This window comes from Citrobacter portucalensis (genome assembly GCF_023374935.1).
In the GTDB taxonomy this organism is placed as follows: Bacteria; Pseudomonadota; Gammaproteobacteria; order Enterobacterales; family Enterobacteriaceae; genus Citrobacter; species Citrobacter portucalensis.
This window is the reverse complement of the sequence record NZ_CP092466.1, coordinates 1727773-2189145: the sequence shown is the minus strand read 5'-3', so window position 1 is coordinate 2189145 and position 461373 is coordinate 1727773. Positions and strand designations below refer to the sequence as shown.

Genomic DNA, 461373 nt, shown 5'->3' with positions numbered 1-461373 from the left:
GTTGATTTTCAAGGTAATGGTCGCGGCTGGTCACCGGAGTTCTCTGCCTGGTACCACGAACGCCGAGAACAGTATCTTAAAGATGCGCGCGACTATCTAAACGAAGACGCCACCAATGACGAGATCGACGAGGAAATCCAGAACGAGCTGGAGGCCTGGAATGACTGAGCTAAATTATAACCCGGCAGACCCCGATAAAATGCAACTCCCGAAGGGTAAGACCTGCGGCGACTGCGCCCATATCCGTCGCTGTAAGGCAATTTTCGGGCATACCGAAACCGATGCATATTGCGATTGGTCGCCGTCCCGAGCGGTTTTCCGTCAACCATCCAATCCAGAAGGCGGTGACCATGCGATTAATTAACCGAGGCAACCAGCAATCCCCGTTAGCGCGTCAGGCATGCGACATAGCACTGGCCACTCATGCAGAACGTTACGGCGACTATGGCCGCAGCAAGATGAAGGAGACATACACAGTGAGAGTTGAAGGTGTGAAGGTCTGGGTGGAGGTAGTGAACCGTAAGGCTAGCTACGTGGCCACGGCAATGACAGGTATGCGCCGGTTGCGCGCGTTGCCGGGTCAGGTGGGTTGATAGCGATATTTCAATAACAGTTTTCCGGCAGCTCTATAATAAGTTGCCGGGAGCCGGAGGTAGTATGGCCAAGCTTCTTAATCTGCTGGAATGGGCGAATTCAACTTATTCAACCCCACCGTCTCTTTCAACACTTCGCCGCTGGGCGCGGGAGGGGCGTATTTACCCTGCTCCGGAACTTCACGGCAAAGAATATAAGGTTCAGCCTGACGCCATCTATGTGGATCCGAGCAAAAAGAACCTTCGTCCCAAAGCAAAACGCATATCGCTGCCAACTGGCGGCACTCTACTGGAGAGACTGACTCATGGCGAAAAGGCCAGTTCGTTACGACGCTAACCTGCCCCGTAACCTGACCTATCGTAAAAGAGACAGGCTTTATAGCTGGCGAAACCCGATTTCCGGTCAAGAGTTATCTCTTGGCCGTATCGACAGAAAGGACGCCATTTCTCAGGCCATCGAAGCCAATAACTACATCGAACAGAATTACCTTCCGTCAGCGCTGCTGGACCGCCTAAAGGAAACACCAACATTTACGGTGAAAGCGTGGCTTGAGCGCTACGAAGTAATTCTTGAGCGAAGAGAATTAAAGCCCAACACGATGAAGGTCAGACGCAACCAGATCGCCACTATCAGTGATGAATTCGGACGTATGCCGCTATCGGCGGTCAGCACAAAGGACATATCTACTTTCCTGGAGAGTTACATACTCTGCGATAAGAAGAGCATGGCCTCCGGCATGCGTTCGGTGTTGTTGGATATTTTCAGGGAGGCGATCGTCGAGGGACATATTGAAAGGAATCCAGCAGAGCCGACAAGAACCCCGACACCCAAAGTGAAGCGTGAGCGTCTTTTGCTTGAACAGTTTGAGATAATAAGGGATGCAGCAACCGCCCATTCCGAATGGGCTGCAAATGCATGTAACCTGGCACTAGTCACCGGGCAAAGAAGAGAGGACGTATCGTTGTTCAGATTCAGCGATATCAGGGATGGAAGGTTGTTTGTCACGCAGGAAAAGACAGGTCACAAATTGGCGTTGCCACTTGATTTGCGACTGGACTCTGCTGATTTGGTGCTGCAGGATGTTATCGATCGTTGCAGGAAAAACAACCCGTCAGACTTCATGCTGTATTCAGCGGTGAGGCGTGGAGGCAGGAAGCCTGGTCCGTTAACTCCGGACGGAATTACCCAGGCATTTTCTGACATCCGGGATTCTACAGAGTTAAAGTTTGGCCCCAACCCTCCTCCTTTCCATGAGATCAGGAGCTTGGCGAGCAGACTGTATGAAAGGGAGCGCGGAGAGGATTTCGCACAGAGACTGCTGGGGCATAAAAATTTAACAATGACCAAAAAATACCTGGACGCACGCGGTGCAGAATATGTTATGGTTTAGACAGGATATGGAAATTTCGAGTAATTTTCGTGGGATTTCGTGAAATAGCCGAAAAAACACAAAGAAAACAATTACATAAAAAGAGACCGAATACGATTCCTGTATTCGGTCCAGGGAAATGGCTCTTGGGAGAGAGCCGTGCGCTAAAAGTTGGCATTAATGCAGGCTAAGTTACCCTGCCATTTAAGAATAGATGACAGCGCCAGGTTTTCCAGTCCGCGACTAAAGTGGCCGGAAAAAAAGGACGTTTGTTACGCATCCAAACGCAAAAACCGCAAGTTCTCCTGCGAGATCCTTGCGGTTTTTTATTGGAAATCAGAGCGCTACATCTGACAATTAGCAGAGCTTTTCTGCACGCTCTACAAACGGTGCCAGGCTCATTTTCTCGCCCGGTTTCGCCGGATCATCAATCTGGATAATCTCGATCGGCTTTGCCGTGACTTTTCCGCTCTCCACCTGCTGTCTGGCGACATCATTCAACGGGTATTGCACCAGCGTACTGGGATTGATGACATACAGCGCGTTACCTGGACGGCAGGTCAGCATCACCTCTTCCCGATTAAACGCCCACTTATCTTTGCCAACCTCAAAACGGCTGACGGTAATTACTTGCGGCGCAGCCAGCGCGGCTCCGGAGCTTGCCAGGAGTAATAAAGAGATAATGATTTTTTTCATGCGTTTCGCCAGTCCATTAATCAGAAAGGTTCAAGGGTTGCAAACAAGCTGACAATCGCCAGCACAACGGCTCCTATACCCCATTCCAGCTTGGTCATCCAAATAAAATAGAGAGTCATGCCGCGGTTATCCTGCCGCATACGTGGTACCAGAACATACCGATTCACCAGCGCAATCGCCACCATTAACATGACCAGGGCACCTTTTAACAAAAGCAGTCGCCCGTAAGCCATGTGCCAGGGAACAGAAAAACCGACAATAAACAGCGCATTCATAATACCGGTTAGTAAAACACCGATAACGAAAAGATGCCCATAGCGTGAGAAGCGCATCATGGTACTGATGGCCTGTTCCCGCCAGCGACCTTGCGCCATTCGCATACAGTAAAGTACGGGCAGCAAACCGCCGAACCAGGCGGCAGCGCATACCAAATGTAAGGCGTGGTTAACCTGCTGGATTGCGCCAGGGATACCGCTGTGCAGCGTCGCATGTCCGACGCCAGCCAGCAAAATAAACTGCGCAATTGTCAGCATTAACAGCAGTCGCGGCATGCTACGCGGCACCATGATGGTCACCACCAGCGTGACCAACGCGAGGATAATCTGCCATAACCAGACGCCGCCAAATTGCGTTTGCAACACGGCGAGCCAAACATCAGTAGAGACAACATCCCGCCAGCCTGAGCCCATTAACCCACCCTGAATCGCCAGCATCAGCGTCGCGCTGATAAAGCTCCACGTTGCAGCATGCCGTTGCAGACGTAAAAAACGACGCATCATTAAACGACGAACCGAAACGGGGGCCAGCCATGCGCCGTAAAGCGCACAGCCAAACACCAGCATCAAAGCGGTAAAATGGATAAACCGTAGCGCAACCCAGGTAAATGCCAGCATTGGTTATTTCACGCTAAAGGTATATTGCCCCTTCGTCTTGTGACCATCCACGGAGACAACGTGCCAGTCGACCGTATATTTTCCTGCTTCAAGCGTTTGATCAAGCGGAACAATCAGCTGCGTTTTGTCCTGCTCACTGCGCGATGCCTTGCCCGTTTTGATCTGTTCTTTGTTAGGACCGGTCAGCGTTGCACCGCTGAATCCCGGCTCTACGCCTTCAGAAAAATTCAGCGTCAACGCCTGAGGAGATGCCGCAACTTCAGCGTTAGCCGCCGGACTTTGTTTTGTGAGGTGGGCATGCGCCAATGCCGCAGGTGTTGCCAGAACGCTGGCGAGTACGATGAGCGCGTTGCGAAGCATAGATGCAGATGAAGCCATTTCAACTATTCCTTTTTGTTATGTCTAACCTGTAGAGAATAACCTTCTACAATGGTCGAGTCGAGAATCATCATTTCTGTCTTGCCATTAACGCACACTCTTAGTAACTTTGCGCGCCGAAAGACAGAGAAAAGGAGAAGCCCATGAACATCAATCTGGCCAAACTTGAGCAAGCGGAAATGGATAAGGTCAATGTCGATCTGGCTGCGGCTGGAGTGGCATTTAAGGAGCGATACAATATGCCCGTTGTTGCAGAAGTTGTTGAACGCGAACAGCCAGAGCATTTACGCGACTGGTTCCGCGAAAGACTCATCGCGCACCGCCTGGCATCCGTTTCGCTTTCACGTTTACCTTACGAGCCTAAAGTTAAATAAAACTTATATTACGTTACGATTCCTTACATGACGCCTGCTACAGTATAAGCATATTCTTAATCCACACATTAAGGATGGTTGTAGACACTATGAAAAGGAAATCATTATGTCATACTGGAAAATCGCAGCAGCACAATACGAACCTCTTCACACCTCAGTTACCGAACATGTCGCGCATCACCTGCAATTCATTCATGCGGCAGCTCAATGCCAATGTGAATTGCTGGTCTTCCCTTCCCTCTCATTGCTGGGTTGTGTTGATGAGAATGACGCGCTTCCTGCCCCACCCGATGAAGCGCTGTTAGAACCTCTCGCACATGCCGCCGCGACTTATCGCATGACGATAATTGCGGGACTACCGGTAGAACATAACAACCGGTTCGTGAAAGGCATTGCACTTTTCTCTCCCTGGATGACTTCGCCACTAACCTTCCATCAGAGCCACGGGGCCTGTATTGCCAGACAGCGAAATGCCATCAGCGTTGTAGATAGCCAACCGGAAGGCATTGATATCGACCCGGCCTATTCGCTGTTCACCAGCTGCCAGTCAGTCAGTGAACCGGAACTGCTCTCCTCTACATCTCGCCTACAAAGTTTCTCACATAAATTCGCCATCGCGGTATTAATGGCCAATGCGCGGGGTAGCAGTGCGTTATGGGATGAACGAGGTCGATTGATTGTTCGCGCAGACAGCGGTTCGTTACTGTTAACCGGCCAACGCACGCCACGGGGTTGGCAAGGTGATATCATTCCATTACGCTAGTCGTTTTGGGTCAGGAGCATGGCATGTTGCGCATAATAGATACTGAAACCTGTGGTCTACAGGGAGGCATTGTTGAAATTGCTTCTGTCGACGTGGTTGATGGAAAAATAGTCAATCCCATGAGCCACCTGGTACGCCCCGACCGCCCCATCAGCCCACAGGCGATGGCTATCCATCGCATTACTGAAGCAATGGTGGCCGATAAGCCATGGATTGAAGACGTCATCCCGCAGTATTACGGCAGCGAATGGTACGTTGCGCACAATGCCAGCTTTGACCGCCGCGTATTGCCCGACATGCCCGGGGAATGGATTTGCACCATGAAGCTCTCCCGTCGGCTGTGGCCGGGGATCAAATACAGCAACATGGCGCTGTATAAATCGCGCAAGCTGAGCGTCCAGACGCCAGCGGGTCTCCACCATCACCGCGCCCTGTACGATTGCTACATCACTGCGGCACTGCTGATCGACATCATGCAGACGTCAGGCTGGACAGCCGATCAAATGGTCGATATTACCGGCCGTCCCGCGTTACTCACTACTTTCACTTTTGGTAAGTACCGCGGAAAACCGGTATCAGAAGTGGCTGAGCGCGATCCGGGCTATCTGCGCTGGTTATTTAATAACCTTGACAATATGAGCCCGGAACTGCGATTAACGCTAAAACACTATTTGGATCACGCCTGAGCAGGCAGTGTTCCCTGCGCCAGTCCAATCAAAAAAGCGTACTCAAGGGCCACGCCTTCGTAAGATTTAAAACGCCCGGATTTACCGCCGTGTCCGGAATCCATATCCGTGCAAAGTAGCAGCAAACGATCGTCCGTTTTCAGCTCACGCAGTTTTGCCACCCATTTTGCTGGCTCCCAGTATTGCACCTGGGAATCGTGTAATCCCGTAGTGACCAGCAGATGTGGGTATGCCTGCGCGGTTACATTGTCATACGGGCTGTAGCTTTTCATATAGGTGTAATACTCTTCGTCCTGCGGATTCCCCCACTCTTCAAACTCACCGGTCGTCAGGGGAATTGATTCATCGAGCATTGTGGTTACCACATCGACAAACGGCACCTGAGCAATAACACCATGGAAGCGTTCCGGGCGCTCATTAATGGCGACGCCCATTAACATGCCTCCGGCGCTTCCGCCCATGCCATAACATAACTCAGGCGCGCCATAGCCCATTTTTAGCAACGCATCACAGACGTCGAGGTAATCATTAAAAGTATTTTTCTTGTGCAGAAACTTACCGTCCTCGTACCACTGTTGTCCTAATTCACCACCACCACGCACATGCGCAATAGCATAAACAAAGCCGCGATCCAGTAAGCTCAAACGGCTGCTGCTAAAATCGGCGTCCATGCTGGCGCCATATGAGCCATAGCCATAAACCAGTAACGGATTTTTTCCTTTCAGGAAATACTTTTGATGATAAACCAGCGAAACCGGAATCTCGGTGCCATCACGCGCGGTTATCCATAGGTGTTCGCTACGGTAATTCGCCGCATCAAATCCGGGGACCTCCGTCTGCTTAAGCACACGACGTTCCCCGGTGTCCATATCCAGTTCAAACAACGTGTCCGGGGTGGTCATGGAGGAATAGCCATAGCGCAGGCGCGATGTCTCCGGCTCTGGATTATAGGCAAGCCAGGTCACATAAGCCGGATCGTCAAAGGCGATCCCGACCACTTCGCGCGTTTTACGATTAATCTGTCGTAGGCTGGTTAAGCCGCGCTGACGCTCTTCTACCACCAGCCAGTCAGTGAATAGCGTAAAGCCCTCGAGCATCACGTTGTCGCGCGGAGGGATCAGCGTCTCCCAGGCTTGCTCATCACGAACGCGGGTACGATACAGGCCGAAATTTTTCCCCTGACGGTTGGAGCGCAGATAAAAATTGTGTTGATAGTGATCGAGACTGTATTCATGGTCTTTGCGTCGCGCTAAAAAGACCAACGGTTCGGCATCCGCCAGTTCTGCGTCAAGCAGTAAAACCTCACTGGTGGTCGCGCTGGCGATATGAATAACCACATAGTGTAGCGAGGTGGTTTTATGCAGGCTGACATAAAACATATCATCGGCTTCTTCATACACCAGCTCATCCAGTGACGATGGCGAGCCGACCGTATGTCGCCACACCTGATACGGCAATAACGTTGTTTCGTGCTTGCGCACGTAATAGAAAGTCTGAGAATCATTCGACCAGACCAGATCCGCTTCGACGTTTTCCAGCACTTCCGGATACCAGTTGCCGCTTTGCAGGTTGCGAAAACGCACGCCATATTGCCGGCGAGAGAGATAATCTTCTGCCAGCGCCATGATGGTGTTATCCGGAGATATCGCCAGTCCTCCCAGCGTATAAAACTCGCTGTGTGCCGCGCGCTGGTTCCCATCCAACAGAGTATCCCAATCATCCCACTCTTCACTGAAAGCAGACTGACGCTGATAAATAGCATATTCGCACCCCGGTTCATAAATATGCCGGTAGCGATAACCATTCTTCACATAGGGGGCGGAAGCATCCTGAGGCGGGATACGGTCGATAATTTCTTTCAGGACGCGATCCTGCAAAGCCTGCTGCGAGGCCATAACCTGGCGGCCATACGCATTTTCTTGTTGCAGATAATCCAGCACTTCTGGCTGCGAGCGGGTGTCATCTCGCAGCCAGTAATAATTATCAACACGAGTATCGCCATGCTGCGTCATGGCGCGGGGAATACGAGAAGCTTTTGGTAGCATGTCATTGTTCTTTTGCTTAAACATCCTATAAGGGTGGCAAAAGACAGCAATGATGCAAGCGAAACATGCGCCTTAGCGGTTAGTAATTAACCCGGTAAAGCCTGTTTTTGTTCTTTGAGATCCTGTTCAATGCCTTCACGAACATCCTGCGGGATCTTCAACGCATCGCCCAGCGCATTGAGATAGCTACGCTCCATAAAGTGGTCGATATCAATCGCCGCACAGCTCAGGAAGTAAATTTCTAGCGCTTCTTCTTCGTTGCGGATCCCTTGCGCCAGGCGCTGGGGATCTAACGGTTGTTCAATGGCTCGTTCAATCAGAACGCGGCCCTGCTCTTCCACGCCCGCTTCACGAAGCTGCTGCTCAATGGCCGCTCGTTCTTTAGCATCAATATGACCGTCGCTTTTCGCCGCAAAAACCAGCGCCAGGATCAGACGCTCGGTTCGCTCAACCAGCGGTGAGCTTTGTACACCGAACTGCGGCTCATCCTGATGCGCAGCGCGAACTTTATCTTTGTATTTGTTCCATAACACGGTACCAGCAACCGCACCGCCGCCCACCAGAAGCGCGCTGGTGCCGTATTTACTCAGTAATTTACGTGAAGATTTGTTGGCAACCAGTAATCCTGCCAGACCGCCTAACGCGCCTGGAACCAGAAGTTTACTCAGCCCTTGCTCGCCAGAAGATGACGTGGAGGATCCTTTTTGCCCAAGAAGAGATTGTAGTTGATTCAGCCAATTAGCCATTTTGCCCCTCAAGTACAGACGAATAATCATCAAAGCGTACCCGAGGGGATGTCAGGAAGTGTTCAGGTCATCAAAAGATGTGCAAATACCTGCGTTACTGCGGCTGATACTCCGCCGTTCCGGCTTTGCAGTCGACTTTTACCTGATAGTGAATATCCGCGCTTTTACCGCGAACCGTCAGGGGAACTGACCATTTCCCGTCTTTGCCCGTAATATCGGGCGTGTTGACCCAGGCGACAGGGTCGGCTTGCCCGACAAGTTTTTGATCGTCAGCCCAGCGCGCGATGCGATTTTGCTGATAGTCACGTTTCACGCTTGCCGCAATACCGTCAGCATCCAGTCCTTCGCACTTGGGGAACTGAACATTCTTGCTTTCCATATTTGCCGCAAATACCGATACGCTGGCAGACAATAACAGCAGGCTCAATAACGCTCTTTTTTTATACATTCTTTTCTCCTTAATCTCCCCTTCGTCCTTCAGGTTGCCTGCGGCAACGTGAAATAACGTCAGAGATTGCACAATGATTCAGGGAAAAGCATGGTACAAAACGTCAGGAGCGCAAGTCGTTTCAGGCAGCCTGAGTATCATCCTCAGTGTGTGCATCGTTTTCGACAGCCTGTGGCGAAGGCAGCTTGCCGTTTTTCAGAATGGCGCTCAGCACATCTTTTTGCTCAGCCAGCCACAGGGAAAGAGCTTCACGCTGCTCGTCTTCGAGCGCTACCGGCGATTGCTCCAGCCATGTGTCGAGCAGATCTGCTGTATCCAGCATTTTGTCATACGCATCGGCTTCCTTTTTGCTGGTAAACGACATTTTTTCCTCACCTTCCCGAATGACTACGTATTGAACTTCAACCGCCATTTTTGCAGCCTCTTAAATTACCTGTATTTATGTACAGTATATTCTTTTTAAGCCCTGAAATCAACCTGGTAATAAAGACAGACGCAAACGTTTTCGTATATACTGCGCCCAGATAAAACAGGGGATTAATTTATGACGTTATTAGGCACAGCGCTGCGTCCCGCAGCAACGCGAGTGATGTTATTAGGTTCAGGTGAACTGGGTAAAGAAGTGGCGATTGAATGCCAACGCCTGGGTGTGGAAGTCATTGCCGTGGATCGTTACCCCGACGCGCCAGCCATGCACGTTGCCCATCGCTCCTACGTAATTAACATGCTGGATGGCGAGGCATTACGCCAGCTTGTCGAACGTGAAAAACCACATTACATCGTGCCGGAAATAGAGGCGATTGCCACGGATATGCTGATCAAACTGGAACAGGAAGGTCAACACGTTGTGCCTTGCGCACGAGCGACCCAACTGACCATGAACCGGGAAGGAATCCGTCGCCTCGCAGCCGAAGAATTGTCTTTACCTACATCATCTTTCCGTTTTGCAGACACCGAAACACGATTTCGTGAAGCCGTTGCCGAAATCGGCTATCCCTGCATTGTGAAGCCGGTAATGAGTTCTTCCGGCAAGGGGCAGAGCTTTATCCGTTCAGCCGATCAGCTCACCGAGGCGTGGAACTATGCTCAACAGGGAGGCCGGGCAGGCGCCGGACGCGTTATCGTCGAAGGCGTAGTGAATTTTGATTTTGAAATCACCCTGCTAACCGTCAGCGCCGTTGATGGTGTGCATTTCTGCGCGCCGGTAGGTCATCGCCAGGAAGATGGCGATTATCGCGAGTCCTGGCAGCCGCAGCAGATGAGTGACCTGGCGCTGGCGCGCGCGCAGGAGATTGCCCGCAAGGTGGTACTGGCGCTGGGCGGTCACGGACTGTTTGGCGTGGAGCTGTTTGTCTGCGGTGATGAGGTGATTTTCAGCGAAGTCTCCCCTCGCCCTCACGACACGGGTATGGTGACCTTAATTTCGCAGGATCTGTCTGAGTTTGCCCTGCACGTACGTGCATTTCTCGGTCTGCCCGTTGGCGAAATCCGCCAGTATGGACCTTCTGCTTCCGCCGTTATTTTGCCGCAACTTACCAGCAAGAATATCACATTTGATAACGTGCAAGCCGCTGTAGGTGTGGGTATGCAAGTGCGTTTCTTTGGCAAGCCGCAAATCGACGGAAGCCGTCGTCTGGGCGTTGTGCTGGCCACAGCACAGAACATTGAAGATGCGGTGATACGCGCGAAAGACGCAGCCGCACAGGTGAAAGTCGCAGGATAAAAACCAGACCCGTAGGCCGGATAAAGCATTGATGCCGTATCCGACCTACGGTTTACGCATTAACGGCTTACTGCTTCGCGCCTTCTACTGCTTCACGAGCCAGCTTGGTAATACGATCGTAATCACCCGCTTCCAGCGCATCCGCCGGAACCAGCCAGGAACCACCGATGCACAGCACGCTTTTCAGTGCCAGGTAGTCACGGTAGTTCGCCGGAGAGATACCGCCGGTTGGGCAGAAACGCACCTGAGAGAACGGACCCGCAATTGCCTGCAGCGCTTTGGTACCGCCATTTGCTTCAGCAGGGAAGAATTTGAACTCTTTCAAACCGTAGTCCATACCCAGCATCAGTTCAGACACGGTGCTGATACCAGGGATCAGCGGAATAGTGCCTTCCGTTGCGGCTTTCAGCAGCGGCTCGGTCAGGCCCGGGCTGATAGCAAACTGCGCACCGGCTTCGGTCACTTCAGCCAGCTGTTGCGGATTCAGTACAGTACCTGCACCAACGATAGCGTCCGGAACTTCTTTTGCGATCGCGCGAATGGCATCCATCGCACATGCGGTACGTAAGGTCACTTCCAGAACGCGCACGCCGCCTGCAACCAGCGCTTTTGCCATCGGCACTGCGTGTTCCAGTTTATTAACCACGATAACCGGTACAACCGGGCCAGTGGTCAGGATTGCTTCTGCACTTGTCTTCCAGTTTTTCATCAGAGTTTTCTCTCGCCTGATTACAAAATAAGTCTTAAAAAGTGATACAGGTTGCGCCCTGTTCCGCACCGGACAGCTTTTCACGCAACGCGCTGAACATTTCACGGCCTGTGCCCACGCGCGATGCGCTGAGGTCAGGAATGTGAGGCTGACGAGAAGCAAGTTCCTCTTCATCAACCAGCAGCGTCAATTCACCTGTCTGTCCATTCACACGAATGATGTCGCCATCGCGTACTTTTGCCAGTAGCCCGCCATCATAGGCTTCTGGGGTTACATGGATTGCTGAAGGCACTTTACCTGAAGCACCTGAAAGTCGTCCATCGGTAACTAACGCAATTTTGAAACAACGGTCCAATAATACACCAAGTGGCGGCATGAGTTTATGTAATTCTGGCATTCCGTTTGCTTTTGGTCCCTGATGGCGCACAACGACTACGCAATCACGGTCGAGCAGTCCCGCATCGAAGGCCGGCAATACATCATGCTGACTTTCAAAAACAACCGCGGGCGCTTCAATTACCTGATTTTCTACCGGAACCGCCGACGTTTTCATCACAGCACGTCCGAGGTTACCGCTCAGCACTTTGGTACCGCCGTGGTGGGAGAATGGCTTATCGATGGTAGCAATCACATTGCTGTCCAGCGACTTCGCTGCCCCTTCACGCCAGTCCAGCTCACCATCGTTGAGCCAGGGTTCCATGGTGTAACGCGATAAACCAAACCCGGCAACGGTGTTCACATCTTCATGCAGCAGACCCGCGTTCAGCAGTTCGCGCATTAACACCGGCACGCCACCCGCTGCCTGGAAGTGGTTAATATCTGCCGGACCATTCGGATACAGACGCGCCATCAACGGCACGATATCGGACAGATCGGAGAAGTCGTCCCAGTTAATCAGAATCCCGGCTGCACGCGCCATCGCAACCAGGTGCATTGTATGGTTGGTTGACCCCCCGGTCGCCAGCAGCGCGACAATACCGTTCACCACTACTTTTTCATCGATCATTTTACCGATCGGCATCCATTCATTGCCGTTGCCGGTCAGACGCGTTACCTGACGAGCAGCCGCGGCGGTCAACGCTTCGCGCAGCGGGGCATCCGGGTGTACGAATGAGGACCCTGGCAGTTGCATCCCCATAAACTCCACCACCATCTGGTTGGTGTTTGCCGTGCCATAGAACGTACAGGTCCCCGGTGCGTGATAAGACGCCGCTTCGGATTCAAGCAGCGCCATGCGATCGACTTTGCCTTCAGCATACAGCTGACGGATACGCACTTTTTCTTTGTTCGCCAGACCGCTCGCCATCGGGCCGGAGGGAATAAAGATCGAAGGCAGATGACCAAATGACAGTGCCGCCATCACCAGCCCCGGGACAATTTTGTCGCACACGCCAAGGAATAACGCGCCGTCGAACATATTGTGTGAGAGGCCGACAGCAGCCGACATCGCAATCACTTCGCGACTCAGCAACGAAAGCTCCATCCCATCCTGTCCCTGGGTCACACCGTCGCACATCGCAGGAACACCGCCAGCGACCTGGCCTACCGCATTGGCTTCATGCAGCGCTTTACGAATGATGTCCGGATAATGTTCGTACGGCTGATGCGCGGAAAGCATGTCGTTATAGGAGGTAATGATCGCGATATTGTTACGCAGCATGCTTTTCAGCGAGGCCTTGTCATCCGGCTGGCAGGCAGCAAAACCATGCGCCAGGTTACCGCACGCCAGCTGTGAACGATGAACGGTAGTCGATTTCGCTTGTTCAATACGGGCAAGGTAGGCGGAACGCGTGTCGCGAGAACGTTCGACAATACGTTTTGTTACGCGTAACAAATTCGGATTCATAGAGGCTCCTAAAATTTATCTGTCAGAGCGTTGGATCAACAATGTGTTTCAGTTGGGTTAAAAGCAGCTGAATCTCTTGTTAGCCGTAGCTCAGGGGCAAAATCGTTTCAGGCAGTGTAATAAAAAAAGCCCCGCGGGTGAATCCACGCGGAGCTTAAAAGTGCAAAAATTATTCTACAATCTGTGTTAGATCATGTTACCGGTAAAATAACACCTATGGGCTAGATGATATTTTACTCGAATTCGTTCCAGGAACGACCATCACGGGTAATCATGGCCACAGAGGCAACTGGTCCCCAGGTCCCGGCCTGATACGGCTTCGGTGCATCGTTGTCCATTGCCCAGGCTTCGGTAATGGAATCGACCCACTTCCATGCTTCTTCAACTTCATCTCGACGCACAAACAGCGCCTGAATGCCGCGCATCGTTTCAAGCAGCAGGCGCTCATAAGCGTCGGCCAGATGCGTTTGGTTGAAGGTTTCGGAGTAGCTCAGGTCAAGTTTGGTAATTTGCAGGTTATGCTTGTGATCCAGTCCCGGCACTTTGTTCAGTACCTGGATATCGACACCTTCATCAGGCTGCAAACGGATAGTCAGCTTGTTCTGCGGCAGGTCCTGCCAGGATTCTCTGAACAGGTTCAGCTCAGGCGTTTTGAAGTAAACCACCACTTCAGAGCACTTGGTCGGTAAACGCTTACCGGTACGCAGGTAGAACGGTACCCCCGCCCAGCGCCAGTTATCGATATCCACACGGATCGCCACAAACGTTTCCGTGTTGCTGCTCTTGTTCGCGCCTTCTTCTTCCAGGTATCCCGGAACTTTTTTGCCCTGGGCAAAACCGGCGGTGTACTGACCACGAACTGTCTTTTCACGTACGTTCGAACGATCGATACGACGCAGTGATTTCAGTACTTTCACTTTTTCATCACGGATGCTGTCTGCGCTCAGATCGGACGGCGGAGACATCGCGATCATGCACAGGATCTGCAGCAGGTGGTTCTGGATCATGTCGCGCATTTGACCGGCCTGGTCAAAGTAGCCCCAGCGCCCTTCAATGCCCACTTCTTCCGCCACGGTAATTTCTACGTGGTCGATAGTGCGATTATCCCAGTTATTCACAAACAGGGAGTTGGCAAAACGCAGTGCCAACAGGTTCAGTACCGTCTCTTTGCCGAGATAGTGGTCGATGCGGTAAACCTGGCACTCTTCGAAATACTCGCCAACCTGATCGTTGATTTCACGGGATGTTGCCAGTGACGTGCCCAGCGGTTTTTCCATCACCACGCGGGCAGGCTTAGCATTCAGCTTTGCTTCACCCAGACCTTTGCAGATCGCGCCAAAGGTGCTTGGCGGCATTGCGAAATAGTTGATGGTGGTACGCGATTTTTGATCCAGCATTTTGCCCAGACGCTTAAACGCGGCGGTGTCGTTGACGTCCAGGTTACAAAACTCAAGACGACCGCTGAGGGTTTCCCACAACCTTTCATCAATTTTTTCTTTCATGAAGGTTTCGAGCGCTTCGCGCACAACCTTGGTATAGGCTGCTTTGTCCCAGTCGGCACGCCCAACCCCAATGATGCGGGTATCCGGGTTAATCTGGCCGGCCTTTTCCAGTTGATACAGGGAAGGCAGCAATTTCCGTCGCGCCAGGTCGCCCTTCGCGCCGAAAATGACCAGATCACATGCCTGGGCTGTTTGCGTTACCGCCATGTCATTCTCCTCAATTAAGTGCCTGGTGCTTTTGCCAGACACTGGTTGTAATTTTATTACAGTGCACTGTACTGCTTTTACGTGAATCCGGAAACCGTAAACGCTTATCCAGCCGTGCTGTTACCGCGAACAGCCGCTTTATTGGCGTATAACCCATCAAAATGGATAAAAAAGTCGTCTTTTTCGTACCCATGAAGAAGTATGAAAATCCGACTCCGATCATGTAATGAAAAAAAACAACAACTATTTTGTCCATTTTGCCCCGTTGCTGCACTAGCAGGGGTACTATCTACCAGAGTTACCGCTCGATTTCTCCTTATCGTTGAAATCGTTTTTGCCCATGACCCATGAGTCTACCTACATCATGAATATGCTGGAAAAAATCCAGTTAAAACTGGAACATTTGAGCAAGTCAGAGCGTAAAGTCGCCGACATTATTCTTGCCTCTCCCGAGCGGGCAATTCACTCAAGCATCGCTGCGCTTGCTGTAGAAGCCAACGTCAGCGAACCGACGGTGAACCGTTTCTGTCGTAGCATGGATACGCGCGGCTTCCCTGATTTTAAACTGCATCTGGCACAAAGTCTGGCAAATGGTACCCCTTATGTTAATCGCAATGTGGATGAGGATGACAGCGTAGAATCTTATACGGGGAAAATCTTCGAATCGGCGATGGCAAGCCTTGACCACGTTCGTCAGTCGCTGGATAACGCGGCGGTAAACCGGGCGGTAGATTTGTTAACTCAGGCGAAGAAAATCGCCTTCTTTGGTTTAGGTTCTTCCGCCGCGGTCGCACACGACGCGATGAACAAATTTTTCCGCTTTAACGTACCGGTAATCTATTCCGACGACATTGTCCTGCAACGGATGAGTTGTATGAATTGTAGCGACGACGACGTCATTGTGCTTATTTCTCATACCGGAAGAACCAAAAGTCTGGTTGAACTGGCGCAGTTAGCAAGGGAAAACGACGCTATGGTTATCGCCCTCACCTCTCCCGGCACGCCACTGGCGCGTGAAGCCACGCTGGCTATTACCCTCGATGTGCCGGAAGATACTGACATTTATATGCCCATGGTCTCTCGACTTGCTCAACTGACCGTGATAGATGTGCTGGCTACAGGATTTACTTTGCGCCGAGGGGCAAAATTTAGAGATAACTTGAAGCGTGTCAAGGAAGCGCTCAAGGAATCGCGTTTTGATAAAGAATTACTCATCAAGAGTGATGACCGCTAAAAGCAATAACAATGTTCTACCCTTTTATCATCCGGGTCGTTCATTTTACCGTTAATGTTTGAGAACGGCCGGATTAATGTTCACGCAACACCTAGTTGTTTCAGTCAACGGAGTATTACATGTCCAGAAGGCTTCGCAGAACCAAAATCGTTACCACGTTAGGCCCGGCAACTGACCGCGATAACAACCTTGAGAAGATTATCGCCGCGGGTGCGAACGTCGTACGTATGAACTTTTCCCACGGCTCTCCAGAAGATCACAAACTGCGGGCGGATAAGGTCCGTGAAATTGCCGCAAAACTGGGACGTCATGTAGCTATTTTGGGTGACCTGCAGGGACCTAAAATCCGCGTATCTACCTTTAAAGAAGGTAAAGTTTTTCTTAATGTTGGCGACAAGTTCCTGTTAGACGCCAACCTCGGTAAAGGCGAAGGCGACAAAGAAAAAGTCGGCATTGATTATAAGGGACTGCCTGCAGACGTCGTGCCTGGCGACATCCTGCTGCTCGACGACGGTCGCGTACAGCTTAAAGTGCTGGAAGTTCAGGGCATGAAAGTCTTCACCGAAGTCACTGTCGGTGGCCCGCTGTCCAATAACAAGGGCATCAACAAACTGGGCGGCGGTCTCTCTGCTGAAGCCCTGACCGAAAAAGACAAAGCCGACATCATTACCGCTGCGCAAATCAGCGTTGACTATTTGGCTGTCTCCTTCCCGCGCTGCGGCGAAGATCTAAACTATGCCCGCCGTCTGGCGCGCGACGCCGGTTGCGATGCGAAAATTGTCGCCAAGGTAGAACGTGCAGAAGCCGTCTGCGACCAGAATGCGATGGATGACATCATCCTGGCTTCTGACGTAGTGATGGTAGCCCGTGGCGACCTGGGTGTTGAAATCGGTGACCCTGAGCTGGTAGGTATTCAGAAAGCGTTGATTCGCCGTGCGCGTCAGCTGAACCGTGCGGTCATCACCGCCACACAGATGATGGAGTCGATGATTACCAACCCAATGCCGACTCGTGCGGAAGTGATGGACGTGGCTAACGCCGTCCTCGACGGCACCGATGCCGTAATGCTCTCTGCCGAAACAGCAGCAGGTCAGTACCCGGCGGAAACCGTCGCGGCAATGGCGCGCGTGTGCCTGGGTGCAGAGAAGATCCCAAGCATCAACGTCTCTAAACACCGCCTTGACGTGCAGTTTGATAACGTTGAAGAAGCGATTGCGATGTCAGCGATGTACGCTGCTAACCACCTGAAAGGGGTCACCGCTATCATCGCTATGACGGAGTCTGGTCGTACTGCGCTGATGACTTCTCGTATCAGTTCCGGTCTGCCAATTTTCGCGATGTCTCGTCATGAACGTACGTTGAATCTGACCTCTCTGTATCGCGGTGTCACCCCGGTTCACTTTGACAGCGAAACAGATGGCGTCGTTGCCGCCAATGAAGCAGTGAACCTGCTGCGCGATAAAGGCTATCTGGTTTCCGGCGATCTGGTGATCGTGACACAGGGCGATGTGATGAGCACCATTGGCTCAACTAACACCACGCGTATCCTGACCGTCGAGTAACACCAGAGTTTGATGTAAAAAAGCCTCTCGTTTGAGAGGCTTTTTTTTATTTCTTCGGATAGAGATCTTTGCGCTTATAGGGCTCAATCTCGCCGGGTTTACGCGTCTTAAGCAGTTTCAGTATCCAAGTGTATTGTTCGACATGAGGCGTGACAAAAATCTCCACCTCTTCGTTCATTCGTCTGGCAATGGTGTGGTCATCCGCTGTCAGGATGTCATCCATCGGAGGACGGACCTTAATCGTCAGGCGGTGAGTTTTACCGTCATACACCGGAAACAGCGGCACTACACGCGCGTGGCAGACCTTCATCAAGCGACCAATTGCCGGTAACGTTGCTTTATAGGTAGCAAAAAAATCGACAAACTCGCTGTGCTCAGGCCCGTGGTCCTGATCCGGGAGGTAGTATCCCCAATATCCCTGACGTACAGACTGAATAAACGGTTTGATGCCATCATTACGCGCATGTAATCGACCTCCGAAACGACGGCGTACCGTGTTCCAGACGTAATCAAATACCGGGTTTCCCTGATTGTGGAACATTGCTGCCATTTTCTGTCCCTGGGAAGCCATCAGCATCGCCGGGATATCTACGCCCCAGCCATGAGGAACGAGAAAAATCACTTTTTCATCGTTGCGGCGCATCTCTTCGATGATTTCAAGGCCCTGCCAGTCAACCCGATTCTGAATTTTCTCCGGCCCGCGCAGGGCGAGTTCCGCCATCATGACCATCGCCTGAGGGGCGGTCGCGAACATCTCATCGACAATGGCTTCGCGCTCAGCTTCGCTGCGTTCAGGAAAACAAAGGGATAAATTGATCAGCGCTCTGCGACGTGAGCTTTTTCCCAAGCGTCCAACCATCCGTCCGAGCTTTGCCAGAATAGGATCGCGAAATGACGCTGGCGTTAACGCAATCCCAGCTATCGCCGCTACACCCAGCCAGGCGCCCCAGTAGCGCGGATGGCGAAATGATTTATGAAACTCAGGGATATACTCAATATTCTTTTTTTTCGTTTCCATGCTCTTCCAGTGTCTGGTGCCGCGAAAAGTAAATCTGCTGATAGTGTAGCGGCGCACCGTGCGCCGTACAAAATAAAAAAGCCGGCACGCATCGCGTACCGGCTTTATCAGTGTGCTAATTAATCAAAACGTAGCTGAGGCATAACTTCTTTCACCTGCGCCAGATAATCGGTGCGATCCGAGCCGGTCAGACCTTCTGTACGCGGCAGTTTAGCCGTCAGAGGGTTCACGGCCTGCTGGTTGATCCACACTTCGTAGTGCAGATGCGGACCAGTTGAACGCCCCGTGTTACCTGACAGCGCGATACGATCGCCACGTTTCACTTTTTGACCTGGTTTCACCAACAGCTTACGTAGGTGCATATAACGGGTGGTGTAAGTGCGACCATGACGTACTGCAACATAGTATCCGGCAGCGCCGCTACGCTTCGCTACAACCACTTCACCATCGCCTACCGACAGTACCGGCGTCCCCTGCGGCATCGCAAAGTCGACACCTTTGTGTGGCGCTACGCGTCCAGTCACCGGATTCAGGCGACGCGGGTTAAAGTTCGAGGAGATGCGGAACTGTTTCGCCGTCGGGAAACGCATGAAGCCTTTCGCCAGCCCGGTACCGTTACGGTCATAGAACTTACCGTCTTCAGCACGGATGGCGTAATAGTCTTTGCCTTCAGAACGTAAACGCACGCCCAGCAGCTGGCTTTGCTCGCGCTTACCGTCCAGCATTTCGCGAGACATCAGCACTGAGAACTCATCGCCTTTTTTCAGTTTGCGGAAATCCATCTGCCACTGCATGGCCTTAATCACCGCGCTGATTTCAGAGCTGGTCAGTCCGGCCTCTTTGGCGCTGGCGACGAAGCTTCCGCCCACCGTGCCTTTGATACGGCTGTTAACCCAATCGCCCTGCTGCATTTCGCTGCTCATTTTGAAACCTGTCGCAGTGCGATCGTAAGTGCGGGTTTCACGGCGGGACACTTCCCAGGTCAGACGCTGCAGGTCACCTTCCGCGCTTAAGGTCCAGGATAACTGCTGACCAATTTTCAGATTGCGCAGTTCTTTATCGGAAGCAGCGAGCTGACTGATGTCGCCCATATCGATGCCGTACTGATTCAGAATACTGCTCAGCGTATCGCCTGTGGAGACGACATACTCATGCACGCCGGCTTCACCAGACGTTTTGTCATCCAGTTCATCCTGCGGAATGGCTTCGTCTTCCTGAGCGGCCTGATCGATAGGTTCACTGGCCTCAGGCAACAGTGAACGAATTTCGCTTTTTTCCAGCTCGATAGTTTTAACGATGGGTGCTGAATCGGGATGGTAAACATAAGGCCGCCAGACGGCGACGGCCAATGTCAGTACGGTAAGCGACCCCAGCATAACGCGATGGGGTCGCGGCAGATTATTAAATGCCAGAGCGACAGAGCGGGCTATCTGTTGCACGTATTCACTTCCTCATTAATCTCCTTTCAGGCAGCTCGCATACTGGTTGGCTAATTGGTTCAAAAACGCTGAATAGCTTGTTTTACCCAGTTTGATATTCGTTCCGAGCGGATCCAACGTTCCCATTCGAACGGATGTCCCTCTCGCGACGGCTTCAACGACCGCTGGCCTGAACTGTGGCTCAGCAAAAACGCAGGTTGCTTTTTGCTCAACCAACTGTGTTCTTATTTCATGTAAACGCTGCGCACCAGGTTGAATCTCAGGGTTCACGGTAAAGTGACCAAGCGGTGTTAGTCCGTAGTGTTTTTCGTAGTAGCCATAGGCGTCATGAAAAACGAAATAACCTTTTCCCTTGAGCGGTGCGAGCTCGTTACCTACCTGCTTATCGGTTGCGGCTAATTGTGCCTCAAAATCCTTCAGGTTGGCGTCAAGTTTGGCTCGACTTTGCGGCATAAGTTCCACTAATTTTTCATGGATTGCAACCGCTGAGGCCCGCGCTATCTCTGGGGAAAGCCAAAGATGCATGTTGTAATCGCCATGATGGTGATGCTCGTCACTTTTTTCACCGCCAGCATCATTGTGTCCATGATCGTCATCGTCGTCATCGGCACCTTTCATGAGTAACGGTTTCACGTCATTGAGCTGCGCAATCGTTACCTGTTTCGCGTTAGGAATATTCTTGACTGACTTTTCCATAAACGCTTCCATCTCAGGTCCAATCCAAACAACTAAGTCCGCGCCCTGTAAGCGTTTTACGTCTGATGGACGCAGTGAATAGTCATGTTCGGAAGCCCCGTCAGGCAGGAGAACCTCAGTGTCTGTTACCCCGTCTGCAATGGCTGAAGCAATAAACCCCAGCGGCTTGAGTGAGGCCACCACAGCGGCATTTGCTGCCTGTGTTGCACTACCCCAAAGAGCAGCGGATAATGCTGCGAAAAGAAGCGTATTTTTATGTAACATAATGCGACCAATCATCGTAATGAATGTAAGAAATGTGATATTATAACATTCTATAACTTCTGCAAGACTAAAATTGATATGACGACTTTGGTTTCACTGGAAAATGTCTCGGTCTCTTATGGTCAACGCCGCGTCCTGTCTGACGTATCGCTTGAACTTCGACCCGGTAAAATTTTAACGCTTCTCGGCCCAAATGGCGCCGGGAAGTCTACGCTGGTGCGCGTTGTATTAGGGCTGGTAGCGGCTGATGAGGGAGTAATCAAGCGTAATGGTCAATTGCGGATTGGCTATGTACCGCAAAAACTGTACCTCGATACTACGCTGCCACTGACGGTAAGTCGGTTTATGCGCTTACGTCCCGGTACCAAAAAAGAGGATATCCTTCCGGCACTGAAGCGCGTTCAAGCCGGGCATCTGATGGATGCACCGATGCAAAAGCTCTCTGGCGGGGAAACGCAACGCGTCCTGTTGGCCCGTGCTTTATTGAATAAACCTCAGCTACTGGTGCTCGATGAACCAACTCAGGGCGTGGATGTCAATGGGCAGGTCGCACTGTACGACCTTATCGACCAGTTGCGACGTGAACTGGATTGCGCCGTACTGATGGTTTCCCATGACCTGCATCTGGTGATGGCCAAAACCGATGAGGTACTGTGCCTGAACCATCATATTTGCTGTTCCGGTGCGCCGGAAGTGGTTTCTATGCACCCGGAATTCATCTCAATGTTCGGGCAACGCGGCGCCGAACAACTCGGAATTTACCGTCATAATCACAATCACCGCCACGATTTACAGGGTCGTATCGTCTTACGCCGGGGAAATGGTCACTCATGATTGAATTGTTATTACCCGGCTGGTTAGCTGGGATCATGCTGGCCTGTGCCGCTGGCCCACTCGGCTCGTTCGTCGTCTGGCGTCGAATGTCTTATTTCGGTGATACGCTGGCCCACGCTTCGCTGCTGGGGGTCGCCTTTGGCCTGCTGCTGGATGTAAACCCTTTCTATGCGGTTATCGCCGTCACCCTGTTGCTGGCTGGCGGTCTGGTATGGCTGGAGAAGCGCCCTCACCTTGCGATCGATACCTTGCTGGGTATTATGGCGCACAGCGCGTTGTCATTGGGGCTGGTTGTTGTCAGCCTGATGTCCAACATCCGTGTGGATCTGATGGCTTACCTGTTTGGTGATTTGCTCGCCGTGACGCCAGAAGATCTTATCTCCATCGCCATCTGCGTGGTTATTGTTCTGGCGATTCTGTTCTGGCAGTGGCGTAACCTGCTGTCGATGACCATCAGTCCGGATCTGGCATTTGTCGATGGCGTGAAGCTGCAACGCGTGAAGCTGCTGCTGATGCTGGTTACGGCGTTAACGATTGGCGTGGCGATGAAGTTTGTCGGGGCGCTGATTATCACCTCACTGCTTATCATCCCTGCGGCGACCGCCCGTCGCTTTGCCCGTACGCCGGAGCAGATGGCAGGGGTTGCCGTTGGAGTGGGAATGATAGCGGTTACAGGCGGGCTGACCTTCTCGGCCTTCTATGACACCCCGGCAGGTCCTTCCGTGGTGCTGTGCGCCGCGCTGCTGTTTATTTTCAGCATGATGAAAAAGCAAGCGAGCTAAGCATGCGTTGCCCGGTGGCGCTGCGCTTACCGGGCCCACAAAATCGCCCAGGCCTGATGAGCGTCGCGACATCAGGCATTAAGGCATCTGTGGCGGTGTAATGCCAAAATGGTTCCAGGCGCGCACGGTTGCCATACGTCCACGCGGCGTACGTTGTAGAAAACCTTGCTGAATCAGATACGGCTCCAGCACGTCCTCAATGGTTTCACGCTCTTCCCCAATCGCCGCTGCCAGGTTATCCAGTCCTACCGGCCCGCCAAAGAATTTATCGATAACCGCCAGCAGCAGCTTACGGTCCATATAATCGAATCCTTCCGCATCCACATTGAGCATATCCAGCGCCTGGGCGGCAATATCAGCCGAAATCGTACCGTCATGCTTCACTTCAGCGAAATCGCGTACCCGGCGTAATAAACGGTTGGCGATACGCGGCGTACCGCGGGCGCGGCGTGCCACTTCCAGCGCGCCTTCATCGCTCATTTCCAGGCCCATAAAGCGTGCGCTACGCCCAACAATGTGCTGCAGGTCTGCCACCTGATAGAACTCCAGGCGCTGCACAATACCAAAACGGTCACGCAGCGGAGACGTTAACGACCCGGCGCGCGTCGTCGCCCCGATTAGCGTGAACGGCGGCAGATCGATCTTAATCGAACGGGCAGCCGGTCCTTCACCAATCATGATATCCAGCTGATAATCTTCCATCGCCGGATACAACACCTCCTCCACCACCGGTGACAGACGATGTATTTCATCGATAAACAGCACATCGTGGGGTTCAAGGTTGGTAAGCATTGCCGCCAGGTCACCCGCTTTTTCCAGAACCGGACCGGACGTGGTGCGCAGATTAACGCCCATTTCATTGGCGACAATATTGGCAAGCGTAGTTTTACCAAGACCAGGAGGACCGAAAATCAGCAGGTGATCGAGAGCGTCACCGCGCAGCTTCGCCGCCTGGATAAAAATCTCCATTTGCGAACGGACCTGAGGCTGGCCAATGTACTCTTCCAGCAATTTTGGGCGAATCGCACGATCCACCAGATCTTCAGGGGTAGTGCTGACAGCCGAAATCAGGCGATCTGCTTCAATCATCCGTTACCTCACAATGCCGCGCGAAGCGCTTCACGAATCAGGGTTTCACTGCTGGCATCAGGGCGGGCAATTTTGCTCACCATGCGGCTGGCTTCCTGTGGTTTATAGCCCAACGCCACCAGCGCAGCAACCGCTTCCTGCTCGGCGTCGTCCGTTGTCGGGCTAGCCGGAGAAGTCAGGACCAGATCCGCCGCTGGTGTAAAGAGATCACCATGCAAACCTTTAAAGCGGTCTTTCATTTCTACAATCAGGCGTTCTGCGGTTTTCTTACCAATACCCGGTAATTTCACCAGCGCGCCCAGCTCTTCGCGCTCCACGGCATTAACGAACTGCTGAGCAGACATACCGGAGAGGATCGCCAGCGCCAGCTTCGGCCCCACGCCATTGGTTTTGATTAACTCTTTAAACAGCGTGCGCTCTTGCTTGTTGTTAAAGCCATACAATAGCTGAGCATCTTCTCGCACCACAAAATGGGTGAAAATAATCGCTTCTTGCCCGGCTTCAGGCAACTCGTAGAAACAGGTCATCGGCATATGCACTTCATAGCCTACCCCGCCCGTTTCCAGAAGGACCAACGGGGGTTGTTTTTCAATAATGATGCCTCTGAGTCTGCCTATCACGTGACGCTCCTGCGTTAAGGGCTAAAAGGTAATGCGCTATCATAAAAAAAGGCTGGATAGATATCCAGCCTCATTTGTCACTAACGTAACCGACCTCGCGCCAAATTCAGCCTCGACTCGCTCATTTGCATGGCGTTCTGACTGACATGGCAGTGGGTAATGGCAATCGCCAGTGCATCCGCGGCATCTGCTTGCGGATTCGCCGGGAGTTTTAGCAGCGTGCGTACCATATGCTGGACCTGGCTTTTTTCCGCGCTACCGATCCCCACCACGGTCTGTTTTACCTGGCGGGCCGCGTATTCAAAGACCGGTAGATCCTGATTGGTCGCCGCAACGATTGCCACGCCGCGAGCCTGTCCCAGCTTTAGCGCCGAGTCGGCGTTCTTCGCCATAAAAACCTGCTCAATGGCAAAATAGTCCGGCTGGAACTGGGTGATTATTTCCGTCACGCCCGCGTAAATCAATTTCAGACGTGACGGGAGATCGTCGACTTTGGTGCGAATGCAGCCGCTGCCGAGATAGGTCAACTGCCTGCCGACCTGACGAATAACGCCATAACCGGTGATGCGAGACCCCGGGTCAATGCCGAGAATAATAGACATCACGCATCTCCTGTTATTTTATGGCTTAACCACATCATTCTAAGGTGGCAGCAACCTCATCGGAGATTTCACCGTTGTGGTAAACTTCCTGCACGTCGTCGCAGTCTTCCAGCATATCGATCAGACGCATCAGCTTCGGCGCTGTTTCTGCATCCATATCCGCTTTGGTGGATGGGATCATAGACACTTCAGCTGCGTCCGCTTTCAGACCAGCCGCTTCCAGCGCGTCACGCACTTTGCCCATCTCTTCCCACGCGGTGTAAACGTCAATTGCGCCGTCGTCGAAGGTCACAACGTCTTCAGCACCTGCTTCCAGCGCCGCTTCCATGATGGCGTCTTCGTCGCCCTGTTCAAAGGAGATCACGCCTTTTTTGCTGAACAGATAAGCCACGGAACCGTCGGTACCGAGGTTACCACCCGTTTTCGTGAACGCGTGACGCACTTCCGCAACGGTACGGTTACGGTTGTCAGACAGACATTCAATCATAACGGCTGTACCGCCAGGACCGTAACCTTCATAGATGATGGTTTCCATGTTGGAATCTTCATCACCACCCACACCGCGAGCGATTGCACGGTTCAGAGTGTCACGGGTCATGTTGTTAGCCAGCGCTTTATCAACCGCTGCACGCAGACGCGGGTTAGCATCCGGATCGCCGCCGCCCAGTTTAGCCGCCGTCACCAGCTCACGAATTATTTTGGTGAAAATTTTACCGCGTTTAGCATCCTGCGCTGCTTTACGGTGTCTGGTGTTGGCCCATTTACTATGACCTGCCATAAATAATATCTCCAAAAAGCGCGCCTTTTCAGGCGACGTTAATTACAAACTCTTCAATCGCCTGCCGGTTACTCCACGACTTGGTTAATTGGGCGGCTTCAACCGCATTAACCCAACGATAGGTCAGATGTTCGGTGAACACGATCTCTCGTTCTGAGGGAAGTGTCAGGCAAAACCAGGATTCAGTATTACGTTCAATTCCCGGTGCATAGCGATGACGTAAATGGCTAAAAATCTCAAACTCCACCGTGCGCTGACAGTCAATTAAGGTCAGTTGCTCAGATGCAACATCAATGGCGACCTCTTCCTTTACTTCGCGCATAGCGGCTTGCGACGCGGTTTCACCTTCTTCAAGGCTGCCGGTGACCGACTGCCAGAAATCAGGATCGTCGCGTCGCTGTAACATCAGCACTCTCCCGGTGTCCTTTGCATAAATCACGACTAACACCGAGACAGGCTGTTTATATGTCATATCAGTTATTCTCGGCCTTCTTAACAACCTGAATGCTCAGTTCCGCCAGCGCAGCTGCGTTGGCAAAGCTTGGCGCTTCAGTCATCAGACACGCTGCAGCCGTGGTTTTCGGGAAAGCAATAACGTCACGAATGTTGTCAGTACCGGTCAACAGCATAGTCAGACGGTCCAGACCAAACGCCAGGCCCGCATGCGGCGGTGTACCATATTTTAGCGCATCCAGCAGGAAGCCGAATTTCTCACGCTGTTCTTGCTCATTAATGCCCAGAATACCGAATACGGTTTGCTGCATGTCGCCGTTGTGAATACGCACGGAACCGCCGCCTACTTCGTAGCCGTTGATGACCATATCGTACGCGTTGGCAACCGCGTCTTCCGGCGCAGCTTTCAGCTCAGCAGCCGTCATATCTTTCGGCGCGGTGAACGGGTGGTGCATTGCGGTCAGCCCACCTTCACCATCATCTTCGAACATTGGGAAGTCGATAACCCACAGCGGAGCCCATTTGGCTTCGTCGGTAATGCTCAGATCTTTACCCAGTTTCAGACGCAGCGCGCCCATCGCGTCGGCAACTACTTTCTTGTTGTCGGCACCGAAGAAAATCATGTCGCCGTCTTGTGCACCGGTACGTGCCAGAATCGCTTCCACAATTTCTGCGTTCAGGAACTTAGCAACTGGGCTGGTAATACCTTCCAGACCTTTCGCACGTTCGGTGACTTTGATGTAAGCCAGGCCTTTCGCGCCGTAAATCTTGATAAAGTTACCGTAATCGTCGATCTGCTTACGGCTCAGTGCAGCACCGCCCGGTACACGCAGAGCAGCTACGCGGCCTTTCGCATCGTTTGCCGGGCCAGAGAACACTGCGAACTCAACGTCTTTCACCAGATCGGCGACGTCAACCAGCTCCATCGGGTTACGCAGGTCTGGTTTATCGGAACCGTAACGACGCTCAGCTTCGGCAAAGGTCATGATCGGGAAATCACCCAGATCCACACCTTTCACTTCCAGCCACAGGTTACGCACCAGCGCTTCCATCACTTCACGCACCTGCGGTGCGGTCATGAAGGAAGTCTCAACGTCGATCTGGGTAAATTCAGGCTGACGGTCAGCACGTAAGTCTTCATCACGGAAGCATTTTACGATCTGATAGTAGCGGTCAAAGCCAGACATCATCAGCAGCTGTTTAAACAACTGAGGTGATTGCGGCAGCGCGTAGAATTTCCCTTTATGTACGCGAGAAGGTACCAGGTAATCGCGCGCGCCTTCCGGCGTTGCTTTGGTCAGCATCGGTGTTTCGATGTCGAGGAAGCCGTGGTCGTCCATAAAACGACGCACCAGACTGGTGATTTTGGCACGCGTTTTCAGGCGCTGCGCCATTTCAGGGCGACGCAGATCTAAATAGCGATACTTCAGTCGCGCTTCTTCGGTGTTGACGTGGTTAGAGTCCAACGGCAGCGAGTCTGAACGGTTGATGATGGTCAGATCGGAGGCCAGCACTTCAATTTCGCCCGTCGCCATATCGGCGTTGACGTTTTTCGCGTCACGCGCACGCACGGTGCCCGTAACCTGGATACAGAACTCATTACGCAGTTCGGAGGCCAGCTTTAACGCGTCCGCACGGTCCGGATCGAAAAATACCTGCACGATACCTTCGCGGTCGCGCATATCGATAAAGATCAGGCTACCAAGATCACGACGACGGTTGACCCAACCACACAGAGTCACCTGCTGCCCCTCGTGGGACAGACGTAGCTGTCCGCAATATTCTGTACGCATGAGATATCCCTTAACTTTGCCGCAGGCGGATTGTCACCTGTCTCGCAGATGACGAAGTCGCAGCTTTAGCTGAATGTCACAACTGAATGAAAAAAGGCGGCTATTATACTGGAAATTCTGCCGCACGATAAGAGCCTACTGGGATAGACTCTCAGTCCGGTACTGACTGTACGCCTGTTTCCTGGACGGGCATTGCGTAATCTCACAAAAAATAACAAAAATTGTCGCCCCTTTCACACTGATTCGCGATTAAGGTGTAACGGAATTCTTTTATTACTGGAGTGACCATGCTGGAATTGAACGCTAAAACAACCGCCCTTGTCGTAATTGATTTACAGGAAGGGATCCTGCCTTTCGCTGGCGGCCCTCATACGGCACATGATGTGGTTACCCGCGCCGCGCAATTGGCGGAAAAATTCCGTGCCCACGGTTCCCCGGTGGTAATGGTGCGAGTCGGCTGGTCTGACGATTACGCCGAAGCGCTGAAACAACCCGTAGATGCTCAGACTCCGGCAAAAGCGTTACCTGAAAATTGGTGGCATTACCCGGCTGCTTTGGGGAAATGCGCCAGCGATATCGAAGTGACTAAACGCCAGTGGGGAGCCTTCTATGGTACCGATCTGGAATTGCAGCTGCGTCGCCGGGGTATTGATACCATCGTCCTGTGCGGGATCTCGACGAACATTGGTGTTGAGTCGACGGCGCGAAATGGGTGGGAGCTGGGTTTCAGTCTTATCATTGCAGAGGATGCCTGTAGCGCCGCCAGTGCTGAGCAACACCAGGGCAGCATGACCCACATTTTCCCGCGCATTGCGCGCGTTCGCAGCGTGGAGGAGATTCTGCAAGCGCTATGATTTATATCGGATTACCTCAGTGGTCGCATCCAAAATGGGTGCGTCTGGGGATCACCAGCCTTGAAGAGTATGCCCGCCATTTTAACTGCGTGGAGGGCAATACCACGCTGTATGCGCTGCCTAAAGCTGATATTGTTGCCCGCTGGCAGGCACAGACCACCGATGCGTTTCGATTTTGTTTTAAGTTTCCGGCGACCATTTCGCATCAGGCTGCGCTGCGTAATTGTGATGACCTCGTACAGGAATTTTTTACGCGCATGTCGCCGCTGGAATCGCGCATTGGACAATACTGGCTGCAATTACCTGCGACTTTTGGCCCACGCGATCTGCCTGCCCTGTGGCAGTTTCTCGATGTGCTCCCGAATTCCTTTACCTACGGTGTGGAAGTTCGCCATCCAGACTTCTTTGCCAAAGGCGAAGCCGAGCAGCTATTTAATCGCGGTTTACACGAGCGCGGAGTAAACCGGGTGATTCTGGACAGCCGCCCGGTGCATGCCGCAATCCCGCATACTGAAGCAATACGTGACGCCCAGCGCAAGAAACCGAAGGTTCCGGTGCATGCTGTGGTGACGGCAAACCATCCGATGGTACGCTTTATCGGTAGCGATAATATGGCACAAAACAGCGAGCTTTTTGCCGTCTGGCTGACCAAGCTATCGCTATGGCAACGCACCACGACTCCGTATCTGTTTTTGCATACGCCGGACATCGCGCAGGCCCCGGAGCTTGTTGATACGCTATGGGCAGATTTACGCAGCGCCCTGCCAGAGATCGGATCAGCACCCTCTATTCCACAGCAATCTTCTCTTTTCTGAAATTGCCACCTATCATAGTCAGTGCCAGCAGCCATTTTAAAAGGGAGTTTGTATGGTAAGCGCGCTTTATGCCGTATTGGGTGCGTTATTGTTAATAAAGTTCTCCTTTGACGTCGTTCGCCTGCGCATGCAATATCGCGTTGCCTATGGCGATGGAGGTTTTAGCGAACTGCAAAGCGCTATCCGCATTCACGGTAATGCGGTGGAATATATTCCCGTCGCGTTAGTGCTGCTGTTATTTATGGAAATGAACGGCGCAGAGACGTGGATGGTGCATATTTGCGGGCTGATGTTGATTGCCGGACGACTGATGCATTATTACGGATTCCACCACCGGCTCTTCCGCTGGCGCCGTTCAGGCATGAGCGCAACCTGGTGTTCGCTGTTGCTAATGGTGCTGGCGAATCTTTGGTATATGCCCTGGGAGTTGGTTTTCTCCCTGCATTAGCGCACAATACGCCACTTTATTTTTCCCGGATTTTTACGTTATGTCTCACCGCGACACGCTTTTTTCTGCGCCTATCGCCAGTCTGGGTGACTGGACCTTTGATGAACGGGTAGCTGAAGTCTTCCCGGATATGATCCAGCGTTCCGTTCCTGGCTATTCCAATATCATTTCTATGATTGGCATGCTGGCCGAACGTTTCGTACAACCCAACACGCAGGTCTACGATCTGGGCTGTTCTCTGGGCGCGGCGACGCTCTCGGTGCGTCGCAATATTCATCACGAGAATTGCAAAATTATTGCCGTCGATAACTCCCCGGCGATGGTTGAGCGCTGCCGTCGTCATATTGACGCCTATAAGGCACCGACCCCGGTTGAGGTAGTCGAAGGCGATATTCGCAACATTACTATCGAAAACGCCTCGATGGTGGTGCTGAATTTTACCCTGCAATTCCTTGAGCCACCTGAGCGCCAGGCATTGTTGGATAAGATTTATCAAGGGTTGAATCCCGGCGGCGCGCTGGTGCTGTCTGAAAAATTCAGTTTCGAAGACGCTAACGTTGGCGAGCTGCTGTTCAACATGCACCACGACTTCAAACGGGCCAATGGCTACAGCGAACTGGAAATTAGTCAGAAACGCAGCATGCTGGAAAACGTGATGCTGACCGACTCGGTAGAAACGCACAAAGCGCGACTGCATCAGGCCGGCTTTGAGCACAGCGAATTGTGGTTCCAGTGCTTCAACTTTGGCTCTCTGGTGGCGTTGAAAGCTGAGGTTAGCGCATGATCGATTTTGGTAACTTTTATCAGTTGATTGCCAAAAATCATCTGTCCCATTGGCTGGAAACGCTTCCGGCGCAAATCGCTGCCTGGCAGCGCGATCAGCACGGTCTTTTTAAGCAATGGTCAAACGCCGTCGAGTTTCTGCCCGAGCTGACGCCGCATCGTCTGGACTTACTACACAGCGTTACCGCAGAAAGTAAAGAACCGCTTAGCGAAGGCCAGCTTAAACGCATCGACACCCTGATGCGTAACCTGATGCCATGGCGTAAAGGACCGTACTCGCTGTACGGCGTCAACATCGATACCGAATGGCGTTCCGACTGGAAGTGGGATCGCGTTCTGCCGCACTTGTCTGATCTCACCGGCCGTACCATTCTTGATGTCGGCTGTGGCAGTGGCTATCACATGTGGCGCATGATTGGCGCTGGAGCGCATCTGGCGGTTGGGATCGATCCTACGCAACTGTTTCTGTGCCAGTTTGAGGCGGTACGTAAACTGCTGGGCAATGACCAGCGTGCTCACCTGCTGCCGCTGGGTATTGAGCAACTTCCAGCGCTAAACGCCTTTGACACTGTGTTCTCCATGGGCGTGCTTTATCACCGCCGATCGCCGCTGGAACATCTGTGGCAATTAAAGGATCAGTTGGTTAAAGATGGCGAACTGGTGCTGGAAACGCTGGTCGTCGAAGGTGATGAAAATACCGTACTGGTGCCGGGCGATCGTTACGCGCAGATGCGTAACGTCTACTTTATTCCATCTGCGTTGGCGCTAAAAAACTGGCTGGAAAAATGCGGTTTTGTTGATGTGCGCATCGCCGATGTCTGCGTCACCACCACCGAAGAGCAGCGCCGCACCGAGTGGATGGTAACCGAGTCGCTGGCCGACTTCCTCGACCCTAACGACAACAGCAAAACGGTGGAAGGCTACCCCGCCCCATTACGTGCGGTATTGATTGCGCGTAAGCCGTAATAGATTGCCGAATGACCGTTACGTATAGCGCCGTTTCTCCAAAATAGTTCAAGTTGCAGCAAGGCGGCAACGCAGCAAATCCCCGGGAGCGTAGATAACTACGTGACCGGGGTGCGTGAGGCGGCCAACGCTGCTGCGGCTTGAAATATGAAGGAGAAAAAAAGGCCCCTGTTGAAATTGCAGGGGCCTGGTACGAGCAAGCATCATATTGGGCGACATGATGCAACGGTAAAATCAGTTGGCCTGATGGTGTGCAATGATTGCTTTCATTTCAGCAACCGCCGTCCCGTCTACCGCATAGCGCGAATACTCATCCGCCTGCGCATCCGAAGACATCGACAACCCCGAATTGCGATAACGCATTGGTGAAGCCAGCCATACTCCGGCAGAACTGTGGACTTCCTGCACTCCAGCATCAAGGAACAGGGACAAATTCGAGGCGCGAACCCCCGCTCCGGCCATAATGATTGGAGCACCGGGCTGCGCAATAAGTTCCATTATTTTTGTTAAACCTTGCGCCGCATCTGATTTTTGCCCTGAAGTGAGTACTCTGGCAATGCCCAAATCAGCTAATTTTTTAAGCGCATTGAGTGGGTTAGCACACATATCAAAGGCCCGATGAAAAGTGACTTGCAGCGAACCGGCGGCAATCATTATTTTCTCCATGCGCGGCATATCGACATTGCCATCCACATCTAAAATGCCGGTCACCAGCCCTGAGAATCCCAGTTCCCTGACCATCGCAATATCATCCAGCATTGCAGAAAATTCACCTTCGGTGTAGCAAAAGTCGCCTCCACGTGGGCGAATAATGGGATTGACGGGAATCGAAATATGCTGGCGAACGGAACGCAAGACGCCCAGTGACGGCGTTAAGCCCCCTTCTTTGGGTGCCGAGCATAGTTCAATACGATCCGCGCCGTTTTGCTGCGCCGTGCGCGCGCACTCCATGCTGTAACAGCAGATTTCCAGTATAGCCATGCTCACTCCTGACGTTCGCTTGCCACAATGGTTTCAATCGACCACGGATGGAATTTTATCGTCACGCTACCATCGCTAACCGCCAGCGTCGGATTCGGTAAACGCTCACGCTCTCCTTTTGGCGAGCTGGTTTTCACAAAAATGCCCGGTTGACTCAGACCGTGATCGGAAAGCAGCGCCAGCGCTCGCGCATTCAGCGTTTCCGCCTCTCCCGGCAGAACAATTTCAATATGTTCCCAGCCTTCATGAGGGTAGCGTTTTTCGCCCGGCCACGGCAGTTCGACGATGGAAAATTGCCAATGTTGCACACAAACCGGCTCATGCAGTTTAAAAAGACAAATAGGTCTGCCGTTAATGATGTTTTCTGACAACAATTCACCGCACTGTTCAAACCCACGACGCCAGCGCTCTGCGGTGGTATTTTGATGGCAACGCAAGGAAATGTGATCGGCTTCCAGGCCTGTGATATCCAGCCCAAGACGGGTAGAAAGTTCCGTTAATGCCTGCGTGAAATGCGGTAAATCTGCAGAAATATCCTGTAGTTCTGCAACGGTTTGCCAGTTCGCCATATTAAAAGCTCATATCCATGTTCAAAGTCGCTAATTTACTCTGTTGCGCTGCGCCATCCAACCGCTGTTTTCTCCGAACACATCATGAATAAATTTACGCCATTGCATTGTTTATATTTCAGGCTACTGGTGGTACACACAATGCTGACGGCAACGGGCATTTGCAGTATACTCCCGCCCTTAATTCTTAAACTGGTGCGGTGAATTTTAGGCCGCTTCATAAATGTAAGGTATTCCGGTGAATATTCAGGCACTTCTCTCAGAAAAAGTCAGTCAGGCCATGATTGCTGCAGGCGCACCTGCAGATTGCGAACCGCAGGTTCGTCAGTCAGCAAAAGTACAGTTCGGCGACTATCAAGCTAACGGCATGATGGCTGTCGCTAAAAAACTGGGTATGGCGCCGCGACAACTGGCTGAGCAGGTGCTGACTCATCTGGATCTCAACGGGATTGCCAGCAAAGTTGAAATTGCAGGCCCGGGCTTTATCAATATTTTTCTCGATCCGGCATTTCTGGCGCAGCACGTTCAGCAGGCGCTGGCTTCTGATCGTCTGGGCGTAACTCAACCGGCCAAACAAACCGTCGTGGTTGACTACTCCGCGCCTAACGTAGCGAAAGAGATGCACGTTGGTCACCTGCGTTCCACCATCATCGGTGACGCGGCGGTGCGTACGCTGGAGTTCCTCGGTCACAACGTTATTCGCGCTAACCACGTCGGCGACTGGGGTACTCAGTTCGGTATGCTCATCGCATGGCTGGAAAAACAGCAGCAGGAAAATGCCGGAGAGATGGCGCTGGCTGACCTGGAAGGTTTCTACCGTGATGCGAAAAAACATTACGACGAAGATGAAGCCTTCGCGGAACGCGCCCGTAGTTATGTTGTGAAACTGCAAGGCGGTGACGAATACTTCCGTGAGATGTGGCGCAAACTGGTCGACATTACCATGTCGCAGAACCAGTTAACCTACGATCGCCTCAACGTTACCCTGACCCGTGACGACGTCATGGGCGAAAGCCTGTACAACCCGATGCTGCCTGGCATCGTCGCCGATCTGAAGGCGAAAGGGCTGGCTGTTGAAAGCGAAGGCGCTACCGTCGTATTCCTTGATGAGTATAAGAACAAGGAAGGCGAACCGATGGGCGTTATCATTCAGAAGAAAGATGGCGGCTATCTCTACACCACAACCGACATCGCCTGCGCCAAGTATCGTTACGAAACCCTGCATGCCGATCGCGTACTTTATTACATCGACTCCCGCCAGCATCAGCACTTAATGCAGGCCTGGACCATCGTACGTAAAGCCGGTTATGTGCCGGATTCAGTGCCGCTGGAACACCACATGTTCGGTATGATGCTGGGCAAAGACGGTAAACCGTTCAAAACCCGCGCGGGCGGCACGGTTAAACTGGCCGATCTGCTGGATGAAGCGCTGGAGCGCGCACGTCGTCTGGTCGCGGAGAAGAACCCGGACATGCCTGCCGACGAACTGGAAAAACTGGCAAATGCGGTCGGTATCGGCGCAGTGAAATACGCGGATCTGTCCAAAAACCGTACCACCGACTACATCTTCGACTGGGACAACATGCTGGCGTTCGAAGGTAACACCGCGCCATATATGCAGTACGCTTATACCCGCGTACTGTCCGTGTTCCGTAAAGCAGATATCGACGAAAGCGCGCTGGCAAATGCGCAGGTCGTTATCAGCGAAGATCGCGAGGCTCAACTGGCGGCGCGTCTGTTGCAGTTTGAAGAAACGTTGACCGTCGTTGCGCGTGAAGGTACGCCACACGTGATGTGTGCTTACTTGTACGACGTTGCTGGTCTGTTCTCCGGCTTCTACGAGCACTGCCCTATTCTCAGCGCTGAAAACGAAGAGATCCGTAACAGCCGACTGAAGCTGGCACAGCTGACGGCGAAAACCCTGAAGCTGGGTCTGGATACTCTGGGTATCGAAACCGTAGAACGTATGTAATCACCTCAAATAATGTGAAAGCCCGCACTATGTCGCGGGCTTTTTTATTTCCCCGAATGACCGCCCTCGTAGGCAGCACACTCAGGCCGACGAGAAACGGCTACGTTCACTGTAATTTGTAACAACCCACAAGGAATGACACATTTCCCTAGAGATATGGAACATCTTTTGCCTGTCATCCCGTCTAAGCCTCCGTATCATTAGGCGGCGAATTAATCGGGTACGGGTCAATGACATTCAGAGATTTTGAGGCGGAAGAAAAGCTCTTCCAGCGGCGTGTATTGGTGGCCTTTGGCCTGGTAGTCATCTGTTTTGGCATCCTGATTTACAATCTGTATAACTTACAAATCTGTCAGCACCAGTATTACACCACCCGGTCGAATGCAAACGACATCAAAATGCTGCCCGTCGCCCCAACGCGTGGCATGATTTACGATCGCAATGGCATCCCGCTGGTGCGCAACGTTACCTGGTACGATATTTCCGTTACGCCGTATAAAATCAGCGATATGAATGCGTTACTCCAGCAGCTCACGCCGATCGTTGACCTCACACCTGATGACATAGACCAGTTTCGCCATGAGCTGAAAGCCAGCAGCCGCTATCGTCCTGTGGTGCTAAAAAATGCGCTAACCGATGTCGAAATCGCCCGTTTTTCGGTAAACCAGTTTCATTTTAGCGGCGTCAACATCAATAGTTACGAAGACCGCCAGTATCCCTATGGCGCGGCGCTGGCGCATGTCCTGGGTTATGTTTCAAAAATCAATGACAACGACCTGAAAGCACTGGAACAAAAGGGTCTGGCGGAGAACTACGCCGCCGATCACAACATCGGTAAGCAAGGTATTGAGCGCTATTACGAAAACGAACTGCATGGAAAAACCGGTTATCAGGAGGTGGAAGTAGATAACCACGGACGCATCGTACGCCTGATCAAAGATGTGCCGCCCGTTGCCGGAAAAGATATCCATCTGACGCTGGATTTACATTTACAGCAATACATTGAGAGCCTATTGGCTGGCCAGCGGGCCGCCGTTTTGGTTGAAGATCCACACGACGGTTCCGTACTGGCGATGGTCTCAAACCCCAGCTATGACCCTAATCCGTTTGTCAAAGGCATCAGCTATCAGGACTATAACAAGCTACTCCAGGATAAAGACCTGCCATTAATCAACCGCGTCACGCAAGGATTGTACCCTCCCGCTTCAACGGTCAAACCGTATATGGCGATGTCGGCATTACTGAACGGTGTGATCACGCCGCAGACCAGTTTCTTCGGCGCCCCTACCTGGACGCTACCCGGCACCGAGCGACATTACCGTGACTGGAAAAAAACGGGCCACGGTATGCTGGATGTCACCAAAGCGATAGAAGAGTCTGCCGATACGTTCTTCTATCAGGTGGCGTATATGATGGGGATCGACCGGATTAACAGCATGCTCAGCCAGTTTGGTTATGGTAAACCGACCGGCATCGATCTTGATGAGGAGTATAACGGCCTGCTTCCGAGCCGCGAATGGAAGCAAAAAGTGCACAAAAAAGCCTGGTATCAGGGGGACACTATTTCAGTTGGCATCGGTCAGGGCTACTGGATTGCCACACCTATTCAGATGGTAAAAGCCATGGTCGCACTGATTAACAACGGCAAGGTTATCGTCCCTCACCTGCTGCTCGATGAAGAGAGCGGCAAAACCATCACGCCGTATCAGGCTCCAGAAGCACCATCACAAATCGCCTCGGCCTCATCGCCCTACTGGGGACTGGTGCGTCAGGCGATGTTCGGCATGGCGAATGAACCAAATGGTACAGGTTATAAGTTCTTTCACACCGCGCCATACGGCATTGCGGCAAAAAGCGGCACCTCGCAGGTCTTTAGCCTGAAAGAAAATCAGACCTATAATGCGAAGATGATCCCTGTCCGCTTGCGCGACCACGTGTTCTATACCGCATTTGCACCCTATAAGAACCCGAAGGTCGCGGTGGCGTTAATTCTGGAAAACGGCGGCAGCGATGGTGTCACCGCCGCGCCGGTTATGCGTCAGATCATGGATCATCTGTTTGCCCCGCAGGACAACACGGTACAAACAGTGACGACTGAACAATCAGGTCCGATAGCGGTATCGCCATCGAATACCGATATCAAAAATACTTTCGCAAGTATTCGGTAAGGCACAGCATCGCCATCGCCTGTCCGTAAGGCATGGAGGTCCGAGGGATGTTGCGGTAGAAATCGAGATTGTGTCCCATCCCGGTACCAAACGAGGTGTGCAGCAGTTCACCTTCCGGTGAAATATGCTGCACAATGCCGCGAATGGCTTTTTCGGCTACCGGCGCATACTCTTGCCCAACATAGCGTTTACGTACTGCTTTGAGGATCCCATAGGCAAATCCGGCAGTTGCCGATGCTTCCAGATACGACTGCGGGTCGTCCAGCAAGGTATGCCACAACCCACTTTCATCCTGGCATTTCGCCAGCGCCGCGATTTGCGCGTTCAGGACCTGTACCAGATAGCGGTGAACAGCATTGTTTTCCGGTAAATCAAGTAATTCGAGGAAGTCCGGGATCACGATAGTTAACCAACTGTTGCCGCGCGCCCAGCGGGCATTAGCAAAGTTATGATTTCCTTCATAGCTCCAGCCGTGGAACCACAGCCCCGTTTCTTTATCCATCAGGTTTTGCACGTGCAGCAGGAACTGATACGTTGCCTCTTCGATGTAGTCCGGGCGATTGAGTAGCTTGCCAATCTTCGCCAGCGGTAAAACCGTCATCATCAGCGTGTCATCCCACATCTGTTGATGGTTTTCTTCCGCCAGCGTGATGTGTTGCATACCACCAAATTCGGTACGCGGCATCTCATGCATTGCCCACTCAGCCCAGCTGTCGAGCCACGGCAGATACGCTGGATTACGCGTCTCTTCATAGCGATACGCCAACGTTAAAAATGGCGCCATGGTGTTCACGTTTTTAGTGGTTGCACCTTCAGCAAAGCGATCGGCAAACCAGCTATCGATGATATCGCGCATCGTTTCATCGCCGGTTTGCAGATAGTACTGATACATCCCGTACAGGCCGACGCCGTGTGTCCACTCCCATCCCGCCCAGCCTTTAGTATCAATTACGCGTCCATCGTCCAGACGCAGTAAGAACTCACCGGTTTCGTCATGAATATTGACCAGGTTATGCGTCACCTTTTTGATCAGCGTTTTTAATTCATCCCTGGCAATAAAATGTTCTGGCTGGCGCAATAACGGGCTATGTTTAACCGGGTAAACAATCATTTACTAAACCTCTGTCAATGTCGGATTCAATGCTGTGACCTGCCCCTGTTACGGCGCAGCAGCTTTATTTGGGAGGCCCCGCAATCCTCGCTTTGACAATGGGCATCCTTATAGGGTCACAGTAAAAGCTAACAGAAAGTGAAACCTTTCTATTTCTGCCAGAAGGATTCGTGAAATGGCAAGAATACAAAGAGTCCGGCAACGTACGTCACTTATTTTATAAAACGACGTTTCTATTTAATTGAATGAGAGGCTGTAATGTTGAAACAACCAGCAGTTTCAACTGCTGGTCTGAATGACGGAGGGGGTTAACGGTAGTTCACAATCACCTGATTGCTCTGAATGCGTAACGCGGGGATCAGGCGACCACCGCCGGGGACCTCCCAGACAAAATGCATCGGTTCAATGGCCGGAACGTTATTGAACCCGTTGGTGGTCCCACTTTGCCCGTCCAGCTCGACACAACGGGACTGAGAACATAAACGCACCCGCAAACCTGCGGGCGTGGGGCCATTCAGCTCATAGCGCCAGGCCACCAGCGTCATCAAGCCTGAGACCGGCTGGCTGGGAACCAAAGGATCAGACGAGGCTGACTGGCCACGGTGATTTAAGGTGATCCCCATGCCACTTGCCTGCCAGGCCCCTTCTCCGGCGGCCTGCGCCACCAGAGGAAAAAACAACAACCACAGTAAATTACGCATTATTTACCTCCAATGGTCGCCGTCATGCGGATATGGCGGTTATCGGAAAGCTCCATATTCGATAACACCACCAACTGCGGGATGCTGCGGCGTAAAAACCGCGCCAGTAACGGACGTAACGCGTGATTAACCAGCAAGACTGGCGGCGCGCCCAACATTTCCTGCCGGGACAGCGCTTCCTGAGTCTGGGCCAGCAGTCGGTCTGCAAGCCCAGGCTCCAGGCCGCCGCCCCCCTGCAGCGCTTGCAGCAGCAAACGCTCGAGCGGAGTATCAAGACCGATAACCTGAACCTCTTCATTACCCGGGAACCACTGCTGAGTGATGGCGCGTCCTAACGCAACACGGACAACCGCGGTAAGCTCATGCGGATCGTTTTGCAACGGCGCATGTTCCGCCAGCGTTTCAAGAATGGTGCGCATATCGCGAATCGGTACTTTCTCATCCAGCAAGTTCTGCAGCACTTTATGCAGCGTGGTGAGCGTCACAACGCCCGGCACCAGATCTTCCGTCAGCTTTGGCATCTCCTGCGACACTCGATCCAGTAGCTGTTGCGCCTCCTGACGGCCAAACAGCTCAGCGGCGAACTGCCCAATCAGGTGGTTTAGATGCGTAGCGACAACAGTACTGGCTTCAACCACCGTAAAGCCCTGAATCTGCGCCTGTTCCTTCAATGCGCTTTCAATCCAGATAGCGTCCAGTCCGAACGCCGGATCGACCGTTTTCTCACCCGGCAGCGACCCGGCGGCAGTACCCGGGTTAATGGCCAGCCAGCGTCCCGGATAGGCGTCACCGCTGCCAATTTCTACCCCTTTCATCAAAATTCGATAGCGGGCTGGCTGCAGATCCATATTGTCTCGAATGTGTACCACCGGCGGCAGGAAGCCCATATCCTGGGCAAATTTCTTACGAATACTGCGAATTCGCCCCAGTAACTCGCCATCCTGCTGAAAATCCACCATTGGGATCAGGCGGTAACCTACCTCCATGCCCAGCGAATCTTCCAACTGCACGTCGTTCCACGTGGCTTCCACCACGGAGTTGTTTTCCGGCATTTTCACCGGCTGCGGTTCATCTGGCGCTTTTCGCTCACGACCGCGCATCCACCATGCCAGAGCCAACAATGCGGCAGTAAACATCAGAAACACCAGGTTCGGCATGCCCGGAACCAGACCCAAAAGTCCAAGTACCGCCGCACTGAGCAACATGACGCTGGGGTTGCTGAACAGTTGGGTCACCATCTGTTCGCCTACGTCCTGGTCGGTACTCACGCGGGTCACGATAACACCCGCCGCGGTAGAGATAACCAGCGCAGGAATTTGTGCCACCAGCCCGTCACCGATGGTCAGCAGGGTATAACTTTCCGCAGCGCTGCCCATGCTCATACCATGCTGCAACACCCCAACTAACAGACCGCCGACCACGTTGATTACCATGATCAAAATACCAGCGATAGCATCTCCACGGACGAATTTACTCGCACCGTCCATTGAGCCGTAAAAATCCGCTTCCTGGGTCACTTCCGAGCGTCGTTTTTTAGCTTCATCTTCGCCAATCAGACCGGCATTTAAATCTGCATCAATCGCCATCTGCTTGCCGGGCATGCCATCCAGCACGAAGCGCGCGCCAACCTCAGCGATACGCCCTGCACCTTTGGTGATTACCATAAAGTTAATGATGACGAGAATCACGAAGACCACGATGCCGATCGCGAAGTTACCGCCCACCAGGAAGTGGCCGAAGGCTTCAACCACCTTCCCCGCCGCCGCCGCGCCAGTGTGTCCTTCCATCAAAATGATACGGGTAGACGCGACGTTCAGCGCCAGACGTAATAATGTGGTAAACAGCAAAATCGTCGGGAATGCGGCAAATTCCAGTGTACGCTGGGTGAACATCGCCACCAGCAGCACCATGATCGACAGCGCAATGTTAAATGTGAACAGCAAATCGAGGACGAAAGCCGGCAGCGGCAGCACCATCATCGACAAAATCAGCAGGATGAGGATCGGTCCGGCAAGGATTTGCCATTGCGTGGATTTCAGGTTGCTGGGCAGACGCAGCATCGCGACCAGATTAGCCATCAGTATTCTTCTCGTTCATGAAATCCAGTGCTTCTGGCACCGGAAGGTTTTCAGGTTGTGGTGGACGTTTGCCGCCAGCCAGACGCCAGCGTTTTAGCTGCCATACCCATGCCAGTACTTCGGCAACGGCGGCGTATAATTGCCCCGGTATTTGCTGACCAATTTCAGCATGGCGATAGAGCGCACGCGCCAGTGGCGGCGCTTCTAATGTCGGGACACGGTGCTCTGCGCCAATTTCACGAATGCGCAGCGCAACCAGCCCGGCCCCTTTCGCAACAACTTTCGGCGCACTCATTTTGTTCTCGTCATACTTCAACGCCACTGAGTAGTGCGTAGGGTTAGTGACAATAACGTCTGCTTTCGGCACATCCGCCATCATGCGACGCTGAGCGGCCGCGCGCTGCATTTGACGAATTTTGCCCTTAACGTGCGGGTCACCTTCGCTTTGCTTAAATTCATCGCGGATATCCTGACGCGACATACGCAACTTTTTCACATGGCTATAGATCTGGAAAAAGACGTCGAACCCCACCATCGGAATAACGCCAAGCACCACCAGTAGTGCACACATACCGACTAAATCCAGGGCATTGCCCATCGCCGTAATCGGTGACTCCGCCATCAGACGCATCATCGCCGGCCAGTTATGCCAGAGATAAAATCCGGCCACGCTTCCCACCAACGTGGACTTCAGTATTGCTTTGAGCAGTTCTGCGCCGGTTTGCGCGGAAAACATGCGCTTAATGCCCGGCAGCGGATTCAGCTTAGAGAATTTGGGTTGCAGGGATTTACCGCTGAAAATCAAGCCGCCAAGCATCACCGGGGAAATTAAAGCCACCAGAACGACGCCGGTAATCAACGGCAACAGCGCAATCATCGCGTCTTTAATCAGCAGGATGATTTGGCTGAGGATCAGATTCGGGTCGTTGACCATACTGTGGTCAAAACGTAATCCGGCCGACAGCATGCCAGCCAGCCTACGGGCAAGCGACTCCCCACCAATCCAGATAATGCACACACCCACCAGCAAAATAAGCAGTGAGGTTAGCTCTTTGGATCGGGGGATCTGCCCTTCTTCCCGCGCTTTTTCAAGTCGGTGGGGTGTGGGGGCTTCTGTTTTGTCGTCGTCGCTTTCTTCTGCCACGCATCAGACCCTGGATAGAGATATAGGCGAGAATGATGCCAGAACAGCTATCCAGCAATGGGAAGAGTAAGCGGTAAAAAAGACGGGATTTATGGCTTTAAGCAGAATTGCGCGTAAGCCGGATGAGAGGCCCACGCCTCACATCCGGCAAATACGCATCAGAACCCGAGGCTATCCAGCAGGTCGTCAACCTGATCCTGACTTGCCACTACACCGGCTTTTGAGGCGTCAACCTGCGGGCCGTTAAGCAAGCTTTCGTTTTCACGTTTTGGACGAGCGCCCTGTTCCGGAATGTTTTCCAACAGAACCATCAGCAGCTGACGTTCAATTTCCTGGATAACATCCATCATGCGCTTGATGACCTGTCCGGTGAGATCCTGGAAATCCTGCGCCATCATGATGTCCAGCAGCTGGGCATTGGTAAAGCTGGTATGTCCAGGTACATCACCAAGGAACTGACGGGTATCGGTGACCAGTTCACGGGCGTCGGAGAGTTCGATCGGATTTTCGAACCATTCATCCCAGCGTTTAGTCAGGTCTTTGGCCCCTTTTTCCATCGCGTCCTGATGCGGCTGCGAAGCTTCTACGCTGTTTAGCGCACGCTCCGCCGCCTGCGCGGTCATCTGTACAACATAATCGAGACGATCGCGGGCATCAGGAATCGCTTCTGCCGCTTCGGCAATGGCCTGATCCAGCCCCAGTTCACGCAGGCTGTCGCGCAGCATTCGGGTCAAACTGCCGATGCGCGCGATGATGTCCCCTGCAGAGTGTTCGTCAGCAGGTTTAATTTGTGGTTGCATCATCATCACACCCTCACATGCCCAGTTTCTCAAAGATTTTATTCAGTTTTTCTTCCAGCGTCGCCGCCGTGAACGGTTTCACGACATAGCCACTGGCACCTGCCTGTGCTGCCGCAATGATGTTCTCTTTTTTCGCTTCTGCCGTGACCATCAGCACCGGCAGAGAAGCCATCCCGCCATCGGCACGGATGGTTTTCAGCAGTTCCAGTCCATCCATGTTCGGCATGTTCCAGTCAGAAATAACAAAACCGAATCCCCCAGCCTGCAGCTTGTTCAGCGCATCCACGCCGTCTTCAGCCTCTTCAACATTGTTGAATCCCAGCTCTTTAAGCAGGTTACGCACGATGCGACGCATGGTGGAAAAGTCATCCACAACCAAAAACTTAAGCTCTTTATCCGCCATAAAAATAAACTCCTGATTCAAATACGTATTGCCTGTCCGGCACTAATTTTCACCAGCATTTGCTGGCTCACCTGGCTAAGATCGACCACTTCGCTTACGCCACCCATATTGATGGCCTCGCGCGGCATGCCGAACACCACACAACTTGCTTCGTTTTGCGCAATGGTCCAGGCTCCCGCCTGATTCATCGCTAACATTCCGGCTGCGCCATCGTTGCCCATACCGGTCAGGATCACCCCGACGGCATTGCGCCCCGCATGTTTCGCCACCGAATGGAACAGCACATCCACTGAGGGCCGATGCCGATTAACCGGCGGACCGTCATGAATTTTGATTTGATAGTTCGCGCCACTGCGCGCCAGTTCCATATGCTTGTCGCCCGGCGCGATATACGCATGCCCCGGGAGTACGCGCTCTCCGTCTTCTGCCTCTTTCACGGTTATCTGGCACAGTTTGTTCAGACGTTCGGCGAACGAACGGGTAAACCCTGGCGGCATATGCTGGGTAATAAGAATACCGGGACTTGAAAGCGGCAATGGCTGGAGTACATGGCGAATTGCCTCTGTTCCTCCGGTTGACGCCCCAATCACCAGCAGCTTTTCCGAACTGAGTAACGGCCCTGCTTTCAAGGTCGTCGGTGCCGCCATGGGCTTATGGGCCGCCAGTTTTGCGCGCGATGCGGTGCGGATCTTTTCAGCAATCATCTCGCTATACGCCAGCATCCCTTCGCGGATCCCCAGTTGCGGTTTGGTGACAAAATCAATCGCACCCAGCTCCAGCGCCCGCAGCGTGACCTCTGAACCTTTGCCGGTCAGTGAAGAAACCATCACCACAGGCATTGGACGCAGGCGCATCAACTTCTCCAGGAAGTCGAGGCCGTCCATGCGCGGCATTTCCACGTCCAGCGTCAGGACGTCGGGATTGTATTTTTTGATTAAATCCCGGGCGACCAACGGATCCGGCGCCGTCGCCACCATTTCCATATCACTGTGGCTGTTAATAATTTCGGTCATGATTTGACGCATCAATGCAGAATCATCTACCGACAACACCCTGATTTTACTCATACTTTATCCTTACCTGGCGCATGCACATACACGGTCTGTCCACGCAGGCTAAACTCGCGCACAAGGTTGCTAAAGTTTTCTGAATGACCTGCAAACAGCAGCCCGTCAGGTTTAAGAAGTGGAACAAAACGGTGCAAAATGTCCTGTTGTGTCGTTTTATCGAAATAGATCATCACGTTACGACAAAATATGGCATCAAAAGGGCCTGGCACGTTGTACTGCTTATCCAGTAAGTTCACGCTGGAAAATTCAACATGACCTGCCAGTTCCTGCCTAACGCGTACCAGTCCTTCATGCGGCCCGGTGCCGCGCATGAAATAACGCTGCAACTGCTGGGGTGACAGCGTCTTTAGCTCATCGAGGCGGTAAATGCCGTTTCTGGCCTTTTCCAGCACTTCGGTATCAATGTCGCTGGCAAAAACGCGCCAGCGGCCCGGTGCCATACCTAAGGTATCGGCAAGCGTAATCGCAATGCTGTAGGGTTCTTCTCCGGTTGACGCCGCCGCGCTCCAGACGCGGTATTCACCGCTGCGCCGACGAGCGTGATCTGACAGCACCGGAAAATGATGCCCTTCGCGAAAAAACGCGGTCAGGTTGGTAGTCAGGGAGTTAATAAAAGCCTGCCACTCAGCACTGTTCTGGTTAGCTTCCAGCATGCTGAGATAGCGACCAAAGTCATCCAGCCCCAGGGTACGCAGTCGACGAACCAGGCGGTTATAAACCATGTCCCGCTTATGGTCGGCCAGTACGATCCCCGCACGCTGGTAGATTAATTGACATATCCGACGAAAATGCGCGTCAGACAGCGCGAGGCGCTGTGTCATCTGTAACAATAATGACGTTTGCCCGGAGGGCAGAGATGATGTCATAGCGCCTTCTCAATCACATTCAGGATACAACGGGCGCAACCTGAGGCTGCGCCAACTCTTGTTTTGCTACGGTTTGCTCTTCAAGTTTAAAAAATGCGACACAAGCAGAAAGATGATCGGCCTGCGTCGCAAGTTGTCCGGCGGCGGATGCGGCTTCTTCTACCAGACCGGCGTTTTGCTGCGTCACGGAGTCCATCTGGCTGACGGCCTGCGCCACCTGCTCAATGCCTCTGCGCTGTTCATCGGATGCCGAGGCAATCTCGCCCATGATGTCGTTAACCCGGGTCACCGAACTGACAATTTCCGTCATAGTGCGCGACGCCATATCCACCAGCTGCGAGCCCTGATGCACCCGGGTGACAGATTCCTCAATCAGTCCCTTAATTTCTTTCGCCGCCTGTGCGCTACGGCTTGCCAGATTGCGCACCTCACCAGCGACGACGGCAAAACCACGCCCTTGCTCCCCCGCCCTGGCAGCTTCTACCGCGGCATTCAACGCCAGGATATTGGTCTGGAAGGCAATGCTGTCAATCACGCCGATGATGTCGCCGATTTTCTGCGAGCTGGCAGAAATCTCATGCATGGTGCTGGCGACCCGGGACGTCTGCTCGCCACCTTTATGCGCTGTGTCTGCCGCACTTTTGGCGATTCCTGACGCCTGGCGCGCATTATCAGCGTTCTGGCCGACGGTGGCGGTCAGTTGCTCCATGCTGGCCGCCGTTTGCGCCAACGCGGCCGCCTGCTGTTCGGTTCGCGAAGATAAATCGTTATTGCCCATCGCAATTTCTGAAATACCGCTATGCATGGCTGAGCTGCCCTGACGAACGTCACTTACCGTTTCGCGTAACGCCTTTTGCATCTTCTGCAGGCTGGCAAAAATGGCCGAGATCTCATTGCGCCCATAAACCGCTACCGGTCGTGCCAGGTTCCCCGCGGCAATACTGTCGAAATGGCTGCCAATAATCGCCAGCGGCTGAACGATCATCTTGCGCGACCAGAACAGCGCACCGCTGGTGAGCAGTGCCGCCAGTACCACCATGGTGGCGAAAATCACCCCCGACATATGGTAATTACGCTGACTCTGCTCCCCCGCCGTTTGTAACACGCTGTCGATGTTGCTCTGCCACGCATTCACATTCGCATCGAAAGCATCCTGAGCCGCCTGCACCGGCGCGGTCAGAAAATCTGACAACTGATTGTTTTCAAGCCAGGTGGCTTGATGCGCGAGAGCGCTGTGCCACTGGTTGAAATTTTTCTCAGTTGCGCCTAACAGCGCCTTGCCTTGTTCCGTCGAATCCGACGTCGCCATAAAGCGTTTAAACATCAATTCAGACTGCGCCAGGCTGTCGCGCGCGAGGGTCATCAACGTTTTGATGTCCTCTGGCGGATAGCTCAGGGCGGTCAGCGTCCCTGCCTTATTAAGGGCCGTACTGGCCTGTAATAACACAGCGCGGGTTTGGGCCAGCGCAGCGCGTTGCTGATTACTCCGTTCGACCTGATTCAGGTTCTGAAAACCGTCCCGAAATGCCCAGAAGGACAAGCCATTACTGCCAATCTGCAAAACACCGCAGAGGATTAAAATCAAAAACAGCGTGGTCGAAATTCGAATACGATTAAACATCAACGCTCCCATCGGGCGGCACTGGCCGCGGTTTAACTATCAGTCAAAATGTTTCCCAATTCGTATCTTGTTCAATGCTCTGGCGCGGATAGGATGCGCTCGGGGCTGCTGGTAATCGTGTATCGCGTGGTTTTGTCGAGGCCGGACGTGACGCAAGACGGAAAGTCGATACCGACTGCGTTAAGCGACTGGCCTGTTCTTCAAGAGCGGCCGCTGCGGCAGCTGACTCCTGTACCAAAGAGGCGTTCTGCTGCGTAACGCGATCCATTTCAGAGACCGCGAGCGCAACCTGATCAATCCCCCGGCTTTGCTCATCAGATGCCGAGGCAATCTCGCCCATAATGTCGGTCACCCGCGTCACGGCATTGACGATGTCGTTCATTGTTTCGCCGGCGCTTTCTACCAGTACGGAACCGGTATCAACCCGGGAAACGGAATCCTCAATTAATGCTTTGATCTCTTTCGCCGCCTGCGCACTGCGGCTTGCCAGATTACGCACTTCACCCGCCACCACGGCAAAGCCGCGACCTTGCTCACCGGCACGCGCAGCTTCAACCGCCGCGTTCAGTGCGAGAATGTTGGTCTGAAAGGCAATGCCATCGATGACGCTGATGATGTCGGCGATTTTCTTCGAGCTATCGGCGATTTCGTGCATGGTGTTCACCACGCTATCAACCACTTTGCCGCCATGCTGCGCGGTATCGGACGCGCTTTTCGCCAGTTGCGAGGCCTGACGCGCGTTGTCCGCGTTTTGCTTCACGGTTGCCGTCAGCTGTTCCATGCTGGCTGCGGTCTCTTCCAGTGCAGACGCCTGCTGTTCCGTACGAGATGAAAGGTCAGTGTTTCCGCTGGCAATTTCGCTGGTACCGGAATAAATCGCATCAGAGCCTTCACGCACCAGAGTGACGGTTTCCGTCAGCGAGCGCTGCATATGATCAACCGTACTGGCCAGCTCGCCGATTTCGTTACGGCCACTAACGGCGAGAGTTGCGGTCAGGTTACCGCTGGCGATTTCCCGGATATGGGCAATGACACGGGACAGAGGATTAAGCAGGGTATGACGGATGCCATACCAGACCACCACCAGAATCAGCACCAGCACCACGGCCAGCACGCCAAGCTGCCATTGGGCGAAATGGTAATCCCGCGCGCTTTGATCAAATGCCTGGACGTAAAGCTTTTCGCTAACGCTGGCGTACTTGCCCAGCGCCTCGCCGAGCGCGTTTTGCATTCCCTGCGTAGGCTGCGCGAAGTAGGCGTCCATATTGCCGCTTTCCAGAAACTGAACCAGTTCTGCCAGGGCCGCATGGTACTGCTGATATTTTTCCTCAACGTTGCCGCTGGCTTCTGCCATTTCCGGCAACGGTGTGATGTTTTTAAATTTTGCGTAATGCGTTTCAGCCTGCGCCAGCGATGCTTTCGCATTCTTCAGCAGATCGTTTTTGGCGCTGCTTTGCTGGTTAGACGCATCCATCATCATGCGCGCAGAAGAACGGCTTAAATTGATTCGTGTCTGCAGCATCAGATCCCATGTTGAGGTAAGTTCACTTTGCTGCTGTCGAAGATCGTTAGAAATAACAAAACTTTGCTGATTCTGCTGCAATGAAGAAAACAACAGACCACCGGAAACAAGCTGTAGCAGTGCGAAAACCCCCAGCACCATCATCAGCATTGTGACAACGCGGATACGGTTAAACATAAGGCACCTTCCTGAAAACGAGTTATCAACGTTATCGGCACTCGCTGAGATAACTTTACGTTTGCGAAAAGGAAATCCTGAAGGGATGTGAAGCCTGGCGAGGGGAAGATAAAACGGGTGCGCAGCAACCACAAATCATTCACATAAAAACACCATAATTATCATGTAAATAACATTTATTTTTATCGGTGAGCACGGTCAGAATGGCCGAAATACGCATTTTTATGTGATTGAGATCACACATACGCATCGCAAATACCACAACAAAATGGATAAAAAATTAAAAAAAGTTGTATCCGCTTACGCTTTAATCCAATTTATATGATGAATACCTCGTTACCACTTAATAAGTATAAAAAATGAGTAACCGATCAATAAATGTTAAATCCTTACTGAGGGCTTTTTAGTGGCAAATGCAAACAAACTCACGTTGTTTATCGTGATCTTCATGCTGGCGGGGATCCTGTCGGGTGCGGTGATCCACTCTTATGCCTCCCCCGGCGTCGTGACCGCCTGGGCCGATAACATTACGCTTCTTACCGACATCTTTTTACGCCTGATTAAAATGGTGATCGCGCCTTTAGTATTCAGCACCCTGACCGTTGGTATTATGCGCCTGGGAGAAACGTCCACCATCGGACGCGTGGGCGGCAAAGCGATGCTCTGGTTTATCAGCTCTTCTATATTGTCTATCCTGGTCGGTCTGTTTGTGGTTTCCCTTGAGCAACCCGGCAGCGGGCTGAACCTGGCGATCCCGCTGGAAGCCACCGACACCGGCCTGGCCGTGGGCGGCATGAGCCTGAAAGGTTTTCTGACACATACCATTCCAACCAGCATCGCCGAAGCGATGGCTAACAATGAGATCCTGCAAATTGTGGTGTTCTCAATGTTCTTCGGTATTGGCGGCGCATCCCTTGGTGAGAAATTCAACGCCCCGCTGGTTGCGGCGCTGGATGTGGTTTCCCATATTATGCTCAAAGTGACCGGCTACGTGATGTACGTTGCGCCGCTGGCAATTTTTGCCGCCATCTCCTCTGTTATCTCTACCCAGGGTTTGGGGATTCTGCTCAACTATGCCTCGTTCATCGGCGGCTACTATGTGGCTATTTTGCTGACCTGCCTGGTTCTGCTGGCTGTGGGTTATGTGATGCTGAAAAAAGAGGTATTTCGCCTGGTAAGCATGCTGAAAGACCCGGTTCTGGTCGCCTTCACCACCAGCAGTTCCGAAGCTGCTTATCCGAAAACGCTGGAGCAATTAACTAAATTTGGCTGCTCACCCAACATCGTGTCATTCGTGCTGCCTATCGGTTATTCGTTTAACCTGGTCGGTTCCATGGTCTATTGTTCATTTGCCTCCATGTTTATCGCGCAGGCCTATAATATTCACCTCTCCTTCGCAGAAATCACCGTCCTGATGCTGACGCTGATGCTGGCGTCCAAAGGGATTGCCGGTGTGCCGCGTTCAGCACTGGTAGTGCTGGCTGCAACCATCCCGAGCTTTAACATTCCGGTCGCCGGGATCCTGTTGCTGATGGGAATTGACCACTTCCTGGATATGGGACGTTCAGCAATCAACGTATTAGGTAACGGGATTGCAACGGCGATGCTGGCGCAGGATGAAGGTTTACTGGAAGAAGAACCGGAGCTGGTTGAGCGGGAAGCGTAAGAGGGAAATCTGCCGGATGCGCTACGCTAATCCGGCCTGCAACAGCAATCATTGTAGGCCGGATGAGTTATGGCGATTATGCGACGTGGGAAGCGGCAATATCCAGCAGCGCCATTTCTTCGCTGTTCAGCAGCTTCTCAATGTTGACCAGAATCAGCATCCGGTCACCCAGCGCACCCAATCCCGTCAAATATTCCGTCGACAGCGTGACCGCAAACTCCGGTGCCGGACGGATTTGATCCGTTGTCAGCGACAGCACATCCGAGACGCCATCTACCACAATTCCAACCACCCGCTGACCCAGATTCAGCACAATCACCACTGTGTTTTCGTTGTAATCCACATCGCTCTGGCTAAATTTCACGCGCAGGTCGACGATAGGCACAATCACACCACGCAGGTTTGTGACGCCTTTGATAAACGCAGGCGTGTTAGCGATGCGCGTCACCTGATCATAACCACGGATTTCCTGCACTTTCAGGATATCGATACCGTACTCTTCATCCCCCAGCGTAAACACGAGGAATTCCTGACCTGACGGTTCGCCGGCCAGTTTAGTTACATTACTCATACCGGTCATATAATTCCCTTCTCACTCAATCAGGCGGCTGTGATCGCCACACGTTGTTCGCGGTTTAACCCCTGCAATGCAGAGACATCGACAATCAGCGCGACGCTGCCGTCGCCGAGGATCGTTGCAGCAGAAATACCTGGCACTTTGCGGTAGTTGCTTTCCAGGTTTTTGACCACTACCTGGTGTTGGCCAATTAACTGATCGACCAGCAGCGCATAGCGACGCCCTGCACTTTGTAAAATGACCACTATGCCCTGAGTCGCTTCAGTTTTAGCGCCTTCAACCTCAAAGACTTTCCACAACTCAACCAGTGGTAAATATTCGCCACGCACTTCCAGAACGCGCTCTCCTCCGGCCAGCGGATGGAGATCTTCTTCGCGCGGTTGCAGCGATTCCATAACGGCATTCAGTGGCAGAATGAAGACCTCATCGGCCACACGCACGGACATCCCGTCGAGGATCGCCAGCGTCAGCGGCAGCAGAATGCGAATAGTGGTCCCCTGTCCCTGTTTAGACTGGATCTCGACATGGCCGCCCATCTCCTGGATATTTCGCTTCACCACATCCATACCCACGCCGCGTCCGGAAACATCCGTTACCTGTTCGGCGGTCGAAAAGCCTGGCGCGAAGATCAACATACCCACTTCGTCATCGCTCATGTTTTCGTGGATCGGCATGCCCTGAGAGACAGCTTTAGCCAGGATACGTTCGCGGTTCAGGCCAGCACCATCATCGGTCACTTCAATACAAATATTCCCGCCCTGATGCTCCGCGGAAAGCGTCAGATTGCCGATTGGGCTTTTGCCGGATTCAAGGCGTTTTTCCGGCAATTCGATACCATGGTCGAGGCTGTTACGCACCAGGTGCGTCAACGGATCGATGATGCGTTCAATCAGGCTCTTATCGAGTTCGGTTGAACTACCTACCTGCGTCAGCTCGACCTGTTTACCCAGCTTACCGGCCAGATCGCGCACCAGACGAGGGAAACGGCTGAACACGTACTCCATTGGCATCATACGAATCGACATCACCGACTCTTGCAAATCGCGGGCGTTACGTTGTAACTGACCCATACTGGTGATGAGATCGCCATGATTGACAGGATCCAGTTCGTTAGAGCGCTGGGCCAGCATCGACTGGGTGATCACCAACTCACCGACCAGGTTAATAAGCTGATCAACCTTTTCAACCGCTACGCGGATACTGGTCGACTCGCTGGCGCGGGCGGGTTTTTCACGTTCCGCGCGGCTATGTGGTGCTTCACTGGCGGTAGCTTTCACCGCAGGTGCCACAGCAACCGGCTGCGGCTCAGTGACAACTGCTACCTCTTCAGCTTCAGCTGCCACAGGCGCTGCGCTGACGGTTTCGAATTCAATTTGGTCAGCTTCAATGACAAAGCAAAGCACCGCGATGATGTCATCTTCTGCGAGGTTGCCATCAAGCGTTGCTGATAACGTGTCGCTTCCTTTTACCACGTCGGTTAAGGTCGCCAGATTCCCCAGTTCCTCTTCCAGTAAATCCACTTCGCTGGCTTTCAGGCGCGAGAGAGTAATGCGTTTTTTGCTCTCTTCACTGGCGGGTTCAGGCTTTGCAACCGCCTCTTCCTGCATCGCGGCGCTGTCAACAACGCTAAGTTTTGCTGAGTTGACAACTGCCGGTGCGGTTTCACCTTTCGCTTCGAGCGCTAACTGCCGTAACGCCTGGCAGATGTACTCAAAACTGTCGGCATCAGGCTCCACTGAGCTTTTATAGGCGTCGAGCTGTTCCTGCATAATATCTTTCGTTTCCAAAAACAGGTTGATAATGTCGGCATTGAGCTGCATCTCGCCACGCCGCGCTTCATCCAGCAGGTTTTCCATCAGATGGGTCGTTTCCTGCAAAATGGTAAAGCCGAAGGTGCCCGCCCCGCCTTTAATCGAGTGCGCTGCACGAAAAATGGCATTCAGCTGTTCGGAATCCGGGGCTTCAGGAACCAAATCAAGCAGGTGTTGCTCCATATCAGCCAACAGTTCGTCAGCTTCATCAAAAAATGTCTGATAAAAATCGCTAATATCCATGCTCACGCTATCACCTCGGATTGGCTGGTGGCGATGTGGGAACGCTTACCGGCGGGAGTTCCGCTGGCCGTTGTAAGACACTTACCGGCTCATTCTGGCTTTCAGCGTTTTCATGCAAAATGGCCTCTTCTGCCTGCTTATTGAGAACCAGCAGGCTAATACGGCGGTTGATAGCGTCTTCAGGACCGCGATCGCTCAGACGCATCGTGGCGGCCATACCTACCACACGTAATACTTTTCCATCATCCAGACCGCCGCTAACCAGCTCGCGACGCGATGCATTTGCGCGATCGGCAGACAATTCCCAGTTGCTGTACCCTTTCTCACCATTCGCGTAAGGGTAATCATCCGTGTGACCGGAAAGGCTGATCCGGTTAGGGATCCCGTTGAGCACTGGAGCAATCGCGCGCAGGATATCGCGCATGTAGGGCTCAACTTCAGCGCTACCGGTCTTAAACATCGGTCGATTCTGACTGTCGATAATCTGTATCCGCAGCCCTTCCTGAACTAAATCAATCTTTAAATGCGGACGCAGCGCTCGCAGTTTGGGATCGGATTCAATCAGTTGATCGAGATCGCCGCGAAGTTTGCTCAAGCGGCTCTGTTCCATACGTTTTCTCAGGTCATCAATATTCGGCTGCTTGTTCACCTCGCCCTGCTGCTGGGTGTAATCATCCCCGCCGCCTGGAATCGGGCTTTGGCTATTCGAAATACGATTTCCCCCGGTCACTGCGGTGGCCAACGGTGTACGGAAATATTCGGCAATCTGGATCAATTCTTTAGGGCTGGAAATAGAAATGAGCCACATCACCAGAAAGAAGGCCATCATTGCGGTCATAAAATCGGCGTAGGCGATTTTCCACGAGCCGTGCGCCCCACCACCGTGATTCTTATGTTTGCGTCGCTTTACAACGATAATGGGATGGGCCTGATTTTTCATGCGTCCTCGGTCGTCTGTTGCGCAGTTGGATTTCTCACCGCACGAACATGTTCTTCCAGTTCGATAAACGAAGGACGTTCGCTGGAGTACAGTGTCTTACGACCAAATTCAACGGCAATCGGCGGCGCGTAACCATTCAGATTGGAGAGCAGCGTTATCTTCACGCACTGCATCATTTTGGTTGTTTCAGCGCTTTTCTGTCGCAGAACGCTGGCAAGCGGAGAAATAAATCCATAGGCCAGCAAAATACCGAGGAATGTTCCCACCATCGCATGCGCAATCAACGCACCCAGCTCTGCTGCCGGGCGATCGGCAGAAGCCAGCGCATGCACAACACCCATAACGGCCGCGACGATCCCGAATGCCGGTAGCGAGTCGCCAACCATCGCCAGGCTATTCGCCGGAACTTCGGCTTCGCTCTCATGAGTCTCAATTTCTTCGTCCATCAGCGCTTCAATCTCAAACGTATTCATGTTGCCGCTGATGATCAGGCGCAGATAATCGACAATAAAATCAAGCATCACAGCATCCGCAAGAATGCGCGGATAGCTGGCGAAGATTTCACTTTCTTTTGGGTTTTCGATGTCGCGTTCAAGCGAGAACATGCCCTGTTGACGTGACTTGGCCATCAGGCGATACAAGAGCGCCAGCAGATCCATATACATCGCTTTGGTGTATTTCGAACGACGGAAAAGCAACGGGATCGCTTTCATCGTCCCTTTGATGGCTTTCCCGTTATTGCCGACGATGAATGCCCCAATACCCGCACCACCGATAATCACCAGCTCAGCCGGTTGATAGAGTGCCCCAAGGTGTCCGCCGGTCATCATGTAACCGCCGAAAACTGTACCAATAACAACCAGGTAACCTAATAAGATAAGCACGACATCATCCTTTCGCAATTGACTATGACAGGATGCGCAGTCGGGCAATTAACGTAAGGTCAGGACAAAAAAAAGCAGCGGTAATCGCTTACCGCTGCTGGAGTGTTCATCCACACCGTATCAGTTAAACAGCCTGTTCGATCTGTTCATCCAGCAGTTGTGGAATAATATCGGCAGCATTCTGGGAAAGTTTACGTCTTTTTACGGCCCGTGATGGCGGTTGGCATAAACTACAGGCAAAGCTGCCTGCGGGTTGGTGTGCGTGGGTGATAAAATTCCCACCGCAGCAATTGCATTGGGACAACTCCAGCAATCCGCTGTCGACAAATCGCACCAGCGTCCACGCGCGGGTTAACGCCAACAATGGCCCTTCTTCAGGCTGCGGACACTGCTCAAGATATAACCGATACGCCTTGATCACGGCATCCACGCCGCTACAGAGACCCGTTTTGAGCAGGAATTGCCATGCATTGCAAAACATCGACGCATGAATATTTTGTTCCCACGTCATAAACCAGTCGGTGGAAAACGGGAGCATCCCTTTTGGCGGAGGACTACCGCGTAATTCTTTGTACAGCTTGATTAATCGACCACGGCTTAATTGCGTTTCGCTTTCCAGCATTTGCAAACGGGCGCCCAATGTGATTAATTCCATTGCTAACTGGATATCACGCGCTTCCTGAACAATGCTTTTTTCGCTCATCATCAAGCCCTTTTCTTACGTGCTGCATCATCGATGTCGCTTAACAGGCGTGTTGAAAGCATGATACCAGTATGAATTTGCTGAAGATCGTCAACGCGGGAGTCTTGCGTCAGGCGAGTAACAGTCTGGTGATCGTCGAAACGGAAATGACATACCAGTTGGTTTGTTTCGGCCAGTTTGACCATTTGAGGAAGAGTTAATGTTGCCAACGTGTCCGCCATTTCCTCGCTGATACCAAGGCGAAACATCGCAGATGCTTTGTCCTGAACGATCAAACGCTGTGCAAGCAATAAATATGACAAATTGATGTCATAGATGTGTTTCAGCAACTCGGATGTATGCATTATTTGCATCCATAATAACCAACATTGTTTTCATGCGGTAAAACCGCACCCCGTGATGTCGCCGGGAAGGCCCGGTAAAAAAAAGCAAAAGGTCAAATACATAGCAGCGTGACGACACTTACGCGTTGTCTAAACATTCCCTTTTAAGAAGGCAGCGTCCCTTACAAGCTCACATCAATTCTTACAAATGTCTAAGATTTTTCCTAATTCGACGCAACTCTACCCGCCGTCAGTTACACATACAACGGAGGTATGCTGCGAATTTAAAGAATATGTGATCAAGATCACATAAACCAGCCAAACACTTAACATAAATCCATCAGCGCAGCTTTTACTTTGCTTATTTTTTAATCCGCAATCATCTATTTCAATTCCTGATGTACGAATATTCTTGCAATAAAACCGAATAGTATTTTGTTCACATCCGTTAATATCACGCCGTGAAATAGCGAGCTGGATCACATATTTAACTCAAAAAACTTTTTTAATTAAATTCTTTAGAAACAATAAGTTAAATATTTAGAGTGATTAATTAATACCGCGATGTGACGACCTTGCAAATGTTAATATATGTTTAATTTTTATTAACACATTGTTTTCATTAGCAGTGGGTTTCACTTAAGTAACCTGAACATATCTGCAACTAATATGAATCGATTATTCTATTTATAAGAATAATTAATGAATAATCATGATGACATTCACACTATCGAGGCGGGAAACGTTGCAGTATGGGGTAAGCTGAGTAAAGCTGAAAAGCCCTCTCATAATTCTTGAAAAAAAGGAGCGAGTTATGAGCTATTCGCACATTCTTGTTGCTGTTGCCGCCACCCCTGAAAGTCAGCAGTTGTTAGACAAGGCGGTTTCTATCGCTCGCCCTGTCAACGCCCGAATTAGCCTGATTACGCTGGTCTCAGACCCCGAACTGTATAACCAGTTTGCTGCCCCCATGCTGGAAGACCTGCGTGAAGTGATGCAGGAAGAGACTCAGGATTTTATCGACAAACTTAGCAAAGAAGCAGAATACCCCATTGAGCATACCTTTATTACCTATGGGGCTCTGAATGAACATATCCTGGATGTGTGCCGCAAACACGCCATTGATCTGGTCATTTACGGCAACCATAACCACAGTTTTTTTTCGCGCGCATCCTGTTCAGCGAAAAGCGTGATTCATACCAGCCAGGTGGACGTTCTTCTGGTTCCGCTAGCTGGAGATTAATCCACAGTGCCACGACTTCATGCGAGTTTAGAACAGGAAGAGATATTGTCTGGCAGTTGGCATTGACTCCGACGCGGCGTGACCGTTTTAAGATCGCAAATGAACGTCGCCTGCCAGTTGTCGATATCGTTTTTAACGATAGTCTCAAGCATTTCAGCGTGGCGCGAGATACGTTCGGTAAGTGGCATCGTCAGCGCCTGGTTTAATGCGCCTGCCACTTCATCCCGGTCATAAGGATTAACAATAAGCGCGGAGGTTAGCTCGTTCGCCGCCCCGGCAAATTGCGATAAAACCAGCACGCCAGGGTTAGCAGGATCCTGTGCGGCCACAAACTCTTTCGCCACCAGGTTCATACCATCGCGCAACGGGGTCACCAACCCTACATCAGAGTAGCGGAAGATCTTCATCAGCAATTTACGATCAAAATACTGGTTCAGATAGTAAAGCGGCGTCCAGCCCAGTTGCCCATATTTGCCGTTGATTCGCCCTGCCTCTGTTTCCAGTTGGTGGCGAATATCCTGATAGGCCTGCACCTCTTCACGCGAGGTCGGTGCTATCTGCGTATAGCGAATTTTACCGTGGTGCTGCGGATAATGTTCCAGTAAGGCCTCATAGGCCTGAAAGCGCTCCGGCAAGCCTTTGGAGTAATCCAGACGCTCCACGGAGAAAATATTCTGCACATTTTTAAGCTCCGCTTTTAGCTGTGCCAGTTTTGGCGGCAGCGGACCGGACGCCTGTCGAGCAATCTCATCCGGTTCAATACCGATGGGATAAACCTGAGTGCGAAACGCTTTTCCCCATGCCAGGTGCTGCTTATCTTTATGCGTGGACACCCGAGTCTGGGCTGCGAGACAGTCCAGAAAAGCCTGACGATCGTTTTCGGTCTGGAAACCAAGCAAATCAAAATCACACATTTGCTCAAGCAGCGCCAGATGTGGCGGGAGCGCATTAAAAATTTCCGGCGTCGGAAAAGGAATATGCAGGAAAAAACCGATGCGATTGCGCACGCCGCGCTTACGTAGCTCGCAGGCAAACGGCAACAGATGGTAATCATGAACCCAAATAATGTCGTCATCGCCGAGCAACGGCAGAAGTTTATCTACCAGTAAGGCATTAACCCGTTGGTAGCCTTCCCAGGCAGAGCGCTGAAACTGAACTAAATCCAATCGATAGTGAAACGCGGGCCATAAAACCGCATTTGAAAACTGGCAGTAATACTCTTCGTAATCTTGCTCACTCAAATTAAACGAGGCCCAGGTGATATTGCCACGGGTGACCTTTTTTAACGGTTTATCCTCATTACCTGTATCACCACTCCAGCCAAACCATAAACCACCAGCAGCTTTTAACGCGCCCAGTACACCGACCGCGAGCCCACCCGCGCTCCCTTTGTCATCTGGTGAGGCGATACGATTAGATACTACGACTAAACGACTCATAGCCACCTCTTCTGTTATTCGTTGCTTTCGGTTCTTGCTGCGAAGAGTTATTTTTCTCCAGCCAGTGCCAGACATCCCTGACACCATCCAGACGCCATGTTGCCTGCGTCGGCCCGCTCCCTACCTTTACAGAAATACCGCCAGCGCGGTTAACTACAGCAAACCCTGTTTCATCTGTCAGATCATCACCGAAAAACACAGGGATCCGGCCAGCAAAAGGCGCTTCCTGCATAAATGCAGCTATCGCGTCGCCTTTATTACTGCCCTTAGGCTTTATTTCCACGACACATTTTCCGTGCTGCAGAGCAAGCTGCGGCCATCTGCGCGTGATGCGTTCAGCCAGCGTAACCAGCGCCGCTTCGTGTTCGGGTGCCTGGCGATAATGCAACGCGAAGGCCATGCCTTTGGTTTCAAGTGTTGTCCCCGGTAACGTCACCAACGCTGCGTGTAATAACGCCCCGGCTTCACGTTCGATACCTTCAGGCAGGTTTACTATGTGCGTTTGACCATTGATGTCACGGCGTTCTGCCCCATGCACTCCGGCAAGCGGAAAACGAAACGGAGTAGTGAGTGCGTCAAGCTCAACCATTGAGCGCCCTGAAATCAATGCCAGCGCATCCGCATTCTGCGTCGCTAACCGATGTAGACATTGCAGGATTGTCTTCGGGACAACGACCTGGTCGGGAAAAGGTTTAATCTCAGCAAGTGTCCCATCGAGATCAAAAAAGTAAGCACAGTTTGCAGATTGTTCAGGGGGTAAAGTCAGTGATGCTGTCACCCGGTTATCCTCCTCATCATGGTCAGAACGCCACGCGGATCGCGGCATATAGATGATGTATGACGGATATAAGTATAGACAGTGTGACCATGCTCGCCATTTGAAAAAACAATCGCCAGCCGGGTAGCGGCTGGCGACGGGCAGAAGCTAGACTAAAAAGTTGGGGTTTAAATCATCAAACGGTGCGCTTCGCTTTTTGCTTGTAACGGTCGAAGATCACCGCCGCCAGCAGGATGAGGCCACGTACCACATACTGCGCGAACGGAGAGATATTCAGCAGGTTCATCGCATTCTCAACCGTCCCCAGGATCAACACCCCGGCCACCACATATGAGATTTTTCCGATGCCGCCTTTAAGCGAAACGCCCCCTAACACGCAGGCCGAAATAACGATCAACTCATAACCGATTGAGGTCATTGGCTGGCCGCTGGTCATACGCGATGCGAGGATAATCCCGGCAATGGCGGATACCAGACCGGAAAGAATAAAGATAATAATCTTGGTACGAACAACCGGAACCCCAGCCAGGCGCGCCGCCTCTTCATTGCCCCCAATGGCCAGTGTATTACGCCCAAACGTGGTTTTGTTCAGCAGTAAGCCAAAGACAATGAAACAAACGACCGTGATCCAGATAGGCGCCGGCAGACCAAACCAGTTAGCATAGCCGAGTGTGAAGAAACGCTCGTCTTCAATCCCGACTGCCTTACCGTCGGAGATAATATAGGCCAGACCACGTACAATCTGCATTGTCGCAAGAGTAGTGATCAGGGCGTTAATTTTTAACCGCGCAATCACGAACCCATTGACCAGGCCACACAGAATACCGAGTAGCAGCCCGGCAGCCACGCCAATCCACAGACTTTCGGTCATGTTAATGACTACGGCAGTGGTTACACCAGCACAGGCAATTACAGACGCGACAGACAGGTCGAAATCACCGGATGCCAGGCAAAACAGCATCCCGCAGGCAACCATACCCGACATCGATACCGCCAGCCCTAACCCCTTCATGTTGATGAAAGTCGCAAAGTTTGGCACAAAGAGGGAACAAACCAGGAACAGCACGGCGAACACCACCAGCATGCCGTATTGATCCCAAATGCGGCCCAGATTTAGCGCCGACTTCGCTGCGCCAGAACCCGATGTAGAAACGGAAGACATCATACTCTCCTTATTCAGGCTACAGCCTGGCTGACTTTAGGCATAGCAAGGCTCAACGCCTGGCGCTCATCCGCCTGTTCATGAAGTAACTCACCGGCAATTTCGCCTTCTCTCATCACCACAATACGGTCGGCAACACCGAGTACTTCTGGCAGGTCACTGGAAGCAAACAATACGGCCACACCGCGCGCTGCGAGGGCATAAATCACGTTGTAAATTTCATGCTTGGCGCCCACATCAATGCCGCGTGTAGGCTCATCCAACAAAATCACTTTCATCTCTTCCGATAACCAACGACCGAGAATAGCCTTCTGTTGATTACCCCCGGAGAGATTCATGATCAGTTGCTCTGCACCCGGCGTTTTGATGTTGAGTGAACGAATATGGTGATCGGCATTGGTCTCTTCCCAGCCGTTGTTGATCACGCATCCCCCCAAAACATGCTTACGCCGTGCACTAATGTTGATGTTGTTGCGCACTGAATGGACCGGAATAATCCCTTCGGCTTTACGATCCTCCGGGCACAGCATCATCCCCGCTTCAATGGCATGGCTTGGTTTACGGATATCGATAGGCTGTTCATCAATAAATACCTGGCCCGCCGTGATACGCGTACCGCCGAACAGCCCTTTCATTAATTCGCTACGTCCGGCCCCCACCAGGCCAAACAACCCGACAATTTCACCGCTTCGTACGGATAAGCTGATTGGCGTACGCACGCCTGGAGCTTTGACTTCATGCAGCCGCAGACGCTCTGTGCCATACGGTCTGGATTTCCAGCCATAGATATCCCCGAGGTCGCGCCCGACCATCGCCTGCACCAGCGCATCGTGATCGACCTGCTGCATGTCCGTGAAAGTTTTGACGTAATGACCATCTTTAAACACGGTGATGGCATCGCTGAGAGCAAAAATCTCCTCCATACGGTGCGAAACGTACAGAATGATGCGTCCTTCGTTGCGCAGCTCACGGATAACGCGAAACAGATTCTCAATCTCTCGAGCCGACAGGGAGCTGGTTGGTTCATCAAAGGCGATAATTTTGGCGTTTCGCGCCAGCGCTTTTGCAATCTCCACCATCTGCCACTGGCCAATGGAGAGGTATTTCAGTGGGGTATCGGGATCGATATCCATCCCCAGATGCTTCAGCTGGATTCCTGCTTCATAGTTCAGCAGCGAGCGGTTCACAATCCCGCCTTTGTGCGGTAACTGCCCTAAATAAATATTCTCGGCAACGGTCATTTCCGGGACGAGATGCAGTTCCTGATAAATAATGGCGACACCGGCGTTGAGTGCGGCAGTGGTATCCGCGAACGAAACTTCCTGTCCGCGGATCGTCAGAGATCCCGTTGTTGGCGCATAGTTACCGCTGAGAATTTTTAAGAGTGTTGATTTCCCGGCGCCATTTTCGCCCATCAGCGCATGCACCTGTCCGGCATAGCAGTCGAAACTGATATCCGTCAGCGCCTTAACGCCCGGGAACGTTTTGCCAATGCCGCGAAATGAGAGATACGGGGTAGACTGTTGCATAACGTCTCCGTGAGTCAGGATTTTACCGGCCTGGAAAACCGCCGGACGTAGGCCCGGTAAGCACAGCGCCACCGGGCATTGCGCCGGATGGCGGCTTCGCCTTATCCGGCCTACAACATCGCAGCATTTCTGTTACTTACCGCCTAAGCCTTTCTTCGCCAGCTCTTCTTTGAAGTTATCGCGGGTAATCAGCACCACATCTGTCACTTCAGTGAATGCCGGTGGCTCTGCTCCTTTCGTTACCCAGTTGTAGAGCATTTCACTGGATTTGTAGCCGTGCACGTCCGGGCTTGGCAGCAGTGAACCGTAGAACCCGGTCGCTTCGCCTTTTGACAGTTCGCTCACCGCGTCAACGCCGTTGATCCCGATACCAATCACGTTTGGTGCTTTGAAGCCCTGCCCCTCGGTCGCACGTACGCCACCCAGCACGGTGTTGTCGTTCATGCCGACAATCAGCCAGTTTTTGACTTCAGGATGCTGAACCAGCATGGAGTTGGCGGCGTCAAATGCGCCGGGGATGTCATTCGATTTTGTTGGGACCTGGTAAATCTGTTTTTCCGGGAAGCCTGCGGCTTTAAGCGCTTCCATTGAACCAGAAGTACGACGACGTGCGGTATCCAGTTCGTTGGCGGTAATGGCCATTACGGCGGTGGATTTCACATCCCAACCGCGTTTTTGCATCTCCTTGTACAGCTCCTGGCCCTGGCGCTCACCAATTTTGGTTGCCGCCATCATCACCAGTGGCACGGTATCCATTGGCTTACCTTTGGCGTTGGCAAACTGGTCGTCGACGGCAATGACTTTCATATCGTAGCCACGCGCCTTAGCCATAATGGCTGGCCCCAGTTTTGGGTCTGGCGTACAAATCACAAACCCTTTTGCTCCACTTGCAGCCAGGCTGTCGATGGCGTTAAGGGTTTTCTCACCATCCGGAACGGCAATTTTAATCACCTCAAAACCAAGGTCTTTACCGGCTTTATCGGCAAATTTCCATTCAGTCTGGAACCACGGTTCTTCCGGCTGTTTGACCAGGAAACCGAGCTTCATGGATTCAGCGATAGCGGATTGTGACATAATGGCAGCCAGACCGATGGCAGCCAGCGCTTTAGTGAATTTGTGCATGGTTAACTCCAGCTTTAACGTTCTTTTATGTAGGGTAAAATCAGACGATTTTTTGTAATTCGGACGTAAAACAAGGCATTACCTTTTATTGATAAGATCAATGCCAGTGCTGAGAGTATTTTTAGCGGGAAATTGATTCTCCATAAGAGAGCGGCATCACACCACAGAATTACAGTAATTGCGTACATAAATTCAGCGGGAAATGACATAAAAAAACGCGGTTTTGTCGACGGGAAAAAAGAGGGGTAGCAGATTAATCCATAACATCAGCCAACGAATCCTTGTTCCCGAATACCGAAGCATTCGGGAGCACAATGATTACCATCTGTAATAAATGTGGTCAGCGTGATCGCGAACCGGAATGTCATCTTCCAGCAGACGCGCTGAAAGCGTGAAAGCAAAATCGAAAATATGCCCTAACCCTTTGCCGCTAATAAGATTGCCATCTTCAACAACCGGCGCATCAATATATTCCCCATCCGCGACGTTTTGCCACAGATCTCCCGAACACACGTAGCGGCGCCCCTTCAGCAGGCCGTTGCCACCCAGCACGCGCGCCGCCGCAGAACACACCGGGCAAATGAGTTTTCCTGCCTCGTCATGGCGAGCGATAAACTGGATGACAGCCTCACTGGCGGCAAGGTTAACGCTGCCCTGCGGCCCGCCGGGTAACACAACGGCATCATAAAGATCCGTCTGACGCGCAGCCAGCGTGCTGTCCGTCACCATCGGCACGTCATGGTAGCTCACCACCGCACGGAACTCGGCGCAGGCCAGTGTTTCAACTTCGATCTGCAGGCGGCGCAGAATATCAATGGTAACAATGGCTTCCGCCTCTTCAAAACCAGGTGCCAGTAGCACGGCAACCTTTTTCATACACACTCCTCGATTTTTCCAAATACACCAAACAATAAATGTCGAATCATTCAGGCGCTTAACTTTATTAATTTCCACAAAACTGATCTGGCGCAAAAAAATTAGCCAGCAGATAGCGTTCACAGACGCGGGTCAATGGTGAAATTTCTTCATCCGAAGACCAGATAATCATCTGGCGACAGACAATACCTGATTGTGAAATTCCATTTTGTGATATGAAACATCATTTCATTATCAACATCTCACTTTAATGCTATAAATATCAATCTGTTATATTCACAGCATTTATATGCACAAGCGGAAAAATCACTAATATTGCTATGACAATATGTAAAAAATCATAAATACGCAGATTTAAGGATTTTCTTATGTCGGGACTGGAGTTATGCTGAATCTCGATCGGGAGCGAATATAATTCGTGATCACTAAAGGACCGGCGGAACGGATTTATTCTGCTAACAGTTTTAATTGTACGTAGTGGTGAGGTGTAGCGGCAGCCCGTTGCACTGACGTTAGTAACGTACATCCCCCTTTCTGGAAATAAGGATATTGATATGGCTGCAGTTGGAATTGTTCATAAACTTAACACGCAAATGAACCTCGAGTTCTACGCATCGAATCTTTACCTGCATCTCAGTGAATGGTGCTACGAACACAGCCTGACTGGCACCGCAACCTTTCTACGCACCCAGGCGCAAGGTAACGTGACTCAAATGATGCGTATGTTTAATTTTATGAAAAGTGCCGGGGCTAACCCTATCGTCAAGGCTATCGATGTTCCGGGTGATGAACTAACTTCCCTTGAAGAACTGTTTCAGAAAACGCTGGATGAATACCAACAGCGTTACAGCAAGCTATCACGCTTAACCAATGAAGCAGAAGCCTTGAATGATGCAACAACCATTGATTTTCTTCACGATCTGGAAAAAGAGCAGCAGCAGGATGGCGTGCTGTTACAGACGATTCTTGATGAAGTCCGCTGCGCTAAACGTGCGGGACTGTGCATGGCGCAAACCGATAAGCACCTGCTGAACGTCGTGAACTATCAACATCACTAATCTTCAATTTTCATCGTGTTAATGCCGGATAACGATGCGACGCACCTTATCCGGCTGGTGCTTAATTTTCTCTACGCTCACGCCTCTCATTCTGCGAGGCGCAAAAAAACCTTTCTAAAACCTGAAACAACGGTTTATTTTAGTGAGATTCATTCTGCGGCGTGAATTTCAACTCGATCAAGGCAACCGCTTTTTGTATTGCGCGCATAGTGACCGGATCGGCACCTGCAGGATGGCTGGAAAAGTCGATGCTTTTCAGCTGGCTGGACATTTTCTCCCGAACTTCTACTGGGGCAATAACATCAAGAACATCCAGAATCTGCTTGATAACCAGCTGACAGGCAACAACGTCCGAGAGCAGTTCCTGATCGGCATTCAGTGTTTGGGACATAGTGAGCTCCTTATAGAAAGGTCGTCATAGTACCCATTCAACGAACGAAACGATAGCCGCGCATGCCTTCCGAATGCGCTGAAAATAAAAATAGTTCCAGTCAGTTTCTTTTGAGATGGCAAGCACAACATGAGTGAACATTTAGCGGTTGAGAACAAACGCGGTCTATCCCCGGCTGCATTACTTGTTGCCGGGGCTTTCTTTATGGAGTTTATTGACGGCACGGTGATTGCCACCGCACTGCCCGACATGGCGAAAAGTTTTGGCGTGCACGCAGTTGACCTGAACATAGGTATCAGCGCCTATCTGATCACCCTCGCGGTACTGATCCCCGCCAGCGGCTGGATTGCGGATCGCTTCGGCGCCCGAAAGGTGTTTACCCTTGCACTGGCGATATTTACTTTCGCCTCGGTTTTATGCGGTTTGTCCGAAAGCCTTGAGAGCTTTGTCGCCATGCGAATCTTACAGGGTGTAGGTGGTGCGCTAATGGTTCCGGTTGGCCGACTCGCGGTATTGCGAACTACGCCTAAACATCAGTTGATCACCGCTATTGCGACCCTGACCTGGCCCGCGTTAGTCGCACCCATCATTGGCCCTCCCCTTGGCGGATTCATTACCAGCTATGCCAACTGGCGCTGGATCTTCTTCATTAATGTACCGCTCGGAATACTGGCGATTGCGCTGGCGCTACGTTTTATCCCGGATATTCATGACGACGAGCGCCGCCCATTTGATATAACGGGATTTATCGCAACCTCTGTTGCGATGGTGAGCCTGGTGTATGCCATGGAGTTACTGGGAACCCAACAGCCTCAGGGCTGGCTGACCGCCGGACTTTTGGCGCTAGGAACAGTGACCTTTCTGTTTGCCCTGCATCATTTTCATCGCACCGCCTGGCCAATGATTCGCCTTGATGCCATGAACGTGCCTACTTTTCGCGTCACCATGTATGGCGGATCGCTGTTTCGTGCCTCTATCAGCGCCGTGCCATTTCTGCTGCCGTTAATGTTTCAGGTAGGTTTTGGCATGAACGCTTTTCACGCGGGCTCGCTGGTACTGGCGGTATTTGTCGGCAATCTGACGATTAAACCTGCCACCACACCGTTGATACGCTGGCTGGGCTTTAAGAAACTGCTGTTGATTAACGGTGCACTTAACGTTTTGGCGTTGCTGGCCTGTGCATTAATTACGCCGCAGACCCCCGTGTGGGTTATTTTGCTGGTGTTGTATCTGGGCGGTGTGTTCCGCTCAATTCAGTTTACCGGCGTCAGCACGCTTGCCTTCGCGGACGTCCCCGCAGCACAAATGAGCTACGCTAATACGCTGTTCAGTACGGCGACACAATTAGCGGTGGGGTTGGGCATTTCTTTAGCCGCTATTGGCATCCGCATTGGCGATGTGGTCAGTGAAAAGCTGGCATTGGGCAATATTCCGGGGATCAGTTTCCGGCTGGCCTTTGTCGCTATTGCCATTATTTGTCTGGTAGGTATGGTGGATACGCTGCGGCTCACCCGTGATGCAGGAAGCGCAGTATCGAACAAGAACAGGTAGCCCGGAGGGTGAACGCCGCCGGGCTCACAGGATTTAGCCAATCACCTCGCGTACAAACGCTTCGATTGCTTTGTCCTGGCAGTTTTCAAAGAAGCACTGCTGGAAGCGCGGGCCTGATACAGCGGTTTTCACCAGTTCAGGATCGATCGCGCGCAGCGTGTCCAGATAATTTTCTTTTACCACAGCCGCTTTCACCTGATTCAGAATACCGGCGTTACGCACCTGCGGCTCTTTACGCTCCGGTGGGTAGCCTTCGCCGTTACGCCCGGTGAACGCTTTTTCAAACATATAGCGCACATTCAGCTCAGCACCCCAGCCAAAACCTTTGGCGAATGCCAGAGAAAGCGCGTTGCCGTTGTTGATCTGAGAGAACAAGAACGCATCTGCAGGATCAAGGCAATAGCCACACACCACACCCGGATGTATATTCAGTGACATCATTGCCCCCTGGCCCGTACCGCAACCTGTAACAACAAAGTCTACAGCTTTGGAATTAAGCAGGATGCTGGCCATAATGCCTAAATGGATGTAGGTCAGATGATGATCATTTTCGTCGCTCATCCCAACGTTATAGACCGGAAAACCTTTCTCATCCGCAACGGCCTTAAGCTCGTTATGGATGATGGCGTTTTTGCTTGCCTGGCTGTTTTCCATCATCAATGCAATTTTCATTCTATACTCTCCTGAATGCGCTGCGGTAGCCCGCTGAAAGTCATAACATTCAGCCACATTACTATTTTGCAATCACACTTTCAAATTTAATGAAATTTAGTTTTAAAAAATAAAATTGCGCTCACATTCCTGTCTGAACAGTTCAGAATTACCTCAAGCAAATGACCTCGTTGTGATTAATCGCAGGTGATCTTCGGGCTATTCAAGCCATTGATGAGGGTCTCTGTATGCCATGATAGTGTATCTTCGAACTTTCAGAGCGATCTCATGAAGACCTTTATCCTAGCGCTTTTGCCGCTCATGCTGACAGGATGCACAATTACAAAACAGGCACAGGTCAGCGAAGCCAGCACCATCACTGGTGTGGTTCGCCTGACTTATAATCAGGCCATGTTACAAACAGCACGTACCGATGACTACGTTACCCAAGGGACAGCCACTAAAGAGTGTCAGCGCCTGGGCTATGCCAGCGCAGAAGCGTTTGGTCAGCCGGTGTCAACCTGTAGCGTGTATGCAGGCTCTCTGTGCTTAAATACCAAAATTACACTCGCCTGGCAGTGTCATGGTGTCGCGGTGCCCCAATCACCTTCTTTCAATTATTAATATTTCCGACCAGCTCATTTTTGCTGGTCTTTTACCACTTTATTATTTATATCCTCCGTTTAATATCGTTAATGCGTTTTATTCCCATTCGCATTTTTAATAAATAAATTTATTATTTTACCTTTTGCAAATAATTAAATAACAAATTATAGTGGCGCCACGTCAATATATAATAACGTTTGTGGAGCAGAACCATGCTGAAAACAGAAATGATCGACCAACTGAATGAGCAAATGAATCTTGAATTATATTCATCTCTGCTCTACCAACAGATGAGCGCGTGGTGCAGCTATCACAGCTTCGAAGGTGCCGCCGCGTTTTTGCGCCGTCACGCCCAGGAAGAGATGACGCACATGCAGCGTCTGTTCGACTACCTGACCGATACCGGCAGCTTGCCGCGTATTAATACCGTTTCTTCACCCTTTGCTGAATATGCTTCTCTGGATGAACTGTTCCGTGTTACTTACGAACACGAGCAGCTAATCACCCAGAAAATTAATGAGCTGGCACACGCGGCAATGACCCACCAGGATTATCCAACCTTTAATTTCCTGCAATGGTATGTTGCCGAGCAGCATGAAGAAGAGAAATTATTTAAATCTGTTATTGATAAGCTGTCGCTGGCAGGAAAAAGCGGCGAAGGTCTTTATTTCATCGATAAAGAACTGGCTACGCTTGATACACAGAATTAATATTTTAGGGTAATGAAGGCAACACGCCATCATTACCCCTTGAAATCAGTGACGGCAGATCTTGCTTTCGTGCGTAGAGAAGCCGTCTTCTTTTGCAATAAACTTTCCCTTCGCCGCTAAAAACGCCACTAACTCGCCTGCCGTCATATCCGCCGCAGAACAAGTGTGAAAACGCGCCTGCTCGCCGAAACGTGTCGTAATCGCCGCTTCAAGGCTGGCATTTGAATACTGCTCACCAGATTCAATCATCATGTTAAGCACTTCGTGACCGTGAATAGATTCCATATTACCTCCTTAATAAAGTCCGTAGCCTAATGTGAACAGCACATCGTCGCTTTGCGCTAACGCAGGTTTATCAGCAGATAAATGTCATTTGTTATACATCTTAACGGTCAAAAAATCGTAAACATTAATGTACAGTCATTGTAACGGTGATTTGACGAAAATAGCGTTTTGCCTTAATCTGCGCCGCAGATATAACCATTGATTATCTCTGGGACAGAGGAAAGCGTGAAAAACAGAACCCTGGGTAGTATTTTTATCGTGGCGGGAACCACGATTGGTGCCGGTATGTTGGCAATGCCGCTGGCTGCGGCAGGCGTGGGGTTTAGCGTCACGCTGGTATTGTTAGTCAGTCTTTGGGCGTTGATGTGCTACACCGCGCTGTTGCTGCTTGAAGTGTATCAACATGTCCCGGCAGACACCGGGCTGGGTACGCTGGCAAAACGTTATCTTGGTCGTTACGGACAATGGGTAACGGGCTTTAGCATGATGTTTTTAATGTATGCCCTGACGGCGGCGTACATCAGTGGTGCAGGTGAACTGCTGGCCTCCAGCATCAGCGACTGGACCGGCACAAATATATCTCCGACGACAGGCGTACTGCTGTTCACCTTTGTTGCCGGTGGCGTGGTTTGCGTGGGGACCTCGCTGGTCGATCTGTTCAACCGTCTGCTATTCAGTGCCAAGATAATCTTCCTGGTGGCGATGCTGGCTCTGTTAATGCCGCATATTCATAAAGTGAACCTGCTAACGCTGCCGCTGCAACAGGGGCTGGCGCTCTCCGCAATCCCGGTCATCTTCACCTCGTTCGGTTTTCACGGCAGTGTTCCCAGTATCGTCAGCTATATGAACGGTAACATCCGTAAACTGCGTTGGGTGTTTATTACGGGTAGCGCTATTCCTCTGGTCGCCTATATCTTCTGGCAACTGGCGACGCTTGGTAGCATTAACTCGACAACGTTCATGGGGCTATTAGCCAACCACGCAGGCTTAAACGGCTTATTGCAGGCATTGCGTGAAGTCGTGGCTTCGCCGCACGTCGAACTGGCGGTGCATCTGTTCGCCGACCTCGCGCTGGCAACCTCTTTCCTCGGCGTTGCATTGGGATTATTTGACTACCTGGCCGACCTCTTCCAGCGCCGCAATACCGTAGCGGGAAGAATGCAAACCGGCGCGGTGACATTCCTGCCGCCGCTGGCATTCGCGCTGTTCTATCCGCGTGGTTTTGTCATGGCATTAGGGTATGCGGGCGTTGCCCTGGCGGTGCTGGCGCTGCTCATTCCCTCGATGCTGGCCTGGCAGAGCAGAAAACATAATCCGCAGGCCAACTACCGCGTAGCAGGCGGTGCTCCGGCGCTGGCGCTGGTATTTTTGTGCGGCATTGTGGTGATAGCAGTACAGTTTTCTATTGCAGCAGGATTACTACCAGAAGTGGGTTAAAACAAAGGGGCTTTCGCCCCTTTCTGTTAATGCAAACAGCACTGCTTATATTTCTTGCCGCTGCCACATGGGCAAGGGTCATTGCGCCCTACTTTGGCATCCACTTTCACCGGTACTTTGACCGGCGTTTCCTGAGGATGCGCCATCCAGTAAGCATGCAGGTCCAGCGCTGCCAGGCGGATGGCATCCACGCTCTCTTCAAACGCTTCCGGCGTTAGTTTCTCAACCACCGCAAAGTTCTCTTCCGTACCGTGCAGCGCAATAGCTTCAAGTGCTGGTTTTAACGTGTCCGGTAACGCGGACCAGTCTGACAGTGCGACGCCGCGCATATAACCAAAGCACCACTCTTCAACGATGGTCAGTTCATGCTCGTCAATTTCACGCAAACCAAACAGCGGCTCAAACTGCTCAGGATATTCATCCAGACGATCGGCCGTATCCGCCATATGTTGAAACGCCAGGTTCATGAAACGCGTCATTTCTTTTTCGGAGGACCAGCGAGGGACATACTGCGCGCCGCCCCAAATTGCGACCAGCCACTGCTCTGGTTCAATTTCATACGGTGAACTCAGCACCGCCGTCAGCAAACCATCCAGTTCTGACACATCCAGAATAGCCTTGTCTGTATTGTACTTAGTCAGTACATCATCCAGCCATTCCAGTTCGCTCTCGTTTAATGGTCCCGTTTTCATAACGCTTTTCCTTAGTCAAAAAATCTTGCCTGTGATCATCCTACATGGCTGGAGGGATAACAGATAAAAATGGGCATATGCGGCATATAGCTGCCGCCTGTTCAGGTTAACAGGAAACGAGGGGAATTCCGGAAGTTAACGCACAAAAGAGAACACTAAGCCGCCGGGCATCATACCGGGAAAACACAATAAAACCACCCGAAGGTGGTTTACTGTTGTTCAATACGGTTGAGCGTTGCGGTATAGCCCGTTTTCGCTACCGCGTTAAGTAAAGTATCGGTTAGGAAACCTTCTGGCACAATCGCTTCTGCTTGTCGGGTTTTTAGGGAGGATTTTGCTTTAATCACACCGTCGGTTTCACGTAGAGCCTGATTGACCGAAATAACGCACAGCGAGCAGGTCATATTTTGTATATCCAACACCACTTTTTGATTGGCCGCCTGAGCCCACAGCGGCAGCAACAAGCATGCAACTAATGTGAAGATTTTCATTCAAATACCTCATAAAACCAGGCAACGAGCGTTGGATAAAATAGCACCGGCAAAATAAACGCCAGCGCGCACCAGTAGAGAACGCGCGCTTGCTTCAACGTTAACCATCCGGAGCACCACAGCCGCCTGGAAAAATAGAGCCGCCAGAAGACGCGCAGTAATAAGCCCAATGACACCAGCATCAGGGGAATTCGCAAAAACTCAAACTGGGTGAAAACAGCAAAGCTCGCCGCCGAAATACCAAACAACAGATAGAGCAGCGGTCCAACGCAGCATAAGCCCGCGGTGACAGCAGCCGCAGCGGCCGTCAACAGGGTGAGCCCCGCCCCTTTAGCGTTGTTCTGTGGCGACATAGCTGTAGGAGAACGCTTTAGGATCATAGAAATTGATCGGGTCACCATCGACTTCAGCGTAAGGATAGCCAAAGTTGTTCATCGCGCCCTGTTCCGTTGCTGGATACAGCTCGAAATCACGCCCGTAGTTAAATCCAACCCAGTTCATTTCCCAGTTACCAAACAGGTAAGTGTTTACCGCCTGGACATCGGCGTCCTGATGCGACTTTTTCTCTGCCAGACGCATTTTGGTCACATCAGCAGGATCGCACGGTAACCAGCCGTAACCGGCCAGATAGAATTCGGCGCGGCAATGTTGTCCGCCGCTCACATCGGCGACGCCTGCACTGTCTGCTTTGCCAAAAGCGCTTTTCGAGTAACGTTCGAGCTTATTGGCTTTGCCCAGACGGATGCCAAACAGTTCGCGTGCCGGAATACCGCTGGCCCGCGCCAGAGCCACAAAAACGGAGCTCATGTCGGTGCATTTTCCTTTGAGCTTACCGCTTTTTAAGATCTCCGCCACATCCCCCGTGCCGCAGCCAATAACGTCATTATCGCGCTCCATATGGCTACTCACCCACTCGTAAATCAGGCGTGCTTTTTTCAGCGGATCCTGCTCATTACCGGTAATTTTACGCGCGGTTTCCAGAACCAGCCCATCAACTGGGGTATGTGTCGTCGGTAGCAGGTACGGTTTTACATCAAGCGGATAAATAATCTGCTCCGGCGCTTGCCAGGTTTTCAGCGCGTCCTGCTTCAGCGGCTCCCAGTCGGCGGTTTCAATGTCGATATCAACCTTAATCAACAATTCGCCCTGCGAGTCAGGCCAGGTGGCGAACAGCGTTTTCGCGCCATAAGTATTATTAGTGGTAACGTACGCATGCTTGTAGTTTCCGCTAAAGGTAAGCGCCGTCATTTGTTGAAACGCGGTATCTACCGGAAGCGGGATCCACAGTTTTACCACGCCGTTCGACCCCTTAGGAGGGTTAAGTTTATACGTCTGGGATAACACAAAGCGCCGACGCGCGACTGGTGCAACGGATGGCTCAGCGGCGTGAGCCGTCTGGCTAATAACCGCAGGACCGACTAAACCGGCGGCGGAAAGGAGAACGCTATTTTTGAGAAATTGTCGACGTTGCATTGCTGTCTGTCCATGTTGTAAGAGTTGAGCTACGGCTAAGAAGGTAAAAACCGTATGCGATCATCACAGCAGACAGACGCTGACATAAAAAGGTGAGCCGATGGAGGTTATTCATCAATAACAGACCTGTTAACTGTGAATGAAATAAGAAACTGCGCGACAGATAGTAAGCCATAGACAGGCAAAAAGTACAGCCGTGAGGGCGAGTTCAGAAAATATAGACATTCGTTGCCAGTTTGCGGGCTAACCCTCTTGCCCCTTCGCGCATAACCATATCGTGATTCCAGCGAAAAACGGGTGCCGCCAGCGGAGCCAGGTAATTCATCCAGCGGATCGTGGTACGCACATTCCAGTCATATCTGACGATAGTTTCTGCGCCACTGGCAGAAAAAGACCACACGCCTCGCCCTTCAACCGCCCCGCTGGCTTGCCCCTCAAGCAGCGAGCAGGGCAGAATATTCAACACGTTGATATCAAAGGTTAAGCGATAAGGAAGCGCTCCTTTCCAGGTATAACGATGCAGCGCCCCAATGCCCTGTATATCACCTTTTTTAATCTCAACGATGCGTTCCAGACTTTCCCACCATTCTGGCCACTGATCGGGATGAGAAAAAACATCCCATACCTCCTGAATTGAAGCTTCAACCCGCCAGACGGTGGAAAACCGATAGTTAGCCATAATACAGACTCCCTCAAGGCGAGAAGAAATTGGCGGGAAAACGGATGTTAATGACCATAGCATCCAGAAGCACGGTTTCTAATCGCTGCCCACCTGGCGCATAGCTGATCACTTTGGCAGGGAGTCCGTGATAATTATCCAGCCAGACGTCATAGCGGTGAACACCATCAACCGCCATTGTTCCAGGCCCAACCACAGATACGTGCGTCGTCGCCCGTCCTGCAAGGTTTTCATTACCAACTATGGTTGTTGTCCCTTCGCGTTGCAGATGACGAATATTGCCCAACAACACGCCGATATCAGAACGATTCACCCGATGACCGCGCTCATCCTGGATCAATGAATTAGTAGGCGACAGGTGCAAAATGGGCAACGAACCCACACCAAATGGCCATAACGTCACTTTACCGCTGACAGGATTAAAAATAAGCACCGCACCTGAATGCGGTTGGGTAAAATCCATCCGCACGTACCCAGACTTTTGAAAGCTATAGCGAATAATTTTGCTTTCATCGGATGGCGACGAGGAGCGCATCATGACCTGATAAGACGTCAGGTTATTAAATGACTGTTGAGAAAATGCGATGGGATCCGTAGCCCTGGCATTCTGCGAAAAGATATCCTTTTTTTCCACCGAATATGCTGCACTACTAAGGGTGAGCAATGCTGCGAACATAACTATCGGAAAAGATGAAATGCTCATAGCAGCCCCCTGAACCAGCACTGCCAGCAAAAAGAAGTAATCACCTGTTGGCTGTTTTTATTATAGTTCTTAACTGCGCGGCACTACTCTTCCGGACTTTTAAACACAGTATGGATAGCAGGTTTAAATTATTGGTTTTCTTTTCAGTTAAGATGACAACATAAAGCTATACTTTAATAGCCATGCTTTTTATAGGTATTAATCATGAAACTGCCATCGGTATTTTCATGCGCCGTTCTCATATTACTGCTGCTGGCGTCATCGTCTGCCACAGCCAGCGCGTTACAAAGCCAGGCCGTCAGAGAGCAAGAGTTAAGCGCAGCACTCCGAGCCGGTAATGGCGTGATCATCATTGGTGGGACGGAAGATTTTGTGTTCACGCTCAGGTCGCAAAACCGAATCCACAGACATTTGGTGATACAGGATGGCTTTGGCGATTCCATCCTGATGAATGGTTTCCAGGACCACAACTATAATCCCGCCCACGATGGGTTTATCAACAACCCTGCCCGAGGGGGCTTTATGTTGAACGCGCCGATTCGGCGTTAGATTGATTAGTAATAGTGAGTTCTATGACTTGTAAAAAACAGGCACAAAAAAACCACCCGGAGGTGGTTTCACGACACTGCTTATTGCTTTGATTATTCTTTTTTTTCCCATGGTACCCGGAGTGGGACTTGAACCCACACAGCGCGAACGCCGAGGGATTTTAAATCACGCGTGTTATCTATAATTATCAGATACATACGCTTATTTTTCGCCATTAATTCCTCAATTTTATATCAGGATAATCAACTGCTTATGATTATCAAAAAGCCACAATGGCGAAAGTTTTTTAGAAAAAATATGCACGTATAAATCTCTAAATTGCCAGGCAACCATCATCTTTCACTCGATTGATAAAGAATGTCACTCTTCCCAAAACTTCAATCTCTTCCAGTGCAGAACCTTCTATCGCTTAACCATCATCGGAGATAAGCGCCCTCCCCATAAGTTTTGCAAACTGTGTATGGCCATCACATAGGATCAGAAGCACGTCACCTTGTCTCTTTTTACTCACTGGTTCGATTACTGCAAAACCTATGTCCGTTTCAAGAATGTGGCTATCATCCCCCACCCGACAGATAACTGTCGGGCATAGACTTCTTTCAACCTAGTCTATCGCCGGTGAAGGAAATGCCATCAGTGAACAATCCCCATGTTTCGCAGTATCCAGTAGTGATTGTCGGTTCCGTCAGTTGTCTTGTCCATGAAATCTGGTTGATATCGCTCTATCCAGGAGTTGGCATCGGCCCGTGTAAAGTGCCAGTTGAACTCCTGCAACTTCTCAATGAAGCTATCTGTGCTCAGGTAACGATAACCCTTCGGATTAAGTTTTATTGCCTCAACAAATGCAGTATGTATATCTTTGTTACGTGGCATGATTAACCCCCTTTTGCTGTATATATATACAGTACAATAAAATGTTATGGTCGATCAAGCGTTCATCTGATGCTAAACTTCCGACCTCTAAGAATTCACTGATTTTTATAATGTTAAAGCTATTCGCCAGGTACACATCAATAGGTGTTATCAACACACTCATTCACTGGGTAGTGTTCGCCATTTGCATATACGCACTTCATACGGGGCAGGCTATCGGTAACTTTGCAGGATTCGTTGTAGCTGTGTCGTTCAGTTTCTTTGCTAATGCAAAATTCACCTTCAAGGCATCAACAACAACTATGCGCTACATGCTATATGTTGGCTTTATGGGAACACTGAGCGCAATTGTTGGCTGGGCTGCTGATAAATCAGGAATGGCACCCATCGTCACGCTAATCGTATTCTCTGCAATCAGTCTGATATGCGGTTTTATCTATTCAAAATTCATTGTCTTTAGGGATGCGAAATGAAAATTTCTTTAGTCGTTCCGGTCTTTAACGAAGAGGCCACGATACCTATTTTTTATAAAACGGTACGCGAGTTTGAAGGCCTAAAAGATCACGAAGTTGAAATAATCTTCATCAACGACGGAAGCAGCGATTCAACAGAAGCAATCATCAATGCACTCGCTGTATCTGATAAATTGGTAGTACCTCTGTCGTTCACCCGTAACTTTGGTAAAGAACCAGCCCTGTTTGCAGGGCTTGATAATGCAACCGGTGAAGCGGTCATTCCAATCGATGTTGATCTGCAAGACCCTATCGATGTCATCCCTCACCTCATTGAAAAGTGGCAGGATGGCGCTGATATGGTTCTGGCTAAGAGAATAGACCGATCTACCGATGGAAGGCTAAAGCGCAAATCGGCTGAGTGGTTCTATAAGCTACACAACAAGATTAGCAACCCAAAAATCGAAGAGAACGTGGGTGATTTTCGCCTGATGTCTCAAGAAGTTGTTGAAAACATTAAATTGCTTCCTGAGCGGAATCTCTTTATGAAGGGCGTTTTGTCATGGGTTGGCGGGAAAACTGATGTTGTTGAGTATGCAAGAGCTGAACGTGTTGCCGGTGACTCAAAATTTAATGGCTGGAAACTATGGAATCTGGCTTTAGAAGGTATCACCAGTTTTTCCACATTACCACTTCGCATTTGGACTTATATTGGATTAGTTGTTGCAGGGTTATCATTCATGTATGGAGCATGGATGATATTAGATACTCTCGCATTCGGTAACGCAGTTCGTGGATACCCGTCGTTACTTGTCTCAATACTATTTCTTGGAGGGGTGCAACTTATCGGAATTGGAGTTCTTGGTGAATATATTGGTAGGATTTACATTGAAACTAAAAAAAGGCCGAGATATTTATTAAAAGGAGGTAATAAAAAGTGAGAGTAAAAATAATAAATTTATTTACAATTATTTTTGTTATAGCTACATATTTAAGTGGTAAATTTTCTTATAATGTTATAACTAACGCTGATTCAATATATGCCTTCTCATTATTTAAATCTATATTAACTGGTAATTCTAATATTTTTGATTGGTACCCATCTCCATCACCTTATGTGTTTCCAGATCTTCTGTTATACTTTTTTTCTTTCATACTTGGTTTTGGTAATGTGTTCTATATACCACTTATATACATCATATTACAATTAGCTTTATTTTATATTTCAATAAAATACATGCTAAATAGACTATTCCCAAGTATAAATTCTTCTGAATTGGCTTCCTTGGCGGTATTATTGGCTACGTTGATGTCATACTATTATGGCACTTACTCTATAATTCTAACCCCACTGTTCCACTTCGGAGTATTAATGTCATGCTTGGTTTCAGTAGGGTTACTGTATGGAGCCAAGGGAAAGAAACCAAATAAATGCATTATATTATGTATCTTAGCTTTTATAAGCTCTTATTCTGATAATATGTATGTAATATGGTTTTCATTGCCAATAACTGGTATAGCAATAACTATATTAATATTTAAAAGAGATGACACATATTTACGATCTTCTATCTTTTGCTTTGTTGCATCGTTATTAGGGATGTATTCAACAAAGTATCTGTTTATTAATTCTAACATGTACGGCTATTCTTTTAACGCATCAGTTATTACAAAAAACTTAAATGATGCTGCAACCATATTTGCAGGGACATGGTATGGTCAATTATTGATAATATCATTGTGTGCATCTGTAATTTATTCAATTAACCGCATAATCAAAAAGAATTATGACAATACTTTAATAATTTCACTTTACTATATATATTCATTTTTATCTGCTTTGTTTATTTTGTCATCTCAGGATTCATTGCCTCAGGCTGATAGATATTACGCGATATCATTCTTTTTAATGATTATTATATCATCATGGGTTGCTCTGTTATTTGTGAAATTCAAATATATAACATGCATATCACCTTTAATTATGATTTCCATTTCTATGTCTCTTGGGTATGTTAGTTTTATAGGTGCAGATCAGCAATGTTTGATACAAAACATTAAGTCAACTAATGTTCGCAATGGGATTTCTGGTTACTGGGATTCGAAAAGACTAATGGCATACGATGATACATTATCAATATCACAAGTTGACCCAAATATGAATGCCTACAGATGGATAACATCTGAGATGCAATATCGCAATAACGCTTATTTTGCAATAATAAATGACACTGACAGTCAGTCTATTAGGTATGATGCATTAATAAATTTAAACGGCAATCCGTCACATGTTGGACAATGTGGTAATTATAAGGTTTTGTTTTATGATAAACCAATAATAATAAACTCTTTAAAAAATATAGGTGATACATCAATTTTTAGTGGTGCGCTCCTTAGCTACGCAAATTACAAAAAGGATGGTAATATAATTTATCCAGGGAATGGTTTTTCTGGCGGAAACTTTAGTTTTGGTCCATTTGCAAAAGCTTACGAAGGAGATTACGAATACGTAGTAACCATTAGAAATAATAAAATGGAAGATGTGAATGGTTATATTGATGTGGCAAATAAAAACGGCAAAAACATTCTTAATTTAAATAAATTCAGCTCAAAAAGTCCTATTATAAATATTAGAGGTAATTTTTCAATAAATGATACTGATGACAATACAAACTTTGAGGTGAGGACGTTTCTTAGTCAAAGGTACGATATTAGCATTGATAATATATATGTAAAAAAAACAAAATAGTAATATTTTTATTACCCCACCTCCATATAAATGTGGGTGGGGTATAGGCTATTATTTAACCTGTAAACGTGTTGACTAATGTTATTTTACCGCCAGGCCTTTTATGCATGTAACTGTAATTTGCATTTGCAGGACTGATTATATTGCTACTAGGGTAGTTGAGATTAAGAATAGAAATATCAACTGAAAATTCATCCCCTGCATACACAGCGTAAGCATCTGCTTGCGAAGCATTGAAAGCACATGAGCTACCAATGCAGCACCTTGTTCCAGTACCAGATGAACGTATAGCAGCTTTATTCTCTATACCTGAATCAGAGTTCGTACTCCACCCATCGAATTCAACGGCATCAATGGCTAACCTAGACCCGGAGGATAAAACTATTGGGTTATTATTAATTCCTCTTACGCTGCCAGCAGAAAAGGCCATGCTGGTAGAATCTGTCGCATTTAAGAAATTATATGTACGACTGCTTGCAGAGCTGTACTCGCCTCGCCCAAGAACATCAAAAGATGACATTACAAATCCATCCAATTTATCTGCTCGAATCATCACCACGTTTGTATTGAGAGTCAAGTCAGCATGCACAAAATGGGCATTTGAAACCTGAACACCAGATACTCGACGAATTGAATTACCACGTATGTCAAGAACTGGAATTGCAGTTGAAGATGTATTTGTGCTTTCTCCAATATAGATGTTGCTCATAGCGGTATTGATATGGTTAGTACTTTCGTTCTTTGGCATCAAACGTATTGCGCCAACATCATAACCACCATTTGCCCAGATATTAGTAATTCGGTTTCCTCCAGCAGCAAGCCATAGTGGAACACTTCCTCCATAACAGTTTACGGTATCCATTACAGAATCTGAGTATATACGGATACATCCACCTGTAGCTCTTTTCGTCAGATCTGAACTGGTTGCTTCGGTATAAACGTCACGCATTACAGTCAAACCCTGATCATCGTAGATAACCCATGTATTGAAATTTTTACCTGTCAGTTTTTCATAGTACCAACCAGCTCCAGACTCATGCAATATTGCATGATTGCAACGCCATTCTCCGTCAAATTGAATGTTTTTAAATTTTATAGAATCCTGTCCGTGCTTATTTACACCAGAATTAAATAAGCAGTTTTGATTATCACTTAACGGCTTGATTACTGTTGTTCCGGTGTACGCCTGATTAGCACCTTGCCCTTCAAAAGTGAGCCCTTGCGTATATTCAGGGATATCAAATTGCGACATCCGTAACTCACCTTTAGGAAATATTATTCGCCTAACTCCTGCTGAAATTGCCTTCAGAATTGCAGGGGTCTGATCCTCTGTGTGAACTCCACCACCATAATTTTCAATGTAATCTGAAACAGGTTCTTTTTTCCAGTTTGAATCTGAAGATGGGTTAGATGGTACTATCGCGCCTGGTGCAATTGGTCCTTTGTATGAGTAATATTCATCATTATATTTAAATACCTGAAGAGATGAATCAAGTGGTAAATTATCACCAAAGTTACCAGATGGAACAAATGGATTTGTATCAGCTTGCTGAGTAGAAATCATATTTAGCTGATAATCAACTGTTTTATCTCCAAATCCTACCAGAGTTGACTTCCCTCCACTTAATAAATCGTTTCTTAATGTCGCGTCTCCAACGCTTAACCATGCGCCAGGACCAGTACCACCAGTAGACGCAGGAGTTGAGCCAGCAGGAACAGCTTTAGGAAATTCTCCATCCCAACGGTAATATTCACCATTTCCTTCAGGAATATTCCAGCGAAGTGCTTCATCAGCCCTTGTTAAATTTGCTCCATCCTGAAATGAGTCAATCAATGTCCATCCCATTGACGACAGTTTTTCTTGATAACGTATCTCCATACCATGCCAAGTCAGGCGCGGATTACCAAAACGATCAGGCCATAACTCATTTGATTGATCATTAGACAAGTGATCTAAGTTCTGAGCATTATCGTACAAATCTTTTGCAGCAGCAGACCCCAGCGGATTGCCGGTGTTATAAGTCGTCATATGAGCCTCATAAAATTAAATTCAGACGAAGCGGGTAATGTTGATGTTTGATTAAGCTACATTGCCGGGGTAGGAAGCATTGTCGTATTGATAGAAGGAATCGCGATATTCTTTGGCTGTGACCTGACACGTTCCGTCAGATTGAGGTGCTATCTCTGAAATTAACGCACTATACCCAACTCGGGATGACTCACAGAATATCAGGCGTGGAGGTTCGATGGATGGATCATTTAGTATGATGTTATTGAAATCGTCCTGTTCAGACACCGATACTTCATACTCACTGACCGTAGTGACAGGCAACAAACCCGACGCGGAACCATCCTGGTAGCGAATCAATACTCGTGGGTTGTTGAATGTTAAGTCAAGAGGTTCTGATACGGTAATAGTCGTTACGCCACCACTTGTACTTATGTCCTCAATCAACGTGCTTATTGTTTTGCTACCAGGAATATCATCCGTTAATACTATCCTGTCTCCAACGTTGTAGCAGAGAGCATCCATTTCCGTTGTAGTGGTATGAGTCAGGCGCTGCTGCCTATACTTCATCAATCGACGCATTCCTATCTGGTAAGCACGGTCCTGATCAAGAACGCCATCCAGCGTATAGTCCTCAATTTTTACAGGAGTAGGATTGCCAGGGGTTCTGCACTGTACTGTTTCCTCAGCCCATGTAGTGCCGTTGATATATGTCACATCAACACCATCATAGTCATCTGCTGACGGAGCAACGAAAGCCGTCTGAAGCGGATCAGTCATCTCCTGTGGGCTGATTATTCCCGTCCATGTTTTCACACCTTCCCTTGCTACAGAAGCCAGACCATCGGTAAGAAGGAAGTAGCTTTTTCCTGCATTTGTCACCTTCTGAAGCATCTCCAGCGCAGAAACAGAATCCGTAGTGGCATAATCAAAGAATTCACTGCCAGGGGTCCAGTAAGTAGTTTCTAATGAGTCAATAGCCTCACGGTCCATCGCTAACCCCAACTCATTACCTATATGATACAGAGCCCCAGAAATGCTCCTTGACACACCAGAATCATAAACTCGTGTGGCCACAATGTTTACGCGGCGATCTGATTGCGCTGCCAGTTTACCGCCCGTTTCCACCGTAACCGCCATTGTGGTGACGCCAGAATACGATATCGGCCGAGACAACAAACGCCCTCGCAATGACTGCCAGTACATGTTATCTCGGCTGTTATCCTGCCCCTGCTCGTTCGTGCGGCGAGCTCTTACCTCTACCAGCGCAGGCGCATCCAGCGTAATTCGTTCGGTGAATCCCAGTCCGTTGATATTCTGGAGATTGTACGCCCCTGTTTTGCTTATCCACCCGGCCCCTGAACTATATGGCCGAAACTGAATCTCCCACTTCACCTCACGATTTTGCTTGTTCCCTTTTTTGTTATACCCACAGATACCGTTTGGGAAGAAGAAGTTTACTTCGAACATATCAACAACTTCATTTTCGGGGCATGCCAGAAAAGGTCCCATCCAATTATCGTTCTCATTTAAACCGTTGGCTTCAAAATCAAGAACTGTACGCGGTGAAAATCCAGGCCATGACGGATCCACGCTGCCATCAATAACCCGCTCTAGAGTTACAGAGCTACCATCTATATCAAAAATCTTATATTCGCTTCCGGAGTGGGAAACAGATAGCCTGACATAACCTTCAGGAATCCCGGTGAACGGAGTCCCGGTAGCGCTATCGTAAGAGAGTGTTATTGATGCGGTGATCACATCTTCGCCGACTGGCTCAGAGTGAGGTATAAAATCAGCAATAAATAGTTGGTAATCAATGCTGTTGTACCATAGCGTTACAGGCATCCCAACATAAGGAGCTATTTCCTCAAGCGTATCACTGGTAATCCTGCTATAAGCGCCATCATTGGTTACCACATAGGAATCAGGAACAATTAACTCAACAATAGCACCAACTGTCCATGTATCCGGAAGGTCATTTGTTGTTTCATCTCCATCATCCGTGCTCAGCCCATTAAATGTTATTGTTGGTCCGGAAACTGTTAGAGAATTGGCAACGACATCTTCCGTGTCTGGCGCGGTTTGCGCCATATCAAGACCAGAACCAGACGCAGTTCCCCCGACCTCTGTGGAATTGAACCAGTTTTCGGAACGTTGGTCTCCGCTAACGTTTTGCCCAGGTTGATACACTGTGTATTTAAACCCATCACCAAGAGAGGCAATTGGAGTTGACCCTACTCGAATATCACCATCCCCAAATGAAAAACGCCCTCTCCCCATAACAACGAACATTTCAACTGTCATTACAGTGGGATCATCAACTGAGAACCTTGTTACAGGCTGCACTGCATAGTCTGGATAAATACGGCTACGACCAAATAACTCGCGTATCGGATCGCCTAATTTTGCGTTGTTCGCTTTAGCAGGATTTACATCAAGAGGATTTCCTGTTCCTGATGAATAACCGCCAAGATCACCAACCCCAGGAGCAAAGAAAAGAGCATACGCGACGGATGCAACTGACACAGCAACGGCAATCCATGCAAGAGCTACAGCGCCATAAGGGACAGGATAAATTCTGACATCACTGTCTGATTTGATAGCAAACTCAAACCACGCCTGAGGTGGAATATTTTTTCCATCAACATCAATTGTGATCGGTTGCTTCATATCAGGCTTATAGCCTTCTACTTTTTTAATCAGCCATTGGTGAATTGTGATGGCACTGTGTTCATGCGTTTCAAGCGGTTTACCAGGCAAGCGAGAGGGATAAATTCTGATTGTCACTTCCAGAACTCCACTTTGACAAAGCGACGTTTAAAACGCACAACAGGGAGAAATGTCACATTAATCCCCGGATTGCATTCAGCTACATGAAGTTGACCATTTATATCAACCACGACACCAACGTGAGTGACGGTTGAACCGGAATAACATGCAACTCCGGCACCAACACAGGGCTCGCACTCCTCAAGTGATCGCATCAGTTTGACAGCCTCTCGGTCAAGACCACCGTCATCTTTAGTTACCCCTGAAAAATCTGGCCAGAGAGGTAATCCAAGGTCTTTCCGTACTTCATTGACGATGCCAAAACAGTCAAGATCAGGGTAAACGCGCCCCCCCTTCTGCCATACAACAGAAAGGTATTTGTCAGGATTGAACATAGTTTCTCCTTAACTCATGTAACGGAGGCCAGGGTAGTACGGAAGGGTGTAACGGTGGCGAGGCCATGCAGTATCGAGTACGTTCATATAGCCAGCCGTTATTTGCGCCTGTGTAGACGTCCATGAACCGCTCTTAATAGCCAGAGTGTATGGAACAGAAGCAGGTGCACTGAGGTCAGTAGAAACGTAGTTACGATAGGTTAAAGATGCCTCTGAGAGATTATCCAGCGCGTTACGAATCGCTGTTGAAGTAACTCCATCAATGTTATCGATAGCAAACTGTAAGTCCTGAGTTCCATCACTATTCCTGGCAGGAAGAGCAATATCAATAGCCGCAGCCTGGAATGTCAAAACATCACCATTTTCTGTGGTCGCGGTAATATCATCGAACCCCTTACATAAATAATAAACTTCACTACCGATGTTTATCTGGAGTGTTTCGATAATCACCTCTTCACCAGATGAGGCGTAAAGACGATTCAGAATTGTCACGGTCTGGGCCACTCCCTGTTGAGCGCAATATCAATAATGCTGCTGTTGATAATGTAATCCGGGAAATCAGCCCAACCAGGTGCAAGAACTGGTCGTTCCCATAATTCAAGGGTGGCTGTATATCGCCAGTAATTACCACCCTCAATGGTCGGCCCTTCATAAATATCGACGAACCGGCAAACGTACATGTCGATAATGCCAAGAGGTGAGCGAAGAGGCATGTTGAACCAGTTAGCCCCATCTTTGATGGTGTCCCTGAACCACGCCTCAAACAGTTGAGCCTCCGGATCTGTAAACAACCATGCCACTGAGGCCTGAGTTGGCGTTGAAGTGTACAGGCGGCGCTGCCTTGCCCTGCCAGATGTAAGTTCTGTTCTCAGTAATGGGCTAACAGGCTTTAACCCGAACCCTTCCTGTAACGGAATCGGCAGGTAATCATTCGGATAGTTAATGCTGGTAGTTTTAGCCATTAACCAGTTCTCCTGTTAGTGTTCCATCGCATCATCGCTTTTGAGATGCTTCCCTTTCCGCTTGCCAGGTCACTGGCTGCCTGTTGATAACCAAGCTTTGCCCCTTCTGTGGTTGCTTGTTTCATCATGGCAATCTGAGTGTCGGAAGGGTCACCGTTCACATTCATGTTTATAACAGGTGAGAAACTGGCCCCCTGAGTAGACTGCTGATTTACCCTGTCGAGTGTTTCATCAAGCTTGGCCGATGTCTGTGATGTAACGACTCGCTCACCTTTCTGCAGGAGCCACGTCCCGGTTTCAGGAACGCTGTCGATACCATCGTGCGCCATACCTGCAAGGGCAGAAGTACCAACTGCAGCGACAAGCGGAGCAGTCACTGCCGCCGCCGTTGCCATAGCAGCAGGGGCAAGAGCGGGACCAACGATAGGAATTGCAGCAGTAGATGCATAAGCGGCGATCTGAGCCTGCAAGGATGATGCCTGTGCGTTTGCCAGCATTGATGCCGCTGCGCTTGCCTGAGTGGATTTACCTACCAGCAATTGCACTGCCTGATATACCAGCCATTGTGCCGCCATATCAGAAAGGGTTTTAATTATTGTTTCACCAAGGCCAGAGAAAATATTACTGAAGAAATCACCTAAATCTTCTGCACCGTGCACAAGATCATTAAGGTTGTCAGAAATAACTGAGGTTGCCCCACCAAGAATAGAGGTCATCGCATCTGCAGCAGTCTGGTAATAATCAGCTGATTTATCAGCATAATCATTCAACGCGTCCATTATCCCGCTTTGCCAGTCGCCCATCTGAGCATCAGACTTTTTGTAGTAGTCCTCCTGAATATCAAGACGGTCATCAAGCGCCTGCTGTAACGCTGCCGTTTCCTGGTCATAAAGCGATTTGCTTATATCACCACTTTGGTACTGTTTCTGTAGATCTTGCTGCCTGTCGAGAAAACTACGCTGGATATCCAGCAATTCCTTCATGCGCTGGCGAGTCTTGTCTCCCATACCTGCGCCGATAAAATCAGAATCATTACTTGCCTGTTCATTCTGATTTTGTTTGCGTAAATTAGCTGTGAACTCAACAAGCTTAAGATTTTCTTCGTTGGCTTTTTTGAGTGAGTTGAGACGGTCTATCTCAGTAGCAAGTTGCTCAAGTCGTTCTTTCTGAGCTGCATTAATTCCTGTTAATTTCCCAGAAGTGAAATCAAAACGCAGCTTCTCAAGCTCGGTTACCTGCTGATTCTTTTTGCCAGTTGTGTCAATTAGCGCTATCTGGCGCTGATAGCTCATTTCCAGAGATTTAAACGCTGATTCCAGTTTCTTGGCCCCGGCATCTGGAGACGATTTACCGTTTGTTTCTCCAGTACCTAAGGAATAGTTATTTCTGGATGAAGATGGGGCAGCTATAGTGGCCTGGGCGAGAGGAAGATTATTACCGGCTTTCATGATGGAGAGTCGGCGTTCTAATTGCGCTATTTCAGCTTTTTTCCCGTCAACGTCCATACCGATTCGGTTAAAGCTGGCAAGGAATCCCTGATCTTCTACATCAGCTTTAAGATTGTTGAGGCGGCGCTCTATATCAGTTACAGATGCGTTGTCACCTACAGCCTTACCGCCTTTGTACAAGTCAATTAGCTTCCCTGCTTCAGCACCAACTTTAACAAGCCAGGTCGCGAGGTCAACAACACCACCAACCAGGTCTGTCAAACCCTGAATAACCTGAGGATCTTTGAATACATCCCCCATGTCAGTGATCGCGTTCTGTAATCCTGACAGGTCAACATTGGCAAGGCCGGTTGCAATCTCAATTTTTACGCCGTTTACCTGCGTCTCCATGTCCTCAAACAGGGAGTTTACTTTCACCAACTTTTCGATATCAGCATCGTCAGGGGCAACGCCAAACTGTTTTGCCGCATCCATATACTGGCGAAGTTTTTCTCCTCCCTGATCAAGTAATGGGAGAAGCTTTGAAAGGTCGTTGCCAAGACTTTCAAGGATTGTGGTCTTTTCAGCGTTTGTTTTAATCTTTCCGAGCGCATTGCTGATAGCCAGCAATTGCTTATCTGGCGATTCTCCGGCTAATTTTTTAGCCGATAATCCGAGTGCATTTAGAGCATCAACCGCTTCCCCAGATTTATTCAGTACAGCATCACCAATTTTATCGCCAATATCCTTGAAGATATCGGCCATCTGGTCACCGGATACGCCAGCTTTTTCAGCTGCATACTGCCAGGCAAGCAAAGACTGCGTAGACATATTGAGCGACTTAGCCCAACGGTCTGTTTCGGTAATCTGCTTTGACGTTGTTTTTAGCAGGTTGTAACCGGCGACGCCGACACCGATAGCTGCCGCACTTGCTGCGGTAGCAAAACCAGTAAATGCTACTGCAGCCGCTTTTGCATCAGCCTGAACCTGTTTTCGCCATTTTTGTGATGCTCGTTCAGCCTGGCTTAGACCAGATACAAATCCACCAACCTTAGCTACCAGGTCAATGGTCAGCGTTCCGAGGGATTTACCAGCCATGCTATGTCCACTCCTGCATAGCCTGCTCCAGTGAAATGGAAGGCTCGTTAATGTGTGGTGTGAAGTCTGTTACTTTGAAGGAGGGGGAATCTTTTCCACGGTTGACGTTAGCCAGCACAGAAGAAATAAGGCCAGCGGCCCACTCGGTACGCATCATTCCGTTAAGGCTTCCGTACTTTTGACGGTAAAGAACCCAGTCGCGATACTCTGTAACACTAACGCGTTCTTTTGCTTCAGCAATGGTGCGACCGCCTATCCCGTTGAGAACTAATTCACACCAGAATTCGTCTTCTGCGCTGAGTTCGCCTTTCCCAGGTCGTTAACCTGCTGAATAGCGACAAGCAGAGCAACGGTAAGAGCACCATCAAGTGCGCCGCGCTCAGGATCTGCTTCGCCAGTGATATCGGCGACAGTGAAAACAGGAGCGCCATTTTCATCACAGATTGATGCAGCGATACGCCCTGCAACACCATCAATCTTACCCACTGCTGAAAGAACATTTGATACCGCATCGTGATAGCCCATTGGCCTGATATAAACGGTAGCTGTGATCTCTTTATCTCCCTGCTTCCAGGTTATTTCCTTCTCAACAGGACGACCAGTGAACGCCCCTGCCTGTTTTAACGAATCCATATTCAGTTTCATTTATTACTCTCTCATTGCGGGGTTGCCCCCGCGAGTTGGCAGATTATGACGTTTAGCTGGTTGGCTGTGCTTTAGGAACCCATACGCCCTGGCCGGAACGCTGAATAGTCGCGGAAGTCTGAACTACCGTATTGGCCTGGAAGTCGAACGGGAAATCTGAAACATAGCCCTGGAATACATACCAGGTACGTGTATCCGGCAGAGACAGACCATCAACTGCATCTGGATCACCAGAAGTTGCTACCATTGGTTCATCCGTTCCATCAGCCCAGCCGATAGCAAAAGTCAGGTTTGTCTGGTCGCTTGATTCAGCAAGGTTGCTAAGCATTACATGGCTGGCGTTTGCGGGGTCCGCGTTAAGTGCAACTGTGGCCTGACCAGGAGTGCGTAACCCTTTTTTGTAGGAGCGTGTATTAGTTTCGCTCAGGCAGGTATCCTCAATCTGATCTGCCGGGCTACTACCTGGTGAGAATGAAGTAATACATTCAACTTCACTGACCACACCGTTATTCAGAACGTACATCTGAGTGCCTTGAGTCACTACTGACATAATTATCTCCGGGTATAAAAAAACCGGCTCAAGGCCGGTTGTGGAAGGTTTGTTATCGATTGACTATCCAGTCAACGTCGAATGAATATCGGTACTTAAGGGTGGACTCATCTCTATCCTGAGGTCCGTATCTGACAATATTTGCCTTCAACTCAATAGCATAAATAATTGCCTGAGCTGCAAGCATTGCCTCATCGGCGGTATCAGCATATACATCAACCTGCAATGAGAACTTGTCAGCATCTGGGCGCTGATTAAGATAGTTTTCCGGACCTCCTCCTGGGAGGTTTTGCCAGACGGCGTATGGATAAACAACGTTATCGTCCTGAATGCCGAAAGGGTAAATTCTTACCGGATTGCTTCCGAGTAAGGCTGTGACTTCAGGACTCGACGCGCAAACAGGAAAAATAGGAGCAATCATGCCGTTTCTCCTTTCTTCTGCGCTCGTTTGATAGCTCGGTCAATCCCCGCTTCGTAGTTAACAGAGAAGGTGTTGAAAACCTCTATCAGCCTGGAATTTGCAGCAGCACGAACGAGCGGTTTTGCTGCCATCTTTTCAGTGCCAAACTCAAGAAGACGCCAGTGAGGAGTGGGTGCATCTTTCGCAGTGCTTGGATGCTTTTTTAATACGGCTCCCTGAAGAATGCCTATCCTGAAGGCAAGATCACCGGTTTGTTTAAACATACGACCATTCCAGCGCAACGCAGCGTTATCAGCAATGCTACGTGCGGTGTGAGGATCGTCGAGCCGCTCTGCGTTTCTCTTTATCTGAGTTACGATAACGTTTCCCGCCTTCCTCAGTGCGGAGCGCCCTGTTTTGCGCTTGGTTTCCGTGGTAATGGCTTCTAACTTACCAAGCAGTGAATCTACACCTTCAAGCTTAAACTCAATGCTGTCAGCCATCCTTTACCCCCTCTGAGCACGGAAGCGTGAGATATTCAAGTCCACTATCAGGGTCAGGAAGAATCCCCTCAATGCTGTAGATTTTGCCACGGAAAAGAATACGGTCTTTCTCCTGGATATCTTCCCGGTATCGGATAGTGATTCTGGCCGTTACTTTTACGTTTGATGCCTGGGCTGTAATGAAATCCCTGACCGAAGAGGCAACCACGCTACCCCACACATCTGCAAGGTCATTCCAGGTGTATTCCATTGCACCAGTAGTAGGTGACTGGATAGCGGTTCTCCGCTGAATGGTGACGCGGTGGCGCAGTTTTGCAAATTCCACAATTACCTCGGCTTGCCATCAAGATAGGTTTGCGGTGGAAACTCATCGTCAATTTCATCAACGAGCGTTTTTGCAATCAGAGATATCAGTGTTTCATCAGCCTGAGCCAGACGGTTTATCGCTTCTGCCTGTTTCAGTTGAGACGTTGCCAGCGCTTTCAATGCCGCCGTTAGTTCGTTTACCTGCTGCTCGTTCATAGGCAATCCTCGTCCACTTTTTAATCCACTCGCGCCGTCTGGCGCATCCTGCGCATGCCATACCTGCCCCTTAAATAATTGTCGGCTTACGGAGGTCGTAAATCAGCATTGAAACAGAAAATGGAAGTTCCCCCTGTTTCAACTTTTCTTCTTCTTCGCCGCCGCGGTTACGGTCAAGATAGCCAAGAAGAACCAGCAGGGCCGTCTGAACGCGAGTAAGCGCCTCACCATCAATTAGTTTCCCTGAATCATCCACGACTAACGAGCGACTTCCCTGAATGTAGGAAAGTATTGCTGCGCTGCCGCCCTGAATTTTTAAGGTAAGGTCTGAATCTCCGTAATCGTCGTCAATACGGAGATGCAACTTAGCCTCTTCGAGCGTAACCAGTTCAATCATGGCTTATCCCTCAGATCTCGCCCTTTCTTAACAGCAAGCGTCCATCCTTTCGATCCTGTCTCACCAGGCTTGTCGCATGTTTTCTCGTTGCAATGCCACATACAACCACCCCATGTGACCGTATCGCCAGGTTGATATTCGGTACCAGATTTGAATACATCGCGATAGATAGTTACCGGGATGTCAAAGGACTTAACTTCAACAGTTCCGCTTGCTCTTTCGAGAGAAATTGAGAAGGTTCGCTGGTTATCTTGTTTGATATCAATGCCAGACACACCGTCAACAATACATTCCCAGCCCCGCATGCCGTGCGTCTTTTCATGGGAGCGCCAAAGTCCGCCTTTGTGAGTCGCATAGGTACCGCGTGGATAGTTTTTTTTCTCATCGATGAATGGTTCAAGCTCTATTGCAAGAGCGTCACGACCATTGGAACCCGGTTCAGGAACAGGAATCTTTGACAACAAATCCTGAGCGAGCTTTTCAACATCTACAGGCTCAGGAATTAACGCATTAACTACCTCTTCGACAAGGGGACGCAGATCATCAACCGTGACGCTTTTACCATCCTTAGGCTTGGGAAGTGATTCTAAAGACTGGTTCACCGCACTTTTAGCTGCTTCAGCGATGATCTGGCTAAAGTCGGGTAGTTCTGGTGCTTTCGGCAATTCAATAGCACTCACCGCGTCTGCAACCATTTTTGATACATCAGGAATTTCTACAGGTTGAACTTCAGGGATTGATCCCCTCAATTCTTCAAGTTGCTTTTCCAGATTACTGGCTGTTTTCTCCAGCGCTTGCTGAAAGTCATCTGCCATTTTTTGAATGGCTGTTCCAAACTCTTCACCAAGCGCCTTTATCAGGGATAATTCACGTTCATTCATTTTGTTAATAATCCTCTGAGCATTGTTTTCGCCGCGAAAAGTTCAGTTTCGCTTAGTGCCTTTCCACTTTCTTCTACTGGCTCTGGTGATGGTTGTGTCTGCTGCTGTCCTTTGCTGAACGGATCTTCAGATGCGTCTCGTCTTGCCAGAGCTGCCAAGCTGAAGTTTTGCTGCTGCAGGAAGAGTGAATCTCCGCCTTCAACTGGAGGGAGATTTTCACTTTTGCGAGCTTCGTTTGGAGTAAGGATGGTGTTTTTAACTCCATCACCCAGCGCTTTCATTCTGCGTTCGCTGTCCATTCGTAACAGCGCGCCGATATCAAGCTCAACACGCTTTTTGCCATCCAGTTCGAAAGTTTCTTTCAAGAGTGACTCGATAGACTCAATCAGTACCTGAAGGCACTGCGAGTAATATTGTTGTTCAAGTGCTTCAACGTTATCAGAACTTGGGATTTCGCCAACGCCAGCCTTATATGCCGGGACATGGAAGGCAGAACAAACTATTTCTGCAGAAAGTTTCTGCTGCTCAACAGTCTGCGCATCTACCGCAGACATGGTGATCGCTTTGTATTCTGCGCCACCTGATAACAGTCCAGTCTTTCCTGCATTTTCCCCTGTGTAACCAGCATCCCATGCTTTTTTTATTTCTGTGGCTTTGTCAGCATCAACAGAGCCAGGAATAGTAATAACGCCACTTGGTTTGCCGCCATTTTTAAAGAAGAACGCAGAGCTTTCCTGGATGTGCTTACCCTGCATTGCTGCGAGTCCACATGCATAGATAGGAGAAATACCGATCAAAGGATGAAATAGGCAGTTAAAGCGATCATGAATTATTTCTCGCGCCGGAACGGTTACTTGTGTCGGCAAACCGCTAATCTGGTCAGGGCTGATTTGGTAAAAAACAGAACCATCATCAGCAACTAAGGGTGTGACTTTATCCGGATCAAGAATACGAAGTTCTGTAATCTTCCCGGAATTGTTTTTAACCTTCATCACGTAGGTATTTCCGCGAGAAAGTTTTGAATTCATCCACGTTTCAAAAAACTGAATTGTGTTCTGAAACTGGTTAGGTTTACTGATTAGTGTGTCGAATTCAGTATCCGAAACTTCTTTCCAGATGCCGTTAGAATCTTTTGCCTGAATTGCTGCCGACATCTTTGAAATGTCACTGGCTATCAGCGTAATGCAAGAGAACACCGCATAATACGAAAGTACGGTCTCATTCCTGATTTCCATGTTTCTTTGCCATGCACCAGCGAAAGATTCTCTGACAAAGGAAAATATTGGAGTCCAGCCGCGAGATGATGGTTGCTGTAGTGCTTTCTCTTTACGCCTAAAAGGATTCCACATCAGCCATTCTCCGCGTTAACGTTTTTCTTTTTCGGTCCACCAGCTTTTTTGCCAGTTACATATTCAGCTTTATGCAGCAGAACCAGCACCTTTGCGCACTGGTCATTCACAATCTTCTCATCACCTGGCAATGAGTCATGTGTACGCTGTAGGTATCTGATCTTTGCCATATGAAATGGCGGGGTTTCCCCCGCCCTCCTTCTTAGCTGGTAGCGCCAGTGCTGTAATCAACGCTGGAGATAACAGCTACTGCTGCATCGCGACGACGTTTCCAGTTAATCCAGCGCTCTGCACGAATGGCCACGCTGTTGGTCTGGAACATGGATACCAGTTCCACTGCCGTTGGTGTGGTGCTGTCATGGGTCGGAGCACTCTGCATTTCCAGAGAAGCTTCGCGAGACATATCAACGGCTACACCGCCGTCATCAGCCAGGTACACATCCGGCGCGTTAACCAATACCAACTGATTGCCAACGTACTGGGAGACAATTACTGGCAGACCCTGGAATGTACCGCCCAGCATGGTCATGTCAGGATACTCTTTCTGGCCCAGGGCATTTTTACGCATTGAGAGAGTGAGAGCCGTAGTACTGGACATCAGCCATACCGCGCCATTCGGCTGCAGGTTATTGGTAATAAATTTACCAAATGCTGCTGCAGCATCGGTATCCGGATCGCCAGTAGACGTAATCGCAGTAATGCCGTTGGTAATAGATGCCGGGGAAACATCAGCTACTGCCGCTTTTGCCGGGTCGATGAAGTCGGTATCCAGCCGCGCGATCACCGCTTCAGCCAAGGCGTTACGCACCAGAGCATCAGCAGATGGATTTGAGAAACGGATCAACTCTTCGGTCAGTACTGCAATAGAAGCCACTTTGGAGAAACCGAAGGTGATAGTTGCGAAGTCAAACTTGGTCAGAGGCTTGGCTTTACCCTGACCAACCCAGTTAGCAGAACCACCGGAGGTCTGCGCCGGAATGCGAACATTGAACGGAACCTGACGCAGGGACGGGATGTTACCCTGGCCAAAACGTCCGATAATGGTCTGAGGACGCAGAAACTCAACGAAATCCTGCGCGTAATCCTGATATTCAACCAGTGCACCAGCCCAGGCAGGGTCTGTGGTAGTACCAGCACTTACCGCAGCTTTCAGAACGTGATGAAGTTTGGTGTCATCAGGATACTGGTTTTTCGCAATCTGCAGGGCTTCAGAACGGCTACCGTTACCAGCCGCCAGAGACTTGGCGAAACGGGCAAAGGCGATACCTTTTTCCAGTTTTGGCTCTACACGGATGATGGACGGCGCGTTATTCACCACTGTAACTTCACCAGATGCTGCTTTAGTAACTGGCTTGGCGGTTGATGCCATGCTGTTTTCCATATCACGCAGGCGTTTAAGGTGCTCGTCGACTGCTTTGATTTCAGTGGAAGTGTTATCGTAGCTTTCTGTTTCTTCCGCATCCAGCGTGCGGCCTTCATCGGCGGCTTTACTCATGATGTCGTTCAGTGAAGAGGCCAGCGCTGCACGCTTGTTTTCAAAACTTTTGATCTGTTCAGCGATATTCATCGTTGATTTTCCTTTTTGAGAAGATTTATTCGGTGCTGAAGCGCCAGCAGAATTTATGGTTTTCACTACCGGTTTCTCAGTGCCGAGCGCGGCGAGTAACTGGCGGTCAAACGATTTAACGGTTTGAATCGAACACTCGGCATTCGCCGGGATCGTTACTGCAGAGACTTCAAGAAGCTCCCATTCAAGAAAATGGATGCCACCAGAGTCGAGATATGCATATTTAATTGGCTTGAAGCCGATAGACAGGCCTTTCACAAGACCTGATTTGATTGATGCCCACGCTTCTTCAAGCCTGGCTACCAGCTGCGATGGCATGTCAGGTGTTGGCTTAACAAGTTGCGCCGTGATCTGAAGCCCTTCTTTCACTTTCTTTGCAGAACAGTTCCCAATAGGTTGGGTTCTGTCGTGCTGCCAAAGAAAAGGGTTTTCACTGCCGAACTTCGCACCGTCAGGGTCCATAATGTCGCCGTCACGGTCAGGTGATGGTGTGGAAGCAATTCCGGTGATTATCCGTTTGTCCTCATCCACCGCTTTCACCGTCATGATCGTACATGCGCGGTCAAGCTTCATTTACTGTCCTCCAGAAACGAAAAAACCCGCCGTGGCGGGTCATTAACTGACGTGTTATTTATATAAAAAATACCTGGTAATCTTTCTTCTTCGCTTCAGGATTAAGTGCCATTAGCGAAACGGCATTAAACAAGGCCATAAGGGGGTCAATTTTCCCCTTTCCACTAGCCTGTTTGGTGATAAGGATAGCGTTACCTTTAGGTTCTACCCTGGCATTGCCTACACACCAGGCCATTAATGGCTGTCCACCATGAATAAGCACACCCTCAGCAAGCTTGCGCTCTGTTGTCTTAATTGCACCACCAAGTCTCCAGCCTTGGCTGACACCGACAACTGAATCTTCAGGTATTTCAGCTTCTACAAGAGCATCAAGGATTTGACCGACACCAGAAGGGTCAATGCCAATTTTATCCAACAGTTCTGCGTCATTAATACGACTGACATATTCAGCAACTTCCTCAGTGTCCTGTCCTACCCGCTTAACGATAGTCAGGTCACCGGCCTTAACGAAATCGTTGAACCTGGATTCCTCGCTTTTTCTGCGGCGCACAGCTATTTCATGCGCCCAGGCATGGCCCCATCCAATCCACTCACGGGTTTCTTTGTCACGACCAATAATGTAAAGACCAAGAAGGTCATCAAGGCCACCACCATCTATCCCAACCGTAGCAACCTCAGCTCGCTGAAGGATATCGCTGAATGTTACCTGCCTGATTTGCGGCTCCCAGAAATCAACACCTGCCCATCGGTCACTGCGGAGGTTCAGACCAATTTCGATATTGAGGTGTTTCGCAAGGAACTGCTGTAATGTGCCGTCTGTTTTGTTCTGGTTCTTCAGAAGCTGATCGGCAATCCATTCTTCACTTACCGAACGTCCAATATTCGGATTGGTGATGTAGAAATTTTTTGGTTCAAGGTAAGCCTTGCTTTCCACCATAGAGTCAGGGAATTCATACAGGACGCCGAGTGTTTTAAGGTCATTAATCTTCCCATCTCGCACAGCTCGCCAGTAATCAAGGCGTTCTTTGAATACACCAGCAGGCGGTTCATCACTTTGCGTAGTCAGGAATATAACCCACCCTTCGTTGCGAGATACCTGCCCACCAAGTGCTTCCATAAACATGGCTTCGGCATTAGCTCGCTTGCCAAACAACCAAAGTTCATCGACCAGAATGCGCCCTGACTTTTTACCTGAAACAGTATCGGTGTCAGCTGCTACTACTTTGAGTGTATTTCGTGTTACTCGGTGTGTGATTGTGCGGATATGGTCCTGAATCTGGAACATATCAGATAGCTCTTCATCGGCGCGTATCATCCCGGCAGCAGGTTTAAAACTGTTATCAGCCACCTCTTTTGTCGGCGCGAGAATCAGGTGCTCTTCATCTTCACGCCAGCACAGGATTAGCGCGGTCAGCATAATTCCTGCAGCGATGGTCGATTTTGTGTTCTTTTTCGAGATAAGTAGTCCATATTCGCGGATTAACTGCTTACCAGTCTCTGCTTCATAGCCACCGAAAATGGCATTAACAAAGTCAAATACCCATTCCTCAGAACACTCACCAAATGTTGGCTTACCTGGTAAATCAGAGACGCGTAACTCTTTGAAGATGCCAAGTGCCTGTTCTGCCTGGTCTGGGAAAATTGGTGGTGGGATGATTGATTGCTTTGCAACCAGAAGAGATTCCCATTCAGGGCAAGCCGTGGTCCATTGAGTCATTGATTACCCCTTGTTATTAACAACAAGCTTCGGCGGTGCCATTGCTCCAAACTTGCTACCCGTTGCTGCGACCTTCGCGGCGGCATGTCTTGCATCCTTTTTACCGCCTTCTCCTTTTTTGGGGTGAAGGTATGGCAGCATCGCTTTTGCGGCGTCTTTTCTGACATCCGTCTCTTCTGATACGTCGTTCATCACTGCTTTCAGGAACTCAAGCGGATCATCAAATTCCTTCACCGTTCTGTTAACAACTTTTGGCAGATCATCTGGTTCAGAAACAGCCTGCTCGGCAATGACCTCGGCCCCACGTTTTTTACTGATAAACGCGATGATATCCGGGTCTTTTGCCAGCCGGGAACCCTGTGACCTCGCGGTTTTCTCGGAGTAACCGGCCTTTCGGGCTGCTTCAGCCTGGGATGAACCGGACATCAGCGCTTGTGCGAATTTGCGCTTTTGTCCTGTTAACACGTTAACACCCTCCAAAGGGGAAAATTTTCTGCGCGTGAGAGGGGGCGCGGTGTCCAGCGTGATCAGCGTTGACACCCGACCATACCCCCCCGGCATTGTTGATAATGGATATCATTTCCATTCAAAATGATTTCAAATGCAACTATCCTTCAATGTTGATGATACCCATTCTCGTTTGCGTCAGATCACAATGATTCCGGCCTGCCCCTCACCTGAAGGCACCGGGTGCTTGAGCGCCTCGGCATCTGGCTGACCTGCTGCTGCTTCACGAGACGACTTCCCAGAGTGACACTCAATGCAGAGAGTCCACAGGTTGCTCTCATAGTTGTCACCACCAAACTGTAGTGCTATGCGGTGATCAAGTTCACTGTCATGCAGGTCAACCACTCGCTGACACATGCAACAGTGGCCACCGTCGCGCACATATATACGACGCTTGAGGCTCACCCTTGCGCTTCCACTCACTCGACGATTCTCACCATAGACAGGCTTTATTCGTCGGGTGTCGATAGCTTTCAAGCGCGGCTGTAGTGTCTTTAGCTTAGACATTTAACCTCCATGCTTTGCGGCGTTCTGTTCTTGGCTGATTGTCTCTGGCTTGTTCTACTGGCTGTCCATCAGCGTGGTCAACGAGTGAGTAGCATGGATAGACAACAGGGCCACCGTAAGCATCACCGACTGCATAGTCAGCTGCTTTGCTGTGGTTCCATTTATCCAGCACTCTCTTGATATGTTGCTGAGGTACGCTGTAGCAGACGCCATGAATAAGACGCGGCAATGTAATGAAGTCAGCTCTGGCCTTATCAGCTGCTATTAACTTTGATGCTATCTCCAGTTGATACTGTGGTGGACGGCCAGTGCCGAGATAAAATGAACACAGTGCATCCGGATAACGTGCAAGCCATACAGCAATCTTTTCGCAGAAATCAGCAACTGGCATAGCATCATCTTCAAGCACTACCACACGGCATGATTGATTGGCTGCCCATTCCAGCGCGCGGCGATGATTCCAGTTAGCACCGTGATCATCAGTATCAATCATCAGGGTAGCACCGATAGATTCAGCCAAAATCAATGCCTGTTTACGGCGAACATGATGACCAATAACCACAAACATTACTTGTGGCGAAACCATGCGAACTCCTTACCGATACCATCAGTTTTAAAAATGGTATGAACCTTAGGGCCGGTAACGACTCTATTGCCAAAAGACTTCGCAGCCATACCGAAGGCACCCATATCGACCAGCGCGGGGCGAGCTGTCTCCATCCTCCAGAAATGATGGCTTTCAATCAGGTAATACTGTCTGATGATCCTGTGAGCAAACTCCATTACATCGTCACGACTACCACCAAGTAGTCCAGCGTTGAGCAGCGGTTCATCAATGTGCTTCTCGATGAACTCGCTATACACTTTGCCGTGGTGATTGGACTTCATCCATTCGTCGGCATACGTCTTATGCTCTGAGCCCACGTAAATTTTACCCGGCTGCATTTCTGTCCATGGCTCTCTAAGCATTTCGACATCGGTACCATCAGTACACCAGATAAGGCGATACTCTGGATGAGCGCGCAGATACTGATAAATATGCAGCCATCGTGCGAAATAGGGACTCATTGACAAAGGTGACACTTTGAAAAGGTTCGCACCTTTCGGTGCTGTATCCAATTCGTCAGCCAGTACCACTGCATCAGCGCCACGAATAGACGTTGCCCATCCCTGAACCAACTCAGGAGACGCTTTCATCCTTCGCTGACGTTGTGGATCATTCTGGCTGGTCAGCAATGCCGTAATCACCACGTTGCGCTGTTTCCTGAAAGGAACGTATGCGGTGTAACCGTTATCGCGTCGGGCGCTATAAATAACAGCATTAGCTTTTGCTAACGCTTCACGCTCAGGTCGGGGAATTGAACGCGCACCCTCTTCGTATTCATCCATCGAATGAATGAGCTTTTCAGAGCCCGCAACATCAGCAAACGCCCAGGTCGATAACCCCGCGTTGTGAATACGAAGAGCCAGATCAGGATGCTCGTACATTCCACGACCGTATACCGGATCGAAGCCGCCAACCTTATCAATGGCGCTGCGGTGGTAATAAAGCATAACGCCGCGCTGCCCGGTGTAAGCGATATGCTTATCATCCCGATACAAGACGGTCATATCGTTTATTTTTCGTGGGCCAGCCAGATCGAGAAATTGATAAGCCAGATGCGGCTCTGGAGATTCGATGTAAGGGAGATGCCAATTATCAGCGATTGGCCACGCGTCATCATCCCACAGGAAGAGATGCTCACACCCCGCGTCCACCAGCGCGGTCAGGCTGGCGTTCTTCGAAGCGACAATACCGCATGATTGATCATGTCGAAACAGCTTCACGTTAGCCGGTACAACAGCGGCAGGCTTTGAGCCATCATCTATCACGACCACCAGCGCACCAGATGGAAGATGTTTCATATGCTGCTCAATGGCACGCTTAAGAATTTCCGGCCTATTATGAGTAGTTATTGCGATGCCAATTGTGGAACGTGAAATGCTGACAGGCACATATTGAATACCGTCAATCGTTACTTGCATATGTACTCCGTTAGGATTCTAGGCGTTTGATTTCAACGGTGCCGCGAATTGCTATCCTTTTCACTTCTCCGTTATCTACAACCATAAATCCGTCAGGACCTAGTTCTGCTGCAATAACTTCGCCTTTTTCATCGTCAGCAGTGAAAACATGCTTTATCTCTTTACCATCAACTAAGACGAGGTACCGCTCTTTACGCAGGTTAATCTTTCTTCCTGGATCATCATCCAGAACTGTAAGCCTCATGTGCGTTTCCTTTTAGACGTGAGCCTGTCGCACGGCAATGCCGCCCGAGAGGTAAACGCAACCTAACGGCATCACCCAGGCTCACTACTGAAAGACTCTCTTTGATATGCGCGTGCGAAGCGCAATAAAAAACCGCCCGAAGGCGGTTATTCTTTGTTAATAAAATCTAATACATCCTTTCTGGGACGAATATAAAACACGTCTCCTGTTCCAAGAGTGACTTCAATTCTTAATTGTTTAGCTTTGCCACCAGTTTATTTATTCCATTTCTTTAAATCTGCCAACCACTCCCCTTCTTCATCGTCCAAGAAAAAGAAGGATGCGCTATCACCATGCTCAATTCTTTTTGGTAAAGTATCACCAGGTTGACTTGTGAGATACATGACCCTCGTATCTTTACTAAACTTCCATATTAATGAATTTATTTTAACCGGATTCGTACCGATATTATTTATTGACACCCCTACCCCATAAGTCGGGTTGTCGTATGGGGGGGGGCTGGCTATGATTATGGTTGCCTGACCTCTTATTCTTGGTACGGGTCTTCTGAGCGCGACAAGGACGGCCGCAAAAGTCGCAGCACCGGCAAACCAAGTTCCATACATAGACAGCTTTGCCCAATATGCAGAGTCTCGGGCTGCAATTAACGTTTCATAAGAAAAATAATCAGTATTCATAATCGCCCACTTGAGTTGAGGAGATTATATCTAAAAGCATTATCACAGGCACTCAATGAATGCCTGTTGTAATGCCATCCGGTCGAGCTTAAGTGTTTAGTTGATTCAGAGTATTCAAGCGGTCTAGTACACTAGACTGCTGCTTCTACATGCTGTGCAAGCTTTAGGCACTACACTAGGAGATGGCAACTAGTGACTATCTCCACATATAAAGCCTAGGAGATAAAATGAACCACCAAACCGCGCTCGAACTTGTACTTGCATACGCTCCACATATTGAGAAAATCATTGATGTAATATGTTTTTGGATAACCCTTGAACTTACTAAACGCTACAGCAACAAAACCTTTAAGTGAATGTCACCCCGAGTTTCGCTAGTGCTTCGATCTTTTGCTGAATGCGTCTATCCAGTTCGGTCACTGCATGCGGGCGTATGGCATCAAGAAAGGCGTTATCCTGATAGGTAGACTGGATTGTCACCCCAAGCCCGGCACCGCTTTCCAGTATGCCTTTCTGTCGCTGTAGCTCTTTCATCTCGTTATAGATGTAATGCGCGTTACTTAAGTTCTCTACGTTCACGACCTGGCTCCTTCATGCAGTTAGCCTGCACTGATTTGTTGTGCGCCAATATGTCCCGCTTCGTCTGTTTATCCAACACGGCAATATCGTGCTCAGTAAGGTAGATGATGCTTACCCAGTCACAGGCCGTGTCAGTTACTTCAGGTTTTGCGGGTAAATTTTTCGCGCAACTCACGGTCAACATCGTCATCAGGAAGATGATTAACAGTCTGCTGTACATCCCTGGCTCCTTTTGTTGTCTCTACCCGGCGTTCTGCAACGGCTTCAGTAGCTGATACGCGTTCTTCAGTGCGCTGCTGATCTGCTTTGGCTTCCGCTTTACTGGTGCCTCGCAAATGGCCAACACCAAAACCACTAGCAGCTGCAACCATAATTGCACCAATAACGCCGATAATGATTTCTACAATGCTCATGCGATCACCTTTGGTTCAAATGAGCGGACGTTGATAGGCTGACCGTATGGGAAAGACCAGTTAAGCCATGTGAAGGTTTTAAGTTCACACATCCCATCGAACACCTCGCCAGGTTTAATATCGCTATAACTGCAAACGATATGTAATTCGTCACCCTTCTCCTGCAAAACAACCGTGTCCGTTTCCCAATGTGGAATGAGAAGAACCAGCCACTTAATCATGAGAGCACCGATTTTGCTTTGGCGTAGCGTGCACGACGGTCGTTAATACCGTTCTGTCCACCATTGATGATCTGAGTGATGCGAACCAGATCGCCGGAATAACTCAGGCATCCGCTGGTGGCGTAGAACCATGCAGCTGATCGTGCAGCGTTCATATCCTTTTCCAGCAACTCAGGATTACTGACTAAATCCAGTTTTAATCCCGTTCCGCAGCGGCGGTAATTATCAAGACCGGTAATCTGAATCAGTCCACGTCCACGATATTTCCACCCATCAGCTGATGCTTTATTACCGAGGCGATTGCTGTACACAAGATTTGCAATGGCTGGCTGATTGGCTACCTGCCCTTTTTCTTTGTCACGCCCAAGCATATATGCCTGATAGTTCGTAATGCGGCGTCCAAAGGTGGTCAGCAGAGCGGCAGGGGTATAGTTGAAGCTCTCCACCAGCGCAGAGAATCCCGCTGATTCATGTCCTGACTGAGCAATAAACATTGCCTGATCTTCAGGCTTAACAATGCCGAACTCTTTCATTGCTGCGTCAATGTGCGGAAACCAGCGCGAAGCTAACCCGGCGCTTACACCAGCCGCCTGTTGAAATTGTGATTGGTTCATTAATGCCTCAGCGTATCAACGAGACGCGCCACGTTCCCACGAGCCCATAAGACGGCAGCGCAAATAAGAAGGTTTACGATGACCACCATCCAGTGTGACTCCTGGTAGAGGCCAAACAGATATCGGAATGGAACGCTGGCATAAACCAGCACAACGAAGTACGCCAGCAATGATATTGCGGGGCGATGTCTTGCCCCTTCACGCTGGTAGAACATCAGGACAAGGACGATGACTGCACAAATACCTGCATTCACCATCGCTGACGGATCACTTGTTACCATTGCTGGCCCCTCCTCCACGGAATCGCGAAAGAATACTGAACAGGCTTCCCAAATCCTGACTGTTGAAAAATGTGAGCACTTTGATTGTCATCGCCGCCACTACAACAGCACCAAGTGCGTCTAATGGCCTGTCACTATACCCGGTAGCCTGTGACAACTTTGAACCAACCAGGCCAGCAGCAAGGACGCCAACAATGAATGACGTCATGAAGTAAGCAATCAATCGTACTCGTGTGATATTTGCCGCTGTCGCTACATAAAATACTGCACCAGCGAATGCGCCAAATACCACGCCATAATCAATACCGGTTGCAAAACCAAACATGCTGGCTCCCAGTAGTCCACCAGCAGCGACCGTAGTGCCAGAAACAGGATCGGACATTCAGTCCCCCTCTTATTGCCGTGAGTCCTCTCAGAACGAGGGGAAAATTAAAAAACGCGCTTTTAGTTATGGATAAATCGGATTAACCTCATCATTTGCACTGAGAATAGTGAGGATAAACAGATGAGTAGATTTACCGTTAGGGTTGAGTTGCATAATAATCAGCCCGACGACTATGAAGAACTTCATGAGAAGATGATGTCTGCGGGATTTGTCAAAACGATAACGGCAGATGATTCAGGAAAGACTTATAAACTTCCAGATGCTGAGTACAACTACTCTTCGGATGAATCAAAAGAGGAAGTTGCTAAAAAAGCGCTTGAAATTGCCAAAACAGTGAGAAGATTTCCATCCATTCTGGTTACAAAGTCTGCCGGAAGGTATTGGTTTAATTTGAAAAATGAGGAATAGAAAAAACCCGCCAAGAGCGGGTTTCTTTTTGTTCTGTTGCTCAGTTCGCTTTAACGTCCCGAGCCTACCACAATTTAAGCACTTTATTGCTCACTCTGCAACTTAAATCTGTCGCTATTTGTGCCGAATGCGTCACAAACTGGAGCGTATAGGATCGATTCTGCCAGACTTAGCCAAGTATCAATGCGCCGACGACAGGTGATCAGCGGCCAGTCAGGATGTTTAGCCTGCAGTTCATTGGCCATCTGCAGCTTGCTCTTGCGTAGGCGATGGCGGTCGACAATCACGCTATAGAGCGATCGGTAGTCATCATTCATCAGTACAGAAGCAATGACACCGTCCACTAACAGCCCTTCTTCGTCTGAACAGAACGCCAGGCCGCTTTTATTATTACCTTCCTGAATCTCTTTGAAGAACGCTTCCAGTTCAGGTTTGCTGATACCTGCTTTCTTCATCCGGCGTAGCGCTTCGTTAATTGCCGTTTTGGTGATTTTCCCGGATGCCAGAAGCTGGTTAAACATATTTCCACCACTACCACCGCCGATATAAGACCAACGGCCCCACATGCGCAACTTACCCTGTATCCAGATGCTTTCCAGAGTACGAAGACGAACCATTTCACCAGATTTACCAACTTCAGAAGGATTAATCATTTAGCATTCTCCACTTACGCCAGTACGCCGATTGCAAGCGCACGATCTATAACCCGAAACACCAGGACCAGTTGGTCACCGTATTTCGCTTCAAATGCCACAGGATCAGCATGCAACTCGTCGTGATGCTCTCTGCACAGAGGAATCACAAACAGGTCGTGTGCCTTTGTACCCATTCCACCCTGCCCGTGGCCAATCAGGTGGTGGGGGTCGTCAGCTTGCTTATTACAGCAGACGCACGGCTGGGCCTTAACCCATCTCGTGTATTTCTCATTCACCCAGCGGCGACGCTTGGGTTTAAGCATGAAGGATTCCGGTGTCTCTGGGTCTACCTTCATCGCCACTATCTTTTTCGCTTTCTCCTGTACCAGTTGTTGAGCAGGTAATGTCGGAACAATATCGCTTTCACGTGTTACCGACTGGTGAGTATCTTCATTCAGACGAAGAGCTTTATGGGCTACGGCTTCAGGTATCTCTTCAGCCAGGTCATTCCTGACCATCCACCAGCAAAACTCCGGCAGCGTCAGAACGTGGTCCTCACTGAAACCTAATTGGCCGTTTACAACCTTCAGTAGCCAGGATACCAGGTTTTCACGGGCTATACCCGCCAGACCTTCAGTGAACTGATCACGAATTTTTAAGTCACAGCCCCAGCACGTGCGGATTGAGCCAGGCGCATGCCGGGTGATGGTGTAGTTGCGATCGTGCCACTCGCTGTGTGGGTACTGACATTCCAGTTTTCTTTCGAGCCAGGCATCCAGTGAATTCAGTCCACCAGCACGATGTATGACCTTCTGATTTTCGAAGACATCACGCATTAACGGATCGTTCTGAAGCTCCTGGGCAGTCTCTGGCAGCAGACCAGAGGGTAACTCAGCCATTGACTCTGCCTGTGGCTCGATAAGAACACGCCCACGTCTGAACAGATGCATCAGTTCACTGCCTGGGCGAAATATCACTACCCCGGTCATAGGTGCCACTTCAGGTGTCAGTAATGCCCTCACGCTACTTGCCCCTTAGCAATATGCTCTGCCCACAGGCCGCCAATCCAGCGAACACCCTTGGCGGTGAAGCGGGACTGATTGAACGCATAATTTGTCTGGTTTGTCGTGCCCGTCTTCACCTCAAAGCGCCCTGCTTCGATATGCTTGCTCTTTGGCGTGAGAACACGGTTAAGCCGGTACATGATGCCGTTCTCAATCAGGAACATCGCAAACTCTGGCTCTTTGGCATTAAGCAGCTTGGCAACCTGTCGGAATGTCATTGAACCAGTCGCCGTCACATAACGATCGACGAACTCAGCTTTCGGCGCGGCTACTGCCAGTTCTTCACTCAGGCGCTGTTTCTGTTCTGCAAGATCAGCAGCAAGGCGCAGGGCCTCGGGGAGTGACCGGGGGACAATCATTCCACCGTTGCTCTCCAGTTCCTGCCAGCGGTCAACAAGTCGGGCGGTAAACTCCGGCGATAATTGAGCAACGATTACATAGCTGTCTCGTTTGTTCACTTCGTAGTGATGGTATGTCTGCCCGTTCTGGGGATGGGTGTACTGCAATGCAGCATACCCACCAATCACACCGGAATTCATGAGACGCTCTATCGTTACGCAGACATTGCTGTGCCGGGAATCAACCAGTTTCGCAATCTCACGGCTGGACATGGTGATCTGCTGCCCTACCGTTGCTGCATGATGGGTCGGACACGTTACTGTTATGCTCATCTGTTGCATGCTCTGTCTCCACTTATCAGGCGGCTGCACCCGCCACGGTTTCAAATCGGCTGATCGTTATCTCTACCCTTCCAGGCTTTACTACAGGCCCCCATTCGATTGTCATCCGTTTAACCTGACTGTCGTCTTCCCAGACTCTGGCATTCGTCAGTGCGTCGAACAGCGCTTTGTTGTAGTTGTCCAAATCCCGCCGTCTGTTATCTGGCGGGAAAAGAACTATGTTTACCTCAACGTTGACGTTAACTGGTTTAGGTATACAGCCGTACTGCTCAACAACAGATGCGTAAACGTTCTTCTTGAACTTCCTACCCATCTCACTGATCAGATGCTTACCCTTTAACGCTCCACGGTCAGGTGACCGGTAATAGGTGTTAACTGTTGGCGGGAATGGCAGCGTTAATTTCATTGCTGAACACCCCTCGCTTCCAGCCATGACAAGGCGCGTTCTTTTGAATCACTTTCACCGTTAATGAGTGACTTGATGATCGATGTCGCGTCTGTTTCATCATTTCCTGAAATAACGGTGATCCCCCTAGAAACTCCAGGCGCTACTGAGATATATCCCTTCTTCGCTATGGCCTTAACATGCTCCGCTGCTGCGTTCGGTGATGAGCAACCAATCAGCCCTGCCAGTTCACATATCGTTGGAGGAAATCCAAACCGGCGCTGATAGTTCACGATCGAACCAAGTACTTCACTTTGTCTCACGGTAAGTTTGTTCACTTCAGCGCTCCTTAATCCGCTTGTTCAGAATCCCGACTTCGAGATACAAATGAGATGGCGTAAAGCCAAGTTGCTTAACCATCCCCATAGCACCGTTGAAAATTGGCCTGGCTATGTGTACCGGTGAACCACATGGCCAGAACGGAATCTTCCGCAGCAAGCTCCCAGACAGGCAGGCGTTTTATGTCGATGAGTTTCATCGTGCCGTAATGGTTTTCCGCTGCACCATTGCTGATGGTGTTTCCGTATTCCCACGGCGGATCAGCGTAAATCAGTGAATAGCCCATTAACGACCTCCCGAAAATCGACCAGCCAGATAGCATCCGTCTTCGGAAATAACCGCTGGTTTAGCCAGGCCAAGGCAGCGCTGACGTTCTGCCAGTATTGCTGCTCGCTCTGATTCAATGGCTGATGCGCTGAACGCCTCCATGTAAATCGTCGCGGCACGGTGAAAGAGACCTTTCGACTCCAGACCTTTCGCCGTTTCCATCAGGGCGCTGACTTCAGCTGTTGGTTCAAACACCTCGAAGTGGCAATCTGCTGGCGGTTCCGCGTAGTACCGAAACTGGCGACCGTCACGTTTACGAGTTGCCAGACCGAATCCATGCAGGCGGCAAACGGCGAGTTGAAGCCTGTCCTGGCTGAACTGGGTCAGACCTTCAATGATGTCCCTGGTCGTGGAGCCGGGATTCATGGCAATAAACATCTGGACCGTTTTCATAATGCTCATCGTTACCCCCTGAACCCTGGTGGAATAGCGCTGTAATCAGTGTTCTTGAAGCTGGGTTTGAAGATGCCATCTTCGCGGGCCCACTCGCCATTCACTCGTTCTGGTCGGCCAGCTTTGTCCCAGTTATTTGCAGACTTGAGGTATCCCGGGAATTTGGACGGCTGGAAAAGCGTCTGTGGTCGCAGGTAATCAGACATCTTCAGGTCATCACCCCACTTCGCGTTGCAGTAATCCACCACCAGCGACAACTCATCAACGGTGAAGCCTTCGCCGATTCGTGCTCGGATGTTTTGCAGTGACGTGGTTGAAACCTGGTAGCGTGAGTTCGTGACCTGGTTCAGGTGAACCAGAACCTGTTTAGCCTGATCAGTAATCAACACATCTCGGTCTGGTTGCGCCGCAACCGGACAAGAGTCTTTACCTGTAATCTCTGTAGTACTCTCTGTTGTATTCTCTGTAGGATCATCAGTGCATTTTGACCTGATGACATCGGTTCGTTTTGACCTGATGGAGCGTGTCACTTTGACTTTATCCATCGTGTCATTTTGACCTGATGGAGCGGCGCATTTTGACCTCTTCGATTCGGTCACTTTGACTTCATCTAAAAGCTCGCTTTCATAGTTGATCGTGTAGAAGTTGGTCATGTCGCGTTGAGACTTGTTCAGTTGCTCAATTTTGAGCACGCCGAGTGTCTTCAGGCGTGTGAAGGTACGCTTCAGGGTCGACTCAGACCAGAACGGGAACTGCTCCAGCCACTGTTCAGTCGTGTTGTAAATCCAGCGAACACCGTCACGTTCCATGCCAGACGCTGTTTCTTTCAGCCAGTAGTTAATCTGCTGCAGAGCAATCGCCTCATTCAGGCCAATACTGTATGCAAGGTCAGGATTTATCACTATTGGCCGGGATGTCATTAACAGGCTCATTCGGACCCTCTATTTCCCTGAATTTACGCTGAAACTGTTCGAGAGGACTGAAGCACTCATGCTCGTATCCGTCGCGCAGGTATATAACCCGTTGAGTTTCTGGCTCCCACCGGATAACCCTGACAGGGACGCCGTAGCTGTCTTTAAACCGTCTGTTGAGTGCTCGCATTCGACCTTCTCCGCCTGGCCGTTGAAATCACCTACAACCCAATCGGCAAACTGGTAGCAGACAGGCTCAAAGCATCCGGATACCATTACCCCATACACGAACTGAGCCGGACCTTTTCCACCCGGCATAGGTCGAGCAATAAGTTGCGACCTGCGGTACTGTGTTGTTACACTGTTCATGCGTTAGTTTCTCCACTGAATACGACACGCCACGACGCCAGGAGCTGCACACTCGCTGGCGTCACTTCTTTTGACGGCGGCTGAATAAGGCCACAATCGCGCGGATTTCTTCTTCACGCGCTGCCAGATGACGGCGGTGATGTTCCAGAATCTCTTCGGCTTCATGCTTTTCAATCACTCCATCCTCAAGCGCCTTCTGGATAATCTGATCAACCTGCCCTCTTGCAGCTGCTGTACGCATTGCACGGCTGAACAAGTCAACACGGTCCAGATCTTCCAGGTTTGGTACGTCCACCAGCAGTGCGCCGCGACGCTTGGCAAAGTAGTCAGCAACGAATGACGTGTTGGAAATGTCTTCCATCGCTTCCAACTCGGTGACTTCAAAGAAACGACAACCGTTTTTCTCGTAAAGGTTGTTGTTGAACTGGGTTTCTGACATGCCCAACGCACCAGCCATAGCCTGACGGCCTCCTGGGTACGCCTTACACATCGCTTTCACAACTTCTTTCAGGGTTTGCTCTACCATCTTGTTTTTCCTTTGGTAGTTACTAAGTGCGTGATCATCAGTTACGGTGTTACTGCAACGTCTGGATCAGCGGGTTTATATTTATTTGGAAAAGGTCGAACTTCTTCAGCCTCGATTTTCCCGTCTTCCTTAACCAGGATGTTCACTCTTCGGTTGCGCTTCAGAGCTTTACTGATGGCGCTTTGGTAAACCCCAAGAGCTTCAGCTGTTTTGGCCTGGCCGTTTTCCAAAACATATTCAGATAGCGGAATAATTTTCATTAGATTTCCTCGTGGATGCACACAAGGAGTATCACTGTTAGTGATAATATTGTCAACACTAGCGGTGATTGGTAAATATGCCGTGCGGTGATAAATTATGAGAATGAAAAAGAAACCTTTGACCGCCGAACAATTGGCTGACGCCAGTAGGCTTAAAGCCATTTTTGAGTCCAAGAAGAAATCTCTTGGGCTCTCTCAGGAGACGCTGGCTGAACAGATGGGTATGGGTCAGAGTGGCGTTGCACAACTGCTTAATGGGACCAACGCAATTAATGCAACTCATGCAGCTCAGTTCGCTAAAATTCTGGGTGTGAAAGTTGACGACTTCAGCCCATCGCTTGCAGCTGAAATATCAGCAATGTTTGAAGCTATCGCAAACGGAAAAAACCATTCTTCAGTTTATGAATACCCACTACTAACCGAAGTTCAGGCTGGTTCCTTCTGTCCTGTAAGCTCTTACACTGAGCGAGATGCAAAGGAATGGGTTTCCACTACAGTTAAAGCCAGTGATTCAGCTTTTTGGCTTGAAGTTTCTGGACACTCAATGACCGCACCACCTGGTGTAAAGCCAAGCTTTCCTGAGGGTATGCTAATCCTCATAGATCCAGAACAGGATGTTGAGGCTGGTGATTTTTGCGTTGCTGGTATTTTTAACGATTCAGAAGTGACATTTAAGAGATTTGTTCGTGAGGATGGAAAACCGTGGCTTGAACCACTCAATCCAAGCCCACGATACCAAGCAATTGAATGTAATGAACATTGCAGGATAATAGGTAAGGTTGTTAAGGCCCAATGGCCTGAAAATATCTTCGAATAAGGAGCCAATCGGCTCCTTTTTTTTGCACCTTTTTTCACCTTAATAATCATGAAGTTAACACTTTTAGTGATAATTTTATCACTAGAGGTGTTGACCAATTAATCACTATTGGTGATACTCATTATGCACCGCAGTGATAGATTCTTAATTACAAGGAGACAGCTGTTTCAGTCAGTCACGGTAAGCATCTCGCAGGGTTCTTACCGGGACTGGAAGAGTTACCACTTGGAGACGGTCCTTATAAATGTCCTGGACAGTGGCGGTGACCGCACCGATAACAGCGGCGGCAACTATGCAAACATGACAGGCCGTAAAAACTTGTTAGGCCGATGAGTTCAAATGGCAATAAAGAACTGACAGCCGGGAAAGACCGGCACACAACGATGAGAGCATTATCTGTGAATAAGCACATCGACCCGCAACGCGGACGTGATGCCCAACCGATAGCTGTTTAGAAGCATCATTTAGTGCTCTCTTCAATGTGTCTTAGCTGCTCGGCTGGCAACCTACTGCCATTAACACAGCTTTCCCTGCATGAGAGGCTAACTGCAGGGCGCGGACTCGACGCGTAGTACAGGTGTAACCCGCAACACGAAGTTCGAGTGACGTCCGTCTGGTAAGTGGCTACGGCCTGCAACTGGATGAAACGCCAAGGGTGACAGCCGGAGAGACGGAGGTATGTCCACTCCCTGAAGCTGGAACGGTGACTACTACTGATTATGTAGAGGCTTAGCCAATGAGCCATATCAAGCAAGCTGACAGTCGGAAATGATCGACGGACGCGGGGAAAGAACCGTGACAGGAGGGAAGTAGACCCCACGAACACAACATGAAAGCGCACTCCTTTACTTACCAGTTATGGGTGACAGGTGTGAAACAGGTGGAGTGCGCTTCCAGTTGTGGTGAATGACGGGGCTGACCGTCAAACGGTTGAGAAAAGATAAGCAGGCGAAACGTTCTAAGCGAGCATACGGACTGATCGAACGCGGATGGAACGGGCGGTTACGATATTGAAACACCGAGCCACTGAGCTGGAGATCAGCGCCAGCCACCACACACCAAATCACGTAGTCAGCGTGATACCAGGAAGTAAGAAAGCTGTGTGGAGTCTTGGCGGTACCAGTACCAACCTTTGAAGTCCCTGGTACCGCCCTTTTTACTCAACTGAAAGCGCGTTCTGTCCCTTGTCATTAAGTGCCAGTTCGTTAAATCCAAAACCAGCGGAACGCGCTTTCAGTTGAGTGGAGAAACTTACCGGCGATTGCAGTCGCCCGTTTCACTAAGTGCCTCTTCATGGGGCATTTACTGAAACGAAACCCAAACTTTATTCGCCTTTTGGCGAGGGATTCGTGCAACCAAAATTCAGCGCCGTGCAGGGCGCATATAACACGGAGAAACTAACCATGACGACCACACAGAACGTCACTGAGTTACAACCACGTATGACAAGAGAGCAACTGATCGATGCAGCACGTAAAGCCGCCCCTCTCCTGCCACCTGCTTCCCAGTGGCTGATGAATGAACTGGCGAACCGCTACGATGTTCAGGGTGTCGCACTGTGCGAGTCAATGGAACAGCGTAAAGCACTGGCCATAGAGAACACCGTTTTACGCGACGATGTTAATTGTTGGGCCAAAGAGTGCGACCGCATCGTTGAACGTCATACCAAATCGCCGACCAATATGCACATGCTGGAAGCGCAGAGAGAATTACGCGAGTTAACTCCAGTAACCGATCAGGTTATTCGTGATATCCAGGCCACTGGCGTGGAAAAGTACGCAAACGTCACTATTGCCATAGGGAAAGAAGAGCAAGAAGAAAGCATTGTTTACGCTGGTAATCAGGCTCTGTTATTCGCTAACCAACTTCGTGAAGGTACTGCGTAATGGCCGCCAACTCATTCAAACAAATGTCACGTGATGGGACCATCAAGCGCACCGATACAGGGATGTTTATCAGCCTTGAACATATCCACGTGCGTAAAGGTTTCAACAAGCGTGAGGACGACGAACGCACCCGCCAGGCAGATGACGACCTTTTTAACTATCTGATGAACGGCGGCACCGTTCCTCCTCTGGAGGTTATCGCACGTGATGAAGGTGGTGTGTGGGTTGTTGAAGGCCACCGCCGCCGTCGCTGCTACGCTCGTTGTGCTGAAGCTGGTAAGCCGGTAGACCGCATTCATATCATGCCGTTTAACGGTAACGATGTGCAGCGTCTGGCTCGCATCATGACCAGTAATAACCAACTTCCCCTTTCCGATATTGAACAGGCCGCCGTTATTCAGGAGCTTCATAACGCTTTCAACCAGACCACCAGCGAGATTGCAAAGCTGGTCAATAAGTCTGTAGCGACCGTTGAGAAATTGCTCACTCTGAGTACCGCTAATTATGACGTTCAGCAGGAAGTTAAATCTGGTGCCGTGTCTGTTGATGTTGCTGTTGACCGCGTTCGCGAGTTTGGCGAACAGGCTGGTGAAGTTCTTCAGCACGATAAAGCCGTAGCCGCCGCCCAGGGTAAGGCAAAGGTTACGCGCAGTTCTATCGCTCCGGAACTCAACATTAAAAGTGCTCGCCGTTTCGTGGAGTTAATGGCCATGGCGACGATCAGCGATGAAGGCGTATTCACTTTGCAAGGCACGGCACTGGCTGAAGCTCTGGCGATAATCGACGAACACAAAGCCATTGCTGAAGCTCGCGAAACCTATCGCCTATCACAGCCAATCCCTACGACAGAGATTATCGGGAAAGTGCTGTATGTGAAGCTGGACGGCAAGGAAATCGGCTCGGCAATAATTTATCGCGGTAAGAACGTCACCCTGGATTTAGGCGATAAAAAAATAATCGCCAGTCAGTCAAAGGCAGTAGCCCACTTCGTTAAACAACACAAACTTCAGCAGGTACATAACAATGCAAACGATCAATAACCGTATGACAGAAACTCAAATTGCTGATCTCTTCAGCCTGGCGGTTCAGTTGCAGGTTAAAGCTGAAGAATCAGATGATCGTGATACTGCAATCTTGGCCTACTCAATTCAGAACGCATGCTCAAATTTAACGGAATCCCAGCGCGAGTTCCGGGCAGCAGACGCGACTATTCACAATCTTGAACTGAAACTCACAGACCTTGCAGTACAGCTCGCTAACGCAGAGAGCAAGTGCAGGGAGCTGGTGGCGGAGAATGCATACATCCGGAACCGGTACAAAGAACTGGACCTGTTAATTGGGAAAAATATCCTGGTAATGCAGGCTGCGATTATCGAATGGCAGGCAACTGGCGACGCGAAGAATGGTTTGGCATGGATTTATAACACGCTGTTTGGCCCTGGCGAATTGCCGGACGAATCTGAGAAAGATGCTCAGGCCTACTTTGACCGCAAATATGCACCGATTGACGAAAAGCTTATGGCGCTTCACAAGTGGTTTTGGGAACAAAGTGAAGCCGAACGTGCCGCCGCTGGCATTGGCGTGAAGGGGGAGTGAGATGAAGATGGGTGAACATATGGAGCCGGTAATCGAGCTCCTGGAAGAACTGAACGGTAACGATACTGACGCAAAACTTAAACTTCTTGCTCTGGTTATCTCTGAGTACATGCTTAATGCGGATGTCACTGGTTTTGAAGTTTCTGCCGGGAAAATGAAAGTAGCCGTTGATATCAGCGTAGAGGACTAACCCATGACAAATAAACACCCCGCGCACGGTCCTGTATCACTCGATCGCCTGCACCAGATACGCGAAATACTCAGCAAAGCAGTAGCACAAAGCGACGGCGGTAATCTCGGCTACGCAATGGCTGATGCTGTGAAGGTGATTGATGGGATGATTTCTCGCGAACTGGTACGCCGTGAACATGCAGCATGGTCACTGGCTACTTTCGGCGATGTCGGTCCAGTTGGTCCGCTAAAGCACCTTTCCAAAGAAGCGCTCGAAGCTGCTGCTGAACCCGGCGACCTTAGCGAATGGGCTGACATGCAATTCCTGTTATGGGATGCGCAACGTCGTTCAGGTATCAGTGACGAGCAGATTACCCAGGCGATGGTGGGAAAGTTGGCGGTTAACAAACAGCGCGAATGGCCTGAGCCGAAAGACGGTGAGCCAAGGCTACATATCAAGGAATCCGACAACTCGTTTGTGGCTCCGGAGGGGACAGCCTGCAAATACTGCGGCGGTACAGGTTATTTCCGTTGGAAAAAATCCGCAAATACCTTCCCGTGTCCATGTATGGGATGCGATTTGCCAGCAGCACCTCTGCAGGAGGTGAAGTGATGCCGCCAGTTAAAGTGGTTGTTATTACCGTGGTGATGCTAGCGATCGGCCAGTTAGTTTCTATGACGGGATATGGCATATGGTGAGCAAGCTAAAACAGCGTCGCATACGCCGACTGAAAGCCGATGTAGCATGGTGGAAATCTGAAGCTGAGTACTGTAAGGCCCGAGTGTTCGAACAGGCAAACGAAATTGCTGAACTAAGAAGCATGGTGATTCGTGTACCAATGCCGGTAATGGTGCCAGTAGAGATACTTCATCAGCTAAATGGGAAGGGATCGAAAGAATATCCATTATGTCGCAATTGCAACGATGGAACCCGTCACGGGTGTTCATCGTGTGCTTACAGAATGAAGTAACCGGGTGCAGCCGGTTTAAGTGGAGAACTATCTATGAGCGGACAAATCCAACGTTTTCTTACTCCAGATGACCTCTATCAATTAACTGGTTATCGTCGCCCTTCCCTACAGTGTAAAGCTCTGAGGGATAGTGGGGTATTTTTTATCCCACGCAAGGACGGAAGGCCAGGAACAACATGGGATCATGTATCAAACCCTGTTGGACTTAAGTTAATAGTGAGCAATCCAGAGGAAGAAGAACCAAACTTTAAGGATATGTAATGTCTAGAGCTCGCAAAAACCCTGAGGATAACTGGATGCCTCCTCGCGTTCGACGGGGAAAATCTGCTTATGAGTTTCGTACAACAGATGGTCGTACCGTCAGGTTGTGCAATCCTGATCTAACAAAATCGCAGGTATGGGCAGCTTACGAAAACTTCATAAACGATTTAAAGGTTGGTACGAACTTCAACGCACTTTGTGAAGAATTCTTTAATTCCGGTGATTTCCACGAGTTAGCAACTGAAACACGTAAAGACTACAGAAAATACGGTTCAAAGGTAAATGTTGTCTTCGGGAAAATGAAGCCGGATAACATCAAGCCAGAGCACATCAGAAAATATATGGATAAACGAGGTGTTAAGAGCAGGGTTCAGGCAAACCGCGAGAAAGCATTTATGTCCAGGGTGTTTCGGTGGGCATACGAACGAGGAAAGGTGAAGATGAATCCTTGCCAGGGCGTAAAGCAATTTAAAGAGCAGGCTCGGACCCGTTATATTAACGATAGGGAATATGATGCACTTTATAGCGTTGCTTCTATTCCCGTAAAAGTTGCAATGGAGTTGGCATATCTATGTTGCGCCCGCCAGGGAGACATTCTTGACCTCAAAAAGAGTCAATTATTGAGCGAAGGAATTTTAATTCAGCAGAGTAAAACCGCAGTTAGCCAGATCAAGGCCTGGACAAAACGTCTGGAGGATGCCGTTAATCTTGCTGACAGCATTCCTCTTAACAGCGGGATGGTAAGTATTTTTGTCATCCACCAGCCATCAGGTCTGCGATACACACGCGATGCTTTTAATGCGCAATGGATGAAGACTAAAAAACTTGCTGCTGAAAAATATCCAGACCTTGATTTCCAGTTCACTTTCCATGATCTAAAAGCCAAAGGAATTTCTGATCTTGAAGGTACGTTAAGTGAGAAGCAGGAAATTTCAGGTCATAAAAACGCCTCGCAAACAGCGAGATATAATCGAAGAATTTCAGTTGTTCCGGTCGTCGGGGGGCAGTAATGCCCTCTTTTTTATGGCGAAGCTGAATGGCGAAACAATGGTGAATATAGAGCACAAAAACAAAAAAACCACCCGTAGGTGGTTTCACGACACTGCTTATTGCTTTGATTATTCTGTTCTTTCCCATGGTACCCGGAGTGGGACTTGAACCCACACAGCGCGAACGCCGAGGGATTTTAAATCCCTTGTGTCTACCGATTCCACCATCCGGGCTCGGGAAGAAATTGGAGGCGCGTTCCGGAGTCGAACCGGACTAGACGGATTTGCAATCCGCTACATAACCGCTTTGCTAACGCGCCGAAATCTTCTGGCTTTACAGCCGACATCCGCTATTGCCGATGTCTTAAATTTGGAGCGGGAAACGAGACTCGAACTCGCGACCCCGACCTTGGCAAGGTCGTGCTCTACCAACTGAGCTATTCCCGCATCACCAAGTAACTTTGTTAATCACTTGATTTTGTTATCGTCTGGCAATCAGTGCCGCCGTTCGATGCGTTGCATTCTACTTACCTGACGCAATGAGTCAACGATATTTTTCACCACTGACGATCGTTTGCTGAAATTTGCGTCGAAACGATCACTGATCAAGCAAATCTCCACGTGCAGCGCTCAAATACTGGAACATTGACCACAAAGTCAGTATCGCGGCGACGAAGAAAAGTGCGATCCCAGCATACTCTACCCAGATATTTGGACGCCACAGCAGCCAGGCCAGTGCAGCCATTTGCGAAGTGGTTTTCACTTTACCGATCCAGGATACGGCTACGCTGCTGCGTTTACCCAGTTCGGCCATCCATTCACGCAGTGCAGAGATGATGATTTCACGCGCAATCATTGTTGCGGCAGGAAGCGTCACCCACCAGCTATGGTAATGCTCTGTCACCAGGACCATCGCGATAGCCACCAGCACCTTATCAGCGACCGGATCAAGGAAGGCGCCAAAACGCGTGCTTTGGTTCCAGCGGCGTGCCAGAAAACCGTCAAACCAGTCAGTGACCGCTGCGATACAGAAGATCAGCGCACAAACAAAGGGAGCCCAGGTGAATGGCAGGTAAAAAGCCAATACAAAGAATGGGATCAGGATGACGCGAAACAGCGTGAGCAACGTAGGGATATTAAATTGCATATGACGGATAACTATCTGTTGTCAGTGAAATTACCCCTATGTTGCTACAGAGGGCCTAATGTTTCAACGAGTAGAAGATCTTTTCTGCCAGAGCTTGCGAAATACCCGGCACTTTTGCAATTTCCTCGATACTTGCGCTACGAAGGCCTTGCAAACCTCCCATATATTTCAACAACATCTGGCGACGCTTTGGCCCGACACCTTCGATGGTCTCAAGCGTGCTGGTGCTTTTCACCTTCGCCCGCTTTTTACGATGCCCGCTAATCGCATGATCGTGAGATTCATCGCGGATATGCTGGATAACGTGCAATGCAGGCGAATCCGGCGGCAGATTAAAGCCCTCACCTTCCGGCTCAAAGAACAGCGTTTCCAGGCCTGCTTTACGATCGGCCCCTTTTGCCACCCCCAGCAAAAGTGGGTGCTGTTTGTCCCAGGGAACGTCCAGCTCAGCAAAAACGGCTTTCGCCTGCCCTAACTGACCTTTACCGCCGTCGATCAATATGACGTCCGGAATCTTACTTTCTTCAATCGCCTTACCGTAACGCCGACGCAAGACCTGATTCATCGCCGCATAATCATCTCCCGGCGTAATGCCGGTAATGTTGTAGCGGCGATACTCTGCGCGCAGCGGGCCATTGGCATCAAAGACCACGCAGGAGGCTACCGTCTGTTCACCCATCGTATGGCTGATGTCGAAGCACTCCATACGCTTCACCGCGGGTAACTTCAATACGGAGGCCAGCGCCGTCAGACGTTGCGTAATCGTCGACTGCTGAGAAAGTTTCGTGGTGAGTGCCACTGCCGCGTTGGTCCGCGCCAGCTTCAGATAACGTGCGCGATCTCCTCGCGGTTTCGTCTGCACGTTAATCTTTCTGCCGGCCAGTTCAGACAAAGAGTCTGCCAGCAGGGTTTTATCGCTAAGATTAAAATCGAGCAGGATCTCCCCGGGTAAGGTACGCATCTGGCTCCCCTGCAGATAAAACTGCCCGACAAAGGTTTCGACGACCTCGCCGAGTTCCGTGCCACCGGGTACTTTCGGGAAATAGCTGCGGCTGCCCAGCACTTTACCCTGGCGAATAAACAGAACGTGCACACAGGCCATACCGGCGTCAAACGCCACGCCAATGACGTCCAGATCGTCTCCGGTATTAGAGACAAACTGTTTTTCTGTCACGCGGCGTACGGCCTGGATTTGGTCACGAATGCGCGCAGCCTCTTCAAATTCGAGATTTTGGCTGGCCTTTTCCATGCGGGCGATTAACTGCGTTAATACCTGATCGTCTTTTCCGGACAGGAACAGACGAACATACTCGACCTGCTGAGCATACTCTTCCTCACTCACCAAACCCGCGACACACGGACCAAGACAGCGGCCAATCTGATATTGCAGACAAGGTCGAGAACGGTTGCGATAAACGCTGTTTTCGCACTGACGGATAGGGAATATTTTCTGCAACAGCGCCAGCGTTTCACGCACCGCATAACCGTTGGGGAACGGTCCAAAGTACTCGCCTTTGGCATGCTTTGCCCCGCGATGCATCGCCAGGCGCGGGTGGGTATCGCCGCTAAGGAATATAAAAGGGTAGGATTTATCATCGCGCAGCAATACGTTATAGCGCGGCTGATACAGCTTGATGTAGTTGTGCTCAAGCAATAACGCTTCGGTTTCAGTGTGCGTTACCGTGACATCAATCTGCTGGATTTGCGCGACCAGCGCTTCGGTCTTGCGTGAAGCAAGATTACTACGGAAGTAGCTGGAAAGCCTTTTTTTCAGGTCTTTCGCTTTCCCGACATAGATAACCGTCCCGGCGGTATCATACATACGATAGACACCGGGCTGACTGGTCACGGTTTTCAGGAACGCTTTGGCATCAAACTGATCGGTCACTGGCTTGTTAATGTCTCCGCATTACACAGGCCATGGCGAATTGCCAGGTGAGTCAGCTCTACATCGCCATGAATGTTTAATTTACTGAACATTCGATAGCGATAGCTGTTCACCGTTTTAGGACTAAGATTCAGTTGCTCTGAGATCTCATTGACCTTCTGACCTTTGGTGATCATCAGCATAATCTGCAACTCGCGTTCAGACAAACTGGCAAACGGGGTTTCCGTTTTCTCAGGCTCAATCTGGCTGAGCGCCATTTGCTGAGCGATATCGGAGGCAATATAACGCTGCCCGGAATAAACCGAACGAATCGCACTCACTACTTCCTGGGGGGCGGCGCCTTTGCTGAGATACCCTGCCGCACCTGCCTGCATAACTTTTGCAGGTAATGGGTTTTCGGTGTGTACCGTCAGCATGATCACTTTAATGTCTGCCGTGGAACGCGCAATTTTGCGGGTTGCTTCCAGACCGCCAATACCGGGCATATTCATATCCATCAGCACAACGTCAACGGAATTTGAGCGGCACCATTTTACCGCATCTTCACCGCAGCACGCTTCGCCGACAACTTTTATGCCTTTTATATCTTCCAGAATGCGTCGTATCCCTGCGCGCACCAGTTCGTGGTCATCAACAAGAAAAACGTTGATCAAAGGAATATCTCCAGAATAGGGATAACGCTACCGATAGTTAATCGGCCCTATGTTAACGGGTTTTATCTCAACTTTGAAATGTAAAAAACGCCCGACTTTCGATTTTGCTCTCGTTTTTGGAAATTAGATTGTACGACGAGTGGAAACTTTCAGTCCTGACAGCCTTCTGCCACGGTTATATCTGCATAGCTGTTTCAGAATAGTGACAAAAAATTCATATTCCCCCGCTGAATGCAAAATAGGCAGTCAAAGTTGTAACAATAATTAACGAGGAAAATACTCGAAATAAACAACATGTGGAGAAAATATATGCACTGCAACATGTTGTTTATTTTAATGTCCACAACATTGGTCCGCGCAAAAAACAACCACAGATATTTTTAGCCTCGCTTATGGTATACTCCGCCGCCTTAAGATTTGACATCGCACTTTTTCATTGAAACATAACGAGGAAAATAAATGAGTACGCCTGACTTTTCCACTGCTGAGAATAACCAGGAACTGGCCAACGAAGTCACCTGCCTGAAAGCCATGTTAACGCTGATGCTGCAGGCAATGGGTCAAGCCGATGCAGGCCGCGTGATTCTTAAAATGGAAAAACAGCTCGCGCTGATTGAAGATCAATCACAGGCGGCGGTATTTTCCAACACGGTTAAGCAAATTAAACAAGCTTACCGCCAGTAAAAAGAAACCGGCTGATAGCAATGCTCTCAGCCGGTTTTGCGTCTGACACTCAGAACGATAATTTACTCAGATAAGCCCGGTTGCCGCGGCATAACAGGCTATCTGCGTTTTGTTTGGTGCATTGAATTTCTTTTGCATATTCTTCTGATGGAAGTTCACGGTATTTTCAGAAATCGACAGAATGATGGCTATCTCTGAAGAGGTCTTCCCCTCCGCCGTCCATTTCAATATTTCCTTTTCCCGCTTGCTAAAGCGCATTTCTGGCGCCATAACCATGTCATCTTCCAGCCGCGTCAGCACCGACAGGCTTTCCCGCACCAGAAGCTGCATCCTGAGCTCCACTTCATCATTCGCAAAACGACTATTACGGATACTTGCACGCGATACCGATAAAAAACCCAACGCCCGATTCGGCAACATTAAGCATTGCGTCATCCCTTTGCGTAAACCGTGATTTCGTGCGGCGTCCCACAAAGGTTGCGCATCGCGAAACAGAGTATCGTTCCAGGGTAAATGCCCCTGACTGAAGTTTTCAGGTTTCAGCACCGGATCAATGGCGAAATAATTTTCGGACTGATAATGCGCCACCCATGCTTTGGGATAGGTCGTATGAAGAGACGTTTTAGGTCGGGTAAAAGGTACCGGATGACGAACACAGAGTGCGTAGAAATCGAACTCTAAGTGCTGCGTCTGTTGTTGTAATTCCGTATAGACATCCTCTGCCGTCGCCATTTCCTGAAAGCGTAACAGCATGCTCCGTCGCCAGGTGAAGAAATCATGATCCTGCATACTAAGTGGTAATGCCCCTGAGATTGATAATCATCCAAACATATGAAACAAGCTAACACATAAATGTATTTTATATATGCAAATTATCGGACAAATGAAGAATTACTTGAGTATTACTCAACAGTGGAAGGAAGTAACAGATTCAAGCGTTAATAATAAAGCAATAATTATAAATAGTTATGCGAACAGCACTCGCCAGAAACAATTCCGACGAGTGCTATATGCACTATTTATTGCATCAAAAACTTCTCAAGAAACTGACGGGTACGCGGCTGCTGCGGATGCGTGAATAAGGATTTTGCTGGTCCCTGCTCCACTATCCGTCCTTGATCCATAAATATCGCTCTATCGGCAACATCGCGAGCGAAGCTCATTTCATGCGTCACAATTACCATGGTGCGTTTTTCCTGCGCCAGTTGGCGGATGGTATTAAGTACCTCGCCAACCAGCTCCGGATCGAGCGCAGAGGTCGGTTCATCAAAAAGAATAACCTCAGGTCGCATCGCCAGCGCTCGGGCAATCGCTACGCGCTGCTGCTGTCCGCCCGATAAACGCCGCGGATAGCTGGTTTCTTTACCTGCTAGTCCGACTTTCGCCAGCAGCTCACGCGCACGAGCAGTCGCTTCAGCTTTTGGTTCACCTTTGACTATCACCGGCCCTTCAATAATGTTTTCCAGCACCGTCCGATGCGGGAACAAATTAAAGTTCTGGAACACAAAACCGACGTGCTGACGTAACTGACGAATCAGCCCTTTCTGCTGGGTCAACGAACGCGCGGTATCAATGGTAATCTCACCCACTTTAATAGTGCCCGCCTCCGGTTGCTCCAGCAAATTAATGCTACGCAGCAGCGTGGTTTTGCCCGATCCGCTCGGCCCGATAATCGCTACTACTTCACCAGGTTTGACGTCAAGATCAATCCCATGCAGCACCGTTTGCCCATGAAATTTTTTGACCAGGTTTCTGACTTCGATAGCACTCATTTCGGCTCTCTCTCCTGGCGGTTCAGTTGTTCTTCAAAATAGTTTTGCAGCGCAGAAAGCACCGTCGCCATCACCCAGTAAATCAACGAGGCCGCCAGATACATCGTAAAGACTTCCAACGTACGCGAGGTAATCAGCTGCGCCTGACGGAACAGTTCCGGTACCTGAATAGTGGCGGCCAAAGAGGTATCTTTCACCAGACTGATAAAGCTGTTGCTCAGCGGCGGCAACGCAACGCGTGCAGCCTGCGGCAGGATTGCCCGGCGCATGGTCTGCCAGCGCGTCATACCAATACTGGCCCCCGCCTCCCACTGCCCTTTGTCGATGGAAGAGATTGCCGCACGCAGGGTTTCCGCAGCGTAGGCCGCCGTATTCAGCGACAAGCCAATCATCGCCGCCGGGATGGGATCAAGCTCAATACCAAACTGCGGCAGACCGTAATAGATCATAAACAGCTGGGCAATTAGCGGTGTTCCACGAAAAATAGAGATATAAAAACGCGCCAGCCAGCGCACAGGCAACAGCGGCGACAGACGCATCAACGCCAGGATAAACCCCAGCACGAGGCCAAAAAACATCCCGCCGATACTCAGTTGCAGCGTAAAAACCGCGCCTTTGAGCAGATACGGCAGAGAATCAATTACCAGTTGGATACTTTCATGCATTAGCGTTTTTCGACCTGGTTGTTACACGTGAGGATGGTAGGCAAACAGTGCAGGTGCCCCACCGGTATGAATAAAGAGGATTGGCCCTTCGTCTTTGAAGCGCTTCTGGCTGATGCCGTCAATCAGACCCGCCATCGCCTTACCGGTATACACCGGATCCAACAAAATGCCTTCCAGGCGCGCCAGCAGTTTTACCGCCTCCATGCCTTCTTCGTTTGGCGTACCGTAGCCCGGCGCAAAATAATCGTCCCATAACAGGATATCCGCCGAGGCCGTCAGTTCCAGTTCACGGGCAATATCCTGCTGCAACGTTACTACTTTGGGCTTTTGATCGGCGACGCTGCGCGAGACGGTCACGCCGATCAGCTCGACGTCTGGCATCAGTTGTTCCAGCCCCACGGCCAGCCCGGCGTGCGTTCCCGCGCTGCCCGATGCCACCACAACGGAAGAAAGCGCAACGGCCCCTTCACACTGCTGGGCAATTTCCAGCGCGCTTTCCACATAACCCAATGCGCCCAGGACGTTAGAACCGCCAACGGGGATCACATACGGGCGGAAGCCCTGTGCTTCAATGCGCGTCGCCAGTTCCTGAAGCTGCGCATTCGGGTCGGTCAGCGCATCGCACATTTCGATTTGCGTATTAAACAGGTCCAGCAGCAGACGGTTGCCATTGGTGAGATAGTTTTCCGCAGTAGTGCCAATCGGATTTTCCAACAGCGCCACGCAGTGCAGGCCAAGCTTAGCCGCTACCGCCGCCGTCTGGCGAACGTGGTTAGACTGAATCGCACCTGCGGTTATCAGCGTATCAGCGCCTTCACGCAGTGCGTCTGCGGCCAGGAATTCCAGCTTACGCAGCTTATTGCCACCCATGGCCATCGGCGTGACGTCATCGCGTTTGATGAAAATATCGCGCCCAAGGTGGTCGGAGAAGCGTGGAAGATATTCGAGCGGCGTTGGCGCGCCAATAAATTCCAGACGTGGAAAGCGCGTTAAGTTATGCAGCGGCATACAGCCTCCGGTATTCGTTGTTGTGATGTTCTTTTTATTATGCACGCTCAGGCGCAATGAAATAAAAAAAGGCGCTGTTAAAGGCGCCTTTTTTCATCGGATGCCGATTATTTCGTCACATCCGCTCCAAACCATTTTTCAGACAGCGCTTTCAGCGTACCGTCTTTCTGCATTTCAGCAATGGCCGCATCAACCGCTTTCAGCAGATCTTCATTGCCTTTGCGCAGCGCCACGCCGGACTCCTGACGGGAGAATGCTTCACCGGTCACAGCCAGCGTATCCTTGGTTTTCTTGACCAGATCCAGCGCCGCCAGACGGTCAACCAAAATGGCGTCGATACGGCCTACACGCAGATCCTGGTATTTGGTCGGGTCATCATCATAGGTACGAATATCCACGCCCTGCACGTTCTGGCGCAGCCACTCTTCATAGTTGGTGCCCAGGCCAACGCCGACTTTTTTACCTTTCAGATCGGCAGCAGTCTTAATAACGCCTTCATTACCTTTCTTCACCAGCGCCTGAATACCAGAAACCGTATACGGGGTAGAGAAATCGTATTTTTTCTTACGTTCGTCAGAGATGGTCACCTGGTTGATGACCACGTCAATGCGCTTGGAATCAAGAGAGGCCAACATACCGTCCCACTTGGTCGGCTTCAGATTAGCTTTCACCCCAAGGTGCTTGGCCAGTTCCTCAGCAAACTCCACTTCGAAACCGGTCAGCTTGCCGTCATCGCCCTGAAAACTAAACGGGGGATAGGTCCCTTCCAGGCCCACCAGCAGCGTGCCGCGCTCTTTAACTTTATTTAACAGACCTTCATCTGCATAAGTCTTTACGCTCATTCCGGCGACAAGTGCAACAGCCATTACACCCATCAGAGCCTGACGTCCCAGAAGTGCTAATTTCATAGTTACCCCGAATATTGTCATTAGTGACTGCTATTTATTCACAAAATCATTCGAGTTGTATCAAGGCGGCAAGCGAGTGAATCCCCAGGAGCTTACTAAAGTAAGTGACTGGGGTGAATGAACGCAGCCAACGCAGAGACAGCTTGAAGGATGACGTGTATATGACTGTAGTGTAGAGCGTTTGTCGTGATCCACAAACACGACTCTGTTACACCTTATTCGTTTTTAATATATATCAGAACTGGCTGTCCAGGAGGATTTCTGCATATGTCCCATATGGGTATGGGCTTTGAACTGCTCATACTTACGTAAGGCGATGCGGTAATTGTTGGTGCTGGTTTCCGGCAGCCACGGGGCAAGGTTTTCGTCGAGGAACCCTTCCTGCAGCAGGTCATGAGAGATATTTTTTTCGGTCAGGTGATTGCCAAGACGGCGTAGGCGGACAACGTATTCACGTACCGTGCCGTGACTCATTTCGGTCTGCTCAAATAAAAACTGTTTAAAACCAATGATGTCAAAAAAGTCGCTCTGCTCTTTGCAATGCAAATCACCGCAAAAACGACACAGTGCCACCCACTCTTTTTTCTCCTGCTCCCACTCGGCTTCATCCAACAAAGTGTCCAGTCGAGCGATGGCGATTTTATTCACAATTTGCCCGCGACGAACCAGCGTGATCCGGTCGAGCAACTTAAAGCAATGGGCGCAATGCGTCTGGCTGTGTTTGAAATCTTTGAGGTAGCGGCTTAGAGGCCGTCTTTTTGATTGCTGCACCGTCATGAGAACTCCTGGTAGTCAATTCGTAATGCGGCATTGTTCAGGGGTATGATGTACCCCTATAGCTTACCCAGCTTGGTGCGTAGACGTTTGATGGCCTGACTGTGCAACTGGCTGACCCGTGACTCCCCGACTTCCAGTACCGCGCCGATCTCTTTCAGATTCAGCTCTTCCTGGTAGTACAGCGTTAACACCAGCTTTTCGCGCTCCGGCAACGCCTCGATCGCGTCCATCACGCGCTGGCGGAGGTTACCCTCAAGTAGCTGTTGTAACGGGTTTTCCTGCTGATGTTCTTCCGTCACCAGCTCAATACTATCGCCATGCTCTTCCCGCCACTCGTCATAAGAGAAGAGCTGGCTATTATTGGTATCGAGCAACATCTGACGATATTCTTGCACAGGAATAGCCAGACGCGCCGCCACTTCGGTTTCCGTCGCGTTGCGCCCTAATTCCTGCTCCAGTTGTCCCATCGCCTGTGCCACTTCGCGAGCATTGCGCCGAACGCTACGCGGCACCCAATCCCGGCTACGTAGTTCGTCCAGCATTGCTCCACGAATACGCTGCACTGCGTAAGTGGTAAATGCCGTTCCTTGCAAAGCGTCATATCGGTCAACGGCATTCAATAACCCGATGCCGCCCGCTTGTAGCAGGTCATCCAGTTCTACGCTCGCCGGCAAACGCACCTGAAGGCGCAATGCTTCGTGACGCACCAACGGTACATAACGCTGCCACAGCGAGTGTTTATCCATTACACCTTCAGCGGTATACAGTGAATTCACGATAAACAGCCCTGCGTTAAATGAGTTATCGGCATGATTATCCGTTTCTGCAGGGGTTTTAATCGGGTGAATAGTGGGTGAAATGGGGGGTTATTTAGGGGTTACGGGTAAAGCTAAATATAAAAAACCCCGCCGGAGCGGGGTTTGCGCGATAAGCGTAAATTAACGCAGCAGAGACAGGACGTTCTGCGTGGTCTGGTTTGCCTGCGCCAGAACAGAAGTACCCGCCTGTTGCAGGATCTGAGCACGAGACATGTTAGACACTTCGGTCGCGTAATCAGCATCTTCGATACGGCTACGAGCAGAAGACAGGTTGTTTACGGTGTTACCCAGGTTGGTGATGGTAGAATCGAAACGGTTCTGCACCGCACCCAGGTCAGAACGCAGCGCATCAACCTGTGCCAGCGCTTTATCCAGGGCTTTCAGAGGGTCTTTGGTAGCTTCAGAAACTGTGTTTGCATCTGTGGTCAGTTTATCTTTTGCATCTTTGTATACTACTTGTCCGTTACCCGCGGTTACATTACCGTTGGTTTGCAGATAGTATTTAGTAGTGGTATCTGTAGCTGAGGTTAAAGCCCCTTTATCGTCCAGGAAAGTACCAGCTACTGTACCGTCTATTGCTGCAGTATAAGTTTGACCGCCAGTAGTGGCTTTGAAGGTTTGACCTTTAACCGCTCCGGCCATGTTCTCAGCACTAATGGAAGCACCCGTTACTGAGAATTTTGCGGCGGCGCCACCAGTGGTTGTTAGAGTACCTTTGTCAGTTTTAATGGTAGTCGCGATTGCATTAGGGGTACCTGCTGCATCGGCGTTCACCATCAAGCTATCGAGAGTCGCCGGGACCACGGCCGCGCCACCAGCATTGTTTTTAGTCAAGTTACCAGTAGTGTCACGGTATAAGACGGCACCATCATCCGCTGCTGTAATAGAACCATCTTTAGCAATCAGAACTTCCTGATCTTTAGTGCCGATAGTCACTGTTGCCTTGGTAACATCACCTGCATTAGGGTTTAAGTAGTTTAAGGCATCAGCGGATGCAACACCTGTTGCACCGAATTTATAGCTCTTGCTTGCTGCATCATACGTATAAGTACTAGTTGTGGCCGCAACGCCAAGACCCGTATTTGTCCCGGCGTATTGAATTGAGCCACCATTCTTACTGACAGCACCCAGAACATCCGTAGCGGTAGCCGCTGTGTTAGCGGCAGTTTTCGTGTAAGTTGTAATACCATTAGCATCTACTGCGCCTTTGGCGAAACCAGAAGCAGCCAAATCTTTCTCTGTTGCAGCTGTGTTTGCTACAGAGCCTTTACCATTTACGTTAAAACCTTGCAAACCTAAAGTATCAGAAGTAATTTCTTTCAGGTCGATGGTGATGGTTTCGCCGTCGTTCGCGCCAACCTGAATTTTCATGGAGCTGTCGGACGCCAGTACTTTCACGCCGTTAAACTGAGTCTGACCGGAAACACGGTCAATTTCGCTCAGACGCTGGGTGATTTCGTTCTGGATGGAGTCCAGGTCAGACTGGGAGTTGGTGCCGTTGGTTGCCTGAACGGACAGTTCACGCACACGCTGCAGGTTGTTGTTGATTTCGGACAGTGCACCTTCAGTGGTCTGCGCGATGGAGATACCGTCGTTGGCGTTACGGGAAGCCTGAGTCAGGCCTTTAACGTTGGCAGTGAAACGGTTAGCGATCGCCTGACCAGCAGCATCGTCTTTGGCGCTGTTGATACGCAGACCGGAAGACAGACGCTCGATAGCGGAGCTCAAGGAAGACTGAGATTTGTTCAGGTTGTTCTGGGTCAACAGCGACAGGCTGTTTGTATTGATGACTTGTGCCATGATCTTTTCCTTATCAATTACAACTTGATGTTATTGGGCTGTTGCCCACGGTTTCTCACCGTAACCCATGTATCGGCACCTTAAATTCGAACTTTAGAAAATTTTTACTTTCCGCCCTCTTTTTTCTTAGCCCCAGAAATACCCGCAATATGCCCCACTATTCTGCGCATTATTTTTACAAAACTATCATTAAACTTTGCGCGCAGATTGCCGATAACCCGCTTAACTACTGTTTGCAATCAAAAGGAATTAGGCATGGCTTCATTTACTTCTCTTGGCGTCGGTTCAAATCTGCCGCTGGATACGTTGCTGAACAACCTGACTATCGCGGAAAAAAAACGCTTAAACCCAATAACTCAACAACAAAGCGATAATACCGCGCGTCTGACCGCCTACGGCACATTAAAAAGTGCACTGGAAAAATTTCAGACTGCGAACACAGCTTTAAATAAAGCCGATCTATTCAAAAGCACAACCGTTACCAGCAGCAGTGAAGATCTGAAAGTGACCACCGAAGCGGGGGCGGCACCGGGTATCTATACCATTAGCGTCACCCAACTGGCACAAGCGCAATCTTTAAGAACCAATTCAGCGACTAAGATTGCGTCAACAAAAGACGCGCTGGGTGACAGTTCAGCAGAAACACGCACCATAAAAATTGCGCAGGAAGGCCGTAAAGAGCCACTGGAAATTAAGCTGAATAAAGACCAGACCTCACTGGATGAGATCAGCAAAGCGATAAACGATGCCGATAGCGGAATTTCGGCCAGCATCGTTAAGGTTAAAGATGGCGACTACCAATTGGTACTGACTGCCAGTGAAGGCGAAGCCAATAAAATGACTATCTCCGTTGAGGGAGACAGCAAGCTAAATGACCTGCTGGCGTATGACAGCAAAACCGGCACCGGGAATATGAAGGAACAGGTTAACGCTCAAAATGCGAAGTTAACCGTAAACGGTATCGATATTGAACGTTCCAGTAATAAAATTACCGATGCCCCTCAGGGCGTAGTGCTCGATCTGACCAAAAAAGTCACTGATGTCCGGGTCACGGTAACAAAGAATAACGACAAAGCAACCGAAGCCATTAAAGGCTGGGTCGATTCATATAATTCCCTTATCGACACCTTTAATACGCTGACTAAATATAAAGAAGTTGATCCGGGTGCTGAAGCGCAAGACAAAAATAACGGAGCGCTGCTTGGTGACAGTGTTGTTCGTACGATTCAAAGTGGAATTCGTGCACAGTTTGCCAACGGTGCCAGTGATGGCGCTTTTAAAACATTAAATGAAATTGGTATTAAGCAGGACGGCGCAACCGGCAAGCTGAAAATTGACGATGATAAGCTGAAAAAAGTCCTGAACGAAAATACAGCCTCCGTGCGTGAACTGCTGGTCGGCGACGGCAAAGAAACCGGTATTACCACCAAAATTGCCACTGAAGTAAAAAGCTATTTGGCTGATGACGGTATTATCGACAGCGCACAAGACAGTATTAACTCAACGCTGAAAAAACTGACTAAACAGTATCTGTCAGTTAGCGCCAGTATTGATGACACCGTGGCACGTTACACGGCACAGTTCACACAGTTGGACACCATGATGAGCAAGCTCAACAACACCAGCAACTATCTGAGCCAACAATTTACGGCGATGAATAAATCCTGATAACACGAGGTAAGCATGTATACCGCGAGCGGTACCAAAGCCTATGCACAGGTCAGCATAGAGAGTGGCGTAATGAGCGCCAATCCGCATCAGCTGATTGAAATGTTGTTTGATGGCGCGAACAGCGCCCTCGTGCGCGCTCGCCTGTTTATGCAACAGGGTGATATCGTCGCCAAAGGCGAGGCCTTAAGCAAAGCCATTAACATTATCGACAATGGTCTGAAAGCAGGCCTGGATCAGGAAACTGGCGGTGAAATCGCCACCAACCTGTCCTCGCTGTATGACTATATGATCCGCCGTTTACTGCAAGCTAACTTGCGTAATGATTGTCAGGCTATTGAAGAAGTCGAAGAGTTACTCGGCAACATTGCAGATGCCTGGAAACAGATCTCACCGAAAGCGTCGTCCCAGGAGTCTCGTTAATGACCTCAGCCGTGGAGTTTATCAACCGTTGGCAGCGCATCGCGCTACTCAGTCACTCGCTGCTGGAACTGGCGCAGCGCGGTGAATGGGACCTTTTACTGGAACAGGAAGTTACCTATCTGCAAAGTATTGAAGTGGTCATGGAAGAGCAAACTCCACCGGGCATTACGCGAAGTATTCAGGACTTAGTGGCCGGGTATATTAAGCAAACGCTGGATAACGAACAACTGCTCAAAACGTTGTTGCAGCAGCGCCTGGATGAGCTCAGTAACCTCATCGGCCAGTCGACGCGCCAGAAGACGCTAAATAACGCTTATGGTCGTCTTTCCGGCATGCTGCTGGTACCCGACGCCCCCACCTCGCCACAATAATTTCCCGTCTCGTCTGAATTATCTTCCATACTCCAGAGGTCGGCCAAACGACTTCTGGAGCACGGAAGATGAAAAATCCCACGTTATTGCAGTACTTCCACTGGTATTACCCTGATGGCGGTCAACTCTGGCCTGAGCTTGCCGAACGCGCAGGCGGACTCAATGATATCGGCATCAATATGGTATGGCTGCCCCCCGCCTATAAAGGCGCGTCAGGCGGCTATTCCGTTGGCTACGACTCCTACGATCTGTTTGATTTGGGCGAATTCGACCAAAAGGGAACCATCGCCACCAAATACGGCGATAAAAACCAGCTGCTGGCGGCGATTGACGCACTTAAGCACAATGATATTGCCGTACTGTTGGACGTAGTGGTTAACCACAAAATGGGCGCTGATGAGAAAGAAAAGATCCGCGTCCAGCGCGTTAACGCCGAGGATCGCACGCAAATAGATGATGAGATTGTCGAGTGCGAAGGCTGGACGCGCTATACCTTCCCTGCCCGCGCTGGCCAGTATTCGCAATTCATTTGGGACTATAAATGCTTCAGCGGCATTGACCATATCGAAAACCCCACCGAAGACGGCATTTTCAAAATCGTTAACGATTACACCGGTGAAGGCTGGAACGATCAGGTGGACGATGAGCTGGGTAATTTTGATTATCTGATGGGCGAGAACATCGATTTTCGTAATCACGCCGTGACCGAGGAGATCAAATACTGGGCGCGCTGGGTGATGGAGCAAACCCAGTGTGACGGCTTTCGTTTAGATGCGGTGAAACATATTCCGGCATGGTTTTATAAAGAGTGGATTGAACACGTACAGGAAGTCGCCCCCAAACCATTATTTATTGTCGCGGAATACTGGTCCCACGAAGTCGACAAGCTGCAAACCTACATTAACCAGGTGGAGGGGAAAACCATGCTGTTCGACGCCCCTTTGCAGATGAAATTCCACGAAGCCTCCCGTCAGGGCCGCGATTACGACATGAGCCAGATCTTCACCGGCACGTTAGTCGAGGCCGATCCGTTTCATGCCGTCACGCTGGTTGCCAATCATGACACCCAGCCATTGCAGGCGCTGGAAGCCCCCGTCGAGCCGTGGTTTAAGCCGCTGGCCTACGCGCTGATCCTGTTGCGCGAAAACGGCGTACCGTCGGTGTTTTACCCTGACCTCTACGGAGCGCATTACGAAGACACCGGCGGCGATGGCGAAACCTATCCTATCGACATGCCGATCATTGAACAACTTGATGAACTGATCCTCGCGCGCCAGCGCTTTGCGCACGGGGTACAGACGCTCTTTTTTGATCACCCCAACTGTATCGCTTTTAGCCGCAGCGGCACGGACGAAGATCCCGGCTGTGTGGTGGTACTGTCAAACGGCGATGACGGAGAAAAAACCATCAATCTCGGCACCAATTACGGCAATAAAACCTGGCGTGACTATCTGGGAAATCGTGAAGAAAGCGTGGTCACCGATGAAAACGGCGAAGCGACGTTTTTCTGTAACGGCGGGAGCGTCAGCCTGTGGGTGATTGAAGACGTGTTGTAAAGTTCAACCCCGGTGGCCGGTGGCTACCGGGGCGTACGGTTTATGGCAGCAGTGTCGCCAGCGGCGTTTTCTTTAACGCGTCAGCACATTCCTGCGTCGGGCGATCCACCCGTTGCAGCGTCATACCGTCATATTCCAGCGTATTGCCTTCGCGCTCGATCTCGTACAGCTCGCGTTTCACCGTCACGTTGGTGAGATCGCCGGAAATCATCGTCAATTTCCCCGGCAGCGCGATCACCCGCTGCCACTGGCGACAATCCAGCGTATCGCCCTCTTTCGTTATCACCAGGCTGGCAATGGCTTCCGGGCTGACCAGACTGCGTTGCGGACCTTTTGACTGCCAGTATCCTTCCAGACCGGCTGGCGCTGGCGTTTTCACCACGTCGTTATAATTTTCTACTTCGGCGCATCCGGTAAGCGCCAGAAATACACCAACGATTGCTAATTTTTTCATCATTCATCCTGCATGCGAAGAAAATGGGATTGTGGCATTAAAGGCCTGATGTCGCCAGCCTTTCGGCAGCGTTGAGAAAGATTGATCCAGACGGTGTTACCTCTTATTACTCATAGTCAAAAATTCTGAACGGTGTAGTATCCACACTTCTTGTTACATACCTTCTGAGTTCAGAGGCACAACGCATGTCATGGCAACACTTCAAACAGGCCTGGTTAATTAAATTTTGGGCCCCCGCCCCTGCGGTCATCGCAGCGGGTATTCTCTCTACTTACTATTTCGGCATTACGGGAACCTTCTGGGCCGTTACCGGTGAATTCACCCGCTGGGGTGGTCAAATCCTGCAACTGTTTGGCGTGCACGCCGAAGAGTGGGGATACTACAAGCTGATCCATCTCGAAGGCTCACCCCTGACCCGCATCGACGGCATGATGATCCTCGGTATGTTCGGCGGCTGTTTTGCTGCCGCACTGTGGGCCAACAACGTCAAGTTACGCATGCCGCGCAGTCGGGTGCGCATTATGCAGGCGATAGTCGGCGGGGCAATCGCCGGATTCGGCGCACGGCTGGCAATGGGCTGTAACCTGGCCGCATTCTTCACCGGCATTCCGCAGTTCTCGCTACACGCCTGGTTTTTTGCGCTGGCCACAGCTATTGGCTCATGGTTTGGTGCACGCTTTACCCTGCTGCCGATATTTCGTATTCCGGTCAAAATGCAGAAAGTCTCCGCCGCTTCGCCGTTAACGCAAAAGCCGGATCAGGCCCGTCGCCGTTTCCGCCTGGGCATGCTGGTGTTTATCGCCATGATCGGCTGGGCGCTACTCACGGCGATGGATAAACCCAAGCTCGGTCTGGCGATGCTGTTCGGCGTTGGGTTCGGACTGCTGATTGAACGGGCGCAAATCTGCTTCACCTCCGCCTTCCGCGACCTGTGGATTTCCGGTCGCACCCATATGGCAAAAGCGATTATCTTCGGGATGGCGGTCAGCGCCATCGGTATCTTTAGCTACGTGCAACTGGGCGTCGAGCCTAAAATCATGTGGGCGGGTCCAAATGCGGTGATCGGCGGCTTGCTGTTCGGCTTTGGCATCGTTTTAGCGGGCGGGTGTGAAACCGGCTGGATGTACCGCGCCGTTGAAGGCCAGGTGCATTACTGGTGGGTTGGTCTGGGCAACGTTATTGGCTCGACCATTCTGGCCTACTACTGGGATGATTTTGCTCCCGCGCTTGCCACAAACTGGGACAAAGTGAATCTGCTCAACACCTTCGGTCCGCTCGGCGGTCTGCTGGTGACCTATCTGCTGTTGTTTGCCGCGCTGATGCTGATAATCGGCTGGGAAAAACGTTTCTTCCGTCGCGCAGGGCTGACGCCTGCCAAGGAGTCTGTATGAAAAATATCGTGCCTGATTATCGCCTCGATATGGTCGGCGAACCGTGTCCATATCCGGCTGTAGCCACGCTGGAAGCGATGCCGCAATTGAAGAAAGGTGAAATTCTGGAAGTGGTGAGCGATTGCCCGCAGTCAATCAACAATATACCACTGGATGCGCGTAATCACGGCTATACGGTGCTGGATATTCAGCAGGATGGTCCAACGATCCGCTATTTGATTCAGAAGTAACTGGTTGCCGGATGGCACTGCGCTTATCCGGCAAACATTCTCTGCATATTTTCCCTACACCTGCATCGACATCATATGACCATGTATTTATCATAAACGACAAAGATCGTCCAAGAGCGCACCAAATAACAGAAGGTTAGAGTCGTCAAAAACACCAGTCGTCTAAGTTCACCTTAGGGCGAGTGATGTTTTATGTCCCAACCATGCCCCATCACACGTCCCATCTTCGAAAAACATGCAAATCCTTGCAAACCGATGCAAAGCTTTGTGTGTCCCGTTTTTGTCTCACTTTTATTACTAAATATTTTCATCATTTATACTAATATATAAATAAGTCTAAGATTTTATTTTTAAATAAAACAGCAATATTTTATTTATAAATATAACATGCACTACATATTATTAATATTTTATTTATAGAAGTGTGCATTAGATAATGGTATAATAATTTTTTTAATTATAACTACTTGTATTTAAAAATGATAAAATCAGATCAATTTAGGTATGATATAAATGGCCTGAGGGCTATAGCAGTTATACTTGTTGTTGTTTTCCATTATAATTCATCTTATGCTTCAGGTGGATTTATAGGTGTTGATGTTTTTTTTGTTATATCAGGTTACTTAATGACATCAATAATACTAAGGGGGGTGGAAAATGGTAATTTCAAGTACTTAAAATTCATAGCGTCAAGGGCAAAAAGAATAGTTCCAGCTCTAATGGTTACTGTTCTGTCTTCTATTATCGTTGGTTTTTTTATATTGTCACCCGCTAGCCTTAAGCTACTTGGAGAGCACTCATTATCAAGTTTGTTTTTCTTATCTAATATTCAATACTGGCTAGAGTCTGGATATTTTGATGTAAACTCAAGCAAAAAAATACTATTGCATACGTGGTCATTGTCTGTAGAATGGCAGTTCTACATGCTATACCCTTTATATATAATAATAACTCATAGGTATTTTAAATATAGTACATTTAAAATAATATTATTAGCATCTACGTTTTTGTTTTTTTTATTGTCATTGTACCTTTCATTCAATGATAAAACAATGTCATATTACTCACTTCCTTCCAGAGCATGGGAGTTAATGATTGGTGGAATTGCTTATATCTATCCATTAAGGATTGGTAAAAAAAGAAGAATATTCATTGAAGTAACTTGCATATCTATTATAATATTATCTGCTATATATATAACAAGTGTAAGTCCTTGGCCTGGTTATTTATCTCTTGCTCCAGTTATTGCCACTTCCATTATAATTTCATATGATTCTGATTTCTCATTATTTAATAACTCATTGATTCAAAAAATAGGGTTGTGGTCATACTCAATATACCTAACGCATTGGCCCATTCTTTCATTATCAAAATATATTAGATTTGATTTGGGGTTCTTAACTTTCATTGTTGTGACACTCTTTGCGTCAATAATACTGCACTATTCAGTTGAAAGGAAAAGGGATTTCAGCCCATTAAAACTAATGTCTTACATTATAATATGCCTTATATCTTATTTTATTTATTTAAATGGATTGTCATGGAGGGTTGATGAAAAATACAGGCTATCACTATCAGAATTCTCCAATAAATACTATGGAGGTAATTATTTTTATAATGAAACCCAAGGGAAAATGCACACATTCAATAATAAAAAAAATGTGACTGATGATTTTATTCTGGTTGGTGATAGTTATGCCATGATGTATATTAAGTACTTTAACGATTTGGGGCTTAAGTTCACATCTTTTACGAGAACTGGTTGCTTGGTATCTAAGGACTATGTAACAACGTATGATGGAATTGATGTCGATGATTGCGATAAAATAAGTTCATCTGCCATAAGTTACATGAAAGAAAATAAGTCATCTCCTGTTATAATATCTCAGAATTGGGTTTCTTACTATAGTTCAATGAAAGATAAAACAAATGGTAAAATACAACCTGCGGAAAAGTTTGAGTCAATATTAAAAGGAGATCTTGAAAATATAATTGCTATAGGTGGTGACAATAGAAATTATTACATTATAGGGACATATAATTACCCTGGTTATGATGCGTATGACTGTTTGGCAAGGCAGTCTATTAAAAATTTCATATCTCAGAAAATCAACAGATTAATAATGTGTCCGGTCGAAGTTGCTAAGTTTGTACCTAGCGTAGATAATGTGCTGCGTGATTTATCTAAAAATCACAGAAATGTAATATACATTGACCCAAAAGAATATCAGTGCACTAGCGCAAATAAGTGCAAGGTAATTATAGATAATAATCTTGTGTTTTTTGATGGGTATCACTTATCAACTTTTGGGGCTGAAAAAATAGGACGATACATACTAGATAACGTAAAATAGGGAATTAAATCGGCGCAATTATTAGCGCCGATTTAATATGGCTAGGGGGTTAGTGTATTTATTATGGTTATTTTGCCTCCGGGCCTTTTATACATATAACTAAATGGCAACCCTGTTGGAAGCATAATGTTAGAGTTTGCATATTCTGCATTAATTATTGATGCATCTACACAAAACTCATTCTGTGCATAAACTGCATAAGCAGCAGCCTGAGAGGCAATGAATGAGCAAGAATCACCAATCCTGCATCTTGTTCCAGATCCACCAATTCTAATTGCTGCTTTATTCTCTACTGATGAATCTGAGTTCGTGCTCCAGTCATTAAACTCAACGGCATCAATAACCATTTTTGATCCTGATGCTAAAACAATTGGATTTTTATTAATACCTAATATATTACCAGATGATAGTGCAATTCCTGTTACATCTGTTGCGTTTAAAAAATTATATGTTCTTCTTGTCGTTGAGCTATATTCACCCATACCAGATGCATAAAAAGATGATATAATTAATCCTTGTGCTTTGTCAGCGCGTATCATAGTCATGGATGCATCAATATTAGTTAATGCGTGTACAAAATAAGCATTTGAAATCTGAACACCATGCACACGTCTTGTTGAATTACCTTGTATAGAAAGGATCGGAACTGCCGTTCCTGATGTATTTGTGGTTTCCCCGATGTAAATATTTGCCATTGCTGTGTTTATGTGATTAGTGTTATCATCTTGAGGCTCCAAGATAATTGACCCTATATCATAACCACCATTTGCAAAAATATTAATTAGTCGACAACCTCCAGCTGATATTCTTATTGGTACGCTACCTCCATATACTTCTATAGTATCAAGAACAGAGTCTGAATAAGCCCTAACCCCTCCTCCAGATGATCTCTTTGTGATATCAGATGCATCAGTTGCCTCGCAGTAGATATCTCTAAACCTGGCTAGCCCCTGCCCATCATATATAAACCATGTATTAAATCTCTTGCCTGTTAATTTTTCATAATACCAACCAGCACCGGATTCATGCAAAATTCCATGGTTGCAACGCCATTCACCATCCATCTGTATATTTTTGAATTTAATTGAATCCTGTCCATTTTTGTTTGAGCCTGAGTTAAATAAACAGTTTTGATTGTCATTTAATGGTTTAATTAAAGTGGTTGCAGAGTAAGCTTGGTTGGCACCTTGACCTTCAAAGGAAAGCCCTTGGGTGTTATCTGGTATATCACATTGAGACATACGCAATTCACCCTTTGGAAGAATAATGTGCCTAACTCCTGCTGAAATCGCCTTCAGAATGGCAGGGGTCTGATCCTCTACGTGAACGCCGCCGCCATAATTTTCAATATAATCAGAAACAGGTTCTTTTTTCCAGTTTGAATCTGAAGATGGGTTAGATGGTACTATTGCGCCTGGTGCAATTGGTCCTTTGTATGAGTAATATTCATCATTATATTTAAATACCTGAAGAGATGAATCAAGCGGTAAATTATCACCAAAGTTACCAGATGGAACAAATGGATTTGTCTCAGTTTGCTGAGTAGAATTCATATTTAGCTGATAATCAACTGTTTTATCTCCAAATCCTACCAGAGTTGACTTCCCTCCACTTAATAAATCGTTTCTTAATGTCGCGTCTCCAACGCTTAACCATGCGCCAGGACCAACACCACCAGTAGACGCAGGAGTTGAGCCAGCAGGAACAGCTTTAGGAAATTCTCCATCCCAACGGTAATATTCACCTGTTGCCTCAAGGCGAAGAACCTGATTTGGCAATGTCAGTGTGTTTCCGTCTTCAAAACTGTCCAGCGTAATATAGCCAAATGCGGCGATGGCCTGCTGCGCTACCCAGCGAAGACCTTCGATAGTGTAGTGAGCCTGACCAAAACGGTCGATATATTGCTGAGCCATTGAGTTGACAAACTCGTCAATTTTCCCCGCGTTAAATTTAAGGTCGCGAGGCGATTCGCTTGGTACTGGCAGATTAGTAGGTTGCGTAGCCATATTATTTCCATAAAAAACCCGGCGCTATGGCCGGGTTGTGCTGTGAAAGTTGGTGGTCTATTCGTAGATCTTGTCGCTGTACTCAGCGAGGGTTAATGCGGTACTACCCTTTCCATCTGGTTGCTTGGCAGTGACAGTCCATCGCCCAGAGTCAAGCTCCTCCGAAGTAGCAATTGCGTATCGCGAAGGTGACTGAACGTCGAAGCCATCATAAAGGTTGAGAGTGACGGCTGGAATTGCAGCTGTAAATCCGAACGGTGTGTCTGTGCGCGGGGATGCTGGATAGCGCGCCGTAGTCGCCCCCATAGAGTCGGTTATCTGAACGAACATCGCTCCGGAGAAGGTGATGCTCTCACTGGTTTCAAAGTCGTTGTCGGTGCGCGACACAATATAGCCAGCCTGCTGGTTGGTATCGTAAGTATCCGGCACCTGGACCATATCCCCTATATTCACCCATTCGCCATCAGCGAGCGCTGTGACAGACATCGTCATGCGGGAATAGATAAGTCGGCGGCACTCACGCAATGCGCGCTCATTAGCCTGGAAACGATTCCTGATATACAACAGCTCGAACTTTTTCGCCTTTGTAGGCTGACCTTCAACAATGCTGTTCCCATCCACCCGGTACCGCACGTAGTCCTGTTTGTTGGTGTCAGGATTACGATACTGAACCTCCACGCCGTCAAAGCCTCCTGGAAGCGTCATGTCGTAAGACAGTGAATACCCGTCTGGCTTCGTATTTGACCGGTTGAAGATGGTGGACGGCGACGTTTTTTTACCGTCACGCGTAAATGACAGAACGCCATTATCATCGTAAACCGACACGCTGGCCGCATCGCAAATGGACTCCATGCGCGCGCCCAAAGATATATCCTCATCATCGAATGTGTAGTCGAAATAACCCAGACGCGGGTCGATAGCATCAAGTTCTGACTGGATCTGGTACAACCCATAAACGTCTATCGTGTCCTCTGGCTGCTTACCGACAACAAGCCAGTTGTGCAGCGCAATATCTGCAAACTTACGTGATGGCCTGATGTCGTAATCAACCTGCTGAGTTGCGATGTCGTAGCTGATAACATGCCTGGTTATGAGAGCGTTATATTTTCTCTCCCTTCCACTGGTCGCGTTCTCAGTAGCCCTGACTTTCACCATAACCAGCGTATCGTCTGGATAGACAACATTGCTGCGTATATTTACCGAATGAATTTCTTCCAGTTGCAGGGTGCTCTGGTCATTACTGTTATTCGTTCTGGTCAGAGAAATTGAATAACGTCCAAGTCCTGCTGCCGGAATTATTTTGTCCGTCTGGTAGAATGTGTCAGATAGCCCACCATTATTTTTTACGTGATAAGCAAACTCCTGCTGAGTGCCAGGGATCTGGTTGTTATCGTCATCAACCTTCCAAATCACCACTTTCCAGTCTGTCCAGTTGTTTTGACCAAGTCTTGACTGAGTATGAATCCACAACTGCTGGGAAGGTAATGGGGAAAAAAACGGACCTATCGTTATCCCCGAATTCTGCATCAGAATAAATTTGGTCGTATTTATAGTCGCCGTATCAATAGGGACGCCTGGTCCATTCAGTTGGTCAAATATGAACTCGTAATATTGAACCGGATTTATCACCGCACCGTCGTCACTTTCAATGCAGTTGATGAGGTTGGCGCTGATAGTCACATCTTGTGTAACCGTCCCCTCAGTCGTCGAATACGTGATGTTGATAATGAGTTTAACTGGTGACGGCCTAGGCAGGTCTTTGAAAAAATCAAACTCCGCCTGCTTGACGATCTTCATCGATATCTGACCACCAGCATAATTACCGCTGACTACTGTATTTGCGGTTGCAGTTTCAGCCGGGATCTCATCACTTTCGTTTGGCCCCGGCAGCTCCTGACCATCAACGTCATCAAACTGGTACCCTTCCTGTATCGTCGGGATGATTTCGCCAGGCTGATAAATCGTATAACTGGCTCCAGCCATGGAGCCTAGATTCGACTCTGAAAAGCGAACTGACGTGACGTCATACTTACCCTGGCCAAAGCACATCAACTCGGTAACGTATTTAAGGTTGCTCACGTACTCAAAAAGCGACTCCTGAATCAGGTCCGGGAATGCCCTTACCTGCCCGAAGTTATCCGGCTTCGCTTCGCCGTTACGCGCAATGTTCGTCTGCCCTTTCAGGCTGTTGTTTGGTGATGTTTTGCTGTTACCAGCGGAAGCAGACCCGACATTAGGCTTTGGCATCAGGCCGGACAGAACCTTCTGTGTGAACTTAATCGGGTTAAGGTGCTCCAGTGGGTTAAGGATAGTCCCTATCAGGCCGCCGCCTTTTGGCTGGTCAAAGATGATGACCCGGTCAGACTCCTGGAGGCTGAACGCCAGCTCATCATCCAACTGCAGCTCTCTGCCGTTCACGTTTATTCTGACGTCTTTATGCAGGCTTTCCTGCATCAGCCACTCAGAGAATACAGTACCGACCTTTACGACAGCCCGGTCCTTAGGCAGTCCTGGAACTCGCTGAATTTCGATTATCGGCATAAGAATAAAACTCAACTCTGGTGAATAGTTTTTGAATTGTTCTGATGGCGTCAGGCCTGACGTGACCGCTTTCACCGCGGCTGTGTAGCGCGCGGCCATCAACTATCAGCCCGACGTGAACCGGTTGACGCCCCACCCACGCCACGAAGACGCAGTCCTCCGCAAACACGTCGCAGCGCTTCCAGAAAACAACATCAGCGTCATAGCAGGTTAGGAAATCGTGGCCACACTCGTAGTCAGGAGACTGGTGTATTTCGATGCCAAGAACGTGACGGTAGTAAAGCACTACCAGCCCCCAGCAATCTGCCGCCTCGAAACTGCATGCCCGGTTTCGCCACGACATTCCCGTAACAAGGGACACAAACTCATCTTTAGATATTCTGCAGCCCCGGGAACTCTTCGACGGTATACAGGCGCCCAACGTTGCGGTTGCCGCATTAACAGCTGCGGTGATCACGTCAGAGTTAATTTGAGCCTGGCCCGGGTCGCCGCCGCCATCTTTCTTCTGCATCTGCTGGTTGTAGGCATCCCAGACCTGATCGTCGGTCAGCCCCTCGGTTTTAACGCCTGCAGCATTGAGCGCGGCGATCATCTTCTCTTTCATCGGGTTTGTTTCTCCGTTGGTTTTGACTTCGTACTCAGTTGGTTTGCGAACGACTTCTACTGGATCGCCGACAAGCGTTACGACCTTGTCAGAGATGAGGTACTTCTGGTCGAAGAGCTTCGGCTTGACGTTCTCGCCATCCTCTTCGTAAACAAAATGGTCAGGCCAGACACTGACGACGTAGCGCCACTTTTTGTCGTCCTGTTTGATGGACATGCGCAGCGCCTGGTAGATGTCGTCGAATGACATTTCTGAAGCGTTGCTGATGAAGAACTTCACTTTGTTCCACCCGCCGTCTTTCATGCTGTTGGCTGCATCGATGAGGCTCGTCGCTTCAACATCGGTCTCCTGCCCGTCAGCGTTGACGAACATGCCTACACCTTCTTCAGGCGTCCCGGCGCCGGGCTCGTCTAGCAGGATCGCAATGTGGTCGAACTGCATGTTGTGAGCGACCCAGGAGTATTTCTTCTGCTTCGACTCACCTGCCTTTTGCTCTTTGTTCAGTAGCAGACCGGTAGAAACATGAATCGGGTCGGCGTTATTGCCGGAAATCATGTCGTCCAGGCGCTGAATAAGGCGCTTACCGTCAGGTTTGGTGTCTGCCACAGCCTTATTGACGTAAACGTCCATCACGACTTTGTCGTTGGACTTGCTGACGTTCTGAGCCCATGCCCCGGCGTAGTAATCGTTGACAGCCTGCGGGTCGTTGGCACTGACGTATTTGCCGTTCACCATCGGGTGTGACCATCGCAGACAGTCAGCACTCCGACAACATCTCGGTAGGCCACATACTCACGACCTTCAAGCCCGTCCTTACCTGAAAGCATGACAGTTGCGATCGCAATCGCGCCGCCGCCGATGGAGGCAGCAATTTTATTTCGCAATGTGCTGTTCATCAGATTTCCTTCGGGGCTTTCTGTCCGAGATCAGCGAGGACTTTAGCTGTAGCCGATGGGTTGCTTGAGTCGGTCTTGTTCAGAATGTCCTGCAGTATCTTCGTGCGCTTCATTTGCTCACGTTTATTGAGCCTGTATGTCAGGACGCCGAGGATAATGCTGAACGCGACGCCAATGATGAAGCCCCAGTCCTGCAATGACAGGCTGGCAAAGAAAGCCGCAAGACCAGCGCTGCCGTATGTCGCGTTGCTGTATCTTTCGTCCATCTTCATAGTCTCTCTCCTCGCGGTAAATGCGGGAGCTGTGTGTTTGAAAGGGGTCAGGCCCTCGGGCTGGATTTAACAACGAGGCATATCGATGATGATTCCCGGGGCCTGAAATAAAAAACCCGCTCGCGGCGGGAATGTGATGGTGTGGCAATGTCAGCTCTGTGGCTGAAGATACCCTGGCTGGGTTTAGTGTGTGGCGATCGGACTCGAACCGATACTCAGGTTCAGCATTAGCATCATGCCTGCCCTGCTGGCTATGCCAGTTGATGCATTACTCTACCCGCGTACACACTGCCACTTCGCAACTGTTGAACGGGACGAATTAATGACTTTCGGAGCGAAACTTCTCGCTCGACGGGAGGCTGCATGAAGAAGATGACTATCGAACAGGAGAACGCATTGCGAGCTACTGCCAAGCGCTGAAACGACGAACTGAAAGCAGCGATGTCACAGAAGCCTAAGCCGAAGTTTGACTCTGTCAGCCGGCCACTTCTGGCGAAACATTACGAGAAGATAAAGGGACTTGGAGTCCCTTTTTTATTGTTCGTTTACACCATTGGGATGATCAACAAACAGTTTCGGGAGCACTGACCATGGCTGACATTATCGACAACGCATCAACGCTTGAAGATTTACAGCGTGACGCAGCACTGAGTATGCACAGACTCAACCGCTCAGCAGTATCAGCAACGCACTGTGAGGAATGCGGTGACAAGTTACTTGATGCGCGCCGGAAAGCGTATCCGGGATGCACGATGTGTGTGGAGTGCCAGGGCGAACAGGAGCTTCGGAATAAGCAGCGAGGCGGATAAGAACCAAGCTCTACACCTTTAACCCAATGTCCTCAGGTGGGTAATGCATTCTATCGATCAATCTATGGCATGTTGGGCAAAGAACCCAAACCATTTCGGGCCATTTCATATTCGCAGAAGACCTACGCTGGCCTAATCGCTCATGGCCTGGCTTGTGGGCTATCTCTGTGACTCGACTTTCTCCGCAAGCCTCACAAGCTCTTGGTGCATCGGGATTTAAGAGATAAAAGCGCCGATTTTGAGAGTCTGGAGGCAGTTTTTCTTTTGTTCTGGCTCTATAAATCGCCTCCATTTTTGGGCGCCTGTCGTGAAATGTTCTAACAGATAAAGCATTACTTGCCCTCCTGCACTCATCAGAACAAAGCCATTTATTATGCTGCCCTGGACCTATAGGAAAGATCTTTCCACAAATCCTGCAGGCATGGCCTGCGTCTCTAGCGGGTGAAGGGTTTTTCTTTCTCCATCTAGCCTTGCACTTACCTGAGCAGTATTTCCTGTGCGAATGAGAGCCTGGAAGAATAACGCCGCATTCAACGCAGTGCGGCTGCAATTCATCTGTCATGAATTTGAACACTCCAAGTATGAGAAAAGCATATGAAAAGATGGGCTTATTATAACGAAATAGATCCATTTGCAGCTCAATGGATCCGCAATTTAATTAAAAATGGGTTGGTAGCAGATGGAGAGGTTGATGAAAGAAGCATCGAAGATGTCAGTCCAGATGCGCGCCAATGAAGATCCGTTTATGCTTAGCGGGCTCTTGGACGTCAGGAGGGGAAAATGGCTAAGTCTGCATACCCAACAGGCGTGGAGAACCACGGCGGAACACTCCGCATATGGTTCATCTATAAAGGCGGCCGGGTGCGTGAAAGCCTCGGCGTGCCGGATACACCAAAAAACAGGAAGATCGCTGGCGAGCTGCGCGCGTCGGTGTGTTTTGCGATAAAGACTGGTAACTTCAATTATGCTGCTCAGTTCCCTGACTCGCCGAACCTGAAGAAATTCGGAGTCGAGAATAAGGAAATCACTGTGCTCGAGTTGGCGAACAAGTGGCTTGAGTTGAAGCGGATGGAGATCAGCACCAACGCGATGTCACGCTATTCATCTATAGCGCGCAACATGATACCGAGAATTGGTGGGGACAAACTGGTATCTGCGGTGACACAGGAAGACCTGCTTTTTATCAGGAAGGAGTTGCTAACCGGCTATCACGTATTGAAAACAGGACAGAAGACACCAGTAAAAGGAAGATCCGTCAGAACCGTCAACAACTACATGAGAACAATGTCAGGCATGTTTAACTTCGCTGCTGACAGCGGTTATGTCAAGGCGAATCCGTTTAACGGAATTTCCATGCTCAAGCGGTCTCGTACTGAACCTGATCCCCTTACGCGTGAAGAGTTCGTCAGAATGATTGATGCATGCACTTATCAGCAACTGAAAAACATGTGGTCTCTGGCCGTGTATAAAGGGGTGAGGCATGGGGAGTTGGTATCCCTTGCATGGGAAGATATCGACCTGAAGGCGGGAACTATGATTATCCGTCGCAACCACACTTTAACGAAGGAGTTCACCCTTCCTAAAACAGAGGCCGGAACGGATCGAATCATAAACCTTATTCAGCCAGCAATTGATGTGTTGAAGAACCAGGCTGAAATGACCAGGCTGGGCAAGCAGTATCAGGTTGAGGTTAAACTTCGTGAATATGGTCGTACCGATGTGCATCCATGCACATTCGTGTTCAACCCGCAAATCGTATCGCGTAATGGCCGTGCAGGACATCATTACGCTGTAGGGTCGATCAACCAATCGTGGGAGGCGGCAATGCGACGTGCAGGTATTCGCTATCGCAGAGCATACCAGTCAAGACACACGTATGCATGCTGGTCGTTAGCTGCCGGTGCCAACCCAAACTTCATCGCGAAGCAAATGGGCCACACCGACGCGCAAATGGTTTACCGGGTGTACGGATCCTGGATGGCAGAAAACAACCAGGACCAGGTACTCATACTCAACCAAAAATTGAGTGAGTTTGCCCCATCCATGCCCCACGCAGTAGGATCGGATGGATATTAACAATAAATATCATTAGGTTATGTAACCTAAACTTGCATGGACATCACTTCCTGATACGCCGACACCAGTTTGTTACGCACCTGAATACCCATCTGCATCGATACCGACGCCTTTTGCATATCGGTCATCACATCATTTAACGCAATACCCGGCTCACCCAGGGTAAATTTCTCAGCCTGCGTACGGGACGCGGTTTGCACATCGCTGATTCTGTCTAACGCCGCATGCAGTTGTCCGGCAAAACTCACGGTCGGTTGTGGCTGCATATCCTGCATTTTTGCTGACATCGCCGTGGCCTGTAACTGGCTGATGACCCCTTCAATCCCCTGTATTGCCGACATTCTGATCCCCTGGATGATTTTTTACGTAGCTGAGATTACCAGTTAGTCAATAAGATAAAGGCGTTAAATAACGATAAAAAACCACGGTTTTTAACGCATAGAAAAATTCGAAACCGCAAATAATGAGACCGTCAATTTTTCGAGTTTGCTGACCCGGGAGTGAGTCTTGTTCCACTTTGCAAAAAACGCCGTCCACGATAAGCCACGAGGTGCGAGATGAGTGCGACAGCATCGACTGCAACCCAGCTTAAACCTCTCGAGTGGTTAAACCGCCTGCGCGCGAATCCCAGAATTCCTTTGATTGTGGCGGGAGCCGCTGCCGTCGCTATCATCGTGGCGATGGTCCTGTGGGCCAAAGCGCCTGACTATCGCACGCTGTTCAGCAATCTTTCCGATCAGGATGGTGGCGCGATTGTCACCCAACTGACGCAGATGAACGTTCCCTATCGTTTTACAGAGGGAAGCGGTGCTATAGAAGTTCCTGCCGATAAAGTCCACGAACTACGTTTACGTCTGGCGCAGCAAGGCCTGCCGAAAGGCGGTGCCGTTGGTTTTGAACTGCTGGATCAGGAAAAGTTTGGTATTAGCCAGTTTAGCGAGCAGGTCAACTACCAGCGTGCGCTGGAAGGTGAATTAGCCCGTACCATTGAAACGCTGGGACCGGTAAAACGCGCCCGCGTGCACCTGGCAATGCCGAAACCGTCGCTGTTTGTGCGTGAGCAAAAAGCGCCTTCAGCCTCCGTGACCGTGAATCTTGAACCGGGTCGCGCACTGGATGAAGGTCAAATCAGTGCGGTCACGCATCTGGTTTCCAGCGCTGTCGCCGGGTTACCGCCGGGCAACGTTACGCTGGTCGACCAGGCGGGTCATCTGCTAACTCAGTCGAATACCAGCAGCCGCGATCTCAACGATGCGCAGTTGAAATACGCCAGCGATGTCGAAGGCCGCGTTCAACGTCGTATCGAATCGATCCTGTCGCCGATTGTCGGCAACGGTAACGTACATGCACAGGTCACCGCCCAGCTGGATTTTGCTAATAAAGAGCAAACCGAAGAACAGTACCGTCCAAACGGTGATGATTCCCAGGCCGTGCTGCGTTCACGCCAGTTAAACGTCAGCGAGCAGATCGGAAGCGGAGCGCCAGGCGGCGTACCGGGCGCATTGTCTAATCAGCCAGCACCGGCGAATACCGCGCCAATCGCCAACCCTCCGGCTAATCAGCAAAATGCGCAAACCACGCAGACGGCAAATAACAGCAATAATGCCGGACCACGCAGTACGCAGCGCAATGAAACCAGCAATTATGAAGTCGACCGTACCATTCGCCACACCAAAATGAACGTCGGGGATGTGCAGCGTCTCTCGGTTGCAGTGGTGGTCAACTATAAAACGTTGCCGGACGGAAAACCGCTGCCGCTAACCGCCGATCAGATGAAACAGATTGAGGATCTGACCCGCGAAGCGATGGGCTTCTCCGACAAACGTGGCGATACCCTGAACGTGGTGAACTATCCGTTCACGGCGACCGACGATTCCATGGGCGAGCTGCCGTTCTGGAAACAGCCGTTCTTTATTGATCAGTTGATGACCGCAGGCCGTTGGTTACTGGTTCTGCTTGTTGCCTGGATCCTGTGGCGTAAGGCTGTTCGTCCGCAGTTGGTTCGCCGCAGCGAAGAAGCAAAAGCGGTACAAGAACAAACGCGTATTCGTCAGGAAACCGAAGAAGCGGTAGAAGTTCGCCTCAGCAAAGACGAACAGACCCAGCAGCGTCGTACGAATCAGCGTCTGGGTGCAGAAGTGATGAGCCAGCGTATTCGTGAAATGTCAGATAACGATCCGCGCGTCGTGGCGCTGGTCATTCGCCAGTGGATGAGTAACGATCATGAGTAATGCCCTTACCGGTACCGATAAAAGCGTCATCCTGCTGATGACCATTGGCGAAGATCGCGCGGCAGAGGTGTTTAAACACCTTTCCACGCGCGAAGTTCAGGCGCTGAGTACAGCGATGGCGAACGTACGCCAGATCTCCAACAAACAGTTGACTGAAGTGCTGGCCGAATTTGAGCAAGAAGCAGAACAGTTTGCCGCGCTGAATATCAATGCCAACGAATATCTGCGCTCGGTGCTGGTGAAAGCGCTGGGCGAGGAACGCGCCTCCAGCCTGCTGGAAGATATTCTGGAAACCCGCGATACCACCAGCGGCATTGAAACGCTCAACTTTATGGAGCCGCAAAGCGCCGCCGACCTTATCCGCGACGAGCATCCGCAGATTATCGCCACCATTCTGGTGCACCTCAAACGGGGCCAGGCCGCCGATATTCTGGCGCTGTTCGACGAGCGTTTACGTCACGACGTGATGCTGCGTATCGCCACCTTCGGCGGCGTACAGCCTGCCGCGCTGGCAGAACTGACCGAGGTACTGAACGGTCTGCTCGATGGCCAGAACCTCAAGCGCAGCAAAATGGGCGGCGTGAGAACGGCGGCAGAAATTATCAACCTGATGAAAACCCAGCAGGAAGAAGCGGTTATCACCGCCGTACGCGAGTTCGACGGCGAACTGGCGCAGAAAATTATCGACGAGATGTTCCTGTTCGAAAACCTGGTGGACGTCGACGATCGCAGTATCCAGCGTCTGCTGCAGGAAGTGGATTCCGAATCGCTGCTGATTGCCCTGAAAGGTGCCGAACAGCCACTACGCGAGAAGTTCCTGCGCAACATGTCGCAACGTGCTGCCGATATTCTGCGCGACGACCTTGCCAACCGCGGTCCGGTGCGCTTGTCGCAGGTGGAAAACGAACAGAAAGCGATTCTGCTTATTGTGCGTCGTCTGGCGGAAACCGGCGAGATGGTGATCGGCAGCGGCGAGGATACCTATGTCTAACGAACTGCCGTGGAAAGTCTGGACTCCGGACGATCTCGCCCCACCGATGGCAGAGTTCGTGCTGGCCGACCACAGCGAAACGCCGCTGTCCGAAGAGACGGAAGAACCCGAGCTTTCGGCAGAGCAACAGCTTGAACAACAGCTCGCACAGCTGCAAATGCAGGCCCATGAGCAAGGGTATAACGCGGGGCTGGCGGAAGGTCGACAAAAGGGTCATGAACAAGGCTATCAGGAAGGTCTGAGCCAGGGGCTGGAGCAAGGCCAGAACCAGGCGCGTGCGCAGCATGCGCCGATTCATGCCCGTATGCAGCAACTGGTGAGCGAGTTTCAGAATACGCTGGACGCACTGGACAGCGTCATTGCCTCGCGCCTGATGCAAATGGCGCTGGAAGCTGCGCGTCAGGTGATTGGTCAGACGCCTATCGTGGATAACGCTGCGCTGATTAAGCAGATCCAACAGTTATTACAACAGGAACCGCTGTTTAGCGGTAAACCGCAGCTGCGCGTACATCCGGACGATCTCCAGCGTGTTGAGGAGATGCTCGGTGCCACTCTCAGCCTGCACGGCTGGCGGCTGCGCGGCGATCCCACGCTGCATCACGGCGGTTGTAAAGTCTCAGCCGACGAAGGCGATCTGGATGCCAGCGTCGCCACACGCTGGCAAGAACTCTGCCGTCTGGCAGCGCCGGGAGTCGTGTAATGACCACTCGCCTGACTCGCTGGCTCAATACGCTGGACAACTTCGAAGAGAAAATGTCGCTGCTGCCTGCGGTGCGTCGTTACGGTCGTCTGACCCGCGCAACCGGGCTGGTGCTGGAAGCTACGGGGTTACAGCTGCCGTTGGGTGCCACCTGCGTCATTGAACGCCAGGATGGCAACGAAACCCAGGAAGTTGAAAGCGAAGTCGTAGGCTTTAACGGTCAACGTCTGTTTCTGATGCCGCTCGAAGAGGTCGAAGGCGTTCTGCCCGGCGCACGCGTATACGCGAAGAACATTGCCGGAGAAGGTCTGCAAAGCGGGAAGCAATTACCGCTTGGCCCTGCTCTGCTGGGGCGTGTGCTGGACGGTAGCGGCAAACCGCTCGACGGACTGCCCGCCCCGGATACCACCGAAACCGGGGCGCTGATGACGCCGCCGTTTAACCCGCTGCAGCGCACACCTATTGAACATGTGCTGGATACTGGCGTACGCCCCATCAACGCGTTATTAACCGTTGGTCGCGGCCAGCGTATGGGGCTTTTCGCAGGTTCCGGCGTCGGTAAAAGCGTCCTGCTCGGCATGATGGCGCGCTATACCCAGGCCGACGTCATCGTCGTCGGCCTGATTGGCGAACGTGGCCGTGAAGTTAAAGATTTTATTGAAAATATTCTCGGCGCTGACGGTCGCGCACGCTCGGTGGTTATTGCCGCTCCGGCAGACGTTTCACCGCTGTTACGTATGCAAGGCGCGGCCTACGCCACGCGCATCGCCGAAGATTTCCGCGATCGCGGACAGCACGTATTGCTGATTATGGATTCCCTCACCCGCTATGCGATGGCGCAACGTGAGATAGCCCTGGCAATCGGCGAACCACCGGCAACCAAAGGTTATCCGCCGTCAGTATTCGCCAAATTACCGGCGCTGGTTGAACGGGCCGGAAACGGTATACACGGCGGCGGTTCAGTTACCGCGTTTTATACGGTACTGACCGAGGGTGATGACCAGCAGGACCCGATTGCCGATTCCGCGCGCGCGATTCTGGACGGCCACATTGTGCTGTCCCGCCATCTGGCCGAAGCAGGTCATTACCCGGCCATCGATATCGAAGCTTCGATCAGCCGCGCCATGACCGCGCTCATTAGTGAACAACACTATGCGCGGGTGCGTAACTTTAAACAGTTGCTATCCAGCTTCCAGCGTAACCGCGATCTGGTTAGCGTGGGGGCGTATGCCAAAGGCAGCGATCCGATGCTGGATAAAGCCATTGCCTTATGGCCACAGCTGGAAGCGTTTTTACAGCAAGGCATCTTTGAACGGGCTGACTGGGAAGATTCTCTACAAGCTTTAGAACTGATTTTCCCTGGTGTGTGATTAAGCAGGAGAGCATAGGTCATGGCACAACATGGTGCGTTAGCAACACTGAAAGACCTGGCTGAAAAAGAGGTAGATGACGCAGCTGTCTTATTAGGAGAGATGCGTCGTGGCTGTCAGCAGGCGGAAGAACAGTTAAAAATGCTGATCGATTATCAGCATGAGTATCGCAACAATCTGAATACCGATATGGGCCAGGGTATTACCAGCAATCGCTGGATTAACTACCAGCAATTTATTCAGACGCTGGAAAAAGCGATTGAGCAACACCGCCAACAGCTCAATCAGTGGACGCAAAAAGTGGACATGGCTTTGAACAGTTGGCGCGACAAAAAACAACGATTACAGGCGTGGCAGACGTTGCAGGACAGACAAACCTCGGCGGCGTTACTGGCCGAAAACCGTCTGGATCAGAAAAAAATGGATGAATTTGCTCAGCGCGCAGCTATGAGGAAACCCGAATGATTACTTTACCCCAACTGATTACCATCGACACCGACGTAGCCGCAGGTCTTCAGTCAGGCAAAGCGGTAGATTCACCCGAGGATTTTTTAGCGCTGCTGGCTGGCGCATTAGGTGCGGGCGACGCGCAGGGTAAAGACGCTCCGCTGTCGCTTGCCGACTTACAGGCGGCCAGCAGTAAGCTGCAGAAAGGATTACTGCAAAAAAATGGCGATGCCGCACAGTCGGTCAAATTAACCGATCTGTTGGCGCAACAGGAGCTACAAGCCGAGTCTTCTCTTGCCGACATGACAGACGCTCAGCAACTGTTGTCTGCTCTCACACCTTCACTGAAAGCTAATGCCCTGACGACGCTGGGCAAAGTTGCTCAGCAGGACGAAAAAAACACCACGCTGAGTGATGACGATCTCGCCAACCTGAGCGCATTGTTCGCCATGCTACCAGGACAACCGCTGGCTACGCCTGCCGTCGACAGCGCACCAGCCCCGGTTGATGCCACGCTTTCGGCGTTGTCACGTGGCGCTGCACTCGGCGCGACGACTGATAATGCAGACGAATTGCTGCCGGGTGATGCCAAAAAAGGCAAAGCGGATGTCACAATTGCTGGGGGTGGTGCTAATCAGGCAAACAATCCAGCACTAACCCCGCTGACGGCGGCGGCGAACGCCAGAGCTGAAATCGATAGCACCCCGTCACCGACCAGCATTGGCATGACTGCGGCCCCGCTAAGTGGTCCACAGACACATGCACAACCGTTACCGACGGCCGCGCCGGTGTTAAGCGCTCCGTTAGGTAGCCATGAATGGCAGCAATCGCTGAGCCAGCACGTCACATTGTTCACGCGCCAGGGCCAGCAAAGCGCAGAGCTGCGTCTGCATCCGCAGGACCTGGGTCAGGTACATATTTCCCTCAAGCTGGACGACAACCTCGCGCAGTTGCAAATGGTTTCACCGCACAGTCACGTGCGCGCCGCACTGGAAGCCGCATTACCGATGCTGCGTACGCAGTTGGCTGAAAGCGGCATTCAACTGGGGCAAAGCAACATCAGCAGTGAAAGCTTCGCTGGCCATCAGCAGTCTTCCGGGCAGCAACAGCAGGCTGGTCGCGCTCAAGGACAAGACATTTTTGCCGCTGAAGATGACGCAATACTGGCAACCCCAGCCTCGCTGCAAGCCGCTGCCCGCGGCGATGGCGCAGTAGACATCTTCGCCTAACGCCAGAGGTAGCATGATTATCCGCGTCTTTTCCACGCTTTGTCGTGGACAGGACACGGGATAATCAGCCCATAAGCTGTACCGAAACAGGAAGCCCGTATCTGATGACTGACTCCGCGATTAACAAAAAAAGTAAACGCGCTATTTGGATCCCTCTGCTGGTATTAATTACCCTCGCCGCCTGCGCAACTGCGGGTTATAGCTACTGGCGCATGCAGCAGCAGCCGTCCGCCAGCGTCAAAGCGGAACCGCCTCCACCGCCAGCCCCGGTGTTCTTTGCGCTGGATACCTTTACCGTCAATCTGGGTGATGCAGATCGTGTGCTGTATATCGGTATCACGCTGCGCATGAAAGATGAGGCGACACGTTCACGTCTTAACGAATATCTGCCGGAAGTGCGCAGCCGCCTGCTGCTGCTGTTCTCTCGTCAGAATGCAGCCACACTCGCCACCGAGGAAGGTAAGCAACAGCTGATTACCGCCATCAAAGAGACGCTGGCGACTCCGCTCGTTGTCGGGCAGCCGAAACAGGTTGTCACCGACGTTCTTTATACAGCTTTTATTCTGCGGTAAAGACATGGGCGACAGTATTCTTTCTCAGGCTGAAATCGACGCATTGCTCAACGGCGATAGCGAAACCAAAGACGAACCCATTTCAGGTATCGCAAAAGAAAGCGATATTCGTCCTTATGATCCCAACACTCAGCGTCGCGTGGTACGTGAGCGTTTACAGGCGTTGGAGATCATTAACGAACGCTTTGCGCGCCAGTTCCGAATGGGATTATTTAACCTGTTGCGCCGTAGCCCGGATATTACCGTGGGTGCGATCCGTATCCAGCCATACCATGAATTTGCGCGCAACTTACCGGTTCCGACCAACCTGAACTTAATCCACCTGAAGCCGCTGCGCGGTACGGGTCTGGTGGTGTTCTCACCGAGTCTGGTATTTATCGCCGTAGACAACCTGTTTGGCGGTGACGGTCGTTTCCCGACGAAAGTCGAAGGCCGCGAATTTACGCACACGGAACAGCGCGTTATCAACCGCATGCTGAAGTTGGCGCTGGAAAGCTACAGCGACGCGTGGAAGGCCATCAACCCGCTGGAAGTGGAATACGTCCGTTCTGAGATGCAGGTGAAATTTACCAATATCACTACTTCTCCGAACGACATTGTGGTGAACACCCCGTTCCACGTTGAAATTGGCAACCTGACCGGTGAATTTAACATCTGTCTGCCATTCAGCATGATTGAACCGTTGCGTGAGCTGCTGGTGAATCCGCCGCTGGAAAATTCACGTAATGAAGATCAGAACTGGCGCAATAATCTGGTGCGTCAGGTTCAGCATTCTGAGCTGGAGCTAGTGGCAAACTTTGCCGATATTCCGCTGCGGCTATCCCAGATTTTAAAACTGAAACCCGGCGATGTACTGCCGATTGAAAAACCCGACCGCATTATTGCTCATGTGGACGGCGTGCCTGTGCTGACCAGCCAGTATGGCACCGTAAACGGTCAGTATGCGTTACGCGTAGAACATCTGATAAACCCGATTTTGAATTCGCTGAATGAGGAACAGCCCAAATGAGTGATATGAATAATCCGTCCGATGAGAACACTGGCGCATTGGACGATCTGTGGGCTGACGCGTTAAACGAGCAAAAAACCACGCCCACCAAAAGTGCGGCCGATGCGGTATTCCAGCAGTTAGGTGGCGGCGACGTCAGCGGTGCTTTGCAGGACATCGACCTGATCATGGACATTCCGGTCAAGCTGACCGTCGAACTGGGCCGTACCCGCATGACCATCAAAGAGCTGCTGCGTCTGACGCAGGGATCGGTTGTCGCACTGGATGGTCTGGCAGGCGAACCGCTGGATATTCTGATCAACGGTTATCTGATTGCCCAAGGCGAAGTTGTCGTAGTTGCGGATAAATACGGTGTGCGTATCACTGACATTATCACCCCGTCTGAACGTATGCGCCGCCTGAGCCGTTAATCATGAATACCCAGGCTACCGTTTCTCAACCCGCCGCCGTTCCCGGCTCACCGCTGGTGCAGGTAAGCGGCGCGCTGCTCGGGATCATCGTCTTGATCCTGGCGGCGGCCTGGGTCATTAAACGTCTGGGGTTTGCCCCCAAAAGTGCCGGTACGCGCGGGCTGAAAGTCACGGCCAGTACCTCACTGGGTCCACGTGAGCGCGTGGTGATAGTCGAGGTCGAAGATGCCCGTTTGGTACTGGGCGTCACAGCCTCGCAGATTAACGTCCTGCACACCCTGCCCCCGGCACCTGCCGATGCAGAAGAAAAAACGGCCTCCCCAGCGGATTTCCAGGCCATGATGAAGAGTTTCCTGAAGCGTCCTGGGAGATCCTGATGCGCCGTTTGTTATCCCTTACGCTGGCAGGCTTGTGGCTTTTCAGCCCCGTTGCCCTCGCCCAACTCCCGGGTCTGGTCAGTCAGCCTTTGCCGGGCGGCGGACAAAACTGGACGTTACCCGTGCAGACGCTGGTGTTCATCACCTCGCTGACGTTCCTGCCTGCAATTTTGCTGATGATGACCAGCTTCACCCGCATCATCATCGTTTTCGGTCTACTGCGAAATGCGCTGGGTACCCCCTCAGCACCACCTAACCAGGTGCTCCTGGGCCTGGCGCTCTTTTTGACCTTTTTCATCATGTCGCCGGTGATCGATAAAATCTACGTTGACGCATACCAACCGTTCAGCGAAGAGAAGATCTCCATGCAGGAAGCCATGGAGAAAGGCGCCCAGCCGCTGCGTGAGTTTATGTTGCGCCAGACCCGTGAAGCCGATCTGGCACTCTTCGCGCGCTTAGCAAACAGCGGTCCGTTACAGGGACCAGAAGCCGTGCCGATGCGAATTTTGCTGCCCGCTTATGTCACCAGTGAGCTGAAAACTGCATTCCAGATAGGCTTTACCATTTTTATTCCGTTTCTGATTATCGACCTGGTGATCGCCAGCGTGTTGATGGCGCTCGGGATGATGATGGTACCGCCCGCCACAATCGCGTTGCCGTTCAAGCTGATGCTGTTTGTGTTGGTAGACGGTTGGCAGCTACTTGTCGGCTCGCTGGCACAAAGCTTTTACAGTTAGAGGCGCGAAATGACTCCTGAATCGGTCATGATGATGGGCACAGAGGCGATGAAAGTCGCCCTGGCCCTTGCCGCGCCTTTGCTGTTGGTCGCTCTCGTCACAGGTCTTATCATCAGTATTCTGCAGGCGGCGACCCAGATTAACGAAATGACGCTGTCCTTCATCCCCAAAATTGTCGCGGTGTTTATTGCCATCATTGTTGCTGGCCCGTGGATGCTTAACCTGCTGCTCGACTACGTGCGTACGCTGTTCAGCAATATCCCCTATATCATCGGGTAGACAACGTTATGTTGCAGGTGTCCAGCGTTGAGTGGCTTCACTGGCTGAATTTATACTTCTGGCCTTTGCTGCGCATACTGGCGCTCATCTCAACGGCCCCCATCCTCAGTGAACGAGCCATCCCCAAACGGGTAAAGCTGGGGCTGGGGTTGATGATTACCGTCGTTATCGCCCCATCGATCCCCGCCGTTGACGTCCCCATCTTTTCTGTTGGCGCGCTTTGGCAGGCAATGCAACAAATCCTGATCGGTATCGCATTAGGCTTCACCATGCAGTTTGCGTTTGCCGCAGTACGTACCGCCGGGGAATTAATTGGCCTGCAAATGGGCCTTTCCTTCGCGACGTTCTTCGATCCCGGTAGCCGTCTGAATATGCCGGTTCTGGCACGACTGATCGACATGCTCGCCATGCTGCTGTTCCTGACCTTTAACGGCCATTTATGGCTGATTTCGCTGCTGGTAGATACTTTTCATACTCTGCCCATCGGCGGCAATCCGGTGAACAGCAATGCGTTTCTTGCACTGGCACGGGCGGGTAGCCTGATTTTCCTCAACGGGCTAATGCTGGCCCTGCCGGTAATGACGCTACTGCTCACGCTAAACCTCGCACTTGGTTTGTTAAATCGCATGGCACCACAGCTGTCGGTTTTCGTCATCGGCTTTCCTCTCACTCTGACCGTAGGTATTTCACTAATGGCGGCGCTAATGCCATTAATTGCGCCATTCTGCGAACGATTATTCAGTGAAATTTTTAATTTACTGGCCGATATCGTCAGCGAAATGCCAGGAAAATAATAACCCTTAATTTTTATCCTGTTTTACTAAGGATTGTCCTAAATTTAAAAAGTGACAACATCCACCAGGATATCTCTGTCGCGGCTTATTTGTTTTTGCCTCACTCACATAACGCAACATTCACTTTACTTTAAGATGTTTCCTGGCAAATTATACGCAACTTTACGGGATAGTAAATTCGCCTGAAAACAGCGAAAGCGTCATCTTGGGTCGTTATTATTCCGTTTAGTTGTGATGAAATAATCAGGTAAGGGGAATTATCGTTACGCATTGAGTGAGGGTATGCCATGTCAACGATTATTATGGATTTATGCAGTTACACCCGACTAGGGTTAACCGGATATCTGGTAAGTCGGGGAGTGAAAAAAAGGGAAATCAACAACATTTCCAACGTTGATGAACTCAGTCTCGCCTGTGTCTCTCAACAACCCGCTGTGGTGTTTATTAATGAGGACTGCTTTATCCACGATCCTGCTAATAGCCAGCAAATAAAGCAAATCATTAATCAGCATCCCAGCACATTATTTATTGTGTTTATGGCAATTGCCAACGTGCATTTTGATGAATATCTACTCGTCAGAAAAAATTTATTGATTAGTTCTAAATCAATTAAACCTGACTCACTGGATAAACTACTTGGCGATATTCTGAAAAAGGAAGTAGATATTGCTATTGATGTGAACCTGCCAACATTATCATTAAGTCGAACCGAATCCAGCATGCTGCGTATGTGGATGGAGGGTCAGGGAACAATACAGATATCAGATCAAATGAATATCAAAGCCAAGACGGTGTCATCCCATAAGGGGAATATAAAACGAAAGATTAAAACGCATAATAAGCAAGTTATCTATCACGTTGTAAGGCTTACGGATAACGTCACCAATGGTATCTTTGTGAATATGCGCTAAGACGTTCTGACTGGTGGCGACCCCACCAGTCAGAATCAAACAGCGGAACTCATGTCACTCCACTTTTTCCACAAAGATACCATCCTGATGACCTGATTCATTAAAGAACCAGATACCGAGCGGGTAGTCTTCCAGCGAAACCAGGTACATAGTGCCTTCGCTAAACTCTTCGATTGCCAGTACCACGCCCGGTCGACGAGGACCGCCGTCCGTTTTGACTGTGACCCGATCATTCACCTTCATAGTTTTCCTCCTGTGGCTTTGTGCCAGTGTAGAACAAATTCCTTTTTCTGGCAGCGCTGTGCACGCGCGATTGCGGGTTTTATCGACGGTCTATACTTAAGTTGTGCGTATCTGATGTTTGGGTACGCTCCCCCGGTATCCTTAACGGTTGAGAGGTATGAGGATGAAAACCGCGAAAGAGTACAGCGATACGGCCAAACGTGAAGTCAGCGTCGATGTCGACGCGCTGCTAAAGGCAATCAACGAAATCTGCGAGAGTGAAATTCATCGCAGCCAGGATGACCCGGAGCGCGTCAGCGTTGACGGGCGTGATTACCATACATGGCATGAACTGGCCGATGCGTTCGAGCTTGATATCCATGATTTTAGCGTGTCGGAAATCAATCGCTGACTGAGGGCGAAAAAAATCCCGGCCCTTATCGGGTCGGGATCAAGCTTGCTTATGCAAGAAGCACTTGTAAATTCGTTACACCAGAAAATCTGATGTGAACCAAACCTTATCTGCAATTTTTTTGCCTGACAAGTAAATAATTCTCACCGGAATGATAAATATAACTAATGGGTGAGAGATCACCAGGTTACGGTCGAGCCAAATGTTCAGGCATCCTGACAGAGCTGTCTTCGCTCGCCAGGCACCACCAGTTCATCTTCACGGAATGCTTCCCGTTTAACGCCAAAGCCGTCGTACCAGCGACATTCCACCATTCCGCTGGCATACCCGGTAACGATCATACGTGGGCCACCCTCTTTGGAGGTGACTTCCTCACTGACAGAAAAGACCATACCTGCCTCCTGTATCAAGAGAAACCTTTACACCTTAGATGACAAGGAGGCGTTTTGCGTAATCAGTCCTGTAACAATTAGTGCGAAATTCCGCGCACTCTGGCGACAGCTTTTACCAGCAGAACGACAATCCCACCGATGATAAAGCCGAGCACCAGGTTAAGCAGGGTCGGAAGCATTAGCGAAATCAATGTACTTTGCTGCTGAGCAAAATGTTCAATCGCATGATGCAGCGGCGATATTCCGTGTACAACAATGCCGCCCCCCACTAAAAACATCGCCAGCGTGCCAACCACCGAAAGTGTTTTCATCAGCCAGGGAGCAACCACCAGCAGTCCTTTACCCAGAGTTTGAGCAAGCATGCTGCGCTTTTCTGCCAGCCAGTAGCCGATATCATCAAGCTTAACGATAATCCCCACCAGGCCATACACGCCCACGGTCACCACTAACGCGATGCCTGATAACACCAGCACCTGATTCAACAACGGCGCATCCGCCACAATGCCGAGGGTGATGGCGACAATCTCGGCAGACAAAATGAAGTCGGTACGTATTGCCCCTTTGATTTTATCTTTCTCAAAGGTGAGTGGATCCTGTGCGGCCAGAGCAGCCAGACGCTGCTGACGCTCTTCCGGGCTTTCTTTGTGCTTACGCGCCTCCAGGGTATGCAGAACCTTTTCCACGCCTTCAAAACAGAGAAACGCCCCGCCTACCATTAATAAGGGGGTGATCGCCCAGGGAATAAATGCGCTTATCAATAGCGCCAACGGCACCAGAATAACTTTGTTAACAAATGATCCTTTCGCCACGCTCCAGACCACCGGGAGTTCGCGGTTCGCCCGCACGCCCGACACCTGCTGCGCATTAAGCGACAGATCATCCCCCAGCACGCCCGCGGTTTTTTTCGCGGCCAGTTTTCCCATCACTGAGATATCATCCAGCAGCGTGGCGATATCATCGAGTAAGGTCAGTAAGCTACTTCCTGCCAAAATTTTCACCCTCAATATTATTTTTTTGCAGTCATAAGTATGAAGTAAAACACGCCATGCTGAAACTGACCTTTCTGGTCAACAAGTTTTTAACATCAACACGTAATTATAAATCTCGCCAGTAAGATAGTTTTGACGTTTACTATGTTGCACCTTTTTATTTCCACCGTGAGGGATTATGCGTTTCAGGCAATTGTTACCGCTTTTCAGTGCGCTATTCGCGCTGTACATCATTTGGGGTTCCACGTACTTCGTTATTCGCATTGGTGTTGAAAGCTGGCCGCCGTTAATGATGGCAGCCGTACGTTTTCTCTCCGCGGGAATTTTATTAACAAGTTTCTTACTTATTCGTGGGCATAAGCTGCCCCCCTTACGCCTAATCCTGAACGCCGCGTTAATTGGTATCCTGCTGCTGGCTGTGGGTAATGGTCTGGTCACCGTCGCAGAACACCAAAATGTCCCTTCCGGTATTGCCGCCGTGGTGGTCGCCACCGTCCCGTTATTTACGCTGTGTTTTAGCCACTTTTTTGGCATCAAAACGCGCAAGCTGGAATGGTTGGGGATAGCGATTGGGCTAGCAGGGATCATCATGCTGAACAGCGGGGGCAATTTAAGTGGCAATCCGTGGGGCGCTATTTTAATCCTGATCGGTTCAATAAGCTGGGCGTTTGGCTCAGTGTACGGTTCACGCATTACGCTACCCGTTGGCATGATGGCCGGAGCCATTGAAATGTTAGCCGCCGGTATTGTGCTGATGTGCGCATCGCTACTCTCCGGGGAAAAACTGACCACCATGCCAACATTTTCAGGCTTTATGGCGGTGGCTTACCTGGCCCTGTTTGGCTCCATTATTGCCATTAATGCGTATATGTTCCTGATCCGCAATGTCAGCCCGGCGCTAGCCACCAGCTATGCCTACGTCAATCCGGTTGTTGCCGTGCTGTTAGGTACCGGTCTGGGGGGAGAAAGACTGGCCCCTATCGAATGGCTGGCGCTCGGCGTGATCGTGTTTGCTGTGGTGCTGGTAACGTTGGGGAAATACCTGTTCCCTGTTAAAGCGGATGCCGTTGCTACCCCGTCGGAAAAAACGTTACAGTAAATGAATACCGAGTGTGTCGATCTGCGCGGTGTCGCCACCGCCGCAGATCCACTCGATGACACGTTCAGATAACGCTTCATCGTCCAGCTTTTCGCGACCACGCAGGGCGCACTCCCAGACAATCAGTACGCGCCAGCCCAGAGCCTGCAACTTTTCACAATCCCGCGCATCGCGCTGGACATTTTTGCCTATTTTTTCCAGCCAGAATTCCGTTCGTGTCGCGGGGACTTTAAACAAATAGCAATCGTGGTGGTGCCAGAAACAGCCGTGAGTAAAAATCACACAATGATAATCATCCACCACAAAATCGGGGCGACCGGGTAACGTCGCATCCTGCACACGAAACGTTACCCCCTGCTCTGTCAGCACGCTGGCAAGGCGTTTTTCAATTGCGGTATCGCGGGTAGCTATCGCCCGCATATTTTTACTGCGTGTTGCTTTATCGTGAACGTCTGCCACGCTGGTTCTCTTTCTCGCGAATAGCAACTGCCTGCCTGATTTTCGGCTCCAGCAGCCTGGCCACCGCCGCAAATGCCGGAACGACCACCGAATTACCAAACTGGCGATAAGCCTGAGTATCTGACACAGGGATCCTGAACTGATAGCCCTGCGGAGATTCAAACCCCATCAGACGCGCGCACTCTCTGGGCGTAAGTCTGCGTGGGCGGTGCCGCTGATTCTGCGGATCGTCAAAATCTTTTTCACCCCGCGCCATATCCCAGCCACGGTCAATCAGGATCTCCGCCCCATCTTTATAATAACGCGCAGATAATGTGCGCGTTACGCTATCAGGGTTACCGGGATACACCATGCCATAGCCAAATCCATTGCCCCGCGCCTGATGCTTTTTCGCATAGAAATAGAGGTATTTCCACAGCACCGGCGTCAGTATATATTTCGCATCGACGGTCGGCTCAAGCAGTTCCGCAAGCGTAGTACGCCGCTGCGGATAACGCGTGACAATATCCCGCAGCGTGAAGTCTGATTTCAAATTCAGATCGCGTCGGAAGCCGACAAGCACGATACGTTCGCGATGCTGAGGCAAAAAATGTTGCCCATCGATAATTTTCGGATCGTCCGGACCGTTATCCGCCGCATCCGCCACGTCATAACCCAGTTCGTCCAGCGTTTGCATAATGATGCGAAACGTTTTGCCCTGATCGTGACTCTTCAGGTTTTTGACGTTTTCGAGCACAAATATGGCTGGCCGACGCGCATCGATAATGCGCACTACATCAAAAAAAAGTGTGCCTTGCGTATCACAGGCGAAACCATGGGCCCGCCCTAACGCGTTTTTCTTTGATACACCAGCCAGAGAAAATGGCTGACATGGGAATCCGGCCAACAGCACGTCATGTTCAGGAACATGCTGGCGAATATGTTCTGCCGCCTGCTGGTCACTCACCCCGTCATGATGGCTGAGTGTGATATCACGAATATCTTCATTAAAGCGGTGCTGGAGCGGATCGCAGTAGTTATTCGCTTTATAGGTGCGCACCGCATGCTTGTTCCACTCACTGGTAAACACGCACTGCCCGCCAATCGCTTCAAAGCCGCGACGAATGCCGCCAATACCGGCAAAAAGATCGATAAAGCGAAAGGCATAATGCGGATGATGCGCAGGTGGTTTCGGCAACAAAGTATTCAGATGAATGAGCTCGCGGTCGCTGAGGCGATGCCATGTTTCATTAGCAACCACTCGCTTAAAGATGGCCGGGCTCCAGCGGTTCTCGCCAACGCCATTCAGATGAGCAACCAGCGTTTTCACGTCATATATTTCAAGCAACTTGGCCAACATCACCTGCACGTCGGCCTCGTTTTCATCTGTCATCGGGTTCATGGAGCCTGCTACTGAAAAATTATCCTGCATACATTTAACCGGCAGAAATGGATAACCGACAGATTAACATAAATTAGCACGGTTGACGTTTCAGCCGTATTGGCGACTAGCGCGCTTTAAAGGGTTGAATCGCGTCAAGATCCAGCATTTCGTATTCTCCTTTTAGCTCCGCGCTCAGCTTCGCCATATACGTCAGTAAAAAATCCGCATTGTGTTGCGCCAAATGCCTCCCTTGTTCGGTTTGCATCGTCAACGGCAACGTCAATAACTTGGTCTGGAAGTGATCGAGCGCGTACTGTTTATCGTCAAGGCTACGCTTTCGAGCAAACGGATCTTCCGCATCAAACAGCGCAACCCCCAACGCCCCTGACACGGCAAATACGCGCGCTAAACCAATTGCACCCAGCGCCTCAAGCCGGTCTGCATCCTGCACGATTCTCGCTTCAAGGGTTTCTGGCGCGATTTTGGCGCTAAAACTGTGCGCCTCAATGGCATGACACACTGCCGATAACCGCTGTTGTGGAAAATCCGGAAAATCGCGCATCAAAACACGACGTGTTTCCTTAGCTGCCAGTACCGACGAAAAATGACGCTCAGGATGGTTCTTTGGCAGACTGATGAGATCGTGGAAGTAGCACGCGGTCAACACCACCAGCCAGTCTACGGTTGCATCTGTACTCAGCTTTTGCGCCGTCATCCACACACGTCGAAAGTGAAAGATGTCATGTGCAGCATCTTGTCCAGAATGGTTATCAGCTAACCAGGCTTCAAATCGCGACTGCCAGTCGTGCAGTTTCATGCTATCTCCCTTTGTAGAAAGAAAATCACCTTAGCAACAATTTTCATTGCAGACCACTGCCCGCCTCATTACATAATCATTTTTTATTATTACACTAAAAACAAAACCCACATGTATTTATAAAATCCATGACGAAAATATCGAAAATCAATTTACATGAATATTAAAAACAAATATTCAAAACAAATAAAATGCACATAGCAAATAAATGGATAAACACATATAACCCATTGATTAAAAACCATTCATATGACAAATACTAATGTAATCAACACACATATATAATTATATAAAGATGCAAAAGAAATATTTTGAAATATTTTAAATACATTTGTTACATGTTATATTTTAAATAAAATGAACTTCATAGATAGTATCCAAATGTAGTCACTCGGATAGTACTACATATTCATTTTAATTATCATGCAAAGGGAATACATAATGAAAAGAAAAGTATTGGCACTGCTTCTCCCTGCTTTATTAGCTGCAGGCGCAGCAAATGCGGCTGAAATCTATAATAAGAACGGCAATAAACTGGATCTGTACGGTAAAGTCGATGGTCTGCGTTATTTCTCTGATGATGCTGGCAGCGATGGCGATCAGACCTATGCGCGTGTAGGCTTCAAGGGCGAAACACAGATCAACGACATGCTGACCGGTTACGGTCAGTGGGAATATAACATTCAGGCCAACGGCACCGAAGGTGACAAAGGCGATTCCTGGACACGTCTGGGCTTTGCCGGCTTAGGTTTTGGCCAGAACGGTACCTTCGACTACGGTCGTAACTACGGCGTTGTATACGACGTAGAAGCCTGGACCGATATGCTGCCGGAATTCGGCGGTGACTCCTACACCCAGACCGACGTGTATATGACCGGCCGTACCAACGGCGTGGCCACCTACCGTAATAAAGGTTTCTTCGGTCTGGTTGATGGCCTGAACTTTGCACTTCAGTATCAGGGTAATAATGAAGGTGAAGGTACATGGAGTGGCCAGGAAGGCTCCGGTAATAGCCAAAACCGTAAACTGGCGAAAGAAAACGGTGACGGTTTCGGTATGTCTACCTCTTATGACTTCGACTTCGGTTTAAGCCTCGGTGCGGCATACTCCAGTTCTGACCGTACGGATGACCAGGTTGCGCGTGGTTACCAGGACGGTATGAACAAACGCAACAACTATGCTGGCGGTGAAACTGCGGATGCCTGGACGGTTGGTGCAAAATATGACGCGAACAACGTGTACCTGGCAGCCATGTATTCAGAAACCCGCAATATGACTTACTATGGCGGTGGTAACGGTGAGGCTAGCGGCGGTATCGCTAACAAAACGCAAAACTTTGAAGCCGTTGCTCAGTACCAGTTCGACTTCGGCCTGCGCCCTTCCATCGCTTACCTGCAATCTAAAGGTAGCGATTTAGGTGGTCAGGAAGTGAGTCGTGGTAACTGGCGTTATGTCGACAAAGACCTGGTCAAATATGTTGATGTGGGTGTGACTTACTACTTCAACAAAAATATGTCCACCTATGTCGATTATAAAATCAACCTGCTGGATGAAGACGACAGCTTCTATGAAAGCAATGATATCGCAACTGACGACATCGTTGCCGTTGGTTTAGTCTACCAGTTCTAATTGACGCAAAAATAAGCAAGCCCGCTTCATATGAAGCGGGCTTTTTATTTATACGAAACGTATTTTTTTACCACGCGGGCATTACAACGATAAACTTGTGAGGATACTCAAAGAAAAAAACATCCATGAGAACTGTCGTTGAAAGCGAGGCGTGCAAGTGCTTGAATAGTGGCGGAGAGAGGGGGATTTGAACCCCCGGTAGAGTTGCCCCTACTCCGGTTTTCGAGACCGGTCCATTCAGCCGCTCTGGCATCTCTCCGTTTTGGCGGTTGCCATGATGCCAGGTAATTTGGCATTTTAACAGACCCCGTTCCGTCAATTTCGTTCAAGTGACGAGTTTGCGAGCAAAACGATGATTAAGTGGCCCTGGAAAGAGCAAGAAACAACCCGGAGTGACGACTGGCCGTGGGACGACGCCCTGGCTATTCCTCTTCTGGTGAATCTCACCGAGCAAGAACAAGCCAGGCTTATCGCCCTGGCCGAGCGCTTTTTACAGCAAAAAAGATTGGTAGCGCTTCAGGGGTTTGAACTGGATCCACTAAAAAGTGCGCGCATTGCGCTGCTTTTCTGTTTGCCTGTTCTGGAATTGGGGATTGAGTGGCTCGACGGGTTTCATGAAGTTCTCATCTACCCTGCCCCGTTTGTCGTGGACGATGAATGGGAAGACGATATTGGGCTGGTACATAATCAACGTGTTGTACAGTCCGGGCAAAGCTGGCAGCAAGGTCCAATAATCCTCAACTGGCTCGACATTCAGGATTCTTTTGATGCCTCCGGCTTCAATCTGATCATCCATGAAGTGGCACATAAGCTTGATATGCGTAATGGCGACCGTGCCAGCGGTATTCCGGCGATCCCTCTGCGAGATATTGCCAGTTGGGAGCACGACCTGCATGCCGCAATGAATAACATTCAGGATGAAATTGATCTGGTTGGTGAAACCGCGTGCAGTATAGATGCCTACGCAGCGACCGATCCTGCCGAATGCTTTGCCGTTCTATCGGAGTATTTCTTCAGTGCCCCTGAATTATTTGCACCACGTTTTCCGGCCTTATGGCAACGTTTCATTCAGTTTTACCGCCAGAACCCCATGGAGCGGTTACGCGATACCCGCTAAGGTGGCCATTGTCGCTCACCAAATGTGCATTAACGCTGAATTTGAAGATTAATTAACCAATTGAAATGACATGCTAATTTTACTGTTGACACCTCATGGTGAGGTCAGTAATATGCGCCTCGTTCACACGATTCCTCTGTAGTTCAGTCGGTAGAACGGCGGACTGTTAATCCGTATGTCACTGGTTCGAGTCCAGTCAGAGGAGCCATATTTAAGAAGCCTGCTTAGGAAACTAAGCAGGCTTTTTGCTTTTCAGGTCGCTATAAAATCCCCTCTCATAAGCACTCTGCCTGCTCTGCACCTCTGTTACGTGCCGCATCACAACGTTGATTAAAGTTATGTAAATGTAAATCGTTTAAACTTTGCAATTATTGTAAGTGCTAGTGATTATCATTTATTGTACGCGAGCCAAAGGAACGAGCCCCCCGCTCGGTTCACTGTACGTTCCAATTACTCTGGGATATAAACGATGAATTCTCTGCCTCGCGCCGGACTGCGCCGTATCACCCTTGCCTCTGCCCTGGTCTTCTCAGTTAGCCTACCGGCTTTCGCTCAGGAAACGTTAACGCTCTATACCACCCGTGAACCGGGTCTGATCCAGCCTTTGCTTGATAGCTGGACCAAAACCAGCGGCATCAAAGTCAGTACGGTCTATATCAAGGACGGTATGCTTGAGCGCGTTAAAGCTGAAGGTAAAAATTCACCTGCCGACCTGCTGATGACCGTCGATGCCGGTAATCTCATTGATTTAGTGGAAGCGGGTGTAACTCAGCCAGTAGAGTCAGAAGCACTGAAAACCGCTATTCCGGCTAATCTACGCGGCGCAGATAATCAGTGGTTTGCGCTGTCGATGCGTGCCCGCGTGCTGTATGCCGAGAAGTCACTGCCAATCGATAACTGGCATTACGAACAACTCGCCAGCCCTGAGTACAAAGGTAAAGTTTGTATTCGTTCCGGACAGCACCCGTATAACACAGCGCTGATCGCCGCAATGATTGCTCATCACGGTGAAGCAAAGACCGAAGAATGGCTGCGCGGTGTGAAAGCTAACCTGGCGCGTAAAGCTACCGGTGGCGACCGCGATGTAGCTCGCGATATTCTCGGCGGCATTTGCGATATTGGTCTCGCCAACTCCTATTACGTCGGCCATATGAAAAACGCCAAAGAAGGCAGTGATGCACGTCAGTGGGGCGATGCGATTAAAGTCGTTAAACCCACCTTTGAAAATGGTGGTACACACGTCAATATCAGTGGCGCAGCTGTAGCCCGCTACGCACCAAATAAAGCCGATGCCGTTAAGCTGATGGAATATCTGGTTTCCGCACCTGCCCAGCAGCAGTATGCGAAAGCGAACTTCGAATACCCGGTACTGAAAGGCGTGACGCTTGATCCGGTTATCAGTGCAACTATTGGTGAAATCGACGTCGATAAAACGCCGTTAACCGAAATAGTTAAATATCGTAAACAAGCTAGTCTGCTGGTAGATAAAGTTGGATTCGATCAATAAACCTCTGCAGGTTCCGACGTTACGCGGCCTGGTTTCCGGGCCGCAGTCATTATTAACGCCGCTACATCTTGGCGCGCTGTGCGTAGCGCTTGGCGTTCTGACACCGATCATTGCGCTGATTTGGCAGGCTACCCAGGCCGATTTATCTCACTGGGATAATCTTCTGACGTATGTACTGCCTGCCGCACTAAAAAATACCGTGCTGTTATTAGCCGGTGTCGCGGTGATGGTCGGCGTGATTGGCGTAGGCAGCGCATGGGCGGTAACGGCATGGGATTTTCCTGGACGTAAAATACTTAGCTGGGCGTTACTGTTGCCGCTGGCGATGCCAACCTACATTGTGGCCTTTGCGTGGCTCGATCTGCTGCATCCGATTGGCCCCCTGCAAACCTTTATCCGTTTTTTATTGGGTTTTGACAGCCCAAGACAGTTCCGACTGCCTGATTTACGCTCACTTTCCGGCGCAATCATCCTGCTCGGATTAGTGCTGTACCCATACGTGTATCTGACAACCCGCGCCATGTTTATTAGCCAACCGGCTCATTTACTGGAAGCCGCACGCACGCTGGGATGCAGCGCGACCGGAACCTTTTTTCGAGTTGCTTTGCCCATGGCACGTCCGGCACTGGCCGTTGGGATCAGCCTGGCACTGCTGGAAACGCTCAACGATATTGGCGCATCGGAGTTTCTCGGGGTACAGACGTTAACCGTTACCGTATACACCACATGGATCTCGCGTTCTGATTTATCTGCCGCGGCACAAATTGCCTGCATGATGCTGATGTTTATATTCCTGATTCTGACGCTGGAATTTTATGGTCGCAGAAAACAAGGATTCAGCAGCCGCAGCCTGCGGGAAATTCAACCTACGCGCGTGCAGGGCTGGCGTGGTTGGCTGCTCGGTGGCGTTATTTCACTGCCGGTTGTGCTGGGTTTTATGGCTCCGGTACTGTTTTTAATGTGGGAAAGCGCCAAACGCATAGGCGATGAGAACCCCCTTTCCTCTTCGTTACTGTCAGCATTGCAAAATACGCTATCGCTGGCAGCGGGAACCACGCTGGTGGTGGTTTGCATCAGTATGCTGGTGGCCTGGAGCGCGCGTCATAGCGCCGCAGACAACGCCATGCCGGGATTCCGTCGTGGCGTGATGCGTCTGGCCTCTTTAGGCTATGCGGTTCCCGGCACAATTCTGGCGATTGGCTTTTTAACCCCCGCCATGGCTGTCGACCGCTGGCTGGCAGATTTACTGGATGTTCGCGGCCTGCCGCTGATGTCCGCAGGGATCCTGCTGGTAATTTGTTGTGCCATGCGATTCCAGGCGATTGCCATTGGCGCACTGGATTCTGGTCTGGGCCGCATTCCACCTTCGCTGGAACAGGCGTCTCGTCTGTTGGGTGAGAATGGTGCGGGGACGTTTGCACGAGTCCATTTTCCCCTGCTGCGCCCGGCATTAGTCAGCAGTGCCCTGCTGGTTTTTGCTGATGCCATGAAAGAGCTGCCAACAACGTTGCTTTTGCGCCCGGTCGATTTTGAAACGCTGGCAACGTTACTGTATGCGGAAGCCGCCCGTGGAACCTATGAAGAAGGTGCTATCGCCGCGCTAATGATTGTTTTAGCTGGCACGCTACCGGTTATTTTGTTGGTGCGTCACCAAATGACTCGCCGTGGTTAAGAGAGCAACAATGTCAGAAATTGCATTACGACTCCAGGATGTACACGTTGCTTATGGCAACAGCCAGCAATCGGTACTGAGCGGATTTTCAATGTCGGTACGTCAAGGTGAAATTGCCTGTCTGCTGGGCGCTTCAGGCTGCGGAAAAACCACGGTGCTACGCGCAGTTGCCGGATTTGAACGTCTGAAAAATGGCGAGATCTATGTGTCACAGCGCCGTGTTGCCGGTCCCGGCGTTCATCTGCCACCGGAAAAACGTCATGTCGGCATGGTCTTCCAGGAATATGCGTTATTCCCCCATCTGACCGCGCAGCAAAATGTGGCTTTTGGACTGCGCCGCATGCCGCGTGAGGAACAACAGGCCAGAGTGACCGAGCTGTTGAAAATGGTGGAGTTACACAGCCATGCCAACCGCTATCCGCATGAGCTTTCCGGCGGGCAACAACAGCGTATCGCCCTTGCTCGCGCGTTGGCGCCACATCCGGAAATCCTGCTGCTGGATGAACCCTTCTCCAGCCTTGATAAGCGCACGCGTGAGCGTCTTGGCAACGAGGTACGGGATATTTTGCGTGCCGCCGGGCAAACGGCGCTGTTGGTTACCCACAGTGAACACGAAGCCCAGCTAATGGCTGACCATATTGGCGTGGTAAAAATGGGGCAGTATCAAATTAAAAAAGCGACCCATCCGACCTGAAGGTAAACAGGGTCGCCCTGAAAATTAATAATGCTTCTGTACCAGGCTGATGTTCACCGGCATACCGGAACGTCTTTCCAACGCCTGCCTCCCGCGGCTCACATCCACGTCATTCCCGCTGATAAAGGTGCGCAGAGCGGGAGTGACTGGCAAAGGCACCTTTCTGTCAGACTCGTATTCCGAACGGTTTCGTGACAGCGGCTCATGTACTTCCACCCAGCGACTACCGTCCGGCTCTTCGCTGTATTTCACCGGTCGGTCTATCAGTTGTACACGCGTCCCTACAGGCACCGTATCAAACAGGTACTTGATGTCATCATTCCGTAAACGGATGCACCCCTGGCTTACCCGCAGACCAATACCAAAATTGGCGTTTGTCCCGTGAATGGCATAAAGCCTGCCAATATAAATTGCATACAGGCCCATCGGATTTTCTGGCCCGGCAGGAACAAAAGCCGGCAAGCTTTCCCCGCGAGCGGCGTATTCACGTCGGGTATTTGGCGTCGGCGTCCAGGTTGGTGCTTCCTGCTTACGTTCGACCGCCGTCACCCAGTTACGCGGCGTTTCTCTACCCGCCTGACCAATGCCAATGGGTAAAACCTCAACCGTATTGCTGCCAGCAGGATAATAGTAAAGCCGCATCTCGGCGACGTTGATGACAATCCCCTCGCGCACGGTATCCGGAAGTATCAGTTGCTGCGGCACAACCAGCGTTGAACCCGATTTAGGCAGAAAAACATCGACGCCCGGGTTGGCTTCAAGCATATTGCTCAACCCCTGTCCGTACTGAGCGGCAAATGCCTCCAGCGGCTTGGTGTTTCCTGGTGGAACCGTAATAGTCAAAGGGCTACCCACCAGCCGACTCCCCTCTGGCGGCAGCGGATAACTCACCGCCTGCGCTCCCTGACTCGCAAGCAACATAATGAGTGAACAAAGCAGTTTTACACGACGCATCTTTTTCCTTTCCTTCGTCGCAACAGATATCCGTTAAGTATAGCTTTTATTATCTGTTTTAGTGGGTTACGACATATTTGCGCATAAAAAAACCTCGCCATCAGGCGAGGTTCAGGTTGAACGGTAACTACGCTTCCTTACCATCTGGAAGCACGATGTTACTGGCGGCGAGCTGTCCCATATTTTTGTACATCGCACAGGCAGCTTCAACAATCGGCATTGCCAACGCGGCCCCACTGCCTTCACCTAAACGCATCCCCATATTCAGATAAGGATCCAATTCAAGATGCGCCAGCGCGGTGCGGGCGCCCTTCTCAGCGGAGAAGTGTGACGGAATTAAGTAGGGTTTAATTTGTGGTGCAATCTGGCTGGCCGCCAGAGCAGCAGAATACGAAAGAAAACCGTCCAGCACCACAGGCAGACCACAGGAGGCCGCCCCAAGCATCACCCCCGCCATACCGACAAGATCAAACCCGCCAACCTTAGCCAGCACATCGACACCGTCATGGCGATCAGGTTGATTGACGGCAATTGCCCGGCGCACAACGTCTACCTTATTCCCCACCCGAGAAAGAGGAAGGTTAGCGCCAATACCCACGACTTCCTCAGCATCACTGCCGGTCAGCACGCTGACAATGGCCGCCGCAGGTGTGGTATTTGCCATACCAAGCTCCCCGACGCCAAACAGCGTTACACCGTCTTTTGCCAGCTCATGGGTATAGCGGATGACTTCCAGCAACAGCTCCTCGGCCTGCGAACGGCTCATTGCCGGGCCTTCGGCTATATTGCCGCAACCGCGTGCCACACGCATATTCACCACACCGGGAATAGGTTCAGCATCAATCCCAACATCTATCACATGAACCTTCGCCCCAGCCTGAGCGGCCAGGACGCAGACGCCGGTCGTTCCACGCGTCATATTGGCAGCCTGAATAGCCGTGACAACTTTAGGCGAAACGGCAACCCCTTCATCCCACACGCCGTGATCGGCGCACATCACCAGCATCGCTTTGCCGTTCACATGCGGCACACCCTTCAGGCCAGGCATCCCGGCCAATTGTACGGCGAGAGATTCGAGTCGCCCCAAACTTCCCGGCGGCTTAAGCAAGCCGTCGATATGCTGCTGTGCACGCAACATCGCGGCACTGTCGGGTGATGGGATCGTGCGGAGTAAAGAGGTTAAAGTCTGCATAAGGGTTCCAGTATGTGGGCTGACTCAGAGCAGAGCCAGCAAGAAAATCAACTCGCCAAGTTCAATGGCAGCGCCCAGCGTATCGCCGGTTTGCCCACCCAACGTGCGTTTTAATAACTGCCCAAGAATAAAAATCGCCACTATTGTGACAACCAGCGCAGCCACGCCGCGCATGCCGGGAAGTAGTACGGCGGCAAGGATCGCCGCTAATCCCAACGTAACGCAGGTTTGACGCCCGGTGACTTTGCCAATAAAAACGTTGCCCAGCCCTTCTTCGCGGGCATAGCGATGCCGATACATCAGCAACACCGCCGTTCCTCGCCCGGCGACACATGCCGCTGCCAGCGCGGCCAGCATTGGCGTGCCACGCAAAGCCAGTTCGCTCACCACCAGCACCTTCGCCAGTAAAACGAAAATTAACGCCAGTCCACCGTGGGTGCCCAGACGACTGTCGCGCATGATTTCCAGCATCCGCTCGCGTCGGCGCGCCGAAAAAATGCCGTCACAGGTATCCGCCAGACCATCCAGATGAAATCCCCCGGTCAGCAATGCCAGTGTCAGCACCGCAAAAAGGGCCGCCAACGGAATACCGCACCAGGGCTGGAGCGCCATAAAGACCAGCCCCGTCAGCCCTCCCAACACGACGCCAATCAGGGGAAACATTACAATACCGCGGGAATAGTGCTCGAAATCCAGTCCTTGCGACCAGCGAGCAGGAACGGGCAAGCGACTGATAAAAGAGAGCATTGCCCAGAACAACTTACTCATTTAATTTTGACTCCAATTCCTGATACCACCAGCCAGACTTCATCCGCTGCCGCCGCCAGTCGCTGGTTCACGCGTCCTGCAATATCACGAAAATGCCGCGCCAGACGATTCTCCGGCACAATCCCCATACCCACTTCGTTAGTGACCAACACGATCTTTGCCGGGCAGCGTTGACAGGCTGCGATCAGCGAACGGATTTCACCTTCGATAGACTGCTCCATCGCCGCGTAATCCCAGCTGTCCGGATCGCTTTCACCGCCCAGCGCAAACAGCAAGTTGGTCACCATCGTGGTGATGCATTCCAGCAGAATAGCTTCCTGAGGATCGTTCGTGTCCGTGATCAGTTCATCAAGATGTTGCCAACGTTCGGCTGTCCGCCAGTGCGCAGGACGTCCATCGCGATGATGCTGAATTCGCGCAGCCATCTCCTCATCAAAAATCTGCGAAGTCGCGATATACAAAACGTTTGGGGAATCAGCGATCAGCGCTTCCGCATGCCGACTCTTACCGCTTCGCGCGCCGCCAGTAACCAAAATCATCATACTGGCTCCCGGTGTTGCTGCATGATGGTATAAATTTTTTCAATATCGATGTGTTGCCGCATCGCATCCGCCAGCAGATCAAACTGCTGCGATTTATATTGCGCGTAATGGAAGGTGGAATCCAGCGGAGCTAACCCTTTACGTTCTCGCAGGCCATTGACCAACGCACGGGTGAAATCATCGCTGTCGAAAAGACCGTGAAGATAGGTGCCGAACGCCAGGCCATCCGGAGTGACCGCGCCGTCAACAACGTTGCCGCCGTCTTTGTGCAACGTCATCACCGACCGGCATTCATCGGTTAATGCTGTTTCGCCCATATGAATTTCATAACCGCGAACGGATAACCCCGCCGTGCCCGCCAGCCAGTCAGGCAGCGATGAAGACATTTGTCCCTCAACCAGGGTCGTGGTTTTGTGCTGGGCAAAATGGGTGACTGTATTAAGTAAGCCCAGACCCGGCAGCGTACCGAGGCCCGACTCTACTTCATCAATGATGGTGTCGCCGAGCATTTGATAGCCGCCACAAATCCCAACCACCGGTACGTTATTACGATGTAATTGCACGACGCCATGCGCCATCCCGCTTTCACGCAGCCATACCAGATCGCCAAGGGTATTTTTGCTGCCCGGCAAAATCACCAGATCGGCCCCCGCCAGCTCTTCAGGCTGGCGAACATAGCGCACGCGCACGTCCGGCTGCGCAGCAAGCGCATTGAAATCAGTAAAGTTAGATATGTGTGGAATTTGAACAACGGCGATGTCGATATCGCGTTTGTCAGTGCGCAAATACTTGCCCTTTTGCAGCGCAACGCCATCTTCATCTTCCAGATCAACATCCAGCCATGGCATCACGCCCAGAACCGGAACACCGGTCAGCGCTTCAATTTGCTCGATACCGGAGTGCAGCAGCGTCACATCACCGCGAAACTTATTGATGATCACCCCTTTTACCCGCGCGCGTTCGTGATCGTGCAATAGCGCCAGCGTGCCGTAAATGGAAGCAAACACTCCGCCACGATCAATATCCGCCACCAAAATGACAGGGCACTGCGCCATCTCTGCCATACCCATATTGACGATATCGCGATCGCGCAGGTTAATCTCTGCCGGGCTCCCCGCACCTTCCAGCACCAGCACATCGAACTCCTGCGCCAGGCTGTTATAAACTGACAGGATCTGTTCCCGCAGACGTGGTTTGTACTCGTGGTAACTCACCGCGTCCATATCAGTCGCTACTTTGCCCATCAGCACAACCTGCGCTTTTCGATCGCTGGTCGGTTTAAGCAGCACCGGGTTCATACGCACATCTGGCGTAATGCCAGCCGCCTCAGCCTGAAAAATTTGCGCGCGGCCCATTTCTTTTCCCTCTGGCGTAATGCCAGAGTTCAGCGCCATGTTCTGCGATTTGAACGGCGCGGTATGCAGTCCATCCTGATAAAAAATACGACACAGCCCGGCGACTAAAACGCTTTTACCCACATCAGATGCCGTTCCCTGCAACATTATTGCCTGCGTCATGACGCCTCCTTCAGTGCGTTCTCTCGCATACAGCTAAAAAATTCAGCCTCTGTTTTACACAGCGGGAAGCCCAGCTCAGTATGCAGCTTCACCAGCCAGGGCTGAGTTAATCCCGCTTGTTCAATAAGATCCGTACGGGCGAAAACGTCGCCTGGCGCGCCGTGCGTGAGTACTTCACCCCGGCGTAAAACGTACACCGCATCGCTGACTTCATAGATAAGATCGATATCATGGCTGGAGATAACCACATGATTTCCTTGCGCTACGATGCGTTTGATAATCTCAATCATCTGCGTGCGGCCTGACGGGTCGAGGCCCGCAGTAGGTTCATCCAGCAGCAGATACTGCGCCTGCAACACCAACGCCCCGGCAATCGCTACGCGCTTTTTTTGCCCATGGCTTAAACACTGAATAGGCTGATGGCGAAAGTGCTGGGCGTCGACCAGCGTAAGCGCATCTTCCACGCGTCGAGCGATTTCAGCCTCATCCACCCCAAGATTGCGCAAGCTAAAGGCGATATCGCTGTCGATATCGGTATAAAAGATTTGCTGATCGGGGTCCTGAAATACCGTTGCCACCTGTTGACGCAGCGCCAGCAGGCCGCGCTTGCTGTAATCCAGCGGTTTGCCCTGCCACATCACCGCGCCTTGCTGTGGGCGCAATAAGCCACTCAGGTTCATAAACAGCGTGGATTTCCCGCAGCCATTAGCGCCTACCAGTCCGGTGACGGCATGCGTCGAAAAATCCAGAGTTAGCCCTTTGAGGATCGGGTCATCCTGATAGCGAAACCAAAGCGCTGAGGTGGCAAGCATACTTTTCCTTACAGGTGAAAATCACCCTGATACAGTTTGATATCCAGTGTGGTGGTCATTTGCTGGTAGCGGATCAACACACGGGTAAACAGCAATCCCACCAGCATTGCCAGAGAGCGGTAGCCCAACGGCAAGCTACGATAACCAAAACGCAGCGTTTGTGCGCGATGAATAGCCAGCGCCTCGTCTAACAGGATAAAAATAAACCGCCAGGTCAGCAGGATCTGCTCAGTTAGCAGGCGTGGAACGTGCGCGCGTTTGAGTAAGATAATTAATTGCGGAAACGGCAGATTCAGTACCAGCCAGAAGGTTGCCGCCAACGCGGCAAGGCTGCGCCAGAAGGTTTCATTGGCGGTTACAAGGCCTGGTGCGCTGATCCCCAACCAGTAACTTCCCACAGGTATGCTGGCCAACAGCGTCTGTGGATCGCGGCTGATGCTAAACAAAATGGTCACCACGCCAACCGTGAGAAAACCAAATGGCAATGCCATCCAACGGCACCAGCGCCAGAAGGAAATACGCAGCAGCCAGCAACTCAGCGCGGCAATAAGTAAAAGCTCAATACCCTGCCCCAATGGGGGCAGAGTAAACGCCAGAATCATCATCACCAGCCAGAGCAGAAATTTCCGCACCGGCGAGACATGAACCCAACGGCTTTGATAGCTAAGCCTGTCAAGCCCGGTCATCACGGCGTTGCCTGCCCTTGGTGTAACCCAGGATATAGAAAATCACGGCTGCGCCTAGCGATCCCTGGAGTGTAAACAGCAGACTTTCAATTTCACCGCTTGCGGGTTCATACAACGGCTGGAACCAGGGCTCATAATGCGGGGCAATAGCCTGAATCTGGCTTTCCGCCTCACCATCTGAACCGCCGTACTCCCCACCGTGGTTGATAAAGAACGGCAGGATCACCAGCGCCACTACCATGCCCAATATAATCAGCGTCTTTTTCATCGTTAATGCCCTTGTGCGGTTATCAACTGGCGTTTGGTTAGCTGATCGTAAATCAGCACGGTAAGTAACCCTTCCGCAATCGCAATTGGGATCTGCGTCAGGCAGAAAATCCCCATGAACTTGATGATTGAGCCGGTAGCGCCAGCGGACGGATCCGGGAACGCAACGCCCAACTGCACCGAGGTCACGAAATAGGTGACGAGATCCGCCAACATCGCGCACAGGAAGACGCAGACATCACGACGCAGCCCTGCACGGCAGGCCATTTTCCACACCATGTAACCCACTGCCGGGCCAATCACCGCCATCGACATGCCGTTCGCGCCGAGCGTTGTCAAACCACCGTGTGCCAGCAGCAGAGCCTGGAACAGCAGGACAATCGCACCAAGGATGGCCACCACACCAGGTCCGAACAGGATAACCGCCAGGCCAACACCGGTAGGATGTGAGCAGCTTCCAGTAACGGAAGGAATTTTCAGCGCCGACAGCACAAAAATAAAGGCGCCACACAGGGCCAGCAAAACCTTCTGGTGGTTATCCTCCTGCACGATTTGGCGCAGACGTACCAGTCCGTACCACAGGCAGGGTAAAAACAGCAGCCACCAGGCCAGCGCCCACATCGGCGGCAAGAAACCTTCCATAATGTGCATGGCGAACGCTTGTTCAGGAACAATCATCAGTAATAGCGCCGCAGCCAACCCGCTGAAAGACAGCTGTTTTAGCTGTTGTTCAAGCTTCATTGTGCATACTCCCACTGTTTATTGACCAGAATGGTCGAAAAATAAGGCAGCGGCTGATCGTCGCTCACCTCATCCAGATGACGCCAGCACTGTTCACCTGGCAGCGTGGCTTCAGACATCATTAATGCACAGTCCAACAAACCCTCTTGTTGTAGCAGCGCTTTAATACGCGCAAAACGACCGTACACTTTCATCAACACCAGACTGTCATGCTGTTTTAACGCTTGCTGGATTTCCGCTTCCGGTGCGGTACAGGAGACCACCGCCAGTGACTGCTGTTCCATAGCGAGCGGCGTTTTGGAACGCGCGGCAATCGCGGCGAAAGACGTGACGCCAGGAACGATTTCCAGCCAGTCAGGACAACCAATACGCTGAAGTAAAAAGACCCAGGTGCTGAACAGCATCGCATCGCCGAGAGTGATAAACCCCACCTGCTTACCGGCCTCGACTTCCTGAACCAGCGCGGCAGCAACTTCATCCCAGACGGCCTCTTTTTCAGCGCTATCGGCACTCATAGGAAAATGGCAGCAGCGGACTTCGGTCTGTTCACCGATATACTCACGTACAATCGACAATGCCAGACTGTCGCCGCCTTTACGCCCGGCAGGCGCATAGAGAATATCCAGCGCGCCCAGCGTGCGTGCGGCACGCACGGTAATCAAGTCGGAAGCACCTGGCCCGGTGCTCAGTGCATACAGTTTTCCGCTCATGCTGCTTCCTCCAGCGCCACATTAAGCGCCTGCTGTAAATGTGCCACGAACATGGCGCGAACCGCTGGGTTCTCACCCAGACCACTAAGCCACGGCGTAGCCGGTATCCCTGCTGCATTGAACAACGTTTTCCAGGAATCATCTTCGTCGGAGGCCATATCGTTGATGGCATGGTCGCCAGCGACTAACATCAGCGGCATCAGATGAACCGCCGTCACCCCTTCCTGAGATAAACTTTCAATCAGCACATCCACTTCCGGATAGCTTTCCACCGCCCCAACCCGCGCGGGAAAGCGCTGCGCCGTCATCATATGATCGAGACAGGCATAGGCGGCAAAAGCATGGTGGCTGGCACCGTGTCCCATAAAGACCACTTTTTCACTTTCGCCAAGCGCCGGCATCTGCTGTTGCAGCGCCAGCATCAACTGTGCGTAATCTTCATGGCTGCTCAGCAGCGGTACGCCGAGCGTCAGGCGTGAAAACAGCGGACGCATACTTTGCACTTCGCGGACAATTTTTTCGTATTCGTCACCATTAATAATGTGCAGCGACTGAATAGCTACATCCTGATACCCCTGCTCCGCCAGTTTTTGCAGCGCCTGCAGCGGCGTGTCGATTTCAATGCCGTCGCGCTGCTTGAGCTTGCGGATTATCATCCCGGAGGTAAACGCCCGGAACAGGTCGCGGTCAGGGCAGCTAGCTGCAAGATCGCGCTCACAGGCCACGATATTTTTCTCGCAGGTGTCGTGATAGCTGGTGCCAAAGCTGACCACCAGAAGCGCCTTTTTCATCTCAAACTCCTTAAGCAGTGGCCAGCCAGCGCGTTAAACGCGCCCCAAAGGCGGCCTGACTTTCCAGTAACTCTTCTCCCGTCACCAACGGTGCCGGACGTGTAATCACGATGCAGGGGATACCGGCATCCAGACAGGGTTGAACTTTTTCCTGATAACCACCTTCAGCGCCAGATGCTTTGGTGATCACCACATCAGCCTGACACTGACGATAAAACGCGGCGTTGAACTCGGCGCTAAATGGCCCGCACAGTGCGAAGATTTCACCGACGCCAAATCCCAGATCCGCGCATTGCTGAATGACCTCAGGAACAGGCAGAACGCGCGCCAGCAGCGTTTTTTCAGGCAACCCTTCGCGCCAGATGGCCAGATCTTTACTGCCGGTCGTCAGCAGTACACGATCGCCGAAGCGTCGCGCCACCTCACAGGCTTGCGGAATGCTTTGTACGGTGTACAGGTGCGGGTGAGTTAAACCACTCAACTGCTCAGGGCGCTGGTAGCGGCTCAGCAGTACGCCCGCCGCTTCGCAGGCGCTCATGATGTTGCGGCTCACCACCTCGGCGTACGGATGCGAGGCATCGATCACCCAGCGCGTCCGATTTTCCTGTAGCCAGGCAATCATTTGTTCGCGCTCCAGACGCCCGCAGCGCACCTGGCCTTTGATGTCTCCCGCCAGTTGTTTCCCTGTTGGGGTTGCAACTGACAGGGTATAGGCCACGTTTGCCGCATCCAGTTGCTGGCACAGCATGCGCGCATCGCTCGTACCGCCCATGACCAGCACATCACCATAATTCACAGCACATAACCTCGTGGTGTGATCATCAGGCCGTCCTGAACATAGGTTGTTTTGTTACCCACGATCACAAGGCTGGTCATATCAACCGGTTCGAAATCCATTTCACCGAGCGTGGTTAACCATTTTTCCTGCTTTTTACGTCCGGCAGACTTCACAATACCCACCGGCGTTTGTGCGCTTTTGCTGGCGGAAAGCAGCTCAAATGCGCGCGCCAGATGACCTTCGCGACCCCGACTGCGCGGGTTGTAGAAACAAATAACAAAGTCTGCCTCACCGGCGGCAACGATGCGTTTTTCGATAACCGGCCATGGCGTTAACAGATCGCTTAAGCTGATGTGGCAGAAGTCGTGCATCAGCGGCGCGCCCAGCAAAGAGGCCGCGGCAATACTGGCGGTCATGCCAGGTATTAGCCTGACCTCAACATCCAGCTTTTGCTTGCTGACCAGTTCAAGCACCAGCCCGGCCATACCGTAAATCCCCGCGTCACCGCTACTGATCAGCGCCACGTTGTGACCCGCCTGTGCCAGTTCGATCGCCGCCTGGCAGCGTTCAATCTCTTTGCACATTCCGGTTTTGATCACCTGCTTGTCACCCGTGAACGCTTTTACCAGATGGGTGTAGGTTTTATAGCCAACGATGATTTCCGCTGCCTGCAGTGCTTCAACGGCTTCCATGGTCATCATTGCCTGCGAGCCAGGGCCAATTCCAATTACGCTTAACATCAGTGTGAAACTCCCAAAGTGATAGTGACGCCCTGTTCTCGCAGGGTCTCGCCCAACAGTTTTCCGTGGCTCAACAGCCAGGCTGCAGGACCGGAAACGCTTCCTGTACCCACCGTTTTGCGAACAAACGATGAGGCTGGAAAACGGTGCTCATGCTCACGCAGCGCGTCAGCAGTAAAGGTTTCGAAAGGAACGCGGCAGCACGAAGCCAGTTGGATAAGTCCCTGTTCATCCTTTTTCAGCGTGATGCTGCCAATCGCTTTTAGTGCCAACGGATCGAGCTGTTGAGCTTCAAGTTGCCGGGCAAGCAGCGCAGCCAGCAGAGGGAACGGCGTATCACGGCGACAGCCAATTCCGGCCACAACCCGCTGTGGCACCAACTTCCAGTGCGGAACAGGCAGGTCAGGTAAATTGGTGCGTAAGGTGATGCACACCAATGCATCCAGTTCAGGGAGCTGGTTGAGATCGGTAACCGTGATAAATCCGCGCCGGTCGCAATGGCTGACATCCTGCGTCAGTTCGTCATCCCACCACAGACCAACCCGCTTATTGCTGACCAGCATCTGATTCACGATCTTCACCGCCGAACGGAAATCACTCATCCGGGCATTCAGTTGAAATGCCAGCGTATCCAGTGCCGCCATATCGTTCACATCCGTCGCGGTAGTGATAACCGGGTCAGCGCCCAACATGCCCGCCAGATAACGCGCCAACGCATTGGCACCGCCCGCGTGACCGGAGAGCAGGCTGATGACATGCTGGGCACGTTCATCAATGACCACCACCGCCGGATCGCAGAATTTGTCATTGACCAGCGGGGCCAGTACGCGCACCGCAATGCCGGTCGCACCGATAAAAATCAGCGCCGAGTAATTCGTAAACGCTTCGCGGGCGGTATTCGCAAAGCCGTTTTCAAAGGGAATAACCCCCTCCTCCAGCAGCTTTTCACTGGTAAAACAGGTAACCGGCAGCATGGCTGCCAGACGTTTCGCCAGCACAACGCCACCAGGAGTCAGGCAAAAAAGCGCAATTGACTCAGGCTTTACGGTATTCATGGCTAAAGTCCGCCGCATAGAGTTTGGAGTAGTGATACTCCGAGCCCAGGAAATTACCGACCAGAATAAGGGCCGTTTTACGGATGCCCGCATCGCGAACCTTGTCGCCAATATCCGCAAGGGTCCCGCGCACGGTCTGACTTTCCGGCCAGGTCGCTTTATAGATCACCGCCACGGGCGTGGTCGCCGGATAGCCGCCTTCAATCAGACGCTCAGCCACCCGATGAATGCGCTGGACGGAAAGATAAATAGCCATTGATGTCTGGTGGCTGGCAAAAGACTCCAGCTGTTCACGCTCTGGTACCGGGGTGCGGCCTTCCAGGCGCGTAATGATCAGGCTCTGTGAAACTTCGGGCACGGTATACTCAACGCCCAGCTCTGCCGCCGCGCCGAGGAACGCGCTGACGCCGGGCACCACCTGCCAGTCAATCCCGCGTTTGGTCAGCTCCTCACCCTGCTCGCGTACGGAACCGTACAACGAGACATCGCCGGTTTGCAGGCGCACAACGGTCTTGCCCGCTTTCACTCCGGCTTCCATCAGATCAAGGATCTGCTCCAGATGCAGTTCGGCACTGTCGTGACATTCAGCACCGGCAGGGCAATACTCCAGCAATTCAGTGTTAATCAGCGATCCGGCGTAGATAACAACCTGCGCCTGCTGCAGCAACCGGTAACCTTTGAGGGTAATCAGCTCGCGATCGCCAGGACCTGCGCCAACAAACCACACGCTACGGGGATCAAAAATCTCAGACATGGTTTCCTTCCTTCTGACAGGCGATAACAAATACGGGGTTATTCGGTTTAAAATAGTGACCATTGCCAAGCGTGGTAAGCGAGGAAACCTGTAGCTGCAGGCAATCCACTCCCTGTACGCCAAGATGATCCAGATGTGCCAGCGCGGTGTTGAGGTTTTCCTGGAGGATAAACGTCATCACCAAACGCCCTGCGGGATGCAATTGGCGCATCGACCAGTCAATCAGTTCGGTCAGATGGCCGCCGCTGCCGCCCATAAAAATGGCATCGGCTTTTTCCGCGATAGTCATGGGAGCAACGCCGGGAAAAATATCGATATTTGCGCAGGCAAAATGCTGGCGGTTTTCATCCAGCAACCTGAGCGCAGCCGGGTTACGTTCGATGGCCGTTACACGTAATCCGGGATATTGCAACGCCGCCTCTATCGACACGCTGCCGGTTCCGGCACCAATATCAATCAGGTGACTGGCGCGGTGTAATTCAAGTTTTGAGAGGGCAAGTGCGCGTACCGCTTCTTTGGTCATCGGCACTTTCTCTCCACGCAGAAACAGCTCATCTTTCATCAAGGATCACCACTGCATTCATGTCATATTCAGCGTTAACTTCACGCACAGGCAGGAAATGGATCTGTTCGTTTTCCATCGCCAGGTTTTCGCCAATCACCATCCAGCGATGCCCCATGCCTCGGGCAATGAGCTGCTGCGCGATTTCACGCGGGCCACACAGCGCATCAGTCACCATCGCCACCTTGTTATGTCGCGCCAGCTCATCAAAACAGACGCTGCGGCCATGGCTACTGGTCAGCCACATATCGTTCATATCAATACCGGACTGCGCGCACAGGTACTGCACCGCACTAATGCCGGGAATAATCCGCACATTCTCAATACCAAAATGCGCCACCATGCGCGTCCCGATGCCGTAAAACAGGGGATCGCCAGACGCCAGTACCACAACATGCTTCTCCTGGTGCGCGCTAATCCAGCTCAGGAGTTCCGGGATATTGGCGCCAAGAGCAAACTGTTCACCGGCAAAATCCGGGAATTGCTGCAAATGCCGCTTTCCACCGACCAGAACATCCGCCGTCGCGACCGCTTCTCGTGCCGCAGGCGTCATCAAATGCAAACCGGCGGGGCCCATCCCTACAACGGTTAACATTGCATCTCCTCAGCAATTTCTGCGACCGGACGATTACTTCCAAGAACCTGATTATCAAAAGAAAACATGATGGCATCGCAGGTCGGTGGATTTTTGGTAAAGCGCAATGTTTGCAGGACACGCATACAAATGCGCTGAGCCAGATGGTCATAAATGTGCTGGAAACTGTACGCCTCGATATGTTCCATCGCCGCTTCGGTGGTATCGCACTCGCTGACCAACGTCAGCAGTTCCAGCGGTGCGCCAAGTAGCGCGAGGTGAGCCACCAGCGTTTCCATGCGGGCATCGGCAATATGGCTATGAGTGTGGAAGATCCCCGCCGCGATTTTGATGAGCTTACCGGGGTGCCCCACCAGTACGATTTGTCGGAACCCCAGACGTACGGCTTCTTCAATCATGTAACCGACAAAGTTGCTCATGGTGACCACAACCTGGGTGTCGATACCCATCTGCTCGCGCACAAAACGCTCGCCGTGGTTTCCCGGCACCAGTACAACACGCTCCAGCCCTGCCGCCCGCTTAATTTCCAGCTCAAGCGACAGTGAACGCTTCCAGCTCTCTTCTGACATCGGCGTGACAATACCCGTGGTGCCGATAATCGAAATGCCGCCAAGAATGCCAAGGCGAGAGTTGTAGGTTTTTTGCGCCCGTTCTTCGCCTTCTGGCGCGAAGATTTCAATCTGCGCCCCACGATTTGGGCCAATCGCTTCGCGGACGGCAGATTCAATGGTCTGGCGAGGTGTACGGTTAATCGCCGAACCGCCCACCGGCAGGCCAATCCCTTTGCGGGTTACCGTACCGACCCCTTCACCGCCCTGTAAGGCAATCACGCCACTATCGTCTAACGTCACACGGGCAAAAATCAGCATGCCGTGGGTGGCGTCCACATCATCTCCACCGTCTTTGCGGATGGCCGCTATTGCCTGCTGCCCTTCGATATGCGGTGACTCCACGTTCAGGCACAGCGTCACCCCGGAAGGCGTCACGATGGAAACCTGATGGATGAGGTGTTGGCGCAATACCATCAACGCGGCAACTTTTGCCGCCGCCGTGGCGCACGATCCCGTGGTATACCCTTTACGCAGCGCTTTACCGTTGTGCCACACCGGCGTATCGAAGGCCTCGCTCATCGCGCCCCCTGCATGTGATAAAGCATGGCGTTGACGATAGCGGCGGCGACATTGCTTCCCCCTTTGCGGCCTAACGCTGCAATGGCGGGCAAATTGCTTTGGGTCAGGGCATCTTTCGACTCTTCAGCACCAACGAATCCGACCGGTACACCCACCACACCGCTGACGGCAACATCATGCTCAAGCAGGCGGAACAGCGCAGTCGGCGCGTTGCCAAAGACAAACAGCTTTTCCCCCTCTTCCTTCACCGCAATGTCGACTGCCGCCATGGACCGGGTAATACCCTGCTCTTTTGCCGTACGCACAACCCGCGGGTCGCTGATGTAGCAGCGGCATTCACCGCCGAATTTTGCCAGCAGCGTTTTATTGATCCCGGAAAGCGCCATCGTGGTATCGGTATAAATCACGCTCGAACGGCTAAGCGCCGCACAAAACTGCTCCAGCACATCACTGGAAAACCACAGAATGTCCAGCCAGTCGAAATCTGCCGTCGTGTGAATAACCCGCTTGATAATGGCTTCATGTAACGGACTGGCAAACTGATAGTCCGGACGGGTTTCACGGATGATCTCGCCAATAATGTCGAAACTTTTGGCTTCAATCGCCTGGGGTTGCTGGATGTATTGCATTATGTTGTCCTCAGGCTACACCGACCCACAGCCACCGCAGCGCAATAAACAGCGCCAGTGCCAGCGTCGATGCCACCCACATCAGTCGAATCGTATGGGAAATGTCGTCTACCGAAATGTCACGTTGAGCATCACCGATCCACGGTTTCTCAACGCGCTCGCCAAAGTAGTCATTAGGACCACCCAGCCGAATGCCTAATGCCCCGGCTACGGATGCCTCTGACCATGCACAGTTTGGGCTGCTGTGGTTGTAGCGATCGCGCCAGCCAATCTGTAAAGCTCGCGAGCCGTCTTTACGACATAAAAATGCCGCCACGCCCAGCAACAGCCAGCTCAGTCTTGCAGGAATAAAGTTCGCGACATCGTCCAGACGCGCGCTGACCATACCAATAGCGCGGTATTTTTCATGTTTGTAGCCCACCATGGAGTCAAGGGTGTTTACCGCTTTGTAGGCCATCGCCAGGGGCGCACCGCCGAGGAGGAGAAAGAACAACGGCGCGATAATGCCGTCTACGGTGTTTTCAGCCACGGTTTCCACCACCGCGCGATTGATCTGCTGCGGTTGCAGCTGTGAGGTATCACGCCCCACAATCCACGATAGTTTTTCCCGACTCTGAGCAAGGTCACCGGCACGTAGAGGACGTTCGACATCCTGCGCGGCCTTTGCCAGGCAGCGCCCGGCCAGCACGGTAAAGATCATCCATACCTCTACCACCCAACCCAACCAGGGATGAATAGATTCTGCCAGTGCCAGCACGCCCCAGGACACCGCCCAGGTCAGACCAACTACCACAATCCACATCACCGCACCGCCAATGCGCAGCGCACAGTCGCTATGGCAATAACGCCGAATAACTCGCTGCACGGCAGAAATCAGATTACCAATCCAGCGCACCGGATGCGGCCAGTTCTGCGGATCGCCGATGATAAAATCAAGCAGCCAGGCAACACACCATGCAAGGATCGTCATAGCGCACTCCTCGCAGCTGCCAGCCAATGGTTAAGCATCTGCGGACGTTGAGCAAAATGAACGTGTAGATAGCTGGCGAAGGTGTTTCCGACCTGCCAGCCGCCGGACCAGGCTTGCAGCGTTTTACCATCGCGCACTTTGCGACAGTTCATCACCGCTGGCGTTTCAGGGGTAAAATCGGAATAGTGGAATTCATGCCCGCGCAGCACTTCGCCTTCTGCAGCTAACAATGTTTGCTGCGCGGCCTGCGCTTCGCAGTAGCCAAATCGGGTCAGACGTTTCCCCATTTTGCTGTGGCCGGGAATGATATCCGCCATCAGCCAGGTATCGCCGTTGCTGTCCTCAAGCGAACTGCCTAGATACATCAGCCCGCCGCACTCTGCATAAATCGCGACGCCACGTTGATGTGCCTCTCGCAGTTGATTCAGCATCGAGACATTGCGAGCCAGCGCCGCAGCGTGTAGCTCAGGATATCCTCCACCTAACCAGATCATCTGACAGTCCGGCAAACAGGTGTCGTGCAACGGGCTAAAACGAACAATATTTAGTCCCGTACGTTCCAGCAGCGTAATGTTATCCGGGTAGTAGAAGTTGAAGGCTTCGTCATCGGCAATGGCAACCGTTAGCCCTGCTCCGGCGTCTGCGGCAGGCAGCGCGGGCCATTCGCCAGCAGGAGGATTGGTTGACTGGCTTAGTGTCAGCAGCGCGTCGATATCAAGGGTTTGCTCCAGCGTCGCGGCAAAAGCCTGCCACGGTTGCTGATTGATAACCGACTCACGTGCGGTTACTAAACCCAGATGACGTTCGGGAAGGGCAACGCCCTCCATACGGGGTACGTAGCCCAAGACGGGTACATCGCAGTAACGTTCGATTGCGACTTTCAGTAACTGGTAATGCGTTTCGCTGTTAACCCGATTAACAATAACGCCGGCGATGTTCAGGGTGGGATCAAAATGCTGAAAACCCATTACCGTTGCGGCGATTGAAGTGGAAACGGCTTTGCCATCAACCAGTAAGATGACCGGACAGCCTAACTGTTTAGCCATCGCGGCGGTGCTGCAGTAGTTTGGGTCGGTACCATAGCCGTCATACAGCCCCATCACACCTTCAATAACGGCGATATCCGCATGTTGCATCTGCTCGTTGAATAGAGCGTTCAGCGTGGGGACGGGAAGCATGAAGCTATCAAGATTGCGGGAAGCGGTACCGCATACCGCTGTATGCCAGCCGGTATCAAGGTAATCAGGACCCACTTTGCAAGGTTGGACGCGCAAACCGCGTTTTTTCAACAAGCTCAACAAGCCCAGCGTCACCGTGGTTTTACCACAGCCGCTTCCGGTACCTGCAAGAACAAATGCGTGAAAATTGGCCGCCATACCCTGATCCTGTTCAGGGTGGTAGGGGTGTAGAGATACCCAGTCTCTCGACTGTATGCATCTGAACCACCCACTTCCCACCGAAGTTGTTGGTAGTCACTGACAGGCAGGTCTTCTGGCTTAGCGTCATCCTCACCCGTCCTTCCCAATCTTGCGATCAGTGGTCCATACGGGGTCGTCAGCATCACAGCAGCGGGGGCTGCGGGGGATTCTCACCCCCTTCCCTACCACAAATGTGGCAAACCTGTCAGTTCAAGAGCCTGGTTAATTAAGCTCTCTGTTATGAGGTAAATTCACGACCTCATGACAATAATTCAATTTAATATCTTTCCGAGTTCATTCAGCCAATTTTCTGGCCTTAACCCACTTATTCACACGTTCACTTTTTGAATGAAAGTATCAGCTAAGAATAAAGAAAATCATTCACACAGACACTGTATCTCATCACAAAAATAAAAACTGGTGCAGTTTATCCCTCTAATACCATTATTTTGTTGCGCTATGACAATTTATTGACTGCTGTTGTCACATTTCATTTTATAATGACTAACATAGCGCCCGATATCAAAAATCGGCAATAGCAAAATATTGCTATTTAAGCGGATTCACCGCGTGAAATGACATTTATTTGCTGGCGAAATGCCTGCGGCGTAATCTGATAGGTCTGGCGGAAAACTTTGCAAAAATAACTTGTTTGCGAAAAGCCTAAATTACGCGCAATGCTGGCTATACTCCAGTCACTGTGACAAAGCAGCTCTTTGGCACTGGCCATTCTTTGCTGGTTTACCCATGCGTTAAAACCAATACCCTGATATTTTTTGAACAATTTGCTGAAATAGTACGGGCTAAGGAAAACATGAGAGGCAACATCCTCCAGACGCAGATCGTCTGATAAATGTGCATCAATATAGCGCAGGGCTTTTTTCATTTTACTGTCATGAGGGTTGGTACTACGGTTAGCGCGTACCGGCTCTGACTGCTGCGGGTTATCTTTGATAACAACAAAATTAAGCTGTTTCTTAAGGCAATTTTCGACGATGAGCTTGAGTAAATCCGCTGAAGCAATGACTCGAGAATAGTCCATTTCAGGTACATTACGGAACTCGTTGACCAGTTCGGGATCGGCTTGCCAGCGGTCATCGACGTTCAGAATATCAACGAGGCCAACATCGTTACTTAAGCGTACTTGTCCACAAAGCACAAATCCTACCAGATGTCCCGCGATGACCAGCGGAATTGAGAAATCGGTAAGTCCGGCATGGCAGCGATAAATGCAGGGTTGATCGGATTTAGAGGCTTCCAACCCTCCACAGCGGTCGCTCATACGACAACGCGTACTATGCTGAGGATGCTGGCGCATCAACTGGCAAAAAGGAGTGAAATTAAAAAGCTCAGAAATTTCATCACCGTGAATATTGACAACCACAACAGCCAGACTGGTGGCCTGTGCAAAATCCTGTGCGATTTTATTAATGAGTTCTGAGTTCAGGGCACTCGCAGAAATCATGATAAAACCTCTCAGTTAATTTATTGTTATAAATAAAACATATTATTCACACATTCATTTTCATCTCGCGATCCAGCGCTCTGATGAAAGTCAGCATTGAACATAACAAAAGTCTCCCATTGTTGGGAGACTTTTTAAGCCGTTCAGGAAACCGGATCACGAAAACAGTTTTTACCTTTCAATAATAAACATCTTTCGTGAAGCTAGCTCTCGTTTTCCTCCAACTTACACGAATTACACGGTAAATTTTTGCCAATAAAATAACGATAAATTGCTGCGCCCGCACAGGCGCCGATGATAGGTGCCACAATCGGCACAATGAAATATGGGATATCACGCCCACCTGTCATCGCAACATCACCCCACCCGGCCATCCAGGCAAACAATTTGGGACCAAAATCACGTGCCGGGTTCATCGCAAAGCCGGTAAGTGGACCGGTTGATGCGCCGATAACAGCAACCAGAATACCAATCAGCAGTGGTGCTAACGGGCCTTTGGGAACACCGTTACCGTCGTCCGTTAGCGCCATAATCATCCCCATCAGAATGGAAGTAATCACCACTTCAACCAGTGCGGCCTGCCAGACACTCAGTGCGGCGGCAGGATACGTACTAAAAATGCTGGCAAGTTGCAGGCTTTCCAGACTGCCGCGTACCATTTGGTGGGCTGATTCATACTCAATAAATAAGCTGCCGTACAACAAATAGGCCAGCATAGCGCCACCAAAGGCCCCCGCTATCTGAGCGACAGAATAAGGTAGTACCTTACGACCCGGAAAACAGGCAAACAACCAAAGTGCGATGGTAATAGCGGGATTGAGATGGGCCCCAGAAATCCCGGCTGTCAGGTAAACTGCAAGCGAGATCCCCAAACCCCATATGATGCAGATCTCCCACAATCCCAAACTGGCACCCGCGACCTTCAGGGCGCTCAGGCACCCAATACCAAAAAACAAAAATAGTCCGGTACCCAAAAACTCAGCAATACATTGCGCTCTTAGTGAATCGTTCATTGTGACACCTTCTAAGCAGAGTTCGTGTCTTTACCAGCGGACTCCTTGCTGGCAGGAAGATTACTTCAAGGCTTACTATAAAAATCTGTACCGGCAAATTGTTGGCAATCTGCAAGCGACATGCCCTTAAAAATCGTGTTGTGATAGCAAATTCTTGCTATCACCTTTATTAAAGCAGGCGGTAAAACGAGGATTTACCCTATTAAAAGTACATTTTCAAAATAATAAAATATTGCGAACAGCAGAATTCCATTTTCAAACGATCATCACAATTTCATTTTTCTCGCATAGCAAATGATATTTAAACTGTCACTCGGTAAAGTGTAAATATGGAATTAACATAACCAAATATTCACATTACTTAAACTAAAAATAACCAATAAAAACAAGTTGCTATAATAATATATGGCAATTTTATCTCACCATAACCCCACTATTTTTTCACTCTTACTTTCAACTCAGCCATTCTTTTTCCTCGCTTCTTTTTATAGTCATGAAAATCGGGACAACCCAGGCGAGGTCTTTATGCAACAAGAAGCGTTAGGAATGGTAGAAACCAAAGGCTTAACTGCAGCCATAGAGGCCGCAGATGCAATGGTGAAGTCAGCCAATGTAATGCTGGTCGGCTACGAAAAAATTGGTTCGGGGCTGGTAACAGTCATTGTCCGTGGCGATGTCGGCGCAGTCAAAGCAGCAACAGATGCAGGTGCCGCCGCAGCCCGTAATGTGGGAGAAGTGAAAGCCGTACACGTCATCCCACGCCCGCATACCGATGTAGAAAAAATCTTACCGAAGGGAATTAGCTAATGAGCAGCAATGAGCTGGTTGAACAGATCATGGCGCAGGTGATTGCTCGCGTGGCAACGCCGGAACAGCAGGCTATCCCTGAAAATAATCCTCCAACACGAGAAACGGCTATGGCAGAGAAAAACTGCAGTTTAACGGAGTTTGTCGGTACCGCGATTGGCGACACCGTCGGTCTGGTAATCGCCAACGTAGACAGCGCCCTACTGGACGCAATGAAACTTGAAAAACGGTATCGCTCCATTGGCATCCTTGGCGCCCGTACTGGCGCAGGCCCGCACATCATGGCCGCCGATGAAGCAGTAAAAGCCACCAATACTGAAGTCGTCAGTATTGAGTTACCACGTGATACCAAAGGCGGCGCAGGTCATGGCTCGCTGATTATCCTTGGTGGCAACGATGTTTCCGACGTGAAACGCGGCATTGAAGTCGCACTGAAAGAACTGGATCGCACCTTTGGCGATGTTTATGCCAACGAAGCCGGTCACATCGAAATGCAGTACACCGCACGCGCCAGCTACGCGCTGGAAAAAGCCTTTGGCGCACCGATTGGCCGTGCCTGTGGCGTTATCGTCGGCGCGCCAGCATCCGTTGGTGTCCTGATGGCCGATACGGCCCTGAAATCCGCCAACGTGGAAGTTGTGGCCTACAGCTCCCCTGCCCATGGCACCAGCTTCAGTAACGAAGCCATTCTGGTTATTTCGGGTGACTCTGGCGCTGTTCGTCAGGCCGTTATCTCCGCCCGTGAAATCGGTAAAACCGTACTCGGGACCCTCGGCTCAGAGCCGAAAAACGATCGTCCGTCCTACATCTGATATCAGTGAGGCTGATTCATGAGATCGAAAAGATTTGAAGCACTGGCGAAGCGCCCTGTGAATCAGGATGGTTTCGTTAAGGAGTGGATCGAAGAAGGCTTCATTGCGATGGAAAGCCCGAACGACCCCAAACCGTCGATTAAAATCGTCAACGGTACAGTCACTGAACTGGACGGTAAATCCGCCAGTGAATTTGACTTAATCGACCATTTCATTGCCCGCTATGGCATTAACCTGGCGCGCGCTGAAGAGGTCATGGCGATGGACTCGGTCAAACTGGCCAATATGCTTTGCGACCCTAACGTAAAGCGCAAAGACATAGTGCCGCTGACCACCGCAATGACGCCGGCAAAAATTGTCGAAGTGGTGTCCCATATGAACGTCGTTGAGATGATGATGGCGATGCAGAAAATGCGCGCTCGTCGTACACCCTCTCAACAAGCGCACGTCACTAACGTCAAAGATAACCCGGTGCAGATTGCCGCTGATGCCGCTGAAGGCGCATGGCGCGGGTTTGACGAACAGGAAACAACCGTTGCCGTTGCACGTTATGCGCCATTTAACGCCATTGCGCTGTTAGTCGGCTCACAGGTTGGACGCCCGGGCGTATTAACCCAGTGCTCGCTGGAAGAAGCTACCGAACTTAAACTCGGCATGCTAGGCCACACCTGCTACGCGGAAACCATCTCCGTCTATGGTACTGAACCCGTCTTTACCGACGGCGATGACACGCCATGGTCGAAAGGCTTCCTCGCCTCGTCCTATGCTTCCCGTGGTCTGAAAATGCGCTTTACCTCCGGCTCTGGCTCAGAAGTTCAGATGGGTTACGCCGAAGGCAAATCGATGCTTTATCTGGAAGCCCGCTGCATTTACATCACCAAAGCTGCGGGCGTACAGGGCCTGCAAAACGGTTCAGTAAGCTGCATCGGTGTCCCTTCCGCCGTGCCGTCAGGCATTCGTGCAGTGTTGGCTGAAAACCTGATTTGTTCCTCTCTGGATCTGGAATGCGCCTCCAGCAACGACCAAACCTTTACCCACTCGGATATGCGTCGTACTGCTCGTCTGCTGATGCAGTTCCTGCCGGGTACTGACTTCATTTCTTCTGGTTATTCCGCGGTGCCGAACTACGACAACATGTTTGCGGGTTCGAACGAAGATGCTGAAGATTTTGACGACTACAACGTTCTCCAGCGTGACCTGAAAGTAGACGGTGGTCTGCGCCCGGTTCGGGAAGAAGACGTTATCGCCATTCGTAACAAAGCGGCACGTGCGCTGCAGGTCGTCTTTGCCGGGATGGGATTACCACCAATCACTGATGAAGAAGTGGAAGCTGCGACCTACGCCCACGGTTCGAAAGATATGCCGGAACGTAACATCGTTGAAGACATCAAGTTTGCACAAGAGATCATCAATAAAAACCGTAACGGTCTGGAAGTGGTGAAAGCCCTTGCTCAGGGCGGATTTACCGATGTCGCTCAGGACATGCTCAACATCCAGAAAGCCAAGTTAACCGGGGATTACCTGCATACCTCCGCCATTATCGTTGGCGACGGACAGGTGCTATCCGCTGTCAATGATGTCAACGACTACGCCGGTCCGGCAACAGGTTATCGCCTGCAGGGCGAACGCTGGGAAGAAATCAAAAACATCCCTGGCGCACTTGATCCCAACGAGCTTGGCTAAGGGGTGAAAAATGGAAATTAATGAAAAACTGCTGCGCCAGATAATTGAAGATGTGTTGTCTGAAATGCAGACCAGCGACAAACCCGTCTCTTTCCGCGCATCTACAGCGGCAAGCGCACCTCAGGCTGCGGCGACACAGGGAGACAGCTTTCTGACCGAGATTGGTGAAGCCAAACAAGGCCAGCAACAGGACGAAGTGATTATTGCCGTAGGGCCGGCGTTCGGGCTCTCGCAAACCGTCAATATCGTAGGTATCCCGCATAAGAATATCTTGCGCGAAGTGATTGCCGGTATTGAAGAAGAAGGTATTAAAGCGCGTGTTATCCGCTGCTTTAAATCCTCCGATGTGGCGTTTGTCGCCGTTGAGGGGAACCGTCTGAGCGGTTCCGGGATCTCTATCGGCATCCAGTCAAAAGGTACCACGGTTATCCACCAGCAGGGGTTACCGCCGCTTTCAAACCTGGAGCTGTTCCCTCAGGCACCGCTTCTGACGCTGGAAACCTATCGTCAGATCGGTAAAAACGCCGCGCGTTATGCCAAGCGTGAATCTCCGCAACCGGTCCCTACTTTGAATGACCAGATGGCCCGTCCTAAGTATCAGGCCAAATCAGCCATTCTGCACATTAAAGAGACCAAATACGTTGTGACAGGCAAAAACCCGCAGGAACTGCGCGTGGCGCTTTGATAAAGGATACCTCCATGAATACCGACGCAATTGAATCGATGGTTCGGGATGTGTTGAGCCGGATGAACAGCCTGCAAGGCGAGTCCGCGACTCCGCCCGCGGCGAGTTCATCAGCACATACCGCGAAAGTCACGGATTACCCTCTCGCGAATAAACATCCTGAGTGGGTAAAAACTGCGACCAACAAAACGCTGGACGACTTCACGCTTGAAAATGTTCTGAGCAACAAAGTGACCGCGCAGGACATGCGCATCACCCCTGAAACACTGCGCCTGCAGGCGGAAATTGCCAAAGATGCCGGACGTGACAGGCTGGCGATGAACTTCGAGCGCGCAGCCGAGCTAACCGCTGTTCCTGACGATCGCATTCTTGAGATCTACAACGCGCTGCGCCCGTACCGCTCAACAAAAGATGAGCTGATGGCTATCGCCGACGATCTCGAAAATCGTTATCAGGCAAAAATCTGTGCAGCTTTCGTTCGTGAAGCGGCAGCGCTGTACGTTGAGCGTAAAAAACTCAAAGGCGACGACTAACTCAGGGACAGGATCATGCGATATATAGCTGGCATTGACATAGGCAACTCATCAACGGAAGTCGCTCTGGCTACTCTCGATGAGTCTGGCGTGCTGAGCATCATCGGCAGCGCGCTGGCAGAAACCACCGGAATTAAGGGTACATTACGTAATGTGTTTGGCATTCAGGAGGCCCTTACGCTGGCGGCAAAAAACGCCGGTATCAATGTCAGCGATATTTCGCTCATCCGTATCAACGAAGCCACCCCGGTCATTGGCGATGTGGCGATGGAAACAATAACCGAAACCATCATCACTGAATCCACCATGATCGGCCATAACCCTAAAACACCGGGCGGCGTCGGGTTAGGCGTGGGCGTCACTATTACGCCGGAAGACCTTCTCAGTCGCCCGGCGGATACGCCCTATATTCTGGTGGTGTCATCGGCATTTGATTTCGCCGATGTCGCTACGATGATTAATGCCTCCGTCCGAGCTGGATACCAGTTAACTGGCGTTATTTTGCAGCAGGACGATGGCGTGTTGGTCAGCAATCGTCTGACTCACCCCCTGCCCATCGTCGATGAAGTCCTTCATATCGACCGCATCCCGTTGGGGATGCTGGCTGCCATTGAGGTCGCTGTACCAGGAAAGGTCATTGAAACCCTTTCTAACCCCTACGGCATTGCAACTGTCTTTGGCCTCAATGCCGATGAGACTAAAAACATTGTTCCGATGGCACGGGCGCTGATCGGCAACCGTTCAGCCGTGGTGGTGAAAACGCCGTCAGGTGATGTGAAAGCGCGAGCGATTCCTGCCGGAAATCTGGAGCTACAGTCTCAGGGTCGTATCGTACGGGTCGACGTTGCCGCGGGCGCCGAAGCGATTATGAAAGCGGTTGGTGAATGCCCAAAACTGGATAACGTTACCGGAGAAGCTGGCACCAATATTGGCGGCATGCTGGAGCATGTGCGCCAGACGATGGCTGAATTAACCAACAAACCCAGTCATGAAATTTTTATTCAGGATCTGCTGGCGGTCGATACCTCGGTTCCCGTCAGTGTGACGGGTGGACTTGCCGGTGAGTTCTCGCTGGAACAGGCGGTCGGCATAGCCTCCATGGTGAAATCAGACCGCCTGCAAATGGCGATGATTGCCCAGGAGATCACGCAAAAGTTCAACATTGACGTCCAGGTTGGCGGGGCCGAAGCCGAAGCTGCCATTCTGGGAGCCTTAACAACTCCGGGCACAACACGACCACTGGCTATTCTGGATCTCGGCGCGGGTTCAACCGACGCTTCTATCATCAATCCTAAGGGCGAAATTATTGCCACGCACCTGGCAGGCGCAGGCGATATGGTCACGATGATCATTGCCCGTGAACTGGGTCTGGATGACCGTTATCTCGCTGAAGAGATTAAAAAGTATCCGTTGGCGAAAGTTGAGAGCTTGTTCCACCTTCGCCACGAAGACGGCAGCGTTCAGTTCTTCCCTACGCCTCTCCCACCAACGGTTTTTGCGCGCGTGTGCGTAGTGAAACCCGATGAACTGGTGCCACTGCCTGGTGAACTGGCGCTGGAGAAAGTACGGGCCATTCGTCGCAGCGCCAAGGAGCGCGTTTTCGTTACTAACGCACTCAGAGCGCTACGTCAGGTCAGTCCGACCGGGAACATTCGGGATATTCCCTTTGTGGTACTGGTTGGCGGCTCATCTCTGGATTTTGAAGTTCCACAGCTAGTCACCGATGCTCTGGCGCATTATCGACTGGTTGCCGGGCGCGGCAACATTCGTGGTACCGAAGGTCCGCGCAATGCGGTTGCGACAGGACTGATTCTCTCCTGGCATAAGGCATTCGCTCATGGAAAGTAATCTCACCACACCAGCCATCGTTATCTTCACCAGTGCTGACTGTGCTGACGTCTGGAATGACGTACTGCTGGGTATTGAAGAAGAAGGGATTCCCTTTGTGATTCAGGAGAGTAGCTCAACTGACGTTATCCACAACGCATGGTTGGCCGCCTGCCAGTCTCCATTGCTGGTCGGTATTGGCTGTAGCCGCGAAAAACTGGTCGTGCACTACAAAAACTTACCCACGTCAGCACCACTTTTTACGCTGACGTATCAACAAAATAGCCACGATCGCCGCAGCATTGGTAACAACGCTGCGCGGCTGGTTAAAGGCATTCCGTTCCGGGAATGCCACTCATAACCCACAGGAGAAAAGCAGTATGAATAACGCACTGGGACTGGTTGAAACAAAAGGGCTTGTCGGCGCTATTGAAGCCGCTGATGCCATGGTGAAATCCGCAAACGTGCAGTTGGTTGGTTACGAAAAAATCGGCTCTGGCCTTATCACCGTTATGGTTCGCGGTGATGTCGGCGCGGTGAAAGCAGCCGTAGATGCTGGAAGCGCAGCCGCAAGCGCCGTTGGTGAGGTGAAATCCTGCCACGTTATCCCGCGTCCGCACAGCGACGTTGAAGCCATTTTACCTAAATCCGCATAAGTCGTTGCAACCAAGGAGCACAGCGTGAAGCAATCACTGGGATTACTTGAAGTTAGTGGTCTGGCATTAGCCATCAGTTGCGCGGACGTCATGGCGAAAGCCGCCTCCATCACGCTGGTGGGCCTCGAAAAAACCAACGGCTCAGGCTGGACGGTGATCAAGATAATCGGGGATGTGGCCTCCGTCCAGGCGGCCATTTCCACCGGTGTCAGTTTCGCTGACCAGCGAGATGGACTGGTGGCTCACAAAGTCATTTCCAGACCCGGGGATGGGATCCTGTCGCATAGCGTTGTCCTGGAGCCTGAGCCAACGCCCGAACCCATACCAGCCGTACCGCATGAAGAGATATTTGTAGACCATGATGTACCCGAAGCACCGCAAGATGCAGAGTTGATTAGCTGCAATTTGTGTCTTGATCCTGCCTGCCCTCGCCAAAAAGGCGAGCCGCGCACGCTTTGTCTTCACTCTGGCAAACGAGGTGAAGCGTAATGGATAAACAGCAACTGGAGACCACTGTCGCTAAGGTTCTGGATGAAATGCGCGAGCGCCCGATTCCGCTGGGGATCTCTAATCGTCATATTCATCTGTGCGCTGAAGATTACGGTCGCTTGTTTCCCAATCACCCCATTAGTGAGAAAAAAGGGCTGCTGCAGCCAGGACAATATGCAGCAGAGCAGACTGTCACGCTGGTGGGGCCAAAAGGTCAGTTAAAAAATGTGCGTTTACTCGGCCCGCTGCGCAGTACCAGCCAGGTCGAAATTTCTCGTACCGACGCCCGCACGTTGGGAATTGCTGCTCCGCTGCGGATGTCGGGCAATATTCAGGGCACACCCGGTGTTCGTCTCGTCAGCCCATTTGCTGAACTGGACTTAGCATCTGGGGTGATCGTCGCCCAACGGCATATCCATATGTCGCCGCTTGATGCTCTGATTCTGCGGGTTTCCCATGGTGATAAAGTCTCGGTCGCCATTAATGGCGATGAACGTCGACTGATTTTCGATAACGTCGCCGTACGCGTTTCGCCGGATATGCGCCTCGAAATGCATATCGATACAGACGAAGCCAATGCCGCAGGCGCTGATAATCCCCAGGCATTCGCCACACTGGTGACCTCACGATGAACAACGAACTGCTGCAACGCATTATCGAGGAGGTTGTTTCCCGATTAAAAAAACGCGCGGAAAGCACGCTCACTCTTAGCGTCGCGCAGTTACGGGAAATCGATTCACGGACAGTATGCTGCCAGTACTCGTCGCTCCATCTCCAGCAAGTGGATCTGCCATTACTGGAACAAATTGCCGAAGGCTGCCCAGCCAACATGTCGGTGGGAAAGATTCACGACGCGCTGGCATGCGGAGTCCGCGTGAAAATTTCACTACAACACCGATTGTTACCCGCAATCCCCATGAAAAAACTCGCACGTCTGCCGCTGGAGTTCAATGACGAACGGGGACGAATCATCTTTTTGCATCCTGAGAAGCTTCTCAGCTATGCCGACGTCGCCCAATTAAGGGATGGCGTACTGGTGTTGCGCCGTCGGTGTGTCGTGACGGCTCTGGCTCAGGAAGCAGTCAGTCTGCGAAATGTCCAACTAATTAAGCAGGAGTGAGCTATGCATCTGGCCCGGGTTACAGGCGTTGTGGTTTCCACGCAAAAATCCCCATCACTGGTGGGAAAAAAACTGTTGCTGGTACGTCGGGTAAGTGCTGACGGAGAGCTTCCTGCATCCCCTGTGAGTGGAGATGAAGTCGCTGTTGATTCTGTCGGCGCGGGGACTGGCGAACTGGTATTACTCAGCAGCGGTTCCAGCGCCAGACACGTTTTTTCTGGCCCTAATGAGGCCATCGATCTGGCTATCGTCGGCATTGTCGACACGCTTTCTCGTTAGGAGGAACTATGGCGATTTATACCCGAACTGGTGATGCCGGAACAACAGCCCTCTTTACCGGACTGCGCGTGAGCAAAACGCATCCGCGCGTGGAGGCCTACGGTACGCTGGACGAACTGAATGCGGCGCTAAGTCTGTGTGTTTGCGCGGCGAAAAACCCGCAGCACCGGCAGTTACTTGAAAATATCCAGCTGCAGCTTTTTTGGTTCAGCGCCGAACTCGCAAGCGAAAGCGAAGAACCAACGCCAGAGCAGCGCTACATCAGCTCGGAAGAAATTGCGGCACTGGAAGCCGCCATCGATACCGCAATGGGAAGAGTACCGCCCCTGCGCAGCTTTATTTTACCTGGCCGCAGCGAAGCCGCCAGCCGACTGCACTTTGCCCGTACGCTGGCACGCCGCGCAGAGAGACGACTGGTCGAGCTCTCCACCGGGATCTCCGTCAGACACGTGCTGATGCGTTATATCAACCGCCTGTCCGACTGCTTATATGCGCTTGCACGAGCAGAAGATCATGACGCCCATCAAAACGACATCATTCAGAAAGTGGCTGAGCGCTATCTCGCTGCCGTTCAAGCACCAGCCACAAAGGAGCCGACTATGTCTCTGTCTTTTCAGGAGCTCCACCAACTCACTCGCGCTGCGGTGACGAGAGCAGAAGAACTTCAGGTTCCGGTCGTCATTAGCATTGTTGATGCGTACGGGACCCAAACGGTGGCATGGCGCATGCCTGACGCATTACTCGTGAGTAGCGAACTGGCACCGAAAAAAGCCTGGACTGCCGTGGCGATGAAAACCGCCACGCATGAGCTGACATCGGCAGTACAACCAGGCGCCGCGCTTTACGGTCTGGAAAGCCATATGCAGGGAAAAGTCGTCACCTTCGGTGGCGGGTACGCATTATGGCGTGAGGGGTTACTCCTCGGGGGTCTTGGCATCAGCGGAGGAAGCGTTGAACAGGATATGGACATTGCAGAAACGGCCATTGCGGCGATTAACGTGAGAACACATCAATGAATACTTCAGAACTTGAAACCCTTATTCGTAACATTTTGAGTGAGCAACTCGCCCCGGCAAAAGCAGAAGTTCAGGGTAACGGTATTTTTCCGTCCGTTGGCGAAGCTATCGATGCAGCGCATCAGGCTTTTCTGCGTTACCAGCAATGTCCATTGAAAACCCGCAGCGCCATCATAAACGCCCTACGCGAAGAACTGACGCCTCATCTTGCTTCACTGGCCGCTGAGAGCGCAGCTGAAACAGGAATGGGCAACAAAGAGGATAAATTCCTCAAGAATAAAGCTGCGCTGGACAACACTCCAGGAATCGAAGATCTCACTACCACGGCGTTAACCGGTGACGGCGGCATGGTGTTATTCGAGTATTCCCCATTTGGCGTGATTGGTTCTGTCGCCCCCAGTACTAACCCGACAGAGACCATTATTAACAACAGCATCAGCATGCTGGCGGCAGGGAATAGCGTTTACTTCAGTCCGCATCCGGGTGCCAAAAAGGTTTCACTCAAGCTGATTGCCATGATCGAAGATATTGCTTTCCGTTGCTGCGGAATTCGTAATCTTGTCGTCACGGTCACAGAACCCACTTTTGAGGCTACCCAGCAGATGATGGCGCACCCTAAAATCGCAGTTCTGGCGATTACCGGTGGCCCTGGCATTGTTGCTATGGGCATGAAAAGCGGGAAAAAAGTCATCGGCGCAGGCGCAGGAAATCCACCCTGCATTGTTGATGAAACGGCCGACCTGGTTAAGGCGGCGGAAGATATCATCAATGGCGCATCCTTTGATTACAACCTCCCCTGCATTGCTGAGAAGAGCCTGATTGTTGTTGATGCCGTTGCCGAACGACTGGTTCAACAGATGCAGTCTTTTGGTGCGATGATTCTCAATAGCGAAGAGGTAGACAAACTGCGCGCTGTCTGTCTACCAGAAGGCATAGCCAATAAAAAACTGGTGGGTAAAAGCCCGGCAACCTTACTGGAAGCAGCAGGAATACCGGTTCCGGCAAAAGCACCTCGATTACTGATAGGCATCGTCAAGGCTGACGACCCGTGGGTTACCAGCGAGCAATTGATGCCAATGCTCCCCGTCGTAACGGTGAGCGATTTTGACAGTGCATTAACGTTGGCCCTGAAAGTTGAAGAGGGATTGCATCACACCGCCATTATGCATTCGCAAAATGTGTCACGTTTGAACCTTGCCGCGCGCACGCTTCAGACCTCCATATTTGTGAAAAATGGCCCCTCTTACGCCGGGATCGGCGTTGGTGGCGAAGGTTTTACAACCTTCACTATTGCGACGCCAACCGGTGAAGGAACAACATCTGCGCGCACTTTCGCACGCTCTCGTCGTTGCGTGCTGACAAACGGTTTTTCTATTCGCTAATGGGGCCGTTATGAATAGCTTTTCACTGCAAACTCGATTGTACAGCGGCCAGGGAAGTCTGGATGTGCTCAAGCGTTTCACGAATAAGCATATCTGGATTATTTGCGATGGTTTTCTCGCGCGTTCTCCCCTGATTGAAAAGCTGCGCAACGCTCTGCCAGCGGATAACCGCATCAGCATTTTCAGCGATATCACCCCCGATCCCACCATCAGCACGGTAGTTCAAGGGATTGCACAAATGCAGTCCCTGCAACCGGACGTCGTGATGGGTTTTGGTGGCGGCTCAGCACTGGACGCCGCAAAAGCCATCGTCTGGTTCAGCCGACAGTTCGGTATTGAAATTGAAACCTGTGTCGCAATTCCCACCACCAGCGGCACAGGCTCCGAGGTAACCAGTGCCTGTGTGATTAGCGATCCGGATAAAGGCATTAAATATCCATTATTCAATAACGCACTTTACCCGGACATGGCCATCCTTGATCCAACGTTGGTTGTCAGCGTACCACCTGCCATCACCGCGAATACCGGCATGGACGTGTTAACGCATGCACTGGAGGCTTACGTGTCCACGAAGGCCAGCGACTTCACCGATGCACTGGCTGAAAAAGCGGCTCAAATCGTCTTCCAGTACCTGCCTGTCGCCGTCAGCAAAGGCGACTGTCTGGCAACCAGGGGGAAAATGCACAATGCATCAACGCTCGCGGGAATGGCATTTAGTCAGGCTGGACTGGGGATCAATCATGCGATTGCCCATCAATTGGGTGGTCAGTTTCATCTGCCGCATGGACTTGCCAATGCGCTGCTGCTGACCCATGTCATTCATTTTAATGCCCGCGATCCGCGAGCTGCGAAGCGCTATGCCCGTTTTGCTAAAGCCTGCCATTTATGCCCGGATAATGCGAACGATACGGCTGCGCTGAATGCGCTCATTCATCAAATTGAGCTTCTCAAAAAACAGTGTGCGTTACCTTCTTTCGTTGACGCGCTTAAAGACGGAAAGCAAGTCTGGTCACAACGTATCCCGTCGATGGTTCAGGCCGCGCTGGCTGACGTCACGCTGCAAACCAATCCTCGTGTTGCCGATGCCAGTGCCATGCAGGAACTGCTTGAGGAATTATTATGAAGACAGCCATGACGGCAGAGTCCACGCTTTATGATGCACAGACCATTCGCGAACGCGTTCGCGCAGCGGGTGTTGTCGGAGCCGGAGGCGCAGGCTTTCCTACTCACGTAAAATTACAGGCGCAGGTCGATACCTTTCTGGTCAATGCGGCTGAATGTGAGCCAATGCTGAAAGTTGACCAGCAGTTGATGGCCGTCCAGGCTGAGCGACTTATCCGCGGCGTTCAATATGCCATGACGGCGACGGGAGCCAGTGCCGGAATTATTGCGCTCAAGGAGAAATACCAAGGTGCTATCAATGCATTAACCCCCCTTCTACCTGCCGGGATCCGCTTACATATTTTGCCTGATGTCTACCCGGCTGGTGACGAGGTTCTGACCATATGGATGGCAACAGGTCGGAGAGTTCCGCCTGCCGCGCTGCCGGTCAGCGTCGGTGTGGTGGTCAATAACGTTCAGACCGTGCTCAACATCGCCAGAGCAGTTGAGCAGCAGTACCCCGTTACGCGTCGCACCCTGACCGTTAACGGTGCAGTCGCCAGTCCCATCACACTCACTGTCCCTATCGGAATGTCTTTACGTGACGTTCTGGCGCTGGCCGGTGGCGCAACCGTTGACGATCCCGGCTTTATTAACGGTGGTCCGATGATGGGCGGCCTGATTACTTCACTGGATACCCCCGTAAGCAAGACCACCGGGGGCCTGCTGGTTTTGCCTAAGTCTCATGCGTTGATTCAGCGGCGGATGCAGGATGAACGCACCGTGCTTTCTGTAGCAAAAACCGTTTGCGAGCAGTGCCGTTTGTGTACGGATTTGTGCCCAAGGCATTTGATCGGCCATGAATTATCCCCGCACCTGTTGGTTCGTGCGGTTAATTATCAGCAGGCGGCCACACCGCAGCTGCTGCTTACGGCCCTGACCTGTTCAGAATGCAACGTGTGTGAAAGCGTAGCCTGCCCGGTTGGGATTTCACCGATGCGCATCAACCGTATGCTGAAACGCGAGCTGCGGGCGCTCAACCATCGTTATGAAGGGCCGCTAAATCCTGAGGATGAAATGGCGAAGTACCGGCTGATCCCGGTTAAGCGCCTTATTACCAAACTGGGTCTTAGCGACTGGTATCACGATGCGCCACTGGCTGAGACTGATTATTCCACAGATAAAACGACGCTGTTGTTACGCCAGCATATTGGTGCCAGCGCCATCCCATGTGTAGAACAAGGCGAACGCGTTGTTCGCGGTCAATGCGTTGCCAATGTGCCGTCCGGTGCATTAGGCGCGCCTGTTCACGCCAGCATTGACGGTATTGTCAGCGAAATCACTGAGCAATCTATCACGGTAATTAGAGGTTAATCATGTCTCAGGCTATAGGGATTTTAGAACTCACCAGCATTGCCAAAGGAATGGAAGCGGGTGATGCCATGTTAAAAAGCGCGAATGTGAATTTACTGGTCAGCAAGACCATCTGCCCGGGAAAATTTCTACTCATGCTCGGTGGTGACGTAGGTGCCGTACAGCAGGCGATTGCCACTGGAACATCTCTTGCCGGCGATATGCTCGTTGACAGTCTGGTACTCCCCAACATTCATGCCAGCGTACTCCCCGCAATCAGCGGGCTAAACAGCGTGGATAAGCGTCAGGCAGTTGGTATTGTCGAAACATGGAGCGTTGCTGCCTGCATCTGCGCCGCCGACCGGGCGGTTAAAGCCTCCAACGTCACGCTGGTACGCGTCCATATGGCATTTGGTATTGGCGGTAAGTGCTACATGGTCGTTGCTGGCGATGTATCCGATGTGAATAACGCAGTAACGGTTGCCAGTGAAAGTGCGGGTGAAAAAGGCCTGCTGGTTTACCGCTCGGTCATACCTCGCCCGCATGAAAGCATGTGGCGACAAATGGTGGAGGGATAATGGAAAGACAACCCACCACGGATCGAATGATTCAGGAATATGTTCCTGGCAAACAGGTCACGCTGGCGCATCTTATTGCTAATCCAGGTAAAGATTTGTTCAAGAAGCTGGGATTACAGGATTCAGTATCCGCAATCGGGATTTTGACGATTACCCCCAGCGAAGCCTCAATCATCGCCTGTGATATCGCCACGAAATCCGGGGCGGTAGAGATTGGTTTTCTCGACCGATTTACCGGCGCAGTGGTACTGACGGGCGATGTCTCCGCCGTTGAGTACGCGCTGAAACAGGTAACCCGAACGCTGGGCGAAATGATGCGTTTTACCGCGTGTCCCATCACTCGGACGTAATCTCATGAAACGTATCATGCTAATTGGCCCCAGCCAGTGCGGTAAAACATCGCTCACACAGTGCATGCGGGGAGAAGCGCTTCACTACCAGAAAACTCAGGCCATAGTCTGGTCTCCTACGACAATAGACACACCGGGTGAATATCTTGAGAACCGCTGCCTGTACAGCGCGCTGCTGGCCAGCGCCTGTGAAGCAGACATTATTGCGCTGGTACTCAATGCTGACGCGCCGTGGTCACCATTTTCTCCCGGTTTTACCGGACCAATGAACCGACCCGTTATTGGCCTCGTTACCAAAGCCGATTTAGCCAACCCGCAGCGTATTTCTCTTGTGGAGAGTTGGTTAGTTCAGGCTGGCGCGCAAAAAGTATTTGTCACCAGCGCGCTGGAGAATACTGGGGTCGATGAGATGTTCATTTTTCTGAATGCAAAGGAACCTTCATGTCTCACAAAATAATGGCCATTAATGCAGGTAGTTCCTCGCTTAAATTTCAACTACTGGCGATGCCGCAGGGTGAAATGATCTGTCAGGGGTTGATTGAACGTATCGGTTTGTCTGATGCGCAGGTCACCCTAAAAACACCAGCGCAGAAATGGCAGGAGACTTTGCCCGTAGCCGATCACCGTGAAGCCGTAACGTTGCTCCTGGAAAAACTGCTCAACCACCACATTATCAGCAGTCTGGAAGAGATCGACGGCGTGGGCCATCGCGTCGCGCACGGCGGGGAATCCTTTAAAGACTCTGCGCTGGTAACTGATGAAACGCTCGCAGAAATCGAGCGACTCGCGGAACTGGCCCCTCTGCATAACCCGGTAAATGCGTTGGGGATCGCGGTATTCCGCCAGCTATTGCCCAAAACGCCAGCCGTTGCGGTGTTCGACACTGCCTTTCATCAAACGCTTGATGAGCCTTCTTTCATCTATCCCCTGCCCTGGCGTTACTATTCAGAGTTGGGTATTCGTCGCTATGGTTTTCATGGTACCAGCCACAAATACGTTAGCTCACAGCTTGCTGAAAAACTGGGTGTACCACTCAGCGCCCTGCGCGTTGTTTGTTGTCATCTGGGCAACGGCAGCAGCATCTGCGCCATCAAAGGCGGACAATCGGTGAATACGTCAATGGGCTTTACGCCGCAGTCTGGCGTGATGATGGGCACGCGAAGTGGCGATATCGATCCGTCCATTTTACCGTGGATTGCCCTGCGAGAAGGCAAAACACCGCAGCAGCTCAACCAATTGCTCAACAATGAGTCCGGATTGCTCGGTGTTTCTGGCATCTCCCCTGACTACCGCGACGTTGAACATGCCGCAGATACGGGCAATCACCAGGCTGCGCTGGCGTTGACGCTTTTTGCTGAGCGCATTCGTGCCACCATTGGTAGCTATATTATGCAGATGGGCGGTCTGGATGCCCTGGTATTTACCGGTGGTATTGGCGAAAACTCCGCACGGGCGCGCGCTGCGATTTGTCGTAACCTGAATTTCCTGGGGCTGGCCGTTGATGAGGAAAAAAATCAGCGTAATGCCACCTTCATTCAGACGGAAAATGCGATGGTCAAAGTAGCTGTGATTAATACCAATGAAGAGCTGATGATTGCGCAAGACGTTATGCGTTTAGCGATATCTGAAACTGTGACATTGGGCATTCCTGCATAATACTGCCGCACCGCAAATTGCGGCAAATCATGGTAATAGCGCGATCGCCATGACACTATGCGCCGAGGATTGCTGATCACATAGGTGAAGACGTGGCTGTTGCGCAATGTCCCGCATCGTGCGGAGAACTTATCCAGGGCTGGATTCTGGGCAGTGAGAAATTGGTCTCCTGCCCGGTTGAATGGTATAGCACCGTTGAGGTCACTTCAGGTTCACCGCTGACAGATGAACGTCCACTTTCTCGGGCGATGGTTGAGAGGTTATTGCTGCACTGGCAATACCCGGCACAAATGAGTCAGGATATTCGAATTGATGTCCAGTCAACCATTCCTGTCGCTAAAGGGATGGCCAGCAGCACAGCGGATATCGCCGCCACGGCAATCGCCACGGCGCAGTATCTGGGGCATCAGCTAGACGAATCCACTCTGGCGCAGCTTTGCGTTTCGCTGGAACCTACCGACAGCACCGTTTTCCGCCAGCTTACGCTGTTCGATCATAACGACGCCTCCACGCAAATTGCCTGTGAAGCCCAGCCTCAACTCGATCTGCTGGTTCTCGAAAGTCCGGAAACCTTGCTTACTGCTGATTATCACCGTACTCCACGCCAGTCAGGGTTACTGGTAGGCGCTCCAGCGCTGAAACGCGCATGGGAAAAGGTACAGGAAGCCTGTATCAGTCAAAATCCTTATCGGATGGGTGAAGCCGCCACGCTGAGCGCGATCGCCAGCCAGTTGCTGTTACCTAAACCAAATTTTGATTCACTTTTAGCGCTGGTAGAAGAATGTGATTTATACGGTGTCAACGTTGCGCACAGTGGCAGCGTAGTCGGTCTGATGCTCGACAGAAAGCGTCATGATGTGGACTACATTAAATGGATGCTGACGCAGAAAAAATTAACGGAACACTGGCCGGAACAGCATTTGTTGCGGATGGTAACTGGCGGGGTCGAACTGCAATAAGGGCCGCCGCTATGCAGCGACCCGGACAAGCATAAAATCGTTACTCGGCTTTCGCTTCGCCGTTTTTCACTTCGCCCATCGCTTTCAGCTTTTTAGAGATGTCGCGGCGCTCTTTAGAGATCTCAGCGTTTTTGATGATGTAATCATCAACACGATCTTCATAATCGCTTTTCATGCTGGCGATAATGCCCTGAATCGCTTCCACGCTCATTCCAGGCTTGATGTAGTCGCTCAGGTTGTCCAGCAGCAGAACACGTTTCTGGTTGTCACGGATCTTTTTCTCAACGTCCTGGATTTCACGTTGCAGTTTGTTTTTACGACGGAACAGACGAACAAATTCCAGCACGTCCTGGAAAGAAGGCTTGGTAGTTTCCATTTTTACACCCCTGATAATGTGAGATTCGGATTCGTTAAAACAACGGCTAAAGTGGGTCAACATTACTTTCATGCCCGCCATACTTCAAGTTGCATCTGCATCGACCATGCATGGTTGAAACCTGAATTATCGAGGGTAAAGCCATTGCAGTTACCAATGGTTTTAGCCTTTTTCAGTATCATACCTCTATTCGTTGCTGAATCGAAGCAGCAGTAGAACCAATCCCCTCATCTGCTCTTTATTTGCGCAGCGCGCGACAGATCAAATGAGAGAGCAACTCCAGCTGTCGCGCCATTTCCATATTTAGCCAAACGTAGCCGTGAATGGGCGTTTCAGCGACATTATCGCCCTTATGCTCAGCAATAAGCTGACGTAACTCCACCACGGTGTCATTGAGTTTTTCCGTATTGGCAAGCACCGGTTGTGGATTACCTTCATACAATGCGTGGGTTATCGTCAGTAGCGCCTGTTGTGTCCTGAGCTGTGTTTCACGCAAAGTATGCGCATTCAACATGACAAAGTGGCTGGTACGGCTGGCCCATAGCGCATTGATTTGCAGCTCAAGCATGCAGACCAGGTTGCGATTAACCGTCTGAATAGCTTCAAAGATTGATTTTTGAATGCGGGTTTCTTTGCTGGCAGGAACGATGAGCCCACGCATTTTGACAACATCGCTTAAAAGCTGTTGTAAATGCTTTTCCAGTCGCGGTTGCTCCAGCAGGTTGGGAGATAGCGCAGCCTGATACACCCGATTGTACCCCGTTACGCAATGCGCCAGCTGAATTCGCCAGTGTATAAATGCCCGCTGCGGCCAGATACCGGTAAACAGCATTGCCAGTAATGAACCCAGAATAACATCGCCACCGCGCCATAACGCTGTGTTCATATCTCCAGCGGGGGCACCCACAACGACCGCAAGCGTTATACCAATCAGCAACGCCTGATACGGTTTTTTACCCAGTGCCAGCCAGCCGCAGAGAAACATCGCCACCGCGCACCATATCAGCATTAGCGGAAGTGAAAAGAGCTCCAGACGAAGAGCCACCAGCCCAAGTACCGAACCCAGAATTGTCCCGCCAATACGCTCAAACGCTCTGGGGACCACGTTCCCCCAAAAGGAAATAGGCCCCATGATTACCACCAGCGTAATCAGAGGCCATGTACCTTCAGGAATGTTCAACAGGCGAACCAACAGAAAAGTAAAAAGAAACGCCAGCGCAATGCGAACACCATGCACCACACGATAATGACGATACAAACGAATTTCAAAAGGACTCAGTGACTTATCTGCACGCACTCATGCACTCCGTCAGGGAATTGCAAAGAACAGAATTGTACCTGTTTTTTGAGTGAAAACATCACCCTGATGACCAGGACATTCATCCTGATTTACACCAAAAACAGTTACTTCGACTGTACCGGCACGTACATTTCAATGTCCCAGTAGCCGTCCTCCATGCCATTGTTCATATAAACTTCAAAGCAAGGTTTAGCGGCTATCGCATACGTCGAATCCTGCAGCAGGCGCTCAAAGAACTGATACCACGGCGTCGCGAAGTCATGATTTTCAACGCGCGCAACGGCGATAGCATAGTCGCCCCCCGCCAGTTCGGTCTGGATCACCCCTTCGCTGTTTTCTGGGATCTCAAAACCTTCAGGCACAGACACCACGGTATCACAACGCAGTTTTTCCGCCGGAACAACGTCAGGATTGTCGTAATAAACAGCTATCCATTCCAGCGGTACGATCTGCTTACCGTCGACCCACATCATTAACTGCTCGAAACCCTGCTTTACCGTTTGTTCCCACGGTCCAACCATATGGAAACCGGCAATTATGCGTTTCTCAACCTGCTTTATCTCGTACTCCATATAACCTCCGTTATTACACTGTATTTATATACAGTGTAATTTTTAGGTATGACGGCCACAAGGAATCAGTGATTATTATGTGAGCAGATTCGCACTCTTGCCAGTCAGGCACATCAGGAAAAACTACGCCTTGTGGTGGAAGTAATCGCTCAAACGCGAGAAGACACCGCCTTCGTTGACAGACTCCAGCGTAACCAGAGGCCAGTGCGCCACCAGTTTATCCCGATCGTAGAGTTCAATTTCCCCCACACGTTGATGGGCAGCAATGGGGGCAACCAGTTCTTTCTTATCAAGAACATATTTTGCCTTGATATTAGCGACTTCGGCTTTAGGCAGGGCCATCCAGAAATCCTGCTCTGTGCCAAGGCTAATTTTTTCTTTATCGCCGTACCAGATCCGTTCAATACCAACCTGCTTACCGCTACGTAATACCTGCACGGTATCGAAGTTCTGTTGTCCCCATTGCAGCAGTTTTCGCGCCTGGTCTTCACGCCCTTTCGCACTCTCCGCCCCCATCACAACTGCAATCAGGCGGCGCTGCCCATCAACGGCAGAAGCAATCAGGTTGAATCCAGCGCCGGAGGTATGTCCTGTCTTCAGACCATCGACGTTCATAGTTTTATCCCACAACAAACCGTTACGGTTTTGCTGCGTAATTCCGTTCCAGGTAAGGCTTTTTTCACTGTACATATGGTAGAAATCCGGCTCTCCATGGATGATAGCTCTCGACAGCACGGCCAGATCGTAAGCTGAGCTATGCTGACCTGGCGCATCCAGACCATGTACCGTTTCAAAATGCGTGTCCCGCAGGTTCAGCTTTTGCACATAGTTGTTCATCATCGCGACAAACTGCGGCTGCCCTCCGGCGATGTAATCCGCCAGCGCAACGCAGGCATCATTACCGGAATCAACAATTAACCCGCGACTCAGATCGCGCACAGAAACGCGATCCCCTTCTTTCAGGAACATTAAGGATGAACCGACGAATACCGGATTATCTTTCGCCCAGGCATCGCGCCCTACGGTGACAATATCTGTCGGACTAATACGCTTGCTGTCGATTGCGCGATCGACAACATAGCCGGTCATCAGCTTGGTCAGGCTGGCAGGGTTGCGCTGCTGGTGTTCATTTCCGGCTGTCAGGATTTGGCCCGTGGTGTAATCCATTAATACCCACGCCCCGGCATTAATTGCCGGAGGCTGTGGAGCGAAACTGGCGACGTCGGTCGCGTACGCGGGCGAAAAACTCATCGCAAATAGTGAAGCGGCAATAAACAAACGGCGTTTCAACAGCATGTCCTCAGGAAATGGAGAAATAGCCGTTCTTTTTACGGAAGTTCTGGCGAACAAACATGGATAAATTGCAAGAAAATGTGACATAAGGCACATTTTCTTGCTGTAAGGAAAGGATTTCAGATATCGACCGCGTCTGGCGTTACCCTTTGCGCGGTGCCGTTTCTGCGTGATGGCTACGATGACGATGATAGCCATCTATCATGCTGCGGAAAATTTGCCCCGGCGTGTCACCCAGCGTGCACAGGTAAATATGTGCACAGATGAACAGTAAGCCGACAATCGCCAACACCATATGCAGCACCAGCATCACAGGCCCTGCCCCTATCACCTGCGGGTAGAGGCATAACAACCCGCTGATGATTAGCAGCGGAACCAGCGCATACATGATGGCCAGATAAGCCAGCTGTTGTAGCGGGTTAAATTTACTCTCTGCCGTTGCGGCAAACGGGTGTGGTTCACCCTTCATGATGCCATACAGATAAAAGCGCGTTTGCAACAAGCAGCGTGATATCAACCCATTAAACTTCACCCGGTAATGACAACCGTTGCCGCTGGTTGCGTTGACTAGCACAAAACCAACCCAGAAGGCCAACAAGGCGAAACCGCACCAGGTATGTATCTGCACCATCAATGCCACCGGTCCGACAGAGAAGTGCCCAAACAGGCCACTCAGCAAAAGCAGGATAAAAAGCAGCGCATTACCCCAGTGCCAGCGGCGGACTGCCAGAGAATAGAGGTAATCCCGGTGCTCTTCTCCGGTTGCCGTCTTGGGTGCCAGCATCCGACGTAACAGCGCGTGCATAACCAGGCCCGCAATCATCAGCACAACAACAACGCCTGCATAAATGAGCCACAGCGGCCAGTAGTCCGGCGCATAGTTAAGCTCTGCTCCCCAGATAGAATTCATGCTTTACCCTCCTGATGGATCTCTTTACGCCGATAAACACTCACCGGACCGCTACGCGTATCCTGCTGGCGATAAACCTCTTTTTGATTTATCCAGTGCTGAATTTCCGGGTCGTCACGACGACCAAATTTCAGCGCATCCGTCGGACAAACGGAAACGCAGGCGGGCGATTGACCGCTCTCGAGTCGGGTATCTGCGCAGAAGTTACATTTGTCGGCAATTCCCGTTTGCGGATTGAGATAACGGACATGGAACGGACAAGCGGCAACGCAGTAGTCACAGCCAATACAGCGAGACTTATCCACCTGCACAATGCCATTTTCGTCGCGAAATGATGCACCGGTCGGACAAACGCTGACGCAAGGCGCATCTTCACAATGCTGACAGGAAACGCGAACAAACTGGAAGTGGGACAGTACCTCGGGTTCATGTTCGGGTGAACGGATCTGCACCTGTAGACGGCTAAATCCCTCTGGCACATCATTCAGAACTTTGCAGGCAACCGTACATGCCTGACAGCCGATACAGCGTTTCTCGTCATGCAGCATGACATAAGGGTTTGTAGATTGATTCATGATGTTCTCCTTTCTCATGCCCGACGAAGCGTAACGCCAGCGGTGTGGACCACCGTACCGGAAACCGGACTGGTAACATGCGGAAGCAAATTACCGCAATGGATACCGTGCGTTGTCGCTGCGGTTTTGGCTCCCGCCTTGGCGCCAAATCCCATATAAACAAACAGCGTATCGGGCCGAATTCCGGCGGTGACCAGCGCTTTGCCTTTTTCCTTGCCGGTCGCATTTTCCAGCCAGATGTCATCGCCGCTTTTGATGCCTTTTTCACGGGCCGTTTGCGGGTGGATCCACACTGCGTTATCCCACATCAACTCGCTAAGCAGTGGCACGTATTGCGTCGCACCGTTGGTATGCACCGCCACTTTTCCCTGGATAAAATAGAGTTCACTGTCGCCTTTAAGCGCAAAATTGCGCGCGCGCGGAATACCGTAGCCAGGCAGGAGCGTTTCCAGCTCTTCGGAATAGAGTTCGATTTTTCCTGACGGAGATTTAAAGCGCAGTTGCTCGCCATAGGTACCGTCGCTGTCAACCGCCACCGCGCCCGGATAGCGTTCCACAAACTGACGCACCGCTTCAGGTTCACGCAGCAGCAACGGAACACCCCACTCCCGATACCCTTTCTGACGCAATTCAGCAGATAGCGCATGATCGCCATTAAGCTGGTATAACTGACGCGTTTGCATATCCTGCCATGGGTAGAATTGGCCAAGGCCTAACTGCACGGCCAGCTCTTTCCAGATTTGCCAGCTCGGACGCGCATCACCAATAGGTTCTACTACCTGCTGACGCAGGGCATAGGCTGGATTCAGACCCGACATGTCTGAAACTTCTTCATCGCGCTCAAGGTAAGTACATTCAGGCAAAAGGTAGTCGGCATACGCCGCGCTTTCGCTTAAATAGACATCACAACTGACCACAAGGTCGAGCTGTTCAACGGTTTTGACCAGATCTGGTCGACAGGTTACGGTTTGGAAAGGGTTGTGTCGGGACATAATCCATCCCTTCACCGGATAAGGCGTCTGGTTTAACACAGCATCAATGATGCTTTGCACCACACCACCGCCCGCCGCGATGTACTTAAACTGCGGGGCTACCAGATCGATACGCTGCGCCGTTGGCTTAGGTAATTTGACATCGGGTTTTGCCAGCACCGGAGCGACCTTCTCTCCAGCCAGCTTATTGTAAGTTGCCGCCGCTTTTTTCTGATACAAACCGCCTTCACGCTCAATATTGCCAAGCAGCACATTGAGGGTAAAAATCATGCGCCGCATATCAATTTCTTCTTGCAAAACGTCGCGCGATGGCCCGGACTGACGATGGCATGAGGCGCGCAGGCGGCCATTTCGCGGGTGACCCGAACAATGACATCAGCAGGCACATCCGCGAGCTGCTGCGCCCATTCCGGCGTGGTCTCTTGTACCGCTTCTGCCAGTTGCTCAAACCCCGTGGTGTAGCGCGCAACAAATTCCGCGTCATACAGATTTTCATTGATCATGACGTGACACATGGCCATCAACACTGGTAAATCGCCGCCCGGCTTGAGCGCATGCCATTCATCCGCCTTGCTGGAGAATACGGACAAACGGGGATCGAAGCTGACCATCTTCGCCCCCTTCTCCTGCGCAGTCATCAGCTCATGCGTATCAGCAACCTCGATCCCTTCATAGAGGTTATGGCCAAAAGAGACCATATAACGGGTATTGGCGATATCCATGGCTAAATCGCCACCCATCATCACTTTAGCGGCAATGGCTTTACCGGCAGGACACGTTGATGCGTGAGTAAAGGTATTCGGTGACCCGAAAGCTGTCGCGAGGTGAAATAAATGGCCAGACAGCGAGCCAGATTTAGACGAGAAGACGACTCCCTGGGGACCATATTGCGTTTTTATTGCCGTCATTTTTTCGGCAATTTCTTTATACGCCTGTTCCCAGCTAATCACCTGCCAGTCACCGCTCCCGCGAGGTCCTGTGCGTTTCATGGGTTTAACAATGCGATGAGGGTCGTTGACCAGGCTAACGCCGCTGCCGCCGCGAGCGCAGACACGTGTCCCCTGCTGTGGCGCGTTAGGGTTTCCCTGAATAAAAACCGTTTTATTATTAATCACCTGAGCCTGAATTGGGCAGCGAAAAGAACACATCTCGCACAAACTTGGCGTCAGGGATGTTTTCCCTTTGATACTCTCTGGAGAATTTCGCGCCAGTGCCCCAGGCGGGAAACTGCCTATCGCACAGGCTGAACAGCCTATACCCACTCCTCGCAAAAAATTACGCCGACTAATGCTCATATAACCTCCTGTTATTAGATATATCCAATAATTATATGGCGTTTGGATTATTTATTTTTTACATCAATCACATTTCATTACAATGCATGACAGCGAATTGACATAAATAAAAACCCATTGTTTATAAAAGATTTTTAAAGTTTCCAGAACACAACAAAGAAGAGGAAAATAACAATAATGGTTATCAGTTAGATTATTTACAAACCCGCAACCTCAAGATATTTTATTTCCGTAATTTATTTTAACCGCGCGAAATTTATTAGTTAATTCCATTAATGTCCTGTTTATCTCAATTTTATTGCGTACACAATCCAGCTTCGATAATGCCATAGCTGATTATCTCGCTATTTTTTGGTATTCTTGAACCAGCGCTAAATTGATCCCGGACATAACTGAACAATGAATGACGGCAAGCAGCAACCTGGTTTTCTCTTCCACGATTACGAGACCTTTGGTACCCATCCGGCGCTGGACAGACCCGCGCAATTTGCGGCTATCCGCACAGATAATGATTTCAACATCATCGGTGAACCAGAAGTCTTTTATTGCAAACCCGCGGACGATTATCTGCCGCAGCCTGAGGCGGTGTTGATTACGGGTATCACACCGCAGGAAGCACGTGAAAAGGGAGAAAATGAAGCCGCTTTTGCTGCACGCATCCACGCCCTGTTCACCGTGCCGAAAACCTGTATCCTGGGTTATAACAACGTGCGCTTCGATGATGAGGTGACGCGCAACATCTTGTATCGCAATTTCTACGATCCCTATGCCTGGAGCTGGCAGAACGATAATTCGCGCTGGGATCTGCTGGATGTGATGCGCGCCTGCTATGCCCTGCGCCCTGAAGGCATTAACTGGCCGGAAAACGACGACGGCTTACCCAGCTTCCGACTGGAGCATTTGACCAAAGCCAACGGTATTGAGCATACCAATGCTCACGATGCTATGGCGGACGTATACGCTACAATCGCAATGGCGCAATTAGTGAAGTCGCGCCAGCCGCGTCTGTTTGATTATCTCTACAGCCATCGTAATAAGCACAAGCTGGCCGCGCTGATTGATGTCCCGCAAATGAAGCCGCTGGTCCATGTCTCTGGTATGTTCGGCGCATGGCGCGGAAACACCAGTTGGGTAGCGCCGTTGGCGTGGCATCCGGAGAATCGTAACGCGGTTATTATGGTCGACTTAGCCGGTGATATTTCGCCGCTGCTCGAACTCGAAAGTGACGCCCTGCGCGAGCGGCTCTACACGTCTAAAGCGGATCTGGGTGATAACCCGGCCGTACCGGTTAAACTGGTGCACATCAACAAATGCCCGGTACTGGCACAGGCGAATACCTTGCGTCCGGAAGATGCTGACCGTCTTGGTATTAACCGCCAGCACTGTCTGGATAATCTCAAAGTTCTGCGTGAAAATCCGCAGATACGCGACAAAGTGGTCGCGATCTTTGCCGATGCGGAACCCTTTACACCATCAGATAACGTAGATGCCCAACTTTATAACGGCTTTTTCAGCGATGCTGACCGTGCGGCGATGAAAATCGTTCTGGAAACCGAACCACGCAATTTACCGGCGCTGGATATCTCCTTTGTCGATAAGCGCATTGAAAAACTGTTGTTTAATTACCGTGCACGTAACTTCCCGGGAACGCTGGACGAAGCAGAACAGCAACGCTGGCTGGACCATCGTCGCCAGGTATTCACACCGGAGTTTTTGCAAAATTACGCCAATGAATTGCAGCTATTGAGCCAGCAATATGCGGATAACAAAGAAAAGTTGATGCTGCTGAAATCACTCTGGCAGTACGCCGAAGAGATTGTATAAATCCCACGTATAAAAAAACGGAGAACTTGTCTCCGTTTTTTTCAGCTAAATACCGTTATTACGCGACATCTTCGTCGTACTGCGGCACCGGGTTGCGGAAGCTTTTGGTCACACAAGCCAGGTAAATCAGACCGATACCAGCCCAGATCAGACCCAGAACCATTGAGCTCTCTTCCAGATTCACCCACAGCGCACCAACGGTCAGCGCACCGCACATCGGCAGGAACAGATACTGGAAGTGGTCTTTCGGCGTCTTGTTACGCTTCTCACGGATCCAGAACTGGGAGATCACCGACAGGTTAACGAAGGTAAACGCCACCAGCGCACCAAAGTTAATCAGCGCCGTCGCCATTACCAGGTCGAAGTTGATTGCCAGCAAAGCAATCGCACCAACCAGAATGATGTTCATGGACGGAGTACGCCATTTCGGGTGTACATAACCGAAGAAGCTTTTCGGGAACACGCCGTCACGCCCCATCACGTACATCAGACGCGCTACGCCTGCATGCGCCGCCATACCGGACGCCAGTACAGTAATGGTAGAGAAAATCAGCGCGCCAACCTGGAAGAACTTACCGGCAACGTACAGCATGATTTCCGGCTGTGAAGCGTCTGGATCTTTGAAGCGCGAGATATCCGGGAAGTACAGCTGCAACAGATAGGTGGAGACGATAAAGATCAGGCCACCAATCAGCGCAGTCAGGAAAATCGCACGCGGGATCACGCGCTCAGCGTCTTTGGTTTCTTCTGACAGGTTGCTGATACCGTCAAAACCGGTGAACGAGAAGCACAGGATGGTAGCGCCCGTGATCATCGGGATCACGTGTGCATCACCTGACCAGAACGGACGGCTGCTCGCCAATGTACCAGCACCTTCCCCTTCGAACACGCCATAAACGACCATGCCGAGGATCACTGCAATCAGCACCACCTGCAACAACACGATTACGGTGTTGAAATTCGCAACGGATTTAAGGCTGCGCAGGTTAAAGGCGGTCATGAAGGCTACCAGCGCCACCACGAATATCCATGACGGTATCGACGGCACCAGGGCTTCAAAATAAATTTTTGCCAACAGAATGTTGATCATCGGAGCGAACAGGTAGTCCAGCAGTGATGACCAACCCACCATAAAGCCAACGGTCGGGCTAATGGATTTCTGGGCGTAAGTGTAGGCAGAGCCTGCAGACGGATAGCGACGCACCAGTTTACCGTAGCTCAGTGCGGTAAAGAGGATGGCTATCAGTGCAAAGGCGTAAGCTGTCGGGACGTGACCATCGGTCATTCCTGATACGATACCGAATGTATCGAACAGCGTCATCGGCTGCATATAGGCAAGGCCCATCATGACAACCGGAACCAGCGTAAGCGTTTTACGTAATTCCACGCGAGAGGTGTTTGGAGTAGCGTTATGCGACATGGTTATCCTCCATTACGGCGAAAACCGTCGCGTAAGCAAAAAATTGCCCCATTTTTTGTTAATCCTCAGCGACAACAACTGTCGATTTTTAAGTAAGTATCTATCCGGTACGAAGCCCGGCCTCTTTTATGAATGATTGGTTTGATGCAAAAAAATAACCGACGCGTATTAAAACGTCGGTTAATGTCATTTTTTGCAAGCGGCGTATTTTGCACTAATTTGGGGAGAAATAACAAGAGATTGAAGCAACTGTAAAAAAATATTTTTTCTCAACTGATTGATTTATCAGCATCCGTTTTAACATACACCCCCGCAATAGCACTATTTGCTAAAATTTCATCCCGCCACCAGGCACTGGCCAACCCGGCGGTCTGTTCATTCCACCCTATCCACACGGGTTCAAACAGAATTTGTCCGACCACTTTCTTCTCAATCAGCGCGCCGCTGTCCAAAAATCGCTGCGCCAGATAACGTGGAATATATCCACATCCCAGACCGCTGATTTGCAGTTCCAGCTTGGTTTTGAAGTCAAAAACGGTAATGGCTTCCTGATCGTCCAACACCTGGGAACCTGAGACGTTGGCATGCTGCGCATTGTCGCCCACCACAATGGCGCGAAAACGGCGAATGGTACGACGATTTAATGGTTCCTGTTCCTGTGCCAGCGGGTGATGCGGCGCAACAACAAACACCTGTTCCAAAGCGCCCAGCCGCGCAAAGCCAAATTCACTCCCCGCTGGCGGTTCATGCATAGCACCGACAATAATATCCGCCCGCCCCTGAGTGAGGGCATCCCAGGAGCCACCCAGCACGCCATTGATAAACTTCAGGCGCGTCACGCTGTGGTGTTGATAGAAAGATTCGATAAGTGGGGCCAGCAGTGAAAAGGGAAACGTATCATCTACGCCAATAACCAGTTCATTCTCCCAGCCTTCGTGAAGTTTAATCGCCTGCTTTTCAAGTTCGCGGACGGTATGCAGCACCTCCCGCCCCTTTTCCAGCAGCATCTGCCCGGTGCGGGTGAACTTAGCCCGGTGTCCGCTGCGATCGAGTAGCTGAATATTAAGATCGCTTTCCAGCTTATGGACGGTGTAGCTAAGCGCAGACGGCGTCTTAAACAATTTTGCCGACGCCGCCGCGAAACTGCCCTCTTTTTCTAATGCATCGAGGATGATAAGAACGTCCAGCAGTGGTTTCATACTCGCCCCCTGGCGGTATACAGCGGCACTCTGCTGGATTGTCACTCCATCGGCATCACCAGCGGGTCAGGATACTGGTACTCAAACCCAAGCTCATTACAAATACGGTTGCCATCAATGACTTTACCTTTACCGTTATCCGTACCGCCGCGAAATTCCGGCGGCTCCATCCCCAACTGGCGGGCCATCTGCGGATAGAACACGTTACGCGCCGGATGCATAGGCGCACATATATTATAGATGTGTCCCCCTTTAGGCGCTTGCAGCAGTAACGTGATGGCAGAAACTACATCGTCCAGATGCACCAGATTGACGCCATGATGTCCGTCAGGTGCCGTCTTGCCAGCGAAGAAGCGACCAGGATGTCTTCCCGGACCGACCAACCCGGCCAGACGCAAAATATCCACCGATGTGCCTGGCAAATTGTGCAACCAGTCTTCAAGTTCTTTCAGGACACGACCGCTCGCCGTGACCGGATTACGCGCCGTCCCCTCTTTCACTGTGCCCTGAACGTCACCATAGACTGACGTCGAACTGGTAAAAATAATTCGTGGGATCCGATACGCCAGCGCGCTGTCGACCAGCTCCTGCATTGCCTGCAAGTAAAATGCTTCCCCAGGACCGCTACGACGCGCAGGTAGCGTAATAACCAGCGCATCGGCGTCCATCAGTGCATCGAGATCGTCAGCCTCACAGACCAGTTCAGGTTCCAGGCGCAGCGAATAACTCTCGATACCGCTCATGCGGGCCGCTTCCACCCCATCCAATGTGGTTTTGCTGCCGGTAACCTGCCAGCCTCTCGCCGCCAGCGACATGGCTAACGGCATGCCTAACCAACCTAACCCGACAATTGCGACCTTTTTCATGCCTTCTCTCCTGACTTTTGGCCTATAACGCAAGGCTACGCCAGCCCACGGTGGCTGACAATTCATAGTATCAATATGAAATGAATTAATGATCAAAAAAAGCCCTTGCTTTCCGTAGCTAAAGTGGTTTAGGTTAAAAGACATCAAATGAATAAACATTCATCGAGAAAATTTATGACACGCGCTCAATTCAAACACCATCATCACCATCATCCTGACTAGTCTTTCAGGCGATGTGTGCTGGGAGACGTTTAAATCTTCCAGCGGTGCATGAGCGTATGAGAAAGCCCCCGGAAGATTTCTTCCGGGGGCTTTTTTTTGTGCGTGACCCAAACTGATTCAGACAGGATAACGAGGAATAAAGAATGTTAGACAACACCCGTTTACGCATAGCTATGCAGAAATCAGGCCGCTTAAGCGATGATTCACGCGAATTACTGGCCCGTTGCGGCATTAAAATTAATCTTCACACCCAGCGCCTGATTGCGATGGCGGAGAACATGCCGATCGATATTCTGCGTGTGCGTGATGACGATATCCCGGGTCTGGTGATGGACGGTGTCGTTGACCTCGGCATCATCGGGGAAAACGTTCTGGAAGAGGAACTGCTCAACCGCCGGGCACAGGGTGAAGACCCTCGCTATTTTACCCTGCGCCGTCTGGACTTCGGCGGCTGCCGTCTCTCGCTGGCTACCCCGGTTGATGAAGCCTGGGATGGCCCGGCAGCGCTGAACGGTAAACGTATCGCGACCTCTTACCCACACCTGCTCAAACGTTATCTCGATCAGAAAGGAGTTTCGTTTAAATCTTGTCTGTTAAACGGTTCTGTAGAAGTTGCTCCCCGTGCGGGTCTGGCTGATGCGATTTGCGATCTGGTGTCCACCGGCGCAACGCTTGAAGCCAACGGCCTGCGCGAAGTAGAAGTGATCTACCGCTCTAAAGCCTGTCTGATTCAGCGCGACGGCGAAATGGCCGAAGCCAAGCAACAACTGATCGACAAACTGCTAACCCGTATCCAGGGGGTTATTCAGGCCCGTGAATCCAAATACATCATGATGCACGCGCCGAGCGAGCGTCTGGACGAGGTCATCGCCCTGCTGCCCGGCGCTGAGCGCCCTACCATTCTGCCTCTGGCGGGCGACCAGCAGCGTGTTGCCATGCACATGGTCAGCAGCGAAACCCTGTTCTGGGAAACAATGGAAAAACTGAAAGCGCTCGGTGCCAGCTCAATTCTGGTGTTGCCGATTGAGAAGATGATGGAGTGATCTGATGCCTGATGGCGCTTCGCTTATCAGGCCTACAAGAATTGTCACAATCATTGATATTACGGGTCTTGTAGGCCGGATAAGGCAGCGCCGCCATCCGGCAACACCCGATGATGGAGTAACGACCATGAGCTTCAATACCCTGATTGACTGGAATAGCTATAGCCCTGAGCAGCAGCGCGAACTGCTGATGCGCCCGGCGATTTCCGCCTCTGAAAGCATCAGCCGTACGGTGGCCGAGATCCTTGAGAACGTCAAAAATAACGGCGACCGGGCGCTGCGTGAATACAGCGCAAAGTTCGATAAAACCGAGGTTGGCGCGCTGCGCGTGACCAAGGAAGAAATCCAGCAAGCCAGCAGTCGCCTGAGCGACGAACTGAAACAAGCCATGCAGGCGGCGGTGCGTAATATTGATACTTTCCACACCGCGCAGATCCTGCCACCGGTGGATATCGAGACCCAGCCAGGCGTGCATTGCCAGCAGGTTACCCGCCCTATCGCTTCCGTGGGCCTGTATATTCCTGGAGGTTCGGCGCCGCTGTTTTCTACCGTATTAATGCTGGCGACCCCGGCGCGCATCGCCGGCTGCAAAAAAGTGGTGCTGTGCTCACCGCCGCCGATTGCCGATGAAATCCTCTACGCCGCGCAGCTGTGCGGCGTAAAAGAGGTGTTTAATGTGGGTGGCGCGCAGGCTATTGCCGCGCTGGCGCTGGGCACCGAATCTATTCCTAAGGTCGATAAAATCTTCGGGCCGGGCAATGCGTATGTGACCGAAGCCAAACGCCAGGTCAGCCAGCGTCTTGACGGCGCGGCCATCGACATGCCTGCAGGCCCGTCAGAAGTGCTGGTTATCGCCGACAGCGGCGCGACGCCGGACTTTGTTGCCTCTGACCTGCTTTCTCAGGCAGAACACGGCCCCGACTCGCAGGTTATTCTCCTGACGCCAGACGCTACGCTTGCCGAAGGCGTTGCCAAAGCCGTTGAACGCCAGCTCGCTGAGCTTTCCCGCGCTGAGACCGCACGTCAGGCACTCTCCGCCAGCCGCTTAATCGTGGCGAAAGATCTGGCGCAGTGCGTTGAAATATCTAACGCCTACGGTCCGGAACACCTGATTATTCAGACCCGCAACGCGCGTGAACTGGTTGATGAGATCACCAGCGCCGGTTCGGTGTTCCTCGGCGACTGGTCGCCGGAATCCGCAGGCGACTATGCTTCTGGCACCAACCACGTTCTTCCGACCTACGGCTATACCGCGACCTGCTCAAGCCTTGGGCTGGCTGATTTCCAGAAACGGATGACCGTACAGGAATTAACCCCACAAGGTTTCTCTGCCCTGGCCTCAACCATTGAAATACTGGCCGCTGCTGAACGACTGACTGCCCACAAAAATGCCGTCACCCTGCGCGTTAACGCCCTGAAGGAGCAAGCATGAGCACTGACAACTTTCTCAGCGTCACTGATTTAGCCCGTAAGAATGTTCGCGAGTTAACACCCTATCAGTCTGCCCGCCGTCTCGGCGGTAACGGCGATGTCTGGCTCAACGCGAATGAGTACCCAACCGCCGTTGAGTTCCAGCTCACTCAGCAAACGCTGAACCGCTACCCTGAATGCCAGCCGAAAGCAGTGATTGAGAATTACGCGCAGTATGCTGACGTCAAACCGGAGCAGGTACTGGTCAGCCGCGGCGCAGATGAAGGGATCGAACTGCTGGTGCGCGCTTTTTGCGAACCCGGTAAAGATGCCATTCTCTACTGCCCGCCGACTTACGGCATGTACAGCGTCAGCGCCGAAACGATTGGCGTTGAGTGCCGCACCGTTCCGACCCTTGATAACTGGCAACTGGATTTGCAAGGCATCGCGGACAAGCTTGATGGCGTGAAGGTGGTCTACGTATGCAGCCCTAATAACCCAACCGGCCAGCTAATTAACCCGCAGGATCTGCGTTCACTGCTCGAAATGGCGCAGGGTAAAGCTATTGTGGTCGCTGATGAGGCCTATATCGAGTTTTGCCCACAGGCCACGCTGGCAGGCTGGCTGTCTGAGTATCCGCATCTGGTGATATTACGCACGTTGTCCAAAGCGTTTGCGCTCGCCGGTTTACGCTGCGGGTTTACGCTGGCGAATGAAGAGGTTATCAATCTGCTGTTAAAAGTGATTGCCCCTTACCCGCTCTCTACGCCGGTGGCAGATATCGCCGCCCAGGCGCTGACGCCGCAAGGGATTTCCGCCATGCGTAAACGCGTAGAGCAGATCCTGGAAGAGCGTCAGTATCTGGTAGATAACCTGAAAACAATTCGCTGTGTAGAGCAGGTATTCGATTCTGAAACCAACTATGTTCTGGCGCGCTTCACCGCATCAAGTAGCGTATTTAAATCTTTGTGGGATCAGGGCATTATCTTACGAGATCAGAATAAACAACCTTCGTTAAGCGGCTGCCTGCGAATTACTGTCGGAACCCGTGAAGAGAGCCAGCGCGTCATTGACGCCTTACGTGCGGAGCAAGTATGAGCCAGAAGTATCTTTTTATTGACCGTGATGGAACCCTGATTTCCGAACCGCCAAGTGACTTTCAGGTCGATCGCTTTGACAAACTCGCCTTCGAGCCGGAAGTTGTTCCCGTTTTGCTGAAACTGCAAAAAGCAGGTTTTAAGCTGGTTATGATCACTAACCAGGATGGACTCGGAACCCAGAGTTTCCCACAGGCTGATTTTGACGGTCCGCATAACCTGATGATGCAAATTTTCACCTCTCAGGGCGTGACGTTTGATGAGGTATTGATCTGCCCGCACTTGCCAGCGGACGAGTGTGATTGCCGTAAGCCAAAAGTGAAGCTGGTTGAACAGTATCTGGTTGAACAGGCCATGGATATGGCGAACAGCTACGTCATTGGTGATCGGGCGACCGATATTCAGCTCGCTGAAAACATGGGCATTAGCGGATTGCGTTACCATCGCGATACCCTGAACTGGGCGATGATCGGCGAGCAGTTGACCAAACGTGACCGCTACGCACACGTTGAGCGTAATACTAAAGAAACGCAGATTGACGTCAAAGTCTGGCTGGACCGCGAAGGCCGCAGCAAAATCAATACCGGCGTTGGCTTCTTTGACCACATGCTGGATCAAATCGCCACTCACGGCGGTTTTCGCATGGAGATTGCCGTCAAGGGCGATCTGTATATAGACGATCACCACACCGTTGAAGATACCGGTCTGGCGCTGGGCGAAGCCTTAAAGCTGGCGTTAGGCGATAAGCGCGGCATCAATCGTTTTGGTTTTGTACTGCCGATGGATGAGTGCCTGGCACGTTGCGCGCTGGATATCTCCGGCCGCCCACACCTGGAGTACCGCGCGGAGTTTACCTACCAGCGCGTGGGCGATCTGAGCACGGAGATGATCGAACACTTCTTCCGTTCACTCTCTTACACTATGGGCGTCACCCTGCACCTGAAAACCAAAGGCAAAAATGACCACCACCGTGTGGAGAGCCTGTTTAAAGCCTTTGGCCGTACGCTGCGTCAGGCGATTCGTGTAGAAGGCGACACGCTGCCCTCCTCAAAAGGAGTGCTGTGATGAACGTGGTGATTCTGGACACCGGCTGCGCCAACCTGCACTCGGTAAAATCCGCCGTCACACGCCACGGATACGATCCTGTTGTCAGCCGTGACCCGGACGTGGTGCTGCGCGCCGATAAACTGTTTCTGCCGGGCGTCGGCACCGCACAGGCGGCTATGGACCAGTTGCACGAGCGCGAACTGATTGAACTGATTAAAGCCTGTACTCAACCGGTACTGGGGATCTGTTTAGGTATGCAACTGCTGGGCCGTCGCAGCGAAGAGAGTAACGGTGTCTCCCTACTGGGCATTATTGAGCAGGACGTCCCGAAGATGACCGATTTCGGTCTGCCGCTGCCGCATATGGGCTGGAATCGCGTCTATCCGCAGGCGGGGAACCGTCTGTTCCAGGGCATTGAAGATGGCGCCTATTTCTACTTTGTACACAGCTACGCTATGCCGGTAAACCCGTGGACCATCGCCCAGTGCAATTACGGCGAACCGTTTACCGCGGCAGTACAAAAGGACAATTTCTTTGGCGTACAGTTTCACCCGGAACGTTCGGGCGCGGCTGGGGCACAGTTGCTGAAAAACTTTCTGGAGATGTAATGATTATTCCGGCATTAGATTTAATCGACGGCACGGTGGTGCGTCTTCATCAGGGCGATTACGCTAAGCAACGTGATTACGGTAACGATCCTCTCCCCCGTTTGCAGGATTATGCAGCCCAGGGTGCTGAGGTGCTGCACCTGGTTGATTTAACCGGCGCGAAAGACCCGGCACAGCGCCAGATCCCGCTGATCAAAACGCTGGTCGCTGGCGTCAATGTTCCGGTACAGGTTGGCGGCGGCGTGCGTACGGAAGCAGACGTGGCGGCGCTTCTTGACGCAGGTGTGGCGCGCGTGGTGGTGGGTTCGACGGCGGTAAAATCTCCCGAGGAAGTCAAAAGCTGGTTTGCCCGTTTTGGTGCCGACGCGCTGGTACTGGCGCTGGACGTTCGTATTGACGGGCACGGTAATAAACAGGTTGCGGTCAGTGGCTGGCAGGAAGATTCAGGGGTTTCACTGGAAGAACTGGTTGAGACCTATTTACCCGTCGGCCTGAAGCACGTGCTGTGCACCGATATCTCCCGCGACGGTACGCTGGCAGGCTCAAACGTCGCGCTATATGAAGAAGTGTGCGCCAAATACCCGCAGGTGGCGTTTCAGTCATCTGGCGGCATTGGCGGAATCGAAGACGTAGCGGCCCTGCGCGGGACCGGTGTTCGCGGCGTGATCGTCGGACGAGCACTGCTGGAAGGAAAGTTCACCGTTGAGGAGGCCATTCAATGCTGGCAAAACGCATAATTCCTTGTCTGGACGTCCGTGATGGGCAGGTGGTAAAAGGCGTCCAGTTCCGCAATCACGAGATTATTGGCGACATTGTCCCGCTGGCAAAACGCTATGCCGATGAAGGCGCAGATGAACTGGTGTTCTACGATATCACCGCTTCCAGCGATGGACGCGTAGTGGATAAAAGCTGGGTATCACGCGTGGCGGAAGTGATCGATATTCCGTTCTGCGTAGCCGGCGGCATTAAATCCATCGACGATGCGGCGCGCATTCTCTCCTTTGGGGCGGATAAAATCTCCATCAACTCCCCGGCGCTGGCCGAACCGGAACTTATCACCCGTCTGGCGGATCGCTTTGGCGTGCAGTGCATCGTGGTGGGCATTGATACCTGGTATGACGCCGAAACCGGCAAATATCATGTAAATCAGTATACGGGAGATGAAAGCCGTACCCGCGTCACGCAGTGGGAAACACTGGACTGGGTGCAGGAGGTCCAAAAACGCGGCGCGGGCGAAATCGTCCTGAACATGATGAACCAGGACGGCGTACGTAACGGTTATGACCTGGAACAACTGAAAAAAGTGCGTGACGTTTGCCACGTCCCGCTGATTGCCTCCGGTGGCGCGGGCACCATGGAACACTTCCTCGAAGCCTTCCGGGATGCCGACGTTGACGGCGCGCTTGCCGCCTCCGTCTTCCACAAACAAATTATCAATATTGGCGAATTAAAAGCGTACCTGGCAACACAGGGCGTGGAGATCAGGATATGTTAACGAAGCAACAATGCCGCGAACTGGACTGGGAAAAAACCGACGGGCTGATGCCAGTCATCGTGCAGCATGCGGTTTCCGGTGAAGTATTGATGCTGGGGTATATGAACCCGGAGGCGCTGGATAAAACGCTCGAAAGCGGCAAAGTGACCTTTTTCTCACGGACCAAGCAGCGCCTGTGGACCAAAGGAGAAACCTCCGGTCACTTCCTTAATGTGGTGAGCATTGCGCCTGACTGCGACAACGACACCCTGCTGGTGCTGGTTAACCCGATTGGCCCAACCTGCCATAAAGGCACCTCAAGCTGCTTTGGTGACGCCAGCCACCAGTGGCTGTTCCTGTATCAGCTTGAGCAACTGCTGGCCGAACGTAAAACCGCTGACCCAGCTAGCTCCTACACCGCGAAACTGTATGCCAGCGGCACCAAACGCATCGCACAGAAAGTGGGTGAAGAAGGCGTAGAAACCGCGCTGGCCGCGACGGTGAACGACCGTTTTGAGCTGACAAATGAAGCTTCTGATCTCATGTATCACCTGCTGGTGCTGCTGCAAGACCAGGACCTCGACCTGACGGTGGTGATTGAGAATTTACGTAAGCGTCATCAGTAAGTTGCAGACGTAAAAAAACCGGGCGCTGCCCGGTTTTTTGTTGTCAGGTTCAAACTTACTCAGCTTTGGCTTTGTAACCACGCAGAGCATTTCGCCCCAGCACCACACCGGCACCAATCATGCCACCGAGCAGAACCGCCAGCACGAGGGTAATCGCTTTTTTCGGGCTGTCACGACGAATCGGTAACGTTGGTTTCATCACATAGCGGTAGGCGTGTAACTCAGCCCCTTCAAGCTTAAGATTTTCAATATCCAAAAGCTTTTGCTTGGTCTGGAAGTAGTTATCAGACAATATCAAAGGACGTGTAGATTCGTGCTCAATCATGGACTTCAGGGCATCACTACCCAACAGGAACATACTGTCCTGCGTCACATCCTGCGTCTGCTGAATTTGCGGCTTAATCACCCCGGCCTGCTCTGCATAACGCAGCGCTTCCTGAATTTGTTTAATTCGCAGATCTTTTTGCTCCTGCGCGACCACTTCCTGAGTTTTCAGAGAGTCTTGCAACGTGGTTGTTTGCAACTTGATATTATCAACCAGGTCAAGCTCCAGCTCTTTAGCAACCTTTTCATCTGTTTGTTGAATGTATTCAGCCAGTTGACGCTGAGCGTCTTCTGGTGAGCCACCCACATAAGAAATCGCCAACGGCAGTGGTTGACCTTTAACAGACTGATCAATCGTCAGTTTTTCTGGTTTTTCCTGATTATCTAGCATTTCAGCCAATGCGGATAAAGAGGTGCTGAATCGCCCGATCACATTTGCCTGAAGTTCAGTGGTCTTAGGCGCACTGGCACCATACAACACATTGAGGGCGTTGTTATATGTAGCGATCTGACCTACATCCGGTTGAGTAATAATGGCTGTTGAGGTCCATTTCTCCTTAGCAACTGCCAAATAGCCCACAGCAAGTACTAAGGCAATAACAATCGCGATAACGATTGTTACTTTCCCACGCCACAACTGTACCAGTAAATCAATCAGATCAATCTGTTCCGGATCGTGACTGCGCCCGGACATGTTGTTATCACTTACAGACATAGAAACCCTAGATAAGGAAAGACTTAAACTGGGATTAGTTTAGCTATAAATTGAGGCAATGCCATAGGATTAATGATAAAAAAATCAAATTGTTTCTGGGATTTTGATTGGTATTTCAAACACTACTGAATAGCGATACGATTAAACAAAAGTGTCAATACTCAAAGAACATCTTCATGCGCAAAAAACCATCAACAAACAGGTTTCATGCCCGCTAATCGTTATACTTTACAATTCATTTTTTTGAATTCATATCGTGAATACTTACCGTCTAACCAGTAAAAATGGTTGGCGTAAATAATATAACAATTAGCTTTTTTACCATCTAACGGTATCATTCCACTTTTTAGTAGCACCTGTTGGCGACTGGCTATTATTTAGCCAAAAAGAGGAATAAACATGAAATACCTGGTTACGGGTGCCGCTGGTTTCATCGGCTTCCACGTTAGCAAACGCCTCCTTGAGGCTGGCCATCAAGTAGTCGGTATTGATAACCTGAACGATTACTACGACGTCAGCCTTAAACAAGCTCGTCTGGAATTACTTGCACAGCCTGGTTTCCAGTTTCATAAAATTGATTTAGCCGACCGCGAAGGCATGACTGAACTTTTCGCATCCGGGCATTTTGAGCGTGTGATCCATCTCGCAGCACAGGCTGGCGTACGATATTCACTCGAAAACCCGCATGCCTACGCAGACTCAAATCTCACAGGATTTCTGAACATACTGGAAGGGTGTCGCCATAATAAAATTCAGCATTTACTCTATGCCTCATCCAGTTCAGTTTACGGCCTGAATCGCAAAATGCCTTTCTCAACGGATGATTCCGTTGATCACCCCGTATCTCTGTATGCGGCAACCAAAAAAGCCAACGAACTGATGGCCCATACTTATTCCCACCTGTACGGATTGCCCACAACCGGGTTGCGTTTTTTCACCGTTTACGGTCCGTGGGGTCGACCGGATATGGCGCTGTTCAAGTTCACCAAAGCGATGCTGGAAGGGAAGAGTATTGACGTCTATAACTATGGCAAAATGAAGCGTGACTTTACCTATATTGATGATATCGCAGAAGCAATCATTCGCCTGCAGGATGTCATTCCACACGCAGACACACAATGGACCGTTGAAACAGGCACCCCAGCAGCCAGCATTGCGCCCTATCGCGTCTACAATATCGGCAATAGTTCACCGGTTGAGCTCATGGACTATATCCAGGCTCTGGAAGATGCACTGAGTATTGAAGCGAAGAAAAATATGCTACCGCTACAGCCAGGTGATGTGCTGGAAACCAGCGCAGACACCAGAGCGCTGTATGATGTTATTGGTTTTAAACCTGAAACCACGGTTAAAGATGGGGTGAAGAACTTTGTTGACTGGTACCGTGATTTCTACAAAGTTTAATTACTGACCTGATTAAAATAAAAAAGGCCTTATATAAGGCCTTTTTTATGGAGACGAGATTAATCACTACCAAACAAATCGCGGGTATAAACTTTATCGGCAACATCAGCTAATTCTGACGTCATGCGGTTAGAAATAATAATATCTGCTTCATTTTTGAACGCATTAAGATCACGCACAACTCGGGAATGGAAAAATTCATCCTCTTCCATGACCGGTTCATAGATAATAACGGGCACGCCCTTTGCCTTAATGCGCTTCATGATGCCCTGAATCGATGATGCCCGGAAATTATCGGAACCACTTTTCATGATCAAACGGTACACGCCGACCACCTTAGGCTTACGCGCAAGAATAGAATCTGCAATGAAGTCCTTACGCGTACGGTTCGCATCTACGATCGCACCAATAATGTTATTCGGCACAGACGCGTAGTTCGCCAGTAATTGCTTAGTATCTTTCGGCAGACAGTAGCCACCATAGCCGAATGACGGGTTGTTGTAGTGATTGCCGATACGCGGATCCAGGCACACACCTTCAATAATCTGCCGTGAGTTCAAGCCAAGACTTTCTGCATAGCTATCCAGCTCGTTAAAGTAGGCCACACGTAATGCCAGATAGGTATTAGCAAACAACTTGATGGCTTCGGCTTCAGTCGAGTCAGTAAACAGCGTCGGAATATCTTTTTTAACCGCACCTTCCTGCAGCAACGCGGCAAAACGCTCGGCGCGTTCGGAACGTTCACCAATAACGATACGGGACGGATGGAGGTTGTCGTACAGTGCACGACCTTCACGCAGGAATTCTGGCGAAAAGAATATATTGTCGATGCCCAACTGTTCTTTAATGGAGTTCGTAAAGCCAACCGGAATCGTTGATTTAATTACCATCACCGCATTTGGATTGATTTCGACCACATCGCGGATCACTGACTCGACGCTGGAGGTGTTAAAGTAGTTCGTCTTCGGATCGTAATCAGTCGGTGTCGCGATGATAACGTAGTCCGCGTCGCGGTAAGCATCATACTTATCGGTCGTTGCACGGAAATTCAGCTGTTTTGTCGCCAGATATTCTTCGATTTCCTTATCAACGATCGGCGATTTTTTCTGATTCAGCATCTCGACCTTCGTCGGAACGATATCCAGAGCGACCACTTCGTGGTGCTGGGCTATCAGAATACCGTTCGACAAACCTACATAACCTGTTCCTGAGATAGTTATCTTCATTCGCTGTGTAACTTCTTCCGGTTGAACATTGAGGTTGAGCACACCGCCAGCATTGTGGCCTATAGGCTCAGTATTGAATGAGTATATCGTGATTTACTACTGCACCGACTATCAGACCTGACCGAATCCCATTTTTTGGCAATAAAAAAGCCCGGAGGAGCGCTCCGGGCCTGGATTCACGGTTTGACTAAATCAGATTAATCCAGCCATTCGGTGTGGAACACACCTTCTTTATCGGTGCGTTTATACGTGTGCGCGCCAAAGTAGTCACGCTGCGCCTGGATCAGGTTAGCCGGCAGTACCGCAGAGCGGTAGCTGTCGTAGTAGGCTACCGCTGCAGAGAAGGTCGGTACCGGAATACCGTTCTGCACAGCATAAGCCACTACATCACGCAGCGCTTGCTGATATTCGTCAGCGATATTTTTGAAGTACGGAGCCAGCAGCAGGTTCGCGATACCTTTGTTTTCAGCATAAGCGTCAGTGATTTTCTGCAGGAACTGCGCGCGAATGATGCAGCCCGCGCGGAAGATCTTCGCGATTTCGCCGTAGTTCAGATCCCAGTTGTATTCGTCAGACGCAGCGCGCAGTTGAGAGAAACCCTGCGCGTAGGAGACAATTTTACCCAGGTACAGCGCGCGACGAACTTTCTCAACAAACTCTGCTTTATCACCAGCCAGTTTAGCCTGCGGGCCAGACAGCACTTTAGATGCCGCAACGCGCTGGTCTTTCAGAGAAGAGATGTAGCGAGCGAATACGGATTCAGTGATCAGCGACAGCGGTTCGCCCAGATCCAGAGAGCTCTGGCTGGTCCATTTACCGGTGCCTTTGTTCGCCGCTTCGTCCAGGATCACATCAACAAGGTATTTACCGTCTTCATCTTTTTTGGTGAAGATGTCTTTAGTGATGTCGATCAGGTAGCTGCTCAGCTCACCTTCATTCCACTCGGTGAAGGTGGTTGCTAGCTCTTCGTTAGACAGGTTCAGGCCGCCTTTCAGCAGAGAATAGGCTTCAGCAATCAGCTGCATGTCGCCGTATTCGATACCATTGTGAACCATCTTCACGTAATGACCCGCACCATCCGCGCCGATGTAGGTCACGCACGGCTCGCCATCTTCCGCCACGGCGGCAATTTTGGTCAGGATCGGGGCCACCAGTTCGTAAGCTTCTTTCTGACCACCAGGCATGATGGATGGGCCCTTCAGTGCGCCCTCTTCCCCGCCGGAAACGCCGGTACCGATGAAGTTAAAACCTTCTGCGGACAATTCACGGTTACGACGAATGGTGTCCTGGAAGAAGGTGTTACCACCATCAATGATGATGTCGCCTTTATCCAGGTACGGCTTCAGGGAATCAATGGCAGCATCGGTGCCAGCACCCGCTTTCACCATTAACAGGATACGACGTGGGGTTTCAAGAGACTCGACGAACTCTTTCACCGTGTAATAAGGAACCAGTTTCTTACCCGGGTTCTCGGCAACAACTTCTTCAGTTTTCTCGCGGGAGCGGTTGAAGATGGAGACGGTATAACCGCGGCTTTCGATGTTGAGCGCCAGGTTGCGCCCCATCACTGCCATACCGACGACGCCGATCTGTTGCTTGGACATTACATACTCCTGTCAGGTGTGGTCACCGCGCAAGGTATGCGCGGTTTAAATGTATTCCAGATGTTAACTCAGTAATAGGATGAATGAATAGCTTTTGCTTTTCTATGTCACACCGATTGCCTAATACTCTCTCTAAGCAGCAAATCAGCAGTTCACCTATAACTCATTTAGCTACTTCATTAGCAGATCCAGAATTAACTTCGTTTTTTCTTCCATCAATGGAATATCTCCGCGCGATTCCACGTTCAGGCGCACCACCGGTTCGGTATTGGAAGAGCGTAAATTGAAGCGCCAGTCGACAAACGACATGCTGATACCGTCCGTTCTGTCCACCGACAGCGCCTCACGAGAAAAATGCTGCTCCACGCGCGCAATCGCTGCCGTCGGCTCTGCCAGCGTACTGTTTATTTCACCACTCGCCGGGTAGGCCACCATCCGGTCACGGACCAGTTCGCCCAGCGACTGTCCTTTCAGACACAGCAGTTCCGCCACCAGCAGCCACGGGATCATTCCACTGTCGCAGTAGGCAAAATCACGGAAATAGTGGTGTGCGCTCATTTCGCCGCCATAAATGGCATCTTCGTGGCGCATCCGCTCTTTGATAAACGCGTGTCCGGTTTTTGACATCACCGGTTTACCGCCTGCCGCCGTCACCACATCCACGGTGTTCCAGGACAGGCGCGGGTCGTGGATAATTTTCGCCCCAGGGTTCTTTTCCAGAAACGCCTCTGCCAGCAGGCCGACAATGTAGTAGCCCTCAATGAACTGACCTTTTTCATCGAACAGGAAGCAGCGGTCAAAATCACCGTCGAAGGCAATCCCCATATCCGCACCGTGTTCAATGACCGCATTGTGGGTGTCGGCCCGGCATTCTGGCAGCAGAGGATTGGGAATACCGTTGGGGAAATTGCCATCAGGCGTGTTGTGAATTTTGATGAACTCGACCGGCACGTCCAGCGCCTTAAAACGGGCTTCAATAGCGTCAACCACCGGACCTGCCGCACCGTTGCCGGAATTGAGCACCAGCTTCATCGGTTTCAGGTTGGCGGGGTTGATGTAACCCAGCAGGTGGTCAATGTAGGCATCGCGGGTAGTAATTCGCTGGTAGCGGCCACGTCTGGTCTCATCAACCGCCGGGAAGTCATTCGCTTCCGCCAGGCGCTGCACGTCACGCAGACCGGTATCTCCGCTGATGGGCCGTGCCCCTTCCCGCACCAGCTTCATGCCGTTGTAATCCATCGGATTATGGCTGGCGGTCACTTCAATACCGCCGTCAATGCCCAGGTGGAAGGTGGCGAAGTAAATCTCTTCGGTACCCGACATGCCAATATCCAGCACATCCACGCCTGCATCCTGCAGCCCTTTCGCCAGCGCCAGCTTCAGCGTCTCGCTGGTCAGGCGCACGTCACCGCCGAGGACAATCGTTTTTGGCTTCAGGAACTCGCCGTAAGCGCGACCGATACGCCACGCGATATCTTCATTCAGCTCTTCGCCCAGCCTGCCGCGAATATCGTAGGCTTTGAAACAGGTTAAATTTTTCATAGTTATTTAAGAAACTGTGGAAGTTTAGAAAAGTTTTTACATACAAGCACAATAGGCCATAACAGCCCATTGCTACGCATAACCTTAATATCTTCTTTAGACTTCTGGACGATATTAGCAAAAGAACGATTACTCATACCACCAACTCGCATCTTAGTAAGAACTTTAGGTAAATAGGATACTCTAGCGCTATGCGTCCATAAATATCTGACCAAAGAATCGTAATCTGCTGAGATTTTATAATCCAAATTAAACCCTCCCCATTTCAAATATAATTCCCGCTTCATATAGAAGCTAGGATGCGGAGGCATCCAACCTAATTGCATTTTAAAGCGTTTGAAATTACCACTTCTCCATCGACGAACGACATTACTGATGTTGTCTTTCGATACATAATCTAAATCTCCGTAAACAGCATCGCATTGATTTTTTATAAATTCATCAACTACGTCAGCGATCGCGTCAGGATAGGCAAGTAAATCATCCGAATGCAGGAAACCAACTATATCGCCTGTTGCTGCTCGAATTCCTTTATTCAAGGCATCGTATATACCTTTATCAGGTTCACTTATAATTTTAGTAACTCGGCGAGACACACTATTAATAAGTTCAAGAGTTGAATCCCGGGAAGCTCCATCAATGATAATATATTCAATATCATTATATGACTGTAAATCTAGAGATAGTAAAGTATCTGACAGAGTCGTTGCGCTATTATAAGTTGCGGTGATGATGCTAACTTTCATGATTGCTACCGTGAGTATATTGTTCAAGCCGAACAATGTCATCATCTTCAAGATAAGCACCAGTTCTGACTTCGATAATCTCTAAGGGGATCTTTCCTGGATTTTCCAGAGAATGAGATATACCAACTGGAATATATGTGGATTCATTTTCAGTCAGGAGTTGTATCCTCTCTCCGCAATATACTTTTGCAGTTCCTGTCACGACAATCCAATGTTCTGCTCGGTGATAGTGAATTTGGGTAGCGGTACGTTCTCCAGGCTTAACTGTCACTTTACGGACATGATAGCGTTTACCTTCGGATACCGCATCTGAGGTTCCCCAAGGACGGTATAATTCCCTGTGCTGCAAATATTCACTTCGCGAGCACGATTTAAGAAAAGTAACAACGTCCTTAACAGATTGTACTTTGTCTTTATGTGAAACAAGAATAGCATCTTTAGTTTCAACAACAATTACATTATCTAAACCTACCGCACTGATTAATCTATGCTGAGAATAAAGATAACTACGCTGTGTGTCAATAGCAACCACATCACCATGAATAACATTGTTATTATTATCTTTGGTATCCACTTCCCAAAGAGCAGCCCACGAACCGACATCACTCCAACCAGCATCTAATGGGACAACAACCGCATCAGATGTCTGCTCCATAACAGCATAGTCAATTGATTCATCAGGACATTGAGTGAAAGAAGTAGCATTAAGCCGAGTAAAATCAAGATCAAGTGAAGCATCTTCCAGAGCATTGATGCAAGCATCTAATATATCCGGTCTATATAACTTCAACTCTTCAATGTAACGTGACGCTCTAAATATAAACATCCCGCTATTCCAGTAATATGTACCTTCATTAAGATATCTTTTAGCTGTGTCTAAGTCAGGTTTTTCAACAAACTCAGAGACTTCAAAAGCATCTTCTGACACTGGTTTGCCTTGTTTTATATAACCATAGCCAGTTTCTGGTTTATTAGGAACAATACCGAAGGTTACAAGCTTTCCTCCAACAGCAAGATCTAACGCTTTTTCAATCGCAGTAAGAAACGCGCAATTATCTTGAATTACATGGTCCGCTGCTAATACCAATAAAATTGGATCATCTTGATTTCTAACGGCATGTAAAGCTGCTAATGCGATTGCTGGAGCCGTATTTCTGCCTACAGGCTCAAGGATAATGCCGCTATGCTGTAACTCAAGTTGCCTAAGCTGCTCTGCAACAATAAAACGATGCTCCTCATTACAAATGATTAGTGGATGTTCATGCGTTAATCCATCGAGACGCACAATTGTCTCTTGAAGCATTGATGAAGAAGATGTCAATGTCAGAAACTGCTTTGGATACAAAGTTCGGGAAAGCGGCCATAAGCGACTTCCTGTTCCACCGGCCATCACTACGGGAAGAATGATGTTAGTCATTTTAACCTTCTAGCTAAAGTATTGCTGGGTATAATAATGAACGTTAGGATTTTTTCTAATACGTTCAACGGACATATAGGTATATTCAGCATGCTGTGCTGGGGGAAGTTTCTGCAACTCTGCGTCCATATGAATCTCATACGCTAATACGATATAATGAGTGCTAATATCTGCCCCAACAAAAGCATCAGAATAGAAATGTTCGAATACACCACAAGGTATTACAGAAGAAAATTCAATCTTACACCCTAGTTCAGATTGACAAATCCGATCAAAAGCATCGGCAATCTTTTCATTCTTAAAAACCCTTCCACCCGGAACAAAATAATAATTTTTTGCCGGAGGGTTTATTCTTTTCCCTAGTAATACTTCTGACTTGCTGTTATAAACGATAAGATCAATTGATATAAGTGGTGCATAATTAACTATCGTTTTAAATAACGCAAAATCCAACATTTGCAAATCCTATTTCCTGAAACTATTTTGGTTTTTCAAAAACCATTCATAGGTGAGCACGAGTCCATCACGCAATGATGTCGACCATCTCCACCCCATACGACCAAGACGCTCAACATCCATTAACTTTCGTGGTGTACCATCAGGCTTACTAGCATCGAAGACAATCTGTCCTTTATAACCAATGACAGAAGCAATTGTTTCTGCAAGTTCACGAATTGTGCAATCAACACCAGTACCCACATTGATATGCGAAAGCATCGGTGAAGTATTTTTAGCGTAAGTTTCAGTTGGCAAATTCATCACATAAATCGATGCCGAAGCCATATCATCTACAAACAAGAATTCACGTTTTGGTGTACCACTTCCCCACACTGTAACAGTATTTTGATTTTCAACTTTGGCAGTATGGAAACGTCTAATCAAAGCAGGAATAACATGAGAGTTTTCAATATGAAAGTTATCATTAGAACCGTATAAATTAGTCGGCATCACGCTGCGATAATCACGACCGTATTGTCGATTGTATGACTCGCATAGTTTTATGCCAGCAATCTTTGCGATAGCGTATGGCTCATTAGTGCTTTCCAAAATACCGGTCAAAAGTGCCTCCTCTCGCATTGGCTGGGCAACATCTCGAGGATAGATACAGCTTGACCCCAAAAAAAGCAATTCATTAACGTCATTAACATGAGCAGCATGAATAATGTTGCTTTCAATCATAAGATTTTGATAAATGAAATCCGCAGGGAAGGTATTGTTAGCTTGAATGCCGCCAACTTTTGCTGCAGCCAAATAAACTTGGTCAATTTTCTCTTTTTTGAAAAAATCATTCACAGCAGCCTGCGAGAGAAGATCAAGTTCATCGCGGCTTCTAGTAATTACTTCATTGCTCTGCTGCTGGCAAAGTTCTCTTACCAGAGCAGATCCCACCATACCATTATGTCCTGCAACAAATATTCTCTTAGCCACGCTTTAATTCTCCAAGGAAATGGAAACATCGAAACCATTTGCTCTTAAGAGTGCATGCTGCTTAGCTTTCTCAAGATCACTTTTTACCATCTCCTTGCACATTTCTTCAACACTAATCTCTGGCACCCATCCAAGTTTTTCTTTTGCTTTTGTTGGATCGCCAAGCAATGTTTCTACCTCAGCAGGTCGGAAATAACGAGGATCAACACGAACGATCACATCACCTACTCGTACTTCTTGCGCACAGTTACCAGATACATTTACAACTGTCGCAATTTCATTTATACCTTCGCCACTGAACTGAATCTCAATCCCAGCCTCTAGTGCGGACATCCGCACGAATTCACGCACGGAAATTTGTTTACCCGTTGCAATTACAAAGTCTTCAGGTTGCTCTTGCTGCAACATCATCCACTGCATTCTTACATAATCTTTGGCATGGCCCCAGTCACGAAGTGAATCCATATTACCTAGATATAAGCACTTCTCCAGACCTTGAGCAATGTTGGCAATAGCGCGTGTAATTTTACGAGTCACAAAAGTTTCACCACGACGTGGGGATTCGTGATTAAACAGAATACCGTTGCAAGCATACATACCGTAAGATTCGCGATAGTTAACTGTGATCCAGTATGCGTAAAGTTTAGCAACCGCATATGGAGAACGCGGATAGAAAGGAGTGGTTTCTTTCTGCGGTATTTCTTGAACTAGGCCATATAACTCAGATGTAGATGCCTGATAAAAGCGAGTTTTCTTTTCCAATCCCAAGAAACGAATTGCTTCCAAAAGACGCAGAGTCCCCATAGCATCAACATCAGCAGTATATTCGGGTGACTCAAATGATACAGCAACATGGCTCATAGCGCCTAGATTATAAACCTCATCAGGTTGAACTTCAGACAAAATTCTGGTCAAGTTTGAGGTGTCGGTTAGGTCTCCATAATGAAGATGAAATTGAGGGTTGCTGATATGCGGATCCTGATAAATATGATCAATACGTTCTGTGTTAAATGATGATGCCCGACGTTTAATACCGTGAACCTCATATCCTTTATCTAGGAGAAATTCAGCCAAATAGGAACCATCCTGACCAGTAATACCAGTAATTAATGCGACCTTCATTTTTCACCTCTTACACAATTATAAAAATCCAAAGTTTCTGATGCCATTTTATCCCATGAAAAATTTCTTGCAGTATCTATACCTTTTTTTATCTTTTCAAACCTATAAGAAATATCTTTTAATCTTACGATACTATCTTGTATTTTATCTGATGATATACTCTCAATTAAAACAGCAGCATCATTAGCAATTTCTTTTACCGATGATGATTTTGATGCTATTACTGGGCACCCTGATTTCATAGCTTCAATTAAAGGTATTCCAAATCCTTCATAGTACGAGGGGTAAACTAATGCTAAGGCATTCTGGTAAAGCACGTTTAATTCCGCTTCTGAAACGAAGCCAACATGTTTATAACGTCCTGGAATATTTGAATTTAGCAAACTTTTTTCTAGATCACTAAATGGCCCTCCACCGACGACAACTAAATTAATATCTTCCAATTTGTGAAGTGCCGTCACACACATTTCAAAATTCTTATAGCCTGAACGAGCCCCAACAAATATAACATAAGATTCATGAGTTCCAATTTTGTCATTACATTGAAAATTTCCCACGCCGTTATATATAACTTTGGTTGGTATATTTATAGACTCTGGTATAAACTTATGCATATCCTTTTTTGTATTTTCAGAAATACATATTATTCCATCGCTATTGAGAATTGCTTGTCTTTTTTGTTTATGGTGAATATATGAGACCACCCCACGAGGATATAACTCTTCAGTGAAATCATGAACTGTAGTTATAATTTTACCATGATACCCTCCCCCGGGCAATCTGTAATAACTTGAGTGAAAAATATCACCAACCTCACCTAGCACATTGACCCTACGAAATCTTTCCAATGATAAATGAGTTCGTATTTGAGCATTTTCTTTTAAATTTATGAGAGGTGTATAGATATTATCATTTCTATAAATTATACTTTTAACACTTTCTTCATGTTTAATAATGCGTTGTAGTAATTCATAAAAATAGACGGATATCCCCCCTGATTTTTGTAAAGAAAAAATTATACCATCTATAATAATCATCTACTTCCCTTATAATGTTATTTTAAATTGAGAGTCACAATAAAACATTATTCTAAAAAAGCCTTACTAAACGAAATCCATAAAATTTAGTAGAACAAACTAGCAACAAGAACTTATCCATGCCAGGCTAACCTTTAATATTATCGTCAAGAAAACCTCTATGATGACAACGTGAATTCATATTTAAATATATATAACTTAAGTCACACGGAATTTTTTAAGTTTGATATTAAGTAAAATAAATAATTATTTGTTATCAAAATTTATATTATACATATGGATCTATAGTGCCATTTTTTCAACAACTAAAGCCTTCGCCTCACAGGTATCCAGACAAATAAAATATCTATTCCGATTTAGCAAACCTAATTTTCGCTAAAAAACTTAACAACATATAAGAACCCACAAACATGCCAAGTTCGAAAATCATTGAAGAAAACTCTGATCTTTGGAAATTAACTGACTGAGACAAAAAAACCAGATATAAAAAATAATTATTTTTAAACAACAACTCAATCAAATAAGTAAAAAAACATAATATTAAAGGAAAAATTACCACACCGGAAAACAAAAAGTTAATAAACGACTCCGTAAAAGGAGTAAAGGCATAGCCCATCATATACTCCTGGCTAGGTAGATAAACTTCCTTTGCGAAATCGAGAGCCAACGTATCAGGTTTCTGACCAATAAATAATTCCTTAGGAATAAAATTCAATATAAAATGGAAATATGACCCTCCCGGAAATTGCACTTGATAATGTGCTGATATATAGTATTGAAGAGTAGATATAGGATAAATAAACTCCCCCAGAGCATTGAGGAGTTTTATGTTTAGATCTGCATCTGCATTTGCACGATAAATTCCAAAAGCAATTATAGAACATACAAAAACAGCACTTAAGATTATTATTTTGAATGGTAATTTAAAACCTCGCTTATATAATAACAATAATATCACCATAATAAACGAAAGCATTATTTCCCTGCGAGATCCGATCAGCAACAATGTATAAAAATATAATAACACAGGAATGATTAGCATAAAAAAACGCATGCCCGTCATATTTTTTTTCACTATTTTTTTATCTAACAACATCCAAAAATAAGTTATAATTAAATATTTAAGATACCAACCGCTTTGACTGACACTATTAACTAATTCTAGACGACTATTTTGACCTAATTGAAAAATTGATAAATTTCTAGATTGATATATAAAAAAGAGGCTAACAGCCCATGCAACAATAGCAGATAAAAAGAAACTATTCGAATATGTTCGATATTTTTTTGATTGCAACTCTATCAAATTCTGAATATTTATTGCGTGAGGCCTAATTAAACTGAAAGAGACTATAAAACACCACACAGCAGTGCAATAAATAAAAGCATCATTGATAATTCTGCTATCAACCGTAAAAATGTTGATATCAAGATTGTGATATAACGCAAAAGATACGAAAAAGTAGAAGGGAGCAAAAATCACAAACAATCCATCAAACCATACCCACATCTTATTGCGAATAAAATATATAACCGTTAATCCAAAAAATAACGTTAATGTCCATAGAACAGTATTGTCAAACTCAACGTTGGAGAAAAATGCAAGAATAAATAGCCCCCCGCACCCTATGACCCCATATAAATAGGCTAACAAAACTCTTATTTGTTTAGATTCCATACTTAATTAGCCCAGTCCAAAATCCTATTAAGCGCGATATATATAATTTCTTTTGTTTCTTTAAACACATCCCCGCAAAGGATTTTATTGTTAATCTAATTATTTCTAATATTAATGTGAAATGAGATTTGAAAATATATTTTTTGATTACAACACCATAGCCAACAGCATATTTTCTATATTTTTCGGGAAGATTTCCCGTTGGTATATCATTATCATGATATACTCCTCTAAGCGGTTGATAAATAACATCGTACCCCAAATGCTTCAATCTGAAAAATAATTCAGTTTCTTCAGAACCGCCTAAAACTGTTCCAACACCTAACCTTTCGTCGAACTCAAAAATTTGATTTTTATTTTTAAAAATAAAAGTTCCCACACTCAATGAAAATTTGATTATACCGTTATAGCTCAATTTTTTACTTTTGTTAGGGAATTTTCTATTTGCATAAAATGTTTCAGTTTGGAAATCTATTACAGGAACAGAAATAATACAGTTATTTTTAACATCTAATGACATCAACTTTTTAAAAAATACCGGAGAATAAAAAGCATCATCATCACAAAATCCTATTATATCTCCAGCACAATTACGTAATGCAAGATTACGAGCTTTCGATAAAGAAATTTTCTTTGATTTTATTATTTTATAATTAATTTTATCTTTATAATTCTCAAATACATTGCTTATTTGTTCATCATCCGATTGATCAACGAACACCAATTCTAAAAAAGATTTAGAATCACTTTCATTTATACTTTTAAGTAATCGCTTGATTTCAGAATTTCGTCCCCCTTGAGTTGTACCAATCAGGCTAACCTTCAAATATTGTTCCATCTTATTGCCCTCACTGAACTACTATCTTTTTAATTTCAATTTACAATAATACGCTATTTTATTTAAGAAAATAACATTCACAAACCTTATTTCACACCATGTTTTCTTTAAAATCTTAAAATATACATATGTGGAACAATAAATCACTTTCAACAAGCCAAGAGTACGCTCAGGGAACAAAAATATATTTAGTATATCTTTTTTTATTTTAATCCCACTTTTAGCCAGATTGCTCACAGCAATACTAGAATGCATTCTTTTTTGTATGTTTATCTTAGTTGTAGATATCTGATTCTGATGACTACGATAATAAAGAAGTGGTTTATTTATATTACATAACTTCCCATACGAAGATATCCTGCTCCAAAACTCATAATCTTCCGCATATTCAAAGTTAGAACTATAATATAAATTATTCTCTTTAATAATATTCGCTCTCATCATTACAGTGGGATGAGCAAAACAACTTCCTAGCAGCAACCATGTTTTACATGCTTTATTTTCTTTTGGTAGTCTTATCAATCGATTTATGTTTATATCAGACTTAAATATATATATATACGTTCCACAACATACAATGTCGCGTTCTGAATCCATCAACTCAACTTGCATACGTAAGCGCTCTGGAGCAGCTATATCATCTGCATCCATTCTTGCAATGTATTCCCCTGTAGCCATATCTAGTAATTCATTTAATGTCGCTACAATACCTTTATTCTCACGATGCTTAATTTTAAAAATAGAAGGATATTTTTTTTTATAAAAGTTAATTATATCAGCGCTATTATCAGTAGAACCATCATTTATAATAATGACTTCATAATTGTGATAAGTTTGTTCCAGTATACTTTCAATACAACTTGTTAAATACTTCTCCGCATTATATACGGGGATTATAACTGACACCTTATTTTGTATATTCATTATTTCTAAATTTTTTTCCTGTGAAATAAATAAACAACTGTTATAAATAACAATAAAAAGTATACCAGTTGTGTCAAAATATATGCTTTAAAAACCCCATCAAAACCATAATACTCATAGCGACACAAGACATATTTACTTAGAAAACAATATATCCCCCATTGTGCCACTTCAAGAATAATATATTCCTTAACCAAGGCCTTGCTAATCAATAGATATCCTAAAACCCAAGCTGCTATTTTAAAAAAGTCACCGAACAACTGATATTTATAAACCAAGACAAGTGGGATGAATTCTTTTGTAAATAATAATTCAGTGATACCCCATCTAAAGGCATACATAAAGATTGAAGATAAGATGACTATCGGCATTAGATATGCATAACAAACTTTTAATTCTGTCAATAACTCTTTTCTATTTTTTGTAGCTGAAAATCTAGGAAAAAAATAAACACCTAAAGTAGTTGTAATAAGCATTAAGTAGACAGTGCTTATTTTATTCATAGCATCCCACATGCCCGCATAATCAATACTAACAAATTCTATAATCTCGTTTCTAACAAAAACCGTGCTCACTGGAAGTAATATTGCAGAAGTAATTGTCATCAATGAAAATGAAAACATCCTTTTTTGCGTTTTAACATCCAGGTAACACACTGCCTTCACAATATATTCTTTCAAAATCTTTCTTGAATAAAAGAAAGTCAAAAATAATAATATTGCTTGGTTTGAAACCACAGCCACCAGTGCGCCAACAATCCCAAATGCTAATGTTAATATTAGTGCATATATTGCTGACACAAAGCTAGAAATTATATTTAACCATATATATTGCTTAATATAGGACAGTCCATTAAGCATAGATAATATTAAATTATTCCAAGCATACAACACTACGCTCGCGCCTAAAAAATATATCGCAATACCCGTTGAACTATTTGAATTAAAAAACCGAACAACTATTGTATCTTTAAATATAAATATAACAAAGGTAATAACCACCCCTAATATAGTCGATAAAACAAAGGCATTGAACCAGACTAACCCTATTTTTTCCCTTTCACCATTTTTATATTCCGCAGTGTATTTTACAACGCTAGTACAAATAGCCTGTGAAGGAGCAATCATTGCAATATTTAATATATTCTGCACCTGCCCAATCAGAGCATAGCCAGATGCTCCTAAATAGATTGCAAATATTTTATTCAGACCAAGTAAGGTGAGAATTTTGACAACTACTGACAAACCATTTAGAATAAAAACATTGTGTATTCTCATCACTCACCTAATATCATATAAAAACCACAATCTCTCACAAAGTCGTTGATAAATTATCAAACAAAACATAATTAGCATTCCATCCAATTAAAATATCGAATACTAATAATAACTAAAGCCCCTGATGCTTGATAATCACTCGGATAAAATATTAGCCATAACGTCTATAACAATGCCCTCGAAATTATATTTTCATTGCTATTAATCACATTATTTCGCTGCAACTCACGTTTGCAAAAAAACATTACCTGAAACCTTCAACATTGAATTATACTGACTCTTTATTACAATAGACCAGTCACATATTGTTGAACACGCTACCGCCCCTGGCTTAACAGCTACCAGTGCACTGACATAACGCCAAAGATGTAACCAGCCCCGCTAGCTAGCGCGAAGCTATCTAAAATTCAAACGCTAATTGTCTTACCAAATGCGACCAGAAACAAGAAAAAATCCAACAAAAAATAGATTAAACTTGGTAGGTTAACTTGTTGTAATTATTTGCTTTTCATATAAAAAACGACAGTAATACCCCACAACATAAAGCATAGACACTGGGGTATTAGCTGTCGCTATTTTCTCTGGCTTACCGTCACAAAGAACTGTAAATCTCTACTCGCTCAGTAACTTCTCGATGCTCTTACGGAACTTCGCCCCTTCTTTAAGGTTACGCAGCCCATACTTAACGAATGCCTGCATGTAGCCCATCTTTTTACCGCAGTCATAGCTGTCGCCCGTCATCAGCATGGCATCAACAGACTGTTTTTTAGCCAACTCTGCAATAGCATCAGTCAGCTGAATACGTCCCCAGGCACCTGGAGCAGTTTTTTCCAGCTCAGCCCAGATATCAGCAGAAAGCACATAGCGCCCTACTGCCATCAGGTCAGAATCCAGCGTTTGCGGCTGATCGGGTTTTTCAATGAATTCAACGATACGGCTGACTTTGCCTTCGTTGTCCAAAGGCTCTTTGGTCTGAATAACAGAGTATTCGGACAGATCGCCATCCATGCGTTTAGCCAGCACCTGACTGCGCCCGGTTTCATTAAAACGGGCAATCATGGCAGCCAAGTTATAACGTAACGGGTCCGCACTCGCTGTATCCAGAACGACGTCAGGCAATACGACGACAAACGGGTTATCCCCAACAATCGGGCGAGCACAAAGAATGGAATGACCCAGACCCAGTAACTGAGCCTGACGAACGTTCATAATAGTCACGCCAGGAGGACAGATAGACTGCACCTCGGCTAAAAGCTGGCGCTTAACACGCTGCTCAAGGAGTGATTCGAGTTCGTAAGAGGTGTCGAAGTGGTTCTCAACCGCGTTCTTAGACGCATGAGTCACCAGAACGATTTCTTTGATACCGGCAGCTACAATTTCGTCGACAATGTACTGAATCATCGGCTTGTCTACGATCGGCAGCATCTCTTTAGGGATTGCCTTCGTGGCAGGCAACATGTGCATCCCCAGACCTGCTACCGGAATAACTGCTTTCAAATTAATCATTAAGTCATTCACCTATTCAATTGTTGCTGAATTATAGCTTTTTAGCTTGTTTTAGCCAGTATGAATTACATTACTCCGATGCCGCGTATGTTACGCCGCTTATCTGCGGAATGCAGTAATCTTAATCCCAGGCGGGTACAACTTTTGCCAGGAATGGTCGCAAAGTTACCTCCCCTGCCCCGGTAGCCGAAAATTCACCGCTTCGACATTCACCACCTGATGGTTTACCCGGTCAATGTCAACTGAACTTTGCCCGCTTTCGTTTACCGCATGGATATTCGCCAGTGATAGCAAGGTGTCCTGCTTAGCCATAAACTTGCCGCGCACATCCTGGCGTAGATCGAAGTGCATCTTGAGCGCGGGTCCTGTTGCGGATTGCTGCATCACTCTGATGTTACGTAAAAAAAGATGCTGCGGTTGGTTGTGCAACTCAAGCGTGGCTCGCTTCATCTCAACGTTGGTAATGGCCACGAACGACGTTGCATTACCTGATGAGATCTGAATGCCGCGTAATTTATATTCAAGTTTCGTGTTATCCAGATGGATATTATTTAACTTAAAGTTCTGCGGAATGGATAAATATCGTCCTTTAATAACACCGTAGCCAATGAGCATACCTGCGCTATTTTCCATATTGATATTATCAATCACGAAATTATCGCAGCCATAAATAGCGACCGTCGCATTATCAATGCCTGCTTTCTTACTAAAATCTGGGGTAATATTTCGTGCGGTGATATTACGAATGATAAAATGTTTACCGTTCTCTACATGAACTAGCTGTCGACAGTCGGTACCGGTGATATTCGCCACCACAAAGTTTTTTACCGCCAGCTCATCGGGATAGGTATTGTCATAGGTACTGCCCGCCAGTCCGATGCCGATGCCCCAATTCACGTTGCCGTTGGTACAGTTAATACGTTCAATGACATGGTCAGAAATGAGGATGTTGCTGTCGTTGATCGCCACATTCCACTCAATGGCATCTCCCTGTAGATCGCTAAAACGGCAGTTTGTAATCTTTACGCCATCCATCCGGTTATGAAAGCCCTGACGCAGGATCCCATAGTTAGCGCGCGTGACGGTAATATCCTGAATAGTCAGATTGCGCATCAGCCTCGGTGTTTTGCCGCCGATATAGATTTGCGTCACTGGCCCGAAACCACTCATGGCAATCCCTTTTATCACGCAATCCGAACCGCGCACATCGAGGGTAACATTCCTCAGACTCCCCCCCTGCTCACCCATCACCTTACATCCATCCTGCAGAACAAAGCGACCACGGCCATTGCCGCTGATTCTGCCTTGCAGGTGTAGCGTTTTGCCACGAGGAATAACGATAGCGGTATTGAGATCCTTACATTCAAGTCCATTTGGTACGACTACCGTTTGTCCTTCTTTGAACGCCTGCCGGAAAGAAGCTACCCAATCCTTTGGGTTGTAATCCTGAATGTTAACACTGCCCGATGATTCAAGCGCCCGGACAACGGGAGTATGCAATACGACAAGCGCAGAGCCTGCCGTCAGAAAAGTACGGCGTGAGAGTTTGTTCTCTGACATACAACCTCGATTTACATCGTTTGCAGCAGACTGGCTAACTGTTTATTGATCGCTAACTGATTAAATTCAGTTTCAATTTTTTCTCGCGCACACTGCACAATCGGCTGTACCTGCTCACTGTCGAGCAGGCTAAATGCCGCTAAACGCTCTGCCAGTGCCTGCGCATCGTTTTCCGGTGCCAGCCAGCCAGACTTGCCCGACTCGACCAGCTCCGGGATCCCACTGTGAACAGTTGAAATCACCGGAATACCTACCGCCATCGCCTCCATCAGCGCCACCGGGATCCCCTCCATATCGCCGTCTCTTCCGGTAATCGACGGCAGCAAAAATACATCTGCCTGCTCAAGCATCTCCTTTACCTGATGGCTGGGCTTAAAGCCGGGCATCTCAATCACATCATCGAGTTGATATTGCTCGATCAGTGTGCGTAAACGACGCTCCCAAGGGCCGATACCCAGAATGCGATAACGAAATGAGACGCCCTGCTCTTTTAACTGACGACAAGCTTCGATGGCGACGTGCAGTCCTTTTTTCTCGGTTAACCGGGCGACAGAGATAATTTCCAGCGCTGCAGCTGGTGCTTTCAGTTGGCGAGGGGTAAAACGCGTCATATCAATACCCATACGCGAAACCGCGATTTTTTGCGGCGGGCATCCCATGTTTTTTAAACGTCCGGCCCAGAGATTGCTGATGGGTAACATCAAATCTCCACGTTGAAACAGCTGCTGATACTCAGGGGTATAGCGGGTAAGCACATCCCGATGCGAAACATCGACGCCGTGAAAAACCGTGGCGATTTTTCCGCGGATCATCCCAAGCTCTCGCAGCTTGGCGGCCGTTACGCCTGCTGGCCCAAAATGAGCAATAAAGACATCCGCTTCAAAGGCCTGCGGATTCCCACCGCAAATGGCCGCCAAAATCAGATTGCGCGCTTCCTCGCCATAGCGTGCAACATTAAGCGCTTTCCAGGTCGCTGCGCGGGTGAGACCGTGCAGAGCCGCCGCCGCCCTATATTTCAGCTTCGCCAGTTTGCTTTCCGGTTCATTCAGCAACCAGCGCGTTTTTTCACCCAGCCGGTAGGTATTAAATGAGGCATGCGTATTTTCAAGATCGCCCTTCTGCAAAGCGACAATCTCCACGTCGTAGCCCATATCGATAAATGCGGTTATCTGATTGAGTACAAAGGTCTCAGAAGAGAGCGGAAATTTAAGCAAGAAAAAGCCAATCTTCATTTTTCCCCCTCAATACGCGTTAAAACCGACTGCACCATGCGTACCCCGCGTTCGCGTTCGCGTGTCACAGCATCCCCAAGCCGTATGTTCAGTTCAGGTAGCTGTCCGAGGGTATCGGCGACCTTTCCTTCCAGGCTGCCATCGAGCAGATGGCGAATATCGACAGCCATCTCCGGCAACCCCAACTGTTGCATGATCCCTGCCGATTTATGCTCGTAGTTAATGGCGATGGCCGGCGTCATAAAATTCATCGAGATAATGGCCGAGTGCAACCGAGTACCCACCGTCAGATCGCATGCCCCCAGAATCTTCCCCATCTCCAGATCGTTAAGTTCATCCATCACCACATGATATCGGGCCGGGTCGTTAACATACTGGCGCAGGTTTAACGCCACCATGCGATCATCTTTGTTGTAACTATCAATACCGGTGCAGGTTGACAGTGCAATCACCTGGTAACCTTCATCGAGTATGCGGTTCACTACCCCGGCAAAGGCTTGCTCATAGGCCTGCTGCGTTGTCCCCAGACGCTTATCAAAAGGCGCCAGCTCGCGCAATGTAATGGCAACGGTCTTCTGTTTAGCCGCCATGTCTAACCAGTGCTGTACCGCATAACCTGGCTCAAAATCCTCATGATGATTGTCGACAAGCCAGGCCGTATCCACGCCTGTTTCGACTTTATCCGTGGTAATTGCGCTGCGTTTCATCAGATCCAGACTGACGGATTCACGTAAAATCAATGCATTACAGTGGCCAAACACGTAGTTCGCCAGTTGATTAAACTGCTCATCCTGGAATGGCCCCACGCTGTGACCAATCATGTACAACGGTTTTTTCGCCATAAACGAACACAACGCATGCTCAAACTGCGGCACACCATACAGATCGACAAAGAACGATCCGCCGACCTGGATGATGGCGTCATAGCGCGACAACAAACGAACAAAATCGGTAAAGCCCTGGGCGATAGCGATATTGCGCAGATTTCCGGAGTCGGTAACACGCGAGAGCAGTACCTGGTGCTGATAGCGACGACGCAGCACTTTCTTCACGCGCCCCATAACACCCGCGGCGTTGTTGTGTTGTTTCATTTGCGAATACAGCGGATCGCCCATCACCGGGCGGTTCAACAACCACGAAGAGCTCACCGGGTAACGGCTCATAACATCCACTTCAGTCTCGGGACGCAACGCGTTAATGGCATCCAGCAAACCGCGCAGGATCGCGCTATCCCCTCGATTCCCACAGGTATGGTTGCCCAAAATTAATAGTTTCATTATGACCTCTTAAAGCGTTGTTCTTATCCTGCACGAAGCAAGGTTTTCATTTTTTCACTGCGACAGAGCTGGCGTTTTATTTCCACCACCAGCGGATGACGCGACAGCACCATCATTAGCGCAAACGCCAGCGCCCCTGCCGCTATCTGGCTCCCCAACAACACGCCCAACGACAGCTGGTCATGCAGCATTACGCCCAGCGCATAGCTCACTACAAGGGTTGGCAAGGAGAGATACAACGGCAGCCAAAGACTGAGCATGTACTGGCGGTAGCTGGGGCCAAGAACAGGTTTAATCATCACGAAATAGCTGAGGACGGTGTTAATCACCTGGACCAGTAAAAAACCCAGCGTCACGCCAATTGCCCCGGCCAGATGTCCACCGATGAAAATGGCGGGAATAAACAGAAAGGTTTTGAACACATTGAATTTAAAGCTGATATCGACCCGCGCCTTCGCCATCAGCAGTGAACCGATCGGGTTCCCCACCGAGCGCAGCAGCCCAACAATGCACAGCAATTGCAGGATGGGGATAATGCCATTCCACTTCTCGCCAAATACCAGTGGCACCACGTTATTCGACACCACCATCAGTCCCAGCAGCGCCGGGAAGTTGATAATCCCAACCACCGACAGCAGCTTGTAAAAATTCACCCGTAGCTTTTCACTGTCGTCCTGGATTTTGGCAAACGCCGGAAACAGCACGCGGGTGATAATCGGGTTCAGTTTGATCGGGGGGACAACCGCCACATTCCAGGCGAGATTGAATCCACCCGCCACGCCAGCTCCCAACGTGCGGGCCAAAACCAGCGTGGAAAGGTTGGTATTGATGTAATTGATGATGCTGTCTGCCGTCAGCCACGCACCAAAACGCAGATTCGACGAAACGGATGCCAGCGAAAAATGCAGCCCCGGACGGTAAATCCGGCGACCAAAATAGCCGAACAGCAGCGTACGTAGCGTACTGTTTACCAGATACCCGAGAATGGCCGTCAGCGCGAGCGGCCAGAAATGGGCGCTGACTACGGTAAAGGTAAAACCGGCCAGTACCGAACTGGTTTCAATCATGCCAATTTTGTTGAAGGCCAGCTCTTTTTGCATCAGCGCGCGAAACTGCTGCCCGTGCGGTATCACCACAAACGCCAGCGATAACGTTTTGATGAGCGGTGCCAGTTCTGGGTTATTAAGTACGCTGGCAATCGTCTCGCTCAGCAGAAACATCGCTACGCATACCACGATACCCAACCCAACGTTGAGCCAGTACAGCGTGGTCAGTTCAAGATAGCCAATCTCTTTGCGCTGAATAATTGAGTTGGCGATACCAAAGTCAGACAACGTATCGGCCAGCGCGATGATCACCAGCGCCACGGTTAACAACCCGAACTGGTGGTTATCAATAATCCGTGCCAGTACGGTCATCTGGATAAGCCCCAGACCAATGATGATCACCGTGGCAATCGCCGACCACTTTGCGCCGTTAAGCGTTTTTTCTCGTAAGCTCATGTTAATACGCCGCTTTATTGACAAAGCCTTTGAATACCGTCAGAAAAACAATTTTGATATCGAACCACACGCTCCACTCACGAATGTATTCGAGGTCAAATTCCACACGTTTTTCCATTTTTTCCAGCGTATCGGTTTCACCGCGCCAGCCGTTGATTTGCGCCCAGCCGGTAATACCCGGTTTCACCTTATGGCGTAACATGTACCCCTCGATCAGTTGGCGGTACTGTTCGTTATGCGCCACCGCATGCGGGCGTGGCCCAACAATAGACATGCCCCCGGTCAGCACGTTAATAAACTGCGGCAGTTCATCGAGTGACGTTCGGCGCAGGAAATTCCCCACAGGGGTAACGCGCGGATCGTTTTGCGTCGCCTGCGTCACCACCGCGTCGTTTTCCATCACTTTCATCGAGCGAAATTTCCAGACTTTGATCGGCTTCCCATCCATGCCGTAACGGGTCTGGCGGAAAATCACCGGTCCTTTGGAGGTCAGTTTTACCAGTAGCGCTATGCCACACAGCACCGGAGAAATAAGCAGCAGGATCAGCGAAGCCAGCACGATATCTTCCGCGCGTTTCAACAGGCGATTAATCCCCGAGAGCGGCGTGTCATACAACGGCACCACCGGAACGCCATTCATCTCCTCAATCCGTGAATGCAGAATGTTGAAGGTAAAGACATCAGGAATAAGGATCACCGAACAAGTGGTGTCGGCCAGCTCACGAACCAGTTTTTTGACGCTGGCGCCATCGCTCATCGACATGGCGATATAAACGTTATGAATACGAGAGGCTTTGGCGTCGTCCACCAGCTGTTGCAGATTACCGGCCCAGTCGCGGGAGTTTTTTCCAGGGATAGGATCGTGATAGACCCCTGCCACTTCAAATCCCAGCCACGGTTCATGGCGAAAGCTGTCCAATAGCATTTGTCCCGCGGGCAGGTCCCCTGCCACCGCCACCCGGCGAGTGTTATACCCGCGATTACGCAACCATCCCGCGCCGTAGCGAATAAACGAACGGCTCAACACCAGGCCAACACTGGATAGCAGATACCACGCCAGCCAGACGGCGAGACGGTTATCAAAATCGTTATTAAAGGCGATCAGACCTGCGCAAAAAATCAGACTCAGCGTCCAGTTTTGCAGCAACAGCACCAGCTCAGTGGAAATTTTGACACCGCGCCAGGAGCGATAAAAATCCGTTATGCCACCGAGCATCTGAAAAACGACCAGCGTGATCAGCGCCACCAGCAGGTGCATGTACAGGAAAGGCAAACCGCTTAATTCGCAGATTACCCACAACCCGCCAAACATGATGGTGATATCTGAAAAGCGTTGTACCATCGAAATTAACGACGCATTGGTTTTGGCGCGCTCGCGCTTTTTTAGATGTGTCATCGTGGTTCCTGTTAGTCACCCTTTGCCCAGAATCGGGCAAAGGAAGCACCAGCATTACTGATTCAGTAACGCCAGAAGAGTGCGCGTTCGCGCTTCCATCAACGGAATATCTCCGCGCGATTCCACGTTCAGGCGCACCACCGGTTCGGTATTGGATGAGCGTAAATTGAAGCGCCAGTCGACAAACGACATGCTGATACCGTCCGTTCTGTCCACCGACAGCGCCTCACGGGAAAAATGCTGCTCCACGCGCGCAATCGCTGCCGTCGGCTCTGCCAGCGTACTGTTTATTTCACCACTCGCCGGGTAGGCCACCATCCGGTCACGGACCTGTTCGCCCAGCGACTGTCCTTTCAGACACAGCAGTTCCGCCACCAGCAGCCACGGGATCATTCCGCTGTCGCAATAGGCAAAATCGCGGAAATAGTGGTGCGCGCTCATTTCGCCACCATAAATGGCATCTTCATGGCGCATCCGCTCTTTGATAAACGCGTGCCCGGTTTTAGACATCACCGGTTTACCGCCTGCCGCCGTCACCACATCCACGGTGTTCCAGGACAGGCGTGGGTCGTGGATAATTTTCGCCCCCGGATTCTTCTCCAGAAACGCTTCCGCCAGCAGGCCGACAATGTAGTAGCCCTCAATGAACTGACCTTTTTCATCGAACAGGAAGCAGCGGTCAAAATCACCGTCGAAGGCAATCCCCATATCCGCGCCGTGTTCAATCACTGCATTGCGCGTGTCGGCCCGGCATTCCGGCAGCAGAGGATTGGGAATACCGTTGGGGAAGTTGCCATCCGGCGTGTTGTGAATTTTGATGAACTCGACCGGCACGCCCAGCGCCTTAAAACGGACTTCAATGGCGTCAACCACCGGACCTGCCGCGCCGTTGCCGGAATTGAGCACCAGCTTCATCGGTTTCAGGTTGGCGGGATTGATGTAACCCAGCAGGTGGTCAATGTAGGCATCACGGGTAGTAATGCGCTGGTAGCGGCCACGTTTTGTCTCATCAACCATCGGGAAGTCATTGGCTTCCGCCAGGCGCTGCACGTCTCGCAGACCGGTATCACCGCTGATGGGCCGTGCCCCTTCCCGCACCAGCTTCATGCCGTTGTAATCCATCGGATTATGGCTGGCGGTGACTTCAATACCACCGTCAATGCCCAGGTGGAAAGTGGCAAAATAAATCTCTTCGGTGCCCGACATACCAATATCCAGCACATCCACGCCCGCATCCTGCAGTCCTTTCGCCAGCGCCAGCTTTAGCGTCTCGCTGGTCAGGCGCACGTCACCGCCGAGGACAATCGTTTTTGGCTTCAGGAACTCGCCGTAAGCGCGGCCAATACGCCACGCGATATCTTCATTCAGCTCTTCGCCCAGCCTGCCGCGAATATCGTAGGCTTTGAAACAGGTTAATTTCGTCATGATTTACCCTTCTTCAGGCAACAGGAGGCCCTGACTCTTAATGAGCCTTTTAATGAGTGTTAAATGCATTTCCCGGCGCGCTTCGCTTATCGGGCCTACGGTGTTGTAGGCTGGATAAGCGCAGCGCATCCGGCATCAGGTACGCCCGTATCTGTCCGCAAACCGCACCACATCATCCTCATCGAGATAAGATCCGGAACGCACTTCAATCAGATCGAGCGGGATTTTCCCCGGGTTCTCCAGACAATGGGTCGCCCCCAGCGGAATATAGACAGACTCGTTTTCAGCGAGCAGTTTGATGTCATCATTGATTGTCACCTTCGCGGTCCCAGCCACCACAACCCAATGTTCAGCCCGGTGATGATGCATCTGCACGGACAATCCCTCACCGGGTTTAACGGTAATCCGCTTCACCTGGTAACGGTCTCCGGCATCAATAGAGTCGTACTTGCCCCATGGACGGTAAACTTCACGGTGAATATGGTGCTCATGACGTCCGTCAGCTTTAATTTGCTCCACCACTTTTTTGACGTCCTGCACCGCGTTGCGATCGGCGATCAGCACCGCATCTTTGGTCTGCACCACCACCAGATCCTTCACCCCGACGGTCGTCACCAGGCCAGACTCGGCATACACGTAGCTATTTTCCGTTTTATGGCTAATGACGTCACCATGATGCACATTACCTTCAGCGGTATGGGCGCTGATTTCCCACAATGATGACCAGGAGCCTACATCGCTCCAGCCTGCGTTCATGGGCATCACCACCGCATCGGCCGTACGTTCCATTACCGCATAGTCCACAGACTCTTCCGGGCAGGCGAGAAACGCCTGTTCATCAACGCGGATAAAATCGAGATCGGGATCAACCGTACTCATGGCGTTTTCGCAGGCCTCAAGAATGTCGGAGCGATATTTTTTCAGTTCTTCCAGATAGCGCCCGGCCCGGAACAGAAACATGCCGCTGTTCCAGTAGTAGTCGCCGCTCGCCACGTAAGCCTGCGCGGTTTCCAGATTGGGCTTTTCAACAAACTGCGCCACCTCAAAAGCCACGGCGTCGGTATTGGTCGGCGAAACCTCGCCGCGACGTATATAGCCGTAGCCGGTCTCCGGCTGGTCCGGCACGATACCAAACGTCACCAGCTTACCCGCGCTGGCATACGGCATTGCATTGCGAACCGCCTCTCGAAATGCCTCTTCATCGGCAATCATGTGATCGGCCGCCAATACCAACAGCAGCGGATCTTCCCCCGGACTTTGACGTTTTGCCGCCAGCGCGGCCAGCGCTATCGCCGGTGCAGTATTGCGCCCGGCGGGTTCGAGAATAATATTCTCAGTCAGCTTGTGCAGTTGTCGTAGCTGTTCCGCTACGATGAAACGGTGTTGTTCATTACAGATAACCACCGGGCTTTCGCACTCCACACCGTTCAGACGACAAATCGTTGTCTGCAGCATGGTGAGATCGCCTTTCAGGCACAGAAACTGCTTTGGATATAGTACGCGGGACAGAGGCCATAAACGGCTACCCGAGCCACCGGCCATCACCACCGGAAAGAGTTTGTTTTGACTCATCATGTACCCCGAATATCTGCAATAAATTGGCTCAGCACGTTTTCTTTATCCAACGTGCGTTCGGCATACTCACGTGCCACCGTGTTAATCTTTGGCATGGTTAACGCCTGTTGAATCCCGCCAACCAGCGCACTCACTGATTCAGGCTCGACACACACCGCGATGCCTGGGTGAGCGTCACACAGCTGACCCAACTCGGTCTCAGGTTCGGCGGTAATCACCGCGTTACCACCAACGGCGAGGATATTGGTCAGTTTGGAGGGCAATACGGCATCCGCTGCACCGCGCTTTTGTACCACCAGATGACAGTCCGCCATCTTGAGCAGCGCAGGCAGCGCGTCATAAGATTGCAGCGGAAAGAACATCACATTGTTCAGGCAGCGTTCGCTAGACATACTCTCCAGCCGCGCTTTGCCCCCGCCCTGCCCGACAATCACAAACAGCCAGGGCTGTTCGCTCAACAGGGTCGCTGCGTCAATCACACTTTCCAGCCCTTGCTTTTCACCGATATTGCCTGAGTAGAGAATGATTTTTTTATCATCAGGCAAGCCCAGTTGCTGGCGCAACGCCAGAGCATCGGCGTCGCTCACGTCACGAAAGCGCGCTACTTCTGACCAGTTCGGAAAGAAAATGACCTTCTGTGCATCAACGCCCTTCTCCTGCGCTTTATTCATCATTGAGCGAGAAATGGTCGAAATATGATCCATATTCAACAGCCCACTGCGCTCAAAGGCGCTGGCCAGTTTTGCCACCGCCCCACGCTTGCCTTTGCCTGCCATGCCAAGCCCCAGCATGGCATCGACTTCGTAATCCTGAATATGCAGCAGCGTGCGCGCCCCGGACAGCTTCGCCAGCAGGCGCATGCCCGGCGTACAAAACAGCGTTGGCACTACCCCAATGATGCGATCCGGCTTCCAGCGGCGCTGCGCCAGCAGCGGGAAGAAACTGCTCAGGGCAAAACTGCCTAAATGCAGCAAGCGCTTGAGCGTAGAAGGCTGCTCAGGCACATACAGCGGACAACGCCAGACGATGGCATCGCCCTCTTCACGACGATAGCGCCAGTATGAATAGCGACCGTTGACCTTCCACTGCGGATAATAAGGCGGCGCAGTGATCACCCGTACGTCATGCCCCTGTTGCGCCATCCACTCCACCATTTCACCGGTGTATTTACCGATACCGGTCAACTCCGGCGAATAGTTGATGCCATACACAAGGATCTTCATAGCCCGGGCACTCCGGCCTGACTCTTCTCACAGAAGTAAGCCCGGCTGTTGTCGTGCACGTGGTCACTGGTCAGAATCTCTTCAATTGCCAGCCAGCGGTACGCGTCATGTTGAACGTCAGGCAGTTGCAGGTCGTTTTCCGACACCCGCAGACGAAATCCCAGCACGATGTAATGCGTTGAGAAATCTTCCCCGGAAAAGTTGTCGTCATAGAAGTGCTGCCAGACCCCGTAAAACTCTGCAGCGGACAGCGGTAAACGTAACCCCAGCTCAGCGTCAGTCAGCCGCTCAAAGGCCGCGCGCAGCGGTTCATCTTTTTGCACCCGACCGCCGGGCACGAACCAGTACCCCTGCGCCGGACGATTGAGGCGCTTGCCAAGCAGAAATTCGCCTTGGGCGTTTTCCACGATCAAATCGATGGAAATCAGCGGAGTTGAACGTACAACGGTGGCAAAATCCTCATGACGTAAAAACATGCTTACCCCCGGTAACGCTGCTGGTTTTCAAGGAACCACTGATATGTACTGGCAAGCCCCGCTTCCAGAGATATCTCGTGATACCAGCCCAACTGATGCAGACGCGTAACATCGAGTAATTTGCGCGGCGTGCCGTCCGGTTTGCTGGCGTCAAACACCACGCGCCCCTTGTAACCCACAACCTGTGCGATGGTCTGGGCCAGTTCACGAATGGTGCAGTCCACACCGGTGCCCACGTTGATATGCGACAGCATTGGTTGGGTATATTCCTGCAATACTTCCTGAGCCAGCTCCATCACGTGGATACTGGCCGCCGCCATATCGTCGACATGCAGAAATTCACGCATTGGCGTCCCGCTTCCCCACACCACCACATCCGGCGTATTTTGCTCGCGAGCCTCATGAAAGCGGCGCAGCAGCGCCGGGATCACATGCGAATTACTCGGATGAAAGTTGTCATGCGGTCCGTACAGATTGGTCGGCATCACCGAGCGATAATCACGGCCATACTGTCGGTTATACGATTCGCACAGCTTGATACCGGCAATTTTGGCAATCGCATACGGCTCATTGGTCGGTTCAAGTGCCCCCTGCAACAGTTCACTTTCGGCGATTGGCTGGGTAGCTTGCTTGGGATAAATACAGGATGATCCGAGAAACAGCAGTTTATTCACGTTATGCAGATGCGCTGCATGAATAATGTTGCTCTCAATCATCATATTTTCATAAATAAAATCAGCAGGATAAGTATTGTTCGCCACAATCCCCCCCACTTTTGCCGCCGCCAGATAAACCTGGTCAATACGTTCAGCGGCAAAGAACGCCTGCACCGCACCGGCGTCCAGCAGATTAAGCTGGTCGCGGGTACGCAGCACCAGTTCTACGTTATCTCGCTGAGCCAGTTGTCTGACGATGGCGGCCCCCACCATCCCGCGATGGCCCGCCACAAAAATACGTTGTGTCTTCATCCTCAGTACTCCAGCGCGATGGCGACCTCGTAACCGTGCGACTTGAGCAGGGAATGTTTCTTCGCCGCATCAAGATCGTTGGCAACCATTTCCGAGATCATCTGGCGCAGCGTGATTTCCGGTTTCCAGCCCAGTTTTTCATGTGCTTTGGCCGGATCGCCCAGCAGCGTTTCCACCTCAGCCGGACGGAAGTAGCGCGGGTCAACGGCAATCATGACATCCCCGGGTTTCACCCCCGGCGCATCGTGTCCGGTCACAGAAACCACGATGCCTTTCTCATTCACGCCCTCGCCTTCAAAGCGCAATTTAATCCCCAACTGAGCGGCCGCCATTTCCACGAACTGGCGCACGGAATACTGCACGCCGGTGGCAATGACGAAATCTTCCGGCTTATCCTGCTGCAGCATCATCCACTGCATCCTGACGTAATCTTTGGCATGCCCCCAGTCGCGCAGTGAATCCATGTTGCCCAGGTACAGGCAAGACTCCAGCCCCTGAGCGATGTTGGCGATCGCCCGGGTAATTTTGCGAGTGACAAAGGTTTCGCCGCGGCGCGGAGATTCGTGGTTGAACAGAATGCCGTTACAGGCATACATCCCGTAAGACTCGCGGTAGTTGACGGTGATCCAGTAGGCGTACAGCTTGGCAACAGCATACGGTGAACGCGGATAGAACGGCGTGCTCTCTTTCTGTGGGATTTCCTGTACCAGACCGTACAGTTCAGAGGTGGACGCCTGATAAAAACGGGTCTTTTTCTCCAGACCAAGGAAGCGGATCGCCTCCAGCAAACGCAAGGTGCCGATCGCATCAACGTCTGCGGTGTATTCCGGTGAATCAAACGACACCGCAACGTGGCTCATGGCGCCCAGGTTATAGACTTCATCCGGTTGGACTTCCTGTAAAATACGGGTCAGGTTGGAGGAGTCGGTCAAATCGCCATAGTGCAGATGAAATTTGGGATTGCCTGAATGCGGATCCTGGTAGATGTGGTCCACACGTTCGGTGTTGAATGATGAAGCGCGACGCTTAATACCGTGTACTTCGTACCCTTTCTCCAGCAGGAGTTCTGCCAGGTAAGAACCATCCTGCCCGGTTACGCCAGTAATGAGAGCGACTTTTGACATGTTATAACCTCTTCAGTGATCCCCTCAGGGAGTAACTTTCTCGACGCGTTCGCGCGTGACTACTGCGGGATTTCCCCGACAAACAACATTTGCTGGCAGCGATTTAAATACGCTGCTTCGTGCTCCAACGACGGTGCCATCACCAATCGTCACGCCAGGCGCGACAAAGACATCTGTCGCCAACCAGCATTTAGCGCCAACCACAATCGGCGTGGCGTTAATATCAAAATGTTGACTGGCATAATCATGACTCCCGGTGCATAAATAACTTTTTTGCGAAATAACCGCGTGGGCGCCAATCGTAATATCACCTAACGTATATAAAACCGCGTCGTCACCCACCCAGGCATAATCTCCCAGGGTTAATTTCCACGGATAAGTAATTTTTACTGAAGGCCGAATGACTACGTTTTTTCCTATTTTTGCACCAAACATTCGTAATAAAAACGCACGCCAGCGATACATGACCTGCGGTGACCAGCGAAATAATGTTGCTTGCACCGCCCACCATAATTGCACTTTAATAGCACCACCGCCGCGAAAACCTCCAGGCACTTTAAATCCGCTTAAGTCCTGCATAATATGCCCTTACGTTTTCCCATATAAGGTTTTTGTTTTAGCGGTTGTGCGCAGACGTAAATATTCTGACAAACCGGTCCAAAAACCTGGCATGTGTAATATCTGGCGCTGTACTTTTTTGGCATCCCGACACAATTCCAGATTATTCGTCGTTGACACTCCGCCCATAGAAAACTCCGATACCAACCCGCTCAACTTTTTAAAAGCGTAACCGGACTTGTATAATTGGGCTGCCAACGCGTAATCAGACGATATTTTATATTGCAAATCATAATGCCAGACATTCAGTCCTGAGAGCGGAAAGAATATCGCCTGATGACTAGCGGGCAGGCTGTGATAAATATACCAACCCGGTTTTGCCCGGCGCTTAATTTTGTTGCCATTGCCGAAATCCAGCAACGCATCGCCAATGACCATGGTTTGGTCGCTCTGCATTTTTAGCTGGCGGATAAAATGTGCCGCATCCGCATGCAGAATATCCCCGGAGTTGAGGAACAGCGCGAACCGCCCGCGCGCCATCGCGATGCCTTTGTTCATCGCATCATAGATGCCGTTATCCGGCTCGCTGACAAACCGTAACCGGTGTTCCCCACTAAGCCCTTCAAGAAACGCCGACGTACCATCCGAGGAGCCGCCATCAACAACAATCCACTCAAAACTGATATCACCCGCTTGCGCCAGATGTGCCAGCGATGCGTGAGTTTTGACGATCCCTTCCAGATTGCGAAAGGCGACGGTAATGATACTGAGCAGCATGTGAGTTACCTCGCGATATTCAGCGCCTTGCGCAATATAAACGGACACACAATTAAAAATGCGTATTCCGGACTAAATACTGAACCTGTAAAAAACAGTGACAACGGTGTAAAAAGATAAAGCTGCACCCGATAATTCTGATTATCGCCAAACGCATTGATCATCATTTTCATGACCTTCCCCATGTACCATAGGGCTAATATCACCGCGAACCATGAAAAATAAATAATCAGCAGATACAAACCATTGTCTATTGTTTTACCGACATCTGCACCGTTAAAAATTCCGAATGACGCGACGTATTCATAAAGTGAGCCAAATCTCACTACGCCATCAACGTTCAGTAACGAATAACCGACCATCACTAATGGCCCTACGATACGATAATACGATGACGAACCTTCAGTCCCTAAATCACCAAGCCGCGTTGCGATGTACGGAAAAGCAAATATCACACCAACTAAAAACACGCTTAATGAGATTATCGCCAGCGGTAGCTTCTTTTTTATCGCATCCTTATTCAGGTACTGAAACGCCCACTCCAGGAGGTAAAACAAAATAAACGTCATTACCCCTGAAAACGATCCTGATAATATAATCCCTGCCAGAATCATAGCATCGGACTTAGGTGTTTTGATACCAAACTGTTTGATGCTGAGCCAAATTGAGATTAACGCCAGAGCGAAGAATGCAGGTTCGAAATAGAGCGCAGTGGTACGTTTCCCACCAAATTTAATAAAGTTCAGAACATAGCTGTTACTGTAAATAAGATATTTCGAAATAACTTCCATTAAACTGCTGCCGCCGCTGAGAATTATCTGTGCCATTTCAACCGCAGCTAACCCCACCACCAGTCCCACCACCAGCCAGAAAAAACGCAAAATCTTAATGTAGTTATGCGGTGAAATGGTTTTGAAGCGAATACTCCACACCATGCCAATGATCACCACGGTATAAACAAACAGCATCGCTGACGTTACGTACTTACTGGCATCCAGTGATTGACCGAACAGGTAGTTAAACGCCGTCAGCCCGCCCCCTACCCCCAGCGCGATCATTAATTTTTTGATATTGATGCGCTCGACAAACAGCAACAGCAGAACGGGTAAGAAGGTGACGATGGTTATCGGGAAGCTCTCGCCAAGCTGGGCAAGTTTGACGTTAATCAGCAGATAAAGCAGCGGTAGCACCAGATAGCTACAGATTCTGATAGAACGAGACATATTCCTCCAGCATCTGTTGCCCACTGTATGCCACCCGACTGCGTTGACTGAACGCGGTAAGGGACTTGTCAAATACCGCCTGCGCAATGTCTGATTTTTTCAGCTGCACCAGCTGCAATACGTCCGCTTCGCTGAACGTTTTGCCGCCTGATTTGGCCAGCACTTCCTGCGCGGCATCGCTGTGCGTGGCAATTACCGGTACGCCGATGGAAAGCGCTTCACACAAAATCAGCGGGTAGTTATCGACACGGGAGCTGAACACCAGTCCATCCATCTGGTTAAGCGCACTCATCAACGTGCGCTTATCGCTCTCAAAACCGTGGTTGATGACGTTATCTCCCGCAAATGGCGAAAATTTGCCGAAGGTATGCAGCTCAATTTTGTCCCCAAGCGCGCTAATCGCTCGCACCAGTTGTTGACTGGTTTTGCCGTCATAGCGCAGGTCATGAGCCACCACGGCAATTTTCGGCCGACCGCTCTCCGCAGGCATCGCGGGTAGTTCGGCAAGAATGGCTTCGGTTGCCACATCAATGCCATTATTGATAACGCGGCAGCGTCCCACGCCATACAGGCTGTTGAATGCGTCGGCCACATGTTGACTGGGCGAGATAAACTGGCAGCCCAGCGCCAGCATGGCACGGAACATCTGCCGCTTACCGGGCAACTGCTGATGGGCTTTATCGACTTTTACCGGCGGATAGTTGCTGAGCGTTGGGCATTTCTGACAGCCCGTTCTCCAGCCTTCGCAGCCATCGGTAAAGGCACAGCGCCCGGTCACGCTCCAGTGATCGTGCAGGGTCCAGACGAAGGTGATATCCGGTTTATTCGCCTTCACTTTTTGGCAAAAGGTCACCACCTCTTCCAGGTTCAACCAGTAGCTGTGCAACACATGAAAATGCAGTACCAGCGGGCCGCAGGTGCGGGTAACCGTGCGATATAGCTTGTCGAGATTGCCGAACATGTCGCGATTTGCAAAACGAAACAGCGCAATGTTAGCCGCCGACGTCAGGCGCGGCGTATATTTGATAACCTGTGGGTATTTCGCATGACTGGCGCTTTTTTTACCGCCTTTGCCATAGCCATAGACAAACCGTGACGACAGCCCTTTTTCCAGCGCGCGAAGATGCAAATCTAACGCCACACCTGCCGCCCCACCTTCTGCGAGTCGCACATTAAACTGTAATATCTTCATTTTATTACCTTCACCCGTGCCTTCTCGCCCACGACCAGCGTATTGTCCGGAACGCTATCCACCACAACGCTCCCGGCGCCAATCGTCACGTTATCGCCAATAGCAACGTCGCCGAGCAGAGTGACATTGGCCCCCAACTCAACGCCGTTACCGATGACCGGACAGGATGGATCGTTGGCGCCAAGATTGCCGATAGTGACGCCGTGGCGTAGGGTAAAATCATCCCCCGCCACCACGTGTTTGTTGATAACCACCCCATAACCATGATGGATGGTGAAACGACGACCGATTGATGCAGCAGCCTGAATTTCATAGCCAAACAGGCATTCGGTGATAAGGCGATACATCACCAGCACCGGGGCAGCCCACAGGTTGTTTATGATATTTTTTTTACGCCAGACGGAGCAAAAATGGGCAATCCGATAGGCCGCCACCATGCAGCAGGGGCGCAGACTCCAGCCGTTCGCGCGTAAATCTTCCAGCATAATTAGCGTCCTCGCAGTCCGTCGGCCAGACGCTTACTGTTACGAACAGAAAGCAGCGTCAGCAGCGTGCGCCAGTTCATCCTTTTATTGCGGATCTGATAGAGGGTAAACAGCTGATATTTCTTGCTGGCCCGGTCAAATTTGCCTTTGTGCTTGCGGTAAAACTGAAAGTAACCGGAGAATTTATTCGGCGATGAGGTAATACGCATCTCGCCGTGATTCACATGCAGGATCTGCGTCGCCTCTTTGACCTTCCACGGTTTGCCATACGCCACCACCATGCGCAGGAAGATGTCGTAATCCTGCGCCGCTTTCAGCGTGGTATCGAACAGGCATGCTTTAAACCGCCATGCCCAGGTAAATACCTGATTACCAATGATGTTGCGTTTATAAAACCTGCGGCGCGAATATACGGACTTCGGATAGAGCGGCAGACTGGTCGGCTGCGAATACACTTCGCCCTCACAGACATAGTCATTGGCATACAGAAACGCCCGTGTGACCAGTTGATGCCGATACTGCAGGAACACGCTCAGGCGGTTCGGCGTCCATTCATCATCATCATCAATCCCCGTAATGTATTGCCCGTTGGCCTGCATAATGGCCTGATTACGCACCGCGCAGGCCCCGGAGTTGGTGGAATTATGCGTATACGACACACGCGGATCGTTGAGTTCCTCAACAAACTGCTGCAACTGCTCATATGATGAAGAGCAATCATCCACAATGATCATCTCCCAGTGAGGGTAGTCCTGGCGCAACACCGATTTAATCGCCCGAATGGCCAGCTGCTGGCGGTTCCAGGTTGGCATATAAATTGAAATTAGCGGGTTTTCTGTCGTCATTTTCGTTTCCGGATAGATACGCTTTTGTAGGCCGGATAAGGCGTTTTCGCCGCATCCGGCAGGGTTGGTGATTTATTTCGCATCCGACGTGTATTCGTATTCGTAGTAGCCGTAATCCTGATACCCGCTGGCACGGCGGAATATCGAGTTGAGGATCACCCCTTTCACCTGGATGCCATTTTGCTCGAAGCGACTCAGGCTGGTTTCCACCTCTTTCAGCGTGTTGACCGCATAACGCGCCACCATCAGCGTGGTGCCGACATGACGGCCAACAATCGCCGCGTCGGTCACCGCCAGAATTGGTGGGGTGTCAATCAGCACCAGGTCATAGTGTGAGCAGGCCCAGGCAATCAGTTCGCCGAAACGCTCGCTCATCAACAGCTCGGAAGGATTGGGAGGGACTTGACCGCGAGGGATCAGATCAAAATGCGGAATCGATGTCGGTTTGGCGCTGGATGATATATCCCCCTTGCCGATGAGGATCTCAGACAGGCCGTTGATGTTATTGGTCCCCAGCAGTTCGTGGGTATAGCCTTTGCGCATGTCGCAATCGATCAACAGCACGCGTTTGTTGGTCTGGCTGATGACTGCCGCCAGGTTGGCGCAGACAAACGTTTTACCAATCGACGGGCTGACGCCGGTCAACATCAATACGTTGTTACGCGCCTGCATCATGGCAAAGTGCAGGCTGGTACGCAGGCTACGTACCGCTTCTATGGCGAGATCCGTTGGATTCCCCACGGCCAACAGCTGGCTTTGCTTGTAGCGTTTCACACCTTTAATGGTCTGAACGTTATCACGCGCTTTTTGCCATTCAGATAGCGGAATACTGGCATACACGCTGATACCATGCTCTTCCAGCGCCTGCGGGCTTTCAATACCGCGATTAAACAGAGAACGCAGCAATACGCCCACCACGGAAAGCATTAAACCGAGAATGATACTGCCGAGAATAATCAGCGCCGTTTTCGGCTTCAGCACGCCAGGCTGGGCAATCGCGGGATCGACAATACGCACATCGCCAACCGTACTGGCCTCGGTAATCTTCAGTTCCTGTTGCTTGTTCAGCAACTGCATATAGACCTGCTGACCGGACTCCACATCACGCGTCAGACGAACAATTTCCTGCTGCGTTTTCGGCATCGCCGTTACGCGCCCGTTCAGCTTACTTTTCTCATCTTCCAGCGCCTGGCGTTTTTCCAGCAGCGTGCGGTACGCCGGATGCGCTTTGGTGAACAGCTTGGAAATCTCCGCTTCTTTAAAGGTCAGTTCATTCAGTTGCGCATCGATATTCACCATCGAATCCAGCACCGCTTTGGCTTCCAGCGGCAAATCCACGGAGTCTTTATCCTGACGAAAGGCGTTCAGCTTGTTTTCAGCAACGTCAAGCCGGTTACGTACCTCAGGCAGTTGCTTTGCCAGAAACGCCAGACTTTTGGCGGCCTCTTCGGATTTACGTTCCACGTTTTGTTGCAGATAGTTGCGGGTAATACTGTCGAGGATCTGGCGGATTTGCTCGCGGTCTTCGCCGGTAAACGTCAGGCTCAATACGCCGGTGTCTTTGCCCGTTTCCGTCACCATCAGGTTATTTTGCAGGGTGTTTATCATGCCCAGCGTGGAGAATTTGCTGACGGTAAATTGGCTCTCCGGGCTGGCATGAATCGCCTCAACCAGCATCGTCACGCCATCATGTTCCAACACCTTGCCGACTTGCCCCCGGGCGCTAAAACCCCCGTCACTCACCAGTTGATAGCTTTTGTCATTCAGCACATTGAGCGTGAAGGTTTGTTCATTCATTGCCTTTGGCAACGTGAAGGTGGTCACATTAACCGTTTCGTTCTGGCGGCCCATCAGCCGGTCCCAGCCCGCGCCAAAAATAGGGAATGTATCTTTGGTAACGGCGATATCGAGGTTAAGATCGTCTACCGTTTTCCCTAATACCAGACGCGACTGGATGAGCTGAATTTCCGCTTCCGAGGCCGGCGGTTTGTTCGACAACGCCGAGCCAATATCCTGCACCAGTGAATTTCCGGTATTTTGCTCAATTTGCACCAGCGCGTCCGCACTGTAGATGGGTGTGGCGAACAGCGTGTAGACCGCGGCACACAATGCAAAAGCCGTGGTAATGCCTAATACCCACCAGCGGGCCTCCACCACCGTTGCAACCAGACGACCAATATCGATTTCATCATTGCCCGTTACCGGCGCAGCAGACTGTTTAACTTTTTCTGTCATTGTTTTCCCTGCTCTGCGTTCAGTGCCTGAGCCCATTGGCGGGCAGACCGTTCAAGTAATGCGTACACCGCGTCAAACGCATCACGGCTTTTACGATACGGATCGGGAATTTCGCGCTCGCTGTCCCAGTGCCCAAAAAGCATCACTTTGCCGCGCATCTCCGGTACCATTTCACACAGGGCAGAGATATGGCGCTTCTCCATGGTCAGGATCAGGTCATACTCCCGGCACATGCGTCCCGAGATCTGCCGGGCACAATGATTATCCAGTGACAGGTTGTGCGCCTGCGCCACGCTAATAGCACACGGATCCGCGCCTTTCCCCACCAGCGCCCCAAGACCGGCTGAAGAGACCGTTAACGCCGGATGAAATTGCCTTAATAAACGCTCTGCCGTCGGGGAACGACAAATGTTCCCCACACAGACAACTAAGATTTTGTTAAACATGATGATTACCAGTTGTGAAGGTCGCTGGCCGTGTCCGTCATATAGCGAACACCGCTAATAGTCGGCAGCAACTGATTGATCAAACGGTTCCAGCGAGCAACCGGCGCGGTAGTGACGTACACCACATCGTATGGCTGGAGTCGGAATGATGTTGCCATCACCAGCGACGTCGCATCGGACATATCAAGCTGATAGATATTGGCGATCTTGCCGTTGTTCCCGCCCTCGCCTTTCAATGGTCGAATAACGAAAATGCCGCTGGCATTGGAGGTGGTCAGGTCGATACCTTCGGCATTGCCCAGCGCTTCGGTAAGCGTCATGCCGCTGAAGTCCATTTTGAGGGTGCTCTGTTTTTTCACTTCGCCCATCACAAAGACTTTCAAATCGTCATTACGCGGCACAAACAGAATGTCGCCAGGATAGAGCAGACGGTTCTGGCTCAGGTCGCCATTTTGCATCAGCGCTTGCAGTGAAATGCGTTGCTCTTGCCCTTTATGAGTCAGTACAACGTTGCGCCAGTCTGCCGCCTCGGTAAGACCGCCAGCGGCGTTGATGGCATCGAGAACGGTAAGCGGCACGTTGGTAATGGCCTGCTGGCCGGATTTGTTTACCTGCCCGGAGACATAAGCCTTCTGCGAGCGGAAAGCGGCGATATTAACGTCCACCTGCGGGTCAGCAATGTACTTCGCTAAGCGCCCGGTAATATCACTACGAATCTCTGCCAACGTTTTTCCTACCACGCTGACTTTGCCGATGTAGGGGTAAAACATGGTGCCATCAGGCTGCACCCAGTTGCCGGTATCGCTTGAGCTACGGTACTGCCCGGCTGGCGTGGTGAGTTCAGGATGGTCCCAGACGGTCACATTCAGGACATCCCCCGGGCCTACCCGGTACTGATATCCGGAAATCTCCTGGTCCAGCGACATATTAGGCTGTGCAACATTTGGTCGAGGACGTAATTGTTCGACCAGCCGTGGCGTGAGTGGATAAACATTCACCATGCGATCGATATCAAAATCAGCGTCCTGCTGTTTAATCACATCTTTGCCCATCGTAGACATATTGCTGCCCGGAAGCACGGTACAACCGTTTATCAAGATTACCGATACCAATACTGGCATCAATTTAAGTTTGGATTTCATCATTGATTATTTATCACTTTGGCAGAGTATTTATCACATGCAATCTAAATAGCGACTTCGCCTGTACGTATTTACCTTGCCGTCAATTGAAATGGAATTTAACTGGCATCAGTCCTAAAAAAAATGAATTCATCTGCGGTCTCTTGACAGAATAATTTAGGCTTGTTTCAGGCGACCAGACACGCTACCGCCCCTGGCTTCACTAGCTACCAATGCACTGATTAATTTAAATTTTTATCTTCTCCTTTATTTTCATCACATTTACAGCGTTAACGCATCGGGAATGGCGCCACTGATTGATGAGGAAATATTTATCTTTTGATTATTACCGCAAGAATTGTTGCAGCTATGCGAATATCAGGCAAGATAGCAAACCGCCGATACCTGGCTTTTAAGATTAATATTAAGCGTCGGATTTATATATTTTTAGGATTTTATTGATATTGACAATATTGATATAGAAATATTCCACCTGCGATATTTCCTAAATATATTTAGATTAATAAAATCATTTCCTGTAGTTACATTAAGGCTATTATCCTGCATCAGTTCTGATATAACCGACAGAGAAATCCCTTCTCGCCATTGCATTTTTCGCCAGTTTTACCCATGATCGAATTGTGACAATTGTCATACAACTATGGGTATAGCATTTACTATGGAATGGATTGCCGATCCGTCAATCTGGGCCGGACTGGTCACGTTAATCGTGATCGAACTTGTTCTTGGCATTGATAATCTTGTTTTTATTGCCATCCTCGCGGAGAAACTACCTCCTGCCCAGCGGGATAAGGCGCGTATTACAGGGCTACTGCTGGCAATGGTTATGCGCCTGCTGCTGCTGGCATCAATATCCTGGCTGGTAACGCTGACCACGCCGCTGTTCAGCATTCGCGATCTCAGCTTCAGCGCCCGCGATCTGATCATGCTGTTCGGTGGTTTCTTCCTACTGTTTAAAGCCACTATGGAGCTCAACGAACGGCTGGAAGGGAAAGACAGCGATAACCCCACCCAGCGTAAAGGCGCTAAGTTCTGGGGTGTGGTCGCGCAGATCGTGGTGCTGGACGCCATCTTCTCTCTGGATTCCGTCATTACCGCTGTTGGCATGGTCGATCACCTGGCGGTGATGATGGCGGCAGTCATTATTGCCATCAGCCTGATGTTGCTGGCCAGCAAGTCGCTGACGCGCTTTGTTAACAGCCATCCAACTATTGTTATTCTGTGTCTGAGCTTCCTGCTGATGATTGGTTTCAGTCTGGTGGCCGAAGGGTTTGGTTTCCATATCCCGAAAGGTTACCTGTACGCGGCCATCGGCTTCTCGGTCATGATCGAAGCATTGAACCAGTTGGCTATCTTTAACCGTCGTCGCTTCCTCTCAGCCAACCATACTCTGCGCCAGCGCACCGCCGAGGCGGTAATGCGGCTGCTGAGCGGGCAAAAGGAAGATGCCGAACTGGATGCCGAAACCGCGGCGATGCTGGCGGATCATCATGAAGGTCAGATTTTTGCGCCTCAGGAGCGGCGGATGATTGAACGTGTGCTGAACTTCAATCAGCGTACCGTCAGCAGTATCATGACCTCGCGCCACGATATTGAACATATCGACCTCAATGCGCCCGAAGCAGAAATCCGCGCCTTACTGGAAAAAAACCAGCATACGCGTCTGGTGGTCACTGGCGAAGACGAGCAGGAGGAACTGCTGGGCGTGGTGCATGTCATCGATTTGCTGCAACAGTCTCTGCGCGGCGAACCGCTCGACCTGCGTGTATTGATTCGCCAGCCGCTGGTGTTCCCGGAGACCTTGCCGCTGCTTCCGGCGCTTGAGCAGTTCCGTAATGCCCGCACGCACTTCGCGTTTGTAGCCGATGAATTTGGTTCCGTCGAAGGGATTGTGACGCTGAGTGATGTGATGGAAACCATCGCCGGCAATCTGCCAAACGAGGTAGAGGAAATCGACGCCCGCCATGATATTCAGAAAAACGCCGATGGTTCGTGGACCGCTAACGGACATATGCCACTGGAAGACCTGGTGCAGTACGTGCCTATCCCGTTAGACGATAAGCGTGAGTATCACACCATTGCCGGACTGTTAATGGAGTATTTGCAGCGTATCCCAAAAACCGGGGAGGAAGTTCAGGTTGGCGACTACCGACTGAAAACCCTGCAGGTGGAAAATCATCGCGTGCAAAAGGTCCAGCTGATACCGCTACACGGTGAAGAAGAGATGGATTACGAGGTGTAAGTCACGAGCCGGATGGGGCATTAGCCACCATCCGGCAATATGAATCAGAGCTTATCCAGCAACTTTTTAACATCTTTGCCGTTGCGGGAATCTTTATTGCGATCTGCCCAGTCATTCAGACGACGTTTTGCTTCATCCTGCAGATGCTTACGCAAAAGCTGATCAACTTGCAGACTGTAGTTCAGTGATTGCCACTGGCCATAGACCCTGAGAGGAACCGGGGTGGCCTTCAGGAAACTAATTAACTTACTTTCGCCATCCCAACCGCCCAGCACGCGAATGTTAAACAGCGTGTCGCAATTCTGCTTCACCAGATCTAACGTTCCTTTGCCGGTTAGCGCCAACATCGCGGACTCGCCTGCCATGTTATCCAGCGTCACCTCTCCGTTATCCAGCGTCATATCGGTTACAAAATGATCCAACCGGGTCACGTTATCGAGGTTTTGCTGAGATTTAACATCCCCACCGCTGCGTTCTACAGCCTGTTGAATCATCTGCTGGAAGTTCATCCCTTCCATTCGCGTATCGTTCATTTCGACATGGGCCTGCCCTTGCCAGCTATGGCGAAACGCCTGGGCATCAATATCTGAGCCGGAAAAATCTCCCGCCAGCGACAGCTTGCCGGTGAGTGCGATGGGGTAATCAAAGGCCTTCAAAATAGTGCCAATTTCCACACCTTCCAGGCGCGGATGAAAGACCGCTCGCGGTTCTCCCTTTCTGGCATCCAGCGTGCCGGGCAGTGAGATCAGCCCGCCATCACTTTTTCCCTGCAACTGCGCAATGTTCAGTAAGCCGAACTGGTTGTCTATTTTTGCCGAAACATTCTCAAACGCCATTTTCCGCCACAGCACTTTGTCAGCCTGCAAAGCGATATCTGCCGAAAAACCCTTGAGTCCTTGATACGAAACGGCATCAACCTGGGAAGCAATGACGGGGCGCGCCAGCGTTGACTGACTCTGACCTTGCTGAACGTCACCTTTTGCTGTCGCCGCTGCGTCATGTTGTACGAGCAGGTTATCCAGATTGAGCTGACCAAATTTTAGGTCGACGGCCCATTCCGGTTTTTCCAACAAGGATACGTGCGCTTGCCCGGAGAACGAAGAGTCATTGGCGGTCAAATTTATCTGGCTAAACGAAAGCTGTTTTTTCTCTTCCAGCCATTGCGCCTGAAGATGTCCCTGACCGTTGATCCCCTGCGGCGGCAAATCGGCCCCCTGCAATTGCCAGCTTAACTGCTCGATATTCGCAGATAAGTTGTGCGGATAATCGGAGGCATCGACCGTACCGTTAAAGGATAATGCGAGATCGCGCTGATCGCGGTTCACACGCCCGGAAAAATCAAACGTGCCGCGGTGCTGGCTATCTTGTTCCATCTCCAGACGAATATCACGAACGGTAACTTGTTCATCGTCTTCATGCTGGAATACCAGAACACTGTCGGCAACGCGCAAACGGGCGATATCAAACGACCATCCTTTGTCTTCCGCCAGATCGGGCAACATATTGTCTTTTGGGGCAACGGGCGCATCTTTACCGCGCACCGCCTCAGTTTGCGGGGTCAGTTGAATCACTGCGCCTTTGAGCATCACCTGCTTCACGCTGAGCTGGTGGCTCAACAGCGGCCACAACGCGACGTCGAGACGCATATTGTCGGCACGAACCAGAGGCTCGCTGGCGCCTTCAGCTGTTAACACCACTCGCCCTGAGAGGATACTCAGTTGCGGCCATACGTGCCAACGCAGGGGGCCATCCAACTGCAGCTGATACCCGCTACGTGCGGCAACCTGCTTGACCATATACGCGCGGAAATCATTCGGATTCACCAACAGTACTAACGCAGAAAAGCCGGCCACCAGCACGACCAGAAGAATCATCAGCGTCGTCAGAAATCGTCTCATGCTATCCCCAATGGACTGATAAACACTCAGTCTTTATCGATCCGGCTGGCAACGGCGCCCTGCTGGTCGCGATACTTCGCATCCTGACGACGGTTGTATGGTCGCGCTGCCGGACCGGAAAGCGGTTCGAAACTTAACGCGCCAATCGGCATGCCCGGACGCAGAGCCAGGGGTAATTTTCCGGAGTTGTAAAACTCCAGTACGATACAGCCAGACCAGCCCGGATCGATACGGTGTGCGGTGACGTGTACCATCAGTCCCAGACGCGCCAGAGATGAACGGCCATCTAACCAACCGACGAGATCGGAAGGCAGCGTCACGGATTCGAATGTTACCGCCAGCGCAAGCTCACCCGGATGCAAGAAGAATGCCTCGCCGTCCTTGAGGACGATTTCATCACTCATCACGCGATCCAGCGCGGCGCTGACTTCATCTTTCGGTCCGCTCAAATCGATATACGCCGCCGTATGACCGCGGAACGTACGGAATTTGTTGCCAAGACGCACATCTACCGTGGCGCCATTGATTCGCTCGACAGGAGGGCGTGGAGTGATCGACAGGCGACCTTCATCCAACCAGGCTTCAATATCTCGGTCACATAAACGCATGGCACTTTCTCCTTTCGTGCTTCAAACCCTTAATGCCAGGTGCGTTAAGGGTGAACCAGGTTATCACTGAACGGTACACAATTCGCTGAACTTATTCAAAGAACTGACTGATTTTAGCCTTCAGAATATCGATGGCGATGCGGTTTTTACCCCCGCGCGGCACAATGATGTCGGCGTATTGCTTTGAAGGCTCAATAAATTGCAGGAACATTGGACGGACGGTTTTCTGGTATTGCGCCATCACCGAATCCATTGAACGACCACGTTCATTCACATCCCGCTTGATACGGCGCATCAGACAAATATCCAGCGGCGTATCAACAAAAATAGAAAAGTTCATCTCATCGCGCAAACGCGCATCCGTCAGCAGCAAAATGCCTTCCAGGATAATGACTTTCTTCGGTTCGATATGAATAGTGTCTTGCGTACGCGTGTGCTCAACATAGCTATAAACCGGCAGCTCAATGGCAGAGCCGCGTTTCAGCGTTTGCAGATGTTGAAACAGCAGGCTGTGATCCATCGCGTTCGGATGGTCGTAGTTGGTTTTTACGCGTTCTTCCATCGACAGATGGCTTTGATCTTTGTAATAGCTGTCTTCGGGAATAACGCCAATATGTTCGTCACCGACTTGTTCACGCAATTCGCGATAAAGAGTACTGGCAATAAGGCTCTTGCCGGAAGCCGATGCGCCGGCAATGCCGATAATGACGCACTGATGGGACTGATCAGTCATAAATTTAGCGACCTGATTAACCTGGATGTAAGGAAGGGCGGCGCCGAAACGCCAAACGCGGCAATTATAGGGATTTCAGAGGCGCGATGCCACCCCAGGCTGCACCAATGCTGTCCCTGTCGCAAATTAAAATGGTCAGATTTAGAACAGCCGCTATATTTATTCACCTGCCTTAGGAATTAATAGCTTGAGAGTGTTAATTTATGAGCAGCTGGCGTATAAATTGTAAATTGTTTGTACTAGCATAATCCCAGATTAAATGTGATGCGTCCGGCATCTCTGCTGGGCGACAACGGCTATTTGGGTAGAGTGGTAATGAGTAAACAATCCCAACATGTTTTAGTTACCTTACCCCATCCTCTACTGCGCCTGGCCAGTTTAGGTCTGGTGGCTTTCATTTTTACGCTATTCTCGCTGGAACTGTCACGTTTCGGCGCACAACTGGCGCCGCTTTGGTTCCCAACGTCAATCATGATGGTGGCTTTTTACCGTCATGCGGGAAAGATGTGGCCGGGAATTGCGCTGGCTTGTTCATTTGGTAATATCGGTGCGTCCTTACTCTTCTTCCCCGGTGAATCGCTTAGCTTCACCTATACTGCTATCAACATTATTGAGGCTGTCGTTGGCGCAATGCTATTGCGTAAACTGCTGCCCTGGTACAATCCCTTACAAAATCTCAACGACTGGGCGCGCCTGGCTTTTGGCAGCGCCGTGGTTCCTCCCGTGTTGGGCGGCTTGCTACTGTGGTTATTGCTGCCAAAGGAAACCTCGTTAAATACCTTTCTTATTTGGGTGCTGTCAGAGTCCATCGGCGCGCTGGCGCTGGTGCCGTTAGGTTTGCTGTTTAAGCCCCATTATCTGCTCCGCCACCGCGACCCACGGTTACTGCTTGAAACCGTCATCACACTTCTGGTGACCTTGACGCTCAGTTGGCTGTCCATGATGTATCTTCCATGGCCTTTTACCTGCGTTATCGTCCTGTTGATGTGGAGCGCTGTTCGTCTGCCGCGAATGGAGGCATTTTTAATTTTCCTCAGCACCGTGATGATGGTCTCGATGATGTTGGCCGCCGACCCTTCGCTGCTCTACATCCCAAAACCCAACTTGACGACCAGCCTGCCTTGGCTGCCGTTTTTGATGATCCTGCTGCCGGCCAATATGATGACGATGGTGATGTACGCGTTTCGGGCCGAACGCAAACATATCTCTGAAAGCGAATCGCGCTTTCGCAATGCCATGGAATATTCCGCGATTGGTATGGCGCTAGTGGGGACCGAGGGGCAATGGCTCCAGGCGAATAAAGCGCTGTGCCAGTTTCTGGGCTACAGCCAGGATGAGCTACGTTCGCTAACCTTCCAGCAATTAACCTGGCCGGAAGATCTGAATAATGATCTCGAGCAGTTAGATATGCTGGCGCGCGGGGAAATCAACAGCTACTCCATGGAAAAACGCTATTACACCCGTTCGGGCGACGTCGTCTGGGCGTTGCTGGCCGTTTCGTTGGTGCGTCATAGCGACAATACCCCACTCTATTTTATCGCGCAGGTTGAGGACATTAACGACCTGAAGCATACCGAGTGGATTAACAAACGGTTGATGGAGCGCATTACCCTCGCCAATGAAGCCGGGGGGATTGGGATCTGGGAATGGGAACTCCAGCCTGACGTGATCAGCTGGGATAAACGGATGTTCGATCTCTACGAAGTTCCTGCGCATATCAAGCCCAGTTGGCAAGTCTGGTATGAGTGCGTGGTACCCGAAGATCGTGAGTACGCCGAAAATGTGATTCGTGATTCACTGGCCGCACGGGCTCCGTTTAAGCTTGAGTTTCGTATCGCGGTAAAAGATGGCATACGCCATATCCGCTCGTTGGCCAACCGGGTACTGAATAAAGACGGTGAAGTTGAACGCTTACTTGGTATCAATATGGATATGACCGAAGTCAAGCAGCTTAACGAAGCGCTGTTTCAGGAAAAAGAGCGCCTTCACATTACGCTGGATTCAATCGGCGAAGCGGTGATTTGTATTGATGTCGATATGAACGTGACCTTTATGAATCCGGTTGCTGAGAAAATGAGCGGCTGGCAGCAGGACAGTGCCATCGGCATTCCGCTATTGACGGTACTACATATTACTTTTGGCGAGAACGGTCCGCTGATGGAAAATATCTACAGTGCTGACATGTCACGTACGGCAATCGAACAGGAAGTGGTTCTGCATTGTCGTAACGGCAACAGTTATGACATTCAGTACAGCATCACGCCCCTCAGCACCCTCGACGGCGGCAGCATTGGCTCGGTGTTGGTTATTCAGGACGTCACAGAGTCGCGGAAGATGCTCCGCCAGCTTAGCTACAGCGCCTCGCATGATGACCTGACCCAGTTGGCAAACCGGGTCAGCTTCGAAAACCATCTAAAACAATTGCTGCATTCGGTACACGACACGCACCAGAGCCATGTACTGGTTTTTATCGATTTGGATCGTTTTAAAGCGGTGAACGACAGCGCGGGTCATGCCGCCGGCGATGCTCTGCTGCGTGAACTCTCTGCACTTATGCTCAGCATGTTGCGATCCAGCGATATGCTGGCACGCCTGGGCGGCGACGAGTTTGGTCTGTTGCTACCGGATTGTAATATCGAAAGCGCCCGCTTTATCTCAGGTCGCATCATCAGCGCCATCAACGATTACCACTTTATGTGGGAGGGCCGGTTACACCGCATTGGCGCCAGTGCGGGGATTACGCTCATTGATGAGAAAAACCATGTCGCGACCGATGTGATGTCTCAGGCCGATATCGCCTGCTACGCGGCGAAAAACAGCGGCCGTGGGCGAGTCTGTGTCTATGAACCTCAGCAAAGCCAGGCCCATGCCGCGCGTAGTCAACTGACATTGGATGAACAAAGACACACCATTATGCACAACCCAATGCTGATGATCGCCAGAGGTGTGGCTTCCCCGCGTATACCGGAGACGTTTAGCTTCTGGCTTCTCTCGCTTCGCTTAGGCACCGCTGAGGGCGAAGTCATTGAGGAGCAAGCCTTCCGCGCCGGGCTGGTCGATCCCGTGTTAAGCAAGGCGCTTGACCGTCGGGTATTTAGCGAGTTCTTCCAGAACTCTGCCCAAGCAGTAGCCAGTAAGGGCCTCAGTATTGCCCTGCCCCTTTCCGCCGTCGGCCTGCTCAACACAGAACTTATCGATGAGTTGCTGGAGCACTTGCAACGCAGTCCACTACCGCCGCGATTGCTGCATCTGACCATTCCGGCAAGCGTCTTCAAAACCAACCCAACGCAGGCTATATCCGCCCTGCATCGACTGCGTCAGTACGGTTGTCGAATTGTATTAAGTCAGGTTGGTCGCGATTTAGAGCTCTTTGACAACCTGAAATATCGCATTGTCGATTACCTGTTGCTCGACAGCGAGCTAAGTGCCAGCGCTCCCGGCAACCTGATCGACGAAATGTGGGTGTCCATTATCCAGGGTCATGCCCAGCGCCTGGACATAAAAACTATCGCCGGTCCGGTGCAGTTGCCACTCATCATGGATACGCTTTCTGGCATCGGTGTTGATATGATTTATGGCGATATTATTGCCGATGCCCAACCGCTGGACCTGTTACTGAATACCAGTAATTTCGCCATCAACTGACGGTTGCCAGCCATCCGTATACCAAATATGTAACAGCGCATAGGAGCGCCAGGGTTTCCAGCGCTCTGCATACCGTCGGATCTGGGCCGGTGTCATGCCGGGAAAACGCTGTTTAATCAGATAATCATCCGGAAGAAAAACGTCCTTCGCCTGCCAACCACGTAGCGCGAAATAGTTGGCGGTCCAGCGCCCTATCCCGGGAAACGTTTGTAGCTGCTTAACGCCTTGTTCGATATCGGCAGGGGCTGTTGTCGCGAGCGTTCCTTCAAGGGTTGCATGAGCCAGGTGAATCAACGCTTCAGCGCGTTTGAGCGGCATTCCTAACGCTTTCAGGTGCAGTGGATCGGCATTGGCAAGCGCTTCCGGCGTAGGAAAACACACATACTCGGGCGCATCCTCCAGCGCTTCCCCGTAAGCGTGCGCCACTTTCGCCGTCAGTTTCGCGGCCATCAATACGCTGACTAACTGCCCTAAAATCGCCCGCACCCCTTGCTCAAACGCATCGACACATCCCGGCAGGCGCAGTCCCGGACGCGCCGCACCGAGGCTACCCAGCGCGCCGATAATTTGCTGCGGGCAACAGCCAAGATCGAACAAGCGCGTTATTTTTGCCAGGCACTCGGAAGCTACCGGCTGTAACCCTGTGCTCAATGTCACGTGTAGCACGTTGGCGTGCAGATCCGGGACAACGCGCACCAGACCACGATGCTCCCCTACGGACAGGCTTCTGACATAGCTCAGTTCCTCTACGGTTTCGACACCTTCAACCGCACGGGCGGCAAGAAATCCCAGCATCCAGGGCCAGTCATAAGGCGGTTGCCAGCTCAGCGTGAACATTTAGTTTTCCTTTTTCGCAAACCTAAAGCATAAACGGTATTCAATCAGTACGCCTTGCTTTCATATTCCAGTTGTCGGGGCGTCAACTATTCGTTAAAGTCACGCCCCTTCTTCACTGGCATGGGGATTTTTACGGTGTTTATTGGTTTTGACTACGGTACGGCAAACTGTTCAGTGGCCGTTATGCGTGATGGGCAGCCTCACCTGCTCAAAATGGAAAATAACAGCACGCTGCTACCCTCAATGCTGTGCGCACCAACGCGCGAAGCGGTTAGCGAGTGGCTGTATCGCCATCATGACATCCCAACTACGGACGATGAAACGCAGGCGCTGCTTCGCCGTGCGATGCGCTACAACCGCGAAGAAGACATCGACGTTAACGCGAACAGCGTGCAGTTCGGTCTGGCATCGCTGGGTCAGTATATTGAAGACCCGGAAGAGGTGTACTTCGTTAAATCACCAAAATCATTTTTGGGTGCCAGCGGTCTGAAGCCGCAGCAGGTTGCGCTGTTTGAAGATCTGGTCTGTGCAATGATGCTGCACATTCGCAACCAGGCGCAAAGCCAGCTGCCGGAAGCTATCACTCAGGCCGTGATTGGTCGGCCCATCAACTTCCAGGGATTAGGTGGCGATGACGCCAACACCCAGGCGCAGGGTATTCTTGAACGTGCGGCCAAACGCGCCGGTTTTCAGGATGTCGTCTTCCAGTACGAGCCGGTAGCGGCGGGACTGGATTACGAAGCGACGCTGCAGGAAGAAAAACGCGTGTTGGTGGTGGATATCGGCGGGGGTACGACCGACTGTTCACTGCTGCTGATGGGGCCGCAATGGCATCAGCGCGCCGATCGCGAAAACAGCCTGCTGGGACACAGTGGCTGCCGCGTAGGCGGGAACGATCTGGATATCGCGCTGGCGTTTAAACACCTGATGCCGCTGCTGGGTATGGGCGGTGAGACTGAAAAAGGTATCGCCTTACCGATTCTCCCCTGGTGGAACGCGGTCGCAATCAACGACGTTCCCGCGCAAAGTGATTTCTACAGCAGCGCCAACGGTAGATTGCTCAACGATCTTGTCCGCGACGCAAGAGAAGCTGATAAAGTCGCTCTGCTGCTTAAAGTCTGGCGCGAGCGTCTGAGCTATCGCCTGGTGCGCAGTGCAGAAGAGAGCAAAATCGCACTTTCCGACCAGACCATTGTAACGGCGGCGATACCGTTTATCAGCGACACGCTGGCAACCGATATCAATCAACACGGACTGGAAGCTGCGCTCAATCAGCCCCTGGCGCGTATTCTGGAGCAGGTCCAGCTGGCGCTGGACAACGCACAGGAAAAACCGGACGTGATTTATCTGACCGGCGGCAGCGCGCGTTCGCCGCTGATTAAAAAAGCCCTCGCCCAGCAGCTTCCCGGGATCCCTATCGCGGGTGGCGATGACTTCGGTTCTGTCACCGCCGGACTGGCCCGCTGGGCTGACGTTGTTTTCCGCTAAGCCGCTCGCATGCTGAAAAGTGTGCGTATTGACATCATCCTTGCTGTGGCTTATTTTCAGGAGTGAGGGTTAGGGAGGGTTTCCCCTCCCCCTGGTGTCTTAGTAAGCCGCGAAGCTAATGACTAAGAGTATCACCAGTATGATGACCTGCTTCATCATAACCCTTTCCTTATTTTGGCCCCTTCCTCGGGAGGGGCTTTCCCGTTCCAGCGTCCTGCTGAAATCTCTGACTTTCCTCCTTTTTGCCTTGTCAGCACTCTATCGCACAATTGCGTATTCGCTATCTTCACCACCGATTGTTGCGTAACGCCTCGCAAAGCCGCGTCAGCATTCAGACGAATCCCGACAGTGTTTCATAATTCCTCCATTTTTCTCCCTTGTTCACTGGCTAAACTAGTATCATTCCGCGAATCGTTTCAGGATGAGAAACTCATAACAATGAAAGGCAGTAATAAATCCCGCTGGGTGATAGCAATCGTGATCGTCGTGGCCGCCGTCGCCGCCATCTGGTTCTGGCAAAGCCGCAGCGCATCCCAGGGAACCGCACCGGGCGCGACCAAACCCGCGCAGCACACGGCGGGGTCAGGACGGCGTGGAATGCGCTCCGGACCGTTGGCTCCCGTGCAGGCTGCCACCGCCACCGAGGAAGCCGTGCCACGCTATCTGACAGGGCTGGGGACCGTTACTGCCGCAAATACCGCCACGGTGCGTAGTCGGGTGGATGGTCAACTCATCGCCTTACACTTTGAGGAAGGACAACAGGTTAAAGCCGGCGACCTGCTGGCAGAGATAGATCCCAGCCAGTTCAAAGTTGCTCTGGCTCAGGCGCAGGGACAACTGGCAAAAGATAAAGCCACGCTGGCGAATGCCCGTCGCGATCTTGCCCGCTATCAACAGTTGGTTAAAACCAATCTGGTCTCCCGCCAGGAGCTGGATGCCCAGCAGGCGCTGGTCAACGAGACGTTAGGCACAATAAAAGCGGATGAAGCCAGTGTCGCCAGCGCTCAGTTGCAGCTCGACTGGAGCCGGATAACCGCGCCTGTCGATGGTCGTGTCGGCCTGAAGCAGGTCGATGTCGGTAACCAAATTTCCAGTGGCGATACCACCGGAATTGTCGTCATTACGCAAACGCATCCCATCGACCTGATATTTACTTTGCCTGAAAACGACATTGCTACCGTGTTGCAGGCGCAAAAATCGGGGAGCCCGCTGAAGGTCGAAGCCTGGGACCGAACCAATTCGCAAAAGCTGAGCGAAGGCGTCCTGCTCAGTCTCGACAATCAAATTGATGCCACCACCGGAACAATCAAAGTTAAGGCTCGTTTTAACAATCAGGATGATGCTTTATTCCCTAACCAGTTCGTTAACGCCCGCATGCTGGTCGACACACAACAAAATGCCGTTGTGATCCCAACTGCCGCCCTGCAAATGGGTAACGAAGGCCACTTTGTCTGGGTACTGAACAGCGATAACAAAGTGAGCAAACACCTGGTTAAACCGGGAATTCAGGATAGCCAAAAAGTGGTGATTACTGCCGGGTTGTCTGCGGGCGATCGGGTCGTGACCGACGGTATTGATCGTCTGACGGAAGGCGCAAAAGTCGAAGTCGTTGAGGCGCACGACGCCTCTGTTTCCGACGAGAAAACTGCTCCACGCGGATACGGCAAAAAAGGAGCCAACTCCTGATGCAGGTGTTACCTCCGGACAACACAGGCGGACCATCGCGCCTGTTTATTCTGCGCCCCGTCGCCACCACGCTGCTGATGGTCGCGATTTTGCTTGCCGGAATTATCGGTTATCGCTTCCTGCCAATCGCCGCCTTACCTGAAGTGGATTACCCCACGATTCAGGTCGTTACGCTCTACCCAGGCGCCAGCCCGGACGTCATGACCTCGGCGGTCACCGCACCGCTTGAACGTCAGTTTGGACAGATGTCTGGCTTAAAACAGATGTCATCACAAAGCTCCGGTGGCGCATCGGTCGTTACGTTACAGTTTCAACTGACGCTCCCGTTGGATGTTGCCGAGCAGGAAGTTCAGGCCGCGATTAACGCCGCCACCAATTTATTACCCAGCGATCTCCCTAACCCTCCGGTATACAGCAAGGTAAACCCGGCAGATCCGCCGATCATGACGCTGGCGGTCACATCCAGCGCCATGCCGATGACACAGGTGGAAGATATGGTCGAAACCCGCGTCGCGCAGAAAATCTCTCAGGTTCCCGGCGTGGGCCTGGTAACACTTTCCGGTGGGCAACGTCCGGCGGTCCGCGTGAAACTTAACGCTCAGGCCATTGCCGCACTCGGTCTGACCAGCGAAACCATCCGTACGGCCATTACCGGTGCAAACGTCAATTCGGCAAAAGGGAGTCTTGATGGCCCAACGCGTGCCGTTACCCTTTCAGCCAACGACCAGATGCAGTCCGCGGATGAATATCGTCAGCTCATTGTTGCCTATAAAAACGGGGCGCCGGTTCGTCTGGGCGATGTCGCCACCGTAGAACAAGGGGCCGAAAACAGCTGGCTGGGCGCATGGGCCAATAAGCAACAAGCCATTGTGATGAATGTTCAGCGTCAGCCTGGCGCGAACATCATTTCCACTGCTGACAGTATCCGCCAGATGCTGCCGCAGCTCACCGAGAGCCTGCCCAAATCGGTTAAGGTCAGCGTACTTTCCGATCGTACGACCAATATCCGTGCGTCCGTAGCGGATACCCAATTTGAATTGATGCTGGCGATTGCGCTGGTAGTCATGATTATCTACCTGTTTTTACGCAATATTCCGGCAACCATTATTCCTGCGGTCGCCGTACCGTTATCGTTAATCGGCACCTTCGCGGTGATGGTATTCCTCGATTTCTCCATCAACAACCTGACCCTCATGGCGCTAACCATTGCGACAGGTTTTGTGGTGGATGACGCTATCGTGGTTATCGAGAATATTTCACGCTATATCGAAAAAGGCGAAAAACCGCTGACTGCGGCCCTGAAGGGCGCGGGCGAGATTGGTTTTACCATCATCTCTCTGACATTTTCACTGATCGCCGTACTGATCCCACTGCTGTTTATGGGTGATATCGTAGGCCGATTGTTCCGGGAGTTCGCTGTGACGCTGGCCGTGGCGATTCTGATTTCCGCTGTTGTCTCGCTCACTCTTACGCCGATGATGTGCGCGCGTATGCTGAATCAGGCCTCATTGCGTAAGCAAAACCGCTTCTCCCGTGCCTCAGAGCGAATGTTTGATCGCGTCATTGCCGGGTACGGCCACTGGCTGGCGAAAGTGCTCAACCATCCGTGGCTCACGCTGGGCGTTGCACTCGGCACGCTGGCGCTAAGCGTCATGCTGTGGGTCTTTATTCCCAAAGGCTTCTTCCCGATACAGGATAACGGCATCATCCAGGGCACGCTGCAGGCACCACAGTCCAGCTCGTTTGCCAGCATGGCTCAGCGTCAGCGTCAGGTCTCAGATGTCATCCTGCAAGATCCGGCGGTAGAAAGCCTGACCGCTTTTGTCGGTGTGGACGGCACTAATACGGCATTGAACAGCGCGCGCTTACAAATCAACCTTAAGCCGCTGGATGAACGTGACGATCGGGTGCAGAAAGTGATTGCGCGCCTACAGGACGCGGTTGACAGAGTTCCCGGCGTTGACCTTTATCTTCAGCCCACTCAGGACCTGACGATTGATACTCAGGTCAGCCGGACGCAATATCAGTTCACGCTGCAAGCGACATCCCTTGATGCCCTCAGCACCTGGGTTCCACAGCTGATAGAAAAACTAAATCAGCTACCGCAACTGTCCGATGTCAGTAGCGACTGGCAGGACAAAGGGCTGGTAGCATATGTGAACGTCAATCGCGACAGCGCCAGCCGTTTGGGCATCAGCATGTCAGATGTCGACAACGCCCTGTACAACGCCTTCGGCCAGCGACTGATTTCAACCATCTACACCCAGGCCAATCAGTATCGCGTGGTGTTAGAACATGACACCAACAATACGCCGGGGCTTGCGGCACTGGATACAATACGTCTGACCAGTAGCGACGGTGGCATAGTACCGCTCAGCGCGATCGCCAGTATTGAACAGCGTTTTGCCCCGCTGTCGATTAACCACCTCGATCAGTTCCCGGTCACCACCATCTCGTTCAACGTGCCAGACGAGTGGTCGCTGGGTGATGCGGTACAGGCGATTCTGGATGCCGAAAAAACGCTTAACCTGCCCGCAAATATTACCACCCAGTTCCAGGGCAGCACGCTCGCCTTCCAGGCCGCGCTGGGAAATACCATCTGGCTGATTGTGGCTGCGGTTGTCGCGATGTATATCGTACTGGGTGTGCTGTATGAGAGCTTTATTCACCCAATTACTATTCTCTCCACGCTGCCGACGGCGGGCGTCGGGGCGCTCCTGGCGTTAATGATTGCCGGGAGCGAACTGGACGTCATCGCGATTATCGGCATTATTTTGCTCATCGGTATCGTTAAGAAAAACGCCATCATGATGATCGACTTTGCCCTTGCCGCGGAGCGTGAACAGGGAATGTCACCACGCGATGCCATTTTCCAGGCCTGTCTGCTGCGTTTTCGCCCGATCCTGATGACTACGCTGGCGGCACTGCTCGGCGCGTTGCCACTGATGTTAAGTACCGGCGTGGGCGCAGAGTTACGTCGTCCATTAGGTATTGGCATGGTCGGTGGGCTGCTGGTGAGTCAGGTATTAACCCTGTTTACCACCCCGGTGATTTATCTGCTGTTTGACCGTCTGTCGTTGTACGTGAAAAGCCGCTTCCCGCGTCAGGAAGAGGAAGCGTAAATGAAATTTTTCGCGCTTTTCATTCATCGTCCGGTGGCGACCATTCTCATTTCGGTAGCCATCACCCTGTGCGGCATACTCGGATTTCGTCTGCTGCCGGTCGCTCCGCTACCGCAGGTGGATTTTCCGGTGATCATGGTCAGCGCATCGTTACCGGGTGCCTCACCCGAAACGATGGCGTCCTCGGTCGCAACTCCGCTGGAGCGCTCGCTGGGACGCATTGCGGGCGTGAACGAAATGACTTCGAGCAGTTCACTTGGAAGTACGCGTATTATTCTCGAATTCAAATTCGACCGTGACATCAATGGCGCGGCGCGGGACGTTCAGGCCGCAATTAACGCCGCGCAAAGTCTGCTACCCAGCGGGATGCCGAGCCGACCAACGTATCGCAAAGCCAACCCTTCCGATGCGCCAATCATGATCCTGACGCTAACATCGGACACGTACTCGCAAGGTGAATTGTACGATTTCGCATCAACCCAGCTGGCGCAGACCATCGCACAGATCGACGGCGTGGGCGACGTGGACGTTGGAGGCAGCTCTCTGCCTGCCGTGCGTGTAGGGCTTAATCCTCAAGCGCTGTTTAACCAGGGTGTGTCGCTGGACGACGTACGTAGCGCAATTGACAACGCCAACGTGCGTAAGCCGCAGGGCGCTATCGAGAATGATACCCACCGCTGGCAGGTCCAAACCAACGATGAGCTGAAAACCGCCGCCGAATACCAGCCGATTATCATCCACTACAATAACGGCGCGGCGGTACGACTGGGCGACGTTGCGTCTGTAACCGACTCGGTGCAGGACGTACGCAACGCGGGGATGACCAATGCCAAACCGGCCATTCTGCTGATGATCCGCAAGCTACCGGAAGCCAATATTATTCAGACGGTAGACAGCATTCGCGCCAAATTGCCGGAGCTACAAACGCTGGTCCCGGCCGCTATCGATCTGCAAATCGCCCAGGACCGCTCGCCGACTATTCGCGCCTCGCTGGAAGAAGTCGAACAGACGCTGATTATCTCCGTGGCGCTGGTTATCCTGGTGGTCTTTGTTTTCCTGCGCTCCGGGCGCGCGACCCTGATCCCCGCGGTAGCGGTTCCGGTCTCGCTGATCGGTACCTTTGCCGCCATGTATCTGTGCGGATTCAGCCTGAACAACCTGTCGTTGATGGCGCTCACCATTGCTACGGGATTTGTCGTCGATGACGCCATCGTGGTGCTGGAAAATATTGCCCGCCACCTGGAAGCAGGAATGAAGCCGCTCCAGGCGGCGTTACAGGGTACGCGCGAAGTGGGATTCACCGTGCTCTCCATGAGTCTGTCGCTGGTGGCGGTGTTCCTGCCACTGCTGTTAATGGGCGGATTGCCTGGGCGCTTGCTGCGTGAATTTGCTGTCACGCTGTCGGTTGCTATCGGTATCTCGCTGCTGGTGTCGCTGACATTAACGCCAATGATGTGCGGCTGGATGCTCAAATCCAGCACCCCGCGCGAACAGTCTCGCAAGCGGGGTTTTGGTCGTGTGCTAGTGGCGCTGCAACAGAGTTACGGCACCTCGCTTAAATGGGTGCTACGCCATACGCGGCTGGTAGGCGTGGTGTTACTTGGCACCATCGCGCTGAATATCTGGCTTTATATTTCCATCCCCAAAACCTTCTTCCCGGAGCAGGATACCGGCGTATTGATGGGTGGGATCCAGGCCGACCAGAGCATCTCATTTCAGGCGATGCGCGGCAAACTGCAGGACTTTATGCAGATCATCCGCGACGACCCGGCGGTGAATAACGTCACCGGTTTTACCGGTGGTTCGCGGGTCAACAGCGGGATGATGTTTATTACCCTCAAGCCACGTGATGAGCGCCATGAAACGGCTCAGCAGGTGATCGACCGCCTGCGCGTCGCGCTTTCAAAAGAGCCAGGTGCGAATCTGTTTTTAATGGCGGTGCAAGATATTCGCGTTGGCGGACGCCAGGCCAACGCCAGCTATCAATACACATTGCTGTCCGACGATCTCGCGGCGCTGCGTGAGTGGGAACCGAAGATCCGTAAGGCGCTTGCCGCCCTGCCCCAACTGGCAGACGTCAACTCCGATCAGCAGGACAATGGCGCGGAGATGAATCTGATTTACGATCGCGACACCATGTCGCGTCTGGGAATCGATGTTGCCGCCGCCAACAGCCTGTTGAATAACGCTTTCGGACAACGGCAGATTTCGACAATTTATCAACCGATGAACCAGTACAAAGTGGTGATGGAGGTCGATCGACGTTACACCCAGGACATCAGCGCACTGGACAAAATGTTCGTCATCAACAATGACGGTAAAGCGATCCCGTTATCGTACTTTGCTAAATGGCAGCCGGCGAATGCGCCACTGTCTGTGAACCATCAGGGCTTGTCTGCCGCCTCAACCGTGTCGTTTAACCTGCCGACAGGTTCTTCACTGTCAGAAGCGACAGAGGCCATCAACAGAACCATGACCCAACTCGGTGTCCCCTCCTCGGTTCGCGGTAGCTTTGCCGGTACCGCGCAGGTATTTCAGGACACCATGAATTCGCAGGTGATCCTGATTATCGCCGCCATCGCCACGGTCTATATCGTGCTGGGTATGCTGTATGAAAGCTATGTCCATCCGCTGACCATTCTCTCCACGCTACCTTCGGCTGGCGTTGGAGCGTTGCTGGCGCTGGAACTGTTCAATGCCCCGTTCAGCCTAATCGCCCTGATAGGGATCATGCTATTAATTGGCATTGTGAAGAAAAACGCCATCATGATGGTCGATTTTGCGCTGGAAGCGCAGAGAAATGGCAAACTACAGCCGGAAGAAGCTATTTTCCAGGCCTGCCTGTTGCGCTTTCGCCCAATAATGATGACCACGCTGGCGGCGTTGTTTGGCGCGTTGCCGTTGGTGTTATCCGCAGGAGATGGCTCTGAACTGCGTCAGCCTTTGGGGATAACCATTGTCGGTGGGCTGGTCGTGAGCCAGCTCCTGACGCTGTACACCACGCCCGTGGTCTATCTCTTTTTCGACCGCCTGCGTCTGCGTTTTTCGCGTAAAAACAGCAAACCGGTAGCAGAGTTATGACAGAACTTCCCGACAGCACCCGCTGGCAACTTTGGATTGTGGCATTTGGCTTTTTTATGCAGTCGCTGGATACCACCATCGTTAACACCGCGCTTCCCTCGATGGCGGCAAGCCTCGGGGAAAGCCCGTTACACATGCATATGGTCATTGTGTCATATGTTTTAACTGTTGCCGTGATGCTGCCCGCCAGCGGATGGCTGGCGGACAAAGTTGGCGTGCGTAATATCTTCTTCACCGCCATCATTCTGTTTACGCTAGGCTCGCTGTTTTGTGCCGGGTCGAGCACGCTCAACGAGCTGGTGATGGCGCGCGTCTTACAAGGCGTTGGTGGTGCGATGATGGTGCCGGTCGGCAGGCTAACGGTGATGAAAATCGTCCCGCGTGAGCAATATATGGCGGCAATGACGTTTGTCACTTTACCCGGCCAAATCGGCCCGCTGCTGGGCCCGGCGTTAGGCGGAATTCTGGTTGAATACGTCTCCTGGCACTGGATATTTTTGATTAACATTCCGGTAGGCATTGTCGGCGCGATAGCGACGTTAATGCTGATGCCCAACTACACCATGCAAACCCGACGTTTCGACCTCTCAGGGTTCGCGATGCTGGCGGTCGGCATGGCGGTACTGACGCTGGCGCTCGATGGCAGCAAAGGAACCGGCCTCTCCAGTATCACGCTGGCGGCGCTGGTTATCTGCGGGGTGTTGGCTATTGCGCTATATCTGAAACACGCCCATCGTAATCCGCGTGCGCTATTTAGCCTGAATCTGTTTCGCACACCAACCTTCTCGCTAGGTCTGTTCGGCAGTTTTGCCGGACGCATCGGCAGCGGCATGTTGCCGTTTATGACACCAGTGTTTTTACAGATTGGCCTCGGTTTTTCACCTTTTCATGCCGGGCTGATGATGATCCCGATGGTGCTGGGCAGTATGGGCATGAAGCGCATTGTGGTGCAGGTCGTTAACCGCTTTGGTTACCGTCGTGTGCTGATTACCACTACGCTTGGCCTGTCGCTGGTCAGTCTGTTGCTAATGACCACGGCACTGCTGGGCTGGTATTACGCCCTGCCCTTCGTGCTGTTTTTACAGGGAATGGTCAACTCAACGCGTTTTTCATCCATGAACACACTTACGTTAAAAGATTTACCTGACGATCTGGCCAGCAGCGGTAACAGCCTGCTGTCGATGATCATGCAGCTATCGATGAGTATTGGTGTGACCATCGCTGGCCTGCTGCTGGGCATGTTCGGCCAACAGCATATCGCCATCGACAGCGGTAGTACGCATACCGTCTTTATGTATACCTGGCTGTGCATCGCATTCATCATTGCGCTGCCCGCCATTATTTTTGCCCGCGTGCCGAACGACACGCAAACCAACGCGGTGATTTCACGGCGCAAAAGGAGCACCTGATGAAGTTCTGGCGGCCCGGTATCACCGGCAAACTGTTTCTGGCGATTTTCGCCACCTGCATTGTGTTGCTGATCAGCATGCACTGGGCCGTACGCATTAGCTTCGAACGTGGTTTTATTGACTATATCAAGCACGGCAACGAGCAACGGCTGCAAATGCTCAGCGACGCATTAAGCGAGCAGTACGAGCAGCACGGCAACTGGCGATTCTTACGCAATAACGATCGTTTTGTTTTCCAGATCCTGCGCTCTTTTGAACACGACAACGACGATGATAAACCGGGCCCAGGCATGCCGCCGCACGGCTGGCGAACACAGTTTTGGGTTGTCGACCAAAATGCCCGTGTGCTGGTCGGCCCGCGCGGCCCAGTTCCTCGCGACGGCATGCGCCATCCCATACGCGTTAACGGTAGCGAAGTGGGCGCCGTGATCGCCTCTCCCGTGGAACGTTTAACGCGGAATACGGATATCAATTTCGACATGCAGCAAAGACGATCCAGTTGGCTTATCGTTGCGCTCTCCACGATCCTGGCCGCGCTGGCGACGTTTACGCTGGCGCGCAGCCTGCTGGCCCCGGTTAAGCGGTTGGTGGAAGGCACGCACAAACTGGCGGCGGGCGATTTCACCACTCGCGTTACGCCAACCAGTACGGATGAGCTGGGCAAGCTGGCGCAGGACTTCAACCAGCTCGCCAGTACACTGGAAAAAAACCAGCAGATGCGTCGTGACTTTATGGCCGATATTTCTCACGAACTGCGTACGCCGTTGGCGGTGTTGCGCGGTGAACTGGAGGCCATTCAGGATGGTGTCCGCCAGTTTACCCCTGACTCCGTTGCCTCGTTGCAGGCTGAAGTCGGTACGCTCACCAAACTGGTTGACGACCTTCATCAGCTCTCCATGTCAGATGAAGGCGCGCTGGCCTACCAGAAAACATCGCTGGACCTCATCCCCCTATTGGAAGTGGCAAGCGGCGCATTTCGTGAACGCTTCGCCAGCCGTGGATTGACCATACAGCTTTCGCTCCCCGACAGCATGACGGTATTTGGTGACAGGGATCGTCTGATGCAGCTGTTCAACAACCTGCTGGAAAACAGTCTGCGCTACACCGATAGCGGTGGCGGGTTGCATATCAGCGCAGAACAACGCGAACGCATGGTGTTATTAACCTTCGCAGATTCCGCTCCCGGCGTAAGTGACGAGCAGTTACAGAAGCTGTTTGAACGATTTTATCGCACCGAAGGCTCGCGCAACCGCGCCAGTGGAGGTTCCGGGTTGGGGCTGGCGATTTGCGTCAATATCGTACAAGCGCATAATGGTCTGATTCGTGCCGCCCATTCGCCTTTTGGTGGGGTTAGCATTACAGTAGAGTTACCGCTGGAACGCGATTTACAGAGAGACTCATAACACGTGTTTATTTCCGTTCACATCCGTCTATTAATGACCGTTAGATCCAGCTATGATGGGGATTCAGTATCCCTGAATGTACGCCACTGTTTAAGCCAATCCACAGCTTAAAGGGGTACAACAGGGAGTACCACCGAATCACTGTTAGGATGTACCCCCATGAAACTTACAGCACGAGCGATAGACACCGCCAAACCAAAGGAGAAGCCCTACAAGCTATCAGACGGCGCGGGCCTTTTTTTACTAGTTAACCCAAACGGATCGAAGTATTGGCGGGTGAAGTATTACCACGAAGGCAAAGAGCGATTGTTAGCCGTTGGCGTATACCCCGAAGTGAGCCTAAAGGAAGCGCGTGAACGGTGTCAGGAAGCGCGGCGGTTGTTACGCGATGGGATTGACCCTGTAAAACATAAACACGAACGCAAGGCCGCACAGGTAACGCAGGAAGCGACTACCTTTCAGCATATTGCCAATGAATATATTGAGCACAGATCCCGCCAATGGACGGAAAAATATACTAATGACGTAAAATCCATCATGCGCCGTGATGTTTATCCCTTTATCGGTTCAAAGCAGATCAGCACCATACAGCCCGCCGAAGTCTTATCCCTATTGCGAACCGTTGAGGATCGCGGGGCAATCATTCAGGCCCGCAAGGTACGCCACCGGATCGGGGAAGTGTTCAACTATGCCACCGTTACCGGACGCGCCGAAAAGAACCCCGCAGATCTTTTATCAGCGGCCCTACAAAAGCCTGAGCATGGTCATAACCCGTTTATACCAGTTGCAGAGGTCCCGGCCTTCCTGGAAGCACTGGAGACTTACAGCGGCAGCATTTTAGTAAAGTATGCGATCAAGCTATTAATGCTCACAGGATTACGAACCGTCGAGCTACGGCTCGGTACATGGTCAGAAATAGACTTTGATTCCGGTGTATGGAACATCCCACCGGAGAACATGAAAAAGCGCCGCCCACACATCGTGCCATTATCACGCCAGGCCATAGCAATCTTGCGTGACGTGCAGGAGCTAACGGGACATGGGGAGGTTATTTTTCCAGGCCGATCCGATATGTCCAAACCGATGAACGCGGGAACACTTAACAACGCGATCAAACTCATGGGCTACGGCGGCAGGTTGACACCACACGGCCTGAGACACTTACTAAGCACTGTTTTGCACGACGCGGGTTATCCGTCCATTTTGATCGAATTAACCCTTGCACACGCGGATCAGAATGCTATGCGGGCCACTTATAACCACGCCCAACTATTGCCACAGCGGAGGGACATGTTGCAGGAGTATGCCGACTGGCTTGACCGGATTCAGGCAAGGGAGCCGGAGCCGATGCAAGGCCAGCGGGCCGCCGTGATCCACTTCCCCACTGTTTAAGCCGAGCTTTGACCCTACGACGCTTTGACGGGTTTAATAAACAGGCTGGCGGCGAGGTTAGCGATGATTCGAATTATTCATCCAGTGATTACGACCACCGCCAGTCTTAGCCGTGAAAGAAGGTTTTAATTATTTAAAAGCTACTCATTGTGTGCGGTTAACCCAAAAAGCCCCACAATCAAATAGTTCCAGTTCGTGGGCCTTTTCTCATAAATAGCCGTTTCACGTCCGCACATTGATCTCCCCTATTCATGCCATATCTGAGGTGAAGGTCTTATATGAGCGAAGTGCAGACATTTTACTCATGGCAGTGGAGCGTTCCCGATTAATTAGACAGCACTTTCCAGTAACAAATTTAATTTGTATTTTTCGATCCCGGACAAGCAATACTTGTTGCAATTGATGATCGATGAATTCTTTTTTGAGTGCCTGCAACGATTAACATCATTGGTAATCACGGAAAGTAAGATGTCTTAATACTTGCATATCTTTAACAGAAAATTCATGTAGTTGATGACTATGATGGTCATCGCCTTTAATGAAATATCTACGTCCCAAAATCCCGTTCTAACCGCGAGTAAAATATCCGGCGTGGGGCATCAGGGAACAACGGCTGAAATTATCCCGCATTACGCTGGCGCCAGCTTAGCCCTGGCCACCAGCTTGAAGGGAGTTTCCGCTATTGATTTCTGAAGAACGCGGTCCTTGAAAGGGTCATTTGCGTCTGGCAGTCGACCATTTTCTTGACTTCAGCATCTGTTCCCTGCATTGAAACTTTGCCGCACATAGCATCCTTAGTTTTGATCCACTGGCGCTGAGAAGGCAGCAACTCTTTTTTCTTCTCTGGTGTTAATGTGCTCCAAGCGGTATTCAAATCAGAGTCAGCATTCGCAAAAGCCATTCGAGACTGATCAAGGTTGTCAGCTTTTTGTTGCTGAGGCTGCTGGTAGGATTGTTGTTGAATGGTTTGCTGAACCTGCTGCTCCGCCTCATATTTAGCCTGTTGCTGCGCCCTGAGTTGTGCCTGTTGTTCCGCTTCAATTTGACTTTGCTGGGCATCCTTAGCCTGCTGGATTTTTTGCTGCTCAACGATCGGGTTGATGATGGAAAGCGATGTCAGTGCAGCGGCACCCACTGATATTGGGTTGTCAGAAGAAGCTTTCACAAAAACGTTTTTCTGATCGTCGGTTGCCTGTGCGGTGTAGGAGATGCGTTTTGAAAAGGCGTTTGCGTTGTTATCCAAAGACAGGCTTTCCATTTGCTTGTCGAGATTACGGTTAAAGTTCTTTCTGTAAGCATCAGAAAGCTGTGCGTACTCGTTCGCAGGTAGGGTCATCGTCACGGTCCCTTCACAAGTTTTCATTGTGCTGCCCGTGTCACTTGAAGTTGTGGAGATTTCAGAGATGGTCAGTTTAATCTTGTCCAAAGCGCTTCGTTTGGTCTGATTAGTGACGTCAGGGTATTTGTCGACCTGTTCAGAGAGACCTTCATAAGCAGATTTTTTTATTAAATCCATGAGAGCTGACTGGGTCATTTCAGAGGAACAACCGATCACGTCTTTTTTGTTATCACAGCCTGTAATGGCAACGGCGAGTAAGAGTGCTGAGTATTTTAATCTCATGAGTTCCCTTTAGGGTAAGGATTGGCTTTTAAGAGGCGGTCTGTAATCAGTCTGGAGGGCTACAGCAAACAGCGCTGAACACTGAACGCATCACAAGCAAGAACCAAGGTGATATCGGCAAAGACTGTGGAATCTTTAATTCAACTGATGAGAACGGTATGCACAAGGTTCAGTATCGATTATCCCGACGCAGGAAACCTGCAAGGCAGGTTTTGCTGCTGAACTTAAAAAAAGCTAGGTAAAGTCGGTGCTGGCGTACCATTTATGACCTTTCACCTCCGCGGTGCACGAAAAAAATTCCGCAGAAATTCGTTCTTGGCTCATGTGTTCTGCTCCCTTCAAATTAATGCAGACCAAACTTAGCAACTTCCGCTCCTGGCACAAGCGGACTAACTTACTAAATAGAAGGTTCGCTGCAAGCGAGAAGCAGACCTTAGCGAGTTGTTTAAAGAGAACACCCGGGTAGGTTAACGAGTAGCGCAGCTATGAATGAAGGAGGATTTAATGCTGATGTGCTCGAGGCCACGTAAGCAAATAACGTAAAAAAGAGGTTCGTACAGTTTATAATCGCTATAAGTACCTAGAGCAACATATAGGTTTAATGGAATGGTAGAGGGCTATCAGTAGCATTGATTGATTAGCATACGCATAATAACATTAGCAAACCTTTGACGGTTATATCAAATGAGTGTATACATAACCTTGCATTAGCGAACCGCTTTTTTGCAACAATCGGCTGAGATTTTTTGTCTTTAATTGACTAATGCCGCAAGGCGCTTAGTTTGACTAAGCTATTCGGGAGAGGGCCCCACGCACGCCCCTCTCTCGGCTACGCAGAGTAGAGTTGGACGGTAAGCTCGATCATGGGGGTTATGGCAGTTGTCAGTTATAGCCGATAAAAGCAACATAACCCCCAGTCCTCTTTATTTGAGGTGATCGAGCTTATATTGTATAAAGGATTATTATGTCTCTCCCTATACGCCATACTAAAAAGAAAACTGTCTCCTCAATAAACTCAATTAGTTCTTTATGTTCTACTCTTAGTATAACTAGAGCTGAACTTGAAACAGCATTATCAACTCCAGATAAAGAAAGATATACTCCTTCTGAAGTTGAAAAAAGTGATGGTACTATAAGAAATATTTACAATCCAAAATCATTGATTAGAAAAATTCAACGTCGCATTAACAGGAGGATATTTAATATATACACTCCAAAAGGACGAGAAAAAAAGAACCCTCCTATTATTTGGGCGTCGTATCTATTCGGCTCAATACCAAATCAATTTTTGGATGAAGATATTGAACAAAAAGATTACATTGCATGCGCGCGAGTTCATTGCCAATCGAAAAGTCTTTTAAAAGTAGATATTAAGAATTTTTTCGATAATGTACAGGCAATACATGTTGAAAGTATTTTTTCTAAATTTTTCTTTTTTAGCGATGATGTATCACAGGCTTTGACAAATATCTGCTGTTATGAGGGACATTTAGTACAAGGAGCGTTAACGTCAAGCTATTTATCCTGCTTATGCCTACATGATGTCGAATGGAAAATTGTCGATAGGTTATCTCGAAAGAATTTAAGGTATACTCGCTTAGTTGATGATATAACAGTATCATCAACAGTGTCTAATTATGACTTTTCATATGCAAAAGATATAATTATTAATATGCTACATGAGAAAGATTTACCTGTTAATTTTAAAAAAACCCAACAGTATTATACGTCGACTACTCCATTAACGGTTCATGGGTTGCGTGTTTCATTTTCCGAACCTCGTCTCCCTTCAGACGAAGCAAAACGAATTAGAGCATCTGTACGCAATATTGAAAGTTTAGCCGCTGAAAGAAATTACCGTACAACACATGCTTATAGAAAGGACTTCAACAGATGCATGGGCCGAGTCAATAAACTTAAGCGAGTAAATCACTCTCAATATGAAAGCTTAGTAAATCGACTTTTTAAACTTTTCCCTTTACCATCAAAAAAAGATCTTGACAGGGTTTTTATTTCCATAGCCAACCTTGAAGATGATTTTCATAAAGGTAAGCATGATACTTATTGGTATTGGAAAAGATATCATAGAGTGCATGAGCGTATAAATATTTTACAACGAACCTTTGTACGTGAAGCAACTATATTTCGCAATAAAACAAAAAATATAAAACCGAGCTACATACAATAATCTTCAGGTTAAAGTAATGGAAAATTTTTTTAAAAATTATATTCTTCTAAAAAAAATAGATTCACACTCTCTTAGAATCTTGCTTCTATGTTTGATTGCTATTGTTTCTCTAGGAATTTTGCTTTTTGTAACTTCATTTATTTTAACTGGAGTGCAAGAAGGTTTTTTTAGTCGAAGTTTTTGTTTCAATAATACCTGTATTTCAAATTTTACTAAAGGTTATTCACAATCAATATTAATATTGCAAGCAACTTTCATTTTGTTGGGATTAGTTGCTAGCATAGGTGGAATAGTTGTTGCGTTGCTTGGGTATACTAATAGTGTCAGCGTGTCAGCTCTCGGCAACCATATATCACACTTTAAAATATTTCAAGAGTACTTATCATACGAAATAAATAAAAGAGATCGTCTATCCGCATCTTCATTCGATATATTCAAATGGTATAACATTATTTTTAACAAGTCTCGTTCTGGCTCTACATCCATATCTCAAGACTACTGCAATCTGATTGTAAAATTAAACAGTGCTATAAGTGACTCAAATACTGCATGTTCATTAGCCAAATCTGGTTCTTTCTCTTACGTAAGACATCAAAATAGCATCACAACTTTACTTCGAGATTTTGGAATAATCCATCCTCGATTGCCTAGAAATGACTACTATGAGGTTGAAGATCAAGTTTTTGAATTGATAGACAATATAAATAGAGAATTTTGTTATTCCTCATCCATAGCACCATTAGCAAAAAGACTGTATAGATAGTGACTGCGGATTAATCAATACGATTGTGGTTGAGAGTGAAATAGATCCGAATTGAGTTAGTAGTATTTAGGAAAATGCATCAAAATATGAAAGCGTCATTATATGTAGCTGACAAACTCATCTAAAATGAAGATGTCAGCTTTTGCCACCAGACGGACATATAACAAGGTCATGAGGTCCGCTATTGGTTGAACGGACTGTAAGTTTGGGCTAGGCCCTGCGTCATAGTTGTATCAGGTCAAACCTAAGCTGGTTCACCCTTGCATCTAGCCTACGACAACGGCAGCAACCTAGACGAGCAGGAGGCGTTTAAACACGCGTCAGATGGGGCCGATTGTTTGCCATGACTGACGACCCGAACCAGGCCGCCTATATTGTCGAGCTAATCGACCAGTACAAAACGGCAATGGCGCGTAACCCAATCCCCCACCGACACAAACACCGATGCGATGCGATGCGATTATGTAATTGGCGAGGGATTAAGTAATAAAATATTATCAGTGCACTTATGATGATGAGCATTAGGTAACCAGGGGTAAACATTGGCTAAGGTGGCTAGAATTCAGGCCGGGCAGTACGCAGTAGATGATGGGCGTTTCATCGTAAAAAATAGCTCAGGATGGCTTGTTGTTGATGCTAATGGTGCTCATGATTTTGGGCCTGTTCCTACGCTAGCAGCAGCGAAACAATATGTTGAATCTGGGACAGTTCCGTTAGGGCAACATAATTATTCTACAACGCATGGCCGTAGGCAAAGTAAAAAAGAGTTTAATGCACATCTGGCATCTGAAGCTAAAAATGGCAATCCAATGCCAGCCATTCTATGGATCATTGTTCTTTGCATCATCGGTGGCGTTGTATTGGCTGTTAGAGGTTATTAGTTTTGAAAAGATTAACTGATCTGCTATAGCCCGCTTTTCTTGCCCGTACCCGATCAAAATTCGAGCAATTGGACTTAACTAGAATAAGTTATTCCATGGTATTTTTTATTATTCCAACATTCATAAATATAAACAATTAGTTATGATTTTCATTCACATTTTGCTGGAATAATTACCGCCGATATAATGGTTTTAGCAGTTAACGAGATTAATCACTTTCCACTCCACGCCTGAGCGGCCCGCAGCAAACGCAATGTTTGCGAGGACATGAGCGGGGCTAGCGATACCTATCAAGCTATGCGAAGCAACAACATTTGGTTTTAAGGCATATTGTGTCTGCGATTCCAGACCGGAATAACCCACAACCCCCACCGATTAAAGCTCACCTATCAACACCAGCCAATAAGCGCCACTTACTTTCCTGTATCGACCGCTACGCGGCCTCACCCGATTAAAAATCGGGATGTGTAAGGGTTAACATTTATTTTCTCATCACAGCAGGTCATCAGGGATCGGCAGTGACTGACACATCAGAGAAAGAAAAACCCGCTTTGCATGATGACAGGATCGTTTATTCGCAATCCCTACGAACAGATCAGGCGTGATCGCCAGCAATGCAAACCAGTAAGCGAAGATAAGCGAATTGATCCACCTGTTACTGATAAGCCTGATGGGTTTAGCTAACAACAAGCTAGGAGTAAGGAAAGAAAATCCGCATACAGTCACGGCATATCATCGTAAGTGAACAGGCACGATCTGTGATTCACTGCGATTTGATATCTTGCACCATATAAAGCAAGGTATCCCCGCCCGCATGGACGCCGCCCGCGCCCTTTCTATCCCCCTACCCTAGCCAACGTCCAGATCTCCACAATACGCCACGCCAAAACGATTACACGCAGCGATAACGGGAAAATAAGGAATTACATAGCTGAAAATTGGGGCCGTCAGAGAGCGATTTAGAGCGGTTATTTTCGATGCGATTTTACGTTTATTTTGAATGAGGCCAACGCCAGGATCCGGCAACCGTAAACCAGAGAATTCACCTTTGATGATTATGGTTAATGAGGGGTACACTAAGAACAGACAGTAAGGTATTAAGATTTGTACCACAGGAGGAAAAGCCATGAGACTTTCAAGCAAACAGCAAGCAATTGCCGCTACGCTCGACAATGGCCCGCTTTCAGTGAAGGAAATCAGCAAGAAGTTGTTAGGAGATAAAGACAGCAAGATCCAGCAACGCAGCATACGCCGCAGCCTGGAAACGTTACGGGAAAACGGCATTGTTACCCGTCAAGCCGTGGACGGCGTAAACCTTTACAGCTTGACCGGAAATGTAACGGCATCACCAGCGCTTGCATTAGAGAATGAGATCCTAAACACGATGATTATGATCGACAGCTTTATGATCGGGCCGCTTGATCGGTCAATCAGCCAGCTACCGATAGATCCGCGCACCCTTAACGAGTCCTGGTTAGATGGAAGGTACGACACAGAGAAGGTGCGGGCAGCGTTAAAGCGATTGGTTAAACGCGGATTAGTGATCGAGCTACACCGCGCACATGCAGGAACAGGCCGCAAGCCAAACGATGAAATTCTAATCCATTACGTTAAATACGACCTTCCAGGCCGAGAAAACCGCATTAACAGCGATTACAGCAGCGGAGAACGCGAAGCGATTGATGTACAGCCGCTAAGCGTGAAGATTGAGTAATAAGCCAACCCGCTAAGAAATAACCGTAAATACCACCAAATCATTCACTAAATACGCTACACGGCCCGCAATCACGCGGGCTTTATTATTTCCATTGCCAGAACACAGCCCGCCTTATATCGCATCCTACGTGGTCACATAATATTAATCCCCGTAATTAACTCCAGGCCCGTTAATTATTTAATGATGTGATTACGTGATGAAAGTAAAAAATTAACGGAATGTTTAAGGTTACGGAAAAACTGAATGATTCCCGCGAAAGGTATAAATAAAAACATTCAAAATAAATTAAGCACCCTTGCAAATAAAATTGGTAATATGGATATACAGGATGGGAAATGTATAGATACACACAAACACAACGGAATAAATTCACAATTGACGTATTAATCCCACCTAATTAAAAATGAATATGCAGCAGACGAAAGGAGAAAGCCATGAACAAGATTTTATATAGAGTGGTTGATATCCTGAAAATCACCGGATTCAGCCGCAGCACCTTATATAAGATGATTGGTGACGGTAGATTCCCAACACCTAAAAAGATCGGGAAATCCGTTTACTGGAAAAAAGAGCAAATAGACACCTGGTTAGAGCAACTTTAATTAATAAATGGAGGAATAAAGCCATGACAAATTTGAACAACCAACAGCGTTACATGGAGTATGTAAGAGAAACAATTCACGAATACGGGCAAGGCTTGATTAAAGTCTCCCCCGACCTGTTATTGACATTGGCCCGCGCCACACTTGCGGATGAGTTTATGACGTATGCCGCAATGATGGGTAATGAAGGTTTACCGGATGCCGACGAAAACCTTTTAGAAAATGAATGCCGCGATCTATTCCACCTAATGAATGTTATTGAATGCGGGTTACAGTGGCGCTTACTGAAAGAGAATAAACATTTGCCCGCCCCTAAAGTTAGGACAGCTTTACAGATGCTGGATGCTTACACAAAAGGCGAAGATTTTAACACCGACCTGATGCAGAGCATTTACAACGACCTGGCAGCACACGCGTAAAACAAGAGCGCAAATGATAGGAGGCCAAGCCATGACAACGCCAAACATAAACGAATATTTCAACGGCGGGCTTGATGAAGCAACCGCCAAGTATTTTGAAACCAGTTACAAGCCGGACGGAAAAGCGCCGAATCCTGATGATTATTTTCAGGCAGAGCAACCAGCGGAAACGCCGCCCGCGCCGGATGAGCCGATTAATTACGGTGATGATATACCAACACCAACGGATTATTTAGCCCCGCCGCCCGATGAATACCAGCAAGGCCGCGAGGAAAACATGAAACGCATGGAGCAACAACAAAAGCACATGCGCGAAATCATTAAATTTGCTCTTAACAACTAACAGGAGGCAACACCATGTCAAAATATCTTCCAGAAGTATTTGAAGCCCATAACATCTTAGACGCGGATCTTCCCAAGAGCGGCAAAGGCTGTGTGATTAAACTTAAGTCAGGCGTAGAAATCCATTGTGATCTGGCAATCAAAGAAACAGTGATGAGCGATGGACGGCGCGGAGTATTCGAGCAAAATATTGCCGACTCGCTTGATGAATACATGAACGCTCATTATTACGATGTTGCCGTTAAAGAAACTGAGTACCAGCAACAGCAAGCCGTTTACAACCGTGAAATTACCGCCGCTGGCGAACGCCTGGAATCTCTAATGGAAATGGGCGTGGTTAAATATGAGCTTCAGCAGCTTCCACGTATGGGGAAAATGCTGGTGAAATTGCAGATGACCAATAATGCCGTTAACGCCTTTTACGCGGATTATTCGCCGCTATTTGATGACGACGAATACATTAAACAGGCGGTTGAACACTTAAAATCTCATCAGGATTTATGGTCACTACCGAGCGATGGTAAGCAGCTTGCAGCAAACGCCAGCATTATTAATAAGCCAGCGCCAAGCAAAATACTAAAACTCTGACAAGCACCACGGCCCGCAATCACGCGGGCTTTTTATCCCCTACCCCATAAAAGACCTATACGAAATGTTTAAGATTCGATGTATAGGCGAGAAATGGAAAATTGACGTGAATGATTAACCGTAATTTTTAAAGAGGTAAATCACTATGTTGCACCTGATCGAAGTCGCCAACCGCGTTATTAACCAAAGAGTGGTGAAGATGAGAAAAGACGGCGATCCAAGCCAGCAATTTTATCAGCGGCAAGCCATTAGGCACTTGTCAGATCTTATTTTCGAAATCATTGATATTTCCCTGGATGACCTGAAAACATCGCATGATGGGCAAGGCAAAGACGAAGCCAAGCGGTTAAAGAAAGTTAAAAAAGAATTGGGAAAAGTTTTAGAGCAAATGAATGACCATTACAGCAAGCGCGGAGTCATTCGCCATGCAGCAAACCAGAAGGAGGATTAATTTGACCAAAGCGCCAGCTAATATCACCGCCTTTAATCAACGCCAAAGCAACCGCAAACCACTAATCAATGTTAAGAGATAATCGGAGGGCCACGCAATGAATAAACTCTATCGTGAAGAATTACGCGCATTCACTGAAAATAACGCATTCAATGAAATTATGGGCGGTATCGGCAGCCGCCTGTCATTCGAACTGGTAGATGGTAAACCTTACATCACCTGCAATGACAAGGGCAATTATTTAAGGATTCCGGCGAGTGCCCGCGAAATTATTGATAGCATCAACGCGAACGAATTCGAAGATCAGCCAGGAATCATTATTGCCTTATTTGCCGCCATGATGATGAATCCTACCGCGACCATTGAGGGATTGGGCATCAAAGAAATCCTATCCTTGCTGGTGGAGGCTTACATTGCTTACATGGCGGCAAGCTATTGCATCGGTCTTGTTTATGAGAATCCGGCAGAGCAGGAAGATTTACCGCCAGGCAGATACATTTTTAAACCAGATAACGGCGACACGTTACAGGTCACGCAGCAAATGATCCGAACGGGGATCCGCAGCAATATCGACGAAGTGTTTAACGGCCTATTTGATAATGAGATTGAGGAATTGAGCGCAAGGGCCGATTTACTTAAAAGCCTTTCGTGCAATGACCTTGATGATAATTACAAGATTAGTAACACGATGGTTCAGATGATTAATGCCGACCTTACAGAGTCAATAAAAATACAGAGCCTGTTTTCACCTAAAGATTTTACCTGATACAACGCAGATAGGGAGGAATGTTTATGTTTTTCTATCATAAGCCACAGCACGTTAAAACGTTCAATCAGGCGGGCTATAAAGCCATGTATCGTGTCAATCTCGCTAAAACATCCAAACGTAAAGCCGAGCCATTGCCAGCCGTCACAGAGCCGAATACAGAGCCAGAACAGGCAAGAAAGTTAATGCTTGAAGTGATGGGGCAGCCTATCAGAAATAAGGGCGAACTATTCAGCGCAAATGACCTATGGAAAATAGCGGGATCTGAAAACAGTAAAAGACCGAGTATGTGGCTAGAAAACAAGCAAACGCAAGAACTAATAAATGAAATAACCCAAAGCAGAAATTCCTGCTTAGCTTATAAAGTAATCAAAGGCGGGAATAATCCGGGCGCGTGGCTATGTGAAGATCTGATGTATGCCTATGCAATGTGGCTGAGTCCTAAATTTCATTTAATGGTGATTCAGTGCTTTAAAGAATATGCCGCCGCAATGATAACGCGGCACAGGCTGAGAGGTGAGAGTAAAGAACTAAATGACACGCTACTGATAAGCAGGAAAGAAAGCGGGAAGGATACCAAGTTTTACCATTATGCAAACGAGTACAAAATGCTTAATCGCGTGGTTTTAGGAATGCCAATGGATCGCTATATGAAAGCCCACGGCATACCTAAAGGGAAAATCAGGGATTACCTTACACCTGAATTACTTAAACGCCTGGATAAGCTGATTAGTTGTGATATTACGTTTATGGAGTTGGGTTATAGTTATGCAGAGCGTGAAGCTGAATTAATCAAGATTAACGATAGATTAATTGCGCGTGAGCGCCTGGCAATATCGACGGATAGAGATAAATAACCGAACTGGCAAGGTGCCAATTAAACCGCCCCAACTAGCCTAAAATTTCCAGTTGAGCAGACAGCATAAACTATGCAGATTTGCACAGTTTACCGAGCCTGATTTAGCAGCAACTTTTCTTGCTACTAAAAACGCGATTAAACTAAAAATTAATACCCGATAAGAGCGCCTTAAACGCATTATAACAACGCATTAAAGCCAGATAACCAATCATAAGCGGCCAATAACAGCGCTTAACACAGCGCGATACAGTGCATTTAAACGATACATTCAATCAGCATTTAACCCCCTACCCCGCACCAGATAAAGGGTTAGGCTACTATTAATAGCAAAGTGTAATAATTTACATTCGCAACATTCATAAGATCTAAGCACATAGGAGGTAATTATCATGGCACGTAAACGCGGATCGACCTATTCCGAGAAATGGGGCGATAAAATCATTGATGAAATACTAGACGGCAAATCAATAAACCAGATAGGGAACACGCCAGGCTTCCCCACTACACGCACCATATTCAAGTGGCTTAGCCTGTATCCAGATCTGAGAGAAGCCGTAACGTTAGCAAAAGACTTTGCCGCCGAGCGATTAATGGATGAGTGCCTTTCCATTGCCGACACAGTGAGAGAGGACACAGCCGCCATTAATAAGGCTTCATTGCGAGTCAAAGCAAGGTTAGCCGCTATAGGCAGGAACGCACCGAGGAAGCAGGAATCAACAACCGTGAACATTCAGAACAATAACACCGCTAACGCCACAGCGACAGCGGAAGCCCAAGCGTTAGCCATTGCTAATGTTGATATATCCATCTTAGAACGCGAGAAATCATTGAACGCCAGCCGCGCAATGATGCTTATAGAAGATGACCTATTAGAGCCGGAAGAACTAGCCCACTCACTATCATCTAAGCGGATCGCGATCATCGACGGGAAGGAACAACTCATTCCTACCGAAAAATATATAGAGCTACGCGGCCAGGATATCATCTAACGTGATAGCCACCAGCCACCAGCCACCAGCCGCAGCATTAGCCAGCCATTAACGCTGGCTTTTTATTGCCTGAAAGATATTTTTTAGCCAACCCCGTAATAAGAGGTAAAATATATATACACTAAAGCGCCTGTATCGAGTCCTGAGAGGCGCAGCATTAAAACGATGTAATTACCCATTAATCATCAAATAAGCGCTTACAGGCGATAAGGTGGCGATTATGACCAACAATCTGTTATCACGCTTAGATAGTCTGGATTTGGCGATACATGAAGCCCTGATATTGCGAACTATCATTCACAGATCCATTAATGGGATTGCGGATATCGGCGTTAATGGCATATCGCACATTTTAGGGTTAAAACCTAAGTTTATTCATGACGTGCTGAAGGATTTACGTGATCGGCATTATATCGAGGTTGTAAAAAACGGATTGCGCGTCACTTTGCCGGAGCCGGAAATGAGAGAGCAACCGGAATTACAAGCGCCTGGCAGTGATTATATTCAGGCATCTAAACGGCTTAATGCCTGGTATAAGATGAAAGAGAGCGTTAAACAGGAATCACCCAAGCCGGGATCCACCGAATGGGTTCAATACATGGCCCAATTATCCAGACAGCACAGAGAAAGAAGAAAGCAAGCAGCATAATTAACGAGGCCCGCCACCAGCGCGGGCTTTTTATTATCCTTATTTCCCGTCTACCCCATAGTTTTTATAATAGATAAGTAAACACGCAATTTAACCAACATCCACATATAGGAGGATTTTGTTATGTCCAAGAACGTAGGCACGATTTATTACGAAATCGAAGCCCAAACCGGTAAATTATTAGCGGCAAGAGGTGAAGCCGTTAAATCACTTAGCGATATACAGCGCAGCGCTAATAAAACAGATAAAGTAATTACCAAGCTAAACACCAAAATGAAATACCTTGCGCGTGGTATTCATGCAGCTATTGCGGCGATAGCCTTTGATGCGATTGCGGGCCAGATTAAGCAATTTGTACAAATGGCAGAGGAAATAAAAAACCTATCCGCACGAATTGCCCTATTATCCAAAGATGCAGCCACAGCGCGTGACACGTTCGAATCACTGAAGCGGATCTCTAACGAAACAGGCGCAACCCTGGCAGACACCACGTCATTATGGGAAGGGCTAACCCGTTCTCTAAAAGACGCTGGAGCAAGTAACGCGCAGATCCTGAATATTACCGCCACAGTGCAAAAGATGGGCGCTATTGGTGGCGCTAGTGCTGAGCAAATGCGCAATGCCATGCAGCAATTCAGACAAGCTATCGACGGCGGCGTAGTTAAGGCCGAGGAATTCAACAGTATTATGGAAAATACGCCATATGTATTGGATCAGGTAGCTAAACAGATGGGCATGACCAAAGGCCAATTGCGCAAGCATATGCTAGACGGTAAATTATCAGCGCTTGATATGGTCAACGCGATCCAGAAATCAACGGATCAGGTAAATACCGAATTTGATAAATTACCGCGTACATCCGGCCAGGCTGTAAACCAACTGGCGAACGAATTTAAAACGTTAGTAGCGAAAGCGGATCAGGCATTCGGCGCAACTGATACATTCGTTAAGTTAATTGATAGCAGCACTCAAACGCTTAAAGTATTTGGCGAAAAGGCTTACGAAGTGGGCGGTTATGTTGATGATATCAAAGAGGCATTTAACGATCTCGTTAAGATGAAGAATGATATCGTTGAAACATTTGGCGACACTGGAAAAGCAATTCATGACGCAGCCGTAGAAGCATTTACCCTTGTACCAGGTATTAAGCACATCATTAACGGCTATAACATGCTGAATGACCTGATCCAGAAGAACGGCACAGCCAATAAATATCTTCAGGATCCGCTTACTGAAATGACCTATCAGTTAGACCAGGCCCATGACGTATTGGCGAAAATTCAGGACGAATATAACAAGAAAAACCAGCCCAAAAATCCAGACCGCGACAGCAGCACGATTGACGGCAACGGCAATGGTAACGGGAATGGCGACGGCAAAGGCAACGGTAACGGCAAGCGCACAAGAAAACCGTCACCCTATGAGATCCTGGGTGATACCGGACGGGCGGCGGCATTGTCTTTACTGCCTAAACAGGGCGCGTTAGAAGCATTCAAGCAAGAACAGGAAGCACTAGAGGCCGCTTACAAGCAAGGCAAGATTAAGCAGGAGCAATACCAGCAAGCGCTATTGGCATCTAAAACCAAATACCATGACACGTTAGCCCGCATTAATGAGCAGCAAAGCAAGTTAGATCAGGAACGCCGTCAGAAAGATTGGGATAGCGCCGTTAGTCCTGAGCAAAAAGCATTAGGTGCAATAGATCCGATTCAACAGATCCAGAATGAATGGGCCATCAGAAAACAGATGCTTTTAGATTTGGGCGCTACTGAAGAGACAATTAAAGAGCAACAATTAGCCCATGAGCAACAACTCTTAGATCTGAAGTGGCAGCAATGGCAAGCGCAGAGCGACACCAACCGCCTGATCGGCGTGATGTTGGGTGGTTTAGGCGATGGGGCAACCAATGCCATTACCGGATTGTTGAACGGTACACAAAGCCTTAAAGAAGCCTTTGCGAACATCGGCAGCACAATTTTAAATGACGTTGTAGGCGCTATCACTGAAATGGGTATGGAATATATCAGACAACAGGTGATGGGCGCAGCACAGGCGCAAGCAAGCCAGGCAGCAACCGCAGCGGCAACCACAGCACAAATGGGGGCTATTGCGGCATCAGCAGCACCAGCAGCGGCGGCAGTGTCCACAGCGACTATGGGCGGGGCCGCAGGTATAGCAATGAGTGCTTTATCAGGGCTTATGGGCTTTGCCTCATCCTTGTTCAGTGGCAGACGTTACAACGGCGGATCCGTATTAGGCGGGAACATGTACCGCGTAGGCGAACACGGCAAGCCTGAGTTATTCCAACAGGGCAATAAGCAATATATGATCCCAGGCGATAACGGGCGCGTAATAAGTAACCGTGACGCTTTCGGCGGTAGTGGTGATGTAATTAATAACTACAACATAACGGTTAATACTACAAACGGCTGGAGTGAGAAGGATAGCCGCGAGTTAGAAACCACTATCAAGCGGATCTCTATGGCCCAAATAAGGGAACAGGCCACACGACCAGGAGGTTTAATTCAGCCCCGACGCTAATTCATCAGCTAATTAACTTTGCCGCTTACAATGCCGTAGGCGGCTTTATTCAACACTAGCAAAAACATTTCAGCAATCGGAATAAATGGAGTAATATATTTAGGGAAGGAAATTAGTTTTGATTCATTAGCACCATTAACTACTTACTCATTGCATAGCGCCGAATCCTCTAGGCGCTATTTTTTATCTACTCCCCTGCCATCCCTCCGTATATCCTCATCAATCATTAAATATTTCGTAAAGCTCAATCCACGAATTTAAATTCTGTATTTTTATCAAAACGATTAATCGCTATTTTTCACAGAGCAATAATATTGTAAAGGCCGCTACGGAAATCGAATTCCGCAGCAACCTATTTTCGTCTCATCATTATTTGAACAATCAATATGCTTTATCGCATTCAGCTAAAAACAGCAAATTAGTCGCCGTTAAATGAAGCATATAACTTGCGAGTGATTCTTCTACCGTTTTTACATCAGCGCCTTGTCCATGCCCAGCCTCTTTGTTTCTAATTGTAGCAATTCCGCTATCTAACATACCGCGCAAAGATGAAAATTGATTCTGCAAATACTCTGGGATCAACTCATTTTTGAGACATCCGTTAACCAGTTCCCTTGCGGTTGTTTTCTTGGGGTCATATTCCCACCCACGCTTATCATGAATAGATTTCATTAAACTCTCAAATGCTTTTAAGCAATCAACCATGCTTTCTTTATATTTTCCATGTCTATAATGCTCATGAGCCGAAAGAAACTCATTCATTGAACCATTGTATTCATCCTTCGAACTCAATAAAAAAAGTGTAGGCTTCACTACTTCAGAATGAATATACTGAGAATCAATTTTCATTAATCCTCCATTCTCAAACTGAAAACCAACAGCATTTTCCTTAAACCTTATGTTTAATTCCTCTATCGCATTATTGATTTTTTCTGGACTATTTCTATAATAGTCTCTCAGATCGCTATTTATGACGTTAAATGTCAAGTCTATGATATCCAGACATTTATTTACATCATCAGCTTTCAAAAAAAAGTCTCGAACCTCAGTAAAGAAAGAGTATGAATCTCTCTCTAAAGTGAATAATCCATATTCGGTGCGTAATGTTTTGCATATAAATTTGTAGGTGTTATCTGATCTATTAGATCTATATGAAGAAAATCGCATACTAGAAAATGAAGTACACGAACCTATTACATCTGTCATTATATGTATTATTTGCACTCTTAATTTTCTTGGTATTTCATCATAAGAATAGACTTCATCTATCTCGCCATTTATTAATTTTTGTCGCTTTGAGTATAAATTAAAAATTGCCATCTTATTCTGCTCAATTTCTATAATTAAGTTAGTTTGAACTACACCGCGAGGTGATCCGAGATTCCGTGACTCCCGAACATTACACGGTTTCCCGTAGCTTTTCCTTGTCTATCATATCATTGAAGCTATTTCTATATGCCTACGATTTCCTCAAAACGTGATTACAGCGCCGTTAACGAGTAAGTCATATAGTCGCCACCAGAACTTCTTCTCTACTGGCTTGAGCATAGTTTTAGAACCCATTTATTTGAACAGATGAACATTTAGCGCGGTGTGATCATGTTTACAAGTCGCTATGAATATCCGAAACTCACTAAACGCGCCAGCATGCCAGAAATTCACCCCAAACATGGTGGGGGATGTGAGCATAATTTAACCATCAGCAACAATCACGGGGATACTGACAGGGGTACATTTTACCAACAGTTATCAATATCCGCGCTGTTACTGGCATAAGAGCCATAACCATGATTTACAGAGAGATGTATGACTGAGTTACCCATTGATGAAAACACACCGCGTATTCTGATCGTGGAAGATGAGCCTAAGTTGGGGCAACTGCTGATCGACTATCTGCGAGCAGCGAGCTATGCCCCTACGCTGATCAACCACGGCGACCTGGTTCTGCCTTACGTGCGCCAAACGCCGCCCGATCTGATCTTGTTGGATCTGATGCTGCCCGGTACCGACGGTCTGACTCTGTGTCGGGAAATCCGCCGCTTCTCAGAAGTCCCCATCATGATGGTAACCGCTAAAATCGAAGAGATTGATCGCCTGCTGGGGCTGGAGATCGGTGCTGATGATTATATTTGTAAACCTTACAGCCCGCGCGAAGTCGTGGCTCGCGTGAAAACAATTCTACGCCGCTGCAAACCGCAGCGCGAACTGCAACAAATGGATGCAGACAGCCCGCTTATCGTCGATGAAGGCCGTTTTCAGGCCTCCTGGCGTGGGAAGATGCTCGATTTAACGCCCGCCGAATTCCGCTTACTTAAAACGTTGTCACATGAGCCGGGAAAAGTGTTCTCCCGTGAACAGTTGCTCAATCATCTCTATGACGATTACCGCGTCGTTACCGACCGCACCATCGACAGCCATATTAAGAACCTGCGACGCAAGCTGGAGTCGCTGGATGCCGAGCAGTCGTTTATCCGCGCGGTCTATGGCGTGGGGTATCGCTGGGAAGCCGACGCCTGCCGAATTGCTTAAACTCTCCTGCCCTTCAGGGCTCCGCTGCTCCGTGAGCCCTGGTAACTAGCAACTATCCAAATATCGCTCATACTCTTTCTGACAATACTGTCGTCAATAACTGTTTGATATAAAACTTTTAATCAAGGAGTTCATATGGCTGGTTGGTTTGAATTAAGTAAGAGTAGCGATGATCAGTACCGCTTTGTTCTTAAAGCTGGGAACGGGGAAATAATCCTTACCAGTGAGCTTTACACTACAAAAGGTGCTGCAGAAAAAGGGATCGCATCTGTCCAGGCTAACAGCCCTCTGGATGAGCGTTATGAGAAAAAAACAGCGTCTAATGGCAAATTACATTTCAACCTGAAAGCTGCAAACCACCAGATTATTGGTAGCAGTCAACTGTATGCGAATGAACAGTCACGCGAGACCGGTATTGCTTCAGTTAAGACCAATGGTGTCAGTCAGACGATAAAAGATAAGACCTGATAATTACTCGCCCAGCCGGGTAACACAACGCTGTCGCCCGGCGTTTTTCTTTACCTGACTTCCTCGCAGCGCTACAATGCCCGCCCTTAATATGGGGGCACTCCCCTAACCGCCTCATTGAGTGAGGCGAGTCTGACCTGTCATCAGAACGAGAAAATTATGTTTAAACCGGAACTCCTTTCCCCGGCGGGAACGCTGAAAAACATGCGTTACGCTTTCGCCTATGGCGCAGACGCTGTGTATGCGGGCCAACCGCGTTACTCACTGCGCGTACGCAACAACGAATTCAACCACGAAAACCTGCAGCTCGGCATTAATGAAGCCCATGAACTGGGTAAAAAATTCTATGTGGTGGTTAACATTGCCCCACACAATGCCAAGCTGAAGACCTTCATTCGTGATCTGAAACCGGTGGTGGAAATGGGGCCGGATGCACTGATCATGTCAGACCCTGGTCTGATTATGCTGGTGCGCGAAAACTTCCCTGACATGGACATTCACCTTTCAGTACAGGCTAACGCCGTAAACTGGGCGACGGTGAAATTCTGGAAGCAGATGGGGCTGACCCGTGTGATCCTCTCCCGCGAGCTGTCGCTGGAAGAAATCGAAGAGATCCGCACCCAGGTGCCGGATATGGAGCTTGAGATCTTCGTTCACGGCGCGCTGTGTATGGCCTACTCCGGCCGTTGCCTGCTTTCTGGCTATATCAACAAGCGTGACCCTAACCAGGGTACCTGCACCAATGCCTGCCGCTGGGAATACAACGTGCAGGAAGGCAAAGAAGATGTGGTGGGCAATATCGTGCATAAGTACGAGCCTATCCCGGTACAAAACGTCGAACCCACGCTGGGTATTGGCGCGCCGACAGACAAAGTCTTTATGATTGAAGAAGCCCAGCGTCCGGGTGAGTATATGACCGCGTTCGAAGACGAACATGGCACTTACATCATGAACTCAAAGGATTTGCGTGCCATTGCCCACGTTGAACGCCTGACGCAGATGGGCGTGCATTCCCTGAAGATCGAAGGCCGCACCAAGTCATACTATTACTGTGCACGTACCGCGCAGGTCTATCGTAAAGCCATTGATGATGCCGCAGCCGGTAAACCGTTCGACCCGCAACTGCTCGAAACGCTGGAAGGTCTGGCGCATCGTGGTTACACCGAAGGGTTCCTGCGCCGCCATACGCATGACGACTATCAGAACTACGAATACGGCTTCTCTGTTTCCGAGCGTCAGCAGTTTGTCGGCGAGTTTACCGGCGAACGTAAAGGTGAACTGGCAGCCGTACTGGTGAAAAACAAATTCACCGTCGGCGACAGCCTGGAGCTGATGACCCCACAAGGCAACATCAACTTTACCCTCGAGCAGATGGAAAACGCGAAAGGCGAAGCCATGCCGGTTGCGCCGGGCGATGGTTACACCGTGTGGATGCCAGTACCAGAGGATATCGATCTGAATTATGCATTGTTGATGCGTAATTTTACCGGTGAGTCCACGCGCAACCCGCATGCTAAGTAGTTAATTACGGTTATTTTTCAGCGTTCGGAAGATTCTTAGAAATCGATCACATACCGTTTCGTTCATTAAGGGTATTATCCCCTCCGCTGAAAAACATAACCCATAAATGCTAGCTGTACCAGGAACCACCTCCTTAGCCTGCGTAATCTCCCTTACGCAGGCTTATTTTTTGCCTGCCGTTTAAACTCCCCGAATATCCCATTTCAAATCACGATTATCAGGCGAAAAAAACCGGGCATTACGCCCGGCTGATTAGGTGATTAAAGATTAATGTGCGGCTTCTGGCTTGTGCTTTTGCGCACTCTGGAAGCCATAGGTCAGCTCATTTTTCTCTTTATCCAGCGCAACGGTCACCTGGCCACCATCCACCAGCGAACCGAACAGCAGTTCGTTAGCCAATGGTTTTTTCAGATTATCCTGGACCACACGCGTCATTGGACGTGCGCCCATTGCGCGGTCGTAGCCTTTCTCTGCCAGCCAGTCACGCGCTTCCTGACTCACTTCCAGAGAGACACCTTTCTGATCCAGCTGTACCTGAAGCTCGACGATAAACTTATCAACAACCTGATGAATCACCTCGGTAGAGAGATGATCAAACCAGATAATGTTGTCGAGACGGTTACGGAATTCCGGCGTAAACACTTTTTTGATTTCGCCCATTGCATCAGTACTGTTGTCCTGATGAATCAACCCAATCGATTTACGCTCAGTTTCACGCACACCAGCGTTGGTGGTCATGACCAGCACCACGTTGCGGAAATCCGCTTTACGCCCGTTATTGTCGGTCAGCGTACCGTTATCCATCACTTGCAGCAGCAGGTTAAAGACATCCGGGTGCGCTTTTTCGATTTCATCCAGCAGCAGTACCGCATGCGGATGCTTAATAACAGCATCGGTCAGCAAACCGCCCTGGTCGAAACCGACATACCCCGGAGGCGCACCAATCAGGCGGCTAACGGTGTGGCGTTCCATATACTCGGACATATCAAAACGCAGCAGTTCAATGCCGAGTGCTTTGGACAACTGCACCGTGACTTCGGTCTTACCGACGCCAGTTGGTCCGGCAAACAAGAACGAACCAACCGGTTTATGCTCGTGTCCCAGACCGGCACGGCTCATTTTGATCGCTTCAGTCAGCGCCTCAATGGCTTTATCCTGTCCGAATACCAGCATTTTCAGACGGTTGCCCAGGTTTTTCAGCGTGTCGCGATCGCTCTGCGAAACGCTCTTCTCCGGGATCCGCGCAATGCGGGCCACAACGGACTCGATATCCGCCACGTTGACGGTTTTCTTGCGCTTGCTGACCGGCATCAGACGCGCACGCGCGCCCGCCTCATCGATCACGTCGATCGCTTTATCCGGCAGATGACGATCGTTAATGTATTTCACCGCCAGTTCGACCGCTGCACGCACCGCTTTGGCGGTATAGCGGACATCATGGTGCGCTTCGTATTTTGGCTTCAGACCGTTGATTATCTGTACGGTCTCTTCTACCGATGGCTCAGTGACATCAATTTTCTGGAAACGGCGCGCTAACGCACGGTCCTTTTCAAAGATATTGCTGAATTCCTGATAGGTTGTGGACCCTATCACACGGATCTTACCGCTGGAGAGCAGCGGCTTGATCAGGTTAGCCGCATCCACCTGGCCGCCCGATGCCGCACCCGCACCGATAATGGTGTGGATCTCATCGATAAACAGAATACTGTTAGTATCCTGTTCCAGCTGTTTCAGCAGCGCCTTAAAGCGTTTCTCAAAATCACCGCGATATTTGGTGCCAGCCAACAGCGAGCCGATATCCAGGGAGTAAAGGGTGCAATCAGCCATGATTTCAGGCACATCACCCTGGACGATACGCCAGGCGAGGCCTTCGGCAATGGCGGTTTTACCGACGCCAGACTCTCCCACCAGCAGCGGGTTGTTTTTTCTGCGACGGCACAGTACCTGAATGGCGCGCTCCAGCTCTTTGTCCCGGCCAATGAGCGGATCAATTCCGCCCACTCGGGCAAGCTGGTTAAGGTTAGTCGTGAAGTTCTCCATACGGTCCTCCCCGCCAGCTTGCTCTTCGTTATTTGGCTGATTCCCAGAGTCAGAAGACTGACTGGGTTCGTCTTTGCGCGTGCCATGAGAAATAAAATTCACCACATCAAGACGACTTACTTCATGCTTACGCAGCAGATAAGCCGCCTGAGATTCCTGCTCGCTGAAGATAGCGACCAGCACATTTGCGCCGGTAACTTCATTGCGCCCGGAGGACTGAACATGAAAGACCGCGCGTTGCAGTACACGCTGAAAACTCAACGTTGGCTGCGTGTCGCGTTCTTCCTCACTGGCAGGCAATACAGGTGTGGTCTGTTCAATGAAGGCTTCGAGTTCCTGACGGAGCGCCACCAGATCCACAGAACACGCTTCCAGCGCTTCGCGGGCCGATGGGTTACTGAGCAACGCCAGTAACAAGTGCTCGACGGTCATAAACTCATGTCGGTGCTCGCGCGCTCTGGCGAAAGCCATGTTTAAACTGAGTTCCAGTTCTTGATTGAGCATAGGCACCTCCCCCAATGTTTATGCCTGCATTCAGGCTTTTTCCAGCGTACACAGCAACGGATGCTCGTTCTCCCTCGCATATTTGTTCACCATCGCTACTTTGGTTTCAGCCACTTCGGCAGTAAACACGCCGCAGATAGCTTTGCCTTGATAGTGAACTGCAAGCATCAGATGCGTTGCACGTTCTACATCATAAGAAAAGAATTTTTGTAACACGTCAATAACAAACTCCATCGGAGTGTAATCATCATTGACTAATATCACTTTATACATAGATGGCGGTTTTAGCGCGTCGCGCAATTTGTCTTCCGCCAGCAGATCGAAATCCAGCCAGTCGTTCGTCTTACCCATTGTCAGTCGTCATCTTCAATTACGGTTTCCGGCAGAAAATCTTGCCGCTGACAAGCAGCCTATGCGCACAATCAATCTACCTCAAGTATTAGATAACTATCATCTATTAGTGCCATCCGCGACATCTGTCACATAACCGACAATAGCGTTAACTGCTTCAAATTTTGATGCATTTTTACCCTATTCCGTCTGCATGGCGCTTGACGCCCCGCCTGATTTCTCTAAATTGTAGTTTCGAGAGTTGGCGAGGTTTTGAACAGCCCCCACTCCGCCACCGGTTCATTCCATCTTACTTATATAAGATTTACGAAGGATGTCGAAGTATGGAAACGGGTACTGTTAAGTGGTTCAACAACGCCAAAGGGTTTGGTTTCATTTGCCCCGAAGGCGGCGGCGAAGATATTTTCGCCCATTACTCCACCATTCAGATGGATGGTTACAGAACGCTAAAAGCCGGACAGTCTGTCCAGTTTGATGTCCACCAGGGGCCAAAAGGCAATCATGCCAGTGTCATCGTGCCTGTCATTGAAACAGAAGCTGTCGCATAGCTCTTCTGTCTCATTGTGTACATCCCGCAGTCAAAATGCCAGCCCTTGCGGCTGGCATTTTTATCTCTGTGGCATTATTCCCGCGCCAGAGCATCTACTGGATCCAGACGTGCCGCATTCCGCGCCGGTAACCAGCCAAACAACACACCGGTTGCAGTCGAACACAGGAACGCCGTCAACAGCGCTACGGGTGAGAATCCAATTTCCCAGCCCGGCAGAAATAGCTGTAGCGTAAAAGCGATCAGCATCGACAGGCTAATGCCCAACGCGCCGCCAACCAGACACACTAACACCGCTTCAATTAAGAACTGTTGCAGCACGTCACTGGCGCGAGCGCCAACCGCCATACGAATACCAATCTCACGCGTTCGTTCGGTTACTGAAACCAGCATAATATTCATCACGCCAATCCCACCGACCACCAGCGAAATCACCGCCACCAGCGTCAGGAAGAGTTGTAATGTACGTGTGGTCTTTTCGGCGGTTTTCAAGATGCCGTCCATATTCCAGGTGAAGAAATCCTTCTTACCGTGGCGCAACGTCAACAGTCGGGTCAGTTGCTGTTCGGCCTGGGCACTGTCAAAACCATCCTTCACCCGCACGGTGATCGAGTTCAGCCACGACTGTCCCATAATGCGCCCGGACATAGTGCTGTAAGGCAGCCAGACACGCAGGATCTTGCTACTGCCAAACATCGACTGTTTCTCTTCTGCAACACCAATCACCGTGGCAGGCATATTCCCCACCAGCACGACTTCGCCAACAACTTTCGCTTTATTGGGGAACAACTGACGACGGGTATTGCTGTCGAGCACCACCACCTGAGCGCGCCCCGCCAGTTGCTCGGCGTTAAAGGTGGTCCCTTCGCTAAATGTCATGCCATAGACGTTGAAATAGTCGCCGCTAACGCCATTAGCACTGGCAGCAACGTCGATATTGCCATAGCGCAACCGCAGGTTCTTCGACACCGCAGGCGTTACTGAACTGACCCAGGGCTGCTTCTGTAGCGCCGTCAAATCGTCATACTTCAACGCCTGTTGATATTGCGGATCGTCGTCGCCGAAGTCTTTGCCTGGATAGATATCAATGGTGTTAGTACCAATAGCGCGAATATCTGCCAGTACCAGTTGTTTAGCCGCATCGCCTACCACCACGATCGACACCACCGAAGCAATACCGATAATGATCCCAAGCATGGTCAGTAGCGTTCGCATTTTATTCGCGGCCATTGCCAGCCAGGCCATGGTAAGCGCTTCACGAAAACCGCTGACAAACTGGCTCCAGCCGGATGCCGTTTTCACCGTTGGCTCCGCAATATCGCGTCCGCCAGAGGGTTTCTGTGGCGGTGGATTGCGCACAATCTCACCGTCACGAATTTCAATGACCCGTTCGGCCTGCGCGGCGACCTGGCTGTCGTGAGTAACGATAATTACCGTATGCCCGCGATCGCGCAGCTGGTGCAAAATCGCCATCACCTCTTCGCCGGAATGGCTATCCAGTGCACCGGTGGGTTCGTCGGCAAGAATAACCTGCCCTCCGTTCATCAGCGCACGCGCGATACTGACCCGCTGCTGCTGACCACCGGAAAGCTGGGAAGGTTGATAGTCAACCCGGTCACCCAACCCCAGCCGCTGGAGTAATTCCTGCGCACGCGCCAGGCGCTGCTTACGTTCAGTGCCCGCGTAGACCGCGGGTACCTCAACGTTTTGTGCGGCGGTTAAATGCGACAGCAGGTGATAGCGCTGGAAGATAAAACCAAAATGCTCACGACGCAGTTGCGCTAGCGCATCGCTATCCAGCGTAGAGACATCGCGTCCGGCAACGCGATACGTACCGCTGGTTGGCTTATCCAGACAGCCGAGAATGTTCATCAGCGTCGATTTACCCGAACCCGACGCCCCGACAATCGCCACCATTTCCCCGGCCTGAATGCTCAAGGATACGTCCTTCAACACCTCAACCTGGCCTTCACCTGACGGATAGCTGCGGCGGATATGGCTCAGCTCAAGCAATGCTGTCATTTTGCAGCTCCAGCGTTGCCCTCACCGGTAATGACTTCATCCCCCTCTTCCAGCCCTTTCACGATCTCCACATCGGTGTCATTACGCGCGCCGATAACCACTTCACGTTCGCGGGTTTCGCCGTTACGCAGTAGTCTGACGTTATAGCGGTTGTTGCCAATAGGATCGCCCAGCGCCGACAGCGGGATGGTCAGGACATTTTTGACATCAGTGAGCTGGATATGGACCTGCGCGGTCATATCCAGACGCAGGATCCCTTTCGGGTTGGGAACTTCGAAGCGGGCATAGTAGAAAATCGCATCATTCACTTTCTCTGGCGTCGGAAGAACATCTTTGAGCTTACCTTCATAGCGTGTTTGCGGATCGCCCAGCACGGTAAACCAGGCCTTTTGCCCAGGATGCAGGTGAATTACATCAGCCTCAGAAACCTGCGCTTTTACCAGCATGGTGCTCATATCCGCCAGCGTCAGAATATTAGGGGCCTGCTGGGCGGCAATAACGGTTTGCCCTTGCAGGGTAGTAATTTGCGTTACTTCGCCAGCCATTGGCGCAACGATGCGGGTGTAATCAAGGTTGGTTTTTGCCGTATCGAGAGAGGCCTGATTACGCTTAATTTGCGCGTCAATTGTGCCAATTTGCGCCTGTTTGACCGCCATTTCGGTGGCCGCCGTGTCGAGATCCTGCTGTGAAACGGCCTGAGTTTTCGCCAGCTGTTGTTGGCGGGAGAGAGTGACCCGCGCCAGCTTCCACTCAGCTTCGGCTTGTAAACGCTGGGCGCGCAATTCCATCAGCGTCGCTTCAACCTCTTTGATTTGGTTTTGCGCCTGTTCAGGATCGATAACACCGAGCAACTGATCTTTTTTTACTTTATCGCCAATCGCGACCGACAGCGTTTTTAACTGCCCGCTGACCTGCGCCCCGACGTCAACTTTACGCAGCGCATCCAGCTTACCGGTCGCCAGCACGCTTTGTTGCAGATCGCCAGGTCGAACAATTAATGTTTGATACTGAGGTAAAGGTGCATTAAGCGTTCGCCAAAGTGCAATTACCGCCACAATAAGGATGACGGCGAACAGAAAATAGCGTTTTTTGATTTTTCCCTTGAGCTTCATAAATGTCCCAATTCCCCCAATACGCCCACCAGAGTGGAGTGCTAAACATCAACGTTAAATAAATCGCCGTTGAAAAGCGCAAGAATAACAGAGTTATTGATGAATGGTTAAGATCCGCTGTGCTGAAATTAGTACAAGGGTATCAATCGGATTTATATTATGAGTCAACTAACTGAAAGCACTTTTCTTTCCACCAAACCAGTCACGCGTTTTGGCCTTTTTTTCAGCCTGAGCAGCGGTCATTTACGGCCCGCACATTGCTGGGATAAACGGAGCTTTCGTCGTAAATTTATCTGGCGTTCATTATTGATACCCCGTCTCACTCAGGAATGGATGACTGAACTGGCCCAATGGCCGGATCTTGGCCCCCTGCTCGCCCGTCAACCCCGACTGCCGGTTCGTTTGCACCGTCCTTATCTTGCGGCAAACTTCTCCCGCAAAATGCGTTTAGATGCGGTGCGTTTTCATTACCATTTTATCCGCCACGCATTCTTACCCGCTGAATTTAACGCCTTATTAAGCAATGACGGCTTACATCTGGCGCAAACCGAAGGTAAAGACGGCGATATATTTACCATCACCATGATGATGTTTCCGGTACTGGATAAAGAGGGTGAAGCCACCATTCAGGTGCGCAATGGTCACGGAGACGTGCTAACCAAAATGACGTTTACGTTCTGCGAATATAATGGGAAAAGTACATTATTTATTGGCGGTGTGCAGGGCAATGCGCAACTACCACACGAAGCAATCCAAAAAGCAACGAAGTCCTGCCATGGAATTTTCCCAAAACGTATTGTGATGGAAACCATTTGCCGTTTAGCCGAACAGTTGAATATTGAAAAAGTTATGGCTGTAAGCAATGAACAGCATATCTTTCGCAGTCAACGCTACCACGATAAAAACAAGGTGATCCATTCTGACTACAACGCTTTTTGGGAGTCGGTTGGCGGTGAGTGCGACAGCAACGGGTACTATCATATTCCACGCACGCTGGCGCGAAAAAGCGAGGCGGATATTGCGAGCAAAAAACGCGCAGAATACCGCCGCCGCTATCAGCTACTGGACAGCATCCATTCGCAGCTGTTGTCGATGTTTCGCCACTAATCCGCTCTGCCGCGTGCCAGCCACAGCACGCGGGAAAACATTTTTCGCAGCAGCGTTGGCACCGCATCAACGCCCCGCCGCCCGGCTTCCATCGCCACCTCAATGGCCAAATCCGGTTTTGACGAACGATGTATCGCCTTGGAGATAATTTTGCGTATATTCATAGGCACATTCTCAGGGATTTGCGCCACCCGGTGAAAGACGTCAGCAAACCCCTGGCGATACATAAAGTGTTCCATATCCAGCGCGGGGAGCATGGTCAAATGCTCACGCTCTTCCTCTCTGTCGTCATTCAATAAGCTACGTACCGTGGCCGCGTACTTTTTCCCGGCTTCATCGCCATCGACCAGCACATGCCACTCTATCCCCATCCGGCGGGCGAATTTAACCAGCGGCTTAAGACCGGACTGGGCAAATTCAATGACTTTAATCCCTTCTGCATCAAAGTGGTGTCCGCACTGGCGGGCCAGTTCGTTAATAACCCAGGTTTCCGTTTCACCTTCCACCAGCAGCCAGCAGCGGGCAAACAACGATGACGCACGATTAAAACGAATATGAAATGCGATTCGCCGACCATCTTCTGCACTGATCCCACCCGGCCCCAGCCGCCAGGCAGCGACGCGGGATGATTCACGTACCAGACGAACAACATGCTCAACAGGCGTAAGGGACAGCAGCTCACCGGAGTTGGTGGTCGCCACTCGCTGCAGAGGCAGTAAATTCAACAAGTGCCAGGCCACCGACAGCATGATGGGATGTAAACGCGTTTCCGGATCTTCCACCAGCAGTAAAGGTCGGGCGTCTTTATCCAGCCTTAGCGTGCCTTTGGCCTGCAACAAGGTCGAAAACAGGCCCAACAGAATAACCCGGTGCGTACGTCCGCCGGGTTTATCAATCATGCGGTTAATAATGTCCAGATAGCGCCAGCTCCGTTGTTCGTTATTGGAGCGACGGCGCATCAGACGGTAGCGGGACTGGCCAGCCCCCTGCTCGGAAAAATAGTGCTCCAACAACTGAACCATGGCCGATAACCCCTGGCGGATCTGCCCGTCGGTCAGGTTTTGCGGCCGGGTAGCCAGCTCACGCGCCAGAAAATCCAGTTGGCGGGCGGTGACTTCGACATCCGCCGAGTCCGGCACGGTACCGTTGCGGATCCGTCGCATGAATCGCGCGTCGCGCAGACGTAGTACCGGCATCAGACGCACAAGGTGGCGCGCCTGATCGTTAATGTCATCGAGAGGTAATGGATGGCCGTCGCCATCAAGAAAACTGCGCAAGGTAAGAACGCTACCGTCATCCGCACACTCGCCTTCCAGGCGATAAAAAATGCGGTGATAGCCATCCTGGCAAGGCGTCCAACTGGCTTCCAGAGGACGATAGCGACGCACCCGGTAACGACCCGGCTGGGATTCACGAAACGTCAGGATAATGTGCAGGTGGTGTTCCCTGCCCTGTATATCACCCGGCGGGAACCAGAAATCCTCGCGGACAAAATGATACAAGTCTGACTCCGGCGACAGCAGCAGGGTCAAGGCATCCAGCAGACTGGATTTACCCCACGCGTTCTCCCCAATCAGCACGTTGCTCTGCTCCAGCATCAACGACAGACGGTTAATACCGCGAAATCCAACAATCTCAACGCGTTCGAGAATCATATAGCCTCCGGAAATGCTAACTTTTTCCTTCAAGTTATCAGGAGTATAACGGCAAGCGGTCGCTCAGGACACCCGATATCAATCTGGTGTGAATCGCAAAAGCAAAAAAAATAAGAATATTCTTCTTATGTTTTCTCCTGAATATAATTTCAGAACTTAATCATCGTCCTTTCGCTAATTGAACTATGCTTCATTCACCCAAGATTCAAAAAGGAATCGCAACATATTGCCTTAAATCAAATTTTTTCATCAATTTAACTGGCGAAGGGATGATATTTTTTTCTAAAATACCCGCTCTTTCATCATCGTCCCTTTTAGCGATGAATTACCGGGCAAGGAACACGAACCCGGAACTTTTAATTGAGGTGGTTATGTTCAGGAAATTAGCAGCTGAATTCTTCGGTACGTTTTGGCTCGTTTTTGGTGGGTGCGGTAGTGCAGTGCTGGCAGCCGCATTCCCGGAATTGGGAATTGGATTTGCCGGTGTCGCGCTGGCATTCGGCCTGACAGTATTAACCATGGCATTCGCTGTGGGTCATATTTCAGGTGGGCATTTTAACCCGGCGGTAACCTTCGGTTTATGGGCTGGCGGTCGTTTCCCGGCAAAAGATGTTATTGGTTACGTTATTGCTCAGGTTGTGGGCGGTATTGTTGCAGCTGCGGCACTGTATCTTATTGCCAGCGGTAAAGCAGGTTTTGATGCAACGGCCAGTGGTTTTGCTTCGAACGGCTTTGGTGAACATTCACCAGGCGGTTATTCCATGCTTTCTGCCGTCGTCATTGAAATTATCCTGACCGCAGGTTTCTTATTAGTGATCCACGGCGCGACCGATAAACATGCTCCGGCAGGTTTTGCACCTATCGCAATTGGTCTGGCGTTAACACTGATTCACTTGATCAGTATTCCGGTCACCAACACCTCCGTAAACCCGGCACGTAGTACCGCAGTAGCCATTTTCCAGGGCGGCTGGGCATTGCAACAATTGTGGTTCTTCTGGGTCATGCCGATTATCGGTGGGGTTCTCGGCGGTCTTATTTACCGCACCCTGCTCGAAAAACGCGATTAATCGCTAACAAAAAGGCCTGGCGAAAGTCAGGTCTTTTTGTTCCTCTCTATATTTCCTTTTATTTGCAACTTTACTCCCCTCTTTGCATTGAGTAGTGTGTATACCCGTTATACTTCAAGTTGCAGATGTGTTGACTGCGCTCGCTCCCCCCAGTCACGTACTTATGTACGCTCCCGGGGATTCACTCCCTTGCCGCCTTCCTGCAACTTGAATTATTTAGGTTATAGTGACGCATTTCGTCTTACTTCTCAGCAAGGATCTGGTTTTCATGTTTTCAGGGCTGTTAATCATTCTGGTTCCCCTTATTGTGGGCTACCTTATTCCGCTCCGGCACAGGACTGTATTACAACTTATCAATCGCCTGTTAAGCTGGATCGTCTACCTTATTCTCTTTTTTATGGGTATTAGCCTGGCGTTTCTGGATAATCTCGCCAGCAACCTGTTAGCCATTCTTCATTATTCTGCGGTCAGCGTGACGGTCATTATACTGTGTAATATTGCGGCGCTGTTCTGGCTGGAGCGTTCGCTGCCCTGGAGACACAACCACAAGCAAGAAAAGCTCCCCTCGCGAATTGCAATGGCGCTTGAGTCGCTTCAGCTTTGCGGCGTCGTCGTCATCGGCTTCCTGCTCGGCCTCACTGGGCTTCCCATTCTGCAGCATGCCACCGAAGCCAGCGAATATACGTTAATCTTTTTACTGTTCCTGGTGGGGATTCAACTGCGCAACAGCGGCATGACCTTAAAGCAAATTGTGTTGAACCGTCGGGGGATGATCGTGGCCGTCGTCGTCGTCGCCAGTTCGATGCTGGCGGGGGTGATCAATGCCTTGATCCTCGGTCTACCGCTGAAAACCGCGCTGGCGATGGCATCAGGTTTTGGCTGGTATTCCCTGTCCGGTATTCTGTTAACCGAATCGTTCGGGCCCGTAATTGGTAGTGCCGCCTTCTTTAACGACCTGGCCCGTGAGCTGATCGCCATTATGTTGATTCCAGGAATGGTGGGCCGCAGCCGCTCTACCGCGCTGGGATTATGCGGCGCGACATCAATGGATTTCACCCTGCCCGTTTTACAACGCAGCGGCGGTCTGGAAATGGTCCCGGCAGCCATCGTCCACGGCTTTATTCTGAGTCTGTTAGTGCCTCTGCTGATGGCGTTTTTCTCCGCCTGACGCCGGGACAAATACCTCTCTGGCGGTAGTCAGCTACCGCCAAAATTGCGCTAAATCAATCTCCCTGCAAGTAGTAGCAGAAATCCCTTTTATCCCTTCGCGCACAGGCATAACCTTAAACATGTATATTAAATATAACTTTAAAAGGTGTGACCATGTTTTGTGTGCAATGTGAACAAACCATCCGTACTCCGGCAGGAAACGGCTGCTCTTACGCGCAGGGTATGTGCGGTAAAACGGCTGAAACCTCCGATTTGCAGGATCTGCTGATTGCTTCCCTACAAGGTCTGTCTGCATGGGCTGTTAAAGCACGTGAATACGGCATCATCGACCATGAGGTTGATAACTTTGCGCCGCGTGCATTCTTCTCCACGCTGACTAACGTTAACTTCGATTCCCCGCGTATTGTTGGCTATGCCCGTGAAGCTATCGCCATGCGCGACGCCCTAAAAGCGCAATGCCTGAACATCGACGCGAACGCAGCGGTCACCAACCCGATGGCCGATCTGCAACTGGTCAGCGACGATCTGGGCGACCTGCAACGTCAGGCCGCTGAATTTACCCCGAACAAAGACAAAGCAGCCATCGGCGAGAACATTCTCGGCCTGCGTCTGCTGTGTCTGTACGGCCTGAAAGGTGCGGCAGCTTACATGGAGCACGCGCACGTTCTCGGTCAGTACGACAACGAAATCTACGCTCAGTACCACAAAATCATGGCGTGGCTGGGTACCTGGCCTGCCGATATGAACGCTCTGCTGGAGTGTTCAATGGAAATCGGCCAGATGAACTTCAAAGTGATGAGCATTCTGGACGCCGGTGAAACCACCAAATACGGCCACCCGACCCCGACTCAGGTCAACGTAAAAGCAACCGAAGGTAAGTGCATCCTGATCTCCGGTCACGACCTGAAAGATCTGTACAACCTGCTGGAGCAGACCGAAGGTACTGGTGTTAACGTTTATACCCACGGTGAAATGCTGCCGGCGCACGGCTACCCGGAACTGCGTAAGTTCAAGCACCTGATCGGCAACTACGGCAGCGGCTGGCAGAACCAGCAGGTAGAGTTTGCCCGCTTCCCAGGTCCGATCGTCATGACCTCTAACTGCATCATCGACCCGACCGTTGGCGCGTACGACGACCGTATCTGGACCCGTAGCATCGTCGGTTGGCCGGGTGTGAGCCACCTCGAAGGCGACAACTTCGGTCCGGTTATCGCTCAGGCACAGCAGATGGCTGGCTTCCCGTACAGCGAAATCCCGCACCTGATCACCGTAGGTTTCGGTCGTCAGACCCTGCTGGGCGCTGCTGATACCCTGATCGACCTGGTGAGCCGCGAAAAACTGCGTCACATCTTCCTGGTTGGCGGTTGTGACGGTGCACGTGGTGAACGTAACTACTTCACCGACTTCGCCACCAGCGTGCCGGATGACTGCCTGATCCTGACCCTTGCTTGCGGTAAATACCGCTTCAACAAACTGGAGTTCGGCGATATCGAAGGCCTGCCGCGTCTGGTGGATGCTGGTCAGTGTAACGATGCTTACTCTGCCATCATCCTGGCGGTAACCCTGGCTGAGAAACTGGGCTGTGGCGTGAACGATCTGCCGCTGTCTCTGGTGCTCTCCTGGTTCGAACAGAAAGCGATTGTTATTCTGCTGACCCTGCTGTCTCTGGGCGTGAAAAACATCGTCACTGGCCCGACTGCACCTGGTTTCTTCACACCGGATCTGCTGGCAGTTCTCAACGAGAAATTTGGTCTGCGTTCCGTGACCACCGTTGAAGAAGACATGAAGCAACTGCTGAGCGCGTAAGGAGTAAAGAATGACAATGCCAACTCATCAGTGCCCATGGCGGATGCAGGTTCACCACATCCATCAGGAAACGCCGGATGTATGGACAATTTCGTTGCTATGCCACGATTATTATCCTTACCGCGCCGGGCAGTATGCACTGGTCAGCGTACGTAATTCAGCGGATACGCTGCGTGCTTACACCATTTCTTCAACGCCGGGCGTTAGCGAGTACATCACGTTGACCATCCGCCGGATTGACGATGGCGCAGGTTCACAGTGGCTAACCCGCGACGTGAAGCGCGGCGACTATATCTGGCTGTCGGATGCAATGGGTGAGTTCACCTGTGAAGATAAAGCGGAAGACAAGTTCCTGATGCTAGCCGCCGGCTGTGGTGTTACGCCAATCATGTCAATGCGTCGCTGGTTGGCAAAGTACCGCCCACAAGCGGATGTACAGGTAATCTTTAACGTTCGCTCGCCGCAAGATGTCATTTTTGCGGACGAGTGGCGCGAATATCCGGTGACATTAGTTGCTGAAAACAATGCCACAGAAGGTTTTGTTTCCGGCCGACTGACGACCGAACTGCTGAAAAGCGTACCGGATCTGACCTCGCGTACCGTGATGACCTGTGGCCCGGCACCGTATATGGATCTGGTCGAGAAAGAAGTCAAAGCGCTGGGTGTGACGCGCTTCTTTAAAGAGCAGTTCTTCACACCTGTTGCCGAAGCCGCCACCAGTGGCCTGAAGTTTACCAAGCTACAGCCGGCGAAAGAGTTCTACGCGCCAGTGGGCAGTACGCTGCTGGAAGCGCTGGAAAGCAACAAGGTTCCGGTTGTCGCCGCATGCCGTGCAGGTGTTTGCGGCTGCTGCAAAACCAAAGTGGTTGACGGTAACTACACGGTCAGCAGCACCATGACGCTGACCGACGCAGAAATCGCTGAAGGTTATGTGCTGGCTTGTTCCTGTCATCCGCAGGGTGATTTAGTGCTGGCGTAATTGGCCGGGATCTGATGTGCAAAAGGCCGCCTGGCTGTACCGGGTGGCCTTTTTTTATGCTGTCAGGCGTTGCAAAATTCTGATGTTTTCACTCTCCCCGCAAATTATCGACCACACTTACCCTGCGCAGATTAAACATAATCCATGACTACCACGTCGAACTTTCTACAAGGATCCCCATGAAAAAAGTGGCCATTGTCGGCGTCGGTCCCACCGGGATTTATACGTTTCATGCCCTGGTTGAGCGCGGTGAACCGCTGGAAATAGAGCTTTACGAGCAAGCTGAAGAGGCGGGCGTTGGCATGCCTTACAATAGCGACAACAACGCAGACCACATGCTGGCAAATATAGCCAGCATTGAGATCCCGCCGATCTATATCAGTTATCTGACGTGGCTTCAGAATCAAAGTGATGACTATCTGGCCCAGTTTCAGATTGAACGCGCGTCTTTGCATGAGCGGCAATTTTTGCCCCGCGTGATCCTCGGCGACTATTATCGCGATCGTTTTTTAGCCATTGTCGAGAAAGCGCAACAAGCCGGTTTCACGATTCGCGTACATGAATCAAGCGAAGTCACCGACCTGCGAGCAGACCCGAATGGGGTTTCTTTGTGGATCAACCACGCGTCACAGCCCGTTGAGGTGGATTTCGCCGCTATCGCCACTGGTCATCTGTGGCCTGAAACGGATGCTCAGGAACGCAAATTTTTCCCCAGTCCGTGGACCGGTCTGATGGACGCGCAGATTGGTGCTTGCCGGGTAGGGATTCTGGGCACCTCGTTAAGTGCTATCGACGCCGCGATGGCTGTGGCCAGTCAGCATGGCACCTTCACTACCAATACCGACCATTCACTGCAATTCACACCCAAATCCGACAGTCAAAACCTGAAACTAACCCTGATGTCGCGCAGCGGGGTACTGCCTGAAGCGGATTTTTACTGCCCCCTTCCGTATGAATCGCTGAATATCGCGACGCCAGAAGCAATTGAAGATGCCATTGCCCATGGACAAAACGGATTACTGGACCGCATCTTTCAGCTTATGGCGCAACAACTGCAAGACGCAGCGCCAGGCTGGTGCCAACAGGTGGCGCTTGCGACGCTTAACGCCGACACGTTCCCCGAAGTCTATTTCGCCGACAGGCTCAGGCATGACCCTTTTGACTGGGCAAGACGTAACCTGGTAGAAGTTGAGCGCAACAAGCAGAAACAACATACCGTCGCCTGGCGCTATACCTTGCTGCGCCTGCACGAGGTTATCGAGGAGATAGTCCCTCATCTTGATACCCGCGACGAAAAACGTTTCAAGCGCGGACTGGCGCGGGTATTTATTGATAACTATGCGGCAATCCCGTCAGAGTCAGTTCGCCGACTGCTGGAGCTGCACGAAGCCGGGCTGATTGAGATCCTCGCGCTCGGCACAGATTATGAGCGCATGAATGAACAGGAAATAACGGTAATTTCCCACCACGGTCAGCGCAGCGAATTTGATGTGTTTATTGACGCCCGAGGACAACGGGCATTGCAGAGCAAAGATATCCCGTTCCCAACGCTACGCGTTCAACTGCTGGCCTGTGGCGATGAGATCCCGGATATCGGCGAAGATTACACGCTGCAAGCGCCGGAAAACGCCCGCAATCGCATCGCTTTTGGCGGGCTGCCGTGGTTAATGCACGATCGTCCGTTTATTCAGGGACTGGTGGTCAGCGCTGAAATAGGCGCCGCGATGGCAAGGGCATTGACGCAGCGAGCGCTGAGACGTCGGCACAAACTATGGAACAGTGACGACATATAGATTAGCGACAAATTGAACGACGAGGCGGAGCAATGCTACGCTTTCCCGCCTCGGTATTGACTCTCAGATGGTAACTATCGCCAGGCAGAATTCCCGGCAACGGAGTAACGCCCCGCCCCCAAAAAAGCCACGGCCAGCGCGCCGATAAAGAAATAAACCAGACTTTCAATCGCCCATGCACCGGTTTTATCCAGTGTCCAGGTTTCACCCATCCCGACCATCAGCCACGCCACAACCATCGTAAACGCCAGCCCCAACGCCGCCGGACGCGTCAGGATGCCAAGAATAATCAGGCACGGTGCCACGACCTCTCCCAACAGAACGCCATACGCAATAAAGCCAGGGAAACCTTTCGCTATCAACATACCGCTGATGCCATCAATACCCGCAAAGAGTTTATGCAGCCCATGAAACAGCATCAGCCCACCGACGGCAAAGCGTAACAATAACTTGCCAAAATCTTCGTGAGTCAGTACTCGGTTAACTGAATTTAATAGTTTTATAACCATTTGAATTTATTCCTTGTTTCACCATGTCCAAAACAAACTACGCTTAATGCAGGTTAAATGAAACCTGCCGGAAATAAGGGGGAAATGAGAAGCATAACTATTATCTTCATCTAAACTTGTAACCGGTATCACATTAGAGGAGAAGGAAAACCATGAAACAAACGGTTGCCGCTTTTATTGCTAAAACACTCGAACAGGCTGGCGTAAAACGCATTTGGGGTGTAACGGGTGACTCACTTAATGGTCTGAGTGACAGCCTGAATCGTATGGGAACAATTGACTGGATGCCAACCCGTCATGAAGAGGTTGCAGCCTTCGCTGCGGGCGCTGAAGCGCAGTTGACGGGCGAACTGGCCGTCTGCGCAGGCTCGTGCGGGCCAGGCAACCTGCACCTGATCAACGGGCTGTTTGATTGTCACCGTAACCACGTCCCGGTACTGGCAATCGCCGCGCATATTCCCTCCAGTGAAATAGGCAGCGGTTATTTTCAGGAGACCCACCCGCAAGAGTTGTTCCGCGAATGTAGCCACTATTGCGAGCTGGTTTCCAGCCCAGAACAGATCCCGCAGGTACTCGCCATTGCCATGCGTAAAGCCGTATTAAATCGTGGCGTCTCGGTGGTGGTTTTACCCGGTGACGTGGCGCTAAAACCTGCGCCTGAAAGCGCCACCACGCACTGGTATCAGGCGCCGCTCCCGGTGGTGACTCCACAAGAAGAAGAACTGAGAAAACTGGCGCAACTGCTGCGCTACTCCAGCAATATCGCCCTGATGTGCGGCAGCGGCTGCGCCGGTGCGCATAAAGAGCTGGTTGAGTTTGCGGCTAAAATTAAAGCGCCGATTGTTCACGCCCTGCGTGGTAAAGAGCATGTTGAGTACGATAACCCCTATGATGTGGGTATGACCGGGCTGATTGGCTTTTCATCCGGCTTCCATACCATGATGAATGCCGACACGCTGATCCTGCTTGGCACCCAGTTCCCCTATCGCCCGTTCTACCCCACCGACGCCAAAATTATTCAGATTGATATCAATCCGGCGAGCATTGGCGCGCACAGTAAAGTGGATATGGCGCTGGTAGGCGATATTAAATCCACTCTCCGTGCCCTACTGCCTCTGGTGGAAGAGAAAACCGAGCGGCAATTCCTGGACAAAGCGCTGGAGCACTATCGCGAGGCGCGTAAAGGGCTGGATGATTTAGCCAAACCCAGCGATAAAGCCATTCACCCGCAGTATCTGGCGCAGCAGATCAGCCACTTTGCCGCTGACGATGCCATCTTTACCTGCGACGTTGGTACGCCAACGGTGTGGGCAGCACGCTATCTGAAAATGAACGGCAAACGTCGCCTGCTCGGATCGTTTAACCACGGGTCGATGGCGAATGCCATGCCGCAGGCACTCGGCGCACAAGCGACCGAACCAGGACGCCAGGTTGTGGCAATGTGCGGTGACGGCGGCTTTAGCATGCTGATGGGAGACTTTCTGTCGGTTGTCCAAATGAAGCTGCCGGTGAAGATTATTGTCTTCAACAACAGCGTACTGGGATTTGTGGCGATGGAGATGAAGGCTGGCGGTTATCTGACCGACGGCACTGAACTGCACGACACCAACTTCGCGCGGATTGCCGAAGCCTGTGGCATTACAGGCATTCGCGTGGAAAAATCCTCAGAGGTTGATGAAGCGCTACAAAGGGCGATGTCAATTGACGGCCCGGTGCTGGTCGATGTGGTGGTGGCGAAAGAAGAGTTAGCCATCCCGCCGCAGATCAAACTCGAACAGGCCAAAGGTTTTAGCCTGTATATGCTGCGTGCAATCATCAGTGGACGCGGTGATGAAGTGATCGAACTGGCGAAAACGAACTGGCTCAGGTAAAACATCCTTATTAAATCACACACAAAATCATTCATGATGCATCAAGGCGGCTAGCCCGAAAATCCCCAGGAGCATAGGTATACTATGTGACTGGGGTTTAAGGGTGCGGCCAACGCCGAGGCAGCTTGAAGGATGAAGTGTAATAAGGAGACACCATGATTGATTTACGCAGTGATACCGTCACCCGGCCGAGTCGCGCCATGCTGGAAGAGATGATGGCAGCCCCAGTCGGGGATGACGTATATGGAGACGACCCTACCGTTAACTCCCTCCAGCAATACGCCGCAAAACTTTCTGGTAAAGAAGCCGCTATTTTCTTACCTACCGGTACTCAGGCTAACCTGGTGGCGCTGCTCAGCCATTGTCAGCGTGGCGAAGAGTACATTGCCGGTCAGGGCGCGCATAACTATCTCTACGAAGCAGGTGGCGCAGCGGTGCTCGGTAGCATTCAACCGCAACCTATCGACGCCGCACCGGATGGCTCCCTGCCTCTGGACAAAGTAGCTGCGAAAATCAAAGCGGACGATATCCACTTTGCCCGCACCCGCTTGCTCAGCCTGGAAAATACCCACAACGGCAAAGTGCTGCCGCGCGAGTATCTGAAAGACGCCTGGGAATTCACCCGTGAGCGTAATCTTGCCCTGCACGTCGACGGCGCACGTATTTTTAACGCCATCGTCGCCTACGGCTGTGAACTTAAAGATGTCACGCAATACTGTGATTCGTTCACCATTTGCCTCTCCAAAGGCCTCGGTACCCCCGTTGGTTCACTGCTGGTCGGCAGCCACGAGTACATCAAACGCGCTATTCGCTGGCGCAAAATGACCGGCGGCGGAATGCGTCAGGCCGGTATTCTGGCAGCGGCCGGGCTGTATGCGCTGAAAAATAACGTGGCGCGGTTACAGGAAGATCATGACAACGCCGCTTGGATGGCGGAGCAGCTGCGCGAAGCAGGGGCGGACGTCATGCGCCACGACACCAACATGCTGTTTGTTCGCGTTGGCGAAGAGCACGCTACCGCGCTGGGCGAGTATATGAAAGCGCAAGGTGTGCTGATTAACGCCTCCCCGATTGTGCGCCTGGTGATGCACCTGGACGTATCACGTGAACAACTTGCTGAAGTCGTCGCCCACTGGCGCGCTTTTTTAACCCAATAAGGAGATGGGCGTGCCGCAACGGATTTTGGTTCTTGGCGCCAGTGGCTACATTGGTCAGCATTTAGTACAGGCGCTCAGTCAGCAAGGGCATCAGGTGTTGGCTGCGGCACGTCGCATTGAACGGCTGGAAAAGCAGCAACTGGCCAATGTCAGTTGCCACAAGGTCGATTTGAATTGGCCAGATAATCTCACCCCACTGCTGACGGGTGTTGATACGGTTTATTATCTTGTTCATGGTATGGGCGAAGGCGGTGATTTTATCGCCCACGAACGCCAGGTGGCGATGAACGTGCGCGATGCGCTGCGTAATACGCCAGTTAAACAGCTTATTTTCCTGAGCTCATTGCAGGCTCCCCGGCATGAACAATCCGATCATCTGCGTGCACGACAGATAACCGCGGACACCTTGCGCGAGTCAGGCGTGCCAATGACGGAATTGCGCGCGGGCATTATCGTGGGAGCGGGTTCCGCTGCCTTTGAAGTCATGCGCGATATGGTTTACAACCTGCCGGTTCTCACCCCTCCACGCTGGGTACGCTCGCGTACCACGCCTATCGCGCTGGAGAATTTAATGTACTATCTGGTGGCATTGTTGGAAAATCCCACACCACATCACCGCGTCCTCGAAGCCGCCGGGCCGCAGGTGTTGAGCTATCAGGAACAGTTCGAGCATTTTATGGCGGTCAGCGGTAAACATCGCCTGCTCATCCCCATCCCCTTTCCTACCCGCTGGATTTCGGTCTGGTTTTTAAACGTCATTACGTCAGTGCCGCCAACCACGGCCAAAGCGCTGATCCAGGGCTTAAAACACGACCTGCTGGCCGATGACACTGAATTACGTGCGCTGATCCCTCAAAAACTGATTGCCTTTGATGACGCGGTGCGCAGCACGTTGAAGGAAGAAGAGAAGCTGGTCAACTCCAGCGACTGGGGTTACGACGCACAGGCGTTTGCCCGCTGGCGTCCAGAATATGGCTATTTCGCCAAACAAGCTGGCTTTAGCGTTGAAACCTCTGCCAGCACAAAAGCGCTGTGGCAGGTTGTGAATCGACTCGGCGGCAAAGAAGGCTATTTCTTTGGCAATATTCTATGGAGGACGCGCGCGGCGTTGGACCTGCTGGTCGGCCATAAGCTGGCAAAAGGTCGTCCCGAACACCCACTATTGCAAGTTGGCGACACCGTTGATAGCTGGAAAGTCATCATCGTTGAGCCGGAGAAACAGCTGACGCTGCTGTTTGGGATGAAAGCGCCGGGACTGGGTCGCCTGAGCTTCACACTGGAAGATAAAGGCGATCACCGACGCATTGATGTACGCGCGTGGTGGCATCCGCACGGTATGCCTGGCCTCTTCTACTGGCTGTTGATGATCCCCGCCCACCTGTTCATTTTCAGGGGGATGGCGAAGCGTATAGCCAAACTTGCAGAACAAATCACAGACTAATGATAAAAAGAGCCTGTATTCTTTCATGTTTCCCATTGCATACAGGCGTAATTCACGGAAGAATGCGCACGACGTTTTTTAAACACAGTGGATTGATATGAAGGTACTGGTTACCGGAGCCACCAGCGGCTTGGGCCGAAACGCGGTTGAGTTTTTATGCAGCAAAGGCGTCAGCGTCAGAGCCACCGGTCGCAACGAAGCGATGGGCAAGCTGCTGGAGAAAATGGGCGCAGAGTTTGTGCATGCGGATTTGACCGAGCTGGTTTCTTCGCAGGCAAAAGTGATGCTGGCCGGCATTGACACGCTGTGGCACTGCTCCAGTTTCACCTCTCCATGGGGAACTCAGGAAGCTTTTGATCTGGCCAACGTTCGTGCTACCCGCCGTCTGGGCGAGTGGGCCGTAGCCTGGGGCGTACGTAACTTTATTCATATCTCCTCTCCGTCGCTGTATTTTGATTATCACCATCATCGCGATATCAAAGAAGACTTCCGTCCCCATCGCTTCGCCAACGAATTCGCCCGCAGCAAAGCGGCTGGTGAAGAGGTGATTGCGCTGCTCGCCCAGGCCAACCCGCAGACTCGCTTTACTGTCTTGCGCCCACAAAGCTTGTTCGGACCTCACGATAAAGTCTTTATTCCCCGCCTCGCCCATATGATGTACCACTACGGCAGCATCCTGTTGCCGCACGGCGGGAGTGCGCTGGTGGATATGACCTATTACGAGAACGCGGTTCACGCGATGTGGCTGTCGAGTCAGGAAGCCTGCGATAAGCTGCCGTCGGGTCGCGCGTACAATATAACCAACGGTGAACATCGCACCCTGCGCAGTATTGTGCAGAAACTTATCGACGAGCTGAATATTGATTGCCGTATCCGCTCCGTGCCCTACCCGATGCTGGACATGATTGCCCGCAGCATGGAGCGCTTAGGCAATAAATCGGCGAAAGAGCCAAAGCTTACGCATTACGGCGTTTCGAAGCTGAATTTTGACTTTACGCTGGATACCAGCCGCGCCCAGGAAGAGTTAGGTTATCAGCCAGTTGTGACGCTTGATGAAGGGATTGAGCGTACCGCGGCCTGGCTGCGCGACCACGGTAAGCTGCCGCGCTAGGCTGATAGCCATTGCAGGGTGGCGGCACAAGCGTCACAAAATCCTGCAAAATTAACCGTAGGCCTGATAAGCAAAGCGCCATCAGGCATTGGTGTCTGCGTTAACCCTGCCCGTATTTCTCCAGTAACGCTTCGGCAATCGCCTGCGTTTCCGCGTCCGCCACGCCATTCCACAACGTCGGGCGGAAGTGCATCTGGAATGCCATAATCACCCGCTGCTGTTCACGCGGCGTCATCTCAGGTTTTACCTCATAACCATAGCGTGACAGTAGATCGAGCAATGACGCGGTTTCTACCGGCGTATGGGGCGCTCGTCCGGCGAGATAAAATGCCACACGCTGAGCATCCGGCCATGCGCCAATGCCCTGAGCGGCCAGTTCTTGCCACGGAAACAGCGGGCCGGGATCGTCCTTACGCTGCGGCGCAATGTCTGCATGAGCCACCACGTTTTGCGGTTTTATGTCGTAGCGGGCGATGATATCTTTCGCCAATGGGATTAACGCCTGAATCTGCGCGGGCTCAAACGGTGCAAAATACTTGCTGCCCGCTGATTTTTGCCAGCCGCGGTTTTCCAGCTCAATGCCAATTGAGGTATCGTTAATACGCGTAGCACCGCGCCAGAAGCTAATCCCCGCATGCCAGGCCAGATCTTTTTCCGGCACCAGTTGCCAGATACGCGGTTTACCATGGTAAAGCGGCGGCACTGCGGGGATCAAATAGTGTGAACTGACGTTTTTATCGGTCAGCGTAGCCAGGGAAGAGTCAAAATCATCGGCCGTGTAATGGATAACCAGTACTTTAATGCGCGGATAAGCAGCCTGGGCCTGACGGCGGGTATCTAACTGATACCCGTCTTTGTCGACAATCCCTTTTTCGCCAGCACATCCCACCAGCAACAGCGTAAATGCCAGCAGACACAACAGACGTTTCATCGGCGAGTTTTCACCGCGGTACCGCTGACGCTCACCATCAGCATGCTACCGTCTTTGCCTACGGTTTCGTAATCGATATCGATACCGACCACCGCATCAGCACCCAGCGCTTTCGCCTGTTCGCCCAGCTCCTGAAAAGCAATTTCACGCGCTTTACGCAGCTCTTTTTCATACGCGCCGGAGCGACCGCCAACAATATCGCGAATGCCGGCGAAGAAATCGCGGAAGATATTCGCGCCTAAAATGGCTTCGCCGGTAACAACACCGCAGTACTCCACGATGCTCTGTCCTTCCAGCGTAGGGGTTGTCGAAAACTGCATCATTAATCTCCTTTTTGCGCTAAGAGCACGACCTCAAAAGCATTATCAAACCAATACACTATGACACTCAAAGGAATGCCCGCCAAATAAAACTGCTATCCTTGTTGATGTGTAGCGGTTTCAGGTGGTGCGTTTTTTATTTTTATTTGACTGTTATGCCGCCAGAAATAAAAAAGCCCCCAGATGTTTGGGGGCCTGAAGTTATTATTTTCTGAAATCTAATGGCGCCTGGCCGGACTGAATGTACATTGCTACGTTATCAAATGTAATCATTTTTGATTTACAAAAAATACATTTTGCCCCGAATGGATTTCCTTCAGTAACATCAAAGGTTGATGTTCTGTATTGGGAGCCATGGCAACATGGACAGCGAAAGTGAATATGATTAGTAATAATAGTTACCTCAAAGCGCCACAACATTAATTGCGGATGGACCTTTAGGTCCCTGCTCCACACCGAATTCGACTTTCTGGTTTTCATTCAGTGTCTTAAACTCATTACTTTGAATCGCTGAGAAATGGACAAAGACATCTTTGCTGCCATCTGCAGGCGTAATGAAGCCAAAACCTTTTTCAGGATTGAACCATTTAACTAAACCAGTCATTTTAGTAGACATATATTTATTCCTTAATTTGAGCCTTTCGGCAAGCTTGGTTTTTATGACAGAAACTTCGTAGTGCTTAATGAAGAGACTCAAAGAGGGGATAAACGGATTACACCTAAAAATGAGAACTGCTTGAGTAAACTACTTTGTATATCGTCTGTTATTCAAACCGACCGGATCATTAACGCACGGGCACCGAGATTAAGCAACTCTTATTTTAGCCATCCGGATTCCCTTATAGCCAACAACACGGCATGAGTTTTGTTTAGCCAGGCGTAAAGCGCGGCAAATGGAACATGCAAATGCTCAGATGGTCTATACAGTATAAGAAGCATGAATGGCCGCCAACGCCCCGTTGCAGGTTGATATACTAAAGCTGAAGCTGGCAACGAGCGCCACCAACATGCTTCAGGTGGGGTGTCCGCGAATTTGCTTTAGCAAAAACAATGTGTTAATCGATCATACAATCTTTAGTGAGACCGAATTGTTCATCGTAGAACACAATTAGTAGGAAGCTTATAAGGAAATCATTATGCGCTATTCGAAACTCTCTCTGCTGGTTCCATGTGCACTACTTCTCAGCGCCTGTACGACCGTGACGCCGGTCTATAAAGATAACGGCACGCGTAGTGGTTCATGCATAGAAGGTGGGCCAGACAGCGTGGCTCAACAATTCTATGATTACCGTATTCAGCATCGAAACAATGACATTACCGCCCTTCGTCCGTACCTGAGCGACAATCTGGCTAAACTGCTGACCGACGCCAGCCGCGATAATGCACACCGCGACCTGTTTAACAGCGATCCGTTCTCCAGTCGCGCTACGTTACCAGACAGCGCCAGTGTCGCCAGCGCATCGACTATTCCGAATAGTGATGCACGCAACATTCCACTGCGCGTAGAGCTGAAACAAGGTGACCAAAGCTGGCGTGATGAAGTGCTGATGATCCGTGAAGGTCAGTGCTGGGTCGTTGATGATGTACGCTATCTGGGCGGCAGCGTACACGCGCCAGCCGGGACGTTGCGCCAGTCTGTCGAAAACCGCTAACCGCCCCATTCACCCGCTTAAATCATAACCCCCATAAATTGTCTGGCATTCTGCATAGAATGCCGACATTTATTCTTGCCCACTGGTGACCTCGCTATTTTGTGCTATGTTTAGAGAAGAATGCGGTTTGCATTTAACTTTTAACGCATAAATATTGCATAACTATTCTGTCAAAGGTAGTATCTGCGGCTTCAATAGCTATCAGACTGCCAGTATCGAGTGTCAATGAGTATTCAATTAAACGGCATTAACTGCTTCTACGGCGCACATCAGGCGCTGTTCGATATCACGCTGGATTGCCCTCAGGGTGAAACACTGGTGTTACTTGGCCCTAGTGGAGCCGGGAAAAGCTCGCTGCTGCGCGTACTCAACCTGCTTGAGATGCCGCGCTCAGGCACGCTCTCTATTGCGGGCAACCGTTTCGACTTCACGAAGACCCCGTCAGATAAAGCCATTCGGGATCTGCGTCAGAACGTGGGCATGGTCTTTCAGCAATATAATCTCTGGCCGCATCTCACGGTTGTGCAGAACCTGATTGAAGCGCCCTGCCGTGTGCTCGGTCTGACAAAAGAGCAAGCGATGGCGCGCGCCGAGAAACTGCTGGAACGTCTGCGCCTCAAGCCTTACAGCGATCGTTACCCATTACATCTTTCCGGTGGCCAGCAACAGCGTGTAGCCATTGCCCGCGCGTTGATGATGGAGCCGCAGGTGCTGCTGTTTGATGAACCGACCGCCGCGCTTGACCCGGAAATTACCGCCCAAATCGTCAGCATCATTCGCGAACTGGCGGAAACCAACATTACTCAGGTGATCGTCACCCACGAAGTGGAAGTTGCACGTAAAACGGCCAGTCGTGTGGTGTATATGGAAAACGGTCATATCGTCGAGTTTGGGGATGCGAGCTGCTTTGCCAACCCGCAAACCGAAGCGTTTAAAAACTATCTTTCTCACTAAGATTCGGGACAATACAATGAAAAAAGTTCTGATTGCCGCGCTAATCGCAGGTTTTAGTCTTTCCGCTACCGCAGCCCAAACCATTCGTTTCGCCACCGAAGCGTCTTATCCTCCGTTTGAATCTATCGATGCGAATAACAAGATCGTAGGTTTTGACGTTGATCTGGCAAACGCGCTGTGTAAAGAGATTGACGCTACTTGTACCTTCACCAATCAGGCCTTCGACAGCCTGATCCCAAGCCTGAAATTCCGTCGTTTTGACGCGGTAATGGCCGGTATGGACATCACCCCAGAGCGTGAAAAACAGGTGCTGTTCACCACCCCTTACTACGACAACTCTGCGCTGTTTGTGGGCCAGCAGGGTAAATACACCAGCATTGACCAGCTGAAAGGTAAAAAAGTCGGCGTTCAAAACGGTACTACGCACCAGAAATTCATCATGGATAAACATCCGGAAGTGACCACTGTGCCGTATGACAGCTACCAGAATGCCAAACTCGATCTGCAAAACGGTCGCATTGACGGTGTATTCGGTGACACCGCAGTGGTAACCGAATGGCTGAAAGACAATCCAAAACTGGCCGCGGTTGGTGACAAAGTGACGGATAAAGATTACTTCGGTACGGGTCTGGGCATCGCGGTGCGTCAGGGCAACACTGAGCTGCAGCAGAAGTTTAACGCTGCGCTGGAAAAAGTGAAGAAAGATGGGACTTACGAAACCATCTACAACAAATGGTTCCAGAAGTAATATTTGATGAATGAATTTTTTCCTTTAGCAAGCGCCGCCGGGATGACCGTCGGCCTTGCCGTTTGTGCGCTGATCATTGGCCTTGCGCTCGCCATGTTTTTTGCCGTCTGGGAGTCAGTAAAATGGCGCCCGGTGGCATGGGCGGGCTCGGCCCTGGTCACCATCCTGCGCGGTCTGCCAGAAATTCTGGTGGTTCTGTTTATCTATTTCGGCTCCTCGCAGCTGCTGCTGACGCTGGCCGATGGCTTTACGATCAATCTCGGGTTTGTACAAATCCCGGTTCAGATGCAGATCGAAAACTTCGACGTCAGCCCGTTCCTGTGCGGTGTCATTGCACTGTCATTATTGTACGCCGCTTACGCGTCGCAAACGCTGCGTGGCGCGCTGAAGGCCGTGCCACTCGGACAATGGGAATCAGGTCAGGCGTTGGGTTTGTCTAAAGCCGCGATCTTCTTTCGTCTGGTGATGCCGCAGATGTGGCGTCATGCCTTACCGGGACTGGGTAACCAGTGGCTGGTATTGCTGAAAGATACCGCGCTGGTCAGCCTTATCAGCGTGAACGATCTGATGCTACAAACGAAGAGTATTGCCACCCGTACCCAGGAGCCGTTTACCTGGTACATTGTGGCGGCCGCTATTTACCTGGTGATTACGCTGGTGAGTCAGTACATTCTCAAACGCATTGACCTGCGCGCGACACGTTTTGAGCGGAGACCAGGCTGATGCTTGAGTATTTACCTGAATTGTTGAAAGGGCTGCATACCAGCCTGACGCTGACAGTCGCCTCCATCGTGGTTGCTCTGGTGCTGGCGCTGATCTTCACCGTCATCCTGACGCTGAAAACGCCGGTGCTGGTGTGGCTGGTTCGCGCGTATATCACGCTGTTTACCGGTACACCGCTGCTGGTGCAAATCTTCCTGATCTACTACGGACCAGGACAGTTTCCGGCATTGCAAGAATATCCGGTACTGTGGCATCTGCTCTCTGAACCCTGGTTATGCGCCTTAATTGCGCTGTCGTTAAACAGTGCAGCCTACACTACGCAACTGTTCTACGGTGCTATCCGTGCAATCCCGGAAGGCCAGTGGCAGTCCTGCGGAGCGTTAGGGATGAGCAAAAAGGATACGCTGGCGATTCTGTTGCCGTACGCCTTTAAACGCGCCCTCTCCTCGTATTCCAACGAAGTGGTGCTGGTATTTAAAAGTACCTCACTGGCTTACACTATCACGCTGATGGAAGTCATGGGCTATAGCCAGCTGCTGTACGGTCGTACTTATGACGTTATGGTCTTCGGTGCCGCGGGTGTGATTTACCTGATCGTCAACGGCTTGCTGACGCTGATGATGCGCTTAATCGAGCGTAAAGCGCTGGCGTTTGAACACCGGAATTAAGCATATGCCTGATGGCGCTACGCTTATCAGGCCTACGGTTCATGCACCTTTTGTAGGCCGGATAAGGTGCTAGCACCGCCATCCGGCAAATATGCATAAAGCAAAATAATAAAGACGGACAACAACCTAAATTGTCCGTCTTTTTTTATACTGTAAAAAATACTTAATCATTTTTATTGCATATAAATTCATAAAATGGCATTGTTACTCCACGCCGCAGACACGGTAATAATCATAAGATTGACAGACGGGAGTTCCACCATGAAAAAGTTAGTACTGGCCGCATTACTGGCTACTTTCGCCGCTGGCGCCTCAGCCGCTGATAAAATTAGCTTTGGTGTATCAGCGACTTATCCGCCATTTGAATCGCTTGACGCGAGCAACAAAATTGTCGGTTTTGACATCGACCTGGCAACGGCGCTGTGCAAACAAATGCAGGCGGAATGTACTTTTACCAATCATGCTTTCGACAGCCTGATCCCCGCGCTGAAATTCAAAAAATATGATGCAGTGATTTCCGGAATGGATATCACGCCCGAGCGTAGCAAACAGGTTGCGTTCACTCAGCCTTACTATGCTAACTCCGCGCTGGTTATTGCCAAAAAAGATACCTATAAAACCTTTGCCGATCTGAAAGGAAAACGCATCGGTATGGAAAACGGCACCACGCACCAGAAATACCTGCAGGACAAACATCCTGAAGTGAAAACCGTGGCCTACGATAGCTATCAGAATGCGATTATCGACCTGAAAAATGGCCGTATTGATGGCGTATTTGGCGATACCGCTGTGGTTAACGAATGGCTGAAAACCAACCCGCAGTTAGGCGTTGCCACTGACAAAGTAACCGATCCGCAATACTTCGGTACTGGCCTTGGCATCGCGGTTCGCCCGGATAACAAAGCCCTGCTGGAAAAACTGAACAGCGCGCTGGTGGCAATCAAAGCTGACGGCACGTACCAGAAAATCAGCGATCAGTGGTTCCCGCAGTAACGTCTGCCCAATCTGAAAAGCCGCGCTCTGCGGCTTTTTTTATCTCTTCGCCTGCGCTTTCAGTCAGTTCTTACGCCATAAACGCTTTCCTGGCATACACTTGTTAAAACGAAAAAAAGTGAGGCAAACGGATGATAGCGTTCCCTGCCAGTTTACTGATCCTCAATGGAAAAAGTGCTGATAATCTCCCCCTGCGTGATGCCATTGCGAAGCTTCGCGATGAAGGCGTGGAAATCCATGTTCGCGTGACCTGGGAAAAAGGCGATGCCCAACGCTACGTTGATGAAGCTCGTCATCTAGGCGTTGCTACGGTGATAGCCGGCGGCGGTGACGGCACCATCAACGAAGTTTCGACAGCGCTGATTCAGTCGCAGGGTGGCAATATTCCAGCGCTGGGTATTTTACCGTTGGGAACGGCGAATGACTTTGCCACCAGCGTTGGTATACCCGACGACCTTGATAAGGCGTTAAAGCTGGCTATCGCTGCAAATGCGACTGCGATCGATATGGTGCAGGTCAACGATAAAACCTGTTTTATCAACATGGCGACCGGGGGATTTGGCACGCGCATCACCACCGAAACGCCAGAAAAACTCAAGGCCGCACTGGGCGGTGTATCATATTTTATTCACGGATTAATGCGCATGGATACGCTCAAGCCCGACATCTGTGACATTCGTGGGGAGGATTTTCACTGGCAGGGTAAAGCGCTGGTGATTGGTATCGGTAACGGTCGCCAGGCCGGTGGTGGGCAACAGCTTTGCCCGACGGCGCTGATCAACGACGGCCTGCTGCAACTGCGCATTTTCACCGGCGAAGAACTACTGCCAGGACTGCTTTCGGCGTTAACGCAATCCGAAGACAACCCTAACATTATTGACGGCGCATCGTCGTGGTTTGATATCCGCGCCCCACACGAAATTACCTTTAATCTCGATGGTGAACCACTCAGCGGACAAGAGTTTCATATTGAAATCCTGCCCGCTGCGCTACGTTGCAGACTGCCGCCAGGTTGTCCGCTATTGCGCTAACCCAACGACAATCCGAGGATCAGGCAATAGTAACTTTGCTGTCCAGATAAACGTCCTGTACGGCGTTAATCAACTTAACGCCGTCGGCCATGGTTTTCTTGAACGCTTTACGCCCCAGAATCAGCCCCATACCACCCGCACGTTTGTTAATAACCGCCGTACGTACTGCATCGCTCAGGTCGGTGTCGCCGCCGGCCGCCCCGCCAGAGTTAATTAACCCGGCGCGCCCCATATAACAGTTCGCCAGTTGGTAACGCACCAGGTCAATTGGATTCTCGCTGGTCAACTTGGTATAGACGCGATCGTCGGTGTAGCCAAAATTAACCGCTTTATACCCGCCGTTATTTTCCGCCATTTTCTGCTTAACGATATCCGCTCCGATAGTGGCAGCCAGATGGTTAGCCTGCCCGGTAAGATCGGCGGAAACATGGTAATCGACACCATCTTTTTTAAACGCGGAGTTACGCAGATACGCCCACAGCACGGTAACCATACCCAACTCATGGGCGCGCTCAAACGCTGCTGAAATCTCTTCAATCTGGCGGCGAGATTCCTCAGAACCGAAATAGATAGTTGCCCCTACCGCAACCGCACCCATATTGAACGCCTGCTCTACGCTGGCATACAGCGTCTGGTCAAAGGTATTCGGATAGCTGAGCGTTTCGTTGTGGTTAATTTTAACGAGGAACGGGATACGGTGCGCGTAGCGGCGGGAGACAGAAGCCAGCACACCGTAAGTTGATGCCACGCAGTTGCACCCTGCTTCGATAGCCAACTCCACAATATTCTTCGGATCAAAGTACAGCGGGTTAGCGGCAAACGAAGCCCCAGCAGAATGCTCTACCCCCTGATCCACCGGTAGGATTGACAGATACCCTGTCCCGGCAAGCCGCCCCGTGTTATACAGCGCCTGCATATTACGCAGCACGGCAGGCGGCCGGTTGTTATCCACCATTACGCGATCGACGTAATCATGTCCAGGCAGGTAAAGTTGGTCAGAAGGAATGGTCATACAACGATGCTGTAAAAGGCTGTCGGCATCTTTGCCAAGCAACTGCGCAATATCAGTCATAGCTATGCTCCCGTAAGTTCCGGTTTAAAACCGGAATATGGATTGTCCTGACCCGCCTTTTTGCGGGCAGCATTAAGCCTGGTACCGACTGCGCTTTTTTTCCATCTTTAGCGCACTTTTCAGCAACTTCTGCTGGCTCGATTCAGGAAAAAATAATGTTAAGACGGTCAAAGTTTAATCTCAAAGGTATTTTAAAGGTATTGTTGAATGGTACTATCAGCGCGTACCTTACCTGTCATGAAGGATTTAAAGATGAAAACTACAGTTAAGCTGTCGTTCATGATGTTTGTAGAGTGGTTTATCTGGGGCGCCTGGTTTGTACCACTGTGGCTGTGGCTGAGTAAAAGTGGCTTTAGTGCCGGAGAGATCGGCTGGTCCTACGCCTGCACAGCCATTGCAGCGATCCTGTCGCCCATTCTGGTCGGTTCAATCACTGATCGCTTTTTCTCCGCGCAAAAAGTGCTGGCGGTGTTGATGTTCATCGGCGCTATTCTGATGTACTTCGCCGCCCAGCAAACCACCTTTAGCGGATTCTTCCCTCTGTTACTGGCCTATTCGTTGACCTATATGCCGACGATTGCGCTGACCAACAGTATTGCTTTTGCCAACGTACCGGATGTTGAACGTGATTTCCCGCGCATCCGCGTGATGGGGACCATTGGCTGGATTGCCTCCGGTTTGGCCTGCGGTTTCTTACCGCAAATGCTTGGCTATAACGACATCTCACCCACCAATATTCCCCTGCTTATCACTGCCGGAAGCTCCGCATTGTTAGGCGTTTTTGCCTTCTTTTTACCGGATACGCCGCCAAAAAGTACCGGCAAAATGGATTTCAAAGTTATGCTGGGTCTGGATGCGCTGATCCTGCTGCGCGATAAGAACTTCCTCGTCTTCTTCTTTTGCTCTTTCCTGTTTGCGATGCCACTGGCGTTCTATTACATCTTCGCCAACGGCTATCTGACAGAAGTCGGAATGAAAAACGCCACCGGCTGGATGACACTGGGCCAATTCTCTGAAATCTTCTTTATGCTGGCGCTACCGTTTTTCACCAAACGCTTTGGCATTAAAAAGGTATTATTGCTTGGTCTTATTACTGCGGCGATCCGCTACGGATTTTTCGTTTACGGCGGTGCGGAAGAATATTTCACTTACGCCCTGCTGTTTCTCGGCATTCTGCTGCACGGCGTCAGTTACGACTTCTATTACGTCACGGCTTACATCTATGTCGATAAAAAAGCGCCGGTCCACATGCGCACCGCAGCGCAAGGGCTTATCACCCTCTGCTGTCAGGGGTTCGGCAGCCTGCTCGGTTACCGTCTGGGCGGCGTGATGATGGAAAAAATGTTTGCTTATCAGGAACCGGTTAATGGTCTCACCTTTAACTGGGCTGGCATGTGGGGATTTGGCGCGGTCATGATTGCCGTCATTGCCGTGATGTTTATGATTTTCTTTCGCGAATCAGACAAAGAAATCACCGCCATTAAGGTGGACGATCGCGATGTAGCGTTGAAACAAGGGGAAGTAAAATGAAAGCAGAACGTATTCTCGGTGCTCTTTATGGGCAGGCGTTAGGGGATGCGATGGGCATGCCGTCGGAACTGTGGCCAAGAACCCGGGTTAAAGCACACTTCGGTTGGATCGACCGTTTTTTGCCCGGCCCTGCGGAAAATAATGCCGCCTGCTATTTTAACCAGGCGGAGTTCACTGATGACACGTCCATGGCACTGTGTCTGGCAGATGCCCTGCTTGAGTGCGACGGCGAAATTGTGCCAGACGTTATTGGTCACAATATTCTGGCCTGGGCCGAGCAGTTTGATGCTTTTAATAAAAACGTGCTTGGCCCGACCTCGAAAATTGCGTTGAACGCTATTCGTGACGGTAAACCAGTCGCCGAACTGGAAAACAACGGCGTGACCAATGGCGCGGCAATGCGCGTTTCCCCGCTGGGATGCCTGCTGCCCGCCCGCGATCTTGATGCCTTTATCGATGATGTGGCACTGGCCTCCAGCCCAACGCATAAATCGGATCTGGCTATCGCGGGAGCCGTTGTCGTCGCGTGGGCGGTATCGCGCGCCATCGACGGAGGAAAATGGTCAGAGATTGCCGACGCGCTACCTGCCATTGCCCTGCGTGCGCAGCAAAAACGAATCACCACCTTTAGCGCATCGCTTTGTGCACGCCTTGAACTGGCGCTGAAAATCGTCCGTAACGCCGACGGCGTCGAGTCCGCCAGCGAGCAGTTGTATCAGGTTGTGGGGGCAGGAACCAGCACCATTGAGTCCGTTCCTTGCGCTATCGCCATGGTTGAGCTGGCACAGACCGATCCTAACCGCTGCGCCATTTTGTGCGCTAACCTCGGCGGCGATACCGACACCATCGGGGCGATGGCAACCGCCATTTGTGGTGCATTACACGGCGTGAGCGCGATCAACCCAGCATTGAAGCAGGAGTTGGATGCGGTGAATCAGCTGGACTTTACCCACTACGCCAACGGGTTAATGCGACTGCGCGAGCAGCGGGAGGCGCTATGAGCAACACGCATCTGCAACAACTTCTCTCGCAGTTACGTACACAGCGGCCAGTAACGGTGGTGGGTGCGGCGGTGATTGATGTCATTGCCGATGCGTATGCCCTCCCCTGGCGCGGCTGTGACATCGAGCTCAAGCAGCAAGGTGTTAACGTTGGCGGCTGCGCACTCAATATCGCCGTCACGCTTAAGCGTTTAGGTATCGATGCCTGCAATGCTCTACCACTGGGCCAGGGAGTGTGGGCCGACATTATCCGCAACCGGATGGCAAAAGAGGGACTGCACAGCCGGATCGACAATGCCGAAGGCGATAACGGCTGGTGTCTGGCGCTGGTGGAGCCGGATGGCGAGCGTACCTTTATGTCTTTTAGCGGCGTTGAGAATCAGTGGAATGCCGCCTGGCTGGCACAGCTGGATATCCCGCGTCATAGCCTGGTGTATCTTTCGGGTTATCAGCTAGCGTCCCCGTGCGGTGAATTGCTGGTGCAGTGGCTGGAAGGTCTGGAAGAGGTGACACCGTTTATCGATTTTGGCCCGCGCATCGGCGACATTCCCGAGCCCTTACTGGCAAGAATTATGGCCTGTCGTCCGCTGGTTTCCCTCAATCGCCAGGAGGCGGAAATTGCTGCCGAGCGGTTTGCATTGAGTCAGGATGTGGAAGGTTTTGGCGCAGAATGGGTGCAGCGTTTCACCGCACCGCTGGTCGTGCGGCACGATAAAGACGGCGCATGGTATTTCAGCGCACAGACATCCGGCTGCGTACCGGCATTTGCAACGGCGGTCGTTGATACTATCGGCGCAGGTGACAGCCACGCTGGCGGCATGCTGGCTGGGCTGGCATCTGGCTGGACGCTGGCCGACTCAGTGCTGTTAGGTAACGCGGTGGCGTCCTGGGTAGTTGGGCATCGCGGCGGCGATTGCGCCCCGTCACGCGAGGAGCTACTCCTCGCACACAAAAACGTATAGATCGCTACGACAGTAACTGATGCTGTATTCAATAGGCCGTTGCTGCTGGTCAAGCGCTACCTGCTTGATCACCAGTACCGGCACTTTGCTATCCATTTGAATGTGCGCCTGGAACTCTGCGTCAGGCATTCTGGCGCTAACACGTGAGCGCGTACGCTGCGGGAAAATATGCTGGCTACGAAAATAGTCATACAGCGAAACACCGATGGCATCCACGTCATGAATTAGATGTGCGGGTACCCAGGACTCTTCAATAGAGACTGCGTCTTCGTCAACGTAACGAATGCGTTTGAGCAGGAAAACATCACTCCCTGCGACAACAGCCAACTGCTGTGCCACCTCTTCCGGGCAAGGCACAATTCTTTTGTTAACCCACAAAGTATCCGGTTTTTTACCGCGCAACACCACCTGCTGAGAAAAACCGCGCGCTTCTTTAAGCGAATACTCGAAGATATTGTTAATTTGCGTTCCGTAACCGCGGGCACGTGTTACTACACCTTCTTCTTCCAGGGCCTGCATCGCCTTACGTACCGTAATCCGAGAAACGCCGGTCAACTGGCTGAGGTCGCGCTCGCCGGGCAGGATATTGCCGTGCTCCAGGATCCCACTGCGCACAGCATTCTTCACCGTCTGCGCAAATTTCATATACAGCGGCGTGTTATCCGCCGCTGAAATACGTTCATTCAGTTGTGCGATAAGCTGGGTATGCGCTTGTTCCATTTATCTTTTTCCTGGCCGCCGTTTCTGCAGCCAGTATACCCATTACCACCACGCGTGGAAATGATGCACCGGACCGATTCCTTCGCCAACTTCCAGCGTGTCGGCCTGTGCCAGCGCCGCTGAAAGCCACAGTTTGGCTTCCTGTACGGTATCGGCCCAGCTGTTATGGCGCGGACGCAGGGCTGCCAACGCCGCCGATAGCGTACAACCGGTGCCATGGGTGTTTTTGGTCATCACCCTTGGTGCGGTAAAACGCTGCTCACCATCGCGCGTAAAGAGCCAGTCGGGGCTTTGCGCATCATCCAGATGACCGCCCTTCATCAACACTGCCTCGCAGCCCAGCGCCCGTAGCGCCCTTCCCTGCTCTAACATCTCCTGCTCAGTTTGCGCATGCGATGCCCCGAGCAGTGCAGCAGCTTCGGGTAAATTAGGGGTGATAATCGAAACCTGCGGCAACAAACGGGTACGCAACGTTTCTACCGCCGAGGGCGACAGCAACGGATCGCCGCTTTTCGCCAACATCACCGTGTCCAGCACCACATTTTGTACCCGATGGCGACGTAAACGTTCGGCAACAGCTTCGACAATGTCCGTCTCAGCCAACATACCGATTTTAGTCGTATCAATACGCACATCATTGAACACAGAATCCAACTGCGCGGCGACAAAATCAGGTTCAATGCGATACACCGACTGCACCCCACGCGTATTTTGCGCCACCAGCGCCGTGATAACGGAACAGCCGTAAGCGCCCAGCGCCGAGAAGGTTTTTAAATCAGCCTGAATACCCGCGCCACCGCTTGGGTCGGTTCCAGCGATCGTTAATGCGTTAATCCGTTTCATGCTTGCTCCTGGGCATTCAGGTTATAGAGGGCGTCGAGAAATGCCGGGACAAAGCTACCCGGTCCGTTTGATTGCCCGGTGGCGATTTGCCCGGCCTGTTTCATCCAGCTACAGGCGGAGGCGACGTTATCAAGTCGGTCACCACGTAAAGCGCAACTGGCCGCAACAACCGCTGAAAGAGCACATCCGGTGCCCACCACGCGAGTCATCAACGGGTCACCACCGTCCACGCAAACGGTACGCTGACCATCGGTGACGTAATCCACTTCGCCGGTCACCACGACAATGGTCCCAATCTGACGAGCCAGCGCCTGCGCTGCCGGAAGCGCAGCGACAGCCGTATCGGTTGTATCCACGCCGCGTCCCCCACCGTTCATGCCGGCCAGAGCAAGTATTTCCGAAGCGTTGCCACGAATAGCAGCAGGCTGTAGTGACAATAATTCCAGGCAGAAGCGGCGGCGAAACTCAAGCGCGCCTACGGCAACGGGATCGAGCGTCCACGGGGTTTTAGCATGATGAGCCTGCTTAACTGCGGCACGCATCGCCGCGGCCCGTTCCCGAGTTAAGGTGCCGACATTAACCAGCAACGCACTGGCAATAGCGGCGAATTGGCTGGCTTCCTCAGGCTCGATCACCATCGCAGGCGATGCGCCCAGCGCCAGTAACGTATTGGCAGTAAAGCTTTGCACGACCTCATTGGTCATACAGTGTGTGAGCGGGGATAAGTTTCTAAATTGGTGCAAAGTGTGAGCCGCGAGCGCGCGGCTGTGCAGGTCAGGCTGCATTGTTCAGCTCCTGCCCGCGCGAAGAAGGGACACGAGCAGTGTCAGACTTCCCTACGCTGGCATTATCCAGATCAGGTGGTACGGGTATTTCTCAGCCTTCACCAGAAGGGCACCCCGAGTCGTTGAAACACAAACGTAATACGCTGGTTTCAGTAACAGGATACTGCCTGTGCTTAACGATGTAAATTGGCGCACTCCCCACTCCCGCAGTGAAACTACTGGTCAAGGTTGCTGCAATTCTGTACTTTCATTTACACTTTTTACGAAATGACTGGAGTGATCACAAAATAGTGCTTGTCAGACATCCTGTATGCCAGGAATGATACATGACTGATTTTGATGACCCGAAGAGGTAGAGAGGATGGGTATGAAGAATAAAATGTTGCTGGGTGCACTTCTGCTTGCAAGCAGCGTCGTCTGGGCCGCACCAGCTGCAACAGCTGCCCCCACCGGTATCGATAAGTATGAACTGAGCAGCTTTATTGCTGACTTCACCCATTTCAAACCCGGTGACAAGGTTCCACCACTGTATCTCACCGAAGAATACACCATTAAACAGTGGAATCTGCGCAACCTGCCCGCACCGACAGCAGGCACCCACTGGACCTACATGGGCGGCGCATATGTGCTGGTCAACGATGCCGATGCTAAGATCATTAAAGCCTACGACGGCGAGATTTTTTATCATCGATAAAAAAACGCACCCAGTATAGTTGGGTGCGTAAACTTCTTGCTTTACTTACTTTTTAATTATAGTCAATAACGACCTTTACCCGACTCATTGTTTCTCCCGCAGTGACTTTCCCTGCATACGTTCTGGTGCGGGCGTAAATATTGATTGGTACTATATTCGCTTTCACATCGCCAGATCGATACAGGTTACTTCTGCCATAACCAATACTCGTTGAACCGTCCATTGATAACTGAAATCCTACCGACCCTGCGCTATTCGCCGCAGTACCATAATCGTTGGTCAGGGTCATTGAATCCTCCGCCAATGGACTCATCGGTTCAAAATAAAATAACAGATTATCAGGCGTAAACTTCAGATTCCCAGCCCCACTGGCCTGACAGGTGAATATTACCGGGTGAAGCTCAAATTTTTTCTTATCAAGATCATTAATATTTATCCTTCCCAGATCAATTTCCTGATTACCAAAATAGCAGGTTGTGATATCGACCATAATCGTGACATTTAAATTATAATTTAATTTTTTTGAACTACAGTTATTCTCATTTCCCTGACAGTATTCAAGGCTCAACTCAGTAACGAGAGGGATCGTCGCACCAGGGGCGATGATCGTTGCGGCCCCGCGGTCTGGGGCCTCAACAATTGAATAGTTCAGAACTAAACCCGCCATATCAAAAAAATCTGACAATGTATACTTTGCTTTATTTGCAACAATATCCTTTGCTTGATAACTCACAGAAAAGGAAACAATGTAATATTTACTGCCTACCTTAAAAGCATATTCACTGCTATGCAAGATGGCCATTGCGGCCTTCAACCATGCCTTCTCCTGTGACTTACAGTCCAGTACAACAGTGCCATCCTGGCCAGAAGCAAAAACACCACCATCAAGTACACCGGACATCGCATCTGGGGTGAAAGAATATGCTCCCGTAATATTTGGTGGAGGAACAAAATCACATTTATCAGCCTGTGCCCAAAAAGAGCATAATGTTAATACCGTTAACAGTATCCATCTCATCATCATTATCCTTTTACTGGCATGAGTATGTCTTACTGGCATCAATTTCCTGATTGAAGGAGATTGTGCAGTAACGTCCTTGTTGTTTATCAATGGCAACTTTGATTTTTGCAGGCACGTCATTAGTACGAATAAACAACATACTGCCTTGCCCAACCAGACCAATGTTTTCGCCCTGTTCGCTTTCGACCTCATAATCAAAGGTTAATGGTGATCCATCCGAGCGCAATGCTTTAAAGTACCAGGGTTTACGCTGGTCGGTATCAAATTGCGCTTTGACCACTGCCCCACGATATGGAGCAACACTTTTACGGTTACCCTGTAATTCTGTTTCGCTATTGGTATTAGAGACATCCAGTGTCAGCATATTCTCACGGTACGCACTCATACCATCATATACCACCGTACCTTTACTGTTTGTCTCCCGATATTTCTGCCCATTGATATAAGCGCCTTCAAGTCCGGGGGCGTCTACGATGGCGAAAGTCTCAGAAAGGTGGTTTGCCAGGTTTATACCGCCAGCCCATGCCACAATCCCACCGGAGATACTGCCACTGCTTTGTTTATATTTTGTGGATTGACTATAACTACCGTTAACCGTTGCAACAGGAGCACGCCACGTCACATTTGCCCCTGCGCTGGTTTCGCTGTCTTGTCGTTGATGGCTCAGGTTTACACCATAGTTAAATTGATCGCGATCGCCTGCGATCCCACTAATACCGGTATTATTTGATGCAAAACCATCATCATCAAATGTGGTCGAGTTAGAGAGATATACCTGTCGCCGTGGCGTGGATATACCATCTCCCCAGTTAAAGGGTATGGAGATAAAGATGTTGAAACGTTTATCTTCATTATGATCTTCATCGTAGGTTTGGCTAGCAGAAAGCGTATAGCTAATCCGTTGCCAACTATTGGTGTAGCTCAGTTGATAATCTTTATTACTACCGCTACGTCCCCAGTAGTCACGCCATAATGTGCTTAATGATACGGATCCCCACCCCTCAGGAAGCGATTGATTGATGTTGGCTGTAAAACTGTTTTTACGACCGAAATCATACTGATAATAATCAGCAATATCGTAGACATCATTTTCATCACGATGATAACTGTTTTTATTATTCGCCCATACGTGATCGTTAAATGTACGATAGTCACGAGAAGAATATCGGTATGCCGCTAAACCAAATCGCGTCCCTGTCTGCGTAAGATATTTATTCCACGCAACCTGGTAACTCTGGCCATCAAAAACGTCACCATTATCCTGTTTACTATGTGACTGCGTGGCGTCAAAAGAAACAGCGCCAATGCGCGTATTCCAGCCTGTTCCCAGCGTAAAGGCATTATAGTTATCCCCTAAATAGCTGCGCGGAATAGTAGATCACTGAAAGGGAACTCAGCCCGGATTGTGCGATCTGATCAATCGCCAAACCAACCAAAATCACCAACCGGACTGAGCGATGCCGATCATAGTACCAATACCCCGTGGCGAACGACGCCTGATGCAGAAAGCTATTCATAAAACGCGTGATAAAAATCATGCCCGCAGACTCACGGCCATGCTGATGCTTCATCGGGGTGAACGGGTCAGCGATGTTGCCAGAACTCTCTGTTGTGCCCGTTCATCCGTTGGTCGCTGGATTAACTGGTTTACGCACTCAGGTATTGAAGGCCTGAAATCCTTACCCGCAGGGCGCTCCCGACGCTGGCCTTTTGAACATATCTGCACCCTGTTACGTGAGCTGATAAAGCATTCTCCCGGCGATTTTGGTTATCAACGTTCACGCTGGAGCACCGAATTACTGGCAATAAAAATCAATGAGATAACCGGTTGCCAGTTACATGCAGGAACCGTTCGCCGCTGGTTGCCATCTGCGGGGCTTGTATGGCGCAGGGCCGCGCCAACTCTGCGTATCCGTGACCCACATAAAGATGAAAAGATGGCGGTAATCCACAAAGCGCTGGATGAATGCAGCGCAGAGCATCCGGTATTTTATGAAGATGAAGTGGATATCCACCTTAATCCTAAAATCGGTGCGGACTGGCAGTTGCGCGGACAGCAGAAACGGGTAGTGACGCCGGGGCAGAACGAAAAATACTATCTGGCCGGCGCACTGCACAGTGGCACGGGTAAAGTCAGCTACGTGGGCGGCAACAGCAAAAGTTCAGCGCTGTTTATCGCTCTGCTGAAGCACCTGAAAGCCACTTACCGGCGGGCGAAAACAATCACGCTGATCGTTGATAACTACATTATCCATAAAAGCCGCGAAACACAGCGCTGGTTGAAAGCAAATCCCAAGTTCAGGGTAATTTACCAGCCGGTTTACTCGCCGTGGGTGAATCATGTGGAACGGCTATGGCAGGCACTTCATGACACGATAACCCGTAATCATCAGTGCCGCTCAATGTGGCAGTTACTGAAAAAGGTCCGCCATTTTATGGAAACCGCCAGCCCATTCCCCGGAGGAAAACATGGTCAGGCAAAAGTGTAGCGGTATTAGGCGCAGCTATTTAGCATTGTGCCGCCATACAGCGTTAATAGATTATTAAAGCCATACTGATAACTGGCCTGAACGAAATCACTTTGGTTGCTGGCACCTTCAATATGGCTGCGACCCGCGACAAAATCATACTTTGACACACCAGGCTGCAACATATTGGGTACAGACGAATAAGGAACCAGATAGGTCGTAACGGTACCATCCGCTTCTTTCACGCTAACGTCGAGGTCCGCCCCACCGCCTGCTAACTGCAAATCGGCAATTGAGAAGGGGCCCGGCGGTACCTCTTTTTGATAGACAACAAAACCATTTTGTTCAATAGTGACAAGGGCATTACTTTGTGCAATCCCTTGAACTAACGGCGTAAAATTCTGTTTTGAGTTCGGGAGCATCTGCATATCACGATATAAGCGTACCCCGCGAAACCGCACGGTATCAAAAATATCTGATGATGTGTACATATCGCCCGCGCGCAATGTGCCCAAAATTTCCGGGATCCCGCGCTCCAAATAGAGAGTATTACTCTTCCACTCACCATTACTATCATCAGTCTTATTGTAACTAGCATCAGAATGTAGTTGCCAACCTAATAAATTCAATCCGCTATTAAAACGAGCAAAAGTATTTTTACTGTTACCGGAGTCTTTATAATCGCTATAGTATTGGCTCACATAATAGGACGTATACAGCGCATTAATCCCCCGTTCCCAGTTTTCAGGCTCGACGTAACCGTATTCAAGTTCATTGACGAAAGCCTGCGGGACATTGAGATCAAGGCGAAATCGGCTCACATCAAAAGTCGCCCCTCCCCCCTGAAGTGCAGTTTTTAAAGGTACACATTGTGCATCTTTATCGACTTTAATCCCTTCAGACTTAATCCCAAGACGATGAACGAGATCCCACGTCAAACACGTGTCATCAGGTTCATCTTTGACATTCAATTCATATTTCCCACGCCATTGGTTGTTAAGATAAATATCTAGATCATAGGTTCCGGAAATCGGTTTTTCACCATCAAATCTAAAGTCACTGACCTTTTCACCCTTTAATCCCCCCATCATAAAATGGGTATCAAATGTTTCTTCTTCAGCAAATAGTTGACCCGAGAACAACAGAAAAAATATCGCGGAAGCAAGTGGAGTTATCCTTAACATGGCCACACCTCATATTATTTAACTCTGATCGTATCGCTAACATAATTACCGCGATCATCAATAATAGTCACAACATACTGATTGCTGCCATTGTTTCTCAGTTGGAGAAGTTGACTGGATAATGGTGGCAATAAAATAGTTTTACCATTTAACTGAACTTTGTTCGCTTCAATCTTGGGGATGGTAATCCAGTTCGCAGTAGCATTATTTAAATTTAACCCGCCATTGCCGCGAGAAAAACTTAACTTTTTAATGCTATTTTGTGTGACCGACTCAATACCCTTAGGTCGGTACAGCATTTTTAATCTGTTCTGCATGGCAAATTTTAGCGTATTCTTCCCATCTTGATTATTTGTATTTGGGGGTATATCCAGCACATTAAAATAAAAAAGACTTTCTTTATCATTTGGTAAGTTATTGGCGATTTTTTTGATTTTTATTTGCTGACCTGAATTACCTTTAACACGGATAACCGGCGGAGTCAGCAAAAATGGTACATCTATTTTTTCCGGAGGTAATGTAGTATCGCCATCATCAATCCAGGATTGTACCAGTGATGCCCTGGTACTCTCATTCATCAACTGAACGACAATTTCTTTTTGATCAGCCGGATAAATAACACGGGTGCCATAAATCACGATATCAGCGTGTGCCGGGAGCGTCAGTGCTATCAGGCCTGAAAGTAAAATCCGTTTCATAATACACTACCTTATTGATAGCGCTATATTGTCGAGTCATCCCGACAATATAGCCATTTAGAATTAATCAGTTTCAACAGTAAATTTTATCGTAGATTTTACATCGCCAGCTTTAACAACCTGAGCCAGTCGCGCCCATCGCGCATCAAATTTCAAGGTGTACTTGACACCTTCATTTCCAATGGACTCACCTTTCAACCCGCTAACATCCACAACCTGGTCGTTCTCGTTGATATTAACGAAACTCGTGGCGGTGTTATAAAAATCAACAGCGAACCCTACGCCGGTAGTATCGCCACCATCATCCTGTAATAATCCCGGATGTTCCGAGAATTTAGTTGGTGAAAAGGTAATATTTTTCAACTCTACCGTAGACGGACAAATAATTTCAATTGAATCTGCATCGGTATTCCACACTTTTGTACTGCTAACAGCGCCGATACCAATTTTATACACATCAGAAGTTGAAATTGTACCCATGTCGATAATTGCAGAGTCACCACCATTGGAATTAAAATGACAAGATGACCCTTCTACTGTCGCTTGAATGATTAACTGTCCCTCATCAGTAATTTCAGCAGCATGCGCCATACCGACAGATAAAAATGGTAACATCGCCAAAGAAATAATGGATCTTTTCATAGGTCATTCCTTATTAATTTTAATAAATACATCCTTTTAACAACTTCGAAATCAAAATGTCACGAGAATAATTTTGACGCAATGTGAAATGATGTTTTATTTGATTTAACGCAAATTTCACTAAGCATTATTTAAGCATAAGATAATACTTATTTAAGTAATTCACGATAATAATAAATAACGGAAAGCAAATGTAATAGAAGGGAAAATTAAAGAGGCGGCAGTATTACGCTGGGTAAAACTGCCGTTTGACAAGATTCATTCTGAGGTCATTAATCGTAGGTATTGAGCACTATTTGCCGTGTCGTATCACCCGGTAACATCACACGTTGCGTATTGACACCCCGGTAGTTTGGTTTGTCGCTTCCAACCGTCAATCGAACCGCATCTGCCTGGCAATCATTTTGAGGCTCGCCACCTGTCATATCGATATGGCAGGTGGACTCAACAACATGCCCGATGATTGTTAACTTTCCATCGATTGTATCAGAAGCCAAAGCCTGCAAACTCATTCCATAAGCCAGAGTAATAACTCCCAAGAATAAACTTTTCTTCATTGTGTTCATTATTCCTGTAATGGGTGGGAAACAGCGTACAAGCCGCCTGCACTGAGTATTATCAGTTAACTCCCCTATTTGAACCAATTGAAATTGTAGATTAATGGGATAGATTTGATCAATTGTAATGATGCATTGAGGTGATTTATTCGGAAAAAGGCATGAATTATAAACGCAGAATGAACAATATCGTGAGATTTTTAAATTTAATATATTCACCACATCAATAATACATTGATGCGGTGAATATCTGTAACGCTATAAATTACACCGCGCGGAAGGCAATTTCGCCCGGAATAACCTCTCCCTGCCAGTAGAGCTGTGCGGCCACTCGTCCTGCCAGGTCGCGGTAAATAGCAGTAAATTCGCTATCAGGACGGCTAATCACCGTCGGCGTACCACGATCGAGGTCCTCACGCAGAGAAATATGCAGCGGCATCTGTCCCAGCAGTTGAGTGTGATACTGCTCGGCCAACTTCTGTGCCCCACCGGTACCGAAGATCGGTTCATGGTGACCGCAGTTGCTGCAAATATGCATACTCATATTCTCAACAATACCCAGTACCGGCACTTCGACTTTTTCGAACATCACGATGCCCTTTTTCGCATCGATCAGCGCGATGTCCTGCGGCGTAGTGACAACAACCGCGCCCGTTACCGGAATGTTCTGCGCCAGCGTCAGCTGGATGTCACCGGTGCCCGGCGGCATATCCAGTACCAGATAATCAAGATCCGGCCATAAGGTTTCCTGCAACATCTGCAGCAGCGCTTTGCTGGCCATCGGGCCGCGCCATACCATCGCGTTATCGTCAGTGACCAGATAACCAATGGAGTTCGTTGCCAGACCATGAGACATGATCGGTGCCATGTGGGTACCATCTGGCGAGGTTGGACGCTGGTTTTCCGCGCCAAGCATTGTCGGGATAGACGGACCATAAATATCGGCGTCCAGAATCCCTACCTTCGCCCCTTCTGCAGCCAGCGCCAGCGCCAGGTTCACAGCGGTAGAGGATTTACCCACGCCACCTTTTCCTGAACTGACGGCGATGATGTTTTTCACACCATTAATACCCGGCTGGTTTTTCACGCGCTTCAGCGTCGCGATGTTATGCGACAGTTTCCAGTCGATCGCTTTCGCACCGGTAATACGCAGCAGATCGGCGCTACATTGCTCTTTTAAGTCCTCAAACGCGCTATGCCAGACAAACGGCATGACCAGCTCAACGTGCAACGTGTCATCCATCCAGGCGACGTGGTGCAACGCTTTAAGCGTCGTCAGATTATGCTTCAGGGTTGAATGCTGAAAATTCGCCAGCGTCCCGGCAACCATGGCGCGCAGGGTCTCTGGTGATTTGGCCTGGGATTGTGCGTTCATCCCGACTCCTTTTTGTTGTTCTGAATATACAATAGTCACCAGGTAGTTTACTCCAACCGCAACAATTATTCATTTACGGATAAATGCCCTTATCGCTTGGCGCAGTAATTACCATTTTGGTACTATCAAAGCCCTTTTCACTACAAAAGAAGTAATTGCCCACTATGACTCAAGTCGCGAAGAAAATTCTGGTAACGTGCGCGCTGCCGTACGCCAACGGCTCAATCCACCTCGGCCATATGCTGGAGCACATCCAGGCTGATGTCTGGGTCCGTTACCAGCGAATGCGCGGCCACCAGGTTAACTTCATCTGCGCGGACGACGCACACGGTACGCCAATCATGCTGAAAGCACAGCAGCTTGGGATCACGCCAGAGCAGATGATCGGTGAAATGAGTCAGGAGCATCAGACTGATTTTGCAGGTTTTGACATCAGCTATGACAACTACCACTCGACGCACAGCGAAGAGAACCGTGAGTTGTCTGAGCTGATTTATACTCGCCTGAAGGAGAACGGTTTTATTAAGAACCGTACAATCTCCCAGCTTTACGATCCGGAAAAAGGCATGTTCCTGCCGGACCGTTTTGTTAAAGGCACCTGCCCGAAATGTAAGTCTCCGGATCAGTACGGCGATAACTGTGAAGTCTGTGGCGCAACCTACAGCCCGACCGAACTTATCGAGCCGAAATCCGTCGTGTCTGGCGCAACGCCGGTGATGCGTGACTCCGAACACTTCTTCTTTGATCTGCCGTCATTTAGCGAAATGCTGCAGGCGTGGACACGCAGCGGCGCGTTACAGGAGCAGGTCGCCAACAAAATGCAGGAATGGTTCGAATCCGGCCTGCAACAGTGGGATATCTCTCGCGATTCCCCGTACTTCGGTTTTGAAATCCCGAATGCGCCTGGCAAGTACTTCTACGTGTGGCTGGACGCGCCAATTGGCTATATGGGTTCATTCAAAAACCTGTGCGATAAGCGCGGTGACACCACCAGTTTTGACGAATACTGGAAGAAAGATTCCGACGCCGAGCTGTATCACTTCATCGGTAAAGATATCGTCTACTTCCACAGCCTGTTCTGGCCTGCCATGCTGGAAGGCAGCAACTTCCGCAAGCCGACCAACCTGTTCGTACACGGCTACGTGACGGTGAACGGCGCGAAGATGTCCAAATCTCGCGGCACCTTCATTAAGGCCAGCACCTGGCTGAAGCACTTCGATGCCGACAGTCTGCGCTATTACTACACCGCGAAGCTTTCTTCACGTATTGATGACATCGACCTGAACCTGGAAGACTTTGTCCAGCGCGTTAACGCCGATATCGTCAACAAAGTAGTCAACCTGGCATCCCGTAACGCCGGCTTTATTGCTAAGCGTTTTGACGGCGTTCTGGCGAATGAACTGGCCGACCCGGCGCTGTATAAAACCTTCACCGACGCCGCAGCGGTGATTGGCGAAGCATGGGAAAGCCGTGAATTTGGTAAAGCTATCCGTGAAATCATGGCACTGGCCGACGTGGCAAACCGCTACGTTGACGAACAGGCACCGTGGGTCGTGGCTAAACAGGAAGGCCGCGATGCCGACCTGCAGGCGATCTGCTCCATGGGTATCAACCTGTTCCGCGTGCTGATGACCTACCTGAAACCGGTTCTGCCAACGCTTGCTGAACGTGTTGAAGCTTTCCTGAACAGCGAACTGAGCTGGGATGCCATTGAGCAGCCACTGCTCGGCCACAAGGTCAACACCTTTAAAGCGCTGTACAATCGCATCGACATGAAACAAGTTGAAGCGCTGGTTGAGGCGTCGAAAGAAGAAGTGAAAGCAGCTGCTGCACCGGTTACCGGCCCGCTGGCGGATGACCCGATTCAGGAAACCATCACCTTTGATGATTTCGCTAAAGTTGACCTGCGTGTAGCGCTGATTGAAAACGCCGAGTTCGTGGAAGGTTCTGACAAACTGCTGCGTCTGACGCTGGATCTCGGTGGTGAGAAACGTAACGTCTTCTCTGGTATTCGTTCTGCGTATCCAGATCCGCAGGTCCTGATTGGCCGCCAGACCATTATGGTGGCCAACCTGGCACCACGTAAGATGCGCTTCGGCATTTCCGAAGGGATGGTGATGGCCGCAGGTCCTGGCGGGAAAGATATCTTCCTGTTAAGCCCAGACGAAGGTGCAAAACCAGGCCAACAGGTGAAGTAAATCAAACATCTCAAGCGCTGCAACCGCAGCGCTTTTTTTTGCTACGCAAGTGCTTCCTCTAATCTTAACCCCTGCTCCATTTTCGGACTGCTTCGTTGTTAATATTAGATTTATTCTATACTGCTCTGGTATCAAGGTAGTCCGGGCTCACCAGATTCGTGGACGTTATTATTTAACATCCGATATTCATGAAATGGAGTTTTACATGAAAGCGTTACAAAAATTATTTTCTCTCGCCGTGGCATCGATTGTGGTTTTTTCCCTGGCGGGATGTGGTGATAAAGAAGAGACAAAAACATTCAATGCCAACATTAATGGTTCTGATATCACCGTCTCCTACACCTATAAAGGTGATAAGGTCCTGAAGCAAATCTCCGAAAGTAAAATTAGCTATGCGTCAGTCGGTGCCAGCAATAAAGAGGAAGCAGCAAAAGTATTCGACGCATTAAGCGCCAAATATCAAAACATTACTGGCATAGAAGAAAAACTCACCTATTCAGATACCTACGCGCAAGAAAATGTCACTATCGATATGGAAAAAGTTGATATAAAAGCGTTGCAGGCCATTTCAGGGATGAAACTCTCTGAAAACGCCGATAAAAACATCAGCATGAAGCAAATGCAAACGGTAATGGAATCGGCGGGTTTTAAAGAAGTGAAGTAAACCATCGGCGACCCGATGTTAATCGGTGTCGCCCATTTTTTCTTTATGGTTTCGCGTTATGTACCCGTGATGTCAAACCACGCAGAAAATAACGCAGGAACTGATCGCCGCATTCGCGATAGTTCTTATGATCAGGGGCACGCATCATGGCGGTAATTTCCGGCATCGACACACGGAATTTCTGCTCGGTCATAATAGCCAGAATATCGTCGGTTTTCAGCGAAAAGGCGATACGCAGCTTTTTCAGCACCGTATTGTTATTAACACGACGCTCCAGCGCCAGTTCCGGTGCAGAATCATCTTTACCACGCAGATGATAAATCAGGCCGTTTAAAAAACCGGAGAGAATGATATCCGGGCAACGAACAAACCCAGCCTCATCTTCTTTTGTCATCCAGGTATCGAAACCTGCGGAGGTGGATTCCATGTCAGCAAGCGCAAGAATACGCACCATGTCGTTATTGTTCGCTTTCAGGGTGTAGCGCAGGCTACGAAGAATATCGTTACTTAGCATAGAGCCTTCAACTGTCGGTGATGCAATGGCGCGCAGTGTATCAGTTTTACAGTCCAATCGCCTCTTTTAGACTTTTAAGATAACGACGACTCACCGGAACGGTCAGTCCGTTACGCAAAATCAGTTCCGCCTGACCGTTGTCTTCCAGACGGATCTCCTGCAATTGCGCCATATTTACCAGATATTGCCGATGACAACGCAGCAGAGGAGTACGGCTCTCCAGCGTCCTGAGCGTCAACTCAGTGAAGCCTTCTTTACCATCGCTGCTCGTCACATACACACCACTCATGCGACTGCTGATAAACGCCACATCATCCATTTGCAGCAAATAAATCCGACTATGGCCGCTGCACGGAATAAACTTCAGTGCCTGCTGATTTTCTGGCAGCAGTGATACATCCTGCTTGGTGCGCTCCTGACGCAAACGGATCAGCGTTTTTTCCAGCCGTGCTTCTTCAATCGGCTTGAGCAGATAATCAAACGCATGTTCTTCGAAGGCTTTCACCGCATACTCATCAAAGGCGGTCAGAAAAACAATGTACGGACGATGCTCGGGATCAAGCATGCCAACCATTTCCAGGCCGCTGATACGCGGCATCTGAATATCAAGGAACAGAACATCCGGACGCAATTTATGCACCGCGCCAATGGCTTCCACCGCATTCGAACATTCACCGACAATCTCGATGTCGCTTTGCTCTTGCAACAGGATCCGCAGATTCTCCCGGGCTAACGGTTCGTCATCGACAATCAGCACTTTGATCATGCCAGTTCCTCCAGAGGAAGTCGTAAAGTGATTCGAGTAAAGCGGTCAGGTTCACACGCTACGCTGATGCCAAAATCATCACCAAACCGCTCGCGCAGTCGTTTATCGACCAGATTCATACCCAGTCCACTGGCTTCTGAGGTTGGCTGATACAGCCCGGCATTGTCTTCGATATCCAGCATCAGATATTGCCCTTCGCGACGGGCGGTAATCGATACTTCACCGGTATCCAGTAACTGAGAAGTACCGTGTTTAATGGCATTCTCCACGATGGGTTGCAGAGTAAAGGCGGGTAATTGCTGATGCGAAAGTTCTTCTGGCACCGTCAAGGTCACCTGAAGACGTGACTGGAATCGTGCCTTTTCAATTTGCAGATAAGCATTAACGTGTTCAATTTCATCTGCCAGCGTCACAATTTCCGACGGGCGTTTTAAATTTTTACGAAAGAACGTCGACAGATACTGCACCAGTTGGCTGGCCTGCTCGCTATCGCGTCGGATCACAGCTTTGATGGTGTTGAGAGCATTAAACAGAAAATGGGGATTGACCTGGGCGTGCAGGAGTTTTATTTCCGACTGCGTGAGCATCGCTTTTTGCCGCTCATACTGCCCGGCCAGAATTTGCGCCGAAAGCAGTTGGGCGATCCCTTCCCCCAGCGTACGGTTGATCGAACTAAAGAGGCGGTTTTTGGCTTCATAAAGTTTGATGGTCCCCATTACCCGCTGGTTTTCACCTCGCAGGGGGATCACCAGCGTCGAGCCTAATTTGCATTGCGGGTGCAAAGAGCAACGGTAAGGAACTTCATTCCCATCGGCATACACCACCTCTCCGGTTTCAATCGCGCGTTGGGTATATGACGATGAAATAGGTTTTCCGGGTAGATGGTGATCGTCACCAATACCGGTAAATGCCAGCAGTTTCTCACGGTCGGTAATCGCCACCGCACCGATATCCAGCTCTTCATACAGCACCTGAGCAACCTTCATGCTGTTAACCTCGTTGAATCCCTGGCGCAAAATACCTTCCGTTGAGGCGGCAACTTTGAGTGCTGTGGCGGAAAAAGCGGAGGTATATTTTTCAAACATCGCCCGTTTATCGAGCAAAATACGCATAAATAAGGCGGCGCCCACGGTATTGGTCACCATCATCGGCGCGGCAATATTGCTGACCAACCGAAACGCATCATCGAACGGACGCGCAATTAATAAGATGATCAGCATCTGCACCAGTTCGGCAACAAAGGTAATCGCTCCCGCGGTCAGCGGACTAAAGACTTTATCGGTACGACCACGACGGGTAAGCACGCTGTGCACCAGCCCGCCGAGCAACCCTTCCACAATGGTCGAGATCATGCAGCTAAGCGCAGTCATCCCCCCCATCGAATAACGATGCAAACCGCCGGTAAGACCAACTAAACCGCCAACCACCGGGCCGCCAAGCAGCCCGCCCATCACCGCGCCAATAGCGCGAGTGTTAGCAATAGAGTCATCGATATGCAGCCCGAAATAGGTGCCTAAAATGCAGAAAATGGAAAAAGTAACATAGCAAAGCAGTTTGTGCGGGAGTCGGATAGTCACCTGCATCAACGGGATAAACAAACGCGTTTTGCTCATGAGCCACGCGATAACGAGGAACACACACATCTGCTGAAGCAGCAGCAACACCAGATTAAACTCGTACATACCCGCCAACCACACATCACTTAAAAGCGCGTAACATACATGGGCTGCGTATAACTTTCTTTGAAGTGTTGCAAAAAAAGACGAATTTGTGAGAACGATCACTCGAAAGCGCGAGCATGGTTACAAATTCACCCATTCATAGATCAAAAAACAGACAAAACTACCTGGTTCGCAAAAGAGCGTCTAAAGTAAAACTGGGACCTCGCGAGCAAGAGTGAGACGACGATGGCGCTTTACACAATAGGTGAAGTGGCTTTGCTTTGTGATATCAACCCTGTCACTTTACGCGCGTGGCAGAGGCGTTACGGATTACTTAAACCGCAGCGGACAGACGGCGGGCATCGCCTGTTTAACGATGCGGATATCGACCGGATCCGCGAGATAAAACGCTGGATAAACAACGGTGTTCAGGTCAGCAAGGTTAAAATGTTGCTCAGCAATGAGAGCATTGATGTGCATAACGGTTGGCGTGAACAACAAGAGACGCTGTTGAGCTATTTGCAAAGTAATAATCTGCATAGCCTCAGACTGTGGATCAAAGAGCGCGGCCAGGATTATCCCGCGCAAACGCTCAACACCCATTTGTTCATTCCGCTGCGCCGACGTCTGCAATGCCAACAGCCGATCCTGCAGGCGTTACTGGGGATCCTCGACGGCGTACTGATCAACTACATCGCGATTTGTCTTGCCTCAGCACGTAAGAAACAGGGGAAAGATGCTCTGGTGGTTGGCTGGAACATTCATGATACGACCCGTTTATGGCTGGAAGGTTGGGTCGCCAGCCAGCAGGGATGGCGCATTGACGTCCTTGCCCATTCGCTGAACCAACTGCGACCGGAGCTGTTTGAAGGTCGCACCTTGCTTGTCTGGTGCGGCGAGAACCAAACGCCCGCTCAGCAGCAACAGCTGAATGAATGGCGCGCGTTAGGTCACGATATTTATCCACTCGGTATTTAATATTCTATTAACAAACGTGTACAATCCTTGAATTCACATAAGGAGTGCATAATGAGCGCAGCTAAAATCGGTGTCATTACCCTCTTCCTGCTGATGGCCATCGGCGGTATCGGCGGTGTCATGCTGGCAGGCTATACTTTTATTTTACGTGCCGGGTAAGATGTCTCGCTAATTTCTCAAACCCGCGATCAACAATTACCGCCGCCAGCGCGACCAGCAGCGCCCCCTGAATCACATAGGCGGTATTGAACCCACTTAGCCCGATAATAATCGGCGTACCCAGCGTGTTCGCCCCAACGGTTGAGGCGATGGTTGCAGTGCCGATATTAATAATCACCGACGTGCGAATCCCCGCCAGAATCACCGGGGCCGCCAGCGGCAACTCGACTTTACGCAGCCGCTGCCCCTGACTCATTCCCATTCCGCTGGCAATATCCATCACGCTGGGTGAAATTCCTCCGAGTCCGGCCAGCGTTGCCTGCAAGATCGGTAATACGCCATACAGGATCAACGCGATAATTGCCGGTTCAGGACCAAATCCCATCACCGGTACAGCTATCGCCAACACCGCAACTGGCGGAAAGGTCTGCCCCACGGCGGCAATGGTTTCCACCATCGGCCGGAATTCCGCGCCCCAGGGCCGGGTTACCGCTATACCGGCCCCGGTGCCAATGAGTACGGCATTCAGGCTTGAAATCCCCACCAGGCAAAAATGGCTCAGTGCCAGCGCCGCAAAACTTTCCTGCTGATACACGGGACGCGGTAGCGCCGGAAATAGCGCACTGAACAAGGCCTGACTATGAGGCAACCCAACTAACAGGACCAGAAACAGGACAATAAGCCATAACAACGGATCAGCAAGACGTTTCACGGGTCGGCATCTCCGAAAGCAAATCACGAAAATGAAGCGTCCCGCAGGACACCCCCTGCGGGGTCACGACCGGCAAGACGTCGCAACCGCGCGCTACGAACACCGACAACGCATCACGCAGCGTCATTTCATCTACCAACGGTTCACCGGCTGTGTGTTCACCGCGACGGATAAAATCCCCTACCGTGCGAAGCGACAACAAACGTACGCCCAGTTCACTACGGCCAAAGAATGTTTGCACGAATTCGTTCGCCGGTGCTGTCAGCATCGAAAGCGGCGTGCCTTGCTGTACTACCTTTCCTGCATCCATCAGAACCAGATGCTCCGCCAGCCTTAGCGCCTCGTCGATATCATGCGTCACCAGCACAATGGTACGCCCGAGCAGACGATGAATACGCGTCATCTCCTGCTGCAGCGCACCGCGTGTGACCGGATCCAGCGCGCCAAAAGGCTCATCCATCAGCAGTACCTGCGGATCTGCCGCCAGGGCACGCGCCACTCCGACCCGCTGCTGTTGCCCGCCAGACAGCTGATGCGGATAACGATGGCGCAAAATGTCCTCAAGACCCAGCAGCGCCATCAGTTCGTCTGTTCGGTCATCAATACGAGAACGCGACCACTTTTGTAGCTGCGGCACCGTGGCGATGTTCTGCGCGACTGTCCAGTGGGGAAACAAGCCAATCGACTGAATCGCGTATCCCATGCGCCGCCTTAACTCCAGCACCGGCAGGCTGCGGATCTCTTCCCCGGCAAAGCGAATCTGTCCGCTGTCATGTTCAACCAGCCGATTGATCATTTTCAGCGTGGTGGATTTCCCGGAACCTGACGTGCCAATTAACACCGAAAAGCTGCCCTCCCCCAACCGCAGGTTAAGGTCGTCAACGGCTGTTTGCTGACCATAGGTTTTACTGACATGGCGAAATTCAATCATTGTTTGTTACCTTCAACAGCGCGAGCCCTAAATCAAACAGCGCATCAATCAATACTGCCAGTACCACAACCGGGATCACGCCCAGCAACACTAAATCGACGGCGCTACTGAGCAATCCCTGAAAGACCAGCGCGCCAAATCCCCCTGCGCCAATCAGCGCAGCAATAACCGCCATTCCCACCGTTTGCACCATCACTACCCGTAAACTGCGCAAGAAGACCGGCAATGCCAGCGGGAACTGCACCGAGACAAATCGCTGGAAAGTGTTCATCCCCATCGCTCGGGCGCTTTCCAGTACATCCTGCGGCACCTGATTCAACCCAGCCACAACGCCACGAACCAGCGGTAACAGCGCATACAGCACTAACGCAATAAGCGCAGGCGTCAGGCCGGTTCCGGCGACGCCGAGCGAACCCAACAAAGGAAAGTGCTTCACCAACCCGGCAAGGGGCGCAATTAACAGGCCAAACAGCGCGACTGAGGGAATGGTTTGGATGATATTCAGTACCGCAAAAACAGGCCCCTGACGGGAGACAGAGAAAGCACACCAGATGCCCAACGGCACACCAATAAGCAGCGCGGGCACCACGGTAGCGAACAGAATTGTCAGATGCTGCGTCAGGGCGTCGTTGAAGACATCCTGACGGTTGGCATATTCTTTAAGCAGGGAAAGATCGTTAAACGTGCCGGAGAACATAAGCACCAGCGGAAAAATAAACATTTGCGCGTGCAACAGCCAACGCCATGATGCCAGCTCGGTTATGCGACGAATAGCGTCACTGGCGGCCAGCAACATTAGTCCTAGCCCCAACCAGAACCCGCTGCCCAGGCTGGTTCTGGCCAGTGGACTTCCCGTCTGGGCCAGATACGTTGCCGTTGTTCCTGCGGTTACCAGCGCTGCAATAACCAGCAACTGGCTAATAACAAGGGTCAATATATTGCCGGGCTTTCCCGGTACAAAGCATAGAAGAAACAGCAGCAAACAGGCTACTGCCAATCCCCACGCCATGTCGGGCCGGATATCCCAGAGTTGGCGCCCCTCACCGGAGACCAGGCGATTAGGCGCATAGCTAATGAAAGGCAGCGCTGCCGCCGCGAAGGTAAGAAGTACCAGCAACAACAGCACCCGATTAACTGAAATCTTTGACAAAACACCCACCTGCTGCAAACTCCGTTACTTCACCCATCCTTTTTGCTTCAGGTAGTCTGCTGCAACTTTTTTCGCATCCAGCCCCTCCACGGCAATACTGGCATTCAGCTGCTGCAACGTTTTTTCATCCAGGCTGGCAAAAACTGGTTGTAGCCATTCTCCCATTTGCGGGTAGTCTTTCAGCACCGATTCACGTACGACGGGTGCTGGCGCATAAATGGGCTGGACACCTTTTGGATCGCTTAAAGTTTGCAGACCGAGCGCCGCTACCGGGCCATCGGTGCCATAAGCCATCGCCGCATTGACGCCAGAAGTCTGCTGCGCCGCTGCTTTAATCGTCACCGCGGTATCTCCCCCAGCTAGCGACAACAGCTGATTTTGATTCAGTTTGAAATCATAGGCCTTTTCAAACGCAGGCAACGCGTCAGCCCGTTCGATAAATTCAGCAGAGGCAGCAAGTTTGAACGTTCCCCCGTCTTTCAGGTAGCGGCCTAAATCAGCAAGGGACTCAAGCTTGTTCTTTTGCGCGACATCCTGGCGTACCGCAATGGTCCAGGTATTATTGGCGGGTGCAGGTGTTAGCCAGACCAGCTTATTTTGCTCTGCATCCAGCTTTTTCACTTTATCGAAACCGGCCTGAGCATTTTTCCACGCGGGATCATTTTCATCTTTAAAAAAGAATGCGCCATTACCAGTATATTCCGGATAAATATCCAGCTCACCGGAGTTGATTGCCCCACGCACTACTGGGGTGGTACCCAGCTGTACTTTATTGACAGTTTTCACGCCATGGCTTTCGAGCACCTGCAAAATAATGTTGCCGAGCAGCGCCCCTTCGGTATCTATTTTTGAACCAACCGTGACGGGTGACGCGGCCTGTAAGGGTAGGCTTATCGCGGCTAACAGCACCAGCGAACCCACCGATACTTTTGAGATTATCATGCTGTACTCCTCATCCTTTTGCGGCCCTTTTCAGAGACTTGAGGAAAAAGCATAGTCGAAAAATCAAGCCTTAACCTGGCAATTGGGTGGTAACGCTGAGAGTTATTAGCGGTAAGGCGATAATAAAATAAAAAAAATCCGGCAAACCCAATGTGAATTTGCCGGATGATACGACTTTGTCGGCCTGATAAGCGTAGAGCCATCAGGCATGCTGCATGACTTTATTCATCTATTACAGCAGTTCAAATTCGCCCTGCTTCACTCTGGCGGAATCCACGCCGATGAAAACGTTAAATTTGCCAGGCTCTGCATCGTATTTCATCTGCTGGTTCCAGAATTTGAGCGCTTCAATATCAATCGGGAAGCTGACGGTCTGGGTTTCACCTGGCTTAAGATTCACTTTTTCAAAACCTTTCAGCTGTTTTACCGGACGACTCATGGAGGCGGTCACATCCTGTAAATACATCTGAATCACCGTTGCACCTTCGCGTTTGCCGGTGTTGGTCACCTGCACGCTGGCCGTCACGGTTCCGTCACGCTTCATCGTCGGAGAAGAGAGCTTCACATCAGAAACCGTAAACGTGGTGTAGCTCAGGCCATAACCAAAGGGATACAACGGACCATTGGCTTCATCAAAGTAGCGCGACGTGTACTTGTTCGGCTTATCGGCGTTATACGGACGGCCGGTATTGAGATGGCTGTAATAGACCGGGATCTGTCCAACAGAGCGCGGGAAAGACATCGGCAGCTTGCCTGACGGATTGTAATCACCAAACAGCACATCGGCGATGGCGTTACCGCCTTCCGTCCCGGCAAACCAGGTTTCGAGGATCGCATCGGCTTGTTGATCTTCCTTCACCAACGCCAGCGGACGACCGTTCATCAACACCAGAACCAGAGGTTTACCCGTGGCTTTCAGCGCAGCAATCAGGTCACGCTGACTTTGCGGAATGGTGATATCGGTGCGGCTGGAGGCTTCATGCGCCATGCCCTGCGCTTCACCGACTACCGCGACAACCACATCAGATTGCTTCGCGGCGTTAACGGCTTCATCGATCATCGCCTGCGGCGAACGCGGATCAACCTTTACCGCTTCTTCATACAGGTTGAGGAAATCGACAATGCCTTTGTCGTTGGTGATATTCGCCCCTTTGGCGTACAGCACTTTGCCCTGTTCGCCGACGGCATTTTTAATCCCCGTCAGCACCGTTACCGACTGATCGGCAACACCGGCGGCGGACCAACTGCCCATTACATCACGCTTGCTGTCGGCCAGCGGTCCGACAATCGCCACGGTGGCGGATTTTTTCAGCGGCAACGTTTCCAGACGGTTTTTCAGCAACACCAGGCTTTCGCGCGCCACTTCACGCGCCTCTTTGCGATGCAAACGGCTTTCTGCGTTGGTGTCCTGTGGGTCAGATTCTTTGGCCCCCAGATGGCTGTACGGATCGTTAAACAACCCCATATCATATTTCACGTTCAGCACATGACGCGCGGCGTCGTCCAGCTCCGCCATCGTCACTTTGCCGGATTTAATCAAGCCCGGCAGATATTTGCTGTAATACTCATCGCTCATACTCATGTTGATGCCGGACTTGATCGCCACACGCACCGCATCTTCAGGATCAGAGGCGGTACCGTGCTTAATCAGTTCCTTAATCGCGCCGTGATCGGAAACGGTAATCCCCTTAAAGCCCCATTCATCTCGCAGCACGTCTTTTAGCAGCCATGCATCTGAGGTTGCTGGTGTACCGTTCAGCGAATTAAGACCCACCATCACCGCACCGCTACCGGCGTCCAGCCCGGCTTTATACGGCGGCATATAGTCGTTGAACAGACGCTGTGGGCTCATATCGACGGTGTTATATTCCTTGCCACCTTCAACCGCGCCATAGGCGGCGAAGTGCTTGACGCTGGTCATCACCGAATAGCGGTCAGCCGGGCTTTTCCCCTGCATCGCTTCCACCATGGTTTTACCCATCGTAGCCGTTAAATACGTGTCTTCACCAAAACCTTCTGAAGCACGGCCCCAGCGCGGATCGCGAGAGACATCGACCATTGGCGCCCAGGTCATATTCAGACCATCATCGGCAGCTTCATACGCGGAAATACGGCCAACGGTTCTGACCGCATCGAGATTAAAAGAGGACGCCAGGCCAAGACTTATCGGGAACACGGTACGCTGGCCGTGCAATACGTCGTAGGCAAAAAAGAGAGGAATTTTCAGACGGCTGAGCTCCATCACCTGATCCTGCATTTTGCGGATATCCTGGCGCGTGACGGTGTTAAAAATTGCCCCAACCTGCCCGTCTTTGATCATCTCGCGGATGGCTTCTTTCGGGTTATCAGGCCCTACGCTTATCAAGCGTAGTTGCCCAATTTTCTCATCCACGGTCATCTGTTTAAGTAAATCGGTAACGAATGCATCCCGCGCTTCTGGCGTCAGAGGATGGTTACCAAACAGCGTGTCCGCCAGCGCTGGTTGCAACGCCAGACTCACCGCGACACCTACAGAACATAGCCATTTCATGTTGATTCTCTCTTTATTTTTTCCCGACGAGGCAGCGAAAATATAACAAAAACCGCAGTTTGCCGTAAGACTAAACGGGAGCGATAAAGAAAGCTAAGGTTATTCTCCTAATTTTCGAAACCAACGCGACTCAGTGGAGGACAACCCAGAGACAATGTGAATGAGAAAGCGTATTGTCATACAAAGCGCTATGCTTGTTCCTGATATTGAGTCCCACCACAAGGAGTGGAGAATGTCTTCCATTACAACAGATAATAAAGCTTTTCTGAATGAACTGACCCGTCTGGTAGGTCATTCACACCTGCTCACAGACCCTGCTAAAACCGCCCGCTATCGCAAGGGATTCCGTTCCGGTCAGGGCGATGCACTCGCCGTGGTGTTCCCTGGCTCGCTTTTAGAACTGTGGCGCGTCCTCAACGCTTGCGTCGCCGCAGATAAAATTATCCTGATGCAGGCCGCCAACACTGGCCTGACCGAAGGCTCTACGCCGAGCGGTAATGATTACGACCGCGAGATTGTCATTATCAGCACCCTGCGCCTTGATAAGCTGCACGTCATCGGCAAAGGCGAACAGGTGCTGGCCTATCCCGGCACCACGCTTTATTCACTGGAAAAAGCGCTCAAACCGTTTGGCCGTGAGCCGCATTCGGTGATCGGATCTTCCTGTATCGGCGCTTCAGTGATTGGCGGTATTTGTAACAACTCCGGCGGCTCGCTGGTTCAGCGCGGTCCGGCATACACGGAGATGTCGCTGTTTGCGCGTATTGACGAGCAGGGTAAATTACAGCTGGTTAACCATCTGGGTATCGAACTGGGCCAGACCCCAGAACAGATCCTTAGCAAACTTGATGACGAGCGTATCAAAGATGACGATGTGCGCCACGATGGACGTCATGCACACGATCACGACTACGTTACCCGCGTCAGAGATATTGAGGCGGACACGCCCGCTCGCTATAACGCCGACCCGGATCGGTTGTTTGAATCATCCGGTTGTGCAGGCAAGCTCGCGGTTTTTGCGGTGCGTCTGGACACCTTCGAAGCCGAAAAAAACCAGCAGGTCTTTTACATCGGTACCAACCAGCCAGAGGTACTGACGGAGATTCGCCGTCATATTCTGGCAAAATTTGAGCATCTGCCGGTCGCCGGTGAATATATGCACCGCGATATTTATGACATCGCTGAGCAATACGGCAAAGATACGTTTCTGATGATCGACAAGCTCGGCACCGACAAAATGCCCTTCTTCTTCACCCTGAAAGGTCGCACCGATGCGATACTGGAAAAAGTGAAAATTTTCCGTCCACATTTCACCGATCGGGCAATGCAGAAATTTGGCCATTTGTTCCCCAGCCACTTACCCGCGCGCATGAAAAGCTGGCGCGATAAGTACGAACATCACCTGCTGTTAAAAATGGCCGGTGGCGGCGTGGCTGAAGCGCAAAACTGGCTAAGCGAGTTTTTCAAAACCGCTGAAGGCGACTTCTTTGCCTGTACGCCGGAAGAAGGCAGCAAGGCGTTTTTGCATCGCTTTGCGGCGGCTGGCGCGGCGATTCGTTATCAGGCCGTACATGCCGATGAAGTGGAAGATATTCTGGCGCTGGATATCGCGCTGCGCCGTAACGACACCGAATGGTACGAGCATCTGCCTGCAGAGATCGACAGCCAACTGGTGCACAAACTCTATTACGGCCACTTTATGTGCTACGTCTTCCACCAGGATTACATCGTGAAAAAAGGCGTGGATGCGCATGCGCTGAAAGAGCAGATGCTGGAGCTTCTGCACGAGCGCGGAGCACAGTATCCAGCAGAGCATAACGTCGGACATCTGTATAAAGCACCGGAAACATTAACCCGTTTTTACCGCGAGAATGACCCCACCAACAGTATGAATCCGGGGATTGGTAAAACGAGTAAGCAAAAGTTCTGGAAAGAGTCGTAAACCAGAAAAAGATAAGCGCCACCGGGCATGTTGCCGGGGGCGCTTCGCTTGCCCGGCCTACCGCTACATTAGCTATGTGTATGCCGGATAAGTTGTCTTATTTAATCGTTCTGTGCAGTTTGCTCGCTCGTCACTGAACCCGCCGCTGCCATCTGCGCCGCTTTTTGCTTTTTATAGCTCAGCGCCGCTGCCGGAACCGGCATCACCTTGCCCGTTTCGATCCAGGTACGTAAACGGCTGGCATCAGCAAAGTGGGTATATTTACCGAACGCATCCATCACCACCAGCGCCACCGGTTTGTTATTGATCACGGTGCGCATCACCAGACAGTGGCCTGCCGCATTGGTAAACCCGGTTTTGGTTAACTGAATATTCCAGTTATCGCGGTATACCAGATGATTAGTGTTACGGAATGGCAGCGTATAAGCCGGGTTGGCAAAAGTCGCCATATCTTCACGCGTGGTGCTTAACTGGCCAATCAGCGGATACTGTTTGCTGGCGATCAGCAGCTTGGTTAAATCACGGGCGGTCGAGACGTTATGAATCGATAAGCCGGTTGGTTCCACAAAGCGAGTCTGAGTCATGCCGAGCGCTTTCGCTTTGGCATTCATGGCCTTAATAAACGCGTTATAACCGCCAGGGTAATGATGCGCCAGGCTCGCCGCCGCACGGTTTTCTGATGACATCAGCGCCAGCAGCAGCATGTCTTTACGGCTAATTTCACTGTTCAGTCGCACACGAGAGTAGATGCCTTTCATTTCCGGCGTCTGACTGATATCAACTTTCAGCTTCTCATCCAACGGCAGTCGTGCATCAAGCACCACCATCGCGGTCATTAATTTGGTAATCGACGCTATCGGACGCACCAGATCCGGGTGGTTCGAATAGATAACTTTGTTGGTATTCAGATCAACAATCATCGCGCTACCGGACGCTATCTCAGGCTGAGAAGCTGCTACAGTAGGTGCCGTTTTAGCCACGGCTTGGGGTGCAAAAGGAACGGCCAGCACCAGGGCAAGGCTTAATAATGAAACTCGGAATTTCAGCATGATGAGATTTCTGATAATGGTTCACGCACGTCACAACGCACACCGCCAGAGACTAAGTATTATCTCAAGCTAGCTCAGGCATCATAGCGATCCGGCAGGTTTGCCGCCACAGGAGAATCGTCTCGAAATGCTGCGTTGCTGACTTTTACGTCAACAACGCAGCGCAGACAGGTTTATCCGTCAAAATAACCGATAGCCGTAACCCCACAGGATTACCGTAATCGCCAGCAGAACTTCCAGCACCAGCACACCGATCGCCAGCGTCGAACTGGAAAAGCTCAGGCCTTCCTCTTTAGAGATATTCAGGAACGTCGGAATGCCGAGATAGAGTAAATAACCGGTGTAAAACAGCGCAATGGTCCCCACCAATGCGCACAGCCAGACCAGCGGATAAAGTGCGACCAGCCCGCTTAAAAACAGCGGCGTCGCGACATATCCGGCAAACACCATACAATGCGCCAGCGACGGACGTTGCGGATAATTACGCGCCATCCACCAGATAACCCGGCCCATGACGGCGACGCCTGCCAGCATGACCCCGTAGAACAGAATTGCCATCGCAAATCCGGTCAACAGAGATAACTTCAGGATATTGCCATCGCCAAAATTCCAGCCGATTTGCGTGGTACCGATAAACGCGCAAACAACCGGGATTGCCGCCATCAGCAGTACATGGTGGGTATAGTGATGCGAAACACTTTCGTTTTCGCTGTTGATCACGTGCATTTCACGATCGGGATGGGAAAATAGCCCCCAGACATGGTTCATACCGCCCCCTTCTTGTCAGCTCCGGACCTCAACACTTCAATTATAATTCAGCTTTTGATTATTTTATGTACACAGAGAAAATACCGAAGCGCCGGGTAAAAAGTGTGTAAGCCGTAGGCCTGATAAGCGAAGCGCCATCAGGCATTAGGGAACTGAACGACGTTATGCGCTACTACGCGGCTTTTCCGGCATCAAATAATCATAGGGTGTATGCTATGACCAGTGGAGGTCATACAACGTATGGATATAACGCATTATGTTGCGCAGTACGGCTATGCTGCGTTAATCATCGGCAGCCTGGCGGAAGGTGAAACCATTACCCTGTTAGGCGGCGTCGTGGCGCATCAGGGAGTCCTGAAATTCCCGCTGGTGGTACTCTCGGTCGCACTAGGTGGGATGATTGGCGATCAGTTGCTCTATTTACTCGGACGTCGTTTTGGCGGCAAAATTCTGCGTCGTTTCTCGCGCCATCAGGCGAAAATTCATTATGCGCAGAAAATGATCCAACGACGTCCTTACCTGTTTGTGGTCGGTACGCGCTTTATGTACGGCTTTCGCGTTATTGGTCCCTTACTGATTGGCGCCAGTCACCTGCCGCCGAAGATCTTTTTACCGCTGAATATTCTTGGCGCGTTTGTCTGGGCATTGCTATTTACCACCCTTGGCTACGTCGGTGGTGAAGTGATTGCACCGTGGCTGCACAGCCTCGACCAGCATATCAAGCATGGCATCTGGCTGGTGCTGGTTATTGGGATAGTCGCGGGCGTTCGCTGGTGGATGAAACGCCGAAGCACGCGTAAAGCGCAATGAAGATGGCCCGCCAGCGGAACACCGGCGGGCCGAACAATCAGGATGCGTGATAACCGCCGCCCAGCGCGCTGGTCAACTGGATTGAGGCATCCAGCCACTGGCCTTGTAAAATCAGACCGTTGCACTGTTCACGTAATGCCGGGATCTTTGCCTCACTGACCCTGGAGCCCGCAATAATACCCGCATTAAAGCGCGCCTGCGCCAGCCCCACTACGCGCTGAGCGTCATGTTCAATCTGCTGCTGATGCTGATTTTTCTGCGCCAGTGTTTCTACCTGCGATGCCGCACGTGCCACGTCATTCACCGCATCCACCACAGCTTTGTTGTAATTCGCCACCGTCAGATTACTTTGCGCTTTCGTAATATCGAGATTCGCATTCAGTCTGCCACTGTCAAAGATAGGCAGCGTCAACCCGGCGGTTACGCCCATTTGCTGCGCGGAATGGCGGAACAGGTCACTCAGATGTAACGCATCCTGTTGTAAAAATGCCATCAGATTCACATCGGGATAAAACGCCGCTTTCGCCGCATCAATACTGCTCAGCGATGACTCAATGTACCAGTGTGCTGCCTGCAAATCTGGTCGACGGGCCAGCAGCGAATAACCTAGCTGGGACGGAAGCTGACTTTCAACCACGGGCAGTTTGGTCGAATGGAGCTTCAGGGCAACGGACTGCGAGTTGCTCAACGCGCTTAGGCGCGCCTCAATCACCTTCATTTTACCGCTGACATCATTCAGCTGCTGCTCTGTTTTGCTGGAATCGATATCGGTTTCGACGCCTTCCACCGAAGAAGTGAGGCCGTTTTGATACAGTTGACGATCGACGGTAATCACATTTTGCTGCTCGCTTTCGATTTGCGTCAGCACGGTTTTCAGCGCCGCCTGCGTCTGCCATTCCCAGTAAAGACGGGAGACACCGCTCGCCAGCAGCTGCCGGGTTTGCTCGCGCTCAGCCTCACGTGCCTTAACGGCCCCTATACGCGCAGTCACTTCGGCCCGATTCTTACCCCACAGATCCAGATTCCAGCCGGCGGTTAAACCAAAAGTACCGTTGGTGTACCACGGCCCTGTCGTCCCGGCGGCCGGATCGGTTATGGCGAAAGGTCCCATCAGCCCCTCAGCTGACATTTTCTGACGCTCAACGTCTGCGGAGAAGTCGATCTCCGGGCCATCCTGCGCTTCCACGGCCTTAGCCTGCGCCTCCGCCAGTTGAATGCGCTGTTCCGCGACCTGCATATCAGGAGAATTTCGCAACGTGCTTTCAATCAACGCATTAAGCTGGGGGTCGTGATATGCCTTCCACCACTGGCTGTCCGGCCAGCCATTTTTTAACGCGGCAGGCAATGTGGTATCGACATTTGCGGCAGGCGTCTGCTGTGACAGAGACTGGCGGTCATCATGCATCGGCGCGCAGCCAGACATCAGAACAAAAAGCGGCAACAATGCCGTCGTGACAAACACAGAATTACGATTCATGGAGATATACAGGTAAGAAAAGATGTGCAGAGATTACGACTTGTCGCTGTTGCTTTTTTAGTTACGCGTGGCAATACATCTTTGGCAATAAAAATATATAATCAGAAAAATATACACCTCGTGAATAATATAGATTAAATAATTTTAATAATTAATGGATGGAGATGTTATGTCACAGAATATCTATGACAATCCTGAGTTCTTTGCCGGATATGCCACGCTGGATCGTTCAGTAAAGGGACTCGACGGCGCGCCAGAATGGCCGACAATACAAGCGATGCTCCCCTCTCTTCAAGGCAAAAATATTCTTGATTTGGGCTGTGGATATGGTTGGTTTTGCCGCTACGCGCGCGATAATCAGGCAGCCAGTGTAATGGGACTGGATATTTCACAAAAGATGTTAACCCAGGCACACAGTATGACGCAGGGTAATGGCATCGTTTATCAGCGTGAAGATCTCGAAACGCTAACCCTGTCCCCAAATTCTTTTGACCTGGTTTATAGCTCGCTTGCCCTGCACTATTTGCACGATATAGAACGATTATTCGTAACCATTTACCAGTCATTAACACCAGGCGGTATGTTAGTTTTCTCTGCCGAGCATCCAATTTATACCGCACCGCTTAATCAGGGTTGGATAAAAGATAAAACTGGGCAGCTGTCCTGGCCGGTTAATCATTATCAGCAGGAAGGTGAGCGCATCAGTAACTGGTTTGCTGAAGGCGTCAAAAAACAGCACCGTAAGCTGGCGACCTGGATTAATGCGCTGATTGCCGCCGGATTCGAGATCGTTTGTGTCGATGAATGGGGACCGTCCGCGCAACAGATTGCTGAAAACCCGGCTTTAGATGAAGAAAAAGAGCGGCCGATGGTGTTTCTGCTCAGCGCACGTAAACCTGCATAACAACGCCTCCAGGCAGAATGATTGATACTTTCCTATACTCAATCTGAACTTACCAAAAAAAGGAAAGTTAATGAAAATTCTGCTGTGGGTAATTCTGATTATTTTTCTGATTGGGCTATTGGTGGTAACAGGCGTGTTTAAGATGATTTTCTGATGTCGTCATTTCGCCCAGGCCTGATAGCAGAAATCTCAGGCTATTCTTCTCTCTGATGCCGGATGGCGGCGTAAACGCCTTATCCGGCCTACTGGAACTGAGATCAGGCAGTAATCTCGATAGCCTGAATCGCACGTGCGATATCCGGCGAATTATTTAACGCACGAATTTCCTGAAACAGTTCTGTTGCCTCTGAATATTCTTTGCGCAAATACCCTAACCACTGCTTAATCCGCGCTACATGATACAGCCCGGTGTCCCCCTGCTTTTCAAGGCGGGTATATTTTTGCAACAGCGTCACGACTTCAGGCCACGGCATACGCGGCTCGTTGTATTTCACCACGCGGCTCAGGTTCGGAATATTTAATGCGCCACGTCCGATCATCACCGCATCGCATCCGCTGATGGCCATACAATCCTGGGCGCTCTGCCAGTCCCAGATTTCGCCATTCGCAATAACCGGAATGGACAGCCGCTGGCGGATCTCGCCAATCGCCTGCCAGTTGATATGTTCCGCCTTGTAGCCCTGCTCTTTGGTTCGGCCATGCACCGCCAGTTCGCTGGCACCAGCCTGCTGGACGGCATCGGCAATTTCAAACTGCCGGTCGCTGTTGTCCCAGCCCAGACGAACTTTCACCGTCACCGGAAGATGAGCCGGGACCGCCTCGCGCATAGCTTTTGCGCCCCGGTAGATAAGCTCAGGATCTTTCAATAATGTTGCGCCACCGCCGCTACCGTTCACCAGCTTCGATGGACAGCCACAGTTTAGATCGACACCGTACGAGCCCAGTTCTACCGCGCGTGCGGCATTCTCCGCCAGCCACTGCGGATACTGTCCTAACAGCTGAATGCGAACCAACGTGCCGGATGGCGTCCGGCTGTTGTTATGCAGTTCCGGGCAGAGTCGATGAAATACTTTTGCCGGCAGGAGCTGATCCACCACGCGCACAAACTCGGTGATGCACAGATCGTAATCATTCACTTCAGTCAGCAGCTCGCGCACCAGTGAGTCGAGCACGCCTTCCATCGGCGCCAGTAAAACACGCATATCGTCACCCGCAAAAAAAGAGGCGCTATGGTAGCGCCTCCGTTCGGGAGATTAAAGAGGCTCAGCGCGGCAACAGACAGTTATCTTCTTTCCAACCGTACAGCCATTCCATACCGCGATAAAACTCTGCCTGCGATTTGTCTTTCCACAGCAGATTACGTACCTGACGCTCGACGCCTGCGGCGTGGTAGACACGGCCCATTTCACGCGTTGACCAGACGATGCGTGCGGTACGCGGAATACGCACCGACTCATACAGCGCAAAGGCATCAGCCGCATCGCCATCACACTGCTGTAGCGCTTTACCGAGCGTTACCGCGTCTTCCAACGCCATACAGGCACCCTGCGCCATATATTGCGCCACCGGGTGAGCGGCATCCCCCACCAGCGTGATGCGGTCGGTTCCCCATTTTTCTACCGGCTCGCGGTCGGCGGTGGACCAGCGCCGCCATGACGTCGGTTTATCCAGCATCTGACGCGGGCGCGGATGAATACCCGCAAAATAGGAGAGCACTTCCTCTTTGCTGCCATCCTTCACGCCCCACTCTTCCTGCTGACGACTGTGGAAGGTCACCACCAGGTTATATTGCTTACCGCCGCGCAGCGGATAGTGCACCAGGTGACAGTGTGGTCCGGCCCACAGCACCGGTGCGTTAATGCGTAAATCCTCCGGCATATCATCGCAATCAATCACGGCGCGATAGACCACGTGTCCGGTAACCCGTGGCGCATCGCCAATCAGAGACTGACGAACGACCGATTTTACACCGTCACAGCCCACCAAAATATCCGCCGTCCAGCTGTTGCCGTGCTCGTCAAATACCGTCACGTCATTCTCTGTCTGGCGGATATCAACCACGTTAGTTGAAGTGCGATACTCAACGTTAGGATGCACCAGCGCCGCTTCCCAAACGCTGGCGTGAATATCAACCCGATGGATAACCGCATAAGGACCGCCAAAGTGATCGCGGAACGCCTGGCCGGTTTCAATGCGGACCACCTCTTTTGCGTTTACCGCATCCATCATTGTGATGTGGTCGGTAAAAACGGCACGCTGACGGGCGACTTCTCCCACGCCAAGGCTGTCCAGAGCAGAGAATGCATTCGGCCCGAGCTGAATACCCGCGCCAATTTCACCAATCTCGTGCGCTTTCTCCAGCAACATCACTTTAATGCCCTGACGGGCCAGCGATAGCGCGGTCGCCGCGCCGCCAATCCCGCCACCCACGATAATTGCGCGTGTCACTTTAGCCATTGTCGTTCTCCTTATCAGGCTGGAATTTTATCTTGTTGATTCTCGGGCGCGGCTGCAATAAACGCCGGAAGCTGAGTACAGGCATCATATACCGCCTTACAGCGCTGATATCCGCTCAGATCACAGCCCATACGTAACGCGTTCGCCCACTGTGGGATCAGACAGCAATCCGCCAGCGTTGGCGCATCACCCACGCAGAACGTCCCCGAATGGCTCTGGCGCAGCATCTGTTCCACCGCGCTTAGCCCCTGCTGGATCCAGTGCGCATACCAGCGTTTTTTATCTTCTTCACTGACCTTTAACTCTTCGCTCAGGTAGCGCAGTACCCGCATGTTATTCACTGGGTGGATATCACAGGCGATGGCATAGACTATTTCCAGCACCTTACTGCGCATCGGAAAGTCAGCAGGCAGCAGCGGCGACTGCGGAAAGTGGCTATCCAGCCAGTCAATTATTGCCAGCGACTGCCCAAGTGATTCTCCGTCATCGGTCACCAGAGTCGGCACCAGTCCCACCGGGTTCATCCGTCGGTAGGCCAGTTCGTTCTGCTGACCGATGCGAATGTTGACGCCCACCGTCTGGTAATCCAGCCCCTTCAGCGCCAGCGCAATGCGCACCCGATATGACGCCGAGCTATTAAAGAAACTGTACAGCTTCATCATCCACCTCAGACAATCTTCACGGCGATGGGGGTTAAACCGTCTACGTTTCCGGTGATCACATCCCCTTTCACTACCGCCCCCACGCCTTCTGGGGTACCGGTGTAGATCAGATCGCCCGGCTGCAGTTCGAAAAAGCCTGACAGATAGCTGATGGTTTCATTCACAGACCAGATGAGATGGCGAATATCGCTCCGCTGATGATCGTCGCCGTTGACCTGCAACCAGATTGGCGCATGGTTAACATCCACACTTTCGCTGGCTTTATGCAGCGGCGCGATGGGCGCAGAGAGATCAAACGCTTTGCCGATTTCCCACGGACGCCCCATCTGGCGCATCTCCATCTGCCGGTCACGGCGAGTCATATCCAGACCGGTGGCATAGCCCCAGATATATTCGTGCGCTTTTTCCAGCGGAATATCACTGCCCTTTTTGCCAATCGCCACCACCAGCTCTATCTCATAGTGATAGTTATCGGTTTGCGATGGGTACGGCAGTTCAAGGATCTGACCAGCCGCCACCGGGACTACCGCATCGGCAGGTTTACAGAAGAAGAACGGTGGTTCACGATCCGGATCAAAGCCCATTTCACGCGCATGAGCGGCATAGTTACGGCCCACACAGTAAACACGGCGCACAGGAAATTGTTCATCACAGCCAACAACCGGAACGGTAACAGGCGCTTGTGGTTCAAATACGTATTGCGTCATTTTCTCTCTCCCAAATTAATAGCGTGCTTCGCGGAACAACCCCAGTGCTTCCTGAACCGGTCTGTCCGAAAAACTGAATAAGACGGTATCTTCGCGGGTCTGGAACGACACGCCGTGCCAGGTCGGCACCACAAAGATATCTTTTGGCGAAAAGTTGAAGGTTTCGTTGCCGATGGTGACCTGCCCACTTCCTTCCACCACGTGGTAGATAGTGCTGTCGGTGGTACGCGCCATCCGTGAGGAAAAGCCCTGCGGCAACAGTTGCAGGAAGGTTCCCATCGAAGGCATGGGATAACCGCCGGTTACCGGGTTGACGTAACGCATCTTGTAACCGTCCCACTCATCGGCGTCGCCCATGCGGGTCAGGTCATGCAGTGCTTCACGGCTGCGATCGTAGCGATAGTTAAAAATCGGCGATGAGTTACCTTTCTGATGACGCAGCGGCAGCATATTGGCCGCGTAGCGCGGTAAGTAATCCCCTTCCTTGCGCGTGACCGGCTGCTGATCTTCCGGGTAGTCTTCCGCAAAGCCACAACCCAGCAGGTTCACCAACGGCAGGTCCAGACCGTCCAGCCACACCACCGGTTCACTGCCCGGGTTGCCGTGATCGTGCCAGCGCCACTGCGGCGTCAGAATAAAATCGCCTTCATGCATTTGGGTGCGCTCACCATCCACGGCGGTAAATGCGCCTTTCCCTTCGACAATAAAGCGCAGTGCAGACTGATTATGACGATGACTCGGCGCAACCTCGCCCGGCATAATTAACTGCAATCCCGCGTACAGCGTTGGGGTGATTGAAGACTGTCCACGCAGCATTGGGTTTTCCAGCACCAGCACGCGGCGAATCGCCTCTTTCGCGCCAATCAGATCGCCACTTTCCAGCAGCAGCGGGCGGATCTCCTGATAGTTCCAGTACGCAGGCGCGCAATGTGCGTTCGGTGTTGGCGGCACCAGGCGGTGCAGCGACTCCCACAGCGGGGTCAGATTCTGCCCGGAAATATGCTGGTAAAACTGCTGACGGCTGTTCTTAACGTCCTGATTCAGTTCAGACATAGGGATTCTCCTTATTCATTCACAACACCTGCGCGTGGCAGAGTATTTGAGGCAGAGGCCGACTGGCGGATAACAACCGTCAGCAGCGTAAGCATTACCGCGCTGATGGCCGCCGGGACGGCAATAATGAAAAACAGGTTATCGAATGAGAAATTCATCGCCATCATCACCCCGCCGGAAAGCGAGCCGACAATCGCGCCGCAGCGCCCCACTGCATTAGACCAGCTGACGCCCGTCGCCCGGCTTTGTGTCGGATAAAGCGTAGCGGTTAACGCATTAAGACCAACCTGAGAACCGCTGATGCCGATGCCGGTGCCAAAAATAGCCAGTGCCATCAGCCACAGACCGTTTTCGCTCAGGCCAATCATGACGATGCACACTGCGCCCAGCGCATAACTCACGGCCAGCACGCGGAAAGGATTGTATTTGTCCATCAGCACGCCCAGCGCCAGTGCCCCCAGCGTTCCTCCAATCTGGAAGGCGGCAGTTACCCAGGAGGCATGCTGCAGATCAATTCCACGATGGTTAAGCAGCGTTGGCATCCAGCTGGAGAGCAGATAAATAATCAGCAGGCTCATAAAGAACACTACCCATAGCATCAGAGTAATAGGCAGCTGTCGCCCAACGAACAGCTGGCGAATGCTGCCTTTAGCTATCGCGGCACCTTCGTTGAGATAAAAATGGGTATTGTCATAACGTTCCCGGGTGATGGCGCTAACGGTTCTGGTAATCACGTTTTGCGGCAGTTGACGACGAACCTGCCAGCGCGGGGATTCCGGTAGCGCAAACAGCAGAGCAACAAACAGCATTAGCGGAAGAACGCCTCCCAGCACCAGAATGCCGTGCCAACCAATCACCGGCACCAGCTGTGCGCTGACGATACCGCCCATTGCCGATCCCAGAGTAAAGCCACAGAACATCATGGTGACCAGTGCGCCACGCCGACGCGCGGGCAGGTATTCCGAGGTCATAGTAATGGTATTCGGCATTGCGCCGCCCAGCCCTAAGCCGGTAAGAAAGCGCAAAATAACCAGCGTTTGCAGATCGGGTGAAAAAGCCGAGAGCAGGCTCAGTGCACCGAACAGCGCCACGCAGAGTTCTATCACACGTTTGCGGCCAAAACGGTCGGACAGCGGGCCACAGAGCAGCGCGCCAGCGGTCAGCCCCAGCAGACCTGCGCCAAACAGCGGTGCCAGATCGCCGGCAGTCAGCTGCCAGTGAGTGCGAATGTCGGGTGCGATAAAACCAATCGCCGCGGTATCAAATCCGTCGAGCATGACAACCAGAAAACAGCAGATGATAACGCGCCACTGGGTCTTACCGACGGGGGCGGAATCGATCAGTGCTTGTAGATCACGTTGTTGAGTCATAGTGAATGCCTCAGTGCAGGTAGAGTAGATGTCTGTTTTGTTTTAGGTATGTTGCGACTTTGTATGTTTGGAGATGAAATGTACAATGGCTTTTCATGCAGAGGCATAACCTGGAGGTTATAGCAAATGGCAAACTGGGCGCAGAAACTGAAGTTGCAACACCTGCAAACGCTTATCGCGCTGGGCGAACAGGGAAATCTGACGCACGTCGCCCGGATGATGAATATCACCCAGCCCGCATTGTCGAAATGGTTATCACAGCTCGAAGATGAGATTGGCATCACGCTCTTTGAACGTCATAGCAAAGGTTTGCGTCCTTCCGAAGGCGGCAAGTTGCTACTGCAACATGCCCAACGCCTGATCAATGATATGGAGCGTTCGCAGTATGAAATCGCCCGTTTTAAGCAAGGCGGACTTGTAGGGAGTCTGAAGATTGGCTGCTCGCCGGTAGCGACCGACTGTGTTTCACAGGCAATACTGGGTTTGCTCACAGAACTGCCAACCCTGCATCTTAATATTGAAGAGAAAGTGATGACCCCGCTGTTGCACGATCTGCTCGCGGGTTCGGTGGATGTCGTCGTCGGTCGGGTCGGCGGTCGGGCGCTTCAGTTGCCGCTCAATTATCAGGTGCTGTATACCGAGCCGGTCTGTTTCGTCGCCCGCCCCGACCATCCCTTAGCAAAATATCCCCTGCTCACCTGGCACGATCTGGCTAACTGGCGCTGGATTGTCTGGCCGACAGGAACCCCTATCCGGATGAGCATTGATAACGCGCTGGTTGATAACGGCGTAATGTTGCCGGAAAACATCATTGAATCGGCATCAATCAACGTCAGTACCAACCTGCTGCAAAGTAGCGACATGATCTCTATTCTTTCTTTGCGCCTGGCACAACGGTATGCCGCCCAGGGACAACTGGCTATCCTGAATCTGCCGAAGATTGAACAAAAAGGCAGCGTCGGCGTATTCTGGCGCAACAACGAAACGCCGACTACCGCCCTGAATCGTTTTCTGTACTACCTGGCACAGGTTTAGCGCGGAGAGTTAGGGCCATCGCCCGATGTTCCAGATATCTATTTCCTCTATGCTTAGAATTCATGATGTGATCGGTAGCACGTTTTTAAGTTTAATTGTATGATGAATGAATCTCGTCAAGGGTTTCAACTATGAGCAAAGCACTGAACGTTATCTGGCAATATTTGCGCGCATTCGTCCTGATTTATGCCTGCCTCTATGCAGGTATTTTTCTTGCATCGCTACTCCCCATCACCATTCCGGGCAGCATTATCGGCATGCTGATTCTGTTTGTCTTACTGGCTTTGCAGGTGTTACCGGCAAAATGGGTTAACCCCGGCTGCTACGTGCTGATTCGCTATATGGCCCTGTTGTTTGTCCCGATTGGCGTGGGGATCATGCAGTACTTTGACCTGCTGCGCGCGCAATTTGGTCCGGTGGTGGTGTCTTGTACCATCAGTACGCTGGTCGTTTTCCTGGTGGTGAGCTGGAGCTCGCACATTGTGCACGGTGAGCGCAAAATCGTTGGGCAAAAAGAGGCTAAAGCAAAAAAATGATGTCGTATATCTGGTGGTCGTTACCTCTTACGCTGGCGGTATTTTTTGGCGCACGTAAGCTGGCAGCTCGCTTTAAAATGCCTTTGCTGAATCCGCTGCTGGTTGCCATGGTGGTGATTATTCCCATTCTGCTGCTGACCGGTATTCCCTACGATCACTATTTCAAAGGCAGCGAAGTGCTGAACGATTTGCTGCAACCCGCCGTGGTCGCGCTGGCCTATCCGTTATACGAACAGTTGCACCAGATTCGCGCCCGCTGGAAATCAATCATTGCTATCTGTTTTGCCGGGAGCGTTGTGGCGATGGTAACAGGTACAACAATCGCCTTGTTGATGGGCGCATCACCGCAAATTGCCGCGTCTATTATGCCAAAATCGGTCACTACACCTATCGCTATGGCGGTGGGTGGCAGTATTGGCGGCATTCCGGCGATCAGCGCCGTATGCGTCATCTTTGTCGGTATCCTGGGGGCAGTGTTTGGTCATACGTTGCTTAATGCGATGCGTATCCGCACTAAGGCCGCACGTGGGTTGGCAATGGGCACCGCGTCGCACGCCCTGGGCACCGCACGCTGTGCGGAACTGGACTATCAGGAAGGTGCGTTTAGCTCACTGGCGCTGGTCATCTGCGGCATTATTACCTCGCTGGTAGCCCCGTTCCTGTTCCCGATTATTCTGGCAGTGGTGGGTTAATCTTCATTTTTTAGCTATTTATTTGCGATGCGTTGCACATTTTTCATTTAAGTTTCATAAGTTGCACACACAATGAGATTTGGATCACATATAAAGCCATAACAGGCCCGTAAACTACGATTCCATTACATTGTTATGAGGCATCGCCATGCATCCACGTTTTCAAACTGCTTTTGCCCAACTCGCGGATAACTTGCAATCAGCCCTGGCCCCTGTTCTGGCGGATGCACATTTCCCCGCCATGCTGACTGCTGAGCAGGTCTCTTTGCTGAAACGCGAATCGGGACTGGACGAAGACGCGCTGGCATTCGCTCTGCTGCCGCTGGCTGCGGCCTGCGCACGTACTCCGCTGTCCAACTTCAACGTTGGGGCAATTTCTCGCGGCATCAGCGGCAACTGGTACTTCGGTGGGAACATGGAGTTCCTGGGCGCGACCATGCAGCAAACTGTTCATGCCGAGCAAAGCGCTATCAGCCACGCCTGGCTGCGCGGTGAAAAAGGGCTCGCCGCCATCACCGTCAACTACACGCCGTGCGGCCACTGTCGCCAGTTTATGAACGAACTGAACAGCGGACTGGATTTACGGATTCATCTGCCGGGACGTGCGCCACACATGCTGCGTGATTACCTGCCAGATGCCTTCGGCCCGAAAGATCTGGAGATTAAAACGCTGCTGATGGACGATCAGGATCACGGCTTCGCGCTGCAGGGCGATGCGTTGACCCAAGCGGCAATCACTGCTGCCAACAGATGTCATATGCCGTACAGCAAATCCCCAAGCGGCGTGGCGCTGGAGTGTAAAGATGGCCGTATTTTTAGCGGCAGCTATGCTGAAAATGCCGCCTTTAACCCGACCCTGCCACCGCTGCAAGGCGCGTTAAACCTGTTGAATCTGAACGGTTATGATTATCCAGATATCCAACGCGCCGTGCTGGCTGAAAAAGCCGACGCGCCGTTGATTCAGTGGGATGCGACCTCCGCCACGCTGAAAGCACTGGGCTGCAATAATATTGAGCGCGTTCTCCTGGGTTAATCGACTCAATAACGCCGGTTCGTAGGCCGGATAAGGTGTTTACACCGCTATCCGGCACTATGCAGAATGCCTAAAATCCCCTCAATCAGACTGCTGTTTCTTGCGCTACGTCTTCCGGTACAGTAGCCTGATTGAAATTCCATCCAAATAACGAGTTTTCTGCATGTTAAAGCGCGTGTTTTACAGCCTGTTAGTCCTGCTAGGCTTGCTGCTTTTGACTGTGCTTGGACTCGATCGGTGGATGAGCTGGAAGACGGCTCCCTACATTTACGACGAACTGCAGGATTTGCCCTACCGCCAGGTAGGTGTGGTTCTGGGCACGGCGAAGTATTACCGCACCGGCGTCATCAATCAGTATTACCGCTACCGTATTCAGGGCGCATTGAACGCCTATAACAGCGGGAAGGTAAACTATCTGCTGTTAAGCGGCGACAATGCCCAGCAAAGCTATAACGAACCCATGACGATGCGTAAGGATCTGATTGCCGCAGGCGTCGATCCCGCTGACATCGTGCTTGATTACGCCGGGTTTCGGACGCTTGACTCCATCGTGCGTACCCGCAAGGTGTTCGATACCAACGATTTCATCATTATTACTCAACGATTCCACTGTGAGCGCGCCTTGTTTATTGCGCTGCATATGGGTATCCAGGCCCAGTGCTACGCCGTACCTTCGCCAAAAGATATGCTCACCGTGCGGGTTCGTGAATTTGGCGCGCGTTTTGGCGCACTCGCCGATCTCTACATTTTCAAACGTGAGCCCCGTTTTTTAGGTCCACTGGTGCCCATCCCTACCATGCATCAGGTACCGGACGATGCGCAGGGGTATCCGGCGGTCACGCCTGAACAATTACTCGAATTACAAAAGAAACAAGGAAAATAAGCATGGAAGGAAAAACGATCTTTATCGTTATTGGCGTACTGATGATTGTTCTCTGGACGTGCAGAGAAGGCCTGAAGGGACTACGTTCCGGTATCGTCGAGAAAACAGTGAAAGGTTCGCAGACGCCAATGATCATTTCTCGCGCTAAAGAACCCAGCACTTACTGGAGCTATATCATCGTTTATTTCGGTATGGCCATTGGTGCATTGTTCACTGGTATCTGGTTACTCTTTATCAAATAAAAAAACCGATGCAGAACGCCTCTGCACCGGTTTTATTTTTCTCTTCCCAGATTACTTCTTACGCGCGTACTTCAGTGAGTCCAGCGCGACCGCGAAGATAATAATGCCGCCCTTGATAATATACTGCCAGTATGGGTTCACGCCGATGTAGGTCAAACCGTAGTTGATGACGGTGAAGATAATCACACCGGTCACTACGCCAAACACGGTACCTACCCCGCCGCTGAACGACACGCCGCCAACCACGCACGCCGCAATCGCATCCAGCTCATACATAAAGCCGAGGTTGTTGGTCGCTGAGCCGATACGTCCGGCTTCCAGCAAACCACCGAAGGCATAGAACACGCCAGACAACGCATAGATAATCAGCAGGTTCAGCGCAACGTTTACACCGGACACTTTCGCAGCTTCCGGGTTTCCGCCGATGGCGAAAATGTTTTTACCGAAGCGAGTCTTGTTCCACAGCACCCACACAAAGGCCACCGCAATCAGCGCATAGAAAGTGATGTAGGAGAGTCGGAAACTGCCCAGTGCAATAAAGCCCTGCGCAAAGGTTGAGAATCCGCTGTCAAAGCCAGAAATTGGCGATGCACCGACGAAGTCGTAGTACAGGGAGTTGATCCCGTAAACGATAATCATCGTACCCAGTGTGGTAATAAACGGCGTTACGTTCAGATAAGCAATGATAATACCGTTCACCAGACCGATAATGGCGCCAATCACGCAAACAATCAGCACCACTACAATGATCGGCATCGTCGCCATTTCCGGGAACACCTTGTTGGCATTCTCCATCGACTGCAACAGAGTTGCCGCCACCACTGCCGCCAGGCCAACCTGACGCCCCGCCGACAGGTCGGTCCCTTGGGTAACAATCAGTCCAGCCACACCCAATGCGATAATAATACGCACCGAGGATTGCGTGAGAATATTACTCAGGTTCAGTAAGCTTAAGAAAGTGGGATCCTGGAAAATAATAATCGCCAGCAAAACCAAAAGAACAACGTAAATTCCGCCTTCTTTCAGGTAAGTAAGAAAACTTTTCTTATTTAACGCACTCATGAGGAGCCCCTAATCTTAAAGGTGCAAAGACGCAAGACGGAGGATTTCGTTTTGCGTTGTTGTTTTAGTGTCAACAATTCCAGCAACGAGACCATTGCTCATCACCAGAATACGATCGGTAATACCCAGCAGCTCCGGCATTTCAGAGGAAATAATAATAATCCCCTTATCCTTTTTCGCGAGTTCGGCAATCAACTGATAAATTTCAAATTTCGCGCCAACATCGATTCCACGTGTCGGTTCATCCAGCATCAGAATTTCTGGCTGGGTTAATAACCAACGACCAATAACCACCTTTTGCTGATTACCGCCAGAAAGTGAACCGATTTGCGTACGATGACCCGGTGTTTTTACCCTCATGGAGTCAATTACCCACTGGGTATCACTCTTCATGCGGGAATTATCCAACAGACCAACTTTGTTTTTATAGTTTTGGATATTGGAAATTAACGAGTTAAAACCAATGTCCAGATACGCATAAATACCGGTTGAACGGCGCTCTTCCGTGACCAGTGCAAAACCATGGTTGATGGCTTCATTTGCACTGTGGTTATTAATTTTTTTGCCGTGTAGCGTAATCGTACCTGATGATTTCTCACGAATACCAAAAAGCGTTTCAACGATATCCGTGCGTTTTGCGCCTACCAGACCTGCAATCCCAAGAATCTCCCCTTTGTGCAAATCAAACGAGATATCACGAATCGACGGCTGGCGCAGCGAGGTCAGGTTACGCACTTGCAGAATGACTTCACCAGGTTTGTTTTCTTTATCCGGAAAACGTTGGTTCAGTGAACGTCCGACCATCATGGCGATGATCTTATCCATATCCAGCCCTTCCAGCGACTGGGTCGCAATCCACTGGCCATCGCGCAGAACGGTAATTTCATCGCACAGCTGGAAGATTTCTTCCATTTTGTGAGAGATATAAACAATACCGCATCCACGCTCTTTCAGCTTACGGATGATGGTGAACAGATGGTTAACTTCTTTTTCAGTTAACGATGAAGTTGGCTCATCCATGATGACGATTTTGGCGTCATAGGAGAATGCTTTCGCAATTTCAATCATCTGCATTTGTGAAACAGATAATGTGCCGACACGCGCACGCGGATCGATATCAATATCCAGTTCATCAAATATCGCTTTGGTATCACGGTACATTTTTTCCTGATCGACAAACATGCCCTTGGTGGGATAGCGTCCCAGCCACATGTTGTCCATTACAGAACGTTGTAATACCAGGTTTAATTCCTGGTGTACCATCGAAATACCATTTTCAAGCGCTTCTTTCGCAGAATGAAAATCGATTTCTTTACCCTGAAATAAAATACTGCCGGAATCTTTTTGATAGATGCCGAAAAGACATTTCAATAATGTTGATTTCCCCGCGCCATTCTCTCCCATTAGGGCGTGAATAGAATGCGGGCGGACTTTTAAATTGACATTATCAAGCGCCTTAACGCCGGGGAAGGACTTGTTGATGCCGGTCATTTCCAACAAGTATTCGCCTGACGACTGAGTATGTGTGCTGACCATAATTATACCTTGTTGGCCTTGCAGAGTGCGTTATTAAGGGCGCAATGAAATTGCGCCCACATACGGAGTATTTATTTGTTGGTGAACTCTGCCAGATTATCTTTATCGACACCTACGTACGGAACGCGAACAATCTTGTTCTCAATTTTCCAGTTAGTGCCATCTGCCGCACCTTTGCCGTCAGCCAGGTTTTTCGCCAGATCGAAGGTGGCTTTCGCCTGGTTGTTGGCATCGTTCAGGACGGTACCGGCCATGGCGCCAGATTTCACCAGAGCCAGCGCTTCAGGCAGCGCATCCACACCAAATACTGGTACGCTGGTTTTGTTGTGCGCTTTCAGCGCTTCAACTGCACCCATTGCCATCGCATCGTTGTTAGCGATAACCACTTCAATTTTGTTCGCGTTTGGACCAGACATCCACGCATCCATCTTATCTTTCGCCTGAGCGGTATCCCACATTGCAGTATCTAACTGCAGCTGCTCAGTTTTAATGCCTTTGTCGTTCAGCTCTTTAATCACGTAAGTGGTACGTGCTTCAGCATCCGGGTGTCCCGGTTCGCCTTTCAGCAGAACAAACTGAATTTTGCCGTCTTTGTTCAGGTCCCAGTTCGGGTTAGCTGCCCAGTGTTTGGCAATCAAATCACCCTGAATAATGCCGGACTCTTTAGAGTCGGTACCGACGTAATACGCTTTGTCATAGCTGTCCAGCGCTTTACGAGAAGGTTCTTTGTTGAAGAATACGATCGGTACGTTCTGTCCGCGTGCTTTTTCAATGACCGTGCCAGCAGCTGCCGGGTCAACCAGGTTAATCGCCAGTGCTTTAACGCCTTTTGCCAGCAGCACGTCGATCTGATCGTTTTGTTTGGACTGGTCGTTCTGCGAGTCGTTCATCAGCAGCTGTACATCTGGTGCCGCTTTGGCATCTTTTTCAATAGCCTTACGTACTACAGACATAAAGTTATCGTCATACTTATAGATAGTCACACCAATGCGGGTATCAGCAGCGTGCGCAGCCGCGCCGAATAACATGCTTGCCATTACAGCAGACAGGGTCAACACCTTCTTATTCATGGTATCTCCGGTTTTATTATGCAGGGTAGTACTTGAGATAAATGCTCGGCAGGCAGAACGTTACTGAAGTGTTACTGAACGCCGAAGCTCACTTTTAAAAAATATTTCTTCCGTGTCTGGCAACGCTCCAAAAACAGGCTTTAATTTTTGTTTAAGGCACCTATACCTCGATGAAAGTGATTATTCACCGTTACATAGTAGTTACAGCGCAACAAACAGTGTCATCATAGCTATCGCATTGTTAATATACTGTGAATTTACTCACATATTGAAAGCGGTTACATCGCGCAACGTTATGAGTTAGTGATCGGTGCCGCATTCTGCCGCAGCGCTACTGAATGACGACGCACCAGCGTTGGCATAAAACAATGCGACGCCTGCGGATCCAACGTGCCAGCCGCCCCCTGTAGCGCAAGCTCCGTCGCCATTTTTGCCATTGAGGCAATGGGATAGCGCACAGTGGTTAGCTGCGGATCGGTGTAACGTGCGATGGGAATATCATCGAAGCCAATGATAGAAAGGTGTAATGGAATAGCGATGCCGTTATCTTTTAGCGCGGTCAGTGCGCCTGCTGCCATATTGTCGTTATAAGCGAAGACCGCCGTCAGTTGTAAGTTACGCCCCAGCAATTCCACCATCGCGGACTCTCCGCCCTGCATATCGGGCGAACCGGTGCCGACCCAGCTTTCTGCCGCAACAATCCCTTGCTCTTTCAGGGCAGTTAACCATCCTTCTTTGCGCATGGCGTCATCTTCAATGCGGTGGCTTGATGCCAGATAACCGATGCGTTGATGACCATTATTTAGCAGCATTCGGGTAGCCATTTTGGCACCGCTGATGTTATCCAGGCAGACGCAACGGTGGGCGTAGCCAGGAACAAGGCGGTTGATCAGTACCATGCCGGGGATTTGATCCATAAACTCGGCCAGTTCCCGATCGCTCAGCGCTTTAGAGTGTACAATCAGCGCGTTACAGCGTTGGCGTATCAACACCTCAATGGCATGACGTTCTTTTTCCGCCTCATGGTAGCTGTTGCCAATCAGGACATACTTCTGATGCTGCTGGGCAACCATATCCACGGCTTTTACCAGCGCGCCAAAAAACGCATCTGATACATCCATGACGACAACGCCAATCGTGTCGCTTACCTGCGTCGCCAGCGCTTGTGCGTTGGCATTAGGTCGATAGCCAAGCTGAGTGACTGCTTTCATTACCGCTTCACGCGTATCGGGACTCACCAGCGCACTGTTGTTCAGTACGCGGGAAACGGTCGCTACAGAAACGCCAGACTGCCGTGCCACATCACGAATGGTTACCATATTCACTGCCCTGTTTTAGATTGCGGCTGCCCGCAGACACCCCAGGCTGGGTATTTTGTCAGCACAATGAAACGGACTGCGTGAGTGATGTCACAGGAATGAAAGCGCTTACATCCATTTTGTTAATGAATGTGATCCAGATCGTTATCTGGATGTTCGCGGTAATGATGTCCCCGCAGCACGCAGGGTTAATTGACGCCACAGCCATTCCACCGGACCCTGCCGGTAGAAACGCAGCCATATGACAGAGAAAAGTAAGTTAATCGCCCAGACAGGGATGACGAAAAACAGCAGCTCCAGCCGGTCAAATTTCATAAATAAACCGGCCTGATAAAACAACGTGGTGCAGATTAAGGTTTGTAACAGATAGTTGGTTAATGCCATGCGCCCCACACAGGCGATAGCAATGACCCATTTGAAGCGACTAAGCTGTGGCCAGAAACCAAACATCAGCGCAGCATAACCAATGGTTTGCAAAGGTGCCCCCAGCTCTCGCGGGGCTTGTAACAGGAAGGCACACCAGCGGTAGGCCCAGTCCAGATACCACTGAGCGATGATAGCAGGCAGGTTAATCGCCATGCCGATAATAACCAGCAGAACGCCAGTGCGTCGATAATGCTGCAAACTGTACTGCCCTTTTAGCCAGCCGCTACGCATTAATGCCGCGCCGAGCAGCATCATCCCCGCCAGTTGCCAGCCATATTGCGCGCCTAACGCCAGCAAGCTATTGGACATCATATCCACGCGATTGCTGATTGCTTCCATTCCGCCGTTCACTTTCCAGTATTTTTCATACAGCAGCGCTGAAGCATCCGGCGTCCAGGCCCGGCTGGTTTCGCTCCCGGAGATCACACCCAACAGCAGCAATACACCAACGCCCGCCAAATAAAGCACCACGCCGGTGTTAAACAAGCTTTTCACCGACGGCGCATCCCGGATCAGCCGCCAGCAAATCAGGCCGATCAAGCCATATGCCAGCAGGATATCGCCATCCCAGAAGAGTAAACCGTGAATAAATCCCAACAGCACCAGCAACGTAAGCCGCGACTGGATCCAGCGTTTACCACGCGGGAGCAGCATTTGCAGACCAGCACCAAACAGCAGAGCAAACAGCGTAAGGAATTTTACCTGCGCGAAGAGATCGAGCAGCGCCCAGGTCCAGGCGTCAGATAAGGTAATGTCGCCATACCAGGCGGGGTTGAGATATGCCGCCTTCGGCAAGCCAAAGGCGCTAATATTGAGAAGCAGGATACCAAGAATGGCAACGCCACGAATAAAATCCAGCGTGACATTACGCTCCATGGTTCCTGTCCTAATCAGTTGTGATGACGTACTGCGCGCAGAAATTCCTGACGCGTGTTCTGGCTGGACTTAAACAATCCGCCAAGAGAAGTGGTGGTGGTCGCACTGGTCGCATCACGAATGCCGCGCGCTTTCACACAGTAATGCACCGCATCAATCGATACCGCCACATTATTCGTCCCGAGCAGCGTTTGCAGCGCGGTGAGAATTTGCTGGGTCAGACGTTCCTGTACCTGCGGACGCTGCGCAAAGAACTGCACAATGCGGTTAATCTTCGACAGACCAATGACCGAATCTTTCGGAATATACGCCACCGTCGCTTTGCCATCGATAGTGACAAAGTGGTGTTCGCAGGTGCTGGTCAGCGTGATATCACGAACCGTGACCATCTCGTCCACCTTCATTTTGTTTTCAATGACGGTGATTTTCGGGAAGTTGGCGTAATCGAGGCCGGAGAAAATCTCATCGACATACATTTTCGCTATGCGATGCGGAGTTTCCATCAGACTGTCATCGCTCAAATCGAGATTGAGCAATTGCATAATCTCGGTCATATGGCCAGAGATAAGACGTTTGCGTGTTTCGTTATCCATCTCTTGCACGGGCGGGCGCAGCGGGGTTTCGAGACCACGCGCAACCAGCGCTTCATGAACCAGTGCCGCTTCTTTACTGAGTGATGACATTTCTTCTTCTCCTGCAGGTGGGGCGCCTCTGCCCTGCATGGGGCAAAGTTTTTAGGCTGTGTCACAGCCAGAACATTGTGCGTGAGGCGGCGCACATAATCCAGTATTCACCGTGATAATTATTGAAATTGGCACAGCCTTTCAGCGTTGCTGATTTCACTTGTCGTTCAGCCCGGTGACGTCGAGTGTTAATGTAAAGTTATATAGATGATGAAGTATGTTTGCTCAATGCGGAAGTGAAAGTTACTCACAGTGCTATGAATAATCTGTATTATGATGAGTTCGCAAACACATTCAGGTTCAACACAACAAGGAGCCACGCATGGAAATACTTGAAGAGCACCGCTGTTTTGAAGGCTGGCAGCAACGCTGGCGTCACGACTCCGCCACGTTAAATTGCGCCATGACCTTCAGTATTTTTCTTCCACCACCCCGTGATAACGCCGCGCCTCCGGTGCTGTACTGGCTGTCGGGCCTGACCTGTAATGATGAAAACTTCACCACCAAAGCAGGCGCGCAGCGCATTGCAGCTGAGCTGGGTATTGTTCTCGTGATGCCGGACACCAGCCCGCGCGGCGAGCAGGTTGCCAACGATGATGGCTACGATTTAGGTCAAGGGGCCGGATTTTACCTCAATGCCACCCAGCAGCCGTGGGCAACGCATTTTCGTATGTATGACTATCTGCGTGATGAGCTTCCGGCACTGATTCAGTCGCAGTTTAACGTCAGCGATCGCTGCGCCATCAGCGGACACTCCATGGGCGGCCACGGCGCATTAATTATGGCGCTGAAAAATCCCGGGAGATACACCAGCGTTTCCGCCTTTGCGCCGATCGTAAACCCTTGTCGTGTTCCGTGGGGTGAGAAGGCTTTTAGCGCTTATCTGGGCGAAGATAAAACACAGTGGGCAGAGTGGGATAGCTGCGCGTTAATGCTGGCCAGCAAACCCGCAGACGCGATTCCGACGTTAATCGATCAGGGAGACAGCGATCAGTTTCTTGCCGATCAGCTGCAGCCCGCGGTACTGGCCGAAACTGCCCGTCAGACCGCATGGCCAATGACGCTACGCATCCAACCTGGTTACGACCACAGCTATTACTTTATTGCGTCGTTTATTGAGGATCACCTGCGCTTCCATGCCCAGTATTTGCTGAAGTAATCACCAGTAAAGAGTGTTTTCTATTGCCGCGCTGTAGCTCATCTCTTCTGATTGCGGCGCGGATGCTTTACGATTTAGATCGGCCGCCTGTTGGCGTACCTGTAATCGCCCCACGCTTTCACCGCCTTCATGACCTTCGTTAAAATTACGCACTTCAGACTCGAATAAGATTGCATCCAGATGGTGCAACTTATTCAGTGCCCGCAGCAGGGAGATAAGCGTGTCCAGATTGAGGCCGCCGCCTTTCTCAATGCGTTTAATGGTCGCAATGCCCACCTGCGCGCGGTCAGCAAGCTGCTGCTGCGTTAGCGCCAGAGAAATCCGCGTTTCTCTGATGCGAGCGCATAATGACAAGATGATTTCATCATTATTCATGGTGTGATATTTCATGCCGCCCTCCCCGATTTTTTGGCTGAATTTTCCCAAGGCAGCCGTGATACGTTTCACGGTACTTCGCACTCATGTCTTTACCCGTTTCATACATGGCTGCAATCACCTCATCGAGCGAAACACATGGCTCGCTGACACGGCTCATCGCCATCGTTGCGGCATTAATCGCTTTTACGGACGAAATCGCGTTTCGTTCGACACAGGGAATTTGTACCTGCCCGCCAACCGGATCGCAGGTCAGCCCAAGATGGTGCTCCATGGTGATTTCTGCAGCGTTCAGCACCTGAGCAACTGACGCTCCCATCAGTTCCGCTAATCCGGCCGCGGCCATCGAACTGGCCACACCGATCTCTCCCTGACACCCGACTTCAGAACCTAAGATAGACGCGTTTTGTTTGAACAGTAGCGCAATGGCGCCAGCAGTGAGGAAAAAACGGATAACCGATGCGCTATCCAGCTTACAGACAAACTTATCGTACCAACTGAGGACCGCTGGGATGATACCGCTGGCACCATTGGTCGGCGCTGTCACCACTCGCCCTCCAGCGGCGTTTTCCTCGCTGACGGCAATCGCAAACGCATTCACCCAGTTGAGGTTGGTGAGAAAGTCGTTAGCAGAGGGTTTCATTGCCAGTAATTTATAGAGCGAGCAGGCCCTGCGCGGCACCTGATACGAGCCAGGCAGTAGTCCTTCAGTATGCAGACCACGATGGACTGCCTGCTGCATTATCGCCCAAACATGCGCGAAATAGTCATGCAAAGCCGCCTGAGAATGCATCTGTAACTCATTTTTCATCATTAACGCCGCAACGGATAATCCATTACGCTGACACAGCGCCTGCAGCTGCGCGGCATTTTGAAACGCAAAAGGAAATGCGTTTTTTTGCGCGGTTCTCTCGGGCACCGACTCGCCGGGTTTGCGAACCTGGCCGGCGCCGGTTGAAAACCATGTTTCTTCATACAAGGTAAAATAATCATCCCTGGCGCGAAACGTCATCGCGTAGGGATGACCAGAATGCGGTTGTTGATTCGGCTTAATTACGACCGTCACGGTAACTGAAGGAGAAAGCGTCAGGGTGCCGTCCTGTTCAGCACGTTTAATGAGATCCATCTGTTGGCGTAATTCAACATCATCCGGCTGGTTACCCAACAAGCCCAGGTAAATCGCGACATCAACGTTATGACACTTGCGGCTTAATGAGAGCGCGCCATATAGCTCAACCTCGATCTCTCGCGTTAGCGGTAAGATCTCCTGTAGCTTTAATTGTGAAATGAAGTTAAACGCGGCACGCATTGGCCCTACTGTTCTTGAACTGGAAGGCCCAATGACGACTTTAAAAATATCAATACAACTTTCCATTTTAGACCCATCCCTGTTAGTCAAAATAGAATATACCGCCAGTAGCAACAGACCGTGACGTGTATATCAAAAATGATACCTTTCAGACTTTGTTTATTTGTTGGTATAAAAAACAATACTATTTTATCTTTTTTTTAACATTCACATCTGTGATAAAGCTGGATTCAATCGTCACTCCCCACTATTACAATAACCTCAGTTTACAGGAGTGACAAAATGGAAATTATTTATTTCATTAGTGCAAAAGATACTGAAAAACTTCAGACATGGCTGCACAATACATTTCTAAATACCGAGACCAAACAATATCCGTGCGCACTGGAGCAGTTATCTATAGCCGCATTCAATAAACCGTATTTAAAATTATCAATAGCCGATGAAATATTCACCGATGACATATACAAGAAACTAAGGGCTACATCGTTCACTAAGCAATTTGATTTTTTCCTTAAACCACAAAAGATCCCGACGAACGGAATCATCGCCTTTGACATGGACTCGACGTTTATCGAGGAAGAAGGTGTGGATGAGATCGCCCGCGCGCTAGGCATCACCGATCGGATAACGGAACTGACGCAGCAGGCGATGGAAGGAAAACTGGATTTCAATAGCAGTTTCACTCAGCGCATCGGAATGTTAAAAGGGACGCACATCGATGTCATCAATGCCGTATGCGATCGGATGACGGCCTCTCCCGGCATCACCACCATTTTGCCATTCCTCAAACAGAAAGGATTTAAAACAGCGATCATTTCCGGCGGACTGGATATTTTCACCCGCCGTTTACAACAGAAATATAATCTGGATTATGTATTTTCAAATACTGTTGAAGTCAGGGATGGCATGCTGACGGATAATATTTCCACGCCAATCATGAACTCAGAAAATAAGAAAAAAACATTGGCCGGACTTGCCGACTCTCTGCTGATACATCAGCATAATATTATCGCCTGCGGTGATGGCGCCAACGATATTCCCATGCTCACGTATGCAGGCACGGGTATTGCCTGGAAAGCTAAACCGGCGGTCAGAGAGTTAATAACAAATCAAATTAACTTTCACGGATTCGAGTCACTTTTGTTCTTCGTCGAAGATGGATTATAACCCACGAGCACTGCCTGAAGGGAAACTCATATGAGCTTGAAATCGTTTATATTCAGCCAGGCTGATAAGCCGGTTGTAAAAGAAAAACAAGAGATTGACCATACTTACAAAAAATTCAGGATAGAGATCATTACCTCGGTTTTTATCTCTTACGCTGTCTTTTATTTAACGCGTAAAAACTTCTCAGCGGCCATGCCAGCAATGTTGTCTGATACCGCTCTGACCGCAGAAGATTTTGCCATCATGTCTTCACTGTTTTACATCCTGTATGGGTCAATGAAGTTTGTTGGCGGCATGCTGGTTGATAAAATCAATCCGAAAGCCATGACCGGCCCGGTTCTCATTGGCGTGGGGATCGTTAATATTCTGTTTGGTTTTTCCGACAGCGTTGCCGCGTTTTATGTGTTGTACAGCCTCAATGCTATCCTCCAGGGCACCAGTTTTCCGCCAATGGCAAAAATCATGGCATCCTGGTTTTCCAAGAATGAACGCGGACGTTGGTGGGCGGTCGTTGAGGCGGCACATAATATTGGCGGCAGTCTCGCCCCACTGTTGACGAGTTTCGCGATTGTCTGGAGCGGTAGCTGGAAAATGGGTTTTTATGTACCGGGCGCGATCTCCTTGCTAATGGGGGTCATTGCGCTCTTTACAATTAAAGACCGTCCCGGGACCTTAGGTTTGCCTAACGTAGGTGAATGGCGCAAGGATCCAACAGAGCTAGCCCAGGTTAAAGCCAGTCCGGTTAACCTCTCCTTTTGGCAGATTTTCGTTAAATATATCCTGATTAACCCGCTGGTGTGGATTATCATCATTGGTGATATGTCGGTTTATATTGCCCGCACTATTCTAAACGACTGGCCGCAAATTTACTATTCTCAGGTGCATGGCTGGAGCCTGATTAAAGCCAACTCCATTATCTCGTGGTTTGAAGCCGGTGGACTTGCCGGAGGTTTACTGGCAGGTTACTTATCGGACTTTATGTTTAAAAGTAATCGCTGGATGACAGGTTTAATATTCGCATTAATGTTGTGCGTATGTATTACCTTAATTCCACTGGTTCAGGATACTTCATATACCATTACGGCCATTCTCTTCACCATTATGGGTTTCGCCCTGTACGGCCCACATATGCTTTTTGCCGTAGGTTGTCTGGACGTCACTCACAAAGATGCGGCGGGATCGATAACCGGCTTCCGAGGATTGTTTAGCTATGTTGGTGCGGCGCTAGCGGGCGTACCGGTGATATTAGTGAAGAACAGTTGGGAGTGGTCTGGAGTCTATCTCTATGCCGTGATCGCTATCCTGTTAACCACCTTGTCACTGGCCTTACTCGCCAAATTCCATCGGTTATAAGTAAGCCATTACAGGACAGCGGTGCAATTGCCGCTGTCCTTCAGCCTGGTTCTTCCAGCATCAAAAAAGATTCCCCCCCTCTTCATTTCTCCATCATTCCTTCACTTTTTCTCCTTTTTTCTTTCCCCACTATCTTATTGATTAAAAAGCATTTCACGCAAAATCATATCAAACACAAATGATTTCTATTATCATTTGTGTTTACAAACATTCATACTTTTGTACAATCTCCCCCGCTTCTTTACTGAAAAGAGTCCTTAAAAGACAAATACATACAATTGTCATGGCCTTTCACATGACGCGCAGTTTGATTCATTTAAATGGAATGATACAAATGACTATACCTCACGTTAAGGCTGTAGCTGCCGCAGTATGCGTCGCCTGCCTCCCATCACTCGGCCATGCCGCTGAACAAGACACCGTGGTCGTTACCGCTACCGGTTTCGAGCAGAAAATTCAGGATGCCCCGGCTTCAATATCTGTTATTACCAAGCAGCAGATTGAGGACAAAGCCTATCGAGATGTCACCGATGCGCTAAAAGATGTCCCTGGCGTCGTCGTCACTGGCGGGGGAAGCAGCAGCGATATCAGTATTCGCGGTATGGCTTCGCAATACACGCTGTTCCTGGTCAATGGCAAACGTATCAGCACACGCGGCATACGACCTAACAGCGATAACTCAGGTATTGAACAAGGCTGGTTACCGCCGCTGGAATCCATCGAGCGTATCGAAGTCATCCGTGGCCCAATGTCATCGCTTTACGGCTCCGATGCGATGGGTGGCGTTATTAACGTCATCACCAAAAAAGTGTCGAATACCAAAGCCTGGACCGGATCCTTACACGGCGATGCCACTTTCCAGGAAGACAGAGATTCCGGTGATATTTACCAGACCAATGCCTATGCGTCCGGGCCGCTGGTTGACGGATTACTTGGCGCGAAGGTGACCGGATTATTCTCCCACCGCGCGGAAGATGAAATCGTAAATGGCTACAACGAACAGCGTATGCGTAGCGGGGGATTAACCCTGAACTTTACGCCAGATGATAAAAACGACATCGATTTCGATTACGCACGTGAATTGCAGGATCGCGACAGTACGCCAGGCAAATCCAAGGCACAAGAAAACTGCCGCAACGGAAGCTGTAAGCCCAACAGTAAAAGCGAAAGCAAGTATGTGCACACCACATATTCACTCACCCATAGCGGCTATTACGACGACTTCAACTCCACCAGCTATGTCCAGCAGGAAGAGACCGACAACCCCGGTCGCCAGATGAAGTCCTACAACACGATTTTCAATAACCAGAACCAGGTATTCCTTGGGGCGCACACCCTGACGTTGGGCGGGCAATACCGTTATGAAAAACTGCGCGATAACGGTAACCAGCTGCAAGCGGCTGATGGGCTTAACAAACTAACTCGCTGGAGCTGGGCGCTGTTTGCTGAAGATGAATGGGCCGTAACCGATACCTTCACGCTGACCGGCGGTCTGCGTATGGATAAGGATGAAAACTACGGTGACAACTGGACGCCACGCGGCTATGGCGTATGGCATCTGAGCGATCAGTGGACCTTAAAAGGTGGCGTTTCCGCGGGCTATCGCGCACCGGATCTGCGCCAGTCCTCTGCCAGCTGGGGACAGGTTACTGGCGGCGGCCGTCTGAACGGAATCATTGTCGGCAACCCGGATCTGAAGCCGGAGAAAAGCCTCAGCGAAGAGATCGGTTTACTGTGGGATAACGGCAACGACCTCAACGCAGGCGTTACGTTGTTCAATACCGACTTTAAAAACAAAATCACCGAAGTTCGCCGTTGTAACAGCAGTTCCGATCCGGCCTGCACCATCGGCAATACGACTTATGACTTCGTCAGCGATCGCGTTAACGTCGATAAAGCCAATATGCGCGGCGTAGAATCCACCTTCGGCTGGAAAATAACCTCCGACGTCAACTGGACCGCGAACTACACCTACACGGAATCTGAGCAGAAAAGCGGTCAGTTCTCCGGCCAGCCGTTGAACAAAATGCCGAAGCATATGTTTAACACGACGCTGGACTGGCAGGCTACGCAGGATCTCGGTTTCTGGAGCCGTCTGAATCTGCGCGGGAAAACGTCTGAATACCTGAGCCGAACCTCTATGGCACAGGGCACCCCGTCCTATACTCAGGTCGACGTTGGTTTACGTTACTATGCTACCAAGGATCTGTTGATGACCGCTGGCGTGTATAATGTGCTGGATAAACAAATCGATTACGATACCTACGACACCGTCCTTGATGGACGTCGTTACACGGTTGGCATGACTTACAGCTTCTAAGTTAGGCGCAATAAAAAACCCCGGCACTCATCATGCCGGGGTTTTGTTTTTTCTGCCGCATCTGGTTAAGAATTACTTCTTCACGCGACCCGGGAATTTCATTTCGCTGTAGCGAACAAAACGGGTTCCTTTGGTCAGCTTATAGCCAAACCAGATAATCAGGAACAGCGGGATACCGATATAGGTAGCCATCACGCCGCCCCAGTCAATTCTGTCTTTCAGGAACGCTTCGTAGTTCTGACCCAGGGTGATAATCAGGCACAGCACAAAGGCGAAGATCGGACCCAGCGGGAAGAAGCCAGAACGGTACGGCAGATCCTTCACATCGTGACCCTGAAGCACATAACCGCGACGGAAGCGATAGTGGCTAATAGCAATCCCCAGCCAGGCGATAAAGCCCGTCATCCCGGAAGTATTCAGCAGCCACAGATACACGGTCTGGTTGCCAAACATTGAAGTCAGGAAGCACAGCCCCGCCACCACGGTGGTCGCATACAGCGCGTTACGCGGTACGCCGCCACGAGACAGTTTACCGAAAATACGCGGTGCTTTACCGTCACATGCCAGGGTATAAAGCATACGCGTGGAGGCGTACATCCCGGAGTTACCTGCCGACAGCACCGCCGTCAGGATAACTGCGTTCATCACCGCTGCCGCAGACAGCAGACCCGCATGCTGGAATACCAGCGTGAACGGGCTAACGCTGATGTCTTTTACATCGTTACGCAGCAGGCTTGGATCGGTGTACGGAATGATCAGGCTGATAATCAAAATCGCGAACACATAGAACAGCAGGATTCGCCAGAATACCTGACGTACCGCACGTGGAATGTTCTTTTCAGGATCTTCAGATTCGCCAGCCGCGATACCGATAAGCTCTGTCCCCTGGAAGGAGAAGCCAACGATCATCGCCACGCCAATCATCGCAGCAAAACCACCGGCAAACGGTGCATCACCGGTCGTCCAGTTGCTCCAGCCCACCGGCTGAGCGCCTTTGAAGATACCGAAAATCATCATCACACCAACCACGATGAAGATAATGACGGTGGTAACTTTGATCAGTGAGAACCAATATTCCGCTTCACCAAACCCGCGAACGGAAATGTAGTTCAGCAGGAAGATAACGCCGAGGAACAGCGCACTCCAGATCCAGCCCGGCGTGTCCGGGAACCACCAGCTCATCACCAGCTGTGCGGCCACCAGGTCAACGGCAATCGTTACCGCCCAGTTGTACCAGTAGTTCCAGCCCAGCGCGAAGCCAAAGCCCTCTTCTACGTAGTTCTGACCGTAGGTGGAAAACGAGCCGGAAACCGGCATATAGGCAGCCAGTTCACCGAGGCTGGTCATCAGGAAGTACACCATCAGACCGATCAGAATATAAGAGAACAACGCGCCGCCTGGACCCGCTGCAGAAATAGTTGCACCAGATGCAACGAAAAGACCTGTACCGATGGAGCCTCCAATGGCAATCATCGTCAGGTGACGCGCCTTCAGTTCACGACGTAGCGTGGGCGCTTCTGTGGTTTTAGTTTCGGAAACCATGTGAAAATGCTATCCATCCAAAAAATGAGGCGCGATTGTAGCAGACGAAATGGCATTCTTCCGGCACAAATACGCTGTTATAAGAGACCTTCATGACTGGCCGCGGATTATAAGTAAAGCAGAAAATATGCGGCGCACAGCGGTTAAGATATAACCGCCGTTCTACAGAGATGACCTTACGACAGTAAGCGCCCTATTCGCCCAGCTCGACCTGATCGCTGTAATGTAAAAAACGCGTAATGGCATTGGAGATGTGTTTTTGCCTGTGATGCACGCGCCAGAGAGTACGGACTAAACGCGGCAGCGGCACGGGAACTTCGCTCAGTGTTCCCGCCTGCAGCTGCTCCGCAATGACCCGACGCGACAAGCAGCTGATCCCGAGACCATGACGTACCGCATGCTTAATGGCCTCTGAGTTACCCAACTCCATTGCCATCTGAAATCTCGGCAGATGAGACAACAGCAGGTAATCCACCAGTTCACGCGTACCGGATCCTCGCTCACGCAGGATCCACGGCGAAGACGCCAGCTGTTCCAGCGTAACAGGCCCCTTTGTGAGCGGTGACGACGGTGCGGCAAACACCACCAGCTCGTCTTCCAGCCACGGTTCAGAGATAATTTCAGTACTGTGACACGGCCCTTCGATCAGCCCAATGTCTACCCGAAAATCAAGCACAGCATTGATCACATCCTGACTGTTACCCACGCTCAGCTCGAGCGGCAAATCAGGAAAATCCTGCCGATAGCGGGCGATCATAGCAGGCAAGATATAGTTACCAATGGTGCTACTGGCATAGACCCGAATGGCACCATTATCTTCGCGAAAAAGCTGCTCGATTTCGGTCGTTTGCTCAAGTAACGCCAACGCTCGTGGGTAGAGCAAACGCCCGTGCTCATTGACCACTAGCCGTTTGCCGACGCGGTCAAACAGTTGCACGCCGAGTTGCCCTTCCAGATCGGTAAGTGCCGCACTCACCGCCGATTGCGACAATGCCAGCATGACAGACGCCTGGGTCGTTGAACCGCTTTTTAGTACCTCAGCAAACACTTCAAGTTGTCGCAAGGTGATATGCATAGTCGTTTTCCACCGGATATCCGTTACTTATACCCTAAATAATTCGAGTTGCAGGAAGGCGGCAAGAGAGAGACAAATTCGTCAGGAACGAATTTGACCAGCCAAAGGCTGGCCTCTGGTGAGGGACATGGATGTCCCTCATTAATCCCCGGGAGCGTACTTAAGTACGTGACTGGGGTGAACGAGCGCAGCCAACGCACATGCAACTTGAAGCATGACGGGTATACCACTTATATAGATTAATTATAAATATATAATCAATTTTATTTTTAAACCACTTCGCCGTACTCTTTTACCCAGATAAAGGAGAAGGATATGACAGAACTCACCTTGCAGACTCATCGTCGTACAGCGTGGCATTTTATTCCGGGGCTTGCCCTGAGTGCAGTTATCACTGGGGTCGCCTTATGGGGTGGATCTATTCCCGCCGTCGCAGGTGCCGGGTTCAGCGCCCTCACCTTAGCAATCTTGTTGGGGATGGTCCTCGGCAACACCGTCTATCCGCACATCTGGAAAAGCTGTGACGGCGGCGTGCTGTTTGCTAAACAACATTTATTACGTTTGGGGATCATCCTCTACGGCTTCCGCCTCACCTTCGCGCAAATTGCTGACGTCGGCGTCAGCGGTATCGTGATTGATGTGTTAACGCTGAGCAGTACCTTTTTGATTGCCTGCTTCCTGGGGCAGAAAGTGTTTGGTCTGGACCGCCACACCAGTTGGCTGATTGGTGCGGGGAGCAGCATTTGTGGGGCCGCCGCCGTGCTGGCAACCGAGCCGGTAGTGAAAGCGGAAGCCAGTAAGGTAACCGTCGCTGTCGCCACCGTGGTGATCTTCGGTACCATCGCTATCTTCCTGTATCCGGCAATGTATCCGCTGCTGGCACACTGGTTTAGCCCAGAAACCTACGGCATTTACATTGGTTCCACCATGCATGAAGTAGCACAGGTAGTGGCTGCCGGGCACGCCATTAACCCGGATGCAGAAAACGCCGCGGTTATTGCCAAAATGCTGCGTGTCATGATGCTGGCACCGTTCCTCATCCTCCTGGCCGCACGCGTTAAACAGTTGTCTCCGGCTACGGGCGGTGAGAAAAGCAAAATCACTATTCCATGGTTTGCCATCCTGTTCATTGTGGTCGCGATTTTTAACTCGTTCCACCTGCTGCCGCAGTCGGTTGTGAACATGCTGGTAACGCTGGATACCATTTTGCTGGCAATGGCGATGGCTGCACTGGGGTTAACCACTCACGTTAGCGCACTGAAAAAAGCCGGTGCCAAACCGTTACTGATGGCCCTGCTGCTGTTTGTCTGGCTGATTGTCGGTGGTGGTGCGATTAACGTCGCTGTCCACGCCCTGATGGCATAAACGATCACGACTCACCTCCATTAACCCGCTATACTCTCCCTTTTTGTATTTGAGTATGGCGGGTTAAATTTATGAAATATATCGGAGCGCACGTAAGCGCCGCTGGCGGTCTGGCTAACGCCGCTATTCGAGCCGCAGAAATCGAAGCGACCGCATTCGCCCTGTTCACCAAGAATCAGCGCCAGTGGCGTGCTGCGCCGCTAACCACCGAAATCATTGATGATTTCAAATCTGCCTGCGAGAAGTACCACTACACCTCCGCACAAATCCTGCCTCACGACAGTTATCTGATTAACCTCGGTCACCCGGTCAGCGATGCGCTGGAAAAATCGCGTGATGCGTTTCTTGATGAAATGCAACGCTGTGAACTGCTTGGCTTATCCCTGCTGAACTTTCACCCGGGCAGCCATTTGATGCAGATCCCGGAAGATGAATGTCTGGCGCGCATTGCCGAATCCATCAACATCGTCCTCGCTCAGACCCAGGGCGTTACGGCAGTTATCGAAAATACCGCCGGACAAGGTAGTAATCTGGGATTCAAGTTTGAGCACCTGGCCGCCATTATCGACGGCGTCGAAGATAAGTCCCGTGTTGGCGTTTGTATTGATACTTGCCACGCTTTCGCGGCGGGTTACGATTTGCGTTCCGCAGAAGAGTGCGAAAAGACGTTTGCGGAATTTGAACGCATTGTCGGTTTCAAGTATCTACGCGGTATGCACCTGAACGACGCCAAGAGCGCGTTTGGCAGTCGCGTTGACCGTCATCACAGCCTGGGTGAAGGTAATATTGGCCATGATGCCTTCCGTTGGATTATGAAGGATAATCGTTTTGACGGTATTCCGCTGGTACTGGAAACCATTAATCCGGATATATGGGCCGAAGAGATCGCCTGGCTGAAAGCCCAGCAAACAGAAAAAGCAGTGGCGTAACGATCTCCGCGCGCCAGACAAGCTGGCGCGTATCAAGTGAGCGTAACCAGATCCTCTGGCATATGGTTGTACAAAATCCGCCAGAAATGCTCTGCCGTTTTATTCAAACGGGTATCCATTCGGTAAATATAGGCCTGAATTGGCACCATCAACTCCGGCGTGTCCAGACAAACCAGGCGCTTATCCCGTAGTTCGTTCACGATCGTCCACGCTGGCAGCCAGGCGATACCATGACCATCCAATGCCATATTCTTCAATAGCTCACTCATCGAAGACATAAACAGCGTACGCGCTGAAATACTGCCCACCTCCGCCAGGTGACGGTTAACCAATCTTCCCATGTAGGAAGTGCTGGTATAGTTCAGAATCGGCACCTGCGGCTGATAGATATCAAACAACGCCTTACCCTGTGCATCCGCAGCACAGACGGGATACAGCTCAGACTCAAAAACCTTCAAGCCGCAGAAAGGCGACTGCATTAAGTCTTCATCGCGAAAGGAGATAATAAAATCACTTTTCCCCTCGCGCAGCGTATTCACCGCCTGGACTACATCAATCGCTTCGACGTGGTAAACAAATTCTTCGCCCCATGCCGACATTGAATGTACTAATCTGGGCAACATCGTCAGCGACAGAGAATGTGCCGCCGCTATTTTGATATTGGGAACGCCAAGCAGGTTGTGACCACTTAGCTCATCTAAATTGCATTCCAGCTGTTGTAGCAGGCTACGGGTCTGCGAATGGAATAACTTACCCTCCTCCGTCAGCTGCAGTGGACTTGTCGTACGGTCAAACAGCAGCACCCCAACAGCGGATTCTAGCGCCTTGATCCGCCGACTAAATGCCGGTTGGGATAGGTTGCGCTCCTCTGCGGCCTGAGAAAAATGACGACACGCTTCCAGCGTCAGAAAATCATATAACCATTTTGTCTCGATATTTTTCATGCCTGTCACGCGGATGTTTAAATATGTCGATTAGTCTTAAGCATCATGCCTGAATATTCCCGGAGATGATATTCAACATCAGCATCTGGTGATTCGTTTTTTGCATAATACCTTCGTTTTTGACATTAACATGTTTCTTTACCCATCGACCACGACCGCTCATCCACCGCTGAATGACGGGCCTCTGGCTGATTACCGACCTGCCGAGGTGGTAAAAAACATCACACTCATGCGTTTTTTGCATTGAACCAAACATTATTGCATTTCTCCTCACGACACTCTGCTGTTAAACATAAGCACCAGATAGACACCAGCTCTGAATATTAAATATCGGTAAATTAGAGGTATATATCGTGAAAGGTTTAATTGGCGTACTTGGTGGTATGGGGCCTGCTGCAACCGTCGATCTTTTTAATAAATTCGTCACCTTTACCGCAGCGCAACGCGATCAGGAACATATCCCATTAATTATTTCATCCATCCCTGATATTCCAGACCGAACTGATGCGTTAATGCATCATGGTCATTCCCCACTTCCGGCAATGCGTGATTATATGCACAAACTGGAAGATGCTGGTGCGGAGTGTATTGTGATCCCCTGTAATACCGCCCACTTTTGGTTTAATGAATTAAAAGAGTGCTGTCATACAGAGTTACTCAGTATCGTTGAAACAACCATGAATGAGGTCAAAAACTGCGGAAAATCACGTATCGGTTTACTTGCTACTAACGCCACCCTTTACATGGGACTCTACCAAAAAGGCATAGAATCTCTTGGTTTAACCTGCATCAGTCCTGATTCATCCGGTCAGGATAAGGTCATGGAAAGTATTTATTGCTTAAAAGCTGGCGACCTTAAGCGGGCACAAACGCTGATGAATGAACAGGCTGAAGTGCTCTTCTCACGCGGCGCACAAATCATTGTACTGGGATGTACTGAAGTCCCCGTCATTCTTGCCGACGCAGTCAGAAAGTATCCAGATAAATATATTGACTCAACCGGATCATTAGTTCGCGCCGGTATTAAATGGTACGAAAAACGAGTTGGCAAACATCATCTTCTGGCGCAATAACAGCCGTCACCAGATTAATAAAGCATTAAACAACCACTTATTTTAATAACAAATTATTCTCTGGCGGAGGCCATTATGGTTTGGTTAGAAATTATCGTCGTGTTGGGTGCAATATTTTTTGGTATCCGCCTCGGCGGAATAGGTATCGGTTTATGCGGTGGTCTGGGGCTGGCTATTTTAACGTTGGGATTTGATCTGCAAATTGGCTCGCCACCCGTTGACGTTATCCTCATTATTATGACAGTTGTCGTGGCAGCATCGGCGCTACAGGCCGCAGGAGGTATGGATTATCTGGTTCGCGTTGCCGGTAATTTCATGCGGCGTAACCCTAAATATATCAATATTATTGCACCGATTATCACCTGGTCGATGACCATTATGGCCGGAACAGGGTTCATTGTATTTTCTACCCTGCCAGTGATTGCCGAAGTCGCCAAAGAGTCCGGTATCCGCCCTTCTCGTACGCTCGCCGGATCCGTAGTCGCCTCCCAGGTGGCGATATCCGGTTCGCCGATCAGTGCCGCAATGGCGGCGATGCTGACCATTATGGAAGGCAACGGTATCACTTTTATTCAGGTCATGGCGGTATGTCTGCCAGCTTCTTTTGTCGCCGCGATGGTTGCCGCTTTTATCGCCTCACGTCAGGGATGCGAGCTACAGGATGATGAAGTCTATCTGGAACGCCTGCAAAAAGGATTAGTGCGTAAATATGAAGGGCAAAACAGCACTACGCCGGGTGCCAAACTCTCAGTCGCCCTGTTTATGCTGGCAACGGTCGTCATCGTTATTCTTGCCGCCTGCCCGCAGCTACGCCCTGGATTCGATGCAGGCAACCCAATGAATACCCGGGATATCATCATTATCTGTATGCTGGCTGCCGCTTGCCTGATGGTGGTGTTATGCAAAACATCAACCGATGCTATTGTCCTGACATCCACGTTTCGATCGGGGATGAGTTCACTGGCGGTCATTCTCGGGATTGTTACACTGGGAACGACCTTCATTGATGCCCACTTAGCGGAGATTAAGGATATCGCAGGCGATATTCTACGGGCTTACCCCATGCTGTTGGCACTGGTGTTGTTTGGTACCTGCGCGCTTCTTTACTCGCAAGGCGCCACCACGCCGCTGATCATCCCTCTGGCCGTTGCGCTCGGCGTGCCTACATGGGCAATTCTGGCCTCCTATGTGGCGGTAACCGGGGTGTTTGTTCTACCAACATACCCGACTTCGCTGGCGGCAATGGAGTTCGACACCACAGGGACAACGCGCGTGGGCAAGTATGTCTTAAACCATCCGTTTATGCTTCCAGGACTGGGTGGGATCATTGCTGGCGTTGCCTTTGGTTTTATCATCGCGCCAATGATTGCCTGACCCGTTTTATTAAGGCTGGATGGATTATTGTGGCGATGCTGCAACGTATAGGTAAATGCATAAAAAAGGGGCAGAGAATTCTCTGCCCCTGCTATTGACGTTAAATCAGGCCGCCTTTGCCACAACCTCAGCTTCCGGGCGCTTCAGCACTGCGTAGGAGAGACCGGCTACCAGCGTACCAGCAATAATTGCCAGCAGGTATCCCAACACCGGCGTGATTGCGCCTGGGATTAACAGGACAAACAGCCCGCCGTGTGGCGCCATCAGCTTCGCACCCACCGCCATCGAGATAGCCCCGGTAATCGCACCACCAACGATACAGCAAGGCAGAACGCGCATTGGGTCACGGGCAGCGAACGGGATTGCCCCTTCGGTGATAAAGCACAGGCCCAGTACCAGGGCAGCTTTGCCGCCTTCCTGCTGCGCTTTGTCGAACTTACGACGCGCAACCAGCGTTGCCAGACCCAGAGCCAGCGGAGGTACCATACCCGCAGCCATGATGGCCGCCATCGGCGCATAAGTTTGCGTACTCAGCAGACCCACACCGAAAGCATACGCCGCCTTGTTAACCGGACCACCCATGTCGGTACACATCATGCCGCCAAGAATCGCGCCAAGCAGCACCGCATTGGCCGTACCCATGGTTTGCAGCCAGTGAGTCAAACCTTCCAGAATACCCGCCACCGGTTTGCCGATCAGGTAAATCATGGCCAGACCAACCACCAGGCTTGAGAACAGCGGAATGATCAGGATCGGTTTCAGCGCTTCCATACTCTGCGGGAGTTTCAGCTTCGTGCTGATAAGCTTCGCCACATAACCGGCAAGGAAACCAGCAATAATCCCGCCAATAAAGCCGGAACCGGTGCTTACCGCCAGCATACCGCCGATAAGACCCGGCGTCAGACCCGGACGGTCAGCGATGGAAAACGCGATATAACCTGCCAGTACCGGCACCATCAGCGCGAAGGCTGAACCACCGCCAATCTGCATCAGCGCCGCCGCCAGCGTCCCCTGCTCTTTAAACGCTTCGATACCAAAAGCGAACGAGAGTGCAATACACAGACCGCCAGCAACCACCATCGGCAGCATGTAAGAGACGCCCGTCAGCAGGTGACGATACGCCCCCGCGCTCTCTTTCTTACTTTCGGTTGCTGAAGTCTGCGCTTTACCGGTTGGCTGGTACGGTGTTGCTTCTTCCAGCGCTTTGTCCAGCTCCTGCTTGGTTTTCTTCAACGCAAGACCGGTAGAGGTGCGGTACATCGGTTTGCCGGCAAACTTCGCCAGATCAACTTCAATGTCAGCGGCCACAATCACCAGATCAGCCTGAGCCACTTCCTCCGGCGTAATGGCATTACCTGCGCCAACAGAACCTCGGGTTTCAACCTTCACCCACCAGCCACGTTTTTTCGCTTCAGTTTCAATCGCTTCAGCGGCCATAAACGTATGAGCAACACCGGTCGGACACGCCGTCACCGCCACCACGCGTTTTGGACCACTGCTGGCCACAGGTGCTGTTGCAACCGGGGCGCTGTAGGGCTTTGCATGGCCTTTAGCTTCGCTGAGGAAGAGTTCAGGATGCGCAACCGCACGACCAATGTCGCCCAGCCAGACTTTTTTGCCGTTCAGCGAACTGTCGGCAGGAAGCGTATCGCCCAGAACAATTGCCAGTTCGGCATCATTCGGATTATCAATAATTTCCAGATGTGCTTTCTGTGCCGCCGCTCCAAGCAGGGTTTTCGCCATGTAAGCGCGAGCCTGGCCGAGATTAGCGTCAATAATCAGCAGCGTTTTCATTATGCCTCTCCTGCTGTCAGTTAAACGGTTTTAAGTCGACACGCGCCATCATTGCGGCCAACTGAGGACGATCGGTAATGCCTACATTACTTTGGCTTACCGCCAGGGCGGCAACAGCCGTCGCCAGACGCAGGGTATGTTCGCTGGACTCACGCATCAGCAGACCGTAAATCAGACCGCCAACCATTGAATCACCCGCGCCGACGGTGCTGACCACCTCAACTGACGGCGGTTTAGCAATCCACTCACCTGAGGCGTTAACCCACAGCGCACCTTCTGCGCCGAGTGAAATCACCACATGAGCGATCCCCTGTTCACGCAGCGCATGCGCCGCTTCAATCACATCTTTCATTTCCGGCAGCTTACGACCGGCCCAGATTTCCAGTTCGCGACGGTTTGGCTTCACCAGCCATGGTGCCGCTTTCAGACCTGCTACCAACGCTTCACGACTACTATCAAAGATAATGCAAGGACACTGACTACGCAGGCGCGTCATCCAGTCGGTGAAGGCTTCCGGGCTCACGCCGGTTGGCAAACTGCCGCTGACGCACACCATGTCGAACTGGCCCAGCCAGCTCAGCGAATCATTCACAAAGCGTTCCCAGTCAGCCGGGGTGACTTCAAAGCCGGAGAAGTTGAAGTCAGATACTTCACCGTCTTTTTCGGTCAGCTTGACGTTAATACGGGTACGGCCCTGCACGACCTGAAAACGGTTGGCAATGCCCAACTCGCTGAACAACTGCTGAAAACCATCCTGGTTGTCTTTACCCAGGAAGCCGCCCACAGTGACATCGATACCTAAATCCTTCAAAACCTTAGCGACGTTGATCCCTTTCCCTGCCGCATGCAGACCGGTGGTTTTAACCAGGTTCACTTCACCGCGTTCAATTTCCGGGCAGAAGCCCACCAGGTCGTAGGCCGGGTTAAGGGTGATAGTAGCAACACGTCTGCTCATTACGCGCCCTCCCCAAGACCTGCCGCGATGGCTTCGCCAATCGCCTTCAGCGCCTGTTCAGCATCTTCGCCCTGTGCAGTAAAGCGCAGGTGATGTCCTTTCTTCACGCCTAACGCCACAACTTTCATCAGACTGCGTCCATTCGCCGGCTTGCCGGTTCCATCAAGATTTGTCACGGTAATTTCACTGTTAAATTGTTTAATCGTATTCACCAGCATGGTGCCCGGGCGGGCATGTAAACCATGCTCATTGCGCACAATAAATTCGGCGCTCAGTACATCATCAGTTAAGGCATCATCGCTGGTCAGCAGCGCCAGCACCGTTGCCGCATCAGCTTTCAACAAACGGTCAGCTTTATTATTCAGCAGCAGATCGCCAAGGCGCTTCAGCACCGCAACCGGTTGATCGTCATTCATGGCGACGGTCACCAACAGGGCGGCAACTTCACCTTGTACATCGAACGCTGTTGCTGCACGGCTGACCGCAACGGCGCTACGCACGTTACCTTCAGCACAGTCATTCAGCCAGATCCCCTGACCAAGATTCATCGGATGCTCATTGATTGCTCTGGCCACAAAGGTGGCGTCAACCGCACCGACTTCTTTCAGCCGTGCCACGTTGAGTGCCTGCAGCGTCACCAGCGAGTTGGCCACGACATCCAGCGACAGCGTTTCGTTATCAAGCTTCAGCTGTTCACTTTGCTTTTCACCCATCAGCAGCGCACGCAGTTCTTCCGCCGTGGTCGCAGATTTCAGCTGTTCAGCGACGGAGTCATCGCTCAGCACGTGTGTCAGCTGACGCAGTAAACCGAGGTGTTCATCAGAGCTTGCGGCTATACCGATTGCCACATAAGCAACCTGCCCTTCGCCCCAGGTCACGCCCTGTGGAAACTGAAATACCTGCACACCGGTTTTCAGTACCTGATCGCGCGTGTCCGTCGTACCGTGAGGAATCGCAATACCGTTGCCGAGGAACGTGGACGTCTGTTGTTCGCGCGCCAGCATGCCATCGACGTAGCCTTCCGCGACGTTACCCGCCTGCACTAAGGCAGCGGCAACCTGGCGAATAGCCTCTTCTTTATTCCCGGCCTGTTCGCCCGGGTGAATATCCTGAACAGATAACTGGAACATGATTCTCCTCTCCCGCTGAATTGAAACGATTCAGCCAACATGAGAAAAAAGGCGTCACCCGACTCCATCAGTTAAGGCAAGATGACGCTGAAACGTTTCAAGAAGTCTTGCTCTTTTTTCTTCAGCACACAAGTAAAGTTGACAAATTACTTGCTGAATTTAGAGATAACGCACATTTTCTCTGCGAAGGAGAAAAAAATGCTGACGCAAAAACGCCGTCAGCTTGTCAGATTCAGCAACGTCAGCAAACAGCATTCTTTGACTGAAATGCTATTTTGATTTTTGATGCCGATTTTGATTTGGCTCCCTGTTTATTTTCTGACAAGCGGCGTAAACTCCGCGTCTCTTCACATCATTGATATCAAAACATGCATAACACCCCCGTAGCCGCCACACCCAAGGCGTTTGATTTAACGTCTTCGGCGTTCCTGCTTGTCGCATTTCTGACGGGTATCGCCGGTGCGTTGCAGACGCCAACGCTCAGCCTTTTTCTGACGGATGAAGTCCACGCCCGTCCCGGCATGGTCGGGTTCTTTTTTACCGGTAGCGCTGTGATCGGTATTCTGGTAAGTCAGTTTCTGGCCGGACGTTCAGATAGAAAAGGCGATCGCAAGAACCTGATTGTGTTTTGCTGCGTGCTGGGGATGCTGGCCTGCGTGCTGTTCGCCTGGAACCGTAATTATTTTATCTTGCTGTTTGTCGGGGTATTCCTCAGCAGCTTTGGATCGACCGCCAACCCGCAAATGTTTGCTCTCGCCCGTGAACACGCCGACCGCACAGGTCGGGAAGCCGTCATGTTCAGCTCAATATTACGTGCGCAGGTTTCGCTAGCCTGGGTAATTGGCCCGCCGCTGGCCTACGCGCTGGCCATGGGATTCAGCTTTACGGTGATGTATCTCAGCGCGGCGGTGGCGTTTGTTGTCTGCGGCGTAATGGTCTGGCTGTTTTTACCCTCAATGAGTAAAAACGTGCCTCTCGCGACAGGCGCAGTTGAGGCCCCGCGCCGCAATCGACGCGACACGTTGCTGCTGTTTGTTATCTGCACATTAATGTGGGGAACCAATAGTCTCTATATCATTAATATGCCGCTGTTTATCATCAACGAACTGCATCTGCCGGAAAAACTGGCGGGCATCATGATGGGCACCGCAGCCGGACTGGAAATCCCAACCATGCTGATTGCTGGCTATTTTGCAAAGCGTCTGGGTAAACGTCTGTTGATGAGAATTGCCGTCGTTGCCGGATTCTTCTTTTATGCCGGTATGCTGCTGGCTCACTCTCCGGCAATATTGCTTGGCTTACAGCTGCTGAACGCGATTTACATCGGTATTCTCGGCGGGATTGGTATGCTCTATTTCCAGGACCTGATGCCGGGACAGGCGGGTTCAGCCACCACCCTCTATACGAATACCATTCGCGTGGGCTGGATTATTGCTGGATCGCTGGCGGGGATTGCCGCTGAAATTTGGAACTATCACGCGGTGTTCTGGTTTGCACTGGTGATGATCGTCGCCACCGTCGCGTGCCTGGCACGCATCAAGGACGTTTAAGGCGCGGTTAGCGCTTCAAGCTCGATGAGATAAACCATGGCCTGGTGCGTCGTCCGCCCGCACATTTCCGCACTAGGCTGTAAACCGCCGCACACCTTTGGTCGTAGCGGCGACGCAAAAATTTTGCAACGCAGGGATTCATCCAACTGAACGCATGGCGTATTAGCGGGCTTGCCATCAGGCATACCGGGGATGGGACTGGAGATTGAAGGCGCGGTGCAGCATGCACCACAATCCGGACGGCATTCCATACAGTACTCTCTTTATCGTAAACCATCGGATTGTGCGGGAAGGGCACAGTACCACCTTTTTTGCACCAGCAAAAGCATGAATTCCGCTTGCCTGAATGCCCCGGCGCGAGTAGTTTTACGCGATATTTTAGACACTCCTCACTACAGGATTTTTTCGATGCCAAGAGCGAACGAAATTAAAAAAGGTATGGTACTGAACTACAACGGCAAACTGCTGATTGTAAAAGATATCGATATTCAATCACCGTCTGCACGTGGTGCTGCCACGCTGTACAAAATGCGTTTTTCTGATGTGCGTACCGGTCTGAAAGTTGAAGAGCGCTTCAAAGGCGACGATATCGTGGATACCGTCACTCTGAGCCGTCGTGGCGTTGATTTTTCCTACGTCGATGGCAACGAATACATCTTTATGGATAAAGAAGACTATACCCCGTATACCTTCACCAAAGACCAGATTGAAGAAGAGCTGCTGTTCATGCCGGAAGGCGGTATGCCGGATATGCAGGTACTGACCTGGGACGGCCAACTGCTGGCGCTTGAACTGCCGCAGACTGTAGACCTGGAAATCGTTGAAACCTCACCGGGTATTAAAGGTGCTTCAGCGAGTGCGCGCAACAAGCCAGCTACCCTGAGCACTGGTCTGGTGATCCAGGTTCCTGAGTATCTGAGTGCGGGTGAAAAAATCCGTATTCATATCGAAGAACGTCGCTATATGGGCCGTGCAGATTAAGCTCCTGTCGTTACAGGTGAACCAAAGATAATGACATGTTGTCTCTGGCAAAATGTTCCGTTCACTTTAGTGATATCACTTCTCTGAAACGATACTGCCTGTGAACGTGTTAAGGGTACTATCGCCGTACCCTTAACAATCCCGGCTCCCGGCGGGAAAATTGTTGCTACGCAATACCCTCCGCTTTTTCCTTCAGGCTATCGGGCCGGGCGCGAGGTAGCGTCCCTGCAAAGCGCGCCCTGAACCCGCATCCCTGCGGGTTCTCCCGGCCTTACGGAAACACGTCGGCAATTTTCAGCCGGACCAGCCACACCTGACCATCTACTTTTTTGTTTAAACAGCAAAACAGATTTAACTGGAAATCAGAGAGTTGAAGCGATGACCCCGGTCCGGCTGAAAATCGATGAGGCGTTGACGGCTGACCGGGTCTGCCCGCAGGGATGCGGGCAGAGGGGACGGCCTGCAGGGACGCAGGCTCGGCCCCGACCCGACAGGCAGACGGCATGAGCCGAATGAATCGCATCGCGACGATTTTCCCGCCGGGAGCCTGGGTTGCAAGGGAGGCGGCGGTGAGCCTCCCTTGCACGTTCACAGGTATCTGCGCTTCAGAGAAATGACTCCGCTGAGGTGAACGGAACCCTATGCCGCAATAAAATATTCTCCATAATGCTTAACTGACTGGCATTACAACGCAGGCTGTCCCTTTGTCATATTCAGCGCTGGCTGCTGAGATAAAAATCATCCATCAGCAACGACTCCAGATACTGTTCATCCTCTTGCATAAAACGCACTATAAGATTCACCGCCTGAGGATAAAACCCCTCGTTATCCCGCACCAGACAAGCGTCGCGAAATAACGGTGCCCAGCACAGAATATGATGATGCAAAAAGTAATATTGCGCCGATAGCCTCTCCTCTTTAGCAACCATCCTCGCCATTAATGCCAACTGCACAGCAATATGATCGGAGGGTTCATTCTCTCGCGCTGCCAGACCTTGCTCAATCAGCAGCACATTCATTTGCCGACGTTCTTCTGCCGCTGTCGTGTGTGGATAGTGCCCTGCATAGGGAGAAACACTAGCTGGCGGGGCCAGCAGAAACAGCGAGGCAAAATCTGCTGCCAGCTCCAGCTGTCGGGAGTCGCGCCGCAAAACCCGGCCCAGGCTATGCTCAAAACGTTTAACCTCGGCAGACACTCCAGGAACCGCCGCCAGTGAGGCAATCCAAGCCTGGCTATCGCCGTTTTCCAGACTGGCAAGCTGTTTTTCATCCAGCTCACGAAATAACAGTTGCGAAAACCACTGGTACACAGCTGCCCGCTGCTGATGAATTTGCTTATGCTGCACTGGTCCCCTCCTCTTTCACAATCTGCGGACCACCGAATGCCGTCACCTGCGGGGCTTTCTGCTGATAACGCTCGACCTCCACCAGCACGGTATGCGCTGAAGGCCCCTGGGCCAATTGTGAAGTACCTATATCTGCGCTTAGCACGTTCGGGTCGCCATAGGTGCATAATGTCCCGGCTTTCCCCCCTTCCTGCGGGGAGTACCACGCGCCTTCATGAATACGGACCACGCCAGGGGAAAAATCCGGACTGACAACTACGCCAGCCAGTACCTGACCACGAGCGTTGAAGACGCGGGCGATATCACCGGCTTTTAAGCCACGAGCGGTGGCATCCTGTTCACTGATATAAAGCGGCTCTCTTCCGGCAACCGCATAGGTGTTACGAAACGCCTCGCTAGAGCACAGTTGGGAATGCAGACGTTTATCCGGATGGCAGGATTGCAGATGCAGCGGGTATTTATCTTTTTTGCCGCTATGGGTACGCTCAAAGGGTTCCATCCACACCGGATGCCCCGGACAATCCTCATAGGCAAAGCCCGCGATGGTTTTGCTGTAGATTTCAATCAGACCTGACGGCGTTCCCAGCGGATTCAGGTCTGGCTGGTCGCGAAACTCACCGTGACGTACCCACGGCTGCCCCGGCGGATATTCAATATATCCGTCCCCCTGCCAGAACGTTGTGAAATCCGGTAATGAGACGCCGAGCGATGCCCCCATCTTCACACCTTCGTCATAAAGCGCCTGTATCCACTGCATTTCATCACGGTTTTCACGGTACACCGCTTCCTTGTCAAAGCGCTTACACAGCCCGGCAAACACATCAAAATCATGCCGCGCTTCATATTGCGGTTTGACGATCTGATGCAACGCCATCAGCCCTTTATTCGAATGCGTACCGAACTGCTCAATATCGTTACGTTCAAAGCGGGTAGTAACGGGCAGGACGATATCGGCAAATCGGCACGACGCGGTCCATTGGTGATCCAACACCACCACGGTTTCCAGCTTCTTCCACGCGTCGATCATGCGATTCCTGTCCTGCTGCGCATGAAATGGATTCGCCGCGCTGTAGATCGCCATTTTGATGTCAGGCCAGGTTAACGTCTCGCCGTTAAAGGCAACCTTTTTGCCCGGCTCAAGCAGGCAGCCAACGATACGCGAAGTGGGGACATGCTCCGATGCGCCGCGAAAATCCGCGTTGTACTTTGCCTGCGGGGGATTCGTGATCCCTCCCAGTCCAGAAAGCACAGGCCCGGCGGATGTTACCGTACCACCGCCGTTGTAGTGCCAGCCAAATCCTACCCCGCCGCCGGGCAAACCAATTTGACCGACCATGCTGGCCAGCACCACCAGCATCCACGGATACTGCTCACCATGGTGCATGCGTTGTACGCACCAACCGCCCATAAACTGTGTCCGACCTTTCACCAACAGGCGGGCGAAGTCTCGGATCTGCTCTGCCGTCAGGCCGCAGATTTCTGCCGCCCATTCGGCATTTTTCGGCTGTTTATCGGTTTCGCCCAGCAGATACGGCAAAAACTGCTCAAAGCCGACGGTGTAATCGGTAATAAACGCCGTGTCGTACAGTTTTTCTTCGTACAAGGTATGCGCCAGCGCCAGCATTAACGCCACATCGGTTTGTGGCCGCAACGCCAACTGCTCGCAGCCAAGATAGTTTTGCGACTTGCTCCGCACCGGATCAACACTGATAACGCGCATCTTACCCTGCGCTACCGCCTCTTTAATCTGCTGCCAGTAGCCAAACGCATCGTGATCGGGAACCAAAAACTCGATCTGCAAGTTCTTGATCGGATCGCAGCCCCACAGCACGATGGTATTGCTGTTTTGAATCACCAGCGGAAGCGACGTCTGCTGCTCATAAACTTCCAGCGAACCAATCACATGCGGTAAAATGACCTGTGCCGCTGCCGCAGAATAGTCGCCGACGGTTGTCACATAGCTACCATGCAGGCCAAGTCCCCGATCCATCGCCCCGCCCGCTTTATGGTATTTGCCCACCATTTGCCAGTCGGCAAGCCCGGTAAATACGCCTGATGAGCCATAGGTTTTTTGCACCCGCTCCAGCTCTTCGTAAAACAGATCCAGCGCCTGATCCCAACTGACCCGAACAAAACGGTTATCTCCGCGCTGACTGCGATCTGACTTCTCACGCTTACGCAGCCAGTCCAGACGCACCATCGGGTAGCGTACCCGCGACGGGTTGTAGACCACTTCACGCACCGCGTTCAGCATATCGCAGGGGTATTTGTCATGCTTGAACGGACGGGTTTCGGTCCACTCACCGTTGACCACTTTGGCTTCAAAAGCGCCATAGTGCGAACCAGATTGGATCCACTGCTCGGGATTTTCCCCCGCCGCCCACACTTTTGATATCAGCGGATTAGGCGCCAGTGCGCTGGCAGCCCCCACCGCCAGCATTCCGTTGAGAAAACGGCGGCGGGACGGATTAAAGTCATGAATATCCATACATTATCCTTACTTTTTGTTGGTTTCAGACACATCGCTGGCGTGGGTCTGGAGGTATTTCAACAACGTACGTTCCTCCACCGGATTAAGCCGGTAATAGGTCGACATGGCTTTCAGTCCGGCGATCCAGCCGTTAGCGGTATATCGGGTTGTAGGAGGAGTGCTATGACAGGCACTACAGGTGGATTGCAGCATTTGATCTGAGTATTCCCAGATTGGCGCAAGCGTGTTGATAAAGTCCTGATCGGTGGTCCAGGCGGTGACGCTCACATGCTGCCATTCCTGATGTGAGTCAGGATCGACCTGGGTTTGTAGCACTTTTACGTTCGCCATCAGGGGCTCATCGAGAACGGCGGAGAAAACGCGTTTCCCCATATACTGAGTGATCACCCGTCCACGCCCTTTGCTTTCTCGCCAGCCCGTGATTTCGAGCTGCACGTTACTGCCTTCTTTTTTCAGCACCTTGACCTCGGTAGCAGGAAATAACAGCGCCTTCCCGACCGGACTCCCTGCCGTTGCCGCCAGTGATTTTTCGCTTAATGAAAACAGTGTGGTCGCATCCGTTGGCGTATCTCCTTGACGCTGTAGCTGCTTATAGCGATCGCGAAAACCGCTGCTCATATCGGGTTTGTGATGGGCTATTCCTTTGTGACAATCGATACAGTTACTGTCTTTTGCTGCCGCTGCGGTCATTTGCGCAGCCGCGTTTGCCGATTGCTTGCCATGATCCATTGCCTCATAGCTATGGCAGGATTTACACGCCGCTGAATTATTCGCGCTCATGCGTGCCCACTCCCGCTGAGCCAGCTCCGGGCGTTTGGCAGCAAACTTTTCAGGAGTATCGATAGAAGGAGAAATAAAGGTGTGATAGAGGTCGTTTAAGGCTTCAGTTTTACGAACAAGCGTTGGAACAACGCCCGGGGGAATATGACAATCCTTACACTCAGCCCGCACGCCAGATGCGTTACGAAAATGCACGCTGGTTTTATATTCCTCTCCAGCCGTGCGCATCGAGTGACACGATAAACAAAATTCGGTGGTACTGGTGTAATGAACGCCTTGCCACGTTCCCCAAATAGCCAGGGCCATTGCCACCGCCCCAGCCAATACGCACCACAATGCGTTCTTTCTTATCCACGACATGCTTGCCTCCATTTTTTAATAGCGACACGCTAAGGGATAATAAAAATCAAAAATAGAGACAGCGATAGCAAGCTATAGGAACAGCTGCTACTCCATGAGGTGTATCAAATAGTAAAAACGAGAAATTCGTAATATAGTGGCCATATATTAATAAGGAATTCCTCATGCTTACATTAACGCTCAATAGAGAACTCCGCACTCCGCTGCAATTGCAAATTTTCCAATTTTATTTCCAGGCTATTCAGCGGGGAGATTTGCTTTGTGGCGATAAGCTTCCCTCTATTCGCGAGCAGGCTCAGGTATTGAACGTAGCCAAAATAACGGTAGTGATGGCCTATGATAAGCTTATGGCAGCAGGGTTAATCAAGAGCCGACACGGCATTGGCTATGAAGTGATATTCACCACGCCTGTACGTATAACACCAACGCATGTGCCCGTTACCCAGGGTTCTCCGCCGACAAAACCTAAAGCTGCCGGAGTCTCAACCGATGTTTACGCCGAGCCTGGACGAGAGTGCTACTGTCGGATGGGCGTCCCCGATCCCAACGCTTTTCCCTGGTCAAGCTGGCGGAAATGGAATAATGCTCCAAGCATACTTAAAGAACAATTATTTACCCGATACCATTCACCAAGTGGATTATTTTCACTGCGTGAGCAATTGGTCAGATACCTTAATTTATCCCGCGGAATTAATACCCGAGCAGAGAACATCATCATTACCAACGGGATTCAGGAAGGATTATCACTGCTCAGCCAAATATTTATTATTCATCATGCTGTCAGTCAGCAAAAAAAGTGCCATATTGTGACGGAATCCCCTTGTTATTCTGGCGCATGGCATCTTTTTAATTATTACGGTGCAGACATTACGTCAATTGCCGTAGATAACCACGGACTGCAAACAGATAATTTACCCGAGTATGAAACCCAGCTTTGTTATGTTACTCCAGCGCATCAGTATCCGATGGGAAGCGTGCTTTCACTGGAGCGCCGTCAGTCATTATTAACGTGGGCGCAACGCGTCGGCGCTTACATCATTGAAGATGATTACGATGCCGTTTTTACCTATGGGGAAAATCCCCTTCCCGCGCTGAAAGCCATGGATTATCACAACCGGGTTATCTACATGGGGACATTTTCTAAAACGCTGGGGCCAGGCGCACGGCTTGGCTATCTTATTTGCCCTGATGAATTGCTTCCGGCGGTACAGAATATGAAAGCGCTCAATAACAACGGCAGTCAGTGGTTGTTGCAGCAATTTTTGGCCGAACTGATGCAAAACCAGGTGTTCTATACGCATATCAGCAAGCTGGCCTGCAGCTATGCGACGCGCCTCACCCTGTTACGCGATGGCCTTTCCACTCTGTTTCCCGAAGGGAAAATCGCTGGCGCAACGGCAGGTCTGCACCTCTCGTTACGCATTGACAGACACGCAGAATTCATCACCAGGTTGCAACAATGCTGCCTGTTGGCCGGGATCCGTTTCGACACTCTGCCGGATATAGAAAATGGATCAGAAGCCGCATGGCGCAAAGAGAACAGCGATGCTGTTATGTTTTTTGGATTTGGTGGATTGCAGATACAGCAGATCAATAAAGTGCTGACAGTGCTGGAGCAGGCGCTCGCGCAGCCTTGATGAAAAACAGGGATCGCGCCTGTCGCGCAATCCCTGTTGTTAGACTTACAGCAGATCGCGGAACTGCGTTTGTTTCAGCGCCAGCTCAACGCCACGGACTTCTGCCAGGCCTTTCAGGCGACCAATCGCAGAGTAGCCCGGGTTGGTTTTCTTGTGCAGATCGTCAAGCATCTGGTGTCCATGATCCGGACGCATCGGGATAGGACGCAGGTCGCCCGCTTTTTTACGCCGCTGCTCTTCGCTCAAAATGGCAGCCACCACCGATACCATATCCACATCGCCCTGCAGGTGCGCACCTTCATGGAAGGTTTTCGGGTTATCTTCACGACAGGTTGAGCGCAGGTGCGTGAAGTGGATACGATCGCCAAAGGTCTCGATCATTTTCACCAGATCGTTATCAGCGCGCACGCCGTAAGAACCGGTACACATGGTGAAACCGTTATTAATGCTATCGACCGTTTCTTTCAGCCACTGCATATCTTCGATAGTCGAAACGATACGCGGCAGGCCAAGGATCGGGCGCGGCGGATCGTCAGGATGCACGGCCAGACGTACGCCGACTTCTTCTGCCACTGGCACAATCGCCCGCAGGAATACCGCCATATTATCGCGCAGATCGTCCTTGCTGATGCCGTCGTATTCAGCGAGACGCGCACGGAACTGATCCAGCGTATAGCCCTCTTCTGCACCAGGCAGGCCAGCAATGATATTGCGGGTCAGCTTTTCAATTTCTGCATCGCTCATGGCATTGAAGTAGTCCAGCGCCTGGCGTTGTTCTTCGGCGGTATAATCCGCTTCAGCTCCCGGGCGTTGCAGAATGTGAAGTTCGAAGGCCGCAAAAGCAATCTGGTCAAAACGCAGCGCTTTGGAACCATCCGGCAGCTGATATTCGAGGTCGGTACGCGTCCAGTCGAGGATCGGCATGAAGTTATAGCACACCGTATCGATACCACAGGTCGCCAGATTACGGATACTCTGCTGATAGTTGGCAATCCACGTTTGATATTGACCTGAACGCGTTTTGATATCTTCGTGGACAGGGATACTTTCCACTACCGACCAGGTCAGCCCTTTTTCAGCCAGAATGGCCTGACGCTGCTGAATTTCTTCTACCGGCCACACTTCACCGTTAGGAATATGGTGCAAGGCGGTCACAACACCCGTTGCGCCAGCCTGACGCACATCATCAAGCGATACCGGATCGTTAGGTCCGTACCAACGCCAGGTTTGTTCCATTGTTTCACCTCACAAGTTGTTATACCAAATTAAATCATCTTAATGACGACTACCATACAGGCATCCGTCAACTGATCAACACATTGCCGATGATTGGTTGATCAAGCTCACATTCCCCGGATAAATGAGGCACACCAATTCAATTTGTTGTCATATAACTTTATACTGCCATTGTTAATTTATGGTTAATCAGGTGTATTAAATGAAAACTATTGCCTCAGCGCCACTGGCGGAAAATGTCATGATGCCGCAATACGACCGCCAGCAATTAAAAACGCGGATTGTGCATTTTGGTTTCGGTGCTTTTCACCGCGCCCATCAGGCGTTACTAACCGACAGGGTGCTGAATGCGCAGGGTGGAGACTGGGGTATTTGTGAGATCAGTCTGTTCAGCGGCGATCGACTGATGAGCCAACTGCGCGAACAGGATCATTTATTTACCGTGCTGGAAAAAGGGGCCAACGGCAACCAGCCAATTGTTATCGGTGCCGTCAACGAATGTCTCAACGCCAGGCTGGATTCGCTGGCGGCCATTATCGAAAAATTCTGCGAACCTCAGGTGGCTATTGTCTCGCTAACCATCACAGAAAAAGGCTACTGCATCGATCCGGCGACAGGCTCGCTAGACCTCAGTAATCCACGTATTGCTCACGATCTGCAAACACCGACTGAACCGCACTCTGCCCCCGGAATTATTGTTGAAGCCCTACACCGTCGACGTGAACGCGGGCTACAGCCGTTTACCGTCCTCTCTTGCGATAACATCCCGGACAATGGTCATGTGGTAAAAAACGCCGTCCTTGGAATGGCGGAGAAACGTTCACCGGAACTGGCAACCTGGATTCAGGAGCATGTCAGTTTCCCTGGCACCATGGTCGACCGCATTGTCCCTGCCGCCACTGAAGAGTCACTGGCCGAAATTGCCCGCGAGCTGGGGGTTGCCGATCCTTGCGCAATCAGCTGCGAACCGTTTATCCAGTGGGTGATTGAAGATAATTTTGTGTGTGGCCGCCCACAATGGGAAACGGCGGGCGTCCAGATGGTCGAAAATGTGTTGCCGTGGGAACAAATGAAACTGCGGATGCTGAACGGCAGTCATTCGTTTCTCGCTTATCTCGGCTATCTGGCCGGGTTCCAGCACATCAGCGACTGTATGCAGGACAGCGCATTTCGTGAAGCCGCTTACCGCCTGATGCTCAACGAACAGGCACCTACGCTGCAAATTACCGATGTGGATTTAGACCAGTATGCCCTAAGCCTGTTGGAGCGTTTTGCCAACCCAGCGTTGAAACATAAAACCTGGCAAATCGCGATGGACGGTAGCCAGAAATTACCCCAGCGCATGTTGGAAGGGATCCGCGTACATTTAGCCCGCCAAAGTGAGTGGCCACTGCTGGCGCTCGGCGTCGCAGGCTGGATGCGTTATGTGAGCGGCGTGGATGATTCAGGCACCGCTATTGATGTTCGTGACCCGTTGAGTGAAAAAATTGCCGCTCTGGTTAAACAGAGCACAGAGTCAGAACGCGTCAACGCCCTGCTTTCGCTGCGCGAGATTTTCGCTACCGATCTCGTACAGAATCCGCAGTTTGTCGCGGCCATTCAGCAGGCCTGGCAACGCATTGCCCAATACGGTGCGCATCAGGCTGTCATTGAGACGTTAAAAAGTTAACGATTTCTGCCATTAAGCAGGACGAAGCGCCTCTTCGTCCTCTCACCCCTTCTCTTTTTCCCCGTTTTTCGCCAGGATTGTTAAATGCCATTACGGTAATTTATGATTCTGGAGTAAATGTGACTAAAACCAATCTCATCACCGGTTTTCTCGGCAGTGGCAAAACCACCTCTATTCTTCATTTGTTGGCAAACAAAGACCCTGCTGAGAAGTGGGCCGTGCTGGTTAATGAGTTTGGCGAAGTTGGCATTGATGGCGCGTTGCTGGCCGACAGCGGTGCGCTGCTAAAAGAGATCCCTGGCGGCTGTATGTGCTGTGTTAACGGTCTGCCAATGCAGGTTGGCCTCAATACGCTGCTGCGTCAGGGGAAACCCGACCGCCTGCTGATTGAACCCACCGGCCTCGGGCATCCCAAACAGATTCTGGATTTACTCACCGCACCGGTTTATGAGCCGTGGATCGATCTGCGCGCAACCCTTTGTATCCTTGATCCTCGCCTGTTACTGGATGAGAAAAGCGTCGCCAATGACAATTTCCGCGATCAGCTGGCCGCCGCTGATATCATTGTTGCCAACAAAACCGACCGTGCCACGACGGAAAGCGAAAACGCCCTGCAAAGCTGGTGGCAACACTACGGCTGTAATCGACAGTTGGTTCATGCCGACCATGGGCAAATTGACGGACAGCTACTGGATTTGCCCCGACTAAACCTGGCGGAGCTTCCTGTAAGCGCGGAGCACGCCCATAGCCATGCCAACAAAAAGGGGCTGGCAGCGTTGAGCTTACCCGCACAGCAGCGCTGGCGTCGTAGCCTGAACAGCGGTCATGGCCATCAGGCCTGCGGTTGGATTTTTGACGCCGATACGGTGTTCGATACCATCGGTCTGCTGGAATGGTCGCGTCTTGCCCCGGTTGGGCGCGTGAAGGGGGTAATGCGTATTAAAGAAGGACTGGTACGCATTAACCGCCAGGGAGACGACTGGCATATAGAGACGCAAAACGTCGCACCACCGGATAGCCGTATTGAACTCATCGCCGATACCGAGACTGACTGGAATGCGTTACAGAGCGCGTTGTTGAGACTTCGTTTAGACGCTAGCGCGTAAGGTTGCCTTCGTTTTTAGCAATGGTAAACGACGATGAAAACCCGATACCCTTTAATCCTCCTGCTTAATATTGCTGGTCTGGCACTGTTTCTGTCCTGGTATATTCCAGCCGGGCATGGGTTCTGGTCTTCACTCGATACGGGCGTTTTCCGCTTCTTTAATCATAAACTGGTGGAAAGCCCGCTGTTCTTATGGGTTGTTGCTATTACCAATAATCGGGCATTTGATGGCTGCTCATTGCTGGCTATGGGCGCATTGATGCTGCACTTTTGGCTCAAAGAGACGTCGGAAGGTCGCAGACGCATTGTGGCAATTGGTTTGGTTATGCTGCTCACTGCAGTGGTATTAAACCAGCTGGGCCAGGCGCTTATTCCCGTTAAACGCGCCAGCCCCACGCTTATGCTGGATAATATTTATCGCGTCAGCGAACTGCTGCATATTCCGACCAAGGATGCGTCGAAAGACAGTTTTCCTGGCGATCACGGCATGATGCTGCTTATTTTTTCCGCATTCATGCTGCGTTATTTCGGAAAAGTCGCAGGAATAATCGGCCTTATTATTGCTGTGGTTTTTGCCTTCCCGCGCGTAATGATTGGCGCCCACTGGCTCACCGATATCGTGGTTGGTTCCATGACGGTGGTCTTGATTGGCCTTCCCTGGTGGCTAATGACGCCATTAAGCGACCGATTAGTCACTCTGTTCGTGAATTATCTACCCGGCAAAAACAAACAATTTTTAAACAAATAACGCAGAGTAATTAACATCATCAGGGATACTTCTGATTCCCTGATGATGCTGGGCAATATTTCATCATTCTGATTGTCATTCTCCTGTCATCTTATTCATGTTTAAAATGAGTGGGTTGCGTATTTTTTACCCTGATTGTTCTTAATTTAGACAATGCCGTTTATTCACTTTCTGTATCAATTTTTCTTATAAGAAATCACGTAAAATCACTCGCATTGACCGGAACGATCGGGTAATCTCGAACTCGTTTTGCCTCGCGGGATAATTATTCCCTTTCAGAATAAATTTGTGCGTTCTGCCACAGATTTGACCTTAAGGAATTGTCTCATCGTGCGATGGTAATTAGTCTCGTCACGTTTGGCATTTTTTATAACGATATTTATCGTTAAGGACTTCAAGGGAAAACAAACAAAATGGTCAAATCTCAACCGATTTTGAGATATATCTTGCGGGGCATACCCGCGATAGCAGTTGCGGTTCTGCTTTCTGCATGTAGCACAACGAACACCGCCAAGAATATGCATTCTGAGACGCATGCTGTGGGCAATGGAGATAACTCTTCACTGCAAGCCTCTCAGGATGAATTTGAAAATATGGTACGTAATATCGATGTTAAATCACGTATTATGGACCAGTATGCTGACTGGAAAGGCGTGCGTTACCGCCTTGGCGGCAGCACCAAAAAAGGTATTGATTGCTCAAGCTTCGTGCAGCGTACATTCCGCGAGCAATTTGGTTTAGAGCTTCCGCGCTCAACCTATGAACAACAGGAAACGGGAAAATCCGTTTCGCGCACTAATCTGCGCACAGGCGATCTGGTTCTGTTCCGTGCTGGTTCTACTGGCCGTCACGTCGGTATTTATATCGGTAACAACCAGTTTGTACATGCCTCGACCAGCAGTGGCGTTATCATTTCCAGCATGAACGAGCCTTACTGGAAAAAACGCTACAACGAAGCTCGCCGAGTTCTGAGCCGCAGTTAGTTTCGTTTGGCAGCTATCCCTTGGCTATCCTGATGAGACATTCCAAAAGCACTGCTTCGGCGGTGCTTTTTTGTTTCCCCCTGCGACTAAGAAAAATCTCACAACATGAGTCATTTCAGGTTATATTCATACAGAGTAAGCGGTTAAATCAGGTAAAATAAGGATCTATGTTCAGACGCTCTTCTTCATCCGGTCGGAAAATCCTGCTTTCCTGTATGTTAACGGGGCTTATCGTCGCAATACTCGTGAGTACCCTGCAGTTTTTCGTCACCTGGCATAAACGAGAAGTTAAGTACGACACACTCCTTGCCGATATCCAGAATTACGTCAGCAGCTACTTTACCGACCTCAAAACCACCACCGATGCCCTTCAGCCGCTGGTTGCCAACAGTTGCCAACAAGTTGGCGCTAAACTGACCTCCAGTGCAGCCTTTAGCCTGAACGTTCGCGCTTTCTTACTGGTAAAAGACGGTATCGCTTTCTGCTCTTCCGCAACAGGTTCCATGTTCACTCCGATTTTAGATTTGATCCCGAACCTCGATATCAGCAGAAATATTGATGTGGAATTACTTCCCGGTACGCCCATGATGCCGGACAAACCAGCGATCATGATTTGGCACCGAAACGCGTCGTTCAACGATAGCGGCGTATTTACCTCACTGAATATCAATCTGGCACCTTATCTGCTCTATACCGCCCGGCAGGATGATTTTGACGGTATTGCGATTATCGTCGGTAATACCGCAATTTCGACATTCTCATCGCGAATCATCGATGTTTCCGCTCTTCCTCATACCTCCTGGCGGCAGGCCACTCTTGAAGGGATCCCGCTTAAAATTCGCTTATACGCACAAGAGTGGAACTATACCGACGTCTGGTATTCTATTTTGTTGGGATGTATGGCCGGGATTATTGCCGCCCTTCTCCTCTGGTACTACATCTACAGCATCCGTTTACGCCCAGGCAAAGATATCCTCAACGCCATCAAGCATAACCAGTTTTATGTGGTGTACCAGCCCGTCGTAGAGATGCAAACGCTGGAAGTGAAAGGCGTCGAGGTCCTGTTACGTTGGAATCACCCAACAACGGGCGAGATCCCACCGGATGCCTTTATTCATTACGCTGAATCACAGAAAATGATTGTCCCGCTGACTCAGCATCTCTTTAAGTTGATCGCCCAGGATGCCCCGGCGCTGCAAAAAGTGTTACCCGCTGGCGCAAAATTGGGGATCAATATCGCGCCATCGCATCTGCATGGCGAGACATTTAAAGACGACATCCGGCACCTGCACGCTTCACTTCCCGCAAACTATTTTCAGTTAGTGCTGGAAATCACTGAACGAGATATGCTCAATCAGCACGAGGCCACAAAGCTATTTGAATGGCTACATTCCGCAGGTTTTGAAATTGCGATTGATGATTTTGGCACCGGCCATAGCGCGCTTATTTATCTGGAACGCTTTACCGTTGACTACCTGAAAATCGATCGCGGATTTATTAACGCCATCGGGACGGAAACCCTGACCTCTCCGGTTCTGGACGCCGTGTTGACACTTTCTAAACGTCTTAATATGCTGACGGTTGCGGAAGGGGTAGAAACTCCTGAGCAAGCCCGTTGGCTGCGCGATCGTGGGGTGCATTTTTTCCAGGGATACTGGATTAGCCGACCATTAAAGCTTGCTGATTTTGTGCGTTGGATGGCACAGCCCAATAAGCCGACGTGGTGATCGCAGTATGCGATTCATATACTCTCACTCGCCGCTACATCCCTTATCTTTCAGGCATGATGCCCGTCGGGTTGTGGCAGGAAAAGGAAATCGCTTTTATATGATCCCTCGCGTACTGCTTCTGTTTATTACCCTCATCGGGTTTAGCGCCCAGGCGCAATCCATCAAAGAAAGCTATGCTTTTGCCGTACTGGGTGAACCGAAGTACGCATTTAACTTTAATCACTTCGATTATGTGAATCCCGCAGCCCCTAAAGGGGGTCAAATCACCCTGTCCGCCATTGGCACATTTGACAACTTTAACCGCTACGCGATGCGCGGTAACCCCGGCGCACGTACCGAAACGCTTTACGATACGTTGTTTACGACCTCTGACGATGAACCTGGTAGCTATTACCCGCTCATTGCCGACAGCGCGCGCTACGCTGACGACTATTCCTGGATAGAAATTGCCATTAATCCACGAGCGCGTTTTCACGATGGCTCACCCATTACCGCCCGCGACGTCGCATTCACCTTCCACAAATTTATGACTGAAGGCGTGCCGCAGTTTCGTCTGGTCTACAAGGGAACAACGGTAAAAGCCATCGCGCCATTAACCGTACGCATTGAATTAGCCAAACCGGGTAAAGAGGACATGCTCAGCCTGTTTTCATTACCCGTAATGCCAGAGAAGTACTGGAAAGATCATAAGCTCAGCGATCCCTTATCATCGCCACCGCTCGCCAGCGGCCCTTATCGCATTACGAAATGGAAGATGGGCCAGTATATTGTCTATTCGCGCGTCAAAGATTATTGGGCCGCTAATCTGCCCGTCAATCGTGGACGCTGGAACTTTGATACCATCCGCTACGACTACTATCTGGATGATAACGTCGCCTTTGAAGCGTTTAAGGCCGGTGCGTTTGATCTGCGTCTTGAAAATGATGCCAAAAACTGGGCGACGCGTTATACCGGGAAAAATTTCGCGAATCACTACATCATCAAAGATGAACAAAAGAACGAATCCGCGCAGGATACCCGCTGGCTGGCATTTAATATTCAGCGCCCGGTATTCAGCGACCGACGGGTACGGGAAGCCATCACGCTGGCCTTTGATTTTGAATGGATGAATAAAGCGCTGTTCTATAATGCCTGGAGCCGGACCAACAGCTATTTTCAGAATACCGAATATGCCGCGACAAAATACCCCGACGCTGATGAACTGGTGATACTCGCGCCCTTGAAAAAAGATCTCCCCCCTGAGGTCTTTAGCCAAATCTATCAGCCGCCAAAATCAAAAGGCGATGGCTACGATCGCGACAACCTGTTGAAAGCCGATACCTTACTGGAGCAGGCCGGGTGGGTACTAAAGGGTCAGCAGCGCGTAAACAGCGCCAGCGGTAAACCTCTGAGCTTTGAACTGTTGCTCCCGGCGGGCAGCAACAGTCAATGGGTGCTGCCGTTCCAGCACAACCTGCAGCGCTTAGGTATTACCATGAATATCCGCCAGGTGGATAACTCACAAATCACGAACCGCCTGCGCAGTCGCGACTATGACATGATGCCGAGGTTGTATCGCGCGATGCCGTGGCCGAGTTCGGACCTGCAAATTCTGTGGGCCTCTCAATATATTGACTCCAGCTACAACGCCCCCGGCGTACAAAGCCCGGTGATTGATAAATTGATCAATAAAATCATCGCGGCACAAGGTGATAAAGCCAAATTGATCCCACTGGGCCGGGCACTGGACAGGGTACTAACCTGGAACTACTACATGTTGCCGATGTGGTTTATGGCAGAGGATCGCATCGCCTGGTGGGATAAATTTTCACATCCTGCTATTCGCCCAATTTACACCATTGGCCTCGACAACTGGTGGTATGACGTCAACAAAGCGGCGAAACTGCCAGCTGCCAGACGACAGGGAGAATAAATGGGCGCGTATCTGATTCGACGTCTACTGCTGGTGATCCCAACGCTTTGGGCCATCATCACCATCAACTTTTTTATCGTGCAAATAGCCCCAGGCGGCCCGGTTGAACAGGCCGTCGCCGCCATTGAGTTCGGGCAAAGCGGGGCATTACCCGGCGCGGGTAGCGAAGGCGTTCGCGCCAGCCACGCGCAAACCGGCGTGGGTAACATCAGCGACAGTAATTATCGAGGTGGCCGGGGTCTGGACCCGGAAGTGATCGCCGAAATCACTCGCCGCTATGGGTTCGATAAGCCCATTCATGAGCGTTACTTCAAAATGCTCTGGGATTACATTCGTTTCGATTTCGGTGACAGCCTGTTTCGTAGCGCCTCGGTGCTGACGCTTATCAAAGACAGCCTGCCTGTTTCCATCACGCTGGGGCTGTGGAGTACGCTCATCATCTACATGGTGTCGATACCGCTTGGGATCCGCAAAGCGGTGCATAACGGCAGCCGGTTTGATGTCTGGAGCAGCGCATTTATTATTATCGGCTATGCCATCCCGGCATTTCTGTTTGCGATTTTGCTGATCGTCTTTTTTGCCGGGGGAAGCTATTACGATCTGTTCCCGCTACGCGGGCTGGTTTCCGCCAATTTTGACTCCCTGCCCTGGTATCAGAAAGTAACCGACTACCTTTGGCATATTACCCTGCCGGTGCTGGCGACGGTGGTTGGTGGGTTTGCCGCACTGACTATGCTGACCAAGAACTCATTTCTGGATGAGGTGCGCAAACAATATGTCGTCACCGCACGCGCTAAAGGGGTCAGCGAGAAAAATATTCTGTGGAAACATGTGTTTCGCAATGCCATGTTGCTGGTGATCGCCGGCTTCCCGGCAACGTTTATCAGCATGTTTTTTACCGGCTCACTGCTGATTGAAGTGATGTTCTCACTTAACGGCCTGGGATTGCTGGGTTATGAATCCACCGTATCACGCGACTACCCGGTAATGTTTGGCACGCTTTATATCTTCACCCTGATCGGTCTGCTGCTGAATATCCTCAGCGACATCAGCTATACGCTGGTCGATCCTCGTATTGATTTTGAGGGACGCTAATGTCGCGATTAAGCCCCGTCAATCAGGCCCGCTGGGCGCGCTTTCGCCACAATCGTCGCGGCTACTGGTCGCTGTGGATTTTTCTGGTGCTGTTCGGTCTTAGCCTGTGTTCAGAACTGATTGCCAATGATAAGCCGCTACTGGTGCGCTACGACAATAGCTGGTATTTCCCCCTGTTCAAAAACTACAGTGAAAGCGACTTCGGCGGACCGCTGGCGACTCAGGCTGATTATCAGGACCCGTGGCTACAACAGCGCCTGGAAAACCAGGGCTGGATCCTGTGGGCACCAATACGCTTTGGGGCCACCAGCATTAACTTTGCCACCGATAAGCCCTTCCCTTCCCCGCCTTCCGCACAAAACTGGCTGGGAACAGACGCCAACGGCGGTGATGTACTGGCGCGCATCCTCTACGGCACACGTATTTCTGTCTTGTTTGGTCTAATGCTCACCCTCTGTTCGAGCGTGATGGGCATTATGGCTGGCGCAATTCAGGGCTATTATGGCGGCAAGGTGGACCTGTGGGGGCAACGATTCATTGAAGTTTGGTCAGGAATGCCAACGCTGTTTCTCATCATCCTATTGTCGAGCGTGGTCCAGCCTAACTTCTGGTGGCTGCTGGGCATTACCGTACTGTTTGGCTGGATGAGTCTGGTTGGCGTGGTGCGCGCGGAATTTTTACGTACCCGAAACTTTGATTACATTCGAGCCGCTCAAGCGCTAGGCGTAAGCGATCGCAGTATTATTCTGCGTCATATGCTGCCCAACGCGATGGTCGCGGCCCTGACTTTTTTACCGTTTATTTTATGCGCCTCGATAACCACCCTGACCTCACTGGATTTTCTTGGGTTCGGCTTACCGCTTGGCTCGCCATCACTGGGAGAACTCCTGTTGCAGGGTAAAAACAACCTGCAGGCACCGTGGCTTGGCATCACCGCGTTCATCTCCGTTGCCCTGCTACTATCGCTACTGATCTTTATTGGTGAAGCGGTACGCGATGCGTTTGATCCCAACAAGGCGATTTAAAATGACACAACCTCTGTTAGCCATTGAAAATTTATCGGTAGGTTTTCGTCAACAAGAGACCGTGCGCACCGTAGTCAATGCCCTCTCACTACGGGTTGATGCCGGACAAACGCTAGCGCTGGTGGGCGAGTCTGGCTCGGGGAAAAGCGTGACCGCGCTTTCTATCCTACGGTTGTTACCGTCCCCTCCGGTAGTTTACCCTTCCGGGGACATCCGTTTTCATGGTGAATCATTACTTCACGCCAACGAGCAGACGCTTCGCGACGTACGGGGGAATAAAATCGCCATGATTTTCCAGGAGCCGATGGTGTCACTGAACCCGCTCCACAATCTGGAAAAACAGCTTTATGAAGTGCTGTCGCTGCATAGGGGAATGCGTCGGGAGGCGGCGCGGGCAGAAATCCTGACCTGCCTGGATCGCGTAGGCATCCGTCAGGCAGCCAAACGTCTCGCAGATTACCCGCACCAACTGTCCGGCGGTGAACGCCAGCGCGTGATGATCGCCATGGCACTGCTGACACGACCTGAGCTGCTTATTGCCGATGAACCGACTACCGCGCTGGACGTTTCCGTCCAGGCACAGATCCTGCAACTGCTGAGGGAACTACAGCACGAACTGAACATGGGATTACTGTTCATCACCCACAACCTGAGCATTGTGAAAAAGCTTGCCGATACCGTGGCGGTCATGCAAAACGGCCAGTGCGTTGAGCAAAATAGAGCAGCACAGTTGCTCACTGCGCCAACGCATCCCTACACGAAGAAATTGTTAAACAGCGAACCTTCCGGCGACCCGGTACCTTTACCTGTCGGGCAAGCTCCGTTGCTGGAAGTGGAAAAACTCCGCGTCGCCTTTCCTATCCGCAAAGGTATCCTGAAACGCGTGGTGGACCACAACGTCGTCGTTAACGACGTCAGTTTTTCCCTCCGGCCCGGTGAAACTCTGGGGCTGGTGGGAGAGTCAGGCTCAGGAAAAAGCACCACCGGGCTGGCGCTTCTGCGGTTAATCACCTCGCAGGGAAGCATTGTGTTCGATGGGCTGGCACTGCATACCTTAAATCGACGGCAGCTGTTGCCGGTCCGTCACCGTATTCAGGTGGTATTTCAGGATCCCAACTCCTCGCTGAACCCACGCCTGAGCGTGCTACAGATTATCGAGGAGGGGTTGCGCGTTCATCAGCCTACCCTGTCAGCCGAACAACGCGAGGCACAGGTGAAAGCGGTAATGGCGGAAGTGGGATTGGATAGCGAAACGCGACATCGTTATCCTGCGGAGTTTTCTGGCGGACAACGCCAACGCATTGCTATTGCCAGAGCATTGATTCTCAAACCTTCCCTGATCATTCTGGATGAACCAACATCGTCGCTCGACAGGACCGTACAGGCGCAAATCCTGACGTTGTTAAAATCCTTACAGGAAAAGCATCGGCTGGCTTATATTTTTATCAGCCATGATTTGCACGTAGTACGCGCATTATGCCATCAGGTTATTGTGCTACGTCAGGGAGAGGTCGTGGAGCAAGGGCAATGCGAGCACGTCTTTAACGCACCACAGCAGGCCTATACGCGTCAGCTGCTCGCGCTAAGCTGACGCTCAAAAAGGATTGTTGTTTGAAAACGGTTCTGCGATAGCCACGCCGAAGTTTTTCAGTCTGCAGGTCGCGGCAAATTCGTCCTGACGATTCACAAACAGGCACGGCTCTCCTTCACATTCCAGTACGGAACAAGGAACCTCGATATCACTGAGGGCCTGGCTGAGCTTATGCATGACTGACCACGCGCTGTCACCATCAGGACTGAGCAATTTGAGTGCCACCAGGCTGTTCTCATTACTCTGACCGTTTTGCGGAATCGGTTCAACTTTCGAACCTGCGAAACCCACCGACCAACGATAGCTCTGCGGCAGACGATGAACGATTGAGAGTTGTAATGTCATCACTTTCTTTCCCTGGAAGCACAATCACTTCACAATTATTTTACATCAATATTAACACATCATTGACAATACGTCTTTAGACAGTTGGTAAACGTTTACATCCAGTACTTATGCTGCTTACAGAACCCAGTAATTAAATTTATTCAACGGTTCTGGCATATTTCCGGGCTATATGTACTCGTTTCTGCGATCTAACTCAACCTTTTTAACTACAATGATGTGACTTTTTACATAAATTGATTTTACATAAAATAAACATAAGCGGGGGAAATGATAGATTTGCGGTTGATGTACATCAACTCTGGAGACCTTATGGCCCCCAGGTTGTGTAATAGATCACCGTTTTTGAGCGCGACTGGCGTAAAGATAGAAGAGAATTGAGCAGGTAGCGCAAAATGCGATCGACCATATCATTGGCCAGGCCGAGTTAAAGGTCGCCAGAGACAACAGGGCCCCGACAATGGCGCCAATGCCAAAGCGGAATGTCCCAGCCAGCGATGACGCCGTTCCCGCCATATGCGGAAATTCATCCAGAATAACCGCCATGGCGTTTGATGACACCATCGATACACAGCCAACAAACGCCGCAACGCCCACGACCAGAGCCCAGAACCCCAGCCCAAACAGTGCGCTAAAGACCATCCATCCCGCCATCACGAACTGGATCCACAGACCGGTACGGAACATATTCAATGCCCCAACCCGACGCACAAAGCGGCTGTTGATGATAGTCATCACGAACAGGAATACGATGTTCAATGCGAAGTAATAACCGAAATGCTGCGGTGAAACGTGGTTGATCTCAATGTAAACAAAGGGTCCGGCGCTCAGAAACGAGAACATCCCGGCAAAGCTGAACCCACTGGCCAGCATATAGCTCAGCACTCGTTTATGACGAAACAGCGAGGCAAAGTTGCCAATAGTGGTACGCAGGCGAAACGGCTGGCGACGCTCTACAGGCAGGGTCTCTTTGATCAGCGTAAAGATCATCACCGACGCCAGAACAGCCGCCATGGCGAGGATCCAAAAGATATAGTGCCAGCTCAGCCATACCAGCACCCAACCACCCACGATAGGTGCCAGTAATGGCGCTATCGTGGTGACCAACATGACGAATGACATCATGCGCGAGAACTCTTCCTTTGGATAGATATCGCGCATCAGGGCGTTGATTACCACGCTCGCCGCCGCAGCAGCCAGACCGTGGAAGAAACGCATCACGATCAGTTGATCGATAGTTTGCGCCAGGGCGCAGGCCACTGCCGCCGCCGCAAACACCAGCGTTCCGCCCAGAATCACCGGCTTGCGCCCAATGCTGTCAGCCATTGGGCCATAGAGCAACTGCCCCACTGCAAACCCCAGAATATAGGTACTGAGGGTCATCTGCGCACTACCCGCAGGCACACCAAACTGTTCTGAGATAACAGGTAGCGCCGGAAGATACATATCAATCGACAACGGCATCAGCATGGCTAACAAGCCAAGGATAAAGACTATGGCAATTGACGAGTTCTGCCGGGTGGTCACATTTAGCTCCTGAAATTAACGCGGGGTTAAGTTAACGCTGGCGATTTCTTCTTCGGTCAATGGACGGTATTCACCCGGCTCCAGATCGTCATCAAGCCTGATGTCACCAATTCGTTCACGGTGCAGTTCCACAACGTGGTTACCCACCGCGGCAAACATACGTTTTACTTGATGATAACGCCCTTCGCTGATGGTCAATCGCACCTGAGTTGGCGTAATTACCTCCAGAACAGCCGGTTTGGTCAGGTCTTTCTCATTATGCAACTGTACGCCATGGGCAAACTGCTCGGCGGTATCGTCTGCCACTGGCGACTCCAGCGTCACCAGATAGGTTTTCTCGCAATGGTGACGAGGAGAGGTGATACGATGTGACCACTGTCCGTCATCGGTCATCAGTACCAGTCCGGTGGTGTCGATATCCAGACGCCCTGCCGCATGCAATTTGTAGGCAACCGGTTCATCAAGGAAATAGAGCACCGTCGGATGATCCGGGTCATCCGTTGAGCAAACATAACCCTGAGGCTTATTCAGCATAAAATAGCGCGGGCCATTTTGTTGAACCAGGGAATTACCGTCATATTCGACGTCGTGTTCTGGTAGCAGCTTAAAGGCACTGTTTTTAACGATTTCACCGTCGACGGTAACGCGGTTAGCACGGATCTCACGCCCGGCAATAGCGCGGCTGACGCCGAGTTGCTGAGCGATAAATTTATCAAGTCGCATGAGTGTGATTTTTGCCTGTAAAAATACGAGAAGCGGGTTTACGCCCGAAAAGTGGGACTATTATCCGCCCAGTATAGCGGTGTTACACCATCCCTCAAGGGAAATGATTCATGGCATACTATACATTGTTGCTGTTTACCTTAATGAGCTCATGATTTTTACTCTTCGCCCGTACCAAAAAGAAGCCGTGGACGCCACGCTCAACCATTTTCGCCACCACCGCACCCCGGCGGTTATCGTCCTGCCAACCGGCGCGGGCAAAAGCCTGGTGATTGCTGAACTGGCCCGCGTGGCACGTGGTCGCGTACTGGTACTAGCGCACGTCAAAGAACTGGTCGCACAAAACCATGCCAAATATTGTGCGCTGGGGCTTGAAGCCGATATTTTTGCCGCAGGCCTGAAGCGTAAAGAGAGCCACGGGAAAGTAGTCTTTGGCAGCGTACAGTCGGTAGCGCGTAATCTGGAGGCCTTTCAGGGTGAATTCTCACTGCTGATCGTCGATGAATGCCACCGTATTGGCGATGATGAAGAGAGTCAGTATCAGCAAATCCTCACTCACCTGACTAAAGTAAATCCCCACTTACGTCTGCTCGGGCTTACCGCCACACCTTTTCGTTTGGGTAAGGGCTGGATTTATCATTTTCATTATCATGGTATGGTGCGCGGCGATGAAAAAGCGCTGTTTCGCGACTGCATTTATGAATTACCACTGCGCTACATGATTAAACACGGCTACCTGACGCCGCCAGAACGCCTCGACATGCCGGTCGTGCAGTATGACTTTAGTCGCCTGCAGGCGCAGAGTAACGGCCTGTTTAGCGAAGCAGATCTGAATCAGGAGCTGAAAAAGCAGCAGCGAATAACGCCACATATCATCAGCCAGATTATCGAGTTTGCCCAAACCCGCAAAGGGGTGATGATTTTCGCCGCCACCGTTGAGCACGCCAAAGAAATTCAGGGCCTGCTGCCCGCTGACGACGCCGCGCTAATCACTGGAGATACGCCAGGCGCTGAGCGCGACGTGCTGATTGAAGAGTTCAAAGCCCAGCGTTTTCGCTATCTGGTGAATGTATCGGTCCTGACCACCGGCTTCGATGCCCCGCACGTCGACCTTATCGCCATTCTGCGCCCAACAGAGTCAGTTAGCCTTTACCAACAAATTGTTGGTCGTGGGTTGCGCCTTGCACCGGGTAAAACCGACTGTCTGATCCTCGATTACGCCGGCAACCCGCACGATCTGTACGCACCGGAAGTGGGTGCTCCGAAAGGGAAAAGCGACAACGTTCCGGTACAGGTGTTCTGTCCTGCCTGCGGATTTGCAAACACCTTCTGGGGCAAAACCACGGCAGACGGCACGCTGATTGAACATTTTGGCCGCCGCTGCCAGGGATGGTTTGAAGATGATGACGGCCATCGCGAACAGTGCAATTTTCGTTTCCGTTTTAAAAACTGCCCACAGTGCAACGCGGAAAATGACATCGCCGCCCGCCGTTGTCGCGAGTGCGACACGGTGCTGGTTGACCCGGATGACATGCTGAAAGCCGCGCTCAGGCTCAAAGATGCGCTGGTCCTGCGCTGTAGCGGTATGGTGTTACAAAACGGGCAGGATGATAAAGGCGAATGGCTGAAAATCACCTATTACGATGAAGACGGCGCTGACGTCAGCGAACGCTTTCGCCTGCACACTCCCGCGCAGCGTACGGCCTTCGAACAACTGTTTATTCGCCCGCACACCCGAACACCCGGTATACCCTTACGCTGGATAACCGCCGCCGATATCCTCAATCAGCAGGCGTTGTTACGGCATCCTGATTTCGTGGTGGCGCGTATGAAAGGTCAGTACTGGCAGGTCCGTGAAAAGGTCTTCGATTATGAAGGTCGCTTTCGTCGGGCACATGAATTACGCGGTTAATCGTACTTTTGATTGATGTACCAGCCGTTTGAGTATAGAATCTCGCCCGCTTTTGCATACGCAAAGCAGATCACTTACCTGTTGCTGGGTCGCCTGTAGCAGGAATTATTAAAGAGAGATTTAAATGTTTACTATCAACGCTGAAGTACGTAAAGAGCAGGGTAAGGGTGCGAGCCGCCGCCTGCGTGCCGCTAACAAGTTCCCGGCAATCATCTACGGTGGCGCAGAAGCCCCGATTGCTATCGAACTGGATCACGATGCAGTTATGAACATGCAAGCTAAAGCTGAATTCTACAGCGAAGTTCTGACCATCGTTGTTGACGGTAAAGAAGTTAAAGTTAAAGCTCAGGCTGTACAGCGTCACCCGTTCAAGCCGAAGCTGTCCCACATCGACTTCGTTCGCGCGTAATCGCAAACAAGTTGAAGAAAAACCCCGCCAAGGCGGGGTTTTTTTATGCATTTAATTTAGTTTGACGACATTAAGAGCAACGAGAACCCACTTTGCTTTTCCGCTTTCTTAAATCTCGTCAAATTCAATTAACGCCTCCCCTAATCGAGGATCTGTAGTTTCCGCTGCTGTAATCATACCTTTAAGCCGATTGAATAATGCCCGTTGACGAACGCTGGCACTTTCCGGTTTCCACGGCAAAATTCGTATTGGTATAGTTTGCCCTTCATTCAACGCATCAAATACCTTTTCATTGGTAAGTAAGTCGCCGCCGCTCCATCTCTTGCTATCAAACTGAAAATCAAAAAAGACATGGAGTTCCAGTTCATCTACACGCACTCGACGCTTTGCATTATCGATGCTTATTTCCACCTTCTCTTTACGTGTCAAAGTAGCATCAAGATTGAGTCCATACCGTTTCAACTGCCCCTTATCGTAATAGTAACTCATGCTGGAATAGGTTGATTTAAAAGCAAATCCAGTAATAAATAAACCAGTAAATAAGAACAGTGGGCATATGAACAAACTCAGTAACCAGTTGGCACCATGAGTATAAAACAGTACCAACGAGAGAACTGTGAACACAATACCAAGCATCAACATCATCAAAAATGTTACAATGTGCGCGTACAAAACCTGCCGAAATAAACTGAAATTAACAGACGGCTTCTGACGTATTCCTTTACTCACTACTGCGTCCTTTTATGTAGTATGCCCTTATTTCCCGCCCGACGTGCGACGCTGGAGCTGATCGCGCAGGTTCGGCGGCGTACCTTTGATGGTCAAGGTGTCTGTCGCCGGATCCCAGAAAATACGCTCACCCAGTAACATGGCGTCGAAGTTAATGGTTAACCCACCGCCGCTGCCGGCAAATTTGGTTAACTGACGCAGCGTACTGCGATCCGCTGGGAAGCTCTCTTCCAGCTCGTAGCCTTTATCAGCGGTAAATTCGCTGAAGCTGACTTCACTGACGCCGGAAAGCTCTTTAGACAGCGACTCTAGCTCGATCTCTTCACCAGCCTGCAACTGCTCGTTACAGTAGCTGTACACCTGCTGACGCACGTTCTGGCGTTCGGCTTTATCGAGTTGCGCCTCGGCGGTAAAGTCATCGACCGCCTGCAGCAGGCCACGGTTTTGCGCTTTGGCGTTCAGACCTTCGCTGGCACCGAGGAAATCCATAAAGAAATCGGCGACTTTACGCCCGACCCGCCCTTTCAGGAACGTCAGATAGCGCGTGGACTCCGGATTGGTTTCCCACTCGGTTAAATCAATACGCGCCACGATGTCCGCATGATTGATATCCAGATAGTGCGTCGGATTGATATCCAGATTTTCATTGACGCGCATGCTGCTTAAATTGTTCAGCACGGCGACCAGCAGATACTCTACCGCCAGATAGCGGTAATGGCAGAACAGGACAATACCGCCGTCGGCAAAAGGATATTTCGCCAGCTCGTCCCGCAAGCGTCCGGTCGCTGCACGACTAAATGCCAGAAAATCCTCTTCACCCTGACGCTGTAAACGCAGCGTTTGCGCCAGTTCACTCTCTTCGCTAAACAGGCCATAGGCTTTATTCTTGGCGCTATACACCCGATGCAACTCAGCCATCATATCGACAACCGTCGCTGTCGGTTCCAGTAATGAATCGCGCAAGACCAGCTCAAGGTTCTGCTCGTCACGTTTGATAAGCTGGTGCAGGGCAATCTGGTTGATATCCAGACTCATGATAAACTCTCCTTTTAGACCGGGCGGTATTCAACCACCTGCCGGGCAGTGACGCAATAGAAGATAAAAAAGCAGAAAAAAAACTGTCCGTACGGTAATATGTTGCCCTTTCATGAACAGACTGATTTCGATTTATGCCACAAATTTCCCGCTATAGTGACGAACACGTTGAACAACTGCTGAATGAGATGCTCAACGTACTGGAAAAACATAAGGCGCCGACCGACCTTTCCCTGATGGTTCTGGGAAACATGGTGACTAACCTTATCAATACAAGCATCGCACCGGCCCAGCGCCAGGCGATTGCCAACTCTTTTGCCCGCGCATTGCAGTCTTCGGTAAACGACGACCAAGCGCATTAAGAGCCTGCTCCGGGGAAACGAACAACAGTTTATGGTAACTCATCGTCAGCGCTACCGTGAGAAAGTCTCCCAGATGGTTAGCTGGGGGCACTGGTTTGCCTTGTTCAACATTCTGTTGGCCATGGTTCTCGGTAGCCGTTACCTGTTTGTCGCCGACTGGCCGACAACCCTTGCAGGTCGTGTATATTCCTACCTGAGCGTTGTCGGGCATTTTAGCTTTCTGGTGTTTGCCACCTATCTGCTAATCCTGTTTCCCCTGACGTTTATCGTCATGTCCCAGAGGCTGATGCGATTCTTATCAGCTATTCTGGCGACAGCTGGCATGACGCTGTTGTTAATCGACAGCGAAGTTTTCACCCGCTTCCACCTGCACCTCAACCCGATCGTCTGGGAACTGGTCATTAACCCTGACCAGAATGAAGCGGCGCGTGACTGGCAACTGTTGTTTATCAGCGTGCCGGTTATCCTGTTAATAGAAATGTTGTTTGCGACCTGGAGCTGGCAAAAGCTGCGCAGCCTGACGCGTCGTCGCCATTTCGCCAAACCGTTAGCGGCATTCTTCTTCGTTTCTTTTATCGCCTCGCATGTGGTGTATATCTGGGCAGATGCCAATTTCTATCGCCCGATTACCATGCAGCGCGCAAACCTGCCACTCTCTTACCCGATGACGGCGCGTAAGTTTCTGGAAAAACATGGCCTGCTGGATGCGCAAGAGTATCAGCGTCGCCTGATCGAACAGGGCAATCCGGAAGCGGTTTCCGTGCAGTACCCGCTCAGCGAACTGCACTATCGCGATATGGGGACCGGCCAGAACGTTCTGCTGATCACCGTAGACGGCCTGAACTACTCACGCTTTGAAAAACAGATGCCTGCGCTGGCTGAGTTTGCCGGGCAGAATATCTCCTTTACGCGTCACATGAGCTCAGGCAACACCACGGATAACGGGATCTTTGGCCTGTTCTATGGCGTATCGCCAAGCTACATGGACGGTATTTTGTCGACCCGAACGCCTGCGGCGCTGATCTCTGCACTGAACCAGCAGGGTTATCAGTTAGGGCTATTCTCCTCGGATGGCTTTACCAGCCCGCTTTATCGTCAGGCGCTACTGTCAGATTTCTCCATGCCGAGCGTGCAAACGCAATCAGACGAACAAACCGCAAGCCAATGGATTAACTGGCTGGGACGCTACGCGCAGGAAGATAATCGCTGGTTCTCCTGGGTCTCCTTTAACGGGACAAACCTTGATGACAGTAACCAGAAGAACTTTGCCAAACGCTACGCCAGCGCCGCTCAGGATGTGGATGCCAATATTAACCGTGTTCTTAGCGCCCTGCGCGACTCGGGTAAACTGGACAACACGGTGGTGATTATTACCGCGGGTCGCGGTGTGCCGCTGACTCAGGAAGAGAACAACTTTGCCTGGTCGCGCGGTCATCTGCAGGTTCCTCTGGTTATTCACTGGCCGGGAACACCTGCCCAGCGTATCAATAGCCTGACCGATCATACAGACCTGATGACGACGCTGATGCAGCGCCTGCTGCACGTCAGCACGCCGGCTAACGAATACTCGCAGGGGCAGGATTTGTTCAATGCTACACGTCGCCATTACTGGGTGACCGCCGCCGACGGCAGCACGATGGCCGTGACAACGCCAGAGATGACGCTGGTGCTGAACAACAACGGAAATTATCAGACCTATGATTTACGTGGCGAGAAAATAAAAGATCAGAAACCGCAGCTCAGCCTGCTGCTACAGGTTCTGACGGATGAGAAACGATTTATTGCTAACTGATTAATTATAAATCAGTTAGTGAGGCATCCTCTTGCATTCGTAGCGGAAAGCAGTAGTATTAGCAGCCATAGCGTCGGCACGTAGCGCAGCCTGGTAGCGCACCGTCATGGGGTGTCGGGGGTCGGAGGTTCAAATCCTCTCGTGCCGACCAAAAACTCCTTTAAGAACCAGCCTTTAAGGCTGGTTTTTTTATGCCTGTCTTTTGCACGGGGAAACTTTGGGGAATTACTGGGGAGAAACCCCGCCCAAATTAGAATTCACCTGGCAGGATAACAGCTGTGTGTAGTCGATGATGAAAAGACAGGGTCTGGTGACATCAACAGACCCCGTAATTACACAGCAATGCATATTGGATACGCTTTATCCCTAGCGAGTGGGTAACTTTATAGTCATTACAAAGATGGTTGTCATCAAATCTTTGTGATTGATATCTAATATTTTTAACTTAAATGCCAACAAAGTAATGAGTGGTTAAATAGCCACCAAACAAGCATAATTATCCTTCCCCATGGATATGTTTTTATCTACATCACCGGGCAGTCATCAAACTCCGCGTTCCTGGCATCATTAATGATGTACGTGATCACTCCGAATATAGCGGGTGCAGAACTGTAACCGTCATCATCTACTGGCAGTGCCTCCCTTCTCCCGTTATCCAGATTAACCAGGTGGGGCTGAGGATGAGTTCGATATCGCTTGATCCTGAATTCTCCGTCTATCGCGCATATCAGCAGCGAGCCATCACAGGGAGAAAGTGACGCATCAACAACCAGTAGCGCCCCCTGAATTATCCCTTCCCTGAAATGTGAACGCGATGCCCGCATGAAATAAGTCGCTGCTGGCTGGCTGATTAGCTGCTGATCGAGGGAGATTCGTGTTTCAACATAATCTGCCGCAGGTGAAGGAAAGCCCATATTTACGCCCACTCTTGAATACCGGATAAAAACACAGTATAAATACTGTATATCCATCCAGTAAAGAGGCAATGAGCAATGTTCGTGGAACTCGTTTATGACAAAAGGAATTTTGATGGTCTGCCCGGTGCAAAAGATATCATTCAGGGCGAGTTAACTAAGAGGGTTCACCGGATCTTCCCCGATGCTGATGTTCGGGTTAAACCGATGATGACACTGCCGGCGATCAACACTGACGCCAGCAAGCATGAGAAGGAACAGATAAGCCGTACTGTTCAGGAAATGTTTGAAGAGGCTGAATTCTGGTTAGTGAGTGAGTAAAGTTTTTCAATATCCGCCACAGTTACGTTTTGATCGCGCTGTGGCGGATATTCATTTTCGTAAACGTTCCTATGCTGGTTTAGTTGGCCATGCAGGGTTATCTGGATCAACTTTTGTTAGCTCATAACGATACTTCTGCCAGGCGACTAACTTCGGCTTGTCTGCATCGTCAATGTAACCACCATCGTCAGCATCTTTTAGTGGCGCAATGACCTGTGAAGCCTCGAATATCAGTGTGGATTTTTTTGCAGTATTCTCAGCTGCATCTGCACTCTGCTTTGCAGCCTCATCAAGCACCCACTTAGTGCCATCCCATCTATCGTAAGGCGTGGCAGGTGCTAATGGCGTAAACCCTGTTTTTATTTCCCCCAAATAATCCACTACAACAGATTGTTGAGTATCAGTCGCATAGACTGTCGAGTTCCGATGGTCTTGTACCAGGCCCCAGGATGAGCCATTAAAAACCGGCGCCATACCTCTCATTCCCTCAGGTGGGGAAACCGTCGTGGAGCAGCCCGGAACACTGACACCAATATTGATAAACTCATCAGACCAACCTGTATACACGAAAGTTATCGGGTCGTAATAATAAACGCGAACGTCACCTGCTTCGGTGGCATGTCCAGTCTGGTCAAAAAGAACCGACATTATGCAGCCCTCACTAAAAAGTTAAATGCCACGTTTCGTGGACGGAATTCATTCGCAGTGGAAACCTGGCGACTTGCATCAAGATTCAGGTTTGACAGTCGGTCTCCTGGTGCACCTGATGTCGACGTGGGAGTGATAAAGTCTCCCCCCTCCCCAGTCGCTGAAAACACACCATTAGCGTTGTTACTGAATATCCTGCCAATTGACCCCGCAGTGCGGCCCTCGATATTACCAGTCAGGTTCCGCATGGCGTCCCCCTGAGCCGAGAGTAATGCGCGACCTGTATCAACGCCCCTGCCATCATCGGCAACACGAATAAATTCACCGCGGGTTTCCGTTAACTTCAGTCCCGGCCATACCAGCGCCAGTTTTGGATACTGAGCAGCAGTAAATGTTGCGCCGTTTAATTTTAAAAACGTCATTCCCGACCATTCAGGTATAACGGTATTTGGCATAGCAGCTGACGGCCAGTAAAACGGAATACCTATCGGTGGCAATCCGCAACCCAGTCCCAAATTTAATTGAGCCTCCTGTTTGGTGTTCCCGCCAGTACCTCCGCCAATAATGCTAAGCGGAACATTTTGGGAATTTTCTTCATTCCACATTCCCCAGGAACCATCCTCCCCAATAAAAATATGATATTTACCAGATGATGATGTTAACCATACTTGTGAGCCGCCATTAACAACGACATCCAATCCAAGGTTTGAGAGAGCCTCTGCAATTGCTGCAGATCCGTCTGCTTTAATATCTGCAAAAGGATGCGCGCGGCTTAGCAGCAGCGCTTTCAGGGCAGTCAGTAACTGGTTATGTTTTGATTTTTCCAGATTAACGCCGGTTGCTTCGACCACTCCCGCCAGTTCTTCCTGCAACATGTCGAAATAGTCGTCATCCAAATCAGTGGCTGGCGTTCCTGTTTGCGGGTTTCCACGGGTAAAGCCGTTCTTGCCCGCGCCGAATTTATCTTTCTGCGCAGTAGGTGTGTCAATACGATGCATAATGTCTCCGGTTACGGATATTTGAAGATTACGTAGGTATGGGACGGGCAGAGTTTATTGATCACGCATTCAGCTACCGTATCCCCCCAGTAACGAATCGGTGTTTTACAATTGTCCGAGCAGGTCATCCAGTTGGCATCCGTTGAAGCAGGCATATTAACCTGCCAGTAATAACGCCATTCAGTTGAATAGGTCGCATCCATACACGACGACGTACACTTGAAAGGTCCCTTGTTATAGCGTGTGATGGTGGCGCCAGGCTTCCCCAGTGCAGCGAGCTGACGAAGATAGAAATCTTCGTTGATCCCTCCGGTAAGATTAACTTTTGCGTCCAGCCGCTGCTGTCTCTGCCGTAACGTCTGGGTTCCTGGGGGAATGCATTCATCAGGCAGGCCGCAGCACCGCTCCCATCGGCCAATAAGTTCTGCTGTGGTACGCGGATCAAGCTCCTGCATGAGTTCATCAGCACGTTGATGCACCCTGAGCAAAGAAGGTGCTACGCCACTTATCGCAACATCGTCAACTGACCATGCAGGTCCGGGTGGAAGCAGCGCACTCAGTAACTGGACATAATCATCATTACTCACGCCCACGTTATTACCCCCAGCACAGCCAGTTCATTTTTTGCAACTGGCGTATCAACTGTTGGAGAAAGTAGCTTATGGCTGTGCTCACCGGCGGCTATAGAAATCGCCTCGTTTGTACGGGACAGCTCAAGCGTCCCTTCCGGATAGCCGTCACGCAGCAGGAATGAACGAAGCTCGGCCTCAACTGCGGCGCGTATTTCAGGAGTATCCGGGTTCAGATCAATGGTGTAGTTGACCGTTTTTGGCGTCCCCTTAAATACATAGAGGTCTGAACCCGCTACGGGTGCCAAAGGTTCAATATGTGCGTGAGCCGCAACAACTGTTGCATCATCAAGAATCGGGTTAGTCAGGTCGCTACTGGCAATCATAACGCCAACCGTTCCCGTCCCCATCCAGTGCCGGTAAGTCCACGCGCGTGTTACGCCCGGCACTTCTTTTGCCCAGACAACATAATCACCGTCAGCGCCACCTTGCGGGGTCCAGTAATAGCGTTCCAGGACACGGGCACGCCAGACATCAAGGTCTTCAATATCAAAACCGCCAGTGACCGTATCGGCCATGCCGCCGGAAGGAAGTCCATTAACCGGCGTAACCAGTGAGAGCGCCTCACCATCATCCATATTTCCGGTCATACCTGTCATGCTGCAGACAATGGGTACACGAAGCACGCCACCGGCACTTGTTGCGTCTGCCTGAACGATGTACAGGACGAGATCGTCACGCTGAATTACCGAACCGGCGCTCACCTTCAGCCCGTTTGTTACGCCATCCCAGCGCATAAAACCTGATGCGGCCACGGCATCTTTTCTCGGGCATCGTTTCATAGCAGCATGCCGATAAAGCCATGACTCATCGCACAGGTCAGGCAGCATATTCATCGCCAGATAATCGATATAGCCATAAACTGTATGCAGCGCCCCGGCATAAACCTTGGCCCTGACATCTTCATCCATGCGGCGAAGTTCATCGTTGATGTCAAGACGCGCAAAAAGGTCGGCACGGATCATACTGATGTTTTCGGCCAGCGTTGGTCGCTGAAATTCACTATCCGCCATTTGCAATCACGCTCCAGAAATCGTTAAAAGAAATTGTTACCGGGCCATCCCGGCGCCAGAGGACAATCTTATTCCCCAGCTCATTAATACCGGTTCGCTGGATATCAATGTCGATACGAGATACCACACCGTCATCCAGCATCCATTGAAGAGCTTCACGCAGATAGCTACGCACGGTATTCACCAGGGCGTTCGTGAGCTTGCTCCGCTGGAGTAGCCACAATTTCGAACCATAACGGTCATTCGCAACAATCGGCCAAGTGTCGCCCCACCACCCCATCGGTACATCAGCATTGTCGTCAGGGTCTGCACGCCGGTGAGTGAAGAGCGAAATCACCACTGCGCGCGTAAGTGGGTCAAGCTGAGAACTGGCATCTACCTGAGTTCCATTGACTGTCAGCCAGAGTTCCATCACACCTCCATCTTGTTATCGGGTGCATCGGTTTTATTTCCCTGCCCGTTTTCTTTGTGATGGTGTCCGTTGTATGCAACGCGCATGGCTGACATTGTCAGACCACCAGCATCGCAGAGGTCTTTGATCTGTCCCGTTGACTCAATGTCCATTTCAAAGCGGGCTTTAGGCGCGTTTTTGAACGTAATCACCTTGCCACCACCATCAACAACAATCCCGGCACGTGTCAGCGTGACTGACTGCCCCAGGTCATCGTAGAGAGCGACCTCCCCCGTTTTTAGTCCCTTAATGCGATAGCGACGATCAGACGCGGTGATCGCAATGGCGTGGGAACGATCACCGTCAGGAAACAAAACAACAGCCTCAGCACCTGCTTTTGCACGAGAAGTGAAACCATAGGGTTCAAGGTACTCAATACCCGCTTTTTGCTGCCCGGCCAGTAACTCAACATCTATCATCTGGCACTTAGAGGCCGCGTTGATACTCTTCACAACAGCGCGCCCAATGAGTCCCAGAACTTGCCTCTGAAGGCTTTGCATTACTCCCATCAGAACGGGTCCTCTTTGACTTTGCGCTTTTTAGCACGCTTCTGACTGCTCTCTTCGGGCTCAGGAAGATAGGCATCCGGCGGCCCGACACGTAACTCTGTCAGGGTGCCGTTATTATCTTTAGTGAATGAGACTTCAGAAATGAGGAGTTCGCGGTTGTTGAAGCCGCAGATCGGATCGAAAACAATAACCCGCTGGTTGGGCTGCCACAGAGAACCGTCCCCCTGTCGCCAGCCCCACACGGTGTATGTGGTTTCATCGGTACGTGCAGCTCGCTGGCGCGCCTCGAATTCAGCACGCGCAATGCAACTGGCTCCTGTTGACTGCCCCGTCTGCTGTACTGCCATTGGACGATAGCGGCCAATTGATGCATCTGTTGTTTTTGCACGAAGCGCCGTTGTGGTAGCAGCGCCAAAATCATCATCATTTCCGGCGCGCTGCCCCGATACCTGGTAGGTTGAAAAACGTTCACGGATGCTTTTCTCTGTATCGCAGGAAATAACGTTTTTACCCAGCACCAGAGCTGTATGAGCGCGCGTGCTACCAATGCCGCCGATAACAAGCCTTCCTCGAGGGTCGTCGTAGGCCAGCGCCTGCTGTTGTCCAAGCATCTTGTTCAGGACTTCAATAACCGTTTCACCGTGGTCGGGTTGCACGCCGGGAATAACACCACCCGGCGCGCCAGCGTTTATCACCGTAACGCCAAAAGGTCTGGCAAGCGCCGAGGCAACCTGAACGAGTGATTGCCCATTGAATTGAGTCGGCTCAGCGGCACAATCAATCAGATCGGCGGTCAGACTGCGCCCGCTAATTCCGACACTAATTGATCGCGCATCATAGCGAACCGGCGTTGCTTCAACCCAACCGGTAACCACAAGGTCATCACCGATTAGAACCTCAACTTTGTCGCCGTTTTTAACTCTTGGCTGAAGTGACGCAACACCATCACCACCGGGCCACTGTCGGGTGATCTCTACACTAAAATCGCGAGCTAAACGCTCAATCCCTGAACCAATGCGAATTGACGTCCAGCCCCCCCACTCACGACCGTTAACACGGAGAGTCACGTTATCGTTCATCGTACAGGAACCCTCAGCGGAGATACCGGCACAAAGCCAGGGTGAGCCACAGCATTACGCCTGACAATGTCAGACTCCCGTGAAGCGTTATCGAACCAGGTTGCTGCCAGAACAAGTGCCGGAGTTACCTCATCAGGCGTTCTGATAACGGTCTTTTGGGTCTGTATCAGGCGGTGTTTTATGTCGTTATTAAGGTCAGACTTCACTCTGCGCAAAGCCAGAAACAAACGATCATCAGTCGTGCGGGATAGTTCTTTATCAATAGCAGTATTCAGCGTGTCACGGATATCGACCAGATCTTCCCATGAAGGCACGTCGACAACTGTCGCTTCATCAGGAGCATTATTCAGCTCAGGATGAGTAACAGAAGGCCAGCCAGTGGACCGCTGGCTTTGTTCGCTTGTCGTGATAACTGGCGCGGGTAACGTCGTAACAGCATAAGCCGCTTCGCTTATTGCTGTTGTGCGAATCGCACTGGCAACATAATTACTTTGCTGCTTCTGGTTCTGCGTAGTCTTGCTGTCCGTTTTCCATACGCCACGCGGTGCCAGATCACTCCCCATGGATATACCGGAAAAGTTTTTAATCATTGTGAACAGATCGCTGGCATTACCAGAGAGCCGATTCCCCGAACGCCACATTGCCTGCAACTGGTCAACAAAACCTTTGCCTGAAGATGGTGGCGGGAGGAGAACAGAGATATCACCCTGCATGAGACGTGCGGCGGCGGAAATACCGGAGTCCACTATCGCCATTTTGTCGGAGACATAGCCCAGCATGCTGGTAGCATCGTCAATAACACCGTTCTGAACGAAATCAGGCATGCCGTCCATACCGAACTTCTCAAAGTTATCGCTAATACAGTCATCAAGGGCAGAACAGGAGGAAACGAGCGTGTTGGCCGTCGCGGTCCCAGATGTCGGATAAGTAAGTTCACCTGCCTCAACGAAACGAAGATCAAAGCGCACCATGCGCCCTTCACTGCTTGATGTGCTTACGTTGATCTCACCGTCAACACAGACGCTCATCTCACCATATGCCGGATGAACAAGTGTCCCCGGCCCCGGTTTATTAAGCGCTTCTATCAATCTGTCTCGTTGTTCATAGCAGTCATCGCCGATGACATATGCTGTAATCTTCGGACGAAGCGTGATCTTGCCTAAATCTTCTGTATAGGGTTTATCACGGTTCACAAATTCGTGTGTTTCTACACGTCGCCCCGCTGTTGCGCTCTCATCTTGAGTTTTAAACGGAACGCCACGAAACGAGGCATCCACCAGCCGATCTTTCCACGCCATAGTAACTCCGGGCATAAAAAAACCCGCCGAAGCGGGTTGATGAGGTTTGGCTAACTTTTAGAAATACCTTTACAAGGCCTTTCTATTTCAGTCTCTTTCCCATTACTGTAAGTTTTTACCCTCATTCTGACACTGCCATTATTTTTAGTGAGTATTGTCAAATATCCGCTTGCACTCTGAAAATAATAGTCCCAACCATCAGCATCGCTCACATCGTCAGGTAAAACCATATCATCAGGGAATGATGGGCTACTCATAATTGTACTATATTTAACGCCATTAACTTCCGTTATAACCTTCCCTGAAACACCATCAATAGTTAGCTTCTGCTTGATCTCATCACAATGTAAAAATAACGTAGAAGTAACCGGTTTGTTTTCACTGTCCTTGCCATTATTAGCAACAAGTTTATTGAACTCTGCTATGTAATGACTTTGCTCATTATTTAGCGCTAACACGGCATTTGAAGTAAAACCGCCGAGAATTCCAATAATTAATAGTGCCTTTTTCATCCTTTCCTCCCATTAACATCTGGAAGTTAGCATATACCAAAATACTCAACTCTTACCCACCCATTCCAGTACGCCCAATGCGGGTATAGCCGACATCATGATTTACGTCTATACCGGAAGCATGTGTCTCAGTCACTTTCATTCCCTGTGGTGCGTTCTCAAACTGAACCGTGACGGCGGCCTGAGGTTTAGTATTTACCCCCTGTTTTATCTGGTAAGGGTTATATCCTGTACTTGCCACTCCGGAACCATAAGCACCGTAACCGCCAGCCCCCCATTGAGCTGCATTCGCAGCTGCAACCGTATCGCTCGCGCCATCAGAGAACCATTCAATTATGGGTTTCAATTTTGCCCACATATCCTGAAACCACTGAACAACTGGCCCCCAGTTGTTAATAACGAGTCCTAATGGGGTCCATCCGAACACTGTTTTAAGTAACTCCCATCCCATTTCGAAATAAGGTGAGATAGTCTCCCAGAAGGATTTGAAGTATGGTCCAACACTATCCCAATTAGAAATAATTAAGCCCGCTGCCAGCGCGATCCCGGTAAGGATCATACCAAGAGGCGTCATCGCCGCCAGTCTACTGGCGAGAGTAATAGCCTGACCAACCCCCATAATTCCCAACTTAAGCACAGCAAGCCCAGCAGCAAGACCAGCCACACTACGAATAACTCTAGGGTTCTGGTCTGCAAAGGTTGTGAATCTTTCACCTAAGTCACCAAGCCAGACCGTCAGATTTTTTGTGTCACCTGAGAAAGCGCTTCCAATGGCGGCGAGGCCATTAGTTGCGGTACCGGTCATCGCTTCCCAGAGGTTTGTCAGGGTCCCAAGTTGAGCCTCAACACGCTTATTCAGACTGGCCTGTTTATTCATTTTTTGCTGAATCTGATCGTATCCGTCTTTACCTTTATCGATGAGGGCATTAACTACCTGCAGGGTTTCCGCATCATCCCCAAAGAGAGTTTTTAGTACGGAAGTTTTATCCGTATCTGTCAGTTTGCGTAGCTTGGCCAACTGGCTGAACATTTTGTCCAGACCACCAAAACCTCCTTTTCCGTCCGTAAAGTCCAGCCGAATACGTTGTTTCCTCAATCCTTTGTTAGTCGCTCTGACTTTTTTAAGATCAAGGCCAGATTGAATGACTTTTCGTAGGGCGTTGCCGGCGGACTCTCCTTGCATTCCCATCTGGTCCATCATAACGCTGATCGGAGCAAGTCCCTGAGCGGCTTTTAATCCGTCTTTATTAACCATCTTCAGAACTGAGCTGGTCTTAGTGAAGAACGACAGCATGTTGGTATCATCAACCCCAAGATAGAATGCCTTCTGGATAGTATCGAATAATCCCATCATGTCATCTGACGCGGTTCCAGTTGCATCCTGCATTTTCGCGGCGAATTCTGCCGCTGCTTCAGGTGTCTTTTTTAGCTGAACAGCAAGGTACGCCGTCGCCTTGCCCACTCCACCCAGAATGTTTTCTGCCGGAATACCCTGGCGAACAAGCATCTGCATCATGTTCTGAAAATCAGCAGTCGTGCCAGGTAACTGATTCCCAAGCCCAACAGCCAGTTTGTTTATTTTTCCAAAACTATTGCCGACTTCTCCGTTAGCCTGCATCATCGCGACCTTCAGCCCAGTAGCCGCATTCTCCTGATCCGCATAGGCTTTAAGCGATACAGTCAATCCAGCAGCCAAACCACCCGCCAGCGCTAACCCACCTTTTGAAGCTTCCTCTGCCTGGCGCTTGAAACCACGGATATTTTTCTGCATCCGTGAAAGCGCAGGAGATAGCTTATCTACGCCAGTAATCAGAGCCTTAAGCTCAAATTCAGCCATTGCCTTTCTTCTCCTGCTCTATCCTGTTTGCCTGACTGACCAGCAGCGGAATCTCACTGATTGGCATTTTCAGCAATTCAAATGGGTTAATGCGCCAGTAACTGGCGCAATCAAAAAAACGGTCAGTGAGATAATCGGCAGTCAGGCCTGGAGGAAAAAACCGGCAACAAGCCAGCCTGCACTATTCAGATCGCCGGGTTTCATCTGATCTACCGTGCTCAGCGGTACATTTGCCAGCCGGACAATGTACTTCGCGATAATATGCGCCTGCAGTTTGATGGATTCGTCCTGGTTCATCTGGTACGGATAACCCAGTTCGCGAACGTCTTTGCCAGTTGGTTCGTTAAACTCCAGGACGCTGATCGTTTCACCATGCGCGGTTACTGGATGGTTTAGTTCAAGTTCTTTCATTACTGGTAATCCCCTTCTTCACCGTGGAATTCAAGATCAGCCGTACCTTCTTCGGCGTTGTGGTTTGCTTCACCATGCAGCCAGGCTGACGACAACACATAAACCTGACCGTTTGCCAGTTCGGCTGTAATGGTCATCTGGTCTGAGGTCGTGACCTTGTTGACCGGAAAATCTTTCGGCACTTTGAAGGTGCCTTTGATATAGGCCGCGCGGTGCGTTTCTTTACGATCCACCGAGCCATCAAGGCCAATGACATCATCATTGACCTTAGTATTCATCGGCACCTCAATACCGCCGGTCATGGATAATTGCTGGCCATCAATTTTGAAATAACAGGTACCTGCAATGCGCGCCATTATGCGGACTCCTCTTGATACTGAAGGCGGAACTGGTTAACGACCGCAAACACTCGCAGCTGGTTAACATAGTCAGGTGGGAAAAGGGTGTTGATACGGTTTGGGTTTGTCGCATCGCGTTCAACCTTCAGGTATTGCTTGAACAGGTCGTAATTTTCTACGATCCCGGCACGCTCCATCTGTCGGTAAGTCGCCAGCAGTTCCCCTTTGATAACAGCCGGGGTAACAATCGCCTGACCAGGACCGAAGCGCGTACCGTCGTTCGCCAGTTTATGACGGCCATATTTGCTGGTAATAACCGATTTCAGCCTGCGCAGGACATAAGCGCTGGTATGCAGAGTCTCGCTGTCGAGATAGCTGTTATCGGCAACACCATAGGCGTTTTTCTTGTACGTTGTAACGTCGCGCTGAATGCGCAGCGTGCCGCTTTCAACGTATGACGTTGCAATCCCATGCGACAGCAGAGACTGCTGTTCGGTCATCGTGAAGCGCTTCCCTTTTGGTGCCGGTAGCATATCCACGAGTTCACCTGTCTGGGTTGGACGCGCCGGATCGTTACGGATAAAGACCGCATTACGTGCGGTGCGACTGGCTGCCAGTTCATCTGCCGGAGTCTGAGTTTCTTTCTCGTACCCGGCCAGGGTGATGTGCTGTTGGTTAAGCTGATCGCCTGCGGCAACCAGATCAGAAAGCGTTCCGAGTTTTGCGGTATAAACGTGGCCATAAAGCTGGCGCGCATAGCTCCAGCGACCGCTGGTATCGTTCATTTCGCTGATAAGTGCATTCACCGAAGCCAAATCGCTGAACGGATGACCAATATAATCAAACGGCTCATCGGCCATGGCGGCAATAGCACCGTTGAGTACCGGAGCCCCCGTTCCGGCAGTGTCTGCAGCGACGGCTACAGCTATGCCTGCGGGCAAAACTTCCCCGCCACCGTACCCGTAATAATTCAGAACCACGGGGATGTCATTCCCGCTCAGACCTTTGTGACGCGCTGTCAGAGTGACCACGCCAGCAGCAGACGAAGCGATAACCGGCAATGTCGGATCAGCATTGATTGCATCTTTAATGCCCGATGCCACAGCCTCAACATCATCACCGCTTACAACTGCTGCCTGAATACGAGTACGCCCGACATAAACATTCACCGTGCCGCTCTCAGTTGCTGCGCCTGTTACGGTCAGGGTATACGTGGCCGCCACTCCTGCTGCTGGCTCAGGGACAGCAATGATGTAAAGCTCACCAAAAGGATCGGTTTTGCGGTACGCAGCAACCATGCGCGCAAGCTGACTACCGGGGCCACAAATCTGCTTTGCGTAATCAGCGGAGGGCATCAGTACCAGCGAATCAGGCTCAATTGCCGCACCGGTATTTGCGTGCCCCAGCAGCAACGACGGCGCTGATTCCTGACTTGTATTTGCCGCCGAATTATCCATCTCAGCATAAAACAGTGGCACCAGCGTATTTGCCGGGATAGTGCTGAAACTAACGGTCATTGGTTTCCACCTTTTTTTGTTTAACTTTATTCACGCGCCTGATATCGCCAGCGGCTTCCCGACGCAGCCAGTAGCTGCTTTCTTCAACATTTCGCCCTTCAACAGGCAAAAGGTCGCCTCGGGCCGGGTCAGGTACTGACCGCCCGTTTTTGGGTTTTACAAACATGGGGTTCCTCAGGAGGGGAGAGTTATCTCTGTGTGATGCTCGGGTTTCCCATCTGGGCCATGCCCCGGATCGATAAAATCAACATCAATCGCCAGCGTTTTAAAATCATCCAGACTGTTCAGTTCATCCTGCTGACGGGTGTCATCCTCAGTAAGTTCATTCTCAACAGTAAAATCGAACTGGTAGCTCAGTTCATGCCGGTTTACATCAAGCAACGTACCACCTGCATAGGTGATAGGGTTTCCGCACTCTTCAGGATTCCAGCCCAGGAGCGCCTTAAACAGTGACTGTCGCACATCGTGAACAACATCATATGAGGCAAACTGACCGCGCTCATCCCGACCATTGCTGGCAAACACAATGACTGAAAACCCTTCGGTTAAATCCTGCCAGTAGTCCGTCTGGCTCTTCTGTTCCCCTGGAGAATCATCTCCGGGAACAACATATGCCGCCGGCAGTTTCATCTTTCCGACTTCCGGCAAGTCCTTAAACTGCGCAGCACCTGCTACACGATTCTGGAACTCC

Annotated in this window: 457 protein-coding genes, 6 tRNA genes, 10 pseudogenes, 2 riboswitches and 1 other annotated feature (2 of these 476 cut by a window edge); of the genes and pseudogenes, 195 read left to right on the top strand and 278 right to left on the bottom strand. The window is 50.5% G+C overall.

Going from position 1 to position 461373, the window contains the following annotated elements:
* The 5 genes from LY264_RS10630 to LY264_RS10610 all read left to right on the top strand — a co-directional run.
* A protein-coding gene (locus LY264_RS10630) for a hypothetical protein (protein WP_171845942.1) crosses the window boundary here: on the top strand, positions 1-168 show its final stretch. 177 nt of this gene lie to the left of the window's left edge; the window shows 168 of its 345 coding nt (coding positions 178-345); the start codon falls outside the window, past its left edge; it ends in the stop codon at positions 166-168.
* Complete coding sequence (locus LY264_RS10625; protein WP_003841645.1) at positions 161-364, top strand: hypothetical protein; 204 nt, start codon at positions 161-163, stop codon at positions 362-364. The genes LY264_RS10630 and LY264_RS10625 overlap by 8 nt, the downstream gene beginning before the upstream one ends.
* The gene (locus LY264_RS10620; RefSeq protein WP_065944795.1) at positions 351-593 is read left to right on the top strand and encodes a DUF4060 family protein; all 243 of its coding nucleotides are present in this window, start codon (positions 351-353) and stop codon (positions 591-593) included. Before LY264_RS10625 ends, LY264_RS10620 begins: the two co-directional genes overlap by 14 nt.
* A 64-nt stretch (positions 594-657) precedes the next feature.
* Entirely contained in the window at positions 658-930 is a 273-nt protein-coding gene (locus LY264_RS10615) for an excisionase (protein WP_071692210.1), read from the top strand.
* On the top strand, positions 899-1984 hold the full coding sequence (locus LY264_RS10610; RefSeq protein WP_071692209.1) for a tyrosine-type recombinase/integrase: 1086 nt from the start codon (positions 899-901) through the stop codon (positions 1982-1984). The genes LY264_RS10615 and LY264_RS10610 overlap by 32 nt, the downstream gene beginning before the upstream one ends.
* Before the next feature lie 336 nt (positions 1985-2320).
* Here the strand turns inward: LY264_RS10610 and LY264_RS10605 are convergent, their stop codons facing one another.
* From LY264_RS10605 to yobA, 3 genes are read right to left on the bottom strand one after another with little or no spacing between them, the layout of a single operon-like run.
* Positions 2321-2659 carry a YebY family protein gene (locus LY264_RS10605; RefSeq protein WP_032943770.1) on the bottom strand — a complete coding sequence of 113 codons (339 nt, stop codon included), beginning with the start codon at positions 2657-2659 and terminating at the stop codon, positions 2321-2323.
* A gap of 20 nt (positions 2660-2679) precedes the next feature.
* A complete protein-coding gene (gene copD, locus LY264_RS10600) occupies positions 2680-3552 on the bottom strand; it encodes a copper homeostasis membrane protein CopD (protein WP_008785042.1) in 873 nt (290 codons plus the stop codon).
* Positions 3553-3555: 3 nt separating this feature from the next.
* Positions 3556-3930, bottom strand: a complete 375-nt coding sequence (gene yobA, locus LY264_RS10595; protein WP_003833799.1) for a CopC domain-containing protein YobA — start codon at positions 3928-3930, stop codon at positions 3556-3558.
* 143 nt (positions 3931-4073) lie between these two features.
* Between yobA and LY264_RS10590 the strand changes: the two genes are divergently transcribed.
* The 3 genes from LY264_RS10590 to exoX all read left to right on the top strand — a co-directional run bounded on the left by LY264_RS10590 (position 4074) and on the right by exoX (position 5753).
* A complete protein-coding gene (locus LY264_RS10590; protein ID WP_003034925.1) occupies positions 4074-4304 on the top strand; it encodes a DNA polymerase III subunit theta in 231 nt (76 codons plus the stop codon).
* A 106-nt stretch (positions 4305-4410) separates the two neighbouring features.
* Positions 4411-5067, top strand: a complete 657-nt coding sequence (locus LY264_RS10585; RefSeq protein ID WP_008785043.1) for a carbon-nitrogen hydrolase family protein — start codon at positions 4411-4413, stop codon at positions 5065-5067.
* A gap of 23 nt (positions 5068-5090) precedes the next feature.
* Complete coding sequence (gene exoX / locus LY264_RS10580; protein WP_003833802.1) at positions 5091-5753, top strand: exodeoxyribonuclease X; 663 nt, start codon at positions 5091-5093, stop codon at positions 5751-5753.
* Here exoX and ptrB read toward each other — a convergent pair.
* The 4 genes from ptrB to yebG form a co-directional block, all read right to left on the bottom strand.
* Complete coding sequence (gene ptrB, locus LY264_RS10575; RefSeq protein WP_171845941.1) at positions 5744-7798, bottom strand: oligopeptidase B; 2055 nt, start codon at positions 7796-7798, stop codon at positions 5744-5746. The two genes, exoX and ptrB, sit on opposite strands and share 10 nt — an antisense overlap.
* 86 nt (positions 7799-7884) lie before the next feature.
* Positions 7885-8544 carry a tellurite resistance TerB family protein gene (locus LY264_RS10570; RefSeq protein ID WP_048224183.1) on the bottom strand — a complete coding sequence of 220 codons (660 nt, stop codon included), beginning with the start codon at positions 8542-8544 and terminating at the stop codon, positions 7885-7887.
* Positions 8545-8638: 94 nt separating this feature from the next.
* Positions 8639-8992 (bottom strand): protein YebF, encoded by a 354-nt coding sequence (yebF, locus tag LY264_RS10565; RefSeq protein WP_020996626.1) that lies wholly within the window; start codon positions 8990-8992, stop codon positions 8639-8641.
* Between the two features lie 121 nt (positions 8993-9113).
* Positions 9114-9404 (bottom strand): DNA damage-inducible protein YebG, encoded by a 291-nt coding sequence (gene yebG, locus LY264_RS10560; RefSeq protein ID WP_048224185.1) that lies wholly within the window; start codon positions 9402-9404, stop codon positions 9114-9116.
* Between the two features lie 132 nt (positions 9405-9536).
* Here yebG and purT point away from each other — a divergent pair, with 132 nt between their 5' ends.
* Positions 9537-10715 (top strand): formate-dependent phosphoribosylglycinamide formyltransferase, encoded by a 1179-nt coding sequence (gene purT, locus LY264_RS10555; protein WP_048224187.1) that lies wholly within the window; start codon positions 9537-9539, stop codon positions 10713-10715.
* A 67-nt stretch (positions 10716-10782) separates the two neighbouring features.
* Here purT and kdgA read toward each other — a convergent pair whose 3' ends face one another.
* The 3 genes from kdgA to zwf form a co-directional block, all read right to left on the bottom strand.
* Positions 10783-11424, bottom strand: a complete 642-nt coding sequence (gene kdgA / locus LY264_RS10550; protein WP_003034901.1) for a bifunctional 4-hydroxy-2-oxoglutarate aldolase/2-dehydro-3-deoxy-phosphogluconate aldolase — start codon at positions 11422-11424, stop codon at positions 10783-10785.
* Positions 11425-11458: 34 nt separating this feature from the next.
* Positions 11459-13270 carry a phosphogluconate dehydratase gene (edd, locus tag LY264_RS10545; RefSeq protein WP_032943782.1) on the bottom strand — a complete coding sequence of 604 codons (1812 nt, stop codon included), beginning with the start codon at positions 13268-13270 and terminating at the stop codon, positions 11459-11461.
* Positions 13271-13503: 233 nt separating this feature from the next.
* On the bottom strand, positions 13504-14979 hold the full coding sequence (gene zwf, locus LY264_RS10540) for a glucose-6-phosphate dehydrogenase (RefSeq protein ID WP_048216177.1): 1476 nt from the start codon (positions 14977-14979) through the stop codon (positions 13504-13506).
* 364 nt (positions 14980-15343) lie between these two features.
* Between zwf and LY264_RS10535 the strand changes: the two genes are divergently transcribed.
* On the top strand, positions 15344-16213 hold the full coding sequence (locus LY264_RS10535; protein WP_003034893.1) for a MurR/RpiR family transcriptional regulator: 870 nt from the start codon (positions 15344-15346) through the stop codon (positions 16211-16213).
* A gap of 119 nt (positions 16214-16332) precedes the next feature.
* Positions 16333-17775: a pyruvate kinase gene (gene pyk, locus LY264_RS10530; RefSeq protein ID WP_003034890.1), complete on the top strand. Its 1443-nt coding sequence runs from the start codon at positions 16333-16335 to the stop codon at positions 17773-17775.
* Between the two features lie 46 nt (positions 17776-17821).
* On the opposite strand, the gene lpxM is transcribed toward pyk, so the two are convergent.
* The 3 genes from lpxM to znuA form a co-directional block, all read right to left on the bottom strand.
* Positions 17822-18793, bottom strand: coding sequence for a lauroyl-Kdo(2)-lipid IV(A) myristoyltransferase (lpxM, locus tag LY264_RS10525; protein ID WP_048216176.1), 972 nt, complete (start codon positions 18791-18793; stop codon positions 17822-17824).
* Between the two features lie 119 nt (positions 18794-18912).
* Positions 18913-20232 (bottom strand): murein DD-endopeptidase MepM, encoded by a 1320-nt coding sequence (gene mepM / locus LY264_RS10520; RefSeq protein WP_003833825.1) that lies wholly within the window; start codon positions 20230-20232, stop codon positions 18913-18915.
* 15 nt (positions 20233-20247) lie between these two features.
* Positions 20248-21192 (bottom strand): zinc ABC transporter substrate-binding protein ZnuA, encoded by a 945-nt coding sequence (gene znuA, locus LY264_RS10515; RefSeq protein WP_048225779.1) that lies wholly within the window; start codon positions 21190-21192, stop codon positions 20248-20250.
* A gap of 78 nt (positions 21193-21270) precedes the next feature.
* On the opposite strand from znuA, the gene znuC reads away from it, so the two are divergent.
* The gene (gene znuC / locus LY264_RS10510; RefSeq protein WP_003833829.1) at positions 21271-22026 is read left to right on the top strand and encodes a zinc ABC transporter ATP-binding protein ZnuC; all 756 of its coding nucleotides are present in this window, start codon (positions 21271-21273) and stop codon (positions 22024-22026) included.
* A complete protein-coding gene (gene znuB, locus LY264_RS10505; protein ID WP_048224194.1) occupies positions 22023-22808 on the top strand; it encodes a zinc ABC transporter permease subunit ZnuB in 786 nt (261 codons plus the stop codon). Before znuC ends, znuB begins: the two co-directional genes overlap by 4 nt.
* Positions 22809-22886: 78 nt before the next feature.
* On the opposite strand, the gene ruvB is transcribed toward znuB, so the two are convergent.
* The 6 genes from ruvB to aspS form a co-directional block, all read right to left on the bottom strand.
* The gene (ruvB, locus tag LY264_RS10500) at positions 22887-23897 is read right to left on the bottom strand and encodes a Holliday junction branch migration DNA helicase RuvB (protein WP_003034872.1); all 1011 of its coding nucleotides are present in this window, start codon (positions 23895-23897) and stop codon (positions 22887-22889) included.
* Positions 23898-23905: 8 nt separating this feature from the next.
* Positions 23906-24517 carry a Holliday junction branch migration protein RuvA gene (gene ruvA / locus LY264_RS10495; RefSeq protein WP_003034869.1) on the bottom strand — a complete coding sequence of 204 codons (612 nt, stop codon included), beginning with the start codon at positions 24515-24517 and terminating at the stop codon, positions 23906-23908.
* 80 nt (positions 24518-24597) lie between these two features.
* Positions 24598-25119, bottom strand: a complete 522-nt coding sequence (ruvC, locus tag LY264_RS10490) for a crossover junction endodeoxyribonuclease RuvC (protein WP_003034867.1) — start codon at positions 25117-25119, stop codon at positions 24598-24600.
* A gap of 34 nt (positions 25120-25153) precedes the next feature.
* The gene (locus LY264_RS10485) at positions 25154-25897 is read right to left on the bottom strand and encodes a YebC/PmpR family DNA-binding transcriptional regulator (protein ID WP_003833836.1); all 744 of its coding nucleotides are present in this window, start codon (positions 25895-25897) and stop codon (positions 25154-25156) included.
* A 28-nt stretch (positions 25898-25925) separates the two neighbouring features.
* On the bottom strand, positions 25926-26369 hold the full coding sequence (gene nudB, locus LY264_RS10480) for a dihydroneopterin triphosphate diphosphatase (RefSeq protein WP_048224197.1): 444 nt from the start codon (positions 26367-26369) through the stop codon (positions 25926-25928).
* Position 26370: 1 nt separating this feature from the next.
* Positions 26371-28143, bottom strand: coding sequence for an aspartate--tRNA ligase (gene aspS, locus LY264_RS10475; protein WP_048224199.1), 1773 nt, complete (start codon positions 28141-28143; stop codon positions 26371-26373).
* 287 nt (positions 28144-28430) lie between these two features.
* Here aspS and LY264_RS10470 point away from each other — a divergent pair, with 287 nt between their 5' ends.
* Genes LY264_RS10470 through cmoB form a run of 5 tightly spaced genes read left to right on the top strand, consistent with a single transcriptional unit; the run spans position 28431 to position 32009 of the window.
* A complete protein-coding gene (locus LY264_RS10470; protein WP_048224201.1) occupies positions 28431-28997 on the top strand; it encodes a hydrolase in 567 nt (188 codons plus the stop codon).
* Positions 28994-29812 carry a DUF72 domain-containing protein gene (locus LY264_RS10465; RefSeq protein WP_048224204.1) on the top strand — a complete coding sequence of 273 codons (819 nt, stop codon included), beginning with the start codon at positions 28994-28996 and terminating at the stop codon, positions 29810-29812. The genes LY264_RS10470 and LY264_RS10465 overlap by 4 nt, the downstream gene beginning before the upstream one ends.
* Before the next feature lie 52 nt (positions 29813-29864).
* Complete coding sequence (locus LY264_RS10460; protein ID WP_003833847.1) at positions 29865-30260, top strand: MAPEG family protein; 396 nt, start codon at positions 29865-29867, stop codon at positions 30258-30260.
* 40 nt (positions 30261-30300) lie between these two features.
* Positions 30301-31044: a carboxy-S-adenosyl-L-methionine synthase CmoA gene (cmoA, locus tag LY264_RS10455; protein ID WP_003034686.1), complete on the top strand. Its 744-nt coding sequence runs from the start codon at positions 30301-30303 to the stop codon at positions 31042-31044.
* Positions 31041-32009, top strand: coding sequence for a tRNA 5-methoxyuridine(34)/uridine 5-oxyacetic acid(34) synthase CmoB (gene cmoB / locus LY264_RS10450; RefSeq protein ID WP_048224206.1), 969 nt, complete (start codon positions 31041-31043; stop codon positions 32007-32009). The genes cmoA and cmoB overlap by 4 nt, the downstream gene beginning before the upstream one ends.
* Before the next feature lie 234 nt (positions 32010-32243).
* Here the strand turns inward: cmoB and cutC are convergent, their stop codons facing one another.
* Entirely contained in the window at positions 32244-32990 is a 747-nt protein-coding gene (cutC, locus tag LY264_RS10445) for a copper homeostasis protein CutC (RefSeq protein WP_048224209.1), read from the bottom strand.
* Between the two features lie 2 nt (positions 32991-32992).
* Positions 32993-33559 carry a VOC family protein gene (locus tag LY264_RS10440; RefSeq protein WP_003833855.1) on the bottom strand — a complete coding sequence of 189 codons (567 nt, stop codon included), beginning with the start codon at positions 33557-33559 and terminating at the stop codon, positions 32993-32995.
* Between the two features lie 238 nt (positions 33560-33797).
* On the opposite strand from LY264_RS10440, the gene argS reads away from it, so the two are divergent.
* Together argS and mrdA are read left to right on the top strand one after the other, a co-directional pair.
* Positions 33798-35531 carry an arginine--tRNA ligase gene (argS, locus tag LY264_RS10435; RefSeq protein WP_003833857.1) on the top strand — a complete coding sequence of 578 codons (1734 nt, stop codon included), beginning with the start codon at positions 33798-33800 and terminating at the stop codon, positions 35529-35531.
* A gap of 230 nt (positions 35532-35761) precedes the next feature.
* A complete protein-coding gene (gene mrdA / locus LY264_RS10430; protein WP_048224212.1) occupies positions 35762-37699 on the top strand; it encodes a penicillin-binding protein 2 in 1938 nt (645 codons plus the stop codon).
* Here the strand turns inward: mrdA and bglB are convergent.
* The 10 genes from bglB to tar all read right to left on the bottom strand — a co-directional run bounded on the left by bglB (position 37671) and on the right by tar (position 49192).
* Positions 37671-38810: a beta-galactosidase BglB gene (bglB, locus tag LY264_RS10425; protein WP_008785063.1), complete on the bottom strand. Its 1140-nt coding sequence runs from the start codon at positions 38808-38810 to the stop codon at positions 37671-37673. The genes mrdA and bglB overlap by 29 nt on opposite strands.
* Before the next feature lie 308 nt (positions 38811-39118).
* Positions 39119-39511, bottom strand: a complete 393-nt coding sequence (gene flhE, locus LY264_RS10420) for a flagellar protein FlhE (RefSeq protein ID WP_008785064.1) — start codon at positions 39509-39511, stop codon at positions 39119-39121.
* On the bottom strand, positions 39511-41589 hold the full coding sequence (gene flhA, locus LY264_RS10415) for a flagellar biosynthesis protein FlhA (RefSeq protein ID WP_032943795.1): 2079 nt from the start codon (positions 41587-41589) through the stop codon (positions 39511-39513). Before flhA ends, flhE begins: the two co-directional genes overlap by 1 nt.
* Positions 41582-42733: a flagellar biosynthesis protein FlhB gene (gene flhB / locus LY264_RS10410; protein WP_003833866.1), complete on the bottom strand. Its 1152-nt coding sequence runs from the start codon at positions 42731-42733 to the stop codon at positions 41582-41584. Before flhB ends, flhA begins: the two co-directional genes overlap by 8 nt.
* A gap of 158 nt (positions 42734-42891) precedes the next feature.
* A complete protein-coding gene (gene cheZ, locus LY264_RS10405) occupies positions 42892-43536 on the bottom strand; it encodes a protein phosphatase CheZ (RefSeq protein WP_003034659.1) in 645 nt (214 codons plus the stop codon).
* 10 nt (positions 43537-43546) lie between these two features.
* The gene (gene cheY, locus LY264_RS10400) at positions 43547-43936 is read right to left on the bottom strand and encodes a chemotaxis response regulator CheY (RefSeq protein ID WP_003034656.1); all 390 of its coding nucleotides are present in this window, start codon (positions 43934-43936) and stop codon (positions 43547-43549) included.
* 17 nt (positions 43937-43953) lie between these two features.
* On the bottom strand, positions 43954-45003 hold the full coding sequence (locus tag LY264_RS10395; RefSeq protein WP_003833872.1) for a protein-glutamate methylesterase/protein-glutamine glutaminase: 1050 nt from the start codon (positions 45001-45003) through the stop codon (positions 43954-43956).
* Positions 45000-45872, bottom strand: coding sequence for a protein-glutamate O-methyltransferase CheR (gene cheR / locus LY264_RS10390; protein ID WP_071692207.1), 873 nt, complete (start codon positions 45870-45872; stop codon positions 45000-45002). Before cheR ends, LY264_RS10395 begins: the two co-directional genes overlap by 4 nt.
* A 19-nt stretch (positions 45873-45891) precedes the next feature.
* Positions 45892-47493: a methyl-accepting chemotaxis protein IV gene (gene tap, locus LY264_RS10385; RefSeq protein ID WP_048224218.1), complete on the bottom strand. Its 1602-nt coding sequence runs from the start codon at positions 47491-47493 to the stop codon at positions 45892-45894.
* 43 nt (positions 47494-47536) lie between these two features.
* Complete coding sequence (tar, locus tag LY264_RS10380; RefSeq protein ID WP_003833879.1) at positions 47537-49192, bottom strand: methyl-accepting chemotaxis protein II; 1656 nt, start codon at positions 49190-49192, stop codon at positions 47537-47539.
* A 406-nt stretch (positions 49193-49598) separates the two neighbouring features.
* On the opposite strand from tar, the gene LY264_RS10375 reads away from it, so the two are divergent.
* Positions 49599-50858 carry a dicarboxylate/amino acid:cation symporter gene (locus LY264_RS10375; RefSeq protein ID WP_048224221.1) on the top strand — a complete coding sequence of 420 codons (1260 nt, stop codon included), beginning with the start codon at positions 49599-49601 and terminating at the stop codon, positions 50856-50858.
* A 76-nt stretch (positions 50859-50934) separates the two neighbouring features.
* On the opposite strand, the gene cheW is transcribed toward LY264_RS10375, so the two are convergent.
* From cheW to flhD, 6 genes are all read right to left on the bottom strand, one after another.
* A complete protein-coding gene (gene cheW, locus LY264_RS10370; RefSeq protein ID WP_003034638.1) occupies positions 50935-51438 on the bottom strand; it encodes a chemotaxis protein CheW in 504 nt (167 codons plus the stop codon).
* Positions 51439-51458: 20 nt separating this feature from the next.
* A complete protein-coding gene (gene cheA, locus LY264_RS10365) occupies positions 51459-53495 on the bottom strand; it encodes a chemotaxis protein CheA (RefSeq protein ID WP_048224225.1) in 2037 nt (678 codons plus the stop codon).
* Between the two features lie 4 nt (positions 53496-53499).
* Positions 53500-54429, bottom strand: a complete 930-nt coding sequence (gene motB, locus LY264_RS10360) for a flagellar motor protein MotB (protein WP_003034631.1) — start codon at positions 54427-54429, stop codon at positions 53500-53502.
* Positions 54426-55313: a flagellar motor stator protein MotA gene (gene motA, locus LY264_RS10355; protein WP_003034628.1), complete on the bottom strand. Its 888-nt coding sequence runs from the start codon at positions 55311-55313 to the stop codon at positions 54426-54428. Before motA ends, motB begins: the two co-directional genes overlap by 4 nt.
* A 124-nt stretch (positions 55314-55437) precedes the next feature.
* Positions 55438-56022, bottom strand: coding sequence for a flagellar transcriptional regulator FlhC (flhC, locus tag LY264_RS10350; protein WP_008785071.1), 585 nt, complete (start codon positions 56020-56022; stop codon positions 55438-55440).
* A complete protein-coding gene (gene flhD / locus LY264_RS10345) occupies positions 56019-56360 on the bottom strand; it encodes a flagellar transcriptional regulator FlhD (RefSeq protein WP_003034622.1) in 342 nt (113 codons plus the stop codon). Before flhD ends, flhC begins: the two co-directional genes overlap by 4 nt.
* Positions 56361-57153: 793 nt before the next feature.
* On the opposite strand from flhD, the gene uspC reads away from it, so the two are divergent.
* On the top strand, positions 57154-57582 hold the full coding sequence (gene uspC / locus LY264_RS10340; RefSeq protein ID WP_032943802.1) for a universal stress protein UspC: 429 nt from the start codon (positions 57154-57156) through the stop codon (positions 57580-57582).
* Positions 57583-57599: 17 nt separating this feature from the next.
* Here uspC and otsA read toward each other — a convergent pair whose 3' ends face one another.
* The 6 genes from otsA to LY264_RS10310 form a co-directional block, all read right to left on the bottom strand.
* On the bottom strand, positions 57600-59021 hold the full coding sequence (gene otsA / locus LY264_RS10335) for an alpha,alpha-trehalose-phosphate synthase (protein ID WP_008785073.1): 1422 nt from the start codon (positions 59019-59021) through the stop codon (positions 57600-57602).
* Positions 58996-59847, bottom strand: a complete 852-nt coding sequence (gene otsB, locus LY264_RS10330) for a trehalose-phosphatase (protein ID WP_196239027.1) — start codon at positions 59845-59847, stop codon at positions 58996-58998. The genes otsA and otsB overlap by 26 nt, the downstream gene beginning before the upstream one ends.
* Before the next feature lie 127 nt (positions 59848-59974).
* On the bottom strand, positions 59975-60961 hold the full coding sequence (gene araH / locus LY264_RS10325) for an L-arabinose ABC transporter permease AraH (protein ID WP_003034609.1): 987 nt from the start codon (positions 60959-60961) through the stop codon (positions 59975-59977).
* A 14-nt stretch (positions 60962-60975) separates the two neighbouring features.
* Complete coding sequence (gene araG / locus LY264_RS10320; protein ID WP_003839135.1) at positions 60976-62490, bottom strand: arabinose ABC transporter ATP-binding protein AraG; 1515 nt, start codon at positions 62488-62490, stop codon at positions 60976-60978.
* 132 nt (positions 62491-62622) lie between these two features.
* Positions 62623-63612 carry an arabinose ABC transporter substrate-binding protein gene (locus LY264_RS10315; protein WP_003833897.1) on the bottom strand — a complete coding sequence of 330 codons (990 nt, stop codon included), beginning with the start codon at positions 63610-63612 and terminating at the stop codon, positions 62623-62625.
* A 318-nt stretch (positions 63613-63930) separates the two neighbouring features.
* Complete coding sequence (locus LY264_RS10310; protein WP_048224227.1) at positions 63931-64488, bottom strand: DJ-1/PfpI family protein; 558 nt, start codon at positions 64486-64488, stop codon at positions 63931-63933.
* A gap of 554 nt (positions 64489-65042) precedes the next feature.
* Between LY264_RS10310 and LY264_RS10305 the strand changes: the two genes are divergently transcribed.
* On the top strand, positions 65043-65546 hold the full coding sequence (locus tag LY264_RS10305) for a non-heme ferritin-like protein (protein WP_048224230.1): 504 nt from the start codon (positions 65043-65045) through the stop codon (positions 65544-65546).
* Positions 65547-65685: 139 nt separating this feature from the next.
* Here the strand turns inward: LY264_RS10305 and LY264_RS10300 are convergent, their stop codons facing one another.
* Positions 65686-65937, bottom strand: a complete 252-nt coding sequence (locus LY264_RS10300) for a DUF2766 family protein (RefSeq protein WP_003034595.1) — start codon at positions 65935-65937, stop codon at positions 65686-65688.
* Between the two features lie 129 nt (positions 65938-66066).
* Between LY264_RS10300 and LY264_RS10295 the strand changes: the two genes are divergently transcribed.
* Positions 66067-67488, top strand: coding sequence for an MFS transporter (locus tag LY264_RS10295; protein ID WP_048224233.1), 1422 nt, complete (start codon positions 66067-66069; stop codon positions 67486-67488).
* A 33-nt stretch (positions 67489-67521) separates the two neighbouring features.
* On the opposite strand, the gene LY264_RS10290 is transcribed toward LY264_RS10295, so the two are convergent.
* A complete protein-coding gene (locus LY264_RS10290) occupies positions 67522-68160 on the bottom strand; it encodes an RpiB/LacA/LacB family sugar-phosphate isomerase (protein ID WP_003034591.1) in 639 nt (212 codons plus the stop codon).
* Positions 68161-68427: 267 nt separating this feature from the next.
* Between LY264_RS10290 and yecR the strand changes: the two genes are divergently transcribed.
* Positions 68428-68763, top strand: coding sequence for a YecR family lipoprotein (gene yecR / locus LY264_RS10285; RefSeq protein ID WP_048224236.1), 336 nt, complete (start codon positions 68428-68430; stop codon positions 68761-68763).
* Positions 68764-68957: 194 nt separating this feature from the next.
* Positions 68958-69455, top strand: a complete 498-nt coding sequence (ftnA, locus tag LY264_RS10280) for a non-heme ferritin (protein ID WP_003034588.1) — start codon at positions 68958-68960, stop codon at positions 69453-69455.
* Between the two features lie 45 nt (positions 69456-69500).
* Here the strand turns inward: ftnA and LY264_RS10275 are convergent, their stop codons facing one another.
* Positions 69501-69740, bottom strand: coding sequence for a YecH family metal-binding protein (locus LY264_RS10275; RefSeq protein ID WP_048224238.1), 240 nt, complete (start codon positions 69738-69740; stop codon positions 69501-69503).
* Positions 69741-69965: 225 nt separating this feature from the next.
* Here LY264_RS10275 and tyrP point away from each other — a divergent pair, with 225 nt between their 5' ends.
* On the top strand, positions 69966-71177 hold the full coding sequence (tyrP, locus tag LY264_RS10270; protein WP_003833907.1) for a tyrosine transporter TyrP: 1212 nt from the start codon (positions 69966-69968) through the stop codon (positions 71175-71177).
* A gap of 26 nt (positions 71178-71203) precedes the next feature.
* Here tyrP and LY264_RS10265 read toward each other — a convergent pair whose 3' ends face one another.
* From LY264_RS10265 to LY264_RS10240, 6 genes are all read right to left on the bottom strand, one after another.
* The gene (locus LY264_RS10265) at positions 71204-71869 is read right to left on the bottom strand and encodes a YecA/YgfB family protein (RefSeq protein WP_003034581.1); all 666 of its coding nucleotides are present in this window, start codon (positions 71867-71869) and stop codon (positions 71204-71206) included.
* Positions 71870-72078: 209 nt separating this feature from the next.
* Positions 72079-72360 (bottom strand): heavy-metal-associated domain-containing protein, encoded by a 282-nt coding sequence (locus LY264_RS10260; RefSeq protein WP_048224241.1) that lies wholly within the window; start codon positions 72358-72360, stop codon positions 72079-72081.
* A complete protein-coding gene (locus tag LY264_RS10255) occupies positions 72357-72713 on the bottom strand; it encodes a membrane protein (RefSeq protein WP_048224244.1) in 357 nt (118 codons plus the stop codon). The genes LY264_RS10260 and LY264_RS10255 overlap by 4 nt, the downstream gene beginning before the upstream one ends.
* Positions 72691-73833 (bottom strand): transglutaminase-like domain-containing protein, encoded by a 1143-nt coding sequence (locus LY264_RS10250; protein ID WP_048224246.1) that lies wholly within the window; start codon positions 73831-73833, stop codon positions 72691-72693. The genes LY264_RS10255 and LY264_RS10250 overlap by 23 nt, the downstream gene beginning before the upstream one ends.
* Before the next feature lie 208 nt (positions 73834-74041).
* Entirely contained in the window at positions 74042-74512 is a 471-nt protein-coding gene (locus LY264_RS10245) for an SRPBCC family protein (protein WP_003833916.1), read from the bottom strand.
* Positions 74513-74525: 13 nt separating this feature from the next.
* Entirely contained in the window at positions 74526-75215 is a 690-nt protein-coding gene (locus tag LY264_RS10240; protein WP_048224247.1) for a hypothetical protein, read from the bottom strand.
* Between the two features lie 204 nt (positions 75216-75419).
* Between LY264_RS10240 and LY264_RS10235 the strand changes: the two genes are divergently transcribed.
* Positions 75420-75764, top strand: a complete 345-nt coding sequence (locus LY264_RS10235) for a hypothetical protein (RefSeq protein ID WP_048224249.1) — start codon at positions 75420-75422, stop codon at positions 75762-75764.
* A gap of 313 nt (positions 75765-76077) precedes the next feature.
* Here LY264_RS10235 and LY264_RS10230 read toward each other — a convergent pair.
* Positions 76078-76341: pseudogene (locus tag LY264_RS10230) on the bottom strand (hypothetical protein).
* A gap of 56 nt (positions 76342-76397) precedes the next feature.
* On the bottom strand, positions 76398-76637 hold the full coding sequence (locus tag LY264_RS10225) for a hypothetical protein (RefSeq protein ID WP_171845951.1): 240 nt from the start codon (positions 76635-76637) through the stop codon (positions 76398-76400).
* Between the two features lie 110 nt (positions 76638-76747).
* On the opposite strand from LY264_RS10225, the gene LY264_RS10220 reads away from it, so the two are divergent.
* The 3 genes from LY264_RS10220 to LY264_RS10210 are packed head-to-tail and all read left to right on the top strand — an operon-like array spanning position 76748 to position 79838.
* Positions 76748-77110: a GtrA family protein gene (locus LY264_RS10220; protein ID WP_048224255.1), complete on the top strand. Its 363-nt coding sequence runs from the start codon at positions 76748-76750 to the stop codon at positions 77108-77110.
* The gene (locus LY264_RS10215; RefSeq protein WP_048224256.1) at positions 77107-78030 is read left to right on the top strand and encodes a glycosyltransferase family 2 protein; all 924 of its coding nucleotides are present in this window, start codon (positions 77107-77109) and stop codon (positions 78028-78030) included. Before LY264_RS10220 ends, LY264_RS10215 begins: the two co-directional genes overlap by 4 nt.
* Positions 78027-79838 (top strand): hypothetical protein, encoded by a 1812-nt coding sequence (locus LY264_RS10210; protein WP_131820859.1) that lies wholly within the window; start codon positions 78027-78029, stop codon positions 79836-79838. Before LY264_RS10215 ends, LY264_RS10210 begins: the two co-directional genes overlap by 4 nt.
* A 55-nt stretch (positions 79839-79893) precedes the next feature.
* Here LY264_RS10210 and LY264_RS10205 read toward each other — a convergent pair whose 3' ends face one another.
* The 31 genes from LY264_RS10205 to LY264_RS10050 form a co-directional block, all read right to left on the bottom strand.
* On the bottom strand, positions 79894-81867 hold the full coding sequence (locus tag LY264_RS10205) for a tail fiber/spike domain-containing protein (protein WP_171845952.1): 1974 nt from the start codon (positions 81865-81867) through the stop codon (positions 79894-79896).
* Positions 81868-81918: 51 nt separating this feature from the next.
* On the bottom strand, positions 81919-84636 hold the full coding sequence (locus tag LY264_RS10200; RefSeq protein ID WP_071692333.1) for a host specificity factor TipJ family phage tail protein: 2718 nt from the start codon (positions 84634-84636) through the stop codon (positions 81919-81921).
* A complete protein-coding gene (locus LY264_RS10195; protein ID WP_071692334.1) occupies positions 84633-85013 on the bottom strand; it encodes a nitrite transporter in 381 nt (126 codons plus the stop codon). The genes LY264_RS10200 and LY264_RS10195 overlap by 4 nt, the downstream gene beginning before the upstream one ends.
* A 9-nt stretch (positions 85014-85022) precedes the next feature.
* Entirely contained in the window at positions 85023-85505 is a 483-nt protein-coding gene (locus LY264_RS10190) for a DUF1833 family protein (protein WP_071692373.1), read from the bottom strand.
* Positions 85502-85975, bottom strand: a complete 474-nt coding sequence (locus LY264_RS10185; protein WP_071692335.1) for a hypothetical protein — start codon at positions 85973-85975, stop codon at positions 85502-85504. Before LY264_RS10185 ends, LY264_RS10190 begins: the two co-directional genes overlap by 4 nt.
* Positions 85975-88500, bottom strand: a complete 2526-nt coding sequence (locus LY264_RS10180) for a phage tail tape measure protein (RefSeq protein WP_071692336.1) — start codon at positions 88498-88500, stop codon at positions 85975-85977. The genes LY264_RS10185 and LY264_RS10180 overlap by 1 nt, the downstream gene beginning before the upstream one ends.
* 1 nt (position 88501) lies before the next feature.
* Entirely contained in the window at positions 88502-88657 is a 156-nt protein-coding gene (locus LY264_RS10175) for a phage tail assembly protein T (protein WP_003833939.1), read from the bottom strand.
* 110 nt (positions 88658-88767) lie between these two features.
* Positions 88768-89145 (bottom strand): phage tail assembly chaperone family protein, TAC, encoded by a 378-nt coding sequence (locus LY264_RS10170; RefSeq protein WP_042063953.1) that lies wholly within the window; start codon positions 89143-89145, stop codon positions 88768-88770.
* Between the two features lie 52 nt (positions 89146-89197).
* On the bottom strand, positions 89198-89695 hold the full coding sequence (locus LY264_RS10165) for a phage tail tube protein (protein ID WP_171845953.1): 498 nt from the start codon (positions 89693-89695) through the stop codon (positions 89198-89200).
* A 52-nt stretch (positions 89696-89747) separates the two neighbouring features.
* Positions 89748-90116, bottom strand: coding sequence for a tail completion protein gp17 (gp17, locus tag LY264_RS10160; protein WP_069891542.1), 369 nt, complete (start codon positions 90114-90116; stop codon positions 89748-89750).
* Positions 90113-90598 carry an HK97-gp10 family putative phage morphogenesis protein gene (locus LY264_RS10155; protein ID WP_048231623.1) on the bottom strand — a complete coding sequence of 162 codons (486 nt, stop codon included), beginning with the start codon at positions 90596-90598 and terminating at the stop codon, positions 90113-90115. Before LY264_RS10155 ends, gp17 begins: the two co-directional genes overlap by 4 nt.
* A complete protein-coding gene (locus LY264_RS10150) occupies positions 90591-90923 on the bottom strand; it encodes a phage head closure protein (protein WP_099530398.1) in 333 nt (110 codons plus the stop codon). The genes LY264_RS10155 and LY264_RS10150 overlap by 8 nt, the downstream gene beginning before the upstream one ends.
* A gap of 2 nt (positions 90924-90925) precedes the next feature.
* Positions 90926-91120 (bottom strand): hypothetical protein, encoded by a 195-nt coding sequence (locus LY264_RS10145; protein WP_171845954.1) that lies wholly within the window; start codon positions 91118-91120, stop codon positions 90926-90928.
* A gap of 70 nt (positions 91121-91190) precedes the next feature.
* On the bottom strand, positions 91191-91517 hold the full coding sequence (locus LY264_RS10140) for a head-tail connector protein (protein WP_171845955.1): 327 nt from the start codon (positions 91515-91517) through the stop codon (positions 91191-91193).
* Entirely contained in the window at positions 91514-92398 is an 885-nt protein-coding gene (locus LY264_RS10135) for a phage gp6-like head-tail connector protein (protein ID WP_171845956.1), read from the bottom strand. The genes LY264_RS10140 and LY264_RS10135 overlap by 4 nt, the downstream gene beginning before the upstream one ends.
* On the bottom strand, positions 92395-93747 hold the full coding sequence (locus tag LY264_RS10130; protein ID WP_171845957.1) for a phage portal protein: 1353 nt from the start codon (positions 93745-93747) through the stop codon (positions 92395-92397). Before LY264_RS10130 ends, LY264_RS10135 begins: the two co-directional genes overlap by 4 nt.
* A 202-nt stretch (positions 93748-93949) precedes the next feature.
* On the bottom strand, positions 93950-95887 hold the full coding sequence (locus LY264_RS10120; RefSeq protein WP_171845958.1) for a phage major capsid protein: 1938 nt from the start codon (positions 95885-95887) through the stop codon (positions 93950-93952).
* A 58-nt stretch (positions 95888-95945) separates the two neighbouring features.
* Entirely contained in the window at positions 95946-97604 is a 1659-nt protein-coding gene (locus tag LY264_RS10115; RefSeq protein WP_171845959.1) for a terminase large subunit, read from the bottom strand.
* Positions 97605-97607: 3 nt separating this feature from the next.
* On the bottom strand, positions 97608-98069 hold the full coding sequence (locus LY264_RS10110) for a terminase small subunit (protein ID WP_131334120.1): 462 nt from the start codon (positions 98067-98069) through the stop codon (positions 97608-97610).
* A gap of 180 nt (positions 98070-98249) precedes the next feature.
* Positions 98250-98618, bottom strand: a complete 369-nt coding sequence (locus tag LY264_RS10105) for an HNH endonuclease (RefSeq protein ID WP_171845960.1) — start codon at positions 98616-98618, stop codon at positions 98250-98252.
* Positions 98611-99204 carry a hypothetical protein gene (locus LY264_RS10100; protein ID WP_069891560.1) on the bottom strand — a complete coding sequence of 198 codons (594 nt, stop codon included), beginning with the start codon at positions 99202-99204 and terminating at the stop codon, positions 98611-98613. Before LY264_RS10100 ends, LY264_RS10105 begins: the two co-directional genes overlap by 8 nt.
* The gene (locus LY264_RS10095) at positions 99186-100643 is read right to left on the bottom strand and encodes a glycosyltransferase family 2 protein (protein WP_171845961.1); all 1458 of its coding nucleotides are present in this window, start codon (positions 100641-100643) and stop codon (positions 99186-99188) included. Before LY264_RS10095 ends, LY264_RS10100 begins: the two co-directional genes overlap by 19 nt.
* A 10-nt stretch (positions 100644-100653) precedes the next feature.
* Positions 100654-100887: a hypothetical protein gene (locus LY264_RS10090; RefSeq protein WP_171845962.1), complete on the bottom strand. Its 234-nt coding sequence runs from the start codon at positions 100885-100887 to the stop codon at positions 100654-100656.
* 254 nt (positions 100888-101141) lie between these two features.
* Positions 101142-101564 (bottom strand): hypothetical protein, encoded by a 423-nt coding sequence (locus tag LY264_RS10085; protein ID WP_171845963.1) that lies wholly within the window; start codon positions 101562-101564, stop codon positions 101142-101144.
* Positions 101565-101912: 348 nt separating this feature from the next.
* Positions 101913-102143, bottom strand: a complete 231-nt coding sequence (locus tag LY264_RS10080; protein WP_171845964.1) for a hypothetical protein — start codon at positions 102141-102143, stop codon at positions 101913-101915.
* Positions 102121-102327: a hypothetical protein gene (locus LY264_RS10075; protein WP_242017943.1), complete on the bottom strand. Its 207-nt coding sequence runs from the start codon at positions 102325-102327 to the stop codon at positions 102121-102123. Before LY264_RS10075 ends, LY264_RS10080 begins: the two co-directional genes overlap by 23 nt.
* On the bottom strand, positions 102284-102556 hold the full coding sequence (locus LY264_RS10070; protein ID WP_171845965.1) for a hypothetical protein: 273 nt from the start codon (positions 102554-102556) through the stop codon (positions 102284-102286). Before LY264_RS10070 ends, LY264_RS10075 begins: the two co-directional genes overlap by 44 nt.
* Positions 102553-102777 carry a hypothetical protein gene (locus tag LY264_RS10065; protein ID WP_042063971.1) on the bottom strand — a complete coding sequence of 75 codons (225 nt, stop codon included), beginning with the start codon at positions 102775-102777 and terminating at the stop codon, positions 102553-102555. Before LY264_RS10065 ends, LY264_RS10070 begins: the two co-directional genes overlap by 4 nt.
* Positions 102774-103391, bottom strand: a complete 618-nt coding sequence (locus tag LY264_RS10060) for a glycoside hydrolase family 19 protein (protein WP_171845966.1) — start codon at positions 103389-103391, stop codon at positions 102774-102776. Before LY264_RS10060 ends, LY264_RS10065 begins: the two co-directional genes overlap by 4 nt.
* Entirely contained in the window at positions 103391-103672 is a 282-nt protein-coding gene (locus LY264_RS10055; protein ID WP_008323297.1) for a phage holin family protein, read from the bottom strand. The genes LY264_RS10060 and LY264_RS10055 overlap by 1 nt, the downstream gene beginning before the upstream one ends.
* Positions 103659-104054: a phage holin family protein gene (locus LY264_RS10050; RefSeq protein ID WP_071684466.1), complete on the bottom strand. Its 396-nt coding sequence runs from the start codon at positions 104052-104054 to the stop codon at positions 103659-103661. Before LY264_RS10050 ends, LY264_RS10055 begins: the two co-directional genes overlap by 14 nt.
* A gap of 123 nt (positions 104055-104177) precedes the next feature.
* Here LY264_RS10050 and ghoS point away from each other — a divergent pair, with 123 nt between their 5' ends.
* Positions 104178-104465, top strand: a complete 288-nt coding sequence (gene ghoS / locus LY264_RS10045; protein WP_171845967.1) for a type V toxin-antitoxin system endoribonuclease antitoxin GhoS — start codon at positions 104178-104180, stop codon at positions 104463-104465.
* An 83-nt stretch (positions 104466-104548) separates the two neighbouring features.
* Here the strand turns inward: ghoS and LY264_RS10040 are convergent, their stop codons facing one another.
* From LY264_RS10040 to LY264_RS09990, 11 genes and pseudogenes are all read right to left on the bottom strand, one after another.
* A complete protein-coding gene (locus tag LY264_RS10040; protein ID WP_171845968.1) occupies positions 104549-105118 on the bottom strand; it encodes a DUF1133 family protein in 570 nt (189 codons plus the stop codon).
* Between the two features lie 14 nt (positions 105119-105132).
* Positions 105133-106122, bottom strand: coding sequence for a DUF968 domain-containing protein (locus LY264_RS10035; protein ID WP_171845969.1), 990 nt, complete (start codon positions 106120-106122; stop codon positions 105133-105135).
* Positions 106119-106835 carry a phage antirepressor KilAC domain-containing protein gene (locus LY264_RS10030; RefSeq protein ID WP_050542098.1) on the bottom strand — a complete coding sequence of 239 codons (717 nt, stop codon included), beginning with the start codon at positions 106833-106835 and terminating at the stop codon, positions 106119-106121. The genes LY264_RS10035 and LY264_RS10030 overlap by 4 nt, the downstream gene beginning before the upstream one ends.
* Before the next feature lie 25 nt (positions 106836-106860).
* The gene (locus LY264_RS10025) at positions 106861-107250 is read right to left on the bottom strand and encodes a RusA family crossover junction endodeoxyribonuclease (RefSeq protein ID WP_171845970.1); all 390 of its coding nucleotides are present in this window, start codon (positions 107248-107250) and stop codon (positions 106861-106863) included.
* Positions 107247-107567, bottom strand: a complete 321-nt coding sequence (locus tag LY264_RS10020; RefSeq protein WP_171845971.1) for a LexA family protein — start codon at positions 107565-107567, stop codon at positions 107247-107249. The genes LY264_RS10025 and LY264_RS10020 overlap by 4 nt, the downstream gene beginning before the upstream one ends.
* 107 nt (positions 107568-107674) lie before the next feature.
* Positions 107675-107854 (bottom strand): annotated as a pseudogene (locus tag LY264_RS10015) (MT-A70 family methyltransferase); the annotation flags it as partial.
* Complete coding sequence (locus tag LY264_RS10010) at positions 107854-108297, bottom strand: hypothetical protein (RefSeq protein ID WP_171845972.1); 444 nt, start codon at positions 108295-108297, stop codon at positions 107854-107856. The gene LY264_RS10010 and the pseudogene LY264_RS10015, both read right to left, overlap by 1 nt.
* A 2-nt stretch (positions 108298-108299) precedes the next feature.
* Positions 108300-109220 (bottom strand): conserved phage C-terminal domain-containing protein, encoded by a 921-nt coding sequence (locus LY264_RS10005; protein ID WP_171845973.1) that lies wholly within the window; start codon positions 109218-109220, stop codon positions 108300-108302.
* A complete protein-coding gene (locus LY264_RS10000) occupies positions 109177-109389 on the bottom strand; it encodes a DUF4222 domain-containing protein (RefSeq protein ID WP_116359839.1) in 213 nt (70 codons plus the stop codon). Before LY264_RS10000 ends, LY264_RS10005 begins: the two co-directional genes overlap by 44 nt.
* A 240-nt stretch (positions 109390-109629) precedes the next feature.
* Entirely contained in the window at positions 109630-110094 is a 465-nt protein-coding gene (locus tag LY264_RS09995; RefSeq protein WP_160180131.1) for a YmfL family putative regulatory protein, read from the bottom strand.
* A 41-nt stretch (positions 110095-110135) separates the two neighbouring features.
* The gene (locus tag LY264_RS09990) at positions 110136-110354 is read right to left on the bottom strand and encodes a Cro/CI family transcriptional regulator (RefSeq protein WP_047416137.1); all 219 of its coding nucleotides are present in this window, start codon (positions 110352-110354) and stop codon (positions 110136-110138) included.
* A 97-nt stretch (positions 110355-110451) separates the two neighbouring features.
* Between LY264_RS09990 and LY264_RS09985 the strand changes: the two genes are divergently transcribed.
* The 8 genes from LY264_RS09985 to LY264_RS09950 all read left to right on the top strand — a co-directional run bounded on the left by LY264_RS09985 (position 110452) and on the right by LY264_RS09950 (position 117066).
* Positions 110452-111171, top strand: a complete 720-nt coding sequence (locus LY264_RS09985) for a LexA family protein (RefSeq protein ID WP_137031135.1) — start codon at positions 110452-110454, stop codon at positions 111169-111171.
* 1403 nt (positions 111172-112574) lie between these two features.
* The gene (locus LY264_RS09980) at positions 112575-113057 is read left to right on the top strand and encodes a hypothetical protein (protein WP_238696142.1); all 483 of its coding nucleotides are present in this window, start codon (positions 112575-112577) and stop codon (positions 113055-113057) included.
* The gene (locus tag LY264_RS09975; RefSeq protein WP_171845974.1) at positions 113057-114097 is read left to right on the top strand and encodes a chromosome partitioning protein ParB; all 1041 of its coding nucleotides are present in this window, start codon (positions 113057-113059) and stop codon (positions 114095-114097) included. The genes LY264_RS09980 and LY264_RS09975 overlap by 1 nt, the downstream gene beginning before the upstream one ends.
* The gene (locus tag LY264_RS09970) at positions 114081-114653 is read left to right on the top strand and encodes an ead/Ea22-like family protein (RefSeq protein ID WP_242017944.1); all 573 of its coding nucleotides are present in this window, start codon (positions 114081-114083) and stop codon (positions 114651-114653) included. The genes LY264_RS09975 and LY264_RS09970 overlap by 17 nt, the downstream gene beginning before the upstream one ends.
* Before the next feature lies 1 nt (position 114654).
* Positions 114655-114843, top strand: coding sequence for a hypothetical protein (locus LY264_RS09965; RefSeq protein WP_061549222.1), 189 nt, complete (start codon positions 114655-114657; stop codon positions 114841-114843).
* Positions 114844-114846: 3 nt separating this feature from the next.
* Positions 114847-115437 carry a DUF550 domain-containing protein gene (locus tag LY264_RS09960; protein ID WP_242017945.1) on the top strand — a complete coding sequence of 197 codons (591 nt, stop codon included), beginning with the start codon at positions 114847-114849 and terminating at the stop codon, positions 115435-115437.
* Between the two features lie 391 nt (positions 115438-115828).
* A complete protein-coding gene (locus LY264_RS09955; RefSeq protein WP_065944714.1) occupies positions 115829-116056 on the top strand; it encodes a DUF4224 domain-containing protein in 228 nt (75 codons plus the stop codon).
* Positions 116056-117066 (top strand): tyrosine-type recombinase/integrase, encoded by a 1011-nt coding sequence (locus LY264_RS09950; protein ID WP_086503977.1) that lies wholly within the window; start codon positions 116056-116058, stop codon positions 117064-117066. Before LY264_RS09955 ends, LY264_RS09950 begins: the two co-directional genes overlap by 1 nt.
* Before the next feature lie 126 nt (positions 117067-117192).
* Here the strand turns inward: LY264_RS09950 and LY264_RS09945 are convergent.
* The 6 genes from LY264_RS09945 to uvrY all read right to left on the bottom strand — a co-directional run bounded on the left by LY264_RS09945 (position 117193) and on the right by uvrY (position 120733).
* A tRNA-Leu gene (locus tag LY264_RS09945) sits at positions 117193-117279 on the bottom strand.
* A gap of 12 nt (positions 117280-117291) precedes the next feature.
* Positions 117292-117365, bottom strand: a tRNA-Cys gene (locus tag LY264_RS09940).
* A gap of 51 nt (positions 117366-117416) precedes the next feature.
* A tRNA-Gly gene (locus tag LY264_RS09935) sits at positions 117417-117492 on the bottom strand.
* Between the two features lie 151 nt (positions 117493-117643).
* Positions 117644-118192 (bottom strand): CDP-diacylglycerol--glycerol-3-phosphate 3-phosphatidyltransferase, encoded by a 549-nt coding sequence (gene pgsA / locus LY264_RS09930; protein WP_003030490.1) that lies wholly within the window; start codon positions 118190-118192, stop codon positions 117644-117646.
* A 55-nt stretch (positions 118193-118247) separates the two neighbouring features.
* Positions 118248-120080, bottom strand: a complete 1833-nt coding sequence (gene uvrC / locus LY264_RS09925; protein ID WP_048224264.1) for an excinuclease ABC subunit UvrC — start codon at positions 120078-120080, stop codon at positions 118248-118250.
* On the bottom strand, positions 120077-120733 hold the full coding sequence (gene uvrY, locus LY264_RS09920; RefSeq protein WP_006684079.1) for a UvrY/SirA/GacA family response regulator transcription factor: 657 nt from the start codon (positions 120731-120733) through the stop codon (positions 120077-120079). Before uvrY ends, uvrC begins: the two co-directional genes overlap by 4 nt.
* Positions 120734-121029: 296 nt before the next feature.
* On the opposite strand from uvrY, the gene LY264_RS25980 reads away from it, so the two are divergent.
* A complete protein-coding gene (locus LY264_RS25980) occupies positions 121030-121173 on the top strand; it encodes a hypothetical protein (protein WP_418219448.1) in 144 nt (47 codons plus the stop codon).
* A gap of 19 nt (positions 121174-121192) precedes the next feature.
* Positions 121193-121417 (top strand): DUF2594 family protein, encoded by a 225-nt coding sequence (locus tag LY264_RS09915; RefSeq protein WP_003030482.1) that lies wholly within the window; start codon positions 121193-121195, stop codon positions 121415-121417.
* Positions 121418-121483: 66 nt separating this feature from the next.
* Here LY264_RS09915 and sdiA read toward each other — a convergent pair whose 3' ends face one another.
* The 8 genes from sdiA to LY264_RS09875 form a co-directional block, all read right to left on the bottom strand.
* Positions 121484-122206 carry a quorum-sensing transcriptional regulator SdiA gene (sdiA, locus tag LY264_RS09910; RefSeq protein ID WP_048224267.1) on the bottom strand — a complete coding sequence of 241 codons (723 nt, stop codon included), beginning with the start codon at positions 122204-122206 and terminating at the stop codon, positions 121484-121486.
* A 230-nt stretch (positions 122207-122436) separates the two neighbouring features.
* The gene (gene tcyN, locus LY264_RS09905) at positions 122437-123189 is read right to left on the bottom strand and encodes an L-cystine ABC transporter ATP-binding protein TcyN (protein WP_003030477.1); all 753 of its coding nucleotides are present in this window, start codon (positions 123187-123189) and stop codon (positions 122437-122439) included.
* Positions 123186-123854 carry a cystine ABC transporter permease gene (gene tcyL, locus LY264_RS09900; RefSeq protein ID WP_003030474.1) on the bottom strand — a complete coding sequence of 223 codons (669 nt, stop codon included), beginning with the start codon at positions 123852-123854 and terminating at the stop codon, positions 123186-123188. The genes tcyN and tcyL overlap by 4 nt, the downstream gene beginning before the upstream one ends.
* A 21-nt stretch (positions 123855-123875) precedes the next feature.
* Positions 123876-124862, bottom strand: coding sequence for a D-cysteine desulfhydrase (dcyD, locus tag LY264_RS09895; protein WP_048224271.1), 987 nt, complete (start codon positions 124860-124862; stop codon positions 123876-123878).
* A gap of 107 nt (positions 124863-124969) precedes the next feature.
* On the bottom strand, positions 124970-125770 hold the full coding sequence (tcyJ, locus tag LY264_RS09890; RefSeq protein ID WP_003030469.1) for a cystine ABC transporter substrate-binding protein: 801 nt from the start codon (positions 125768-125770) through the stop codon (positions 124970-124972).
* Between the two features lie 225 nt (positions 125771-125995).
* Complete coding sequence (gene fliZ, locus LY264_RS09885) at positions 125996-126547, bottom strand: flagella biosynthesis regulatory protein FliZ (protein WP_048224273.1); 552 nt, start codon at positions 126545-126547, stop codon at positions 125996-125998.
* A gap of 56 nt (positions 126548-126603) precedes the next feature.
* Entirely contained in the window at positions 126604-127323 is a 720-nt protein-coding gene (locus tag LY264_RS09880; protein WP_003030465.1) for an RNA polymerase sigma factor FliA, read from the bottom strand.
* A 162-nt stretch (positions 127324-127485) separates the two neighbouring features.
* Positions 127486-129165, bottom strand: a complete 1680-nt coding sequence (locus tag LY264_RS09875) for a FliC/FljB family flagellin (RefSeq protein WP_071692452.1) — start codon at positions 129163-129165, stop codon at positions 127486-127488.
* Between the two features lie 255 nt (positions 129166-129420).
* Here LY264_RS09875 and fliD point away from each other — a divergent pair, with 255 nt between their 5' ends.
* From fliD to amyA, 4 genes are all read left to right on the top strand, one after another.
* Positions 129421-130833 carry a flagellar filament capping protein FliD gene (fliD, locus tag LY264_RS09870; RefSeq protein WP_048224277.1) on the top strand — a complete coding sequence of 471 codons (1413 nt, stop codon included), beginning with the start codon at positions 129421-129423 and terminating at the stop codon, positions 130831-130833.
* A 15-nt stretch (positions 130834-130848) separates the two neighbouring features.
* Positions 130849-131256 (top strand): flagellar export chaperone FliS, encoded by a 408-nt coding sequence (gene fliS / locus LY264_RS09865; RefSeq protein ID WP_048216065.1) that lies wholly within the window; start codon positions 130849-130851, stop codon positions 131254-131256.
* The gene (fliT, locus tag LY264_RS09860) at positions 131256-131627 is read left to right on the top strand and encodes a flagella biosynthesis regulatory protein FliT (protein WP_008785101.1); all 372 of its coding nucleotides are present in this window, start codon (positions 131256-131258) and stop codon (positions 131625-131627) included. Before fliS ends, fliT begins: the two co-directional genes overlap by 1 nt.
* Positions 131628-131695: 68 nt before the next feature.
* Positions 131696-133183, top strand: a complete 1488-nt coding sequence (amyA, locus tag LY264_RS09855) for an alpha-amylase (protein ID WP_048224280.1) — start codon at positions 131696-131698, stop codon at positions 133181-133183.
* A gap of 40 nt (positions 133184-133223) precedes the next feature.
* Here the strand turns inward: amyA and yedD are convergent, their stop codons facing one another.
* Positions 133224-133637 (bottom strand): lipoprotein YedD, encoded by a 414-nt coding sequence (yedD, locus tag LY264_RS09850; RefSeq protein WP_048224282.1) that lies wholly within the window; start codon positions 133635-133637, stop codon positions 133224-133226.
* A gap of 185 nt (positions 133638-133822) precedes the next feature.
* Between yedD and yedE the strand changes: the two genes are divergently transcribed.
* The 3 genes from yedE to LY264_RS09835 all read left to right on the top strand — a co-directional run bounded on the left by yedE (position 133823) and on the right by LY264_RS09835 (position 137612).
* Positions 133823-135028 carry a selenium metabolism membrane protein YedE/FdhT gene (gene yedE, locus LY264_RS09845; protein WP_048224285.1) on the top strand — a complete coding sequence of 402 codons (1206 nt, stop codon included), beginning with the start codon at positions 133823-133825 and terminating at the stop codon, positions 135026-135028.
* Entirely contained in the window at positions 135025-135258 is a 234-nt protein-coding gene (gene yedF, locus LY264_RS09840; protein ID WP_000790504.1) for a sulfurtransferase-like selenium metabolism protein YedF, read from the top strand. The genes yedE and yedF overlap by 4 nt, the downstream gene beginning before the upstream one ends.
* A gap of 479 nt (positions 135259-135737) precedes the next feature.
* On the top strand, positions 135738-137612 hold the full coding sequence (locus LY264_RS09835; protein ID WP_071692451.1) for an acyltransferase family protein: 1875 nt from the start codon (positions 135738-135740) through the stop codon (positions 137610-137612).
* 41 nt (positions 137613-137653) lie between these two features.
* On the opposite strand, the gene LY264_RS09830 is transcribed toward LY264_RS09835, so the two are convergent.
* The 5 genes and pseudogenes from LY264_RS09830 to LY264_RS09810 all read right to left on the bottom strand — a co-directional run bounded on the left by LY264_RS09830 (position 137654) and on the right by LY264_RS09810 (position 143931).
* Positions 137654-139618: a tail fiber/spike domain-containing protein gene (locus LY264_RS09830; RefSeq protein ID WP_053069276.1), complete on the bottom strand. Its 1965-nt coding sequence runs from the start codon at positions 139616-139618 to the stop codon at positions 137654-137656.
* 57 nt (positions 139619-139675) lie between these two features.
* Positions 139676-142159, bottom strand: coding sequence for a host specificity factor TipJ family phage tail protein (locus LY264_RS09825; protein WP_048224289.1), 2484 nt, complete (start codon positions 142157-142159; stop codon positions 139676-139678).
* Between the two features lie 418 nt (positions 142160-142577).
* Positions 142578-143504, bottom strand: a pseudogene (locus LY264_RS25935) (DUF2213 domain-containing protein); the annotation flags it as partial.
* A pseudogene (locus LY264_RS09815) lies at positions 143501-143659 on the bottom strand (lysozyme); the annotation flags it as partial. The pseudogenes LY264_RS09815 and LY264_RS25935, both read right to left, overlap by 4 nt.
* Positions 143659-143931 (bottom strand): phage holin family protein, encoded by a 273-nt coding sequence (locus tag LY264_RS09810; RefSeq protein WP_048224292.1) that lies wholly within the window; start codon positions 143929-143931, stop codon positions 143659-143661. The gene LY264_RS09810 and the pseudogene LY264_RS09815, both read right to left, overlap by 1 nt.
* 590 nt (positions 143932-144521) lie before the next feature.
* Between LY264_RS09810 and LY264_RS09805 the strand changes: the two genes are divergently transcribed.
* The 3 genes and pseudogenes from LY264_RS09805 (at position 144522) to LY264_RS09795 (ending at position 146816) form a co-directional block, all read left to right on the top strand.
* Positions 144522-144740: a TraR/DksA family transcriptional regulator gene (locus LY264_RS09805; protein WP_048224295.1), complete on the top strand. Its 219-nt coding sequence runs from the start codon at positions 144522-144524 to the stop codon at positions 144738-144740.
* Positions 144741-145334: 594 nt separating this feature from the next.
* Positions 145335-145463: pseudogene (locus LY264_RS09800) on the top strand (DNA cytosine methyltransferase); the annotation flags it as partial.
* A 57-nt stretch (positions 145464-145520) separates the two neighbouring features.
* A complete protein-coding gene (locus LY264_RS09795; RefSeq protein ID WP_048224298.1) occupies positions 145521-146816 on the top strand; it encodes a tyrosine-type recombinase/integrase in 1296 nt (431 codons plus the stop codon).
* A gap of 26 nt (positions 146817-146842) precedes the next feature.
* On the opposite strand, the gene fliE is transcribed toward LY264_RS09795, so the two are convergent.
* Complete coding sequence (gene fliE, locus LY264_RS09790) at positions 146843-147157, bottom strand: flagellar hook-basal body complex protein FliE (RefSeq protein WP_003030448.1); 315 nt, start codon at positions 147155-147157, stop codon at positions 146843-146845.
* Positions 147158-147373: 216 nt separating this feature from the next.
* On the opposite strand from fliE, the gene fliF reads away from it, so the two are divergent.
* The 14 genes and pseudogenes from fliF (at position 147374) to rcsA (ending at position 158873) form a co-directional block, all read left to right on the top strand.
* The gene (gene fliF, locus LY264_RS09785) at positions 147374-149047 is read left to right on the top strand and encodes a flagellar basal-body MS-ring/collar protein FliF (protein ID WP_048224301.1); all 1674 of its coding nucleotides are present in this window, start codon (positions 147374-147376) and stop codon (positions 149045-149047) included.
* Positions 149040-150038 carry a flagellar motor switch protein FliG gene (fliG, locus tag LY264_RS09780; RefSeq protein ID WP_003030443.1) on the top strand — a complete coding sequence of 333 codons (999 nt, stop codon included), beginning with the start codon at positions 149040-149042 and terminating at the stop codon, positions 150036-150038. The genes fliF and fliG overlap by 8 nt, the downstream gene beginning before the upstream one ends.
* Positions 150031-150738 (top strand): flagellar assembly protein FliH, encoded by a 708-nt coding sequence (gene fliH, locus LY264_RS09775; RefSeq protein ID WP_003834049.1) that lies wholly within the window; start codon positions 150031-150033, stop codon positions 150736-150738. The genes fliG and fliH overlap by 8 nt, the downstream gene beginning before the upstream one ends.
* Positions 150738-152108, top strand: coding sequence for a flagellar protein export ATPase FliI (gene fliI, locus LY264_RS09770; RefSeq protein WP_048224304.1), 1371 nt, complete (start codon positions 150738-150740; stop codon positions 152106-152108). The genes fliH and fliI overlap by 1 nt, the downstream gene beginning before the upstream one ends.
* 21 nt (positions 152109-152129) lie before the next feature.
* On the top strand, positions 152130-152573 hold the full coding sequence (gene fliJ / locus LY264_RS09765; protein ID WP_003834052.1) for a flagellar export protein FliJ: 444 nt from the start codon (positions 152130-152132) through the stop codon (positions 152571-152573).
* Entirely contained in the window at positions 152570-153784 is a 1215-nt protein-coding gene (gene fliK, locus LY264_RS09760) for a flagellar hook length control protein FliK (RefSeq protein ID WP_048224305.1), read from the top strand. The genes fliJ and fliK overlap by 4 nt, the downstream gene beginning before the upstream one ends.
* Before the next feature lie 104 nt (positions 153785-153888).
* Complete coding sequence (gene fliL, locus LY264_RS09755; protein WP_003834054.1) at positions 153889-154356, top strand: flagellar basal body-associated protein FliL; 468 nt, start codon at positions 153889-153891, stop codon at positions 154354-154356.
* 4 nt (positions 154357-154360) lie between these two features.
* A complete protein-coding gene (gene fliM, locus LY264_RS09750; RefSeq protein WP_003030434.1) occupies positions 154361-155365 on the top strand; it encodes a flagellar motor switch protein FliM in 1005 nt (334 codons plus the stop codon).
* Positions 155362-155775 carry a flagellar motor switch protein FliN gene (gene fliN / locus LY264_RS09745; RefSeq protein WP_003030433.1) on the top strand — a complete coding sequence of 138 codons (414 nt, stop codon included), beginning with the start codon at positions 155362-155364 and terminating at the stop codon, positions 155773-155775. The genes fliM and fliN overlap by 4 nt, the downstream gene beginning before the upstream one ends.
* Positions 155775-156152 carry a flagellar biosynthetic protein FliO gene (fliO, locus tag LY264_RS09740; protein ID WP_122984008.1) on the top strand — a complete coding sequence of 126 codons (378 nt, stop codon included), beginning with the start codon at positions 155775-155777 and terminating at the stop codon, positions 156150-156152. The genes fliN and fliO overlap by 1 nt, the downstream gene beginning before the upstream one ends.
* Positions 156152-156889, top strand: a complete 738-nt coding sequence (fliP, locus tag LY264_RS09735; RefSeq protein ID WP_003834056.1) for a flagellar type III secretion system pore protein FliP — start codon at positions 156152-156154, stop codon at positions 156887-156889. Before fliO ends, fliP begins: the two co-directional genes overlap by 1 nt.
* Before the next feature lie 9 nt (positions 156890-156898).
* A complete protein-coding gene (gene fliQ / locus LY264_RS09730; protein WP_003030425.1) occupies positions 156899-157168 on the top strand; it encodes a flagellar biosynthesis protein FliQ in 270 nt (89 codons plus the stop codon).
* Positions 157169-157176: 8 nt separating this feature from the next.
* A pseudogene (fliR, locus tag LY264_RS09725) lies at positions 157177-157972 on the top strand (flagellar biosynthetic protein FliR).
* A gap of 277 nt (positions 157973-158249) precedes the next feature.
* Positions 158250-158873: a transcriptional regulator RcsA gene (rcsA, locus tag LY264_RS09720; RefSeq protein WP_003030421.1), complete on the top strand. Its 624-nt coding sequence runs from the start codon at positions 158250-158252 to the stop codon at positions 158871-158873.
* Between the two features lie 54 nt (positions 158874-158927).
* Here the strand turns inward: rcsA and dsrB are convergent, their stop codons facing one another.
* On the bottom strand, positions 158928-159116 hold the full coding sequence (gene dsrB, locus LY264_RS09715) for a protein DsrB (protein WP_003030419.1): 189 nt from the start codon (positions 159114-159116) through the stop codon (positions 158928-158930).
* Between the two features lie 163 nt (positions 159117-159279).
* Between dsrB and yodD the strand changes: the two genes are divergently transcribed.
* The gene (gene yodD, locus LY264_RS09710) at positions 159280-159507 is read left to right on the top strand and encodes a YodD family peroxide/acid resistance protein (protein ID WP_003030417.1); all 228 of its coding nucleotides are present in this window, start codon (positions 159280-159282) and stop codon (positions 159505-159507) included.
* 206 nt (positions 159508-159713) lie between these two features.
* On the opposite strand, the gene LY264_RS09705 is transcribed toward yodD, so the two are convergent.
* Positions 159714-159899, bottom strand: coding sequence for a YodC family protein (locus LY264_RS09705; RefSeq protein ID WP_003030415.1), 186 nt, complete (start codon positions 159897-159899; stop codon positions 159714-159716).
* Positions 159900-159976: 77 nt separating this feature from the next.
* Complete coding sequence (locus tag LY264_RS09700) at positions 159977-160891, bottom strand: DUF808 domain-containing protein (protein WP_171846124.1); 915 nt, start codon at positions 160889-160891, stop codon at positions 159977-159979.
* A 175-nt stretch (positions 160892-161066) separates the two neighbouring features.
* Here LY264_RS09700 and yedA point away from each other — a divergent pair, with 175 nt between their 5' ends.
* On the top strand, positions 161067-161987 hold the full coding sequence (gene yedA / locus LY264_RS09695; RefSeq protein ID WP_003834062.1) for a drug/metabolite exporter YedA: 921 nt from the start codon (positions 161067-161069) through the stop codon (positions 161985-161987).
* Here yedA and LY264_RS09690 read toward each other — a convergent pair.
* The 3 genes from LY264_RS09690 to LY264_RS09680 all read right to left on the bottom strand — a co-directional run bounded on the left by LY264_RS09690 (position 161979) and on the right by LY264_RS09680 (position 164626).
* Positions 161979-162446, bottom strand: coding sequence for a very short patch repair endonuclease (locus tag LY264_RS09690; protein ID WP_003839067.1), 468 nt, complete (start codon positions 162444-162446; stop codon positions 161979-161981). The genes yedA and LY264_RS09690 overlap by 9 nt on opposite strands.
* Positions 162427-163857, bottom strand: coding sequence for a DNA cytosine methyltransferase (locus tag LY264_RS09685; RefSeq protein WP_071692377.1), 1431 nt, complete (start codon positions 163855-163857; stop codon positions 162427-162429). Before LY264_RS09685 ends, LY264_RS09690 begins: the two co-directional genes overlap by 20 nt.
* Before the next feature lie 76 nt (positions 163858-163933).
* Positions 163934-164626: a phosphohydrolase gene (locus tag LY264_RS09680; protein WP_048224316.1), complete on the bottom strand. Its 693-nt coding sequence runs from the start codon at positions 164624-164626 to the stop codon at positions 163934-163936.
* 441 nt (positions 164627-165067) lie between these two features.
* On the opposite strand from LY264_RS09680, the gene ompC reads away from it, so the two are divergent.
* Positions 165068-166255, top strand: coding sequence for a porin OmpC (gene ompC, locus LY264_RS09675; RefSeq protein WP_071692378.1), 1188 nt, complete (start codon positions 165068-165070; stop codon positions 166253-166255).
* A gap of 169 nt (positions 166256-166424) precedes the next feature.
* Here the strand turns inward: ompC and LY264_RS09670 are convergent.
* Positions 166425-166514: transfer RNA gene (locus tag LY264_RS09670), tRNA-Ser, on the bottom strand.
* Between the two features lie 93 nt (positions 166515-166607).
* Between LY264_RS09670 and mtfA the strand changes: the two genes are divergently transcribed.
* From mtfA to LY264_RS09645, 5 genes are all read left to right on the top strand, one after another.
* Positions 166608-167372 (top strand): DgsA anti-repressor MtfA, encoded by a 765-nt coding sequence (gene mtfA, locus LY264_RS09665; RefSeq protein WP_032943883.1) that lies wholly within the window; start codon positions 166608-166610, stop codon positions 167370-167372.
* 132 nt (positions 167373-167504) lie between these two features.
* Positions 167505-167580: transfer RNA gene (locus tag LY264_RS09660), tRNA-Asn, on the top strand.
* 261 nt (positions 167581-167841) lie between these two features.
* Entirely contained in the window at positions 167842-168879 is a 1038-nt protein-coding gene (locus LY264_RS09655) for an extracellular solute-binding protein (RefSeq protein WP_003834073.1), read from the top strand.
* The gene (locus LY264_RS09650) at positions 168863-170551 is read left to right on the top strand and encodes an ABC transporter permease (RefSeq protein ID WP_048224322.1); all 1689 of its coding nucleotides are present in this window, start codon (positions 168863-168865) and stop codon (positions 170549-170551) included. The genes LY264_RS09655 and LY264_RS09650 overlap by 17 nt, the downstream gene beginning before the upstream one ends.
* Before the next feature lie 10 nt (positions 170552-170561).
* Positions 170562-171245, top strand: a complete 684-nt coding sequence (locus LY264_RS09645; protein ID WP_048224324.1) for an ABC transporter ATP-binding protein — start codon at positions 170562-170564, stop codon at positions 171243-171245.
* Positions 171246-171269: 24 nt separating this feature from the next.
* Here the strand turns inward: LY264_RS09645 and ldtA are convergent, their stop codons facing one another.
* The 23 genes from ldtA to pduF form a co-directional block, all read right to left on the bottom strand.
* Positions 171270-172199 (bottom strand): L,D-transpeptidase, encoded by a 930-nt coding sequence (gene ldtA / locus LY264_RS09640; protein ID WP_048224327.1) that lies wholly within the window; start codon positions 172197-172199, stop codon positions 171270-171272.
* A gap of 127 nt (positions 172200-172326) precedes the next feature.
* On the bottom strand, positions 172327-173391 hold the full coding sequence (gene cobT, locus LY264_RS09635; protein ID WP_048216014.1) for a nicotinate-nucleotide--dimethylbenzimidazole phosphoribosyltransferase: 1065 nt from the start codon (positions 173389-173391) through the stop codon (positions 172327-172329).
* 24 nt (positions 173392-173415) lie between these two features.
* On the bottom strand, positions 173416-174159 hold the full coding sequence (gene cobS, locus LY264_RS09630; RefSeq protein WP_003834082.1) for an adenosylcobinamide-GDP ribazoletransferase: 744 nt from the start codon (positions 174157-174159) through the stop codon (positions 173416-173418).
* A complete protein-coding gene (gene cobU / locus LY264_RS09625; RefSeq protein WP_048216012.1) occupies positions 174156-174701 on the bottom strand; it encodes a bifunctional adenosylcobinamide kinase/adenosylcobinamide-phosphate guanylyltransferase in 546 nt (181 codons plus the stop codon). The genes cobS and cobU overlap by 4 nt, the downstream gene beginning before the upstream one ends.
* Positions 174698-176218 (bottom strand): cobyric acid synthase, encoded by a 1521-nt coding sequence (locus tag LY264_RS09620; RefSeq protein WP_048224330.1) that lies wholly within the window; start codon positions 176216-176218, stop codon positions 174698-174700. The genes cobU and LY264_RS09620 overlap by 4 nt, the downstream gene beginning before the upstream one ends.
* Positions 176215-177030 (bottom strand): energy-coupling factor ABC transporter ATP-binding protein, encoded by an 816-nt coding sequence (locus LY264_RS09615; RefSeq protein WP_048224333.1) that lies wholly within the window; start codon positions 177028-177030, stop codon positions 176215-176217. The genes LY264_RS09620 and LY264_RS09615 overlap by 4 nt, the downstream gene beginning before the upstream one ends.
* Positions 177031-177038: 8 nt before the next feature.
* Positions 177039-177716, bottom strand: coding sequence for an energy-coupling factor ABC transporter transmembrane protein (locus LY264_RS09610; protein WP_003834087.1), 678 nt, complete (start codon positions 177714-177716; stop codon positions 177039-177041).
* A complete protein-coding gene (locus LY264_RS09605) occupies positions 177703-177984 on the bottom strand; it encodes an energy-coupling factor ABC transporter substrate-binding protein (RefSeq protein WP_003030289.1) in 282 nt (93 codons plus the stop codon). The genes LY264_RS09610 and LY264_RS09605 overlap by 14 nt, the downstream gene beginning before the upstream one ends.
* Before the next feature lie 2 nt (positions 177985-177986).
* Entirely contained in the window at positions 177987-178724 is a 738-nt protein-coding gene (gene cbiM, locus LY264_RS09600) for a cobalt ECF transporter S component CbiM (protein ID WP_048224336.1), read from the bottom strand.
* The gene (locus tag LY264_RS09595; RefSeq protein ID WP_003834099.1) at positions 178721-179434 is read right to left on the bottom strand and encodes a cobalt-factor II C(20)-methyltransferase; all 714 of its coding nucleotides are present in this window, start codon (positions 179432-179434) and stop codon (positions 178721-178723) included. The genes cbiM and LY264_RS09595 overlap by 4 nt, the downstream gene beginning before the upstream one ends.
* Positions 179431-180225 carry a sirohydrochlorin cobaltochelatase gene (gene cbiK, locus LY264_RS09590; RefSeq protein WP_008785135.1) on the bottom strand — a complete coding sequence of 265 codons (795 nt, stop codon included), beginning with the start codon at positions 180223-180225 and terminating at the stop codon, positions 179431-179433. The genes LY264_RS09595 and cbiK overlap by 4 nt, the downstream gene beginning before the upstream one ends.
* A gap of 10 nt (positions 180226-180235) precedes the next feature.
* Complete coding sequence (locus LY264_RS09585) at positions 180236-181021, bottom strand: cobalt-precorrin-6A reductase (protein WP_048216008.1); 786 nt, start codon at positions 181019-181021, stop codon at positions 180236-180238.
* Positions 181018-181743, bottom strand: coding sequence for a precorrin-3B C(17)-methyltransferase (locus tag LY264_RS09580; protein WP_003030278.1), 726 nt, complete (start codon positions 181741-181743; stop codon positions 181018-181020). Before LY264_RS09580 ends, LY264_RS09585 begins: the two co-directional genes overlap by 4 nt.
* Positions 181743-182798, bottom strand: a complete 1056-nt coding sequence (gene cbiG / locus LY264_RS09575) for a cobalt-precorrin 5A hydrolase (RefSeq protein WP_071692219.1) — start codon at positions 182796-182798, stop codon at positions 181743-181745. Before cbiG ends, LY264_RS09580 begins: the two co-directional genes overlap by 1 nt.
* A complete protein-coding gene (locus LY264_RS09570) occupies positions 182779-183552 on the bottom strand; it encodes a cobalt-precorrin-4 methyltransferase (protein ID WP_003030275.1) in 774 nt (257 codons plus the stop codon). The genes cbiG and LY264_RS09570 overlap by 20 nt, the downstream gene beginning before the upstream one ends.
* A complete protein-coding gene (locus LY264_RS09565; protein ID WP_008785138.1) occupies positions 183545-184114 on the bottom strand; it encodes a decarboxylating cobalt-precorrin-6B (C(15))-methyltransferase in 570 nt (189 codons plus the stop codon). Before LY264_RS09565 ends, LY264_RS09570 begins: the two co-directional genes overlap by 8 nt.
* Positions 184104-184709, bottom strand: coding sequence for a cobalt-precorrin-7 (C(5))-methyltransferase (locus LY264_RS09560; RefSeq protein WP_048224339.1), 606 nt, complete (start codon positions 184707-184709; stop codon positions 184104-184106). Before LY264_RS09560 ends, LY264_RS09565 begins: the two co-directional genes overlap by 11 nt.
* Positions 184703-185839 carry a cobalt-precorrin-5B (C(1))-methyltransferase CbiD gene (gene cbiD, locus LY264_RS09555; protein WP_048224342.1) on the bottom strand — a complete coding sequence of 379 codons (1137 nt, stop codon included), beginning with the start codon at positions 185837-185839 and terminating at the stop codon, positions 184703-184705. Before cbiD ends, LY264_RS09560 begins: the two co-directional genes overlap by 7 nt.
* Positions 185836-186468, bottom strand: a complete 633-nt coding sequence (locus LY264_RS09550) for a cobalt-precorrin-8 methylmutase (protein ID WP_008785140.1) — start codon at positions 186466-186468, stop codon at positions 185836-185838. The genes cbiD and LY264_RS09550 overlap by 4 nt, the downstream gene beginning before the upstream one ends.
* 10 nt (positions 186469-186478) lie before the next feature.
* Positions 186479-187438, bottom strand: a complete 960-nt coding sequence (gene cbiB / locus LY264_RS09545) for an adenosylcobinamide-phosphate synthase CbiB (RefSeq protein ID WP_048224345.1) — start codon at positions 187436-187438, stop codon at positions 186479-186481.
* Positions 187435-188814 carry a cobyrinic acid a,c-diamide synthase CobB gene (locus LY264_RS09540; protein WP_048216003.1) on the bottom strand — a complete coding sequence of 460 codons (1380 nt, stop codon included), beginning with the start codon at positions 188812-188814 and terminating at the stop codon, positions 187435-187437. The genes cbiB and LY264_RS09540 overlap by 4 nt, the downstream gene beginning before the upstream one ends.
* 88 nt (positions 188815-188902) lie before the next feature.
* Positions 188903-189077, bottom strand: a riboswitch (cobalamin riboswitch).
* Positions 189078-189409: 332 nt separating this feature from the next.
* Positions 189410-190321, bottom strand: coding sequence for a transcriptional regulator PocR (gene pocR / locus LY264_RS09535; RefSeq protein WP_071692218.1), 912 nt, complete (start codon positions 190319-190321; stop codon positions 189410-189412).
* Positions 190322-190524: 203 nt separating this feature from the next.
* Entirely contained in the window at positions 190525-191334 is an 810-nt protein-coding gene (gene pduF / locus LY264_RS09530; protein WP_003030258.1) for a propanediol diffusion facilitator PduF, read from the bottom strand.
* 525 nt (positions 191335-191859) lie between these two features.
* Here pduF and pduA point away from each other — a divergent pair.
* From pduA to LY264_RS09425, 21 genes are all read left to right on the top strand, one after another.
* A complete protein-coding gene (gene pduA / locus LY264_RS09525; RefSeq protein WP_003030255.1) occupies positions 191860-192141 on the top strand; it encodes a propanediol utilization microcompartment protein PduA in 282 nt (93 codons plus the stop codon).
* A complete protein-coding gene (gene pduB / locus LY264_RS09520; RefSeq protein ID WP_048224346.1) occupies positions 192141-192953 on the top strand; it encodes a propanediol utilization microcompartment protein PduB in 813 nt (270 codons plus the stop codon). The genes pduA and pduB overlap by 1 nt, the downstream gene beginning before the upstream one ends.
* A gap of 18 nt (positions 192954-192971) precedes the next feature.
* Complete coding sequence (gene pduC / locus LY264_RS09515) at positions 192972-194636, top strand: propanediol dehydratase large subunit PduC (protein ID WP_048224349.1); 1665 nt, start codon at positions 192972-192974, stop codon at positions 194634-194636.
* Positions 194637-194646: 10 nt separating this feature from the next.
* Complete coding sequence (pduD, locus tag LY264_RS09510) at positions 194647-195321, top strand: propanediol dehydratase medium subunit PduD (protein ID WP_003834131.1); 675 nt, start codon at positions 194647-194649, stop codon at positions 195319-195321.
* 14 nt (positions 195322-195335) lie between these two features.
* Positions 195336-195854, top strand: coding sequence for a propanediol dehydratase small subunit PduE (gene pduE / locus LY264_RS09505; protein ID WP_003030243.1), 519 nt, complete (start codon positions 195336-195338; stop codon positions 195852-195854).
* A 15-nt stretch (positions 195855-195869) separates the two neighbouring features.
* On the top strand, positions 195870-197702 hold the full coding sequence (locus LY264_RS09500; protein ID WP_048224352.1) for a diol dehydratase reactivase subunit alpha: 1833 nt from the start codon (positions 195870-195872) through the stop codon (positions 197700-197702).
* Positions 197692-198042 (top strand): glycerol dehydratase reactivase beta/small subunit family protein, encoded by a 351-nt coding sequence (locus tag LY264_RS09495; RefSeq protein WP_003834139.1) that lies wholly within the window; start codon positions 197692-197694, stop codon positions 198040-198042. Before LY264_RS09500 ends, LY264_RS09495 begins: the two co-directional genes overlap by 11 nt.
* A 19-nt stretch (positions 198043-198061) precedes the next feature.
* On the top strand, positions 198062-198337 hold the full coding sequence (gene pduJ, locus LY264_RS09490; RefSeq protein WP_001057752.1) for a propanediol utilization microcompartment protein PduJ: 276 nt from the start codon (positions 198062-198064) through the stop codon (positions 198335-198337).
* A gap of 24 nt (positions 198338-198361) precedes the next feature.
* A complete protein-coding gene (locus LY264_RS09485) occupies positions 198362-198826 on the top strand; it encodes a BMC domain-containing protein (protein ID WP_032943897.1) in 465 nt (154 codons plus the stop codon).
* The gene (locus LY264_RS09480; protein ID WP_008785145.1) at positions 198826-199458 is read left to right on the top strand and encodes a phosphate propanoyltransferase; all 633 of its coding nucleotides are present in this window, start codon (positions 198826-198828) and stop codon (positions 199456-199458) included. Before LY264_RS09485 ends, LY264_RS09480 begins: the two co-directional genes overlap by 1 nt.
* Positions 199455-199946 carry a microcompartment protein PduM gene (gene pduM / locus LY264_RS09475; protein ID WP_048224357.1) on the top strand — a complete coding sequence of 164 codons (492 nt, stop codon included), beginning with the start codon at positions 199455-199457 and terminating at the stop codon, positions 199944-199946. The genes LY264_RS09480 and pduM overlap by 4 nt, the downstream gene beginning before the upstream one ends.
* A 3-nt stretch (positions 199947-199949) precedes the next feature.
* Entirely contained in the window at positions 199950-200225 is a 276-nt protein-coding gene (locus tag LY264_RS09470; protein WP_003030211.1) for a EutN/CcmL family microcompartment protein, read from the top strand.
* A gap of 8 nt (positions 200226-200233) precedes the next feature.
* Complete coding sequence (pduO, locus tag LY264_RS09465) at positions 200234-201241, top strand: two-domain cob(I)yrinic acid a,c-diamide adenosyltransferase PduO (RefSeq protein ID WP_048224359.1); 1008 nt, start codon at positions 200234-200236, stop codon at positions 201239-201241.
* Entirely contained in the window at positions 201238-202623 is a 1386-nt protein-coding gene (gene pduP, locus LY264_RS09460; protein WP_048224363.1) for a CoA-acylating propionaldehyde dehydrogenase PduP, read from the top strand. The genes pduO and pduP overlap by 4 nt, the downstream gene beginning before the upstream one ends.
* A 10-nt stretch (positions 202624-202633) precedes the next feature.
* Entirely contained in the window at positions 202634-203746 is a 1113-nt protein-coding gene (locus LY264_RS09455; protein ID WP_048224364.1) for a 1-propanol dehydrogenase PduQ, read from the top strand.
* The gene (pduS, locus tag LY264_RS09450) at positions 203743-205098 is read left to right on the top strand and encodes a cobalamin reductase PduS (RefSeq protein ID WP_048224367.1); all 1356 of its coding nucleotides are present in this window, start codon (positions 203743-203745) and stop codon (positions 205096-205098) included. The genes LY264_RS09455 and pduS overlap by 4 nt, the downstream gene beginning before the upstream one ends.
* 2 nt (positions 205099-205100) lie before the next feature.
* Positions 205101-205655: a propanediol utilization microcompartment protein PduT gene (gene pduT / locus LY264_RS09445; protein WP_003030201.1), complete on the top strand. Its 555-nt coding sequence runs from the start codon at positions 205101-205103 to the stop codon at positions 205653-205655.
* On the top strand, positions 205655-206005 hold the full coding sequence (gene pduU, locus LY264_RS09440; protein ID WP_032939586.1) for a propanediol utilization microcompartment protein PduU: 351 nt from the start codon (positions 205655-205657) through the stop codon (positions 206003-206005). Before pduT ends, pduU begins: the two co-directional genes overlap by 1 nt.
* Before the next feature lie 4 nt (positions 206006-206009).
* Positions 206010-206462, top strand: coding sequence for a propanediol utilization protein PduV (gene pduV / locus LY264_RS09435; RefSeq protein ID WP_008785152.1), 453 nt, complete (start codon positions 206010-206012; stop codon positions 206460-206462).
* Entirely contained in the window at positions 206447-207661 is a 1215-nt protein-coding gene (locus LY264_RS09430) for an acetate/propionate family kinase (RefSeq protein ID WP_048215992.1), read from the top strand. Before pduV ends, LY264_RS09430 begins: the two co-directional genes overlap by 16 nt.
* Before the next feature lie 92 nt (positions 207662-207753).
* Positions 207754-208620, top strand: coding sequence for a GHMP family kinase ATP-binding protein (locus LY264_RS09425; protein ID WP_048224370.1), 867 nt, complete (start codon positions 207754-207756; stop codon positions 208618-208620).
* A gap of 40 nt (positions 208621-208660) precedes the next feature.
* On the opposite strand, the gene LY264_RS09420 is transcribed toward LY264_RS09425, so the two are convergent.
* The 7 genes and pseudogenes from LY264_RS09420 to phsA all read right to left on the bottom strand — a co-directional run bounded on the left by LY264_RS09420 (position 208661) and on the right by phsA (position 215933).
* Positions 208661-208996 carry a DUF496 family protein gene (locus LY264_RS09420; protein ID WP_003834176.1) on the bottom strand — a complete coding sequence of 112 codons (336 nt, stop codon included), beginning with the start codon at positions 208994-208996 and terminating at the stop codon, positions 208661-208663.
* 238 nt (positions 208997-209234) lie between these two features.
* Positions 209235-210293, bottom strand: coding sequence for an FUSC family protein (locus LY264_RS09415; protein WP_008785155.1), 1059 nt, complete (start codon positions 210291-210293; stop codon positions 209235-209237).
* Between the two features lie 107 nt (positions 210294-210400).
* Positions 210401-210868, bottom strand: coding sequence for a DNA gyrase inhibitor SbmC (sbmC, locus tag LY264_RS09410; RefSeq protein WP_008785156.1), 468 nt, complete (start codon positions 210866-210868; stop codon positions 210401-210403).
* Positions 210869-210991: 123 nt separating this feature from the next.
* Positions 210992-212164: a serine-type D-Ala-D-Ala carboxypeptidase DacD gene (gene dacD, locus LY264_RS09405; RefSeq protein WP_032941959.1), complete on the bottom strand. Its 1173-nt coding sequence runs from the start codon at positions 212162-212164 to the stop codon at positions 210992-210994.
* Positions 212165-212303: 139 nt separating this feature from the next.
* The gene (phsC, locus tag LY264_RS09400) at positions 212304-213071 is read right to left on the bottom strand and encodes a thiosulfate reductase cytochrome B subunit (RefSeq protein ID WP_048224373.1); all 768 of its coding nucleotides are present in this window, start codon (positions 213069-213071) and stop codon (positions 212304-212306) included.
* Positions 213068-213646, bottom strand: coding sequence for a thiosulfate reductase electron transport protein PhsB (gene phsB, locus LY264_RS09395; RefSeq protein ID WP_003834185.1), 579 nt, complete (start codon positions 213644-213646; stop codon positions 213068-213070). Before phsB ends, phsC begins: the two co-directional genes overlap by 4 nt.
* A 14-nt stretch (positions 213647-213660) precedes the next feature.
* Positions 213661-215933, bottom strand: a pseudogene (gene phsA / locus LY264_RS09390) (thiosulfate reductase PhsA).
* Between the two features lie 399 nt (positions 215934-216332).
* Here phsA and sbcB point away from each other — a divergent pair.
* Entirely contained in the window at positions 216333-217757 is a 1425-nt protein-coding gene (gene sbcB, locus LY264_RS09385; RefSeq protein ID WP_048224377.1) for an exodeoxyribonuclease I, read from the top strand.
* A 58-nt stretch (positions 217758-217815) separates the two neighbouring features.
* Here sbcB and plaP read toward each other — a convergent pair whose 3' ends face one another.
* The 4 genes and pseudogenes from plaP to LY264_RS09370 all read right to left on the bottom strand — a co-directional run bounded on the left by plaP (position 217816) and on the right by LY264_RS09370 (position 221242).
* Positions 217816-219177, bottom strand: a complete 1362-nt coding sequence (plaP, locus tag LY264_RS09380; protein ID WP_048224380.1) for a putrescine/proton symporter PlaP — start codon at positions 219175-219177, stop codon at positions 217816-217818.
* Positions 219167-219229 carry a membrane protein YoeI gene (gene yoeI / locus LY264_RS25975; protein WP_110498811.1) on the bottom strand — a complete coding sequence of 21 codons (63 nt, stop codon included), beginning with the start codon at positions 219227-219229 and terminating at the stop codon, positions 219167-219169. The genes plaP and yoeI overlap by 11 nt, the downstream gene beginning before the upstream one ends.
* 162 nt (positions 219230-219391) lie before the next feature.
* Positions 219392-220376 (bottom strand): annotated as a pseudogene (locus tag LY264_RS09375) (LysR substrate-binding domain-containing protein).
* A gap of 41 nt (positions 220377-220417) precedes the next feature.
* Entirely contained in the window at positions 220418-221242 is an 825-nt protein-coding gene (locus LY264_RS09370) for an SDR family oxidoreductase (RefSeq protein WP_003834190.1), read from the bottom strand.
* Between the two features lie 174 nt (positions 221243-221416).
* Between LY264_RS09370 and hisL the strand changes: the two genes are divergently transcribed.
* The 9 genes from hisL to hisIE all read left to right on the top strand — a co-directional run bounded on the left by hisL (position 221417) and on the right by hisIE (position 228769).
* A complete protein-coding gene (hisL, locus tag LY264_RS09365; protein ID WP_100250077.1) occupies positions 221417-221464 on the top strand; it encodes a his operon leader peptide in 48 nt (15 codons plus the stop codon).
* Positions 221440-221562: a sequence feature (His leader region), on the top strand. Its footprint overlaps the gene before it by 25 nt.
* A 45-nt stretch (positions 221563-221607) precedes the next feature.
* Positions 221608-222507, top strand: coding sequence for an ATP phosphoribosyltransferase (hisG, locus tag LY264_RS09360; RefSeq protein ID WP_003834191.1), 900 nt, complete (start codon positions 221608-221610; stop codon positions 222505-222507).
* 127 nt (positions 222508-222634) lie between these two features.
* Positions 222635-223939, top strand: a complete 1305-nt coding sequence (gene hisD / locus LY264_RS09355; protein WP_071692217.1) for a histidinol dehydrogenase — start codon at positions 222635-222637, stop codon at positions 223937-223939.
* On the top strand, positions 223936-225015 hold the full coding sequence (gene hisC / locus LY264_RS09350) for a histidinol-phosphate transaminase (protein ID WP_048224388.1): 1080 nt from the start codon (positions 223936-223938) through the stop codon (positions 225013-225015). Before hisD ends, hisC begins: the two co-directional genes overlap by 4 nt.
* Positions 225012-226079, top strand: coding sequence for a bifunctional histidinol-phosphatase/imidazoleglycerol-phosphate dehydratase HisB (gene hisB / locus LY264_RS09345; protein WP_000080054.1), 1068 nt, complete (start codon positions 225012-225014; stop codon positions 226077-226079). The genes hisC and hisB overlap by 4 nt, the downstream gene beginning before the upstream one ends.
* Positions 226079-226669: an imidazole glycerol phosphate synthase subunit HisH gene (gene hisH, locus LY264_RS09340; RefSeq protein ID WP_048224390.1), complete on the top strand. Its 591-nt coding sequence runs from the start codon at positions 226079-226081 to the stop codon at positions 226667-226669. Before hisB ends, hisH begins: the two co-directional genes overlap by 1 nt.
* Positions 226669-227406 carry a 1-(5-phosphoribosyl)-5-[(5-phosphoribosylamino)methylideneamino]imidazole-4-carboxamide isomerase gene (gene hisA, locus LY264_RS09335; protein WP_048224392.1) on the top strand — a complete coding sequence of 246 codons (738 nt, stop codon included), beginning with the start codon at positions 226669-226671 and terminating at the stop codon, positions 227404-227406. Before hisH ends, hisA begins: the two co-directional genes overlap by 1 nt.
* Positions 227388-228164 carry an imidazole glycerol phosphate synthase subunit HisF gene (hisF, locus tag LY264_RS09330; RefSeq protein WP_019077116.1) on the top strand — a complete coding sequence of 259 codons (777 nt, stop codon included), beginning with the start codon at positions 227388-227390 and terminating at the stop codon, positions 228162-228164. Before hisA ends, hisF begins: the two co-directional genes overlap by 19 nt.
* Positions 228158-228769, top strand: coding sequence for a bifunctional phosphoribosyl-AMP cyclohydrolase/phosphoribosyl-ATP diphosphatase HisIE (gene hisIE / locus LY264_RS09325; RefSeq protein ID WP_048224395.1), 612 nt, complete (start codon positions 228158-228160; stop codon positions 228767-228769). The genes hisF and hisIE overlap by 7 nt, the downstream gene beginning before the upstream one ends.
* A gap of 55 nt (positions 228770-228824) precedes the next feature.
* Here the strand turns inward: hisIE and wzzB are convergent, their stop codons facing one another.
* Complete coding sequence (gene wzzB, locus LY264_RS09320) at positions 228825-229808, bottom strand: LPS O-antigen chain length determinant protein WzzB (protein ID WP_048224398.1); 984 nt, start codon at positions 229806-229808, stop codon at positions 228825-228827.
* A 399-nt stretch (positions 229809-230207) separates the two neighbouring features.
* On the opposite strand from wzzB, the gene LY264_RS09315 reads away from it, so the two are divergent.
* Positions 230208-231212, top strand: coding sequence for an NAD-dependent epimerase (locus LY264_RS09315; protein ID WP_048224401.1), 1005 nt, complete (start codon positions 230208-230210; stop codon positions 231210-231212).
* 59 nt (positions 231213-231271) lie between these two features.
* On the opposite strand, the gene ugd is transcribed toward LY264_RS09315, so the two are convergent.
* The 34 genes from ugd to LY264_RS09145 all read right to left on the bottom strand — a co-directional run bounded on the left by ugd (position 231272) and on the right by LY264_RS09145 (position 270221).
* Entirely contained in the window at positions 231272-232438 is a 1167-nt protein-coding gene (gene ugd / locus LY264_RS09310; RefSeq protein WP_003030115.1) for a UDP-glucose 6-dehydrogenase, read from the bottom strand.
* 197 nt (positions 232439-232635) lie between these two features.
* Complete coding sequence (gndA, locus tag LY264_RS09305) at positions 232636-234042, bottom strand: NADP-dependent phosphogluconate dehydrogenase (protein WP_048224404.1); 1407 nt, start codon at positions 234040-234042, stop codon at positions 232636-232638.
* A 171-nt stretch (positions 234043-234213) separates the two neighbouring features.
* Positions 234214-235584: a colanic acid biosynthesis phosphomannomutase CpsG gene (gene cpsG, locus LY264_RS09300; RefSeq protein ID WP_048224407.1), complete on the bottom strand. Its 1371-nt coding sequence runs from the start codon at positions 235582-235584 to the stop codon at positions 234214-234216.
* Positions 235585-235586: 2 nt separating this feature from the next.
* Positions 235587-236330, bottom strand: a complete 744-nt coding sequence (locus LY264_RS09295) for a glycosyltransferase family 2 protein (RefSeq protein WP_071692455.1) — start codon at positions 236328-236330, stop codon at positions 235587-235589.
* Positions 236320-237738 carry a mannose-1-phosphate guanylyltransferase/mannose-6-phosphate isomerase gene (locus LY264_RS09290; protein WP_048225796.1) on the bottom strand — a complete coding sequence of 473 codons (1419 nt, stop codon included), beginning with the start codon at positions 237736-237738 and terminating at the stop codon, positions 236320-236322. The genes LY264_RS09295 and LY264_RS09290 overlap by 11 nt, the downstream gene beginning before the upstream one ends.
* An 18-nt stretch (positions 237739-237756) precedes the next feature.
* Positions 237757-238203, bottom strand: a complete 447-nt coding sequence (locus LY264_RS09285; RefSeq protein WP_048224410.1) for a GDP-mannose mannosyl hydrolase — start codon at positions 238201-238203, stop codon at positions 237757-237759.
* A 9-nt stretch (positions 238204-238212) separates the two neighbouring features.
* Entirely contained in the window at positions 238213-239139 is a 927-nt protein-coding gene (gene fcl / locus LY264_RS09280) for a GDP-L-fucose synthase (RefSeq protein WP_196239142.1), read from the bottom strand.
* 39 nt (positions 239140-239178) lie between these two features.
* Positions 239179-240297, bottom strand: a complete 1119-nt coding sequence (gene gmd / locus LY264_RS09275) for a GDP-mannose 4,6-dehydratase (protein ID WP_048224417.1) — start codon at positions 240295-240297, stop codon at positions 239179-239181.
* Positions 240294-241334, bottom strand: a complete 1041-nt coding sequence (locus LY264_RS09270) for a glycosyltransferase family 4 protein (protein WP_048224420.1) — start codon at positions 241332-241334, stop codon at positions 240294-240296. The genes gmd (LY264_RS09275) and LY264_RS09270 overlap by 4 nt, the downstream gene beginning before the upstream one ends.
* 346 nt (positions 241335-241680) lie before the next feature.
* Positions 241681-243012 carry an O-antigen polymerase gene (locus LY264_RS09265; protein ID WP_048224423.1) on the bottom strand — a complete coding sequence of 444 codons (1332 nt, stop codon included), beginning with the start codon at positions 243010-243012 and terminating at the stop codon, positions 241681-241683.
* A complete protein-coding gene (locus LY264_RS09260; RefSeq protein WP_048224426.1) occupies positions 243002-243850 on the bottom strand; it encodes a glycosyltransferase family 2 protein in 849 nt (282 codons plus the stop codon). Before LY264_RS09260 ends, LY264_RS09265 begins: the two co-directional genes overlap by 11 nt.
* Before the next feature lie 21 nt (positions 243851-243871).
* Positions 243872-244774 (bottom strand): glycosyltransferase family 2 protein, encoded by a 903-nt coding sequence (locus tag LY264_RS09255; protein WP_053069277.1) that lies wholly within the window; start codon positions 244772-244774, stop codon positions 243872-243874.
* 5 nt (positions 244775-244779) lie between these two features.
* Positions 244780-246051 (bottom strand): O-antigen translocase, encoded by a 1272-nt coding sequence (locus LY264_RS09250; protein WP_048224429.1) that lies wholly within the window; start codon positions 246049-246051, stop codon positions 244780-244782.
* A 612-nt stretch (positions 246052-246663) separates the two neighbouring features.
* Positions 246664-247557 carry a UTP--glucose-1-phosphate uridylyltransferase GalF gene (galF, locus tag LY264_RS09245; protein ID WP_048224432.1) on the bottom strand — a complete coding sequence of 298 codons (894 nt, stop codon included), beginning with the start codon at positions 247555-247557 and terminating at the stop codon, positions 246664-246666.
* A 165-nt stretch (positions 247558-247722) separates the two neighbouring features.
* Positions 247723-249117 (bottom strand): colanic acid biosynthesis protein WcaM, encoded by a 1395-nt coding sequence (gene wcaM, locus LY264_RS09240; protein ID WP_048224435.1) that lies wholly within the window; start codon positions 249115-249117, stop codon positions 247723-247725.
* A gap of 11 nt (positions 249118-249128) precedes the next feature.
* Complete coding sequence (gene wcaL / locus LY264_RS09235) at positions 249129-250349, bottom strand: colanic acid biosynthesis glycosyltransferase WcaL (protein ID WP_048224438.1); 1221 nt, start codon at positions 250347-250349, stop codon at positions 249129-249131.
* A complete protein-coding gene (gene wcaK / locus LY264_RS09230) occupies positions 250346-251626 on the bottom strand; it encodes a colanic acid biosynthesis pyruvyl transferase WcaK (RefSeq protein WP_048215964.1) in 1281 nt (426 codons plus the stop codon). The genes wcaL and wcaK overlap by 4 nt, the downstream gene beginning before the upstream one ends.
* Before the next feature lie 23 nt (positions 251627-251649).
* Complete coding sequence (gene wzxC, locus LY264_RS09225; protein WP_048224439.1) at positions 251650-253128, bottom strand: colanic acid undecaprenyl disphosphate flippase WzxC; 1479 nt, start codon at positions 253126-253128, stop codon at positions 251650-251652.
* Position 253129: 1 nt separating this feature from the next.
* Complete coding sequence (wcaJ, locus tag LY264_RS09220; protein WP_008785190.1) at positions 253130-254524, bottom strand: undecaprenyl-phosphate glucose phosphotransferase; 1395 nt, start codon at positions 254522-254524, stop codon at positions 253130-253132.
* 54 nt (positions 254525-254578) lie between these two features.
* Positions 254579-255949 carry a colanic acid biosynthesis phosphomannomutase CpsG gene (gene cpsG, locus LY264_RS09215; RefSeq protein ID WP_048224442.1) on the bottom strand — a complete coding sequence of 457 codons (1371 nt, stop codon included), beginning with the start codon at positions 255947-255949 and terminating at the stop codon, positions 254579-254581.
* 135 nt (positions 255950-256084) lie between these two features.
* Positions 256085-257521: a mannose-1-phosphate guanyltransferase gene (gene cpsB / locus LY264_RS09210; RefSeq protein WP_048225800.1), complete on the bottom strand. Its 1437-nt coding sequence runs from the start codon at positions 257519-257521 to the stop codon at positions 256085-256087.
* Entirely contained in the window at positions 257521-258747 is a 1227-nt protein-coding gene (gene wcaI / locus LY264_RS09205) for a colanic acid biosynthesis fucosyltransferase WcaI (protein WP_048224445.1), read from the bottom strand. The genes cpsB and wcaI overlap by 1 nt, the downstream gene beginning before the upstream one ends.
* The gene (locus tag LY264_RS09200; protein ID WP_048224447.1) at positions 258744-259223 is read right to left on the bottom strand and encodes a GDP-mannose mannosyl hydrolase; all 480 of its coding nucleotides are present in this window, start codon (positions 259221-259223) and stop codon (positions 258744-258746) included. The genes wcaI and LY264_RS09200 overlap by 4 nt, the downstream gene beginning before the upstream one ends.
* Positions 259224-259225: 2 nt before the next feature.
* Positions 259226-260191 carry a GDP-L-fucose synthase gene (gene fcl / locus LY264_RS09195; RefSeq protein ID WP_048215959.1) on the bottom strand — a complete coding sequence of 322 codons (966 nt, stop codon included), beginning with the start codon at positions 260189-260191 and terminating at the stop codon, positions 259226-259228.
* Positions 260192-260193: 2 nt separating this feature from the next.
* Positions 260194-261315, bottom strand: a complete 1122-nt coding sequence (gene gmd, locus LY264_RS09190) for a GDP-mannose 4,6-dehydratase (RefSeq protein WP_003036748.1) — start codon at positions 261313-261315, stop codon at positions 260194-260196.
* A gap of 24 nt (positions 261316-261339) precedes the next feature.
* Positions 261340-261894: a colanic acid biosynthesis acetyltransferase WcaF gene (wcaF, locus tag LY264_RS09185; RefSeq protein ID WP_001153539.1), complete on the bottom strand. Its 555-nt coding sequence runs from the start codon at positions 261892-261894 to the stop codon at positions 261340-261342.
* 9 nt (positions 261895-261903) lie between these two features.
* On the bottom strand, positions 261904-262650 hold the full coding sequence (gene wcaE / locus LY264_RS09180) for a colanic acid biosynthesis glycosyltransferase WcaE (protein ID WP_048224450.1): 747 nt from the start codon (positions 262648-262650) through the stop codon (positions 261904-261906).
* Between the two features lie 5 nt (positions 262651-262655).
* Positions 262656-263873 carry a colanic acid polymerase WcaD gene (gene wcaD / locus LY264_RS09175; RefSeq protein ID WP_048224451.1) on the bottom strand — a complete coding sequence of 406 codons (1218 nt, stop codon included), beginning with the start codon at positions 263871-263873 and terminating at the stop codon, positions 262656-262658.
* Entirely contained in the window at positions 263848-265065 is a 1218-nt protein-coding gene (gene wcaC / locus LY264_RS09170) for a colanic acid biosynthesis glycosyltransferase WcaC (RefSeq protein WP_048224454.1), read from the bottom strand. Before wcaC ends, wcaD begins: the two co-directional genes overlap by 26 nt.
* A complete protein-coding gene (wcaB, locus tag LY264_RS09165; RefSeq protein WP_032943932.1) occupies positions 265062-265550 on the bottom strand; it encodes a colanic acid biosynthesis acetyltransferase WcaB in 489 nt (162 codons plus the stop codon). The genes wcaC and wcaB overlap by 4 nt, the downstream gene beginning before the upstream one ends.
* A 2-nt stretch (positions 265551-265552) precedes the next feature.
* Positions 265553-266395, bottom strand: a complete 843-nt coding sequence (gene wcaA / locus LY264_RS09160) for a colanic acid biosynthesis glycosyltransferase WcaA (protein ID WP_000206145.1) — start codon at positions 266393-266395, stop codon at positions 265553-265555.
* Positions 266396-266467: 72 nt separating this feature from the next.
* Complete coding sequence (gene wzc / locus LY264_RS09155) at positions 266468-268630, bottom strand: tyrosine-protein kinase Wzc (protein WP_048224457.1); 2163 nt, start codon at positions 268628-268630, stop codon at positions 266468-266470.
* A complete protein-coding gene (gene wzb, locus LY264_RS09150; protein WP_032949610.1) occupies positions 268627-269076 on the bottom strand; it encodes a low molecular weight protein-tyrosine-phosphatase Wzb in 450 nt (149 codons plus the stop codon). Before wzb ends, wzc begins: the two co-directional genes overlap by 4 nt.
* 5 nt (positions 269077-269081) lie before the next feature.
* The gene (locus LY264_RS09145; protein WP_003834266.1) at positions 269082-270221 is read right to left on the bottom strand and encodes a polysaccharide export protein; all 1140 of its coding nucleotides are present in this window, start codon (positions 270219-270221) and stop codon (positions 269082-269084) included.
* 655 nt (positions 270222-270876) lie between these two features.
* Between LY264_RS09145 and LY264_RS09140 the strand changes: the two genes are divergently transcribed.
* Positions 270877-272460: a TerC family protein gene (locus LY264_RS09140; protein ID WP_032941964.1), complete on the top strand. Its 1584-nt coding sequence runs from the start codon at positions 270877-270879 to the stop codon at positions 272458-272460.
* Between the two features lie 44 nt (positions 272461-272504).
* Here LY264_RS09140 and asmA read toward each other — a convergent pair whose 3' ends face one another.
* From asmA to udk, 3 genes are all read right to left on the bottom strand, one after another.
* Positions 272505-274358: an outer membrane assembly protein AsmA gene (gene asmA, locus LY264_RS09135; protein ID WP_048215954.1), complete on the bottom strand. Its 1854-nt coding sequence runs from the start codon at positions 274356-274358 to the stop codon at positions 272505-272507.
* Positions 274359-274384: 26 nt separating this feature from the next.
* Complete coding sequence (dcd, locus tag LY264_RS09130; protein WP_003834269.1) at positions 274385-274966, bottom strand: dCTP deaminase; 582 nt, start codon at positions 274964-274966, stop codon at positions 274385-274387.
* Between the two features lie 91 nt (positions 274967-275057).
* Positions 275058-275699, bottom strand: coding sequence for a uridine kinase (udk, locus tag LY264_RS09125; RefSeq protein ID WP_003036776.1), 642 nt, complete (start codon positions 275697-275699; stop codon positions 275058-275060).
* A 315-nt stretch (positions 275700-276014) separates the two neighbouring features.
* Here udk and LY264_RS09120 point away from each other — a divergent pair, with 315 nt between their 5' ends.
* On the top strand, positions 276015-279344 hold the full coding sequence (locus LY264_RS09120) for a diguanylate cyclase (protein WP_048225802.1): 3330 nt from the start codon (positions 276015-276017) through the stop codon (positions 279342-279344).
* On the opposite strand, the gene alkA is transcribed toward LY264_RS09120, so the two are convergent.
* Positions 279312-280181 carry a DNA-3-methyladenine glycosylase 2 gene (alkA, locus tag LY264_RS09115; protein WP_048224459.1) on the bottom strand — a complete coding sequence of 290 codons (870 nt, stop codon included), beginning with the start codon at positions 280179-280181 and terminating at the stop codon, positions 279312-279314. The two genes, LY264_RS09120 and alkA, sit on opposite strands and share 33 nt — an antisense overlap.
* 135 nt (positions 280182-280316) lie before the next feature.
* On the opposite strand from alkA, the gene yegD reads away from it, so the two are divergent.
* Complete coding sequence (gene yegD / locus LY264_RS09110) at positions 280317-281669, top strand: molecular chaperone (RefSeq protein ID WP_032943940.1); 1353 nt, start codon at positions 280317-280319, stop codon at positions 281667-281669.
* A gap of 99 nt (positions 281670-281768) precedes the next feature.
* Here the strand turns inward: yegD and LY264_RS09105 are convergent, their stop codons facing one another.
* Positions 281769-281828, bottom strand: a complete 60-nt coding sequence (locus LY264_RS09105; protein WP_100280300.1) for a type I toxin-antitoxin system Ibs family toxin — start codon at positions 281826-281828, stop codon at positions 281769-281771.
* Between the two features lie 279 nt (positions 281829-282107).
* Here LY264_RS09105 and LY264_RS09100 point away from each other — a divergent pair, with 279 nt between their 5' ends.
* The 6 genes from LY264_RS09100 (at position 282108) to LY264_RS09075 (ending at position 293762) form a co-directional block, all read left to right on the top strand.
* Positions 282108-283355, top strand: coding sequence for an MdtA/MuxA family multidrug efflux RND transporter periplasmic adaptor subunit (locus LY264_RS09100; protein ID WP_048224462.1), 1248 nt, complete (start codon positions 282108-282110; stop codon positions 283353-283355).
* The gene (locus tag LY264_RS09095) at positions 283355-286477 is read left to right on the top strand and encodes an MdtB/MuxB family multidrug efflux RND transporter permease subunit (protein ID WP_048224464.1); all 3123 of its coding nucleotides are present in this window, start codon (positions 283355-283357) and stop codon (positions 286475-286477) included. The genes LY264_RS09100 and LY264_RS09095 overlap by 1 nt, the downstream gene beginning before the upstream one ends.
* Positions 286478-289558, top strand: coding sequence for a multidrug efflux RND transporter permease subunit MdtC (gene mdtC, locus LY264_RS09090; protein WP_048224467.1), 3081 nt, complete (start codon positions 286478-286480; stop codon positions 289556-289558).
* Positions 289555-290967 carry an MFS transporter gene (gene mdtD / locus LY264_RS09085; protein ID WP_048215949.1) on the top strand — a complete coding sequence of 471 codons (1413 nt, stop codon included), beginning with the start codon at positions 289555-289557 and terminating at the stop codon, positions 290965-290967. The genes mdtC and mdtD overlap by 4 nt, the downstream gene beginning before the upstream one ends.
* Positions 290967-292370: an envelope stress sensor histidine kinase BaeS gene (gene baeS / locus LY264_RS09080; RefSeq protein WP_071692586.1), complete on the top strand. Its 1404-nt coding sequence runs from the start codon at positions 290967-290969 to the stop codon at positions 292368-292370. The genes mdtD and baeS overlap by 1 nt, the downstream gene beginning before the upstream one ends.
* 159 nt (positions 292371-292529) lie before the next feature.
* Complete coding sequence (locus tag LY264_RS09075; protein WP_071692585.1) at positions 292530-293762, top strand: tyrosine-type recombinase/integrase; 1233 nt, start codon at positions 292530-292532, stop codon at positions 293760-293762.
* 679 nt (positions 293763-294441) lie between these two features.
* Here LY264_RS09075 and LY264_RS09070 read toward each other — a convergent pair.
* Positions 294442-295383, bottom strand: a complete 942-nt coding sequence (locus LY264_RS09070; protein ID WP_071692583.1) for a lysozyme inhibitor LprI family protein — start codon at positions 295381-295383, stop codon at positions 294442-294444.
* A gap of 964 nt (positions 295384-296347) precedes the next feature.
* Here LY264_RS09070 and LY264_RS09065 point away from each other — a divergent pair.
* From LY264_RS09065 to LY264_RS09000, 14 genes are all read left to right on the top strand, one after another.
* Positions 296348-297571 (top strand): reverse transcriptase family protein, encoded by a 1224-nt coding sequence (locus tag LY264_RS09065; protein WP_071692582.1) that lies wholly within the window; start codon positions 296348-296350, stop codon positions 297569-297571.
* A gap of 16 nt (positions 297572-297587) precedes the next feature.
* Positions 297588-298334: a retron Ec48 family effector membrane protein gene (locus LY264_RS09060; RefSeq protein WP_131820874.1), complete on the top strand. Its 747-nt coding sequence runs from the start codon at positions 297588-297590 to the stop codon at positions 298332-298334.
* A 551-nt stretch (positions 298335-298885) separates the two neighbouring features.
* Positions 298886-299215, top strand: a complete 330-nt coding sequence (locus LY264_RS09055) for a hypothetical protein (RefSeq protein ID WP_239606547.1) — start codon at positions 298886-298888, stop codon at positions 299213-299215.
* 1126 nt (positions 299216-300341) lie between these two features.
* Positions 300342-300929: a winged-helix domain-containing protein gene (locus LY264_RS09050; RefSeq protein WP_071692581.1), complete on the top strand. Its 588-nt coding sequence runs from the start codon at positions 300342-300344 to the stop codon at positions 300927-300929.
* A gap of 437 nt (positions 300930-301366) precedes the next feature.
* A complete protein-coding gene (locus tag LY264_RS09045; RefSeq protein ID WP_071692580.1) occupies positions 301367-301534 on the top strand; it encodes a helix-turn-helix transcriptional regulator in 168 nt (55 codons plus the stop codon).
* A gap of 23 nt (positions 301535-301557) precedes the next feature.
* Positions 301558-301953: a hypothetical protein gene (locus LY264_RS09040; protein WP_071692579.1), complete on the top strand. Its 396-nt coding sequence runs from the start codon at positions 301558-301560 to the stop codon at positions 301951-301953.
* A gap of 31 nt (positions 301954-301984) precedes the next feature.
* Positions 301985-302296: a hypothetical protein gene (locus LY264_RS09035; protein WP_048224481.1), complete on the top strand. Its 312-nt coding sequence runs from the start codon at positions 301985-301987 to the stop codon at positions 302294-302296.
* Between the two features lie 14 nt (positions 302297-302310).
* On the top strand, positions 302311-302883 hold the full coding sequence (locus LY264_RS09030) for a hypothetical protein (RefSeq protein ID WP_071692578.1): 573 nt from the start codon (positions 302311-302313) through the stop codon (positions 302881-302883).
* 145 nt (positions 302884-303028) lie between these two features.
* Complete coding sequence (locus tag LY264_RS09025) at positions 303029-303334, top strand: hypothetical protein (RefSeq protein ID WP_048224487.1); 306 nt, start codon at positions 303029-303031, stop codon at positions 303332-303334.
* Positions 303335-303431: 97 nt separating this feature from the next.
* Complete coding sequence (locus tag LY264_RS09020; protein ID WP_071692577.1) at positions 303432-304100, top strand: hypothetical protein; 669 nt, start codon at positions 303432-303434, stop codon at positions 304098-304100.
* 26 nt (positions 304101-304126) lie between these two features.
* Positions 304127-304957, top strand: coding sequence for a KilA-N domain-containing protein (locus LY264_RS09015; RefSeq protein ID WP_071692576.1), 831 nt, complete (start codon positions 304127-304129; stop codon positions 304955-304957).
* Positions 304958-305348: 391 nt separating this feature from the next.
* A complete protein-coding gene (locus LY264_RS09010) occupies positions 305349-305948 on the top strand; it encodes a terminase small subunit-like protein (RefSeq protein ID WP_071692575.1) in 600 nt (199 codons plus the stop codon).
* Positions 305949-306168: 220 nt separating this feature from the next.
* Entirely contained in the window at positions 306169-306597 is a 429-nt protein-coding gene (locus LY264_RS09005) for a hypothetical protein (protein ID WP_071692574.1), read from the top strand.
* 123 nt (positions 306598-306720) lie between these two features.
* Positions 306721-309138 carry a tape measure protein gene (locus LY264_RS09000; protein ID WP_071692573.1) on the top strand — a complete coding sequence of 806 codons (2418 nt, stop codon included), beginning with the start codon at positions 306721-306723 and terminating at the stop codon, positions 309136-309138.
* A 381-nt stretch (positions 309139-309519) separates the two neighbouring features.
* Here the strand turns inward: LY264_RS09000 and LY264_RS08995 are convergent, their stop codons facing one another.
* A complete protein-coding gene (locus LY264_RS08995) occupies positions 309520-310458 on the bottom strand; it encodes an STM4504/CBY_0614 family protein (protein ID WP_048218141.1) in 939 nt (312 codons plus the stop codon).
* Between the two features lie 486 nt (positions 310459-310944).
* Between LY264_RS08995 and baeR the strand changes: the two genes are divergently transcribed.
* The 3 genes from baeR to trhP all read left to right on the top strand — a co-directional run bounded on the left by baeR (position 310945) and on the right by trhP (position 313656).
* On the top strand, positions 310945-311667 hold the full coding sequence (baeR, locus tag LY264_RS08990; protein WP_032943946.1) for an envelope stress response regulator BaeR: 723 nt from the start codon (positions 310945-310947) through the stop codon (positions 311665-311667).
* A 135-nt stretch (positions 311668-311802) separates the two neighbouring features.
* On the top strand, positions 311803-312135 hold the full coding sequence (locus LY264_RS08985) for a YegP family protein (RefSeq protein ID WP_048224506.1): 333 nt from the start codon (positions 311803-311805) through the stop codon (positions 312133-312135).
* 159 nt (positions 312136-312294) lie between these two features.
* A complete protein-coding gene (gene trhP, locus LY264_RS08980; protein WP_043016896.1) occupies positions 312295-313656 on the top strand; it encodes a prephenate-dependent tRNA uridine(34) hydroxylase TrhP in 1362 nt (453 codons plus the stop codon).
* Positions 313657-313923: 267 nt separating this feature from the next.
* Here trhP and clpA read toward each other — a convergent pair whose 3' ends face one another.
* Entirely contained in the window at positions 313924-316200 is a 2277-nt protein-coding gene (clpA, locus tag LY264_RS08975; protein ID WP_003036804.1) for an ATP-dependent Clp protease ATP-binding subunit ClpA, read from the bottom strand.
* A gap of 30 nt (positions 316201-316230) precedes the next feature.
* The gene (gene clpS / locus LY264_RS08970; protein ID WP_048224509.1) at positions 316231-316551 is read right to left on the bottom strand and encodes an ATP-dependent Clp protease adapter ClpS; all 321 of its coding nucleotides are present in this window, start codon (positions 316549-316551) and stop codon (positions 316231-316233) included.
* Positions 316552-316874: 323 nt separating this feature from the next.
* Here clpS and cspD point away from each other — a divergent pair, with 323 nt between their 5' ends.
* Positions 316875-317099 carry a cold shock-like protein CspD gene (gene cspD / locus LY264_RS08965; protein ID WP_003834283.1) on the top strand — a complete coding sequence of 75 codons (225 nt, stop codon included), beginning with the start codon at positions 316875-316877 and terminating at the stop codon, positions 317097-317099.
* Positions 317100-317173: 74 nt separating this feature from the next.
* Here cspD and macB read toward each other — a convergent pair whose 3' ends face one another.
* Positions 317174-319120: a macrolide ABC transporter ATP-binding protein/permease MacB gene (macB, locus tag LY264_RS08960; RefSeq protein ID WP_048215946.1), complete on the bottom strand. Its 1947-nt coding sequence runs from the start codon at positions 319118-319120 to the stop codon at positions 317174-317176.
* A complete protein-coding gene (gene macA / locus LY264_RS08955; RefSeq protein WP_008785219.1) occupies positions 319117-320232 on the bottom strand; it encodes a macrolide transporter subunit MacA in 1116 nt (371 codons plus the stop codon). Before macA ends, macB begins: the two co-directional genes overlap by 4 nt.
* 159 nt (positions 320233-320391) lie before the next feature.
* Here macA and LY264_RS08950 point away from each other — a divergent pair, with 159 nt between their 5' ends.
* Positions 320392-321339 carry a VirK/YbjX family protein gene (locus LY264_RS08950; RefSeq protein WP_048224512.1) on the top strand — a complete coding sequence of 316 codons (948 nt, stop codon included), beginning with the start codon at positions 320392-320394 and terminating at the stop codon, positions 321337-321339.
* On the opposite strand, the gene LY264_RS08945 is transcribed toward LY264_RS08950, so the two are convergent.
* Positions 321336-322994 carry an ATP-dependent endonuclease gene (locus LY264_RS08945; protein ID WP_048224515.1) on the bottom strand — a complete coding sequence of 553 codons (1659 nt, stop codon included), beginning with the start codon at positions 322992-322994 and terminating at the stop codon, positions 321336-321338. The two genes, LY264_RS08950 and LY264_RS08945, sit on opposite strands and share 4 nt — an antisense overlap.
* 371 nt (positions 322995-323365) lie before the next feature.
* Here LY264_RS08945 and aqpZ point away from each other — a divergent pair, with 371 nt between their 5' ends.
* From aqpZ to LY264_RS08920, 5 genes are all read left to right on the top strand, one after another.
* Positions 323366-324061, top strand: coding sequence for an aquaporin Z (aqpZ, locus tag LY264_RS08940; protein WP_003840208.1), 696 nt, complete (start codon positions 323366-323368; stop codon positions 324059-324061).
* A 268-nt stretch (positions 324062-324329) separates the two neighbouring features.
* Positions 324330-325229 (top strand): LysO family transporter, encoded by a 900-nt coding sequence (locus LY264_RS08935; RefSeq protein ID WP_048224518.1) that lies wholly within the window; start codon positions 324330-324332, stop codon positions 325227-325229.
* A 155-nt stretch (positions 325230-325384) separates the two neighbouring features.
* Positions 325385-327037 carry a hydroxylamine reductase gene (hcp, locus tag LY264_RS08930; RefSeq protein ID WP_008785224.1) on the top strand — a complete coding sequence of 551 codons (1653 nt, stop codon included), beginning with the start codon at positions 325385-325387 and terminating at the stop codon, positions 327035-327037.
* Between the two features lie 10 nt (positions 327038-327047).
* Positions 327048-328016 (top strand): NADH oxidoreductase, encoded by a 969-nt coding sequence (gene hcr, locus LY264_RS08925; RefSeq protein WP_003027256.1) that lies wholly within the window; start codon positions 327048-327050, stop codon positions 328014-328016.
* A gap of 179 nt (positions 328017-328195) precedes the next feature.
* A complete protein-coding gene (locus LY264_RS08920; protein ID WP_048224521.1) occupies positions 328196-329809 on the top strand; it encodes an FAD-NAD(P)-binding protein in 1614 nt (537 codons plus the stop codon).
* Between the two features lie 74 nt (positions 329810-329883).
* Here the strand turns inward: LY264_RS08920 and LY264_RS08915 are convergent, their stop codons facing one another.
* The gene (locus LY264_RS08915) at positions 329884-330318 is read right to left on the bottom strand and encodes a DoxX family protein (protein WP_003834302.1); all 435 of its coding nucleotides are present in this window, start codon (positions 330316-330318) and stop codon (positions 329884-329886) included.
* 152 nt (positions 330319-330470) lie between these two features.
* Here LY264_RS08915 and poxB point away from each other — a divergent pair, with 152 nt between their 5' ends.
* From poxB to LY264_RS08895, 4 genes are all read left to right on the top strand, one after another.
* On the top strand, positions 330471-332189 hold the full coding sequence (gene poxB, locus LY264_RS08910; protein WP_048224523.1) for a ubiquinone-dependent pyruvate dehydrogenase: 1719 nt from the start codon (positions 330471-330473) through the stop codon (positions 332187-332189).
* Positions 332190-332344: 155 nt separating this feature from the next.
* Positions 332345-333346, top strand: coding sequence for a low-specificity L-threonine aldolase (gene ltaE, locus LY264_RS08905; protein ID WP_048224528.1), 1002 nt, complete (start codon positions 332345-332347; stop codon positions 333344-333346).
* 10 nt (positions 333347-333356) lie between these two features.
* Positions 333357-334787 (top strand): SDR family oxidoreductase, encoded by a 1431-nt coding sequence (locus LY264_RS08900; protein ID WP_048225808.1) that lies wholly within the window; start codon positions 333357-333359, stop codon positions 334785-334787.
* A 97-nt stretch (positions 334788-334884) separates the two neighbouring features.
* On the top strand, positions 334885-335898 hold the full coding sequence (locus tag LY264_RS08895; protein ID WP_048224530.1) for an NAD-dependent epimerase/dehydratase family protein: 1014 nt from the start codon (positions 334885-334887) through the stop codon (positions 335896-335898).
* A gap of 100 nt (positions 335899-335998) precedes the next feature.
* Here the strand turns inward: LY264_RS08895 and LY264_RS08890 are convergent, their stop codons facing one another.
* The 4 genes from LY264_RS08890 to cspG form a co-directional block, all read right to left on the bottom strand.
* Positions 335999-336829, bottom strand: a complete 831-nt coding sequence (locus LY264_RS08890; protein ID WP_048224533.1) for an N-acetylmuramoyl-L-alanine amidase — start codon at positions 336827-336829, stop codon at positions 335999-336001.
* Positions 336826-337149 (bottom strand): heavy metal-binding domain-containing protein, encoded by a 324-nt coding sequence (locus LY264_RS08885; RefSeq protein ID WP_001160725.1) that lies wholly within the window; start codon positions 337147-337149, stop codon positions 336826-336828. Before LY264_RS08885 ends, LY264_RS08890 begins: the two co-directional genes overlap by 4 nt.
* 204 nt (positions 337150-337353) lie before the next feature.
* On the bottom strand, positions 337354-337542 hold the full coding sequence (gene ymcF / locus LY264_RS08880) for a cold shock small protein YmcF (protein WP_071692589.1): 189 nt from the start codon (positions 337540-337542) through the stop codon (positions 337354-337356).
* A gap of 10 nt (positions 337543-337552) precedes the next feature.
* Positions 337553-337765, bottom strand: a complete 213-nt coding sequence (gene cspG / locus LY264_RS08875; RefSeq protein ID WP_020996661.1) for a cold shock protein CspG — start codon at positions 337763-337765, stop codon at positions 337553-337555.
* A gap of 520 nt (positions 337766-338285) precedes the next feature.
* Between cspG and LY264_RS08870 the strand changes: the two genes are divergently transcribed.
* From LY264_RS08870 to yegS, 7 genes are all read left to right on the top strand, one after another.
* A complete protein-coding gene (locus tag LY264_RS08870) occupies positions 338286-338801 on the top strand; it encodes a lipoprotein (RefSeq protein WP_003834409.1) in 516 nt (171 codons plus the stop codon).
* A gap of 225 nt (positions 338802-339026) precedes the next feature.
* Positions 339027-339755 carry an arginine ABC transporter ATP-binding protein ArtP gene (gene artP / locus LY264_RS08865; protein WP_003027295.1) on the top strand — a complete coding sequence of 243 codons (729 nt, stop codon included), beginning with the start codon at positions 339027-339029 and terminating at the stop codon, positions 339753-339755.
* A gap of 16 nt (positions 339756-339771) precedes the next feature.
* Entirely contained in the window at positions 339772-340503 is a 732-nt protein-coding gene (artI, locus tag LY264_RS08860) for an arginine ABC transporter substrate-binding protein ArtI (protein ID WP_003027298.1), read from the top strand.
* A gap of 6 nt (positions 340504-340509) precedes the next feature.
* Positions 340510-341226: an arginine ABC transporter permease ArtQ gene (artQ, locus tag LY264_RS08855; RefSeq protein ID WP_003027301.1), complete on the top strand. Its 717-nt coding sequence runs from the start codon at positions 340510-340512 to the stop codon at positions 341224-341226.
* Entirely contained in the window at positions 341226-341894 is a 669-nt protein-coding gene (gene artM, locus LY264_RS08850) for an arginine ABC transporter permease ArtM (RefSeq protein WP_003840185.1), read from the top strand. Before artQ ends, artM begins: the two co-directional genes overlap by 1 nt.
* A 261-nt stretch (positions 341895-342155) precedes the next feature.
* Positions 342156-342887 (top strand): arginine ABC transporter substrate-binding protein ArtJ, encoded by a 732-nt coding sequence (gene artJ, locus LY264_RS08845; RefSeq protein WP_048224536.1) that lies wholly within the window; start codon positions 342156-342158, stop codon positions 342885-342887.
* A 131-nt stretch (positions 342888-343018) separates the two neighbouring features.
* Positions 343019-343918 (top strand): lipid kinase YegS, encoded by a 900-nt coding sequence (gene yegS / locus LY264_RS08840; protein ID WP_048224539.1) that lies wholly within the window; start codon positions 343019-343021, stop codon positions 343916-343918.
* A 19-nt stretch (positions 343919-343937) separates the two neighbouring features.
* Here yegS and fbaB read toward each other — a convergent pair whose 3' ends face one another.
* Positions 343938-344990: a class I fructose-bisphosphate aldolase gene (gene fbaB, locus LY264_RS08835; protein ID WP_171845903.1), complete on the bottom strand. Its 1053-nt coding sequence runs from the start codon at positions 344988-344990 to the stop codon at positions 343938-343940.
* A gap of 252 nt (positions 344991-345242) precedes the next feature.
* Between fbaB and LY264_RS08830 the strand changes: the two genes are divergently transcribed.
* From LY264_RS08830 to LY264_RS08820, 3 genes are read left to right on the top strand one after another with little or no spacing between them, the layout of a single operon-like run.
* Positions 345243-346520, top strand: a complete 1278-nt coding sequence (locus tag LY264_RS08830) for a nucleoside permease (protein ID WP_048224542.1) — start codon at positions 345243-345245, stop codon at positions 346518-346520.
* Positions 346517-347521 (top strand): ADP-ribosylglycohydrolase family protein, encoded by a 1005-nt coding sequence (locus LY264_RS08825; RefSeq protein WP_048224546.1) that lies wholly within the window; start codon positions 346517-346519, stop codon positions 347519-347521. The genes LY264_RS08830 and LY264_RS08825 overlap by 4 nt, the downstream gene beginning before the upstream one ends.
* The gene (locus LY264_RS08820; protein WP_048224549.1) at positions 347518-348483 is read left to right on the top strand and encodes a PfkB family carbohydrate kinase; all 966 of its coding nucleotides are present in this window, start codon (positions 347518-347520) and stop codon (positions 348481-348483) included. The genes LY264_RS08825 and LY264_RS08820 overlap by 4 nt, the downstream gene beginning before the upstream one ends.
* On the opposite strand, the gene LY264_RS08815 is transcribed toward LY264_RS08820, so the two are convergent.
* Genes LY264_RS08815 through thiM form a run of 3 tightly spaced genes read right to left on the bottom strand, consistent with a single transcriptional unit; the run spans position 348457 to position 350831 of the window.
* Positions 348457-349203: a GntR family transcriptional regulator gene (locus LY264_RS08815; RefSeq protein ID WP_008785236.1), complete on the bottom strand. Its 747-nt coding sequence runs from the start codon at positions 349201-349203 to the stop codon at positions 348457-348459. The two genes, LY264_RS08820 and LY264_RS08815, sit on opposite strands and share 27 nt — an antisense overlap.
* A gap of 42 nt (positions 349204-349245) precedes the next feature.
* Complete coding sequence (gene thiD, locus LY264_RS08810; RefSeq protein ID WP_048224552.1) at positions 349246-350046, bottom strand: bifunctional hydroxymethylpyrimidine kinase/phosphomethylpyrimidine kinase; 801 nt, start codon at positions 350044-350046, stop codon at positions 349246-349248.
* Positions 350043-350831, bottom strand: a complete 789-nt coding sequence (gene thiM, locus LY264_RS08805; RefSeq protein WP_048224554.1) for a hydroxyethylthiazole kinase — start codon at positions 350829-350831, stop codon at positions 350043-350045. The genes thiD and thiM overlap by 4 nt, the downstream gene beginning before the upstream one ends.
* A 31-nt stretch (positions 350832-350862) precedes the next feature.
* Positions 350863-350958: riboswitch (TPP riboswitch) on the bottom strand.
* Between the two features lie 234 nt (positions 350959-351192).
* Between thiM and LY264_RS08800 the strand changes: the two genes are divergently transcribed.
* Positions 351193-351525 carry an RcnB family protein gene (locus LY264_RS08800; protein ID WP_003834436.1) on the top strand — a complete coding sequence of 111 codons (333 nt, stop codon included), beginning with the start codon at positions 351193-351195 and terminating at the stop codon, positions 351523-351525.
* A 52-nt stretch (positions 351526-351577) separates the two neighbouring features.
* Here LY264_RS08800 and LY264_RS08795 read toward each other — a convergent pair whose 3' ends face one another.
* Positions 351578-352585 carry a fimbrial protein gene (locus LY264_RS08795; protein ID WP_131820873.1) on the bottom strand — a complete coding sequence of 336 codons (1008 nt, stop codon included), beginning with the start codon at positions 352583-352585 and terminating at the stop codon, positions 351578-351580.
* Positions 352557-353903: pseudogene (locus LY264_RS08790) on the bottom strand (fimbria/pilus outer membrane usher protein); the annotation flags it as partial. The gene LY264_RS08795 and the pseudogene LY264_RS08790, both read right to left, overlap by 29 nt.
* Positions 353904-354003: 100 nt before the next feature.
* On the opposite strand from LY264_RS08790, the gene LY264_RS08785 reads away from it, so the two are divergent.
* A complete protein-coding gene (locus tag LY264_RS08785) occupies positions 354004-355035 on the top strand; it encodes an IS630-like element ISEc33 family transposase (RefSeq protein WP_001395480.1) in 1032 nt (343 codons plus the stop codon).
* Between the two features lie 20 nt (positions 355036-355055).
* Here LY264_RS08785 and LY264_RS08780 read toward each other — a convergent pair.
* The 5 genes and pseudogenes from LY264_RS08780 to apbC form a co-directional block, all read right to left on the bottom strand.
* Positions 355056-356198 (bottom strand): annotated as a pseudogene (locus tag LY264_RS08780) (fimbria/pilus outer membrane usher protein); the annotation flags it as partial.
* Between the two features lie 14 nt (positions 356199-356212).
* Complete coding sequence (locus LY264_RS08775; RefSeq protein ID WP_048215930.1) at positions 356213-356896, bottom strand: fimbria/pilus periplasmic chaperone; 684 nt, start codon at positions 356894-356896, stop codon at positions 356213-356215.
* Positions 356897-356959: 63 nt separating this feature from the next.
* Complete coding sequence (locus LY264_RS08770; protein WP_071692570.1) at positions 356960-357538, bottom strand: fimbrial protein; 579 nt, start codon at positions 357536-357538, stop codon at positions 356960-356962.
* 272 nt (positions 357539-357810) lie between these two features.
* Positions 357811-358095: a DUF2574 family protein gene (locus LY264_RS08765; RefSeq protein ID WP_048215929.1), complete on the bottom strand. Its 285-nt coding sequence runs from the start codon at positions 358093-358095 to the stop codon at positions 357811-357813.
* 265 nt (positions 358096-358360) lie between these two features.
* The gene (apbC, locus tag LY264_RS08760) at positions 358361-359470 is read right to left on the bottom strand and encodes an iron-sulfur cluster carrier protein ApbC (protein ID WP_003027343.1); all 1110 of its coding nucleotides are present in this window, start codon (positions 359468-359470) and stop codon (positions 358361-358363) included.
* Between the two features lie 164 nt (positions 359471-359634).
* Between apbC and metG the strand changes: the two genes are divergently transcribed.
* The gene (gene metG / locus LY264_RS08755; RefSeq protein WP_048224563.1) at positions 359635-361668 is read left to right on the top strand and encodes a methionine--tRNA ligase; all 2034 of its coding nucleotides are present in this window, start codon (positions 359635-359637) and stop codon (positions 361666-361668) included.
* Between the two features lie 205 nt (positions 361669-361873).
* A complete protein-coding gene (locus LY264_RS08750) occupies positions 361874-362332 on the top strand; it encodes a YehR family lipoprotein (protein WP_032943976.1) in 459 nt (152 codons plus the stop codon).
* Positions 362333-362375: 43 nt separating this feature from the next.
* Here LY264_RS08750 and LY264_RS08745 read toward each other — a convergent pair whose 3' ends face one another.
* Genes LY264_RS08745 through LY264_RS08735 form a run of 3 tightly spaced genes read right to left on the bottom strand, consistent with a single transcriptional unit; the run spans position 362376 to position 365294 of the window.
* The gene (locus LY264_RS08745) at positions 362376-362846 is read right to left on the bottom strand and encodes a YehS family protein (RefSeq protein ID WP_003834454.1); all 471 of its coding nucleotides are present in this window, start codon (positions 362844-362846) and stop codon (positions 362376-362378) included.
* Between the two features lie 46 nt (positions 362847-362892).
* Entirely contained in the window at positions 362893-363612 is a 720-nt protein-coding gene (btsR, locus tag LY264_RS08740; RefSeq protein WP_003840155.1) for a two-component system response regulator BtsR, read from the bottom strand.
* Positions 363609-365294: a sensor histidine kinase gene (locus LY264_RS08735; protein ID WP_003834458.1), complete on the bottom strand. Its 1686-nt coding sequence runs from the start codon at positions 365292-365294 to the stop codon at positions 363609-363611. The genes btsR and LY264_RS08735 overlap by 4 nt, the downstream gene beginning before the upstream one ends.
* Before the next feature lie 225 nt (positions 365295-365519).
* On the opposite strand from LY264_RS08735, the gene mlrA reads away from it, so the two are divergent.
* Complete coding sequence (mlrA, locus tag LY264_RS08730) at positions 365520-366251, top strand: HTH-type transcriptional regulator MlrA (RefSeq protein WP_048224569.1); 732 nt, start codon at positions 365520-365522, stop codon at positions 366249-366251.
* A 51-nt stretch (positions 366252-366302) separates the two neighbouring features.
* On the top strand, positions 366303-366410 hold the full coding sequence (locus LY264_RS08725) for a protein YohO (RefSeq protein WP_003027354.1): 108 nt from the start codon (positions 366303-366305) through the stop codon (positions 366408-366410).
* Here LY264_RS08725 and LY264_RS08720 read toward each other — a convergent pair.
* The 5 genes from LY264_RS08720 to bglX all read right to left on the bottom strand — a co-directional run bounded on the left by LY264_RS08720 (position 366391) and on the right by bglX (position 372675).
* The gene (locus LY264_RS08720) at positions 366391-367122 is read right to left on the bottom strand and encodes an ABC transporter permease (RefSeq protein ID WP_048224572.1); all 732 of its coding nucleotides are present in this window, start codon (positions 367120-367122) and stop codon (positions 366391-366393) included. The two genes, LY264_RS08725 and LY264_RS08720, sit on opposite strands and share 20 nt — an antisense overlap.
* Complete coding sequence (locus tag LY264_RS08715) at positions 367106-368053, bottom strand: ABC transporter ATP-binding protein (protein WP_071692569.1); 948 nt, start codon at positions 368051-368053, stop codon at positions 367106-367108. Before LY264_RS08715 ends, LY264_RS08720 begins: the two co-directional genes overlap by 17 nt.
* On the bottom strand, positions 368046-369212 hold the full coding sequence (locus tag LY264_RS08710) for an ABC transporter permease (RefSeq protein WP_048225810.1): 1167 nt from the start codon (positions 369210-369212) through the stop codon (positions 368046-368048). The genes LY264_RS08715 and LY264_RS08710 overlap by 8 nt, the downstream gene beginning before the upstream one ends.
* A 15-nt stretch (positions 369213-369227) precedes the next feature.
* Positions 369228-370145: a glycine betaine ABC transporter substrate-binding protein OsmF gene (osmF, locus tag LY264_RS08705; RefSeq protein ID WP_071692568.1), complete on the bottom strand. Its 918-nt coding sequence runs from the start codon at positions 370143-370145 to the stop codon at positions 369228-369230.
* A gap of 232 nt (positions 370146-370377) precedes the next feature.
* Positions 370378-372675: a beta-glucosidase BglX gene (gene bglX, locus LY264_RS08700; RefSeq protein ID WP_071692567.1), complete on the bottom strand. Its 2298-nt coding sequence runs from the start codon at positions 372673-372675 to the stop codon at positions 370378-370380.
* Between the two features lie 232 nt (positions 372676-372907).
* Between bglX and dld the strand changes: the two genes are divergently transcribed.
* A complete protein-coding gene (dld, locus tag LY264_RS08695; RefSeq protein ID WP_048224581.1) occupies positions 372908-374617 on the top strand; it encodes a D-lactate dehydrogenase in 1710 nt (569 codons plus the stop codon).
* A gap of 101 nt (positions 374618-374718) precedes the next feature.
* Here the strand turns inward: dld and pbpG are convergent, their stop codons facing one another.
* Positions 374719-375666 (bottom strand): D-alanyl-D-alanine endopeptidase, encoded by a 948-nt coding sequence (gene pbpG, locus LY264_RS08690; RefSeq protein ID WP_048215922.1) that lies wholly within the window; start codon positions 375664-375666, stop codon positions 374719-374721.
* A gap of 180 nt (positions 375667-375846) precedes the next feature.
* Positions 375847-376434, bottom strand: coding sequence for a Yip1 family protein (locus LY264_RS08685; RefSeq protein ID WP_003834475.1), 588 nt, complete (start codon positions 376432-376434; stop codon positions 375847-375849).
* Between the two features lie 240 nt (positions 376435-376674).
* Between LY264_RS08685 and LY264_RS08680 the strand changes: the two genes are divergently transcribed.
* Complete coding sequence (locus LY264_RS08680) at positions 376675-377244, top strand: DedA family protein (RefSeq protein WP_003834476.1); 570 nt, start codon at positions 376675-376677, stop codon at positions 377242-377244.
* A 37-nt stretch (positions 377245-377281) separates the two neighbouring features.
* Here LY264_RS08680 and mdtQ read toward each other — a convergent pair whose 3' ends face one another.
* A complete protein-coding gene (gene mdtQ / locus LY264_RS08675; protein ID WP_048224582.1) occupies positions 377282-378721 on the bottom strand; it encodes a multidrug resistance outer membrane protein MdtQ in 1440 nt (479 codons plus the stop codon).
* A 169-nt stretch (positions 378722-378890) separates the two neighbouring features.
* On the opposite strand from mdtQ, the gene LY264_RS08670 reads away from it, so the two are divergent.
* Positions 378891-379625: a class I SAM-dependent methyltransferase gene (locus LY264_RS08670; RefSeq protein ID WP_048224585.1), complete on the top strand. Its 735-nt coding sequence runs from the start codon at positions 378891-378893 to the stop codon at positions 379623-379625.
* Between the two features lie 70 nt (positions 379626-379695).
* Entirely contained in the window at positions 379696-379779 is an 84-nt protein-coding gene (gene yohP, locus LY264_RS26060; RefSeq protein WP_015572324.1) for a small membrane protein YohP, read from the top strand.
* A gap of 103 nt (positions 379780-379882) precedes the next feature.
* Here the strand turns inward: yohP and dusC are convergent, their stop codons facing one another.
* The 6 genes from dusC to mhbT all read right to left on the bottom strand — a co-directional run bounded on the left by dusC (position 379883) and on the right by mhbT (position 385874).
* On the bottom strand, positions 379883-380827 hold the full coding sequence (gene dusC / locus LY264_RS08665) for a tRNA dihydrouridine(16) synthase DusC (RefSeq protein WP_048215919.1): 945 nt from the start codon (positions 380825-380827) through the stop codon (positions 379883-379885).
* Between the two features lie 61 nt (positions 380828-380888).
* Complete coding sequence (locus LY264_RS08660; RefSeq protein WP_032943986.1) at positions 380889-382082, bottom strand: 3-hydroxybenzoate 6-monooxygenase; 1194 nt, start codon at positions 382080-382082, stop codon at positions 380889-380891.
* A gap of 14 nt (positions 382083-382096) precedes the next feature.
* Positions 382097-382741: a maleylacetoacetate isomerase gene (maiA, locus tag LY264_RS08655; protein WP_048224588.1), complete on the bottom strand. Its 645-nt coding sequence runs from the start codon at positions 382739-382741 to the stop codon at positions 382097-382099.
* 8 nt (positions 382742-382749) lie between these two features.
* Complete coding sequence (locus tag LY264_RS08650; RefSeq protein WP_003845199.1) at positions 382750-383451, bottom strand: fumarylacetoacetate hydrolase family protein; 702 nt, start codon at positions 383449-383451, stop codon at positions 382750-382752.
* Positions 383452-383466: 15 nt separating this feature from the next.
* The gene (gene gtdA, locus LY264_RS08645; RefSeq protein WP_048215915.1) at positions 383467-384504 is read right to left on the bottom strand and encodes a gentisate 1,2-dioxygenase; all 1038 of its coding nucleotides are present in this window, start codon (positions 384502-384504) and stop codon (positions 383467-383469) included.
* Between the two features lie 11 nt (positions 384505-384515).
* A complete protein-coding gene (gene mhbT, locus LY264_RS08640; protein ID WP_048224591.1) occupies positions 384516-385874 on the bottom strand; it encodes a 3-hydroxybenzoate transporter MhbT in 1359 nt (452 codons plus the stop codon).
* A 126-nt stretch (positions 385875-386000) separates the two neighbouring features.
* Here mhbT and LY264_RS08635 point away from each other — a divergent pair, with 126 nt between their 5' ends.
* The 6 genes from LY264_RS08635 (at position 386001) to LY264_RS08610 (ending at position 390295) form a co-directional block, all read left to right on the top strand.
* Positions 386001-386909, top strand: a complete 909-nt coding sequence (locus LY264_RS08635; RefSeq protein ID WP_048224594.1) for a LysR substrate-binding domain-containing protein — start codon at positions 386001-386003, stop codon at positions 386907-386909.
* Positions 386910-387040: 131 nt separating this feature from the next.
* Positions 387041-387445, top strand: coding sequence for a CidA/LrgA family protein (locus LY264_RS08630; protein WP_003834497.1), 405 nt, complete (start codon positions 387041-387043; stop codon positions 387443-387445).
* Complete coding sequence (locus tag LY264_RS08625) at positions 387442-388137, top strand: CidB/LrgB family autolysis modulator (protein ID WP_003027380.1); 696 nt, start codon at positions 387442-387444, stop codon at positions 388135-388137. The genes LY264_RS08630 and LY264_RS08625 overlap by 4 nt, the downstream gene beginning before the upstream one ends.
* 148 nt (positions 388138-388285) lie before the next feature.
* A complete protein-coding gene (gene cdd, locus LY264_RS08620; RefSeq protein ID WP_008785263.1) occupies positions 388286-389170 on the top strand; it encodes a cytidine deaminase in 885 nt (294 codons plus the stop codon).
* Between the two features lie 163 nt (positions 389171-389333).
* The gene (gene sanA, locus LY264_RS08615; RefSeq protein WP_003027383.1) at positions 389334-390053 is read left to right on the top strand and encodes an outer membrane permeability protein SanA; all 720 of its coding nucleotides are present in this window, start codon (positions 389334-389336) and stop codon (positions 390051-390053) included.
* 2 nt (positions 390054-390055) lie between these two features.
* Entirely contained in the window at positions 390056-390295 is a 240-nt protein-coding gene (locus tag LY264_RS08610) for a DUF2542 family protein (protein WP_003834502.1), read from the top strand.
* Positions 390296-390346: 51 nt separating this feature from the next.
* Here the strand turns inward: LY264_RS08610 and mglC are convergent, their stop codons facing one another.
* From mglC to folE, 6 genes are all read right to left on the bottom strand, one after another.
* Entirely contained in the window at positions 390347-391357 is a 1011-nt protein-coding gene (gene mglC, locus LY264_RS08605) for a galactose/methyl galactoside ABC transporter permease MglC (protein ID WP_003027393.1), read from the bottom strand.
* A gap of 15 nt (positions 391358-391372) precedes the next feature.
* Complete coding sequence (mglA, locus tag LY264_RS08600; RefSeq protein ID WP_048224597.1) at positions 391373-392893, bottom strand: galactose/methyl galactoside ABC transporter ATP-binding protein MglA; 1521 nt, start codon at positions 392891-392893, stop codon at positions 391373-391375.
* A gap of 71 nt (positions 392894-392964) precedes the next feature.
* Positions 392965-393963: a galactose/glucose ABC transporter substrate-binding protein MglB gene (mglB, locus tag LY264_RS08595; protein WP_003027399.1), complete on the bottom strand. Its 999-nt coding sequence runs from the start codon at positions 393961-393963 to the stop codon at positions 392965-392967.
* A gap of 293 nt (positions 393964-394256) precedes the next feature.
* A complete protein-coding gene (gene galS, locus LY264_RS08590) occupies positions 394257-395282 on the bottom strand; it encodes an HTH-type transcriptional regulator GalS (RefSeq protein WP_032943995.1) in 1026 nt (341 codons plus the stop codon).
* 144 nt (positions 395283-395426) lie between these two features.
* Positions 395427-396584: a DUF418 domain-containing protein YeiB gene (gene yeiB, locus LY264_RS08585; protein ID WP_048224600.1), complete on the bottom strand. Its 1158-nt coding sequence runs from the start codon at positions 396582-396584 to the stop codon at positions 395427-395429.
* A gap of 14 nt (positions 396585-396598) precedes the next feature.
* Positions 396599-397267, bottom strand: coding sequence for a GTP cyclohydrolase I FolE (gene folE, locus LY264_RS08580; RefSeq protein ID WP_003027410.1), 669 nt, complete (start codon positions 397265-397267; stop codon positions 396599-396601).
* 322 nt (positions 397268-397589) lie between these two features.
* On the opposite strand from folE, the gene fghA reads away from it, so the two are divergent.
* A complete protein-coding gene (fghA, locus tag LY264_RS08575; RefSeq protein WP_071692566.1) occupies positions 397590-398426 on the top strand; it encodes an S-formylglutathione hydrolase in 837 nt (278 codons plus the stop codon).
* Here fghA and LY264_RS08570 read toward each other — a convergent pair whose 3' ends face one another.
* Positions 398427-398816 carry a helix-turn-helix domain-containing protein gene (locus tag LY264_RS08570; protein ID WP_048224602.1) on the bottom strand — a complete coding sequence of 130 codons (390 nt, stop codon included), beginning with the start codon at positions 398814-398816 and terminating at the stop codon, positions 398427-398429.
* A complete protein-coding gene (locus LY264_RS08565) occupies positions 398794-400176 on the bottom strand; it encodes an L-serine ammonia-lyase (RefSeq protein ID WP_071692565.1) in 1383 nt (460 codons plus the stop codon). Before LY264_RS08565 ends, LY264_RS08570 begins: the two co-directional genes overlap by 23 nt.
* Positions 400177-400392: 216 nt before the next feature.
* On the opposite strand from LY264_RS08565, the gene serB reads away from it, so the two are divergent.
* The 3 genes from serB (at position 400393) to LY264_RS08550 (ending at position 404953) form a co-directional block, all read left to right on the top strand.
* Positions 400393-401280 (top strand): phosphoserine phosphatase SerB, encoded by an 888-nt coding sequence (gene serB, locus LY264_RS08560; protein ID WP_071692564.1) that lies wholly within the window; start codon positions 400393-400395, stop codon positions 401278-401280.
* 30 nt (positions 401281-401310) lie between these two features.
* A complete protein-coding gene (locus LY264_RS08555; RefSeq protein ID WP_048224609.1) occupies positions 401311-402633 on the top strand; it encodes an MFS transporter in 1323 nt (440 codons plus the stop codon).
* Between the two features lie 334 nt (positions 402634-402967).
* The gene (locus tag LY264_RS08550) at positions 402968-404953 is read left to right on the top strand and encodes a ligand-gated channel protein (RefSeq protein ID WP_048224611.1); all 1986 of its coding nucleotides are present in this window, start codon (positions 402968-402970) and stop codon (positions 404951-404953) included.
* 72 nt (positions 404954-405025) lie between these two features.
* On the opposite strand, the gene lysP is transcribed toward LY264_RS08550, so the two are convergent.
* Complete coding sequence (lysP, locus tag LY264_RS08545; protein ID WP_071692562.1) at positions 405026-406495, bottom strand: lysine-specific permease; 1470 nt, start codon at positions 406493-406495, stop codon at positions 405026-405028.
* A 193-nt stretch (positions 406496-406688) separates the two neighbouring features.
* On the bottom strand, positions 406689-407570 hold the full coding sequence (gene yieE, locus LY264_RS08540) for a DNA-binding transcriptional regulator YeiE (protein ID WP_048224614.1): 882 nt from the start codon (positions 407568-407570) through the stop codon (positions 406689-406691).
* A gap of 315 nt (positions 407571-407885) precedes the next feature.
* On the opposite strand from yieE, the gene LY264_RS08535 reads away from it, so the two are divergent.
* Together LY264_RS08535 and nfo are read left to right on the top strand one after the other, a co-directional pair.
* On the top strand, positions 407886-408935 hold the full coding sequence (locus tag LY264_RS08535) for a YeiH family protein (RefSeq protein WP_008785269.1): 1050 nt from the start codon (positions 407886-407888) through the stop codon (positions 408933-408935).
* Positions 408936-409006: 71 nt separating this feature from the next.
* On the top strand, positions 409007-409864 hold the full coding sequence (gene nfo, locus LY264_RS08530; protein ID WP_008785270.1) for a deoxyribonuclease IV: 858 nt from the start codon (positions 409007-409009) through the stop codon (positions 409862-409864).
* A gap of 32 nt (positions 409865-409896) precedes the next feature.
* On the opposite strand, the gene hypT is transcribed toward nfo, so the two are convergent.
* The gene (hypT, locus tag LY264_RS08525) at positions 409897-410808 is read right to left on the bottom strand and encodes a hypochlorite stress DNA-binding transcriptional regulator HypT (RefSeq protein ID WP_020996669.1); all 912 of its coding nucleotides are present in this window, start codon (positions 410806-410808) and stop codon (positions 409897-409899) included.
* A 353-nt stretch (positions 410809-411161) separates the two neighbouring features.
* Here hypT and cuyB point away from each other — a divergent pair, with 353 nt between their 5' ends.
* Together cuyB and LY264_RS08515 are read left to right on the top strand one after the other, a co-directional pair.
* Positions 411162-411881 carry a cysteate racemase gene (gene cuyB / locus LY264_RS08520; protein ID WP_048224619.1) on the top strand — a complete coding sequence of 240 codons (720 nt, stop codon included), beginning with the start codon at positions 411162-411164 and terminating at the stop codon, positions 411879-411881.
* Positions 411882-411956: 75 nt separating this feature from the next.
* Positions 411957-413255, top strand: coding sequence for an anaerobic C4-dicarboxylate transporter (locus LY264_RS08515; RefSeq protein WP_008785273.1), 1299 nt, complete (start codon positions 411957-411959; stop codon positions 413253-413255).
* A 105-nt stretch (positions 413256-413360) separates the two neighbouring features.
* Here LY264_RS08515 and fruA read toward each other — a convergent pair whose 3' ends face one another.
* From fruA to fruB, 3 genes are read right to left on the bottom strand one after another with little or no spacing between them, the layout of a single operon-like run.
* The gene (gene fruA / locus LY264_RS08510) at positions 413361-415049 is read right to left on the bottom strand and encodes a PTS fructose transporter subunit IIBC (protein WP_048215908.1); all 1689 of its coding nucleotides are present in this window, start codon (positions 415047-415049) and stop codon (positions 413361-413363) included.
* A gap of 16 nt (positions 415050-415065) precedes the next feature.
* The gene (gene fruK / locus LY264_RS08505; protein ID WP_003834544.1) at positions 415066-416004 is read right to left on the bottom strand and encodes a 1-phosphofructokinase; all 939 of its coding nucleotides are present in this window, start codon (positions 416002-416004) and stop codon (positions 415066-415068) included.
* Positions 416004-417134, bottom strand: coding sequence for a fused PTS fructose transporter subunit IIA/HPr protein (gene fruB / locus LY264_RS08500; protein WP_048224622.1), 1131 nt, complete (start codon positions 417132-417134; stop codon positions 416004-416006). The genes fruK and fruB overlap by 1 nt, the downstream gene beginning before the upstream one ends.
* Before the next feature lie 368 nt (positions 417135-417502).
* Here fruB and setB point away from each other — a divergent pair, with 368 nt between their 5' ends.
* On the top strand, positions 417503-418684 hold the full coding sequence (gene setB / locus LY264_RS08495) for a sugar efflux transporter SetB (protein ID WP_003834548.1): 1182 nt from the start codon (positions 417503-417505) through the stop codon (positions 418682-418684).
* On the opposite strand, the gene LY264_RS08490 is transcribed toward setB, so the two are convergent.
* Positions 418681-418935 (bottom strand): YkgJ family cysteine cluster protein, encoded by a 255-nt coding sequence (locus tag LY264_RS08490; RefSeq protein WP_008785278.1) that lies wholly within the window; start codon positions 418933-418935, stop codon positions 418681-418683. The two genes, setB and LY264_RS08490, sit on opposite strands and share 4 nt — an antisense overlap.
* A 157-nt stretch (positions 418936-419092) precedes the next feature.
* Between LY264_RS08490 and yeiP the strand changes: the two genes are divergently transcribed.
* On the top strand, positions 419093-419665 hold the full coding sequence (yeiP, locus tag LY264_RS08485) for an elongation factor P-like protein YeiP (protein WP_003027452.1): 573 nt from the start codon (positions 419093-419095) through the stop codon (positions 419663-419665).
* Between the two features lie 713 nt (positions 419666-420378).
* On the opposite strand, the gene torD is transcribed toward yeiP, so the two are convergent.
* From torD to torC, 3 genes are read right to left on the bottom strand one after another with little or no spacing between them, the layout of a single operon-like run.
* The gene (torD, locus tag LY264_RS08480; protein WP_048224628.1) at positions 420379-421011 is read right to left on the bottom strand and encodes a molecular chaperone TorD; all 633 of its coding nucleotides are present in this window, start codon (positions 421009-421011) and stop codon (positions 420379-420381) included.
* Positions 421001-423499: a trimethylamine-N-oxide reductase TorA gene (gene torA, locus LY264_RS08475; RefSeq protein WP_071692561.1), complete on the bottom strand. Its 2499-nt coding sequence runs from the start codon at positions 423497-423499 to the stop codon at positions 421001-421003. The genes torD and torA overlap by 11 nt, the downstream gene beginning before the upstream one ends.
* A gap of 9 nt (positions 423500-423508) precedes the next feature.
* A complete protein-coding gene (gene torC, locus LY264_RS08470) occupies positions 423509-424642 on the bottom strand; it encodes a pentaheme c-type cytochrome TorC (RefSeq protein ID WP_048224633.1) in 1134 nt (377 codons plus the stop codon).
* Between the two features lie 164 nt (positions 424643-424806).
* Here torC and pdxR point away from each other — a divergent pair, with 164 nt between their 5' ends.
* Entirely contained in the window at positions 424807-426279 is a 1473-nt protein-coding gene (gene pdxR / locus LY264_RS08465) for a MocR-like pyridoxine biosynthesis transcription factor PdxR (RefSeq protein ID WP_048224636.1), read from the top strand.
* Between the two features lie 45 nt (positions 426280-426324).
* Here pdxR and uxuA read toward each other — a convergent pair whose 3' ends face one another.
* Positions 426325-427515, bottom strand: coding sequence for a mannonate dehydratase (gene uxuA, locus LY264_RS08460; RefSeq protein ID WP_048215901.1), 1191 nt, complete (start codon positions 427513-427515; stop codon positions 426325-426327).
* Between the two features lie 202 nt (positions 427516-427717).
* Here uxuA and LY264_RS08455 point away from each other — a divergent pair, with 202 nt between their 5' ends.
* The 9 genes from LY264_RS08455 (at position 427718) to yejF (ending at position 439373) form a co-directional block, all read left to right on the top strand.
* The gene (locus LY264_RS08455) at positions 427718-429184 is read left to right on the top strand and encodes a mannitol dehydrogenase family protein (RefSeq protein ID WP_008785284.1); all 1467 of its coding nucleotides are present in this window, start codon (positions 427718-427720) and stop codon (positions 429182-429184) included.
* 119 nt (positions 429185-429303) lie between these two features.
* Positions 429304-430290 carry a CobW family GTP-binding protein gene (locus LY264_RS08450; RefSeq protein WP_048224639.1) on the top strand — a complete coding sequence of 329 codons (987 nt, stop codon included), beginning with the start codon at positions 429304-429306 and terminating at the stop codon, positions 430288-430290.
* A 33-nt stretch (positions 430291-430323) separates the two neighbouring features.
* Positions 430324-431037 carry a phosphatase PAP2 family protein gene (locus LY264_RS08445; protein ID WP_032944023.1) on the top strand — a complete coding sequence of 238 codons (714 nt, stop codon included), beginning with the start codon at positions 430324-430326 and terminating at the stop codon, positions 431035-431037.
* Positions 431038-431450: 413 nt separating this feature from the next.
* Positions 431451-432020 carry a bifunctional murein DD-endopeptidase/murein LD-carboxypeptidase gene (gene mepS, locus LY264_RS08440; protein ID WP_003834567.1) on the top strand — a complete coding sequence of 190 codons (570 nt, stop codon included), beginning with the start codon at positions 431451-431453 and terminating at the stop codon, positions 432018-432020.
* A 167-nt stretch (positions 432021-432187) separates the two neighbouring features.
* On the top strand, positions 432188-433747 hold the full coding sequence (locus LY264_RS08435; protein ID WP_048224642.1) for a cyclic di-GMP phosphodiesterase: 1560 nt from the start codon (positions 432188-432190) through the stop codon (positions 433745-433747).
* 100 nt (positions 433748-433847) lie between these two features.
* Positions 433848-435662, top strand: a complete 1815-nt coding sequence (locus tag LY264_RS08430) for an extracellular solute-binding protein (protein ID WP_048224644.1) — start codon at positions 433848-433850, stop codon at positions 435660-435662.
* Positions 435663-436757, top strand: a complete 1095-nt coding sequence (locus LY264_RS08425; RefSeq protein ID WP_048224647.1) for a microcin C ABC transporter permease YejB — start codon at positions 435663-435665, stop codon at positions 436755-436757.
* Positions 436757-437782 carry an ABC transporter permease gene (locus tag LY264_RS08420; protein WP_003834577.1) on the top strand — a complete coding sequence of 342 codons (1026 nt, stop codon included), beginning with the start codon at positions 436757-436759 and terminating at the stop codon, positions 437780-437782. The genes LY264_RS08425 and LY264_RS08420 overlap by 1 nt, the downstream gene beginning before the upstream one ends.
* 1 nt (position 437783) lies before the next feature.
* Entirely contained in the window at positions 437784-439373 is a 1590-nt protein-coding gene (gene yejF / locus LY264_RS08415) for a microcin C ABC transporter ATP-binding protein YejF (protein WP_048224650.1), read from the top strand.
* A gap of 3 nt (positions 439374-439376) precedes the next feature.
* Here yejF and LY264_RS08410 read toward each other — a convergent pair whose 3' ends face one another.
* The 3 genes from LY264_RS08410 to rsuA all read right to left on the bottom strand — a co-directional run bounded on the left by LY264_RS08410 (position 439377) and on the right by rsuA (position 441968).
* Positions 439377-439721, bottom strand: coding sequence for a YejG family protein (locus tag LY264_RS08410; RefSeq protein WP_085951589.1), 345 nt, complete (start codon positions 439719-439721; stop codon positions 439377-439379).
* Positions 439722-440054: 333 nt separating this feature from the next.
* A complete protein-coding gene (locus LY264_RS08405; RefSeq protein WP_003834584.1) occupies positions 440055-441245 on the bottom strand; it encodes a Bcr/CflA family multidrug efflux MFS transporter in 1191 nt (396 codons plus the stop codon).
* Between the two features lie 15 nt (positions 441246-441260).
* A complete protein-coding gene (rsuA, locus tag LY264_RS08400; RefSeq protein ID WP_008785291.1) occupies positions 441261-441968 on the bottom strand; it encodes a 16S rRNA pseudouridine(516) synthase RsuA in 708 nt (235 codons plus the stop codon).
* A 151-nt stretch (positions 441969-442119) separates the two neighbouring features.
* Here rsuA and radD point away from each other — a divergent pair, with 151 nt between their 5' ends.
* On the top strand, positions 442120-443880 hold the full coding sequence (radD, locus tag LY264_RS08395; RefSeq protein ID WP_048225815.1) for a DNA repair helicase RadD: 1761 nt from the start codon (positions 442120-442122) through the stop codon (positions 443878-443880).
* 124 nt (positions 443881-444004) lie between these two features.
* Positions 444005-444289, top strand: a complete 285-nt coding sequence (gene rplY / locus LY264_RS08390; protein WP_003027502.1) for a 50S ribosomal protein L25 — start codon at positions 444005-444007, stop codon at positions 444287-444289.
* A gap of 108 nt (positions 444290-444397) precedes the next feature.
* Here the strand turns inward: rplY and LY264_RS08385 are convergent, their stop codons facing one another.
* Both LY264_RS08385 and yejK read right to left on the bottom strand, forming a co-directional pair.
* Positions 444398-445018, bottom strand: coding sequence for a hypothetical protein (locus LY264_RS08385; protein WP_048224653.1), 621 nt, complete (start codon positions 445016-445018; stop codon positions 444398-444400).
* Between the two features lie 27 nt (positions 445019-445045).
* Positions 445046-446053 (bottom strand): nucleoid-associated protein YejK, encoded by a 1008-nt coding sequence (gene yejK / locus LY264_RS08380; RefSeq protein WP_003027504.1) that lies wholly within the window; start codon positions 446051-446053, stop codon positions 445046-445048.
* Between the two features lie 134 nt (positions 446054-446187).
* Between yejK and LY264_RS08375 the strand changes: the two genes are divergently transcribed.
* From LY264_RS08375 to LY264_RS08365, 3 genes are all read left to right on the top strand, one after another.
* Positions 446188-446415 carry a YejL family protein gene (locus tag LY264_RS08375; RefSeq protein WP_003027506.1) on the top strand — a complete coding sequence of 76 codons (228 nt, stop codon included), beginning with the start codon at positions 446188-446190 and terminating at the stop codon, positions 446413-446415.
* Positions 446416-446446: 31 nt separating this feature from the next.
* Positions 446447-448207 (top strand): LPS biosynthesis-modulating metalloenzyme YejM, encoded by a 1761-nt coding sequence (yejM, locus tag LY264_RS08370; RefSeq protein ID WP_003834595.1) that lies wholly within the window; start codon positions 446447-446449, stop codon positions 448205-448207.
* A 74-nt stretch (positions 448208-448281) separates the two neighbouring features.
* A tRNA-Pro gene (locus LY264_RS08365) sits at positions 448282-448358 on the top strand.
* A 373-nt stretch (positions 448359-448731) separates the two neighbouring features.
* On the opposite strand, the gene LY264_RS08360 is transcribed toward LY264_RS08365, so the two are convergent.
* A complete protein-coding gene (locus LY264_RS08360; RefSeq protein WP_008323363.1) occupies positions 448732-449121 on the bottom strand; it encodes a HumD family translesion DNA polymerase in 390 nt (129 codons plus the stop codon).
* A gap of 78 nt (positions 449122-449199) precedes the next feature.
* Here LY264_RS08360 and LY264_RS08355 point away from each other — a divergent pair, with 78 nt between their 5' ends.
* The gene (locus tag LY264_RS08355) at positions 449200-449442 is read left to right on the top strand and encodes a DinI family protein (RefSeq protein ID WP_249457657.1); all 243 of its coding nucleotides are present in this window, start codon (positions 449200-449202) and stop codon (positions 449440-449442) included.
* A 69-nt stretch (positions 449443-449511) separates the two neighbouring features.
* On the opposite strand, the gene LY264_RS08350 is transcribed toward LY264_RS08355, so the two are convergent.
* From LY264_RS08350 to LY264_RS08280, 15 genes are all read right to left on the bottom strand, one after another.
* Positions 449512-450090 carry a tail fiber assembly protein gene (locus tag LY264_RS08350; RefSeq protein ID WP_249457655.1) on the bottom strand — a complete coding sequence of 193 codons (579 nt, stop codon included), beginning with the start codon at positions 450088-450090 and terminating at the stop codon, positions 449512-449514.
* A complete protein-coding gene (locus tag LY264_RS08345; protein ID WP_249457653.1) occupies positions 450090-451088 on the bottom strand; it encodes a phage tail protein in 999 nt (332 codons plus the stop codon). The genes LY264_RS08350 and LY264_RS08345 overlap by 1 nt, the downstream gene beginning before the upstream one ends.
* Positions 451089-451099: 11 nt before the next feature.
* Positions 451100-451681: a YmfQ family protein gene (locus LY264_RS08340; protein WP_249457651.1), complete on the bottom strand. Its 582-nt coding sequence runs from the start codon at positions 451679-451681 to the stop codon at positions 451100-451102.
* Complete coding sequence (locus tag LY264_RS08335; protein WP_249457649.1) at positions 451672-452730, bottom strand: baseplate J/gp47 family protein; 1059 nt, start codon at positions 452728-452730, stop codon at positions 451672-451674. The genes LY264_RS08340 and LY264_RS08335 overlap by 10 nt, the downstream gene beginning before the upstream one ends.
* On the bottom strand, positions 452720-453142 hold the full coding sequence (locus LY264_RS08330; protein WP_249457679.1) for a phage GP46 family protein: 423 nt from the start codon (positions 453140-453142) through the stop codon (positions 452720-452722). Before LY264_RS08330 ends, LY264_RS08335 begins: the two co-directional genes overlap by 11 nt.
* Entirely contained in the window at positions 453142-453690 is a 549-nt protein-coding gene (locus LY264_RS08325; RefSeq protein WP_249457647.1) for a phage baseplate assembly protein domain-containing protein, read from the bottom strand. The genes LY264_RS08330 and LY264_RS08325 overlap by 1 nt, the downstream gene beginning before the upstream one ends.
* Positions 453690-454769 (bottom strand): phage baseplate assembly protein, encoded by a 1080-nt coding sequence (locus LY264_RS08320; protein ID WP_046671231.1) that lies wholly within the window; start codon positions 454767-454769, stop codon positions 453690-453692. Before LY264_RS08320 ends, LY264_RS08325 begins: the two co-directional genes overlap by 1 nt.
* Positions 454766-456067, bottom strand: a complete 1302-nt coding sequence (locus tag LY264_RS08315; protein ID WP_249457645.1) for a DNA circularization protein — start codon at positions 456065-456067, stop codon at positions 454766-454768. Before LY264_RS08315 ends, LY264_RS08320 begins: the two co-directional genes overlap by 4 nt.
* 50 nt (positions 456068-456117) lie before the next feature.
* Positions 456118-456579: a hypothetical protein gene (locus LY264_RS08310; RefSeq protein ID WP_071684302.1), complete on the bottom strand. Its 462-nt coding sequence runs from the start codon at positions 456577-456579 to the stop codon at positions 456118-456120.
* 52 nt (positions 456580-456631) lie between these two features.
* On the bottom strand, positions 456632-458416 hold the full coding sequence (locus tag LY264_RS08305) for a phage tail tape measure protein (RefSeq protein ID WP_249457643.1): 1785 nt from the start codon (positions 458414-458416) through the stop codon (positions 456632-456634).
* A gap of 141 nt (positions 458417-458557) precedes the next feature.
* On the bottom strand, positions 458558-458827 hold the full coding sequence (locus LY264_RS08300; RefSeq protein WP_005120659.1) for a phage tail assembly protein: 270 nt from the start codon (positions 458825-458827) through the stop codon (positions 458558-458560).
* Complete coding sequence (locus LY264_RS08295) at positions 458827-459183, bottom strand: phage tail tube protein (RefSeq protein ID WP_182317126.1); 357 nt, start codon at positions 459181-459183, stop codon at positions 458827-458829. Before LY264_RS08295 ends, LY264_RS08300 begins: the two co-directional genes overlap by 1 nt.
* Complete coding sequence (locus LY264_RS08290) at positions 459183-460682, bottom strand: phage tail sheath subtilisin-like domain-containing protein (RefSeq protein ID WP_249457641.1); 1500 nt, start codon at positions 460680-460682, stop codon at positions 459183-459185. Before LY264_RS08290 ends, LY264_RS08295 begins: the two co-directional genes overlap by 1 nt.
* On the bottom strand, positions 460672-460848 hold the full coding sequence (locus tag LY264_RS08285; RefSeq protein ID WP_075848493.1) for a DUF2635 domain-containing protein: 177 nt from the start codon (positions 460846-460848) through the stop codon (positions 460672-460674). The genes LY264_RS08290 and LY264_RS08285 overlap by 11 nt, the downstream gene beginning before the upstream one ends.
* An 8-nt stretch (positions 460849-460856) precedes the next feature.
* On the bottom strand, positions 460857-461373 hold the 3' portion of the coding sequence (locus tag LY264_RS08280; RefSeq protein ID WP_249457639.1) for a phage tail terminator protein. 44 nt of this gene lie beyond the right edge of the window; only the last 517 of its 561 coding nucleotides appear in the window; the start codon falls outside the window, past its right edge; it ends in the stop codon at positions 460857-460859.

What these genes read in the sequence shown, in the direction of transcription:
- LY264_RS10625 (WP_003841645.1), top strand. Translation starts at nt 161, where the DNA reads ATGACTGAGCTAAATTATAACCCGGCAGACCCCGATAAAATGCAACTC.
- LY264_RS10620 (WP_065944795.1), top strand. Translation starts at nt 351, where the DNA reads ATGCGATTAATTAACCGAGGCAACCAGCAATCCCCGTTAGCGCGTCAG.
- LY264_RS10615 (WP_071692210.1), top strand. Translation starts at nt 658, where the DNA reads ATGGCCAAGCTTCTTAATCTGCTGGAATGGGCGAATTCAACTTATTCA.
- LY264_RS10610 (WP_071692209.1), top strand. Translation starts at nt 899, where the DNA reads ATGGCGAAAAGGCCAGTTCGTTACGACGCTAACCTGCCCCGTAACCTG.
- LY264_RS10605 (WP_032943770.1), bottom strand. Translation starts at nt 2,659, where the DNA reads ATGAAAAAAATCATTATCTCTTTATTACTCCTGGCAAGCTCCGGAGCC.
- copD (WP_008785042.1), bottom strand. Translation starts at nt 3,552, where the DNA reads ATGCTGGCATTTACCTGGGTTGCGCTACGGTTTATCCATTTTACCGCT.
- yobA (WP_003833799.1), bottom strand. Translation starts at nt 3,930, where the DNA reads ATGGCTTCATCTGCATCTATGCTTCGCAACGCGCTCATCGTACTCGCC.
- LY264_RS10590 (WP_003034925.1), top strand. Translation starts at nt 4,074, where the DNA reads ATGAACATCAATCTGGCCAAACTTGAGCAAGCGGAAATGGATAAGGTC.
- LY264_RS10585 (WP_008785043.1), top strand. Translation starts at nt 4,411, where the DNA reads ATGTCATACTGGAAAATCGCAGCAGCACAATACGAACCTCTTCACACC.
- exoX (WP_003833802.1), top strand. Translation starts at nt 5,091, where the DNA reads ATGTTGCGCATAATAGATACTGAAACCTGTGGTCTACAGGGAGGCATT.
- ptrB (WP_171845941.1), bottom strand. Translation starts at nt 7,798, where the DNA reads ATGCTACCAAAAGCTTCTCGTATTCCCCGCGCCATGACGCAGCATGGC.
- LY264_RS10570 (WP_048224183.1), bottom strand. Translation starts at nt 8,544, where the DNA reads ATGGCTAATTGGCTGAATCAACTACAATCTCTTCTTGGGCAAAAAGGA.
- yebF (WP_020996626.1), bottom strand. Translation starts at nt 8,992, where the DNA reads ATGTATAAAAAAAGAGCGTTATTGAGCCTGCTGTTATTGTCTGCCAGC.
- yebG (WP_048224185.1), bottom strand. Translation starts at nt 9,404, where the DNA reads ATGGCGGTTGAAGTTCAATACGTAGTCATTCGGGAAGGTGAGGAAAAA.
- purT (WP_048224187.1), top strand. Translation starts at nt 9,537, where the DNA reads ATGACGTTATTAGGCACAGCGCTGCGTCCCGCAGCAACGCGAGTGATG.
- kdgA (WP_003034901.1), bottom strand. Translation starts at nt 11,424, where the DNA reads ATGAAAAACTGGAAGACAAGTGCAGAAGCAATCCTGACCACTGGCCCG.
- edd (WP_032943782.1), bottom strand. Translation starts at nt 13,270, where the DNA reads ATGAATCCGAATTTGTTACGCGTAACAAAACGTATTGTCGAACGTTCT.
- zwf (WP_048216177.1), bottom strand. Translation starts at nt 14,979, where the DNA reads ATGGCGGTAACGCAAACAGCCCAGGCATGTGATCTGGTCATTTTCGGC.
- LY264_RS10535 (WP_003034893.1), top strand. Translation starts at nt 15,344, where the DNA reads ATGAATATGCTGGAAAAAATCCAGTTAAAACTGGAACATTTGAGCAAG.
- pyk (WP_003034890.1), top strand. Translation starts at nt 16,333, where the DNA reads ATGTCCAGAAGGCTTCGCAGAACCAAAATCGTTACCACGTTAGGCCCG.
- lpxM (WP_048216176.1), bottom strand. Translation starts at nt 18,793, where the DNA reads ATGGAAACGAAAAAAAAGAATATTGAGTATATCCCTGAGTTTCATAAA.
- znuA (WP_048225779.1), bottom strand. Translation starts at nt 21,192, where the DNA reads ATGTTACATAAAAATACGCTTCTTTTCGCAGCATTATCCGCTGCTCTT.
- znuC (WP_003833829.1), top strand. Translation starts at nt 21,271, where the DNA reads ATGACGACTTTGGTTTCACTGGAAAATGTCTCGGTCTCTTATGGTCAA.
- znuB (WP_048224194.1), top strand. Translation starts at nt 22,023, where the DNA reads ATGATTGAATTGTTATTACCCGGCTGGTTAGCTGGGATCATGCTGGCC.
- ruvB (WP_003034872.1), bottom strand. Translation starts at nt 23,897, where the DNA reads ATGATTGAAGCAGATCGCCTGATTTCGGCTGTCAGCACTACCCCTGAA.
- ruvC (WP_003034867.1), bottom strand. Translation starts at nt 25,119, where the DNA reads ATGTCTATTATTCTCGGCATTGACCCGGGGTCTCGCATCACCGGTTAT.
- LY264_RS10485 (WP_003833836.1), bottom strand. Translation starts at nt 25,897, where the DNA reads ATGGCAGGTCATAGTAAATGGGCCAACACCAGACACCGTAAAGCAGCG.
- nudB (WP_048224197.1), bottom strand. Translation starts at nt 26,369, where the DNA reads ATGACATATAAACAGCCTGTCTCGGTGTTAGTCGTGATTTATGCAAAG.
- aspS (WP_048224199.1), bottom strand. Translation starts at nt 28,143, where the DNA reads ATGCGTACAGAATATTGCGGACAGCTACGTCTGTCCCACGAGGGGCAG.
- LY264_RS10470 (WP_048224201.1), top strand. Translation starts at nt 28,431, where the DNA reads ATGCTGGAATTGAACGCTAAAACAACCGCCCTTGTCGTAATTGATTTA.
- LY264_RS10465 (WP_048224204.1), top strand. Translation starts at nt 28,994, where the DNA reads ATGATTTATATCGGATTACCTCAGTGGTCGCATCCAAAATGGGTGCGT.
- LY264_RS10460 (WP_003833847.1), top strand. Translation starts at nt 29,865, where the DNA reads ATGGTAAGCGCGCTTTATGCCGTATTGGGTGCGTTATTGTTAATAAAG.
- cmoA (WP_003034686.1), top strand. Translation starts at nt 30,301, where the DNA reads ATGTCTCACCGCGACACGCTTTTTTCTGCGCCTATCGCCAGTCTGGGT.
- cmoB (WP_048224206.1), top strand. Translation starts at nt 31,041, where the DNA reads ATGATCGATTTTGGTAACTTTTATCAGTTGATTGCCAAAAATCATCTG.
- cutC (WP_048224209.1), bottom strand. Translation starts at nt 32,990, where the DNA reads ATGGCTATACTGGAAATCTGCTGTTACAGCATGGAGTGCGCGCGCACG.
- LY264_RS10440 (WP_003833855.1), bottom strand. Translation starts at nt 33,559, where the DNA reads ATGGCGAACTGGCAAACCGTTGCAGAACTACAGGATATTTCTGCAGAT.
- mrdA (WP_048224212.1), top strand. Translation starts at nt 35,762, where the DNA reads ATGACATTCAGAGATTTTGAGGCGGAAGAAAAGCTCTTCCAGCGGCGT.
- bglB (WP_008785063.1), bottom strand. Translation starts at nt 38,810, where the DNA reads ATGATTGTTTACCCGGTTAAACATAGCCCGTTATTGCGCCAGCCAGAA.
- flhE (WP_008785064.1), bottom strand. Translation starts at nt 39,511, where the DNA reads ATGCGTAATTTACTGTGGTTGTTGTTTTTTCCTCTGGTGGCGCAGGCC.
- flhA (WP_032943795.1), bottom strand. Translation starts at nt 41,589, where the DNA reads ATGGCTAATCTGGTCGCGATGCTGCGTCTGCCCAGCAACCTGAAATCC.
- cheZ (WP_003034659.1), bottom strand. Translation starts at nt 43,536, where the DNA reads ATGATGCAACCACAAATTAAACCTGCTGACGAACACTCTGCAGGGGAC.
- cheY (WP_003034656.1), bottom strand. Translation starts at nt 43,936, where the DNA reads ATGGCGGATAAAGAGCTTAAGTTTTTGGTTGTGGATGACTTTTCCACC.
- LY264_RS10395 (WP_003833872.1), bottom strand. Translation starts at nt 45,003, where the DNA reads ATGAGTAAAATCAGGGTGTTGTCGGTAGATGATTCTGCATTGATGCGT.
- cheR (WP_071692207.1), bottom strand. Translation starts at nt 45,872, where the DNA reads ATGACATCATCTCTGCCCTCCGGGCAAACGTCATTATTGTTACAGATG.
- tap (WP_048224218.1), bottom strand. Translation starts at nt 47,493, where the DNA reads ATGTTTAATCGTATTCGAATTTCGACCACGCTGTTTTTGATTTTAATC.
- tar (WP_003833879.1), bottom strand. Translation starts at nt 49,192, where the DNA reads ATGTTTAACCGTATCCGCGTTGTCACAATGCTGATGATGGTGCTGGGG.
- cheW (WP_003034638.1), bottom strand. Translation starts at nt 51,438, where the DNA reads ATGACCGGTATGAGTAATGTAACTAAACTGGCCGGCGAACCGTCAGGT.
- motB (WP_003034631.1), bottom strand. Translation starts at nt 54,429, where the DNA reads ATGAAAAATCAGGCCCATCCCATTATCGTTGTAAAGCGACGCAAACAT.
- flhD (WP_003034622.1), bottom strand. Translation starts at nt 56,360, where the DNA reads ATGCATACATCCGAGTTGCTGAAACACATCTATGACATCAATTTGTCA.
- uspC (WP_032943802.1), top strand. Translation starts at nt 57,154, where the DNA reads ATGAGCTATTCGCACATTCTTGTTGCTGTTGCCGCCACCCCTGAAAGT.
- otsA (WP_008785073.1), bottom strand. Translation starts at nt 59,021, where the DNA reads ATGAGTCGTTTAGTCGTAGTATCTAATCGTATCGCCTCACCAGATGAC.
- otsB (WP_196239027.1), bottom strand. Translation starts at nt 59,847, where the DNA reads ATGCCGCGATCCGCGTGGCGTTCTGACCATGATGAGGAGGATAACCGG.
- araH (WP_003034609.1), bottom strand. Translation starts at nt 60,961, where the DNA reads ATGTCTTCCGTTTCTACATCGGGTTCTGGCGCAGCGAAGTCGGCGCTA.
- araG (WP_003839135.1), bottom strand. Translation starts at nt 62,490, where the DNA reads ATGCAACAGTCTACCCCGTATCTCTCATTTCGCGGCATTGGCAAAACG.
- LY264_RS10315 (WP_003833897.1), bottom strand. Translation starts at nt 63,612, where the DNA reads ATGCACAAATTCACTAAAGCGCTGGCTGCCATCGGTCTGGCTGCCATT.
- LY264_RS10310 (WP_048224227.1), bottom strand. Translation starts at nt 64,488, where the DNA reads ATGAAAAAGGTTGCCGTGCTACTGGCACCTGGTTTTGAAGAGGCGGAA.
- LY264_RS10305 (WP_048224230.1), top strand. Translation starts at nt 65,043, where the DNA reads ATGGCTGCAGTTGGAATTGTTCATAAACTTAACACGCAAATGAACCTC.
- LY264_RS10300 (WP_003034595.1), bottom strand. Translation starts at nt 65,937, where the DNA reads ATGTCCCAAACACTGAATGCCGATCAGGAACTGCTCTCGGACGTTGTT.
- LY264_RS10295 (WP_048224233.1), top strand. Translation starts at nt 66,067, where the DNA reads ATGAGTGAACATTTAGCGGTTGAGAACAAACGCGGTCTATCCCCGGCT.
- LY264_RS10290 (WP_003034591.1), bottom strand. Translation starts at nt 68,160, where the DNA reads ATGAAAATTGCATTGATGATGGAAAACAGCCAGGCAAGCAAAAACGCC.
- yecR (WP_048224236.1), top strand. Translation starts at nt 68,428, where the DNA reads ATGAAGACCTTTATCCTAGCGCTTTTGCCGCTCATGCTGACAGGATGC.
- ftnA (WP_003034588.1), top strand. Translation starts at nt 68,958, where the DNA reads ATGCTGAAAACAGAAATGATCGACCAACTGAATGAGCAAATGAATCTT.
- LY264_RS10275 (WP_048224238.1), bottom strand. Translation starts at nt 69,740, where the DNA reads ATGGAATCTATTCACGGTCACGAAGTGCTTAACATGATGATTGAATCT.
- LY264_RS10265 (WP_003034581.1), bottom strand. Translation starts at nt 71,869, where the DNA reads ATGAAAACGGGACCATTAAACGAGAGCGAACTGGAATGGCTGGATGAT.
- LY264_RS10260 (WP_048224241.1), bottom strand. Translation starts at nt 72,360, where the DNA reads ATGAAAATCTTCACATTAGTTGCATGCTTGTTGCTGCCGCTGTGGGCT.
- LY264_RS10255 (WP_048224244.1), bottom strand. Translation starts at nt 72,713, where the DNA reads ATGTCGCCACAGAACAACGCTAAAGGGGCGGGGCTCACCCTGTTGACG.
- LY264_RS10250 (WP_048224246.1), bottom strand. Translation starts at nt 73,833, where the DNA reads ATGCAACGTCGACAATTTCTCAAAAATAGCGTTCTCCTTTCCGCCGCC.
- LY264_RS10245 (WP_003833916.1), bottom strand. Translation starts at nt 74,512, where the DNA reads ATGGCTAACTATCGGTTTTCCACCGTCTGGCGGGTTGAAGCTTCAATT.
- LY264_RS10240 (WP_048224247.1), bottom strand. Translation starts at nt 75,215, where the DNA reads ATGAGCATTTCATCTTTTCCGATAGTTATGTTCGCAGCATTGCTCACC.
- LY264_RS10235 (WP_048224249.1), top strand. Translation starts at nt 75,420, where the DNA reads ATGAAACTGCCATCGGTATTTTCATGCGCCGTTCTCATATTACTGCTG.
- LY264_RS10225 (WP_171845951.1), bottom strand. Translation starts at nt 76,637, where the DNA reads ATGCCACGTAACAAAGATATACATACTGCATTTGTTGAGGCAATAAAA.
- LY264_RS10220 (WP_048224255.1), top strand. Translation starts at nt 76,748, where the DNA reads ATGTTAAAGCTATTCGCCAGGTACACATCAATAGGTGTTATCAACACA.
- LY264_RS10215 (WP_048224256.1), top strand. Translation starts at nt 77,107, where the DNA reads ATGAAAATTTCTTTAGTCGTTCCGGTCTTTAACGAAGAGGCCACGATA.
- LY264_RS10205 (WP_171845952.1), bottom strand. Translation starts at nt 81,867, where the DNA reads ATGACGACTTATAACACCGGCAATCCGCTGGGGTCTGCTGCTGCAAAA.
- LY264_RS10195 (WP_071692334.1), bottom strand. Translation starts at nt 85,013, where the DNA reads ATGTTCAATCCTGACAAATACCTTTCTGTTGTATGGCAGAAGGGGGGG.
- LY264_RS10185 (WP_071692335.1), bottom strand. Translation starts at nt 85,975, where the DNA reads ATGGCTAAAACTACCAGCATTAACTATCCGAATGATTACCTGCCGATT.
- LY264_RS10180 (WP_071692336.1), bottom strand. Translation starts at nt 88,500, where the DNA reads ATGGCTGGTAAATCCCTCGGAACGCTGACCATTGACCTGGTAGCTAAG.
- LY264_RS10175 (WP_003833939.1), bottom strand. Translation starts at nt 88,657, where the DNA reads ATGATGCGTACCGAGTGGGCCGCTGGCCTTATTTCTTCTGTGCTGGCT.
- LY264_RS10170 (WP_042063953.1), bottom strand. Translation starts at nt 89,145, where the DNA reads ATGAAACTGAATATGGATTCGTTAAAACAGGCAGGGGCGTTCACTGGT.
- LY264_RS10165 (WP_171845953.1), bottom strand. Translation starts at nt 89,695, where the DNA reads ATGTCAGTAGTGACTCAAGGCACTCAGATGTACGTTCTGAATAACGGT.
- gp17 (WP_069891542.1), bottom strand. Translation starts at nt 90,116, where the DNA reads ATGATTGCTCCTATTTTTCCTGTTTGCGCGTCGAGTCCTGAAGTCACA.
- LY264_RS10155 (WP_048231623.1), bottom strand. Translation starts at nt 90,598, where the DNA reads ATGGCTGACAGCATTGAGTTTAAGCTTGAAGGTGTAGATTCACTGCTT.
- LY264_RS10145 (WP_171845954.1), bottom strand. Translation starts at nt 91,120, where the DNA reads ATGAACGAGCAGCAGGTAAACGAACTAACGGCGGCATTGAAAGCGCTG.
- LY264_RS10140 (WP_171845955.1), bottom strand. Translation starts at nt 91,517, where the DNA reads ATGATTGAACTGGTTACGCTCGAAGAGGCTAAGTTGCATCTCCGTATT.
- LY264_RS10135 (WP_171845956.1), bottom strand. Translation starts at nt 92,398, where the DNA reads ATGAATGAACGTGAATTATCCCTGATAAAGGCGCTTGGTGAAGAGTTT.
- LY264_RS10130 (WP_171845957.1), bottom strand. Translation starts at nt 93,747, where the DNA reads ATGTGGAATCCTTTTAGGCGTAAAGAGAAAGCACTACAGCAACCATCA.
- LY264_RS10120 (WP_171845958.1), bottom strand. Translation starts at nt 95,887, where the DNA reads ATGAAGCTTGACCGCGCATGTACGATCATGACGGTGAAAGCGGTGGAT.
- LY264_RS10115 (WP_171845959.1), bottom strand. Translation starts at nt 97,604, where the DNA reads ATGACTCAATGGACCACGGCTTGCCCTGAATGGGAATCTCTTCTGGTT.
- LY264_RS10105 (WP_171845960.1), bottom strand. Translation starts at nt 98,618, where the DNA reads ATGTCTAAGCTAAAGACACTACAGCCGCGCTTGAAAGCTATCGACACC.
- LY264_RS10100 (WP_069891560.1), bottom strand. Translation starts at nt 99,204, where the DNA reads ATGGTTTCGCCACAAGTAATGTTTGTGGTTATTGGTCATCATGTTCGC.
- LY264_RS10095 (WP_171845961.1), bottom strand. Translation starts at nt 100,643, where the DNA reads ATGCAAGTAACGATTGACGGTATTCAATATGTGCCTGTCAGCATTTCA.
- LY264_RS10090 (WP_171845962.1), bottom strand. Translation starts at nt 100,887, where the DNA reads ATGAGGCTTACAGTTCTGGATGATGATCCAGGAAGAAAGATTAACCTG.
- LY264_RS10085 (WP_171845963.1), bottom strand. Translation starts at nt 101,564, where the DNA reads ATGAATACTGATTATTTTTCTTATGAAACGTTAATTGCAGCCCGAGAC.
- LY264_RS10075 (WP_242017943.1), bottom strand. Translation starts at nt 102,327, where the DNA reads ATGTTGACCGTGAGTTGCGCGAAAAATTTACCCGCAAAACCTGAAGTA.
- LY264_RS10070 (WP_171845965.1), bottom strand. Translation starts at nt 102,556, where the DNA reads ATGAGCATTGTAGAAATCATTATCGGCGTTATTGGTGCAATTATGGTT.
- LY264_RS10065 (WP_042063971.1), bottom strand. Translation starts at nt 102,777, where the DNA reads ATGATTAAGTGGCTGGTTCTTCTCATTCCACATTGGGAAACGGACACG.
- LY264_RS10060 (WP_171845966.1), bottom strand. Translation starts at nt 103,391, where the DNA reads ATGAACCAATCACAATTTCAACAGGCGGCTGGTGTAAGCGCCGGGTTA.
- LY264_RS10055 (WP_008323297.1), bottom strand. Translation starts at nt 103,672, where the DNA reads ATGGTAACAAGTGATCCGTCAGCGATGGTGAATGCAGGTATTTGTGCA.
- LY264_RS10050 (WP_071684466.1), bottom strand. Translation starts at nt 104,054, where the DNA reads ATGTCCGATCCTGTTTCTGGCACTACGGTCGCTGCTGGTGGACTACTG.
- ghoS (WP_171845967.1), top strand. Translation starts at nt 104,178, where the DNA reads ATGAGTAGATTTACCGTTAGGGTTGAGTTGCATAATAATCAGCCCGAC.
- LY264_RS10040 (WP_171845968.1), bottom strand. Translation starts at nt 105,118, where the DNA reads ATGATTAATCCTTCTGAAGTTGGTAAATCTGGTGAAATGGTTCGTCTT.
- LY264_RS10030 (WP_050542098.1), bottom strand. Translation starts at nt 106,835, where the DNA reads ATGAGCATAACAGTAACGTGTCCGACCCATCATGCAGCAACGGTAGGG.
- LY264_RS10025 (WP_171845970.1), bottom strand. Translation starts at nt 107,250, where the DNA reads ATGAAATTAACGCTGCCATTCCCGCCAACAGTTAACACCTATTACCGG.
- LY264_RS10010 (WP_171845972.1), bottom strand. Translation starts at nt 108,297, where the DNA reads ATGAGCATTATGAAAACGGTCCAGATGTTTATTGCCATGAATCCCGGC.
- LY264_RS10005 (WP_171845973.1), bottom strand. Translation starts at nt 109,220, where the DNA reads ATGAGCCTGTTAATGACATCCCGGCCAATAGTGATAAATCCTGACCTT.
- LY264_RS10000 (WP_116359839.1), bottom strand. Translation starts at nt 109,389, where the DNA reads ATGCGAGCACTCAACAGACGGTTTAAAGACAGCTACGGCGTCCCTGTC.
- LY264_RS09995 (WP_160180131.1), bottom strand. Translation starts at nt 110,094, where the DNA reads ATGGTAGAGCAAACCCTGAAAGAAGTTGTGAAAGCGATGTGTAAGGCG.
- LY264_RS09990 (WP_047416137.1), bottom strand. Translation starts at nt 110,354, where the DNA reads ATGAAAATTATTCCGCTATCTGAATATGTTTTGGAAAACGGCCAGGCC.
- LY264_RS09985 (WP_137031135.1), top strand. Translation starts at nt 110,452, where the DNA reads ATGAGAATGAAAAAGAAACCTTTGACCGCCGAACAATTGGCTGACGCC.
- LY264_RS09980 (WP_238696142.1), top strand. Translation starts at nt 112,575, where the DNA reads ATGACGACCACACAGAACGTCACTGAGTTACAACCACGTATGACAAGA.
- LY264_RS09975 (WP_171845974.1), top strand. Translation starts at nt 113,057, where the DNA reads ATGGCCGCCAACTCATTCAAACAAATGTCACGTGATGGGACCATCAAG.
- LY264_RS09970 (WP_242017944.1), top strand. Translation starts at nt 114,081, where the DNA reads ATGCAAACGATCAATAACCGTATGACAGAAACTCAAATTGCTGATCTC.
- LY264_RS09965 (WP_061549222.1), top strand. Translation starts at nt 114,655, where the DNA reads ATGAAGATGGGTGAACATATGGAGCCGGTAATCGAGCTCCTGGAAGAA.
- LY264_RS09960 (WP_242017945.1), top strand. Translation starts at nt 114,847, where the DNA reads ATGACAAATAAACACCCCGCGCACGGTCCTGTATCACTCGATCGCCTG.
- LY264_RS09955 (WP_065944714.1), top strand. Translation starts at nt 115,829, where the DNA reads ATGAGCGGACAAATCCAACGTTTTCTTACTCCAGATGACCTCTATCAA.
- LY264_RS09950 (WP_086503977.1), top strand. Translation starts at nt 116,056, where the DNA reads ATGTCTAGAGCTCGCAAAAACCCTGAGGATAACTGGATGCCTCCTCGC.
- pgsA (WP_003030490.1), bottom strand. Translation starts at nt 118,192, where the DNA reads ATGCAATTTAATATCCCTACGTTGCTCACGCTGTTTCGCGTCATCCTG.
- LY264_RS09915 (WP_003030482.1), top strand. Translation starts at nt 121,193, where the DNA reads ATGAGTACGCCTGACTTTTCCACTGCTGAGAATAACCAGGAACTGGCC.
- sdiA (WP_048224267.1), bottom strand. Translation starts at nt 122,206, where the DNA reads ATGCAGGATCATGATTTCTTCACCTGGCGACGGAGCATGCTGTTACGC.
- tcyN (WP_003030477.1), bottom strand. Translation starts at nt 123,189, where the DNA reads ATGAGTGCTATCGAAGTCAGAAACCTGGTCAAAAAATTTCATGGGCAA.
- tcyL (WP_003030474.1), bottom strand. Translation starts at nt 123,854, where the DNA reads ATGCATGAAAGTATCCAACTGGTAATTGATTCTCTGCCGTATCTGCTC.
- dcyD (WP_048224271.1), bottom strand. Translation starts at nt 124,862, where the DNA reads ATGCCGCTGCATAACTTAACGCGCTTTCCACGTCTGGAATTTATTGGC.
- tcyJ (WP_003030469.1), bottom strand. Translation starts at nt 125,770, where the DNA reads ATGAAATTAGCACTTCTGGGACGTCAGGCTCTGATGGGTGTAATGGCT.
- fliZ (WP_048224273.1), bottom strand. Translation starts at nt 126,547, where the DNA reads ATGACGGTGCAGCAATCAAAAAGACGGCCTCTAAGCCGCTACCTCAAA.
- LY264_RS09875 (WP_071692452.1), bottom strand. Translation starts at nt 129,165, where the DNA reads ATGGCACAAGTCATCAATACAAACAGCCTGTCGCTGTTGACCCAGAAC.
- fliD (WP_048224277.1), top strand. Translation starts at nt 129,421, where the DNA reads ATGGCTTCATTTACTTCTCTTGGCGTCGGTTCAAATCTGCCGCTGGAT.
- fliS (WP_048216065.1), top strand. Translation starts at nt 130,849, where the DNA reads ATGTATACCGCGAGCGGTACCAAAGCCTATGCACAGGTCAGCATAGAG.
- fliT (WP_008785101.1), top strand. Translation starts at nt 131,256, where the DNA reads ATGACCTCAGCCGTGGAGTTTATCAACCGTTGGCAGCGCATCGCGCTA.
- amyA (WP_048224280.1), top strand. Translation starts at nt 131,696, where the DNA reads ATGAAAAATCCCACGTTATTGCAGTACTTCCACTGGTATTACCCTGAT.
- yedD (WP_048224282.1), bottom strand. Translation starts at nt 133,637, where the DNA reads ATGAAAAAATTAGCAATCGTTGGTGTATTTCTGGCGCTTACCGGATGC.
- yedE (WP_048224285.1), top strand. Translation starts at nt 133,823, where the DNA reads ATGTCATGGCAACACTTCAAACAGGCCTGGTTAATTAAATTTTGGGCC.
- yedF (WP_000790504.1), top strand. Translation starts at nt 135,025, where the DNA reads ATGAAAAATATCGTGCCTGATTATCGCCTCGATATGGTCGGCGAACCG.
- LY264_RS09835 (WP_071692451.1), top strand. Translation starts at nt 135,738, where the DNA reads ATGATAAAATCAGATCAATTTAGGTATGATATAAATGGCCTGAGGGCT.
- LY264_RS09830 (WP_053069276.1), bottom strand. Translation starts at nt 139,618, where the DNA reads ATGGCTACGCAACCTACTAATCTGCCAGTACCAAGCGAATCGCCTCGC.
- LY264_RS09825 (WP_048224289.1), bottom strand. Translation starts at nt 142,159, where the DNA reads ATGCCGATAATCGAAATTCAGCGAGTTCCAGGACTGCCTAAGGACCGG.
- LY264_RS09810 (WP_048224292.1), bottom strand. Translation starts at nt 143,931, where the DNA reads ATGAAGATGGACGAAAGATACAGCAACGCGACATACGGCAGCGCTGGT.
- LY264_RS09805 (WP_048224295.1), top strand. Translation starts at nt 144,522, where the DNA reads ATGGCTGACATTATCGACAACGCATCAACGCTTGAAGATTTACAGCGT.
- LY264_RS09795 (WP_048224298.1), top strand. Translation starts at nt 145,521, where the DNA reads ATGGCTAAGTCTGCATACCCAACAGGCGTGGAGAACCACGGCGGAACA.
- fliE (WP_003030448.1), bottom strand. Translation starts at nt 147,157, where the DNA reads ATGTCGGCAATACAGGGGATTGAAGGGGTCATCAGCCAGTTACAGGCC.
- fliF (WP_048224301.1), top strand. Translation starts at nt 147,374, where the DNA reads ATGAGTGCGACAGCATCGACTGCAACCCAGCTTAAACCTCTCGAGTGG.
- fliG (WP_003030443.1), top strand. Translation starts at nt 149,040, where the DNA reads ATGAGTAATGCCCTTACCGGTACCGATAAAAGCGTCATCCTGCTGATG.
- fliH (WP_003834049.1), top strand. Translation starts at nt 150,031, where the DNA reads ATGTCTAACGAACTGCCGTGGAAAGTCTGGACTCCGGACGATCTCGCC.
- fliI (WP_048224304.1), top strand. Translation starts at nt 150,738, where the DNA reads ATGACCACTCGCCTGACTCGCTGGCTCAATACGCTGGACAACTTCGAA.
- fliJ (WP_003834052.1), top strand. Translation starts at nt 152,130, where the DNA reads ATGGCACAACATGGTGCGTTAGCAACACTGAAAGACCTGGCTGAAAAA.
- fliK (WP_048224305.1), top strand. Translation starts at nt 152,570, where the DNA reads ATGATTACTTTACCCCAACTGATTACCATCGACACCGACGTAGCCGCA.
- fliL (WP_003834054.1), top strand. Translation starts at nt 153,889, where the DNA reads ATGACTGACTCCGCGATTAACAAAAAAAGTAAACGCGCTATTTGGATC.
- fliM (WP_003030434.1), top strand. Translation starts at nt 154,361, where the DNA reads ATGGGCGACAGTATTCTTTCTCAGGCTGAAATCGACGCATTGCTCAAC.
- fliN (WP_003030433.1), top strand. Translation starts at nt 155,362, where the DNA reads ATGAGTGATATGAATAATCCGTCCGATGAGAACACTGGCGCATTGGAC.
- fliP (WP_003834056.1), top strand. Translation starts at nt 156,152, where the DNA reads ATGCGCCGTTTGTTATCCCTTACGCTGGCAGGCTTGTGGCTTTTCAGC.
- fliQ (WP_003030425.1), top strand. Translation starts at nt 156,899, where the DNA reads ATGACTCCTGAATCGGTCATGATGATGGGCACAGAGGCGATGAAAGTC.
- rcsA (WP_003030421.1), top strand. Translation starts at nt 158,250, where the DNA reads ATGTCAACGATTATTATGGATTTATGCAGTTACACCCGACTAGGGTTA.
- dsrB (WP_003030419.1), bottom strand. Translation starts at nt 159,116, where the DNA reads ATGAAGGTGAATGATCGGGTCACAGTCAAAACGGACGGCGGTCCTCGT.
- yodD (WP_003030417.1), top strand. Translation starts at nt 159,280, where the DNA reads ATGAAAACCGCGAAAGAGTACAGCGATACGGCCAAACGTGAAGTCAGC.
- LY264_RS09705 (WP_003030415.1), bottom strand. Translation starts at nt 159,899, where the DNA reads ATGGTCTTTTCTGTCAGTGAGGAAGTCACCTCCAAAGAGGGTGGCCCA.
- yedA (WP_003834062.1), top strand. Translation starts at nt 161,067, where the DNA reads ATGCGTTTCAGGCAATTGTTACCGCTTTTCAGTGCGCTATTCGCGCTG.
- LY264_RS09685 (WP_071692377.1), bottom strand. Translation starts at nt 163,857, where the DNA reads ATGCAGGATAATTTTTCAGTAGCAGGCTCCATGAACCCGATGACAGAT.
- LY264_RS09680 (WP_048224316.1), bottom strand. Translation starts at nt 164,626, where the DNA reads ATGAAACTGCACGACTGGCAGTCGCGATTTGAAGCCTGGTTAGCTGAT.
- ompC (WP_071692378.1), top strand. Translation starts at nt 165,068, where the DNA reads ATGAAAAGAAAAGTATTGGCACTGCTTCTCCCTGCTTTATTAGCTGCA.
- mtfA (WP_032943883.1), top strand. Translation starts at nt 166,608, where the DNA reads ATGATTAAGTGGCCCTGGAAAGAGCAAGAAACAACCCGGAGTGACGAC.
- LY264_RS09655 (WP_003834073.1), top strand. Translation starts at nt 167,842, where the DNA reads ATGAATTCTCTGCCTCGCGCCGGACTGCGCCGTATCACCCTTGCCTCT.
- LY264_RS09645 (WP_048224324.1), top strand. Translation starts at nt 170,562, where the DNA reads ATGTCAGAAATTGCATTACGACTCCAGGATGTACACGTTGCTTATGGC.
- ldtA (WP_048224327.1), bottom strand. Translation starts at nt 172,199, where the DNA reads ATGCGTCGTGTAAAACTGCTTTGTTCACTCATTATGTTGCTTGCGAGT.
- cobT (WP_048216014.1), bottom strand. Translation starts at nt 173,391, where the DNA reads ATGCAGACTTTAACCTCTTTACTCCGCACGATCCCATCACCCGACAGT.
- cobS (WP_003834082.1), bottom strand. Translation starts at nt 174,159, where the DNA reads ATGAGTAAGTTGTTCTGGGCAATGCTCTCTTTTATCAGTCGCTTGCCC.
- cobU (WP_048216012.1), bottom strand. Translation starts at nt 174,701, where the DNA reads ATGATGATTTTGGTTACTGGCGGCGCGCGAAGCGGTAAGAGTCGGCAT.
- LY264_RS09620 (WP_048224330.1), bottom strand. Translation starts at nt 176,218, where the DNA reads ATGACGCAGGCAATAATGTTGCAGGGAACGGCATCTGATGTGGGTAAA.
- LY264_RS09615 (WP_048224333.1), bottom strand. Translation starts at nt 177,030, where the DNA reads ATGCTTGCCACCTCAGCGCTTTGGTTTCGCTATCAGGATGACCCGATC.
- LY264_RS09610 (WP_003834087.1), bottom strand. Translation starts at nt 177,716, where the DNA reads ATGACCGGGCTTGACAGGCTTAGCTATCAAAGCCGTTGGGTTCATGTC.
- LY264_RS09605 (WP_003030289.1), bottom strand. Translation starts at nt 177,984, where the DNA reads ATGAAAAAGACGCTGATTATATTGGGCATGGTAGTGGCGCTGGTGATC.
- cbiM (WP_048224336.1), bottom strand. Translation starts at nt 178,724, where the DNA reads ATGAAGCTTGAACAACAGCTAAAACAGCTGTCTTTCAGCGGGTTGGCT.
- LY264_RS09595 (WP_003834099.1), bottom strand. Translation starts at nt 179,434, where the DNA reads ATGAGCGGAAAACTGTATGCACTGAGCACCGGGCCAGGTGCTTCCGAC.
- cbiK (WP_008785135.1), bottom strand. Translation starts at nt 180,225, where the DNA reads ATGAAAAAGGCGCTTCTGGTGGTCAGCTTTGGCACCAGCTATCACGAC.
- LY264_RS09580 (WP_003030278.1), bottom strand. Translation starts at nt 181,743, where the DNA reads ATGTTAAGCGTAATTGGAATTGGCCCTGGCTCGCAGGCAATGATGACC.
- cbiG (WP_071692219.1), bottom strand. Translation starts at nt 182,798, where the DNA reads ATGAATACCGTAAAGCCTGAGTCAATTGCGCTTTTTTGCCTGACTCCT.
- LY264_RS09570 (WP_003030275.1), bottom strand. Translation starts at nt 183,552, where the DNA reads ATGTCTGAGATTTTTGATCCCCGTAGCGTGTGGTTTGTTGGCGCAGGT.
- LY264_RS09565 (WP_008785138.1), bottom strand. Translation starts at nt 184,114, where the DNA reads ATGAAAGATGAGCTGTTTCTGCGTGGAGAGAAAGTGCCGATGACCAAA.
- LY264_RS09560 (WP_048224339.1), bottom strand. Translation starts at nt 184,709, where the DNA reads ATGTTAACCGTTGTAGGGATGGGCCCCGCCGGTTTGCATTTGATGACG.
- cbiD (WP_048224342.1), bottom strand. Translation starts at nt 185,839, where the DNA reads ATGAGCGAGGCCTTCGATACGCCGGTGTGGCACAACGGTAAAGCGCTG.
- LY264_RS09550 (WP_008785140.1), bottom strand. Translation starts at nt 186,468, where the DNA reads ATGCAATACATCCAGCAACCCCAGGCGATTGAAGCCAAAAGTTTCGAC.
- cbiB (WP_048224345.1), bottom strand. Translation starts at nt 187,438, where the DNA reads ATGACGATCCTTGCATGGTGTGTTGCCTGGCTGCTTGATTTTATCATC.
- LY264_RS09540 (WP_048216003.1), bottom strand. Translation starts at nt 188,814, where the DNA reads ATGGCGGCCAATTTTCACGCATTTGTTCTTGCAGGTACCGGAAGCGGC.
- pocR (WP_071692218.1), bottom strand. Translation starts at nt 190,321, where the DNA reads ATGATTTCTGCGAGTGCCCTGAACTCAGAACTCATTAATAAAATCGCA.
- pduF (WP_003030258.1), bottom strand. Translation starts at nt 191,334, where the DNA reads ATGAACGATTCACTAAGAGCGCAATGTATTGCTGAGTTTTTGGGTACC.
- pduA (WP_003030255.1), top strand. Translation starts at nt 191,860, where the DNA reads ATGCAACAAGAAGCGTTAGGAATGGTAGAAACCAAAGGCTTAACTGCA.
- pduB (WP_048224346.1), top strand. Translation starts at nt 192,141, where the DNA reads ATGAGCAGCAATGAGCTGGTTGAACAGATCATGGCGCAGGTGATTGCT.
- pduC (WP_048224349.1), top strand. Translation starts at nt 192,972, where the DNA reads ATGAGATCGAAAAGATTTGAAGCACTGGCGAAGCGCCCTGTGAATCAG.
- pduD (WP_003834131.1), top strand. Translation starts at nt 194,647, where the DNA reads ATGGAAATTAATGAAAAACTGCTGCGCCAGATAATTGAAGATGTGTTG.
- pduE (WP_003030243.1), top strand. Translation starts at nt 195,336, where the DNA reads ATGAATACCGACGCAATTGAATCGATGGTTCGGGATGTGTTGAGCCGG.
- LY264_RS09500 (WP_048224352.1), top strand. Translation starts at nt 195,870, where the DNA reads ATGCGATATATAGCTGGCATTGACATAGGCAACTCATCAACGGAAGTC.
- LY264_RS09495 (WP_003834139.1), top strand. Translation starts at nt 197,692, where the DNA reads ATGGAAAGTAATCTCACCACACCAGCCATCGTTATCTTCACCAGTGCT.
- pduJ (WP_001057752.1), top strand. Translation starts at nt 198,062, where the DNA reads ATGAATAACGCACTGGGACTGGTTGAAACAAAAGGGCTTGTCGGCGCT.
- LY264_RS09480 (WP_008785145.1), top strand. Translation starts at nt 198,826, where the DNA reads ATGGATAAACAGCAACTGGAGACCACTGTCGCTAAGGTTCTGGATGAA.
- pduM (WP_048224357.1), top strand. Translation starts at nt 199,455, where the DNA reads ATGAACAACGAACTGCTGCAACGCATTATCGAGGAGGTTGTTTCCCGA.
- LY264_RS09470 (WP_003030211.1), top strand. Translation starts at nt 199,950, where the DNA reads ATGCATCTGGCCCGGGTTACAGGCGTTGTGGTTTCCACGCAAAAATCC.
- pduO (WP_048224359.1), top strand. Translation starts at nt 200,234, where the DNA reads ATGGCGATTTATACCCGAACTGGTGATGCCGGAACAACAGCCCTCTTT.
- pduP (WP_048224363.1), top strand. Translation starts at nt 201,238, where the DNA reads ATGAATACTTCAGAACTTGAAACCCTTATTCGTAACATTTTGAGTGAG.
- LY264_RS09455 (WP_048224364.1), top strand. Translation starts at nt 202,634, where the DNA reads ATGAATAGCTTTTCACTGCAAACTCGATTGTACAGCGGCCAGGGAAGT.
- pduS (WP_048224367.1), top strand. Translation starts at nt 203,743, where the DNA reads ATGAAGACAGCCATGACGGCAGAGTCCACGCTTTATGATGCACAGACC.
- pduT (WP_003030201.1), top strand. Translation starts at nt 205,101, where the DNA reads ATGTCTCAGGCTATAGGGATTTTAGAACTCACCAGCATTGCCAAAGGA.
- pduU (WP_032939586.1), top strand. Translation starts at nt 205,655, where the DNA reads ATGGAAAGACAACCCACCACGGATCGAATGATTCAGGAATATGTTCCT.
- pduV (WP_008785152.1), top strand. Translation starts at nt 206,010, where the DNA reads ATGAAACGTATCATGCTAATTGGCCCCAGCCAGTGCGGTAAAACATCG.
- LY264_RS09430 (WP_048215992.1), top strand. Translation starts at nt 206,447, where the DNA reads ATGTCTCACAAAATAATGGCCATTAATGCAGGTAGTTCCTCGCTTAAA.
- LY264_RS09420 (WP_003834176.1), bottom strand. Translation starts at nt 208,996, where the DNA reads ATGGAAACTACCAAGCCTTCTTTCCAGGACGTGCTGGAATTTGTTCGT.
- sbmC (WP_008785156.1), bottom strand. Translation starts at nt 210,868, where the DNA reads ATGGAGTACGAGATAAAGCAGGTTGAGAAACGCATAATTGCCGGTTTC.
- dacD (WP_032941959.1), bottom strand. Translation starts at nt 212,164, where the DNA reads ATGCTGTTGAAACGCCGTTTGTTTATTGCCGCTTCACTATTTGCGATG.
- phsC (WP_048224373.1), bottom strand. Translation starts at nt 213,071, where the DNA reads ATGAATTCTATCTGGGGAGCAGAGCTTAACTATGCGCCGGACTACTGG.
- phsB (WP_003834185.1), bottom strand. Translation starts at nt 213,646, where the DNA reads ATGAATCAATCTACAAACCCTTATGTCATGCTGCATGACGAGAAACGC.
- sbcB (WP_048224377.1), top strand. Translation starts at nt 216,333, where the DNA reads ATGAATGACGGCAAGCAGCAACCTGGTTTTCTCTTCCACGATTACGAG.
- plaP (WP_048224380.1), bottom strand. Translation starts at nt 219,177, where the DNA reads ATGTCGCATAACGCTACTCCAAACACCTCTCGCGTGGAATTACGTAAA.
- LY264_RS09370 (WP_003834190.1), bottom strand. Translation starts at nt 221,242, where the DNA reads ATGAAAAAGGTCGCAATTGTCGGGTTAGGTTGGTTAGGCATGCCGTTA.
- hisG (WP_003834191.1), top strand. Translation starts at nt 221,608, where the DNA reads ATGTTAGACAACACCCGTTTACGCATAGCTATGCAGAAATCAGGCCGC.
- hisD (WP_071692217.1), top strand. Translation starts at nt 222,635, where the DNA reads ATGAGCTTCAATACCCTGATTGACTGGAATAGCTATAGCCCTGAGCAG.
- hisC (WP_048224388.1), top strand. Translation starts at nt 223,936, where the DNA reads ATGAGCACTGACAACTTTCTCAGCGTCACTGATTTAGCCCGTAAGAAT.
- hisB (WP_000080054.1), top strand. Translation starts at nt 225,012, where the DNA reads ATGAGCCAGAAGTATCTTTTTATTGACCGTGATGGAACCCTGATTTCC.
- hisH (WP_048224390.1), top strand. Translation starts at nt 226,079, where the DNA reads ATGAACGTGGTGATTCTGGACACCGGCTGCGCCAACCTGCACTCGGTA.
- hisA (WP_048224392.1), top strand. Translation starts at nt 226,669, where the DNA reads ATGATTATTCCGGCATTAGATTTAATCGACGGCACGGTGGTGCGTCTT.
- hisF (WP_019077116.1), top strand. Translation starts at nt 227,388, where the DNA reads ATGCTGGCAAAACGCATAATTCCTTGTCTGGACGTCCGTGATGGGCAG.
- hisIE (WP_048224395.1), top strand. Translation starts at nt 228,158, where the DNA reads ATGTTAACGAAGCAACAATGCCGCGAACTGGACTGGGAAAAAACCGAC.
- wzzB (WP_048224398.1), bottom strand. Translation starts at nt 229,808, where the DNA reads ATGTCTGTAAGTGATAACAACATGTCCGGGCGCAGTCACGATCCGGAA.
- LY264_RS09315 (WP_048224401.1), top strand. Translation starts at nt 230,208, where the DNA reads ATGAAATACCTGGTTACGGGTGCCGCTGGTTTCATCGGCTTCCACGTT.
- ugd (WP_003030115.1), bottom strand. Translation starts at nt 232,438, where the DNA reads ATGAAGATAACTATCTCAGGAACAGGTTATGTAGGTTTGTCGAACGGT.
- gndA (WP_048224404.1), bottom strand. Translation starts at nt 234,042, where the DNA reads ATGTCCAAGCAACAGATCGGCGTCGTCGGTATGGCAGTGATGGGGCGC.
- cpsG (WP_048224407.1), bottom strand. Translation starts at nt 235,584, where the DNA reads ATGAAAAATTTAACCTGTTTCAAAGCCTACGATATTCGCGGCAGGCTG.
- LY264_RS09295 (WP_071692455.1), bottom strand. Translation starts at nt 236,330, where the DNA reads ATGAAAGTTAGCATCATCACCGCAACTTATAATAGCGCAACGACTCTG.
- LY264_RS09285 (WP_048224410.1), bottom strand. Translation starts at nt 238,203, where the DNA reads ATGTTGGATTTTGCGTTATTTAAAACGATAGTTAATTATGCACCACTT.
- fcl (WP_196239142.1), bottom strand. Translation starts at nt 239,139, where the DNA reads ATGGTGGGATCTGCTCTGGTAAGAGAACTTTGCCAGCAGCAGAGCAAT.
- gmd (WP_048224417.1), bottom strand. Translation starts at nt 240,297, where the DNA reads ATGAAGGTCGCATTAATTACTGGTATTACTGGTCAGGATGGTTCCTAT.
- LY264_RS09270 (WP_048224420.1), bottom strand. Translation starts at nt 241,334, where the DNA reads ATGATTATTATAGATGGTATAATTTTTTCTTTACAAAAATCAGGGGGG.
- LY264_RS09265 (WP_048224423.1), bottom strand. Translation starts at nt 243,012, where the DNA reads ATGGAATCTAAACAAATAAGAGTTTTGTTAGCCTATTTATATGGGGTC.
- LY264_RS09260 (WP_048224426.1), bottom strand. Translation starts at nt 243,850, where the DNA reads ATGGAACAATATTTGAAGGTTAGCCTGATTGGTACAACTCAAGGGGGA.
- LY264_RS09255 (WP_053069277.1), bottom strand. Translation starts at nt 244,774, where the DNA reads ATGAATATACAAAATAAGGTGTCAGTTATAATCCCCGTATATAATGCG.
- LY264_RS09250 (WP_048224429.1), bottom strand. Translation starts at nt 246,051, where the DNA reads ATGAGAATACACAATGTTTTTATTCTAAATGGTTTGTCAGTAGTTGTC.
- galF (WP_048224432.1), bottom strand. Translation starts at nt 247,557, where the DNA reads ATGATTAATTTGAAAGCAGTTATTCCGGTAGCAGGTCTGGGGATGCAC.
- wcaM (WP_048224435.1), bottom strand. Translation starts at nt 249,117, where the DNA reads ATGTCAGAGAACAAACTCTCACGCCGTACTTTTCTGACGGCAGGCTCT.
- wcaL (WP_048224438.1), bottom strand. Translation starts at nt 250,349, where the DNA reads ATGAAGATTGGCTTTTTCTTGCTTAAATTTCCGCTCTCTTCTGAGACC.
- wcaK (WP_048215964.1), bottom strand. Translation starts at nt 251,626, where the DNA reads ATGAAACTATTAATTTTGGGCAACCATACCTGTGGGAATCGAGGGGAT.
- wzxC (WP_048224439.1), bottom strand. Translation starts at nt 253,128, where the DNA reads ATGAGCTTACGAGAAAAAACGCTTAACGGCGCAAAGTGGTCGGCGATT.
- wcaJ (WP_008785190.1), bottom strand. Translation starts at nt 254,524, where the DNA reads ATGACACATCTAAAAAAGCGCGAGCGCGCCAAAACCAATGCGTCGTTA.
- cpsG (WP_048224442.1), bottom strand. Translation starts at nt 255,949, where the DNA reads ATGACGAAATTAACCTGTTTCAAAGCCTACGATATTCGCGGCAGGCTG.
- cpsB (WP_048225800.1), bottom strand. Translation starts at nt 257,521, where the DNA reads ATGAGTCAAAACAAACTCTTTCCGGTGGTGATGGCCGGTGGCTCGGGT.
- wcaI (WP_048224445.1), bottom strand. Translation starts at nt 258,747, where the DNA reads ATGAAGATCCTTGTGTATGGCATCAACTATTCGCCGGAGTTGACCGGT.
- LY264_RS09200 (WP_048224447.1), bottom strand. Translation starts at nt 259,223, where the DNA reads ATGTTTTTACGTCATGAGGATTTTGCCACCGTTGTACGTTCAACTCCG.
- fcl (WP_048215959.1), bottom strand. Translation starts at nt 260,191, where the DNA reads ATGAAGACACAACGTATTTTTGTGGCGGGCCATCGCGGGATGGTGGGG.
- gmd (WP_003036748.1), bottom strand. Translation starts at nt 261,315, where the DNA reads ATGTCAAAAGTCGCTCTCATTACTGGCGTAACCGGGCAGGATGGTTCT.
- wcaF (WP_001153539.1), bottom strand. Translation starts at nt 261,894, where the DNA reads ATGCAGGACTTAAGCGGATTTAAAGTGCCTGGAGGTTTTCGCGGCGGT.
- wcaE (WP_048224450.1), bottom strand. Translation starts at nt 262,650, where the DNA reads ATGCTGCTCAGTATCATTACCGTCGCCTTTCGCAATCTGGAAGGGATC.
- wcaD (WP_048224451.1), bottom strand. Translation starts at nt 263,873, where the DNA reads ATGTCTCGTTCTATCAGAATCTGTAGCTATCTGGTGCTACCGCTGCTT.
- wcaC (WP_048224454.1), bottom strand. Translation starts at nt 265,065, where the DNA reads ATGAAGATATTACAGTTTAATGTGCGACTCGCAGAAGGTGGGGCGGCA.
- wcaB (WP_032943932.1), bottom strand. Translation starts at nt 265,550, where the DNA reads ATGCTGGAAGATTTACGCGCGAACGGCTGGAGTCTGCGCCCCTGCTGC.
- wcaA (WP_000206145.1), bottom strand. Translation starts at nt 266,395, where the DNA reads ATGACGACAGAAAACCCGCTAATTTCAATTTATATGCCAACCTGGAAC.
- wzc (WP_048224457.1), bottom strand. Translation starts at nt 268,630, where the DNA reads ATGACAGAAAAAGTTAAACAGTCTGCTGCGCCGGTAACGGGCAATGAT.
- wzb (WP_032949610.1), bottom strand. Translation starts at nt 269,076, where the DNA reads ATGTTTAACAAAATCTTAGTTGTCTGTGTGGGGAACATTTGTCGTTCC.
- LY264_RS09145 (WP_003834266.1), bottom strand. Translation starts at nt 270,221, where the DNA reads ATGATGAAATCCAAACTTAAATTGATGCCAGTATTGGTATCGGTAATC.
- LY264_RS09140 (WP_032941964.1), top strand. Translation starts at nt 270,877, where the DNA reads ATGGAATGGATTGCCGATCCGTCAATCTGGGCCGGACTGGTCACGTTA.
- asmA (WP_048215954.1), bottom strand. Translation starts at nt 274,358, where the DNA reads ATGAGACGATTTCTGACGACGCTGATGATTCTTCTGGTCGTGCTGGTG.
- dcd (WP_003834269.1), bottom strand. Translation starts at nt 274,966, where the DNA reads ATGCGTTTATGTGACCGAGATATTGAAGCCTGGTTGGATGAAGGTCGC.
- udk (WP_003036776.1), bottom strand. Translation starts at nt 275,699, where the DNA reads ATGACTGATCAGTCCCATCAGTGCGTCATTATCGGCATTGCCGGCGCA.
- LY264_RS09120 (WP_048225802.1), top strand. Translation starts at nt 276,015, where the DNA reads ATGAGTAAACAATCCCAACATGTTTTAGTTACCTTACCCCATCCTCTA.
- alkA (WP_048224459.1), bottom strand. Translation starts at nt 280,181, where the DNA reads ATGTTCACGCTGAGCTGGCAACCGCCTTATGACTGGCCCTGGATGCTG.
- LY264_RS09100 (WP_048224462.1), top strand. Translation starts at nt 282,108, where the DNA reads ATGAAAGGCAGTAATAAATCCCGCTGGGTGATAGCAATCGTGATCGTC.
- LY264_RS09095 (WP_048224464.1), top strand. Translation starts at nt 283,355, where the DNA reads ATGCAGGTGTTACCTCCGGACAACACAGGCGGACCATCGCGCCTGTTT.
- mdtC (WP_048224467.1), top strand. Translation starts at nt 286,478, where the DNA reads ATGAAATTTTTCGCGCTTTTCATTCATCGTCCGGTGGCGACCATTCTC.
- mdtD (WP_048215949.1), top strand. Translation starts at nt 289,555, where the DNA reads ATGACAGAACTTCCCGACAGCACCCGCTGGCAACTTTGGATTGTGGCA.
- baeS (WP_071692586.1), top strand. Translation starts at nt 290,967, where the DNA reads ATGAAGTTCTGGCGGCCCGGTATCACCGGCAAACTGTTTCTGGCGATT.
- LY264_RS09075 (WP_071692585.1), top strand. Translation starts at nt 292,530, where the DNA reads ATGAAACTTACAGCACGAGCGATAGACACCGCCAAACCAAAGGAGAAG.
- LY264_RS09070 (WP_071692583.1), bottom strand. Translation starts at nt 295,383, where the DNA reads ATGAGATTAAAATACTCAGCACTCTTACTCGCCGTTGCCATTACAGGC.
- LY264_RS09065 (WP_071692582.1), top strand. Translation starts at nt 296,348, where the DNA reads ATGTCTCTCCCTATACGCCATACTAAAAAGAAAACTGTCTCCTCAATA.
- LY264_RS09060 (WP_131820874.1), top strand. Translation starts at nt 297,588, where the DNA reads ATGGAAAATTTTTTTAAAAATTATATTCTTCTAAAAAAAATAGATTCA.
- LY264_RS09050 (WP_071692581.1), top strand. Translation starts at nt 300,342, where the DNA reads ATGAGACTTTCAAGCAAACAGCAAGCAATTGCCGCTACGCTCGACAAT.
- LY264_RS09045 (WP_071692580.1), top strand. Translation starts at nt 301,367, where the DNA reads ATGAACAAGATTTTATATAGAGTGGTTGATATCCTGAAAATCACCGGA.
- LY264_RS09040 (WP_071692579.1), top strand. Translation starts at nt 301,558, where the DNA reads ATGACAAATTTGAACAACCAACAGCGTTACATGGAGTATGTAAGAGAA.
- LY264_RS09035 (WP_048224481.1), top strand. Translation starts at nt 301,985, where the DNA reads ATGACAACGCCAAACATAAACGAATATTTCAACGGCGGGCTTGATGAA.
- LY264_RS09030 (WP_071692578.1), top strand. Translation starts at nt 302,311, where the DNA reads ATGTCAAAATATCTTCCAGAAGTATTTGAAGCCCATAACATCTTAGAC.
- LY264_RS09025 (WP_048224487.1), top strand. Translation starts at nt 303,029, where the DNA reads ATGTTGCACCTGATCGAAGTCGCCAACCGCGTTATTAACCAAAGAGTG.
- LY264_RS09020 (WP_071692577.1), top strand. Translation starts at nt 303,432, where the DNA reads ATGAATAAACTCTATCGTGAAGAATTACGCGCATTCACTGAAAATAAC.
- LY264_RS09015 (WP_071692576.1), top strand. Translation starts at nt 304,127, where the DNA reads ATGTTTTTCTATCATAAGCCACAGCACGTTAAAACGTTCAATCAGGCG.
- LY264_RS09010 (WP_071692575.1), top strand. Translation starts at nt 305,349, where the DNA reads ATGGCACGTAAACGCGGATCGACCTATTCCGAGAAATGGGGCGATAAA.
- LY264_RS09005 (WP_071692574.1), top strand. Translation starts at nt 306,169, where the DNA reads ATGACCAACAATCTGTTATCACGCTTAGATAGTCTGGATTTGGCGATA.
- LY264_RS09000 (WP_071692573.1), top strand. Translation starts at nt 306,721, where the DNA reads ATGTCCAAGAACGTAGGCACGATTTATTACGAAATCGAAGCCCAAACC.
- LY264_RS08995 (WP_048218141.1), bottom strand. Translation starts at nt 310,458, where the DNA reads ATGGCAATTTTTAATTTATACTCAAAGCGACAAAAATTAATAAATGGC.
- baeR (WP_032943946.1), top strand. Translation starts at nt 310,945, where the DNA reads ATGACTGAGTTACCCATTGATGAAAACACACCGCGTATTCTGATCGTG.
- LY264_RS08985 (WP_048224506.1), top strand. Translation starts at nt 311,803, where the DNA reads ATGGCTGGTTGGTTTGAATTAAGTAAGAGTAGCGATGATCAGTACCGC.
- trhP (WP_043016896.1), top strand. Translation starts at nt 312,295, where the DNA reads ATGTTTAAACCGGAACTCCTTTCCCCGGCGGGAACGCTGAAAAACATG.
- clpA (WP_003036804.1), bottom strand. Translation starts at nt 316,200, where the DNA reads ATGCTCAATCAAGAACTGGAACTCAGTTTAAACATGGCTTTCGCCAGA.
- clpS (WP_048224509.1), bottom strand. Translation starts at nt 316,551, where the DNA reads ATGGGTAAGACGAACGACTGGCTGGATTTCGATCTGCTGGCGGAAGAC.
- cspD (WP_003834283.1), top strand. Translation starts at nt 316,875, where the DNA reads ATGGAAACGGGTACTGTTAAGTGGTTCAACAACGCCAAAGGGTTTGGT.
- macB (WP_048215946.1), bottom strand. Translation starts at nt 319,120, where the DNA reads ATGACAGCATTGCTTGAGCTGAGCCATATCCGCCGCAGCTATCCGTCA.
- macA (WP_008785219.1), bottom strand. Translation starts at nt 320,232, where the DNA reads ATGAAGCTCAAGGGAAAAATCAAAAAACGCTATTTTCTGTTCGCCGTC.
- LY264_RS08950 (WP_048224512.1), top strand. Translation starts at nt 320,392, where the DNA reads ATGAGTCAACTAACTGAAAGCACTTTTCTTTCCACCAAACCAGTCACG.
- LY264_RS08945 (WP_048224515.1), bottom strand. Translation starts at nt 322,994, where the DNA reads ATGATTCTCGAACGCGTTGAGATTGTTGGATTTCGCGGTATTAACCGT.
- aqpZ (WP_003840208.1), top strand. Translation starts at nt 323,366, where the DNA reads ATGTTCAGGAAATTAGCAGCTGAATTCTTCGGTACGTTTTGGCTCGTT.
- LY264_RS08935 (WP_048224518.1), top strand. Translation starts at nt 324,330, where the DNA reads ATGTTTTCAGGGCTGTTAATCATTCTGGTTCCCCTTATTGTGGGCTAC.
- hcp (WP_008785224.1), top strand. Translation starts at nt 325,385, where the DNA reads ATGTTTTGTGTGCAATGTGAACAAACCATCCGTACTCCGGCAGGAAAC.
- hcr (WP_003027256.1), top strand. Translation starts at nt 327,048, where the DNA reads ATGACAATGCCAACTCATCAGTGCCCATGGCGGATGCAGGTTCACCAC.
- LY264_RS08920 (WP_048224521.1), top strand. Translation starts at nt 328,196, where the DNA reads ATGAAAAAAGTGGCCATTGTCGGCGTCGGTCCCACCGGGATTTATACG.
- LY264_RS08915 (WP_003834302.1), bottom strand. Translation starts at nt 330,318, where the DNA reads ATGGTTATAAAACTATTAAATTCAGTTAACCGAGTACTGACTCACGAA.
- poxB (WP_048224523.1), top strand. Translation starts at nt 330,471, where the DNA reads ATGAAACAAACGGTTGCCGCTTTTATTGCTAAAACACTCGAACAGGCT.
- ltaE (WP_048224528.1), top strand. Translation starts at nt 332,345, where the DNA reads ATGATTGATTTACGCAGTGATACCGTCACCCGGCCGAGTCGCGCCATG.
- LY264_RS08895 (WP_048224530.1), top strand. Translation starts at nt 334,885, where the DNA reads ATGAAGGTACTGGTTACCGGAGCCACCAGCGGCTTGGGCCGAAACGCG.
- LY264_RS08890 (WP_048224533.1), bottom strand. Translation starts at nt 336,829, where the DNA reads ATGAAACGTCTGTTGTGTCTGCTGGCATTTACGCTGTTGCTGGTGGGA.
- LY264_RS08885 (WP_001160725.1), bottom strand. Translation starts at nt 337,149, where the DNA reads ATGCAGTTTTCGACAACCCCTACGCTGGAAGGACAGAGCATCGTGGAG.
- cspG (WP_020996661.1), bottom strand. Translation starts at nt 337,765, where the DNA reads ATGTCTACTAAAATGACTGGTTTAGTTAAATGGTTCAATCCTGAAAAA.
- LY264_RS08870 (WP_003834409.1), top strand. Translation starts at nt 338,286, where the DNA reads ATGCGCTATTCGAAACTCTCTCTGCTGGTTCCATGTGCACTACTTCTC.
- artP (WP_003027295.1), top strand. Translation starts at nt 339,027, where the DNA reads ATGAGTATTCAATTAAACGGCATTAACTGCTTCTACGGCGCACATCAG.
- artI (WP_003027298.1), top strand. Translation starts at nt 339,772, where the DNA reads ATGAAAAAAGTTCTGATTGCCGCGCTAATCGCAGGTTTTAGTCTTTCC.
- artQ (WP_003027301.1), top strand. Translation starts at nt 340,510, where the DNA reads ATGAATGAATTTTTTCCTTTAGCAAGCGCCGCCGGGATGACCGTCGGC.
- artM (WP_003840185.1), top strand. Translation starts at nt 341,226, where the DNA reads ATGCTTGAGTATTTACCTGAATTGTTGAAAGGGCTGCATACCAGCCTG.
- artJ (WP_048224536.1), top strand. Translation starts at nt 342,156, where the DNA reads ATGAAAAAGTTAGTACTGGCCGCATTACTGGCTACTTTCGCCGCTGGC.
- yegS (WP_048224539.1), top strand. Translation starts at nt 343,019, where the DNA reads ATGATAGCGTTCCCTGCCAGTTTACTGATCCTCAATGGAAAAAGTGCT.
- fbaB (WP_171845903.1), bottom strand. Translation starts at nt 344,990, where the DNA reads ATGACTGATATTGCGCAGTTGCTTGGCAAAGATGCCGACAGCCTTTTA.
- LY264_RS08830 (WP_048224542.1), top strand. Translation starts at nt 345,243, where the DNA reads ATGAAAACTACAGTTAAGCTGTCGTTCATGATGTTTGTAGAGTGGTTT.
- LY264_RS08825 (WP_048224546.1), top strand. Translation starts at nt 346,517, where the DNA reads ATGAAAGCAGAACGTATTCTCGGTGCTCTTTATGGGCAGGCGTTAGGG.
- LY264_RS08820 (WP_048224549.1), top strand. Translation starts at nt 347,518, where the DNA reads ATGAGCAACACGCATCTGCAACAACTTCTCTCGCAGTTACGTACACAG.
- LY264_RS08815 (WP_008785236.1), bottom strand. Translation starts at nt 349,203, where the DNA reads ATGGAACAAGCGCATACCCAGCTTATCGCACAACTGAATGAACGTATT.
- thiD (WP_048224552.1), bottom strand. Translation starts at nt 350,046, where the DNA reads ATGAAACGGATTAACGCATTAACGATCGCTGGAACCGACCCAAGCGGT.
- thiM (WP_048224554.1), bottom strand. Translation starts at nt 350,831, where the DNA reads ATGCAGCCTGACCTGCACAGCCGCGCGCTCGCGGCTCACACTTTGCAC.
- LY264_RS08800 (WP_003834436.1), top strand. Translation starts at nt 351,193, where the DNA reads ATGGGTATGAAGAATAAAATGTTGCTGGGTGCACTTCTGCTTGCAAGC.
- LY264_RS08795 (WP_131820873.1), bottom strand. Translation starts at nt 352,585, where the DNA reads ATGCCAGTAAGACATACTCATGCCAGTAAAAGGATAATGATGATGAGA.
- LY264_RS08785 (WP_001395480.1), top strand. Translation starts at nt 354,004, where the DNA reads ATGCCGATCATAGTACCAATACCCCGTGGCGAACGACGCCTGATGCAG.
- LY264_RS08775 (WP_048215930.1), bottom strand. Translation starts at nt 356,896, where the DNA reads ATGAAACGGATTTTACTTTCAGGCCTGATAGCACTGACGCTCCCGGCA.
- LY264_RS08770 (WP_071692570.1), bottom strand. Translation starts at nt 357,538, where the DNA reads ATGAAAAGATCCATTATTTCTTTGGCGATGTTACCATTTTTATCTGTC.
- LY264_RS08765 (WP_048215929.1), bottom strand. Translation starts at nt 358,095, where the DNA reads ATGAAGAAAAGTTTATTCTTGGGAGTTATTACTCTGGCTTATGGAATG.
- apbC (WP_003027343.1), bottom strand. Translation starts at nt 359,470, where the DNA reads ATGAACGCACAATCCCAGGCCAAATCACCAGAGACCCTGCGCGCCATG.
- metG (WP_048224563.1), top strand. Translation starts at nt 359,635, where the DNA reads ATGACTCAAGTCGCGAAGAAAATTCTGGTAACGTGCGCGCTGCCGTAC.
- LY264_RS08750 (WP_032943976.1), top strand. Translation starts at nt 361,874, where the DNA reads ATGAAAGCGTTACAAAAATTATTTTCTCTCGCCGTGGCATCGATTGTG.
- LY264_RS08745 (WP_003834454.1), bottom strand. Translation starts at nt 362,846, where the DNA reads ATGCTAAGTAACGATATTCTTCGTAGCCTGCGCTACACCCTGAAAGCG.
- btsR (WP_003840155.1), bottom strand. Translation starts at nt 363,612, where the DNA reads ATGATCAAAGTGCTGATTGTCGATGACGAACCGTTAGCCCGGGAGAAT.
- LY264_RS08735 (WP_003834458.1), bottom strand. Translation starts at nt 365,294, where the DNA reads ATGTACGAGTTTAATCTGGTGTTGCTGCTGCTTCAGCAGATGTGTGTG.
- mlrA (WP_048224569.1), top strand. Translation starts at nt 365,520, where the DNA reads ATGGCGCTTTACACAATAGGTGAAGTGGCTTTGCTTTGTGATATCAAC.
- LY264_RS08725 (WP_003027354.1), top strand. Translation starts at nt 366,303, where the DNA reads ATGAGCGCAGCTAAAATCGGTGTCATTACCCTCTTCCTGCTGATGGCC.
- LY264_RS08715 (WP_071692569.1), bottom strand. Translation starts at nt 368,053, where the DNA reads ATGATTGAATTTCGCCATGTCAGTAAAACCTATGGTCAGCAAACAGCC.
- osmF (WP_071692568.1), bottom strand. Translation starts at nt 370,145, where the DNA reads ATGATAATCTCAAAAGTATCGGTGGGTTCGCTGGTGCTGTTAGCCGCG.
- bglX (WP_071692567.1), bottom strand. Translation starts at nt 372,675, where the DNA reads ATGAAATGGCTATGTTCTGTAGGTGTCGCGGTGAGTCTGGCGTTGCAA.
- dld (WP_048224581.1), top strand. Translation starts at nt 372,908, where the DNA reads ATGTCTTCCATTACAACAGATAATAAAGCTTTTCTGAATGAACTGACC.
- pbpG (WP_048215922.1), bottom strand. Translation starts at nt 375,666, where the DNA reads ATGCTGAAATTCCGAGTTTCATTATTAAGCCTTGCCCTGGTGCTGGCC.
- LY264_RS08685 (WP_003834475.1), bottom strand. Translation starts at nt 376,434, where the DNA reads ATGAACCATGTCTGGGGGCTATTTTCCCATCCCGATCGTGAAATGCAC.
- LY264_RS08680 (WP_003834476.1), top strand. Translation starts at nt 376,675, where the DNA reads ATGGATATAACGCATTATGTTGCGCAGTACGGCTATGCTGCGTTAATC.
- mdtQ (WP_048224582.1), bottom strand. Translation starts at nt 378,721, where the DNA reads ATGAATCGTAATTCTGTGTTTGTCACGACGGCATTGTTGCCGCTTTTT.
- LY264_RS08670 (WP_048224585.1), top strand. Translation starts at nt 378,891, where the DNA reads ATGTCACAGAATATCTATGACAATCCTGAGTTCTTTGCCGGATATGCC.
- yohP (WP_015572324.1), top strand. Translation starts at nt 379,696, where the DNA reads ATGAAAATTCTGCTGTGGGTAATTCTGATTATTTTTCTGATTGGGCTA.
- dusC (WP_048215919.1), bottom strand. Translation starts at nt 380,827, where the DNA reads ATGCGTGTTTTACTGGCGCCGATGGAAGGCGTGCTCGACTCACTGGTG.
- LY264_RS08660 (WP_032943986.1), bottom strand. Translation starts at nt 382,082, where the DNA reads ATGGCTAAAGTGACACGCGCAATTATCGTGGGTGGCGGGATTGGCGGC.
- maiA (WP_048224588.1), bottom strand. Translation starts at nt 382,741, where the DNA reads ATGAAGCTGTACAGTTTCTTTAATAGCTCGGCGTCATATCGGGTGCGC.
- LY264_RS08650 (WP_003845199.1), bottom strand. Translation starts at nt 383,451, where the DNA reads ATGACGCAATACGTATTTGAACCACAAGCGCCTGTTACCGTTCCGGTT.
- gtdA (WP_048215915.1), bottom strand. Translation starts at nt 384,504, where the DNA reads ATGTCTGAACTGAATCAGGACGTTAAGAACAGCCGTCAGCAGTTTTAC.
- mhbT (WP_048224591.1), bottom strand. Translation starts at nt 385,874, where the DNA reads ATGACTCAACAACGTGATCTACAAGCACTGATCGATTCCGCCCCCGTC.
- LY264_RS08635 (WP_048224594.1), top strand. Translation starts at nt 386,001, where the DNA reads ATGGCAAACTGGGCGCAGAAACTGAAGTTGCAACACCTGCAAACGCTT.
- LY264_RS08630 (WP_003834497.1), top strand. Translation starts at nt 387,041, where the DNA reads ATGAGCAAAGCACTGAACGTTATCTGGCAATATTTGCGCGCATTCGTC.
- LY264_RS08625 (WP_003027380.1), top strand. Translation starts at nt 387,442, where the DNA reads ATGATGTCGTATATCTGGTGGTCGTTACCTCTTACGCTGGCGGTATTT.
- cdd (WP_008785263.1), top strand. Translation starts at nt 388,286, where the DNA reads ATGCATCCACGTTTTCAAACTGCTTTTGCCCAACTCGCGGATAACTTG.
- sanA (WP_003027383.1), top strand. Translation starts at nt 389,334, where the DNA reads ATGTTAAAGCGCGTGTTTTACAGCCTGTTAGTCCTGCTAGGCTTGCTG.
- LY264_RS08610 (WP_003834502.1), top strand. Translation starts at nt 390,056, where the DNA reads ATGGAAGGAAAAACGATCTTTATCGTTATTGGCGTACTGATGATTGTT.
- mglC (WP_003027393.1), bottom strand. Translation starts at nt 391,357, where the DNA reads ATGAGTGCGTTAAATAAGAAAAGTTTTCTTACTTACCTGAAAGAAGGC.
- mglA (WP_048224597.1), bottom strand. Translation starts at nt 392,893, where the DNA reads ATGGTCAGCACACATACTCAGTCGTCAGGCGAATACTTGTTGGAAATG.
- mglB (WP_003027399.1), bottom strand. Translation starts at nt 393,963, where the DNA reads ATGAATAAGAAGGTGTTGACCCTGTCTGCTGTAATGGCAAGCATGTTA.
- galS (WP_032943995.1), bottom strand. Translation starts at nt 395,282, where the DNA reads ATGGTAACCATTCGTGATGTGGCACGGCAGTCTGGCGTTTCTGTAGCG.
- yeiB (WP_048224600.1), bottom strand. Translation starts at nt 396,584, where the DNA reads ATGGAGCGTAATGTCACGCTGGATTTTATTCGTGGCGTTGCCATTCTT.
- folE (WP_003027410.1), bottom strand. Translation starts at nt 397,267, where the DNA reads ATGTCATCACTCAGTAAAGAAGCGGCACTGGTTCATGAAGCGCTGGTT.
- fghA (WP_071692566.1), top strand. Translation starts at nt 397,590, where the DNA reads ATGGAAATACTTGAAGAGCACCGCTGTTTTGAAGGCTGGCAGCAACGC.
- LY264_RS08570 (WP_048224602.1), bottom strand. Translation starts at nt 398,816, where the DNA reads ATGAAATATCACACCATGAATAATGATGAAATCATCTTGTCATTATGC.
- LY264_RS08565 (WP_071692565.1), bottom strand. Translation starts at nt 400,176, where the DNA reads ATGGAAAGTTGTATTGATATTTTTAAAGTCGTCATTGGGCCTTCCAGT.
- serB (WP_071692564.1), top strand. Translation starts at nt 400,393, where the DNA reads ATGGAAATTATTTATTTCATTAGTGCAAAAGATACTGAAAAACTTCAG.
- LY264_RS08555 (WP_048224609.1), top strand. Translation starts at nt 401,311, where the DNA reads ATGAGCTTGAAATCGTTTATATTCAGCCAGGCTGATAAGCCGGTTGTA.
- LY264_RS08550 (WP_048224611.1), top strand. Translation starts at nt 402,968, where the DNA reads ATGACTATACCTCACGTTAAGGCTGTAGCTGCCGCAGTATGCGTCGCC.
- lysP (WP_071692562.1), bottom strand. Translation starts at nt 406,495, where the DNA reads ATGGTTTCCGAAACTAAAACCACAGAAGCGCCCACGCTACGTCGTGAA.
- yieE (WP_048224614.1), bottom strand. Translation starts at nt 407,570, where the DNA reads ATGCATATCACCTTGCGACAACTTGAAGTGTTTGCTGAGGTACTAAAA.
- LY264_RS08535 (WP_008785269.1), top strand. Translation starts at nt 407,886, where the DNA reads ATGACAGAACTCACCTTGCAGACTCATCGTCGTACAGCGTGGCATTTT.
- nfo (WP_008785270.1), top strand. Translation starts at nt 409,007, where the DNA reads ATGAAATATATCGGAGCGCACGTAAGCGCCGCTGGCGGTCTGGCTAAC.
- hypT (WP_020996669.1), bottom strand. Translation starts at nt 410,808, where the DNA reads ATGAAAAATATCGAGACAAAATGGTTATATGATTTTCTGACGCTGGAA.
- LY264_RS08515 (WP_008785273.1), top strand. Translation starts at nt 411,957, where the DNA reads ATGGTTTGGTTAGAAATTATCGTCGTGTTGGGTGCAATATTTTTTGGT.
- fruA (WP_048215908.1), bottom strand. Translation starts at nt 415,049, where the DNA reads ATGAAAACGCTGCTGATTATTGACGCTAATCTCGGCCAGGCTCGCGCT.
- fruK (WP_003834544.1), bottom strand. Translation starts at nt 416,004, where the DNA reads ATGAGCAGACGTGTTGCTACTATCACCCTTAACCCGGCCTACGACCTG.
- fruB (WP_048224622.1), bottom strand. Translation starts at nt 417,134, where the DNA reads ATGTTCCAGTTATCTGTTCAGGATATTCACCCGGGCGAACAGGCCGGG.
- setB (WP_003834548.1), top strand. Translation starts at nt 417,503, where the DNA reads ATGCATAACACCCCCGTAGCCGCCACACCCAAGGCGTTTGATTTAACG.
- LY264_RS08490 (WP_008785278.1), bottom strand. Translation starts at nt 418,935, where the DNA reads ATGGAATGCCGTCCGGATTGTGGTGCATGCTGCACCGCGCCTTCAATC.
- yeiP (WP_003027452.1), top strand. Translation starts at nt 419,093, where the DNA reads ATGCCAAGAGCGAACGAAATTAAAAAAGGTATGGTACTGAACTACAAC.
- torA (WP_071692561.1), bottom strand. Translation starts at nt 423,499, where the DNA reads ATGGATATTCATGACTTTAATCCGTCCCGCCGCCGTTTTCTCAACGGA.
- torC (WP_048224633.1), bottom strand. Translation starts at nt 424,642, where the DNA reads ATGTCGTGGATAAGAAAGAACGCATTGTGGTGCGTATTGGCTGGGGCG.
- pdxR (WP_048224636.1), top strand. Translation starts at nt 424,807, where the DNA reads ATGCTTACATTAACGCTCAATAGAGAACTCCGCACTCCGCTGCAATTG.
- uxuA (WP_048215901.1), bottom strand. Translation starts at nt 427,515, where the DNA reads ATGGAACAAACCTGGCGTTGGTACGGACCTAACGATCCGGTATCGCTT.
- LY264_RS08455 (WP_008785284.1), top strand. Translation starts at nt 427,718, where the DNA reads ATGAAAACTATTGCCTCAGCGCCACTGGCGGAAAATGTCATGATGCCG.
- LY264_RS08445 (WP_032944023.1), top strand. Translation starts at nt 430,324, where the DNA reads ATGAAAACCCGATACCCTTTAATCCTCCTGCTTAATATTGCTGGTCTG.
- mepS (WP_003834567.1), top strand. Translation starts at nt 431,451, where the DNA reads ATGGTCAAATCTCAACCGATTTTGAGATATATCTTGCGGGGCATACCC.
- LY264_RS08435 (WP_048224642.1), top strand. Translation starts at nt 432,188, where the DNA reads ATGTTCAGACGCTCTTCTTCATCCGGTCGGAAAATCCTGCTTTCCTGT.
- LY264_RS08430 (WP_048224644.1), top strand. Translation starts at nt 433,848, where the DNA reads ATGATCCCTCGCGTACTGCTTCTGTTTATTACCCTCATCGGGTTTAGC.
- LY264_RS08425 (WP_048224647.1), top strand. Translation starts at nt 435,663, where the DNA reads ATGGGCGCGTATCTGATTCGACGTCTACTGCTGGTGATCCCAACGCTT.
- LY264_RS08420 (WP_003834577.1), top strand. Translation starts at nt 436,757, where the DNA reads ATGTCGCGATTAAGCCCCGTCAATCAGGCCCGCTGGGCGCGCTTTCGC.
- yejF (WP_048224650.1), top strand. Translation starts at nt 437,784, where the DNA reads ATGACACAACCTCTGTTAGCCATTGAAAATTTATCGGTAGGTTTTCGT.
- rsuA (WP_008785291.1), bottom strand. Translation starts at nt 441,968, where the DNA reads ATGCGACTTGATAAATTTATCGCTCAGCAACTCGGCGTCAGCCGCGCT.
- radD (WP_048225815.1), top strand. Translation starts at nt 442,120, where the DNA reads ATGATTTTTACTCTTCGCCCGTACCAAAAAGAAGCCGTGGACGCCACG.
- rplY (WP_003027502.1), top strand. Translation starts at nt 444,005, where the DNA reads ATGTTTACTATCAACGCTGAAGTACGTAAAGAGCAGGGTAAGGGTGCG.
- yejK (WP_003027504.1), bottom strand. Translation starts at nt 446,053, where the DNA reads ATGAGTCTGGATATCAACCAGATTGCCCTGCACCAGCTTATCAAACGT.
- LY264_RS08375 (WP_003027506.1), top strand. Translation starts at nt 446,188, where the DNA reads ATGCCACAAATTTCCCGCTATAGTGACGAACACGTTGAACAACTGCTG.
- yejM (WP_003834595.1), top strand. Translation starts at nt 446,447, where the DNA reads ATGGTAACTCATCGTCAGCGCTACCGTGAGAAAGTCTCCCAGATGGTT.
- LY264_RS08360 (WP_008323363.1), bottom strand. Translation starts at nt 449,121, where the DNA reads ATGGGCTTTCCTTCACCTGCGGCAGATTATGTTGAAACACGAATCTCC.
- LY264_RS08355 (WP_249457657.1), top strand. Translation starts at nt 449,200, where the DNA reads ATGTTCGTGGAACTCGTTTATGACAAAAGGAATTTTGATGGTCTGCCC.
- LY264_RS08350 (WP_249457655.1), bottom strand. Translation starts at nt 450,090, where the DNA reads ATGTCGGTTCTTTTTGACCAGACTGGACATGCCACCGAAGCAGGTGAC.
- LY264_RS08345 (WP_249457653.1), bottom strand. Translation starts at nt 451,088, where the DNA reads ATGCATCGTATTGACACACCTACTGCGCAGAAAGATAAATTCGGCGCG.
- LY264_RS08335 (WP_249457649.1), bottom strand. Translation starts at nt 452,730, where the DNA reads ATGGCGGATAGTGAATTTCAGCGACCAACGCTGGCCGAAAACATCAGT.
- LY264_RS08330 (WP_249457679.1), bottom strand. Translation starts at nt 453,142, where the DNA reads ATGGAACTCTGGCTGACAGTCAATGGAACTCAGGTAGATGCCAGTTCT.
- LY264_RS08325 (WP_249457647.1), bottom strand. Translation starts at nt 453,690, where the DNA reads ATGGGAGTAATGCAAAGCCTTCAGAGGCAAGTTCTGGGACTCATTGGG.
- LY264_RS08320 (WP_046671231.1), bottom strand. Translation starts at nt 454,769, where the DNA reads ATGAACGATAACGTGACTCTCCGTGTTAACGGTCGTGAGTGGGGGGGC.
- LY264_RS08315 (WP_249457645.1), bottom strand. Translation starts at nt 456,067, where the DNA reads ATGGCGTGGAAAGATCGGCTGGTGGATGCCTCGTTTCGTGGCGTTCCG.
- LY264_RS08310 (WP_071684302.1), bottom strand. Translation starts at nt 456,579, where the DNA reads ATGAAAAAGGCACTATTAATTATTGGAATTCTCGGCGGTTTTACTTCA.
- LY264_RS08305 (WP_249457643.1), bottom strand. Translation starts at nt 458,416, where the DNA reads ATGGCTGAATTTGAGCTTAAGGCTCTGATTACTGGCGTAGATAAGCTA.
- LY264_RS08300 (WP_005120659.1), bottom strand. Translation starts at nt 458,827, where the DNA reads ATGAAAGAACTTGAACTAAACCATCCAGTAACCGCGCATGGTGAAACG.
- LY264_RS08295 (WP_182317126.1), bottom strand. Translation starts at nt 459,183, where the DNA reads ATGGCGCGCATTGCAGGTACCTGTTATTTCAAAATTGATGGCCAGCAA.
- LY264_RS08290 (WP_249457641.1), bottom strand. Translation starts at nt 460,682, where the DNA reads ATGACCGTTAGTTTCAGCACTATCCCGGCAAATACGCTGGTGCCACTG.
- LY264_RS08285 (WP_075848493.1), bottom strand. Translation starts at nt 460,848, where the DNA reads ATGTTTGTAAAACCCAAAAACGGGCGGTCAGTACCTGACCCGGCCCGA.